416 protein-coding genes, 1 tRNA gene, 7 pseudogenes and 3 riboswitches (2 of these 427 running past the window's edge) are annotated in these 453,519 nt (G+C 68.9%); of the genes and pseudogenes, 203 read left to right on the plus strand and 221 right to left on the minus strand.

From position 1 onward, the window contains the following. The 3 genes in view from AC5Y4S_RS14135 to AC5Y4S_RS14145 are tightly spaced (at most 52 nt apart) and all read right to left on the minus strand, a layout consistent with a single transcriptional unit that may run on beyond the window. On the minus strand, window positions 1–461 hold the 5' portion of the coding sequence (locus AC5Y4S_RS14135) for a type III secretion system chaperone family protein (protein WP_066930865.1). 55 nt of this gene lie to the left of the window's left edge; the window shows 461 of its 516 coding nt (coding positions 1–461); it begins with the start codon at window positions 459–461; its stop codon lies off the left edge, out of view. Further along, window positions 458–1,789 (minus strand): D-inositol-3-phosphate glycosyltransferase, encoded by a 1,332-nt coding sequence (mshA, locus tag AC5Y4S_RS14140; RefSeq protein WP_500033376.1) that lies wholly within the window; start codon window positions 1,787–1,789, stop codon window positions 458–460. Before mshA ends, AC5Y4S_RS14135 begins: the two co-directional genes overlap by 4 nt. A gap of 52 nt (window positions 1,790–1,841) precedes the next feature. Further along, the gene (locus tag AC5Y4S_RS14145) at window positions 1,842–3,152 is read right to left on the minus strand and encodes an ROK family protein (protein ID WP_500033377.1); all 1,311 of its coding nucleotides are present in this window, start codon (window positions 3,150–3,152) and stop codon (window positions 1,842–1,844) included. A 172-nt stretch (window positions 3,153–3,324) separates the two neighbouring features. Between AC5Y4S_RS14145 and AC5Y4S_RS14150 the strand changes: the two genes are divergently transcribed. Further along, entirely contained in the window at window positions 3,325–4,074 is a 750-nt protein-coding gene (locus AC5Y4S_RS14150) for an SDR family oxidoreductase (RefSeq protein WP_500033378.1), read from the plus strand. On the opposite strand, the gene AC5Y4S_RS14155 is transcribed toward AC5Y4S_RS14150, so the two are convergent. Both AC5Y4S_RS14155 and AC5Y4S_RS14160 read right to left on the minus strand, forming a co-directional pair. After that, window positions 4,058–5,428: a L,D-transpeptidase gene (locus AC5Y4S_RS14155; protein ID WP_500033379.1), complete on the minus strand. Its 1,371-nt coding sequence runs from the start codon at window positions 5,426–5,428 to the stop codon at window positions 4,058–4,060. The genes AC5Y4S_RS14150 and AC5Y4S_RS14155 overlap by 17 nt on opposite strands. Window positions 5,429–5,468: 40 nt before the next feature. Beyond that, window positions 5,469–6,566 carry a UDP-N-acetylmuramate dehydrogenase gene (locus AC5Y4S_RS14160; RefSeq protein WP_500033380.1) on the minus strand — a complete coding sequence of 366 codons (1,098 nt, stop codon included), beginning with the start codon at window positions 6,564–6,566 and terminating at the stop codon, window positions 5,469–5,471. A 26-nt stretch (window positions 6,567–6,592) separates the two neighbouring features. Here AC5Y4S_RS14160 and AC5Y4S_RS14165 point away from each other — a divergent pair, with 26 nt between their 5' ends. The 3 genes from AC5Y4S_RS14165 (at window position 6,593) to AC5Y4S_RS14175 (ending at window position 9,075) form a co-directional block, all read left to right on the plus strand. Beyond that, a complete protein-coding gene (locus tag AC5Y4S_RS14165; protein WP_500033381.1) occupies window positions 6,593–7,117 on the plus strand; it encodes a DUF2505 domain-containing protein in 525 nt (174 codons plus the stop codon). Window positions 7,118–7,201: 84 nt separating this feature from the next. Then, complete coding sequence (locus AC5Y4S_RS14170) at window positions 7,202–8,038, plus strand: carbon-nitrogen hydrolase family protein (protein WP_500033382.1); 837 nt, start codon at window positions 7,202–7,204, stop codon at window positions 8,036–8,038. Continuing rightward, a complete protein-coding gene (locus tag AC5Y4S_RS14175; RefSeq protein WP_500033383.1) occupies window positions 8,035–9,075 on the plus strand; it encodes an LmeA family phospholipid-binding protein in 1,041 nt (346 codons plus the stop codon). Before AC5Y4S_RS14170 ends, AC5Y4S_RS14175 begins: the two co-directional genes overlap by 4 nt. On the opposite strand, the gene deoC is transcribed toward AC5Y4S_RS14175, so the two are convergent. From deoC to AC5Y4S_RS14205, 6 genes are all read right to left on the minus strand, one after another. Beyond that, complete coding sequence (gene deoC, locus AC5Y4S_RS14180) at window positions 9,072–9,761, minus strand: deoxyribose-phosphate aldolase (RefSeq protein WP_500033385.1); 690 nt, start codon at window positions 9,759–9,761, stop codon at window positions 9,072–9,074. The two genes, AC5Y4S_RS14175 and deoC, sit on opposite strands and share 4 nt — an antisense overlap. Beyond that, complete coding sequence (locus tag AC5Y4S_RS14185) at window positions 9,762–10,181, minus strand: DUF2599 domain-containing protein (RefSeq protein WP_500033386.1); 420 nt, start codon at window positions 10,179–10,181, stop codon at window positions 9,762–9,764. 4 nt (window positions 10,182–10,185) lie between these two features. Further along, window positions 10,186–10,449: a DUF2516 family protein gene (locus AC5Y4S_RS14190; protein WP_081665208.1), complete on the minus strand. Its 264-nt coding sequence runs from the start codon at window positions 10,447–10,449 to the stop codon at window positions 10,186–10,188. Between the two features lie 101 nt (window positions 10,450–10,550). Then, window positions 10,551–11,144, minus strand: a complete 594-nt coding sequence (hbhA, locus tag AC5Y4S_RS14195; protein ID WP_068112711.1) for a heparin-binding hemagglutinin HbhA — start codon at window positions 11,142–11,144, stop codon at window positions 10,551–10,553. A 146-nt stretch (window positions 11,145–11,290) separates the two neighbouring features. Then, window positions 11,291–11,710 carry a helix-turn-helix domain-containing protein gene (locus AC5Y4S_RS14200; RefSeq protein ID WP_068127036.1) on the minus strand — a complete coding sequence of 140 codons (420 nt, stop codon included), beginning with the start codon at window positions 11,708–11,710 and terminating at the stop codon, window positions 11,291–11,293. Between the two features lie 84 nt (window positions 11,711–11,794). Continuing rightward, the gene (locus tag AC5Y4S_RS14205) at window positions 11,795–13,138 is read right to left on the minus strand and encodes a DUF445 domain-containing protein (RefSeq protein ID WP_500033387.1); all 1,344 of its coding nucleotides are present in this window, start codon (window positions 13,136–13,138) and stop codon (window positions 11,795–11,797) included. Window positions 13,139–13,271: 133 nt separating this feature from the next. Between AC5Y4S_RS14205 and AC5Y4S_RS14210 the strand changes: the two genes are divergently transcribed. The 3 genes from AC5Y4S_RS14210 to pcaA all read left to right on the plus strand — a co-directional run bounded on the left by AC5Y4S_RS14210 (window position 13,272) and on the right by pcaA (window position 16,007). Then, entirely contained in the window at window positions 13,272–13,973 is a 702-nt protein-coding gene (locus tag AC5Y4S_RS14210; protein ID WP_067151728.1) for a TetR/AcrR family transcriptional regulator, read from the plus strand. A 12-nt stretch (window positions 13,974–13,985) separates the two neighbouring features. Continuing rightward, complete coding sequence (locus AC5Y4S_RS14215) at window positions 13,986–14,999, plus strand: prenyltransferase (RefSeq protein ID WP_068112701.1); 1,014 nt, start codon at window positions 13,986–13,988, stop codon at window positions 14,997–14,999. A gap of 144 nt (window positions 15,000–15,143) precedes the next feature. Beyond that, complete coding sequence (pcaA, locus tag AC5Y4S_RS14220) at window positions 15,144–16,007, plus strand: cyclopropane mycolic acid synthase PcaA (protein WP_500033388.1); 864 nt, start codon at window positions 15,144–15,146, stop codon at window positions 16,005–16,007. A gap of 24 nt (window positions 16,008–16,031) precedes the next feature. On the opposite strand, the gene AC5Y4S_RS14225 is transcribed toward pcaA, so the two are convergent. From AC5Y4S_RS14225 to AC5Y4S_RS14240, 4 genes are all read right to left on the minus strand, one after another. After that, window positions 16,032–16,892 (minus strand): cyclopropane mycolic acid synthase family methyltransferase, encoded by an 861-nt coding sequence (locus AC5Y4S_RS14225; RefSeq protein ID WP_500033389.1) that lies wholly within the window; start codon window positions 16,890–16,892, stop codon window positions 16,032–16,034. A gap of 83 nt (window positions 16,893–16,975) precedes the next feature. Continuing rightward, window positions 16,976–17,839, minus strand: coding sequence for a 3-hydroxybutyryl-CoA dehydrogenase (locus AC5Y4S_RS14230; protein ID WP_500033390.1), 864 nt, complete (start codon window positions 17,837–17,839; stop codon window positions 16,976–16,978). A gap of 155 nt (window positions 17,840–17,994) precedes the next feature. Continuing rightward, window positions 17,995–19,281, minus strand: a complete 1,287-nt coding sequence (gene aceA / locus AC5Y4S_RS14235) for an isocitrate lyase (RefSeq protein WP_500033391.1) — start codon at window positions 19,279–19,281, stop codon at window positions 17,995–17,997. 286 nt (window positions 19,282–19,567) lie between these two features. Continuing rightward, window positions 19,568–20,362, minus strand: a complete 795-nt coding sequence (locus tag AC5Y4S_RS14240; RefSeq protein ID WP_085187708.1) for an acyl-[acyl-carrier-protein] thioesterase — start codon at window positions 20,360–20,362, stop codon at window positions 19,568–19,570. 162 nt (window positions 20,363–20,524) lie between these two features. On the opposite strand from AC5Y4S_RS14240, the gene ramB reads away from it, so the two are divergent. Both ramB and AC5Y4S_RS14250 read left to right on the plus strand, forming a co-directional pair. Next, entirely contained in the window at window positions 20,525–21,949 is a 1,425-nt protein-coding gene (gene ramB / locus AC5Y4S_RS14245; protein ID WP_068128011.1) for an acetate metabolism transcriptional regulator RamB, read from the plus strand. After that, window positions 21,946–22,503 carry a carboxymuconolactone decarboxylase family protein gene (locus tag AC5Y4S_RS14250; protein WP_500033392.1) on the plus strand — a complete coding sequence of 186 codons (558 nt, stop codon included), beginning with the start codon at window positions 21,946–21,948 and terminating at the stop codon, window positions 22,501–22,503. Before ramB ends, AC5Y4S_RS14250 begins: the two co-directional genes overlap by 4 nt. Here AC5Y4S_RS14250 and AC5Y4S_RS14255 read toward each other — a convergent pair. From AC5Y4S_RS14255 to exaC, 6 genes are all read right to left on the minus strand, one after another. Continuing rightward, window positions 22,500–22,784 (minus strand): hypothetical protein, encoded by a 285-nt coding sequence (locus AC5Y4S_RS14255; RefSeq protein ID WP_500033393.1) that lies wholly within the window; start codon window positions 22,782–22,784, stop codon window positions 22,500–22,502. The two genes, AC5Y4S_RS14250 and AC5Y4S_RS14255, sit on opposite strands and share 4 nt — an antisense overlap. 7 nt (window positions 22,785–22,791) lie before the next feature. Continuing rightward, complete coding sequence (gene lpdA / locus AC5Y4S_RS14260; RefSeq protein ID WP_500033394.1) at window positions 22,792–24,189, minus strand: dihydrolipoyl dehydrogenase; 1,398 nt, start codon at window positions 24,187–24,189, stop codon at window positions 22,792–22,794. Between the two features lie 75 nt (window positions 24,190–24,264). Beyond that, entirely contained in the window at window positions 24,265–24,792 is a 528-nt protein-coding gene (locus AC5Y4S_RS14265; protein ID WP_500033395.1) for a hypothetical protein, read from the minus strand. Then, window positions 24,785–25,063 carry a putative holin gene (locus tag AC5Y4S_RS14270; protein WP_500033396.1) on the minus strand — a complete coding sequence of 93 codons (279 nt, stop codon included), beginning with the start codon at window positions 25,061–25,063 and terminating at the stop codon, window positions 24,785–24,787. The genes AC5Y4S_RS14265 and AC5Y4S_RS14270 overlap by 8 nt, the downstream gene beginning before the upstream one ends. 19 nt (window positions 25,064–25,082) lie before the next feature. Then, window positions 25,083–25,580 carry a DUF779 domain-containing protein gene (locus AC5Y4S_RS14275; protein WP_500033397.1) on the minus strand — a complete coding sequence of 166 codons (498 nt, stop codon included), beginning with the start codon at window positions 25,578–25,580 and terminating at the stop codon, window positions 25,083–25,085. After that, complete coding sequence (gene exaC / locus AC5Y4S_RS14280) at window positions 25,580–27,103, minus strand: acetaldehyde dehydrogenase ExaC (RefSeq protein WP_500033398.1); 1,524 nt, start codon at window positions 27,101–27,103, stop codon at window positions 25,580–25,582. Before exaC ends, AC5Y4S_RS14275 begins: the two co-directional genes overlap by 1 nt. Before the next feature lie 88 nt (window positions 27,104–27,191). Here exaC and AC5Y4S_RS14285 point away from each other — a divergent pair, with 88 nt between their 5' ends. The 3 genes from AC5Y4S_RS14285 to AC5Y4S_RS14295 are packed head-to-tail and all read left to right on the plus strand — an operon-like array spanning window position 27,192 to window position 30,369. Beyond that, complete coding sequence (locus tag AC5Y4S_RS14285) at window positions 27,192–28,034, plus strand: class I SAM-dependent methyltransferase (RefSeq protein WP_500033399.1); 843 nt, start codon at window positions 27,192–27,194, stop codon at window positions 28,032–28,034. Window positions 28,035–28,057: 23 nt separating this feature from the next. After that, complete coding sequence (locus tag AC5Y4S_RS14290; RefSeq protein ID WP_500033400.1) at window positions 28,058–30,082, plus strand: prolyl oligopeptidase family serine peptidase; 2,025 nt, start codon at window positions 28,058–28,060, stop codon at window positions 30,080–30,082. Between the two features lie 44 nt (window positions 30,083–30,126). Further along, window positions 30,127–30,369 carry a hypothetical protein gene (locus AC5Y4S_RS14295; protein ID WP_500033401.1) on the plus strand — a complete coding sequence of 81 codons (243 nt, stop codon included), beginning with the start codon at window positions 30,127–30,129 and terminating at the stop codon, window positions 30,367–30,369. A 57-nt stretch (window positions 30,370–30,426) separates the two neighbouring features. Here the strand turns inward: AC5Y4S_RS14295 and AC5Y4S_RS14300 are convergent, their stop codons facing one another. Further along, window positions 30,427–31,671 carry a hypothetical protein gene (locus AC5Y4S_RS14300; RefSeq protein WP_500033402.1) on the minus strand — a complete coding sequence of 415 codons (1,245 nt, stop codon included), beginning with the start codon at window positions 31,669–31,671 and terminating at the stop codon, window positions 30,427–30,429. A gap of 79 nt (window positions 31,672–31,750) precedes the next feature. On the opposite strand from AC5Y4S_RS14300, the gene AC5Y4S_RS14305 reads away from it, so the two are divergent. The 9 genes from AC5Y4S_RS14305 (at window position 31,751) to AC5Y4S_RS14345 (ending at window position 40,753) form a co-directional block, all read left to right on the plus strand. Beyond that, window positions 31,751–32,062, plus strand: a complete 312-nt coding sequence (locus AC5Y4S_RS14305) for a hypothetical protein (RefSeq protein WP_068103140.1) — start codon at window positions 31,751–31,753, stop codon at window positions 32,060–32,062. A gap of 8 nt (window positions 32,063–32,070) precedes the next feature. After that, window positions 32,071–32,979 (plus strand): crotonase/enoyl-CoA hydratase family protein, encoded by a 909-nt coding sequence (locus AC5Y4S_RS14310; protein ID WP_500033403.1) that lies wholly within the window; start codon window positions 32,071–32,073, stop codon window positions 32,977–32,979. A gap of 66 nt (window positions 32,980–33,045) precedes the next feature. After that, on the plus strand, window positions 33,046–33,504 hold the full coding sequence (locus AC5Y4S_RS14315) for a DUF5078 domain-containing protein (protein ID WP_068181455.1): 459 nt from the start codon (window positions 33,046–33,048) through the stop codon (window positions 33,502–33,504). Window positions 33,505–33,699: 195 nt separating this feature from the next. Then, complete coding sequence (locus AC5Y4S_RS14320; RefSeq protein ID WP_067151708.1) at window positions 33,700–34,029, plus strand: hypothetical protein; 330 nt, start codon at window positions 33,700–33,702, stop codon at window positions 34,027–34,029. A gap of 314 nt (window positions 34,030–34,343) precedes the next feature. Then, a complete protein-coding gene (locus AC5Y4S_RS14325; RefSeq protein WP_500033404.1) occupies window positions 34,344–34,766 on the plus strand; it encodes an MmpS family transport accessory protein in 423 nt (140 codons plus the stop codon). 59 nt (window positions 34,767–34,825) lie between these two features. Beyond that, entirely contained in the window at window positions 34,826–37,651 is a 2,826-nt protein-coding gene (locus AC5Y4S_RS14330; protein WP_500034010.1) for an MMPL/RND family transporter, read from the plus strand. Between the two features lie 31 nt (window positions 37,652–37,682). After that, window positions 37,683–39,365, plus strand: a complete 1,683-nt coding sequence (locus AC5Y4S_RS14335; RefSeq protein WP_500033405.1) for a cytochrome c biogenesis protein DipZ — start codon at window positions 37,683–37,685, stop codon at window positions 39,363–39,365. A gap of 144 nt (window positions 39,366–39,509) precedes the next feature. After that, window positions 39,510–40,055, plus strand: coding sequence for a sigma-70 family RNA polymerase sigma factor (locus tag AC5Y4S_RS14340; RefSeq protein WP_500033406.1), 546 nt, complete (start codon window positions 39,510–39,512; stop codon window positions 40,053–40,055). Then, the gene (locus AC5Y4S_RS14345; protein ID WP_500033407.1) at window positions 40,055–40,753 is read left to right on the plus strand and encodes an anti-sigma factor; all 699 of its coding nucleotides are present in this window, start codon (window positions 40,055–40,057) and stop codon (window positions 40,751–40,753) included. The genes AC5Y4S_RS14340 and AC5Y4S_RS14345 overlap by 1 nt, the downstream gene beginning before the upstream one ends. Here AC5Y4S_RS14345 and AC5Y4S_RS14350 read toward each other — a convergent pair. The 3 genes from AC5Y4S_RS14350 to AC5Y4S_RS14360 are packed head-to-tail and all read right to left on the minus strand — an operon-like array spanning window position 40,746 to window position 42,493. Beyond that, window positions 40,746–41,588 carry a hypothetical protein gene (locus AC5Y4S_RS14350; RefSeq protein ID WP_500033408.1) on the minus strand — a complete coding sequence of 281 codons (843 nt, stop codon included), beginning with the start codon at window positions 41,586–41,588 and terminating at the stop codon, window positions 40,746–40,748. The genes AC5Y4S_RS14345 and AC5Y4S_RS14350 overlap by 8 nt on opposite strands. Before the next feature lie 10 nt (window positions 41,589–41,598). After that, window positions 41,599–42,114, minus strand: coding sequence for a mycothiol transferase (locus AC5Y4S_RS14355; RefSeq protein WP_500033409.1), 516 nt, complete (start codon window positions 42,112–42,114; stop codon window positions 41,599–41,601). 10 nt (window positions 42,115–42,124) lie between these two features. Beyond that, window positions 42,125–42,493: a VOC family protein gene (locus tag AC5Y4S_RS14360; protein ID WP_500033410.1), complete on the minus strand. Its 369-nt coding sequence runs from the start codon at window positions 42,491–42,493 to the stop codon at window positions 42,125–42,127. Window positions 42,494–42,540: 47 nt separating this feature from the next. Here AC5Y4S_RS14360 and AC5Y4S_RS14365 point away from each other — a divergent pair, with 47 nt between their 5' ends. From AC5Y4S_RS14365 to AC5Y4S_RS14375, 3 genes are read left to right on the plus strand one after another with little or no spacing between them, the layout of a single operon-like run. After that, window positions 42,541–44,283 carry an N-acyl-D-amino-acid deacylase family protein gene (locus AC5Y4S_RS14365; protein WP_500033411.1) on the plus strand — a complete coding sequence of 581 codons (1,743 nt, stop codon included), beginning with the start codon at window positions 42,541–42,543 and terminating at the stop codon, window positions 44,281–44,283. A gap of 38 nt (window positions 44,284–44,321) precedes the next feature. Continuing rightward, a complete protein-coding gene (locus AC5Y4S_RS14370) occupies window positions 44,322–45,713 on the plus strand; it encodes a PPE family protein (protein WP_500033412.1) in 1,392 nt (463 codons plus the stop codon). 18 nt (window positions 45,714–45,731) lie between these two features. After that, complete coding sequence (locus AC5Y4S_RS14375; RefSeq protein ID WP_500033413.1) at window positions 45,732–46,130, plus strand: pyridoxamine 5'-phosphate oxidase family protein; 399 nt, start codon at window positions 45,732–45,734, stop codon at window positions 46,128–46,130. Window positions 46,131–46,308: 178 nt separating this feature from the next. On the opposite strand, the gene groL is transcribed toward AC5Y4S_RS14375, so the two are convergent. Together groL and AC5Y4S_RS14385 are read right to left on the minus strand one after the other, a co-directional pair. Further along, window positions 46,309–47,934: a chaperonin GroEL gene (gene groL, locus AC5Y4S_RS14380; RefSeq protein ID WP_068111372.1), complete on the minus strand. Its 1,626-nt coding sequence runs from the start codon at window positions 47,932–47,934 to the stop codon at window positions 46,309–46,311. A 165-nt stretch (window positions 47,935–48,099) separates the two neighbouring features. Further along, window positions 48,100–48,666 carry a TetR/AcrR family transcriptional regulator gene (locus AC5Y4S_RS14385; RefSeq protein WP_068111375.1) on the minus strand — a complete coding sequence of 189 codons (567 nt, stop codon included), beginning with the start codon at window positions 48,664–48,666 and terminating at the stop codon, window positions 48,100–48,102. Between the two features lie 102 nt (window positions 48,667–48,768). On the opposite strand from AC5Y4S_RS14385, the gene AC5Y4S_RS14390 reads away from it, so the two are divergent. Continuing rightward, complete coding sequence (locus AC5Y4S_RS14390) at window positions 48,769–49,695, plus strand: SDR family NAD(P)-dependent oxidoreductase (RefSeq protein WP_500033414.1); 927 nt, start codon at window positions 48,769–48,771, stop codon at window positions 49,693–49,695. Window positions 49,696–49,713: 18 nt separating this feature from the next. Here the strand turns inward: AC5Y4S_RS14390 and AC5Y4S_RS14395 are convergent, their stop codons facing one another. Then, window positions 49,714–50,415 (minus strand): M24 family metallopeptidase, encoded by a 702-nt coding sequence (locus AC5Y4S_RS14395; protein WP_500033415.1) that lies wholly within the window; start codon window positions 50,413–50,415, stop codon window positions 49,714–49,716. 31 nt (window positions 50,416–50,446) lie between these two features. Here AC5Y4S_RS14395 and AC5Y4S_RS14400 point away from each other — a divergent pair, with 31 nt between their 5' ends. Next, window positions 50,447–50,941, plus strand: a complete 495-nt coding sequence (locus AC5Y4S_RS14400) for a cupin domain-containing protein (RefSeq protein WP_500033416.1) — start codon at window positions 50,447–50,449, stop codon at window positions 50,939–50,941. Window positions 50,942–51,248: 307 nt separating this feature from the next. Here the strand turns inward: AC5Y4S_RS14400 and AC5Y4S_RS14405 are convergent, their stop codons facing one another. Then, the gene (locus AC5Y4S_RS14405) at window positions 51,249–52,691 is read right to left on the minus strand and encodes a flavin-containing monooxygenase (protein ID WP_500033417.1); all 1,443 of its coding nucleotides are present in this window, start codon (window positions 52,689–52,691) and stop codon (window positions 51,249–51,251) included. Then, complete coding sequence (locus tag AC5Y4S_RS14410; protein WP_500033418.1) at window positions 52,682–53,155, minus strand: VOC family protein; 474 nt, start codon at window positions 53,153–53,155, stop codon at window positions 52,682–52,684. Before AC5Y4S_RS14410 ends, AC5Y4S_RS14405 begins: the two co-directional genes overlap by 10 nt. A gap of 53 nt (window positions 53,156–53,208) precedes the next feature. Between AC5Y4S_RS14410 and moeA the strand changes: the two genes are divergently transcribed. Genes moeA through AC5Y4S_RS14430 form a run of 4 tightly spaced genes read left to right on the plus strand, consistent with a single transcriptional unit; the run spans window position 53,209 to window position 58,176 of the window. Then, window positions 53,209–54,414: a molybdopterin molybdotransferase MoeA gene (moeA, locus tag AC5Y4S_RS14415; RefSeq protein WP_500033419.1), complete on the plus strand. Its 1,206-nt coding sequence runs from the start codon at window positions 53,209–53,211 to the stop codon at window positions 54,412–54,414. Between the two features lie 17 nt (window positions 54,415–54,431). Further along, complete coding sequence (locus AC5Y4S_RS14420) at window positions 54,432–55,154, plus strand: phosphatidylserine decarboxylase (RefSeq protein WP_500033420.1); 723 nt, start codon at window positions 54,432–54,434, stop codon at window positions 55,152–55,154. After that, the gene (gene pssA / locus AC5Y4S_RS14425; RefSeq protein ID WP_500033421.1) at window positions 55,151–56,014 is read left to right on the plus strand and encodes a CDP-diacylglycerol--serine O-phosphatidyltransferase; all 864 of its coding nucleotides are present in this window, start codon (window positions 55,151–55,153) and stop codon (window positions 56,012–56,014) included. The genes AC5Y4S_RS14420 and pssA overlap by 4 nt, the downstream gene beginning before the upstream one ends. Then, a complete protein-coding gene (locus AC5Y4S_RS14430) occupies window positions 56,011–58,176 on the plus strand; it encodes an AAA family ATPase (RefSeq protein ID WP_500033422.1) in 2,166 nt (721 codons plus the stop codon). Before pssA ends, AC5Y4S_RS14430 begins: the two co-directional genes overlap by 4 nt. Here AC5Y4S_RS14430 and AC5Y4S_RS14435 read toward each other — a convergent pair. After that, on the minus strand, window positions 58,150–58,746 hold the full coding sequence (locus tag AC5Y4S_RS14435; RefSeq protein ID WP_500033423.1) for a TetR/AcrR family transcriptional regulator: 597 nt from the start codon (window positions 58,744–58,746) through the stop codon (window positions 58,150–58,152). The two genes, AC5Y4S_RS14430 and AC5Y4S_RS14435, sit on opposite strands and share 27 nt — an antisense overlap. Window positions 58,747–58,767: 21 nt before the next feature. Here AC5Y4S_RS14435 and AC5Y4S_RS14440 point away from each other — a divergent pair, with 21 nt between their 5' ends. From AC5Y4S_RS14440 to AC5Y4S_RS14465, 6 genes are all read left to right on the plus strand, one after another. Next, the gene (locus AC5Y4S_RS14440; RefSeq protein ID WP_500033424.1) at window positions 58,768–59,547 is read left to right on the plus strand and encodes a DUF2867 domain-containing protein; all 780 of its coding nucleotides are present in this window, start codon (window positions 58,768–58,770) and stop codon (window positions 59,545–59,547) included. Between the two features lie 94 nt (window positions 59,548–59,641). Beyond that, a complete protein-coding gene (locus AC5Y4S_RS14445; protein ID WP_500033425.1) occupies window positions 59,642–61,066 on the plus strand; it encodes an MFS transporter in 1,425 nt (474 codons plus the stop codon). A 55-nt stretch (window positions 61,067–61,121) separates the two neighbouring features. Then, window positions 61,122–62,558 carry a long-chain-fatty-acid--protein ligase gene (locus AC5Y4S_RS14450; protein ID WP_500033426.1) on the plus strand — a complete coding sequence of 479 codons (1,437 nt, stop codon included), beginning with the start codon at window positions 61,122–61,124 and terminating at the stop codon, window positions 62,556–62,558. Next, window positions 62,555–64,012 carry an acyl-CoA reductase gene (locus tag AC5Y4S_RS14455; RefSeq protein WP_500033427.1) on the plus strand — a complete coding sequence of 486 codons (1,458 nt, stop codon included), beginning with the start codon at window positions 62,555–62,557 and terminating at the stop codon, window positions 64,010–64,012. Before AC5Y4S_RS14450 ends, AC5Y4S_RS14455 begins: the two co-directional genes overlap by 4 nt. Continuing rightward, window positions 64,009–64,941, plus strand: a complete 933-nt coding sequence (locus AC5Y4S_RS14460; protein WP_500033428.1) for an SDR family NAD(P)-dependent oxidoreductase — start codon at window positions 64,009–64,011, stop codon at window positions 64,939–64,941. The genes AC5Y4S_RS14455 and AC5Y4S_RS14460 overlap by 4 nt, the downstream gene beginning before the upstream one ends. Continuing rightward, window positions 64,938–65,510: a TetR/AcrR family transcriptional regulator gene (locus tag AC5Y4S_RS14465; protein ID WP_500033429.1), complete on the plus strand. Its 573-nt coding sequence runs from the start codon at window positions 64,938–64,940 to the stop codon at window positions 65,508–65,510. The genes AC5Y4S_RS14460 and AC5Y4S_RS14465 overlap by 4 nt, the downstream gene beginning before the upstream one ends. A 5-nt stretch (window positions 65,511–65,515) precedes the next feature. Here the strand turns inward: AC5Y4S_RS14465 and AC5Y4S_RS14470 are convergent, their stop codons facing one another. From AC5Y4S_RS14470 to napA, 6 genes are read right to left on the minus strand one after another with little or no spacing between them, the layout of a single operon-like run. After that, the gene (locus AC5Y4S_RS14470) at window positions 65,516–66,334 is read right to left on the minus strand and encodes an enoyl-CoA hydratase/isomerase family protein (RefSeq protein ID WP_500033430.1); all 819 of its coding nucleotides are present in this window, start codon (window positions 66,332–66,334) and stop codon (window positions 65,516–65,518) included. An 11-nt stretch (window positions 66,335–66,345) separates the two neighbouring features. Further along, window positions 66,346–66,996: an LON peptidase substrate-binding domain-containing protein gene (locus tag AC5Y4S_RS14475; RefSeq protein WP_500033431.1), complete on the minus strand. Its 651-nt coding sequence runs from the start codon at window positions 66,994–66,996 to the stop codon at window positions 66,346–66,348. A 4-nt stretch (window positions 66,997–67,000) separates the two neighbouring features. After that, window positions 67,001–68,131 (minus strand): glutamate--cysteine ligase, encoded by a 1,131-nt coding sequence (locus AC5Y4S_RS14480; RefSeq protein ID WP_500033432.1) that lies wholly within the window; start codon window positions 68,129–68,131, stop codon window positions 67,001–67,003. After that, window positions 68,121–68,828: a superoxide dismutase[Cu-Zn] gene (sodC, locus tag AC5Y4S_RS14485; protein WP_500033433.1), complete on the minus strand. Its 708-nt coding sequence runs from the start codon at window positions 68,826–68,828 to the stop codon at window positions 68,121–68,123. The genes AC5Y4S_RS14480 and sodC overlap by 11 nt, the downstream gene beginning before the upstream one ends. 46 nt (window positions 68,829–68,874) lie before the next feature. Then, a complete protein-coding gene (locus AC5Y4S_RS14490; RefSeq protein ID WP_500033434.1) occupies window positions 68,875–69,348 on the minus strand; it encodes a LytR C-terminal domain-containing protein in 474 nt (157 codons plus the stop codon). A gap of 19 nt (window positions 69,349–69,367) precedes the next feature. Then, window positions 69,368–69,676, minus strand: a complete 309-nt coding sequence (gene napA / locus AC5Y4S_RS14495; protein WP_066931013.1) for a nucleoid-associated protein NapA — start codon at window positions 69,674–69,676, stop codon at window positions 69,368–69,370. Window positions 69,677–69,881: 205 nt separating this feature from the next. Between napA and AC5Y4S_RS14500 the strand changes: the two genes are divergently transcribed. The 5 genes and pseudogenes from AC5Y4S_RS14500 to AC5Y4S_RS14520 all read left to right on the plus strand — a co-directional run. Then, entirely contained in the window at window positions 69,882–70,475 is a 594-nt protein-coding gene (locus AC5Y4S_RS14500; protein WP_068181375.1) for a peptide deformylase, read from the plus strand. After that, a complete protein-coding gene (locus AC5Y4S_RS14505) occupies window positions 70,475–71,227 on the plus strand; it encodes a GNAT family N-acetyltransferase, cg3035/Rv0428c family (protein ID WP_500033435.1) in 753 nt (250 codons plus the stop codon). The genes AC5Y4S_RS14500 and AC5Y4S_RS14505 overlap by 1 nt, the downstream gene beginning before the upstream one ends. Window positions 71,228–71,244: 17 nt before the next feature. Next, window positions 71,245–72,051: an exodeoxyribonuclease III gene (locus AC5Y4S_RS14510; RefSeq protein ID WP_500034011.1), complete on the plus strand. Its 807-nt coding sequence runs from the start codon at window positions 71,245–71,247 to the stop codon at window positions 72,049–72,051. A gap of 176 nt (window positions 72,052–72,227) precedes the next feature. Beyond that, window positions 72,228–72,668 carry a hypothetical protein gene (locus AC5Y4S_RS14515; protein WP_500034012.1) on the plus strand — a complete coding sequence of 147 codons (441 nt, stop codon included), beginning with the start codon at window positions 72,228–72,230 and terminating at the stop codon, window positions 72,666–72,668. A 1,818-nt stretch (window positions 72,669–74,486) separates the two neighbouring features. Then, a pseudogene (locus tag AC5Y4S_RS14520) lies at window positions 74,487–76,859 on the plus strand (cation-translocating P-type ATPase); the annotation flags it as partial. On the opposite strand, the gene AC5Y4S_RS14525 reads toward AC5Y4S_RS14520, so the two are convergent. Continuing rightward, window positions 76,822–77,118, minus strand: a complete 297-nt coding sequence (locus AC5Y4S_RS14525) for an Rv1535 domain-containing protein (RefSeq protein WP_500034013.1) — start codon at window positions 77,116–77,118, stop codon at window positions 76,822–76,824. The pseudogene AC5Y4S_RS14520 and the gene AC5Y4S_RS14525 overlap by 38 nt on opposite strands. A gap of 63 nt (window positions 77,119–77,181) precedes the next feature. Between AC5Y4S_RS14525 and AC5Y4S_RS14530 the strand changes: the two genes are divergently transcribed. Next, window positions 77,182–77,457 carry a hypothetical protein gene (locus AC5Y4S_RS14530; RefSeq protein WP_500033436.1) on the plus strand — a complete coding sequence of 92 codons (276 nt, stop codon included), beginning with the start codon at window positions 77,182–77,184 and terminating at the stop codon, window positions 77,455–77,457. Here the strand turns inward: AC5Y4S_RS14530 and AC5Y4S_RS14535 are convergent. The 3 genes from AC5Y4S_RS14535 to AC5Y4S_RS14545 form a co-directional block, all read right to left on the minus strand. After that, window positions 77,454–81,245, minus strand: coding sequence for a SpoIIE family protein phosphatase (locus AC5Y4S_RS14535; RefSeq protein ID WP_500033437.1), 3,792 nt, complete (start codon window positions 81,243–81,245; stop codon window positions 77,454–77,456). The two genes, AC5Y4S_RS14530 and AC5Y4S_RS14535, sit on opposite strands and share 4 nt — an antisense overlap. Continuing rightward, window positions 81,242–81,604 carry an STAS domain-containing protein gene (locus AC5Y4S_RS14540; RefSeq protein WP_500034014.1) on the minus strand — a complete coding sequence of 121 codons (363 nt, stop codon included), beginning with the start codon at window positions 81,602–81,604 and terminating at the stop codon, window positions 81,242–81,244. Before AC5Y4S_RS14540 ends, AC5Y4S_RS14535 begins: the two co-directional genes overlap by 4 nt. Before the next feature lie 101 nt (window positions 81,605–81,705). Next, window positions 81,706–82,326: a PAS and ANTAR domain-containing protein gene (locus AC5Y4S_RS14545; RefSeq protein WP_500034015.1), complete on the minus strand. Its 621-nt coding sequence runs from the start codon at window positions 82,324–82,326 to the stop codon at window positions 81,706–81,708. Between the two features lie 128 nt (window positions 82,327–82,454). Further along, a riboswitch (TPP riboswitch) is annotated at window positions 82,455–82,565 on the plus strand. Here AC5Y4S_RS14545 and thiC point away from each other — a divergent pair. The 6 genes from thiC to AC5Y4S_RS14575 all read left to right on the plus strand — a co-directional run bounded on the left by thiC (window position 82,556) and on the right by AC5Y4S_RS14575 (window position 87,235). Then, on the plus strand, window positions 82,556–84,178 hold the full coding sequence (gene thiC / locus AC5Y4S_RS14550; protein ID WP_500033438.1) for a phosphomethylpyrimidine synthase ThiC: 1,623 nt from the start codon (window positions 82,556–82,558) through the stop codon (window positions 84,176–84,178). It overlaps the preceding riboswitch by 10 nt. Further along, window positions 84,175–85,002 carry a bifunctional hydroxymethylpyrimidine kinase/phosphomethylpyrimidine kinase gene (gene thiD / locus AC5Y4S_RS14555; RefSeq protein WP_500033439.1) on the plus strand — a complete coding sequence of 276 codons (828 nt, stop codon included), beginning with the start codon at window positions 84,175–84,177 and terminating at the stop codon, window positions 85,000–85,002. The genes thiC and thiD overlap by 4 nt, the downstream gene beginning before the upstream one ends. Continuing rightward, window positions 84,999–85,622 carry an alpha/beta hydrolase family protein gene (locus AC5Y4S_RS14560; protein WP_500033440.1) on the plus strand — a complete coding sequence of 208 codons (624 nt, stop codon included), beginning with the start codon at window positions 84,999–85,001 and terminating at the stop codon, window positions 85,620–85,622. Before thiD ends, AC5Y4S_RS14560 begins: the two co-directional genes overlap by 4 nt. 9 nt (window positions 85,623–85,631) lie before the next feature. Next, a complete protein-coding gene (locus AC5Y4S_RS14565; protein ID WP_067161796.1) occupies window positions 85,632–85,856 on the plus strand; it encodes a hypothetical protein in 225 nt (74 codons plus the stop codon). Window positions 85,857–85,911: 55 nt separating this feature from the next. After that, window positions 85,912–86,346 carry a MarR family transcriptional regulator gene (locus tag AC5Y4S_RS14570; RefSeq protein WP_500033441.1) on the plus strand — a complete coding sequence of 145 codons (435 nt, stop codon included), beginning with the start codon at window positions 85,912–85,914 and terminating at the stop codon, window positions 86,344–86,346. A 19-nt stretch (window positions 86,347–86,365) separates the two neighbouring features. Next, the gene (locus AC5Y4S_RS14575; RefSeq protein WP_500033442.1) at window positions 86,366–87,235 is read left to right on the plus strand and encodes an LLM class F420-dependent oxidoreductase; all 870 of its coding nucleotides are present in this window, start codon (window positions 86,366–86,368) and stop codon (window positions 87,233–87,235) included. Window positions 87,236–87,237: 2 nt separating this feature from the next. Here the strand turns inward: AC5Y4S_RS14575 and AC5Y4S_RS14580 are convergent, their stop codons facing one another. The 7 genes from AC5Y4S_RS14580 to AC5Y4S_RS14610 all read right to left on the minus strand — a co-directional run bounded on the left by AC5Y4S_RS14580 (window position 87,238) and on the right by AC5Y4S_RS14610 (window position 93,581). Further along, window positions 87,238–88,707, minus strand: coding sequence for a neutral zinc metallopeptidase (locus AC5Y4S_RS14580; protein WP_500033443.1), 1,470 nt, complete (start codon window positions 88,705–88,707; stop codon window positions 87,238–87,240). 126 nt (window positions 88,708–88,833) lie between these two features. Next, entirely contained in the window at window positions 88,834–88,983 is a 150-nt protein-coding gene (locus AC5Y4S_RS14585) for a hypothetical protein (protein WP_500033444.1), read from the minus strand. Window positions 88,984–89,170: 187 nt separating this feature from the next. Then, on the minus strand, window positions 89,171–89,683 hold the full coding sequence (locus AC5Y4S_RS14590) for a PE family protein (protein ID WP_500033445.1): 513 nt from the start codon (window positions 89,681–89,683) through the stop codon (window positions 89,171–89,173). Window positions 89,684–89,870: 187 nt separating this feature from the next. After that, the gene (locus AC5Y4S_RS14595) at window positions 89,871–91,343 is read right to left on the minus strand and encodes a M28 family peptidase (protein WP_500033446.1); all 1,473 of its coding nucleotides are present in this window, start codon (window positions 91,341–91,343) and stop codon (window positions 89,871–89,873) included. Further along, complete coding sequence (locus AC5Y4S_RS14600) at window positions 91,340–92,821, minus strand: M28 family metallopeptidase (RefSeq protein WP_500033447.1); 1,482 nt, start codon at window positions 92,819–92,821, stop codon at window positions 91,340–91,342. The genes AC5Y4S_RS14595 and AC5Y4S_RS14600 overlap by 4 nt, the downstream gene beginning before the upstream one ends. After that, a complete protein-coding gene (locus tag AC5Y4S_RS14605) occupies window positions 92,814–93,239 on the minus strand; it encodes a DUF2752 domain-containing protein (protein WP_500033448.1) in 426 nt (141 codons plus the stop codon). The genes AC5Y4S_RS14600 and AC5Y4S_RS14605 overlap by 8 nt, the downstream gene beginning before the upstream one ends. A 15-nt stretch (window positions 93,240–93,254) precedes the next feature. After that, complete coding sequence (locus AC5Y4S_RS14610; protein ID WP_500033449.1) at window positions 93,255–93,581, minus strand: CD225/dispanin family protein; 327 nt, start codon at window positions 93,579–93,581, stop codon at window positions 93,255–93,257. 347 nt (window positions 93,582–93,928) lie between these two features. On the opposite strand from AC5Y4S_RS14610, the gene AC5Y4S_RS14615 reads away from it, so the two are divergent. Both AC5Y4S_RS14615 and AC5Y4S_RS14620 read left to right on the plus strand, forming a co-directional pair. After that, the gene (locus AC5Y4S_RS14615) at window positions 93,929–94,456 is read left to right on the plus strand and encodes a serine/threonine protein kinase (protein WP_500033450.1); all 528 of its coding nucleotides are present in this window, start codon (window positions 93,929–93,931) and stop codon (window positions 94,454–94,456) included. A gap of 53 nt (window positions 94,457–94,509) precedes the next feature. Further along, window positions 94,510–95,034, plus strand: a complete 525-nt coding sequence (locus AC5Y4S_RS14620; protein WP_500033451.1) for a serine/threonine protein kinase — start codon at window positions 94,510–94,512, stop codon at window positions 95,032–95,034. 4 nt (window positions 95,035–95,038) lie between these two features. Here the strand turns inward: AC5Y4S_RS14620 and AC5Y4S_RS14625 are convergent, their stop codons facing one another. From AC5Y4S_RS14625 to thiO, 4 genes are all read right to left on the minus strand, one after another. Continuing rightward, window positions 95,039–95,806, minus strand: coding sequence for an SGNH/GDSL hydrolase family protein (locus tag AC5Y4S_RS14625; RefSeq protein ID WP_500033452.1), 768 nt, complete (start codon window positions 95,804–95,806; stop codon window positions 95,039–95,041). Then, window positions 95,803–96,507 carry a thiazole synthase gene (locus tag AC5Y4S_RS14630; RefSeq protein ID WP_068131476.1) on the minus strand — a complete coding sequence of 235 codons (705 nt, stop codon included), beginning with the start codon at window positions 96,505–96,507 and terminating at the stop codon, window positions 95,803–95,805. The genes AC5Y4S_RS14625 and AC5Y4S_RS14630 overlap by 4 nt, the downstream gene beginning before the upstream one ends. Before the next feature lie 58 nt (window positions 96,508–96,565). Further along, window positions 96,566–96,763 carry a sulfur carrier protein ThiS gene (gene thiS, locus AC5Y4S_RS14635; RefSeq protein WP_500033453.1) on the minus strand — a complete coding sequence of 66 codons (198 nt, stop codon included), beginning with the start codon at window positions 96,761–96,763 and terminating at the stop codon, window positions 96,566–96,568. Beyond that, the gene (gene thiO, locus AC5Y4S_RS14640) at window positions 96,760–97,767 is read right to left on the minus strand and encodes a glycine oxidase ThiO (protein WP_500033454.1); all 1,008 of its coding nucleotides are present in this window, start codon (window positions 97,765–97,767) and stop codon (window positions 96,760–96,762) included. The genes thiS and thiO overlap by 4 nt, the downstream gene beginning before the upstream one ends. Then, a riboswitch (TPP riboswitch) is annotated at window positions 97,758–97,868 on the minus strand. It overlaps the preceding gene by 10 nt. 28 nt (window positions 97,869–97,896) lie before the next feature. Here thiO and thiE point away from each other — a divergent pair. Then, window positions 97,897–98,565 carry a thiamine phosphate synthase gene (gene thiE / locus AC5Y4S_RS14645; RefSeq protein ID WP_500033455.1) on the plus strand — a complete coding sequence of 223 codons (669 nt, stop codon included), beginning with the start codon at window positions 97,897–97,899 and terminating at the stop codon, window positions 98,563–98,565. On the opposite strand, the gene AC5Y4S_RS14650 is transcribed toward thiE, so the two are convergent. Further along, window positions 98,537–99,169, minus strand: a complete 633-nt coding sequence (locus tag AC5Y4S_RS14650; protein WP_500033456.1) for an NUDIX hydrolase — start codon at window positions 99,167–99,169, stop codon at window positions 98,537–98,539. The genes thiE and AC5Y4S_RS14650 overlap by 29 nt on opposite strands. Window positions 99,170–99,292: 123 nt before the next feature. On the opposite strand from AC5Y4S_RS14650, the gene glnX reads away from it, so the two are divergent. Genes glnX through AC5Y4S_RS14665 form a run of 3 tightly spaced genes read left to right on the plus strand, consistent with a single transcriptional unit; the run spans window position 99,293 to window position 103,829 of the window. Beyond that, window positions 99,293–100,612, plus strand: a complete 1,320-nt coding sequence (gene glnX, locus AC5Y4S_RS14655; protein WP_068101351.1) for a protein kinase G-activating protein GlnX — start codon at window positions 99,293–99,295, stop codon at window positions 100,610–100,612. Next, a complete protein-coding gene (locus AC5Y4S_RS14660; protein ID WP_500033457.1) occupies window positions 100,609–101,571 on the plus strand; it encodes a glutamate ABC transporter substrate-binding protein in 963 nt (320 codons plus the stop codon). Before glnX ends, AC5Y4S_RS14660 begins: the two co-directional genes overlap by 4 nt. 11 nt (window positions 101,572–101,582) lie before the next feature. After that, window positions 101,583–103,829 (plus strand): serine/threonine-protein kinase PknG, encoded by a 2,247-nt coding sequence (locus AC5Y4S_RS14665; RefSeq protein ID WP_500034016.1) that lies wholly within the window; start codon window positions 101,583–101,585, stop codon window positions 103,827–103,829. A 227-nt stretch (window positions 103,830–104,056) separates the two neighbouring features. Here AC5Y4S_RS14665 and AC5Y4S_RS14670 read toward each other — a convergent pair whose 3' ends face one another. Further along, window positions 104,057–104,914, minus strand: a complete 858-nt coding sequence (locus tag AC5Y4S_RS14670) for a putative endonuclease domain-containing protein (RefSeq protein ID WP_500033458.1) — start codon at window positions 104,912–104,914, stop codon at window positions 104,057–104,059. A 155-nt stretch (window positions 104,915–105,069) separates the two neighbouring features. On the opposite strand from AC5Y4S_RS14670, the gene AC5Y4S_RS14675 reads away from it, so the two are divergent. Together AC5Y4S_RS14675 and AC5Y4S_RS14680 are read left to right on the plus strand one after the other, a co-directional pair. Then, a complete protein-coding gene (locus AC5Y4S_RS14675) occupies window positions 105,070–106,386 on the plus strand; it encodes a DUF1800 domain-containing protein (protein WP_500033459.1) in 1,317 nt (438 codons plus the stop codon). Between the two features lie 12 nt (window positions 106,387–106,398). Continuing rightward, window positions 106,399–107,583, plus strand: coding sequence for a DUF1501 domain-containing protein (locus AC5Y4S_RS14680; RefSeq protein ID WP_500033460.1), 1,185 nt, complete (start codon window positions 106,399–106,401; stop codon window positions 107,581–107,583). On the opposite strand, the gene AC5Y4S_RS14685 is transcribed toward AC5Y4S_RS14680, so the two are convergent. The 3 genes from AC5Y4S_RS14685 to fgd are packed head-to-tail and all read right to left on the minus strand — an operon-like array spanning window position 107,572 to window position 111,797. Next, window positions 107,572–108,729: an acetate kinase gene (locus AC5Y4S_RS14685; protein WP_500033461.1), complete on the minus strand. Its 1,158-nt coding sequence runs from the start codon at window positions 108,727–108,729 to the stop codon at window positions 107,572–107,574. The two genes, AC5Y4S_RS14680 and AC5Y4S_RS14685, sit on opposite strands and share 12 nt — an antisense overlap. Further along, complete coding sequence (pta, locus tag AC5Y4S_RS14690; RefSeq protein ID WP_500033462.1) at window positions 108,722–110,794, minus strand: phosphate acetyltransferase; 2,073 nt, start codon at window positions 110,792–110,794, stop codon at window positions 108,722–108,724. The genes AC5Y4S_RS14685 and pta overlap by 8 nt, the downstream gene beginning before the upstream one ends. Beyond that, window positions 110,787–111,797, minus strand: coding sequence for a glucose-6-phosphate dehydrogenase (coenzyme-F420) (gene fgd, locus AC5Y4S_RS14695; RefSeq protein ID WP_500033463.1), 1,011 nt, complete (start codon window positions 111,795–111,797; stop codon window positions 110,787–110,789). Before fgd ends, pta begins: the two co-directional genes overlap by 8 nt. A gap of 41 nt (window positions 111,798–111,838) precedes the next feature. Here fgd and AC5Y4S_RS14700 point away from each other — a divergent pair, with 41 nt between their 5' ends. After that, complete coding sequence (locus AC5Y4S_RS14700) at window positions 111,839–112,594, plus strand: MBL fold metallo-hydrolase (protein ID WP_500033464.1); 756 nt, start codon at window positions 111,839–111,841, stop codon at window positions 112,592–112,594. Between the two features lie 15 nt (window positions 112,595–112,609). Here AC5Y4S_RS14700 and AC5Y4S_RS14705 read toward each other — a convergent pair whose 3' ends face one another. Beyond that, a complete protein-coding gene (locus AC5Y4S_RS14705) occupies window positions 112,610–113,800 on the minus strand; it encodes an FAD-binding domain (RefSeq protein ID WP_500033465.1) in 1,191 nt (396 codons plus the stop codon). Window positions 113,801–113,890: 90 nt separating this feature from the next. Between AC5Y4S_RS14705 and AC5Y4S_RS14710 the strand changes: the two genes are divergently transcribed. Both AC5Y4S_RS14710 and AC5Y4S_RS14715 read left to right on the plus strand, forming a co-directional pair. Next, a complete protein-coding gene (locus tag AC5Y4S_RS14710; RefSeq protein ID WP_500033466.1) occupies window positions 113,891–114,379 on the plus strand; it encodes a SpoIIAA family protein in 489 nt (162 codons plus the stop codon). 29 nt (window positions 114,380–114,408) lie between these two features. Further along, complete coding sequence (locus tag AC5Y4S_RS14715; RefSeq protein ID WP_500033467.1) at window positions 114,409–114,834, plus strand: nuclear transport factor 2 family protein; 426 nt, start codon at window positions 114,409–114,411, stop codon at window positions 114,832–114,834. Window positions 114,835–114,838: 4 nt separating this feature from the next. On the opposite strand, the gene AC5Y4S_RS14720 is transcribed toward AC5Y4S_RS14715, so the two are convergent. The 7 genes from AC5Y4S_RS14720 to AC5Y4S_RS14750 form a co-directional block, all read right to left on the minus strand. After that, window positions 114,839–116,173, minus strand: coding sequence for an NtaA/DmoA family FMN-dependent monooxygenase (locus AC5Y4S_RS14720; protein ID WP_500033468.1), 1,335 nt, complete (start codon window positions 116,171–116,173; stop codon window positions 114,839–114,841). Beyond that, window positions 116,170–117,291, minus strand: a complete 1,122-nt coding sequence (locus AC5Y4S_RS14725; RefSeq protein ID WP_500033469.1) for an LLM class flavin-dependent oxidoreductase — start codon at window positions 117,289–117,291, stop codon at window positions 116,170–116,172. The genes AC5Y4S_RS14720 and AC5Y4S_RS14725 overlap by 4 nt, the downstream gene beginning before the upstream one ends. After that, complete coding sequence (locus tag AC5Y4S_RS14730) at window positions 117,288–118,385, minus strand: LLM class flavin-dependent oxidoreductase (protein WP_500033470.1); 1,098 nt, start codon at window positions 118,383–118,385, stop codon at window positions 117,288–117,290. The genes AC5Y4S_RS14725 and AC5Y4S_RS14730 overlap by 4 nt, the downstream gene beginning before the upstream one ends. Beyond that, window positions 118,382–118,873 carry a GNAT family N-acetyltransferase gene (locus AC5Y4S_RS14735; RefSeq protein WP_500033471.1) on the minus strand — a complete coding sequence of 164 codons (492 nt, stop codon included), beginning with the start codon at window positions 118,871–118,873 and terminating at the stop codon, window positions 118,382–118,384. Before AC5Y4S_RS14735 ends, AC5Y4S_RS14730 begins: the two co-directional genes overlap by 4 nt. Before the next feature lie 54 nt (window positions 118,874–118,927). Further along, window positions 118,928–119,518 (minus strand): fasciclin domain-containing protein, encoded by a 591-nt coding sequence (locus tag AC5Y4S_RS14740; RefSeq protein ID WP_500033472.1) that lies wholly within the window; start codon window positions 119,516–119,518, stop codon window positions 118,928–118,930. 111 nt (window positions 119,519–119,629) lie between these two features. Beyond that, the gene (locus AC5Y4S_RS14745; protein WP_500033473.1) at window positions 119,630–120,526 is read right to left on the minus strand and encodes an SAM-dependent methyltransferase; all 897 of its coding nucleotides are present in this window, start codon (window positions 120,524–120,526) and stop codon (window positions 119,630–119,632) included. Between the two features lie 7 nt (window positions 120,527–120,533). Continuing rightward, a complete protein-coding gene (locus tag AC5Y4S_RS14750; protein ID WP_500033474.1) occupies window positions 120,534–120,905 on the minus strand; it encodes a DUF3054 domain-containing protein in 372 nt (123 codons plus the stop codon). 33 nt (window positions 120,906–120,938) lie between these two features. On the opposite strand from AC5Y4S_RS14750, the gene AC5Y4S_RS14755 reads away from it, so the two are divergent. From AC5Y4S_RS14755 to AC5Y4S_RS14765, 3 genes are all read left to right on the plus strand, one after another. Then, on the plus strand, window positions 120,939–122,123 hold the full coding sequence (locus tag AC5Y4S_RS14755; RefSeq protein WP_500033475.1) for an acyl-CoA dehydrogenase: 1,185 nt from the start codon (window positions 120,939–120,941) through the stop codon (window positions 122,121–122,123). 13 nt (window positions 122,124–122,136) lie between these two features. Beyond that, window positions 122,137–122,751 carry a hypothetical protein gene (locus tag AC5Y4S_RS14760; protein ID WP_500033476.1) on the plus strand — a complete coding sequence of 205 codons (615 nt, stop codon included), beginning with the start codon at window positions 122,137–122,139 and terminating at the stop codon, window positions 122,749–122,751. Window positions 122,752–123,295: 544 nt separating this feature from the next. Further along, window positions 123,296–124,675 (plus strand): NAD(P)/FAD-dependent oxidoreductase, encoded by a 1,380-nt coding sequence (locus tag AC5Y4S_RS14765; protein WP_500033477.1) that lies wholly within the window; start codon window positions 123,296–123,298, stop codon window positions 124,673–124,675. On the opposite strand, the gene AC5Y4S_RS14770 is transcribed toward AC5Y4S_RS14765, so the two are convergent. Together AC5Y4S_RS14770 and AC5Y4S_RS14775 are read right to left on the minus strand one after the other, a co-directional pair. Further along, window positions 124,672–125,892 carry an O-succinylhomoserine sulfhydrylase gene (locus AC5Y4S_RS14770; RefSeq protein ID WP_500033478.1) on the minus strand — a complete coding sequence of 407 codons (1,221 nt, stop codon included), beginning with the start codon at window positions 125,890–125,892 and terminating at the stop codon, window positions 124,672–124,674. The two genes, AC5Y4S_RS14765 and AC5Y4S_RS14770, sit on opposite strands and share 4 nt — an antisense overlap. Further along, complete coding sequence (locus tag AC5Y4S_RS14775; RefSeq protein ID WP_067161680.1) at window positions 125,889–126,323, minus strand: rhodanese-like domain-containing protein; 435 nt, start codon at window positions 126,321–126,323, stop codon at window positions 125,889–125,891. Before AC5Y4S_RS14775 ends, AC5Y4S_RS14770 begins: the two co-directional genes overlap by 4 nt. 55 nt (window positions 126,324–126,378) lie before the next feature. After that, window positions 126,379–126,489, minus strand: a riboswitch (SAM riboswitch). Window positions 126,490–126,651: 162 nt separating this feature from the next. Between AC5Y4S_RS14775 and AC5Y4S_RS14780 the strand changes: the two genes are divergently transcribed. The 7 genes from AC5Y4S_RS14780 (at window position 126,652) to AC5Y4S_RS14810 (ending at window position 137,255) form a co-directional block, all read left to right on the plus strand. Then, entirely contained in the window at window positions 126,652–127,821 is a 1,170-nt protein-coding gene (locus tag AC5Y4S_RS14780) for a flavin-containing monooxygenase (protein ID WP_500033479.1), read from the plus strand. 26 nt (window positions 127,822–127,847) lie between these two features. Next, window positions 127,848–128,537, plus strand: a complete 690-nt coding sequence (locus AC5Y4S_RS14785) for a class I SAM-dependent methyltransferase (protein ID WP_500033480.1) — start codon at window positions 127,848–127,850, stop codon at window positions 128,535–128,537. A gap of 27 nt (window positions 128,538–128,564) precedes the next feature. Continuing rightward, window positions 128,565–129,191, plus strand: a complete 627-nt coding sequence (locus tag AC5Y4S_RS14790) for a helix-turn-helix domain-containing protein (RefSeq protein WP_500033481.1) — start codon at window positions 128,565–128,567, stop codon at window positions 129,189–129,191. A gap of 318 nt (window positions 129,192–129,509) precedes the next feature. Next, window positions 129,510–131,072, plus strand: coding sequence for a GMC family oxidoreductase (locus AC5Y4S_RS14795; RefSeq protein ID WP_500033482.1), 1,563 nt, complete (start codon window positions 129,510–129,512; stop codon window positions 131,070–131,072). A gap of 20 nt (window positions 131,073–131,092) precedes the next feature. After that, window positions 131,093–134,581, plus strand: coding sequence for a carboxylic acid reductase (car, locus tag AC5Y4S_RS14800; RefSeq protein WP_500033483.1), 3,489 nt, complete (start codon window positions 131,093–131,095; stop codon window positions 134,579–134,581). 210 nt (window positions 134,582–134,791) lie between these two features. Next, a complete protein-coding gene (locus tag AC5Y4S_RS14805) occupies window positions 134,792–135,460 on the plus strand; it encodes a helix-turn-helix domain-containing protein (protein WP_500033484.1) in 669 nt (222 codons plus the stop codon). Between the two features lie 448 nt (window positions 135,461–135,908). Then, on the plus strand, window positions 135,909–137,255 hold the full coding sequence (locus tag AC5Y4S_RS14810; RefSeq protein ID WP_500033485.1) for an FAD-binding oxidoreductase: 1,347 nt from the start codon (window positions 135,909–135,911) through the stop codon (window positions 137,253–137,255). Between the two features lie 2 nt (window positions 137,256–137,257). On the opposite strand, the gene AC5Y4S_RS14815 is transcribed toward AC5Y4S_RS14810, so the two are convergent. Continuing rightward, window positions 137,258–138,100, minus strand: a complete 843-nt coding sequence (locus AC5Y4S_RS14815) for a transporter substrate-binding domain-containing protein (protein WP_500033486.1) — start codon at window positions 138,098–138,100, stop codon at window positions 137,258–137,260. Window positions 138,101–138,334: 234 nt separating this feature from the next. On the opposite strand from AC5Y4S_RS14815, the gene AC5Y4S_RS14820 reads away from it, so the two are divergent. The 5 genes from AC5Y4S_RS14820 (at window position 138,335) to AC5Y4S_RS14840 (ending at window position 142,850) form a co-directional block, all read left to right on the plus strand. Beyond that, on the plus strand, window positions 138,335–139,285 hold the full coding sequence (locus tag AC5Y4S_RS14820; RefSeq protein ID WP_500033487.1) for a VOC family protein: 951 nt from the start codon (window positions 138,335–138,337) through the stop codon (window positions 139,283–139,285). Between the two features lie 24 nt (window positions 139,286–139,309). Next, the gene (locus AC5Y4S_RS14825; RefSeq protein WP_500034017.1) at window positions 139,310–140,545 is read left to right on the plus strand and encodes a cytochrome P450; all 1,236 of its coding nucleotides are present in this window, start codon (window positions 139,310–139,312) and stop codon (window positions 140,543–140,545) included. A 525-nt stretch (window positions 140,546–141,070) separates the two neighbouring features. Next, window positions 141,071–142,111, plus strand: coding sequence for a methyltransferase (locus AC5Y4S_RS14830; protein ID WP_500033488.1), 1,041 nt, complete (start codon window positions 141,071–141,073; stop codon window positions 142,109–142,111). After that, window positions 142,108–142,557 carry an alpha/beta fold hydrolase gene (locus AC5Y4S_RS14835; RefSeq protein WP_500033489.1) on the plus strand — a complete coding sequence of 150 codons (450 nt, stop codon included), beginning with the start codon at window positions 142,108–142,110 and terminating at the stop codon, window positions 142,555–142,557. The genes AC5Y4S_RS14830 and AC5Y4S_RS14835 overlap by 4 nt, the downstream gene beginning before the upstream one ends. Next, window positions 142,557–142,850 (plus strand): hypothetical protein, encoded by a 294-nt coding sequence (locus AC5Y4S_RS14840; protein ID WP_500033490.1) that lies wholly within the window; start codon window positions 142,557–142,559, stop codon window positions 142,848–142,850. Before AC5Y4S_RS14835 ends, AC5Y4S_RS14840 begins: the two co-directional genes overlap by 1 nt. On the opposite strand, the gene purT is transcribed toward AC5Y4S_RS14840, so the two are convergent. From purT to AC5Y4S_RS14855, 3 genes are read right to left on the minus strand one after another with little or no spacing between them, the layout of a single operon-like run. Then, window positions 142,839–144,071, minus strand: coding sequence for a formate-dependent phosphoribosylglycinamide formyltransferase (purT, locus tag AC5Y4S_RS14845; RefSeq protein WP_500033491.1), 1,233 nt, complete (start codon window positions 144,069–144,071; stop codon window positions 142,839–142,841). The two genes, AC5Y4S_RS14840 and purT, sit on opposite strands and share 12 nt — an antisense overlap. A 29-nt stretch (window positions 144,072–144,100) precedes the next feature. Continuing rightward, window positions 144,101–144,739, minus strand: a complete 639-nt coding sequence (locus AC5Y4S_RS14850; protein WP_500033492.1) for a PaaI family thioesterase — start codon at window positions 144,737–144,739, stop codon at window positions 144,101–144,103. Further along, window positions 144,736–146,034, minus strand: coding sequence for an adenylosuccinate synthase (locus AC5Y4S_RS14855; RefSeq protein WP_068184799.1), 1,299 nt, complete (start codon window positions 146,032–146,034; stop codon window positions 144,736–144,738). Before AC5Y4S_RS14855 ends, AC5Y4S_RS14850 begins: the two co-directional genes overlap by 4 nt. Window positions 146,035–146,135: 101 nt before the next feature. On the opposite strand from AC5Y4S_RS14855, the gene AC5Y4S_RS14860 reads away from it, so the two are divergent. The 4 genes from AC5Y4S_RS14860 to AC5Y4S_RS14875 all read left to right on the plus strand — a co-directional run bounded on the left by AC5Y4S_RS14860 (window position 146,136) and on the right by AC5Y4S_RS14875 (window position 148,925). After that, window positions 146,136–146,753: a peptidase M50 gene (locus tag AC5Y4S_RS14860; protein ID WP_500033493.1), complete on the plus strand. Its 618-nt coding sequence runs from the start codon at window positions 146,136–146,138 to the stop codon at window positions 146,751–146,753. 64 nt (window positions 146,754–146,817) lie between these two features. After that, a complete protein-coding gene (locus tag AC5Y4S_RS14865) occupies window positions 146,818–147,198 on the plus strand; it encodes a DoxX family protein (RefSeq protein ID WP_500033494.1) in 381 nt (126 codons plus the stop codon). Window positions 147,199–147,208: 10 nt separating this feature from the next. Further along, window positions 147,209–147,985 carry a site-2 protease family protein gene (locus AC5Y4S_RS14870; protein WP_500033495.1) on the plus strand — a complete coding sequence of 259 codons (777 nt, stop codon included), beginning with the start codon at window positions 147,209–147,211 and terminating at the stop codon, window positions 147,983–147,985. Between the two features lie 40 nt (window positions 147,986–148,025). Next, window positions 148,026–148,925 carry a cation diffusion facilitator family transporter gene (locus AC5Y4S_RS14875; protein ID WP_500033496.1) on the plus strand — a complete coding sequence of 300 codons (900 nt, stop codon included), beginning with the start codon at window positions 148,026–148,028 and terminating at the stop codon, window positions 148,923–148,925. 7 nt (window positions 148,926–148,932) lie between these two features. Here the strand turns inward: AC5Y4S_RS14875 and AC5Y4S_RS14880 are convergent, their stop codons facing one another. Beyond that, on the minus strand, window positions 148,933–149,346 hold the full coding sequence (locus AC5Y4S_RS14880; protein WP_500033497.1) for a DUF3151 domain-containing protein: 414 nt from the start codon (window positions 149,344–149,346) through the stop codon (window positions 148,933–148,935). 47 nt (window positions 149,347–149,393) lie between these two features. Between AC5Y4S_RS14880 and AC5Y4S_RS14885 the strand changes: the two genes are divergently transcribed. Further along, complete coding sequence (locus AC5Y4S_RS14885) at window positions 149,394–150,170, plus strand: Rv0361 family membrane protein (protein WP_500033498.1); 777 nt, start codon at window positions 149,394–149,396, stop codon at window positions 150,168–150,170. 73 nt (window positions 150,171–150,243) lie between these two features. On the opposite strand, the gene fbaA is transcribed toward AC5Y4S_RS14885, so the two are convergent. After that, entirely contained in the window at window positions 150,244–151,281 is a 1,038-nt protein-coding gene (fbaA, locus tag AC5Y4S_RS14890) for a class II fructose-bisphosphate aldolase (RefSeq protein WP_500033499.1), read from the minus strand. Between the two features lie 58 nt (window positions 151,282–151,339). On the opposite strand from fbaA, the gene AC5Y4S_RS14895 reads away from it, so the two are divergent. Beyond that, window positions 151,340–152,044: a DedA family protein gene (locus AC5Y4S_RS14895; RefSeq protein ID WP_500033500.1), complete on the plus strand. Its 705-nt coding sequence runs from the start codon at window positions 151,340–151,342 to the stop codon at window positions 152,042–152,044. Here AC5Y4S_RS14895 and AC5Y4S_RS14900 read toward each other — a convergent pair. Both AC5Y4S_RS14900 and AC5Y4S_RS14905 read right to left on the minus strand, forming a co-directional pair. Then, window positions 152,003–153,955 (minus strand): acetoacetate--CoA ligase, encoded by a 1,953-nt coding sequence (locus AC5Y4S_RS14900; RefSeq protein ID WP_500033501.1) that lies wholly within the window; start codon window positions 153,953–153,955, stop codon window positions 152,003–152,005. The two genes, AC5Y4S_RS14895 and AC5Y4S_RS14900, sit on opposite strands and share 42 nt — an antisense overlap. Next, entirely contained in the window at window positions 153,952–155,082 is a 1,131-nt protein-coding gene (locus AC5Y4S_RS14905) for a glycoside hydrolase family 76 protein (RefSeq protein WP_500033502.1), read from the minus strand. The genes AC5Y4S_RS14900 and AC5Y4S_RS14905 overlap by 4 nt, the downstream gene beginning before the upstream one ends. A gap of 46 nt (window positions 155,083–155,128) precedes the next feature. Between AC5Y4S_RS14905 and AC5Y4S_RS14910 the strand changes: the two genes are divergently transcribed. The 3 genes from AC5Y4S_RS14910 to AC5Y4S_RS14920 are packed head-to-tail and all read left to right on the plus strand — an operon-like array spanning window position 155,129 to window position 158,194. Continuing rightward, complete coding sequence (locus AC5Y4S_RS14910) at window positions 155,129–155,602, plus strand: (2Fe-2S)-binding protein (protein ID WP_500033503.1); 474 nt, start codon at window positions 155,129–155,131, stop codon at window positions 155,600–155,602. After that, window positions 155,595–157,712, plus strand: coding sequence for a xanthine dehydrogenase family protein molybdopterin-binding subunit (locus tag AC5Y4S_RS14915; protein WP_500033504.1), 2,118 nt, complete (start codon window positions 155,595–155,597; stop codon window positions 157,710–157,712). Before AC5Y4S_RS14910 ends, AC5Y4S_RS14915 begins: the two co-directional genes overlap by 8 nt. A gap of 29 nt (window positions 157,713–157,741) precedes the next feature. Continuing rightward, window positions 157,742–158,194, plus strand: a complete 453-nt coding sequence (locus AC5Y4S_RS14920; RefSeq protein ID WP_500033505.1) for a VOC family protein — start codon at window positions 157,742–157,744, stop codon at window positions 158,192–158,194. Window position 158,195: 1 nt separating this feature from the next. Here the strand turns inward: AC5Y4S_RS14920 and AC5Y4S_RS14925 are convergent, their stop codons facing one another. Genes AC5Y4S_RS14925 through AC5Y4S_RS14970 form a run of 10 tightly spaced genes read right to left on the minus strand, consistent with a single transcriptional unit; the run spans window position 158,196 to window position 169,107 of the window. Next, window positions 158,196–159,893 carry an MFS transporter gene (locus AC5Y4S_RS14925; protein ID WP_500033506.1) on the minus strand — a complete coding sequence of 566 codons (1,698 nt, stop codon included), beginning with the start codon at window positions 159,891–159,893 and terminating at the stop codon, window positions 158,196–158,198. Window positions 159,894–159,910: 17 nt separating this feature from the next. Beyond that, entirely contained in the window at window positions 159,911–161,128 is a 1,218-nt protein-coding gene (locus AC5Y4S_RS14930; protein ID WP_500033507.1) for a vWA domain-containing protein, read from the minus strand. Between the two features lie 6 nt (window positions 161,129–161,134). Then, entirely contained in the window at window positions 161,135–161,797 is a 663-nt protein-coding gene (locus AC5Y4S_RS14935) for an SRPBCC family protein (protein ID WP_500033508.1), read from the minus strand. Window positions 161,798–161,810: 13 nt separating this feature from the next. Beyond that, window positions 161,811–162,686 (minus strand): AAA family ATPase, encoded by an 876-nt coding sequence (locus tag AC5Y4S_RS14940; protein WP_500033509.1) that lies wholly within the window; start codon window positions 162,684–162,686, stop codon window positions 161,811–161,813. Beyond that, window positions 162,686–163,270 carry a nucleotidyltransferase family protein gene (locus AC5Y4S_RS14945; protein ID WP_500033510.1) on the minus strand — a complete coding sequence of 195 codons (585 nt, stop codon included), beginning with the start codon at window positions 163,268–163,270 and terminating at the stop codon, window positions 162,686–162,688. Before AC5Y4S_RS14945 ends, AC5Y4S_RS14940 begins: the two co-directional genes overlap by 1 nt. Next, on the minus strand, window positions 163,267–164,139 hold the full coding sequence (locus AC5Y4S_RS14950) for an XdhC family protein (RefSeq protein ID WP_500033511.1): 873 nt from the start codon (window positions 164,137–164,139) through the stop codon (window positions 163,267–163,269). The genes AC5Y4S_RS14945 and AC5Y4S_RS14950 overlap by 4 nt, the downstream gene beginning before the upstream one ends. 1 nt (window position 164,140) lies before the next feature. Continuing rightward, complete coding sequence (locus AC5Y4S_RS14955; protein WP_500033512.1) at window positions 164,141–166,549, minus strand: aerobic carbon-monoxide dehydrogenase large subunit; 2,409 nt, start codon at window positions 166,547–166,549, stop codon at window positions 164,141–164,143. Further along, on the minus strand, window positions 166,546–167,022 hold the full coding sequence (locus tag AC5Y4S_RS14960; protein WP_500033513.1) for a (2Fe-2S)-binding protein: 477 nt from the start codon (window positions 167,020–167,022) through the stop codon (window positions 166,546–166,548). Before AC5Y4S_RS14960 ends, AC5Y4S_RS14955 begins: the two co-directional genes overlap by 4 nt. Before the next feature lie 2 nt (window positions 167,023–167,024). Continuing rightward, a complete protein-coding gene (locus tag AC5Y4S_RS14965) occupies window positions 167,025–167,906 on the minus strand; it encodes an FAD binding domain-containing protein (RefSeq protein ID WP_068177263.1) in 882 nt (293 codons plus the stop codon). Between the two features lie 31 nt (window positions 167,907–167,937). Next, window positions 167,938–169,107, minus strand: coding sequence for an XdhC family protein (locus AC5Y4S_RS14970; protein WP_500033514.1), 1,170 nt, complete (start codon window positions 169,105–169,107; stop codon window positions 167,938–167,940). Window positions 169,108–169,129: 22 nt separating this feature from the next. On the opposite strand from AC5Y4S_RS14970, the gene AC5Y4S_RS14975 reads away from it, so the two are divergent. Then, complete coding sequence (locus AC5Y4S_RS14975) at window positions 169,130–170,095, plus strand: LysR family transcriptional regulator (RefSeq protein WP_500033515.1); 966 nt, start codon at window positions 169,130–169,132, stop codon at window positions 170,093–170,095. An 80-nt stretch (window positions 170,096–170,175) separates the two neighbouring features. Here the strand turns inward: AC5Y4S_RS14975 and AC5Y4S_RS14980 are convergent, their stop codons facing one another. The 6 genes from AC5Y4S_RS14980 to clpB all read right to left on the minus strand — a co-directional run bounded on the left by AC5Y4S_RS14980 (window position 170,176) and on the right by clpB (window position 176,883). Continuing rightward, entirely contained in the window at window positions 170,176–170,820 is a 645-nt protein-coding gene (locus AC5Y4S_RS14980) for a TrmH family RNA methyltransferase (protein WP_500033516.1), read from the minus strand. Continuing rightward, window positions 170,817–171,737, minus strand: a complete 921-nt coding sequence (locus AC5Y4S_RS14985; RefSeq protein WP_500033517.1) for a hypothetical protein — start codon at window positions 171,735–171,737, stop codon at window positions 170,817–170,819. Before AC5Y4S_RS14985 ends, AC5Y4S_RS14980 begins: the two co-directional genes overlap by 4 nt. A gap of 144 nt (window positions 171,738–171,881) precedes the next feature. Beyond that, complete coding sequence (gene pyrE / locus AC5Y4S_RS14990; RefSeq protein WP_068177268.1) at window positions 171,882–172,424, minus strand: orotate phosphoribosyltransferase; 543 nt, start codon at window positions 172,422–172,424, stop codon at window positions 171,882–171,884. Further along, entirely contained in the window at window positions 172,411–173,181 is a 771-nt protein-coding gene (locus AC5Y4S_RS14995; protein ID WP_068177270.1) for an SDR family NAD(P)-dependent oxidoreductase, read from the minus strand. The genes pyrE and AC5Y4S_RS14995 overlap by 14 nt, the downstream gene beginning before the upstream one ends. Window positions 173,182–173,215: 34 nt before the next feature. Then, window positions 173,216–174,064, minus strand: coding sequence for a trehalose monomycolate transport factor TtfA (gene ttfA, locus AC5Y4S_RS15000; protein WP_500033518.1), 849 nt, complete (start codon window positions 174,062–174,064; stop codon window positions 173,216–173,218). Window positions 174,065–174,336: 272 nt separating this feature from the next. Beyond that, the gene (clpB, locus tag AC5Y4S_RS15005) at window positions 174,337–176,883 is read right to left on the minus strand and encodes an ATP-dependent chaperone ClpB (RefSeq protein ID WP_068177275.1); all 2,547 of its coding nucleotides are present in this window, start codon (window positions 176,881–176,883) and stop codon (window positions 174,337–174,339) included. Between the two features lie 125 nt (window positions 176,884–177,008). On the opposite strand from clpB, the gene AC5Y4S_RS15010 reads away from it, so the two are divergent. Both AC5Y4S_RS15010 and AC5Y4S_RS15015 read left to right on the plus strand, forming a co-directional pair. Next, window positions 177,009–178,160, plus strand: a complete 1,152-nt coding sequence (locus AC5Y4S_RS15010) for an FAD-binding oxidoreductase (RefSeq protein ID WP_500033519.1) — start codon at window positions 177,009–177,011, stop codon at window positions 178,158–178,160. A 13-nt stretch (window positions 178,161–178,173) separates the two neighbouring features. Beyond that, entirely contained in the window at window positions 178,174–179,064 is an 891-nt protein-coding gene (locus AC5Y4S_RS15015; protein ID WP_500033520.1) for an aldose 1-epimerase, read from the plus strand. 4 nt (window positions 179,065–179,068) lie between these two features. On the opposite strand, the gene AC5Y4S_RS15020 is transcribed toward AC5Y4S_RS15015, so the two are convergent. The 6 genes from AC5Y4S_RS15020 to AC5Y4S_RS15045 all read right to left on the minus strand — a co-directional run bounded on the left by AC5Y4S_RS15020 (window position 179,069) and on the right by AC5Y4S_RS15045 (window position 185,053). Then, window positions 179,069–179,590, minus strand: a complete 522-nt coding sequence (locus tag AC5Y4S_RS15020) for a hypothetical protein (RefSeq protein ID WP_500034018.1) — start codon at window positions 179,588–179,590, stop codon at window positions 179,069–179,071. Between the two features lie 22 nt (window positions 179,591–179,612). After that, window positions 179,613–180,005, minus strand: coding sequence for a heat shock protein transcriptional repressor HspR (locus AC5Y4S_RS15025; protein WP_500033521.1), 393 nt, complete (start codon window positions 180,003–180,005; stop codon window positions 179,613–179,615). After that, entirely contained in the window at window positions 180,005–181,183 is a 1,179-nt protein-coding gene (dnaJ, locus tag AC5Y4S_RS15030; protein ID WP_500033522.1) for a molecular chaperone DnaJ, read from the minus strand. The genes AC5Y4S_RS15025 and dnaJ overlap by 1 nt, the downstream gene beginning before the upstream one ends. Before the next feature lie 54 nt (window positions 181,184–181,237). Beyond that, a complete protein-coding gene (grpE, locus tag AC5Y4S_RS15035; RefSeq protein WP_500033523.1) occupies window positions 181,238–181,876 on the minus strand; it encodes a nucleotide exchange factor GrpE in 639 nt (212 codons plus the stop codon). Next, window positions 181,873–183,741, minus strand: coding sequence for a molecular chaperone DnaK (dnaK, locus tag AC5Y4S_RS15040; RefSeq protein ID WP_500033524.1), 1,869 nt, complete (start codon window positions 183,739–183,741; stop codon window positions 181,873–181,875). The genes grpE and dnaK overlap by 4 nt, the downstream gene beginning before the upstream one ends. 397 nt (window positions 183,742–184,138) lie before the next feature. Beyond that, the gene (locus AC5Y4S_RS15045; protein ID WP_500033525.1) at window positions 184,139–185,053 is read right to left on the minus strand and encodes a LysR family transcriptional regulator; all 915 of its coding nucleotides are present in this window, start codon (window positions 185,051–185,053) and stop codon (window positions 184,139–184,141) included. 130 nt (window positions 185,054–185,183) lie between these two features. On the opposite strand from AC5Y4S_RS15045, the gene AC5Y4S_RS15050 reads away from it, so the two are divergent. The 3 genes from AC5Y4S_RS15050 (at window position 185,184) to AC5Y4S_RS15060 (ending at window position 189,156) form a co-directional block, all read left to right on the plus strand. Then, window positions 185,184–186,674, plus strand: a complete 1,491-nt coding sequence (locus AC5Y4S_RS15050) for an aldehyde dehydrogenase family protein (protein WP_500033526.1) — start codon at window positions 185,184–185,186, stop codon at window positions 186,672–186,674. Beyond that, window positions 186,674–187,624 (plus strand): amidohydrolase family protein, encoded by a 951-nt coding sequence (locus AC5Y4S_RS15055; protein ID WP_500033527.1) that lies wholly within the window; start codon window positions 186,674–186,676, stop codon window positions 187,622–187,624. Before AC5Y4S_RS15050 ends, AC5Y4S_RS15055 begins: the two co-directional genes overlap by 1 nt. Window positions 187,625–187,707: 83 nt before the next feature. Beyond that, entirely contained in the window at window positions 187,708–189,156 is a 1,449-nt protein-coding gene (locus tag AC5Y4S_RS15060) for an amino acid permease (RefSeq protein ID WP_500033528.1), read from the plus strand. On the opposite strand, the gene AC5Y4S_RS15065 is transcribed toward AC5Y4S_RS15060, so the two are convergent. Continuing rightward, window positions 189,135–189,695 (minus strand): nucleotidyltransferase family protein, encoded by a 561-nt coding sequence (locus AC5Y4S_RS15065; RefSeq protein ID WP_500033529.1) that lies wholly within the window; start codon window positions 189,693–189,695, stop codon window positions 189,135–189,137. The genes AC5Y4S_RS15060 and AC5Y4S_RS15065 overlap by 22 nt on opposite strands. A 52-nt stretch (window positions 189,696–189,747) precedes the next feature. On the opposite strand from AC5Y4S_RS15065, the gene AC5Y4S_RS15070 reads away from it, so the two are divergent. The 4 genes from AC5Y4S_RS15070 to AC5Y4S_RS15085 all read left to right on the plus strand — a co-directional run bounded on the left by AC5Y4S_RS15070 (window position 189,748) and on the right by AC5Y4S_RS15085 (window position 194,165). After that, window positions 189,748–192,084 carry a xanthine dehydrogenase family protein molybdopterin-binding subunit gene (locus AC5Y4S_RS15070; RefSeq protein WP_500033530.1) on the plus strand — a complete coding sequence of 779 codons (2,337 nt, stop codon included), beginning with the start codon at window positions 189,748–189,750 and terminating at the stop codon, window positions 192,082–192,084. Then, window positions 192,081–192,980, plus strand: coding sequence for an FAD binding domain-containing protein (locus tag AC5Y4S_RS15075; protein WP_500033531.1), 900 nt, complete (start codon window positions 192,081–192,083; stop codon window positions 192,978–192,980). The genes AC5Y4S_RS15070 and AC5Y4S_RS15075 overlap by 4 nt, the downstream gene beginning before the upstream one ends. Further along, window positions 192,973–193,458 (plus strand): (2Fe-2S)-binding protein, encoded by a 486-nt coding sequence (locus AC5Y4S_RS15080; RefSeq protein WP_500033532.1) that lies wholly within the window; start codon window positions 192,973–192,975, stop codon window positions 193,456–193,458. The genes AC5Y4S_RS15075 and AC5Y4S_RS15080 overlap by 8 nt, the downstream gene beginning before the upstream one ends. A 104-nt stretch (window positions 193,459–193,562) precedes the next feature. Beyond that, window positions 193,563–194,165, plus strand: a complete 603-nt coding sequence (locus tag AC5Y4S_RS15085) for a hypothetical protein (protein WP_500033533.1) — start codon at window positions 193,563–193,565, stop codon at window positions 194,163–194,165. Window positions 194,166–194,276: 111 nt separating this feature from the next. Here AC5Y4S_RS15085 and AC5Y4S_RS15090 read toward each other — a convergent pair whose 3' ends face one another. The 4 genes from AC5Y4S_RS15090 to AC5Y4S_RS15105 form a co-directional block, all read right to left on the minus strand. Next, the gene (locus AC5Y4S_RS15090; protein ID WP_500033534.1) at window positions 194,277–194,534 is read right to left on the minus strand and encodes a hypothetical protein; all 258 of its coding nucleotides are present in this window, start codon (window positions 194,532–194,534) and stop codon (window positions 194,277–194,279) included. A 106-nt stretch (window positions 194,535–194,640) separates the two neighbouring features. After that, complete coding sequence (locus AC5Y4S_RS15095; RefSeq protein WP_500033535.1) at window positions 194,641–197,814, minus strand: ATP-binding protein; 3,174 nt, start codon at window positions 197,812–197,814, stop codon at window positions 194,641–194,643. A gap of 235 nt (window positions 197,815–198,049) precedes the next feature. Further along, a complete protein-coding gene (locus tag AC5Y4S_RS15100) occupies window positions 198,050–198,964 on the minus strand; it encodes an alpha/beta fold hydrolase (RefSeq protein ID WP_500033536.1) in 915 nt (304 codons plus the stop codon). A gap of 146 nt (window positions 198,965–199,110) precedes the next feature. Next, a complete protein-coding gene (locus tag AC5Y4S_RS15105) occupies window positions 199,111–201,750 on the minus strand; it encodes an ATP-binding protein (protein ID WP_500034019.1) in 2,640 nt (879 codons plus the stop codon). Between the two features lie 428 nt (window positions 201,751–202,178). On the opposite strand from AC5Y4S_RS15105, the gene AC5Y4S_RS15110 reads away from it, so the two are divergent. Continuing rightward, window positions 202,179–202,676, plus strand: a complete 498-nt coding sequence (locus AC5Y4S_RS15110) for a hypothetical protein (protein ID WP_500033537.1) — start codon at window positions 202,179–202,181, stop codon at window positions 202,674–202,676. Between the two features lie 15 nt (window positions 202,677–202,691). Here the strand turns inward: AC5Y4S_RS15110 and AC5Y4S_RS15115 are convergent, their stop codons facing one another. After that, the gene (locus AC5Y4S_RS15115) at window positions 202,692–205,886 is read right to left on the minus strand and encodes an AAA family ATPase (RefSeq protein ID WP_500033538.1); all 3,195 of its coding nucleotides are present in this window, start codon (window positions 205,884–205,886) and stop codon (window positions 202,692–202,694) included. Between the two features lie 169 nt (window positions 205,887–206,055). Continuing rightward, a complete protein-coding gene (locus AC5Y4S_RS15120; protein WP_500033539.1) occupies window positions 206,056–207,306 on the minus strand; it encodes an HNH endonuclease signature motif containing protein in 1,251 nt (416 codons plus the stop codon). A gap of 248 nt (window positions 207,307–207,554) precedes the next feature. Between AC5Y4S_RS15120 and lipY the strand changes: the two genes are divergently transcribed. The 4 genes from lipY to AC5Y4S_RS15140 all read left to right on the plus strand — a co-directional run bounded on the left by lipY (window position 207,555) and on the right by AC5Y4S_RS15140 (window position 214,405). Further along, a complete protein-coding gene (lipY, locus tag AC5Y4S_RS15125) occupies window positions 207,555–209,126 on the plus strand; it encodes a triacylglycerol lipase LipY (protein ID WP_500034020.1) in 1,572 nt (523 codons plus the stop codon). Window positions 209,127–209,180: 54 nt separating this feature from the next. Then, on the plus strand, window positions 209,181–209,717 hold the full coding sequence (locus AC5Y4S_RS15130) for a hypothetical protein (protein ID WP_500033540.1): 537 nt from the start codon (window positions 209,181–209,183) through the stop codon (window positions 209,715–209,717). Window positions 209,718–209,727: 10 nt separating this feature from the next. Further along, the gene (locus tag AC5Y4S_RS15135; protein WP_500033541.1) at window positions 209,728–211,371 is read left to right on the plus strand and encodes an Hsp70 family protein; all 1,644 of its coding nucleotides are present in this window, start codon (window positions 209,728–209,730) and stop codon (window positions 211,369–211,371) included. 121 nt (window positions 211,372–211,492) lie between these two features. After that, the gene (locus AC5Y4S_RS15140; RefSeq protein WP_500033542.1) at window positions 211,493–214,405 is read left to right on the plus strand and encodes a heterodisulfide reductase-related iron-sulfur binding cluster; all 2,913 of its coding nucleotides are present in this window, start codon (window positions 211,493–211,495) and stop codon (window positions 214,403–214,405) included. Window positions 214,406–215,251: 846 nt separating this feature from the next. On the opposite strand, the gene AC5Y4S_RS15145 is transcribed toward AC5Y4S_RS15140, so the two are convergent. After that, window positions 215,252–216,466, minus strand: a complete 1,215-nt coding sequence (locus AC5Y4S_RS15145; protein WP_500033543.1) for a PPE family protein — start codon at window positions 216,464–216,466, stop codon at window positions 215,252–215,254. Between the two features lie 70 nt (window positions 216,467–216,536). Between AC5Y4S_RS15145 and AC5Y4S_RS15150 the strand changes: the two are divergent. Next, window positions 216,537–217,825: pseudogene (locus AC5Y4S_RS15150) on the plus strand (pyridoxal phosphate-dependent aminotransferase). A gap of 34 nt (window positions 217,826–217,859) precedes the next feature. Next, window positions 217,860–219,149, plus strand: a complete 1,290-nt coding sequence (locus tag AC5Y4S_RS15155) for a YibE/F family protein (RefSeq protein WP_500033544.1) — start codon at window positions 217,860–217,862, stop codon at window positions 219,147–219,149. Here the strand turns inward: AC5Y4S_RS15155 and rfbA are convergent. Genes rfbA through AC5Y4S_RS15170 form a run of 3 tightly spaced genes read right to left on the minus strand, consistent with a single transcriptional unit; the run spans window position 219,097 to window position 221,139 of the window. Next, window positions 219,097–219,966, minus strand: a complete 870-nt coding sequence (rfbA, locus tag AC5Y4S_RS15160) for a glucose-1-phosphate thymidylyltransferase RfbA (RefSeq protein ID WP_500033545.1) — start codon at window positions 219,964–219,966, stop codon at window positions 219,097–219,099. The genes AC5Y4S_RS15155 and rfbA overlap by 53 nt on opposite strands. 20 nt (window positions 219,967–219,986) lie before the next feature. Further along, entirely contained in the window at window positions 219,987–220,355 is a 369-nt protein-coding gene (locus AC5Y4S_RS15165) for a nuclear transport factor 2 family protein (protein ID WP_500033546.1), read from the minus strand. Window positions 220,356–220,383: 28 nt separating this feature from the next. Next, complete coding sequence (locus tag AC5Y4S_RS15170) at window positions 220,384–221,139, minus strand: maleylpyruvate isomerase family mycothiol-dependent enzyme (protein WP_500033547.1); 756 nt, start codon at window positions 221,137–221,139, stop codon at window positions 220,384–220,386. Between the two features lie 96 nt (window positions 221,140–221,235). On the opposite strand from AC5Y4S_RS15170, the gene AC5Y4S_RS15175 reads away from it, so the two are divergent. Further along, the gene (locus AC5Y4S_RS15175; protein ID WP_500033548.1) at window positions 221,236–222,831 is read left to right on the plus strand and encodes a PE family protein; all 1,596 of its coding nucleotides are present in this window, start codon (window positions 221,236–221,238) and stop codon (window positions 222,829–222,831) included. Window positions 222,832–222,838: 7 nt separating this feature from the next. Here the strand turns inward: AC5Y4S_RS15175 and AC5Y4S_RS15180 are convergent, their stop codons facing one another. The 7 genes from AC5Y4S_RS15180 to AC5Y4S_RS15210 form a co-directional block, all read right to left on the minus strand. After that, window positions 222,839–224,164 (minus strand): UDP-glucose dehydrogenase family protein, encoded by a 1,326-nt coding sequence (locus AC5Y4S_RS15180; protein WP_500033549.1) that lies wholly within the window; start codon window positions 224,162–224,164, stop codon window positions 222,839–222,841. 88 nt (window positions 224,165–224,252) lie between these two features. Beyond that, the gene (locus AC5Y4S_RS15185; protein WP_500033550.1) at window positions 224,253–225,755 is read right to left on the minus strand and encodes a DUF7159 family protein; all 1,503 of its coding nucleotides are present in this window, start codon (window positions 225,753–225,755) and stop codon (window positions 224,253–224,255) included. Window positions 225,756–225,899: 144 nt separating this feature from the next. Then, the gene (locus AC5Y4S_RS15190; RefSeq protein ID WP_500033551.1) at window positions 225,900–227,015 is read right to left on the minus strand and encodes a DUF7159 family protein; all 1,116 of its coding nucleotides are present in this window, start codon (window positions 227,013–227,015) and stop codon (window positions 225,900–225,902) included. Between the two features lie 102 nt (window positions 227,016–227,117). Continuing rightward, window positions 227,118–228,590 (minus strand): DUF7159 family protein, encoded by a 1,473-nt coding sequence (locus tag AC5Y4S_RS15195; RefSeq protein ID WP_500033553.1) that lies wholly within the window; start codon window positions 228,588–228,590, stop codon window positions 227,118–227,120. Window positions 228,591–228,858: 268 nt separating this feature from the next. Further along, complete coding sequence (locus tag AC5Y4S_RS15200) at window positions 228,859–230,802, minus strand: DUF7159 family protein (protein WP_500034021.1); 1,944 nt, start codon at window positions 230,800–230,802, stop codon at window positions 228,859–228,861. A 132-nt stretch (window positions 230,803–230,934) separates the two neighbouring features. Continuing rightward, window positions 230,935–231,507: a dCTP deaminase gene (gene dcd / locus AC5Y4S_RS15205; RefSeq protein ID WP_068188969.1), complete on the minus strand. Its 573-nt coding sequence runs from the start codon at window positions 231,505–231,507 to the stop codon at window positions 230,935–230,937. A gap of 41 nt (window positions 231,508–231,548) precedes the next feature. Continuing rightward, window positions 231,549–232,184, minus strand: coding sequence for a VldE C-terminal domain-containing protein (locus AC5Y4S_RS15210; RefSeq protein ID WP_500033554.1), 636 nt, complete (start codon window positions 232,182–232,184; stop codon window positions 231,549–231,551). Between the two features lie 298 nt (window positions 232,185–232,482). On the opposite strand from AC5Y4S_RS15210, the gene AC5Y4S_RS15215 reads away from it, so the two are divergent. Further along, window positions 232,483–232,788, plus strand: coding sequence for a DUF732 domain-containing protein (locus tag AC5Y4S_RS15215; RefSeq protein ID WP_500033555.1), 306 nt, complete (start codon window positions 232,483–232,485; stop codon window positions 232,786–232,788). A gap of 222 nt (window positions 232,789–233,010) precedes the next feature. After that, window positions 233,011–233,084 (plus strand) — tRNA-Gly (locus AC5Y4S_RS15220). 50 nt (window positions 233,085–233,134) lie between these two features. Here AC5Y4S_RS15220 and AC5Y4S_RS15225 read toward each other — a convergent pair. Further along, entirely contained in the window at window positions 233,135–234,187 is a 1,053-nt protein-coding gene (locus AC5Y4S_RS15225; RefSeq protein ID WP_500033556.1) for a tyrosine-type recombinase/integrase, read from the minus strand. A gap of 128 nt (window positions 234,188–234,315) precedes the next feature. Next, window positions 234,316–234,888, minus strand: a complete 573-nt coding sequence (locus AC5Y4S_RS15230) for a helix-turn-helix domain-containing protein (RefSeq protein ID WP_500033557.1) — start codon at window positions 234,886–234,888, stop codon at window positions 234,316–234,318. Between the two features lie 109 nt (window positions 234,889–234,997). Here AC5Y4S_RS15230 and AC5Y4S_RS15235 point away from each other — a divergent pair, with 109 nt between their 5' ends. The 13 genes from AC5Y4S_RS15235 (at window position 234,998) to AC5Y4S_RS15295 (ending at window position 244,442) form a co-directional block, all read left to right on the plus strand. Then, window positions 234,998–235,204, plus strand: coding sequence for a helix-turn-helix domain-containing protein (locus tag AC5Y4S_RS15235; RefSeq protein WP_500033558.1), 207 nt, complete (start codon window positions 234,998–235,000; stop codon window positions 235,202–235,204). Between the two features lie 38 nt (window positions 235,205–235,242). Next, window positions 235,243–235,950, plus strand: a complete 708-nt coding sequence (locus tag AC5Y4S_RS15240; RefSeq protein ID WP_500033559.1) for a hypothetical protein — start codon at window positions 235,243–235,245, stop codon at window positions 235,948–235,950. Window positions 235,951–236,192: 242 nt separating this feature from the next. Beyond that, the gene (locus AC5Y4S_RS15245; protein WP_500033560.1) at window positions 236,193–236,390 is read left to right on the plus strand and encodes a hypothetical protein; all 198 of its coding nucleotides are present in this window, start codon (window positions 236,193–236,195) and stop codon (window positions 236,388–236,390) included. Continuing rightward, the gene (locus AC5Y4S_RS15250; RefSeq protein WP_500033561.1) at window positions 236,387–236,653 is read left to right on the plus strand and encodes a hypothetical protein; all 267 of its coding nucleotides are present in this window, start codon (window positions 236,387–236,389) and stop codon (window positions 236,651–236,653) included. Before AC5Y4S_RS15245 ends, AC5Y4S_RS15250 begins: the two co-directional genes overlap by 4 nt. Next, window positions 236,653–237,039, plus strand: coding sequence for a helix-turn-helix domain-containing protein (locus AC5Y4S_RS15255; RefSeq protein ID WP_500033562.1), 387 nt, complete (start codon window positions 236,653–236,655; stop codon window positions 237,037–237,039). The genes AC5Y4S_RS15250 and AC5Y4S_RS15255 overlap by 1 nt, the downstream gene beginning before the upstream one ends. A gap of 29 nt (window positions 237,040–237,068) precedes the next feature. Further along, window positions 237,069–237,629 (plus strand): hypothetical protein, encoded by a 561-nt coding sequence (locus AC5Y4S_RS15260; RefSeq protein ID WP_500033563.1) that lies wholly within the window; start codon window positions 237,069–237,071, stop codon window positions 237,627–237,629. Window positions 237,630–237,631: 2 nt separating this feature from the next. Continuing rightward, complete coding sequence (locus AC5Y4S_RS15265) at window positions 237,632–238,015, plus strand: capsid cement protein (protein WP_500033564.1); 384 nt, start codon at window positions 237,632–237,634, stop codon at window positions 238,013–238,015. A 13-nt stretch (window positions 238,016–238,028) separates the two neighbouring features. Further along, the gene (locus tag AC5Y4S_RS15270) at window positions 238,029–238,901 is read left to right on the plus strand and encodes a major capsid protein (RefSeq protein ID WP_500033565.1); all 873 of its coding nucleotides are present in this window, start codon (window positions 238,029–238,031) and stop codon (window positions 238,899–238,901) included. Between the two features lie 12 nt (window positions 238,902–238,913). Next, window positions 238,914–239,384, plus strand: coding sequence for a hypothetical protein (locus AC5Y4S_RS15275; RefSeq protein ID WP_500033566.1), 471 nt, complete (start codon window positions 238,914–238,916; stop codon window positions 239,382–239,384). Window positions 239,385–239,783: 399 nt separating this feature from the next. Beyond that, a complete protein-coding gene (locus tag AC5Y4S_RS15280) occupies window positions 239,784–241,016 on the plus strand; it encodes a DNA sulfur modification protein DndB (protein ID WP_500033567.1) in 1,233 nt (410 codons plus the stop codon). 602 nt (window positions 241,017–241,618) lie between these two features. Then, window positions 241,619–242,671 carry a queuosine salvage family protein gene (locus tag AC5Y4S_RS15285; RefSeq protein ID WP_500033568.1) on the plus strand — a complete coding sequence of 351 codons (1,053 nt, stop codon included), beginning with the start codon at window positions 241,619–241,621 and terminating at the stop codon, window positions 242,669–242,671. An 11-nt stretch (window positions 242,672–242,682) separates the two neighbouring features. Then, window positions 242,683–243,615, plus strand: coding sequence for a hypothetical protein (locus AC5Y4S_RS15290; RefSeq protein WP_500033569.1), 933 nt, complete (start codon window positions 242,683–242,685; stop codon window positions 243,613–243,615). Window positions 243,616–243,746: 131 nt separating this feature from the next. Continuing rightward, complete coding sequence (locus tag AC5Y4S_RS15295) at window positions 243,747–244,442, plus strand: HNH endonuclease (protein WP_500033570.1); 696 nt, start codon at window positions 243,747–243,749, stop codon at window positions 244,440–244,442. A gap of 388 nt (window positions 244,443–244,830) precedes the next feature. Here AC5Y4S_RS15295 and AC5Y4S_RS15300 read toward each other — a convergent pair whose 3' ends face one another. Together AC5Y4S_RS15300 and AC5Y4S_RS15305 are read right to left on the minus strand one after the other, a co-directional pair. Then, window positions 244,831–245,583, minus strand: a complete 753-nt coding sequence (locus tag AC5Y4S_RS15300; protein WP_500033571.1) for a TetR/AcrR family transcriptional regulator — start codon at window positions 245,581–245,583, stop codon at window positions 244,831–244,833. Beyond that, a complete protein-coding gene (locus AC5Y4S_RS15305; protein ID WP_500033572.1) occupies window positions 245,580–246,491 on the minus strand; it encodes a fumarylacetoacetate hydrolase family protein in 912 nt (303 codons plus the stop codon). Before AC5Y4S_RS15305 ends, AC5Y4S_RS15300 begins: the two co-directional genes overlap by 4 nt. Window positions 246,492–246,588: 97 nt before the next feature. Between AC5Y4S_RS15305 and AC5Y4S_RS15310 the strand changes: the two genes are divergently transcribed. From AC5Y4S_RS15310 to AC5Y4S_RS15325, 4 genes are read left to right on the plus strand one after another with little or no spacing between them, the layout of a single operon-like run. Next, entirely contained in the window at window positions 246,589–247,338 is a 750-nt protein-coding gene (locus AC5Y4S_RS15310) for an MBL fold metallo-hydrolase (RefSeq protein ID WP_500033573.1), read from the plus strand. Between the two features lie 42 nt (window positions 247,339–247,380). Beyond that, window positions 247,381–248,739: an alpha/beta hydrolase family protein gene (locus tag AC5Y4S_RS15315; RefSeq protein WP_500033574.1), complete on the plus strand. Its 1,359-nt coding sequence runs from the start codon at window positions 247,381–247,383 to the stop codon at window positions 248,737–248,739. Between the two features lie 30 nt (window positions 248,740–248,769). Beyond that, on the plus strand, window positions 248,770–250,476 hold the full coding sequence (locus tag AC5Y4S_RS15320; RefSeq protein WP_500033575.1) for a CocE/NonD family hydrolase: 1,707 nt from the start codon (window positions 248,770–248,772) through the stop codon (window positions 250,474–250,476). A 28-nt stretch (window positions 250,477–250,504) separates the two neighbouring features. Then, window positions 250,505–250,909 carry a carboxymuconolactone decarboxylase family protein gene (locus AC5Y4S_RS15325; RefSeq protein ID WP_500033576.1) on the plus strand — a complete coding sequence of 135 codons (405 nt, stop codon included), beginning with the start codon at window positions 250,505–250,507 and terminating at the stop codon, window positions 250,907–250,909. Window positions 250,910–251,143: 234 nt separating this feature from the next. Here the strand turns inward: AC5Y4S_RS15325 and AC5Y4S_RS15330 are convergent. The 5 genes and pseudogenes from AC5Y4S_RS15330 to AC5Y4S_RS15350 form a co-directional block, all read right to left on the minus strand. Beyond that, a pseudogene (locus AC5Y4S_RS15330) lies at window positions 251,144–251,248 on the minus strand (pyridoxamine 5'-phosphate oxidase family protein); the annotation flags it as partial. 28 nt (window positions 251,249–251,276) lie between these two features. Continuing rightward, complete coding sequence (locus AC5Y4S_RS15335; protein ID WP_500033577.1) at window positions 251,277–251,648, minus strand: DoxX family protein; 372 nt, start codon at window positions 251,646–251,648, stop codon at window positions 251,277–251,279. Between the two features lie 28 nt (window positions 251,649–251,676). Further along, a complete protein-coding gene (locus AC5Y4S_RS15340; protein ID WP_500033578.1) occupies window positions 251,677–252,867 on the minus strand; it encodes a cytochrome P450 in 1,191 nt (396 codons plus the stop codon). A 144-nt stretch (window positions 252,868–253,011) separates the two neighbouring features. Continuing rightward, the gene (locus AC5Y4S_RS15345) at window positions 253,012–254,850 is read right to left on the minus strand and encodes an AMP-binding protein (protein ID WP_500034022.1); all 1,839 of its coding nucleotides are present in this window, start codon (window positions 254,848–254,850) and stop codon (window positions 253,012–253,014) included. Window positions 254,851–254,932: 82 nt separating this feature from the next. After that, window positions 254,933–256,729: an FAD-dependent monooxygenase gene (locus AC5Y4S_RS15350; protein WP_500033579.1), complete on the minus strand. Its 1,797-nt coding sequence runs from the start codon at window positions 256,727–256,729 to the stop codon at window positions 254,933–254,935. A gap of 78 nt (window positions 256,730–256,807) precedes the next feature. Between AC5Y4S_RS15350 and AC5Y4S_RS15355 the strand changes: the two genes are divergently transcribed. After that, window positions 256,808–257,410, plus strand: a complete 603-nt coding sequence (locus AC5Y4S_RS15355) for a TetR/AcrR family transcriptional regulator (RefSeq protein ID WP_500033580.1) — start codon at window positions 256,808–256,810, stop codon at window positions 257,408–257,410. A gap of 10 nt (window positions 257,411–257,420) precedes the next feature. On the opposite strand, the pseudogene AC5Y4S_RS15360 reads toward AC5Y4S_RS15355, so the two are convergent. Together AC5Y4S_RS15360 and mtnA are read right to left on the minus strand one after the other, a co-directional pair. After that, window positions 257,421–257,553: pseudogene (locus AC5Y4S_RS15360) on the minus strand (acyl-CoA dehydrogenase family protein); the annotation flags it as partial. Between the two features lie 427 nt (window positions 257,554–257,980). Beyond that, window positions 257,981–258,958 (minus strand): S-methyl-5-thioribose-1-phosphate isomerase, encoded by a 978-nt coding sequence (mtnA, locus tag AC5Y4S_RS15365; protein WP_500033581.1) that lies wholly within the window; start codon window positions 258,956–258,958, stop codon window positions 257,981–257,983. 157 nt (window positions 258,959–259,115) lie between these two features. Between mtnA and AC5Y4S_RS15370 the strand changes: the two genes are divergently transcribed. Next, complete coding sequence (locus AC5Y4S_RS15370; protein ID WP_500033582.1) at window positions 259,116–261,227, plus strand: DUF7159 family protein; 2,112 nt, start codon at window positions 259,116–259,118, stop codon at window positions 261,225–261,227. Window positions 261,228–261,232: 5 nt separating this feature from the next. Here AC5Y4S_RS15370 and AC5Y4S_RS15375 read toward each other — a convergent pair whose 3' ends face one another. After that, window positions 261,233–261,829: a cutinase family protein gene (locus AC5Y4S_RS15375; RefSeq protein ID WP_500033583.1), complete on the minus strand. Its 597-nt coding sequence runs from the start codon at window positions 261,827–261,829 to the stop codon at window positions 261,233–261,235. 40 nt (window positions 261,830–261,869) lie between these two features. Then, window positions 261,870–263,315 carry a PecA family PE domain-processing aspartic protease gene (locus tag AC5Y4S_RS15380; protein ID WP_500033584.1) on the minus strand — a complete coding sequence of 482 codons (1,446 nt, stop codon included), beginning with the start codon at window positions 263,313–263,315 and terminating at the stop codon, window positions 261,870–261,872. Window positions 263,316–263,455: 140 nt separating this feature from the next. On the opposite strand from AC5Y4S_RS15380, the gene AC5Y4S_RS15385 reads away from it, so the two are divergent. Together AC5Y4S_RS15385 and AC5Y4S_RS15390 are read left to right on the plus strand one after the other, a co-directional pair. Continuing rightward, window positions 263,456–264,439: an NAD(P)-binding domain-containing protein gene (locus tag AC5Y4S_RS15385; protein ID WP_500033585.1), complete on the plus strand. Its 984-nt coding sequence runs from the start codon at window positions 263,456–263,458 to the stop codon at window positions 264,437–264,439. A gap of 134 nt (window positions 264,440–264,573) precedes the next feature. Beyond that, window positions 264,574–265,077, plus strand: coding sequence for a PE family protein (locus AC5Y4S_RS15390; RefSeq protein ID WP_500033586.1), 504 nt, complete (start codon window positions 264,574–264,576; stop codon window positions 265,075–265,077). Window positions 265,078–265,089: 12 nt separating this feature from the next. On the opposite strand, the gene AC5Y4S_RS15395 is transcribed toward AC5Y4S_RS15390, so the two are convergent. The 3 genes from AC5Y4S_RS15395 to AC5Y4S_RS15405 form a co-directional block, all read right to left on the minus strand. Next, window positions 265,090–266,502, minus strand: a complete 1,413-nt coding sequence (locus tag AC5Y4S_RS15395; RefSeq protein WP_500033587.1) for a PE family protein — start codon at window positions 266,500–266,502, stop codon at window positions 265,090–265,092. A 177-nt stretch (window positions 266,503–266,679) separates the two neighbouring features. Next, the gene (locus AC5Y4S_RS15400) at window positions 266,680–267,462 is read right to left on the minus strand and encodes an SDR family oxidoreductase (RefSeq protein ID WP_500033588.1); all 783 of its coding nucleotides are present in this window, start codon (window positions 267,460–267,462) and stop codon (window positions 266,680–266,682) included. Between the two features lie 63 nt (window positions 267,463–267,525). After that, complete coding sequence (locus AC5Y4S_RS15405) at window positions 267,526–269,019, minus strand: bifunctional phosphatase PAP2/diacylglycerol kinase family protein (protein WP_500033589.1); 1,494 nt, start codon at window positions 269,017–269,019, stop codon at window positions 267,526–267,528. 24 nt (window positions 269,020–269,043) lie between these two features. Here AC5Y4S_RS15405 and AC5Y4S_RS15410 point away from each other — a divergent pair, with 24 nt between their 5' ends. Further along, window positions 269,044–269,784: a hypothetical protein gene (locus tag AC5Y4S_RS15410; protein WP_500033590.1), complete on the plus strand. Its 741-nt coding sequence runs from the start codon at window positions 269,044–269,046 to the stop codon at window positions 269,782–269,784. Here the strand turns inward: AC5Y4S_RS15410 and AC5Y4S_RS15415 are convergent. The 3 genes and pseudogenes from AC5Y4S_RS15415 to AC5Y4S_RS15425 form a co-directional block, all read right to left on the minus strand. Next, window positions 269,775–270,455, minus strand: a complete 681-nt coding sequence (locus AC5Y4S_RS15415; protein WP_500033591.1) for a GAP family protein — start codon at window positions 270,453–270,455, stop codon at window positions 269,775–269,777. The genes AC5Y4S_RS15410 and AC5Y4S_RS15415 overlap by 10 nt on opposite strands. A 26-nt stretch (window positions 270,456–270,481) precedes the next feature. Then, a pseudogene (locus tag AC5Y4S_RS15420) lies at window positions 270,482–271,160 on the minus strand (GAP family protein). An 11-nt stretch (window positions 271,161–271,171) separates the two neighbouring features. Continuing rightward, the gene (locus AC5Y4S_RS15425) at window positions 271,172–271,477 is read right to left on the minus strand and encodes a hypothetical protein (protein ID WP_068102732.1); all 306 of its coding nucleotides are present in this window, start codon (window positions 271,475–271,477) and stop codon (window positions 271,172–271,174) included. Between the two features lie 78 nt (window positions 271,478–271,555). Between AC5Y4S_RS15425 and AC5Y4S_RS15430 the strand changes: the two genes are divergently transcribed. Continuing rightward, a complete protein-coding gene (locus AC5Y4S_RS15430) occupies window positions 271,556–273,085 on the plus strand; it encodes a glycosyltransferase family 39 protein (protein ID WP_500033592.1) in 1,530 nt (509 codons plus the stop codon). Here AC5Y4S_RS15430 and AC5Y4S_RS15435 read toward each other — a convergent pair whose 3' ends face one another. Next, entirely contained in the window at window positions 273,086–273,919 is an 834-nt protein-coding gene (locus AC5Y4S_RS15435) for a glycoside hydrolase family 16 protein (protein ID WP_068188919.1), read from the minus strand. 157 nt (window positions 273,920–274,076) lie between these two features. Then, on the minus strand, window positions 274,077–274,481 hold the full coding sequence (locus AC5Y4S_RS15440) for a MarR family transcriptional regulator (protein ID WP_500034023.1): 405 nt from the start codon (window positions 274,479–274,481) through the stop codon (window positions 274,077–274,079). A 166-nt stretch (window positions 274,482–274,647) separates the two neighbouring features. On the opposite strand from AC5Y4S_RS15440, the gene AC5Y4S_RS15445 reads away from it, so the two are divergent. Then, window positions 274,648–275,277 (plus strand): hypothetical protein, encoded by a 630-nt coding sequence (locus tag AC5Y4S_RS15445; RefSeq protein WP_500033593.1) that lies wholly within the window; start codon window positions 274,648–274,650, stop codon window positions 275,275–275,277. Window positions 275,278–275,284: 7 nt separating this feature from the next. Here AC5Y4S_RS15445 and AC5Y4S_RS15450 read toward each other — a convergent pair whose 3' ends face one another. Beyond that, window positions 275,285–276,310, minus strand: a complete 1,026-nt coding sequence (locus AC5Y4S_RS15450) for an NADP-dependent oxidoreductase (RefSeq protein WP_500033594.1) — start codon at window positions 276,308–276,310, stop codon at window positions 275,285–275,287. A gap of 47 nt (window positions 276,311–276,357) precedes the next feature. Here AC5Y4S_RS15450 and AC5Y4S_RS15455 point away from each other — a divergent pair, with 47 nt between their 5' ends. Next, window positions 276,358–277,077: a DUF3060 domain-containing protein gene (locus tag AC5Y4S_RS15455; protein ID WP_500033595.1), complete on the plus strand. Its 720-nt coding sequence runs from the start codon at window positions 276,358–276,360 to the stop codon at window positions 277,075–277,077. Between the two features lie 13 nt (window positions 277,078–277,090). On the opposite strand, the gene AC5Y4S_RS15460 is transcribed toward AC5Y4S_RS15455, so the two are convergent. From AC5Y4S_RS15460 to AC5Y4S_RS15475, 4 genes are all read right to left on the minus strand, one after another. Beyond that, window positions 277,091–277,501, minus strand: coding sequence for an Rv0313 family protein (locus AC5Y4S_RS15460; protein ID WP_500033596.1), 411 nt, complete (start codon window positions 277,499–277,501; stop codon window positions 277,091–277,093). Window positions 277,502–277,571: 70 nt separating this feature from the next. Next, complete coding sequence (locus AC5Y4S_RS15465) at window positions 277,572–278,963, minus strand: DUF7159 family protein (protein ID WP_500033597.1); 1,392 nt, start codon at window positions 278,961–278,963, stop codon at window positions 277,572–277,574. A 162-nt stretch (window positions 278,964–279,125) separates the two neighbouring features. After that, the gene (locus AC5Y4S_RS15470) at window positions 279,126–281,021 is read right to left on the minus strand and encodes an Hsp70 family protein (protein WP_500033598.1); all 1,896 of its coding nucleotides are present in this window, start codon (window positions 281,019–281,021) and stop codon (window positions 279,126–279,128) included. A 155-nt stretch (window positions 281,022–281,176) separates the two neighbouring features. Then, window positions 281,177–282,403, minus strand: a complete 1,227-nt coding sequence (locus tag AC5Y4S_RS15475) for a hypothetical protein (RefSeq protein ID WP_500033599.1) — start codon at window positions 282,401–282,403, stop codon at window positions 281,177–281,179. Window positions 282,404–282,441: 38 nt separating this feature from the next. Between AC5Y4S_RS15475 and AC5Y4S_RS15480 the strand changes: the two genes are divergently transcribed. Next, complete coding sequence (locus tag AC5Y4S_RS15480; RefSeq protein WP_500033600.1) at window positions 282,442–283,047, plus strand: TetR/AcrR family transcriptional regulator; 606 nt, start codon at window positions 282,442–282,444, stop codon at window positions 283,045–283,047. Window positions 283,048–283,110: 63 nt separating this feature from the next. Continuing rightward, window positions 283,111–283,605: a nuclear transport factor 2 family protein gene (locus AC5Y4S_RS15485; protein ID WP_068187994.1), complete on the plus strand. Its 495-nt coding sequence runs from the start codon at window positions 283,111–283,113 to the stop codon at window positions 283,603–283,605. Here AC5Y4S_RS15485 and AC5Y4S_RS15490 read toward each other — a convergent pair. Beyond that, a complete protein-coding gene (locus AC5Y4S_RS15490) occupies window positions 283,595–284,248 on the minus strand; it encodes a L,D-transpeptidase family protein (RefSeq protein ID WP_500033601.1) in 654 nt (217 codons plus the stop codon). The two genes, AC5Y4S_RS15485 and AC5Y4S_RS15490, sit on opposite strands and share 11 nt — an antisense overlap. 71 nt (window positions 284,249–284,319) lie before the next feature. After that, a complete protein-coding gene (locus tag AC5Y4S_RS15495) occupies window positions 284,320–284,946 on the minus strand; it encodes a phosphatase PAP2 family protein (RefSeq protein ID WP_500033602.1) in 627 nt (208 codons plus the stop codon). 36 nt (window positions 284,947–284,982) lie between these two features. Between AC5Y4S_RS15495 and AC5Y4S_RS15500 the strand changes: the two genes are divergently transcribed. Beyond that, window positions 284,983–285,465, plus strand: coding sequence for a hypothetical protein (locus AC5Y4S_RS15500; protein WP_500033603.1), 483 nt, complete (start codon window positions 284,983–284,985; stop codon window positions 285,463–285,465). On the opposite strand, the gene AC5Y4S_RS15505 is transcribed toward AC5Y4S_RS15500, so the two are convergent. Then, on the minus strand, window positions 285,449–285,733 hold the full coding sequence (locus AC5Y4S_RS15505; RefSeq protein WP_500033604.1) for a hypothetical protein: 285 nt from the start codon (window positions 285,731–285,733) through the stop codon (window positions 285,449–285,451). The genes AC5Y4S_RS15500 and AC5Y4S_RS15505 overlap by 17 nt on opposite strands. Window positions 285,734–285,764: 31 nt before the next feature. On the opposite strand from AC5Y4S_RS15505, the gene bluB reads away from it, so the two are divergent. After that, the gene (gene bluB / locus AC5Y4S_RS15510; RefSeq protein ID WP_500033605.1) at window positions 285,765–286,430 is read left to right on the plus strand and encodes a 5,6-dimethylbenzimidazole synthase; all 666 of its coding nucleotides are present in this window, start codon (window positions 285,765–285,767) and stop codon (window positions 286,428–286,430) included. Between the two features lie 72 nt (window positions 286,431–286,502). Further along, window positions 286,503–287,867, plus strand: a complete 1,365-nt coding sequence (locus AC5Y4S_RS15515; RefSeq protein ID WP_500033606.1) for a sulfatase family protein — start codon at window positions 286,503–286,505, stop codon at window positions 287,865–287,867. Here AC5Y4S_RS15515 and AC5Y4S_RS15520 read toward each other — a convergent pair whose 3' ends face one another. Beyond that, window positions 287,868–288,647, minus strand: coding sequence for a trans-aconitate 2-methyltransferase (locus AC5Y4S_RS15520; protein ID WP_500033607.1), 780 nt, complete (start codon window positions 288,645–288,647; stop codon window positions 287,868–287,870). 102 nt (window positions 288,648–288,749) lie between these two features. Here AC5Y4S_RS15520 and AC5Y4S_RS15525 point away from each other — a divergent pair, with 102 nt between their 5' ends. Beyond that, window positions 288,750–289,943, plus strand: coding sequence for an alpha/beta hydrolase family protein (locus tag AC5Y4S_RS15525; protein ID WP_500033608.1), 1,194 nt, complete (start codon window positions 288,750–288,752; stop codon window positions 289,941–289,943). On the opposite strand, the gene eccE is transcribed toward AC5Y4S_RS15525, so the two are convergent. From eccE to AC5Y4S_RS15590, 13 genes and pseudogenes are all read right to left on the minus strand, one after another. Next, entirely contained in the window at window positions 289,933–290,925 is a 993-nt protein-coding gene (eccE, locus tag AC5Y4S_RS15530) for a type VII secretion protein EccE (protein ID WP_500033609.1), read from the minus strand. The two genes, AC5Y4S_RS15525 and eccE, sit on opposite strands and share 11 nt — an antisense overlap. Next, window positions 290,921–292,310 (minus strand): annotated as a pseudogene (mycP, locus tag AC5Y4S_RS15535) (type VII secretion-associated serine protease mycosin); the annotation flags it as partial. The pseudogene mycP and the gene eccE, both read right to left, overlap by 5 nt. Next, window positions 292,307–293,731, minus strand: coding sequence for a type VII secretion integral membrane protein EccD (gene eccD / locus AC5Y4S_RS15540; RefSeq protein WP_500033610.1), 1,425 nt, complete (start codon window positions 293,729–293,731; stop codon window positions 292,307–292,309). The gene eccD and the pseudogene mycP, both read right to left, overlap by 4 nt. 54 nt (window positions 293,732–293,785) lie before the next feature. Then, on the minus strand, window positions 293,786–294,667 hold the full coding sequence (locus AC5Y4S_RS15545) for an ESX secretion-associated protein EspG (RefSeq protein ID WP_500033611.1): 882 nt from the start codon (window positions 294,665–294,667) through the stop codon (window positions 293,786–293,788). Window positions 294,668–294,677: 10 nt separating this feature from the next. Next, window positions 294,678–294,968, minus strand: coding sequence for a WXG100 family type VII secretion target (locus tag AC5Y4S_RS15550; protein WP_067158326.1), 291 nt, complete (start codon window positions 294,966–294,968; stop codon window positions 294,678–294,680). A gap of 31 nt (window positions 294,969–294,999) precedes the next feature. Continuing rightward, window positions 295,000–295,293: a type VII secretion system protein EsxG gene (esxG, locus tag AC5Y4S_RS15555; protein ID WP_067158324.1), complete on the minus strand. Its 294-nt coding sequence runs from the start codon at window positions 295,291–295,293 to the stop codon at window positions 295,000–295,002. Window positions 295,294–295,344: 51 nt separating this feature from the next. Beyond that, window positions 295,345–296,856, minus strand: a complete 1,512-nt coding sequence (locus AC5Y4S_RS15560; RefSeq protein WP_500033612.1) for a PPE family protein — start codon at window positions 296,854–296,856, stop codon at window positions 295,345–295,347. A 3-nt stretch (window positions 296,857–296,859) separates the two neighbouring features. After that, window positions 296,860–297,168: a PE family protein gene (locus AC5Y4S_RS15565; protein WP_067158321.1), complete on the minus strand. Its 309-nt coding sequence runs from the start codon at window positions 297,166–297,168 to the stop codon at window positions 296,860–296,862. Window positions 297,169–297,170: 2 nt separating this feature from the next. Further along, entirely contained in the window at window positions 297,171–301,139 is a 3,969-nt protein-coding gene (eccCa, locus tag AC5Y4S_RS15570) for a type VII secretion protein EccCa (RefSeq protein WP_500033613.1), read from the minus strand. Then, window positions 301,136–302,719, minus strand: coding sequence for a type VII secretion protein EccB (eccB, locus tag AC5Y4S_RS15575; RefSeq protein WP_500033614.1), 1,584 nt, complete (start codon window positions 302,717–302,719; stop codon window positions 301,136–301,138). The genes eccCa and eccB overlap by 4 nt, the downstream gene beginning before the upstream one ends. Then, the gene (eccA, locus tag AC5Y4S_RS15580) at window positions 302,716–304,569 is read right to left on the minus strand and encodes a type VII secretion AAA-ATPase EccA (RefSeq protein WP_500033615.1); all 1,854 of its coding nucleotides are present in this window, start codon (window positions 304,567–304,569) and stop codon (window positions 302,716–302,718) included. Before eccA ends, eccB begins: the two co-directional genes overlap by 4 nt. A 170-nt stretch (window positions 304,570–304,739) precedes the next feature. Further along, window positions 304,740–306,251 (minus strand): PPE domain-containing protein, encoded by a 1,512-nt coding sequence (locus tag AC5Y4S_RS15585; RefSeq protein ID WP_500033616.1) that lies wholly within the window; start codon window positions 306,249–306,251, stop codon window positions 304,740–304,742. Window positions 306,252–306,358: 107 nt separating this feature from the next. Further along, on the minus strand, window positions 306,359–307,264 hold the full coding sequence (locus AC5Y4S_RS15590) for a class I SAM-dependent methyltransferase (RefSeq protein ID WP_500033617.1): 906 nt from the start codon (window positions 307,262–307,264) through the stop codon (window positions 306,359–306,361). A 253-nt stretch (window positions 307,265–307,517) separates the two neighbouring features. Here AC5Y4S_RS15590 and AC5Y4S_RS15595 point away from each other — a divergent pair, with 253 nt between their 5' ends. The 4 genes from AC5Y4S_RS15595 (at window position 307,518) to AC5Y4S_RS15610 (ending at window position 310,475) form a co-directional block, all read left to right on the plus strand. After that, window positions 307,518–308,312: a metal ABC transporter solute-binding protein, Zn/Mn family gene (locus AC5Y4S_RS15595; RefSeq protein WP_500034024.1), complete on the plus strand. Its 795-nt coding sequence runs from the start codon at window positions 307,518–307,520 to the stop codon at window positions 308,310–308,312. Then, a complete protein-coding gene (locus AC5Y4S_RS15600) occupies window positions 308,299–309,087 on the plus strand; it encodes a metal ABC transporter ATP-binding protein (RefSeq protein WP_500033618.1) in 789 nt (262 codons plus the stop codon). The genes AC5Y4S_RS15595 and AC5Y4S_RS15600 overlap by 14 nt, the downstream gene beginning before the upstream one ends. A 62-nt stretch (window positions 309,088–309,149) precedes the next feature. Next, entirely contained in the window at window positions 309,150–310,007 is an 858-nt protein-coding gene (locus AC5Y4S_RS15605; protein WP_500033619.1) for a metal ABC transporter permease, read from the plus strand. A 33-nt stretch (window positions 310,008–310,040) separates the two neighbouring features. Beyond that, window positions 310,041–310,475: a Fur family transcriptional regulator gene (locus AC5Y4S_RS15610; RefSeq protein ID WP_500033620.1), complete on the plus strand. Its 435-nt coding sequence runs from the start codon at window positions 310,041–310,043 to the stop codon at window positions 310,473–310,475. Here AC5Y4S_RS15610 and AC5Y4S_RS15615 read toward each other — a convergent pair. Together AC5Y4S_RS15615 and mrf are read right to left on the minus strand one after the other, a co-directional pair. After that, window positions 310,472–310,738 carry a type B 50S ribosomal protein L31 gene (locus AC5Y4S_RS15615; protein WP_500033621.1) on the minus strand — a complete coding sequence of 89 codons (267 nt, stop codon included), beginning with the start codon at window positions 310,736–310,738 and terminating at the stop codon, window positions 310,472–310,474. The two genes, AC5Y4S_RS15610 and AC5Y4S_RS15615, sit on opposite strands and share 4 nt — an antisense overlap. Next, window positions 310,738–311,928, minus strand: coding sequence for a ribosome hibernation factor-recruiting GTPase MRF (gene mrf, locus AC5Y4S_RS15620; RefSeq protein ID WP_500033622.1), 1,191 nt, complete (start codon window positions 311,926–311,928; stop codon window positions 310,738–310,740). The genes AC5Y4S_RS15615 and mrf overlap by 1 nt, the downstream gene beginning before the upstream one ends. Before the next feature lie 114 nt (window positions 311,929–312,042). On the opposite strand from mrf, the gene rpmB reads away from it, so the two are divergent. The 4 genes from rpmB (at window position 312,043) to AC5Y4S_RS15640 (ending at window position 313,092) form a co-directional block, all read left to right on the plus strand. Then, window positions 312,043–312,279, plus strand: a complete 237-nt coding sequence (gene rpmB, locus AC5Y4S_RS15625) for a 50S ribosomal protein L28 (protein ID WP_500033623.1) — start codon at window positions 312,043–312,045, stop codon at window positions 312,277–312,279. Then, window positions 312,279–312,443, plus strand: coding sequence for a 50S ribosomal protein L33 (rpmG, locus tag AC5Y4S_RS15630; protein ID WP_067012172.1), 165 nt, complete (start codon window positions 312,279–312,281; stop codon window positions 312,441–312,443). The genes rpmB and rpmG overlap by 1 nt, the downstream gene beginning before the upstream one ends. Before the next feature lie 2 nt (window positions 312,444–312,445). After that, a complete protein-coding gene (gene rpsR, locus AC5Y4S_RS15635) occupies window positions 312,446–312,706 on the plus strand; it encodes a 30S ribosomal protein S18 (protein ID WP_500033624.1) in 261 nt (86 codons plus the stop codon). 191 nt (window positions 312,707–312,897) lie between these two features. Next, a complete protein-coding gene (locus tag AC5Y4S_RS15640; protein WP_500033625.1) occupies window positions 312,898–313,092 on the plus strand; it encodes a hypothetical protein in 195 nt (64 codons plus the stop codon). Window positions 313,093–313,106: 14 nt separating this feature from the next. On the opposite strand, the gene AC5Y4S_RS15645 is transcribed toward AC5Y4S_RS15640, so the two are convergent. The 4 genes from AC5Y4S_RS15645 to AC5Y4S_RS15660 all read right to left on the minus strand — a co-directional run bounded on the left by AC5Y4S_RS15645 (window position 313,107) and on the right by AC5Y4S_RS15660 (window position 317,839). After that, window positions 313,107–313,850 (minus strand): TIGR03943 family putative permease subunit, encoded by a 744-nt coding sequence (locus AC5Y4S_RS15645; protein WP_500033626.1) that lies wholly within the window; start codon window positions 313,848–313,850, stop codon window positions 313,107–313,109. Then, window positions 313,850–314,800 carry a permease gene (locus tag AC5Y4S_RS15650; protein WP_500034025.1) on the minus strand — a complete coding sequence of 317 codons (951 nt, stop codon included), beginning with the start codon at window positions 314,798–314,800 and terminating at the stop codon, window positions 313,850–313,852. The genes AC5Y4S_RS15645 and AC5Y4S_RS15650 overlap by 1 nt, the downstream gene beginning before the upstream one ends. Before the next feature lie 298 nt (window positions 314,801–315,098). Then, window positions 315,099–316,859: a PPE family protein gene (locus AC5Y4S_RS15655; protein WP_500033627.1), complete on the minus strand. Its 1,761-nt coding sequence runs from the start codon at window positions 316,857–316,859 to the stop codon at window positions 315,099–315,101. Between the two features lie 83 nt (window positions 316,860–316,942). Beyond that, window positions 316,943–317,839 (minus strand): oxygenase MpaB family protein, encoded by an 897-nt coding sequence (locus AC5Y4S_RS15660; RefSeq protein WP_500033628.1) that lies wholly within the window; start codon window positions 317,837–317,839, stop codon window positions 316,943–316,945. An 82-nt stretch (window positions 317,840–317,921) separates the two neighbouring features. On the opposite strand from AC5Y4S_RS15660, the gene AC5Y4S_RS15665 reads away from it, so the two are divergent. Then, a complete protein-coding gene (locus AC5Y4S_RS15665; RefSeq protein ID WP_500033629.1) occupies window positions 317,922–318,617 on the plus strand; it encodes a TetR/AcrR family transcriptional regulator in 696 nt (231 codons plus the stop codon). On the opposite strand, the gene AC5Y4S_RS15670 is transcribed toward AC5Y4S_RS15665, so the two are convergent. After that, window positions 318,550–319,098 carry a hypothetical protein gene (locus tag AC5Y4S_RS15670; protein ID WP_500033630.1) on the minus strand — a complete coding sequence of 183 codons (549 nt, stop codon included), beginning with the start codon at window positions 319,096–319,098 and terminating at the stop codon, window positions 318,550–318,552. The two genes, AC5Y4S_RS15665 and AC5Y4S_RS15670, sit on opposite strands and share 68 nt — an antisense overlap. Window positions 319,099–319,135: 37 nt before the next feature. After that, complete coding sequence (locus AC5Y4S_RS15675; protein ID WP_500033631.1) at window positions 319,136–319,717, minus strand: VOC family protein; 582 nt, start codon at window positions 319,715–319,717, stop codon at window positions 319,136–319,138. Window positions 319,718–319,809: 92 nt separating this feature from the next. On the opposite strand from AC5Y4S_RS15675, the gene AC5Y4S_RS15680 reads away from it, so the two are divergent. Genes AC5Y4S_RS15680 through AC5Y4S_RS15695 form a run of 4 tightly spaced genes read left to right on the plus strand, consistent with a single transcriptional unit; the run spans window position 319,810 to window position 324,797 of the window. Beyond that, window positions 319,810–320,454: a TetR/AcrR family transcriptional regulator gene (locus AC5Y4S_RS15680; protein ID WP_500033632.1), complete on the plus strand. Its 645-nt coding sequence runs from the start codon at window positions 319,810–319,812 to the stop codon at window positions 320,452–320,454. 26 nt (window positions 320,455–320,480) lie between these two features. Beyond that, a complete protein-coding gene (locus AC5Y4S_RS15685) occupies window positions 320,481–321,584 on the plus strand; it encodes an alpha/beta hydrolase family protein (RefSeq protein WP_500034026.1) in 1,104 nt (367 codons plus the stop codon). After that, the gene (locus AC5Y4S_RS15690) at window positions 321,575–322,531 is read left to right on the plus strand and encodes a 2-hydroxyacid dehydrogenase (protein ID WP_500034027.1); all 957 of its coding nucleotides are present in this window, start codon (window positions 321,575–321,577) and stop codon (window positions 322,529–322,531) included. Before AC5Y4S_RS15685 ends, AC5Y4S_RS15690 begins: the two co-directional genes overlap by 10 nt. Before the next feature lie 55 nt (window positions 322,532–322,586). Next, window positions 322,587–324,797 (plus strand): acyl-CoA dehydrogenase family protein, encoded by a 2,211-nt coding sequence (locus AC5Y4S_RS15695; protein WP_500033633.1) that lies wholly within the window; start codon window positions 322,587–322,589, stop codon window positions 324,795–324,797. A gap of 71 nt (window positions 324,798–324,868) precedes the next feature. Here the strand turns inward: AC5Y4S_RS15695 and AC5Y4S_RS15700 are convergent, their stop codons facing one another. Beyond that, window positions 324,869–325,411 (minus strand): hypothetical protein, encoded by a 543-nt coding sequence (locus AC5Y4S_RS15700; RefSeq protein WP_500033634.1) that lies wholly within the window; start codon window positions 325,409–325,411, stop codon window positions 324,869–324,871. Between the two features lie 477 nt (window positions 325,412–325,888). Here AC5Y4S_RS15700 and AC5Y4S_RS15705 point away from each other — a divergent pair, with 477 nt between their 5' ends. Then, on the plus strand, window positions 325,889–326,224 hold the full coding sequence (locus tag AC5Y4S_RS15705; protein ID WP_500033635.1) for an ATPase: 336 nt from the start codon (window positions 325,889–325,891) through the stop codon (window positions 326,222–326,224). Here the strand turns inward: AC5Y4S_RS15705 and fadD2 are convergent, their stop codons facing one another. Then, on the minus strand, window positions 326,225–327,904 hold the full coding sequence (gene fadD2, locus AC5Y4S_RS15710; RefSeq protein WP_500033636.1) for a long-chain-fatty-acid--CoA ligase FadD2: 1,680 nt from the start codon (window positions 327,902–327,904) through the stop codon (window positions 326,225–326,227). It lies immediately after the preceding gene. A 59-nt stretch (window positions 327,905–327,963) separates the two neighbouring features. Between fadD2 and AC5Y4S_RS15715 the strand changes: the two genes are divergently transcribed. From AC5Y4S_RS15715 to AC5Y4S_RS15755, 9 genes are all read left to right on the plus strand, one after another. After that, window positions 327,964–329,214, plus strand: coding sequence for a DNA polymerase domain-containing protein (locus AC5Y4S_RS15715; RefSeq protein WP_500033637.1), 1,251 nt, complete (start codon window positions 327,964–327,966; stop codon window positions 329,212–329,214). A gap of 48 nt (window positions 329,215–329,262) precedes the next feature. After that, window positions 329,263–330,276 carry an ABC transporter substrate-binding protein gene (locus AC5Y4S_RS15720; protein ID WP_500033638.1) on the plus strand — a complete coding sequence of 338 codons (1,014 nt, stop codon included), beginning with the start codon at window positions 329,263–329,265 and terminating at the stop codon, window positions 330,274–330,276. A 101-nt stretch (window positions 330,277–330,377) separates the two neighbouring features. Then, window positions 330,378–331,052: a 5-oxoprolinase subunit B family protein gene (locus tag AC5Y4S_RS15725; RefSeq protein WP_500033639.1), complete on the plus strand. Its 675-nt coding sequence runs from the start codon at window positions 330,378–330,380 to the stop codon at window positions 331,050–331,052. Window positions 331,053–331,066: 14 nt separating this feature from the next. Then, window positions 331,067–331,951: a 5-oxoprolinase/urea amidolyase family protein gene (locus AC5Y4S_RS15730; RefSeq protein ID WP_500033640.1), complete on the plus strand. Its 885-nt coding sequence runs from the start codon at window positions 331,067–331,069 to the stop codon at window positions 331,949–331,951. A 34-nt stretch (window positions 331,952–331,985) separates the two neighbouring features. Then, window positions 331,986–332,531 (plus strand): GNAT family N-acetyltransferase, encoded by a 546-nt coding sequence (locus tag AC5Y4S_RS15735; RefSeq protein ID WP_500033641.1) that lies wholly within the window; start codon window positions 331,986–331,988, stop codon window positions 332,529–332,531. 321 nt (window positions 332,532–332,852) lie between these two features. After that, window positions 332,853–334,235: a nitrate/nitrite transporter gene (locus AC5Y4S_RS15740; RefSeq protein WP_500033642.1), complete on the plus strand. Its 1,383-nt coding sequence runs from the start codon at window positions 332,853–332,855 to the stop codon at window positions 334,233–334,235. Window positions 334,236–334,312: 77 nt separating this feature from the next. Then, window positions 334,313–335,464: a uroporphyrinogen-III synthase gene (locus AC5Y4S_RS15745; RefSeq protein WP_068180632.1), complete on the plus strand. Its 1,152-nt coding sequence runs from the start codon at window positions 334,313–334,315 to the stop codon at window positions 335,462–335,464. Then, entirely contained in the window at window positions 335,455–336,183 is a 729-nt protein-coding gene (locus tag AC5Y4S_RS15750; protein WP_500033643.1) for a sirohydrochlorin chelatase, read from the plus strand. The genes AC5Y4S_RS15745 and AC5Y4S_RS15750 overlap by 10 nt, the downstream gene beginning before the upstream one ends. A 77-nt stretch (window positions 336,184–336,260) precedes the next feature. Next, on the plus strand, window positions 336,261–336,710 hold the full coding sequence (locus AC5Y4S_RS15755; RefSeq protein ID WP_500033644.1) for a TetR/AcrR family transcriptional regulator: 450 nt from the start codon (window positions 336,261–336,263) through the stop codon (window positions 336,708–336,710). Here AC5Y4S_RS15755 and nirD read toward each other — a convergent pair. Then, a complete protein-coding gene (gene nirD, locus AC5Y4S_RS15760; protein ID WP_500033645.1) occupies window positions 336,707–337,072 on the minus strand; it encodes a nitrite reductase small subunit NirD in 366 nt (121 codons plus the stop codon). The genes AC5Y4S_RS15755 and nirD overlap by 4 nt on opposite strands. 13 nt (window positions 337,073–337,085) lie before the next feature. Next, on the minus strand, window positions 337,086–339,650 hold the full coding sequence (gene nirB / locus AC5Y4S_RS15765) for a nitrite reductase large subunit NirB (RefSeq protein ID WP_500033646.1): 2,565 nt from the start codon (window positions 339,648–339,650) through the stop codon (window positions 337,086–337,088). Between the two features lie 214 nt (window positions 339,651–339,864). Here nirB (AC5Y4S_RS15765) and AC5Y4S_RS15770 point away from each other — a divergent pair, with 214 nt between their 5' ends. The 5 genes from AC5Y4S_RS15770 to AC5Y4S_RS15790 all read left to right on the plus strand — a co-directional run bounded on the left by AC5Y4S_RS15770 (window position 339,865) and on the right by AC5Y4S_RS15790 (window position 344,442). Next, complete coding sequence (locus AC5Y4S_RS15770; protein ID WP_500033647.1) at window positions 339,865–340,314, plus strand: Hsp20/alpha crystallin family protein; 450 nt, start codon at window positions 339,865–339,867, stop codon at window positions 340,312–340,314. Window positions 340,315–340,521: 207 nt separating this feature from the next. Continuing rightward, on the plus strand, window positions 340,522–340,818 hold the full coding sequence (locus tag AC5Y4S_RS15775) for an Rv0250c family protein (RefSeq protein WP_068180657.1): 297 nt from the start codon (window positions 340,522–340,524) through the stop codon (window positions 340,816–340,818). Window positions 340,819–340,906: 88 nt separating this feature from the next. Beyond that, the gene (gene sdhC, locus AC5Y4S_RS15780; RefSeq protein WP_500033648.1) at window positions 340,907–341,734 is read left to right on the plus strand and encodes a succinate dehydrogenase subunit SdhC; all 828 of its coding nucleotides are present in this window, start codon (window positions 340,907–340,909) and stop codon (window positions 341,732–341,734) included. Window positions 341,735–341,776: 42 nt separating this feature from the next. After that, window positions 341,777–343,693 carry a fumarate reductase/succinate dehydrogenase flavoprotein subunit gene (locus AC5Y4S_RS15785; protein WP_500033649.1) on the plus strand — a complete coding sequence of 639 codons (1,917 nt, stop codon included), beginning with the start codon at window positions 341,777–341,779 and terminating at the stop codon, window positions 343,691–343,693. Then, the gene (locus AC5Y4S_RS15790) at window positions 343,693–344,442 is read left to right on the plus strand and encodes a succinate dehydrogenase/fumarate reductase iron-sulfur subunit (protein ID WP_068109427.1); all 750 of its coding nucleotides are present in this window, start codon (window positions 343,693–343,695) and stop codon (window positions 344,440–344,442) included. Before AC5Y4S_RS15785 ends, AC5Y4S_RS15790 begins: the two co-directional genes overlap by 1 nt. A gap of 68 nt (window positions 344,443–344,510) precedes the next feature. Here the strand turns inward: AC5Y4S_RS15790 and AC5Y4S_RS15795 are convergent, their stop codons facing one another. Beyond that, window positions 344,511–344,999, minus strand: coding sequence for a flavin reductase family protein (locus AC5Y4S_RS15795; protein WP_500034028.1), 489 nt, complete (start codon window positions 344,997–344,999; stop codon window positions 344,511–344,513). A 5-nt stretch (window positions 345,000–345,004) separates the two neighbouring features. Then, the gene (locus tag AC5Y4S_RS15800) at window positions 345,005–346,048 is read right to left on the minus strand and encodes an isopenicillin N synthase family dioxygenase (RefSeq protein WP_500033650.1); all 1,044 of its coding nucleotides are present in this window, start codon (window positions 346,046–346,048) and stop codon (window positions 345,005–345,007) included. 190 nt (window positions 346,049–346,238) lie between these two features. Here AC5Y4S_RS15800 and AC5Y4S_RS15805 point away from each other — a divergent pair, with 190 nt between their 5' ends. Then, entirely contained in the window at window positions 346,239–348,074 is a 1,836-nt protein-coding gene (locus AC5Y4S_RS15805; protein WP_068109420.1) for an acyl-CoA dehydrogenase, read from the plus strand. A gap of 300 nt (window positions 348,075–348,374) precedes the next feature. On the opposite strand, the gene AC5Y4S_RS15810 is transcribed toward AC5Y4S_RS15805, so the two are convergent. After that, on the minus strand, window positions 348,375–349,688 hold the full coding sequence (locus AC5Y4S_RS15810) for an acetyl-CoA C-acetyltransferase (RefSeq protein WP_500033651.1): 1,314 nt from the start codon (window positions 349,686–349,688) through the stop codon (window positions 348,375–348,377). A 152-nt stretch (window positions 349,689–349,840) separates the two neighbouring features. Between AC5Y4S_RS15810 and AC5Y4S_RS15815 the strand changes: the two genes are divergently transcribed. Next, on the plus strand, window positions 349,841–351,205 hold the full coding sequence (locus AC5Y4S_RS15815) for a 3-oxoacyl-ACP reductase (protein ID WP_500033652.1): 1,365 nt from the start codon (window positions 349,841–349,843) through the stop codon (window positions 351,203–351,205). Further along, window positions 351,205–352,050, plus strand: coding sequence for a MaoC/PaaZ C-terminal domain-containing protein (locus tag AC5Y4S_RS15820; protein WP_500034029.1), 846 nt, complete (start codon window positions 351,205–351,207; stop codon window positions 352,048–352,050). The genes AC5Y4S_RS15815 and AC5Y4S_RS15820 overlap by 1 nt, the downstream gene beginning before the upstream one ends. On the opposite strand, the gene AC5Y4S_RS15825 is transcribed toward AC5Y4S_RS15820, so the two are convergent. Genes AC5Y4S_RS15825 through AC5Y4S_RS15835 form a run of 3 tightly spaced genes read right to left on the minus strand, consistent with a single transcriptional unit; the run spans window position 352,047 to window position 355,138 of the window. Further along, window positions 352,047–353,291 (minus strand): chloride channel protein, encoded by a 1,245-nt coding sequence (locus AC5Y4S_RS15825; RefSeq protein WP_500033653.1) that lies wholly within the window; start codon window positions 353,289–353,291, stop codon window positions 352,047–352,049. The two genes, AC5Y4S_RS15820 and AC5Y4S_RS15825, sit on opposite strands and share 4 nt — an antisense overlap. 25 nt (window positions 353,292–353,316) lie before the next feature. Next, a complete protein-coding gene (locus AC5Y4S_RS15830; protein ID WP_068180594.1) occupies window positions 353,317–353,937 on the minus strand; it encodes a TetR/AcrR family transcriptional regulator in 621 nt (206 codons plus the stop codon). A 55-nt stretch (window positions 353,938–353,992) separates the two neighbouring features. Next, entirely contained in the window at window positions 353,993–355,138 is a 1,146-nt protein-coding gene (locus AC5Y4S_RS15835) for a glycoside hydrolase family 3 N-terminal domain-containing protein (protein ID WP_500033654.1), read from the minus strand. 99 nt (window positions 355,139–355,237) lie between these two features. Between AC5Y4S_RS15835 and AC5Y4S_RS15840 the strand changes: the two genes are divergently transcribed. The 4 genes from AC5Y4S_RS15840 (at window position 355,238) to AC5Y4S_RS15855 (ending at window position 361,434) form a co-directional block, all read left to right on the plus strand. After that, complete coding sequence (locus AC5Y4S_RS15840; RefSeq protein ID WP_500033655.1) at window positions 355,238–355,438, plus strand: DUF2613 family protein; 201 nt, start codon at window positions 355,238–355,240, stop codon at window positions 355,436–355,438. Window positions 355,439–355,511: 73 nt separating this feature from the next. Beyond that, entirely contained in the window at window positions 355,512–355,685 is a 174-nt protein-coding gene (locus AC5Y4S_RS15845; protein ID WP_065443914.1) for a DUF2613 domain-containing protein, read from the plus strand. A 52-nt stretch (window positions 355,686–355,737) separates the two neighbouring features. Next, window positions 355,738–359,928 carry an alpha-(1->3)-arabinofuranosyltransferase gene (locus tag AC5Y4S_RS15850; protein WP_500034030.1) on the plus strand — a complete coding sequence of 1,397 codons (4,191 nt, stop codon included), beginning with the start codon at window positions 355,738–355,740 and terminating at the stop codon, window positions 359,926–359,928. A 57-nt stretch (window positions 359,929–359,985) separates the two neighbouring features. Then, a complete protein-coding gene (locus tag AC5Y4S_RS15855; protein ID WP_500034031.1) occupies window positions 359,986–361,434 on the plus strand; it encodes a lipase maturation factor family protein in 1,449 nt (482 codons plus the stop codon). 7 nt (window positions 361,435–361,441) lie between these two features. On the opposite strand, the gene AC5Y4S_RS15860 is transcribed toward AC5Y4S_RS15855, so the two are convergent. Both AC5Y4S_RS15860 and AC5Y4S_RS15865 read right to left on the minus strand, forming a co-directional pair. Further along, window positions 361,442–363,337 carry a PE family protein gene (locus AC5Y4S_RS15860; RefSeq protein WP_500033656.1) on the minus strand — a complete coding sequence of 632 codons (1,896 nt, stop codon included), beginning with the start codon at window positions 363,335–363,337 and terminating at the stop codon, window positions 361,442–361,444. A 108-nt stretch (window positions 363,338–363,445) separates the two neighbouring features. Next, window positions 363,446–365,092 (minus strand): acetolactate synthase large subunit, encoded by a 1,647-nt coding sequence (locus tag AC5Y4S_RS15865; RefSeq protein ID WP_500033657.1) that lies wholly within the window; start codon window positions 365,090–365,092, stop codon window positions 363,446–363,448. 80 nt (window positions 365,093–365,172) lie between these two features. Here AC5Y4S_RS15865 and AC5Y4S_RS15870 point away from each other — a divergent pair, with 80 nt between their 5' ends. Next, window positions 365,173–366,591, plus strand: a complete 1,419-nt coding sequence (locus AC5Y4S_RS15870; protein ID WP_500033658.1) for an NADP-dependent succinic semialdehyde dehydrogenase — start codon at window positions 365,173–365,175, stop codon at window positions 366,589–366,591. 8 nt (window positions 366,592–366,599) lie between these two features. Here AC5Y4S_RS15870 and AC5Y4S_RS15875 read toward each other — a convergent pair whose 3' ends face one another. From AC5Y4S_RS15875 to AC5Y4S_RS15890, 4 genes are all read right to left on the minus strand, one after another. Further along, complete coding sequence (locus tag AC5Y4S_RS15875) at window positions 366,600–367,541, minus strand: R2-like ligand-binding oxidase (RefSeq protein ID WP_500033659.1); 942 nt, start codon at window positions 367,539–367,541, stop codon at window positions 366,600–366,602. Further along, on the minus strand, window positions 367,538–368,224 hold the full coding sequence (locus AC5Y4S_RS15880; RefSeq protein WP_500033660.1) for a TetR/AcrR family transcriptional regulator: 687 nt from the start codon (window positions 368,222–368,224) through the stop codon (window positions 367,538–367,540). Before AC5Y4S_RS15880 ends, AC5Y4S_RS15875 begins: the two co-directional genes overlap by 4 nt. Before the next feature lie 141 nt (window positions 368,225–368,365). After that, a complete protein-coding gene (locus AC5Y4S_RS15885) occupies window positions 368,366–370,075 on the minus strand; it encodes an acyl-CoA dehydrogenase family protein (protein ID WP_500033661.1) in 1,710 nt (569 codons plus the stop codon). Between the two features lie 69 nt (window positions 370,076–370,144). After that, on the minus strand, window positions 370,145–371,032 hold the full coding sequence (locus tag AC5Y4S_RS15890; protein WP_500033662.1) for a hypothetical protein: 888 nt from the start codon (window positions 371,030–371,032) through the stop codon (window positions 370,145–370,147). 174 nt (window positions 371,033–371,206) lie between these two features. Between AC5Y4S_RS15890 and AC5Y4S_RS15895 the strand changes: the two genes are divergently transcribed. From AC5Y4S_RS15895 to AC5Y4S_RS15930, 8 genes are all read left to right on the plus strand, one after another. Next, a complete protein-coding gene (locus tag AC5Y4S_RS15895; RefSeq protein WP_500033663.1) occupies window positions 371,207–372,466 on the plus strand; it encodes an aminotransferase class I/II-fold pyridoxal phosphate-dependent enzyme in 1,260 nt (419 codons plus the stop codon). Continuing rightward, window positions 372,463–373,368: an HpcH/HpaI aldolase/citrate lyase family protein gene (locus AC5Y4S_RS15900; protein WP_500033664.1), complete on the plus strand. Its 906-nt coding sequence runs from the start codon at window positions 372,463–372,465 to the stop codon at window positions 373,366–373,368. Before AC5Y4S_RS15895 ends, AC5Y4S_RS15900 begins: the two co-directional genes overlap by 4 nt. 15 nt (window positions 373,369–373,383) lie before the next feature. Next, on the plus strand, window positions 373,384–373,908 hold the full coding sequence (locus AC5Y4S_RS15905) for a MaoC/PaaZ C-terminal domain-containing protein (protein ID WP_085190719.1): 525 nt from the start codon (window positions 373,384–373,386) through the stop codon (window positions 373,906–373,908). A 16-nt stretch (window positions 373,909–373,924) separates the two neighbouring features. Then, window positions 373,925–375,175 carry an ATP-grasp domain-containing protein gene (locus tag AC5Y4S_RS15910; protein WP_500033665.1) on the plus strand — a complete coding sequence of 417 codons (1,251 nt, stop codon included), beginning with the start codon at window positions 373,925–373,927 and terminating at the stop codon, window positions 375,173–375,175. Between the two features lie 12 nt (window positions 375,176–375,187). Then, the gene (locus AC5Y4S_RS15915) at window positions 375,188–375,898 is read left to right on the plus strand and encodes a class I SAM-dependent methyltransferase (RefSeq protein WP_500033666.1); all 711 of its coding nucleotides are present in this window, start codon (window positions 375,188–375,190) and stop codon (window positions 375,896–375,898) included. A 61-nt stretch (window positions 375,899–375,959) separates the two neighbouring features. Further along, the gene (locus AC5Y4S_RS15920; protein ID WP_500033667.1) at window positions 375,960–376,940 is read left to right on the plus strand and encodes a phosphotriesterase family protein; all 981 of its coding nucleotides are present in this window, start codon (window positions 375,960–375,962) and stop codon (window positions 376,938–376,940) included. Beyond that, entirely contained in the window at window positions 376,937–378,409 is a 1,473-nt protein-coding gene (locus AC5Y4S_RS15925; protein WP_500033668.1) for an AMP-binding protein, read from the plus strand. The genes AC5Y4S_RS15920 and AC5Y4S_RS15925 overlap by 4 nt, the downstream gene beginning before the upstream one ends. Window positions 378,410–378,482: 73 nt before the next feature. Beyond that, window positions 378,483–378,956: a YbjN domain-containing protein gene (locus tag AC5Y4S_RS15930; RefSeq protein WP_500033669.1), complete on the plus strand. Its 474-nt coding sequence runs from the start codon at window positions 378,483–378,485 to the stop codon at window positions 378,954–378,956. A gap of 1 nt (window position 378,957) precedes the next feature. Here the strand turns inward: AC5Y4S_RS15930 and AC5Y4S_RS15935 are convergent. After that, window positions 378,958–380,164, minus strand: a pseudogene (locus AC5Y4S_RS15935) (acyltransferase family protein). Between the two features lie 109 nt (window positions 380,165–380,273). On the opposite strand from AC5Y4S_RS15935, the gene pgfA reads away from it, so the two are divergent. Next, on the plus strand, window positions 380,274–381,572 hold the full coding sequence (pgfA, locus tag AC5Y4S_RS15940) for a cell envelope lipid trafficking protein PgfA (protein WP_500033670.1): 1,299 nt from the start codon (window positions 380,274–380,276) through the stop codon (window positions 381,570–381,572). A gap of 9 nt (window positions 381,573–381,581) precedes the next feature. Next, the gene (locus AC5Y4S_RS15945) at window positions 381,582–383,267 is read left to right on the plus strand and encodes an MmpA family trehalose lipid delivery protein (protein ID WP_500033671.1); all 1,686 of its coding nucleotides are present in this window, start codon (window positions 381,582–381,584) and stop codon (window positions 383,265–383,267) included. Here the strand turns inward: AC5Y4S_RS15945 and AC5Y4S_RS15950 are convergent. Next, a complete protein-coding gene (locus AC5Y4S_RS15950) occupies window positions 383,251–384,405 on the minus strand; it encodes a glycosyltransferase family 4 protein (protein WP_500033672.1) in 1,155 nt (384 codons plus the stop codon). The two genes, AC5Y4S_RS15945 and AC5Y4S_RS15950, sit on opposite strands and share 17 nt — an antisense overlap. Before the next feature lie 526 nt (window positions 384,406–384,931). Here AC5Y4S_RS15950 and AC5Y4S_RS15955 point away from each other — a divergent pair. The 3 genes from AC5Y4S_RS15955 to AC5Y4S_RS15965 are packed head-to-tail and all read left to right on the plus strand — an operon-like array spanning window position 384,932 to window position 388,344. Next, window positions 384,932–386,038, plus strand: coding sequence for a hypothetical protein (locus tag AC5Y4S_RS15955; RefSeq protein ID WP_500033673.1), 1,107 nt, complete (start codon window positions 384,932–384,934; stop codon window positions 386,036–386,038). A gap of 24 nt (window positions 386,039–386,062) precedes the next feature. After that, window positions 386,063–386,830 (plus strand): class I SAM-dependent methyltransferase, encoded by a 768-nt coding sequence (locus AC5Y4S_RS15960; RefSeq protein ID WP_500033674.1) that lies wholly within the window; start codon window positions 386,063–386,065, stop codon window positions 386,828–386,830. Between the two features lie 44 nt (window positions 386,831–386,874). Further along, on the plus strand, window positions 386,875–388,344 hold the full coding sequence (locus AC5Y4S_RS15965) for an aldehyde dehydrogenase (protein ID WP_500033675.1): 1,470 nt from the start codon (window positions 386,875–386,877) through the stop codon (window positions 388,342–388,344). Between the two features lie 55 nt (window positions 388,345–388,399). Here AC5Y4S_RS15965 and AC5Y4S_RS15970 read toward each other — a convergent pair whose 3' ends face one another. Beyond that, complete coding sequence (locus AC5Y4S_RS15970) at window positions 388,400–389,194, minus strand: crotonase/enoyl-CoA hydratase family protein (protein WP_500033676.1); 795 nt, start codon at window positions 389,192–389,194, stop codon at window positions 388,400–388,402. 207 nt (window positions 389,195–389,401) lie between these two features. Between AC5Y4S_RS15970 and AC5Y4S_RS15975 the strand changes: the two genes are divergently transcribed. The 6 genes from AC5Y4S_RS15975 to AC5Y4S_RS16000 all read left to right on the plus strand — a co-directional run bounded on the left by AC5Y4S_RS15975 (window position 389,402) and on the right by AC5Y4S_RS16000 (window position 396,532). Beyond that, complete coding sequence (locus AC5Y4S_RS15975; protein WP_255342532.1) at window positions 389,402–389,533, plus strand: hypothetical protein; 132 nt, start codon at window positions 389,402–389,404, stop codon at window positions 389,531–389,533. An 89-nt stretch (window positions 389,534–389,622) separates the two neighbouring features. Beyond that, complete coding sequence (locus AC5Y4S_RS15980) at window positions 389,623–390,189, plus strand: TetR/AcrR family transcriptional regulator (RefSeq protein WP_500034032.1); 567 nt, start codon at window positions 389,623–389,625, stop codon at window positions 390,187–390,189. Between the two features lie 132 nt (window positions 390,190–390,321). Beyond that, the gene (locus AC5Y4S_RS15985) at window positions 390,322–391,770 is read left to right on the plus strand and encodes a PE family protein (RefSeq protein WP_500033677.1); all 1,449 of its coding nucleotides are present in this window, start codon (window positions 390,322–390,324) and stop codon (window positions 391,768–391,770) included. A gap of 90 nt (window positions 391,771–391,860) precedes the next feature. Beyond that, on the plus strand, window positions 391,861–393,291 hold the full coding sequence (locus AC5Y4S_RS15990; RefSeq protein ID WP_500033678.1) for a PE family protein: 1,431 nt from the start codon (window positions 391,861–391,863) through the stop codon (window positions 393,289–393,291). 212 nt (window positions 393,292–393,503) lie between these two features. Continuing rightward, window positions 393,504–394,907: a PE family protein gene (locus AC5Y4S_RS15995; protein WP_500033679.1), complete on the plus strand. Its 1,404-nt coding sequence runs from the start codon at window positions 393,504–393,506 to the stop codon at window positions 394,905–394,907. Window positions 394,908–395,089: 182 nt separating this feature from the next. After that, a complete protein-coding gene (locus AC5Y4S_RS16000; protein ID WP_500033680.1) occupies window positions 395,090–396,532 on the plus strand; it encodes a PE family protein in 1,443 nt (480 codons plus the stop codon). 17 nt (window positions 396,533–396,549) lie between these two features. On the opposite strand, the gene AC5Y4S_RS16005 is transcribed toward AC5Y4S_RS16000, so the two are convergent. From AC5Y4S_RS16005 to AC5Y4S_RS16015, 3 genes are all read right to left on the minus strand, one after another. Further along, window positions 396,550–396,846: a hypothetical protein gene (locus tag AC5Y4S_RS16005; RefSeq protein ID WP_068106239.1), complete on the minus strand. Its 297-nt coding sequence runs from the start codon at window positions 396,844–396,846 to the stop codon at window positions 396,550–396,552. Further along, window positions 396,843–398,342, minus strand: a complete 1,500-nt coding sequence (locus AC5Y4S_RS16010) for a class I adenylate-forming enzyme family protein (protein WP_500033681.1) — start codon at window positions 398,340–398,342, stop codon at window positions 396,843–396,845. Before AC5Y4S_RS16010 ends, AC5Y4S_RS16005 begins: the two co-directional genes overlap by 4 nt. A gap of 66 nt (window positions 398,343–398,408) precedes the next feature. Beyond that, the gene (locus AC5Y4S_RS16015; protein WP_500033682.1) at window positions 398,409–398,948 is read right to left on the minus strand and encodes a methyltransferase family protein; all 540 of its coding nucleotides are present in this window, start codon (window positions 398,946–398,948) and stop codon (window positions 398,409–398,411) included. A gap of 103 nt (window positions 398,949–399,051) precedes the next feature. Here AC5Y4S_RS16015 and AC5Y4S_RS16020 point away from each other — a divergent pair, with 103 nt between their 5' ends. Next, window positions 399,052–399,642, plus strand: a complete 591-nt coding sequence (locus tag AC5Y4S_RS16020) for a TetR/AcrR family transcriptional regulator (protein WP_500033683.1) — start codon at window positions 399,052–399,054, stop codon at window positions 399,640–399,642. Here the strand turns inward: AC5Y4S_RS16020 and AC5Y4S_RS16025 are convergent. The 10 genes from AC5Y4S_RS16025 to AC5Y4S_RS16070 all read right to left on the minus strand — a co-directional run bounded on the left by AC5Y4S_RS16025 (window position 399,639) and on the right by AC5Y4S_RS16070 (window position 411,333). Beyond that, a complete protein-coding gene (locus tag AC5Y4S_RS16025) occupies window positions 399,639–400,421 on the minus strand; it encodes a crotonase/enoyl-CoA hydratase family protein (RefSeq protein WP_500033684.1) in 783 nt (260 codons plus the stop codon). The two genes, AC5Y4S_RS16020 and AC5Y4S_RS16025, sit on opposite strands and share 4 nt — an antisense overlap. Before the next feature lie 109 nt (window positions 400,422–400,530). Further along, window positions 400,531–401,940 carry a WS/DGAT/MGAT family O-acyltransferase gene (locus AC5Y4S_RS16030; RefSeq protein WP_500033685.1) on the minus strand — a complete coding sequence of 470 codons (1,410 nt, stop codon included), beginning with the start codon at window positions 401,938–401,940 and terminating at the stop codon, window positions 400,531–400,533. A gap of 44 nt (window positions 401,941–401,984) precedes the next feature. Next, the gene (locus AC5Y4S_RS16035; RefSeq protein WP_500033686.1) at window positions 401,985–403,190 is read right to left on the minus strand and encodes an alpha/beta hydrolase fold domain-containing protein; all 1,206 of its coding nucleotides are present in this window, start codon (window positions 403,188–403,190) and stop codon (window positions 401,985–401,987) included. A gap of 109 nt (window positions 403,191–403,299) precedes the next feature. Then, window positions 403,300–403,797: a hypothetical protein gene (locus AC5Y4S_RS16040; RefSeq protein WP_500033687.1), complete on the minus strand. Its 498-nt coding sequence runs from the start codon at window positions 403,795–403,797 to the stop codon at window positions 403,300–403,302. Window position 403,798: 1 nt separating this feature from the next. Further along, window positions 403,799–405,088 (minus strand): molybdopterin-dependent oxidoreductase, encoded by a 1,290-nt coding sequence (locus tag AC5Y4S_RS16045; protein WP_500033688.1) that lies wholly within the window; start codon window positions 405,086–405,088, stop codon window positions 403,799–403,801. Then, entirely contained in the window at window positions 405,085–405,738 is a 654-nt protein-coding gene (locus tag AC5Y4S_RS16050) for a class I SAM-dependent methyltransferase (RefSeq protein WP_500033689.1), read from the minus strand. Before AC5Y4S_RS16050 ends, AC5Y4S_RS16045 begins: the two co-directional genes overlap by 4 nt. A gap of 236 nt (window positions 405,739–405,974) precedes the next feature. Then, entirely contained in the window at window positions 405,975–406,334 is a 360-nt protein-coding gene (locus tag AC5Y4S_RS16055) for a Rieske (2Fe-2S) protein (RefSeq protein ID WP_500033690.1), read from the minus strand. Then, complete coding sequence (gene nirB / locus AC5Y4S_RS16060; protein ID WP_500033691.1) at window positions 406,331–408,850, minus strand: nitrite reductase large subunit NirB; 2,520 nt, start codon at window positions 408,848–408,850, stop codon at window positions 406,331–406,333. Before nirB (AC5Y4S_RS16060) ends, AC5Y4S_RS16055 begins: the two co-directional genes overlap by 4 nt. A gap of 18 nt (window positions 408,851–408,868) precedes the next feature. Further along, on the minus strand, window positions 408,869–409,222 hold the full coding sequence (locus AC5Y4S_RS16065; RefSeq protein WP_067160846.1) for a molybdopterin oxidoreductase: 354 nt from the start codon (window positions 409,220–409,222) through the stop codon (window positions 408,869–408,871). Then, window positions 409,219–411,333, minus strand: coding sequence for a molybdopterin oxidoreductase family protein (locus tag AC5Y4S_RS16070; RefSeq protein WP_500033692.1), 2,115 nt, complete (start codon window positions 411,331–411,333; stop codon window positions 409,219–409,221). The genes AC5Y4S_RS16065 and AC5Y4S_RS16070 overlap by 4 nt, the downstream gene beginning before the upstream one ends. A 204-nt stretch (window positions 411,334–411,537) precedes the next feature. Between AC5Y4S_RS16070 and AC5Y4S_RS16075 the strand changes: the two genes are divergently transcribed. Beyond that, complete coding sequence (locus AC5Y4S_RS16075; RefSeq protein WP_500033693.1) at window positions 411,538–412,440, plus strand: alpha/beta hydrolase; 903 nt, start codon at window positions 411,538–411,540, stop codon at window positions 412,438–412,440. Between the two features lie 7 nt (window positions 412,441–412,447). On the opposite strand, the gene AC5Y4S_RS16080 is transcribed toward AC5Y4S_RS16075, so the two are convergent. From AC5Y4S_RS16080 to AC5Y4S_RS16100, 5 genes are all read right to left on the minus strand, one after another. After that, window positions 412,448–413,752, minus strand: a complete 1,305-nt coding sequence (locus AC5Y4S_RS16080; protein ID WP_500033694.1) for an amidohydrolase family protein — start codon at window positions 413,750–413,752, stop codon at window positions 412,448–412,450. Next, a complete protein-coding gene (locus AC5Y4S_RS16085) occupies window positions 413,746–414,939 on the minus strand; it encodes a CoA transferase (protein WP_500033695.1) in 1,194 nt (397 codons plus the stop codon). The genes AC5Y4S_RS16080 and AC5Y4S_RS16085 overlap by 7 nt, the downstream gene beginning before the upstream one ends. 12 nt (window positions 414,940–414,951) lie before the next feature. Next, window positions 414,952–416,325 (minus strand): phenylacetate--CoA ligase family protein, encoded by a 1,374-nt coding sequence (locus tag AC5Y4S_RS16090; protein WP_500033696.1) that lies wholly within the window; start codon window positions 416,323–416,325, stop codon window positions 414,952–414,954. Next, window positions 416,322–416,867, minus strand: a complete 546-nt coding sequence (locus AC5Y4S_RS16095; RefSeq protein WP_500033697.1) for a TetR/AcrR family transcriptional regulator — start codon at window positions 416,865–416,867, stop codon at window positions 416,322–416,324. The genes AC5Y4S_RS16090 and AC5Y4S_RS16095 overlap by 4 nt, the downstream gene beginning before the upstream one ends. 103 nt (window positions 416,868–416,970) lie before the next feature. Beyond that, on the minus strand, window positions 416,971–417,966 hold the full coding sequence (locus AC5Y4S_RS16100; protein WP_500033698.1) for a MaoC family dehydratase: 996 nt from the start codon (window positions 417,964–417,966) through the stop codon (window positions 416,971–416,973). A gap of 9 nt (window positions 417,967–417,975) precedes the next feature. Here AC5Y4S_RS16100 and AC5Y4S_RS16105 point away from each other — a divergent pair, with 9 nt between their 5' ends. Then, the gene (locus AC5Y4S_RS16105; RefSeq protein ID WP_500033699.1) at window positions 417,976–419,142 is read left to right on the plus strand and encodes an acyl-CoA dehydrogenase family protein; all 1,167 of its coding nucleotides are present in this window, start codon (window positions 417,976–417,978) and stop codon (window positions 419,140–419,142) included. Window positions 419,143–419,219: 77 nt separating this feature from the next. After that, window positions 419,220–419,636: a CD225/dispanin family protein gene (locus tag AC5Y4S_RS16110; RefSeq protein ID WP_067007872.1), complete on the plus strand. Its 417-nt coding sequence runs from the start codon at window positions 419,220–419,222 to the stop codon at window positions 419,634–419,636. A gap of 20 nt (window positions 419,637–419,656) precedes the next feature. On the opposite strand, the gene AC5Y4S_RS16115 is transcribed toward AC5Y4S_RS16110, so the two are convergent. The 4 genes from AC5Y4S_RS16115 to AC5Y4S_RS16130 are packed head-to-tail and all read right to left on the minus strand — an operon-like array spanning window position 419,657 to window position 423,905. Beyond that, window positions 419,657–420,619, minus strand: a complete 963-nt coding sequence (locus AC5Y4S_RS16115; protein ID WP_500033700.1) for an enoyl-CoA hydratase/isomerase family protein — start codon at window positions 420,617–420,619, stop codon at window positions 419,657–419,659. Beyond that, window positions 420,616–422,130, minus strand: coding sequence for a fatty-acid--CoA ligase FadD4 (fadD4, locus tag AC5Y4S_RS16120; RefSeq protein WP_500033701.1), 1,515 nt, complete (start codon window positions 422,128–422,130; stop codon window positions 420,616–420,618). The genes AC5Y4S_RS16115 and fadD4 overlap by 4 nt, the downstream gene beginning before the upstream one ends. Before the next feature lie 33 nt (window positions 422,131–422,163). Beyond that, window positions 422,164–423,195, minus strand: a complete 1,032-nt coding sequence (locus AC5Y4S_RS16125) for an S-adenosylmethionine:tRNA ribosyltransferase-isomerase (RefSeq protein ID WP_500033702.1) — start codon at window positions 423,193–423,195, stop codon at window positions 422,164–422,166. Beyond that, window positions 423,192–423,905: an SDR family NAD(P)-dependent oxidoreductase gene (locus tag AC5Y4S_RS16130; protein ID WP_500033703.1), complete on the minus strand. Its 714-nt coding sequence runs from the start codon at window positions 423,903–423,905 to the stop codon at window positions 423,192–423,194. The genes AC5Y4S_RS16125 and AC5Y4S_RS16130 overlap by 4 nt, the downstream gene beginning before the upstream one ends. A 61-nt stretch (window positions 423,906–423,966) precedes the next feature. On the opposite strand from AC5Y4S_RS16130, the gene soxR reads away from it, so the two are divergent. After that, window positions 423,967–424,434 carry a redox-sensitive transcriptional activator SoxR gene (soxR, locus tag AC5Y4S_RS16135; protein ID WP_500033704.1) on the plus strand — a complete coding sequence of 156 codons (468 nt, stop codon included), beginning with the start codon at window positions 423,967–423,969 and terminating at the stop codon, window positions 424,432–424,434. Between the two features lie 243 nt (window positions 424,435–424,677). On the opposite strand, the gene AC5Y4S_RS16140 is transcribed toward soxR, so the two are convergent. The 3 genes from AC5Y4S_RS16140 to AC5Y4S_RS16150 all read right to left on the minus strand — a co-directional run bounded on the left by AC5Y4S_RS16140 (window position 424,678) and on the right by AC5Y4S_RS16150 (window position 429,296). After that, a complete protein-coding gene (locus AC5Y4S_RS16140) occupies window positions 424,678–426,507 on the minus strand; it encodes a phosphoenolpyruvate carboxykinase (GTP) (RefSeq protein ID WP_500033705.1) in 1,830 nt (609 codons plus the stop codon). A 183-nt stretch (window positions 426,508–426,690) separates the two neighbouring features. Then, on the minus strand, window positions 426,691–428,214 hold the full coding sequence (locus AC5Y4S_RS16145; protein ID WP_500033706.1) for a hypothetical protein: 1,524 nt from the start codon (window positions 428,212–428,214) through the stop codon (window positions 426,691–426,693). Beyond that, window positions 428,211–429,296, minus strand: coding sequence for a hypothetical protein (locus tag AC5Y4S_RS16150; protein WP_500033707.1), 1,086 nt, complete (start codon window positions 429,294–429,296; stop codon window positions 428,211–428,213). The genes AC5Y4S_RS16145 and AC5Y4S_RS16150 overlap by 4 nt, the downstream gene beginning before the upstream one ends. A gap of 161 nt (window positions 429,297–429,457) precedes the next feature. Between AC5Y4S_RS16150 and trmB the strand changes: the two genes are divergently transcribed. Genes trmB through mmpL3 form a run of 3 tightly spaced genes read left to right on the plus strand, consistent with a single transcriptional unit; the run spans window position 429,458 to window position 433,867 of the window. Then, complete coding sequence (gene trmB / locus AC5Y4S_RS16155) at window positions 429,458–430,276, plus strand: tRNA (guanosine(46)-N7)-methyltransferase TrmB (RefSeq protein WP_500034033.1); 819 nt, start codon at window positions 429,458–429,460, stop codon at window positions 430,274–430,276. 17 nt (window positions 430,277–430,293) lie between these two features. Continuing rightward, window positions 430,294–431,004 carry an NYN domain-containing protein gene (locus AC5Y4S_RS16160; protein WP_500033708.1) on the plus strand — a complete coding sequence of 237 codons (711 nt, stop codon included), beginning with the start codon at window positions 430,294–430,296 and terminating at the stop codon, window positions 431,002–431,004. 49 nt (window positions 431,005–431,053) lie between these two features. Further along, window positions 431,054–433,867 carry a trehalose monomycolate exporter MmpL3 gene (gene mmpL3, locus AC5Y4S_RS16165; RefSeq protein ID WP_500033709.1) on the plus strand — a complete coding sequence of 938 codons (2,814 nt, stop codon included), beginning with the start codon at window positions 431,054–431,056 and terminating at the stop codon, window positions 433,865–433,867. A 7-nt stretch (window positions 433,868–433,874) separates the two neighbouring features. Here mmpL3 and AC5Y4S_RS16170 read toward each other — a convergent pair whose 3' ends face one another. After that, the gene (locus AC5Y4S_RS16170; protein WP_500033710.1) at window positions 433,875–435,032 is read right to left on the minus strand and encodes an AI-2E family transporter; all 1,158 of its coding nucleotides are present in this window, start codon (window positions 435,030–435,032) and stop codon (window positions 433,875–433,877) included. A gap of 148 nt (window positions 435,033–435,180) precedes the next feature. Between AC5Y4S_RS16170 and AC5Y4S_RS16175 the strand changes: the two genes are divergently transcribed. Further along, the gene (locus AC5Y4S_RS16175) at window positions 435,181–436,353 is read left to right on the plus strand and encodes a lysylphosphatidylglycerol synthase transmembrane domain-containing protein (RefSeq protein ID WP_500033711.1); all 1,173 of its coding nucleotides are present in this window, start codon (window positions 435,181–435,183) and stop codon (window positions 436,351–436,353) included. Window positions 436,354–436,460: 107 nt separating this feature from the next. Here the strand turns inward: AC5Y4S_RS16175 and AC5Y4S_RS16180 are convergent, their stop codons facing one another. Then, entirely contained in the window at window positions 436,461–436,982 is a 522-nt protein-coding gene (locus AC5Y4S_RS16180; protein ID WP_085191833.1) for a hemophore, read from the minus strand. Window positions 436,983–437,302: 320 nt separating this feature from the next. Between AC5Y4S_RS16180 and AC5Y4S_RS16185 the strand changes: the two genes are divergently transcribed. Both AC5Y4S_RS16185 and AC5Y4S_RS16190 read left to right on the plus strand, forming a co-directional pair. After that, on the plus strand, window positions 437,303–440,320 hold the full coding sequence (locus tag AC5Y4S_RS16185; RefSeq protein WP_500034034.1) for an MMPL family transporter: 3,018 nt from the start codon (window positions 437,303–437,305) through the stop codon (window positions 440,318–440,320). Further along, complete coding sequence (locus AC5Y4S_RS16190; RefSeq protein ID WP_500033712.1) at window positions 440,317–440,841, plus strand: XRE family transcriptional regulator; 525 nt, start codon at window positions 440,317–440,319, stop codon at window positions 440,839–440,841. The genes AC5Y4S_RS16185 and AC5Y4S_RS16190 overlap by 4 nt, the downstream gene beginning before the upstream one ends. A 4-nt stretch (window positions 440,842–440,845) precedes the next feature. Here the strand turns inward: AC5Y4S_RS16190 and AC5Y4S_RS16195 are convergent, their stop codons facing one another. Together AC5Y4S_RS16195 and AC5Y4S_RS16200 are read right to left on the minus strand one after the other, a co-directional pair. Next, entirely contained in the window at window positions 440,846–441,535 is a 690-nt protein-coding gene (locus AC5Y4S_RS16195; RefSeq protein ID WP_500033713.1) for a hypothetical protein, read from the minus strand. Continuing rightward, window positions 441,532–442,179, minus strand: a complete 648-nt coding sequence (locus AC5Y4S_RS16200; protein WP_500033714.1) for a hypothetical protein — start codon at window positions 442,177–442,179, stop codon at window positions 441,532–441,534. The genes AC5Y4S_RS16195 and AC5Y4S_RS16200 overlap by 4 nt, the downstream gene beginning before the upstream one ends. Window positions 442,180–442,221: 42 nt before the next feature. Between AC5Y4S_RS16200 and AC5Y4S_RS16205 the strand changes: the two genes are divergently transcribed. Continuing rightward, window positions 442,222–444,207 carry a M13 family metallopeptidase gene (locus AC5Y4S_RS16205; protein ID WP_500033715.1) on the plus strand — a complete coding sequence of 662 codons (1,986 nt, stop codon included), beginning with the start codon at window positions 442,222–442,224 and terminating at the stop codon, window positions 444,205–444,207. Window positions 444,208–444,255: 48 nt separating this feature from the next. Here the strand turns inward: AC5Y4S_RS16205 and AC5Y4S_RS16210 are convergent, their stop codons facing one another. From AC5Y4S_RS16210 to ricR, 5 genes are all read right to left on the minus strand, one after another. Continuing rightward, the gene (locus tag AC5Y4S_RS16210) at window positions 444,256–446,505 is read right to left on the minus strand and encodes a molybdopterin-dependent oxidoreductase (RefSeq protein WP_500033716.1); all 2,250 of its coding nucleotides are present in this window, start codon (window positions 446,503–446,505) and stop codon (window positions 444,256–444,258) included. Then, entirely contained in the window at window positions 446,502–447,089 is a 588-nt protein-coding gene (locus tag AC5Y4S_RS16215; RefSeq protein WP_500033717.1) for a TetR/AcrR family transcriptional regulator, read from the minus strand. Before AC5Y4S_RS16215 ends, AC5Y4S_RS16210 begins: the two co-directional genes overlap by 4 nt. A 102-nt stretch (window positions 447,090–447,191) precedes the next feature. After that, window positions 447,192–448,178, minus strand: a complete 987-nt coding sequence (locus AC5Y4S_RS16220; RefSeq protein ID WP_500033718.1) for a L,D-transpeptidase — start codon at window positions 448,176–448,178, stop codon at window positions 447,192–447,194. Between the two features lie 118 nt (window positions 448,179–448,296). Continuing rightward, on the minus strand, window positions 448,297–449,553 hold the full coding sequence (locus AC5Y4S_RS16225; protein WP_500033719.1) for an MFS transporter: 1,257 nt from the start codon (window positions 449,551–449,553) through the stop codon (window positions 448,297–448,299). A gap of 120 nt (window positions 449,554–449,673) precedes the next feature. Then, window positions 449,674–449,964: a copper-sensing transcriptional repressor RicR gene (gene ricR / locus AC5Y4S_RS16230; protein ID WP_067153559.1), complete on the minus strand. Its 291-nt coding sequence runs from the start codon at window positions 449,962–449,964 to the stop codon at window positions 449,674–449,676. Between the two features lie 75 nt (window positions 449,965–450,039). Here ricR and ilvD point away from each other — a divergent pair, with 75 nt between their 5' ends. Continuing rightward, the gene (gene ilvD, locus AC5Y4S_RS16235) at window positions 450,040–451,743 is read left to right on the plus strand and encodes a dihydroxy-acid dehydratase (RefSeq protein ID WP_500033720.1); all 1,704 of its coding nucleotides are present in this window, start codon (window positions 450,040–450,042) and stop codon (window positions 451,741–451,743) included. Window positions 451,744–451,769: 26 nt separating this feature from the next. Here ilvD and AC5Y4S_RS16240 read toward each other — a convergent pair whose 3' ends face one another. Further along, entirely contained in the window at window positions 451,770–452,210 is a 441-nt protein-coding gene (locus tag AC5Y4S_RS16240; RefSeq protein ID WP_500033721.1) for an SPW repeat protein, read from the minus strand. 131 nt (window positions 452,211–452,341) lie between these two features. On the opposite strand from AC5Y4S_RS16240, the gene AC5Y4S_RS16245 reads away from it, so the two are divergent. Continuing rightward, the gene (locus AC5Y4S_RS16245; RefSeq protein ID WP_500033722.1) at window positions 452,342–453,325 is read left to right on the plus strand and encodes an NAD(P)H-dependent flavin oxidoreductase; all 984 of its coding nucleotides are present in this window, start codon (window positions 452,342–452,344) and stop codon (window positions 453,323–453,325) included. A 4-nt stretch (window positions 453,326–453,329) separates the two neighbouring features. Here AC5Y4S_RS16245 and AC5Y4S_RS16250 read toward each other — a convergent pair whose 3' ends face one another. Further along, window positions 453,330–453,519: the end of an O-methyltransferase gene (locus tag AC5Y4S_RS16250; protein WP_500033723.1), read on the minus strand. Its footprint extends 470 nt past the window's final position; the window shows 190 of its 660 coding nt (coding positions 471–660); its start codon lies off the right edge, out of view; the stop codon is at window positions 453,330–453,332.

A 453,519-nucleotide genomic window follows, 5' to 3' on the forward strand; every position in this document is an offset into this window, starting at 1 on the left:
AGCGACTCCCCGCGCGACACCCGCCACTCCCACTCTTTCTGGATCGAAGAGCGAAAACCCAACTCCAGCAACGTGTTAAAGTCCGAGTCCACCGCCTCGAGCACTTGGCCGAGCACCCGGTCGATCTCGTCGGCGTCGACCGACGCCAGCGACATGCGGCCCACCAGGTAGATGTCGCCGACGTTGTCCAGCGTGTAGGCGACCCCGTACAGCCGGCGATTGCGCCTGAGCAGGAACCGGTACACGCCCTCGTGGTTCTCGTCGGGCTTGCGGCACACGAACGCCTCCACGCGCACCGAATGCTCGCCGACGCTCAGGATGGTGTTGGTCTTGAGCTTGCGTTCGCCCGGCAACTCCACCACCAGGCCCGGCAGGCCGCCGTGCGCGCCGGGGAATTCCGAGTAGGTCAGCCCGCTCGCCCGCAGCGTGTGCTCGATGACGGCCTGGACGGTCGTGTTCACGCGTCCACCCCGCGACGCGTCGTCCAGCGGCGGGGCTTGCGCATCGAGGCCCGGTCGCGAGACCGGCGCTGGCGCAAGGCGGTGAAGTCGCCGATCGCGCGCCGATAGCTGGCCAGCAGCGCGTCGGTGGTGTTGTCCCAGGAGAAGGTGGCCGCGTGCGCGGCGGCCGCGCGGCCCATCGCGTCGGCCTGCGGCGCGGGCAGGCGCAGCAGCCGATCCAGGGCGTCCGCCCAGTCGCCGACGTCGTGCCCGGCCACCAGCGCGCCGGAGATCCCGTCGCGCACCGCGACCGGAAGGCCGCCGACCGCGGCGGCCGCCACCGGGGTGCCGCACGCCTGCGCCTCGACGGCAACGAGCCCGAACGACTCCGAATAGCTAGGCACCGCAACAAGATTCGCGGCCTGGAACAAGGTCGCGAGGTCCGCGCGGGACTGCGGCGGCAGGAACGTGACCCGGTCGGTGATGCCGAGTTCGCCCGCCAGCCGAACCAGCCCGTCCGGCGAAGCCAGACCGCTGCCCGACGGTCCGCCGGCCACCACGATGCGCACCCCGGGCAATTTCGCGGCGGCGCGCAAGACGATGTCCGGCGCCTTCAGCGGCTGGATCCGGCCGACGAAGGCCACCACGTCCTCGTCGGGCGGGAGGCCGAGCGCGGCCCGCGCCGCGCGGCGATCACCCGGACGGAACACGTCCAAATCCACTCCGGGATGGACCACGTCGATGCGGGCCGGGTCGGCGCCATGAATCGAAATCAATTGCCGCGCTTCGTCTTCGGTGTTGACGATCAGCCGGTCCGCCTCGTCGACGACCTGCTGCTCCCCCACCGTGCGCAGCGGCGGCTCGGGCGCATCCCCGTCGGCCAGGGCCGCGTTCTTCACCGCGGCGAGCGTGTGCGCGGTGTGCACCAGCGGCACCGCCCAGCGGTCCCGGGCCAGCCAGCCGACCTGCCCGGACAGCCAGTAGTGGGAGTGCACGATGTCGTAGTGGCCCGGCTCGTGCGACGCCTCGGCGCGCAGCACCCCGGCCGCGAACGCGCACAGCTGGGTCGGCAGGTCGTACTTGTCCAGGCCCTCGAACGGCCCCGCCACGACGTTGCGGACCAGCACGCCGGGCGCCACGTGGGCCATCGGCGGATCGGCCGACGCGGTGGCCCGGGTGAAGATCTCGACCTCGATGCCGCGGCGGGCGAGGTGCAGCGCGGTTTGCAGCACGTAGACGTTCATGCCGCCGGCGTCGCCGGTCCCCGGCTGGGCCAGCGGTGAGGTGTGCACCGCCAACACTGCGACCCGGCGCGGGCCGTTCAGCCGGGGGACGTCGTCGTGCCGCACCCCTTCATCTTTACAGGACGGGCCGCTCCGCGGCCCAAGCGCGCCGTTCGCGCTAAGCGGACGTCTCGTCGGCGGCGACGTCCCGCAGCCGGGCGTCCAGCGCCCCGGCGCGGCGCATCGCGCCGAGCGGGTCGGCGTACAACCCGCCCAGCGACACCGTCCCGGCCCCGGCCTCCTGCACCCGGTTGCCGAACGCGGTGACGCGGATATCGCGCGGCGCCAGGACCGAGTTTGCGGCGAACGCGGCCTCCACCTGCTCCATCGCCTCGGGGTATTCGGTGAACGCCTGCCCACCGACCACCAGCTCGTCGGGGTTGAGCATGTCGCGCAGCAGGGCGACCGCCTCGCCGAGGACCCGGGCCCGCTCCGCCAGCAGCTCCCTGGCCTGCTGATTGCCGGCCCGAGCCACCCGCAGCAGGTCGGCCATCGCGGTCGCGGACCCGTTGATGCGGGTCGCCGGCGCGACGCCGGGAAGGATCTTGAGCCGGCGCGCGGCGGCCAGGACCGCTTCGTCGCTGACGGTGGACTCCAGCTGTCCGGCACCGCCAAGCAACTCGGAGTGGGCGGGCAGCGTGGCGATGGTGCCGGGGCCGCTGGTCGGGCAGTGCACCCGTCCGCCGATCACCAGCGCATAGCCGACGGTCTCGCGGGCGTAGACGTACAGGCTGGTCGGCGAGCTCGGCGCGAATCGCCGCAGGCCGAGCAGCAGCTCGGCGCCGGCCATGGCGTCGACGTGCGAGGCCACCGAGACGGGCAGTCCGAGCGCATCAGCCAGCACTGGGCCCACCGGCGCCTGCCGCCAGCCCAACCTCGGGTGGTCGACGTGTCCGGTGGCGCTGTCGACGGTGCCACCGATCGCCACGCCGACCCAGAGCGGGCGGCGCCGGTGCCAGCGCCTCAGGTACCGGCTGGCGCTCTCGGCCAGCGACGCCAGCGCGGGCCCGGCGGCGCTGAGCGGCGTCGGGGTCTCGACGGTGTCCAACGTGCGGCCGAACAGGTCGGTCGCCACGATGCTGGTGGTGCGCGCGCCGATGTGGATGCCGAGCGTCACGAACGGTTCGTGGTTCAGCTCCACCGGCACGCGTGGGCGCCCGATGGCCCCGGATACGGCCAGGTCGGCGCGCTCGCGCAGCAGCCCGGCGTCGAGCAGGGCGATCACCTGGCGGTTGACGGTGGCGATGCTCAGCGACGTGACGCCGGCGATGACGTCACGGCCGACCGGGCCACGCAACCGGACGGCCCGGAAGACCGAAGCCGCGGCCGAGTCGGAGATGTGCAGCGCCGGGGGCAGGATCTGGCGGTGCAACCGGAAGGGGGCCTTGCGGCTGGGGGAATGGGTGTGGGTGAGAGTCGTCGTGCGCACGAGATTCCTTTGTCCGAGTTCGAATGGCCGCTTCGGCCACGCCTGAAAGGTCAGGAGCGGCAAAGTGCGCGGCAACAACACGCACTCGCCGCGCAAAGACACGCGGCGGTGTTGTCGAACAGGGCGCTGAGGTGCACCCCGAGAATTTAGCACGTTTATTAGAGTTATTCCGATGAACGCAGTAGGGGGGCAACAGCGGGTCGCGGTGGTCACCGGCGCCAGCTCCGGGATCGGCGAGGCGACCGCCAAAGCCCTTGCGGCCCTTGGCTTTCACGTGGTCGCCGTGGCGCGCCGCGCGGATCGGATCCACGCGCTGGCCGACGAAATCGGCGGGACCGGCGTTGTGGCCGACGTCACAGACGATGCCGCGGTGCAGGCGCTGGCGGACCAGCTCGGACGCGTCGACGTGTTGGTCAACAACGCCGGTGGCGCTTGGGGACTCGAACCCGTCGCCGAGGCCGATCTGGAGCACTGGCGGTGGATGTGGGAGACCAATGTGATGGGCACGCTGCGCGTCACCCGCGCGCTGCTGCCCAAGCTGGTGGACTCCGGCGACGGCCTGATCGTCACCGTCACCTCGGTCGCGGCGCTGGAGACCTACGACGGCGGCGCCGGCTACACCGCGGCCAAACACGCCCAGGGCGCGCTGCACCGAACGCTGCGCGGTGAGCTACTCGGAAAACCGGTGCGGCTCACCGAGATTGCGCCGGGCGCGGTCGAAACCGAGTTCTCGCTCGTCCGTTTCGACGGCGACCAAGAACGCGCGGACGCGGTGTACGCCGGGCTGACGCCGTTGACGGCCGCCGACGTCGCCGAGGTGGTCGGGTTCGTCGCCTCGCGGCCGTCCCACGTCGACCTCGACCTGATCGTCATGAAGCCGCGCGACCAGGCCAGCGCGACGCGGTTTAACCGCCAGGGCTAGGCGAAGGCGTGGTGGTCGTCGGCGTAGAAGTGGGCGTGCCCGACAGCGTCGGGGCGTTCGACGGGGTGACCGGCGCGGTCACCGGGATCTGAGTGGCCGGCGGGTGCGCCGTCGGGGGCGGCAGCGCCGACATCGCCACCCAGGTGTCCCAGTCGACGGCCCAGTCCCAGATGTCGCCGTCGGAGTAGGACAGCTGGATCGAGCTGCCGGTCACCTCGACGGGGTCGCCGTAGATCGCGGTGCGGTAGTACTGCTCGGCGTCGGAGGTCGACAGGTTGATGCAGCCGTTGGTGACGTTGCTGTTGCCCTGCGCGCCCGCGCTCATGGGGTTTGCGTGGATGAACTCGCCGTTGTTGGAGATCCGCACCGCCCAGCGTTCGTGAGCGTTGGAGTAGCCCGCGGCCGGGTTGGACATGTAGAAGTCGGCGTACTTCTCGGTCACCACGTGGATGCCGTTGCGGGTGACGTTGCGCGCCTTGTCGGCCTCGCCGTAGCTGCAGGGGAAGTCCATGATGACGCCGGCGTCGGTGACGACCTGGATGCGGTGCGAGGAGACCTCGGCCTTGACGACCTGCTTGCGGCCGATCTGGAAGTGCAGCGAGATGTCGTCGGCGCCGAACGCGCCGTCACCGAACGGCCGCCCGTACAGCTTGGCGTCGACGTTGACCGTGGTGCCCGCCGGGTAGTACTCGCGCGGGCGCCAGTGCACACGCGCCCCCTGCGCCTCGTCGGGCAGCCACGCCCAGCTGCCCTCGACGGGGGGCGTGGTGGTGACGGTGAGTGCCTTCTCGACGGAGGCCTTGTCGCTGATCGGCGCGTCGAACTGGATGATGATCGGCGCGGCGACCCCGACGGTCTGACCGTCGGCCAACTGGAAGGCGCCGCCGATCTTCTTGCTCGGGCTCACGGTGGTGAACTTGCCGGTCACCGGGACCGCCTTGCCGTTGTGGCCGACGGCCGAACCGCTCCAGGTGTAGGTCGCGTCGTAGCCCAGCGGCTCGGTGGTCGTGTAGACGGTGCGGTCGGCGTTGAAGGATCCGGCGACCACCTTGCCCGACGAGTTCGTCAACGCCACCTTCTGGAACCAGCCGTCGCTGACCTGGACGCTGATCGGCGAGATCGGAACCACGTCGGAGGCGGCGTCCGCCGGCTGGAACTTCAGCTGGGGCGCCGGCGGCTCCTTCTTGGTCTCGGCTTGCTTGGCCGCGGTGCCCGCGCAGGCAGCCAACACGCTGGGGGCGAACACGCCGAGCCCCAGGGCCGCCAAGGCCAAGCGCCGGTTAACCGGCGGCGGGGTACTGGATGTGCTCACGACATCTAAAGATACCGGGAGAATAGACCCCAACGGCGCCACGACAATTCGGCGCCGACGCGCAATCACTGGGGATTTGCCGCTACAGCCTGCAGCCGAGCAGGACAGGCTCCGGTTCCAGTGTGATGCCAAACACAGCATGGACTCCGTCACGCACCGTGCGGGCCAGCGCGATGACGTCGTTTGCGGTGGCCCCGCCGCGGTTGGTCAGGGCAAGCGCGTGCTTGGTCGAAAGTCGGCAACGTGCCGCTTCATCGTGCGGATAGCCCTTGCCGAAGCCGGCACGCTCGACCAACCAGCCCGCCGCCAGCTTGACCCCGTCCGGCGCCGGGTAGTGCGGAACCGGCCCCTCGACGTCGCGGGCCAGCCGTTCGTAGGCCTCCGGAGCCACCACGGGGTTGGTGAAGAACGAACCCACGCTCCAGGTGTCGTGGTCGTTCGCGTCGAGCACCATGCCCTTGCGCGCCCGCAGCATCAGCACCGCCTCGCGCACGGCTTGCGGGTCGGCGCGCTCGCCGGCGGCGGCGTTCAACGCGGCCGTCAGCTCGCCGTAGCGCAGCGGCGCGCTGCGGCCCGACGGGTCCAGCACGAACTCCACTTCCATTACCGCCCAAGGGATTTCGCGCCCCGCATGGGACGCCTGCTTGAAGACGCTGGTGCGGTAGCCGAAGCCGAGCTCGTCGCCCGGCACCCAGCGCACCTCGCCGCTCTCGCGGTCCAGCACCCGCACCCGGGTGATGGTGTCGGACACCTCCGCCCCGTACGCTCCGACGTTCTGCACGGGCGTGGCGCCGGCCGACCCGGGGATGCCCGACAGGCACTCCAGCCCGCCCAGGCCGTGCTCGATGGACTCGACCACCACGTCGTCCCAGACCGCGCCCGCCTCGGCGCGGACCACGTTGCCGTCCACCGCGATGCCGTCGTTCGCCAGGCGCACCGCGGTCAGGTCGGTCAACGTGTCGGCAATCACCAGGTTGGACCCGCCAGCAAACACCAGCACCGGCGTCGCCCGGGCTTCCGAGTCAAGCTGACGCAGCACGGCGACCACCTGATCGGTGCTGGCGCAGGTGATCAGGCGTCGCGCGACCGGGCCGACCCGCAAGGTGGTGAACGGCGCCAGCGGCACCGCCTCATCGATACGCGCGCCGGCGAAGAGCGAACCGGCACCGCTCGAATTCATGGCCCGTAACGGTAGCCTGGCCAGCTATGCCGCATTCATTCGAGTTGTCGGCCGAGTACGAGGAGAGCGTCGAAGAGGTCCACCGCGCTTTCCAGGAGGAGGGGTACTGGCGGGCCAGGCTGGCCGACATCCCCGTCGACGAGGCGAGGCTGGAGTCGATGCGGGTCGGCGGCGAGTCCGGACAGGACGGCACCGTCGAGGTGGTCACGCTGCAGGTGGTGCGCAGCCACAACCTGCACGCCGTCGTCAAGCAGCTGCACCGGGGCGACATCTGCATCAGGCGCAAGGAAACCTGGGGTCCGCTCGTCGACGGCACCGCCACGGGCTCGATCGCGGTCACCATTCTGGACACCCCGGCGAACGTGTCCGGGACTGGGGAACTGGCGCCGATAGCCGGCACCGGGGGCGCCCGGCTCACCTCACGTATCACCGTCCAGGTGCGGATCCCGATCATCGGCGGCAAGGTGGAGCGGCTCATCGGCGCCCAGCTGGACGAGCTGGTGAGCCGCGAACAACGGCTGACCGCGGAGTGGATCGCCCAGAGCGCCTGAGGCGGGCCGCGCCTAAGCCGAATCGCCCGCTTCCTCCTCGCGCCGCACGCGGCGCGCATCGTCACCGGGCCTAAGCTGGCGCCCATGCGAATCGCGCTGGCGCAGATCCAAAGTGGCAGCGATCCGGCGGCGAACCTCGAGCTGGTCCGCGAGAACACCCGCCGGGCCGCCGACGCGGGCGCCACGCTGGTGGCCTTCCCGGAGGCGACCATGTGCCGGTTCGGCGTCCCGCTGGCTCCGATCGCCGAGCCCGTCGACGGGCCCTGGGCGAACGGGGTGCGCGCGATCGCGTCCGAGTCGGGGATCACGGTCATCGCGGGCATGTTCACCCCGTCCGGCGACGGCAGGGTGAAGAACACGCTGATCGTGGCCGGGCCGGGCACCCCCAACCGGCCCGACGCCCACTACGACAAGATCCACCTGTACGACGCGTTCGGCTTCACCGAGTCGCGCACCGTCGCACCGGGCCACGAACCGGTGGTGGTCGACGTCGACGACGTCCGGGTGGGATTGAGCGTTTGCTACGACATCCGCTTCCCGGCGCTCTACACCGAGCTGGCCCGCCGCGGCGCCCAGCTGATCGTCGCCTGCGCGTCGTGGGGCTCGGGCCCGGGCAAGCTCGAGCAGTGGACGCTGCTGGCCCGGGCCCGCGCGCTGGACTCGATGAGCTATGTGGCCGCGGTCGGTCAGGCCGATCCCGGCGCGGCCCTGACCGATTCCGGGTCGGGCGCGCCGCTGGGGGTGGGCGGCAGCCTCGTCGCCTCACCGCTGGGCGAGGTGGTCGCCTCGGCCGGCGACGGGCCGCAGCTCGTGGTCGCCGACATCGACGTCGACCGGGTCGCCGCGGCCCGGGACAGCATCGCGGTGCTGCGCAACCGCTCCGACTTTGCTCAGGTGGATAGGGCAGAATCGGTTGGGTGACGAACCCACAGGGCCCACCAGGACCACCGAACGAGGGCCCGTCGACATGGGCGCGGCCCGGCAACCAAGGCCCCTTCGGCCAGCCCCCGACTGAGCGTCCGACCGAACGCATCAGCACCGGCGGCCCAGCGCAACAGGCCCCGCCGCCGGCCGCTTCCGGTCAGCAGACCGAGCAGCTGAGCGTCCCGCATCAGAACCCGCCGCGGCCGCCCTACCCGCCGCCCCCAGCCCCGCCCGCGGGCCCGACGGAGAAGCTGGCCACCCCCGACGAAGAGCCGGCACCGGTGAAGAAGAAACGACGCTTCCTTCGCGACCCGCTGTCCATCGCCCTGATCCTCATCATCGTTTTCGCGCTCCTGATCGCCGCGCTGATCGGGGGCGAGCTGTACGTCCGCCACGAGGCGAACTCCAAGGTCGCCCAGGCCGTGGCGTGCGAGGTCAAGGACCAGGCCACTGCGTCCTTCGGCGTGACGCCGCTGATGCTGTGGCAACAGGCCACGAAGCACTACACCAACATCTCGGTGCAGACGGCCGGCAACAACATCCGCGATGCCAAGGGCATGAAGCTCAACCTCAACATCCGCGACGTGCGGCTCCAATCGACCGCCAACTCGAAAGGCACCATCGGCTCGCTGGACGCCACCATCACCTGGACCAGTGACGGGATCAAGCAGTCGGTGCAGAACGCGATCCCGGTCCTGGGTCCGTTCGTCACCAACAGCGTGACGACTCACCCGGCCGACGGCACCGTCGAGTTGAAGGGCATGTTGGACAACATCACCGCCAAGCCGGTGGTGTCCGGCACCGGGCTGCAGCTGCAGATCGTCAGCTTCAACGCGCTGGGCTTCACCATGCCGAAGGAATCGGTGCAGTCGACGCTGGACGACTTCACCGCCAACTTCACCAAGAACTACCCGCTGGGCATCCACGCCGACAGCGTGCAGGTCACCGATACCGGTGTGACAAGCCACTTTTCGACGCAGAACGCCACCATCCCGAACGACAACACCACCGACCCCTGCTTCGCCAACCTCTAAGAATCGCCACCGAGCCCGTCGAGCACCGCCCGGCTGCCCGACAGCCCGAGCCGGGTCGCGCCGGCATCCAGCATCGCTAGCGCGTCGGTGGCCGTGCGGATGCCGCCGCTGGCCTTGACGCCCAGCCGCCCCCCGACCGTCTCGGCCATCAGGGCGACGGCGTCCACCGACGCCCCGCCCGCCGGGTGAAAGCCGGTCGAGGTCTTGACGAAGTCGGCGCCGGCGTCCTCGGCGGCGCGGCACACGTCCGCCAGCGTGTCCCCGCCCGCCCGGGCCAGCAGCACCGCCGATTCCACGATGACCTTGAGCACGGCCCGGGGCACCGAGGCGCGCACCGCCTCGATGTCGCGTCGCACGGCGTCGATGTCGCCGGACAGCGCGGCGCCGACGTCGATGACCATGTCGATCTCGTTGGCGCCGGCCTGCACGGCCAGCGCGGCCTCGCGCGCCTTGACCTCCGGCACGTGCTTGCCCGACGGAAAGCCCGCCACCGCCGCCACCCGGACGCCGGAGCCGGCGGCATGCGACGCGGCCGGGACCATCGACGGCGAGACGCACACGGCGTAGACACCGAGGTCGGCCGCCTCGGCGACGAGCGCGGCCACGTCGGCGCGGGTGGCCTCGGGCTTGAGCAGGGTGTGGTCGATCAGGGCCGCCAGCTGGGCCCGCGTGGGTTGGCTCGCCAACTAGAACCCTTCTTCCGGACCGCCGGGGTTGCAGCCGGTGGCGAACATTTCGGCGTCATCGACCACCGGGCGCCAGGGCTCGAGGTTCCAGCTGGTCTTGCCCGGCTGCACGAACTCGGCGAGCTGCCAGTGGCAGACGAACTGCGCGCGCATGCCGGGGGTGTCGGCGTCCGGCGCCAGCGCGAGCACCTCGGCCCACGCCTCGTCGGCCTGTGACGCGGTGCCCGGCTGTCTGGCGGCCACCCGCCCGGAGGGTGTGGGAAAGACCCGCAGGCTGGGCAGGCCCTGCCAACGGGACCACTGGGTGTGGTCGACGAACGGCGGTGCGGGGGTGGCGTCGGCACGGGCGACGGGCGCCGGGGCCGGCGGGCCCAGCAGCGCGACCAACACCACCGCCGGCGCGGCCAGTAGGGCCTTCATCCGGCTAGCGCGACTTGCCCTGAATCTCAAGCAGTTTCGGCCGCACGTCGACCAGATACACCCCGGCGGCGCAGGCGGCGATCGCCATGCCCAGCACGCCGAACACGAAGCTCAGCACGGAGGAGAGCGCCACGGCCACGCCGAGGATCACCAACCACACCGGCTTGGTCAGCTTGTCTGCGGCGGTATAGGCGTCGGTTCGCTGCAGCGCTGCGTGCACAAACGCGTACACGGCCGTCAGCGCGACGGCGATCTGCAGGACGAACATGACGATGCTCACGGCGTGGGTCACGCATCAAGGGTATGCGGGCACCGTCCAAAACGTCGACTCCGAGTTGCCCGGGGACAACTCGGAGTCGCGCGTGGAGGTTACTTCTGGGTGACCTTCTTGGCCGACGCCTTCTTGGCCGGGGCCTTCTTGGCCGGAGCCTTCTTGGCGGGCGCCTTCTTGGCCGTGGCCTTCTTGGCCGACTCGGCCTTCTTGGGCAGGTCGATGCCGACCAGCTTGGCGGCGCGCTCGCCGACCGCGCGGGTCTGCGACGCGACGGTGCCGAGCGCCTCCTGGGTCAGCTCGACGGCCTGGTCGACGTAGCCCTCGGCACGCGCCGACGCGTCCTCGAAGGGCCGCTGGCTGCGCAGGCGCTCCAGGGCGGCCTCGCCGCGGTCGACCAGCTCGTTGTAGCGGCTGGTCGCGGCCTCCAGGTAACCCTCGGCGGCCTTGCGCAGCTCCTCGGAGGTGAAGCGCTCGCGCAGCTCGGTGAACTGCTCGGGCAGGTCCTCTTGCAGCTTGGACAGGCGAGCGCGGCGCTCCTCGACCCGGCTGCGGGTCTCGGTGCGGGTCTCTTCGGCCCGCTCGCGCAGGTTGGTGATCAGGTCATTGACGGTGGCGAGCGCCAGGTCGGCCGCGCCGAGCGCCGCCAGCAACGGAGCCCGCAAGTCGTCGACGTTCGGGTTTTCAGCCATGGTGTTTCCTTTCATAATTTGTTTCTTATCGGTGTTACTGCGACTTCGATGGGCCTGGCGTCAAACCCCTTCCCTTCGGGTAACCAAGCGCACTGGCATCTATGCGTCACCAACTCATTGGTGTCATCGGAGCGACTGCGAACGCGTCACTCGTCGCTGTCAGGTTCGCTCGGACTCTCCTCGAAATTGGATTCGTTCTGCTCGGCGAATGACGCGTAGATGTCGAGCAGGATCTGCTTCTGGCGCTCGGTGATCGCCGTGTCGGTGATGATGGCGTCGCGCACCTGGTTCTTGTCGCTGGGCTCGAGGATCCCGGCCCGCACATAGAGCACCTCGGCGGAGATCCGCAGCGCCTTCGCGATCTGGCTCAGGACGTCGGCCGACGGCTTGCGCAGTCCACGCTCCACCTGGCTCAGGTACGGGTTGCTGACGCCGGACCGCTCGGCGAGCTGTCGCACCGAGACCTGTGCGTTCTCACGCAGGTCGCGGATGAAGCTGCCGAGGTCGGAGGCCATATCGGAGGCGGCCGTCGAAACCTTGGCGGAGAGCTTCTCCTCCTGCGGCATCGAGTACTCCTCGGGTCGGGTGGCCTGGCTTACGGCCCCAGACTACGACCCAGTGCTTGCTTTTGCAAGCACTTGTTAGCACCCCTAGAAAAGCAGCTGGGCGACGGCGTAGATGATCAGCCCCGCCAGGGACCCGACGACCGTGCCGTTGATCCGGATGAATTGCAGGTCGCGACCCACGTGCAGCTCGATGCGCCGGCTGGCCTCCTCCGCGTCCCAGCGCTCGATCGTGTCGGTGATGATCGCGGTGATTTCCACCCCGTACTCGGAAACCAGGTGCTGGGCCGCCCGCACGATCCAGCTGTCGACCTTGTCGCGCAGGTCGGCATCGTCGCGCAGCGACTCCCCGATCCGGACCACGGTGTCGGCGATGCGGGTTCGCAACGCGCTGGACGGGTCATCGACGCCCTCGAGCACCAGCCGCTTCAGGGTCTTCCACGCCGTCGCGGCCGCGGTGGCGATCTCGTCGCGCGCCATCAGCTGCTCCTTGACCGCATCCGCGCGCGCGATGGTCTCCGGATCGTGCTGCAGGTCGTCGGCGAACTCGAACAGGAAACGCGTCGCCGAACGGCGCAACTCGTGGTCGGGGTTGCGGCGCACCTTGTCGGTGAAGTCCATCAACTCGCGGTGGATCCGGTCGCCGACGAGGTGGTCGATGAACCGGGGCGACCAGCTCGGCGAGTCACGCTCGACGACGCGCTGGATCACCTCCCCGGCGTTCAGCGACCACTGGAACGCCCGGTCGGCCAGCAGCTGGATCAGGGCCTCCTGGCGGTTCTCGGCCAGCAGGGTCGCCAGCACCCGGCCCACCGGCGGGCCCCACTGCGGTTCGGCGATGCGGCGCACGATCATCCGGTCGATCACCTGCTGCACGTCCTCGTCGCGCAACAGCTCCACCAGCACCCGCAGCACCGTCGCCGTCTCGCCGGCCACCCGCTCGGCGTGCGCGGCCTCCGACAGCCACTTACCGAGCCGGCTGGGCACCTGGGCGTCGCGCAACTTGGTCTCGACGACGGGTGGCGACAGGAAGTTCTCCCGCACGAAGGTCCCCAGGCCCTCGCCGAGCTGGTCCTTCTTGCGCTTGATGATCGCGGTGTGCGGAATCGGTATGCCCAGCGGGTGTTTGAATAGCGCGGTGACCGCGAACCAGTCGGCCAGCGCGCCCACCATCCCGGCCTCCGCGGCCGCACCGACGTAGCCCACCCAGGTTGCCGTGACGGCGTGGGCCTGCGCCCACCGGCAGGCCAAGAACAGGCCCGTGGCGCCGACCAGGAAGCTCAGCGCCACCAGCTTCATCCGGCGCAGCGCCACCCGCCGCTCGGCGTCGGCCTCCGGATCCGCCCCGGCGAACGATTCCGCCAGGGACGTCGGCCTCGCTGCGGGCGGGCCCGCTGCTCGGCCTCCAGGGGAGGCTCGGTGTGTCACCACACCATCATGTCTCGCCGCGGCCGGTTAGTGTTACCGCCCTGCTTGGACAGCCCCCGCTCGCGCGGCCCGTCCGCCAAAAGACCCCCGGCAAGCCGTAGTATCAGGGGCGTCTGATGAGTGAGAAGCGGCGGCAGTGGCAGAGCGGATCCGGGCTGTGACCGTAAAGACGGATGGTCGCAAGCGGCGCTGGCACCAACACAAGGTGGAGCGCCGCAATGAGCTGGTGGACGGCACGATCGTGGCGATCCGGCAGCGCGGCCGCTTCCTGAGCATGGACGAGATCGCGGCGGAGATCGGGGTCTCCAAGACCGTGCTGTACCGCTACTTCGTCGACAAGAACGACCTGACCACCGCGGTGCTGATGCGCTTCGCGCAGTCCACGCTGATTCCCAACATGGCGGGCGCGCTGACCTCCAACCTGGACGGCTTCGACCTGACCCGCGAGATCATCCGGGTGTATGTCGAGACGGTTGCCGACGAACCGGAGCCTTACCGGTTCGTGATGGCCAACAGCTCGCCGACCAAGAGCAAGGTGATCGCCGACTCCGAGCGAATCATCGCCCGCATGCTGGCAATGATGCTGCGCCGCCGCATGCAGGAGGCCGGGATGGACACCGGCGGCGTGGAGCCGTGGGCCTACATGATCGTCGGTGGCGTGCAGCTCGCGACCCACTCGTGGATTTCCGACCCGCGGATGACCGCCGACGAGCTGATCGACTACCTGACCATGCTGAGCTGGAGCGCGATCTGCGGCATCGTCGAGGCGGGCGGCTCGCTGGAGAAGTTCCGCGAGCAGCCGCACCCGTCGCCGATCGTGCCGCCGCGGGCGCCATGACATCGGGCCCCGATGGCTGACGTGAGCGCCGGCTCGCGCCTCCGGTCGTGGGCCTACGCGCTTCGCACCACCAACCCGCCCCCGGACGGGCCGGTCGACGCCGTCACGCGGTGGCTCGTGGTCACCCGGGCGGCGGTGCTGCCGATGACCCTGGTCTCCGGGCTGGTGGCGGCCCTGCTGGCGGTCGGCAAACCCGGGCTGGACTGGCGCTGGCTGGTCCTGGCGGTGCTGGGCATCACGCTTGCGCACACCGCCAACAACCTGATGAACGACCTCTACGACACCCAGGTCGGCACCGACAGCGCCACCTACCCGCGCGCCTTGTACGCCCCGCATCCGGTGCTGTCGGGGCTGATCAGCCGGCGCACGCTCGGGCTGGCGATCCTGGCGGTCAACGTCGCGGATCTGGCCATCCTGGTGACGCTGGCGTGGGCGCGGGGATGGCCGGTGGTGGCGTTCGCGCTCGGTGGGTTCGCGCTCAGCGTCGCCTACACGGCGCCACCGCTGCGGCTGAAGAAGCGCGGCCTCGGCGAGCCGGACGTCTTCGTGGTGTGGGGACCGCTGATGGTGTGCGGCACCTACTACTCCGCGGTCGGCGCGGTCGGGTGGGACGTCGTCGTCGCATCGCTGCCGTACGGCCTGCTGTGCACGACGGTGCTGATGGGCAAGCACATCGACAAGATCCCCTACGACGAGCCGCTTGGCATCCGGACCCTGCCCGTGCTGCTCGGCGAGGCGCGCGCCCGGGCCGTCACGCTGGGCATGATGGTCGGCTTCTACGCGCTGGTGGCCATCGCCGTCGCCGTGGGGGCGATGCCCTGGCCCGCACTGATCGTCGTGTTGGCGCTGCCGCGGCTGGCGAAGGTGTGGCCGTATTTCCGTCGGCCGAGGCCCGACGAACCGCCACCGAACTTCCCGGTGTGGCCGCTGTGGTACGCGGCGTTGGCCTGGGTGCACGTGCGCCAGGCGGGCGCGCTGCTGGTCCTGGGGCTCGCAATCGGCGCCGTGTTGCGCACGGCTGTGTGACGTACGTGTGACGCAAAGCCGACTTTGGAATGCGACTTGTGCAGCCTTAACGGCTAGCATGCAGGGGATGCATCGGGGGTGAACCGCGGCGCATGGTCGCCAGCCCGCCCGGAAACCCCGAGATACAGAAAGGCTCTACTACTCATGTCCGTGCAGCTCACGCCGCATTTCGGGAACGTGCAGGCGCACTACGATCTGTCCGACGACTTCTTCCGACTGTTCCTGGACCCGACCCAGACCTACAGCTGCGCCTACTTCGAGCGCGACGACATGACGCTCGAGGAGGCGCAGATCGCCAAGATCGACCTGTCGCTGGGCAAGCTCGGATTGCAGCCGGGCATGACGCTGCTCGACATCGGCTGCGGCTGGGGCGCCACGCTGCGGCGCGCCATCGAGAAGTACGACGTCAACGTCGTGGGCCTGACGCTGTCGGAGAACCAGGCCGAGCACGTCCAGCAGATGTTCGACGGGCTGAACACGAACCGCTCGGCGCAGGTACTGCTGGAGGGCTGGGAGAAGTTCGACGAGCCCGTCGACCGCATCGTCTCCATCGGCGCCTTCGAGCACTTCGGCCGCCAACGGTGGGGCCACTTCTTCAAGATGGCCTACCGGGTGCTGCCGGCCGACGGAGTCATGCTGCTGCACACCATCTCGCGTCCGACCTTCAAAGAGGCCAGGGCCCAGGGCACCCCGTTGACCCACGAGGTCGTTCACTTCACCCAGTTCATCCTGGCCGAGATCTTCCCCGGCGGATGGCTGCCGACGATCCCGTCGGTCGAAGAGCACGCCGGCGACGCCGGTTTCAACGTGACCCGAATCCAGTCACTTCAGCTGCACTACGCCAGGACGCTGGAAATATGGGCCGCCGCACTCGAGTCCAACAAGGACCAGGCCATCGCGATCCAGTCGGAGAAGGTCTACGACCGGTACATGAAGTACCTCACCGGCTGCGCCAAGTTGTTCCGCCAGGGCTACACGGACGTCAACCAGTTCACGTGTGAGAAGTGACCGGCGGCGCCGGCCCCCGAAACGTTACTTGGCCAGGGTGAACTGGCCGACGTTGCTGATGCCCTTGCGGAAGAAGTCCTCGCACCCCGTCAAATAGTGCATATAGCGCTCGTAGACTTCCTCGGACTGGATGGCTATCGCCTTTTCTTTGTTCGCCGCCAGGTTGGCCGCCCAGATATTCAGCGTCCGTTCATAATGCTCGCGCAGCAATTGCACTTTTTCGACACTGAATCCGGCAGCGTGCGCCAGCGGAAAAATATCTTCCTGCGCCGGCAACTGGCCGCCCGGGAAGATTTCGGTGTAGATAAATCGCGTGAACCGCACGTCGCTCATCGTCAAAGCGATGCCGCGCTCGTGCATCTGCTTCTGTGAATGCGCCAAAATTGTGTGCAGGAGCATCCTGCCGTCGTCGGGGAGGATGTCATGGGCGCGCTCGAAAAACGCGGGCCAACGCTCGGCCTTGAACGCTTCAAATGCTCCGACGCTGACGATCCGGTCGACCTTGTCGTCGAACTCTTCCCAGCCCTGCAACCGCACTTCGACGTTGCGCTCGGTCGGGATCCCCGCCAGCCTGGTTTTGCTGTATTCGAACTGGTTGCGGCTGAGGGTAATTCCGATCACGTTCACGTCGAACTTCTCGACCGCCCGTTGCAGCGCCCCGCCCCAACCGCAGCCGACATCGAGCAGCGTCATCCCGGGCTCGAGGTTCAGTTTTCCCAGCGCCAGGTCGAACTTCGCATTCTGCGCTTCCTCGAGGGTCATATCGTCTCGCTCGAAGTAAGCGCAGGTGTAGCCCATTGTCGGGTCTAGGAATAGGGCAAAAAACTCGTCCGATACATCATAGATAGATTGCGACTCTTCGTAATACGGCTCCAACGAAGTCATGGTTGCCCGATACACCTCTCGTTTGTTGACCGGGAGGATGATATCGGATGCGCAGATCGGTTGCTACAGGGACACCGGCCGCGTCAGTAAGTATAGAAACCCTGACCGGATTTTTTGCCCAGCCGACCCGCCTCGACCATGCGCAACAGCAGCGGCGGTGGACCGTATTGCGGTTCTTTGAATTCCTCGAACATTTTATCCGCGATGAGTTTGAGGGTGTCGAGGCCGACAAGGTCGGACAGCCGCAGCGGTCCCATCGGGTGCGACAACCCGGCGACGACGGCCTTGTCGACGTCCTCGACGCTGGCAAAGCCGGCCTCCACCATCCGGATCGCCGAGAGCAGGTAGGGCACCAGCAGCGCGTTGACCACGAAGCCGGACCGGTCCGAGCAGCGCACCACCTGCTTGCCCAGCACCGCGCCGGCGAACTGCTCGGTGCGCGCGGCGGCGGCTTCGTCGGTGACCAGCGTGCACACCAACTCGACCAACGGCAGCACCGGGACCGGGTTGAAGAAGTGCAGGCCCAGCACGCGCTGGGGATTCTTGGTGGCCGCCGCGACCTTCATGATCGGGATGCTGGAGGTGTTCGACGCCAGCACGGCGTCGGGATCGGTGACGACCCGGTCCAGTTCGGCGAACAGCTCGGCCTTGACGGCCTCGTCCTCGACGATGGCCTCGATCACCAACTGGCGGTCGGCCAGGTCCTTCAGGTCGGTGGTGAAGGTCAGCTTGCCGAGCGCGCTGTCCCGCTCCCGCTCGGTCACCTTGCCGGCGCTGACGCCCCGCTCCAGCGACTTGACGATGCGGTTGCGTCCCGCCGCGATCAGTGCCTCGGTCGGCTCGTACACCGTTACGTCGACTCCCGCGCGGACGGAGACCTCGGCGATGCCGGAGCCCATCTGCCCGGCACCGACAACCCCGACCCGCTGGATCTCTGCGTCACTCACTTGTCGTTCTCTCCAGTCGTGTTGTCGTGCACCGCAATAGGCCCCGCCCAGCTTGGCCGGGCGGGGCCTATGCTACTTCAGCCGCGAGTTGGCACTCGTCCTAGTGACTTACGCCTTCGGTTTCACTTCGTCTTCGCGGGCAAGCCCGCTCATCCTCAGTGAAACTGACCCTCTTCAGTGGAACCGGTCAACGCCGTGGTCGACGAGCTGGGGTCCACGGTGGTGGCGATCCGGTCGAAGTAACCGGCACCGACCTCGCGCTGGTGCTTGGTGGCGGTGTAGCCACGCTCCTCGGCGGCGAACTCGCGCTCCTGCAGCTCGACGTAGGCGCTCATCTGGTTGCGGGCGTAGCCGTAGGCCAGATCGAACATCGAGTAGTTCAGCGCGTGGAAGCCGGCCAGCGTGATGAACTGGAACTTGAATCCCATTGCGGCAAGCTCCTTTTGGAACTTCGCGATGGTGCCGTCATCCAGGTGCTTGCGCCAGTTGAACGACGGCGAGCAGTTGTACGCCAGCATCTGGTCCGGGTACTCGTCCTTGACCGCCTCGGAGAACTTCCGCGCGACCTCCAGGTCGGGGGTGCCGGTCTCCATCCAGATCAGGTCGGCGAACGGCGCGTAGGCCTTCGCCCGCGCGATGCAGGGCTCGATGCCGTTCTTGGTCCGGTAGAAGCCTTCCTTGGTGCGCTCGCCGGTGATGAACGGCTGGTCACGCTCGTCGACGTCGGACGTGATCAGCGTCGCCGCCTCGGCGTCGGTGCGGGCGATCACGACGGTCGGCACGCCGCACACGTCGGCGGCCAGCCGGGCCGAGGTCAGGGTGCGGATGTGCTGCTGGGTCGGGATCAGCACCTTGCCGCCGAGGTGGCCGCACTTCTTCTCCGAGGCCAGCTGGTCCTCCCAGTGCGAACCGGCGACGCCGGCGGCGATCAGGGCCTTCTGCAGCTCGTAGACGTTGAGCGCGCCGCCGAAGCCGGCCTCGCCGTCCGCGACGATCGGCGCCAGCCAGTTCTCCACCGACTTGTCGCCCTCGACCTTGGCGATCTGGTCGGCGCGCTGCAGCGCGTTGTTGATCCGGCGGACCACCTGGGGCACCGAGTTGGCCGGGTACAGGCTCTGGTCGGGGTAGGTGTGGCCGGACAGGTTGGCGTCACCGGCGACCTGCCACCCCGACAGGTAGATGGCCTTGAGGCCGGCGCGAACCTGCTGCACGGCCTGGTTGCCCGTCAGCGCGCCCAGCGCGTTGACCCACTCCAGGTCGTGCAGCTCTTCCCACAACACCTCCGCGCCACGGCGGGCCAGGGTGTGCTCCTCGACAACGGTGCCTTGCAGCGCGACGACGTCCTCGGCGGAGTAGGTGCGCGTGACACCCTTCCACCGCGGGTTGGTGTCCCAGTCGTGCTGGATCTGCTCGGCGCTCTTGGGCGTGCCAACGACAGACATTGGGCTTACTCCTTAAACGGTCTTCAATTGCTGAACTGACGCTGAACGGTCCACGCCACCCGCCTTGCGGCGGTAGCTAGGGCTCAACTTCACTGGCGTGCTAACTCGAAGATGGCACAGCTTGTTCCTGCAGGTCCACCCGTTTCATTTGCCAATTTCGGCAACACGAAGGCCCCATTTTGCAAACTTTGCGAAGATGAACGCAAACTTAACCGTTTCAGAAGCTACCGGTCAGTAACCGTATTTTCGCAGGTCAGGACGCAAATTGGGGGGACCGGCGGTACCGCTATAAAGCGAAGATCGCGGCGACGGCTTTTGTCTCGTCGCCGACCGCATATGTGAGCGTTGTAACAGCCCGGTCGGCCAGGTTCGGACCGAATTGATCGGTCGAACCGGCGGGGTGGACATGCGAGATGATCTCGAGTTTGTCGCCCAGCGCGACCGGTGCTTCGTGCTCGATCGTGGTGCGCAGCGGCCACCGCAGCAGCTCGGGATGCGAAGCCAGGTAATCCTCGATCACGCTCCAATACACCGAGTTGTTCATGTGGTCGAACAAATCGATGTCGGTCACCCGGACCGGGAACTCGTGGATCTCGGTCGCGTCGTCGCGGCTGCCCGGCTTGAGGTAGCCCTTCCACTTCAGGCGGGTCACCGAGGTGGTCTTGTGCAGGCCCGCCAGGAAGTCGTCGGCGATGCGCGACGGCATCTGCGTTTCCCGGTTGATATTGATCCAGAAGGCCTCGGACTCGATCAGGCCGCCCTTGCGACCGTCGATGCGGACCCGCATCTCGCACCACCGGTTCGAGGTGCCCGAACACCAGCGCCGGCACCGCAACATGTCCTGGAACTCGATCGGGCGGATCAGGTCGACCATGGTGCGCCGGACGATCCACAGGGGGTGGGTCTCCTCGAAACCCATCTCGCGCAGCTGGTCCTGGCCGATGTCCTGGATGTGCCGGGCGGCGGCGTCGAGCCGCAGCCGGCCGGTGCGGTCGATGTCGGCGACCCGGAGCGGCCACTCGCGACCAAATACATCCGGGTGCCCGTCCGGCACCGGCATCAGTGTCTTGTCCAGGCTCACGGCTGTGCTCCCCGTTCCCTCCGCATCGGTATCCCAGGTTAACCCCGGCCCGCGATGCGAATACTGCCAAAGCGCAACTTCAAAACACCAATCGCGACGCGAAAGCGACGCCGTGCCAACTCTGCTAACGGCACCTTCACACCGGCCGGTATTCTTCGTTAAATGGCAAAAACCTTCGTCGGCTCCCGCGTTCGGCAACTACGCAACGAACGCGGATTTTCCCAGGCCGCGCTGGCCCAGATGCTGGAGATCTCGCCGAGCTACCTCAACCAGATCGAGCACGACGTTCGCCCGCTGACCGTCGCGGTGCTGCTCCGCATCACCGAGGTGTTCGGGGTGGACGCGACCTTCTTCGCCTCCCAGGACGACACCCGGCTGGTCGCCGAGCTGCGCGAGGTCACCATGGACCGCGACCTGGACATCGACGTCGAGCCGACCGAGGTCGCCGAAATGGTCAACGCCCATCCGGTCCTGGCCCGCGCCGTGGTCAACCTGCACCGGCGCTACCGGATCACCACCGCGCAGCTGGCCGCCGCCACCGAGGAGCGCTATACCGACGGCAGCGGCACTGGGTCGATCACCATGCCCCACGAAGAGGTGCGCGATTACTTCTACCAACGCCAGAACTATCTGCACGAGCTGGACACCGCGGCCGAGGACCTCACCGTCACGATGCGGTTGCACCACGGCGACCTGGCCCGCGAGCTGACCCGCCGGCTCACCGAGGTGCACGGGGTGCACATCACCCGGCGCATCGACCTGGGCGACACCGTGCTGCACCGCTTCGACCCCGGCACCCGGACGCTGGAGATCAGCAACCACCTGTCCTCGGGTCAGCAGGTGTTCAAGTTGGCCGCCGAATTGGCCTACCTCGAGTTCGGCGACCTGATCGACAGCCTGGTGGCCGAGGGCAAGTTCACCAGCGAGGAGTCGCACACGCTGGCGCGGCTGGGGCTGGCCAACTACTTCGCGGCGGCCGCGGTGCTGCCCTACCGCCAATTCCACGACGTCGCCGAGAACTTCCGCTACGACGTCGAGCGGCTGTCGTCGTTCTACTCGGTGAGTTACGAGACCATCGCACACCGGCTTTCGACGCTGCAACGGCCGACGATGCGCGGGGTGCCGTTTTCGTTCGTCCGGGTGGATCGCGCCGGCAACATGTCAAAACGCCAGTCCGCCACGGGTTTTCACTTCTCGTCCAGCGGCGGGACCTGCCCGCTGTGGAACGTCTACGAGACGTTCGCCAACCCGGGCAAGATCCTGGTGCAGATCGCCCAGATGCCCGACGGCCGCAACTACATGTGGGTGGCCCGCACCGTGGAGCGCCGCGCCGCGCGGTATGGTCAGCCCGGTAAAACCTTCGCGATCGGGCTCGGCTGCGAGCTCCGGCACGCGCACCGGCTCGTCTACTCGGAAGGGCTCGACGTCTCGGGAGGACCTGGAACAGTGGCCACACCGATCGGCGCGGGCTGCCGCGTCTGCGAACGCGACAACTGCCCGCAGCGGGCGTTCCCGGCGCTTGGCCGCGCGCTGGACCTCGACGAGCACCGCAGCACCGTGTCCCCGTATCTGGTGAAGCAACCGTGACCGCGCAAGCCGGCCGGATCCCGTCGGGGCGCTTCCGCGAGCTGGGGCCGATCAACTGGGTAATGGCGAAGGCGGCCGCGCGCCGGATGGGGGTGCCGGAGATGCACCTGTTCACCACCCTGGGGCAGCGCCGGGCCTTGTTCTGGACCTGGTCGATGTACAGCGGACGGCTGCTGCGGGGCCGGCTGCCGGCGATCGACACCGAGTTGGTGATCCTGCGGGTCGCGCACGTGCGCGGTTGCGAATACGAGCTGCAGCACCACCGCGGGATGGCGCGCCATCAGGGCCTGGACGACGACCTGCAGGCCGCGATTTTCGCGTGGCCCGAGACGTTGGACCGGGTCGAGGCTCGCCTGACCGTGCGCCAGCAGGCGCTGCTGACGGCCACCGACGAGTTCGTCAAGGACCGCACGGTCAGCGACGCGACCTGGCGGGAGCTGGCCACTCACCTGGATCGGCGCCAGCTCATCGAATTCTGCTTGCTGGCAAGCCAATACGACGGCCTGGCCGCGACGATGTCGGCGCTGGCCATCCCGTTGGACAAGCCGCGCTAGAAGTAGACGTCGGCCAGCACGGCCAGCGTCAGCGCCAGGGGCGCGACGGGCAGGCCAAAGCCGAACCCCGCCCACGCGTACTTCCCGCGTCGGCGTTGCACCAAAGCCCACAGCACGGCGCATACCGCGAGCACCGCGGAGCCGAGCAACACCGTCGGGGCCCAATTACCCACCGCCGCGTTGTCGTCGGCGATCGAAAAGGCCACCAACCACAGGACGTAACCCGCGGCGACCCCGCCGATGGCGCCCACGGTCGTGGCGGTGGTGTCGCTGCCCGTCACGACGAGCTCAGAAGTTGATCATGTGGCCGGTCAAGCCGTGGAAGCATTCCTGCAGCGCCTCGGACATGGTCGGGTGGGTGTGCACGTTGCGGGCCAGCTCGGTGGCGGTCAGGTCCCACTTCTGGGCCAGCGTCAGCTCGGGCAGCAGCTCGGACACGTCGTGACCGATCAGGTGCCCGCCCAGCAGCTCGCCGTACTTGCTGTCGGCGACCAGCTTCACGAAGCCGCTGGGGTCGCCCACCCCGTGCGCCTTGGCGTTGGCGGTGAACGGGAACTTCGCCACTACGACGTCGTAGCCTTCGTCGCGGGCCTGCTGTTCGGTGAGCCCGAAGCTGGCGACGTTCGGCTGACAGAAGGTCGCGCGCGGCAGCATGCGGTAGTCGCCTAGGGCCAAAGTCTCGGCGCCGGCGATGGTTTCGGCCGCGACCACACCCATGGCCTCGGCGACGTGGGCCAGCATCAGCTTCCCCGTGACGTCGCCGATGGCGTAGATGTGCTCGACGTTGGTGCGCATGTAGTCGGTGATGCCGATCGCCTTGCGGTCGGTCAGCGCGACGCCGGCCGCCTCCAGGCCGTAGCCCTCGACGTTGGGCGCGAAACCGATGGCCTGCAACACCTTTTGGGCCTTGAGGTCCTCGGAGTTGCCGTCCTTGCTGACGCTGACGGTGACCACCGAACCGTCGTCGTTGATGGCCTCCACCTTGGTCCCGGTCAAGACCTTGACGCCCAGCTTCTTGAACTGCTTCTCGATCTCCTTGGACACCTCGGCGTCCTCGTTGGGCAGCGCGCGCGGCAGGAACTCGACGATGGTGACCTCGACGCCGTAGTTCTTCAGCACGTAGCCGAACTCCATGCCGATGGCCCCGGCCCCGGCGATGACGATCGACTCGGGCAGCTCCCGCGTCATGATCAGTTCCTCGTACGTGACCACGTTTTCCGACAGCGAGGTGCCGGGCACCAGCCGGGTACTGCTGCCGGTGGCGATGATGACGTTGTCGAACGTGACGGTCTCGGTCCCACCCTCGTTGAGGTCGACCGACAGCGTGTGCGGGTCGGTGAAGCGGCCGTACCCGTGGATCTCGGTGATCTTGTTCTTCTTCATCAAAAAGTGCACGCCGGCGACGCGGCCCTCGGCCACCTTGCGGCTGCGGTCGAAGGCGACGCCGTAGTCGAAGGTCGCGTCGCCGCTGATGCCGAAGGCCTGGGCCTCTTTGGTGAAGATGTGCGCCAGCTCGGCGTTGCGCAGCAACGCCTTGGACGGGATGCAGCCGACGTTGAGGCAGACACCGCCCCAGTACTTCGGCTCGACGATGGCGGTGTTGAAACCGAGCTGCGCGGCGCGAATGGCCGCGACATACCCGCCGGGACCGGCTCCGAGGACGACGACGTCATAGTGAGAAGTCACGAGCCCACATTAGTGGGCGGTGACTTCTCACTCGACAACGCCGTGAGAAGTCACGAGCCCCACCCTAATGGCCTACTACGGGATGACGCCGATCAGGCAGTGGCCCGTGTGGGCGCAGTAGTAGTAGCCGTACAGGGGCGCCGCGGCGGCGACGGATGCAAACGGCCCCGACATCACCGCGAGCGACAGCGCGGAGATCAACGCCCTGCCCTCAGCCATCGCCAGCAGCACGCCACCCACCGCGCACGCCACGACGTACACCAGGACCGTGAACACCGCGGGCGTCTTGTCGATCGAGTGATACCACCAGTAGAAGAGCCCGAGCCCGACCACGCCCGCCACGATCCACCCGCCGAGGAGGACCAGAACCAGGTGCCACCACCGCAGGTGCTGGTAGCGACCGGGCACGGCGACCGGTTGCACCGGCAGCCCGCCGGCTTCGGCCTCGCCCTCGTTGGTGGCGCCCTCGTCGGTGGCGCCCTCGTCGGTGGCGCGGCCCTTTTCCTCCGGGGCTGACTCGGCCGCCGGCTGCGGCCCGCTGTCGTCGTCGTCGGAAAAGTCCGGGACCCATGACTGGGTGCCCGTGTCCTCCTCGTCAGCCACCGCCGGCCACCCGCAGGGCGACGAGCACGCCGAACCAACCCGGCCCGAGCGACAGGATGAACGCGCCGAGCGCGGTGACCCAGCGGCGCCCGGAGAACAGGACCGTCAGCAACCCGAACACGGCGGGGACCCCGACCACCAGCGCGATGACGACGTCGGGCCGGATCCTCGCCTGCACCAGCACGGTGAGCGCGACCCCGGCCAAAAACCCGACGGCACAGCCGATCAGCATGGCGCCGGCCAGCTGCCAGGGACGCGGGAGCGGGATCACGCTGACGAGGGTAGCGCCGTCATCCGGCGCGGGGCGTCACCACCGGGCCGCGCGCCGACGGGCGTTCGCCACGCTCGTAGGCGGCGCCAGTGATGACGGATTCGGCCGCCAGCTCGGCCTGCTCCTCGTCGGAGAGGACGCGCCCGCGCGACAAGAACCGCACGCCCTCGGGCGCCTCGAGGCTGAACCCGCCGCCGCGTCCCGGAACGACGTCGATGACCAGTTGGGTGTGCTTCCAGGTTTGGTACTGCGGGCCCGAGATCCACACCGGCACTCCGTCGCCGACGTCGAGCACGCCAAGCAGCACGTCGCGGTCGCCGACCAGGAAATCCCCGCGCGGGTAGCACATCGGCGACGACCCATCGCAGCAGCCGCCGGACTGGTGGAACATCACCGGGCCATGCCGCTCCTGCAGCCTTGCCAGCAGGTCCGCGGCCGCGGCGGTGATCACGGCACCCACGGCATCATGGCGCCGCTTCTCCTCATCGCTGCGCTCTGCATCGTCGCCGGCGCGCATCAGAAGAATCCCTGCGCCTTCTCCGAGTACGACACCAGCATGTTCTTCGTCTGCTGGTAGTGGTCGAGCATCATCTTGTGGTTCTCCCGGCCGATGCCGGACTGCTTGTAGCCGCCGAACGCGGCGTGCGCCGGGTAGGCGTGGTAGCAGTTGACCCACACCCGGCCCGCCTGGATGTCGCGCCCGGCCCGGTAGGCGGTGTTGCCGTCGCGGCTCCACACGCCGGCGCCCAGGCCGTAGAGGGTGTCGTTGGCGATCGAGATCGCGTCGTCGTAGTCGGTGAACGACGTCACCGCCACCACCGGCCCGAAGATCTCCTCCTGGAAGATCCGCATCTTGTTGTCGCCGGCGAAGATCGTCGGCTGCATGTAGTAGCCGCCGGCCAGGTCGCCGCCCAGCTCGGCGCGCTCGCCGCCGCAAATGACCCGCGCGCCTTCGTTTTTGCCGATTTCGATGTAGGACAGGATCTTTTCCATCTGGTCGTTCGACGCCTGCGAACCCAACATTGTCTCGCTGTCCAGCGGGTCGCCCTGCCGGACCGCCTTGGTGCGGATCGCGGCGAGCTCGAGGAACTCGTCGTAGATGTCGGCCTGGATCAGGCTGCGCGACGGGCAGGTGCACACCTCGCCCTGGTTGAGGGCGAACATCGTGAAGCCCTCCAGCGCCTTGTCCTGGAAGTCGTCACCTTGGGCCATGACATCGTTGAAGAAGATGTTGGGGCTCTTGCCGCCGAGCTCCAGGGTGACCGGGATCAGGTTCTGGCTGGCGTACTGCATGATCAGCCGCCCGGTGGTGGTTTCGCCGGTGAACGCGACCTTGGCGATCCGGTTGCTCGACGCCAGCGGCTTGCCGGCCTCGGCGCCGAAGCCGTTGACCACGTTGAGCACCCCCGCCGGCAACAGGTCGCCGATCAGCGACATCAGGTAGAGCACCGAAACGGGTGTCTGCTCAGCGGGTTTGAGCACCACCGCGTTGCCGGCCGCCAGCGCCGGCGCCATCTTCCAGGCGGCCATCAGGATGGGGAAGTTCCACGGAATGATCTGTCCCACCACCCCGAGCGGCTCGTGGAAGTGGTAGGCCACGGTGTCGTCATCGATCTGCGACAGCGAACCCTCCTGCGCGCGCAGGGCCGCCGCGAAATACCGGAAATGGTCGGCCGCCAGCGGGATGTCGGCGGCCAGCGCCTCGCGGACCGGTTTGCCGTTGTCCCAGACTTCGGCCACCGCCAGCGCCGGGGTGTTCTCCTCGATGCGGTCGGCGATCTTGTTCAGGATCGCTGCCCGCTCGGCGGGCGCGGTCTTGCCCCACGCCGGGGCCGCGCCGTGCGCGGCGTCCAGCGCCTTGTCGATGTCGGCCTCGTCGGAGCGCGCGACCTCGCAGAAGGTCTGGCCGGTGACCGGCGACGGGTTTTCGAAATAGCGTCCGCCCGCGGGAGCCACCCACTGGCCCCCGATGAAGTTCTCGTACCGGGATTCGTACGACATCAACGCCCCGGCAGCGCCCGGACGTGCGAAAACAGTCATCGGTTCAGCTCCTTGTTCATTCGCGTGACAATGCTCACAGTACGCCGCGGCCACCCAGTAGAGTCGGGGTCGGACGTTGGGGGTTGGCATGTCCGAAATCAATTCGCCCGAGGCGGCCATGCGCCACTGGAGCGCGGTCGCACCGGCATGGGACAAGCATCGAGACCGCCTTTTCGCCGACGCGCGGCCGGTGTCGGAGTGGCTCGTCGAACAGGTCGATCCGCAGCCGGGACAGACGGTGTTGGAACTGACCGCCGGCCCCGGGGAAACCGGCTTCCTCGCCGCCACTCGGCTCGGTTCGACGGGGCGCCTCATCTCCAGTGATTTCGTGCCGGCGATGGTGTCGGCGGCTCGCCGCAGGGCCGACCAACTGGGCTTGGCCAACGTCGAGTGCCGCGTCATCGACGCGCAGCAGATCGACCTGCCCGACGACAGCGTCGACGGGGTGCTTTCGCGGTTCGGGCTGATGTTGATCCCCCAGCAGGAGCGGGCGGTCGCGGAGATCCGACGCGTGCTGCGGCAGGGCGGCCGCTGCGCCTACGCGACCTGGGGGCCGCCGGAGCGCAACCCGTGGATCTTCCAGGTCGTCGCGGCGCTGCTGCAGAACGGGGTCGCGCCGCCCGGGGACCCCTTTGCGCCCGGCGGCATCTTCTCGCTCTCCACGCGCGAGCAGAACCACAAGCTCGTGGGCGCGGCGGGCTTCCCGGACGTCGCGGTCGAAGAGCTCACCGGCGTCATGCGATTCGACAGCGTGGAGGACCACTGGACATACATCTCCGCCATCGCCGGGCCGCTGGCGGAACTGGTCGGCTCGATGGACCCCGGCCAACTACAGGCCGTCCGGGCGACACTCGTCCAGTCCCTGGCGCCCTACGAACACGACGGCTCACTGCAGCTGCCCTGGACCGCGGTCGTCACAAGGGCGTCGTAGGCGCCCGACGTCCGGCCGTCAGAATGGCGGTCATGACCGACGACCCCTACCTCTGGCTCGAGGACGTCACCGGCGAGGACGCGCTGGCCTGGGTGCGCGCGCGCAACGAGCCCACCCTGGCCGAGTTCTGCGACGAAGAGTTCGAGCGGATGCGCGCCGAGGCCCTCGAGGTGCTCGACACCGATGCCCGCATCCCGTACGTGGTCCGCCGCGGCGAATACCTCTACAACTTCTGGCGCGACGCCGCCAACCCGCGCGGGCTGTGGCGCCGCACCACGCTGGACAGCTACCGCACCACCGCCCCGGAGTGGGACGTGCTCATCGATGTCGACGAGTTGGGCCGCCTCGACGACACGAAGTGGGTGTGGGCGGGCGCCGGTGTCCTCGAACCCGACCACAGCCGGGCGCTGGTCGGCCTGTCCCGCGGCGGCTCGGACGCGTCGATCGTGCGCGAATTCGACATGCTCACACGCCAATTCGTCCCCGGCGGGTTCGAGCTTGCCGAGGCGAAGTCGCAGATCGCCTGGGCCGACCCGGACACGGTGCTGGTCGGCACCGACTTCAGCGCCGATTCGCTCACCGAGTCCGGCTACCCGCGCGTGATCAAGCGATGGCGGCGCGGCACCCCGCTGGAAGACGCGGAGACCGTCTTCGAGGGAGCCCGTTCCGACGTCCGGGTCTCCGCCTCGGTGGATCGGACCCCGGGCTTCGAGCGCACCTTCCTGGGGCGGGCGCTCGACTTCTGGAACGAAGAGGTCTACGAGCTGCGCGGCACGGAGTTGATCCGCATCGACGCGCCCACCGACGCGGGCCTGTCGATGCACCGCGAGTGGATCCTGATCGAGCTGCGCACCGACTGGTACCTCGGCGACGCCACATACGCCGCGGGTTCGCTATTGGCCGCCAACTATGACGAATTCCTCACGGGCACAGCGGAATTGCGCGTCGTGTTCGAGCCCGACGAGCACACCGCCCTGAACCACTACGCGTGGACGAAGGACCACCTGCTCATGGTCACGCTGGCCGACGTGGCCAGCCGGGTGGAGATCGTCACGCCGCCCTCGTCACGGGGCGAGTGGCGCCGCGAGCCGGTCGCGGGCATCCCGCCCGCGACCAATACCGTCGTCGTCGCCGCCGACGACAAGGGCGACGAGTTCTTCCTCGATTCCAGCGGTTTCGTCACGCCGTCGCGCCTGATGCGGGGTACCGCCGACTCGCCACTCGAGCCGATCAAATCCGCCCCGTCGTTCTTCGACGCCGAAAACCTCTCGGTGTCACAGCATTTCGTCGCGTCCAAGGACGGCACGTCGATCCCGTACTTCGTCGTACGGCGCGCCGGCTCAGACGGCCCCGGGCCCACGCTGCTGAGTGGATACGGCGGATTCGAAACCGCCAACACCCCTGCCTACAGCGGCGTGCTGGGCCGGCTGTGGCTGGCCCGCGGGGGCACCTACGCGTTGGCCAACATCCGCGGCGGCGGCGAGTACGGGCCTGGCTGGCACACCCAGGCGATGCGCGAGAACCGGCACAAGGTCGCCGAGGACTTCGCCGCGGTGGCAACCGATTTGGTGGACCGCGGCGTCACCACGGTCGGGCAGCTGGGTGCGCGGGGCGGCAGCAACGGCGGCCTGCTGATGGGCATCATGCTGACCCAGTACCCGGAGAAGTTCGGCGCGCTGGTGTGCGACGTGCCGCTGCTGGACATGAAGCGCTACCACCTGCTGTTGGCCGGGGCGTCGTGGATGGCCGAATACGGCGACCCGGACAATCCCGACGACTGGGACTTCATCTCCGAGTACTCCCCCTACCAGAACATTTCGGACACCCGCGACTACCCGCCGGTGCTGATGACCACGTCCACCCGCGACGACCGGGTGCATCCGGGCCACGCCCGCAAGATGACGGCCGCGCTCGAGGCCGCCGGCCACCAGGTCGCCTACTACGAGAACATCGAGGGCGGGCATGCCGGCGCGGCCGACAACGAGCAGGTCGCCTTCAAGTCCGCGCTCAGCTTCTCCTTTCTGTGGCGGATGCTGAGCAACGGTTAAGCTCGAAGGCGATCTAACTAATGTTGTCGAGGAAGGCGTGGATCATGGGAGCACTGAGGTTCATCGGCTTGGCGACAGTGACGGCGATCGCCCCGATCGCGATCGTCCTCGGAGCCGGCCCCGCGCACGCCGACACCGACCTCGGAAAGCCGTGCTCGCCGGTGGGAGCGAAGGTCTGGGGGGTTCCCGGCCCGATCTACTGCGAGCCACAGGCCGACGGGCAGGCGCACTGGGTGTCCATTCCGGTCGACGCCATGTGTGTGGCGTTCTGCGTCAATCACCCGTAAAGCCCTGATGGTGCCGACCCGCGGCGCCCGGCGCAGGCGCCGCGCTTGCGGTCGGCACTAGGCCTGATCCTCGCTCCGGTTGCGGCGCCCGATCAGCCACGCGACCCCGACCACGGCGATCGCGAGCCCGCCGTAGCGCAGCGCCGAAGGCCACCAGGGTTCGGAGTGCGGGGCGGGCTGCTTGAGGGCGGCCAGCGCCGCGAGATAGCTGCCGTTGTCGGTCGGCCCCGCGGCCGGTAGCGACTGGGTCCTGGTGACCCTGATCTGGGCGGGGTTGCTGGGATCGTTCACCTGACCCCAGGCCAGGGTGGAGTCGTCGAGCAGGAAGGTGTCCTGGCTGCCCGCGGGTTGTCCGGCGTCGTGCCCGAGGACCACGACCTGGCCGACTTCGACGGTCTGGTTGTCCGCGGCGATATCGGCGGCGACGTGTTCGTACACCTCCGGGGGCGCCGGTGGGTTGTAGTTCGGCGGCGGCGGGCCGCTCGAGTCCGGCGGCGGTATCCACGCCCCGCCGTAGAAGCTGCCCGCCACCACGTGGCTGTAACCGACCCCGGTGAACGGGAACACGCCGGCGGCGGCGGCGTCGAGCACGATGCGGCCCCCGGCCGGCACGAACGCCTCCCGATAGGCGCCGTCGTAAAAGTAGCGGAACGTCATCGCCTCGCCCAGCGGGTTGAACAGGACCGGGCGGTGGTTGTCGTCGTAGTCGACGTAGTCCCAGTGCCGGGGGCGCACCAGTTCCTGGTTGTCCGCCTTCACCACGTCGACGTTGCCGTTATGGGCGTCGACCACATTGCGCACCTGCTGATTGAAGTCGTACACCTGGCTCGGCGGCTCGAGTGGCCTGGCGGGGTTGATGCGCGTCGCGGGAGCGGCCTTGGCGTCCGCGACCTCGTTCGGCGGCACATCCAGTGCCTTCGGCGGTGCCACCACCGGAGCGCTTCCTCGCGTACTGGGCGGCAGTTTCGAGGTCTGCACCGGAATCGGGGTGGGGGACGTCGGGCTCGGCGGAACGGCGCGGGGCGGCTGCACCGGCGGCGCCGGCTCCAGCGGAACCGGCTCCGGCTCGGGCACCGGCACCCGGGTCGGGGGCGGCTGGGCGGTGCGGGGCGGCGCGGCGCTGTAGCAGACGTTCGCGGTGTGGTACATCTCCACGTAAGACAGGCAGTTCTGGCAGGACACCGGGTTCGACCCATCGCCGGCGCACGGCGCCGCCTGTGCCACACCGGTTGTGGCGGCCGGGACGCCGAGCGGGGCCAGCGCTATCACGGCCGCGGCCACCGCCGGGATAACCTTGCCCATTGCGCACTGCCCGATCAGCCTCGGCAGACCTTCCGATACCCCCACCTGGTGGACATGCTAGCGGCCATAGGATCGTCGCGTGGCAGCCACCGAACGCATCGAACTCACCCTGCTGGCTACCGGTTTGATCTTCGTCGTGGCCGGGGCGGCGCAAGCGCGCTACCGGTTCATCAAAGAACGCCGCCCGGGCCGGCGGTTCTACTGGGCCACCTCGATTATCGGGATCGTCTCGTTCGCGGCCGGGGTGGGCAAGCTCTGGCCCAACGCCGTCGTCGTGGCGGCCATCTTCTCCGCCGTCGTCGCCTTCTCGGCCTACCTGACGACGCCCTATCTGAAGATCGGCGGCCGCATCTACGCGTCGTCGCCGGAAAACCGGCAGCCCGACCCCTAAAGGAAGCCATGCCCGCCTTCGAGACCCTGCTGTACGCGACGGCCGGCCCGGTCGCCACCATCACGCTGAACCGCCCCGACCACCTCAACACCATCGTTCCGCCCATGCCCGACGAGATCGAGGCCGCCATCGGGCTGGCCGAGCGGGACCAGGGCGTCAAGGTCATCGTGTTGCGGGGCGCCGGCCGCGCGTTCTGCGCTGGCTACGACTTCGGCGGCGGCTTCCAGCGTTGGGAGGACGCCATGATGACCGACGGCAAGTGGGATCCCGGCAAGGACTTCGCGGTGATCACGGCCCGCGAGACCGGACCGCATCAGAAGTTCATGGCCATCTGGCGGGCAACCAAACCGGTGATCGCGCAGGTGCACGGCTGGTGCGTCGGCGGGGGCAGCGATTACGCGCTGTGCGCCGACCTCGTGATCGCCAGCGAGGACGCCGTGATCGGCACTCCGTACAGCCGGATGTGGGGCGCGTATCTGACCGGCATGTGGCTCTACCGGCTGAGCCTGGCCAAGGTCAAGTGGCACGCGCTGACCGGCCGGCCCTTGACGGGCGTTCAGGCCGCCGAGGTCGAGTTGATCAACGAGGCGGTGCCGTTCGAGCGGCTCGAGGCGCGCGTCGCCGAGATCGCCGCCGAGCTGGCGCGAATCCCGTTGTCGCAGTTGCGGGCGCAGAAGCTGGTCGTCAACCAGGCCTACGAGAACATGGGCCTGGCCTCCACCCAGATGCTGGGCGGCATCCTCGACGGCCTGATGCGCAACACCCCCGAAGCGCTCGACTTCATCGAGACGGCCCAGACCCAGGGCGTGCGCGCGGCGGTCGAGCGCCGCGACGGCCCGTTCGGCGATTACAGCCAGGCCCCGCCGGAGCTGCGGCCCGATCCCCGTCACGTCATCGTGCCTGATCGCGATGGATAGTGAGATCAACTACGAATTTGCAGCGGGCGCCCCATTGCGGCCGGAGAAAGTGCTACCGTAACGACTATGTCTCGGCTGAGTTCCGGCCTGCGCGCAGGCGTCGTTTTTGTTGCTTTCCTGGTAGCCATGAGCATCGCGGCTGCGACCTTCCCGAAGACGGCCGCGGCCGACTCCACGGAAGACTTCCCCGTCCCGCGCAGGCAGATCGAGACCACCTGCGACGCCGAGCAGTACCTGGCCGCCGTCCGGGACACCAGCCCGGTGTATTACCAGCGGTACATGATCGACTTCAACAACCACGCCAACCTTCAGCAGGCGACGATCGATAAGGCGCATTGGTTTTACTCGCTGTCGCCGGCGGACCGCAGGACTTATTCCGAAAACTTCTACAACGGCGATCCGCTGACCTTCGCCTGGGTCAATCACATGAAGATCTTCTTCAACAACAAGGGCGTCGTCGCCAAGGCCACCGACGTGTGCAACCAATACCCGCCCGGCGACATGTCGGTCTGGAACTGGTCGTAGATCCACTCTGGTCTTTATTCACGAGCCGGTTTAAGATCGGCGACTGTCGGGAATCGTTTATTTCCCCGCTTTAGGGGACAAATCAATAGTTCTTGACTGGCATTCCGTGCAATTGGGGATACCGGTCCGCTCGACCACCTTCTACAGGACTGACATGATGCTCATGCCGGGATGCCGCGGCCCCGTGGGGACGCGATGAGCGCGGTAGATCCCCAGTCGGACGCGTTGGCGACTCTCGACTGGCAGGACATCACGTGCCAATCCGAGGGCGGCTGCACCAACCGCGCGACGCACATCGTCTACCGCCACGCCGTCGACCAATGCAACCGGCCGAACCTCGACCCGTCCGGCAATGTCGTCGAGATCCTGTGCATCGGCTGCCTGCGCCGGCTCAAGACCCAGGTGTTGGCGCAGGTCGACCGGATCAACCGCTGCCCGGGCGGCTACTGCCTGACGTGCGGCGCGCCGGTGCACAAGCTGAGCGACGTCATGCGCAAGATGGTGCAGCTGCGCACCTACGCCTGAGCGCGAAATCGGCACCGTGCCAACGATTGTGACCGCGGCGGTGCCGGCCGGCTAGATCCTGTGCCAGGTCACAGCTCGCAGACGATTTCCGGTTACGCACGTGATATGCGTTACACTCCAGGGCGCGAGGGGAAGGAGTCAACGGTCCCAGGGCGGGCGACACACCTGGCCGTGATTTACTTAGGTAAGCCTTGGCTGTTTTCCTACCGGGATCGGCGGACGGGCGCAGCGCGGCGATCCGTAGTTGACCACGTTCGGCGGCGACGGACCGCACGCAGAACTACCGACCGCTGAAAGGGATTCCGATTTTAAAGGTGCTGTCCCGAACGTGGATTCCACTGATCATCCTGGCGGTCGTCATGGTCGGTGGCTTCATCGTGTATCGGGTCCACGGCTACTTCGGCTCGGAAAAACGCGAATCGTATGCCGACAGCAACCTGCAGAATCCCAAGCCGTTCAACCCGAAACGAATTGTCTACGAGGTCTTCGGGCCGCCCGGAACCGTCGCTGACATCAGCTATTTCGACGTGAACGCCGACCCGCAACGCATCGACGGTGCACCGTTGCCGTGGACGCTGCGCGTCACCACCGACAAGGCGGCCATGATGGGAAACCTCACGGCGCGGGGCGATAGCGACAGCATCGGCTGCCGCATCACGGTGGACGACGTGGTCAAGGCCGAGCGAATCTCCAACGGCGTCCACGCCTTCACCTTCTGCGTGGTGAAGTCCGCGTGAGGAGTCGATTCGCCGAATTCGCGCGCGACGCACACCCCGAGAGGCCGTTCATCGCGCGGATGATTCACACCCTCGCGGTCCCGATCATCCTGTTCTGGGTGGGCGTGGCCATCGTCCTCAGCCTGTTCGTCCCGTCGCTGGAAGTGGTCGGGCAGGAGCGGTCGGTGTCGTTGAGCCCAAAGGACGCACCGTCATTCGTGGCGATGAAGCAGATCGGCCATGCGTTCAACGAGGGCGAGACCGACAGCTCGGCGATGATCGTGCTGGAGGGCAACCAGCCCCTCGGCGACGACGCCCATCGGTACTACGACACCGTGATCCGCAAGCTGCGCGAGGACAAGGCGCACGTGCTGAGCATCCAGGACTTCTGGGGCGATCCGCTCACGGCGGCGGGCGCGCAGAGCAACGACGGCAAGGCCGTGACCGTGCAGGTCAACCTCGCCGGTAATCAGGGCGAGCCGTTGGCCAACGAATCCGTCGAGTCCGTCCGCAACATCGTGAACAGTGTGCCCGCGCCGCCCGGGGTCAAGGCGTACGTCACCGGGGTCTCGGCGATGGCCGCGGACCTGCACCACAGCGGCGACAAGTCCATGGTCAGGATCACGCTGACGACCGTCGCGGTGATCCTCATCGTGTTGCTGTTCGTCTACCGGTCGATCCTCACCGTGATCCTGTTGCTGATCACGGTGGGCTTCGAATTGACCGCCGCGCGCGGAGCCGTCGCCGTGATAGGGCACTTCGGGCTCATCGGGCTTTCCACCTTCGCGGTCAGCCTGCTCACCTCGCTGGCGATCGCGGCCGGGACGGACTACGGCATCTTCATCGTCGGCCGCTATCAGGAGGCCCGCCACGCCGGCGAAGACAAGGAATCGGCCTTCTACACCATGTACCGCGGGACGGCCCACGTCATCCTGGGCTCCGGCCTGACGATCGCCGGCGCGATGTTCTGCCTCAGCTTCGCGCGGATGCCGTACTTCCAGACCCTCGGTATTCCGTGCGCGGTGGGGATGCTGCTCGCGGTGCTGGTCGCGCTCACGCTGGGCCCCGCGATCCTCACCGTCGGCAGCCGGTTCGGCGTCTTCGACCCCAAGCGCAAGCTCGGGGTCCGCGGCTGGCGCCGGGTCGGCACCGCGGTGGTCCGCTGGCCGCTCCCGATCCTCGCCGTCACGTGTGCGGTCGCCCTGGTCGGCCTGCTGACGCTGCCCGGCTACCGGGCCAACTACAACGACCGCGAGTACCTGCCCAGCACCATCCCCGCCAACGCGGGGCTGACTGCGGCGGACCGCCACTTCTCCCAGGCGCGGATGAAGCCGGAGATCTTGATGATCCAGGCCAATCACGACATGCGTAACCCCACCGACTTCCTGGTCCTGGACAGGTTGGCAAAGGGCATCTTTCGGGTCCCGGGAATCTCCCGCGTCCAGGCGATCACCCGGCCGGACGGGACCACGATGGACCACACGTCGATCCCGTTCCAGATGAGCATGCAGAACGCCGCTCAGACACAGACCATGAAATACCAGCGCGATCAGATGGACAACATGGTCAAGCAGGCCGACGAGATGACCAAGACGATCGCCAACATGCAGCAGATGTACGCCTTGATGACGCAGCTCGTCGGCACCACCCACCGCATGGTCGGCGACACCGAACAGATGCAGCAGATCACCAACGAGCTCCGAGACCGCATCTCGGACTTCGACGACTTCTGGCGGCCGATCCGCAGCTACTTCTATTGGGAGAGGCACTGTTTCGACATTCCGATCTGCTGGTCGATTCGCTCGATATTCGACGCGCTGGACGGCCTGGACCAGATCGACGAGAAACTCAACACGTTGGTCGGTGACATCAAGGATCTGGATCGGCTGATGCCGCAGATGGTCGCCCAGTTCCCGCCGATGATCCAGACCATGGTGAACATGCGGACCATGATGCTGGACATGCACAGCACCATGTCCGGGATCTTCGACCAAATGAACGAGATGAGCGACAACGCGACGGCGATGGGCCACGCCTTCGACGCCTCCAAGAACGACGACTCGTTCTATCTGCCGCCGGAAGTGTTCAAGAACAAAGACTTTCAGCGCGCCATGAAGAACTTCCTGTCCCCCGACGGGCAAGCGGCACGCATGATCATCCTGCATCGCGGCGATCCCGCGTCGGCCGAGGGCATCGCCAGCATTGACAAGATCCGCACCGCGGCCGAGGAGTCGCTCAAGGGCACCCCGCTGGAGGACGCGAAGATCTACGTTGCCGGAACGGGGGCCGTCTTCAAGGACATCGCCGAGGGCGCCAAGTGGGACCTGGTGATCGCGGGAGTCTCCTCGCTGTGCCTGATTTTCATCATCATGTTGATCCTGACCCGCGCGCTGGTCGCCGCCGCGGTCATCGTTGGCACGGTGGCGGTTTCGCTGGGCGCTTCGTTTGGGCTGTCGGTGCTCGTCTGGCAGCACATCCTCGGCATCGATTTGCACTGGATGGTGCTGGCCATGTCGGTGATCGTCTTGTTGGCCGTGGGCTCCGACTACAACCTGTTGCTGGTCTCCCGGTTCAAGCAGGAAATTCATGCCGGCCTGAACACCGGCATCATCCGGTCGATGGGCGGCACCGGCAAGGTGGTGACCAACGCGGGCCTGGTGTTCGCATTCACGATGGCGTCCATGGTCGTCAGCGACGTGCGGATCGTCGGGCAGGTCGGCACCACCATCGGGCTGGGCCTGATGTTCGACACGCTGATCATCCGCGCGTTCATGACCCCGTCCATCGCCGCGCTGCTGGGCCGCTGGTTCTGGTGGCCGATGCGGGTGCGCTCGCGGCCCCTGCGGGTTCCGTCGCAGCCGGTGCAGCCCCATCCGCCGGACCGCTCCCTGGCCTACAGCGACTAATCCGTAACTGCCGCGGCTCCGAATAACAGCCATGCCCACAGTCGCGTTGATCGGATTCCTCGGCGGACTGATCACCGGCGTATCGCCGTGCATCCTGCCGGTGCTTCCGGTGGTGTTCTTCTCCGGGGCCGGCAGCTCGCGCGACGCCAGTCCGGCCGCCCGGCCGTACCTGGTGATCGCGGGGCTGGTCTGCAGCTTCAGCGCGGTCACCCTGGCCGGCTCGGCCCTGCTGTCGGCGCTGCACCTGCCGCAGGACGCGATCCGCTGGGCCGCGCTGGTGACGCTGACGCTCATCGGCCTGGGCTTGATCTTCCCGCCGCTGGCGCACCTGATCGAGCGTCCGTTCGCCCGCATCCCGCTGCCCCAGCTCGGCCCGAAGCGCCTGAGCGGCAACGGTTTCGGGCTGGGGCTGACGTTGGGCGCGCTGTATGTGCCGTGCGCGGGCCCGGTGCTGGCCGCGATCGTCGTCGCGGGCGGCACCGCCTCCATCGGCCCGCCGGTGCTGGTGTTGACGGCGGCGTTCGCGATCGGCACCGCGCTGCCGCTGCTGGTTTTCGCGCTGGCCGGGCAGCGCCTCGCCGAGCGTGTCTCCGCATTCCGCCGCCGGCAACACGTGATCCGGTTCGCCGGCGGAATCACGATGATCGTGCTGGCCGCGGCGCTGGTCTTCAACCTGCCCGCCACGCTGCAGCGCGCCGTCCCCGACTACACCACCGCGATGCAAAAAGGCATCGGGGCCAACCAGATTCGCCACCAGCTGGGCGGCGCGGTGTCGGGCCAACTCGCCGACTGCGTTGATGGTTCCAACCAACTGCAGCAGTGCGGCCCGGCCCCCGCCCTTACCGGGATCACCGGGTGGCTCAACACCCCGGGCGGCGCGCCGATCGACCTGGCCTCCCTGCGCGGCAAGGTGGTCCTGATCGACTTCTGGGCCTACTCCTGCATCAACTGCCAGCGCGCCATCCCGCACGCGGTGGGCTGGTACAACCGCTACCGCGACGACGGTTTGGTCGTCATCGGGGTGCACACCCCCGAGTACGCGTTCGAACGGGTTCCCGCCAACGTGGCCAGCGGCGCCGCCGCGTTGCACATCACCTATCCCGTTGCGCTGGACAACGACTACGCGACCTGGAACGGCTACCAGAACCTGTATTGGCCGGCCGAGTACCTCATCGACGCCAACGGCGCGATCCGCCACACCAAGTTCGGCGAGGGCGACTACGACACCACCGAAAAGCTGATCCGCGACTTGCTGGTCGCCGCCAAGCCGGACGTCAAGTTGCCCGCCGCGACGAACGCGGTGGACGATACCCCGCACGGCAGGCTCACGCCGGAGACCTATCTGGGCGCCGGCAAGGCCGTCAACTATGGCGGTGCCGGCGAATACAAGGCGGGCACCGCCACGTTCGCCTACCCGGCGGCCCTGCCCGACGACCGGTTCGCGCTGCGCGGGCGCTGGACACTGGACGATCAGGGCGCCACCGCGGCGGGCGATGACGCCGCAATCCGGCTGAACTACACCGGCAAAAGCGTCTACGTCGTCGTCGGCGGCACCGGCACGATCACGGTGACCAGGGGCGGCAAGACCACCGTTACAACGATCGGCGGGCCGCCCACCCTGCACCAGATCGCCTCCGACGACACCGCGCACCGCGACCAGCTCGACATGCAGGTCGGCAAAGGCCTGCAAGTGTTTTCGTTCACATTCGGTTGAGCCCGTCCATTCCGGCGGCGGCTCCGAATCACCGGTGTGGATCAGCCTGGTGCACGTGCTTCCGTAATACCGGGAACGGACGGCGTATTTCTTTCCCCGCCACCGGCATAGGCGCACCGATGACGGGCGCTAGGCTACCGATCGATGAGCAACGAGCTCGACACCTTGCTGCGCCAGGTCGCGCGCGGGGACAGCGCCGCCTTCGCCACGATCTACGACCTCACCAAGGCTCGGGTGTATGGACTGGTGACGCGGGTGGTGCGTGATCCCGGCTACAGCGAAGAAACCACCCAGGAGGTCTATCTCGAGGTGTGGCGCTCGGCGTCGCAGTACGACCCGGCCAAAGGTTCGGCCCTGGCGTGGCTGCTGACCATGGCGCACCGGCGGGCCGTGGACCGGGTGCGCGCCGAACAGGCCGGCAGCAGGCGCGAATCCCGCTACGGCGCGGCCAATGTCGAAAGCGCGGGTGATGTGGTAGCCGACTCGGCGATTTCCGGCGACGAGCGTCGCCGGGTGGCCCAATGCCTCGACGCGTTGAGCGACGCGCAGCGACAGTGCATCGAGCTGGCCTACTACCAGGGGCTGACGTACAGCGAGGTGTCGCAGCGGCTGGCCGCCAACTTGTCGACGATCAAATCGCGCATCCGCGACGCGCTGCGCAGCCTGCGTAACTGCCTGGACGTGCCATGATGACCGAACCGACCGAATTCGAACTGCTCGAGCTGGCCACGCCGTATGCCCTGCACGCGGTGTCGGACGCGGAGCGCGCCGAGATCGAGCGCCTGCGCGCCGCGGCGCCGTCGTCGGTGGCGGCGGCCTTCGATGACGAGGTCCGTGCCGTCCGCGAGACGATGGCGGTCGTGTCGGCGGCCACCGCGAGCGAACCGCCGGCGCAGCTGCGGGACGCCACGCTGTCGGCCGTAAAGCCGCACAATGTCCGCCAAATACCTTGGCGCAGAGCCGTATTGGCTTCCGCCGCGGCGGCGGTCGTGGTGGGCGCCGCGGCGTTCGGCGCCGGCGTGCTGATGCGACCCCCGGCGAAGCCCACGGTCGCCGAACAGATCATGTCAGCCCCGGACGTCCAAACGGTCTCGCGTCCCCTGGCCAACGGGACCGCGACGGTGATGTTCTCCCGTGACCGCAACGCGGCGCTGCTGGTGATGAACAACGTGCCGCCCCCGTCCCCCGGCACCGTCTATCAGATGTGGCTGATCGGGGCCAACGGCCCGACCTCGGCCGGCACGATGGACGCGGCCGCGGTGTCGCCGTCGACCAAAGACACGCTCACCAACATCGGCGCCTCCACCGAGCTCGCGTTCACCGTCGAGCCCGGCAAGGGATCGCCGCAGCCGACCACCCCGATCCTGGCCGAGCTGCCGCTCAGCTAGGGCTTTTCCTCAGCCCGCCCAAGACCGCCGCGAGCACCCCAGCGGCGACCAGCGCTACCCCGGCGACCAGGGTCAGGTCGAGCCAGCCGCGCAGGCCGGCCTCGGCATGGGCGACCATCACCTCGGCGATCTGGCGGACGTTACCGGTGGTGCGGTTGAGCGCGTCGTTGACGTAGCGGCCGCTGGCCTCGATGCCGGCCCAGCCCGCCCCTCCGACGAGCAGCGCCGAGACGCCCAGGCTGGTCAGCACCTTGCCGCGGCCGCGCGCGGCGGCCAGCGTCAGGAGCGCGCACAGACCGCTCAGGGCCGCCGCGCCGGCGCTGATCCAGGGCCCCCACCTGGCCAGTGTGCTCAGCTGCCCCGGCCGCACCGACGGCATCGACGCCGTGAGCGGCACCGTCAGGTTTGCCGGCACCGTCACGTGGTGCCGGGCCAGCACCTGCTGCATAGCGGCGTCGTTGAGCATCGGGGCCACGTCGACCGCCCATTCCGCGGACCCGTCGGCGGTGAACAGGTAGCGGTGTGCCGCCCGGTTGGCACGGGCGAACAGCGGCGGGAACCCCGGCCCGGCCGTGAAGGCGGCGGCGACGTCGTGCACCTCCGAGCCGTCCACCGGGTAACGCCCCCCACCGTGCGCCGCGATCAGCGCCATGGCCCGGGTGGTGAGCTCGGCCGCCATCGCCGACTGCAGCGCGGGATCGCCGGCGGCGCGCTGCGCCAGCGCGGCGTAGCCGTCCTCGCTGACGAGGTTGCGCTGCGCCCACGACGCCGGGATCGCTACGGCCAGGGCGAGCGTGGCGGCCAGCCACAGCAACACGGTCGCGGCGAATCGCACGCCCTAGAACCTACTGAATGCCCCGCACATAGGCGGCCTGCCCGAGGTGCTGGGCACAGTCGTCGATGATGCTCACCAGCCGGGCGCTGGCCGTCACCGGCGGGTCCCAGTTGGTGTCGACGACGCGGGACAGCTCGCCGGCGGTCACGCTGGCGATGTATTCGAGGGTCAGCTTGTGCACCGCGTGGTAGTAGCCGGCCAGCAGGTCCGCCGGCGCCTTGACCTTCGCCACCTCGTCGGGGCCGTGCCCGTAGCCGGTGTCGTTGCGCGGCAGGTCCAGCCCGAAGCGGTCCACCCAGCCGTCGCGGGTCCACACCTGCTCGACGCCGGCCACGTGGGCCAGCTGAATGTCCTGCACCCGCGCGCTGTGCCAGATCAGCCAGGCGATGCTGTTGGCGTTCGGCGTCGGGCGGTAGTCGGAGACCTCGTCGGTCAGCCCGTCGACGAGCTCGTCGACGTGCTCGATCAACCGGGTGAACGCGTCGCGTAGCAGTTCCTGTGTGGCGGCGTCACTTTCAGCTCCCATACGGCCGACACTACGCGCCGTGCCAGACCGCCTCGACGTTGTTGCCGTCGGGATCGCGCACGAAAGCGCCGAAATAGCCGGGGTGGTATTCGGGCCACAGCCGCGGCTCGTTCAACGACTCGGCGCCCCGTTCCACGGCCGCCCGGTGAAAGGCGCGCACCGCGTCCTCGTCGGCGGCCGCGAAGGCCAGGTGCACCTCCCGAGCCGGACCCATCCCCGCCCCGTCGGAGATCCAGAACGTGGGCTTGCCGTCGCGGCCGTACCCGATGGCCCGGCCGAAATCCAGTTGCCGCGAGAACCCGAGCACTCCCAGCACGTTGTCGTAAAAATCCTGCGATTTCGGATAATCGGCGCAATTGATTCCGACGTGATCGATCACGGAAGAGATCCTGGCACGACCCACCGGCGCGGTCGTAGATTATTTAGATGACCTACGACCTGATCATCCGCAACGGCAGCATCGTCGACGGGCTGGGCGGTGAGCCGTACGTCGGCGACGTGGCGGTGAAAGACGGCGTCATAGCGGCCGTCGGGTCCGTGAACGGGGATGGCGCCACGCGGGAGATCGACGCCACCGGCCTGCTGGTCACGCCCGGCTTCGTCGACCTGCACACCCACTACGACGGCCAGTCCATCTGGTCGGAGCGGCTGACGCCGTCGTCCGCGCACGGGGTGACCACGGTGGTGATGGGCAACTGCGGGGTCGGGTTCGCGCCGTGCCGCCGCGAGGACCACGACGTGCTCGTCGACGTGATGGCCGGGGTCGAGGACATTCCGGGCGTCGTCATGACCGACGGCCTGCCGTGGAACTGGGAGACCTTCCCCGAATACATGGACGCGCTGGACGCGGGCAAGCGCGACATCGACGTGGCCGCCTATCTGCCGCACTCGCCGCTGCGGGTGTACGTGATGGGCCAGCGCGGCGCCGACCGCGAGCCGGCCACCGCCGAAGACCTGGCCAAGATGCGGGCGCTGGCCAAAGAGGCGATCGAGGTCGGCGCGCTGGGCTTCGCGTCGTCGCGGCTGACGATCCACAAGACCGAAAGCGGTTCGCCCATACCGAGTTACGACGCCGCCCGCGAGGAGATCGAAGAGATCGCCCGGGGTGTGGTCGACGGCGGCGGGGGCCTGCTCCAGTTCGTGCCGGACATCCCGGCCGGCGGCTATCAGCCCGTCCTGCAGACGGTGTTCGACGTGGCCGAGGACGTGGGGCTGCCGGTCACGTTCACCCTGGTCGTCGCCAACGCGGGCGACCCGACGTGGCCGGACGCCATCACCATGATCGAGAAGGCCAACTCGAGAACGGTCGGGGACGAGCCGCAGGTCACCGCGCAGCTGCTGCCGCGCCCGATCGGGTTGATCATCGGGCTGCAACTGTCCGCCAACCCGTTCGTGCTCTACCCCAGCTACCGCGAGATCGCGCACCTGCCGCTGGCCGAGCGGGTCGCCGAGATGCGCAAGCCGGAAGTCCGCGCCCGCATCCTGGCCGACAAGCCCGGCGTCGGCCACCCCATCCTGTACGTGACCCAGATGTGGGACTGGATCTTCCCGCTGGGCGACAACCCCGACTACGAGCCCGACCCGTCGACCAGCGTCGGGGCCCGCGCGCGGGCCCGCGGGGTGGACCCGATGGAGGAGGCCTACGACCGGCTGCTCGACGACGACGGCCGCGCCATGCTGCTGGTCGCGACCAGCAACCTGCAGGGCAACTCGCTGGACACCGTCGGCGAGCTGCTGCACCGCGACGACGTCGTGCTCGGGCTCGGCGACGGCGGCGCGCACTACGGGATGATCTGCGACGCGAGCTACACGACGTACTTCCTGGCGCACTGGGCCCGCGATCGCAAGTCCGGGCGGTTCACGGTGCCGGAGGCCGTGCGCGAGCTGACCTCCGTGCCGGCCCGCGTCGCCGGGCTGGGCGACCGCGGGCGAATTGCCGTCGGCTACAAGGCCGATCTCAACGTCATCGATCACGCCGCCCTGCGGCTGCACAAACCGGTGATCCGGCACGACCTACCCGCCGGGGGCCGGAGACTGGACCAGACCGCTGAAGGATATGTGACAACGGTGGTTTCCGGTGAAATAATTGCCGAAAATGGCGTTCCGACCGCCGCGCGGCCAGGGAAGTTGGTCCGGGGCCGAAAGCCTATTCCGGTACCTGGTCGATAACGCCACGAAGGGCGGCCCTTCCCGGTTAAGTTGGGTTAGTGACAAGCCCGCATTTTGCGTGGTTGCCGCCAGAAATCAACTCGGCACTTATCTTCGCCGGTCCCGGGGCGGCGCCGCTGCTTGCTGCGGCCGCCGCATGGGATGGGTTGGCCGAGGATCTGGCGTCTTCGGCTTCGTCATTTTTCTCGGTGACAAACGATCTGGCCAACGGTTCGTGGCAGGGCGCGTCGGCGGCCGCGATGATGACGGTGGCGACGCAGTATGTGAGCTGGCTCAGCGCGGCGGCCGCGCAGGCCGAGGCGGCATCGAGCCAGGCCGCGGCCATTGCGGCCGCGTTCGAGACGGCAGTGGCGGCCACGGTGCAGCCCGCGGTGGTGGCGGCCAACCGCGCCCTGGTGCAGGCCTTGGCGGCCACGGACTGGTTCGGATTCAACATTCCGGCGATCATGGACACCGAGGCGGCCTACGAGGCGATGTGGGCAACCGACGTCGCCGCGATGTTCGGCTACCACGCCGACGCGTCCTCGGCCGTCGCGCAATTGGCGCCCTGGCAGCAGGTCCTGCAGAAGCTCGGTTTCAGCTTCGCCAACGGCCGAATGAGTTTCGGCCCCATAACGATGGGCAATTCGAACATCGGTTTCGGAAACAGCGGCAGCCTGAATGTCGGTTCCGGAAATTCGGGTAACAACAACTTCGGCTTGGGCAACCTCGGAAATAACAACTTCGGCTTCGGCAACAGCGGCACCAACGACTTCGGGATCGGGCTGACCGGGAGCAATCAGATCGGCTTCGGCGGCTTCAACTCGGGCAGCGGCAACATCGGGTTGTTCAACTCGGGCACCGGCAACATCGGCTTTTTCAACTCCGGCAGCGGCAACTTCGGCATCGGGAATTCGGGCGTCTCGAATACCGGCTTCCTGAATTCCGGGTCGGTCAATGCCGGCGTTTTGAACACCGGCACCGCCAACACCGGTTTCTTCCAGGAGAACGGGCTGGGCAGCGCGGAGGCGGTCAATTCCAGCCACTACATGACGGGCGGCGTCAGCGCGGCCAACCTCAGCTCGGGCCTGCTCAACTCGGTCAGCGCGTCGACCGGCAGCCTGGCCCCGGCCGCCGGATCGAGCCTGCTCAGCAACGCGAGCTTCGCGGCGCCGGCCGACGCCAGCGCCCTCGCCAGCGGCCTCGAAGCCGGCCATGCGAATTCCTCGGTCAGTGCGGCGGGTGGCCCCACCCCCACCCCGCCGGCCCTGCGGACCACGACGGGGGGGACCGCCCCGTCGGGCTTCTTCGCCGCCGGCAACGGCGACCCCGGTGTGCGGACCCTGACCGGCCGAGAGTCCAACATCCCCAGCTCCGGGTTCTTCAACAAGGGCGAGCGCGGCCCCGACGCCCCCGACCCCGGGACCAGGGAACCGCTCCTAACCGACTAGCGGCCTATTCTCGAAGCCATGCGCACGAAGAAAAAGGTCGACGTCAAGCGGCTGGCCGCAGCGCTCCCGGACTTCCCGTTCGCCTATCTGATCACCGTCGGCGAGGACTATCGCGTGCACACCGTGACGGTCGAGCCGCGGCTGCGTGACGGCGCGGTCCTCGACGTCGGGCTGATCGGCGGCCGCACGCGCACCAACCTGGCCCACCGCCGCGACGTCACCCTGCTCTGGCCCCCGCGCGAGCCCGGCGGCTACTCGCTGATCGTCGACGGCAGCGCCGAGGTGACCGAGTCGGACGACGAGACGGTCCGCCTGGGCGTCGTGCCGGAGCGCGCGCTGCTGCACCGCGAGGCCGACTCCCCCAGCGTCGCCAAAGGCTGCCTGCACGACTGCGTGGTGTTCTCGCTGCCGGCCTGATTCGTGCGCCGAGGCATCGAGTGTGAGCTCAGGGCGTTGCGGGTGAAACCACGGCGAAAAAATCGCCGGAATCCCGCCGTGGCTTCACACCGAAAGCCGTAGGTTCACACACACTCCCGGACACGAAAAAGCCCGGCCCACTCGGGTTTTCGAGGGACCGGGCTTTTTCGTTGACTTACTAGAAGTCCATGCCGCCCATGCCGCCGGTCGGGTCGCCCGCGGGAGCGGCCGCCTTCTCCGGCTTGTCGGCCACGACGGCCTCGGTCGTCAGGAACAGCCCCGCGATGGACGCCGCGTTCTGCAGCGCCGAACGGGTCACCTTCACCGGGTCGGCAACGCCGGCCTTGAGCAGGTCCTCGTACTCGCCGGTGGCGGCGTTCAAGCCGGTGCCGGCCTTCGAGTTGCGGACCTTCTCGGCGACAACGCCGGGCTCCAGCCCGGAGTTGAAGGCGATCTGCTTCAGCGGAGCCTCCAACGCCACCTTGACGATGTTGGCACCGGTCGCCTCGTCACCCTTGAGCTTGAGCTCGTCCAGGGCCGGTGCCGCCTGCAGCAGGGCCACGCCGCCACCGGCGACGATGCCCTCCTCGACGGCCGCCTTGGCGTTGCGGACCGCGTCCTCGATGCGGTGCTTGCGCTCCTTGAGCTCCACCTCGGTGGCGGCGCCGGCCTTGATCACCGCAACACCGCCGGCCAGCTTGGCCAGGCGCTCCTGCAGCTTCTCGCGGTCGTAGTCGGAGTCGCTGTTCTCGATCTCGGTGCGGATCTGGGCCACCCGGCCGGCGATGGCGTCCGGGTCACCGGCGCCCTCGACGATGGTGGTCTCGTCCTTGGTGATGACCACCTTGCGGGCCTTGCCCAGCAGCGAGATGTCGGCGGTCTCGAGGGACAGGCCGACCTCTTCGCTGATGACCTGACCACCGGTGAGGATGGCCATGTCCTGCAGCATCGCCTTGCGCCGGTCACCGAAGCCGGGCGCCTTGACGGCCACCGACTTGAAGGTGCCGCGGATCTTGTTGACGACCAGGGTGGACAGAGCCTCGCCCTCGACGTCCTCGGCGATGATCAGCAGCGGCTTACCGCCCTGGATGACCTTCTCCAGCAGCGGCAGCAGGTCCTTGACGGTCGACACCTTGGAGCTGACCAGCAGGATGTAGGGGTCCTCCAGGACCGCTTCCTGACGCTCGGCGTCGGTGACGAAGTAGCCCGAGATGTAGCCCTTGTCGAACCGCATGCCCTCGGTGAGCTCGAGCTGCAGGCCGAAGGTGTTGGACTCCTCGACGGTGATGACGCCCTCGTTGCCGACCTTGTCCATCGCCTCGGCGATCAGGTCGCCGATCGACTGGTCGCCCGCGGAGATGGCCGCGGTGGCCGCGATCTGCTCCTTGGTCTCGACGTCCTTGGCCGACTTCAGCAGGGTCTCGGTGATCTTCTCGACGGCCTTCTCGATGCCGCGTTTGAGGCCGAGCGGGTTGGCGCCCGCCGCGACGTTGCGCAGGCCCTCTTTCACCAGGGCCTGGGCCAGCACCGTGGCCGTCGTCGTGCCGTCACCGGCGACGTCGTCGGTCTTCTTGGCAACTTCCTTGACCAGCTCGGCGCCGATCTTCTCGTACGGGTCCTCCAGCTCGATCTCCTTGGCGATGGACACACCATCGTTGGTGATCGTGGGGGCACCCCACTTCTTCTCCAGGACGACGTTGCGGCCCTTGGGCCCCAACGTCACCTTTACCGCGTCGGCGAGGCTGTTCAGGCCTCGCTCGAGGCCGCGACGGGCCTCTTCGTCGTACGCAATTGTCTTGGCCATTGCGAAGTGATTCCTCCGGATAGGGGATGACACGTCCTGGCCGGGTGCAGTGCCCGCGACGGACGACCAAGCTGGTCTCACCGTCCCGACCTAGCACTCACCGGTGGCGAGTGCCAACGTCATTCTTAGCACTCGCCTATGCCGAGTGCAAGAACGGCCCCGGCGTTATCGCTGCGCGCGTAAACCGTCGACGACGACGTCGGTCACCCGCCCGGCCAGCGCCGAGTCGTACGCCTCCATCGCCTGGCAGCCGACCAGGATCGCCTTCAGATCCCGCATGTCGACGTCGCGCCGCGCGGTGCCCGCTTCCTGCGCGGCACGCAGCAGCTCGCCGAGCATGGCCTTGAACGCGTCCTCGGCCTCGGGGGCGGCGCAGGCGATGTCAATTCCGTAGCCGGCCAGCGCGTCCGCGAGGCCGCGGTCCGCCGCGCCCCACTGCAACACCATGGAGCGCAGGAAGGTGAAGAGCGCTTTCCCCGGCCCCTCGGACTCCAGCAGGGCGCGCCCGTCGTCGACGAGGCGCTGCATCCGGTTTTCGATCACGGCCAGAAACAGCGCCTCCTTGGTCGGGAAGTGCCGGTAGACCGTGCCGGCCCCGACCCCGGCGCGCCGGGCGATCTCGTCGATCGGCACCGACAGCCCCTCGGCCGCGAAGGTGTCGTAGGCGACCTCCAGCACGCGCGCCCGGTTACGCGCTGCGTCGGCGCGCAGCGGCCGGGTGGGTTGCGCCATAAGTTCACCTCAAGTCGGTTGACAAAGCGGGGCGCGCGTTCCGTATAGTGAAGAACAACCGGAGCGCTCGCCCCGTTTACCTTACTAGTTTAGGAGCTTTTCATGCCCCTTTCTGAGGCCAAGTGGACCGCCGCGGACATTCCCGACCAGACCGGCCGCGTCGCCGTCATCACGGGAGCGAACACCGGGCTGGGCTACGAGACCGCCCTGGCCCTCGCCGATCACGGCGCCCACGTGGTGCTGGCCGTGCGCAACCTCGACAAGGGCAAGGACGCCGCGGCCCGGATCACCGCGAAGAGCCCGCACGCCGACGTCGCGCTGCAAGAGCTCGACCTGACGTCCCTGGAATCGGTCCGCGCCGCGGCCGAGCAGCTGCGTTCCGCACACGACCGCATCGACCTGCTGATCAACAACGCCGGCGTCATGTACACGCCGAAGGAAACCACCCGGGACGGCTTCGAGATGCAGTTCGGCACCAACCACCTCGGCCACTTTGCGCTCACCGGCCTGTTGCTGGACCGGTTGCTGCCCGTCGCCGGCTCCCGGGTCGTGACCGTCAGCAGCATGGGCCATCGCATCCTCGCCGACATCCACTTCGACGACCTGCAGTGGGAGCGCCGGTACAACCGCGTGGCGGCGTACGGACAGGCCAAGCTGGCCAACCTGCTGTTCACCTACGAGTTGCAGCGCCGGCTCGCCCCGCATGGCACGACGATCGCCGCCGCCGCCCACCCCGGAGGGTCGAACACCGAGCTGGGCCGCTACACGCCCACGGCGTTCCGGCCGCTCGTCAACGTGTTCTTCAACGTGATTGCGCAGGACGCGGCCATGGGCGCGCTTCCGACGCTGCGCGCCGCTACCGACCCGGGCGTGCTCGGCGGCCAGTACTACGGGCCCGACGGCTTCGGCGAGACGCGCGGCTACCCGAAAATCGTTGGCTCCAGCGCGAAGTCGCACGACGTCGACCGACAGCGGCGGCTGTGGGCCGTCTCCGAGGAGCTCACCGGGGTGGTCTATCCGTTGGACTGACGGGCCGGCCCGGCCGGTTCAGGGCAGATCGAGCAGCTGCTCGTAGAAACCGCCGAAGCCGCGGGCCCGATCGACCAGATGGATTTCGAGGATCCAGTGGCAACGGCGACCGGTCGGGTCCGTGCGCCGCATCGGCTTGTCCGATCCGGGCTTGATATACCACTCGACCCCGTCGCCGGCGATCTTCTTGTGCGGGAACTCCCCCAGCAGATGGCCCGCGATGTGGCTGCCCCACTCGAAGCCCTCCGCGTGGGCCGCCCCGACGACGTAGTCGAACAACTGGGCACCGGTGACGTCCGGGTGGTCGTCGAAATAGCGACGCCCGGCGTCCCACACCCGGGGCAGCGCATCGCGGACCGCGACCTTGTGCGGATCGTCGCCCAACACGAACGTGCGCCCGAAGTCGGCCTCCCACTCCTCGAAGATCGGTCCCAGATCGAGGAAGACGATGTCGTCCTCGGCGATCACGCGGTCCGGCGGGTGCGCCTTGAAGGGCTGCAACGTGTTCGCGCCGGCCCGCACGATCCGGCGATGCCAGTGCCGGGTCACGCCGAGCATGTCCTCGGCGAGGCGGGCGATGTCGTCGGACAACTCCTGTTCGCCGACGCCGGGGCGGATCATCGTGCGGCGTTCGATCTCGTCGAACAGTTGCGATGCCTTCGTCTGGGCGTCGAGAAGCCGTTCCACGCGCCGTTGTTCGTCGTCGGTCCGCCCCTCCACACCGGCGATGCTAACTGGCAAGCTGGAAAACGTGTCCCTCGTCGTGCCCCCGTATCCGCCGCCGCGCTACACCAAGGACGAACCGGAGATCAGTGCCTGGCTCAGGCGAGCCGACTCGCCGCCGGACTACGAGACCTTCGGGACCAAGTACCACTACCTGGCCAATCAGCAGGCCACCGACGGCGACTACGGGCTGTACCGGGTCGACATCGCGCCGGCCGGCGGTGGGCCCCCGGCGCACTATCACCGCGCCATGTCAGAGGCGTTCTTCGTCCTGTCCGGGACGATGAAGCTCTTCGACGGCAACGAGTGGGTCGACGGCCACCAGGGCGACTTCCTCTACGTCCCGCCCGGCGGCGTCCACGGTTTCCGCAACGAGGCGGACGCGCCGGCCTCGGTCCTGATGTTGTTCGCGCCCGGCGCGCCGCGCGAGGCCTACTTCGAGGGCTTCGCGGCGCTGGCCGACATGACCGACGACGAACGCCGGGAGTGGTTCATCCGCCACGACAACTACTGGGTGCATTAGCCGGGTTAATGGTGGGCGAACATTCGGTGCCGGGCCGCGATGGGGGCCCCGGCTGCGACGTAGGGTTTGGCCGTGCAGGCTAAGAAGCCGCAGTCGAAGCGGGAAGCGGCGTGGGCGCGGGCCAAGATCGAGATGGCGCGCAGCGCCCCGATCAGGGCCGCGGAGCGGGTCAAGCGGCTAAGGCAGGGCAGCCGGCCGGCATCGCCGGCGCCAAGCGCCTTGCGGCAGGCCGGAATTGGAGCCCCGGCCCGGCACCGGGGTGAGCGCGGGGTGCGCAGGGTGCACCGCCATCGGGACGCGCCGGCCGCTAGCAGGCGAATCGGTAATCGCCGTCGACCAGCTCGCGGGTCCGCTCGAAGAACGTCCGCCCGCTGTAGGGCAACTGGGTGACGACCTTGCCGCTGGGGTGCCGGAAGTAGTTCGTGCAGGCGAGCCAGACCTTGCCGACCATGGCGGCCTGGATCTCGTCGTTGTAGCGCCGCTGCGCCGCGGGCGTGACCTCGATCGTGCGCGCGCCGCGATCACCCATGACATCGAGGATGTGGCGGACGAACGTCGTCTGCGCCTCGTGGATGTACAGGATCGAGTTGACGCCGTTGGTATTCGGGCCGTACAGCGTGAAGAAGTTCGGATACCCGGCGATCAGCGTGCCGAGGTAGGCCTCCGCGCCCCCGCTCCACTCGTCGCGCAGGTGGCGGCCGCCGGACCCGTATACGTCGATGCTCGCCAGGTAGTCGGCGGCCTTGAACCCGGTGCCATAGATGACCGTGTCGACACGGTGCTCGGCGCCGTCGACGGTGCGCACCCCGCGCTCGGTCAGCTCGGCGATCGCGGTCGTCTCCAGGCTCACGTTGGGCAGGGCGAACGTCGGGTACCAATCGCGCGACATCAGCGGCCGCTTGCAGCCGACGGGGTAGTCGGGCGTCAGCTTCGCCCGCAGCTCGGGGTCGGCGACCTTGCGCATCAGATAGCTGCGGGCCAGCTCGGTCGCCTCGCGCGTCTGCGCCGCGTCGACGCCGAAGTCGGATGACTCGTAGGCGTCGAAGGCCTCGTCGCGCAGCTTGAGCGCAGTCTCGGGGTGGCGCTCGAACTCCGCGTGCTGCTCGGCGGTGAACGGGAAGTCGAACCGCGGCGCGATCCAGATCGGTGTCCGCTGAAACACGGTGAGGTGCGCGGTGTCTCGCGCGATCGCGGGCACGTACTGGATGGCGCTGGCGCCCGTTCCGATGGACGCGACCCGCTCCCCGGCCGTCGGCTTGCTGTGATCCCAACGCGCCGAATGGAATTGACGCCCGCGGAAGCGTCGCGCGCCGGGGATGTCGGGGATGTTGGGCACGTCGAGCATCCCGACGGCGCTGACCACGACGTCGAAGTGGTGTTGGGCGCCGTCCCCGGTGCCGAGCGTCCAGCGCCGCTCCCGGTCGGACCAGCGCACCGTGGTGATCTCGGTGTGCGGGCGCAAATGCGGGGCCAGCCCGTGGTCGGCGGCGACCTTCTCCAGGTAGGCCAGGATCTCGGGCTGGTTGGCGTAGGTCTTGCTCCACCGCGGGTTGGGCGCGAACGAATACGAATACAGGTGCGAGGGCACGTCGCAGGCCGCGCCCGGAAAAGTGTTGTGCCGCCAGGTCCCGCCGAACCCGTCGGCGCGGTCGAAGATGGTGAAGTCATAGCCGCCGTCGGCCAGCTGGATGCCCATCGCGATGCCGCCGGCACCCGCGCCGATGATCCCGACGCGCGGCTTCAGCCCCATTGCGCGAAGTACGGTCGTTCGGGCCGGCTCTTTTCCACCAGGATGAACACCACGCCCCAGGGGTCGACGAACCAGGTGGTGCGCACCCGGGCGACGTCGGCGATCCCGCTGACCAGGAAGCGCACCCCCTTGCGCTCCAGCTCGGCGCGGGTGGCGTCGAGGTCCTCGCAGATCAGCCCCACGTGCGAGAGCCCGTGATCGGTCAGGGCCCGTTCGGCGTCCGCACCGTCGACGTTGAGGTATTCGATGACCTCGAGCACCCGGTCGCCGCCGTCGGGAAAGCCGACGATGGCCGCCTTCATGCTCGGGTCACCGACCAGCTCGCCCATGTCCTCGCGAATGGCGTTACCACTCATGACGTACGGCGGCGAGAGCACACGCAGGCCCAATACGTCTCGGTAGAAGGCCACTGCGGCCTCGCAGTCGGGCACGCACACCCCGGTGTGGGCCAACCCGGTAATCACGTTCTCAACCTTACGTCCGCGAGCCGCTTTTTTGCGCCTTGGATAATGGCCGGGTGCGGTCTGTCGAGGAACATCAGCGAGTCGTAGCGGAGATGATCCGCGCCCGCCCGGCGGCCGCGGTCGCGCTGGCCGAGGCCCAGGGGCTGGTGCTGGCCGACGACGTGGTCGCGTCGCTGGCGCTGCCGGTCTTCGACAACTCCGCGATGGACGGATACGCGGTGCGCGCCGAGGACGTCGCGGGCGCCACGCCCGAGCAGCCGGTTGTGTTGGAAGTCGCCGAGGACATTCCGGCCGGGCGCATCGACGAGCTGACGCTGCAACCGAAGACCGCGCACCGCATCATGACGGGCGCGCCGGTGCCGGCCGGGGCGACGGCCGTGGTGCCGGTCGAGGACACCGACGGCGGCGTGCAGGCGGTGGCGATCCGGGCGCCGCGCCCGGAGGGCGCGCACATCCGGCGGGCCGGCGAGGACGTCGCGCCCGGCACCACCGTGCTGCGCAAGGGCCAGGTGGTCACGCCGGCGATGCTCGGGCTGGCGTCGGCGCTGGGCATGGCGGAGCTGAAAGTGGTTCCGCGCCAACGGGTTCTGGTGATGTCGACCGGGTCGGAGCTGGTGGCGCCCGGCGCACCGCTGCGGCCGGGGCAGATCTACGAGTCCAACTCGATCATGCTGGCCGGGGCGGTGCGCGAGGCCGGGGCCGAGGTGATCGCCGTCGCGACCGCCGAAGACGATGTCGCACAATTCAGTTCGATCCTCGACCGCTACGCGGGCGACTGCGACCTGATCATCACCAGCGGCGGCGTCAGCGCCGGCGCCTACGAGGTGGTCAAGGACGCGTTCGGGCGGGACGGTGATCAGGGGGTGGAGTTCGTCAAGGTGGCGATGCAGCCGGGCATGCCGCAGGGCATCGGGCGGGTGGCCGGCACGACGATCGTCACGCTGCCGGGCAACCCGGTCAGCGCGCTGGTGTCCTTCGAGGTGTTCATCCGCCCCGCGCTGCGCCGGGCGATGGGCCTGCCCGACCCCGAGCGGCCGCACCGGCCCGCGGTCCTCGCCGAATCGCTGACCTCGCCGCGCGGCAAACGTCAGTTCCGGCGGGCGATCCTCGACCCCGAAGCGGGGACCGTCACCAGCTACGGGCCGCCGGCCTCTCACCATTTGCGGTGGCTGGCGTCGGCGAACGGGCTACTGGACATCCCGGAGGACGTCGTCGAGGTGTCCGAGGGGACCGAGCTGGCGGTCTGGGACCTGACGTAGTCCGTAAGATGGCCGCCGTGGCAAGACGCCCCCAAACCGTCGGCCCGACCGCCGAGGACCCGGCCTTCAGCCCCCAGCACGCCTTCGAGTTGGTGCGTTCCGCCATTCCGCCGGTGCACCCGGCCGGGCGGCCGTTCATCGCCGCCGGCCTGGGCGTGGCGCTGGTCGGGCGCAACCACCGCTGGCTGCGCCGGGCGGGCCTGCTGGCCGCCGGCGCCTGCGCCGGATTCTTCCGCCACCCGCCACGGGTGCCGCCCTCGCGGCCCGGCGCCGTCGTCGCCCCCGCCGACGGCGAGGTCTGCGTGATCGACGCAGCGGCCCCGCCCGCCGAGCTAGGCATGGGCCAGGCGCCGCTGCCGCGGGTCAGCATCTTCCTGTCGCTGCTGGACGCCCACGTGCAGCGGGCCCCGGTGAGCGGCGAGGTGATCGACGTGCAGCACCGGCCGGGCCGCTTCGGGTCGGCCGACCTGCCCGCGGCGAGCACCGAGAACGAGCGCACCAGCCTGCGCATCCGCACCGACACCGGCGCCGACGTGGTGGCCGTGCAGGTCGCGGGGCTGCTGGCGCGCCGCATCGTCTGCGAGGCCCGCGCCGGGGACAAGCTGTCGATCGGCGACACCTACGGCCTGATCCGATTCGGCTCCCGGCTGGACACCTACCTCCCGCCCGGGACGGAGCCGCTGGTGAAGGTGGGCCAGCGGGCGGTGGCCGGCGAGACCGTCCTGGCCGAACTGCGATGACGGACAAGCGCCGGGACAGGCGAACCGCGAGCCTGCAACTGTTGCCCAGCGCGATGACCGTGCTGTCCATCTGCGCGGGCATGACGTCGATCAAGTTCGCCCTCGACGGCAAGCCGATTCCCGCGATGGCGCTGATCGCCGCGGCGGCGATCCTGGACGCGCTGGACGGACGGGTCGCCCGCATCCTGGGCGCCCAGTCGCGGCTCGGCGCCGAGATCGACTCCCTGGCCGACGCGGTGAACTTCGGGGTGACACCCGCCCTGGTGGTCTATGTGATGCTGCTGTCGAAGTGGCCGGTCGGCTGGGCGGTGGTGCTGCTGTACGCGGTGTGCGTCGTGCTACGCCTGGCCCGGTACAACGCGCAGCAGGACGACGACACCCAGCACGCCTACCAGCATGAATTCTTCGTCGGGATGCCCGCCCCCGCGGGAGCGGTCTCCATGATCGGCACGATCGCCCTCAAGTTGCAGTTCGGCGAGGGCTGGTGGACGTCGGTGTGGTTCCTCGCGATTTGGATCACCGGGACGTCGATGCTGATGGTTAGCGCGATCCCGATGAAGAAGCTGCACACCGTGGCGATTCCGCCGAACTGGGCGGTTCCCCTGCTGGCGGTGCTGGCGGCCGTCGCGGCGGCCGCTGTGCTGCAGCCCTACATCCTGATCTGGGTGATCATCATCGCCTACCTGTGCCACGTGCCGTTCGCGGTGCGCACCAAGAGCTGGCTGGCCAAACACCCCGAGGTGTGGGACGACAAGCCCAAGGAACGCCGCGCGGTGCGGCGCGCCGACCGCCGGGCGCAGCCGAGCCGCCGGTCGATGACGCGGCTGGGGCTGCGGAAGCCGGGCGGGCGCCTGCGATGATCCCGGCCTCCGGCAGTCAGCTCACGCTCACCGCCAGGCTGAACACCTCCGCCGTCGACTCCCGCCGCGGCGTCGTCCGCATCCACCCCAATGCCGTTGCCGCCCTTGGCATTCGGGAGTGGGACGCGGTGTCGCTGACCGGATCACGGACGACGGCGGCGGTCGTCGGGCTGGCCGGCCCGGACACCCCGGTCGGCATCGTGCTGCTCGACGACGTGACGCTGTCCAACGCCGGGCTGCGCGAGGGCACCGCGGTGATCGTCAGCGCGGTCACCGTCTACGGTGCGCGGTCGGTGACGCTGTCCGGCTCGTCGATGGCCACCACCTCGATCACGCCGGTCACGCTGCGACAGGCGTTGCTGGGCAAGGTGATGACCGTCGGCGACGCCGTGTCGCTGCTGCCGCGCGACCTGGGTCCCGGGACGTCGACGTCGGCCGCCACCCGGGCGCTGGCCTCGGCCGTCGGGATCAGCTGGACCTCGGAGCTGTTGACCGTCACCGAGGTCGACCCGGAGGGGCCGGTCAGCGTGCAGCCGAACTCGTTGGTCAGCTGGGGAACCGGGGTCCCGGCCGTCTGGGGTCCGCACGAGCAGCTTCCCACCGGCACCCCGGACATCCTCGTCGAGGAGCTCAAGGGCTCGCAGCCGCAGGCCGCCAAACTCGCCGAGTGGCTCAAGCTCTCGCTCGACGAGCCGCACCTGCTCAAGAGTTTGGGTGCGGGCACCAACCTCGGTGTGCTGGTGTCGGGCCCGGCCGGCGTGGGCAAGGTGACGCTGGTGCGGGCGGTGTGCGACGGCCGCCGGCTGGTCGAGCTCGACGGCCCGGAGGTGGGCGCGCTGGCCGCCGACGACCGGCTGAAAACCGTTGCCGCGGCGGTGAAGAATGTTCGCGACGGCGGCGGCGTGCTGCTGATCGCCGACGTCGACGCGCTGCTGCCGGCCACCGCCGAGCCGGTGGCCGCCCTCATCCTCGGCGAGCTGCGCGCCGCCGTCGCCACCGGGGGCGTCGCGCTGATCGCCACCTCCGCCCACCCGGACCAGCTCGACGCCCGGCTGCGCGCCCCCGACCTGTGCGACCGGGAGCTGGGCCTGCCGCTGCCCGACGCCGCCACCCGCAAGGCGCTGCTGGAGGCGCTGCTCAAACCGGTGCCCACCGGCGATCTCGATCTCGACGAGATCGCCGGGCGGACACCGGGTTTCGTCGTCGCCGACCTCGCCGCCCTGGTGCGTGAGGCCGCGCTGCGGGCGGCGTCGCGGGCCAGCGCCGACGGGCAACCGCCCAAGCTGAATCAGGACGACCTCGTCGGCGCGCTGACCGTCATCCGGCCGCTGTCCCGCTCGGCCACCGAGGAATTGACCGTCGGTAACGTCACGCTCGACGACGTCGGCGACATGGCCGAGGCCCGCCAAGCCCTGACCGAGGCGGTGTTGTGGCCGCTGCAGCATCCCGACACCTTCGCCCGGCTGGGCGTCGATCCTCCGCGCGGCGTGCTGCTGTACGGCCCGCCCGGCTGCGGCAAGACGTTCATCGTCCGCGCCCTGGCCAGCACGGGACAGCTGTCCGTGCACGCGGTCAAGGGCTCCGAGCTGATGGACAAGTGGGTGGGTAGCTCGGAAAAGGCGGTGCGGGAACTGTTTCGGAGGGCACGCGATTCGGCGCCGTCACTGGTGTTCCTCGACGAGGTGGACGCGCTGGCGCCGCGGCGCGGGCAGAGCTTCGACTCCGGCGTCACCGACCGGGTGGTGGCCGCGCTGCTGACCGAGCTCGACGGCATCGACCCGCTGCGCGACGTCGTCGTGCTGGGCGCCACCAACCGGCCCGACCTGATAGATCCTGCGCTACTGCGCCCGGGCCGGCTGGAGCGGCTGGTGTTCGTCGAACCGCCCGATGCCGCCGCCCGCGGCGAAATCCTGCGCACCGCAGGCAAATCCATCCCGCTGAGCGACGACGTCGACCTCGACGCGGTGGCCGCCTCGCTCGACGGCTACAGCGCCGCCGACTGCGTCGCGCTGCTGCGGGAGGCCGCGCTGACCGCCATGCGACGCTCCCTGGACGCGTCCGACGTGACGGCCGCCGACCTCGATGCCGCGCGCAAGACCGTCCGCCCGTCGCTGGACCCCGCGCAGGTGGAGTCCCTACGCGCGTTCGGCAAAACGCTCTAACACCGCGCGGGCCGACGCCGCGACGTCGGCCTCCAGCCAGGGCGGCATCGGCTCGTCGTGCGCGTGGCGGCGGACGACGGCATACGGCAGGTCGGCCACCGCGCGCGCGACGGCGTCGACCGATCGCCGGTCGCGTCTTCCGTACAGTTGCTTCGCCAGGGCCGAAAGCCGTTCGGTCAGGGGCGCATTCATCGCGGAGAGCGTCTCCCGGAACGCCGCGTCGGGCTCGTCGTCGAGCAGGTCGGTGGGCCGGATCGTCAACAACAGCCGGGCGTCCTCGGGGAGCTCGCGGGCGAAGCCGACGGCGGCCACGGCGATCGCCACCGCCGTGTCGATGGGCGTGTCGCCCTCGGCGGCCAGCGCCCGCGCCTGGAAACGTTCGAGCGCCCGCAGCCACGCCGCCGTCAGGATGCCGTCGCGGTTGCCGAACCGGTGATACAGCGTGCCGGCGGGCGCGCCGCTCGCCTCGGAGATCGCCGCGACGCTCGCCGCCCGCGGTCCGCCGTCAAGCACCAGCGCGCGGGCTGCGTCGAGGATCACATCGGTTTCGTGCTTCCGCGGAGGCGCCATGATCTAGTACATTCCTTCTATATGGAACGATTACCCTATATCGATGAGCATGCCATAACCGTGCCCGCGAATCGCGACGACACGTGGTCGGCGCTGCTGCGGGTGATATGCCGCGACCCGCTCGACCCGTCGACCGTGCCGACGGGCTTCGTTTTGGACGAGGCGCGGCGCCCGGAGCTGTTCGCGCTCAAGGGCCGCCACCCGTTCGCGATCTACCGGTGGGTCTTCGAGTTGGACGACGTGGCGCCCGGCACCCGGGTGCGCTCCGCCACCTGGGCGGCCTTTCCCGGCATCCACGGCAAGGCCTATCGCGCGCTCGTCATCGGAACCGGCGCACACCGAATCGTGGTGCGCAGGGTGCTGAAACGCATTGCGGCGGCGGCGCTCGGCGGGAGCGAGGCCGACTATGCCGACGTCTTCGAAGCCCCTATCCCGCAGGGCGATTCACGCACCGCCGAACAGGCGCTCCGTGACGCGGTGGGGCGCAGGCCGGGAGCGGGCGGGAACCTCGTGCTGTGGATCCACCGCCACGTGCTGAGGCTTCGCCTGGGCCCGTACTCCTCGCCGGATCACATCATTGGCTGGCCGATCACGCGTTCGGATCGCGAGGAGATCGTGCTGACGTCGGGCGGGCCGCTCATCCGCGGCCGGTTGACGCTGCGACGCCGGGATGGCCGGGTGATGCTCATCACCCGCGTGCATTACAACCGCCTCGCGGCCCGAGCGGTGTGGGCCGCGGTCGGCCCGCTGCATCGGGCCGTGGCGCCGGGGCTCGTGAAACGCGTTGCGGCGCACGCCTGAACCGTTTGGCCCGTTCGTTCGTCCGACTTGGTGTAACCCGGACGCCTACAAACAGGCATCCGACAACCTCACCGAGAAGAGCAGGACCGGTTTCGTGAAGTTCCCTGATGTCGCCCCGACGACGCGGGTCATGACGGTGGCGATCATGGTCTCGGCGGTCGTGTTCCTCGACGGCACCGTCGTGAACCTGGCCCTGCCGGCCATGGGGCGCGACGTCGGCGGGGGCATGTGCACCCAACAGTGGGTGGTGGACGGCTACCTGCTGGCCGTGGCGGCCGTGGTCCTGCCCGGCGGTGCCGTCTCCGACCTGTTCGGGCGGATACGGGTGATGCGCTTCGCGCTCGCGGCCTTCGGGATCGGCTCGGTGATGGCGGCGACCGCGGGCACCCCGTCGATGCTGATCGCCGGGCGCCTCGTCCAGGGACTGGGCGGCGCGTTTCTGGTGCCCGGCTCGCTGGCCCTGATCAACTCGACGTTCGAGCCGGCCGACCGGCCCGCCGCGATCGGATCGTGGACGGCCTGGACCGGAACCGCCTTCGCGGTGGGGCCGCTGCTCGGCGGGCTGGCCGTGGACTTTCTGGGCTGGCGCTGGATCTACGTCTTGTCGGCGGTCCCCGTGGCCGTCGGCTTTGCGTTGACGTACTGGCTGCGCGGGATTCCCGGCCCGTCCGGATGCGCGCGCCTCGATATCGTCGGCGCCGCGCTGTCGGCGGTGGGGCTGGCCGCCACCGTGTACGCGCTGATCGAACAGGGCCGGCGGGGCTGGGGCGACGCCCGGGTCAGCGCGGCGTTGGCGGTGGGCATCGCCGCACTGCTGGCGTTCGTGGCGTGGCAGCGCCGCGCGCCCCACCCGATGGTGCCGCTGAGCCTGTTCGCCGCCCGCAACTTCGCCGGGGCCAACCTGGTCACCGCTTTCGTCTACGGCGGCATCACGATGGGTTCGTTGGCGATCGCGCTGTACCTGCAGGAGGTCGCGGGCTATTCGGCCACCGCCTCGGGCCTGATCACGCTGCCCAGCCCGATCATGTCGCTGCTGTTTGCCCGCGGCGTGGGCGGCATGGCCGCCTGGATCGGACCGCGCATCTTCCTGATGGCGGGTCCCGCGCTGGCCGGGCTCGGGCTGCTGCTCATTCGCCCCACCTCGCACGGATTGCACGCCCTTACCGACGTGTTGCCGGGGCGGATCGTGCTGGCCGTCGGCATGGTCCTTGCCGTCACCCCGCTGACCGTGGTCAATTTGTCCGCCGTCAAGTCCGCGCACAGCGGAATCGCCGCCGCGATTCAGAACGCGACGGGGCGTACCTCCGCGCTGATCGCGGTGGCCTGCGTGGGAGTGATCACGGCCAACAGGCTCACCGACGCCAGCTTCGCCCGGCTCATGGTCGTCAGCGCGGGGCTGTTCTTCGTCGGCGCCGCCGTCGGCGGCCTCGCCATCCGGAACGGGCACGCAGCGGCCGAGTCCGCCGCCGAGCCGCGGGGCGCCGCCCCCGCCGGCCAGCCGCAGCTGGCATCGAGTTAATTTGCAGTAATCTGCAATCTTGCTTATAACTGCATCAGCGCGTTAACGTGATCGGGTGACAGCCACCGGAACCACCGCCCAGGCGGTCGACCAATTCATGAACGACCCGATCGGGTTCTTCGGCCAGTCCTACACCCGAATGCACAGCATTGGGCGCCCCGAGCTTGAAGAGCTGCAACGCCAGGCGATGGGGGTCCGCTTCCGGGAGCACTACGACTCCATCGAGATGGTGCGCAAACTGGCCGACCGACTCGGCATCACGGCGCTAAATGAATTCAATGATGTTGTGCCGCTGTTCTTTTCGCATACGGTCTTCAAGTCCTACCCGGCCGCGCTGATCGACAAGAAGCGGTTCGACCTGATGACCAAGTGGCTGGACAAGCTGACCAGCTACGACCTGTCTGGCGTGGACACCGCGGGCTGCACCGGCATCGACGACTGGATCGACCGACTCGACGTGCAGACCCCGCTGGAGGTCATCACCTCCAGCGGCACCACCGGCACCATCTCGATCCTGCCCAAGGACAAGCGCGGCGCCCGGGAGGGCATGGCGCTGTGGAAGATCTGCCTGTTCCAAACCTTCGGCCGAGAACCCACCGAAACAGAACTGAACCCGGTGGTGGACGTGGTGTGGCCTAACTTCGCCAACGGCAAGCTCGGTCATCTGCGCATCGCCAACATGATCAAGCGCGGCTTCACCGGCGGCGACGAAAGCAGATTCCACGCCCTGTATCCCTTCGCGGTGGACACCGACCTGATGTTCCTCGCGTCCAAGATGCGGGCGGCCGCGTCCCGCGGCGAGCTCGACCGGCTCGAGATCGACCCCGCACTTGCCGCCCGCAAGGACGAGTTCATCGCCATGCAGGCGCGCCAGGCGCAGGACATGGAGGCGTTCTTCGCCCGCATCACCGAACAGCTGCACGGCAAGCGGGTGTTCATGACCAGTACCTTCCACGTGATGTACGACATCGCCAGGGCCGGTCTGGAGCGTGGGGTACGCGATGTTTTCGCGCCCGACTCGGCGATTCTCACGGGCGGGGGCATGAAAGGCGTTGCGCTGCCTGACGATTTCATGGAAGTCATCAAGGACTTCCTCGGGGTCGACCGGATCCAGATGGGTTACGGCTTCTCCGAGTCGAGCACGTTTCACTGGGGTTGCCGCGAGGGCCGCTACCACGTCGCACCCTGGGTCGTCCCGTTCGTCCTCGATCCAGACACCAGCGAACCGCTCCCCCGCACCGGGGTGCAGACCGGCCGCGCGGCCGTTTACGACCTCCTGCTGCGCGCGCACTGGGGCGGCGTCATCTCCGGCGACGAGGTGACGATCGACTGGGACCTGCGGTGCCCCTGCGGGCAGGCCAGCCTCGCGTTCGAGAAGGACATCATGCGTTACAGCGAGAAGAATGAGATCGAAGACGACCGGATCACCTGCGCCGCAACACAAGAGGTGCACGACGAGGCGGTGAACTTCATGAAGGGCGTGGACCTGTGATCGCCTACACCGTCCCGCTGTTCTTGCGCGGACGGGTCATCACCGACGACCTCGTCGGGTTCGACACCCGCCGCGGTGCCGCGCAGTTTCAGGCACCGGACATGCGCAAGTACGTCGAGCAGCTCCCGCTCAGCAGCCCCGCGGAAATGACCGACCTCTACGGGGTCGGCTTTGACGAGATCCTCGACGTGCTCCAGGCGCTGGGCGACGCCCTTGACTTCGAGTCCAATGCCCACCTGCAGGAGGCGTACGAAGCGTCGCTGGTGGCCAACGTGTTGCCGGCCGACATGCTGCAGAACAGCTATCGCGTTCTGCGGCCACTCTTTTCCCGCGATAACGTCACCGAAATCGCCGACAGCCAGGTCGGGCTGGACTACCTCAACGGATGGGTCCCGCACAAACTCCGCGATGGCCGCGAACTGCGCGTGCGGGCCTTCGGTTCCCGCGTTCTGCACATCCCGGCGGGCAACGGCGGGCTGGTCTCGGCCGTGACGATCCTGCGTTCGGTGATCACCCGGTCCGACGTGATCGTCAAGGCGCCGTCCAACGATCCGCTGACCGCGATCGCGATCGCGCGCACCCTGGCCGACGTCGCGCCGAATCACCCGATCACCCGGCACCTGGCGGTGGGGTATTGGAAGGGCGGCGACGTGGCCGTCGAAGAGGCGCTCTACCAACCGCATCACATCGAAAAGATCGTGGCGTGGGGAGGGTTGGCGTCGGTCAAGCACGTAACCCGTTACATTCAGCCCGGTTTGGAGCTCATCGCTCTCGACCCGAAGCGCAGCGCCACCATCATCGGACGCGAGGCGTTCGCCGACGAACACACCATGCGCGAGGTGGCCCGCCGCGCCGCGACAGACATCGGCGTCGCCAACCAGGAAGGCTGCGCCAACGCCCGGGTCATCTACGTGCTCAGCGGGACGGATGCCGAGGGGCTGGCCAACGCCAACCGGTTCGGCGAATTGGTCTACCGGGAGCTGGTGGCGTTGCCCGCGGTTGTCAGCACCCCGCCGCGGTATCCGAGCCGCGAGCTGCTGGATCACTTGGAGTCCTCGCGCATGGCCGACGATTTCTACCGCGTCATCGGCGGCGAGCGGCGCGAGGGCGCCATCGTCGTCTCGCAGTTCGATCAGCCCGTGGACTACTCGCCGATGCTGTCCGGACGGGTGGCTAACATCGTCCCGGTGGACAACATCGACCAGGTCACGGCGGCGGTGAACTCCTATACGCAGACGATCGGCATTTACCCGGAGTCCCTCAAGCGTCGGCTGCGAAACACGTTGCCGCTGTTCGGCGCCCAGCGGCTGACCAGCCTGGGCTACGCCTGCAGCGTTGCGGTCGCCGCGCCGCAGGACGCCCTCGAGCCGATCCGGCGAATGTGCAAATGGATCGTCGACGAGGAATGCGACCCGGACGTGGTCATTCCGCTGTGGCGGTTGGCGCCCGCATGACGGAACGCCCGACGGCCCTGCAGGTCGTCGACGGAATCGACCTGTCGGGCAAGACGTGCGTCGTCACCGGCGCGTCCTCGGGGTTGGGCCGCGAGTCGGCGCGCGCGCTGGCCGCCGCCGGCGCGCACGTCGTCCTGGCCGCCCGCAACCGCGATGCCTTGGCGCAGACTTCCCAGTGGATAGCGGACCAGGTGCCCGACGCCCGGACCCCGGCGGTGGAGCTCGACCTCACGTCGCTGGCCAGTGTCCGCGCGGCGGCGAGCGCCATCCGCGATATCGCGCCGGCCATAGACGTCTTGATGAACAACGCCGGGGTCATGTTCACGCCGTTCGGCCGCACGCGCGACGGATTCGAAACGCAGATCGGCACAAACCATTTCGGGCATTTCGAACTCACCCGGCTGCTGGTGCCGCAACTGGCCGCCGCAGAGGGCGCGCGAATCGTCATCCTGTCCTCCGGCGGCCACGTCATGGGCGACGTCGACTTCGACGACCCCAACTGGGAGAGCAGGCAGTACGACAAGTTCGTCGCCTACGGCGCGTCGAAGACGGCGAACATTCTTCATGCGATCGAAGCGGACCGGCGGCTGCGGGGCTCGGGCGTCCGCACCTACGCCGTCCACCCCGGCACCGTGGCCACCTCCCTGGCGCGGTACATGTCCCGCGCAGACTTCTCCGAGTTGCGAACGATGGTCGCCGCGCGCGCCGCCGCCCGCGGCGAACCGAGCGACGGCTCGCTTCAGCTCGCCACGCCCGAACAGGGCGCGGCCACCCAGGTGTGGGCCGCGGTCAGCCCGGACCTGGCGGACAAGGGGGCGCTGTACCTGGAAGACTGCGGGGTCAGCGACGCGGTCGCGCCCCACGCGCGCGACGAACAGCGGGCGGCGGACTGGTGGATCCTCTCCGAGAAGTTGTGTGACAGAACGTGAACAGACACCAGCGGCGAAAGCTCGAGGTGCGGGACAAAATCCTCTCGGCCGCCTTCGAGCTGTTCCTGCGGAAGGGCGTTGCGGCCACGACCATCGAGGAAATCTGCGAGAGCGCCGACGTCGCCAATCGAACGTTCTTCAACCACTTCGCGACCCGTCAGGACATGGTCCGGGCGCTGGCGGAGCGGCGGCTGCTCAACCTGCACGACGTTGTGTTCGACCGCGGCGATCAACCCATCCCGGCGCGCCTGGCCGGCGTGTTCGACGACATCGCCACCACGCTGGTCGGATCGGGCGACACCTACCGCGAGCTGATCGGGGAGATGATGGCGACCAGCGGCTACGGCATCCAGCGTGGTTTCAACCTGCACGACACCTTCGTCGAGCTGATCAAGGAGGGCGTCGCGCGCGGGGAGGTCAATCCGCGACACGACGCAGAAACGTTGGCCGACATACTCGTTGGCGCGCTGTGCGGGGGCATCCTCAACTGGACGGTTGACCGGACTTATTCGTTGGAGACCAACCTACACAACCTCGGTGTCGCGCTGGCCGAATTGCTGAGCGTCTGACGCGCTCACGGCTCCGGCAGCGACGCCCAGTCGGCCGACAGCCGCGAGCTGAACCGCGGCGGCCGCCGATCCAGGAACGCGGTGACCCCCTCGCGGGCGTCGGCGGTGCCCATCACGCGGTGGTGCAGCTGGGTTTCCAGCGACGCAACCTGCCGCGGGCTGTAGTTGTGGATGGCGCTGTCCCACAGCAGCCGCTTGCACAACGCCGCGGACATCGGCGCCACGTGGGCCGCGATGTCGCGGGCCATCTCCACCGCGGACTCGAGCACCCGCTCCGACGGCAGCGCCCGGTTCGCGACGCCCAGCGTCACCGCCTCGGCGCCCGTGAAGGTGCGCCCGGTGAGCAGCACCTCGGCGGCCACCCCCAGGGTGGCCAGATGCGCCAGCGTCCAGTGCGACATGCAGTCGGGTATCACGCCCCGGCGCACCTGCACCACACCGTATTTGGCGTCCTCGGCAACCACGCGGATGTCGGCCTGCAGCGCGATCGTCAGGCCGATCCCGATCGCGTGACCGTTGAGCGCGGCGATCACCGGCTTGCGCAACTCGAACGCGGCCGGGTCGATCGGCGACGCCGAGAACGCGTCGCGGTCCGACGGGGCGTCGAACGGCGAGATGTTGCCCGAGAAATCCGCACCAACGCAAAACGCCCTGCCCGCACCGGTCACCACGATGGCGCGGACGTCGTCATCGGCGTCGCAGTCGCGGTAGGCCCGGCTCAGCAGCGCGCCCATCTCGGCGGTGTAGGCGTTGAGATGTTCGGGGCGGTTCAGCGTCAGCACCGCCACGCCCTGGTCGATGTCGATCGTCATGTCGGCGCTCATCGCCTTGCCCCCTACTCGGACAGCTGGAACTCCACCATGTCGGCAAGCGCGTCCACGGCCTCGCTGAGCGCGGTGAAGCGATCGGCGGCCGACGGCGCCGACAGCACGGCATAGCGGTCGGCGGCGCCGACCGGGATGCGAGATGCCAACGCGAACAGGCGTTGTCCGGCGTCGGCGACGTCGCCCTCCCGGTAGCCCAGCAGCACCTCACGGCCCGGCAGCCGGGCGTCGCGGGCCTCCGCGATCCGTTCGAACAGGGCGATCACCCGATCCTCGAGCTCGCGCAGCTGTGCGCCGGACACCGGGTCGCCCGGTTCGTCGGGCCAGCGCGTCACGGTCGCGCGCGGATATGGGTCGTCGGGCAGCCACTGGCGCACCCGGATCCGCTCACCGGTCCGGCAGCGCAGCGCGTAGCGGCCGGCGCCGAGGTCGGCGTGTTCGTCGATGCGCGACAGGACCCCGACGTCACAGCGCGCGTCGCCGCCGCCCACCTCGCGGCCCTGCGCGATCAGCACGACGCCGAACGGCTCGTCGTCGGCGAGGCAGTGCCGCACCAACGCGCCGTAACGGGGTTCGAAGATGCGCAACGGCAACTCCTGGTCGGGCAGCATCGCCGACTCCAGCGGAAACATCGCCAGCTCAAGGGTTTCGGGATCCGCCATGATGTCAAATGTCCAGCTCGGCCACCAGCGCGTCGACGACCGCGCGCAGGTCGCCGTCGTGCTCCTCGGCCACCCGCCGCTGCCGCTGGTATGACGCCCCGCCTTGGCAAATGTCGGAGACCGCGGCCAGCTCGTCGGCGCAATGCAGCGACTTCGCAATCGGTTCCAGCCGGGTCAGCACGTCGTCGAGGTCCTCGGTGACCAGCCGCTCGTTGCTCTCGGCGTCCAGGATGATCACCGCGTCCAGGCCGTATCGCGCCGCGCGCCACTTGTTCTCCTGGACGTGCCACGGCGGCATGATCGGCAACGAGTCGCCGGCGTCCAGCCGGCGGTCCAGGTCCACCACCAGGCAGTGCGTCAACGCGACGAGCGCAGCGAGCTCACGCAGGTTGGGCACGCCGTCGCACACCCGCACCTCGAGCGTGCCCAGGTGCGGCGAAGGCCTGATGTCCCAACGAATTTCGTCCATGTGGTCGATGATGCCGGTCTTCTTCTGGTCATAGACGAAGCCTTCGAACTCGGCCCAGGTCTGAAAGTGGAACGGCAAACCGGCCGTCGGCAGCTGCTGGAACATCATCGCGCGATTGCTCGCGTACCCGGTGTCCTCCCCGGCCCACCACGGCGACGACGCCGACAGCGCCAGCAGGTGCGGGTAGTAGTTGAGCAGCGACGTCATGATCGGCATCACCTTGTTGGCCGACGAGATCCCCACGTGCACATGCACTCCCCAGATCAGCATCTGCCGACCCCACCACTGGGTGCGCTTGATCAGCTCGGCGTAGCGCGGCGCGTCGGTGAGCTTCTGCGCGGACCACTTGGCGAACGGGTGGGTGCCCGCGCAGAACAGCTCCATGCCGCGGTCGCGGACGATCTTGCGGGCCGGGCCCAAGGTGTCGCGCAGGTCCTGCATCGCCTCGGCGGCACATTCACAGATGCCGCTGACCACCTCGACGGTGTTGCGCAGCAATTCCTTGTGCACGCGCGGGTTTTGGCCGATCTCGGCGATCACGGCCGGGGCTTCGTTGCTCAGGTCACGGGTCTGCGCGTCGATGAGCGCGAACTCCCATTCCACGCCGATGGTCGGCCGCGGTGAGCGGGCGAAATCGATGTGGGCGCGGGACCTGCTAGCCGGCACCGATGACACCGCACGCCACCCGCTTGCCGGCGTCACCGGTCGTCATCGTCATCTGGTCGGGGCCCGGCGTTCCGTTGGTCTGGTTGTAGCGATCGGGTGGGATGTTGGCGAAATTGTCGGCGCCGGCGTGGATGACGATCGCGGTCTTCTCGCCGGTCAGCAGGTCCTCCATGGCGAAGGCGTCGGTGGTCGTCACCAACATCCCGACCCCGTCCTTGCGGACCTGCAGCGAGGTCAGGTCGCCGCTCTCCGGTGACCCGGAATGCCCGGGCGCCTGGAAATGCCCGCCGGCGGACAAGAAGTCGCCGGGCGCACCGCCGGTCGGGGCCGTCGAATTGGCCTCGCACTTGCCGACCTTGTGGATGTGTACGCCGTGGAACCCCGGCGCCAGGTGGCCGGCACCGCTCGTCGCGATCGTGATGGTGGCGTAGCCGTTGCTGAAATCAAACTTCGCGGTCGCCACCTCGACCCCGTCGGGTCCCTTCAGCCGGGTGGTGATGCTGCGCCCCGCGGGCTGCTGTTGCTGATCGCCCTCGGCGCCCGCGCTGGCCGTCGGCGCGCTCGACCCGGTCCACACCGCCGGCGTGGTGCCGGGGACCGACGAGGCGTGCTGGGGCGATGCGCACGCGCCCACAAAGGCGACGCAACCCACCGCGAATAGGGCGGGTATGGCGGCGGCGTTGCGGTGCTTAGGCATAGCGAGAGCCTATCCCGAGCACCCCCGAATTTCCGAGCAGCGACCCTCAGCCCGTCACCAGGACGATGACGCCGGGCGGCTGGTCCTTCAGCGCCGGAATCCGCGGCTGGACGGGCGCTCCCAGCTTCTGGCCCACCGCGTCCGCGGTGGCGTGCTCGCCCTCGGCATCGGTGTAGTACACCGTCGTCACCGTGACGTCGGGGATCGTCAGGTTTCCGACGTCGGTCACCTTGAACCCGGCGGACGTGAGCTGATCCTTGGTCTTTGCGGCGACACCCTCTTTGGACGAGATGTTGTAGACGTGCACCTCGGCCTGGTTCGCGGGGGCGCTGCTGGTGGCGGCCGACGAGGTGGTGGTGCTGGTGACGCTGGATGCCGCCGAGGCCGACTCGTCATCGGACTTCCCGGAGGAACTGAGCGCCTGCCACCCGAGCAGCAAAAAGATGACGCCCAGGAACAACAGCACCATCACCATGGCCCGAAGGGGAAGGCCCGTGGAGTCGGGCACGCGCTCTTTCATCGTGCCCCACTGTAGCGAGTTAGGTCACCTCGAAGCCGAGGCGGCGCGCGGCCCGCGCCTTCTGCCGGCTCGCGCGCAGCCGCCGCAGGCGCTTCACCAGCATCGGGTCGGCGGCGAGCGCCTCGGGCCGATCGACCAGCGCGTTGAGCACCTGGTAGTAACGCGTCGCCGACATCGAGAACAGCTCCTTGATGGCGTCCTCTTTCACCCCGGCGTACTTCCACCACTGGCGCTCGAACGCCAGGATGTCGTGCTCGCGACGGGTGAGGCCATCGGCGATTTCAGCGTCGTCCCCCGATCGATTTGCCCGCGCCATGGCGCTGTCCATATCCGCTTCCCCTGGACCCTTCCGGCGATTCTCAACGTGCTCGAATGACTTGACTTACGTAGGCGTTTCAAGGGCATGTTTCGCGCGAATATTGAACCACGCCGCGAACCCTCAAGCCGTAATCCAGACCCGCGAGTCGGCCGATTCGCTGTGATTGCCCGGCTCCACTCAACGCCGCAGTGGCCCTTGAATAAGCTGACCGATCATGGCAGTCGTACCCATACGCATCGTCGGAGACCCGGTCCTGCACGCCCCGACGACGCCGGTGGCCGTCGCCGCCGACGGTTCGCTGCCGCCCGAGCTGCCCGAGCTGATCGCCACGATGTACGACACCATGGACGCCGCGCACGGCGTCGGGCTCGCCGCCAACCAGATCGGATACGGTCTGCGGCTCTTCGTCTACGACTGCTCCGAGGACCGCGGGCTGACCGACCGCCGGCGCGGCGTCGTCATCAACCCGGTCCTGGAGACCTCCGAGATTCCCGAGACCATGCCCGACCCGGGCGACGACGACGAGGGCTGCCTGTCGGTTCCGGGCGAATCGTTCCCCACCGGCCGGGCGAAGTGGGCGCGGGTGACCGGGCTCGACGCCGACGGCAGCCCGATCGCCATCGAGGGCACCGGCCTGTTCGCGCGCATGCTGCAGCACGAAACCGGGCACCTGGACGGCTTCCTGTACCTGGATCGCCTCATCGGCCGGCACGCGCGTGCCGCGAAACGCGCCGTGAAGTCACACGGTTGGGGCGTCCCGGGACTGTCGTGGCTGCCGGGCGAGGGGCCGGACCCGTTCGGTCACTGATGGTCTCGTGGCCGGACCTGGGTACGCGGGTGACGGTTCGCTACCGGCTCCCCGCCGGGTCCGTTCCGCCGCTGACCGACGCGGTCGGACACCTGCTGGCGGTCGATCCGCTGGTGCGGGTGCGGACGAAAACGGGCGCGGTGGTGCAGTTCGCGCCCGCCGACGTCGTCGCACTCCGGGCGCTCACCGACGCGCCGGTGCGCACCTCCGACATCCGGGCGGTCGAGCACGTCGCCGCCGCGGCCTGGCCCGGCGCCGAACAGGCTTGGGTCGACGGCTGGCTGCTGCGCGCCGGTTCCGGCGCCTTCGCGGATTCGGCTGTACCACTTGATATCTCGGCTCAAATGACCGCCGTCCCGGCGATCGTCGACTGGTATCGACGACGCGGCCTGACACCGCGGCTGGCCCTCCCCGACCGCTTGCTCCCGATCCCGCCCGGCGTACCGAGCGAACGCACCGAACAGATCCTGGTGCGCGACCTCTCGGGCGTCACGCCGGGACAACGGCGCGACGGGGGCTGGCGCGCGGCGGTGACCGAAGCGCCCGACGGCGCCCGCTGGCTTTGCCTGGCGGCCGACGGCCCGGCGCCTCCCGGGTGCGAGACGCTGTTGGCCTGGGGCGCCGGCCAAGGGGCGACCCGCGGTTACTTGCAAGTCGGCGACGACGGCGCCGACAACCTCGCCCTGGCCGCGGCACTCGGCTTCCGGCTGCACCACCGCCGCCGCTACATCCGGGCGATCGATACCGTCTAGCCATGCCCGACGGCGCGATTCGCTTGGCCACCTGGAACGTGAATTCGATTCGCACGCGCCTCGACCGCGTCCTCGACTGGCTGACCCGCGCCGACGTCGACGTGCTCGCCATGCAGGAGACCAAGTGCGCCGACGGCCAGTTCCCCACCCTGCCGTTCTTCGAACTCGGCTACGAGGTCGCGCACGTCGGCTTCAACCAGTGGAACGGCGTGGCCATCGCGTCGCGCGTCGGCCTCGACGACGTCGCGATCGGCTTCGAGGGCCAGCCCACCTGGACGTCCAAGCCGGAGGTTGCCGCCACGGCGGAGGCCCGCGCGCTGGGCGCCACCTGCGCCGGGGTGCGGGTGTGGAGCCTGTACGTGCCCAACGGCCGCGCCGTCGGCGACCCGCACTACACCTACAAGTTGAATTGGCTTGCCGCGCTGCGGGATACGGCGGCGGGTTGGCTGCGCGACGATCCCGCGGCGCCAATCGCGCTGGTCGGCGACTGGAACATCGCCCCGACGGACGACGACGTGTGGAGCACCGAATACTACGCCGGCGCCACACACGTCTCCGAGCCCGAGCGCCGCGCGTTCGACGCCATCGTCGCCACCCAATTCACCGATGTGGTAAGGCCTTTCACCCCCGGGCCCGGCGTCTACACCTACTGGGACTACACCCAGCTGCGGTTCCCGAAAAACCGGGGCATGCGCATCGATTTCATCCTCGCGTCACCGGCGTTGGCCGGCCGTGTCACCGGCGCCCAGATCGCCCGCGACGAGCGGAAGGGCAAGGCCCCGAGCGATCACGCGCCGGTGCTGGTCGATGTGAGCCAGCTTTAAGCTCCATGTGAGCCCGGTTTAAGAAGTTGCTCGTTGTACGCGCGTTTGTAACGTGGCAGGCTTTCGCCTTATAGATGCAGAGAACTATTTCGTTGTTGCTGTTAACCTCGCGTTCAACGGGTATACGGGTTGCCACGCGGTTCCCAGTGAGAGCGATGAGCTACCAGGGAGTGATCATGGGTGTCGTCGGCGGGGCAGTACGCAACGTAGGCAAGACGGTGGGACGCGCCGCGGACGCGACCACGGCGGCGGCGGGAGCCGTGGGCGGGGCCGCCGTCAACGGAGTCGTTGGCGGTGTCACGGGAGCCGCCGAAGGCATCAAGCGCGGGCTCAACAGCGGCAGTCACTCGACGCCCGCGGCCGCGCTGGCGCTCGGCGCGATCGGCGTCGCCGGCTTGGTCGAGTGGCCGGTGCTGCTGGCCGTCGGGGGCGGAGCGCTCCTGTTGCACAGGCTGAATCGCAAGCCCCAGAACGGCGCCGCCCCGAAGGCGAACCTCAAGCCGGTGCCCTCCGAGCCGTCGAAGAAGGCGGCGCCGCAGAAGGCCGCCAGCAAGCCGGCGGCCAAGAAGGCGGCCGGGCGCCGCGCCGGTGCCGCCGAACTGCGCAGCACCAACTAGGAATCGGCCGGGGAGCCCTTGAGCATTGTCACGTCGCTACCACGATCGACGCCGCTGCGGGCTCTCACCGGACTGGCACAAGAGGCCCTTCACATCGCGGCGATTCCGCTGCGCGAAGGGGCCAGGGCGCTCACCGGCGACCTCCCCGCCGAAACGCTGAGCCGGCGCTGTTGGCACGGCCAGCAGCGCGCCTGGATCGAGGTGCGGGGCCTCGAAGACGCGAATGACGGCGGATTGGGCCGGGCGGTGCTCGACGGCCTGGGCAACCACCCCGGCGTCACCTCGGCCAGCCTGAACCATCCCCTGTCGCGCGTCGTCGTCACCCTCGGCGATCCGAGCATTTCGCTGCGTGACCTGTGCCGCGTAGTCGATGACGCCGAAAGACGTTGCCGCTCAACCAAAACGGCTCCCGCGACGGCATTGCCGGGCGACGGCGTGGTGGCGGCGACCCGGGCCGTGACCGTGGCCGCCAACGCGGCCGGGCTGGGCATCGCGCTGGCCGGGCGCGCGCTGCACTGGCCGCGACTGCCGATCGGGATCCAGGCGCCCGTCGTGGCTATCGACTACCAGCCCTGGCTGCGACGCCTGCTCGAGGACCGCATCGGCGGGCCCGCGACCGACACCGTGCTGACCCTGGCCATGACCGCCGCCGAAACCGTCACGCTCGCGCCGGCGTCGCTGTCGGTGGGCCTGCTGATGCAGTCGCTGAAGGCCGCCGAATGCCGCGCCGAGGCCCGCGCCTGGCGACGGCACGAACACGAGCTGGCCCGCCACGCCGACCAGCCGCCCAGCGACGCGCCGTCGCCGAGGCCGCCGCGGGCCCGGGTCGTGGAACGTAGCGCCGGGCGGTTCGCGCTGATCCAGGCGCTCGGCGCGGGCCTGGTCGGCGCCGCCACCCGCAACCCGAACATGGCCGCCACCGCGGTGCTGGTGACCGCCCCCAAGGCCAGCCGGACCACGCCGGAGGCGTTCGCCGCCGCCCTGGGACGCGGGTTGGCCGACCGGCACGCCGTCCTGTCGCTGCGGCCCGACGCGCTGCGCCGCCTGGACCGCGTCGACGCGATCGTCATCGACCCACGGGTGCTGTGCACCACCGGCATGCGGGTGGCGCGCATCCGCGGCGCCGACGAGCGTGAGCTGTCCGCCGCGTGGAACCGCGCCCAGCTGGTGCTGCAGAACAACGGCCAACGGCCGGGCTGGCACCGGGTGCCCGGGATGTCCGCCAGCGAGCCGCACGCCGCGGTCGAGGCGCTGTTCCGCCCCTCCCACGACCCGCTGGCGTCGGCCGTGGTCGCCGAGGCGCACCGCACGGGAGCGGAGCTGGTGTCGGTCGACGTCGATTCCCTGGGCGAGCTGCGGCCCGCGTTCGACGAGATCACCCCGCTCGCCAACGGCTCGATGGACGACGCGCTCGCGCGAGCCGTCGCGGACCTGCAACGACAGGGCCGAACCGTCGCCGTGCTGTCATCGTCTGGCGCACAAGCGCTTTCGTCGGCCGACGTGGCGCTGGGCGTGCTGCCGCAGCCCGGCGCCGGCCCGCCGCCCTGGTGCGCGGACCTGCTGCTGCCCGACCTCGCGGCCGCATGGCGGGTGCTGCACGCGCTTCCCGCGGCCAAGGCCGCCACCCAGCGCGGGGTCGGGATATCGGCCGGCGCGACGGCCATGGGATCGCTGCTGATGATCCCGGACGTGCGCGGCCTGGGCCCCGGACCGGTGACCACCGGCGCCGCGGCGGGCGCGCTGTCCGGCTACCTGCTGGCCCGCGGGATCATGACGGCGGACGCGCCGCGGCCGGCGGCCGTTCACGAATGGCACGCGATGTCCGTCGAGCAGGTGCGCAAGGCCCTGCCGCCGCCCGAGCCGGACGCGCAGGCCGAGCCGGAGGGGCGGGTCGAAGCGCCCCCGAACGCCGTGTGGCAACTCCTCAAGGCCGTGCGTGCCGAGCTGACCGACCCGCTGACCCCGGTGCTGGCGCTCGGGTCGGCGGCAAGCGCGGTGCTCGGTTCCCCCGTCGATGCCGTCCTGGTGTTCTCGGTCTTGACCGGCAACTCGATCCTGGCGGCCAGCCAGCGGCTGCGCGCCGAGAACCGCCTCGATCGCCTGCTGGCACAGCAGATCCCGCCGGCCCGCAGGGTCGACACCGGTCCGGACGGCGAGCGCAGCTACACCGACGTCATCGCGGCGCAGCTGCGGCCCGGCGACGTCATCGAGATCCGGACCCACGAGGTGGTGCCCGCCGACGCGCGGATCCTCGAGGAGGTCGACGTCGAGGTCGACGAGTCGACGCTGACCGGCGAGTCGCTGTCGGTGGAGAAGCAGGTCGACGCCACGCCGGGCGCCGACCTCGCCGAGCGCCGCTGCATGCTGTACGCCGGGACCACCGTCGTGGCGGGCACCGCGGTCGCCGTGGTGACCGCGGTCGGCGCCGACACCCAGGAACGCCGCGCCGCAGAGCTCGTCTCCGGCGACACCGCGTCCGACATCGGCCTGCAGCACCAGCTCAGCCAGCTGACCAACCGGGCCTTCCCCGTCAGCGTCACCGGTGGCGCGCTGGTCGGCGGGCTGGGGATGTTGCGCGGAACGGGCCTGCGCCAGGCGGTGGCCAGCGGCATCGCCATCGCCGTCGCCGCGGTCCCCGAAGGGATGCCCCTGGTGGCGACGCTGGCGCAGTCGGCGTCCGCGCGACGGCTGACCAAGTTCGGCGCGCTGGTCCGCGTTCCGCGCTCCGTGGAGGCGCTCGGCCGCATCGACGTGGTCTGCTTCGACAAGACGGGCACGCTGAGCGAGAACCGCCTGCGGGTGGCGGAGGTCCGTCCGGCGCCGGGGCACTCGGCCGAGGAGGTGCTGCGCCACGCGGCGCACGCCGCCCCCGCCGCCAACGGCAGCCCCCAGGCGCACGCCACCGACGCCGCCATCGTCGAGGCGGCGCAGCGTTCGCTCGACGGCTCGGCGCCGACCGGGGAAGCGGACGCGCACCTGCCCTTCCGCTCCGGGCGGTCGTTCTCCGCCTCGGTCACCGGCACGGAGCTGACCGTCAAGGGCGCGCCCGAAGTGGTGCTGGCCGCCTGCGAGAACACCGGCCCGAAGATCCAGAAAGCGGTCGGCGAACTGGCCGCCGGCGGCCTGCGGGTGATCGCGGTGGCGCAGCGCCGGCTGACGGCGCAACAGGCCGAGACGATCCGGGACGACCCGGACGACATCGCGGACTTCTGCCGCGACGGCCTGACCCTGACCGGGTTCCTCGGCCTGTCCGACACGCCGCGCCCCGAGGCGGTCGACCTGCTGGCGAACCTGCGCCAGCGGGGCGTGGGCATCAAGCTGATCACCGGCGACCACCCCATCACCGCGCTGGCCATCGCCCGGGAGCTGGGCCTATCGGTCACCGACGAGCAGGTGATCAGCGGTTCGGAGTGGGACGCGTTGTCGCGCAAGGACCAAGAGCGCGTCGTGACCGAGCGGGTGATCTTCGCGCGGATGACGCCGGAGAACAAGGTGCAGGTGGTCCAGACGCTGGAGGGCGCCGGGGTGCTGTGCGCGATGGTCGGCGACGGGTCCAACGACGCCGCCGCCATCCGGGCCGCCACCGTCGGCATCGGCGTGGTCGCGGGCGGCAGCGACCCGGCCCACATGGCGGCCGACGTGGTGCTGGTGGACGCCCGCATCGAGGCGCTGGTGCAGGCCATCGAGGAGGGGCGCCAGCTGTGGCAGCGGGTGCAGGCGGCGGTGTCGGTGCTGCTCGGCGGCAACGCCGGCGAGGTGCTGTTCGCCGTCATCGGCAGCGCGATCACCGGCACGTCGCCGCTGAACACCCGGCAGCTGCTGCTGGTGAACATGATGACCGACGCGCTGCCGGCCGCCGCCCTGGCGGTCAGCGAGCCCAGCACCCCGATGGACCCGGGCATTCGGGGCCCCGACCAGCCCGCGCTGTGGCGCGCGGTGGCCATCCGCGGCGTCACCACGGCCGCCGCGACGACGGTGGCGTGGGCGATGGCGAGCGCCACGGGACGCCCGCAGCGGGCCTCCACCGTGGCGCTGGTGGCGCTGGTGGGCGCCGAGCTGGGCCAGACGCTGCTGGACTCTCACGCCCCGCTGGTGGTGCTCACGGCGGTGGGTTCGCTCGGCGCGATGGGGACGCTGATCAGCATCCCGGTGGTCAGCCAGTTGCTCGGCTGCACACCGCTTGGTCCGGTCGGCTGGGGACAAGCTCTGGGCGCCGCCGCCGGGGCGACCGTCGCGATAGCGGTTCTGAACCGGTTTTCGGACGGTTGGGGCAGCCCGCACACGCTGCCACCAGGACCTGACGCGACGACTGGTGCGCCGTCCGATCGGAATGGCGAATCTCGACCAACCCGGCCCGCCAAAGCAGCGCATAGAGTTGCACCAGAGGCACCTTCAGCACCAAAGCGATCGACGAAACCAGCGGATCGGACACGGAGTCGGTCGTCGACATAAGTCCGACGGTGGTCGGAGTACTCGGCGGGGCGGCAAACCCTTCGTTACCGAAAGGCGAATCATGGCCGAAAAGAAATCGCGCAAGGGGACCTCGCAGAGCGAAGCCGTGCAGAAGATCCGCGAGGCCGAAACGTTCGTGGTGAACGTGCCGGTGGTGGGTCAGGTGGAGATCCCGCGGCCCGAGCAGCTGGCCTACTACGGCGGCCTCGCGGCCCTGGCGGCGTTCGAACTCATCGACTGGCCCGTCGCCCTGGTCATCGCCGCCGGCCACGTGCTCGCGAGCAACCACCACAACCGGCTCCTCGAGGAGCTCGGCGAGGCGATGGAAGAGGTCTAGCCGCTCACCGCGTTATCGAACTCCAGCGTGACCCGGGTGCCGCCCGGGGTGCGCACGGTGGCGACGCGGTCGGCCAGCCCACCGATCAGGGTGAGCCCGCGCCCGCGCCGGCGGCTGCGCAGGCTGGCGGACGAATCGCCAGCCCAGCTCCCGGTGTCGCTGACGGTGACCGCGACGGTCTCCCCGTGCAGGAAGGCCTCGACGGAGACGGTCCGGCGCCGCTCGCAGCGGCTGCCGTGTTCGATGGCGTTGGTCACCGCCTCGCCCGTCGCCAGCAGGATGTCCTCCTCGCGGTGCGGCGCCGCCGCGATGCTGTCCAGCCAGCCCCGCAGCTGGCGGCGGGCGACGGGGATCTGCGCCGGCACCGCCGGCAGCACGGTGGCGAAGCTGCGCGCGGCCGCGTGGCTCGGGCGCAGGGCGAGCACCACGACGTCGTCGCGGTAGCCCCCCGGCGGGGTCATGCACGCCAGCAGCTCGGCACACACCGATTCGACCGGCAAGCCGGCGCAATCCGCGGCCGCGGCCTTCAGGCGGGCGAACCCCTGGTCGAGCGTCTCCCCGGCCCGCTCGATCAGTCCGTCGGTATAGAGCAGGAGCAGGCTTCCCGGTGCCAGCTCGGCCGTCGCGGTGACGTTGTCCGGGCCTTCATCCGGGCCGCTCTCCCGGACCGCCACCGGGGGCCGCCTACCAGACTCGAGGTAGACCGGATCACCGTCGGCGGGAATGACCAGTGGGTAGGGATGCCCGGCGCAGCTGTAGCTGACCGTGGCGCCGCCGGAGTGCGTGGCCCCGATGTCGATGAGGGCATAAGCCACCGTCGCGCAGCGGGCGCCCATGACGCTGGCGGCGTACCGGTCCAACGCGCCCAGCACCGCGGCCGGCTCGGCCGCGCTGAGTGCCGAGGCGGCCACCGCGGCGCGCAGCCTGCTCATCACGATCGCGGCGGCCAGGCCGTGCCCGACGACGTCGCCGACCGAAATGCCGATCTGGCCGGCGCGCCCCAGCGGGGTGACCGAGTACCAGTCGCCGCCGACGCGCATCGCCTCCCCGGCGGGCTGGTACACGGCCGCCACGACGGCCGCGGTCGAGCCGCGATCCAAGTCGAGCAGGTGCTCCTGGAAGTCGACGGCGATCCGGTGCTCGCGCGCCATGACGCGCACCCGGTCCACCGCCGACTGAGTGAGGGCCGCCATCCGGCGGAACCTGTCGAGTTCGGCGGCGCCGAACCGGCGCGGCGTGGGCCACAGCAGCGCCAGCACGCCGACGACGCGACCACCGTTGTCCCGCAACGGATGAGCGACACAGGCGCGTACGCTCGCCGCGGTGTCGCGCACCGCGTGCTCGTAGCGCGGGGGCAGGTCGAAGGTGTCGCCGACGACCATCGGCTCGCCGCTGTTCACGACGTCGACCCCGACCAGCGGGGCGTCGAGCGCGGCGACGTGGTAGCGGTCGCGCACCTCCGCGGGCACGTCGCCGGCGTACTCGAACCGGAGGTGGCGCTCGCCGTCGAACAACCCCATCGTCACGGCGGCGGCATCCCCCGGGCCCGAGCAGGTGTCGATCAGCGCGCGCAGTATTCCGGCCACCGAGCCGGTGGCCTGCAGGGCGGAATCGAGCTGCACCAGGTCGAGCTGCGCCTCGCGGAGCTGGCGGTCGCGCTCGCGGCCGACCGCGGACAACCGGGACGCCACCCGGTCGACCAGCTCCTGCGACCGGAAGGGTTTCGGCAGGTAGTCGTCGGCCCCGCCGGCGAAGCCCTCGTCGACGGCCTCGGCGCCGGCCCGCGCCGACAGCATCAGCACCGGCGTCGCAGCCAGCGCAGGGTCCGCGCGAATCGCCGCGACCAGGTCGAAGCCGCTGAGGCCCGGCATCATGACGTCGGTCACGATCGCGTCCGGGCGCAGCTCCCTCGTCGCGGCCAGTGCCGACTCCCCGTCGGCCACCAAAACCGTTTGCCAATGGGGCGATAGCACGCGCTCCAGGTGGGCTCGCATGTCGGCGTTGTCGTCGGCCACCAACACCAATTGGCGCGGCCGGTCCTGGGCGGCGGCGGCCGGATCCGCGACGGCCGTCAGCCACTGCTGCGCCTCGGCCACGTACGGGTTGCTCACGTCCGGCGTGCCCGCGGGGATCTGCTCGACCGGTGCGTCGGCGACCGACCGCGGCAGCCGGATGGTGACCGTTGTTCCGCGATCCGGTTCGCTCTCGATCTCCACCGTGCCGCGTTGCAGCTCGACGAGCCCGCGCACCAGCGACAGCCCGATGCCGGCGCCCTCCACGCTGCGGCCGCGGGTGTTGTCGGCCCGGTAGAAGCGTTCGAACAGGCGGTCCAAATCCTCGGGGCGGATGCCAACCCCGGTGTCCCGCAATGTGATTCGGCAATCCGTCGACTCGGCCCGCACCTCGACCGTGATCGAGCCGCGCAGCGTGTACTTGACGGCGTTGGAGAGCAGGTTGAGCACGATGGTTTCCCACATGCCCGGGTCGACGTCGACGAGCACCGGGCCGCAGTCCAACACGAGCTCCAGGCCCGCGCGCTGGCACAGCTCGGTGAACGACGACGCGATGTGCTCGGTGAGCGCGCCGACGTCGGTGCAGACCAGGTTCGCGTTCGCCCGGCCCGCCTCGATGCGGGAGAAATCGAGCAATGAGTCCACCAGGCGCTGCAGGCGCCGCGCGTTGCGTTCCGCGGTGGTCAGGCGATCCGCCAGCACGCTTTCGGGCGGCGCCTCGGACAGCGCGTCCTGGAGCGGTCCGAGCAAAAGGGTTAGCGGCGTGCGGAATTCGTGGCTGACGTTGGTCAGAAACGCCGTCTTGGCGCGGTCCAGCTCGGCGAGCGCGTCGGCCCGCAGCCGCTGCTGTTCGTAGGACGCTATCCGCGCGAACGTCGACGACAGCTGGTCGGCCAGCAGCTGACAGAAGCCGCGGTACTGGTCGTCGAGCGGGCAGCGCGGGTTGACACCGACGACCAGCGCCCCGGCGGCGGAGCCCTCGCCCAGCGGCAACACCAGCGCCCGCTGCGGACAGTCCGCACCGAGGATCTCCTCGAGCCCCGACAGCGCCGCGCCGACGTCATCGGTGAACGTCCGAAGCGATCGCGGCAGGACCGGCAGCACCGACGCCGTCGCGCCGCGCAGCACGACGTCGCGGTCGGCGTCGGCGCCGTAGACGGCGATGAACGGCAGGTCCGCGGGCTGGGCCGCACACACCGTGACGGCCGCGCCGACGGCGTCATCGATGCTCTGCGTTCCGATGACGGCGGCGGCCAGGTCGTTGAGCAGGCGCAGGCGCCGCTCCCCCATTACCCGCTGGGTCGTTTCGTTCACCGCGCAGAAAATCCCGGAGACGTCGCCGCGGTCGCCGATCAGCGGGCCGTAGGTGAACGTGAAAAAACGATCCTGCGGCCGGCCCTCCACCACCATCGTCAAGAGCAGGTCGTCGGACCAGGTGGCCTCGCCCGTCGCGATGACACTCGCCAGCATGGGTGAGATCGATTCCCAGATGTCCCACCACACTTCCCGGCCGGGCCGGCCGAGCGCGGACGGGTGCTTGTCGGCCAGCGCCGATATGTAGGCGTCGTTGTAGACCAGGAACAACTCCTGCGCCCCCAGCCACAGCACGATCGGGAATCGCGACGTCAGCGCCGTCACCGCCGCCGCGCGGAACTCGGCCGGCCACCGCTGCGGCGGCCCCAAAGGGTGCGCTTCCCAGTCGAACTCGGCGAACCGGCGGCCCATCTCGCCGCCCAGGGCGACCGCGGCCGCGAGGTCGGCCGGCAGCGGGTTCATTGCCGGCGGTCGCGTTGCAGGGCGTCGGAAAGCGTCGGGTACACCTCGAGGATGCGATCGAGCTCGGTCACCTGGATCGGTCGAAGAACCTGGTCGTTGTCCGCGACCAGCCGCACCGACGTGCCGGTTTCCTTGCCACCCTCGTGGCAGTCGAGAACCGCGTTCAAGGCCGCGCTGCCGAAGAAGGTCACCGGTTGCAGGTCGACGATCACCAACCGGGCCGGGTGCTTCGCGGCCACCTGCAACGCGGCGACCAGGTGGGGCGTGAGCTGGTCGACGGTGCTGGAATCGACATCGCCTTTGACCCGAACGAGTACAGCGTCCTCCCGGGCCTCGTGGTCAACCGCCAACAATTCCATGCCTTTCACCGCCTCGAACACGCCGAATCCCTTCCCTGGGCGTCACTGCGGCGCCCCGAACATGCAGCATGCCCAGGAAAGAATGTTTCGAAGCCTAGCGATTATCCGGACGGCTCCGCGGGAATGCGTTCGTGCACCGTCAGCAGCAAATGGTCGAACTGACTTTGGGCTGCGATGGTCGGGGCCGGCAGCGTCACGACCTCGGCGAGCAATTGCTTCGCCAGGGAGCGCAGCTTCACATTCGTCTCCTGCGAGCGCCACTGCAGCACGCGGAAGGCCTGCTCGGCGCTGACCCGGTAGACATACATCAGCACGCCTTTGGCCTGCTCGATGGCCGCGCGATTCTCGAACAGGTCCGGCAGCGCCTCGTCGAGCACTTCCTGCCGCGCCTCGTCGAAGGTGTTGGCAAGGTCGATGTAATACCCGGCCGTGCCCACCACCGCGCCGGAGTCGTCCAGCATGCGGTCGGCCACCACGATCGCGTCGTGCACATTGCCCGCGGTGTCGAGGAACCGGTGGCGGCTCGAAAACGACTCCTCGGACTGCAGCGCGTAGTCGAGCAGGTCCTGGACGTGAGCACGGTCATCGGGATGCTTGTGCGACAGCAGCAGTTTGGTCGTCGGCTCCACTTCCCCGGGTTCGTACCCGTGCATCCTGGCCACCTCGTCGGACCATTCCCAGCGCTGGCCGACGAACCAGAAGCGGAAGGCCCCGACGTTCAGGTACCTGCTCGCGGCCGCGGCCGCTCCGACCGGCTGCGTCGAGCTCTCGGCGGGTTGCACGTTTGCATCCTCCCACCCGGTGGGTACTCGCGGCTACCGCATAGGGGGTAACGTCGCGGGCGGACCCATCCACAACACGCGGGAGCGCACGCCGAGTGCGCTGAGAGGACGGCTCGGGGCCGTCGACCGTACGAACCTGACCGGGTAATGCCGGCGTAGGGAGCACAGAATGACCGTGACTATCGAACCGTCCGTCACCACCGGACCCATCGCGGGCAGCAGCAAGGCCTATCGCGAGCTGGAGGGGGTGCCCGGCGCGCGCGTGCCTTTCCGGCGGGTCAACCTCTCCACCGGAGACCACTTCGACCTCTACGACACCTCCGGGCCCTACACCGACCCGGACGCGGTGATCGATCTGACGACCGGGCTGCCGGCGCGGCCCGGCGTGGTCCGCGACCGCGGCACCCAGCTGCAGCGAGCCCGGGCCGGTGAGATCACGGCCGAGATGGCGTTCATCGCCGCCCGCGAGGGCATGCCCGCCGAACTGGTGCGCGACGAGGTCGCCCGCGGCCGCGCGGTGATCCCGGCCAACCACAACCACCCCGAGAGCGAGCCGATGATCATCGGCAAGGCGTTCGCGGTCAAGGTCAATGCCAACATCGGCAATTCGGCGGTGACGTCGTCGATCGCCGAAGAGGTCGACAAGATGGTGTGGGCCACCCGCTGGGGTGCCGACACCATCATGGACCTGTCCACGGGCAAGAACATTCACGAGACCCGCGAGTGGATCCTGCGCAATTCGCCGGTGCCGGTGGGCACCGTGCCGATCTATCAGGCGCTGGAGAAGGTCAACGGCGATCCGACCCGATTGACTTGGGAGATCTACCGCGACACCGTGATCGAGCAGTGCGAGCAGGGCGTGGACTACATGACCGTGCACGCCGGCGTGTTGCTGCGGTACGTGCCGCTGACCGCCAAGCGGGTCACCGGGATCGTGTCTCGCGGCGGGTCGATCATGGCGGCCTGGTGCCTGGCCCACCACCAGGAGTCGTTCCTGTACACGAACTTTGCCGAATTGTGTGAGATCTTCGCGCGCTACGACGTCACCTTCTCCCTCGGCGACGGGTTGCGGCCGGGTTCGATCGCCGACGCCAACGACGCCGCCCAGTTCGCCGAGCTGCGCACCCTGGGCGAGCTGACCAAGATCGCGAAAGCCCATGGCGCACAGGTGATGATCGAAGGCCCCGGGCACATCCCGATGCACAAGATCGTAGAGAACGTGCGGCTGGAAGAGGAGCTGTGCGAGGAGGCCCCGTTCTACACGCTGGGGCCCCTGGCGACCGACATCGCGCCAGCCTACGATCACATCACGTCGGCGATCGGCGCGGCGATCATCGCCCAGGCCGGCACCGCGATGCTGTGCTACGTGACGCCCAAGGAGCACCTGGGGCTGCCGGACCGCAAGGATGTCAAGGACGGCGTGATCGCCTACAAGATCGCCGCCCACTCCGCCGACCTGGCCAAGGGGCACCCGCGCGCGCAGGAGCGCGACGACGAGCTGTCCAAGGCGCGCTTCGAGTTCCGCTGGCACGACCAGTTCGCGCTGTCGCTGGATCCCGACACCGCGCGGGAATACCACGACGAGACCCTGCCCGCGGAACCCGCCAAGACCGCGCACTTCTGCTCGATGTGCGGGCCGAAGTTCTGCTCGATGCGCATCACGCAGGACGTCCGGGACTACGCCGCCGCGCACGGCCTCGACAGCGAGGAGGCGATCGAGGCCGCGATGGCCGAGAAGTCGCAGGAGTTCGCCGAGCACGGCAATCGGGTGTATCTGCCGATCACGCAGTGAATTTCCTGCCGTTAGCCGCGCCCGGCGCCACGCCGTTGCGCGTGCTGACCATCGCCGGCTCGGACTCGGGGGGCGGCGCGGGCATCCAGGCCGACATGCGCACCATGGCGCTGTTGGGCGTGCACGCCTGCGTGGCGGTCACCGCGGTCACCGTGCAGAACACGTTGGGAGTCAAGAGCTTTCACGAGGTGCCCGGCGACGTCGTCGCCGATCAGATCGAGGCCGTGGTCACCGACATCGGCATCCAGGCTGCCAAGACCGGGATGCTGGCGTCCTCGGCCATCATCGCCGCCGTGGCCGCCACCTGGCGGCGGCTGGGGCTGACGGTGCCACTCGTCGTCGACCCGGTGTGCGCGTCCATGCACGGCGACGCGCTGCTGGCGGCGTCGGCCCTGGATTCACTGCGCGGCCAGCTGTTTCCGCTTGCCACGCTGGTGACGCCGAACCTGGACGAAGTGCGGCTGCTGGTGGACGTCGACGTCGTGGATGCGGGGTCGCAGCGGGAGGCGGCCAAGGCGCTGCACGCGCTGGGCCCGCGCTGGGTGCTGGTCAAGGGCGGCCACCTGCGCTCCTCGGACCGCAGCTGCGACTTGCTCTATGACGGCGCCGAGTTCCACGAGTTCGACTCGCAGCGGCTGCCCACCGGCAACGACCACGGCGGCGGTGACACGCTGGCGACCGCGGTCGCGTGCGCGCTGACGCACGGCTTCACCGTGCCCGACGCGGTCGGGTTCGGAAAGCGCTGGGTCACCGAATCCCTGCGCGCCGCCTACCCGTTGGGCGCCGGCCACGGACCCGTCTCGCCCCTGTTCAGGTTGTCGTGAACCTAGACCCGATTGCCGGCGTCGCACACGAACCCGACGGAGCACCGGCCGGTGTCGTGGTGTTGACCCACGGCGCCGGCGGCGACCGGGAATCGCGTCTGCTGCAACAGGTTTGCAACGAGTGGGCCCGGCGCGGCTGGCTCGCGGTGCGCTACAACCTGCCCTATCGCCGGCGCCGGCCCAAGGGGCCGCCGTCCGGTTCCGCGGCCGGCGACCGCGAAGGGATCGTCGAGGCGATCACGTTGTGCCGCAGCCTTTCCGGCGGCCCGCTGATCGCCGGCGGTCACTCCTACGGCGGGCGGCAGACGTCCATGGTCGTGGCGTCCGGCGACGTCGCGGTGGACGTGCTGACGCTGTTCTCGTATCCGGTCCACCCCCCGGGCAAGCCGGAGCGTCCCCGCACCGAGCACCTTCCCGACATCCGGGTGCCCACCGTGTTCACCCACGGGACGTCCGATCCCTTCGGCACGCCCGACGAACTGCGCGCCGCCGCCGCGCTGATCGCCGCGCCGACCGAGGTCGTCGAGATCACCGGCGCGCGCCACGACCTGCGCTCCAAGACCCTCGACGTGCCCGCGCTCGGGATCGAGGCCGCGCTGCGGCTGGTTCGATTACCATAATCCCCAACAATGTTGGAAAAACTTCGCCGAGTGCTCGAATACCGGCTGAGCATCGCCCAGCTGATGGCCATCGCGCTCATCCTCGGCACCCCCTACCTGCTGGTGGGAACCATCTGGTCGACGACCCACACCGAGCATCTGCATCAGATGCACGGCGTCGACCTGGCGGTGTCGTTCCTGGGGTCGATCGTGTCGTGGCCGGTCCTGCTCTTCGCCAACGTCTGCATGACGTGATCACTTTAGTCAGTTAAGACTGGACAGTTTTGACTGACTAATTTAGGGTGGAGTGATGGACGGCATCGGTGACTCGGCCGTGGCGGCCGCCCGCGATCTGCGGGTGCTGTTCAGCCGGCTGCGGCGCCGGCTGCGGAGTCTGCGGGTCGACGAGGACCTCACGCCGTCCCAGACCGCGGTCCTCACCCGGCTCTGGAAAGAGGGCGCGTCGTCGGCCAGCGCGCTGGCCGGCGCCGAAGGGGTGAGACCGCAGTCGATGGCCACGATCGTGGCCGCGCTCGAGCAACGGGGGCTCATCGAACGCACGCCCGACCCCGAAGACGGCCGCCGCCAGGTGATTTCATTGACCATAGCGGGCCGGCGGCGCGCCGAGAGCGACCGTCGGGTGCGGGAGGAGTGGCTGGCGCGCGCCATCCAGGAGCGGTATTCGGAACGGGAACGCCGGGTCATCCTCGATGCGCTGGCGTTGCTCGAGCGTCTGACCGAGTAACGAAAAGGGGATATTTGCGATGGAATTGGGGATTCACTTCATCGACTTTCTGCCGGGAGATCCGGCGAAGCTGGGCCCGACGCTGGCCGACGCCGCCAATGCCGCCGAGCAGGGCGGCGCCACGCTGTTCACCCTGGCCGACCATTTCTTTCAGATGGAAACCGTTGGGCGAGCTGAGGATCCGTTCCTCGAGGGCTACACGTCGCTGGGGTTCCTGGCCGGGCGGACCACGACCATCGACCTGGCCCTGCTGGTGACCGGGGTGACCTATCGCTACCCGGGCGTGCTGGCCAAGACGGTGGCGACACTGGATGTGCTGTCGCAGGGCCGGTCGATGCTGGGCCTGGGCGCGGCATGGTACGACCGCGAACACATCGCCCTCGGCGTCCCGTATCCGCCGCTGAGCACGCGGTTCGAGATGCTGGAAGAGACTTTGCAGATCTGCCTGCAAATGTGGAGCGACAACGACGGCCCGTACGACGGCACCCACTACCAGCTGGCCGAGACAATCTGTGTGCCGCAACCGATTCGGCGGCCCCCGATCCTGATCGGCGGCGACGGTGAGAAGAAGACGCTGCGGCTGGTGGCGCAATACGCCGACGTCTGGAACAGCACGACGAGCGACGTCGACGCACTCAAGCACAAGGTTGACGTGCTGAACCGCCACTGCGACGCGGCGGGCAGGGATCCGGGCGAGATCCGCAAGACAGTCGGATTTTTCGATGACCCCTTCGCGGACACCGACGCGTACCTGAAGACGGTCGAGCGGTACGCCGAGCTCGGCTTCGAAATGATCAACACGGGCCCCGTGCCCGGCAACCCCGACCCGGTCGGGTTCATCCGCCGGCTCGGCGACGAGGTGGTGCCCAGGATCGCCGAAATCGCCTGAGGCTAGCCGGGATAGCGCGAGTAGCAGGCGTCCATGTTGCCGGCCACGCCGCCACGGAAGGCCGCGATCCGGGTGAACCCGGCCGGCACGCTGGTGCCGTCGGCGTCGCTGGCCACCAGGTGGTTGATCAGCAGGCCTGAGACGGCTTCGTCGAGATCGCCCGCCGTCAGCACGAGTTGCTTCTGGGACGGCAGCTCGATCGGTTCGGCCATCTTGCGATGCACGACACCGGTCAGGCAGGCAGTGCGCAACGCGGTCCAGGGGCTCTGCATCGCCAGGCCGCGTTCGTGCTGCACCGCCAGGGCGTACCTGGACATCACCATCGACAGCGCGGTGTCGTCGCCCTGCGGCAGCGTGCGCTCGCTCTCGGCGGCCACCTTGCCGGCCTTCGCCAGCCCGGGCAGGTCGACGACGATGGTGTTGGTGGCCGGGCAGTAAGACGCGGGCGGGCTGGGCTTCGCGTCGGGGCAGTCGGCCGGCTTGTAGGACAGGGTCGGTGGAGTCTTGGGGGAGAAGATCTTCCCCATGAGTTCCATCAACGTCGACAACGTGTCTTCGTTGATCGGGACCTCACCGGTCTCGGGATCCCCGCTGGAGTCGGTCCGAAGAGCGGTCGGCAGGTCGCCGCGGCGCTGGGCGATTTCCTGCTTGTTGATCGCCGCGCACGCCGAGGCGCCGTTGATGAAGCCCATCTGGAAGGCGCTGATCCGGTCCAGCGCCGACCCGTGTTCGTCGTCGTTGGTGGTGTCGGCGTCCAGGACCGGATCGCGGGTGGTGATGATTCCGGCCAGCACGTGGTCCAGCCCGTCGGCGGTGCTCAGCGTGAAGCGCGGCGACTTGCCGTCGGCCACCCAGTACATGTAGACGCCGGCGAAGCAATCGGCCTGCTGTTCGCGGACGATGGTCGGGTCCGTTCGGGTCACCAATTTCGCCATCTGCTGTAATGCGTGCCCGAATTCGTGCGCCAGCACACCGTTCACGGACATGTCACCGAAATAGCGTTGCGCGACGGCCATGAACACCCCGCGGTCCCAGGCGATGAGGTTGCAGCGGGACGTGAAAAAGGCATTGACGAGCTTATAGGTTTCGCTATGGCAAACGATCGGGCTGTTCGGATTGTCGGAGTCGTAGGACACCATCTTGGCGACCGGGATGAAAGTCCCTTTCAGCGATTCGCTGTATACCGACTTCCAGTAGTCCTCGATGTCGTTGATGGACAGCAGGGACAGCTTGTCGATCGGCCCGTTGTCGGTGTTGATCACCGTGCCGGTGGGGTCCGGTGCGTTCGCGCGGATCCCGCTGGGACCGCTGGTCGCGGGCAGGCCGCCCACCCGGAAGGGGTCGTTGAGCATGGACAGCGCCCGCCCGTCGACCATCGTGGTGCAGCCCGCCACCACGAGCACGAGGGCTGCGCAGGCGATTGCCGCCTCCAGACGTCGTCTCCGCCCGCGCACATTCATGACAAACCTCATCCCGACCGGGCTGCAAGGCAGCATCAAAGGGATCTCATTCTAGATGCCCTGGCTAACTCTGACAGCCCAAATTTCTTCGGGCCGGGCGGTATTCACCGGGTAAATTGCCGGTGCCCCGACGATCCCTTAAAAGGGCGGCGGTTCGTCGTCGTCATTGGGCAGGGCGGGTCCGGTGTAGCTCCAGGTTTCGGCGCCGCGGGCGGCGCGATTCTGTCGGCGTTCGGCGGCCACGTAGTGGGCCCGGTTTTGGGCGCGGGTCGCGGCGCGCAACGGCATCTTGGCGGTGCGCTCGCCGCGGCGCTCGGCGGATGCGCCCGGGTGGGTATCGCCGTTGATACCCGAAGTCTGTTATGCCGAGATGGCGGGCGATGCGGCAAGTATTAGCCGTGCGAAGTGTCGGCCTATTTCCTGGGCCGTCATTCGGCTCTCATTTGCCCTGCGCGGGCTTTTGAATGCTGGCCGGTCACAGCCCAAACGCCTGCAGGAACTGCAGCGGATGCATCAGGATGGCCGGCCCGCTCGTCGCCAGGATGCCGACCATGATGAGGAGCAGGAAGGCGGACACGATAGCGCCGACGAGGATCCCGAGGATGAGAAGCTCTGGCAACGATACGAGGTCGTGTAACGCCCCCGTTTGCAGCGAGTTCTGAATCCAGGGCGGCAGCAGCGAAAACAGCAACAACAGTCCCTTGGCGCTGTTGGCCTCGGTATAAGTTAAGGCGGCCAAGCCGCTGTTGAGTGTCTGCACAAACTGGTCGTTGAAGGCCGCCGCCTCACCGGCCAGCGCCTGATAGTTCGCAGCGTGCTGGGAGAACAGGTGCGCGATACCTGTCGACACCTCATCGGCGGCGGCGGGTATCACCGCGACGGTTGGAGCCGCCGCCACCATCTGGGCCGCGTTGACGTTCAAGCCGATGGCTGCCAAGTCCCCTGCCGCCGCCGTCATCATCTCTGGGTTCGCAATCACATAGGACATCTCGCCACCTCCCTGGCCGCCCACCCAGGATGCGCTCGTTTTCGGGGATTGGTATGAGTAGGGGACTACGTGCTTTCGGCAACTGGCGGACAGGCCGAGTACTTAACTTCGTATCGCCGGACTAAGGCCCGCTCAGTTGCCCGGTACCGTCGGTGACCTGGGGCACCCCGGCCAGATGGTCGTACAGCTACGGCACCCGGGTGCGATGCCGCTTGTCGTGCGGCGGGACGCCGTTGACGCCGCCGATCGACTCCGCGTAGGTGCCCACCGCGAACGCCGCGCCAGAACCCATGACCGCCAACGCGTCTCGGTTGACGGTGTCGACGGTGTCGCGCGGGCTCTGGAAGTTGGGGTCGAACGGGACGCCCGCCTGACCGCCCCACAGTCGAGCCTGCACCGTGGTCTTGAGCTGCGAAGCACCGGCGGTCAGACCCCCGACCGGCACGCCCGCGACCATGAACGGGTGGTAGTCGGCCATGGTGGCCAACGGCATGTCGGCGGGCCGCTTGCCGGCCAGGTTCAGGTATCCGCCGAGGGTGCGCTCGATGCCCGCCGAACCCTCGGGCACGTCGCCGAATGCGATTCCCGGCGTGGGCGGACCGGACTGGTCACCGTCGTCGGTGAAGAAGCCGGCGTTCCGCGAACCGAGCATGGTGAAGTCGAGGTACATCGCGATGTCGTTGAGCTGATCGCGGTCCATGCCGAAGACGTAATCCATCACGCCGTTGATGCCGTCCTCGTCGGCGCCCCAGAACGCGAACCGCACCGCGTTGTTCACCGCCGCCAGCGGTCCCAGCTGCAGCGCCGTTTCCAGCACCGCCGCCACGCCGGTGCCGTCGTCGTTGATGCCCGGACCGTCGCGCGGACTGTCCAGATGCGCGCCGACCACAATCGCCTCGTGCGGGGAGCCGGTTTCGGTCTGCGCCAACACGTTTCGTGACGAGATCGTGTGGTTCTCGGCGTCCAGCACCAGACGCACCGGCGCGGTGTCGTGCGCGAGCGCCGCGGCGCCGTTGGCGCCGACGACGGCGACCGGCACGGTCAGCTGCTTGAAATAGCCGGGGCCGAACAGCGTTGGCGGGGCGCCCTGCCCGTTGGGTGCGCTGAGCACGATCAGCCCCGCGGCACCCCGGGCCACGGCGCTGTTCTGCTTGTCGACGACCGAGCAGCCCGTGTCGTCGACGACAGCGATCGCGCCGGCGGGCAGGGCGGCCGGGTAATCGCCGGCGGTGCAGCCCGACGGCCGCGCGGGGTGGACGGCCGGTCCGGTCAGGCCGCCGGGCGGCGTTCGAACCAGCATCGACGCCTGGTCGACCTGATACGTGCGGCCGGCCACCGTCAGCGCGGGTTTACCGGGCGAGACGTTGTAGAGCCGGTCGAACTGCGGGGTCGAGACCTTAAAGCCCCTGTCGCGCAACGCCTTCGCCACGTAGTCGACGCTGGCGTCGTAGCCGGGCGTGCCGTCGGCGCGGCTGCCGCGGTTGGCGTTGGCGATGCCCTGTAGCGCGCGCAGGTGTGCGACCATCCGGTCGGCGGTCACCTTCGCCGCCAGTCCCCGGGCCAGATCCGGCGCCGTCGACGACGGGGGCGCCGGCCGCGGTGACGAGCACCCCGCCACCAACCCGATCAGCGCCAGCGCCGCGGCCAGCCGGCGGATCATGGCTTGTTGAGCACGTGCCGCGTGCGATCGGCCAACACGGGCACGCCATTTCGGCCGCCGAGGTCCTGCGCGTAGAGGGCCACCGCGTAGGCCACGCCGCCGCCATTGATGCCCAGTGAGGTGCGGTCGATGTGGTCGAGCGTGTCGGTCTTCTGGTGATAGTTGGGATCGAAGGGCGCGTCGGCGGTGCCGCCCCAGAGCTTGGCCTGATCGGCGGACATCTTGGTCTCGGCGCCCGAGAACAGGCCACCCGCCGGGATGCCGGCCAGCGTGAATCCGTCGTAGTCCGAACGCCCGTCGAACGAGGTGTCCTGCGCGGTCTTGCCCGCCGACTTCAGATAGGCGACCAGGGTGCGCTCGATGCCGGCCGAGCCTTCCGGCACCACCGGCTGGCCACGGGTGTCCGCGGGCAGCGATTGGTCCCCGTCATAGGTGAAGTAGCCGGGGTTGGGCGATGCGAGCATGTCGAAGTTCAGGTACAGCGCAATGTCTTTGAGCGCGTCGATGTTCAGCGACTCGACATAGTTACGCGAGCCGATCAGCCCGAGCTCCTCCGCGCCCCAGAAGCCGAACCGCACCGCGTTGTGCACCGGCGGCGAATTCCCCAGCTGCACCGCGGTTTCCAGGACGGCGGCCACGCCGGACCCGTTGTCGTTGATGCCCGGTCCCTCGGGGACGCTGTCCAGGTGGGCGCCCGCCATCACCACGTCGGTAGTCGACCCGGTCTTGGTCTGCGCGATGACGTTGCGGGCCTTGAAGGTTTGGACGCTGGCGTTGAGCTTGATCGTGGTCGGTCCCGGCTGCCCGCGTAGTTGCAGCCCGGTGGACTTGGTGACGCTCACCACCGGGATCTTCACGTCGGTGTCGGGCCCGAGGGTGCCGCCCATCTGCTGCTCGTCGACGTTGTCGGCGATGATCATCGCCACGGCGCCGCGCTGCACCGCCGCGTCCTCCTTCTGGGCGAACGGGCAAGTGCCGCGGTCCACCAGGACCACCGCGCCCTGCGCGTGAAGACCGTCGAAGTCGGCGGGCTTGCAGCCCGGGCTGATCGCCGGGGGCACCGCCACCAGCGGCCCGCTCACCCCGTCGGGCGGGGTGCCGAGACTGAAGTCCAGCGGGCGCGCCTCCACGGCCATCCCGCCTACCGTTACCGTCGGCTTGTCGCCGTGAAAAACCCGGGCCGAGAATTCGGGGGTCTGGACGTCAAAGCCGCTGTTGCGCAACGTGTTCACCACGTAGTCGACGCTGGCTTCGTAGCCGGGGGTGCCCACCGCGCGGGTGCCGTTGTTGGCGTTGGCGATGTCCTGGAGTTTCGACAGGTGCGCCATCATGGCGTCGGTCGTGACCTTGTCGTGCACCGAGGTCGCGAACGCGGCGGCGTCACCGGTGGCCGGCTGCGAGTTCTTGCGGCCATGCGAGCAGCCGGCCAGAAACGCGGCCAGGGCGACCACGGCGAGCAGGGCCCTCAGGCTAGACATACAGCGAGGTGAATGGTGCAAATGGCAGATTGCGCACCACGAACCAGGCCGCCACCAGGACCAGCGTCACCGCGGCGGCCCAGCGCTGGTGCTGCCAGCCCCGGACCGGCCGGCCCGTCACCCGGCCGTAGGTCCACGCCCCGTACGCCCACACCAGCAACGCCAGCGCCACCAGGCCCAGCGCGTTGAACCTGGCGGCCGCCAAAACGTTGCCGTGCATCAGCGAATACAACATCCGGGCGCTGCCACACCCCGGGCAGTCGATGCCCAACAGGGCCTTGGTGGGGCAGACCGGCAGGGGCCCACCCGGGGTCGTCGGATCACCCACCCAGGTGGCGGCGCAGACCAGGGTGGTGGACGCCGCCACCAGGAGCGGCGCGCCCAGACCGAGGCGCGCCGACCCGAGGCGGGTCACCATGATCGCGCCTCCGGCTTAGAACATCGCGGATAGCATCGCCATGCTGGAATTCTGGGCAGCCAAGCCACCGACCACCGCCAAGATCACGTAGATGACCGATACGACAACGCCAAGGATAATCGACCACATACCCCATTTCTTGGCGCTGTCGGCGGACGCCTGCGCCTCGGCATATTGGCCCTGGGCCCACAACCCGTTGACCTGACTGGATTTGACGACCGCCACGATGCCGAAGGGAAGGCAGAACAGGAGCCCGATAATGGCCAGCACTAAATGGTTACCTGGCGCTGGCCCGGCAGGTTGCTGTGGCGGGTATCCGGGCGGAGGGGGCGGCTGTGTCATGGATTCTCCAGTCGAGGCGAGTTAGCTGGCGTCGAGCGGTGCTTACCATACCGGAGCGGGCCCGCGAGGGCACTATCTCGGCGAAATTCGCCGTTTCCGCCGGCCGCGCGACCGTTCCGCCGCCGGCGCTTGCGTTGCCGCGCGCCCTGGGCACGAGCCGCGGACTGGCGCGAAAGTCCCTGACCGTCAACCACTTTGCCTACCGGATGGCTTCGGCCGCCGGTGGCAACAATGATGCCCAGACAGATAATTTCCAGCGGAATGTGTTGCATGGACAGGACATAGCCCTACGATCCCTTTAGCGGATGCACTATTTCCGGTGAGCGACGCACTGTTAGGAGCCGATGATGCCTCAACTCAGCAAGGCGCTGCGCGCCGCGGCGGCCACCGTGGCCGCGGGCAGTTGCGCGTTCGCCGGTGCCGCCACGGCGGCCGCGGACCCCACCAATACCGGTAGCTCGGCGGACATCAACACGCTAGCCGCCAATCTGTCGAAAGGCTACGGGCTCAACAACTGCACGGCCGGAAACCTCGACGCCGGTGAACTCGCCGTGCTCACCTGCGGGCAGAGCCCCGACCCGAGCGGCCCGATTCAGGCCAGGTACATCCTGTTCAACAACGCCGACAATCTGACCGGTTCGTTCAAGACCAGCATCAAGGACGACGTGCTAACCGCGTGCGGGGACGCCGGCCAGTCGCCCACCACCTGGCACCAGGGCAGCAACAACGCCAACTCCGGATCGGTGGCGTGCGGGACATACCAGAACGCCGCGGAGATCATCTGGACCACGGACGCCAAGAACATCTTGAGCCTTATCCGTGGGTCGAATAACGACGTCCCCGCGCTCTACCAGTGGTGGCGTGCGAACGGCTGAGGCCCGAAAGACGCTCGGTTGCTTGGTTTTCCAACACAACAAAGGAGTTCAGAATGTCCCCTCTCACCAAGGCGTTGCGGGCGGCGTCGGCCGCGGCGCTCATGGGCGCTTCGGTCATCGTCGGCACCGCCGCGGCGACCGCGGATCCCGGCACGGGTAGCTCGGCGGACATCAACACGCTGGCCGCCAATCTGTCGAAGGGCTACGGCCTCAACACTTGCCAGCCGGCCCCGCTGTCGGGCCCGATCCTGGCCGAGCTCGACTGCGGGCAGAGCCCCGACCCCAACGGCCCGGCCGCCGGCGTCTACCAGCTCTACAGCAACGGCAGCGACCTGGCCGCCGCGTTCACCGGCGGCATCAACGGCGTATCGCTGAGCCCGTGCGGGGACAACGGCCAGTCACCGGGCACCTGGCACACGGGCAGCACCGGCGCGACGGCGGGCCAGGTGGCGTGCGGGACCTATAAGAACGCCGCGGTCATCACCTGGACCACCGACGCCAAGAACGTGTTGAGCCACATCCGCTCGTCCAACACCGACGTGAACGCGCTCTACCAGTGGTGGCGCACCAACGGCTGAGCTTCTACAGTTGCGCGGCAAGTAAATCCGCGACCGCGCGCATCCCGGCGTCATTGGGGTGCAGCGGGGCGGGCCGCCCGGGCAGGGACATGCCGTAGCGCGCCGGGGTGGTCGTCCACGGCTCGGCCGACCAGGCGTGGTGATCCCGGCTGGCCGCAGCGGCGCCGACGATCTCACACCCGGTCGCCGCGGCAGCGTCGGCGGTGCGGCGTTCGAGGGTCGCGGCCACGTGCCGCCCGAGGTCGGCGTCCGCCTGCCGCAGCGGCGGGGCCGGAGCGTCGGCGGGCGGCAGGATGGTCAGGTAGTCGACGAAGACGATCCGGGCCTTCGGGGAGCGCTGCCGCACCGCCGCCCCGACCGCGCACAACGAATCGAACACGTCGGCCAGCGCCCGATCGCGCGTGTCACGTTCTAGCAGTTCGGATATGAGCCCGCCCAGCAGCGGCAGGCGCCGCGCGGCGGGCGGCAGCGACGCGGCCATCAACAGCGGAACGTAGCCGACGTCGTTGCCGCCGATGGTCACGGTGACCACGGCCTCCGAGCCGTCCAGCGCGGTGATCTGCGGCGGCCAGCCGCGCTGGTGATCGGCGAGCACATGGGCGGTGGTTGCGCCGGAGAAGGTGACGTCGACCAGCTTGAGGCTCAGCCGTTCGGCGACCAGGTGCGGGTAGTTGCGGGCGGATCGGCCCGACCAGAGCGGGGCGCCCTCGGCGCGGGGCCGGATGCCGGGGCCGGCGGCCATCGAACTACCCAGCGCGACATAACGTTTCATAGTTCGGGGGACGACGCCTGCGCCCAGAACCGTTTGGGGATCCGCCCGGCGCGCCGCGCCAGGTATCCGGCGGTGACGGCCGCGGCCATGGCGGCCGCCATCGCGGGCGGGTCCGCGGCGCGGGTCACCGCGGTCGCCAACAGCACGGCGTCGCAACCCAATTCCATTGCCAGCGCGGCGTCGCTCGCGGTGCCGATGCCGGCGTCGAGCACCACCGGGACGCCGGCCCGCGCGACGATCATCTCGATGTTGTGCGGGTTCGTGATGCCAAGGCCGGTGCCGATGGGGGCGCCGAGCGGCATCACCGCCGCGCAGCCGGCGTCTTCGAGCCGGCGGGCGAGCGCCGGGTCATCGTTGGTGTACGGCAGCACGACGAACCCGTCGTCCACCAATTGCTCTGCCGCGCGGACCAATTCGACGGCGTCCGGCAGCAGCGTGCGTTCGTCGGCGATCACCTCGAGCTTGACCCAGTTGGTGTCCAGCGCCTCGCGGGCCAGCTGCGCGGTGAGCACCGCCTCGGCCGCGCCGCGGCAGCCCGCCGTGTTCGGCAGCGGCGTGATGCCCAGCCGGTTGAGCAGGTCCAGCAGCCCGGTCCCGCCCTCGGCGTCGACGCGGCGGATCGCCACGGTGGTCAGCTCGGTGCCCGACGCGATCAGCGCCTCTTCGAGCACCGCCAGGTTCGTCGCTCCCCCGGTGCCCATGATGAGCCGCGAGGCGAAGCTGCGATCCGCGATCGTCAGTTTGGTTTCCGTGTCGGCTCTAGCCACCTTGCACCGCCGTCACCACCTCGAGTCGGGCACCATCGAAAAGCCTTGCCGTCCAGTCGGATCGCGGGAGCACGGCGTCGTCGATCGCCACCGCGATGCCGCGGCCGGGGAACCCCAGCGACTCCAGCAGCGCGGCGACGGTGGTCTGCTCGTCGACCTCGACCGTTTTCTCGTTGACCGTGACGATCATGACCGCGCCCCGACCGGGACCAGCTCGGCGACAACCTGTTGGGCGGTCCACGGCGCCAGCAGGAACCCGGACCGGCCGTGGCCCGCCGCGACCAGGGTTCGCTCGTCCACGCGCTGCACGAGGGGCAGGTTATCGGGTGTCATCGGGCGCAGCCCGGCCGCGCACTCGGCCAGCTCGTACTCGCCGAGCGCCGGCAGCACCGCGCACGCGTCGTCGAGCAGGTCCCGCACCCCCGACACCACCGGGGCCGTATCGCGGCCGTGCTCGTATTGGGTGGCGCCGACGACCACCCCGTCCCCGCGCGGCACCAGGTACACCTGCCGCCCGTGCACGCGGGCGCGAATGACCCGCTGCAGCAACGGCATACAGCCCTTGCGCCAGCGCAAGCGCAGCACCTCGCCCTTCACCGGCCGCACCGGCAGCCCCGGCCACAGCGCGGGCGCGTCGATGCCGTTGGCGATCACCACCGCGTCCGCGTCGACCCGCTTGAGGTCGCTCACCGGACCGGCCCACCGCACCCCGAGGCTCTCGCAGTCCCGGCCCAGCGCGTCGAGCACGGCGCGGTTGTCCACCGCCAGCTCGGTGGGCGCGCGGAAGCCGTGCCGGATGCCTTGCGCCAGCAGCGGTTCCACGTCGCGGGCGGCCGGCTCCCACACCACCGGATGGCCCTGCTCGGACAACCAGTCGGCGACGGTGCGCAGGTCGGCGACGTCGGCGCGGTCGACGGCCACCACCAGCGACTCGCGGGCGGTGATCACCCCCGGCGGCCAGCCGTCGGTGAAGCCGCCCTCGCGCCACAGCCGCAGCGACTCCAGGCCCAGCCGCAGCAACCGCTCTTCGCCGGGCCAACCCTCGCTGTGCGGGGCGAGCATCCCGCCCGCCACCCACGACGCACCCGGTTCGCCGGTGTGGTGCACGACGACCGACCATCCGGCCCGCGCGGCGCGGCGCGCCACCGACAGCCCGATGACACCGCCGCCGATGACGGCCAGTGAGTCTTGCATCCTTTGCTCCCTTCGCCGGCATGACCCGGATCAGGTGTGACGGTAAGGGCGTGCGCGCCCACTCTCAGTCCCCGGTCGCTGGGACTCCCGTGCTCTTCGGGTTCCACGCTAGCGCGCTAGCGTCTCGGTGTGCACCAACCGTCCACCCGCCTCGCGGCGGCCAGGCTGTATCTGTGTACCGACGCGCGCCGCGAGCGCGGCGACCTGGCCGAGTTCGTCGACGCCGCGCTGGCCGGCGGGGTCGACATCGTCCAGCTGCGCGACAAGGGGTCGGCGGGTGAGCAGCGGTTCGGTCCGCTCGAGGCCCGCGCCGAGCTGGCCGCCCTCGAGGTCCTCGCCGACGCGGCCCGCCGGCAAGGCGCCCTGTTCGCGGTCAACGACCGAGCCGACATCGCCCGCGCGGCCGGCGCCGACGTGCTGCACCTGGGCCAGGGGGACCTGCCGCCGGCCGTGGCCCGCGACATCGTCGGGCCGGAGGTGCTGATCGGCCTGTCCAGCCACGACACTTGCCAGATGACCGCCGCCGCCGGCGAGGCCGACTACTTCTGCGTCGGGCCCTGCTGGCCCACCCCGACCAAGCCCGGCCGCGCGGCGCCGGGGCTGGGCCTGGTGCGTGAGGCCGCCCAGCTCGGCGGGGACAAGCCGTGGTTCGCGATCGGCGGCATCGACGGCCGGCGGCTGCCCGAGGTGCTCGACGCCGGCGCCCGCCGGATCGTGGTGGTGCGGGCGATCACCGCGGCCGAGGACCCGCGGGCCGCGGCCGAAGCGCTCAGGTCTGCGCTTGCAGCAGCGAGCTGATCAGGCGACTCAGCTGCGACGGCTCCTCGTCGGCGTCACCCGGCATGCACCACACGAAGACCCCGGCCTCGACCTCGAGTGTGCGCGGCAGGTGATGGCGCCGTTCGTCGCCGTGGTCCAGCGGCAACAGCGCCGGCGAAGTGCGCAGCCGCTGCCAGCTGGCCGCGAAGCCGGGATGCAGCGGCAAGTCGGCCACCTCGCTCTCGGCGACCCAGCGCATCTCGGCGCTTTCCCGGTTGGGGACCGTGTCGAGCAACTCGGCCGCGTCGGCGACGACGGTGGTATAGGTCCAGCTGGTGCCACCGAGCCCGGTCACCTCGGCGGTGACGACCGCGGCGCGCACGGCGAGCCGCTCGGCCCGCAGGCCGGCCTCCTCGTGCGCCTCGCGGACGGCGGTTTGCTCCGGCGTCTCGTGGCTGTCCCGCGCGCCGCCCGGCAGGCCCCACGTCCCGCCCTGGTGACTCCACACCGCCCGATGCTGCAGCAGGACCGCGGGCGTGCCGTCGGGGCGCGGCGCGCGCAACAGCAACCCGGCCGCGCCGTAGCGGCCCCAGTAGTGGGCGCCGCTGTCGGATACCACCCATCCGTCGCCGTCGCCCTGCACGAGATCAGGATATGCAGGCGACCCCGCCGGTCAATTGACTCGCCTCCCCCCATCCGCACGAACATTCTCTTAGAATTCGCTTATCCAGGTTCGTGGGCCGAAAGTTATGAGGGCTGAGTAGACGTGACGGTTGAGCTGGCGCACCCGTCGACCGAACCGAAGGGGTCGCGGTCGCCGGCCGAACCGGCACACCCGCGCTGGTGGTTCATCTCCACGACGCCGGGCCGCATCCTGACCATCGGGATCGTGCTGGCGGCCCTCGGCGTCTCCAGCGCGTTCGCCACGTCGACGACCATCAACCACCGGCAGCAGGTGCTGTCCACGGTGCTCAACCACACCGAGCCGCTGTCGTTCGCCGCCGGGCGGCTCTACACCACGCTGTCGGTGGCCGACGCCGCGGCGGCCACCGCGTTCATCGCGCAGGCCGAGCCACGGCCGGTTCGGCAGCGCTACGAGCAGGCCATCACCGACGCCGCGGTAGCCGTGACGAGGGCGTCGAGCGGGCTGACCGACGAGCCCCTGGTGCAGTTACTGGGCCGGCTCAACGCCGAGTTGGCCGTCTACACCGGGCTGATCGAGATCGCGCGGACCAACAACCGGGAAGGCAATCCCGTCGGGTCGTCGTACCTGTCGGAGGCCTCCGGGCTGATGCAGTCGCAGATCCTGCCCGACGCGGCGCAGCTGTACCAGGCGACCTCCGATCGGGTGGACAGCGAAACCACCGCGTCCACTCACTTCCCCGCCCCGGTGATCCTGGTCGTCGCCAGCACGGTGGTCTTCGGCGCGTTCTCGCATCGCTGGCTGGCCCGCCGCACCCGGCGCCGAATCAACCCGGGGCTGGTCGTCGGCGCTCTCGGTATTCTCGTCATGGTGGTATGGGTCGGAACCGCGCTGACCATTTCGACGACCGCGAGTCGCAGCGCCAAGGACACCGCCGCGGAGTCGCTGCGGACCGTCACCAACGTCGCTATCACCGCCCAGCAGGCGCGGGCCGACGAGACGCTCTCGCTGATCCGCCGCGGTGACGAGGAGATGCGCAAGCAGTCGTTCTACCAGCGCATCGACTCCATGCACTCCCAGCTCGACCAGTACATGTCGCGCAGCGACGCCGTCGACAAGCCGGACCTGCAGGGGGCGGATCAGCTCCTGCTGCGCTGGCGGCAGGCCAACGACCGGATCAACTCCTACATCTCGGTGGGCAATTACCGCGCCGCCACCCAGGTCGCGCTCGGCAGCGGCGAGGACGACTCCACCCCGGCGTTCGACAAGCTCGAGGACGAGCTCGGCAAGGCCATGGACCAGAGCCGCACCCACCTGCGCAACGACGTGCTCAGCGCGCGCAGCGGGTTGTCCGGCGCCCAGGTCGGCGGCGTCGTGCTGTCCCTCGGCGCGGCCATCGCCGTCGCGCTCGGCCTGTGGCCGCGGCTCAGGGAGTACCGGTGATCAGGCGCTGCCTGGGGGCGCTCGCGGCGGTCGGCCTACTCGCGGGCTGCGGCCACACCGAGACGCTGACCGTGGCCACCGTGCCGACGCTGCCGCCGCCCACGCCGGTCGGCATGCAGCAGTTGCCCCCGGAGCCGCCGCTGCCGCCGGACGACCCGAGCCAGGGCTGCGACCTGACCGCGAGCCTGCGCCCCTTCCCCAACAAGGCCGAGGCCGACGCCGCCGTCGCCGACATCCGAGCCCGCGGCCGGCTGATCGTCGGGCTCGACATCGGCAGCAACCTGTTCAGCTTCCGCGACCCGATCACCGGCGAGATCACCGGCTTCGACGTCGACATCGCCGGCGAGATCGCACGCGACATCTTCGGCGCCCCCTCGCACGTCGAGTACCGCATCCTGTCGTCGGAAGAGCGGGTCACCGCGCTGCAGCGCAACGAGGTCGACGTCGTCGTCAAGACCATGACCATCACCTGTGAGCGGCGCAAGCTGGTGAACTTCTCGACCGTCTACCTCGACGCCAACCAGCGCATCCTGGCCCCGCGCGACTCGCCGATCGCCAGGGCGGCCGACCTGTCCGGCAAGCGGGTCTGCGTGGCCCGGGGCACCACCTCGCTGCACCGGATACAGCAGATCGACCCGGCGCCGGTCATCGTGTCGGTGGTGAACTGGGCCGACTGCCTGGTGGCCATGCAGCAGCGCGAGATCGACGCCGTCAGCACCGACGACTCGATCCTGGCCGGGCTGGTGGAGGAGGACCCGTACCTGCACATCGTCGGGCCGAATATGGCGACCCAGCCGTACGGCATCGGCGTCAACCTGAACAATCCCGGGCTGGTCCGGTTCGTCAACGGCACGCTGGAGCGCATCCGTCGCGACGGGACGTGGAACACGTTGTACCGCAAGTGGTTGACGGTTCTGGGACCGGCGCCCGCCCCGCCCACGCCGAGGTACGTGGACTGATGGGCGAGCCGATGGATTCCGAGGACGTCGGCACCCAGGCGCCCGACGTGCAGACCGGTGCGGCGGCGGAGTCGCGGCCGCAGGCCACCCAGGCCTTGTTCCGCCCCGACTTCGACGACGATGACGACGACGACTTCCTCATCCCGGGCATAGACATCGAGGCGCCGGAGCGGATGACGGTGGCCACCCGGGTGCTGCCGCCCACCCGGCAGCTGGGCGGTGGGCTGGTCGAGATCCCGCGCGTGCGCGACATCGATCCGCTCGAGGCGCTGATGACGAACCCGGTGGTGCCGGAGTCCAAGCGCTTCTGCTGGAACTGCGGAAAGCCGGTCGGCCGGTCGGGCTCCGAGGGCAAGGGCGCGTCGGAGGGCTGGTGCCCCGCCTGTGGGAGCCCGTATTCGTTTCTGCCACAACTGAATCCGGGCGACATCGTCGCGGGCCAATACGAGGTGAAGGGCTGCATCGCGCACGGCGGGCTGGGCTGGGTCTACCTGGCGGTCGACCACAACGTCAACGACCGGCCGGTGGTGCTCAAGGGCCTGGTGCATTCCGGTGACGCCGAGGCGCAGGCGATCGCGATGGCCGAGCGCCAGTTCCTGGCCGAGGTGGTGCACCCGCAGATCGTGCAGATCTTCAACTTCGTCGAGCACACCGACCGGCACGGGGAGCCGGTCGGCTACATCGTCATGGAGTACATCGGCGGGCAGTCGCTGCGGCGCAACCTCAAGGACGGCAAGTCCGAGAAGCTGCCCGTTTCCGAGGCCATCGCCTACCTGCTCGAGATCATGCCCGCGCTGAGCTACCTGCATTCCATCGGCCTGGTCTACAACGACCTGAAGCCGGAGAACATCATGCTCACCGAGGAGCAGCTCAAGCTGATCGACCTGGGCGCGGTGTCGCGGATCAATTCGTTCGGATATCTTTACGGCACACCAGGTTTCCAGGCGCCGGAGATCGTGCGCACCGGCCCGACGGTGGCCACCGACATCTACACGGTGGGACGCACGCTGGCGGCGCTGACGCTGAACCTGCGCACCCGCAACGGCCGCTACGTCGACGGGCTGCCGGACGACGATCCCGTGCTGAAGACCTACGACTCGTACGGCCGGCTGCTGCGCCGCGCCACCGACCCCGACCCGAGGCGCCGGTTTTCCACCGCCGAGGAGATGTCGGCGCAGTTGATGGGCGTGCTGCGGGAGGTGGTCGCCCAAGACACCCGGATCCCGCGGCCCGGCCTGTCGACGATCTTTTCCCCCAGCCGGTCGACGTTCGGGGTCGACCTGCTGGTCGCGCACACCGACGTGTATTTGGACGGCCAGGTGCATTCCGAGAAGCTCACGGCCCGGGAAATCGTGACCGCGCTGCCGGTGCCGCTGGTCGATCCGACCGACGTCGCCGCCCCGGTGCTGCAGGCGACGGTGCTCTCCCAGCCGGTCCAGACGCTGGACTCGTTGCGCGCCGCGCGGCACGGTTCGCTGGACGCCGACGGCATCGAGGTGGCCGAGTCGATCGAGCTGCCGCTGATGGAGGTCCGCGCGCTACTCGATCTCGGCGACGTGGCCAAGGCCACCCGCAAGCTCGACGACCTGGCCGAGCGCGTCGGCTGGCGGTGGCGGCTGGTGTGGTATCGGGCCGTCTCCGAACTGCTGACCGGCGACTACGAGTCGGCCACAAAGCATTTCACCGAGGTGCTGGACACCTTCCCGGGCGAGCTGGCGCCCAAGCTGGCGCTGGCCGCCACCGCCGAGCTGGCCGGTAATCCCGACGAGCACAAGTTCTACGAGACGGTGTGGAAGACCAACGACGGCGTGATCTCCGCCGCCTTCGGTCTGGCCAGAGCCCTTTCGGCCGAGGGCAATCGCGAGGAGGCGGTCAACACGCTGGACGAGGTCCCGCCCACCTCAAGGCATTTCACGACCGCGCGGCTGACCAGCGCGGTGACGCTGATGTCGGGCCGCTCCACCAGCGAGATCACCGAGGCGCAGATCCGCGACGCGGCCCGCCGCGTGGAGGCGCTGCCGCCCACCGAGCCGCGGGTGCTGCAGATCCGCGCCCTGGTGCTGGGCGGCGCGATGGACTGGCTGCAGGACAACGAGGCGAGCACCAATCACATCCTCGGCTTCCCGTTCACCGAACACGGCCTGCGACTGGGCGTCGAGGCGTCGCTGCGCAGCCTGGCCCGCGTCGCGCCCACGCAGCGACACCGGTACACGCTGGTGGACATGGCGAACAAGGTGCGTCCGACGAGCACGTTCTAGTTTGGGTTTGGGTTGGGTTTGGGCCCCGGACCGCGAGTGTGAATCGTGGGCGGCGACACGCCGACGAACTTCGCCATGGGCTCACACCGAAAAGCCTTGCGTTCACACTCGATTCGCCGATGAGTTCGAGTGTGAATCGTGGGCTTTCGGTGTGAATCCTGGGCGGCAGAATCGCCCGAATCCCGCCACCGGCTCACACTCAAAACCAAGAGCTCACACTCAACGAGTCAGCATGCAGCCCAACCTCGTTCGATCATCGCCGTGCGGACTCGGCGCACAATATTTGCGCGGTGATCCTCAGCGACGACCCGGACGATGATCCAGCCCATTCGCTCGAGCGTCTCCAAGCGCTGAATGTCGTAGACGTACCGGCGACGATCGGTCTGGTGTTGATCACCGTCATGTTCAACGCCGACCATGTACTCGTCCCAACCCACATCGATGTGGGCGACTGGCAGGCCGTCCACGCCGAGCACCGGTATCTGGGTCTGCGGCCGTGGCAATCCGGCATCGATGAGCAGCAGCCGCAGGTAGCTTTCGCGCGGCGACTGCGACCCGGGGTCGACCAGCTCCAGCGCGGCCTCTAGCCGCCGCAACCCGGGCGTGTGGGGATGGCACTTCGCGATGCGCAGCACGTCCTCGGTCTTGAAACCCGTTGCGCGCGCGAGCGCGTCGAGCCGGACGACCGCCGAGCGGATGGCGCCGCGGCGACCGATGTCGAAGGCGGTGCGCTCGGGTGTGGTGACGACGCGCCCGTCCATCACCTGCGTCTCGCCGTCTGCCAACGCGTCGCGCCGGGTCAGCACGCCGAGGGGCGGACGGGTGTTGGCGTGATTGAGCTCGATCGGAACATTGTCGGGAATCCACTTGGATCCGTGCAGCGCCGCGGCGGCCGCGCCCACGATGGTCGCCGACCTCTTCGACCACAGCCACGCCGCGGCGATCCGCTGTTCGAGGGACGGCTCGGTGCCGTTCGGTAGGTAGACGTTCGGAAAGACCGCGCTATAACGCGTGCGCAGATGATGCCGGTTCAACGCCCCGGAAGCCCATGCCTCGCTGCCGATGAACGGTTTTCCCAATTCCATGTCGGAACGGTCGCACGCCGACGGCTGACGGCGTTTACAGCTATCCACAGGGCGGCTGAGTGTGAACTGGTGGCTTTTCGTGTGCGTACAGGGCGGGAAAAAGCCACAGGCACACACACAGCGCAGACATAGGTTCGTATCGCACAGTTATGGACATGCCGGGGCAGTCCACGCGGTGGATCGCGACGGCCCGCGCGCTGCGTCGGGCCGGGTTCGGGGTGACCGGGCCCGAGGTCGACGCGGTCGCCGGCCGGGACTGGCCGGACTACGTCGACGCCATCCTGGCCACCAACCCCGACACGGATCCGGGCGCCGTCGCCACCCCGATGCCCACCATGGAGGCGCCCCGCGCGCCCGGCAAGGGCGCGCCGCAGGCGGCTCGCAAGCAGTACAACGCCGCGTTGTCCGAGCAGCAGCGGGCGCTCTCGGAGTGGTGGCTGAGCCGCATGGTCGGCGTCGGGCAGCCGATCCACGAGAAGCTAACCCTGTTGTGGCACAACCACTTCGCCACGTCCGCGCAGAAGGTCCGGGTGGCCGCATACATGGCCGCGCAAAACCAGAAGCTGCGCACCGGGGCGCTGGGCGATTTCCGCAAAATGGCCTACGCGATGCTGACCGACGCCGCGATGCTGCGCTGGCTCGACGGGCAGACCAACACGGCCAAGGCCCCCAACGAGAACCTGGCCCGCGAATTCATGGAGCTGTTCGCGCTCGGCCACGGCAACGGCTACACCGAGGACGACGTGCGGGCCGGCGCGCGGGCGCTGACGGGATGGGTGATCGGCGCCGACGGCCAAACCGCGGTGCTCCCCAAACGCCACGACCCGACGGCCAAGACGCTGTTCGGGTCCACCCGCGACTTCGACGCCGCGGCGTTCTGCGACGCCGTGCTGGCCCAGCCCAAATCGGCCGAATACGTCGCGGGGCGCCTGTGGCAGCAACTGGCCTCCGACGACCCGCCGTCACCGCAGGCGCTCGACCGCCTCGTCGCCGCCTACGGCCCTGGACGCGACCTGCGGGCACTGACCCGGGCGATCCTGACCGACGGCGAGTTCACCGGCGGGCGAGCGACGCGAGTCAACACCCCGGTCGAATGGCTCATCGGCGTGATGCGGGCGCTGCGCGTGCCCGTCGACAACCCCGCGCAGCGCAAGCTCGCCGACGCCACCCTGCGGGCGCTGGGGCAGCGCCCGTTCTACCCGCCGAGCGTCGGCGGCTGGCCCCGCGGGCGGGTATGGCTGTCCACCGCCAGCGCCGGGGCACGCCTGCGCGCCGCGACGCAGTTGGCGCAGGCGGGCGACCTCTCGAGCGTCGAAGACGCCGCCCCGCGCGACCGCATCGACGCGGTCGGCTACCTGATCGGCGTCGGCGATTGGTCGGACCGGACCGCCGACGCGCTAGCGCCGCTGGTGCGCACGCCGCCCCAGTTGGTCGCCGCCGCGGTCAACACGCCCGAATACCTGACGTCCTGAGTGAGACCGCGCATGCCCGAGATCAATCGCCGCAAATTCCTGATCGCCAGCGCGGGCGTCGGCGCGGCCGGCCTGCTCTCGACGGCGGTGGCCGTCGAATGGCCCGACCTGACGCGCGCAGCCCGGGACCGGCCGCTGCCCGAGGGGGCCGGCGTGCTGGTGCTCGTCACCCTGTACGGGGGCAACGACGGCATCAACACCCTGATCCCGTACCGCGACAACGCGTATCACGACGCGCGCCCGGAGCTCGCCTACGCCCCGGGTGACGTGATCCACCTCGACGAGCGGCTCGGGCTCAACCCGGCGATGAAGGGGCTGGCCCAACTGTGGGGCCAACGCCGGCTCGCCATCGTGCGCGGCGTCGGCTACCCCAAGCCCGACCACAGCCACTTCCGGTCCATGGACATCTGGCAGACGGCGTCGCCGGCCGAGCCCGTGTCGACCGGCTGGATCGGCCGCTGGCTCGACGCCACCGGCGACGACCCGCTGCGCGCGGTCAACGTGGGGCCCGTCCTGCCGCCGCTGGCGGTCGGCGAAAAGTGCACGGCGGCAGCGCTTTCCCCGGGTGGGGCGGCCGGAAAGGCCCAGCAATTCGACGGCATCATGGCCGCGCTCGGCGCCGACGACCCCGACGATACGCCGGCAATGGCCGCCGTGCGCAAGGCGTACCGCGCCGCGCGGACCGCCAACGGTGCGTTCGAATCGGTCAAACCCGCTGCCAAGGGCCGCAATTCGCTAGCAACGCAGCTGGGCGTGGTCGCCGGCGCGGTGAAGGCCCGCGTCCCGACGCGGGTCTACACGGTGCAACTGGGCGGCTTCGACACCCACGCCGACGAACGCGAAACCCAGCAGCGCCTCTTGCAGACCTTCGACGAGGCGGTCGCGCCCTTCCTACAGCAGGTGGGCGATCCGAACGTGGTCGTGATGGCGTACTCCGAGTTCGGCCGCCGCGTCCACGCCAACGCCTCGCAGGGCACCGATCACGGCACCGCCGGTCCAGTCTTCGTCGCGGGGGCGCGCGTTAAGGGCGGGTTCTACGGTGAAGAGCCCAGCCTCACCGACCTCGACAACGGGGACCTGAAGTACACCACGGACTTTCGCGACGTCTACCACGAACTGCTGGACCGAACCGTCGGGACCGATCCCACACCCTCGGTCGGTCCCGGACGAAAAAGCCTGGGGTTCCTAACCGCTTAGCGCGCGCACGCAGTCGCGGGCGATAGCCAGTTCTTCGTTGGTCGGTATCATCAGCACGGCGATCGGCGACGATTCCGCGGAGATCTGACGGGCGCCCCGGCCCCCGCTGAGGTTGCGGCGCTCGTCCAGCACGACGCCCAGCTCCTCCAGGCCCGCCACGGCATCGCGACGCACCGCCGGGTCGTTCTCGCCGATGCCGGCGGTGAAGCTGATGACATCGGTGTGCCCCAGCACCGCCAGGTACGCGCCGATGTACTTGCGCAACCGGTGAATGAACACGCTGTAGGCCAATTGCGCTGCGCCGTCGCCGGATTCGATCATGGATCGCAGCCGCCGGAAGTCCCGCTCGCCGGCCAACCCGAGAACCCCGGACCGCTCGTTGAGCATGGCCTCGACGTCGTCGACGCCCATCTGGGCCCGGTGCCACAGGTAGCTGACGATGCTGGGGTCGATGTCGCCGCTGCGGGTGCCCATCACGAGGCCCTCCAGTGGGGTCAGGCCCATCGAGGTGTCGATCGGCCGGGTGCCGGCGATGGCCGACGCCGAGGAACCGTTACCCAGGTGCAGCACAATCTGTTTCAGGCCACCGAGCGGCCGGTCCAGGAAGGCCGCGGCCTGTTCGCTGACGTAGCGGTGCGACGTGCCGTGAAACCCGTAGCGGCGGATCTGCCACCGCTCGGCCACGTCGCGGTCGATGGCGTAGGTCGCCGCGGCCGGAGGCATGTCGTGGAAGAACGCCGTGTCGAACACCGCCACGTGGGGAAAGTCGGGCAGCAGCTTGCGCGCCACTTCTATTCCTTTGAGCGCGGGCGGATTGTGCAGCGGGGCCAGTTCGGACAGCTTGCCCAGCGCGGCGATCCGCGCGTCGTCCATCAGCGTCGGCCGGTAGAACTCGTTGCCACCATGCACCACCCGGTGCCCGACCGCCAGCAGCCCGCAGGTTCGCAGGTCGATGCCGTCCCCGGCCAGGGTGTCGAAGGCGCGCTGCAGCGCGGCCTCGTGGTCGGGAACCCCGGAGCGGTCCTCGCCGATCCGCTCGATGTGGCCCGACGCCCGCGCCGTGCCCGAATCCGGGTCCACCAGTTGGTATTTCAGGGACGACGAGCCGGAGTTGATCACCAGCACGAGGCGGCCGGTGTCAGCCATGGACGGCCTGCGCCTGGATCGCGGTGATCGCCACGGTGTTCACGATGTCTTCGACCAGCGCACCGCGGGACAGGTCGTTGACGGGCTTGCGCAGCCCCTGCAGCACCGGGCCGATCGCGATGGCCCCGGCGCTGCGCTGCACCGCCTTGTAGGTGTTGTTGCCGGTGTTGAGGTCCGGAAAGATCAGCACCGTGGCGCGCCCCGCCACCGGCGAATCCCGCAGCTTGGTGGCCGCGACCGACGGCTCGATCGCGGCGTCGTACTGGATGGGCCCCTCGACCAGCAGCTTCGGATCACGCTGGCGCACCAAATCCGTTGCAGCCCTGACCTTGTCGACATCCGCGCCGGCGCCGGAGTCGCCGGTCGAGTAGGACAGCATGGCCACCCTCGGCTCGATGCCGAACTGCGCGGCGGTGCGGGCGGAGCTGATCGCGATGTCGGCGAGCTGCTCGGAGGTCGGGTTCGGGATGATCGCGCAGTCGCCGTACACCAGGACACGGTCGGGCAGGCACATGAAGAAGACGCTGGAGACGGTGGATACATCGGGAACCGTCTTGATGATCTCGAATGCCGGCCGGACGGTGTGCGCGGTGGTGTGGGCGGCGCCCGACACCATGCCGTCGACGGCGCCGTTATGTACCAGCATGGTGCCGAAATACGTGGCGTCGCGCATGATCTCGCGGGCGTGCTCGGCGGTGATACCCTTCGCCTTGCGCAGCTCCGCATACTGGTCCGCGAACTGACCAAGCAGCTCGCTCGCCAGCGGGTCGATCACCTGCGCGCCGTCGAGGTTCACCCCGAGTTCGGCCGAGCGCAGCCGGATTTGGGCCTCGTCGCCCAGGATGGTCAGGTCGGCGACGCCGCGCTGCAGCAGGCGGCCGGCGGAGCGGAGGATGCGGTCGTCGTCGCCCTCGGGCAGCACGATGTGCCTGCGGTCGGCCCGGGCCCGCAGCCGCAATTGGTAGGTGAACATCTGCGGGGTGATCACGGTCGGCACCGAAATCGTCAGCTGCGTAAGCAGATCCGCGATGTCGACGTGGCGGTCCATCAGCTCGAGCGCGGTGTCGATCTTGCGTTGCGACATCGCGGTGACCCGGCCGCGGGCCGACGCGGCCGCGCTGGCCGTGTCGTAGGTGCCCAGCCCGGTCGCGATGATCGGCAGCCGCAGCCGCAGGCCGGAGACCAGCGCCGCGATGGACGGGTGCAGCTCGAACCCGCCGTTGAGCACCAGGCACGACAGCGACGGAAACCCTTCCGCCGCATGGGCACTGGCCACGGCGAGCACCACGTCGGAGCGGTCGCCCGGGGTGATCACCGCCATGCCGTCGCGCAGCCGTTCCAGCACGTGATCGGCGGTCATCCCGGCGACCAGCACGTCGGTGACCTCGCGCTCGCGCAGCGACGCCTCGCCGCTGACCGGCGTCCCACCGACCGCCCGCTCCAGCTCGGCCACCGTCGGCGCGCACAGCAGCGGCGCCTCGGGCAGCACGTAGCTGCGCTGGCTGAAGGCGCGCAGTGCTTCCCTGACCTCCTCCAGCCGCGCCGGGTCGCACCGGTTGGCCACCACCGCCGCGGTGTGGGCGTGCTGGGCCATCAGCTCGGCCAGGCACACCTCGACGACGCCGGCGACCTCGGCCGGGTTGCGGCCCTTGCCGCTGACCGTCAGCAGCACCGGCGCGCCGAGGTTGGCCGCGATGCGCGCGTTGACCGAGAGCTCGGCGGGCCGGGTCACGTCGGTGTAGTCGCTGCCGACGATCACCACCACATCGCAGGACTGGGCCATCGCGTGATAGGAGTCGACGATGCCGGCGATCGCGGCGTCGCTGTCGGCGTGCAGCTGCTGGTAGGTCACGCCGACGCACTGCTCGTAGGACAGGCCGGCGGTGGTGTGCTCGAGCAGCAGCTCGAGGATGTAGTCGCGGTCCTCGCCGAGGCGGGTGATGGGGCGGAACACGCCGACCCTGGCGACGGTCGCGGTCAGCCGGTGCAGCAGCCCCAGCGCGATCGTCGACTTGCCGGTCTCCGGCTCGGGCGCGGCGATGTAAATCGCCGAGCTTTTAGCCAAGTCGGCGCAGCCTGGGGGCCAGGTCCTTTTCGAAGAGGTCCAGGAACCGGCGTTGGTCGTGGCCCGGTGCGTGGAATACCAGGTGGTTGAGGCCCCACGTCACGTATTGCCCGACCTTTTCGACCGCCTCGTCGGGGTCCGACGCCACGATCCAGCGCTTGGCAACCTGCTCGATCGGTAGCGCGTCGGCGGCCTTCTCCATCTCGATCGGGTCGTCGATGCTGTGCTTCTGCTCGGCCGTCAGCGACAGCGGCGCCCAAAACCGGGTGTTCTCCAGCGCCAGGTCGGGGTCCGGGTCGTAGGAAATCTTGATCTCGATCATCTTGTCGATGTCGTCGACGTTGCGGTCGGCGGCCGCGGCACCCTCCTGCACGGCCGGGATCAGCTTGTCCTTGTAGAGCTCCTCGCCCTTGCCAGAGGTGCAGATGAACCCGTCGCCGGCCCGTCCCGCGTACTTGGCCACCGCCGGGCCGCCGGCGGCGACGTAGATGGGGACGCCGCCCTCGGGCACGTCGTAGATCGAGGCGCCCTTGAGCCGGTAGTAGTCGCCGTCGAAGTCGACGCGGTCGCCGCGCCACAGCTCCCGCATCAACCGCACCGACTCGCGCAGCCGGGCGAAGCGCTCCTTGAACTCCGGCCAGTCGCCCTCGTATCCGGTGGCGATCTCGTTCAGCGCCTCGCCGGTGCCGACCCCGAGGAAGACGCGGTTGGGGTACAGGCAGGCCATGGTGGCGAAGGCCTGAGCGATGACGGCGGGGTTGTAGCGGAAGGTCGGGGTGAGCACCGAGGTGCCCAGGACGATCCGCTTGGTGCGTTCGCCGACGGCGGTCATCCAGGCCAGCGAGAACGGGGCGTGCCCGCCCTCGTGCCGCCACGGCTGGAAGTGGTCACTGACGGTTGCGCTGTCCATGCCGTGACCTTCGGCGGCGACAGCGAGTTCGACGAGCTCACGGGGTGCGAATTGTTCGGCGGACGCCTTGTATCCAAGTTTGAGTTCAGCCACGGGTTATTTCTACTCCTCCCGGGACTCCTAGACTCGCCTGCATGGCCGACCAGTCCAAGGCGCCGACCCTCGTCCAAGTCACCGACACCGTGTACCTCGCCCAGGGCCCGGCGGTTAACTGGACGCTGGTGGTCGACGGGACGGGCGTGATGTTGATCGACGCCGGTTACCCCGGGGACCGCGAGGACGTGCTGGCGTCGCTGCGCCAGCTGGGCTACGGCCCGGAAGACGTGCGCGCAATCCTGCTGACGCACGCGCACATCGACCACCTGGGCTCGGCGATCCGGTTCGCCGCCGAGCACGGCACCCCGGTGTACTGCCACGCCGACGAGGTCGGTCACGCCAAGCGGGAGTACTTGGAACAGGTCTCGGTTTTCGATGTGGCGCTGCGCATTTGGCGGCCCCGCTGGGCGGTGTGGGGTCTACACGTGGTGCGCAGCGGCGGTCTGATCCGCGACGGCATCCCCTCGACGCAGCCGCTGACCGCGGAGGTGGCCGCCACACTGCCGGGCCACCCGACGGCCGTGGCCACGCCGGGGCACACCAGCGGGCATTGCTCGTACGTCGTCGACGGCGTGCTGGCCAGCGGTGACGCGCTGATCACCGGCCACCCGCTGCTGCGGCACCGCGGCCCGCAGCTGCTGCCGGCCGTGTTCAGCCACAGCCAGGCGAACTGCCTGCGCAGCCTGAATGCGCTGGCCCTGTTGAACACCGAGGCGCTGCTGCCCGGTCACGGCGACGTGTGGCGCGGCCCCATCCGCGAGGCGACGGAAGCTGCGCTCAAGCGGGCGCAATGACGCGGAACCCACTGGCTAGCGCGCGGCGACGTACTCGGGCAAGGCGATATCGTCGCGGAATTCGCGGCCGATGAGCCGCTCGGCCACCCACGGGACGTCCAGCAATTTGGTTGCCTGATTTCGAGTCCACAACCCAACCGACGTCTTCGGCGCGAACATCGAGGCGAACGCGCGCGCCGACCGCTGCCTGGCCTCGACGATCGGACGCAGGCGGCGTTCATAGCGGAGAAACGCCGCGCGGTGACCGCCACCGTCGCGGCCGAGTTCGCCGGCCAGCACGTAGGCCTGCACCATGGCCAGACCGGTCCCCTCGCCCGCCAACAGCGACACGGCGGCCGCGGCGTCGCCGATCAGCCCCACCCGCCCCCGCGACCAGTGGTCCATGACGATCTGGCTCACGCGGTCGAAGTACACCTCGTCGGCACCGTCGAGTTCGCCGAGGATCCGAGGGCATTCCCACCCGGCGTCGCCGAAGACTTGACGCAGGGTGTTCTTGACGTCCGACGAGTTCTGTGGCTCGGGACCGCGCATCTGGTCGGCGGTGAAAACAAAAAGGAACTGCGTCTTGTCGCCGCGCAACGCGAATCGCGCAACCATCCGTCCGGGTGTGGTGTAGGCGAGGTAGACGAGTTCGTCACGCGGCTGGTAGCCATCGACTTCGAAGGCGGCCACCCGGTAGCCGAGGTCGGCCTCGAATTCAGAGGCGGGCCCGAACACCAAGCCGCGCACGGGCGAATGGATGCCGCCGGCGCCGACGACCAAGTCGAACAAGCGTGATTGGCCGCTCTCGAACGTGACCCGGGCCCCGGCGTCGTACTGCGTGATGGCGGAAACGCTTTCACCGAACAGGGTTTCGACGTGCTCACCGGCCGAGCGGTAGATCATGGCGGCCAGGTCACCGCGCGGTACGGTGACGAAGCGGCCATTGAGATTCCGCCGGAAGGACTCCGCCGAAAAGCCCCCGACCTTCCGCGAATTGCGGTCCACCAGTCGCAACTCTTCGACGTCGTATCCGGCGGCGTGCAATTGGGGGGCCAACCCCATACGCTCGGCGACGGCATACCCGCCACCCCAGAAATCCACCACGTAGCCGCCCGTGCGCAGCCGCGGCGCCTTTTCAATCAGGGTCGGCTCGTGGCCATGGCGCCAGACCCAGTACGCGAGCGTCGGGCCGGCGATGCCGGCACCGACGATGGCGACCTTCATGCGCACACCCCTCTCCTGCGCATCGCGACTACTATAGCATAGTGCAACAGTTGCACTCGGCAAGTACGCGATCGCGGAGCAAGGGGCGTTGTGCTGAAAGAACTCACGGGCATGCCTGCCGGGATTCAGGCCCTGGAAGCGGTCGGCATCGTGACGGCTGTGGATTACGACCGGGTCTTCGCGCCGATGGTGGATCGGGCGCGGAGAACGGGTGGTCGCCTGCGGCTGCTGTACCAGTTCGGCCCTGCCTTCCAACGCATCACACCGGGTGCGCTGTGGGCCGACGCACGACTTGGGGTGAGCTACACGCGGCTGCTCGATGGCTGCGCGGTCGTGAGCGACCTTGGCTGGGTTCGGGCGCCGGCCAGCAGCATCGGCGCGTGGATGCCCTGCCCGCTGCGGGTGTACGCGGACAACGAACGCGATGACGCGGTCGCGTGGCTGACCTCGCTGCAGGCCGGCGCCGGCGCGTCCACGCAAGACATGGCCAAGGCATACATCGGTGGCGTGGGCGCCACGATCGGGAGCCTCGTCAAACTTGCCGCAGCCAAGCTGGCCGCCCAGGTCGAGTCGCAATGAGTTGCGGGCCGATCGGGTACCCGAGGGACATGGCAGACAACGAGAGTTTCCAGAATGCGGCCGAACGCATTTACCACGATTGGGACAAGGCGCTCAGTGAGGACGACGTCGACGCGCTGCTGGCGCTCTATGCCCCCGACGCCGTGCTGGAGAGCCCGGCGGTGCCGCTGACCTTGGGCACCGAGACCGGAATAGTCCGCGGGCACAGCGAGTTACGGCCCCTGCTCGAGCGCGTGGCCGCGCGCAAGCCGCCGCTGCGGACCTACTACCGCAGCGGCTATCTCACCGACGGCGCGCGAACGATGATCTTCGAATACCCGCGCGAAACGCCCGACGGGGAGCAAATGGATTTCGTCGAGGTCATGGAGATCGCCGACGGGCTGATCCAGCGCCATTGCGTCTATTGGGGCTGGCGCGGCGTGAAGGTCATCCAGGACGACGCGTACCACAAGTAGCGCGCTACAGCCCCAGATGCTCGCGCAGCGTCTCGCCGGAGTACTCGGTGCGGAACGCGCCGCGCTCCTGCAGCACCGGCACCACCCGGTCGACGAACTCGTCCAGGCCGTGCGGCGTCAGGTGCGGCACCAGGATGAAGCCGTCGCACGCGTCGGCCTGGATGTAGGTGTCGATCTCGTCGGCGATCCGCGTTGGCGTGCCGACGAACTGCTGGCGGCTGGTGACCGCGATGACCAGCTCGCGGATCGAGAGGTTCTCGGCTAAAGCGCGTTCGCGCCAACCGCGGGCGACGGCGATGGGGTCACCGTGCCGCACCCGGCCCTGCGTGATGGCGCTGTCGACGACCGGGTCGAAATCGGGCACCGGGCCGTCCGGGTCGTGGTCGGATAACTCGCGGCCCCACACCTGCTCGAGCATCGCGATCGCCGTCGCGCCGCTGACCTGTTGGTAGCGGATGTGCCGCGCCCGGTCCCGCGCCTCGGCATCGGTGTCGCCGAGGACGAACGTCGCGGCGGGAAAGACCTTGAGCCGGTCAGGATCCCGGCCGTAGGACGCGGCGCGACCCTTGACGTCGGCGTAGTAGCGCTGCCCGTCCTGCAGCGACGAGTGCAGCGTGAACAGGGCGTCGGCGTTGCGGGCGCCGAACGCTCGGCCATCGGCGGAGTCGCCGGCCTGCAGCAATATCGGATGCCCCTGCGGCCCCGCCGGCAGCGTGGCGAACCCGCGCACGTCGAAGTGGGGGCCGCGGTGTTCGACGCTTCGGATCCGGTCAGGATCGGCATACGCCCCCGCCCCGACGTCGGCCAGCACCGCGTCGGTTTGCCAGCTGTCCCAGAACTGGCGGGCCACGGCGAGGAACTCCTCGGCCCGCGAGTACCGATCGGCGTGGTCCAGGAAACCGCCGCGGCGGAAGTTGGCGCCGGTGAAGGCGTCTGACGAGGTCACCATGTTCCAGCCGGCGCGGCCGCCGGAGAGGTGGTCGAGCGACGCGAATTGCCTTGCCACCTCGAAGGGTTCGTTGAAGGTGGTGTTGATGGTTCCGGTCAGCCCGATCCGGTCGGTGACGCCCGCGAGCGCGGCCAGCACGGTGAAGGTGTCCGGGCGCCCCACCACGTCCAGGTCGTAGATGCGGCCGCGGTGCTCCCGCAGCCGCAGCCCCTCGGCGAGGAAGAAGAAGTCGAACAACCCGCGTTCGGCGGTGCGGGCCAGGTGCACGAACGACTCGAACTCGATCTGGCTGCCCGAACTCGGGTCCGTCCACACCGTGGTGTTGTTGACGCCAGGGAAGTGGGCGGCCAGGTGAATCGGCTTGCGCTGCTTGCCCTCCCGCACGCTCATCCGCTGATCCCCCACCGTTTGGCGATCAGTTCGTGCGAGCGCAGCCGGTCGGAGTGCCGGTGGGTGACGGAGGTGACGACGAGTTCGTCCGCGCCGGTGACGCGTTGCAGCGCGGACAGCCGCTCGGCGACCTCGTCCGGATTGCCGACGAACTGCGTTTCCAGCCGGTCTTTCACCACCGGCAGCTGCTCCTCGGTGATCGGGGGACAGTCGTCGGGATCGGGGTAGGGCACCGCGCCGACCCCCGTCCGGATGGAATAGACCCAATGCCCGTAGCTGGACGCCAGATGCCTTGCGGTGGCGGTGTCGTCGGCCACCACGATGTCGGCGGACACCACGACGTAGGGCCGCTCGAAGGCGGCCGACGGGACGAAGGCGGCCCGGTAGGCCTCGATCGCCTCTAGCGCCGTCGCCGGGGTGATGTGGTAGCTGGCGACGAACGGCAAACCCCGCGCACCGGCAAGCTTGGCGCTTTCACCCCGGGTGCTGCCAAAGACCCACGGGGTCAACCCGGATCGCTCACCCGGCACCGCGTGCACGTCGAAACCCTCGACCTCGTAGGTGCCGTCGAGCATCGCGATGATGTCGGCGAGTTGCTCGGCAAAGCCGGGCGCCACCGCCCCGGGCTGTTGCAGGATGCCCATGGTCGCCTGCACCCGTTCCTTGTCGAGGAGCCCGCGGAGGTCGAACGGCAGCGGGACCACCACGCCGTCGACCTCGTGCCACTGCCGCGGCGGGCGGGACTTGGCCGACGGCGACTTCGGCTTGTACCCGGTGTCGCGTCGTTGTCCCCTTCCGACGCCCAGGTCGATGCGGCCCGGATAGAAGGCCTCGAGCATCCCGAAGCTCTCGACCACCGCGACCGGAGTGGTGTACCCGAGCTGAATGGCGGCCGATCCGACCCGAATGCTGTTGGTGGCGGCCGCGATCTGGCCGATCAGCACGGCCGTCGCCGAGCTGGCCACGCCGACGAAGTGGTGTTCGGCGAGCCAGTACCGGCGGTAGCCCCACCGCTCGGCGCGCTGGGCCAGGTCGATGGTGTTGCGCAGGGCGGTCGCGGCGTCGTTGCCCGCGCTGATCGGGGCGAGGTCCAGGATCGACAGCGGCACCGGCGTCATCGGTGCACCGCCGCATAGCGATTGGGCGCCACGGGCAGGCCGAGGCGCGCGCGCAGGGTTTCACCCTCGCGATAGCCGGTGCGGAAGAGCCCGGCCCGCTGCAGCAGCGGCACCACCTCGTCGACGATGACCGGTAGGTCGGTCGCGTTGACCGCCGGCCGCAGGCGTGCGCCGTCGACGCCCAGCCGCCGCCAATCCTGCAGCAGCTCCACCAATTCCACTGCGCCCCCGGTGAACGCGAGCGCGTCGGAGCGGAAGTCGGCCGCGCGGTTGAACGAAACCACCACGTCGGCAAGGACTTTCAGGTGGGTGCCGCCCGCCGTGCGCACCTCCGCGATGATGCGTTGCACCGACGCGCCGTCGGTGGGGGTGACGAAGACGACGTCGGCGCCGGAGGCGGCGAACTCGTAGGCGGGGCCGACATGCGCCAGCGCGGCCACCACGGGCTGGCCCTGGGGTGAGCGCGGCGTGATCGAGGGCCCCTTGACCGAGAAGTACTTTCCGGTGAAGTCGATGTAGTGCAGCTTATCCACGTCGACGTAGCGCCCGGTGCGCACGTCGCGGATGATGGCGTCGTCCTCCCAGCTGTCCCATAGCCGGCGGACTACGTCGACGTACTCGACTGCCTCCTCGAAGAGGGGGACCTCGGACACGTCACGGCGGCCGAACAGCGCCGCCTCGTGCGCGGTGGCGCTCACCCGCGGCTGCCAGCCGGCCCGCCCGTGCGACACAAAGTCAAGCGTGGCAATGGATTTGGAGACGTGAAAAGGCTCGGTATGGGTGACCGTGGCCACCGGGATCAGCCCGATGTGCCGCGTGGCGGGGGCGATGCGGGCAGCGACCAGGACGGCGTCGGCGCGGCCGGTCAGCCGGTCCGGGTGAATCCGGGAGCTTCGCCCGATCTGCGGCATCAAACTGTCGTCGATGGTGAGGAAGTCCAGCAGCCCGCGCTCCGCCGTGGCCGCCAAGCCGGCCCAGTAAGGACCGCCGAGCACCGACGGCGTCTCCGGGTCGGCGGCGAGGGTGACCCGCCACGCGTGCGGGTCCCAGCCGTATCCGTCGAGCGCGACGCCCAGGTGAAATTGACCCGTCATGGCAGCCACTTCTCGAAGGCGATCGGCCGGAACGGTCCCCAGTCGGGCAGCGGCTCGGCGGGGGCGATGCGGGTGTACCCCGTCGCGTCGTACAGCGCCTCGGCCTCGGGCTGGCGGTTGCCGGTGATCAGATACAGCCGCCGGTAACCCCGCGCGGCGGTCTCCGCCTCCAGCGCCGCCAGCAGCGCCCGCGCATACCCGCGGCGCCGATGGGCGCTGTCGGTCCAGATCCGCTTGAGCTCGGCGGTGTCGGCGTCGAAGCGCCGGAACGCTCCGCCGGTGACCGCCACGCCACCCACCACACCGATGAGCAAGCCGCCGTCGGGCGGCGCCAGCTCACCCGCCGGCACCGGAAGCCAGGCCAGGTGCCTGTCCGGCGTACCTCCGTAGCGCTCCGCGTACTCGACGGCCAGCTCGGCCAGCAGCGGCCGCGCCAAGGGATCGTCGTGGGTGGCCGCGACGAACTCGAGCCGGGTGGTGGGCGTCACGTATCCATCTAACGTTTCCGACGCGCGCCCATTCCACCCGGCGGCGGGTCCGCTCTATTGGCCGGGGGGCATCAGCACCGTGTCGATCATGTAGACCGTCGCGTTCGACGTGTGCACCCCACCGCAGACCAGGCCCGCGTTGTTGACCCTCAGGTCGTTGCCTTGACCGGCCACGGTAAGGGGCGCGCCCTGCACCGTCGGGTGGACGCCGCCGATCACCGCCGGGCTGAGCTGCCCCGGGACGACGTGATACGTCAAGATGCTGGTCAGCAGCTGCGAGTCCGTCTTCAGCCTGTCGACGGTCCCCGCCGGCAGCTTGTCGAACGCGGCGTTGGTGGGCGCGAACACCGTGTACTGGCCGTTGTTAAGGGTCGAGACCAGGTTCACATTCGGATTCAGCTTCCCGGACAGCGCCGCGGCCAGGGTCGTCAACATCGGGTTGTTCGACGCTGCCGTCGCCACCGGGTCGCGCGACATTCCCATCACGGACCCCGGACCGCTCGGATTCTGCTTGGCATAGTCCGCGCAACCGGTCCCGATCAGGTCACTCGGGTTGTCAGCGGTGGCCGTAACCGTCGGCCCCGCAGCGACGGCAATGGCCGCAAGACCCGCCGCGGCAAGCGTTTTCGCACGAGTGCTCATCATTGCGTTTCGACTCCTTTGTCGTCGGACGCCCATGGGCGCCGTCTTCGGCTTGAACACAAGTCATTCGGAGCGACGGCCGTTACGGATGGAATTTCAATGGCGCGGCACGCGCTAGACGCGCGATGCCGTGACGTACCCGGGGAGCAGTTCCACGTGCTCCGGGCGGCCGCGCCACAATTCGGCCAACCCCAGGCCGGCGAACAACTCGACGACGTTCCGTTTGACCGTCTTCCAGCCTTGCGCCGCAAGATATTCGGGCACAAAGCGGTATTCGCCCGGGTAGGTCAGGCTGGCCAGGTCGACGTCCAGGCCGCGCCGTCGCCAGCCGTCCACGAAGGCCTGCCGCGCTGCCTGCCGTTCCGGTGTCCAGCTCGCCATGTGATCGGCGGAGAAGCGGCTGCCGGGCGCGCTCGCCTCGGTGACGCCCTGCAGCAACCGGTGCTGCGCGTCCGGCGGCAGGTAGCCGACGAGCAGCTGCTCGGCGATCCAGACCGTGGGCGTCGCGGCGTCGAAACCGGCCCGGCGCAGCGCCGCCAGCCAATCCTGGCGAAGGTCGACGCCGATCTCGCGGCGGTGCGCGCCCGGCCGCGCGTCCAGCCCCCGCAGCACCCCGGCCTTGAAATCGAGGACGTCCGGGCGATCGATCTCGTACACCGTCGTGCCCGGCGGCCACCACAGTCGGTACGGCCGGGTGTCCAGCCCCGATCCCACGATCACCACCTGGCGAATGCCGGAGCGGCCGGCGTCGGCGAGAAACTCGTCGAGGAACCGTCCGTACGCGGCCTGGACGTGGATGAGCCCCGTCGTGATGGGGTGACCGCCGTCGTCGGCGGCGTATCGCTCGTCGTCAATGACCTGGGTGAAGTACGGCACGCCGGTGGCGCGCACCAGCGGCTCGGCGAACGGGTCCGCCAGGAGGCCCTTGTTCGTGGCCACGGCCCGGACGACGGCGTCGAACGTGGTGGTCAGGCCGTCGCCGGAGGCCGGGTTCCAGCTGGCGGGTGCCATGATCCGCTCAGGCGTTGGAGCGGCGGCGCAGGGCCAGGCTCACGGCGGCCCGCCAGCCGAGCAACAGGACCGCGGTGACCGACGCGGCGACCACCACGAAGCTCGTCGCCACGCCCGCCGAGCTGGCCTTGCGCAGCAGCATGCCGATCGCGACGGTGGACAGCCAGACGATCACGCCGGTGGGGGCCACGGCGGTCGGTCGCCGCCAACCGCGGGAGAGCAGCCACCCGACGACGGTTCCGGCCAGAAACGGCCAGGCCGTGGTCGCGAGGCCGCCCAGGGTGAGCCCTTCGGCGTGGCTGCGGCGTCCGGCGGCGCAGAACACGAGCACGGCGACGACATCGACGAGCAGGTAGGCCATCCACCGGAGCCTCCGCATGCCGCGAGACTACCGGGTGGCAGGCTGGGTCCTATGAGCACTGACGCACCTCCGGCGTTCGACCGGGACGACCCGCTGGGCCTGGACGCCTCCCTGTCCGAGGACGAGCTCGCCGTGCGCGACACGGTGCGCAAGTTCTGCGCCGAGCACGTCCTCCCCTATGTCGCCGAGTGGTTCGAGATCGGCGACCTTCCGGTCCGCCAGCTGGCCAAGCAATTCGGCCAGCTCGGGCTGCTCGGCATGCATCTGCACGGCTACGGCTGCGGCGGCGCTTCGGCCGTGCACTACGGCCTGGCCTGCACCGAGCTGGAAGCCGCCGACTCGGGTATCCGGTCGATGGTCTCCGTGCAGGGATCGCTGGCGATGTTCGCGATCTGGAAGTTCGGGTCGGAGGAGCAGAAGCAGCAGTGGCTGCCCGGCATGGCCACCGGCGAACTGCTCGGCTGCTTCGGGCTGACCGAACCCGACGTCGGAAGCGATCCGGCCGCGATGAAAACCCGTGCGCGCCAAGATGGTTCGGACTGGGTTCTGAACGGGCGAAAGTTGTGGATCACCAACGGCTCGGTCGCCGACGTGGCGATTGTGTGGGCAGGCACCGACGAGGGGATCCGCGGCTTTGTGGTGCCGACCAAGACGCCGGGCTTCGCCGCCAACACCATCCACCACAAGCTGTCGCTGCGCGCGTCGATCACCAGCGAGCTGGTGCTCGACGACGTGCGGCTGCCCGCCGACGCGATGCTGCCCGCGGCGACGGGGTTGCGCGGGCCGCTGTCGTGCCTGTCGGAGGCGCGCTACGGGATCATCTGGGGATCGATGGGCGCGGCGCGGTCGGCCTGGCAGGCCGCGCTCGACTACGCCACGCAGCGCACCCAGTTCGGGCGCCCGATCGCCGGATTCCAGCTGACGCAGGCCAAACTCGTCGACATGGCGGTCGAACTGCACAAGGGGCAGCTGCTGTCGCTGCACCTCGGCCGCCTCAAGGACGGCGCCGGGCTGCGCCAGGAGCAGGTCAGCTTCGGCAAGCTCAACAACACCCGCGAGGCGATCAAGATCTGCCGCACCGCCCGAACCATATTGGGCGGCAACGGGATATCGCTGGAGTACCCCGTCATCCGGCACATGGTCAACCTGGAATCGGTGCTGACCTACGAGGGCACACCCGAGATGCACCAGCTCGTCCTCGGGCAGGCGTTCACCGGCAGCGACGCGTTCCGCTGAGAGGAGTCCCGCTATGACATCTGTCCTGTACCGGTTCGGCGTTGTGTTCGCCGCGTGCGGGGTGGCCCTGTCCGCTCCCGTCGCAACCGCCGATCCCGTCACGCTGCCCGCGCTGACGTCCGGCGGCGGCGGACCGATCATCGGCGGGGGCAACAACTCCGGGATCGCGCAGCAGCTGACCGGCCTCGGCAACCCGAATGTCCAGGAGGTCGACGGCTCGGACGCGGCCCAATTCATCACGGCTTCGGCCGCGGTCAGCAATCCGCAGCTTGCCGCCCCCTTCGGGCTGCTCAAGCGGGCGCTGGCCTGCCAGACCAACAACGCGGGATTCGGGGCGCGCGCCTACCGGCGCAACGACGGGCTGTGGGGCGGCGCGATGCTCGTCGCCGCGAAGAGCGCCACCCCCAACGTCGACGCCCTGAACGCCTGCGCCAAGACCAATTGGCGCAAGCCCACCACGGGTTCGGACACCGCGGCGTGCAACAGCGGCTGGACGACGCCCAATTCCTTCGACAGCCGCCGCAGCAACGCGGAGGCCTATTACATCTTCCTGGCCGGCACCAACGACGACTTCTGCAACCAACTCAACGGCAAGTACAAGACCAACGCCGCGGCGTGGCCGTTCTAGGTGGGAGCATTTCCTGATGGACGCGGTCCGGGGACGTTCTGGTAGGCCAGCGCGCATCGGGGCGTGGGTCACCGTGGTGCTTGGCGGTATTTGTGTGTTCGCGGGGCTGGCCTTCGGTATCGAATTGGGTGCAATGCACGCCGTTGCCTACCGGCTCGGCACACCTACGACGGTGACGATCGATCATTGTGAGGCGCACACCTCGCTGCACGGGGACCACGAAAGGTGCTACGGCAGGTGGGGCGCCGGCCGAAAGTCACACACGGGCCCGATCGTCGGAGACTACGACCGACGTAATGGAGTCGGATCGCAGGTGGATGTTCATCTTTTTCACAGTCGCGGGGGCACCGACGTGGCCTATACGGCGAGCGAGGCGAGGCCGAACTATCTGTGGATGTCCGGTGGCGTCCTCGCGATCGGTACGGGCTCGGTTCTCATGTGGTCTGCTCGGCGCAAGATCAAGACTGGTAGCTGGCCGTGGTCCGGCCCCCCGACCACATAGGCTGGTGACGGGCCGCGGGGACCACGACACGAAGGGGTAGGCATGTCGCGCCATCACGTCGTCATCATCGGGAGCGGATTCGGGGGGCTGAACGCGGCGCGGTCGCTCAAGCGGGCCGATGTGGACGTCACCCTGATCTCGATGACCACCACTCACCTTTTCCAGCCGCTGCTCTACCAGGTGGCCACCGGGATCCTGTCCGAGGGCGACATCGCCCCCACCACCAGGCTGATCCTGCGCAAGCAGAAGAACATCCGGGTGTTGTGGGGTGAGGTCGAGGCGATCGACCTGAAGGCGCAGACGGTCACGTCGCACCTGATGGGGATGCAGACCGTCACGCACTACGACAGCCTCATCGTGGCCGCGGGCGCGCAGCAGTCCTATTTCGGCAACGACGACTACGCCGCGTTCGCGCCCGGCATGAAATCCATCGACGACGCTCTGGAGCTACGCGCCCGCATCCTCGGCGCCTTCGAGGCCGCCGAGGTCGCCACCGATCCGGCCGAGCGGCAGCGGCGCCTGACGTTCGTGGTGGTCGGCGCCGGGCCGACGGGCGTCGAGGTGGCCGGGCAGATCGTGGAACTCGCCGAGCGCACGCTGGCGGGGGCGTTTCGGACCATCACGCCCAGCGACTGCCGGGTCATCCTGCTCGACGCGGCGCCCGCGGTGTTGCCGCCGATGGGCAAAAAGCTGGGTCTCGTGGCCCAGCGGCGACTGGAGAAAATGGGCGTCGAGGTCCAGCTCAACGCGATGGTGACCGCCGTCGATTACATGGGCATCACGATCAAGGAGAAGGACGGCGGCGAGCGGCGGATCGAATGTGCGTGCAAGGTCTGGGCGGCCGGCGTGCAGGCCAGCCCGCTGGGCAAGATGATCGCCGAGCAGTCCGACGGCACCGAAACCGACCGTGCCGGACGCGTGATCGTCGAACCCGACCTCTCGGTCAAGGGTCACCCGTACGTCTTCGTCGTCGGCGACCTGATGTCGGTGCCCGGCGTGCCCGGGATGGCGCAGGGCGCGATCCAGGGGGCGCACTACGCCACCGCGCTCATCAAGCAGTCCCTCAAGGGGCACGACGACCCGGCCACCCGCAAGCCGTTCAAGTACTTCGACAAGGGCAGCATGGCGACCATCTCCCGGTACAGCGCCGTGGCTCAGGTCGGCAAGCTGGAGTTCGGGGGCTTCATCGCCTGGTTGGCGTGGCTGCTGCTGCACCTGTATTACCTGATCGGGTTCCGCAACCGCATTGCCGCCATGTTTTCCTGGGGCATCTCGTTCCTGGGCCGCACCCGCGGCCAGATGGCGATCACCAGCCAGATGATGTATGCGCGGCCGGTGGTGGACTGGGTGGAGCGGCAGGCGCAAGAGGGGACGCTGGCGGCGGCCGAACGCATCGAGGCCGCCGAGAAGCAAGCCGGCTAGCCCAGGGCCTGATCGATATCGGCGATCAGGTCGTCGGTGCCCTCCAGCCCGACGGAGATGCGAACCACGTTGTCGCCCAGCCCGATCGCGGCACGACCCTCCGGGCCCATGGCGCGGTGCGTGGTGGTCGCCGGATGCGTGATGAGGGATTTCGCGTCGCCCAGGTTGTTGGAGATGTCGATCAGCCGCAGCTTGTCCAGCACCTCGAAAGCCCGCTGCTTGGCGGCACTTTCGGCGCAGTCGAGCGCGAAGGTGATCACCGTCCCGCCGCCGGTCATCTGGCGCTTGGCCAGGTCGTATTGCGGGTGCGACGTCAGGTAGGGGTAGCGCACCCAGCTCACCGCGGGATGGGTCTCGAGGAACTCCGCGATGCGGTGCGCGGACGCGTTACTGTGCTCGACCCGAACCGCCAGCGTCTCAAGGCCTTTCAGCAACACCCAGGCGTTGAACGCGCTCATCGCCGGGCCGGTGTGCCGCATGAGCTTCTGCACCGGGCCGTCGATGTACTCCTTGTCGCCCAGGATGGCGCCGCCCAGCACCCGGCCCTGTCCGTCGATGTGCTTGGTACCGGAGTACACCACCACGTCCACCCCGAGCGGGAAACCCTGCTGCAGCAGCGGTGTGGCAAAGACGTTGTCCAGCACCACTTTCGCGCCCGCGGCGTGAGCCATCTCGGTCACCGCGGCGATGTCGACCAGTGACTGCATGGGGTTGGACGGGGTCTCGAAGAACACCGCCTGCGTGGGAACCGACAGCGCCCGCTCCCACTGCGCGAGGTCGTCGCCGTCGACGAAAACGGTCTCGACCCCCCACCGCGGCAGGATCTCGTTGCACACCACGAAGCACGAGCCGAACAGGCTGCGCGCCGCGACCAGCCGGTCACCGGCCGCCAGCAGCGCGCCCAGTGAGGTGAACACCGCGGCCATGCCGCTCGCGGTGGCGAACGCGGCGGGCGCCCCCTCGATCAGGCGCAACCGCTCCTCGAACATCGTCACGGTCGGGTTGCCGTAGCGCGAGTAGACGAAATGGTCCAGCTCGCCGGTGAACGACCGCTCGGCCACGGCCGCCGACTCGTAGACGTAGCCGGAGGTCAGGAACATCGCCTCGGCGGTCTCTTCGAAACCGGATCGCAGCAGGCCGCCGCGCACGCCGATGGTGCCCTGGCTGACGCCGTCGGGCAGCGCCTTGGGCGTGCGGACCGACTGGTCGTCGGTCATCCTTGCCTCCAGGGCAATCCGAGCGCGCGCCAGCCGTTTCCACCGCGATGCCCGCTGGCGTCGAGCTGGCCCTCGAAGCCGTCCAGCACGTTGTAGGCCGGGGTGAGGCCCACCTGCGTCGCCACCTCGGCCGCGCCGATGGAACGGTTACCCGAGCGGCACAGGAAGATCACGGGCCGCTCGTCGTCCGCGGGTGGGACGTGACTTTTCAGCTCGTCGGCGAAGTTCGCGTTGGGGACGCCGTTGGCGGTGACCCACTCGATGTACACCACGTCGCGGCCCAGGCTCGACAGGTCGGGCACGCCGACGAACCGCCATTCGGCGTCGGTGCGGACGTCGACCAGCACCGCGTGGGGATTGTCGCTGAGCAGCTTCCATGCCTCGAGCGGGGTGATGTCTCCTGCGTATGCGCGTGCTTGCCCGGTGCTCATGGGTGTTTACCTCGTCCTTCGCCAACTTTGTGAGCCACAATATCCGCGCCCAGGGGAGGCGCTCTTGTCGTCACCGGTGGTGCCGGCCGCTTCGTCATCCGAGCCACCCACGAGCGTGGGGTTGGCGTGCCATCCAGTCGGAGCTTGGCGACGGCATCTCATGAAGCAAGTTCAATCTACAACGGCCGAGCTGCCGAGGTATCGCGCAGCAGAGTCCTTGCAGGTGAAAGCCGCTTTTCTGGGAATCCGGGCTCCCCGACATCCATCCAAAGCCCACTCAGTGGGCGTGGGGTTCGCCGCCTATGGCGTGGCTTTTACGGTCGTAGGCGTGAGTCCACCCCCGCATTTCGCGCAGGTTGTGATTATCGGTGCCGGGCCGGCCGGGATTGCTGCCGCCCTGTGCCTGAAGGACAAGGGAATTCGGTCATTGCTCGTCGATCGAGCCGACGCGGTGGGGGCATCCTGGCGTAGTCGGTATGACCGGCTCAGACTCAACACAGGTCGACAATTTTCCCACCTGCCCGGGCGGCGCTACCCGCAAGGCACTCCCCTCTATCCGACCCGCGACCAAGTCGTCGCGCACCTGGACCGGCATGCGCGCGAGGACGGCATCGATCTCCTCCTCGAAACCACGGTTGAACGCATCGACCGACGTTTCCCGGGATGGCGGTTGACGACGTCGAACGGGGACATCGAAGCCCGATACGTCGTGGTCGCAACGGGTTACGAGCACACGCCCTTCATCCCGGACTGGCCGGGCATCTTCGCCGGTGAGCTACTGCACTCAAATCGTTACAGAGACCCGGCGCCGTACGCCCACAAGCGCGTGCTGGTTGTCGGTTCCGGATCGTCGGGCATGGAAATCGCCCACGACCTGAGCACAGGCGCAACGAGCAAGGTGTGGCTCTCAGTGCGAACTCCACCAAACATCCTGCCGCGCAAGGGGCCTGGGGGACTGCCCAACGACGTGGTATCCATTCCACTGTTCCACCTACCCCCACGGATTGCCGACCGGATCGCCGCCACCGCGCGCCGCCGCGCGTTCGGTGATCTCGGAGCAATCGGCCTGCCCGTTCCCGATGAGGGGCCCTTCTCGAAAGCGCATCGGCTGCACGCCGCGCCAACGGTCGTCGACCCCGAGGTTGTCGGCGCCGTGCGCGACGGGTCCGTCGAGGTGGTTGGGGCGGTCACCGCGCTGGAGGGCGCCAAGGTGGCGCTGGCCGACGGCGCACGGATCCAGCCCGACGTGATGATCGGCGCGACTGGGTATCGGCCGGGGCTGCAGCCATTGGTCGGACACTTGGGGGTGCTGACACCCGATGGCTTACCGGTTAGGTTGTCGCCGTTACCTGCCGCCGACGGCCTGTACTTCCATGGTCTGCTGAGCCGGCCCGCGCTGATTGGCTACCTCGCCAAACAATCACGAAAGCTGGCCAAGCGCGTCTCGCAAGACTGCCAACCGCTGTACCGCATCCCATTGGCGCGAGGCGTCGCCTGAGATGTCGCGACACACATAGGAGAAATATGTCATCCCAAATCACGGACTGGGACAGTGCTTACCGCGAGCAGGGGGAATTCGAGGGGCCGCCGCCGTGGAACATCGGCGAGCCGCAGCCGGAGTTGGCGGCGCTGATCGCGGACGGAAAGTTTCGCAGCGACGTGCTGGACGCAGGATGCGGGTTCGCCGAACTGTCGCTGGCACTGGCCGCGCGGGGCCACACCGTTGTCGGCATCGACCTCGCGCCAACCGCCATTGCGGCGGCTACCAAGGCGGCCGCCGAACGCGGCCTGACCACCGCCACTTTCGTGCAGGCCGACATCACGTCCTTCACCGGCTACCCACCCGATTCGGGAGAGCGCTTCTCGACGATCGCGGACTCGACGTTGTTCCACTCGCTACCGGTGGAGGAGCGCGACGGTTACCTCAGCGCGATCCACCGCGCGGCGGCGCCCGGCGCTGGCTATTTCGTGCTGGTGTTCGCCAAGGGCGCCCTGCCCGCGGACTTCGAGCCCAAGCCGAACGAGGTCGACGAGGACGAACTGCGCGCCGCGGTTAGCAAGTACTGGGAAATCGACGAAATCCGGCCCGCCCACATCCACGCGAACATTCCCCCGGCCGCGGACGGGCCGCCCGAATTTCTCCAGCGCGACCGCGACGAGAAGGGCCGGATAAAGCTGCCGGCCTACCTGCTGACGGCGCACAAGGCCGGCTGACACTGCAGGTCGTCGCGCCTGGGGCCGATGGTGGACCAATCTCGCGGGGTCATCGAGAGCGCATTTGAGTTGCTGGATCACCTGGCTGCGTTGGAACCGGTGCGGCTGCTGGACTTGGCTAACGCAAGCGGGATCCCCCGGGAAACGGTCCGCCGACTGCTGCAGCAATTGATCGCCGTTGGGGCGGTCAGTCGCGACGGCCCCCACTATCGGCTCGGTGCGAGCCTGCTGGGGCTGGGCGCGCAGGTGAGCTCGGAGCGTCGGTTACGGGTGGCCGCCCGGCGGCCGATCGCCGAACTGGCGTCCGCCACCGGGGCTGCCGTGCACTTGTCCGCGATGATCGGCGGCGAGGCGGTATACCTCGACGAAATCAGCGCTCGGATTCCGGTGGAATTCACAGCCGAACCCGGAGCCCGGGTGCCGCCCGGCACGGCGACCGCGCGGGCCTATGCCGAATTAGGCCGAGCCGCACCCATAGTGGACGCCGCCGAGGTGCGGCCGGATCTCAGCTGTGTTGCCATCGCAATTCCTCTCGGCGACAACACCGCGGCCGTCGTGTCGACGGTCGTCGCCGGACGACGCCCACCGCTCGGACTGCTGGCGGCGACGAAAGCCACGGGTCTGCGCATCGCCAGCCTTCTTCATACACCGTGAATCGGTGATCAACCCATTCAGCGGGCATCGATTGGCCTCTTGTCGCGTCGATTCTTAACGTCAAGTCCGTGACAGACACGACCCCGGCGAAAGATGGCTCAGCAGAAGATCCTCCGGGAGCAGTCGGAATCTCAAGGCGACAAAGCCTTCTGGCTAAGAAGAGGCCGCTGACCCCGCTGGAGTGCGAAATCAACATAGGTTCAAAGCAATTCGTGGTGAGCGCACGCACAATCAGGGCGATCCGGCCGGCGCGTCGGCTGCGCCTCGCCAAGTTCGTGGGAAACACCCGCCGGGATAACGCTACGGGAGGAAGCTCCAATGGTTTTCGCGCGTGAGGTGGCGGACTATGTCGTGGTAGGTGCGGGATCGGCCGGCAGCGTCGTGGTGCGAAGGTTGCTCGAGGCTGGCCGCAGCGTGCACGTCATCGAGGCCGGCCCGGCCGATACCGACCCCGCGATTCACTCATTGCAGGGCTGGCCGACGCTACTGGGCGGCCAACAGGACTGGGGAGTGTTCACCACGCCACAGCGGCATGCCAACAATCGCAGGCTGTTTTGGCCTCGGGGCAAAGTCCTGGGCGGAAGCAGCTCGTTGAACGGAATGATCTACATACGGGGGCATGCCAGCGACTACGAGCATTGGGCGCAGGTGACCGGCGACCCCAGTTGGGGCTGGGATCAGGTGTTGCCGTTGTTCAAACGCTCTGAGGCACATGAACTGGGCGGCGACGAGTACCACGGCGCCGGCGGACCGTTACCGGTGACCACGATCTCCGATCCGCACCCACTGTCCGAAGCATTCATCGAGGCGGCATTGGACCTCGGACACAAATGGATCGACGATTTCAACGCCGAAGAGATGGTCGGCGTCGGATACAACCACATCACCGCGTTCCGCGGCCAACGGATGAGTGCATGGAAGAGCTTTGTCGCGCCGATGCAAGCTCATCCCCGGTTGACGGTGACCACCGACGCCCTCGTCCACCGGGTGCTCCTGGAGAAGGGCAGAGCCGTGGGGGTCACGTATTCACAAGGAGCCCAACCGCTTCGGCGCGCGTACGCCCTCGCGGAGGTCGTCCTCAGCGCAGGCGTCCTGGGCTCACCAAAACTATTGCTGCTCAGCGGGATCGGACCGAGTGCACACCTGCAATCCGTCGGTCTTCCCACCATGGTGGACCTGCCCGCAGTCGGAGAGAACCTGCACGATCATCTGTTGGTCAGCAATATCTATGAGGCCAAGGAGCCTTTGACGGTCGGGACCAACAATCTGCTCGAGGCGCAGCTCTATGCGCGCAGCGCCGGGTGGCAAGGATCAGCACCGAATTTGCAGCCGCTGTTCATCCACATTCCCTACGCCGCGGGCGGCGGCCCGGCGCCCGAGCACGGGTATACGATCGCCGCGGGACTGGTGGCACCGAAAGCACGCGGCACCCTGCGGCTGGCCTCCGCCGACCCGAGCGAGCCGCCGCTGGCTGATCCCAACGTTTTCGCCGACCCCGGCGATCTCGAAGCGATGGTTGATGCGGTCGAAATCTGCCGCGACATCGGAGCCTCAGCCGCATTCACGCCGTGGCGCAAGGCCGAAGTCGCTCCGGGACCCGCAGCCACAACCCGAAACGCCTTGCGCGCCTTCGTCCGGCAGGCGGTGGGCACATACCACCATCAGGTCGGCACCTGCAAGATGGGGGCCGCAGATGACCCGGATGCCGTTGTCCGGCCCGATCTTCGAGTGCGCGGCGTCGACCGGCTGCGCGTCGCAGATGCCTCGATCATGCCCACCATCACCACCGGCAACACCAACGCGCCCTCCATCATGATCGGCGAGCACGCAGCTGATCTGCTGCTGGGCGGCGACAGCTTTGCTCGGCGCGTCGAGCGATGACCATCGACCCAGGGAGTTCCATGCCAACCGATACCAGTGGCGAGCGGCCGCGACGTCGCATCGCCAAATTGTCTGCGACCGACCCGCAGTTCGCTGCCGCCATTCCGAGCGAGACGGTCGCCGCGGCGCTCGGGCAGCCCGGTCTCCGACTTGCGCAGATCGTTCGCACGGCCTTGGAGGGTTACGCGGATCGACCGGCAACGGGTCAGCGGGCGTTCGAGTTTGTCAGCGACCCCGCAACCAGACGCACATCGGTACGGCTGCTGGAGCGCTTCGACACGATCACCTACCGGCAGCTGGGCGAGCGCATCGACGCGCTCGCCCGCGCGTGGGCCGACGATGGGATGTCTGCAGGCGATCGCGTCTGCATTCTCGGTTTCACCAGCGTCGACTACCTCACTGTCGACGTGGCGGTGGGCCAGGTCGGTGCCGTGTCGGTCCCGCTGCAGACCAGCGCGACGATCAACCAACTGCTGCCGATCGTGACCGAGACCGAACCCTCCGCTATCGCGGCCGGCATCGATTACCTTCCCAACGCCGTCGAGTTGATCCTCACGGGTCCCGCGCCCGCGCACCTGATCGTCTTCGACTACCACCCTGAGGTCGACGACGAGCGCGAGGCCGTCGACGCCGCCCGCGCACGGCTGGCAGGGACCCCCATCACCGTCCGGACGCTGGCCGACGTTCTCGAGCGCGGCAAATCGCTGCCCGACGCGCCACTGCCGGCGCCGTCCGACGAGGACCCGCTGGCGTTGTTGCTCTACACCTCCGGCAGCACCGGCGCGCCCAAGGGCGCGATATACCGGGAAAGCGCCGTTGCCACGATGTGGCAATGGTCGACCCGCAATTTGGTTGGGGCGAGTGCCGCGTCGATCACGCTGAACTTCATGCCGATGAGCCACGGGATGGCTCGCTTCGTGGTGTACGAGACGCTCGGTAACGGCGGCACAGCGTATTTCGCCGCCAAGAGCGACCTCTCGACGCTGCTGGAGGATCTCGAGCTGGTCCGGCCCACCGAGCTGAACTTCGTGCCGCGGATCTGGGAGACCATCTACGCGGAGTACCAGCGCCGGGTCGACCGCGGGGCCGACGAGGCCGAGGTGCTAGACGAACTGCGCAACCACCTGCTGGGCGGGCGGTTCATCTTCGCGATAACGGGCTCGGCGCCCATCTCCCCGGAGCTGCGCCAGTGGGTCGAGTCCCTGCTGCAGATCCACCTGCTGGACGGCTACGGCGCCACCGAGGCCGGGATGGTCCTGTTCGACGGCGAGGTACAGCGCCCGCCGATCATCGACTACAAGCTGGTCGACGTGCCGGAGCTGGGCTACTTCTCCACCGATCGGCCCTACCCGCGTGGTGAGCTGCTGCTCAAGACCAACAACATGTTTCCCGGCTACTACAAGCGGCCCGAGACCACCGCGGGTGTGTTCGACGAGGACGGCTATTACCGGACCGGCGACGTGTTCGCCGAGGTCGCCCCCGACCGGTTGGCGTATGTCGATCGCCGCAACAACGTGCTCAAGCTCGCGCAGGGCGAGTTCGTCACCCTGGCCAAGCTGGAGGCGGTGTTCGGCAACAGCGCGCTGGTGCGCCAGATCTACGTCTACGGCAACAGCGCACAGGCCTACCTGCTGGCGGTGGTGGTGCCCACCGGGGACGCCCTTGAGCGCTACCCGCTCGACGAGCTCAAGCCGCTGATCGCCGGCTCGCTGCAGTACGTCGCCAGGGAGGCCGGGCTGCAGTCTTATGAGGTGCCGCGCGACTTCCTCATCGAGACAACGCCTTTCAGCCTGGAGAACGGTCTGCTCACCGATGCCGGCAAGCTGGCGTGGCCCAAGCTGAAGGCGCACTACGGCGAGCGCCTCGAGCAGCTCTACGCCGAGCTGGCCGAGGGCCAGGCCAACGAGCTGGCCGAGCTGCGCCGCAGCGGCGCCGACGCGCCGGTGCTGCAGACGCTCAGCCGCGCCGCGGCCGCCCTGCTGGGCACCGCCACCAGCGAGGTGTCCCCCGACGCGCACTTCGCCGACCTGGGCGGAGACTCGTTGTCGGCGTTGACCTTCGGCAACCTGCTGCACGAGATCTTCGACGTCGACGTGCCGGTCGGGGTGATCGTCAGCCCGGCCAACGACCTGGCCGCGATCGCCACCTACATCGAAGCCCAGCGCACCGGTAGCACCCGGCCCAGCTTCGCCACGGTGCACGGGCGCGACGCCACCGAGGTGCACGCCGCCGAGCTGACCCTGGACAAGTTCCTCGAGCCCGCCACCCTGGCCGGCGCGCCGAACCTGCCGGGGCCGGCTCCCGAGGTGCGCACCGTCCTGCTCACCGGCGCAACCGGATTCCTGGGTCGCTACCTGGCCCTGGAATGGCTCGAGCGGATGGACCTGGTCGACGGCACCGTGATCGCGCTGGTGCGCGCCCGCTCCGACGAAGAGGCCCGCGCCCGGCTGGACAAGACCTTCGACAGCGGCGACCCCCAGCTGCTGGCCCACTACCAGGCGCTGGCCGCCGACCACCTGCAGGTGCTGGCCGGTGACAAGGGCGAAGCCGACCTCGGCCTGGACGCCCAGACCTGGCAGCGGCTGGCCGACACCGTCGACCTGATCGTCGACCCCGCCGCCCTGGTCAACCACGTGCTGCCCTACAGCGAACTGTTCGGCCCCAACGCCCTGGGCACCGCCGAACTGATCCGCCTCGCGCTGACCACCAAGATCAAGCCCTACACCTACGTCTCCACCATCGGGGTGGGCGACCAGATCGCGCCCGGCACGTTCACCGAGGACGCCGACATCCGCGCGATCAGCGCGACGCGGGCGATCAACGACAGCTACGCCAACGGCTACGGCAACAGCAAGTGGGCCGGCGAGGTGCTGCTGCGCGACGCCCACGACCTGTGCGGGCTGCCGGTCGCGGTGTTCCGCTGCGACATGATCCTGGCCGACACCACCTACGCCGGCCAACTCAACGTCCCGGACATGTTCACCCGGATGATGCTCAGCCTGGCCGCCACCGGGATCGCGCCCGCCTCGTTCTACGAGCGCGACGCCGACGGCCACCGCCAGCGCGCCCACTACGACGGGCTGCCCGTGGAGTTCATCGCCGAGGCGATCTCCACCCTCGGTGCCCAAAGCGACCAGGCTTCTGAGGGCTTCCGCACCTTCCACGTGATGAACCCCTACCACGACGGCATCGGAATGGACCAATTCGTCGACTGGCTGATCGACGCCGGCTGCGCCATCCGGCGCGTCGACGACTACGGCGACTGGCTGCAACGCTTCGAAACCAGCCTGCGCGGGCTGCCCGAAAAGCAGCGCAACGCTTCGCTGCTGCCGCTGCTGCACAACTACCAAAAACCCCAGCAGCCGATCAACGGCTCAATGGCACCCACCGACCGATTCCGTGCGGCGGTTCAGGACGCGAAAATCGGCCCGGACAAAAACATCCCACACGTCACCCCGCAGATCATCGCCAAATACATCAGCGACCTGCAACTACTCGGACTGCTCTGACAAAATCAGGGCCGACGCCTGTCGATCGTCGCGCCGGCGTCAAGCAGCCGGTCGGGCGGTGCTGACGCCTTTCAGACGGGCAAAAGTTATTATTCTCAGACCTTCGGCATAGTTTGCTGTGTTCGCGCGTTGAACCCTGCGATGACGTGACGGTGGTACGCGCATCAGAGCATAAAGGGGTCGACGGTGGACCAATGTGAGTTGGATCGATTGACCGGTGGTGTAGCCAGCGGTAATTGTGCGGGCCGGGCGTTTCACAACGACGGTCGGGCGGTCATCGAGAGCGCATTTGAACTGTTGGACCATGTGGGTGCGTTGGAGCCGGTGCGGTTGATCGATTTGGTGAATGCGAGCGGGATACCTCGGGAGACGGTCCGTCGGCTGCTGAAGCAGTTGATCGCCGTCGGGGCGGTCAGTCGCGAAGGCCCCCGCTATCGGCTCGGTGCAAGCCTGCTGGGGCTGGGTGCGCGAGTGAGCTCGGAGCGGCGACTGCGGGCGGCCGCCCGGCGGCCGATCGCCGAGCTCGCAACCGCGACCGGTGCCGCCGTGCAGTTGTCCGCGGTGATCGGCGGTGAGCCGGTGTACCTGGAATCGGTGGACGCTCGGATTCCGTTGGGAGTGACCGCCCAGCCCGGGACCCCGGTACCACCCAGATGCGCGGCTGCGCGGGCCTACACCGAGTTGGGCTATACCGCACCGATAGTGGACGCAGGCGAGGTGAGGGCGGATATGAGCTGTGTCGCGGTGGCGATTCCGCTGGGCAACGGCGCTGTGGCAGCCCTGTCGACGATCATCGCGGCACCGCGACCGCCGCTCGGACTGCTCGCCGCCACCAGAGCCACCGGCGCGCGTATCACCGGGCTCCTTCGTACACCGTGAGTTGATAAACCCACTCAGTGGGCATCGATTGGCCCGTTGTCGCGGGCTTCGGCTGCGCCTCGCCAAGTTCACCAGTTACGGAACAAAGCCGCAATGGTTTTCGCACACCGGCAGCTGCGACTCGTAACGCCTTGCGCGCTTTCGTCCGGCAGACCGACGCACCCACCTTCGCTTCGGTGAGCAAAAGCTGATCTGCCGTTGGACGGTAACACCTTTCAAGACTGACATGCGTGGCGGGCGAGAAACACCCAATCAGTGGGCGCCGACTCGCCGTTGGCCGCGTCGCTCCTTAGCGTCACAAGTGTGACGGAAGCAATGCAGCCGTGAATGGCGCTGGCGCCGCTGGAATCTCAAGGTCTACGGCGGCACAAGTGAACGCGCGCGGAAGGAGCCGTCACCTCGGCGCGGACATTCTTGCTCGACGTGGTCGTCAACTGATGGGAGACAAATGAGTACAACCGACGTGATAACCGCTGCAGCCAACGACCTGGCCAGCCGCATCAACGCGACCCAGGTGCGTATGCCCGACGGTGCGCCGTTGATCTGGAATGCGGCGGTGCAACATCGTCCGGCATTGGTCATGCGGGCCGAGACACCGCGCGACGTGCAGGAAGCGATCGGTGTGGCGCGTGACCGCGGGCTGCGGCTCTCGGTGCTCGGTGGCGGCCACGACTGGGCGGGTCGCGCTGTGTGCGACGGCGGTCTGGTGATCGACATGTCCGGGATGCGAAGTGTCACAGTCGATACCGGGGCGCGGGTCGCAACGGTGGGTGCGGGCGTCACAGCGGCTGAGTTGATCGAGGCGGTCGCGCCCTACGGGTTGGTTGCCGCCACCGGCAACTGCGGTGCGGTTGGCATGACCGGTCTGACACTCGGCGGGGGCTACGGACCGCTCAACGGGCGGTTCGGCCTTGCCTTGGACAACCTGGTCGGCGCCGAGGTCGTCCTGGCGGACGGCCGAATGGTCACAGCCGATGCGTCTCACGAGCCAGACCTGTTCTGGGCACTGCGCGGTGGCGGCGGCAACTTCGGCGTGGTCACGTCGATGCGCGTGCGGTTGCATCCGCTAAAGCGCGTGATCGGCGGGATGATCATGTTTCCTTTGTCGCAGGCCGCGACGGTGTGGCGTGGGCTGGAGGAGCTGTTGTCGACGGCGCCTGACGCGCTGACCGTCCAGAGCGGAGTGCTGCCCGGCCCCGACGGCGACCCGGTGGTTTACCTTCAGCCGACCTGGAGCGGCGAGATCCTTTGCGGCCTGGCGGCCGTCGATCTGCTCGCAACGCTGGGAACGCCGCTTACCACAAAAGTGGCGTCCGTGGCCTACGGTGAAATACTGCGCCTGTTCGACGTGGGGTGTGTCCGCGGATTGTGCTGGGCGGTTCGCACCCGCACGGTTGCGGGCTACACGCCCGGAGTCATCGATGCGCTGGTGGAGGCCGCGCGGACGCTGACCTCGCCACGCAGCCTCATCTCCATCCACCACTGTCACGGCGCATCGACTCGCGTCGCCCCGGACCAGACCGCATTCGCGAACCGCCGCCCGCATTTCGTCGTCGAGATCGTCGCCTGCTGGGAGGCAGGGGACGGCGCCGCCCACCGCGCCTGGGCAGAGGCGTTGTCGGACGCGCTTGCGCCGCATGCGTTTCCCGGCGGATACGCCAATCTACTCGGGCCCGACGACCACGAGCAGATCGCAAACGCGTACGGCGACAACGCCACACGACTCATCGCCGCCAAAAATCACTACGACCCCGATACGGTGTTCACCGCCATCCCACTTCCCAGCGGCACCTAAAGTCACGGTCCGATTACCGCACCGAAGTACCTCTGGCTGAGCGCTGCATAGGTTCCGTCGTTCTGTGACATGTTGAGCCACAGATTCATCCACTGCTGCACGTCCGTCGCGGTTCCACTGATGAGATAGGCCTTTTGCTCGAATGTGAACGGATGGTCCAGACTCTCACCGCAGAGCTGCGGATTCTGAGTTGCTTGCCAACGGATCTCACTGATGTCGGTGATCATGACGTCGGCGGCATTGTTGGCGATCTGCCCGAAGATCGTGTTGTTGTCTGGATAGTTCACTATGCGCGCGTTGTGGAGATGGCCTTTGTCGAATTCAGCATTGGTACCACCTGGGTTGACGACCACACGGACGTCCGGACGGTCGATGTCGCTAAGCGTCTGGAACTTCGATCTGTCGGCGCAACGGACGATGGCGGCTTTCCCGTCACGTAGGTAGGGAGCGCTGTAGATGGCGCGCTCGGCACGGTTGAGCGTGATGGTGATTCCCCCCATCGCCACATCACATTTGTTGCCCAGATCATCGACAACACCTGCCCACGTGGTCGGCACGATGTCCAATCGGACTCCCAGCCGAGTGGCCATGTCGATGGCCATGTCGATGTCGAGCCCACTCCAGGTGCCCTGTGGGTCGCGATAGGTGAATGGGCGGTAGTCGCCGGTACTGCACACACGGACCATGCGGCGCCGCAGAATTTGTGGCAATCCGGCGGGCGCCGGCGTGGTCGTCGATGAGGTCGTCGCCGTCGAGTCACACCCCGTGGTTAACGCCAGCACGGCGACCAATACCGGAATCGTTGCCAACCAGATGGCGATTCGCCTACCAGAGTCACCCATCATGAACGCTCCTCGAGCCCGCTTGCCGTCGAATATCCGCTATCACCAGACTATTTCGCGCCATGTAATAAGTGGCTGCCCGGTAAAGCCCAGTCAGTGGGCGCAGGTTCGCTACCGGGTCTGTTGTTTCTTAACGTCGAACCTTGTGACGGGACGCAGATCTCGCCGCCAATGGGCCAGCCTCGCTCGAGAGAGCGGGATAGCGATCACCGTCGCGAACACACAGGAGAGAGCGAAATGTCGTACGTCATCGATAGTCACCACATCACCATGTCGGTAAACGGCGCCCAAGAGGATGTCGTTTTCCACGTCAAGGTGCTCGGGCTGCGGCTGATCAAACGGACGGTGCTGTTTGACGGGTCGATCCCGATTTACCACCTGTATTACAGCAACGCCGACGGCGACCCGAGCGCGGTGCTCACCACCTTCCCTTTTGGCCAGGCCGGGATCCACGGCCGGCGTGGCACCAACCAGGCACGGGAGGTATTGCTCGCCGCTCCTGCGGGTTCGCTGAACTACTGGTCCTCCCGGTTGCGCGCGCGTGCCGCGGACGTCCGGGACGCGACTGTGTTCGATCGACGTCGCGTGCTGTTCCGGCATCCGTGCGGCATCGAGTACCAACTGGTCGAGGTCGACAACGACCCTCGTCGTGGTTACAGCGGCAGCGGGGTGCCCGAGGAGTATGCCATCCACGGCATTTACGGCGTCGGTGTACACGTGACGGGGCCGGACACCGCCGTCGAGTTCGCCGCCAATCACCTGGGTGCGCGCGAGGGCTTGACCGAAGGCGACCGATTTGCGTTGGCGGCCGGCAAGTTTGGCCTCGGCGGGGCGGTCGAGCTCGTTGTCAATCGCGCAGATGCGCCGGGAACGTGGACCTACTGCGCCGGAACCATCCACCACTTCGCCTGGAACGCAGACACTCTTGAGAATCAGAATGACCTGAAACTCGAGATCGAGGGCGCGGGCTACACAGATATGTCCGAAATCCGAGACCGCAAGTACTTCAAGTCTGTCTACGTTCGGTCGCCCGGCGGAGCACTCTTCGAACTGGCCGTCACACACAACGAGGGCGGCTGGGACTGCGACGAGTCGCCGCGGGAGCTGGGCAAGCGATTCCAGCTGCCGGAGCAGTTCGAGGTACGGCGCGAGGAGATCCTCGGCCGCCTAGAGCCGATCAAGCTCTGAGGAATTGACGTGAACACACCAGCGATGGTTGCTACCGCCAAAGTCCTGGCCGACCCGACGGCGTACGCGGACGACGAGCGGCTGCATACGGCGCTGCGACAGCTGCGGGCGACCAATCCGGTTGCGTGGGTGGACCATCCGCCGTATCGGCCGTTCTGGGCGATCACCAAGCACGCGGACATCATGGCGATCGAACGAGACAACGAGCTGTTCATCAGCGCGCCCCGCCCGTTGCTTTCGCCCGCCGATACCGACGATCTGCGCATGGCGCAGGAAGACGCCGGGACCGGCCTGCGCACCCTGGTCGAGATGGATGATCCATACCACCGCAAGGTGCGCGCGATCGGCGCGAACTGGTTCCGCCCGGCGGCGATGCGCGACCTGAAGGCGCAGGTGGACCAGCTGGCCAAGCGCTATGTCGACAAGATGCGCGAGATCGGACCCGAGTGCGACTTCGTCACCGACATCGCGGTCGACTTTCCGCTCTACGTCATTCTGTCGTTGCTGGGTCTTCCCGAATCGGACTTTCCTCGGATGCGCATGCTGACACAGGAGATGTTCGGCCGCGATGACGCCGAATACCAGCGGGGTCAAGAACCCGAGACCGTGCTCGCGGTGATGCAGGAGTTCCTCAACTACTTCGCCACGCTGACCGCGTCGCGCCGCCGAAAACCCACCGGCGACCTCGCCTCGGCCATCGCGAACGGGCGCATCGACGGCGAACCGCTCTCCGACGTGGACACCGCGTCCTACTACGTGATCATCGCCGCCGCCGGCCATGACACCACCAAGGATGCCATCTCCGGTGGGCTGCGCGCGCTCATCGAAAACCCCAGTGAATTATGGCGATTGAAGCAGGATCTCACGCTGATGCCGACGGCGATCGAGGAGATGATCCGGTGGGCCACGCCGGTCAAGGAATTCATGCGCACCGCAGCCGCCGACACCACGGTTCGTGGGGTGGACATCGCTGAAGGAGAGTCGGTGTATCTGGCGTATGTGTCCGGAAACCGCGATGAGGAGGTCTTCGACGATCCGTTCCGCTTCGACATCGGCCGCGATCCCAACAAGCATCTGGCCTTCGGCTATGGCGTGCACTTCTGCCTCGGCGCCGCGCTGGCGCGGATGGAGATCGGCAGTCTCTACCGCGAACTGCTCCCCAGGCTGGGATCGATCGAGCTAGCGGGCAAGCCCGAACTTTCCGCGACGACGTTCGTCGGTGGGCTCAAACACCTGCCGATCCGCTACTCGCTGAAGTGATTTACACCCTTCCGATCCTTGACACCGAAAGGCATCCCGTGACGCATTTTCCGGAGCATTACCGACTGACGCCGTCCCTGGCGAGCACCGTGCGCCAAGTGTGTGTTCATAGCTTGATCACGGTGCTGCTGGTCTTTGTGGTCACCATGGCGTGGGCAGCTACCTTCGGCGAACCTCCGATGTCTGTCAAGCCTCCCCAACGCTGCGTGCAATTCGACTTCGGGCCAGCGGGTTCGGCCGACCGGCTCGATAGGTGAACAAAGCGTGACCGCACAGCGAAGTGCGCGACTGCGATTCGCCTCGAAGCGCAATCAATATGTGCTCCCGGATTATTCGCAGTCGACCGAATTGGACATGTTTGCCCACGCCACCGTCCTGCGACAGCTTGTTCTCCACGGCCTCGTCACGGTCTTGTTGGTGGCGGCCGCTGTCGCGATGAGCTGGTAGGCCACACTGCCGCCCGAATTCGACCAAACGGCATGACGGCGGCGCGACCACTTTTTGTCAACAGCATGAGGAGGTTAGGTGAACAACTCGGAGACAACGCAATTGGACCGACAGGTGTCTTCCCCGGCGAAAGAGATGCAGGGATTAATACTGGGCGGGTGGGTAGCCCAGACGATCACCGCGGTCGCCGACTTGGGAGTGGCCGATGCGCTCGCCGACCGGCCGCTGCACCTTGATGAACTCGCCGACAAGGTCGGAGCTGATCCCGATGCGCTGCGCAGGGCTTTGCGTGCGCTGATCTGTAAGGGCATATTCGCTCAAGGCGACGATGGCCGCTATGAGCTGACGCCGCGCGCAGACCTGCTGCGCTCGGACGCCCCGGTATCCATGGCGGCGCTGGCGCGGCTGGTGGGCGCACCGCGGGAGCGCGAACATTGGAGCCTGCTCACCGAGGCCATCAGGACTGGGACTTCGCCGGTCCGGGCGTTGCGGGGTAAGCCCTTCTTCGACTATCTGCGCGACGAACCCGAATACAGCGCGATTTTCAATGACGCGATGACGGGCTTGTCGGCGTACGTGGATGGGCCGCTCGTAACGGCGTACGACTTCACGCCATACCGAACCGTCGTCGACGTAGCGGGCGGTCACGGCCGCTTGCTCGCCGCCATCCTTGCCTCGGCCCCGAAGACGCAGGGTGTGCTGTTCGACCTTCCCGATGTGGTGGCCGAAGCAACGCCGCTACTACAGAAGTTGGATGTAGCACAACGGGTTCGGCTGGTCGAAGGCTCCTTCTTCAGCGGTGTACCGGCGGGGGGTGACGCCTATGTGCTCAAGCACATTTTGCACGACTGGTCCGATGCCGCCGCGCTGGAAATCCTGCGGAATGTGAAATGGGCTGCGCCAACGGGAGCGGCCTTGCTGCTCGTCGAGACGGTAATCCCCGAAGACAGCAGCGAATTCACCGGCAAGTTGGCCGACATCGAAATGTTGTTGTTCAACGATGGGCGTGAACGCACCGCGAAGGAGTATCGGCGACTCCTCGACGAGGCCGGCTTCGAGATGACCCAAATCGTCGGCACCGAAACGGAATTCAGCCTGATCGAGGCATTTGCCAGATGACTCTCGACGCGCAAGGGTCGACATATGTGCTGATCCCAGGCGCCTGGCATGGGGCCTGGTCCTGGCAACCGGTTGCCAAGCGCCTTCGCGCCGCGAGTCGTCGGGCGATCACCCTGACGCTGCCCGGCCTGGGCGACGGCGATGATCCGTCGGGCTACCAGCTCGGGGACGCGGTCGATTACATCGTCGACGAGGTGTGCCGGCTCGAGCTCGACGACGTGATACTCGCCGCGCACAGCTGGGGCGGCTACCCCGCCACCGGCGCCGCTGACCTTCTCGGCGACCGGGTGACCGAGATCGTCTACTACAACGCGTTCGTGCCGGTTCGCGGAAGGGCCCTCGTCGACGAGACCCCGCCAGACAGCCGCGAGGTGATACTGCGGTTGATCGACGAATCGCCTTTCGACGCCATTCCATCGAGCCTGGAACCGTCGAGCAGCTGCTGATGCAAGGCGTTGCCCCGGAGTTGCAGCGGTTGGTGGCCGATCTGGTGACCCCGCAGCCCGGCGGTTACTTCCTTGACGCTCTCGACGTCGATGCGGCGAGTCTCGGTATTCCCGCCGCCTACGTCACCGGCGACAGCGATCAAGCGATGCCGCAACCGGGGCCCGAATTCGCGGCCCGGCTCGGAGTAAAACCCATCGTCGTTCCGGGAACGCACAACGGAATGCTGACTCACCCGGACGAGGTGGCCCACGCGATCCTCAGCTTGACTGGTCCGCGTAACTCATCCGCGTGAATCCCGCGTATTCAGGGCGTTCGCGGCCTGCCGGGCACGGTCGCGCGCAGCCGCCACGTCGGGTGCCGTGGCCAGCGCCACGCCCCGTCCGGCGGGCCCGGCGCCCCGCGCGAAGATGCGCAGATCGCTTTCCGGCACCCGCAGCGCGCGGGTCAGCGCGTCGGTGGCCGACGGCCCGCCGTCGGGGCCGGGATTGATCGCGTGGGCGGCGGCCGGCGACATCATCATGGTGTCCACCGGCAGGCCCAGAATCGTCCGGGCCTGCAGTTCGAACGCGGAAAGCCGCTGGCTGCGCAGGGTCACCCAGACGCTGGGGTGCGGGCGCGCGCTGACGTCGGAGAAGTACACCTCGTCGCCCTTGATCATCAACTCGACGCCGAAGACGCCGCGCCCGCCGAGTGCCTTGACGATTCGCGCGGCGATCGACTTGGCCGCGTCCACTGCGGCCTCGTTCATCTGCTGGGGCTGCCAGGATTCCTGTACGGCGCCGTCGACGTCGCGGTGGCCGATGGGTGAGCAGAACTCGATCAGCGGACCGTTCGGGCCCTCGCTGCGCACGACGAGCAGGGTGACGTCGAAGTCGACCTCGACCACCGTCTCGGCCAGCACCCGCCCGGTCGGACTCCCCTGCGCGCGCTGCCAGGCCGGTTCGATGTCGTCGGGCCCGGAGACCACCGAGTGTCCCCGCCCCGACACGGGCTTCACCAGCAGCGGGTAGCCGGCGTGGGCGGCCACCGCCTGCAGTTCGCCGACCGAGCCGGCGAACCAGAACGGCGCGGTGGGCAGCCCCAGCTCGTCGGCGGCCATCCGGCGCAGGGCCTCGCGGTCGGAGGTGAGCCGCACGGTGCGGGCGTTGGGGACCAGCTGGGTGCGGTCCGCAGGCAGCGCCTCGAGAGCTTGGGCGGCGACCGCCTCCGTCGCGGTCACCACGAAGTCCGGGTGGAGCTGTCGGATCGCCCTGGCGAGCTCGCCGCCGTCGGTGAGCGGGAGCGTCAGCGACTGGTCGGCCACGCCGTGTGCGGGCGCGTTTGGCTGCCCGTCCGCCGCGACCACCCGCGCGCCCAGGTGGCGCAGCGCGACCGCCAGCTCCCGGCTCAGCTCGCCGGAGCCGAGCAGCAGGACCGTCGGCCTGCGGTCTTCGGGCGGTTGGGGGGCAGCGTGGGGCGACACGGCCAGCGCGGTCGTCTTGTCGTCCTGTCCTTGGGTCAAGCCGTCAGTCACCGCTCAAGGATAGGTCGGTTCTCAGAGCCCTAGGGCTGGCCGGGAAGCAGCCGCACCATCAGGCCGTTGGCCTCGGCCAGCACGGCGTCGTCACCGTCGACCAGCTCCGCGGCGACGAACGCCTTGCGGCCCTCGGTGCTGGTGACGCGCCCGCGCACCAGCAACGGCGTGTCGATCGGCGTGACCTTGCGGTAGTCGACGTGCAGGAAGGCGGTGCGGCTGATCGGGCGCCCGGCGGCGTGCGAGATCATCCCGAACATGTGGTCGAACAGCAGCGGCAGCACGCCGCCGTGGACGGCGTGGTTGCCGCCGACGTGAAATCGGCTGAAGTACCCGGTCATTTCGACGCCGTCGGGCGCGTACCGGGTCAACGTCCAGGGCGGCAGCAGCAGGCTGCCCATGCCGGGCAGGTCTGGCGTCCGCCCGGCCGGCGCCTTGCCCTCCTCGGCCTGGAAGGTGCCCAGCACCTCGACCAGCGCGGCGGCGCGGTCGGCGGCGTCGTCCCAGACGTCGTCACCGGGGTCGGCGGACACCGCGAGGTCCTGGAGTTGGCGCATGGCCGCGACGAACCGACCGAATCCGGGGCCGGGGCTGGCCGGGCCGTATTCGGGGAAACCGCCGTGGTGTTCGTATTCCGGGTCGAGTTCTTTGGGGTCGGGCTCCGTCACGGGCGGGCCGCCAGGACGTCGCGACGCACGATGGTCTGCTCGCGCCCGGGACCGACGCCGATGCACGAAACATGTGCTCCTGCAAGCTCTTCCAGCCGCAACACGTAGTCGCGCGCCTTGGCCGGCAGGTCGTCGAACTCCCGCGCGTCCGAGATGTCCTCCCACCAGCCGGGCAACTCCTCGTAGATCGGTTCGGCGCGGGCAAGGTCGCTCTGGGTCATCGGCATGTCGTTGATGCTCGCCCCGTCGATCCGGTAGCCGACGCACACCGGCACCGTCTCCAGGCTGGACAGCACGTCGAGCTTGGTCAGGAAGAAGTCGGTGATGCCGTTGACGCGGGTGGCGTAGCGGGCGATCACGGCGTCGAACCAGCCGCAGCGCCGGCGCCGCCCCGTGGTGACACCGAATTCCCCGCCGGTCTTGGACAGGTATTCGCCCTTCTCGTCGAACAGCTCGGTGGGGAACGGGCCGGAGCCGACGCGGGTGGTGTAGGCCTTGAGGATCCCCAGCACGGCGGTGATCCGGGTCGGCCCGATCCCGGAGCCGACGGCCGCGCCGCCCGCGGTCGGATTCGACGACGTGACGTAGGGGTAGGTGCCGTGGTCGACGTCGAGCAGGGTGCCCTGGGAGCCCTCCAGCAGGACCGTTTCGCCCTCCTCCAGCGCGGTGTTGAGCAGCCGCCGGGTATCGGCGATGCGGTGCCGGAAACCCTCGGCCTGCGCCAGCAGGGCGTCCACCACCTGGTGCGGGTCGAGCGCCTTGCGGTTGTAGATCTTGACCAGGATCTGGTTCTTGAGCTCGAGGGCGGCCTCGACCTTGTGGGTCAGCTGATCGGGGTCGAGTACGTCGGCGACCCGGATGCCCTGCCGGGCGATCTTGTCCTGGTAGCACGGGCCGATGCCGCGGCCAGTGGTGCCGATCTTCTTGTTGCCCATGTAGCGCTCGGTGACCTTGTCGATGGCGACGTGGTAGGGCAGCAGCAGGTGGGCGTCGGCCGAGATCAGCAGCCTGGAGGTGTCGACGCCGCGGTCCTCGAGGCCTTTCAGCTCGTCGAGCAGCACACCGGGGTCGACCACCACGCCGTTGCCGATGACGTTGGTGACCCCGGGCGTGAGCACCCCGGACGGGATCAGGTGCAGGGCGAAGTGTTCGCCGGTGGGCAGGACGACGGTGTGCCCGGCATTGTTGCCACCCTGATAGCGCACCACCCACTGCACGCGCCCGCCGAGCAGGTCAGTGGCCTTACCTTTGCCCTCGTCGCCCCATTGGGCGCCGATGAGGACGATTGCCGGCATGACTTGCTCCCGCCTAATCCCACGTGTTCAAACCCTGCTTATTGTGGTCCAGCCGGTGACACACCCTATCCCAGCCCTGTCCCAGGAGGTTGCGACCGAGCATGGAAACCGCGGGGGTGTTGGCCTTCGGCGAGCGGCGGGTGCCGCGTGCGCTGACCGGCCTGCCGGTCCACATGGGCGATGTCGACGCCGCGATCGGGCTATACCGGCGGCTGGTGGTCGTCGGCGCCGACTCCGACCTGGCCGCGGTGCTGACCCGGTTGCTGCGCGCCGAGCGGCTCGACGTCGAGCTGGCCTACGTGCCGGCCCGGCGCACGCCCGCCACCCGGGCGTACCGGCTCCCGGCCGGGCGGCGTGCGGCGCGGCGCGCCCGGCGCGGCTCCGCCCGGCGGGTGACCCTGATCCGCGACGAGACCGGCTCGGTGATCGTCGGCCGCGGGCGCTGGCTGCCGCCCGACGGCGAGCCGGTGCTGCACGGCGAGGCCGTCGTCGACGACACCAGGCTGTTCGACGGCGAGGTCGCCGCCGTGCGGATCGAGCCGACGCTGGCCATGCCGGGCCTGCGCGCGTCGGCACGCAGGGGCCGCTGGGTGTCCGGCCGCGCCGCCCAGCTGGGCAGCACCGGCGTCACCGTCGTGCGCGACGGGGTCGCCGCTCCGCGGGCGGCGCGCCGGTCGACGTTCTACCGCCACGTCGAAGGCTGGCTCCTGGTCCGGTAGCACCGGCTCCCACCGGTCACACTTTTGGCCCGCGGGGTGTCGACGTGGTGAGGAGGCCTTGCCGATGACACCTTCCGCCCGTCTTAACTGGGTCTACTGGACGACGACCGCCCTGCTAGCCGCCGAGTGTTTTGTGGGCGGGGTGATGGGCGCGCTGCGCCTGCAACCGTTCGCGGGCGTGGTGACGCACCTGGGGTATCCGCTGTACTTCATGACCATCCTTGGCGTCTGCTACGTATCGGCCGGGGTGGTGCTTCTGGCACCGCGTCTGGCGCTGGTCAAGGAGTGGGCATACGCGGGCCTGATGTTTATCTACGCCGGGGCGACGGCGTCGCATCTCTGGGTCGGCGATGCCGGCACGACGCTGGTCGGTCCGCTGATCCTCGTGGGCCTGACCGTCGCCTCCTGGGCGCTGCGGCCGCAACGACGGCGAATACCAAGGTAATTTCGAGCGGGTGAGCTTTCCCGCCCGGCAACACGAATCGGTGCGGCCCAGCCCGCTCTTCCTTGCCCTGGTCGCGTTGACGGCGGCGGGCGGCGCGCTGGCGTGGCTGGCCGGGTCCAGCGTGCGGCCGCTGTCCTACGCCGGGGTGTTCGTCTTCGTCATCGCCGGCTGGCTGGTGTCGCTGTGCCTGCACGAATTCGGGCACGCGGTGACGGCCTGGCGATTCGGCGACCACGACGTCGCGGTGCGCGGCTATCTGACCCTGGACCCGCGGCGCTACAGCCACCCCGCGCTCTCGCTGCTGCTGCCGATCGTGGTCGTCGCACTGGGCGGGATCGGCCTGCCCGGCGCGGCGGTGTACGTGCGGACGTGGTTCATGACGCCGGCCCGCCGGACCATGGTCAGCCTGGCGGGGCCGGCGGCCAACCTCGTGCTGGCGGTGCTGCTGCTGGTGGCGACGCGATTTCTCTACGACCCGAGCCACGCGGTGCTGTGGGCGGGCGTGGCCTTCCTGGGCTTCCTCCAGCTCACCGCGGTGTTGCTGAACCTGCTGCCGGTCCCGGGCCTGGACGGGTACGACGCCCTCGAGCCGCACCTGAGCCCCGAGACGCAGCGCGCGCTGGCCCCGGCCAAGCAGTGGGGCTTTTTCATCCTGCTGTTCCTGCTGTTGGCGGCCAGCCAGTGGTTCTTCGGAGTGGTGCTCTGGCTGTTCGATTTCTCCGGCATCCCGCACTGGCTGGTCGCCGCGGGCAACTCGCTGACCCGGTTCTGGAGCGCCTGGCTTTAACCCTTGCAATATATGCGTAATTACGCATATATTTCGGGCTATGGGCGCCGGCCACAACCACACCCCCGCCGAGGGCGACTCGTCGCGGATGATCCCCCGCATGATCGCCGCGGCGGCGATCCTCGCGGTGTTCTTCGTCGTGGAGCTGACCACCTCGCTGCTGATCAACTCGATCGCGCTGCTGGCCGACGCCGGACACATGCTCACCGACGTCGTCGCGGTGTTCATGGGCCTGGCCGCCGTCATGCTGGCCAAGCGCGGCAGCTCGTCGCCCGCGCGCACCTACGGCTGGCATCGCGCCGAGGTGTTCACCGCCGTCGCCAACGCCGGGCTGCTGATCGGGGTGGCCCTGTTCATCCTGTGGGAGGCGATCCAGCGACTCAAGGAAACCCCGTCGGTCCCGGGCGTGCCGATGATCGTCGTCGCCCTGCTCGGCCTGCTGGCCAACCTGGTCGTCGCGCTGCTGCTGCGGTCGCACTCGGAGAGCAGCCTGGCCGTTAAGGGCGCCTACATGGAGGTGGTCGCCGACAGCGTCGGCAGCCTGGGCGTGCTGATCGCCGGCATCGTCACCGTGACGACACGCTGGCCCTTCGCCGACGTCGTCGTCGCGGTGCTGGTCGCGCTGTGGGTGGCGCCCCGGGCCGTCTCGCTGGCCCGCGACGCGCTGCGGATCCTGTCCGAGGCCTCGCCGGCCCACATCGACGTCGAGGAGCTGCGCGGCGCGCTCGGTGCCGTCGACGGCGTAACCGAGGTGCACGACCTACACGTGTGGACGCTGTCGCCCGGCAAGGACATGTGCACCGCGCACCTCACCAGCGACGGCGACTCCGCGCGGGTGCTGCAGGACGCGCGCGCGGTGCTGTCCGCGCGCGGGCTGGACCACGCCACCGTGCAGATCGAGCCGCCGGACCGGCACGGCGAGTGCGAGGAAGGCTTTTAGAGGCCCGCTAAAGACCCAAAGCCTGGCGCGCCGCGGGGTCGCAATCGTCGAGCAGATCCAGGCAGCGCAGGTTCTCGTCGGTCTCGCCGATGGCGTCCGCAGCTTTGGCCAGCGCCGCCACGCAACGCAGGAAGCCGCGGTTGGGCTCGTGCGCGTACGGCACCGGGCCGAAGCCCTTCCAGCCGTTTCGCCGCAGCTGGTCGAGGCCGCGGTGGTAGCCGGTGCGCGCGTAGGCGTAGGCGGTGACGGCCTTGTCCTCCGCGAGGGCCTCCTCCGCGAGCGCAGCCCAGGCCACCGACGCCGACGGGTGCGCGGCGGCGACGGCGGTCGGGTTCTCGTTGGCCAGCAGCTCCGCCTCGGCGTCGCTATCGCCGGGCAGCAGAACCGGATCGGGTCCGAGGAGATCTCCCATCGATGTCATGGCGTCTATTTTGCCGTTCCCCCGCGGCGGGTCGCTAAGCTCCCTCTATGCCCAATCCACCCGAACCCGAAGGGGCAGCCGAGGACCAGCCGCTGGTCCCCGTCGACCCCGAGACCGAGACCGTGGTGATCAACAAGGGCGATCAGGACAGCGATGCCGAGGCCGCCGAAGGCCAGCAGCGCGAGCGTCGTTTCACGGCCCCCGGCTTCGACGCGAAGGAGACCCAGGTCATCGCGACGTCGTCCGCGGAGCCCGCCACCGAGGTCATCGCGTCGCCGCCGCCCGGCGAGGCCGCGACGACACAGCTGGGTGTTCCCCCGAAAGCCGCTGTGCCGCAAGCGATTCCGCCACGACTGGGGGCGAAGCTGCGCACCACTCGGCAGTTCAACTGGGGCTGGGTGCTGGCGCTGGTGGTGGTCGTGCTGGCGCTGGCGGCGATCGCGATCCTGGGCACCGTGCTGTTGACCCGGGGCAAGCACTCGAAAGTGTCTGAGGAAGACCAGGTTCGGCACACCATCCAGCAGTACGACGTCGCGGTGCAGCGGGGCGACCTGACCGCGTTGCGCACCGTCACGTGCGGGACCGTCCGCGACGGATACGTGGATTACGACGAACACGCGTGGCAGGAGACCTATCAGCGGGTCTCGGCGGCCAAGCAGTACCCGGTGATCGCCAGCATCGACCAGGTCGTCGTCAACGGCCAGCACGCCGAGGCGAACATCACCACGTTCATGGCATACGACCCGTCGTTGCGTTCGACGCGCAGCCTCGACCTGCAGTACCGCGACGATCAGTGGAAGATCTGCCAGTCACCGAGCGGCTAACGGGTGCCGAGCGTGCGGGCAGCCGCACGTTGGGCATCGAGTGTGCGGCCAGCCGCACGCTCGAGCGGGACGGCTAGCTTGAGCTCAGCGACTTCCCCGCGCAGTGCAGGTCGTTGCAGGCCTCCACGACGCGCTCGCTCATGCCGGCCTCGGCCTTCTTGAGGTAGCTGCGCGGGTCGTAGGCCTTCTTGACGCCCACCTCGCCGTCGACCTTGAGCACGCCGTCGTAGTTGGCGAACATGTGGCCGGCGATCGGGCGGGTGAACGCGTACTGGGTGTCGGTGTCGACGTTCATCTTCACCACGCCGTAGCGCAGCGCCTCCTCGATCTCCGACTTCAGCGAACCCGAACCGCCGTGGAACACGAAGTCGAACGGCTTGGCGTCGGCGGCCAGGCCCAATTTCGCCGCCGCGACCTGCTGGCCCAGCGCCAGCACGTCGGGGCGCAGCTTGACGTTGCCGGGCTTGTAGACGCCGTGCACGTTGCCGAACGTCGCGGCCAGCAGGTACTTGCCGTGCTCGCCGTGGCCCAGCGCATCGACGGTGCGCTCGAAATCCTCCGGAGTGGAGTAGAGCTTGTCGTTGATCTCGTGGGCGACGCCGTCCTCCTCGCCGCCCACCACGCCGATCTCCACCTCGAGGATGATCTTGGCGGCCGCGGCCTCCTTGAGCAGTTCCTGCGCGATGGCGAGGTTTTCCTCGACCGGCACCGCCGAACCGTCCCACATGTGCGACTGGAACAGCGGGTCCTGGCCGGCGGCCACCCGCTCGGCCGAGATCGCCAGCAGCGGCCGCACGTAGCTGTCCAGCTTGTCCTTGGGGCAGTGATCGGTGTGCAGCGCGACGTTGATCGGGTATCTGGCCGCGATGCTGCGGGTGAATTCGGCCAGCGCGACGGCGCCGGCCACCATGTCCTTGACCCCCAGGCCGGACGCGAACTCCGCACCGCCCGTTGAGAACTGGATGATGCCGTCACTGCCGGCGTCCGCGAAGCCCTTGAGCGCGGCGTTGACGGTCTCCGACGAGGTGCAGTTGATGGCCGGGAAGGCGTAGGAGTTCTCCTTGGCGCGTCCGAGCATCTCGGCATACACCTCGGGCGTGGCGATGGGCATGGGCTCCTCCTGGCGGCTGGGTCCGTCCAGTATCGCAAGACCGGTATGTTGAAGCATCGTGAGCACCGTGGTGACGGCCCTGCCGAACATCCTCGACCCGATGTACTGGCTGGGCGCCAACGGCGTCTTCGGGAAAGCGGTGCTGCCCGGGATCCTGGTCATCGTCTTCATCGAGACCGGGCTGCTGTTTCCGCTGCTGCCGGGCGAATCGCTGTTGTTCACCGGCGGGCTGCTGACCGCGCACCCGAACCCACCGACGAGCATCTGGGTGCTGGCGCCGTCCGTCGCGCTGGTCGCGATCCTGGGCGACCAATGCGGATACTTCATCGGGCGCCGGATCGGGCCGGCGCTGTTCAAGAAGGAAGATTCCCGGTTCTTCAAGAAGCACTACGTCACGGAGTCGCACGCGTTCTTCGAGAAGTACGGGCCGTGGGCGGTCATCCTCGCCCGCTTCGCGCCATTCGTGCGCACGTTCGTCCCGGTGATCGCCGGCGTGTCCTACATGCGCTACCCGGTGTACCTCGGATTCGACATCGTGGGCGGCATCGCGTGGGGCGGCGGCGTGACCCTGGCGGGCTACTTCCTGGGCACCGTGCCGTTCGTGCACCAGAACCTGGAAAAGATCATCCTGGGCATCCTGTTCGTGTCGCTGATCCCCGCGTTCATCGCCGCCTGGCGCGGCTACCGGGGCCGGCGGCGCGGGACGGCCGCGACGGACGACTCAGGACACCCGACTTCTGCGGTACGCAACGAAAGCCTCTAGCAGTTCGGGCCTGTCGATCGAGCTCTGCTGCACGGCCTGGTCCGGCGCGGTCCCGAGCAGGATCCGCTTGATCGGGATCTCCAGCCGCTTGCCGGTCAGCGTCCGCGGAATGCCCGGCACGTCCAGGATGTCGTCGGGCACGTGGCGCGGCGAGGCATGCTGACGGATCTCCGCCACGATCCGCGAGCGCAGCCCCTCGTCGAGCTCGACCCCGTCGGCCAGGGCAACGAACAACGGCATCCAGTAGCCGCCGTCGTCCTGCTCGACGCCGACCACCAGGCAGTCCTGCACCTCGGGCATGCGCTCGACCGCCGTGTAGATCTCGGCGCTGCCCATCCGCACGCCCATCCGGTTCAGGGTGGCGTCCGAACGGCCGTGCACCACAACGGATCCCCGTTCGCTGATGGTGATCCAGTCGCCGTGGCACCACACGCCCGGATACTTGTCGAAGTAGGCGGCGCGGTACCGACTGCCGTCCTCGTCGTTCCAGAAGGACACTGGCATCGAGGGCATCGGCTTGGTCACCACCAGCTCGCCCTCTTCCCCGATGACGGGGTTTCCCTGGCCATTCCACGCTTCGATGGCCGCGCCCAGGCACAGCGACGACAGCTCGCCCGCCTTGACCGGCACGATCGGGCAGCCGCCGATGAAGGCGGTGCAGACGTCGGTGCCGCCGCTCATCGAGACCACCGGGACGGGCCGGCCGAGCCCCTCCTGCACCCAACGGAATCCGGACGCGGGCAACGGGGAGCCGGTGGATCCCACCGCGCGCACGGCGTCCAGCGGATGCGCCTCGCCCGGTCGCAATTCCTGCTTGGCGCAAGCCAATAGGTAGCCCGCGCCCGCGCCGAGGAACGTGACGCCGGCGTCGGCGGCGACCTTCCAGAGCCCGTCGGTGCCGGGATGCGTCGGGCTGCCGTCGTAGAGCACGATCGTCGTGTCGACCAGCAGCCCGGACACCAGCAAGTTCCACATCATCCAGCTGGTCGACGAGTACCACAGGAAGCGGTCGTCCGGGTGCAGATCCAGTTGCAGGGTCAGGTATTTCAGGTGTTCGAGGACCACGCCGCCGTGGCCGTGCACGATGCCCTTCGGCTTGCCCGTCGTCCCCGACGAGAACATCACCCACAGCGGGTGGGCGAACGGGACCGGCGTAATGTCCAGGGGCGCATCCGCTTCGACCGCCGCGGCCCACGGCACGGCGTCGTCGTCGATCGGCAGCCCGAGGCGCGGCACCACCACGGTGGCCCGCAGCGTCGGCATCGCGACGCGGATCGTGGCCAGCTCGGCGCGCCGGTCGATGCGCTTGCCGCCGTACGCCGACCCATCGGTGGCCACCAGCACGGCGGGCTCGACCTGGCCCAGCCGGGCGATCACGCCGTCGACGGCCACGTCCTGGTTGCACACCGCCCAGATCGCGCCGACGCTGGCGGCGGCCAGGGCGGCGACGACGGCCTCGGCGACGTTGGGCAGGTAGCCGACGACGGCGTCGCCGGGCTGGACACCGAGGTTGCGCAGGTATGCGGCGAACGCCGCCGTCTCCCGCTGCAGCCGCGCCCACGACCACTCGGTCGAGCGGTCCTCGCCGACGACGATCATGGCCGGACGCGCGTCGGTGGCGTGCCGGAACACCTCGGTGGCGTAGTTGATCGTGGCGCCGGGAAACCACTCGGCGCCCGGCATCGACCGGTTGCCCAGCACGGCGCTCGGGGGGCTGTCCGCCTGGATATCGAAGAAATGCCAGACGGCGTCCCAGAACCAGTCGATGTCGTCGACCGACTTGCGCAGGAGCTCGGGGTAGTCGTCGTACTCGCCGCGCCCGGTCTCGGCGAGCCAGGCCATGAAGCGCGTCAGGTTGGCCTCGGCAAGCGTTGCCTCGTCCGGGATCCAGTCGCCATCGAGGTTGCTCATGTCGTGCTCACGGCGGTGACGTTACCTGCGGCCTCCATCAGCATCCAGCCCGATAGCTGAACCGACAGATCCCGCTCGGCGACCTCCGAGGAGTTGACCGCGCCCGCGACGAACTCCGCGCCCTGGCCGGCCTCGGACCGTTCGGGCGGCAGCTCGGCGTCGCGGTCCCAGAACGGGCCGAACAGCGGCAGCCCGTCCACGGTTTGCCGGTAGTCCCAGGCCGATTTCGCCGACGACAGCACGATGGTGCGCGCGGCGTCGCGGGCCATCGCGTCGTCGGCCGAGTCGCCGGGCAGCGTGGTGGCGACCAGCGCGAGGTAGCGGGCGGTGATGCCGGCGAACAGGCCGCCGTCGCCGCCGCCGGCGCCCCGCAGCACGCCGGACGGCGCCATGTGCTCGCCGACCGCCGCGACCAGCCGATGCACCCGCGCCTGGTGCCGCGCGCGGGCCTCCGCGCCGGTGCGCGCGGCGAGCTCCGTCTCCAGCCCCAGCACCACGCCCTGGCAGTACGTGTACTGGGCGCGGACCAGCGAACCGTCCTTGATGCCGTCGAACACCAGGTGCGTGTCGGGGTCGATCAGCGTGCGGTCGATCCAGTCGCTCATCTGGTCGGCCCGCTGCAGGTGGTCGCCATAGCGGGCGAGGAAGATGCCGGCCGGGCCGTTGGCCGGGCCGTTGAAGAACTTGTCCTGCTTGCGCCACGGGATGCCGCCGCCGTCTTGGGGCGCCCAGGCCCCAACGAACTGGTCGGCCAGCTTCGGCAGGGCACGGCGGCGCGTGACGCCGGCGATCCGGGCGGCGCGTTCTAGCGCCAGCGCCAGCCAGGCCATGTCGTCGTAGTAGCTGTTGGTCCAGCGGAGGTTGTTGCGCAACCGGTGCGAGCGGACCTGCCGCTCGATCATGGTGCGCCGGTGCGGTTGCGGGTCGCGCGACTGCGCGTCGACCAGGCAGTCCAGCAGGTGCGCCTGCCACCAGTAGTGCCAGGTGCCGAACAGCCGGTCTTTGCGGGCCGCCGGCCACGCCACCACCCCCAGCTGCGTCGCCGGCAGCGCCCACAACCGCTTCAGGTGGCGTTGCGCGACAGCCGCTTCGGAGCTGGCCGCCCGGTTGGCCCAGAGCTGATCCATACCTGTCGATCCTGCCCTAGCGTCTCGGCGGAGGATGCTGGAGTCCATGCGAAGACTGACGGTTAATGGGCGGCGCCACGAGGTCGACGCCGACGACGACACACCGCTGCTGTACGTGTTGCGCAACCACCTGGGTTTGAAGGGGACGCGGTTCGGGTGCGGGGTGGGCTTGTGCGGCGCTTGCTTTGTCCTGGCCGACGGCCGCCCGATCTACTCGTGCGACACCCCGCTGTGGTCGGTGGGCGACAAGTCGATCCGCACCGTGGAGGGGCTCGGCGACGACGGCGGGCCGCACCCGGTTTCGCGCGCCTTGATCGCGCGGCAGGCGGCGCAGTGCGGGTATTGCATGTCGGGCATCGTGGTGGCGGCCGCGGCGCTGCTGGCCGACAACCCCGACCCGACGGAGGCCGAGGTGCGCGCGGCGCTGGACCCCAACCTGTGTCGCTGCGGCTCGCACAACCGGGTGGTGGCGGCGGTGCTGAGCGCCGCGGCCGAGATGCGGGGGTCGGTGGATGCCTGACCTGCCGGAGTCGCTGGCGGCCAATCCCGTTCTGGGCGAGTGGGTTCGGATCGGACCGGACGGCGTCGTCGAGGTGCGCTCCGGCAAGGTCGAGCTGGGTCAGGGCGTGTTGACCGCGCTGGCGCAGATCGCCGCCGAGGAGCTCGACGTCGACATCGCCCGCGTGCGGATGACCGCCGCGGCGACCGATCGCAGCCCCGACGAGGGCTTCACCGCCGGCAGCCGCTCGATCCAGCAGTCGGGCGCGGCGCTGCGCCAGGCGTGCGCCGAGGCGCGGACGATTTACCTCGACGTCGCGGCGGCCAAGCTCGCCGTGGCGCCCGACGAGCTGGACGTCGACGACGGCGAGATCACCGGCCCCGAAGGGGTATTCACCAGCTACTGGGAGCTCGCCGACGATTCGCTCCTGGATCGCGCGGCCACTGGCGCGGCGACGCCCAAGCCGGAGTCGGCGTACGCCGTCGTCGGCACCGACGTCGCGCGGCTCGACCTGCCCGACAAGCTGACCGGGCGCCCGCGCTACCTGCACGACCTCGTTTTGGACGCTCAGCTGTACGGCCGCGTCGTTCGCCCGCCGTCACGCGGAGCGCGGTTGCGTGATCTCGACACCGGGCCCACCCTGGCGCTGCCGGGCGTGATCACCGTCGTGCGGGACGGCGAGTTCCTCGGCGTGGTGGCCGAACTCGAGGAGGTCGCGGTGCGCGCCGCCGAGCGGCTGCGCGGCGATGCGGAGTGGGACGAGCGCCCGACGCTGCCCGACGAGGACGACCTGCCGTCGTTCCTGGTGTCGGCGGCGGCCGAGACGTCGGTGATTGCATCCAAAGAGACTCCGCCGCAGGTGAATTCAACGCGGTCGCATTCGGCGCGCTATCACCGGCCGTACCTGGCGCACGGGTCGATCGGCCCGTCGGCCGCGGCGGCGCTCGCGCACCCGGACGGCCGCCTGGAGGTCTGGTCGCACAGCCAGGGCGTGCACGTGCTGCGGCGGGAATTGGGAGCCGCGCTCGGCCTCTCGGTCGATCGGGTGGTGGTGCGCCACGTCGAGGGGGCTGGGTGCTACGGGCACAACGGCGCCGACGACGCCGCGATGGACGCCGCGCTGCTGGCCCGGGCCGTCCCCGGGCGCCCGGTGCACCTGGTGTGGTCGCGCGCCGACGAATTGGCCTGGGCGCCTTTCGGTCCCGCGGCCGTCGTGGAGATCGCCGCCGAGTGCGGCGACGACGGCGGGGTGGTCGACTGGCGCCACGAGATTTGGAGCGGCAGCTACATGGGCCGCCCGGGCACGACGCCGACGTCGGCGCTACTGGCGGCCAGCGAACGCGCCGGCGGCGAGCCGATCCAGGCCGGCGGGGAGCCGCCGGTCGCGTGGGGCGGCGGAACCGGGCGCAATTCGGTTCCGGGGTATGACTTTCCGTCCTACCGGGTGATCAACCACCTAGTGACCGAGATGCCGCTGCGCACATCGGCGCTGCGTTCGCTGGGGGCCTTCGTCAATGTCTTTGCCGCGGAGTCGTTCATGGACGAACTGGCCGCGGCCGCGGGCCGCGATCCCGTCGAGTTCCGGTTGGCGCACCTGTCGGACCCGCGTGGGCGGGCGGTGCTGCGGGCGGCGGCGGCGCGGGCCGGGTGGGACGAGTGGACGCCGCGGGAGGCCCTCGGCCGCGGCATCGGCTACGCGCGGTACAAGAACGCCGCCGCGTACTGCGCGGTGGTGGCCGAGGTCGAGGCGGTGGAGGAGGTCCGGGTGCGCCGGCTGGTCATCGCGGTGGACGCAGGCCTGGTCATCAATCCCGACGGCGCGGCCAATCAGATCGAGGGCGGCGCGATCCAGGCCGCCAGCTGGACGCTGAAGGAGCGGGTGCGCTTCGACGAGTTCAACGTCACCAGCGACACCTGGGAGACCTACCCCATTCTGCGGTTCTCCGAGGTGCCCCCGGTCGACGTGGAATTGCTTGCCGGACAGGGGAACCCACCGTTGGGGATCGGCGAGTGCGCCCAGGGCCCAACGGCTGCGGCGATCGCCAACGCGGTGTACGACGCGCTCGGCGTTCGGGTGCGCTCGCTGCCGCTGACCGCCGAACAGCTCATCGCCGCGATCGACGGGCGTTAGACGGGGCCCCGGCGGGGTAGCCAACGGGAATGCCCGTTTTGAACCATCACATCGTGGCCACCCGCGACAAAGAAGCGACGGTCCGCTATTTCACCGAAATCCTCGGACTCGGCCCGGCGGTGCGACTGGGCGAGTTCGCGGTGTTGCAGGTCAGCCCGGATACGACCCTGGACTTCGTCGACAGCGAAGGGGATTTCGACCGGCTGCACTACGCGTTTCTGGTCACGGAAGCCGAATTCGACGAGATCTTTTCACGCATCAAGGAGCGCCGGATTCCCTACTGGTCCGACCCCATGCACGACGATCCCGGCGCCATAAACACCTGGGACGACGGGCGCGGGGTGTACTTCGATGACCCCGACGGACACCGCCTGGAAATCCTCACCCGGCCATACGGGAGCGGCGGGACCGAGGCCAAGCGTCCGCATCCGCTCGTGGCTCCGGTCATCGACGGAACCGATGTCCCGCGAAACACCCATTAAGCTAACGCGCGTTGACGGATTCGCAGTCGCGCATGTTGGCCAGTTCGCTGAGGGCGCCGGGTCGGTAATGCTCGACCTGCGGCTTGGTGGTGGCCACGCAGCCGCGGACGACCTCGCCCCGCGATTCCGATCGATGCAATGCCGTCGCCGTCAAGACGACAGCAATCAGCGCGATGGCAACCGACGCCCCTAACAGCGCGGCATCGTACGTTCCAGGCGCCGGCCGGCGCAGATTCAATTGCGCTGTGCGATACCGCTTTTCGGTATCGTCGGCGGGCGCGCCACGCAACAGCAGCGCGGTAACCACCGCGCCCGTCAGGAACAGCGCGCAGCTGACGCCGAACGCGACGTCATAGCCATGGATCGCGGCGGCGGGCCGCAGGGCCGGGCTCGGCGGCCGGTGGCCGGTCATGTAGCGGGTCAGGGTCGACGCGAAAATCGTTGACAGCGCGGCGGTTCCGATGGCGCCGCCGATCTGCTGGGTGGTGTTCACCATCGCGGAGGCGACGCCGGCGTCCCTGCCGGTGATGCCGGCGGTGGCGGTCGCGATCGCCGGCGCGAACGTCAGGCCCGTGCCGACACCCAAAAGGAAAAGGGGTCCCAGCACACCGCCCGCATAGGTGGAATGAATATCCAGCTGCGCCAGCCAAAACATGCCGCCGGCGGCGATCAGCATGCCGGGCGGGATCACCCGGCGGGGGCCCACCCGCGGAATCAAGCGAGCGTTGGCCACACCGGCCGCGATCGCGATGCCGACGGTCAGCGGCAAGAACGCGACGCCCGTCTTGAGGGGGCTGTAGTGCAGGTTTTGTTGGGCGTAGTAGGTGAGAAACAGAAAGGCGCTGAACATGCTGCAAAAGGCCACCATGATGGCCAGGTAGGCGCCAACGCGGTTGCGGTCCATGACAATCCACGGCGGCAGCAGCGGGGCGGCGGCCCGCGCCTCGATGACCGCGAACGCGACGAGCAGCAGGCCGCTGGCGACGAACATCCATACGGTCAGCGGCGCGCCCCAGCGGTCGGTTTCGGCGTTGGACAGGCCATAAACCAGGCAGAACAGCCCGCCCGAGGCGGCGATGATGCCGGGCCAGTCGAGCCGGGCTACGCTGCCGCGCTCGTCTCGGGACGGGACGAGCGCCAGCACCCCCGCGGCGGCGACGACCGCGAAGGCCAAGTTCACGTACAGACACCATCGCCACGACAGCCATTCCGTGAGCGCGCCGCCGAGCAGCAGCCCTACTACCGCGCCCCCGCCGGCGATCGCGCCGTACACGCCGAACGCCCTGCCGCGCTGTTTGGCGTCGGTGAACGTGACGTTGAGGGTCGACAGCGCCGCCGGGGCGAGCACCGCGGCGAAGAGACCCTGGGCCGCCCGGGCGGCGACCAGCATGGCGAAGCCCGTCGCCGCACCACCGATCGCCGACGAGGCGGCGAATCCCGCCAAGCCGATCAGCAAAGTGCGCCGGCGCCCGACGAGGTCGGACAGTCGCCCGCCCAGCAACAGCAGGCTGCCGAAGGCCAGCGAGTAGGCGGTGATGATCCATTGCCGGCTCTCGGTGCCGAAGTGCAGGGCCGCCTGCGCGGACGGCAACGCAATGTTGACGATCGTGGTGTCGAGCACCACCATCAGCTGCGCAATCCCGATGACCCCGAGTATCAGCCATTGGCGCTGTGCACGAGGTTCTGTGCTGGCTCCCATGAACTCTCTGGTACCCGTTACGGCGCGATTGATAGCCGCGGGCTCGCCAGCGCCGAGAGCAACTCGCGCAGACCGGTCAGCGAGTGCGCCGGCAGGAACAGGTCGCAGTAGGGCAGGGCCGCGGCCATCGAACCGGCCAGCGGCTGGAAATCACCTTGTGCCGCACGGGGATTGAGCCACACCAGCACCGCGGCGCGGCGGCGCAACCGGGCCATCGCGTGGGCGAGCACGTCGGGCGGGTCGGCGTCCCAGCCGTCGGAGGCGATGATCACCACCGCGCCGCGCAGCGCGTTTCCGTGCGGCGGGGAGAGCAGGGCGCCGAGGCTGCGACCGATGAACGTGCCGCCGTAGCGGTCGGTGACCTTCGCGTTGGCCTTCTGCAGCGCCACCTCGGCCGAGCGGTGCGACAGCACCGGCGTGAGCCGGGTCAGCGTCGTGGAGAACGCGAACACCTCGGGGCGGGCGCGGGCCTGGCGCAGCGCGGCGGCGCGCATCAGGTGCAGATAGACCGCGGCGTACGGCTGCATCGAGCGGCTCACGTCGCAGGCCAGGACCACCCGACGGGGCCTCCGGCGGGGCCGCGTTCGCGCCAGGATCACGGACTCCCAGCCGGTGGCGCGCGACGCGTTCATGGTGGCCCGCAGGTCGATCCGCTTGCCGTCCGCGCTGGGCTCGAAGCGCATGCTGCGGCGCCGCGGCCAGCGCGCGACCGTCGCCTCCAGCCAGGAGCCGAGCAGGCGAAGGTCTTGCGCGTCGAAGCGATCGAACGGTTCGTCGGCGCGCGCGGCGATGCGGCTGGGCAGCGGATCCGGAAGCACGACGCTCGTCGGGGTCGCGTCCCGATCGGCGGTGGCGCGGGTGGCCCAGGGCAGCTGGTGCGCGCCGGCCTGCGACGGACCGCCGGCGGGTCGCACCGTGCCGGCCGCGGGTGTCTTGGGGCCGGGCAGGGGCAGGACGGGCTCGGTTGCGCCCTCGGGGCGCGCCGCCCCGACCGCCCCGAACACCGTCGCGAACACGCCGTCGAAGGCCACCAGGTCTTCCATCCGGTTCACCAGCGTCAGCCTGGCCCCCCAATAGAGCGCCGACGTGGTGTCCGGCACCAACCGCCGAAGCGCCTGCACGAAATCGGCCTGGCCGTTGGCCGACACCAGCACCCCCGCGCCGCGCAGGCGCGCCACCAGGGCCGCCGCGAACGCCGCCAGGTCGACGCCGCGCAACAGCAACGGGGTGCTCACGAACCCCTACTGCCTCCGGCCGAGCAGCCACCCGAGCACCAGCGCGGCGAGCACCGCCAGCGCCAGGGGCGCGTATTTCTTCAGCTGGTCGCCGCCGGCGAGCTCGAGCAGGTCGATGGGCTCGGGCTCGGGTGCCGGGGGCTGGCGTGTTCCCGGGACGGGGTTCGCCGGCCAGGCCGGAATCGGCTCCTCCTGCGCCGAGTCGGGCGCCGGGGCGCCGGTGTTCTTGGCGGCCAGTTCGGCCTCCAGCGACTCCACGAACTGGCCCAGCAGCTTCTCCGAAACCTGCTGCAGCATGCCGCTGCCGAACTGGGCCAGCTTGCCGACGATCTTCAGATCGGTGTCGACGGTGACGCTGGTGCGGTCCCCGTCCTCGTGCAACTGGGCGGTGACCGTGGCGGCGGCGTTGCCGGTGCCCCGCGCCTCCTTGCCCTTGCCGTCGATGACCGCGCGGTGCTGTTCGCGGTCCAGCTCGACGAAGCGCACCTTGCCGCTGAACTCGCTGGTGACCGGGCCGACCTTGACCTTGACCTTGCCCAGGTAGTCGTCGCCCTCGTGGCCGGTCAGCTGCGCGCCGGGCATCAGCGGGATCACCTGTTCCAGGTCGCACAGCACGTCCCAGGCCTGCTCGATGGGGGCGCTGACGGTGAACTGGTTGGCGATCTTCATGCTGTTGGTCCTCTCAGGTGCGGCTGTGCTCGGCGAAGGTGTGGTACTCGTCGCGAATCAGAGTACGGTCGTCCGGCGTCTTGGCCAGCGCCCCCAGGGTGGTCACGGTTACCTCGTCAACCAGGTCGGCGACACCGAGCGTCACCAAGGCGGAGACCCAGTCGATGGTCTCGGCCACCCCGGGCGGCTTGTCCAGGTCGAGATCGCGCGTGCGGCCAACGAATTGGGTGGCGTGTTCGATCAACGGCGCCGTCGCCCCCGGTACCGTCCGCCGGACGATGGCGGCGGCGCGGGCCGGCTCCGGGTAGTCGATCCAGTGGTACAGGCAGCGGCGGCGCAGCGCGTCGTGCAGGTCGCGGCTGCGGTTGGAGGTCAGCACCGCGATCGGCGGGCGCTCGGCGATGAAGGTGCCCAGCTCGGGCACGGTGACCGCGGATTCGCCGAGGAACTCCAGCAGCAGCGCCTCGAATTCGTCGTCGGCGCGGTCGATTTCGTCGATCAGCAGCACCGGGGGCTCAGGGCCGCGGTGCCGCACGCATCGCAGGATGGGCCGGTCGACGAGGTAGTTCTCGGTGTATAGGTCGGCCTCGTCGATATGGGCGCCGCGCGCCTCCGCCAGCCGGATGGATAGCAGCTGGCGCTGGTAGTTCCAGTCGTAGAGCGCTTCGCTGGCGGTGAGTCCCTCGTAGCACTGCAGCCGCACCAGCGGGGTATCCAGCACGGCCGCAAGGGTTTTCGCGGCCGTGGTCTTGCCGACGCCCGGTTCGCCTTCCAGCAGCAGCGGGCGGCCGAGCGTGACCGCCAGGTAGATCGCCGACGCCGTTCCCGTGTCGAGCAGGTAGTCGTGCGCATCGAATCGGGCGATCACGTCCTGCACGCCGTCAAACATCAGGGCGTCACCAGCCGGAGGTAGTCGGCCCAGGTGTCGACGTCGAGCGGAATGGGACCGTCGACCGCGAGTTCGCGCACCTGGTACCGGCCCGACTCGATGAGCTTCCACACCCCCTTGTCGCCGTGCAGTTCGCGGAGTTCGCCGAATAGCGCACGGCCGAGCCAGAACGGATGCCCGATCCCGTCGTCGTAGCGGCACACGGCGATGTCGGCGGTCGCGCCTTCCGCGGCGACGCGCCGCGGTGTCAGCGGATCCATCCCGGGCTGATCGCCGAGCATCAGCACGATGCCGGCGGCGCGGGGGTCCACCCGCTCGAGCGCGGCGCGCAGCGACGCCGCACACCCGGTCCCGAAGTCGTCGACCTGCACCACGTCGACCCCGTCCATCGGCACCGCATCGCGCACCGCCGCCGCGGCGCCGCCGAGGGTGACGATCAGCTGGTCGAACCCGGCGCCACGGGCCGCCTCCAGAGTGACCCCGAGCAGGGTCGTATTCCGGTACGGCAGAAGCTGTTTGGGCGTGCCAAGCCTGCGCGAACCGCCGGCCGCCAGCACGACGCCGGTGACGGGCGGCCCGGTCATGCGCCGGCTGGCCGGTTGGCGAACGCGGCGCGGCATCCCGGGCCGCAGAACCACTGGTCGGCGCCGCCCACCCGCAGGTGTTCGGTGGCGGGCCCGATCGTCACCGCCATGCCGCACACCGGATCGACCGCCTCGCGCGCGACGGCCTCCGGCGGGACGGCGCGGCGCAGGCCGGCGCGGATGCCGGCGATCAGTTCGGCCGCGATCGAGACCGCGATCTCGGCGGGGGTCTTGGCGCCGATGGCCAGGCCGACCGGGGTGTGCACCCGCGCCCGCTCCTCCGGCGAGAGGTCGAGCGAGTCCAGGATCGCGGCGCCGCGCACCTTGCTGGCGACCAGGCCGATGTATCCGACGCCGTGATCCAGTGCCGCGCGGATGGTTTCGGCTTCCGGCCCGCCGTGGCTGGCGATGACGACGGCGGTCGCGTCGGAGAGGTCGCCGTCGCTGCGGGCGTCGTAGCCGAGCACGCCGCACACCCGGGTCAGCGCCTCGGCGATCGGCGTGGCCCCGTAGACCCGGATCAGCGGGGCCGGCAGCTGCGGCGTCAGGAAGATCTCCAGCGACCCGCCGGACAGGCACGGGTTGACGACGACGCAGGCGCCGGGGGCCTCGGGGAAGTGCACGTCGCCGTCGGGAAGCACGCGCAGCAGCACGCTTTCGCCGGCCTGCAGCGCGCCCATCGCCGCCTTGCGGACCGAGTTCTGGGCGCATTGGCCGCCGACAAAGCCCTCGATTGTGCCGTCCGCCAACAGGATTGCCTCGTCACCCGGGTAGGAGGAGGTGGGCGGCTGGGCGCGCACGACGGTCGCGTGCACGAACGGTGTCCGTGCCGCCAACAGCTCCTGAACGCGCTCACTGATCATCGTCATGCTAGATCGGCGGCCTCGCTCTGCCCTGCATGGCCTCCCACACCCGCGACGGCGTCAGCGGCATGTCGGCGTGCCGAACCCCGTACGGCGCCAACGCATCCACCACGGCGTTGACCACCGCCGGCGGCGATCCGACGGTGGCCGATTCGCCGATGCCCTTCGCGCCGATCGGGTGGTGCGGCGACGGCGTCACCGTGAAACCGGTCTCCAGGTGCGGCACCTCGGCCGCGGTCGGGATCAGGTAGTCCATCAGCGATCCGCCGAGGCAGTTGCCCTCCTCGTCGAACGCGATCATCTCCATCAACGCCATGCCGATGCCGTCCACGATGCCGCCGTGCACCTGCCCCTCGATGATCATCGGATTGATGCGGGTGCCGCAGTCGTCCACGGCGAGGAAGCGGCGCACCTTGACCACCGCGGTGCCCGGATCGACGTCCACCACACAGAAATACGCGCCGTAGGGGTACGTCAGGTTCTCCGGGTTGTAGCAGACCTCGGCGTCCAGGCCCCCCTCGATGCCGTCGGGCAGGTCGCCCGCGCCGTGCGCGCGCATCGCGATGTCCTGGATGGTCACCGACGCCGACGGGTCGCCCTTGACGCGGAAAGAGCCCTTCTCCCACTCCAAGTCGGCGACCGAGACCTCGAGCATGCCCGAGGCGATGATCTTCGCCTTGTCACGCACCTTGCGCGCGACCAGCGCCGCGGCCCCACCGGAAACCGGCGTCGAGCGGCTGCCGTAGGTGCCGAGCCCGAACGGCGTCTGGTCGGTGTCGCCGTGCACCACCTCGATGTCGTCGGGCGGGATGCCGAGTTCCTCGGCGACGATCTGCGCGAACGTCGTCTCGTGTCCCTGGCCCTGGCTCTGAACCGAGAGCCGCACAACGGCTTTGCCGGTCGGGTGCACGCGCAGCTCGCACCCGTCGGCCATGCCGAGGCCGAGGATGTCCATGTCCTTGCGCGGGCCGGCGCCGACGGCCTCGGTGAAGAACGACATCCCGATGCCCATCAGCTCGCCGCGCGCCCGCCGCTCCTGCTGTTCGGCGCGCAGCGCGTCGTAGCCGATCATGTCCATGGCCTTGCGCATGGTGGCCTCGTAGTCGCCCGAGTCGTACGTCCAGCCGGTCTTGCTCTGGTACGGAAACTGGTCCGGCCGCAGCAGGTTTCGCAGCCGCAGCTCGGCCGGGTCCATCTTCAGCTCGAACGCCAGGCAGTCCACCAGCCGTTCGACGAAGTACACGGCCTCGGTGATGCGGAACGAGCACGCGTAGGCGACCCCGCCGGGCGCCTTGTTGGTGTAGACGGCGGTCATGTGGCAGTAGGCCGCCTCGAGGTCGTAGCTGCCGGTGAACACCCCGAAGAAGCCGGCCGGGTATTTCGTCGGCGCGGCCTGGCCGTTGAACGCCCCGTGATCGGCCAGCACGTTGGACCGGATCGCGAGGATCTTGCCGTCGTTGGTGGCGGCGATCTCGCCGACCATGATGTAGTCGCGGGCGAAGCTGGTGGACGTCAGGTTCTCGCTGCGGTCCTCCATCCACTTCACTGGCTTGCCCAGCAGCAGCGAGCCGACGATCGCGCACACGTAGCCGGGGTAGATCGGCACCTTGTTGCCGAAGCCGCCGCCGATGTCGGGCGAGATCACCCGGATCTTGTGCTCGGGCAGGCCGGCGACCAACGCGTACAGCGTGCGGTGGGCGTGCGGGGCCTGCGAGGTGGTCCACAGCGTCAGCTTGCCGGTCACCGGGTCCAAATCGGCCACTGCGCCGCAGGTTTCCATCGGCGCGGGGTGCACCCGCGGGTACACGATCTCCTGCTTGACGACGACGTCGGCCTTGGCGAACGCCGCGTCCGTGGCGGCGGCGTCGCCGGTCTCCCAGTCGAAGATGTGGTTGTCGTTCTTGCCGTCGAGATCGGTACGGATCACCGGGGCGGACGAGTCGAGCGCCGTGCGCACGTCGACGACGGGATCCAGCGGGTCGTAGTCGACGTCGATCAGCTCCAGCGCGTCGCGGGCCGAGTAGCGGTCCTCGGCGACGACGAACGCGACCTCCTGGCCCTGGAAGCGCACCTTGTCGGTGGCCAGGACGGCCTGGGTGTCGTTGGACAGCGTCGGCATCCACGCCAGGCCCTTCTCGGCCAGGTCGGCGCCCGTCACCACCGCCTTGACCTTCGGATGTGCTTGCGCCGCGGTGGTGTCGATGCCGACGATGCGGGCGTGCGCGTACGGCGAGCGCAGGATCGCCAGGTGCAGCATGCCCGGCAGCGCGACGTCGTCGACGTAGGTGCCGCGCCCGCGGATGAAGCGCGGATCCTCCTTGCGCAGCATCCGGCCGTGGCCGCACGGCTTTTGGTCGTTGTCGGCCAAGTCTTCTGGGCCTTCGGGGACTGGCGGGCGGGATTCGATGGTCGTCATGACTGAGCCTCCGCCGCAGCATTGTTCGCGGCCCACTGGATGGAGCGCACGATCGTCGTGTATCCGGTGCAACGGCAGATCTGCCCAGAGATGGCCTCCCGGATGGTGTCCTCGTCGGGGTTGGGATCGCGGTCGAGCAGGGCGCGGGCGGTGATCATCATTCCCGGTGTGCAGAAGCCGCATTGCAGCCCGTGGCAGCGCATGAACCCTTCCTGGACCGGGTCGAGCCGGCCGTCCACGGCCAGCCCCTCGACGGTCCGCACGCTGTGGCCGGACGCCATCACGGCCAGCATGGTGCAGGACTTCACCGGCACGCCGTCGACGTCGACGACGCACGTTCCGCAGTTGCTGGTGTCGCATCCCCAGTGGGTTCCGGTGAGCCGCAACTCATCCCGCAGGAAGTGCACCAGCAGCATCCGCGGCTCGACGTCGGCGGTGACCTGCTCGCCGTTGACGGTCATGTTGACTTGCATTGCTATTGGCTCCTTTGTTCGCCAACCCGCCGCGCCGCGGTGCGCAACGTGCGGATAGTGAGTTCCGAGGCGAGGTGGCGCTTGTAGTCGGCGGTGCCGCGGACGTCGGTCACCGGCTCGCAGGCGGCGGCGGCCAGGCGACCCGCCTCGGCGAAGGTCTCGTCGGTGGCCGGCCGGCCGACCAGCGCCGCCGAGATCTCGGCCAGCGCGCCCGGGTCGGGGTTGACGGCGGTCAGGCCTACGCGGGCGGCGGCGATCGAGCCGTCGTCGAGGGTGACGGCCGCGCCCGCCGCGGTGACGGCCCAGTCACCCACGCGCCGTTCCACTTTCGCGTATGCACTGGACGTGTTGAGCCGCACGGGGATTCGCACCTCGATCAGGATCTCGTTCGGGGCGACCGCCGTCTCGTACGGGCCGACGATGAAGTCGTCCATCGCGATCTCGCGTTCCCCCGACGGTCCACGCACCAGGCACACCGCGCCCAGCACTGTGCACACCGTGGAGAGATCCTCGGCCGGATCCGCCTGGCACAGCGAGCCGCCCAGGGTGCCGCGGTTGCGGACCACCGGGTCGGCGATCACCCGTTCGGCGTCACGGAAGATCGGGCACACGGCGGCCAGGGTGTCGGACTCCAGGATCTCGCGGTGCCGGGTCATGGCGCCCACGCGCACCAGGGTGGGATCGGTGATCACGTACCCGAGCTCGGGCGCCAGGTCGTTGATGTCGACGAGGTATTCGGGGTTGGCGATGCGCAGCTTCATCATCGGCAGCAGGCTGTGCCCGCCGGCGATTACGCGCGCCCCCTCCCCCAGCCGGTCCAGCAGGCCGACGGCGTGGTCGACGCTGGTCGCACGTTCGTATTCGAAGGGCCCAGGTACTTGCATGGGAGCAGTGTGGGCCGCGTCACACTGGGCGTCAATGGCGAGTTAAGTGATCGCTGAACTCGCCCGCTACCTGCGGCTCCGGCGCGTCGTGGTGGATGCGTCCGACGGTTTCGCTCAGCGGGCGGCCGCCCCCGCCCCAGCGCTTGGCGATGATGTCGGCGGCGATCGACACCGCCGTCTCCTCCGGCGTGCGCGCGCCGAGGTCGAGGCCGATCGGGCTGGACAGCCGGCCCAGCTCGGCGTCGGTCAGCCCCGCGGCCCGCAGCCGGTTCATCCGGTCGTCGTGGGTGCGCCGCGACCCCATCGCCCCCACGTAGCCCACTTGGGGCAGCCGCAGCGCCACCTCGAGCACCGGGACGTCGAACTTCGGGTCGTGGGTGAGCACGCAGACCACCGTGCTCGCGTCGATGCCTCCCGCCTCCGCCTGGGCGGCGAGGTAGCGGTGGGGCCAATCGACGACGACATGGTCGGCGGTGGGGAAGCGCACCGGCGTGGCGAACAGCTCGCGGGCGTCGCAGACGGTGACCCGGTAGCCGAGGAACGATCCCTGCTGCGCCAGGGCCGCGGCGAAGTCGATGGCCCCGAACACCAGCATCCGGGGACGCGGCGCGAAGCAGGAGACGAACACCTCCATACCCTCGCCGAGGCGTTGCCCGTCGGGCCCGTACTTCAGGACGTCGCTGCGGCCCACCGCCAGCAGGCCGCGGGCGTCGTCGGCCACCGCGGCGTCGGCGCGCGCCGAACCCAGCGATCCGGCCAGCGCGTCCGGCCGGACGACGACGCGGCGCCCGACCCAGCGCGCGTCGGGGTGCGCAATGACGGTCGCGACCGCCACCGGGCGGTGTTCGCCGATGTCGTCGGCCACCGCGCCAAGGTCGGGGAACGTCGAGCGCGACATCGACTCGACGAAGACGTCGATGATGCCGCCGCACGTCAGCCCGACCGCGAACGCGTCGTCGTCGCTGACCCCGTAGCGCTCCAGCCGCGGCGTCCCGGTCTTGGCGACCTCGCTGGCGAGTTCGTAGACCGCGCCCTCCACGCAGCCGCCGGACACCGACCCCGTCACCGAACCGTCCGGCGCCACCATCATCGAGGCCCCCGGCGGGCGCGGCGCGGACCGGAAGGTGCGCACCACCGTGCCCAATCCCGCGGTTTCGCCGGCGCGCCAGATCGCCATCAGCTCGGCAAGGACGTCACGCACGCTTTAAACGTAAGCTCATGGCGTGACTCCGGCTCAACTTCGGGCCTATTCGGCGGTGGTGCGGTTGGGTTCGGTGCGCGCCGCCGCGGCCGAGTTGGGCGTCTCCGACGCCGGGGTGTCGATGCTGGTGGCGGCGCTGCGCAAGGAGCTCGACGACCCGTTGTTCACCCGGACTGGCGCGGGCCTGGCGTTCACGCCGGGTGGGCTGCGGCTGGCCAGCCGCGCGGTCGAAATCCTGGGGCTGCAGCAACAAACCGCGATCGAGGTGACCGAGGCCGCCCACGGGCGCCGGCTGCTGCGGATCGCCGCTTCGACCGCGTTCGCCGAGCACGCGGCCCCCGGGCTGATCGAGCTGTTCTCGTCGCGGGCCGACGACCTGTCGGTGGAGCTGAGCGTGCACCCGACGAGCCGGTTCCGCGACTTGATCTGCTCGCGCGCCGTCGACATCGCGATCGGTCCCTCCGGCGAGGGTTCGCTTGGTCCGGACGACGGGATCTTCGTGCGACCGTTCCTGAAATACCAGATCATCACCGTCGTGCCGCCGAACAGCCCACTGGCGGCGGGCATTCCGACGCCGGCGCTGCTACGCCAACAGCATTGGATGCTCGGCCCGGCCGCGGGAGGCGTGGACGGCGAGATCGCAAAGATTCTGCGGGACTTGGCGATTCCGGAGTCGAACCAGCGGATTTTTCAGAGCGACGCCGCCGCGCTGGAGGAGGTGCAGCGGGTCGGCGGTGTGTCGCTGACGATCGGTTTCGCCGTCGCCAAGGACCTCGCGGCCGGGCGGTTGACCCGCCTGAGCGGCCCCGGCCTGGAAAGGTCGGGCGAGTGGTGCGCGGCCACGCTGGGGCCGTCGGTGCGGCAACCGGCCGTGTCCGAGCTCGTCCGCTTCATCACCACCCCGCGGTGCACCCAGGCGATGATCCGCGGCAGCGGCGTCGGCGTGACGCGATTCCGCCCGAAAGTGCATGTGACGCTGTGGAGTTGAGTGCGCGCCCACGGCGATGACACGCCGACGAACTTCGCCGCTGGTTCACACTCAAAGTCAGGGATTCACACTGAAGGCGGCTACCAGGCGCGCGACAGGTCGGCGTGCTGCCGAACCCACGCGTGCATCGCGATCCCGGCGGCGACGCCGGCGTTGATGCTGCGCGTCGAGCCGAACTGGGCGATCGACACGGTGAGCGACGCGCCGCCCCGGATGTCGTCGGTGATGCCGGGACCTTCCTCGCCGAACACCATCAGGCACGCCCGGGGCAGCGCCGTCTCCTCCAAGCGTGCCGCGCCCGGCACGTTGTCGACGGCCACCACCGTAAGACCCGCGCGCGCCGCGAACTCGAGCAGCGCGGCGGTGCTGTCGTGATGGCACAGCCGCTGATAGCGGTCGGTCACCATGGCGCCGCGGCGATTCCAGCGCCGCCGCCCGACGATGTGCACGGTGTCGACCGCGAAGGCATTGGCGGTGCGCACCACCGAGCCGATGTTGGCGTCGTAGCCGAAGTTCTCGATCGCCACGTGCAGCGGGTGACGGCGCAGGTCGATGTCGGCGATGATCGCTTCGCGGGTCCAGTACCGGTAGGCGTCGACGACGTTGCGAGTATCGCCGTCGCGCAACAGGTTTGGGTCGTATCGCGGGTCGTCGGGCGGCTCGCCCGGCCACGGCCCGACGCCGCCGCCCGTCGTTCCCCATTCGGTGGGCCCCGGATCGCTCATCGCTGCGTCCACACCCCGGCGTGGGTGCCGTCGACCGCCACCGTCGCGTACAGCAGCGCCTCGTTGATCTCGCCCTGGGTGCACAGCGACGCGTTGACGCGCACCGAGTCCAGCGACGCGTCGGGCAGGATCAGCACCGACGACCCGTACGTCGCGCACGCCGGGTTCAGGCCCCGGCCGGGCAGGGTGGGCGACGCCAGCAGCATCAGCGGCCCGCCGCGCTTGGCGGAGTCGTCGCGGTACCGGTCCGCGAGGGCGGTGGCCTCCAGACCCAGCAGCATGTAGCCGTTGCCGACGAACGCGGCGGGGTCGCCGAGCTGGGCCTTGGTCACCGGGGCGCCGTCGGCGCGCCAGGCCGACAGGCTCACGGTCTTGACGGTCAGGCCGGTGTCGTTGGCGTTGGTCGGCGGCAGCCCCACCGGAAACGCCGCCGGGTAGGCCGCCGAGGTGTTGGGGATCCGGTCGCGCGGCGAGTAGGCGTACACCCCGCGCACCTGGCTCCGATCCTTAAGCGGCCCAAGGCAAATGCTGCCGGTGAGCCGGCCGGGGGGCGCCGACAGCGGGTGTTGGATGTCGTGCACGGTGGTCGCCGCATCATCGCAGCTGCCCAGCGCGGCCGACTCCATCGGGTGGGCCAGGGCGCCGTACAGCCCGAAGCGAAGCTCCTCGGGTTTGGCGTGCGGGGCCTTCGGGTCGGCGGGCGACGCGTCGAGGTCGACCAGCACGTAGTCGCCGTCCCAACGCAGGTTGGACACCGACATGTTCCAGCCCAGCAGCGCAAGCGATTCGCCGAGCCGGGCGCCCTGCGCGCCGAACGGCCGCACGGGGCCGTTGGAGCCCGAACAGCCCAGGGCACACGCCGCTGTGGCGACGACGACGCATGCGAGGCGGGCCAGGCGCTCGAATTTAGTTGACATCATTCACAGTCGGCGGCGGCTGGGCAACCCGTGCATTGTCGTCCCCCGCAAGCGGGAGGTGCCCCCAGCAAGGCGGGCACAACGAGAGTCGCCCGGACGAGAGGCTGCTGTGGCCAGCGTGACAGCGCATACATGAAACGCGGCCTAGCCCAGCCCCAGATCGGCCAGGCCCAGCACGCTGCGGTAGGGAATTCCTTCTGCTTCGATGGCCTCGGCGGCGCCGGTGGCGCGGTCCACCACGGTGGCCACCCCGATCACCTGGCCGCCCGCGTCCTGCACGGCATGCACCGCCGTGAGCGCCGAGTTGCCGGTGGTGCTGGTGTCCTCGACCACCAGAACCCGCCGGCCAGAGACCTCGGATCCCTCGATAAGGCGTTGCAGCCCATGGGTTTTCGCCGACTTGCGCACGACGAACGCGTCGATGGGCCGCCCGGGCGCGTGCATGATGGCGGTCGCGACGGGGTCGGCGCCCAGCGTCAGCCCACCGACGACCGCGTAGTCCCAGTCGGCGGTGAGCTCGCGCATCAGCGTTCCGATCAGCGCGGAGGCGCGATGGTGCAGGGTGGCCCGGCGCAGGTCGACGTAGTAGTCGGCCTCCTTGCCCGACGACAGCGTCACCCGCCCGTGCACCACCGACAGCCGGCGAACCAAATCGGAAAGCTCCTCGCGGGCGTCAGCTGCGGTCACGACCGCCCACTCGTTTCGCGGCGCTGCGCACCAGGCCGCGGGGCAGCAGCCGCCCGGCGGTGACGATCGCCTTGTACTGCAGGCCCGGCACGCTGACCACCTTGCCGGCGGCGACGTCGGCCAGGCTTGCGGCGACCACGTCGTCGACCTCGAGCCACAGGAACGGCGGCAGCTTGGCCATGTCCATCCCGGCCCGGGCGTGAAATTCGGTGTGTACGAAGCCCGGGCACACGGCGTGCACGCCGACTCCCGTTCCGTCCAGTGCGCCGGCCAGGCCCTCGCTGAACGAGATCACCCAGGCCTTGGACGCCGAATAGGTCGACGACCGGCCGTTCACCATTCCGGCGACGCTGGCGACGTTGATGACGGTCCCGGCACCCGCGGCGACCATGGCGGGCACCGCGGCGCGGGTGAGCTGCAGCACGGCGGTCACGTTGACGTCGAGCTGCGCCTGCAGCAGCGCGGGATCCGTCGTCCAGAATTCGCCGGACGTGCCGAATCCGGCGTTGTTGACCAGGACCCGCACCCCCGCGGCAAGCCGCTCGGCCACCTTGTCGCGGCCGGCCGCATCGGCCAAATCCGCGGGCAGGATCTCGATGTTGCCGCCCTGGCCCTCGAGCTCGGCCGCCAGTTTGGTCAGCCGGTCGACGTCGCGGGCGACCAGGACCAGGTCGTAGCCGTCGCGCGCGTAGCGCCGTGCGTAGCCCCCGCCGATACCGGACGTCGGCCCGGTGATCAGGGCTACGGGGCGAGGCATGAGCGACAGTGTAATGACGCGGGCCCGGCCGGCCTCAGCGCTGGTAGTTACTGGCCCCGTGGCCGTTGCGCCCGGTCGGCGGCTGGCGGCCCTGGTCCCGGCGCAGTGGCTCGGTGGCGCGTCGGCCCGCCTGAACGTCCGAGCCCAGCAACCCGGACACGTCCTGCTGCGGCCGCCTGGACGGCAACTCCAGGCGACCGGCGGGCGCCAGGGGACGGCTCGGTGCGGCGTTGCGCGGCAACGCGGGCGCCCCGGCCTCCTGCGGAGTCTCCTGCGGCACCGGCGGCAACACGCGCAGCAGGTCGTTGAACTGGCGCACGGTGCGCAGCCCCTCGTCCCATTGCGCGCGCGTGCTGGAGATCGGCATGGCGACCAACGTCCAGTTCTGCTCGTTCCACATGATCTCGGCGGAGTCGGGGGCGGTGTGCGCGAAGGTGACCATGCGCCGGTCGCAGGCCCGGCGGGCCGCGTCCAGATTCGTCGAGTACACCATCCGCGGCCCGATCGCGCCCAGCAGCCAAATGTCGCTCTCCCGAGGCTCTTTCAGGCCCTTGAGGCGCAGGTCGACGACGACGTTGGTGCCGACCTTGCGGTGCAGCGCGATCACCGTGGCGACTTCCTCGACGTCGAAGATGTAGACGGCCTCACCGCGGATCTGGCCGAGCACGACGTTGTGGGCGGGGACGTCGCCCACCGTGGAGATCACCCCGCGCTTCCAGCGCTTGAGGATGTCGGTCGATTCGCGCTCGTAGTCGAAGCCGTGCGACCGCGCCCACGATTTGCGGCGCCTGCTACGTCCCCGTTGCCGATCGATGTCGACGTACACCAGCACGCCCGCGCCGACAAAGCACAGCGCGGACAGCGTGAACCAAAGGGGGACCATCCCACACAGGGTATCTGCTGTTGGCCAGGAGTACAGAATTCGGCCAGGTCACAACCCAGTCACTTATTGTGCGCCCCGCGAGCGATGCGAAGCCGCGCCAAGCGGGTCGGCGTTGAGTGTGAGCTGACGGCTTTGGGTGTGCGCTGGCGGCGGGATTCGGGCGATTCCTCCGCCCTACACCAACACTCAAAGCCCAGGATTCACACTCAACGCCGGGCCGAGCGCGCGAAGGGCCGGGCGGGCGAAACGCCCGGCCCGGCCCAGCCCGAAGCTCAGCCCAGGACCAGCGAGTCGCCGTCCGGGCTGACGTTGACGGGCACCACGTCGCCGTCGTGCACATCGCCCGCCAGCAGCATCTTGGCCAGCTGGTCGCCGATCGCCTGCTGGACGAGCCGGCGCAACGGCCGGGCCCCGTAGACCGGGTCGAACCCGCGCTGCGCCAGCCAGCGCTTGGCCGGTAGCGACACCTCCAACTGCAGCCGCCGTTGCGCCAACCGCTTGCCCAGCTGCTGGAGCTGGATGTCGACGATCTGCACCAGCTCTTCGGGGTTGAGCCCGTCGAAGATCAGCACGTCGTCGAGGCGGTTGATGAACTCCGGCTTGAACGCCGAGCGCACCGCGGCCATCACCTGCTCCTCGCTGCCGCCCGACCCGAGGTTGGACGTCAGGATGAGGATGGTGTTGCGGAAGTCGACCGTGCGGCCCTGCCCGTCGGTGAGCCGGCCCTCGTCGAGGACCTGCAGCAGCACGTCGAACACATCCGGGTGCGCCTTTTCGATCTCGTCGAACAGCACCACGGTGTAGGGGCGCCGCCGCACCGCCTCGGTCAGCTGACCGCCCTGGTCGTAACCGATGTAGCCGGGCGGCGCGCCGACCAGCCGCGCGACGGAATGCTTCTCGCCATACTCGCTCATGTCGATGCGGACCATGGCCCGGTCGTCGTCGAACAGGAAGTCGGCCAGCGCCTTGGCCAGCTCGGTCTTGCCGACGCCGGTGGGGCCCAGGAACATGAACGAACCGGTGGGCCGGTTGGGGTCGGCGACCCCGGCGCGGCTGCGCCGCACCGCGTCGGACACGGCCTGCACGGCCTTGCGCTGCCCGACGACCCGCTTGCCCAGCTCGTCTTCCATCCGCAGCAGCTTGGCGGTCTCGCCCTCGAGCATCCGCCCGGCGGGAATGCCGGTCCACGCCGACACCACGTCGGCGATGTCGTCGGGGCCGACCTCCTCCTTGAGCATCACGTTCTCGCGAGCCTCGGCCTGCGGCAGCGCGGCGTCGAGCTTCTTCTCCACCTCGGGGATGCGCCCGTAGCGCAGCTCGGCGGCCTTGGCCAGGTCGCCGTCGCGCTCGGCGCGCTCGGACTCCCCGCGCAACGCCTCCAGCTGTTCTTTCAGCTCGCGGACGGCGTCGATCGCGTTCTTCTCGTTCTGCCACCGGGTGGTCAGCTCGGCCAGCTTCTCCTTCTGGTCGGCCAGCTCGGCGCGCAGCTTCTCCAGCCGCTCCTTGGACGCCTCGTCTTCCTCTTTCTCCAGCGCCATCTCCTCGATCTCGAGGCGGCGCACCAGGCGCTCGACCTCGTCGATCTCGACGGGCCGCGAGTCGATCTCCATCTTCAGCCGGCTGGCGGCCTCGTCGACGAGGTCGATGGCCTTGTCCGGCAGGAACCGCGCGGTGATGTAGCGGTCGCTCAACGTGGCCGCGGCCACCAGCGCGGAGTCGGTGATGCGCACCCCGTGGTGCACCTCGTAGCGGTCCTTCAGGCCGCGCAGGATGCCGACGGTGTCCTCCACCGACGGCTCGCCGACGAACACCTGCTGGAAGCGGCGCTCCAGCGCGGCGTCCTTCTCGATGTACTTGCGGTACTCGTCGAGCGTGGTGGCGCCGACCAGGCGCAGCTCGCCACGGGCCAGCATCGGCTTGATCATGTTGCCGGCGTCCATCGCGCCCTCGCCGGTCGCGCCGGCGCCCACGATGGTGTGCAGCTCGTCGATGAACGTGATGATCTGCCCGGCGGAGTTCTTGATGTCGTCGAGCACGGCCTTCAGCCGCTCCTCGAACTCGCCGCGGTACTTGGCGCCGGCCACCATCGACCCGAGGTCCAGGGCGATGACGGTCTTGTCGCGCAGGCTCTCCGGCACGTCGCCGGCGACGATGCGCTGGGCCAGGCCCTCGACGATCGCGGTCTTGCCGACGCCGGGCTCGCCGATGAGCACCGGGTTGTTCTTGGTGCGACGGCTCAAAACCTGCACGACGCGGCGAATCTCGTTGTCGCGCCCGATGACCGGGTCGAGCTTGCCCTCGCGGGCCCGCGCGGTCAGGTCGGTCGAGTACTTCTCCAGCGCCTGGTAGGTGGCCTCGGGGTCGGCGCTGGTGACCCGCGCGCTGCCGCGGACCTTGACGAACGCCTCCCGCAACGCCTGCGGGGACGCGCCGTGGCCGGTCAGCAGCTTGGCGACGTCGGAGTCGCCGGTGGCCAGCCCCACCATCAGGTGCTCGGTCGAGACGAACTCGTCGTCCATCTCGGTGGCGAGGTGCTGGGCGGTGGTGATGGCGGCCAGCGATTCGCGCGACAGCTGCGGCTGCGAGCTGGCGCCGCTGGCCTGGGGCAGCTGGTCCAGGATCCGCTGCGCCTCGGCGCGGATGGTGGCCGGCTCGACGCCGACGGCCTCCAGCAGGGGCGCGGCGATGCCGTCGTTCTGGGTCAGCAGCGCCAACAGCAGGTGGGCGGGCCGGATCTCCGGGTTGCCGGCGGCCGAGGCCGCTTGCAGGGCCGAGGTCAGGGCCGCCTGCGTCTTGGTGGTCGGGTTAAAAGAGTCCACGACTATCTCCGTTTGAGGTCAGAAAGGGCTGCATGAAAATGCTTGTCGTGATGTTCAACGCCGTCAAGGTTGAGTGTGTTCCGCTCAAGTCTACAAAATTTCCTTGACGCCTAGAATCGGGGCCCGTGAGCCTGGAGGACCGCGACGCGTTGCGGGTGCTGCGCGACGCCTTCGAGGATGAGCTCGTCCGCAGGTTCTATACCCACTGGTTCGCCCTCGACGTCTCGGTGCGCGACCTTTTCCCGCCCGAGATGGACGTCCAGCGGGCCGCGTTCGCCCACGCCATGCACTGGGTGTACGGGGAGCTGGTGGAGCAGCGCGCGACCGAGCCGGTGGCCTTCCTCGCCCAGCTCGGCCGGGATCACCGCAAATTCGGCGTGCTGCCGGCGCATTACGGCACGCTGCGTCGCGCGCTGCACGCGACGCTTCGCGACCACCTCGGCGACGCGTGGACCGACTCCGTCGCGGCGACCGCCGATCAGTCGCTCAACCTGATCACCGGGGTGATGAGCGGTGCCGCCGACGCCGACGACGCACCCGCCTGGATGGACGGCACGGTCATCGAGCACATTCGGGTCTCGCGCGACCTGGCCGTCGTGCGGCTGCAACTCGACCGCCCGTTGGACTACTACCCCGGCCAGTACGTCGACGTCCACGTCCCCCAATGCCCGCGCCGGTGGCGCTACCTGAGTCCCGCGATCCCGGCCGACCCCGGTGGCGGCATCGAGTTCCACGTCCGACAGGTCCCCGGCGGCCTGGTCAGCACCGCGGTGGTCAACGAAACGCGGCCCGGCGACCGGTGGCGGCTGTCCAGTCCGCACGGCGGCCTGCGGGTCGACCGGGACGGCGAAGACGTGCTGATGGTGGCCGGCAGCACCGGGCTGGCGCCGCTGCGCGCGCTGATCATGGACCTGTCCCGCTACGCGGTGAACCCGCGGGTGCACCTCTTCTTCGGCGCCCGCTACCGCTGCGAGCTCTACGACCTGCCCACGCTGTGGCAGGTGGCCCAGCACAATCCGTGGCTGTCCGTCTCGCCGGTCTCGGAGTACAGCCGCGACCCGTCGTGGGCGGCCGACTATCCCGACGTCACGCCGCCGCGCGGGCTGCACGTGCACCAGACCGGCCGCCTGCCCGACGTGGTGACCAAATACGGCGGCTGGGGCGACCGGCAGATCCTGATCTGCGGCGGACCGGATATGGTTCGTGCGACCAAGGCCGCCCTGATCGCCAAAGGCGCGCCGCCCGAACGCATTCAGCACGACCCACTGTCCAGGTGAACCGAGGTAAGCCATGCGCATCGTCACCCTGACCGACCCGTCATCGCCGGTGGCGGCGCAGTTCGTGCCGGAGGCGGGCATGATCGGCACGTCGCTGACCGACGCGGGCACCGAACTGCTCGGCCAACGGCGCGGCCTGCAGGCCTACGTCGAGGCGGGTAAGACGATGGGCATCCCGATCCTGTATCCGTGGGCAAATCGCTTGGGTGCCAACACCTACACGGCCGAGGACGTGACGGTGGCGCTGACGCCCGGGGAAAACGGGGTGCGCGCCGATCCCAACGGGTTGCCCATCCACGGCACGCTGGCGGCCTACCCGGGCTGGCGGGTGACGGCGGAGTCGGACACCGAGCTGGCCGCCGAGGTCGATTTCGGCGCCGACCCGCGGTTGCTGGCCAGCTTCCCGTACCCGCACGTGCTCTCGGTGGCGGTGCGGCTGGCCGACCGGGCGCTCACGGTACGCACCACCGTCACCGCGAGCGGCGACACGGCGGTTCCGCTGTGCTTCGGCTTCCATCCCTACCTGCGCCTGCCGGACGTTGCGCGCCGCGAGTGGGTCATCGAGACGCCGCCGCTGCGGCACTTGGGGCTCGACGAGCGGGGGCTGCCCACCGGCGAGTCCGAACCCGAGCCGGCCCGCGAAGAACCCCTGGGCGACAAGGCTTTTGACGACGCCTACGACCAGGTCGGCGAAGGCGCGGTGTTCGCGGTGTCCGGTGGCGGCCGCCGGCTGGAGGTGCACTTCGAACGGGGATATCCGGCGGCGCAGATCTTCGCTCCGCTCGCCGAAGAGGTGGTGTGCTTCGAGCCGATGACCGCGCCGACGGACGCGCTGCGCCGTGGCGGTTACTCGCGCGCGCGCCCGGGCGCCCCGGCCGTTACGCAGTTCTCGATTCGGCTGTGAGCTTTCACCACCGCATCATGGGGAAGGGCCGACGCGGGTGCCCGGCGGCGTAGCGGCTCAAACCCTTCGCGAGGAACGCGTGGAATCCGCAATACGGCAGCTCGGCGACGACGGATCGAATCTCGGAGCGCCCGAGCCCGTTACGTAGCAGACCGCGGCTCACGTCGATACGGTCGGCTATCCGAAACGCCTCGGCCATGCGATCGTGCGACGGCCGCAGCCGGTGGTGTTCGACGATCAGCGTGCGCACCTCGTCGACGTTGTCGATGCCGAATTCTTCGGCGTGCGCGGCGGCCAGCTCGGCCGAGGGCCCGAGGTAGTCGAACGTGCCCGCGGTCCAGATGCCGAGATCGTGTGCGGCCCAGGCCAGAACGGCGAAGTCGGGGACCGGGCCGCCGAGCAGCTGTTGGTAATAGTTCATTCCGCGGTAGACGTGATTGCGGTAGGTGCGCAGCTGCGCACCGAGCTCGCGTTGGTATCGATGCAGCAGGGTCTCGACGATCGGGTGAACGGTGATCACTTCCATGCCGCGACCAGCCATGTGAACGCTAGCGCGGCTTTCGCGGCTGCCACACCACCAGCGCGGTGCTCTTCGGCACCACCGCGATGTCGCGGCGCTGGCCGGCGCGCACCTGCGCCAGCTCCTCGGTCAGCTCCTTCACGCGTGACTGCAGCGCCTCCACCTGGTTGGTCAGCTCGATGATGCGCTTGATGCCGGCCAGGTTGACGCCCTCGTCCTGCGACAGCCGCTGCACCTCGCGCAGCAGGTCCACGTCGTGCTCCGAATAACGGCGTCCCCCACCGGAAGTGCGCCTCGGGCTGACCAGCCCGAGGCGGTCATAGGTGCGCAGGGTCTGGGCATGCATGCCGGCCAGTTCGGCGGCCACCGAGATCAGGAAGGTCCGGGCCTCCTCCTTGGAATTGCGCGAGCCCCTGGCCATCAGCGGTTACCTGCCCATCCCGCGCGCGGGTTGAACCCGCTGGATCGCTCGGCGGCCGCGTAGGCCTCCAGCGCCTCCTCGGCTGCGCCCTCCAAGTTCGGCGGCACGGACACCTTCACGGTGACCAGCAGGTCGCCGTTGCCGCCGCCGCGCTTGGGCACACCGCGCCCGCGCACCCGCAGGATCCGGCCGTCGGCGGTGCCCTTGGGCACCCGCACGCCGACCTTGCCGTCCAGCGTGGGCACCGAAAGCGTTGAGCCCAAAGCCAACTCGCTGAAGCTGACCGGCACGGTCACGGTGAGGTCATCACCGTCACGGCCGAACACCTTGTCCGGCCGCACATGCACGGTCACGTACAGGTCGCCCGACGGCGCGCCGCGCAGCCCGGCCTCGCCCTGCCCGGGCAGCCGGATCCGTTGTCCGTCCTCGACACCGGGCGGGATCCGCACGTTGATGGTGCGCGTGCGGGTCGTCACGCCGGTGCCTTTGCACTCGTCGCACGGGTGCTCGATGATCGAGCCGCTGCCCCGGCAATCGGTGCAGGGCTCGGAGAAGCCGAACGCGCCCTGGTTGCGGTTGATCACGCCCGAGCCGTTGCAGCTGGGGCACACCTTCGGGCTGGTGCCCGGGCGCGCGCCGCTGCCATGGCAATTGGTGCACGGCGCCGGGCTGGTCAGCCGCAGCGGCATCGCGACGCCCTTGGCGGCCTCGACGAAATCGAGCTCGGTCTCGGTCTCCAGGTCGTTGCCGCGCCGCGGCCTGCTGGGCCGGGGACTGGCGCCGCGTCCGAACAGGCCGCCGAACAGGTCGCCGATGTTGGCGCCGCCGCTTCGGCCGGCGGCGTCGAACAGGTCGCTGAGGTTGAACTCCGCGCCGTCGCCGCCGACGTTGAAGCTGAAGCCGCTGCCACCGTCGAACCTGCGGCCGCCGAAACCGCCGCCCGCGAACAGGCGGCGGGTCTCGTCGTACTCCTTGCGCTTGGCCGGATCCGACAACACGTTGTGCGCCTCCGACACCGCCTTGAATCGTTCGCCGGCGGCCGGGTTGTCGGGGTTCGCATCCGGGTGCAGGTCGCGCGCCAGCTTGCGGTAGGCGCGCTTGATCTCTTCCGGGCTGGCGTCAGAGGAGACGCCCAGCTCCTTGTAGAAGTCCTTTTCGACCCATTCACGCTGGGCCATGCCGCGTCACCCCCTCACCTTTCTCTATCTATTTGTCCTATGTGATTGTCGTGCTTAGTCACCGGAGCCGTCGGCGTTATCGGCCGTGTCGGACGGTTGCGTTTCGGCCGGGACCGTTTCTTCGCTCACGACGGTGTCGACCACGCCGACGAGGGCGTGGCGGAGCACCTGGTCGCCCAGCTTGTAGCCCTGGCGCATGACCGTGCCGATCACCGGCTTGGAGCCGTCGGCGCCGTCGCCCTCGTGCTGCACGGCCTCGTGCAGCACCGGGTCGAAGTCCTCGCCCTCCTCGCCGAACGCGGTGAGGCCGAGGCCGGTCAGCGCGCTGTCCAGCTTGTCGGCGACCGACTTCAGCGGGCCGGTTTCCAGGTCGCCGTGCTTGCGGGCCCGGTCGAGATCGTCCAGCACGGGCAGCAATTGGCTGACGACGGCGGCTTTGGCCCGGTCCGCGGCGGCCTGCTGATCGCGCAGCGCCCGCTTGCGGTAGTTGGCGAAGTCGGCCTGTACCCGTTGCAGATCGCCGAGCAGTTCGGCCGCCTTGCCGGCCTCCTCCGGGCTTTCGCCGGCGAACGCCCCCGGCGCCGACCCGCTGGGGGCCGGGCCGGAAGCGCCGTGCCGTACTTGGCCGGTCTCGGGATCGATCCGCCGCTTGTCGGTGACCGTCACCTGTTCCTGGGGGTTAGCGTCGGTCACTTGGCCTCCCGGTCGTCGTCGACCACCTCCGCGTCCACGACGTCATCGGCCGAGCCGGACGCACCGCCGGGCTCGCCGCCGGGCGCGCCGGCCTGGCCGGCCTCCGCCTGGGTGGCCTCGTAGATGGCCTGGCCGAGCGCCTGGGACTCCTGGCCCAGCTTCTCCATCGCCGACTTGATCGCGGAGATGTCGGTGCCGCCCAGCGCCGACTTGGCCTCGGCCACCGCGGCATCCACCTTGTTCAGCGTGTCCTCGGGGACCTTGGAACCACCCTCGGCTTCACGCTGTTCTTTGACGAACTTCTCCGTCTGGTAGACCAGCGTCTCGGCCTGGTTGCGGATGTCGGCCTCCTCGCGGCGCTGACGGTCCTCCTCGGCGTGCGCCTCGGCGTCCTTGATCATCCGGTCGATCTCCTCCTTGGACAGGCCGGAGCCCTCCTGGATCTTGATCGTGTTCTCCTTGCCGGTGCCCTTGTCCTTGGCCGTGACGTGCACGATGCCATTGGCGTCGATGTCGAAGGTGACCTCGATCTGCGGGACGCCGCGCGGGGCCGGCGGGATGCCGGTCAGCTCGAAGGAGCCGAGCAGCTTGTTGTGCGAGGCGATTTCGCGCTCACCCTGATAGACCTGGATCTGCACGGACGGCTGGTTGTCGTCGGCCGTGGTGAAGGTCTCCGAGCGCTTCGTCGGGATCGTGGTGTTGCGCTCGATGAGCTTGGTCATCACGCCACCCTTGGTCTCGATACCGAGGCTCAGCGGCGTAACGTCAAGCAGCAGAACGTCTTTCACCTCACCCTTGAGCACACCGGCCTGCAGCGCGGCGCCCACGGCAACCACCTCGTCGGGGTTGACGCCCTTGTTGGGCTCCTTGCCACCGGTGAGCTCCTTGACCAGCTCGGTCACCGCAGGCATGCGGGTGGAACCGCCAACCAGCACGACGTGGTCGATGTCGGACACCGAGATGCCGGCGTCGGAGATCACCGACTTGAACGGCTGACGGGTGCGGTCCAGCAGATCCTGGGTGATGCGCTGGAACTCGGCGCGAGTCAGCTGCTCGTCGAGGAACAGCGGGTTCTTGTCCGCGTCGACGGTGATGTAGGGCAGGTTGATCGAGGTGCTCTGCGAGCTCGAGAGCTCGATCTTGGCCTTCTCGGCCGCCTCACGCAGCCGCTGCATCGCCATCTTGTCCTTGGTCAGGTCGATGCCGCTGGTGCCCTTGAACTTGTCGACGAGCCATTCGACGACGCGGTCGTCCCAGTCGTCGCCACCGAGGTGGTTGTCACCGCTGGTGGCGCGAACCTCGACCACGCCCTCACCAATCTCGAGCAGCGAGACGTCGAAGGTGCCGCCACCGAGGTCGAAGACCAGGATGGTCTGCTCCTTCTCGCCCTTGTCCAGCCCGTAGGCCAGCGCCGCGGCGGTCGGCTCGTTGACGATGCGCAGCACGTTCAGGCCGGCGATCTGGCCGGCCTCCTTGGTCGCCTGACGCTGGGCGTCGTTGAAGTAGGCGGGCACGGTGATGACCGCGTCGGTGATGTCCTCACCGAGGTAGGCCTCCGCGTCGCGCTTCAGCTTCATCAGCACGCGGGCGCTGATCTCCTGCGCCGTGTACTTCTTGCCGTCGATCTCGACGGACCAGTCGGTGCCCATGTGCCGCTTGACCGACCTGATGGTGCGGTCGACGTTGGTCACCGCCTGGTTCTTGGCGGGCTGGCCGACCAGCACTTCGCCGTTGCGGGCGAACGCGACGATCGACGGTGTGGTCCGGGAACCCTCGGAGTTCGCGACGACGACGGGGTCGCCGCCCTCGAGGACCGCGACGACTGAGTTGGTGGTCCCGAGGTCGATACCGACCGCACGAGCCATAGTGATTCCTCCTGATTACGTAGAGCTTTTCTGGTGCCACTATGCTGAGTGAACCCCGCTCAAGCCTGCCCTCGCGGGCGTCGTGGTGTCAACCCAGCCTTGAGTCTGCTTCGCTCAACTTGTTGACCATGCTAACGGCGGGCGCGCGCGTCTTGTTCCCGGGGTGCCCATTGCGTGTGAATTGGGGGCTTTGCGTGGTGCGCCAGGGTGGAAAATCGCCCGGATTCCCGCCGTCACGACACACTGAAAGCCGTCAGCTCACACTCAATGCCGCCGCCGCTCATTCGACAGGTCGCTCGTTCCCGGGGCGCCCATTGAGTGTGTATTGAGGGCTTTGCGTGGTGCGCCAGGGCTACGACAGCCGCGGAATCCCGCCCTCAGCTCACACTGAAAGCCGTCAGCTCACACTCGACGCGCCGGGCTCCGGGATCATCTCCTCGATCAGCGAGAACACCGCGCGGGTGGCGGCGCTGGGTGGGCGCAGCGCCGATATTGCGACGTACAGGCGCCAGCACAGGTCGTAGTCGGAGATCCGCAGCGTCGCCAGGCCGTCGTCGCCGATCTCGTCGAGGATGAACCGGCTCAAGAACCCGATGCCCAAGCCGTTTCGGACGTGGGTCGCGGTGGTGGCGATGTCGGCGACCTCGAGGGCGATCGTGCGCTGCACCCCGGCCGTCGCGAAGGCCCGGTCGGCCACCGCCCGGTTGCCGTAGCCCGGCGGGCCGTCGATGAACGACATCCCGGCCAGCTCGGCCAGCGACACCGACTCGCGGCCGGCGAGTGGGTGATCCGCCGGAACGACCAGTAAGAGCGGATAGGCCGCGACCAGCCGGGTGTGCAGGTCGGTGGGTGGCCCGTCGGGGAAAACAAGCAGGGCGACGTCGAGGCTGTCGTCGCGCAGCTGCTGCGCCAGGCCCGCCGAACCGGCCCGGGCGAAGCGAATCTGGACCAGCACGCCGGGATGCCGGGCACGCAGCTCGGCCAGCAGCCTCGGCATGTCGATGTTGTTGATCGACATCAGCGTTCCCAGCCTGACGGTCCCCCCCACGGAGCCGCCGGCGGCGGCGACGGCATCCTTGGCCGCGCGGGCCGCGTCGATGGTGGCGCGGGCGTGCGGCGCCAGCTCGCGTCCCGCCGGCGTGAGCGTCACGCCCGCCGGCCCCCGGACGAACAGCTCCGCGCCGAGTTCACGCTCGAGGGCCTTGATGGTGGCGGACACCCCGGATTGGACGACGTGCAATCTCTTGGCGGCCCGGGTGAAGCTGAGGTTGTCCGCGACAGCGAGGAAATACTCCAACTGGCGAAGCTCCACGGAGCCCATTATCACCGTCGGTGATGGCTCCCATCAGGAATTTTCGTTGGCGTCTGACGGTACGGCCGATTTACGGTTCGCAATTGGGTCGCGTCGATCCCAACCCCCCTCAATTTGGACGGTGCGCGTTATGAGTTTGCAGGGCCCCACCCTGACCAGAACCCGGACCCGGTGGTCCTCGGCGTCCACCGACGACCAGTTCGTCGTGCAGAACCCGGCGACGGGCCAGACGGTCACGGTCGTCCAGGGCGCCGGGCCGGACGAGGTGGACCAGGCCGTCCGCCGGGCGCACGCCGCGCACCTGCGCTGGAAGCAACGCCCCGCGCGCGAGCGCGGCCGATACCTGCGCCAGGTCGCCGAGGTGATCCGCGCCCACGCCGACGAGATCGCCGCGCTCGAGACGCTGGAGATGGGCAAGCCGATCATGCAGGCGCGCAACTTCGACGTGGAAGCCGCGATCGCCATCTTCGAGTACTTCGGCGCCATGGTGGAGGCGCTGCCGAGCCAGGCCCGCGATTACGGCCCCGTCATGGACGTCACCACGCTGGAGCCCTACGGCGTGATCGCGTGCATCGTCCCGTTCAACTGGCCGCCGATCCACACCGCGGGGAAGGTCGCGCCGGCGCTGGCGGTCGGCAACGCCGTGGTGCTCAAACCGCCGGAGCAGACGCCCTCGGTGGTGTTGCGGATGGTCGAGCTGATCCAGTCCGTGCTGCCGGACGGTGTGGTGCAGGCCGTGCCCGGCAGGGGCGAGGTGGGCGCCGCGCTGGCCGGGCATCGGCTGGTCGGCAAGGTGTCCTTCACCGGATCGCCGCGGACGGGCGCGGCGGTGCTGCGCACCGCGGCCGGCAATCTCACCCCGACGCTGATGGAGCTCGGCGGAAAGAACCCACTGGTCGTGTTCGACGACGCCAACCTGCACGACGCGCTGCTGGCCGCGGTCGACGGCGGCTTCTTCAACCAGGGCGAGGCCTGCACCGCGGCGTCGCGAATCCTGGTGCAGGACAACGTCTATGCGGAGTTCGAGGCGAAGTTGTGCGCCGCGGTGGGCCGGCTGCGGGTGGGCGACGGCGCCGACCCGGCGACCGACGTCGGGCCGTTGGTCACCCGCAAGCAACAGAATCAGGTCCTCGATTACCTGCGGATCGGCGTGGCCGAAGGCGCCCACATCGCCGCCCAGGCACCGCTGCCCGACGATCCCCGCTTGGCCGACGGCTTCTACGTCGCGCCGACGGTCCTGACCGGCGTGACCCCCGCCATGCGGGTGGCTCGCGACGAGATCTTCGGCCCCGTCGTCACCCTCATGCCGTTCACCGACGAGGACGAGGCGGTGCGCATCGCCAACGCCACGCCGTTCGGACTGGTCGCGGCGGTGTTCACCCAGGACAGCGATCGGGCGCTGCGGGTGAGCCGGCGGATCCGGGCCGGGGCCGTCTTCGTCAACAACTATCAGCGGATTTCCATCGGCACCGGATTCGGCGGCGTCGGCCACAGCGGGTTCGGCCGCGAACACGCCCAGGAGACGCTGGCGGAGTACGGCTACACCAAGACGATCCGGCTGGCCTCCGATCGCGACGAGCTGACGTACTGGAGCGCCGCCGCCCGGGTGCTGGCCGGCTGATGAGAACGATTGCACTCGAAGAGCATTACGCCACAACGGAATTCCTGAACGGCCCGGGCCGCTGGCTGGCGTCGCGCACCGGCATCGTCGAACCGATCAGCGATCTGGGTGACGGCCGGATCGCGGCGATGGACGACGCCGGCGTCGACGTGGCGGTGCTGTCGCTGGCCGCGCCGGGCGTCGAACAGTTGGACGGGCCGGAAGCCGTTCGGTTGGCCCGCGAATGCAACGACGAGCTCGCGAAGGCGGTCGCGCGATACCCGGGGCGGCTGGCAGGCTTCGCCGCCCTGCCGATCAGCGCGCCCGCGGAGGCCGCCGGCGAACTCGAACGCGCGGTGTGCGACCACCGCTTCGTCGGCGCGGTGATCAACGGGCACAGCCAGGGTCGCTACCTCGACGATCCGTTCTTCGACCCCGTTCTGTCGCGGGCGGCCGCGCTGCGGGTGCCGATCTACCTGCACCCGACCATCCCGCCGGCCGGCGTCATCAAGTCCAGCTACGCGGGATTCTCCGACCAGGTCACGTTCACCCTGGCCACCGTCGGATGGGGCTGGCACATCAACACGGGCACCCACGTGCTGCGCCTGATCCTCGGCGGCGTGTTCGACCGGTACCCCGAGCTGCAGGTCATCATCGGGCACATGGGCGAGGCGATCCCGTTCATGCTGCCGCGGTTCGACGCGACGCTGAAGCCCGACCTCACCGGCCTGCAGCATCCCGTCAGCACCTACCTGAGGCGAAACCTGAATTACACCTTCGCCAACTTCAATGACGAGGCCACCTACGCCAACCTGGTCGCGCAGGTCGGCATCGGGCGGGTGTGCTTTTCGGCCGACTACCCGTTCGGCTCGATGCGCGCAGCCCGGAACTTTTTTGACGGCCTGCCGCTGAGTGACGACGACCGGGCGCTGATCAGCCACCGCAACGCCGAGCGTTTGCTGGGACTGTAAAAACTTCGCCGATTGTTGGTGGGCACGCGGCGCGCTCATGGGTTAGCCTGAGCGTTCCCCGGAGCCACCACGGCAGGAGCTCGATGCCACCAGACAGTGCCGCCGAGCGGCTCGCCCGCGAGGACGAGGGCTATCACAAGAGCCTCAAAAACCGCCAGATTCAGATGATCGCCCTCGGTGGCGCCATCGGCACCGGGCTTTTCCTCGGCGCCGGCGGACGGCTGGCCTCGGCGGGGCCCGGGCTCTTCCTGGTCTACGGGGTCTGCGGCATCTTCGTCTTCCTGATCCTGCGCGCGCTCGGCGAGCTGGTGCTGCACCGCCCGTCGTCGGGATCGTTCGTGTCGTACTCCCGCGAATTCTTCGGGGAAAAGCTGGCTTACGTCGCCGGCTGGATGTACGTCCTCAACTGGTCGATGACGGGCATCGTGGACACCACCGCGATCGCGCACTACTGCCACTACTGGGGGATTTTCCACGCCATCCCGCAGTGGGCGATCGCGCTGTTCGCGCTGCTGGTGGTGCTCTCGATGAACCTGATCTCGGTCAAGGCCTTCGGCGAGCTGGAGTTCTGGGCGTCGTTGATCAAGGTGCTGGCGCTGGTCACGTTCCTCGTCGTCGGCACCATCTTCCTGGTGGGGCGCTTCAAGATCGACGGCCACGACACCGGCACCGGCCTGTGGGACACCCATGGCGGGCTGGTGCCCACCGGTCTGCTGCCCCTGGTGCTCGTCACCTCGGGCGTGGTGTTCGCCTACGCCGCAATCGAACTCGTCGGCATCGCGGCCGGGGAAACGGCCAACCCGGAGAAGGTCATGCCGCGCGCGATCAACTCGGTGGTGTTCCGCATCGCGGTCTTCTACATCGGCTCGACCGTGCTGCTGGGCCTGCTGCTGCCCTACACCGCCTACAAGGCCAACGTCAGCCCGTTCGTGACGTTCTTCTCCAAGGCCGGGGTCCACGGCGCCGGCAGCGTGATGAACGTGGTGGTGTTGACCGCCGCGCTGTCGAGTTTGAACGCGGGACTGTATTCCACCGGCCGCATCCTGCGGTCGATGGCGATCAACGGCAGCGGCCCCAAGTTCACCGCGCCGATGTCGAAGCGGGGCGTGCCGTACCGCGGCATCCTGCTCACCAGCGCCGTGGGTCTGTTGGGCATCGTGCTCAACGCCGTCAAACCCAGCCAGGCGTTCGAGATCGTGCTGCACATCGCGGCCATCGGCATCGTGTTCGCCTGGGGGACGATCGTGGCGAGCCAGCTGCAGTTCTACCGGCTGGCAAAGGCAGGGAGGGTGGAACGCCCGAAGTTCCGGATGCCGCTGTCGCCGTACAGCGGCTACCTCACGCTCGCGTTCCTGCTCGGCGTGGTGGTCCTGATGTTCTTCGACAAGGTGCAGGGCCCTTACCTGATCGGCGCGACCGTCGTCGGCGTCCCCGCACTCATCGGCGGTTGGTTCCTGGTCCGCCATCGGGTGACCGCCGCGCAGGACACCGTCACCCCGGCCACCCCCGCTCAGGGTTCGTCGATGTCCTGACCGCCGGCGAGGTCGCCGCAGTCGACGGCCTCGACGTCGGACCGGTCGCGCAGGTACTCCCCCGCGCCCCGATCCCCCTTTAGCCGCTTGAGTACGTCGGGCCAGTGCCGGCGCGCGATGACCACCGGATGGCCCGGCCGCTCGCCGAAGTACGCACGGGCCAGGCCACTGTCCGACGCCCATGCCCGGTCGAGGACCCGCGCCACCACGGCGGGACCGACGTCGGGAGTGTCGATGACGTGCAGCACCGCGTACTCCGCGCCCATGCGGCCGGCCTCGGCCAGGCCGACGCGCACCGAGGCGCTCAGCCCGTCGCGCCAGTCCGGCGCCAAGACGGGGGTAACGCCCGGCGGGGCCGCGGCACCCCACGTCGGCAACGCGGCGCCCAGGACCAGCACGACGTCGTCGCAGCCACCATCGCGCAGCGCCCCGACCGCGGCGTCCAGCCAGCCCTCCACCAGCACCTTCGGCCGCCCGTAGCGGCGTCCCTCGCCCGCGGCGAGCAGGACACCGACGGGCCTCGACTGTGATAACGCCACTCTCCTATGATGGCATCGAGGTTCTCGTAAGGCGACAACCGGATGGAGCGCAATGACTCAAGACGCGCACGGGGGCACGGCCACGACCCCGCGATACGCGGGCACCCGCGTGCAGCGGGTGGAGGATCTTCGGCTGCTGACCGGCCGTGGCGGGTTCGTCGACGACATCTCGCGGCCCGGCATGCTGCACGCCTGCTTCGTGCGCAGCCCGTTCGCCCGCGCCAGGATCAACGGCATCGACGCGTCGGCGGCGCTGGCACTGCCCGGCGTGCGCGCGGTCTTCACTGCCGCCGACCTCAACCCCGACGTCAAGGAGGCCTGGCACGCCGTGGCCGGCAAGGACGTGCCGGACACGCCCCGCCCGCCGCTGGCCGAGGGTGAGGCGAAGTTCGTGGGCGACCCCGTCGCGCTGATCGTCGCCGAGAGCCGCTACATCGCCGAGGACGCGCTGGAGCTGGTCGACGTCGACTACGAGCCGCTGCCCGCGATCACCGACCTCACCCTCGCGCAGTCCTCGGACGTGCTGGTGCACGACGCCTACGCGAACAACGTCGCGGGCGGGATGGGCGGCGCGCCGCCGGACGAAGAGGTGTTCGCCTCCGCGGCATGCGTGGTGAAAGAGCACATCTACCAACAGATTTACGCGCCCGTGCCGATCGAGACCCGCGGGCTGGTGGTCGAGTGGGAGGCCGCGTCGGAGGAGCTCACCCTGTGGGCATCCACGCAGACCCCGCACGAGCTGCGCGCGTTCTGCGCGCGCCTGTTAGGGATTGCGGCGCAACGGGTTCGGGTCATCATGCGCGACACCGGCGGCGGTTTCGGCCAGAAGGTGGTCCCGATGCGCGAGGACATGTGCGTCATGCTGGCCGCCCGCAAGGTGCCGGCGGCGCTGAAGTGGATCGAGGACCGTCGCGAAAACCTGATGTCGGCGGGCCAGGCCCGGCACGTCGACGGCACGGGCCGGATGGCGTTCGACGAAGACGGCAACATCCAGGCCGCCGACATCGACTTCGTCCAGGACGTCGGCGCCTACCCGACGCCCTACCCGGTGCTGACCACGGCCGCCATCGGCATGTTCTTCCCCGGGCCCTACCGCGTGCCCAAGGCCAGCTTCAACTACAAGACGGTGTTCACGAACACCAGCGGGCTGGCCGCCTACCGCGGCCCGTGGCAGTACGAGACGCTGGCGCGCGAAATCCTGCTGGACATCGCCGCCCGCAAGATGGGCATGGACCCGGTCGAGCTGCGCCGGCGCAACCTGCTGCGCCGCGACGAGATGCCCTACTTCAACCCCAACGGCATGCCGTACGACCACGTGGCCCCCAGCGAGACGTTCGAGCAGGCCGTGAAACTCCTTGACCACGAAGGGTTTCGCAAGGAACAGCGCGAGGCGCTGGCCCAGGGCCGCTACCTGGGGCTGGGGTTCTCGGCCTACATCGAGCCGACCGGGGCGGCGACGGGCCACCTGGCCACCGAGGGTTGCACCATCCGGATGGAGCCGACGGGCAAAATCAACGTCTACGTGAACGGCGGCTCCAGCGGAAACAGCTTGGAGACCACTGTCATTCAGCTGACCGCCGACGCGCTGGGCGCCGACATCGACGACGTCGCCACCATCCAGGGCGACACCGCGGTCACGCCGTATGGGGCCGGGACGCAGGGCAGCCGCAGCGGGCCGATGACCGCCGGGGCCGTCGAGGAGGCGGGCGCCATCCTGCGCGAGAAGATCGTGGCGCTCGCGGCGCACCAGTTGAAGGTGCCCGAATCCGAAGTGGAGCTGGCGAATTCGACCGCAGTGGTGCGCGGCGACCCGTCGAGGCAGGTGACGTTCGGCGAGCTTGCCTACCTGTCGTACTACTCGCCGCAGGCGCTGCCGCCGGGCATGTCGCCCGAGCTGGAGGCCACCGCCCGCTACGTCGCGAAGGCCCCCATCCTGTGGTCGAACGCGACGCACGCCTGCACCTGCGAGGTGGACGTGGCCACGGGCAAGGTCACGCTGCTGCGCTACATCGTCAGCGAGGACGTCGGGCCGATGATCAACCCGAACATCGTGGAGGGCCAGATCGCCGGCGGGACGGTGCAGGGCATCGGCGGCGCGCTGATGGAGGACCTCGCCTACGACGACGACGGCAACCCGCTGGCGACCACGTTCGTCGACTACCTGCTGCCCACGGCCACCGAGGTCCCGCCCATCGAGTTCGGCCACGTGGAGATCCCCGGCCCGGGGCCCGGCGGTTACAAGGGCGCCGGCGAGGGCGGGGCGATCGGCTCGGTGCCCGCGGTGATCAACGCAATCAACGACGCGCTCGCACCCCTGGGCGTCGCGGTCACCCGGCTGCCCGCCAGCCCCGCGTCGATCGCGTCGCTGCTGAGCGAGGCGAACCGGTGAAGCCCGCCTCGTTCGACTACCACCGCCCCGACACCGTCGAGGACGCCGTCGCGCTGCTCGCCGAACTCGGCGACGACGCCAAGATCATCGCCGGCGGCCAGAGCCTGGTCCCGATGCTGGCGATGCGGCTGGCCTACTTCGACCACCTCATCGACATTTCCCGGCTGGCCGAGCTGCGGGACATCGAGCGCCGGGGCTCGGAACTGTGGATCGGGGCCGGAACCACCGAGTCCACCGTCGGCGCGGATACCCAAGTGCGCCAAGCGGTTCCGCTGCTAACGCGGGCGACCCCGTTCGTCGGGCACTTCCAGATCCGCAACCGCGGCACCCTCGGCGGGTCGATCGCGCACGCCGACGCCGCGGGCGAATACCCGGCGGCCGCGCTGGCGCTGGACGCGGTGATGGAGGTCCTCTCCCCGCGCGGGCGGCGCGAGATCGCCGCCGCGGACTTCTTCGCCGGCCTGTGGGAGACCACCATGGAGCCCGACGAGGTGCTGACCGGGGTCCGGTTCCCGGTGTGGGACGGCAGGTCCGGGTTCTCCGTGCAGGAATTCGCCCGCCGCCATGGCGATTTCGCGATCGCCGGCGCGCTGGTCGCCGTCCAGCTCGACGACGGCGACCGGGTGTCCCGCTGCGGGATCGGGCTGCTGGGCCTGGGCCCCACGGTCGGGCGCGCCACGGCGGCCGAGGCCGCGGTGATCGGCAAGCCGGTCGGCGAGCTGGTCCCCGAGGAGATCGGCCGGGCCGCGATGACCGGCCTCGACGATGTTCCGACCGACCTGCAGGGGTCGGCGGCCTACCGCACCCAGGTGGGGGCCACCATGGTCGCGCGCGCCTGGACGCAGGCCTTGAATGAGGCCACAGCGGAAGCACTCGGGGAGACAAGCCATGCATGAACAGCCGGTTCAGTTGTCGGTCAACGAGACTCCGATCGCGGCCAGCGTCGAACCGCGCATGACGCTGGCCGACTTCCTGCGGGAGCGGTGCGGGCTGACCGGAACCCATCTCGGCTGCGAACACGGCGCGTGCGGCGCCTGCACGGTGCTGGTGGACGGCGACGCCGTGCGGTCCTGCTTGATGTTCGCGATCCAGGCGGACGGCACTGAGGTGACGACGGTCGAGGGCATCGCGTCGCCCGACGGCACCCTGTCGCCGGTGCAGGCCGCGCTGCGCGAGTGCCACGGGCTGCAATGTGGCTTCTGCACGCCGGGTTTCGTCACCACGCTGACCGCGTTGCTGCGCGACAACCCCAACCCCACCGACGAGGAGATACGCGAGGGACTGTCGGGGAACTTCTGCCGCTGCACGGGTTACCAGGGCATCGTCGCCGCGGCCCATCGGGCGGCCGAGCTGGGGTCGGTCACGCAGCGGTAAACCTGCGCCATCGGCTCTGCATCGATAACGGCGTAGTTACAGTGCATTTCGCCGCTCCTTGCGTACTCTAAGCGCTGAAATCGAAGACTTTCGGGGAGCGGCGCGTGCAGTTATCGCAAAAGGCGCGGCGAAGGCTGGCCGGCGGCTCGCTGCTGCTCTCGGCTGTCCTCGCCGGTCCCGCACTGGTTTCGGGCTGCAGCTCGCTCATCGACGGCAAGCCGGTCGCCACCCCCGGGACCGGGCCGACCGAGCCCACCTTCCCCACGCCGCGGCCGACCACGACGACGCCGGCACCGACCAGCACCAGCCCGGCACCGTCGACGAGCCCGACCGGGCCGGCCAGCCCGACCACACCGCCGGCCGGCGTGATCCCGCTGCCGCCGGACCACAACGGCTATGTCTTCATCGAGACCAAGTCCGGCGTGACACGCTGCCAGATCAACAAGGAGACCGTCGGCTGCGAGGCGCCGTTCACCAATTCCCCACTGCAGGACGGTGAGCACGCCAACGGCGTCAGCATCAGTTCCGCCGGCAACGTGCAGTGGGTGCTGGGCAACCTGGGCGCCATCCCGACGGTCACCATCGACTACAAGACCTATGCGGCGCAGGGCTGGACGATCGTCGCCACCGAACAGGGCACCCGCTTCACCAACGACCACACTCACCACGGCATGTTCGTCAGCGTCGAGAAGGTCACGACTTTCTGAGCTGCCGAGAAGCGCACGTCGGCCCGTAATCGAGACTGGGCGTTCTAAGACCTACATTTGAGACGACCTGGGCTGGGATCTTGGACGGACAGCGCCACCTTGGGCGATGTCTCATATGCCGTCTATTCCGAGACCGTTCAGTTCTGTTCGCGCTTGGTCGATTTGGTCGTACGCGTAGGTCACCATTGTCGTGGTATTGCCCGAATTGTGGTAGTTGCCGGTCGCCAGAGCGAGGTGATCGAACGCGGACACGATGACGCCGTGTTCGGCCTCAAGTACGGCCAGAGCGTTCGCCAGGGGAAACGCCCTGCTGCGGTCGCCGCCGTCTTGCGCGATCACCAGACCCCGGCCGAAGGCGTCACGGGGCACGACGGGATCCGCGTCACGGTAAGCCAAACCGTAGGCGCCGAGCGCCCACGCAAGCAACAACGGGTTGCCTATTGCCTCCGCAGCCTCGATGAGGCCATCCGCGCGGTCATGGCATCGCCTCGGCCCACTTCATATGGCCTTCGAAGCCAAGGGTTTTCGCCATATCGCGGTAGCGGTCCCGCAGGTGGTTGTACACCTCGGCATTGTCCTGAGCCCGCGCCAGGAGTGCCTGCAAACGCAACAGCCAGATGTCGCGCATCACCAGACCCGCTTCGGCTGGCGCTGACGTTAAACGCTCGATTGCGGCTTCGGCTTCGACTAGATCACCCTCAGCGTCGCGCTCAATTAGTGTCTCCACCAGTACACCTGTCGCGGGAATGCCCCATTCCAGCAGCTGTCCCTCGCAGAACAGCTGGTCGACGGCGACACGCATGAGCGATATGGCCTCATCGCGATCTCCACGCCGAGACCGCTCATGCGCCAAGTAGACATTCACCAGCGGTAACTCGCCCAGGGCATACCCCTGGCGCAGGAACACCTCGCTGACCTCGGCTAGCAGTTTCTGTCCGTGCTCACGCTCCGCATCCGTGGGGACGTGCACCAGCGCAAGGCCCAGCGTCATCTGTGCGATGGCCACCGCGAAGTCATCACTAGATCGGTCGGCAATCCGCAGAGCATCCCGGCTCTCGCCCACCGCCCGATCATCAGCAGCCAGCACACCAAGCGGTATGCCCGAGAAGTAGACGAAGGTGACAACCATCGCATAGGACGTGGCGTCGGCGCTGCGGGCCATGGTCAGGGCGCGGTGCAAGTCGTCGCGCCATCCCGGATCACCCAACCAGTAACGGGAAATACCCCGCTGCGCAAAGGCGAGCGCTAACGGAGACCCGAAAATAAAGTTGCCCATTGAGGGGTCACCGTCTGCCAAGTCAATGACCCTCTGTGACCACCGCAGCGCGTTGCAAAACTCACCACTTTCGCCTTTGGCGTAGATGGCTGGAAAGGACAGCCCCACCGTCAGGGTCGGATCGCTGATCGACTCGAAGAGGGCCACGGCCTCGGATGCCAGCTGCGACGCCTCACGCATCCGGGCCTGGAAAGCGCGATCCATCACCAGGCCCGCCATGCCAATAGCCAATGACGCCTTGTCGCCGACAGCGGCGCACAACTGCCGCAGTTCCTCAAAGCGGTCCCCAGCAACCTGTGCATGGACGCGCCAAGCGATTCCGCACAACATTGTGCGCGGAGCAATCCGCATAGCTGCGCGGTCGGGGTCGTCGGCAGGTATTGCGTCGGAGATCCTCTGAGCGTGTTCCCAGCTCAGTCGCGCCGCGTTGATGTCGCGGTTGGTCGCCCAGGTGGCCGCGCGCATGTGCCAGCCGTAGGCGGCGTGCAGATCACAGGCGGCCTCCAGATGTTGAGCGATCAGCGCCGCATTCTCCTCCGCCGCTGCCGGGTCACGGGACTCGATTGCCGCAGCGACACGCCGGTGCAATTCGGTGCGATCCGATCTGAGCTGTGATTCGTAGGCCACCGTGCGGATCAGGGGGTGGTGGAATACATACTCGGGGTGTCCGGTGAACCTGATCTGGTCGATCAGCTCGCCGCGCAGGAGGTCCTCCATGGTGGGCTCAATGCCCAGCGCTTCCAGCAGCACCCTACTGAACCGCGCGCCAATCACCGCCGCCGCGCTCAGCGTGCGCTTGGCTTTCGGGTCCAGCCGGTCGATGCGAGCGGCGATGGTTGCCTGCACCGTTGCGGGCACGCTGACTTCGGTAGCGTCCACCGTACCGACGTAGTCGCTGCGGGTGCCGGACAGCACGCCCCGCTCGGCCAGGTCTCGAACGATCTCCTCGGCGAAAAACGGGTTTCCGGCAGCCCGCTCAGCGACCTTCGGTCTCAGTCCCTCAACAGAGCGGTCCGGCCCGAGTATCTCGGTGACCAACGCCGTGGTTTCTGAATCACTAAGCGGCGCAAGAGCGATGGTCGGAGCACCCTGCACCCGCGCCAACGCGCCCTCGTACTCCGGTCGGTAGCTGACGAGCACCAGTGATGGCGTCTGGGGGATCACCCTGACGAACTCGGCCAGCATGGACTCGCTGACCTCGTCGATCCAGTGGGCGTCCTCGACGACGTAGACCCTCGGGGTTTCGCGCGCCAGCGAGGCGGCGTTGACGAGCGCGGTCAATCGCCGTCGCCGCGCATCCGGGTCGATCTTGGGCAGCTGCACTTCGGCATCGGCGACGCCAAGCAGGTCGTCAAAGAGCACCAAGTCCTCCGGCTCCGCCCCAGAAAACCGAGCCCGTATCCGCGCTCGTGCAGCCAGCGGGTTTAGGCCCGTGATGCCGGTGATCGCCCGCAGCAGCCGTGCCACGGCATGGAAGGGGACCTGGCTAGTGTGCGATTCACAAAAGGCAGTGAATACCTCTACACGGCGGGTGGCTGCCATGGCCGTCACCTCGCGCACCAGACGGCTCTTGCCGATGCCAGGCGGCCCCACGACACCGACCACCGCACCATGGCCATCAATCGCACGCTCTAACAAGCCCTCGACGGCGGACATCTCCCAACGCCGACCGACCAGACTCGTCTCAGCACGTCGGGCACTCTGATGCCGTTCCTCCATAGCCAGCAGCCGACGAGCGGGAACTGGCTCACCGGCACCCTTGATCTGAACGGGCTCCAACTCGCCCAGACTCGCCGCGCCCTCAACCAGTCGCGCCGTGGACGCGCTGAGCATCACCCCGCCCGGCGGTGCCACCGACTCCATCCGTTGCGCCATACCGACGTGTTCGCCGATGGCGGTGTAACCCATTGCAGCCGTGCCGATCGCTCCGGCGATCACCTGCCCGGAGTTCAATCCGATCCGTAACTGAAGGTCGATGCCATCGCGGCGGGAAACCTCCTCAGCCAGATCGTTGATGCCGCTATGGATCTCCAATGCGGCCCGACACGCGCGCAGCGCGTGGTCCTCCAACGCCACCGGCGCACCGAACACCGCCATAATCCCGTCGCCAGTGAACTTGTCCAGCGTGCCGCCGTAGCGTTTCACCACCAGGGCTGCACGATCCACTAACCCGACCATGATCTCGCGCAGCCGCTCCGCACCTACCGCCACCGCGATGTCCATGGAATGCACCACATCGGCGAACAGCACGGTCACCTGCTTGTACTCCGGACGGGTGTCCTGTTCGGTGACCGGCGCACCGCAGCAGTCACAGAATCGCGCACCCTCACGCGGCTCGGTGCCACACGCGCGGCACGCGGTCGCTGCGGTCACCCGACCCTCCGCTGCTTCCGGCCCCCGGTTTTCACAGAATAGGCGATCTGACACTTCACACGGCGCTGTTGGCCTCACAGCAGGTGATGTTGAGACGAAGTTATGAGACTCTCACATATCGTCTATTCCGAGACAAGGGCGTCACCAATTCGGTGCGTATCGCGCTGACCTATCCGTTGTGTACCTGTCCCCGTCAGTGTCGGCTCACGCTCTGCAGATCGAGCGCGGTCGGTTGCTAGGTCCTGGTCTTGTGGGCGCCTGAATTCAGCCCAAGCACATCGCGTACCGTCTCGATGACCACGTCGGGCCGGTCGATCGGAAAATAGTAACCGGCCTGGTCGACGGTGATGAGTTCTCCTTGTGGAAACCGTTGAGCCAGTTCGCGATGCGCGGCATCAAGACGCTCAACCCAGGCCCGCGATCTGCTGCCGCGATTCTGCGGCACCAGCACCCGCACAGGAACATTCGGCAATGACGCTGCCGCACGCAACGCCGTGGCCGTCTCACGTGCATAGCCGCCGAAAAGCTGCGGCAGCACCGGCACATACGACCACCGCGCCCGCGGCGGATGCAACAAGAAGTGCTCGACATAATCGAGCGCATCCGTACTAGTACCCGCTGACACGGCCCTGCGCTGAAGAAATTCTCGGCCGGTGCGAGTTCGAAACACCCCAAGCCTTAAAACAACGTTCGACACCAGAACATATACGAACCCATAGGCCAGCAAGCGATACCGGCTAAGCCGCGACTCGAAGGGCACTTCCGTGGGATCGAGCAACACCAAACCCGCAACCATCTCAGGGTGTCGCACCGCGAACATCTCTGCGACCAAACCCCCAAGCGTCCAACCGACAACGACCACCGGTGTGACACACCCCGCGGCTTGGATCAGCGCGGCCAGATCATCCGCCATTCCGGCAACGTCACGATGTGCGGGACCATCAGAACACCCACTGCCGGCCCGGTCATACGTCAGCACCGTCGCAAACGAAGCCAGGCGTTCTTCTAAGTCGCCGTAGGCACCCGTGGTGCCTTCACCGGCAATACCCGCACCTCCGGCCTCAAGCACGACCGTTGGGCCACTGCCCCGCACGCGGACACACACCACTCGGTCACCGATATCAAACAACTGCCGATACGGCCCGTCCACGCCAAGATTTTAGCCAGGACCGATGCACGGCGGGAAGTATCGCTTTAGACAAACGAGACTGATCGGTTTGGCTGATGCCCCGCAGGTGATCGCCGTCGGTATCCGCGAACACCCCTACTCCGACTTTTGAGACGGTCATATGTCGTCTATTCAGAGACTGCGTTCAGTTCTGCGCTCGCCTGGTCGATTTGGTCGTAGGCGTAGGTCGCCATTGCGGAGGCGGTCATCGTTTCGCCTTTGTGGGCGAGCGACTTGTAGATCGCTTCGCCGAGCACTTCGCGCAGGTGGGTGATCGCGGTGGTGATTTCGGGGACTATCGCCGCGGCAATGCGGGCGAAGCCGGCGATGGTAGCCGCCGGTTCGTAGCGGCCGAGCCGGTCGAAAAGAACTGCGAGGATGGCCAGCGAGGCCCGGATGTTGGTGGTATTGCCCGAATCGTGGTAGTTGCGGATTGCCAGAGTGAGGTGATCGAAAGCGGACACGGTGTCGCCCTGTTCGGCTTCGAGTAGAGCCAGACTGTTCGCCAGCATTGACGCGCGCGAGCGGTTGCCGCTGTCGTGGGCGGTCACCAGACCCCGGCCGAGGGCGTTAAGCGCCCCGACGGGATCCGCGTCACGGAAAGCCATACCGTAGGCATCGAGCGCCAACGCGAGCAAGTACGGGTTGCGTGTTGCCTCGGCAGCCCCGATGAGGCCATCCGCGCAATCCATCGCCTCGTCACCGGAACCGGCCACTGAAAGGGCGGCAATCAGCCATGCCCGGACGTACACCGGGGTGTCGCGGCGGCGCGCGAGTTGGGCGCGGCACAACTCGGCCAACCGCTCGGGCTGTCGGAGGGCTAGGTATACAAGTCCAATCGCGGCTTCGATGCCGTGGGGCAGCGCCTCGCGGCTCCTGCCGAGAACGATCTGGCCGGCGTCGCTGTAGCCGACAGCCGCCTCGAACCGTCCCGCGAACCAGCACTGCGACGCGATCACGTACAGGAACGCCAGCCGGGGATGGTCGACCGCGCGGGCGGGCTCTATCAGCTCTTCAGCCCAGGCGATCGGCTCATTGGTTTGGACCATAAAGCCGAGGAACCCCGCGTAGGTGGCGAGGGTGGCGGCGGCATCCAGATCGCCGTGGTCGGCGGCCCACCGAAACGCGGTGCGCAGATTGGCCAGCTCGAGAACGAACCAGTCGTAGGCGTCACGCTGGCGAGGGCTGTTCCACCAGGCCATGATGTCGGCTTCGCGTCCGGCGAAGTACCGTGAGTGTGCGGCCCGAATCTCCGACGCTTCGCCGCGGGCGACGAGTTGTTCCTCGGCGAACTGGCGGATCGTTTCCAACATCGAATACCGGGTGCGGCCCGCTGTGCGGGTGGCGACGAGCAGCGACTTGCGCACCAGCGCGTCGAGCAGATCCAGGGTGGCGAAATCATCTGAGGTGTCTGGGAATCCAGCTACGGCGCAGGCGCTCTGCAGATCGAAGCCCCCGGCGAACACCGAACACCGATCCAGCAGCGCCTTTTCCGGCTCGTCGAGCAGCTGGTAGGACCACGCCACGGCGTGGCGCAGGGTGTGGTGACGTTCCAGAGTCAGCCGCGAGCCCACCAGCAGCCGCAACCGTTGATCGAGCCGATCGCGCACCTCGCCCGCGGTCATAGCCGCCATCCGCGAGGCGGCCAGCTCGATGGCCAACGGGATCCCGTCGAGGCGGCGGCAGATCTCCACCACCGCGCTCGCCTCGTCAGGCTCGGTGAGCGAGAAGCGCGGGGCGACGCTTCGTGCGCGTTCGACGAACAGCGACACTGCGGCAGAATCGATGCCCGCGCCCACGTCCAGCGAGGGCACCGGCCACAGCTGTTCGTCGGCGATGCCGAGGCCCTCGCGGCTGGTGGCCACGATCTTGGTCGTTGCCGAGACCGCGAGGATGGCCTCGATCAGATCGGCGGCGGCGTCCAGCACGTGTTCGCAGTTGTCCAACACCAGCAGCCGCACTCTGCCCTCCAGGGCTGCGGCGACGCTCGCGGCCACGGTCTTGCCGGGTTGTTGGGTGATGCCCAGCACCGACGCGACCGCGTCGGGCACCGCAGCCGGATCAGTGACCTCAGCCAGTTCGAAAAACCACGCCCCGTCTGGGAATTCGTCGACCAGCCGCCCTGCCACTTCCAGCGCTAGCCGGGTCTTGCCGACCCCGCCCACCCCGGTCAAAGTCACTAACCGATGCGCCTTCACCGCGGCTTGCACCTCGAGAGCGTCGGACTCGCGCCCGATCAAGCTCGTGGGCGCAGGGCGCAGGTTCCCCGGACTCACATCCAGCGCCCGCAACGGCGAAAAGTCCGTCTGCAGGCCCGCCGCTCGTACCTGATACACGCCGACCGGATTGGGCAGATCCCGCAACCGCCGCGGCCCCAGATCCAGCAGATCCACTCCGCTGAGCAGACCCGCCGTCGACTCGGCCAGCAGGATCTGACCACCATGCCCGGCTGCCATCACGCGTGCCGCACGGTTCAGCACCGCACCGAAGTAGTCACCATCGCGGAGTTCTGCTTCGCCGGTTGCAATTCCCATCCGCACCGGCAACTCCAGCGCACGCTGCGCCGCCACAGCGGCATCGACCGCCAACTTGGGTGAGGCGAACGCAGCGCACACGCCGTCCCCGGTGTGTTTGAACAACCAGCCCCCGTGCGACTCGATCGCCTTACACAACACTTCGTCATGGGCGGCTAAAGCGATCCGCATCGCGTCCGCGTCGGACTCCCACCGACGGGTCGACCCCTCAATATCGGTGAACAGAAACGTCACTACGCCCAAAGGCGGGTCCCGTCGGGACACCTGCACAGAATGTCATATAAGCCACGTCAACGCCGCCAGCCGAAACGAATTTTCAAGCCCGAGTAAATCGTCCATTTTGAGCTATCAGCCGGACCATAGTTTTGCGGGCCGAGGAACCGACCCCGCGATGAGGCGCATGGAACCCCTGCACGATCGTGAGCCAGCTTTCACGAGATCAATGCCCGGTCATGAGGATCCGTCGAATCGACGACGTAAGCATCGTCTTGTCAAACTGTTTTCAGACACCAAGTCCATGGACGCACCGATGACGAAGAAGGTCGAACATGGGAGGATGCCGGATACCCGCGGCCGTACAGCAGGCTCGATCGATGTTGGGGACCACATGCACAGAGCCCAAAAGTGCTCAGCGGTTGATGGCTCATGAGTAGCGAAACACAATGACCGTCCAGCGGCTCGATATCCCGGCAAGTCAGTGGCGCCATGCGGACATCACTGCGGTACGGAATGTCCTGACCAATGTCGGCGCTGATCCGGCGCGGGTCCTGGCGTGGCGCGGATCAGTCGTCCTGAGCTTCGCCGACGTACCGGAGGGTTACCCCTACCTGAATCCGGCGATCGCTGCCTTCCTGCAGAAGTTGTATTCAGAGGTCCCACACGTCTTGTACTTCCTGAATCCAGATCGGACGAGCGGTGCGCTTGACAGCTTCTACGCGTCAATCGGCGCCCTGTCTGAAACCGAACACGGAGTATGGGTCATGTGGTCGGACGACGTCGCGGCGGCGTTCTACCAAGCGCTGGCCGCGGCTGCAGAGTTCGCGATCCATCGAGGAGATGACTGGGTCGCGGTTGTCGAGGGCTACGAGTACGACGAAATCCAAACGAGGAATTCGGAAATACGCGCGATTCTCGCCGCTCGCGGAGTTATACCAGCGTAAAGGCGGGAGCCGCGGTCACGGCATCGCCTCGGCCCAGCCGATATGGCCCTGGAAGCCAAGCGTTTTCGCCATGACGCGGTAGCCGTCCCGGCGGTCGCGATAGGCGGCCTCGTAACCGCGAGTTCGCGCCGACAGGGCTCGCAGACGCAGCAGCCAGATGTCGCGCATCACCAGGCCTTCATCGGCGGACGCGGCCGCCAACCGGTCGATCGCGGCCTCGGCTTCTGCCACGTCACCGTCGGCCCCGCGGTCAAGAAGCGTTTCCACCAGAACACCGGTCACGGGAATGCCCCACAGCAGCAGTCGTCCGTCGCGGAACACATGGTCGCCCGTGGCGCGCAGGAGCGGGATGGCCGCATCGCGGTCTGCACGCGTCGCCTGTTCACGCGCCAAGTAGGCCTCGATGACCGGCAAGTCGCAGACGTTGTGGCCCTGGCTGAGGAACACCTCGCGGACCCCGACGGCGAGCTGCCGCCCGCGGTCACGCTCGGCAGCCTCTTGGCGGTGCATCAGCGCAAGACTCAACGCCGCCCGGATGAAACCCACCACGACGTCGTCGCTGGAGCGCTCGGCAATCCGTAGGGCACCCTCGATCTCGTCCAGCGCACGATCATCCGGCCTCAGGACGCCGAACGGGATCCCGAGCAAGTAGGCATAGCCGACGACGCCCGCGTAGGAAGCCGGGTCAATCCCTCGGGCCATCGGCATGCCGCGCCGCAGGTCGTCGGGCCATCCGGGAAGGCCCAGGAAATACCGGGCCATGCCCCGCGATGCGAACGCGAGCGCCAGCGGAGACCCGACCAGAAAGTTGCCTTTCGTCGGATCGCCGTCGGCCAGGTCGATCACGGTCTGCGAGCATCGCAGCACGTCACACCACCGGCCGCATTCGATCTGACCGTAAATCACCGGGAACGAAAGCCCCACCGTCAGGTTCGCGTCTTCGAGCGCCTCGGCGAGGGCCCAGGCTTCCGACGCCAGCTGCGACGCCTCGCGCAGCCGGTCCTGATGGGCATGGCCGACCACCGAACCCGCCGTCGCGATGCCCAATGACGCCTTGTCCCCCGCGGCGTTGCACAAGTCCCGCAATTCATCGAAGCGGTCACCGGCGATGTCGGCGTGGACGCGCCAGCCCGTCCCGCACAGCATGGTGCGCGGGGCGATGCGCATGGCCGCCCGGTGCGGGGGGTCGGCTTGTAGCGCATCGGCGATATCTGCCGCCCGCTGCCAGCTCAGTCGCGCCGCCTTGATGTCCCGGTTGGTCGCCCAGGTCGCGGCGCGCATGTGCCAGCCGTACGCGGCTTGCAAATCACCGGCGGCCTCAAGGTGTTCGGCGATCAGTGCGGCGCTTTCGTCCGAGTTTTGGTCGCCGGCCTCGATCGCGGCGGCCAGCCGGCGGTGCAGATCCGAGCGATCCGATTTGAGCTGTGCTTCGTAGGCCACCGCACGAATGAGCGGATGGTGAAAGACGAATTCCGGTTCAGGACTGACCCGGACCTGATCGATGAGCTCTGCTGCCACCAATGCGGGAAGCACCGGCTCGACACCTAGCACCGTGAGCAGGTCCACGCCGAATCGCGAGCCGATGACGGCCGCGGCACTCAGCGTGCGCTTTGCTTTCCGATCGAGCCGGTCGATGCGCGCGGCAATCGTCGCCTGCAACGTGGCGGGCACCGTCACCTCGCTAACCTCCGCCGCCGTGATGTAGGCACCGGGCTCCCCGTCCAGCACGCCGCGCTCGGCCAGCTCGCGGACCAATTCCTCGGCGAAAAACGGATTACCGGCGGCCCTCTCGGCGACTCGTTGGCTCAGTGCACCCACCGAGGCGTGTGGGCCGAGGAGCTGTGCGACGAGGGTCGCGGTTTCTGAATCACTCAGTGGCGCAAGGGCTACTGTGTGCGCGTTGGCCACTCCAGTCAACCCGCCGCGATACTCGGGTCGGTACGTGATCAGCACCAGTGAAGCCGTGTGCGGGATCACCGTCAGGAAATTGGTCAGCATCGACTCGCTGGCCTCATCGATCCAGTGGGCGTCCTCGATGACGTAGACCGCAGGGCGCGAGCGGGACAACCTGGCGGCGGTCACCAGCGCGGCCAACCGCCGCCGGCGCGCGTCGGGATCGATCGCCGGAACGGCTGTGGCGGGGTCGGCGATGCCGAGCAGGTCGTCGAGCAGCAGCGCGTCCTCGCGATCTGCGTCCGGCATCTGCTCTCGCACTCGGGCGCGGGCAGCCTGGGCGTCAAGGCCTTCGACCCCGGTGGCCGCCCGCAACAGACGCGCCACGGCATGAAATGGGACCTGGCTCGTGTGCGACTCGCAGAAAGTGCTGAACACCTCCACATCCCGGGCCGACGCCATTGCCGCGATCTCGCGCACCAACCGGCTCTTGCCGATACCGGGTTCACCCACCACCTGGACAACGGCGCCGTGTCCACCGAGCGCGCGGTCCAACAAGCCCTCGACGGTGGAGACTTCCCACCGGCGACCGACCAGGTTCGACTCAGTGCGCTCGGTGGCGCGACGCCGGTCTCGCGTGTCCAGCAGGCGGTACGCGGTGACGGGTTCGGTGACGCCCTTGATCCGGACCAGCTCCGGTTGACCGAGCGCCGCCGCGCCGTCCACCAATCGCGCGGTGGAGACGCTGAGCATCACCCCACCCGGCGGGGCGACCGATTCCATTCGTTGGGCCAGCCCGACCTGTTTACCCATCGCGGTGTAACCGAAAGAGCCCGAACCGATTTCACCGGCGATCACCTGACCGGAATTCAGCCCCACCCGCAGGAGCAGTTCCGTGCCGTCGCGCCGCTGGACCTCGGCTGCCAGCGCCCTCGCTTCGGCCTGAATGCTCAACGCCGAAAGGCACGCACGAAAGGCGTGGTCCTCCATTGCCACCGGCGCACCGAAGACCGCCATGATCCCGTCGCCGGTGAACTTGTCCACCGTGCCGCCGTACCGCTGGACGACGGCCGCGCAGCGGTTGGCCAGGTCGATCATGATCTCGCGCAGCCGCTCCGTCCCGAGAGTCGCCGCGATGCCCATCGAGTCGACCACGTCGGCGAAGAGCACCGTGACCTGTTTGTACTCGGCCGATCGGCTGATCTCGGTAACCCGTGCGCCGCAGTGATAACAGAACTTGGACGTCGGCGGAAGCTGTGTGCCGCACGAAGCACACGACAGTCCCGTTGCGCTCGGCGCACCACGCGCGTCGTCCACGCCAATATGGTGTCACTGCGGGTCAACGATGTCGTCCTCTCGGGGCACGTGCCAGCGCGGTGGTCTCGGCGCAGTCCCGGTTGCGGCCCGGGCTGGCCGCTGTCAAGATCCGAGGCGAAACCCCGACGCCTCAGCCTGTTTCAGGGTCGATGCGTTGCCGGCGAGCGGCTCAATTGTTAGTCGGTGGGGGTTGGGGTTCGAAGGGGGTGTACCACCACCAGTCGGCGCGTTCGCCAAGGGGTCCGCGGCAGGGTGGGACGTCAGGCGGGGGGCGCTTCGGTGGACGCGCGAGTGATCCCGCGGACAGTGGTCGGCCGTCGTCGTCGGTGACGACGAGGTGGTCGGCGGGTCCGGTGATGGTGATCAGGCCGCGGTGGTGTGCCCGGTGGTGATAGGGGCAGAGCAGCACCAGGTTGGTCAACTCGGTGGGGCCGCCGTTTTCCCAGTGCACGATGTGGTGGGCGTGCAGGCCGCGGGTGGCCCCGCAGCCGGGTACCGCGCAGGTGGGGTGGCGGTGTTCGAGGGCGCGGCGTAGCCGGCGGTTGACCGTGCGAGTTGTGCGCCCGGCACCCAGGGGCCGCCCGTCGCGTTCGAACCACACCTCGCAGGTGGCATCACAGGTCAGGTATTGGCGCTCGGCGTCGGAGAGCAGTGGGCCCAGGTGCAGCGCGGCGGCGCGCCGCTCGACGTCGAGGTGCACGACCACCGTGGTGTGTTGGGCGTGCGGGCGGCGCGCCGCTTCGGCGTCCCAGCCGGCCTCCACCAGCCGCAGGAAAGCGTCGGCGGTGTCCGGGAACGGCGGTGCCGCATCGGAGGCGGCCTCGCTATCGTCGCGGTCGCGCTTCCACTGGGCGATCAGCGCCTCGCGGTGCGAGGCCAACGCGGCGTCGAACGTCGCCGCCTCGGGATGCGGAAGCTTGATCCGCCAACAGCTGCCGTCCTCGCTCGAGGTTTTGGTGATCGAGGGTTGCCGCTCCGGGCGGGCCTCGGGGGCGGGGCGCGGTTCGAGTTTGATCGCGGTGCGCAGCTGGGTGACCGTGGCCACCTTCGCCAGCTGGAGGTAATGCTTATCCGAGCCCGCGCCCGCGCGGGTGGCGATCACCCCGACCTGATCCAGTGACAACCGGCCCTGGCGCAGCGCCCGGGTGCACCGCGGAAACTCCTGCGCCCGGCCGGCCACCGTGGCGATGGTGTGGGCGTTGGCCGGCGAGCAGCCGGTCTTCCAGGCCACCAACGCCGGGATCGACCGCGCCCCGGTGTTACCCCACAATCCGTCGCGATCGATCTCGGCGACGATCTGCACAATGCGCCCATCAATCGCATTGCGTTGACCGCACAACTCGGCCAGCTCCTCGAACAGCACGTCAAGACGCGTGGGCTCATTCACCACCCAAGCGCCAACAGGTGCGGTTGAAGACATGACCCCATGATCGCAGCGGGGTACGACAAGTTTTCGGCCAAGAAATCCGTGACGAGGCCACGACCGTCGTCATTGGCCAAGCGGCACAGTCTGAATGGCCACCGCACGTCCCCCAAGGCAGCCACCTGCGTCCGGGGTCACCGAGGATAAAGCTCCGCAATCCAGGATTCCGGCCTAACTCGATGCGGTACGTTCCTGAAAGGGAATGCGATCAGCGCTGATCGAGGGGAGCAGTGGTGAGCTTTTCGGTGTGGCCGCCTGAGGTCAATTCGGTATTGCTGCTTGATGGACCGGGTCCGGGGCCGATGTTGGAGGCGGCGGCTGCCTGGGAGGGCGTCGGCTCCGAATTGAGTTCGGCGGCCACCGCGTTCAACTCGTTGACCTCGGACCTGGCCGGCCAGGCCTGGCAAGGCCCCGCATCGGCATCGATGACGGACGCGGCCGCTCGCTACGTGAGGTGGCTCGGCGGGGCGGCAGCCCAAGCCGAACAATCGGCGGCCCAGGCTCGCGCGGCGGCCACCGCCTACGAGTCCGCGCTGGCGACGATCGTGGATCCGGCAGTGATCAACGCCAACCGCGGCCAGCTGGTGTCGCTGGTGATCTCGAACCTGTTCGGTCAGAACGCCCCCGCGATCGCGGCCGCCGAGGCCGATTACGAGCGGATGTGGGCTCAGGACGTCGCCGCGATGGGCGGGTACCACGCCAGCGCGTCGGCAACGGTCGCGCAGTTGGGCTCGTGGGAGCAAGCGCTGCAAAGCCTGCCCGGTGAATTCGTCCAAGCTGTCGAAAGCGAATTCCACCACGTGGCCAACACGGTCGTCGGCACCATCTTCGGGGCGCCGGCCGCTCCGCCCTTCTCGGCGACGCAGGCGGGGACCTACACCGGCGGACCGTCGCTGGCCACCCGGTTCGAAGAAGCCGCGCTGTACCCGGTGAAGCCCCTCCTGGGTTTCTTCCCGGGACTCGAGGCTCAGCTTTCGTCGCCCAGTTCCCCGTTCTTGCAGCTGTTTACCGGCGACAACCCGCTGCTCGGGATAGGCCTGTCCAACAGGCCGCCGGCGTTGCTGCCGTTGCTGCTCGGAGAAACGGTGCAGCAGACCACGTACAACGGGATGCCCGTAGTGCAGATCACGCCGGCTCATCCGACCGGCAACTATGTGGTGGCCATTCACGGTGGCGCGTTCATTTTCGCGCCGTCGATCTTCCATTGGCTCGATTACACGGTCATGGCGTATCAGACCGGCGCGACCATCGAGGTGCCGATCTACCCGCTGCTGCAGCAGGGCGGCACGGCCGGCACGGTGGTGCCCAACATGGCCGGCTTCATCTCCTCGCAGATCGCCGCGCATGGGGCCTCGCACGTCAGCGTGACCGGCGACTCCGCCGGTGGCAACCTCGCCCTGGCGGCCGCCGAATACTTAGCGCTCCACGGTCAGACCGAGCCGTCGTCCATGGTCCTGCTGTCTCCGTGGCTGGATGTCACGTTCAGCAACCCGAACATCGCGTTCGTCCAGGATCCGCTGCTGCCCGTTGCGCCCGGAATACAGATCGGCAAGGAATGGGCGGGCGGCCTTCCCACCAACAACTACCAGGTGAGTCCGCTGAACGGCAACCTCGCCGGACTCCCGCCGACGTATGTCTACTCGGGCAACCTGGATTCGCTGTCCCCAGACGTGCTGGTGCTGCAGCACAACGCCGCACTGGCGTCGGCCCCGTTCAACTTCGTGCTGGGGAACGGCGAAATCCACGACTGGATCATCCTGACTCCGGACGGTCCCCAGTACTGGGCGCAGATCGATCACGAACTCGGAATCGCCTAACCGCGGCTCGACGTCCTGAGCTGGCCCGAAGGGGGTGCCAGTACCATCGGCTCCGTGGCATCCAACGGCCCACCGGACGACTTCCACAATCAGCGGACGCAGTATGCGAACTACGGCGCGCTGGGCGGGCCCCCGCCGTCGGGCGAACCTCCTGCCGAACACGACCAGTTGGAGCAACCCGAGGTGCTCGATCCCTTCGACCGGGAACCCGAGCCCACCCCCTGGTACCGGAAACCCGCCGGGATCATCGCCTGGATCGTCGCCGTCCTGATCCTGCTGGCGCTGATCGTCTACGGGCTGATGGAGCTGATTCAGGGCGGCCGCGGGACCAGCCCCAGCCCGAGCACCACGAGCAGCACCACCCCGACGACGACCACCACGACGACGACGACGCCCACGACGACCGAATCCTCCGCGCCGCCGCCCACCAGCAGCGCCGTCGAGCCGCCGGCACAGCAGCCGACCCAGCAGCCCACGCGCCAGCCGACCCAGCAGCAGCCGACGCATCGGCACCACATGCCCCAGTTGCCGTCGGTGATCACCATTCCCGACGGGCCCGTAGTCACGCTGCCGCCAGGCCTTACGCAGTGAAGTCCGCGCTATGAGCGAGGCGCTCGGGCTGTCGATCGGGGCGGCCAACCTGGTGGCGGTCCGTTCGGGCAGTAGTCCCGTGGTCCGCAGCTCGGTGTTGACGCTGTTCGAGCACCGGCCCACCGAAATCGGCTTGCCGGAGGAAAACCCGAACCTGTCCGAACCGGGTCTGGTGCTGCGCGGGTTCGTCGAGCGGGTCGGGGACCGCGCCCCGCTGGTGGCGGCCGACGGGACGAAGTACCTCGGCGAGGTGCTGACGGTCGAGGCGATCGAGGCCATGGCGCGCACGGTGGGCTACGGCACGCCCGTCACCGTCGCGGTTCCCGCCTACTGGTCGGAGGCGCAAACCACCGCGCTGCGCGACGAATTTTTCGCCCAGCCGGACCTGACCCGCGGCGGTGTGGCGCCGGCCCTGATCTCCGACGCCACCGCCGCGCTCGCGACGCTGCGCGCCCACTCGGGGTTACCGGCCGGCGTCGTCGCGGTGTGCGATTTCGGCGCCAGCGGCACCAGCGTCACCTTGATCAATGCCGGGCCGACCCTCGCCCAGATCGGTTCTTCGGTGCGCTACACCGACTTCTCCGGCGACGGGATCGACCAGCTCATCCTTGATTACGTGCGGGCGGGCGGCTCCGACGCCACCAGCACCGACCTGGCCAGCACCGCCCGAATCGGCGCGCAGGCCCGCCAACTCGCCCAATGCCGCCGCGTCAAGGAGCAGCTGTCCAGCACCGCCACTGCCGGTGACGAGGTCCGGCTTACCCGCGCCGAACTCGAACAGCTCATCTCGCAGCCGCTGGACGGATTTATAGGCACCGTCGAAGACACGTTGCAGCGCAACGGGATTGAGCGATCCAACCTGGCGGCGGTGGCGGCCGTCGGCGGGGGCGCCAGCATCCCGTTGGTCGCCGCGCGTTTGTCGGAGCGCCTGCGGGTGCCGATCCACACCGCGCCGCAGCCCGCGCTCGCCGCCGCCGTCGGCGCCGCGGTGCTGGGCCAGCAGCAGGCCGCGGCGGGCGTAGCGACCGCCGCCAGCCCCGTCGTCGAGAACCCGACCGAATTGGTCGAGACCGCCAAGGTCGTCGACGGCGGCCCCGCCCTGGCGTGGTCGGCCGACGCCGACGACGCCGCCGAGCCGGTGCCCTACGTCGGCCCCGACATGACCGGCGAATACGGCCGGGAGCCAACGAGATTGGGTGACACCGACAGCGGCCGCCTCGCCGCCGCGAGCGCGACGCTGCCGTGGTACAAGCGCACCGCGCTGGTGTTGAGCGTCGTCGGCGCGGCCGCGGCCGTGCTGCTCGCGGTGGCGTTGGCGCTGACCCTGGGCCACCCGAAAACCACCCCGACCAACAACACCCCGCCGACCGAACAAGCGCCGCCGCAAACATCGCAGACGGAAACGATCACACAGCCGAACGGCAGCACCACCGTGACGGTGCTTCCGCCCCCGCCGCCACCGCCGTCGTCGTCGACCGAGCCTCCGTCGACGAGCACGACCAGCAGTCCGCCGCCCACGACCACAACGGCGGCGCCGACCACCACGAGTGCCCAGCCGACCACGACGTCGCAGGCGACCACCACCGCGGCGCCGACGACCACGCGGCAAAGGCCGCTGCCGCTGCCCCTGCCGCAACCGCCGTTCGGGCGTTAGCCGCAGGCCACGGGCGCCGCCGGGCGGCGACTTAGGGCAGCCTATCTCGCACCGAAACCTACCCAGATGTCACTATGAGCAAGCCTCGGTAGGCAAAAACTAGGAATTGGGGAGACCTTCTGTGACCACGCAAACGCTCATCAGACTGATACTCGGACTGGGCATGACCGTGGTGGTGGGCGCTTTCGCTGCGCGCCGCGTCCTGTGGCTGAACAAGCTGGTCATGTCGGGCCAGCCGGCCAGCGGGCGCGCCGACCACGTCGGCAACCGCATCTGGACGGAACTCACCGAGGTTTTCGGGCAGCGCAAGCTGCTGAAGTGGTCGCTGCCCGGTCTGGCGCACTTCTTCACCATGTGGGGATTCTTCATCCTGCTGACGGTCTACATCGAGGCCTACGGCGTGCTGTTCCAGCCCAACTTCCACCTCCCGATCATCGGCCGCTGGGACGCGCTGGGCGCCCTGCAGGACTTCTTCGCGCTGGCCGTGCTGACCGGCATCGTGACCTTCGCGATCATCCGGCTGCGCACCGAGCCGAAAGAGTACGGCCGCCAGTCCCGCTTCTACGGCTCACACACCGGTGGCGCCTGGCTGATCCTGTTCATGATCTTCAACGTCATCTGGACGTACGCCATCTTCCGCGGGGCCTCGGTGAATTCGCTCGGCGACGAATTCCCCTACGGCCGCGGCGCTTTCTTCAGCCACTTCATGGGCTCGCTGCTGCGGCCGTTGGGGCACAACACCAATGAGATCGTCGAGACCGTCGCCCTGATGCTGCACATCGGCGTCATGCTGGCGTTCCTGCTGATCGTGTTGCACTCCAAGCACTTACATATCTTCCTGGCGCCCATCAACGTCATCTTCAAGCGCCTGCCCGACGGGCTCGGCCCGCTGCTGCCGATCGAGTCCGAAGGCAAGCCGATCGACTTCGAAAACCCGCCGGACGACGCGCAATTCGGCCGCGGCAAAATCGAGGACTTCACCTGGAAGGGCATGCTCGACTTCGCCACCTGCACCGAGTGTGGGCGCTGTCAGTCGCAGTGTCCGGCCTGGAACACCGGAAAGCCGCTGTCGCCCAAGCTCGTCATCATGGACCTGCGCGACCACTGGATGGCCAAGGCGCCATACATCCTGGGGGACAAGGAGACTCCGCTCGAGAACACCCCGGAGGGCGGGGTCGCCGAGAACCTGAGCGGCGAGAAGCACGCCGAGCAGCATCACGTCCCCGAGTCGGGCTTCGGCCGCGTGATGGGCTCGGGTCCGGAGCAGGCGACCCGCCCACTTGTCGGCACCGCCGAGCAGGGCGGCGTCATCGACCCCGACGTGCTGTGGTCCTGCGTGACGTGCGGCGCGTGCGTCGAGCAGTGCCCGGTGGACATCGAGCACGTGGACCACATCGTCGACATGCGCCGCTACCAGGTGATGATGGAGTCGGAGTTCCCATCCGAGCTGTCGGTGCTGTTCAAAAACCTTGAGACCAAAGCGAATCCGTGGGGCCAGAACGCCTCGGACCGGACCAACTGGATCGACGAGGTCGACTTCGACGTCCCGGTGTACGGCGAGGACGTCGACAGCTTCGACGGCTACGAGTACCTGTTCTGGGTGGGCTGCGCCGGCGCGTACGACGACAAGGCGAAGAAGACCACCAAGGCCGTCGCCGAGCTGCTGGCCGTCGCCGGCGTGAAGTACCTGGTGCTGGGCACGGGCGAAACGTGCAACGGCGACTCCGCGCGCCGGTCGGGCAATGAGTTCCTCTTCCAGCAGCTGGCCGCCCAGGCCGTCGAGACCCTGGACGGGCTGTTCGAGGGCGTGGAGACCGTCGACCGCAAGATCGTCGTCACCTGCCCGCACTGCTTCAACACCCTGGGCAAGGAGTACCGGCAGCTGGGCTCCAACTACACCGTGCTGCACCACACGCAGCTGCTCAACAGGCTGGTGCGGGACAAGAAGCTGGTGCCGGTTACGTCCGTCTCCCAGGAGATCACGTACCACGACCCGTGTTATTTGGGCCGGCACAACAAGGTGTACGAGGCGCCGCGCGAGCTGATCGGCGCGGCGGGCGCCACCCTCACCGAGATGCCGCGGCACGCCGAGCGCAGCTTCTGCTGCGGCGCGGGTGGTGCGCGCATGTGGATGGAAGAGCACATCGGCAAGCGGATCAACCACGAACGCGTCGACGAGGCGCTGGGGACCGGCGCGGCCACCATCGCGACCGGCTGCCCGTTCTGCCGGGTGATGGTCACCGACGGCGTCAACGACCGGCAGGAGGAGGCCGGCCGCAGCGGCGTCGAGGTGCTCGACGTCGCGCAGGTGCTGCTCGGGTCGATCGAGTACGACAAGGCGACGCTGCCCGAGAAGGGCACGGCCGCGAAGGAGGCCGAGAAGCGGGCGGCCGCCGCACCCAAGGCCGCGGCGCCGGCCGCGCCCGCCGAGGCGCCGGCCAAGGCAGAGGAAGCCGCGCCGGACAAGGCCGCCGAGCCGGAGCCGGCCAAGGCCGCGGCGCCGGCGCCGGCCAAGGGCCTGGGCATCGCCGGCGGCGCCAAGCGCCCCGGCGCAAAGAAGGCGGCACCCGCCGCGAAGGCCCCTTCCGCGGCCGAGGCCCCGGCCGCTCAGCCCGCCGCACCGGCCGAAGAGGCCAAGGCTCCCGCGGCACCCGCCGCGCCGGCGAAGGGCCTCGGCCTGGCGGCCGGGGCGAAACGACCCGGCGCCAAGAAGTCGGCGGCTCCGGCGGCAAAGGCAACCGAGGCACCTGCCGAGCCAGCCACACCGGCCGCACCGGCCGAAGAGGCGAAGGCTCCCGCGGCGCCCGCCGCACCGGTGAAGGGGCTCGGCATCGCGGCCGGCGCCAAGCGGCCCGGCGCCAAGAAGGCCGCTGCCCCAGCCAAGCCCGCCGAGGCCCCGGCCGAGCAACCCGAGGCCGAGCCCGAGCACAAGCCGGAGCCGTCGGCGCAGCCCGACGGCGACGCGGCGAAGCCCGAAACCCCGGTGAAGGGCCTGGGCATCGCGCGTGGCGCTCGCCCGCCGGGCAAGCGTTGATCGCGGATACCGCCACCGCTCGGGTCTGCTGACCTTTCCGTCACCTCATCTCGACGTGGTCGGCCACCACGACCGCGTCGCCCGTGTCGCGCTGCGAGCGGCGTCCCAACGTGCGAGACTGCGTCCACGCCGACAACGACGCGGTCAATCGGGGGTTACGAGAGGACGAACTGATGAAGCGGGCGTTAATCGGCGTTTCGGCGGCAGCAGCGATGACACTGGCACCCCTCTTCGTTCCACCAGCACCAGCGCACGCCGACGATCCATGCGTCAGCGTCACCGATCCCGGTGCCCACCAGGCTTGCATCAACGGATTCATGCCCCATGACCCCAAGCGCCGACACCTTCTGGGTGACTGCGAGGGGGCCAGCCCTCTAGACGGACAGGTGGGCCAAGTTTGCGGCTAGCCTCTAGCGCCGAAACCTTTCGCCCGTCTTAGCGGAATGCGCCTCAGAAAGAGGCGTGCCACGGCAGGGATTTTGCGCGATTCTGGAGTGGCGACAATAGGGGCCATTTCGCGGGCGCGAAGGGACGAAGTGGTGAAGAGGGCAATAGTGGGCGCGACAGCAGCCATTGCACTGGCATCCCTGTGCATTCCACCACCACAAGCACGCGCCGACGATCCCTGTGCCGGCATCAACGATCCCGCTGCCCACCAGGCTTGCGTCGACACACCCCCGCCCGAGGAACCGCTGCAGAGATACCAAAACGATTGCCAGGCCAGCCCCTTGTACGGACAGTTGGGGCAAGTTTGTCGGGACCTCTGGGTCCCCAAATCTGCGCCCCCAGATCGAGGGCGGGCCGGCGACTCGGTAACCCTGTAGTGGGGCCGGCTGGGCGTTCGTCTCATCCGCCTGCTGGAGGTCGCCGCATGATCGTGCCGAAGATCGGCGGTCCGTAGCCTTTCTCTGCCGGCTTGTCCTGCTGGGCCTTACGCGCCCCCGGTGGCATCGGCGGGACGAACATCGGGACCAGTGGAGCGCCGTCGGCTGTTGTTGCCATCAGCGGCGCCTCCGAGGCCGACAGCTGGATCGGGGAGGTGACGGCCGAAGGCGGGACCACCAGGTTGCTGACGTACATCCCCGTGCCCATCGAAGCGGTGGCCGAAGTCTCGGCGGCGGGCGCATAGGCGGCGGCAGCGTAGATGTTGGGGGACCCTCCCACGGCCTCGGGACCGGTGAGGTTGTAGGCAATGGCCAGGTTGCGGGGGGTCGCGGCCAGGACGTCTGGGTACTGACCGGGGAAGAAATCGTGGCCGCTCATGATCAAGCCCAGCTCGGCCTGCGGGTTAAAGACGCCGCTGCTGACCAGGCTTTCCAGGTAGGCGTTGACGGTCTGAACGAACGGATTGTCGAGGATGCCCTGGGCGGGTGCCGCCGCCGCGGTCACGGCGGCCGTTTGAGCCGCGGCGGCCGTCGGAGTGGTCATCGGGGATGGGGCACTGAACATCGGCATCGCCATGGTCTGCAGGCTGGTGGCTTGATAGCCCAGCATCGCGGTCGTGTTATCCGCCCACATCTGCAGGTACTGGATTTCGGTGGCGGCGATGGCCGGGAAGTTGATGCCGAAGAAGTTCGTCGCGATCAGATCGGCGAGCAGCGTGCGGTTCGCGGCGACCACGCTGGGATGCACGACAGCGGCCTTGGTGGCGACGAACGAACTGGCCATGGTGGTGGCCGCCATCGACATCTGAGCGGCCTGGGCTGCGGTGGTTTGTAGCCAGGCGATGTACGGAAGGCTCGACAAAGTCATCGCCGTCGCCGATGGTCCTTGCCAGGGAATGCTCGCCACGGTGGAGGCGTAGTCGGCGGCGGTCTGTCCCAGCTCGGTCACCAGCTGGCGCCAGGCGTCGGCAGCGGTGAGCCACGATCCGGGCCCCGGCCCTGAATGAATCAGTGCTGATGTGATCTCGGGGGGAGCCCAGAAGTCCACGCCTACCCTGCCAAAGCTCCGAGCCGACTCTCGATGCCCCGCATGCGGGCCTTCCTTTCGGTCACGTTCTCGTGCTCGGCGACGTGGCCCGATTCGTCGAAAACAAGCGTAACGCGTGTTTACTCGCATCGGGAATAGCGAAGATTCCGCCCCACCGGGCAGGCGTTGATCACAGATTGAGGTCCGTCAGCAAATTTCATTGGACAACGATGGCACCATAGGGACGTGAGTACTCACCAGCTGCCCGCGCATATCACCGGCCATCATCGGCAGCGGTCCTTCGCGCAGTCGTCCAAACTGCAGGACGTCCTGTACGAGATCCGCGGCCCGGTGCACCAGCACGCCGCGCGGCTGGAGGCCGAGGGACACCGCATCCTCAAGCTCAACATCGGCAACCCGGCGCCGTTCGGCTTCGAGGCGCCCGACGTGATCATGCGCGACATGATCCAGGCCCTGCCGTACGCCCAGGGCTACTCCGACTCGCAGGGCATTCTGCCGGCCCGGCGCGCGGTGGTCACCCGCTACGAGCTGGTCGAAGGCTTTCCGCGGTTCGACGTCGACGACGTCTACCTGGGCAACGGGGTATCCGAGCTGATCACGATGACGCTGCAGGCCCTGCTCGACAACGGCGATCAGGTCCTGATCCCGGCGCCGGACTACCCGCTGTGGACGGCGTCGACCTCGCTGGCCGGCGGCACGCCCGTGCACTACCTGTGCGACGAGACCCAGAACTGGCAGCCCGACATCGCCGACCTGGAATCCAAGATCACCGAGCGCACCAAGGCGCTGGTCGTGATCAACCCGAACAACCCCACCGGCGCCGTCTACAGCCGCGAGATCCTCACCCAGATGGTCGACCTGGCGCGCAAGCACCAGCTGCTGCTGCTGGCCGACGAGATATACGACAAGATCCTCTACGACGACGCCAAGCACATCAGCCTCGCCACGCTGGCGCCCGACATGCTGTGCCTGACCTTCAACGGCCTGTCGAAGGCCTACCGGGTCGCCGGCTACCGGGCCGGCTGGCTGGCTATCACCGGGCCCAAGGAGCACGCCAGCAGCTTCATCGAGGGGATCAGCCTGCTGGCCAACATGCGGCTGTGCCCCAACGTCCCGGCGCAGCACGCGATCCAGGTGGCCCTCGGCGGCCACCAGAGCATCGAGGACCTGGTGCTTCCCGGCGGCCGGCTGCTCGAACAGCGCGACGTCGCCTGGACCAAGCTCAACGAGATCCCCGGGGTGTCCTGCGTCAAACCGGAGGGCGCCTTGTACGCGTTTCCCCGGCTGGATCCCGAGGTCTACGACATCGAGGACGACGAGCAGCTCGTCCTTGAGCTGCTGCTGTCCGAGAAGATCCTCGTCACCCAGGGCACCGGTTTCAACTGGCCGGCGCCGGATCACCTGCGCATCGTGACCCTGCCGTGGTCCCGCGATCTCGCCGCCGCGATCGAGCGGCTGGGCAACTTCCTGGCCAGCTACCGGCAGTAACGGGGTTTCGGCGCCGCCCTCTACCCTCGACCGGGTGGCGCACTCACATTCGCACAGCCTTCGCAGCTCGCCCGGGGCCCCATCCGGGCTGGATCCGCTGCCCGCCAGGATCGTCGTCGGGCTGCTGATCGCCATCGGCGTCGCCGTGCTGGCCGGTGCGGCGTTGCTCTGGCCGAGCCGCCAGCACGTCGACATCCCGATGCCGTTCCAGAACGCGGCGGGCGGCGCCGTGAGCACCCAAAAGGGACACGTGCTGTCCAGCGCGCTGGGCGACTGCGGCAGCCCGTCGGCGGGTCAGGTGCTCACCACCGCGCCGCAACAGGCGGCCCCCGGCGCCGGGCGATGCATCCTCACGCTGATCGCCATCGACTCCGGCCCGAACGCGGGCGCCAAGACACTGCTGGAGTCCTCCCCCGGCCCCGGCCAGGCCCACTTCGGGGCCGGCGATCGCGTCCGGCTCGTCCGGCAGGTCGACGAGCAGGGCACCACCAGCTACGCCTTCTACGACTTCGAACGCGGCTGGCCGCTGGTCGCGCTCGCCGTCGCGTTCGCGGTGGTGATCGTCGCGGTGGCCCGCTGGCGCGGGCTGCTCGCGCTGGTCGGCATCGTCGTCGCGTTCCTGGTGCTGGTGGTGTTCCTGCTGCCGGCGCTGCGCGACGGCGCCCCCGCCGTCCCCGTCGCGTTGGTGGCCTCCGCGGTCATCCTGTACGCGGTGATCTACCTTGCCCACGGGGTGAGCCTGCGGACCAGCGCCGCCCTGCTGGGCACCCTGTCGGCGCTGCTGCTGGCCGCCGGATTATCTTGGGCCGCAGTCGATCTGGCCCATCTCACCGGCCTGTCGGATGACCAGAACGGCCAGGTCTCGGCATATCTGGGCAACGTGTCGATCAGCGGGCTGCTGCTCGCCGGGTTCATCATCGGCTCGCTCGGTGTGCTCAACGACGTGACCGTGACCCAGGCGTCGACGGTGTTCGAGCTCGCCCACCTCGGCGGCTCCCGGCGGGCCATCTTCGTCGGCGCCATCCGGGTAGGCCGCGATCACATCGCCAGCACGGTCTACACGCTGGTGCTGGCCTACGCCGGCACGTCGCTCCCGTTGCTGCTGCTGTTCAGCGTCTCGAATCGCTCGCTGGGTGACGTGCTGATCAGCGAGAGCGTGGCCATCGAACTCGCCCGCTCGGCGGTCGGCGGCATCGCGTTGGCGCTGTCGGTGCCGTTGACGACGGCGATCGCGGCGGTGCTGGCGAAACCGGGCCCAGAGCCGGCCCCGGTCAGCGCCGCTGTTCCAGCAGCCCCAGCAGGTAGTCGCCATAACCGGACTTGACCAGGGTGTGCGCCCGCTTGGCCAGCTGCTCGTCGCTGATCCAGCCCTGCAGCCAGGCGATTTCCTCGGGCACGCTGACCTTCAGCCCCTGCCGCCGTTCCAGCGTGCGGACGTAGTCGCTGGCGTCCAGCAGCGAGTCGAAGGTGCCCGTGTCCAGCCACGCCGTCCCGCGCGCCATCACCTCGACCGACAGCCGGCCACGGTTGAGGTAGATCTGGTTGACCTCGGTGATCTCGTACTCGCCGCGCGCCGATTTCTTCAGGTTCTTGGCGATCTCGATCACGTCGTTGTCGTAGAAGTACAGGCCCGGCACCGCATATTGGGACTTCGGGGTGGCCGGCTTCTCCTCCAGCGACAGCGCCATGCCGTCGTCGCTGAACTCGACGACACCGTAGGCGGACGGGTTGGCCACCCAGTACGCGAAAATCGCTCCGCCGCTGATGTTTTGGAAGCGGCTCAGGCTGGTGCCCAGGCCGGGGCCGTAGAAGATGTTGTCGCCCAACACCAACGCGGCCGAGTCGTTGCCGAGGTGGTCGGCGCCGAGCACGAAAGCCTGTGCCAGGCCTTCGGGTTCGTGCTGCTGGACGTAGCTGAGGCTGATGCCGAATTGCGAGCCGTCGCCGAGGAGCCGCTCGAAGCCGGCCGCGTCGTGCGGGGTGGTGATCACCAGGATGTCGCGAATGCCCGCCATCATCAGCGTGGACAGTGGGTAGTACACCATCGGCTTGTCGTAGACGGGCAACAACTGCTTGCTGATGCCGATCGTGATCGGGTGCAGACGGGTGCCCGATCCGCCGGCCAGGATGATCCCACGCATAGGTGCCTCTCTGTTCGGGCCTAATTTACGAGGTCGGACTCGGTGAGTTCCGTGGCGGCCAAAGCCGCTGCCAGATCCTCGTGCCGGAACACCGACGTGACGTGATCGCGGACCACCCGGAATGCCGACGCGGCGTTCGTGACCTCCCCGTCCGGGGTGCTGACCTTCTCTTCGACGACGACGACGCCGTCGTGCACATACATGCGTCCGGGTTCGGCCGTGCCTTCGCGAGAACCGGCCCACCTGCGCAGCGCCTCATGACCCTGCGCGGCCCCGTGAGCGTCGCCAATTTCGATGTCCTCGCTGGACAAGGCCTCCAGGGTTTCCAGGTCCGAGGCGTTGAGGGCGTCGTGCCACGCCAGAACGGTGGCGATCTCCGATGTGGTCATGGTCAGCAAGCTACCGTGTCCGCCCGAGTTACAAAGGCGTACGGTCCAGCCAGTTCTGCCACACGGCGTCGTCCCCGAACAGCTCGATGCCGGTGTCGGCCAGCGAGACCCGGCGAACCAGCGCCAGCAAAAGTTCGGTGGCGCCGCCGCGCAGCGCCGCGCTGCCCTTGCCGTGCTCGTGCGACCAGGTGATCGCGCCGCAGTCGACACCGATCGTCCATTCACCGGCGTCGCCCAGTCCAGGGTCGGTGGCGTGCAGGTGCAGGGTGCTGCCGGCCTCCAGCGGCAGGGGCGACCCGTCGCTTCCGGCCTGAATGGCCACGCGCTCAAGCCATTCCGTTATCCCGTCGGCCGCGATCTCGGCGCCCAGGGTGAATTCGCTGCCGGTCGCGAGGGCGGCGTCGGCGCGGTGCACCGCCGTCTCGTGCAGCCGGCGCCGGACCCACCAGTTCGCCGGGCGCGTGCCGAGGAAGGTCCACACCGGTGTTTCCACGCCCGACAACTCGACGGCGTCCACCAGCCGCTGCGCGCCGCCGTGCAGCCAGGAGATCGCGTCGGCCGGATCCGGTGGCGGCTTGCCGCCCTCGACGGTGCGGGGATCGAGGTATTCCTGGAGCCGGTCACGCACGATCTGCGCCGCCCACCGGTCGCCGCGCCCGACATGGCGCAACAGCTGGCTGACGCTCCAGCCGGGGCACGTGGGCACGGGCGTGGATTCGTCGACACCGCGGAAAAGTTCGGCGAAGGCCCGGTTTTCGGTGAGGAACTCGGCGGCATAGTCCACGGGGTCAGGCTACTCGGCGGCCCCGACCGGCTTGATCCAATGCGGCAGGCCGACGATAGCGATAACGTCCGTCCTGTCTGACGAAAGGGCGGGGGCATGTCGTTTGTGATCGCGGTACCGGAGGCGCTGGGGGCGGCGGCTTCGGACTTGGCTGGCATCGGTGCAACGCTCAGCGCGGCCAACGCGGCCGCGGCGGCCTCGACGACGCGGGTGGCGGCCGCGGGCGCCGACGAGGTGTCGGCTGCCATCGCGTCGCTGTTTTCCGGCCAGGCGTTGGACTTTCATGCGCTGACCGCTCGGGCGGCGGCCGTTCACGACCAGTTCGTCCAGGCCTTGACCGGGGGCGCGGCGTCGTACGCCGGCGCCGAGGCCGCCAACGTCCAGCAGACGCTGCTGGACGCCATCAACGCGCCCACGGAGGCGCTCTTCGGGCGGCCGCTGGTCGGCAACGGCGCCAACGGAGCCCCGGGAACCGGGCAGAACGGCGGCGACGCCGGAATCCTGATCGGCAACGGCGGGGCGGGTGGCTCGGGTGGGGCCAGCCACCCCAACGGCGGCAACGGCGGGGCCGCCGGGCTGCTCGGCGCGGCCGGCGCGGGCGGCGCGGGCTGGTCGGGTGCGGTCGGCGGCAACGGCGGCAACGGCGGGGCCGGCGCGCTGTTCGGCGCCGGCGGCGCCGGCGGTGCCGGCGGGTTCTCGACGGGTCTCGGTGTCCCCGGCGGGAATGGCGGCAACGGCGGGATGGGCGGGATCTTCGGCGCCGGCGGCGCCGGCGGCGCGGGCGGGCTCTCGGCCAGCGGCGTCGGCGGAAACGGCGGCGCCGGCGGGAATGGCGGGGTGTTCAGCCTGGCCAGCAACGGCGGGATCGGCGGGCCCACCCAGCCCACCGGCGGTGCCGGCGGGGCCGGCGGCACCGGCGTAACCGGCGGCGGAAACGGCGGGGCCGGCGGCAACGGTGGCCTGCTCGGCGCCGGCGGGGTCGGCGGGGCCGGCGGGACCGGCCTCCACGGAAACGGTGGTAACGGCGGCGACGGCGGGGCCGGGGTGGTGTGGGGGAACGGCGGCGCCGGGGGTGCCGGCGGCACGGGCAGCACCGGCGATGGCGGTTCCGGGGGCGCCGGCGGCGCCGGCGGCATGTTCGAGGGCTCGGCCGGGGCCGGCGGCGCCGGCGGAACCGGGCAGACCAATGGCGGCGCCGGCGGCCATGGCGGCAACACCAGGGGCATCTCAGGCAACGGCGGTGACGGCGGCGCCGGCGGTACCGGCATCACGGGCCACGGGGGCGCCGGGGGCAACGGCGGCAACTCCGGCCCCGTGCAGGGCACCGCCGGGCGCGGCGGGAACGGCGGCGTCGGGGGCGGCGGCGCCGGAGGCGCCGGCGGGAGCGGCGGCAGCGCCGCGGGGATCTCGGGCAGCGGCGGCGCGGGCGGGGCCGGCGGGGTCGGCGAGACCACCGGCGGGAACGGCGGCACCGGCGGCAACGCGGCACTGGTCGGTTACGGCGGTGACGGCGGCCCCGGCGGCCAGGGCGTCACGGGCCGCGGCGGTGACGGCGGTAGCGGCGGCGCCGCCGTGCTGGTCGGCAATGGCGGCACCGGTGGGAACGCCGGGATCGGCACGCCGGAGGGCAACGTCGGCACCGGTGGCACCGGCGGGCTGTTCGGCTCGGCCGGGAACAACGGCCTGGCCTAGCTGAGAGCTAGGGCCGCCGCGCCCCTAGCCGGAACACCCGCCACCCTGCCTGCTCCCAGCGGGCGGCGTCCAGGCAGTTGCGGCCGTCGACGACGACGCGGGCCCGCACCCGGTCGGCAAGGTCGCGCGGGTCGAGGTCGACGAACTGCCGCCACTCGGTGAGCACCAGCACCGCGTCCGCCCGCTCGCAGGCCTCTTCGACCGACACCGCGTAGTTCAGCGTCGGGAAGAGCCGCTGCGCATTGTCCAACGCCTTGGGGTCGTACACGTTGACCGCGGCGCCGTTGAGCTGAAGCTGCCCGGCGACGTTGAGCGCGGGCGAGTCGCGGACGTCGTCGGATTCGGGTTTGAACGCCGCACCCAGCACGGCGATGTTGGCGCCCAGCAGCGAGCCGCCACAGGCGGTGGTGGCGAGCTCGACCATCCGGGTGCGCCGGCGCATGTTGATGCCGTCCACCTCGCGCAGGAACGTCAGCGCCTGGTCGGCTCCCAGCTCACCGGCGCGAGCCATGAACGCGCGGATGTCCTTGGGCAGGCAGCCGCCGCCGAAACCCAAACCGGCATTGAGGAATTGGCGCCCGATCCGCGGGTCGTAGCCCAGCGCGTCGGCCAGCAGGCTGACGTCGGCGCCCGCCGCCTCGCACACCTCGGAGATGGCGTTGATGAACGAAATCTTCGTCGCCAGAAAGGCATTCGCGGAGACCTTGACCAGCTCGGCGGTCTGCAGATCGGTCACCAGGAAGGGCACCCCGGCGTCCAGCAGCGGGCCGTACATCTCGCGGGCCGCCGCCTCGGCGCGCGTGGAACCCTCTTGGATGCCGAGCACGATGCGATCCGGGTGCAGGGTGTCGTGCACCGCGTAGCCCTCGCGCAAAAACTCGGGGTTCCAGGCGATTTCGACGTCGACCCCGCCGCGCGCCAGCGTGGCCGCCCGCTCGTTGAGGTCGGCCGCCGTCCCCACCGGCACCGTCGACTTGCCGATGAGCACCGACGGCCTGGTGAGCCGGGGCACCAGCGCGTCGATGACCGCATGGACGTGGCAGAGGTCGGCGCCGTATTCGCCCTTCTTCTGCGGCGTACCCACGCCGAGGAAATGCACGTCGGCGAAATCGGCCGCCATCTCGTAGTCGGTGGTGAACTGCAGTCGTCCGGCAGCGAGGTTGTCGGTCAACAGCTTTCGCAGGCCGGGTTCGTAGAACGGGATGTCACCGCCCGCCAGCTTGGCCACCTTGCCGGCGTCGATGTCCACGCCGACGACCTCGTGCCCCAGTTCGGCCATCCCCGCTGCGTGCGTGGCGCCCAGGTAACCGGTGCCAAATACGGTGCATCGCATACCACCGTGTGTAGGTGGCCGCGATGAGCTAACTGCATCTGGCCGCTAATCGAGAGGCAAACGGGAGATGACAGGTGGCCCGAAAGGCCTAGTGGCGGCCCCCGCCGTGACCGCCGCCGAAGCCGCCGCCACCGCCGAAGCCGCCGTGGCCTCCGCCACCGCCGGGGAACCCGGGGAACCCACCGCCGCCATGCGGACCCTCGCCGCCGCCGTGCGGGCCGTATCCACCGCCGGGCGGGCCGAACACACCTCCCGGCGGGCCGCCGATGCCCGGTATGGGCAACGGGATCGGCACCGGAATGGGCGCGACGGCCGGCGGCGGCGCGGGAGCGGGCACCGGGGCCTCCGGCACAGGGACCGGCGCCGGCGCGGGAGCCTCAGGAATCGGGGCGGGCGCCGGAGCGACCGGAACCGGCGCGGGGGCCGGTGCCGGTGCCTCGGGTGCCGGCGCGGGCGCCGGAGCCGGAGCCGCCTCGGGTGCCGGCGCCGGGGCGGGAGCCGCGGGGGCCGGGGCCGGTTCTGCGGGCGCCGGAGCGGGGGCCGCCGGCGCCGGGGCCGCCTGGGTGGGGGCGACGACGTTGTGGCCGGGGGCTGGCTGCACGCCCGCGGTCGGGCGGATGGCCACGGCCAGCGACACCACCAGCGCCGTCACGCCGACGACGAAGAGCGCCGCCAGCGCGCTGCCCAGCAGGCGGAACGACCCGCGCTCGCGTCCGCCCGCGCCGACCAGTTGCGTCGCGTGCTCGCCGGTGTAGGTCTCGTCGAAGTCGTCCGCGACGGCGCTGTAGGCCAGCGCGTTTGCGTCGGCGGTGGCGGGTGTGTCGAAGTAGCCGGGGGCGACCGCGAACGGATTTATGGCGCCGGTGCCCGGGTCCTGCGCGTAGGCCAGCGCCGCGGTGGACGACGCGAACAGCGGCGCGTTGGCCGACGCCAGCGCCGCCCCCCGGGCCAGCGCGGTGTCGGGCTCCTCGGGCGCCGTCAGCGGCAGCGTCGTCGCCGCCTCCAGCGCCGGCTTGATCATCGGGATGTCGATGCCGGAACCCATGACGAACACGGCGTCGGGCCGCGCCTCCAGCGCCTCGGCACCGGCGACCATCGAGGCCAGCTGAGTCACCGCCGCCTCGTCGTCGCTGGGCAGGGCCTGGCGGTAAACGTCGGTGACCGAGCCGTCCGCACTGTCGACGACCGCCAGGGTCGCGGTTTCGGGCTCGATGTACAGCAGCGCCGTGCGCGCGTAGTTCGTCTGGTTGCCGACCGTCTGGGCCAGCGCGGCCGCGGCCAGAAACGCCGAGACCAACATCACGTTCTCGACCTTGTGGGCGGCCAGCGCATCACGCAGCGCGGCGGCCTCGATCGGGTCGGTGAACGTGACACCCGTCGACGCCAGTTGATAGCCGCCCTCGGCCGCGCCCTCCCGGGTGCCCAGGATCGCCGAGACTACCTGGTCGGCCGCGGTGATGGTTGCCGCATCGTCGTCGGCGGCAACATCGAAGTTGTCCTCATCGACGGTGGCACCGTCGCCATTCTCGCCTTCGACCAGCACCATACGGACGGCCGTCGGCGCCATTGACACGCCAAGTACGGTGTCCAAAGCTCCTCCATCGTCGTTTGCTAGCCATCGGGGGCCAGGGACCTGGCCGTCGCACGCGTTAACAACTGCTGAACGCCTTGAGTCCCCACCCTGTATTCCCCTGGCCCCCCGATTTTACGCGGTTTCGCCCAGTCGGCGACCGGGCTAAGGACCCAGGACTCCGTGCCCCAAGTGGCGCCGCAGCCACCCCCAATGATCGTCGTGATCATCGTCCCTGGGCAGCGGCGGTAGCCACTGCGGAAGGGGGTTGGAGCTTGGGCCCGGATTCGGGGCGGCCGGCGCGGGGGCCGGCGGCGGGGCTGGCGCCGCCGGCGGGGCTTTCGGGGGCGGCGCCGCCTGGGTCGCCGGAGCGACGACGTTCCTGCCGACGTCGGGTCGATCGTCCACGTGCGGGCGAATGCCGACGGCGAGCGCCACCGTCAGGGCCACGGCGCCGACGACGAGTATCGCGGCCGCACCGAGGATTGCCAGCATCTTTCGGCTGTCGCGCTCTCCGTGCTCCGGCTGGTCGGCGGGCATGGGGTCCGCCTCGGCGCTGTATGCCAGCTCTCGCACCTGCTCCTGCACGTATGGCATCTCGACCGTGCTCGGCGCTCCCAATTGCTCGTTCGCCGATGCCAGTGCGGCGCCCCGCGCCAAGGCCATCTCGGGTTCCTCGGGCGCCGTCACCGACAGCGACGTCGCCGCTTCCAGCGCGGGCTTGATGTGCGGGATGTCGACGCCGGAGCCGACGACGAATACGCCGTCGGGGCGGGCGCGCATCGATTCGGCACCCGCGACCATTGCGGCCAGCTCCGCCAGCGCCGCGCGGTCGCCGTGGGGCAGGGGCTTGCGCTGCACGTCGGCGATGGACCCGTCCGACGTGTCGACGACGGCAAGCGTCGCCGTGGCCTGCTCGACGAACAGCAGCGCCGTGCGCGCGCAGTTGGTCGCGCTGCCGACCGCCTGGGCGAGCGCCGCCGCGGCCACGAACGCCGAGACCAGCATGACGTTCTCGACCTTGCGCGCCGCCAACGCATTTCGCAGCGCGGCGGCGGCAGACTGATCGGTCCACGTCACCCCGCTCGACCTCAGCCGATAGCCGCTCTGGGCCGCGCTTTCCCGAGTGCCCTGGATGGCCTCGATCACCTGATCGACCGCGGCGGTACCCGGCGTCGGAAAGTCGGCCTGATCGACGGTGACGCCGCCGGCGCCTTCGCCCTCGACGAGCACCATGCGGACCGTCTCGGGTGCCAAAGACACCCCAAGGACGACGTCCACGCTCCCCCATTCTCCAAACTTATTCGCTGGCAATCTGATTGACCCGCCCCTAGTTCGCCACCCTAGCTCGCGCAGCCGGACAGGCGTGGCGGCGGCGAACCGTTACCTGTGCCCGAAGCCACCAAACCCGTGGCCACCCCCGAACCCGTGCCCACCGCCGAAACCACCGAAGGGGCCATGCCCACCGCCGAAACCACCGAAGGGGCCATGCCCGCCGAACGGACCATGCCCGCCGAACGGACCGCGGCCGCCGCCGAAGGGACCGCGCGGCGCCGGCCCCCCACCGAAGGGGCCGCGACCACCCTCCAGCCGGGGCACGGGAGGCGCGAGCACCGGAACGCGAGGCACGGGAACGAACACAGGCGGGGGCAGCGCGGGAACCGGGACCGGCGGCGCCGCGGGCGCCGGAACGGCGGCGGGCGGGGCGACGGGATGCGGCACGGCCACCGGCGCGGGCTCCGGAATCTTCGGCTGGGCCTGGGGTACCGGCGCGGGCGCGGGTGGCTGCGTCGGGGCGACGATGTTTTCGTTCGGGCTGGGTCGCAGCGCGACCGTCGGACGGATGCTGATCGCGAGCGCAATCTCAAGAACCACAACGGCGCTGATGAAGACCACCGCCAGCATGCTGCCGACCAGCGCAATGGATTTGCGCCGCTGCGTGCCGTCGTCCAGGCCGATGACGGTGCCCGCCTCGACGTCGTCGTCCGGCACCGCGCTGTAGGCGACGTTGGGCTTGCCTTTGGCGTCGGAGGGCTCGGGAACGGGACGGTATTCGGGCTGGTACGCCGGCAACAATCCGAGAAACTGGCCGGCCAGGGCCAACGGGTCGACCTCGCCGGTGCCGGGGTCCAGCGCGTAGGCCAAGGCGGCGGTCGACGACGCGAACAACGGCGCGTTCGCCGACGCCAGCGCGGCACCGCGTGCCAGGGCCATCTCCGGTTCGTCGGGGACCGACACCTGAAGGGATGTCGCGGCCTCCAGCGCGGGCATGATCAGCGGGATGTCGACGCCGGAGCCGACGACGACGACGCCATCCGGGCGCGTTTCCAGCGCCTCGGCATCGGAAACCAGCTCGACGAGCTCGGCAACGGCCCGGTCCTCGTCCTCGGCGAGAACCCGCCGATGCACGTCGCTGATCGATCCGTCCGCGCTATCGACCACCGCCAGCGTCGCGGTATACGGCTCGACGAAGAGCAGCGCGGTGCGCGCGTAGTTGGTGGCGTCGCCCACAGCCTGGGTGAGCGCGGCCGCGGCCATGAATGCCGAGACCAGCATGACGTTCTCGACCTTGTGGGCGGCCAGCGCATCGCGCAGCATGGCGGCCTCGACGTGATCGGTCCACGTCACTCCCGTCGAGAGCAGCTGGTAGCCGCCCTCGGCCGCGCCCTCACGGGTCCCGAGGATGGCGGACACCACTTGGGTGGGCGCCGTGGACGGCCCCGCGGAGCCGAACGCATCCAGGCCGACGTCGAACTTCTCCTCGTCGACGGTGGCCCCGTCGGCGCCTTCACCTTCCACCAGCACCATGCGGACGTTCGTCGGCGCCATCGAGACGCCAAGCACGATGCCCACCAACGCTAGATATCTCCTCGACTAGTTTGCTGTGCCACCGCGACAATGCGTCGATGACACGATTACCTGCATAGTCACCACGGACTTACGGCCACAGCAGCGCGCGGGGCTCGAGAATCCGGGATTAGCTGGGCGCTATAAAATTCTGGTTCGTGGGCAGCGCGGTTTTTCGACTTGCCCGATGTTTCGACGGTACCCGCACCAGCGCGGGGTGTTAAGCGCAAGTCGGTATGCGTTAACCCTTTTGCAACCGCGCGTAACGTCCGACCGGCTAGTGGTGCCCGCCGCCGCTGTGCCCGCCACCGCCACCGCCGCTGTGGCCGCCGCCAAAGCCGCCGCCGCCACCACCGAAGCCGCCGCCACCGTGGCCGCCACCCCCAAAGCCGCCGCCACCGCCGAACGGACCTCCACCGCCGCCGCCGAACGGCCCGCCGCCGATCGGACCGCCGCCCCCGATCGGACCGCCACCGCCGTGACCTCCGCCCCCGAAGGGCCCACCGCCACCGAACGGTCCACCGCCGCCGCCGAACGGGCCGCCGCCGATCGGACCGCCGCCTCCGATCGGGCCGCCGCCGCTGTGACCGCCACCGCCGAACGGCCCGCCGCCACCGAACGGTCCACCGCCGCCGCCGAACGGCCCGGGCCCGGCGGGCTCACCGCCGCCGGGGCCCCCGCCGGGGATGTGGATCGGGCCGCCGCCACCACCAAAGGGACCACCGCCGCCGGGACCATTGCCCGGTATCGGCAAGTGCCCGCCGCCGGGACCGGTGCCCGGCTCCGGAAGGTGCCCGCCGCCCGGGATGGGGAGCGGGTTTTCCCCGGGCGCCTGGTGCGGCGGCGAATGGGGGACCGCGCCGCTGCCGGGCACCGGCCATTGCGGCTGCGGCACGTGCACGGGAGATTGGGGCACGACGGGCTGGGGTAGCGGCAGGCGCGGCGCCTGGATAACCGGCGGGCTGATCACAGGGTTGGGAATCGGCACGTGGACCGGTGGCACCGGAATCGGCGCCACGGGCGGCGGGACCACGACCGGCACCGGTATCACCGGGTCGATCGGCGGAGCCGCGGGAAGCGGCGGAGCAACCGGAGCCGCGGGCAGCGGTGCGGGCGCGGGTGGGTTCAACGGCATAGGCGCCGCCATCGGCTGCGGCAGGTTGATCTTCGGCATCGCGGGGGCCGCCTGGACCGGCGCGGGCGCCTGTTGCGTTGGGACGATGAGGTTTTGGGCCGGGGTGGGCCGCAACGCCACGGTCCCCGTGGTGCGGATGCCGATAGCCAGCGCGATCTCCAGCGCCAGCACCGCGCTGATGCCGACCACCGCCAAACCGCTGCCGACCAGCAGGACGGGCCTGCGGCGCGGCTGCTCCTGTTCTTGGACGAACAGCTTCTCGATGAGCACGGTCGGGGCATCGGCATCGTCGTCGTGCACCGCGCTGTACGCCAGCTCGTCGCCGAGTTCGGTTCCGACGCTGAGGTATTCAGGAAACGCGTACTGGTCGACGGCGCCGGTGCCGGGGTCTTGGGCGTAGGCCAGCGCCGCGGTCGACGACGCGAACAACGGCGCGTTCGCCGAGGCCAGGGCGGCGCCGCGGGCCAGCGCGGTCTCGGGCTCCTCCGGAGCGCTCACGTCAAGCGACGTCACCGACTCCAGCGCCGGCTTGATCGGCGCGATGTCGACTCCCGAGCCGACCAGGAATAGCCCGTCGGGCGCCAGCTCCGTCTTTTCCAGCCCGGCGACCATCCCGCTGAGTTGCGTGATCGCGTCGCCGTAGGACTCGGCATAGATCGGTTGCTTGTAGACGTCGGCGATGGAACCGTCGGAGGTCTCCACGACGGCCAGGGTCGCGGTGTCGGGCTCCACGTACAGCACCGCGGTGCGCTCGTAACCGACTGCGCCGCCGACACTTTGGGCCAGCGCCGCCGCCGCCAGAAACGCCGACACCAGCATGACGTTCTCGATCTTGTGGGCGGCCAGCGCATCGCGCAAAGCGGCCGCCTCGAACTGATCGGTCCACGTCACACCGATCGCCGACAGCTCCAGCCCGGCATCGGCCGCGCCTTCGCGGGTGCCGAGAATGGCGGCGACTACCTGGTCGGGTGCGCTCGCGGTGGCCGGGTCTTCGGCAGCCGTGACGTCGAACTCGTCCTCTTCTACCGTTGCGCCGTCGGCGTTTTCGCCTTCCAGGACCACCATCTGGATCGATGCCGGTGCCATTGACACGCCGAGCACGATGTCCAATACAACCCCCTCCAAAAGGTATCGCTGGCGAAGCCATGGCCGAGCGGGGCGGTAACCACGGACCACTACATCTTCGCGTAAATACGCTGTGGCGGGACGCTGTCTAAGCTATGTAGACCTTATGAAGTTCTGGTACGAGCGCGACGGCGTCGGTCCCCGCTGACCCTGATACTTCGACCCTACGCGGGAGCTGCCGTACGGGTGTTCCGCCGGACTCGTCAGCCGCAGGATGCACAGCTGACCGATCTTCATGCCCGGCCACAGGGTGATCGGAAGGTTCGCGACGTTGGACAGCTCGAGGGTGATGTGCCCGCTGAAGCCGGGGTCGATGAAGCCGGCGGTCGAATGGGTCAGCAGACCCAGCCGGCCCAGCGACGACTTGCCCTCCAGGCGACCGGCGAGGTCGTCGGGCAGGGTGAACAGCTCCAGCGTCGAGCCGAGCACGAACTCCCCGGGATGCAGCACGAACGGCTCCCCGTCGACCGGCTCCACCAGGCTGGTCAGCTCGTCCTGCTGCTTTGCCGGGTCGATGTGGGTGTAGCGGGTGTTGTTGAACACCCGGAACATGCAGTCGAGGCGCACGTCGATGCTCGACGGCTGCACCAAGGTTTCGTCGTACGGGTCGATGCCCAAGCGGCCGGACGTGATTTCGGCCCGGAGATCGCGATCGGAGAGCAGCACCCGCTGAGCCTATCCGCTGCTACCGGCCCGTCGTCCGAGCTTCAGTCGGCGAGGTACTCTTCGCCACCCTTGGGGTAACCGCCGCCGGTGGTCGTGACGTGGACGTGGTCATAGTGACCGAGCCTGCTGGCTTGCGCTCCGCCGGGCGTGTAGTAGACGCCACGCCAGATCGCGTCCTGGATGCCGAAGCGCGACGCGTTCTTCATCACGTACGCGACGATCGCGTTCCCCAGCGCGATGCCCTCGGAGCTGCCGGGGTCGGGAATCATCACGTCGATGGCCAGACCCATGGGGTGCCAGGGCAGCGGGTCGGGTCGCACGCCGCCGATCTGGTGGATCTGGGGGAACGCCACGCTGATGGCGCGCTCGACCAAGATCGTCCGGACCTGCAGGCCCTGTTCCGGTGCGATCCCGACGGGCAGGAAGCGGGACCGGGTGTGGTACCTCGACGCCGAGACCAGGCGGGTGTCGGGCGCTTTAGCGGACGTATTCGCTGCCGCAGTGACGATTTGTAGGCAGCACGGCTCAATGTCGCCGATAACGGGTTTGGCCTCTTGGCGGGCGGCTAATGGGCGGACATCGCCGGCGGCGGCGAAGAAGACGGCGGCCGGGGCGAGTAGCGCAGCCAGCATCACGTGTGACTTGCGTCGCTTCTTGGCTAACCGATGCCGACCCACGCCGAGCACATTACGGGTAGATCACGAAATAATAAACATCGAATGGCTATAGAGCAGGTCAGCGCCATTAGCACCATTCGCCCGATGCTTTGTGTGGCCGACCGGCGCCCACGGCCGGCGGCTCGGGTGCGGCCGACTTGTTGCTGCTTGACTGTCCGACCTCGGACAAACTCGGCCGAAACGAAAGATGAACGCTCGGTTGAACTTTGGAATTAGCGGCCCGGGAACCCCCGGCAACGGGAACTACACGACCTAGGGAAGCTCGAAGCATCATGTGGAGCCTTGGAGGTGGTGGGAAATGACCAAGAAGATGTGCGGATGCGTGCTCGGCGCCGCGATGGCCCTGATGCTGACGCCCGCAGGCGCCGCCAGCGCCGACAACAAGGACGCAGAATTTACCAACTACCTGGCGTCGAACGGCATTCACCTTGGTGACGCGTCGCAGACCGGGAATATGGGGCGCACGATGTGCCAGGATCTGTCGGCCGGCTACACCCAGAACGACGAGGTCGACCAGCTGAAACTACGGATGGACCAGAATCAAGCCAGACTGTTCGTCCTCGCTGCCACCGCGGAGTACTGCCCTGAAAAGCACAAGTCGTAACTCAGCGTCCGCGCCGGTTAGCTGAGCAAAGCGCATCAGCCAACGTCTTGCGTTTGGCCACTGCCAAAGCAGTACGTCGTGCGCGATGAATCCGGCGAGCCGTGCCCTTCGCAGGTGCGGCAGACGCGCTCAGACGGCTTTCGAGCCGGGTTCTGCCGCGGTCTGTCACCGAGCCGCTAGACTGTCACCGCTGTAAAGGTCTGCGCAGCTCACAGCGACCGCGCCGATGTAGTTCAATGGCAGAACATCAGCTTCCCAAGCTGAATACGCGGGTTCGATTCCCGTCATCGGCTCCACTTTGAAGTGCAGCAACGCCGTTCGAAATGTTCGAATGCCAGCCTCGGTGTCACGACGTTGTCACAACACGGTCAAAAGTGTCACCCGCCGCCTTCAAAGCGTCGTCCTGAGAGTGGGCATAGAGGCGCATGGTCAGCGATGCATCCTTGTGCCCGATCCACGCCGCGATCACCGCAACGGGGACGCCGGCGAGGTGCATCGCAGTCGCCGCCGTATGGCGGGCCGCGTGCAACTTTATCGGCCGCAACCCGGCTGACTCCACCGCATTGCGCCAATACCGCGAGAGCACTTGCGGGTGATACGGCTCGCCCGCCTCGTTGCTCACCACGTAGTCCCAAGAGCCGCCGTCGGCGCCGAGGGCCAGTCGCTCGGCAGCCTGGTGAGCCTTCGCGGCCCGCAGCACCGACACCAGCCGATCCGGCAGCGGAAGCGTCCGACGCGACATAGCTGACTTTGGATCGTTCTCGACGGCCTTACCGCCGGCATCCACTCGGTTGTTCGTCACCGACAGCGTCTTGCCGTCGAGGTCGACGTCGGTCCACCGCAGACCGGCAACCTCGCCGCGCCGCAGACCGCACAACGCGAGCTCCCACGCGTGCCCGAGCCGATCGTTCGATATTGAAGCGAGCAGCGTGCCGACCTCGGCCTCGGTGTATGTGTCGACGCTGCGATGCCCGACGGACACCGGGTCAACAAGTTCGGCGACGTTCCGCGGGACGAGGCCTTGCAGCCGCGCGTCGCCCAGCACCATCGCCACCGTCTGCGTGAACTTGTTCACCGCGACAGCGCCCCACGGCCGACGAAGCCGACCCTTACCCGTGTTGGTGCCGCCGGCCAACAGATCGGCGACCAACGCGTCGAGATGAGCCTTGGTCAACCGCTGCACGGGCTCGTCGCCGTGCCGTTCGATCAACGGTTGCAGGTCGTAGACCAACTTCGCCTTTGACGTCGCTCGCAGTTTGTGCCGGCCCGCGACGTAGTTCTCGCACACCTCGCGGACGGTGATGGCACGACGCGCCACGAATGTCCCGCGCACCGCGGCCTCGGTGACCTCAGCGAGCGCAGCACGAGCCTCGCGTTCGGTCCCATAGCGCCGGCGCACCTGCTGACGTTTGCCCGTCTCGGCATTGATCCCAACATCAGCCGTAAGCTGGTATCGCACAACGCCTTTGCCTGTCTTGCGGTCGGTTACTTCAATCTTCTTTATCTGCGGGGGAAGCTGCCGCCTACTCATCGGAGGTCCTCACCTGCGTGCTCGCGACGCACGCCCCATAGCTCATCTCTCTTGCGCCCGACGAGGTCGCGCAGACCCGCCAACTGGGCCTCGGTGTGCGCGATATCGCTTCTCAGCACGTTGCGGTGTTCGGGTGTGGCGTCTGGCGCGGCCAGCGTCTCCCGCATGTTGGACAACCGCCGCTCGCCCTCCTCGACGAGGCCGTCGGCCTTGACCAATTCTGCGTTCAGACCCGACAGCAACTTGACGGCCTCGCGGCTTTCGACGCGATGACCGGGCCGCGTTTCCACGTGCCCCTCTGGGAACTCGGACGCCAGTAGCAACGCGGGCGGAATATCGAGTGCGGCGGCAAGGACGAGTAGCTCAGCGACGTCGAGCTTTCCGGCCCGGCTGTTGCCCTCAATCTTTGAAATCGCCACTCTGGTAATGGGATAACCGAGCTCGGCGGTCCGCTCTGCGAGCTGCACACCTGTCCATCCGAGCGCCTTGCGCCGTTTGGCAACCGCATCGCCCACCTGCTGCGCAAGTGTTAATTCCCATGCCTTCGCGGACTCATTAATTTTCGGCATTGCGACATTCTGAACTTAGTTCACGTGCGTTTGTGAACATCCGCGTAGTAGGGTTCATACCAGCACGATAGACCGTCTTCGTGTCGCATTCCAGAAATTCGGAGGAAAAATGGCGGACACCGCCGAACGTACAGTGAGGCTCCACCCCGTCGAGGCAGTCATGGAGCGGCTCGGAGTAGGCCGATCCACCGTGTTCGCGCTGATGGCGAGCGGAGAGCTACGGAGTTGCAAAGTCGGCCGCAGGCGGCTCGTACCCGAGTCAGCGATCGTCGAGTTCATCGAGAGCCTCGAACAGGTCACCCGCCACGGCGCATGAGTTATGCAAATCGGCCCCCCAACAGAGGGGCCGCGGAAGTGTCGACTCGAACAGCGATCGCACGGCCATTGACACCGGAACAGCGTCGTGCTTGGCGCAGACGGGTCTTCGGATTCACCAAGGCCGATCTGAGGCCGGCGCAGAAGGTCGTCCTACTGGCGCTTGAGACGTTCGCCGACTACCCCGCCGGCACCAACGCACGGCCGGGCATCAACAACCTGGCGGTGATGTGCGCCCTCGACGAGCGCACTGTGCGATTTGCGCTCAAGGCCGGCGAGCGGTTGGAGCTCATCGAGCAGACTGCGCGAGCAAACCCCAAACGACGGATCGCGGCGGTCTATCGCTTACTCCCGCAGCCCGTTTCAACCGGACCTCTCGATCCGGTTGACGAGGTTTCAACCGGATCGGCCGATCCACTAGAACCGACCTTCAACCGGATCGGATCGGATTTTCTAGCGGATCAAACCGACGTTTCCACCGGATCCCTCGATCCGCCCACCAATCCATACCAAATCAACAATCACCAAGAGAGCGCGCTAAGTAAGTCGGGTACGTCACTAGCGCCCAACCGATCCGTCGACCACACGACCGAACCGGCGACACATCGGCAACCACAACCAGTGAACCGCAAACCCCCGGCGTTTGTGCGCGGACCATACGGGCTGCGCTGCCGACGCCACGCCCACCTACAGCATCCGCCGTCCGACTGCACCCGCTGCCAAGAGCTATCCGAAGAGGTGGCGTGATGGGGCGGCCTGTGGCCGACGCATACCGGGAAGCGATCGACCGTCCTTGTCCGACATGCCGCGCCGCAGTCGGCGCGTATTGCACACGAACGGACGACGCTGGTGTGCGCGGCGTTCGGCGTATCCCTTGCGTCCGGCGGTATCCACCCGGCCTGCCCGCAGCCGACAAGACCGCCACGCCGACGCGGTCATTCAGCGAGCCGCTACACCCACCCGACGACCACCCAGGATGAGGAGACATGATGAGGCTCAACGGCATTGGCAACATGGACTTCGCAGTCAAGGCGCGCGACCATGCAGGCGCCTCGCTGCTGCAATTGAGTCTCGGCCCTTTGCAGTTCACCCTTACAGAAAGCGAAGGACTGCGATTGTGTAACCGCATCGAAGATGCCATCGAGAAGCATCGCACGACCCGCGACGCAAAGAAGGCCGGGCGATGACCGACGACCCACGCCGGCATATCCGCGTGCGCCTCGTCGCTGCGCAGATCGTTGTGAACACCATCCTGCCTGAACCGAACGAGCCGCCCACTGTGGTCGACGCCGCGACCGCGCTCGGCCGCGCCATCGACGTCACAGACCGCGAATTGCTGACCGAAGTCGTGTACCTAGTGGCCAAGCACGCCGACACCCGCGAAGTCATGGCCCGTACGCTTCAAGACGAGATAGCCAAGCTCACGCTGTATTTGGAGAACGTTCAATGATGCGCGGCGGTGTGGTGCTCGAGCCGTCGGACGCCGAGGTCCTCGTCGCCGCGATTGAGGATTTGTGTCGCCGTACCGGCCGCCAACCATCGGGCCGGCTCGGTCCGATTGTGACGAAACTGCGCAAAGTTGTTGCAAACACTGACGGTTTGACCCGCAAAACCGTCAGATTTGTTGGTATTGAGGGAAATCCAGCGCAACACTGCCCGTATGACCTGGTCACGTCCGGTGAGGCGGCGCGAATCTTGGGCATCAGCGCCCACGGTGTGCGCGACCTTCGCCGGCGCGGCGTCCTCGCGGCGCACCACACCGGCACCCGCTGGCTCTACCCGCTTCGCATCGTCGAGGCCCGCGCCCAGCGCAAGGCCGCCCGCCGCACCGGCTGACGGAGTGCGCCGTGGCTGACGTGCGGACGGTGCGCGATGTCGAGATTCTCAAGGTCGGCACGTGGGACGGGTCGAGCGGTACGTTCACCATCACCCGCGAGGACCTCGAGTCGGCGGTCGAGTTCGCGCGCGCCGGTGTCCTGCGCCCGGCGCCGTTGAAGATCGGCCACGACGATCCGCGGTTCGACGGAGGGCCCGCGCTCGGGCATCTCGACAATCTCCGCGCCGTCGGCGACACGCTGCTTGCCGATTTCGTAAGTGTTCCTGCGGGTCTGGCGAAGCTGCTTTTGCATGCCTACCGCGACCGCTCGATCGAGGGTGTTTTCGATTACCGCGACGGCACCGGGCGCAACTGGCGGTTCATCGTCACGGCCTGCGCCTTACTCGGGGAGCGGGCGCCGGCTGTTCACACGCTCAAGCAACTAGGCGAGCTCTACGGCGTCGACGTCGCCGCGGCCGGCGCCCTGGGTCGGCGTGTGATTGTGGCGGCCGCCGCGTTCCATCCCGAGGACCTCGACGCGCGCCGTGGGCGCGCTGTCCAAGTTGCCGCCGCTCGTCGGCGGCGAACCAACCGAACGATTGGAGTCTGATCGTGTCGACAAACATCGCCAACCCGTCGGTGTATGACCCCGGCGCCGATATCACCGCCGAGGCCACGGCCGCGGTGACCTCACGACGCCTGGTGAAAATTGCGGGCAACCGCACCGCCGGCGGCAATATCGCCGTGAGTACCGCCAGCGCCGGCGAACGCCCGTGCGGAGTCGCCGGCAACGACGCCGCCGCGGGCGAACTCGTACGCGTGGTGCGTGGCAACTCCCGCGTCGTGAAGGTGACCGCTGCCGGCCCGATCGCCGCCGGCGCCGAGGTGCAGGTCGGCGCCAACGGCACCGCCGCGACCCTCGCCGCCGGTGTCGCGGTCGGCTACGCAGTGACCGGCGCCGCCGACGGCACCGACGCCGAAATCAGCTTGTACTGAGAGGACTCGACTAATGCCTAACCCACTAATCCCCGAACTACAGGGGCGTCGGCTCACGGCAGACGCCGCGCTCAAGCAGCCGACGATCATCCGCGATCGCATCGCCAAGTTAGCCGACGACCAGCTTCTCTTGCCGCGATTCTTCCGACCGCTCGGCGCCAAGATTGAAGGCGGCGGCCTCCTTTACTCAGTCGTCAAGGCATCGGATTTCTACACGTCTGACGTCGAGAAGCGGGCCCCCGGCACTGAATACAAGGCGGTCGAGGGTGTCGATCCCGACCAGCGATTAGCCATCGTCGAGGACCACGGCGGTTTCTTTGAAATCACCGATGAACAGATCATCCGCAATGACGTCAACTACCTCGATCAGCAGACCACCCAACTCGCCAACACCCTCGCAAAACGCCTCGACTCGCTCGCGATGGCGGCCGTCGAGGCCAGCGAGGTCGAAAGCATCACCATCCTCGGCGACTGGTCCAACCTCATATTCGACGGCCCGCTCGACGCCATTACTCCAAGTGCAGATCGGCCGCTGGCCCATCTGAGCTCGGCTCAACTTGAGGCTGACCTCGACGAGCTCGGTGTACGACTCAATTTGGTTATGTGTCATCCACAAAACGCGCACGAGCTGCGGGTGGCGTACGGACCCGAAGCCGACGCCGCGCTCAAGTCAGCTGGGCTCGAGCTCTACGCGCACCCGCGCGTGCCGCTCAACAACGTCTACGTAGTCGAAAAGGCGAACGTCGGCCTGGTGGGCTTTGAAGTGGCGCTGACCACCGAGGTGATCGCCATTCGGGAGCGCCGCTGTAAGCGTGTGCAAAGCTACGTGGTTGCGAGCTTCGGAGTCGACCGTCCCTACGCCGCAAAGAAACTCGTTCTCTCCTAAGGAGATAGACCGATGGCACTCACATTCGACGACGCCCAGGCCGCCGCGCACCTCGAGGCGCTCGGCCTGCCGCCGGAAACCGCTGACCCTGACCTCGTGGTCGCGACCGTCAAGGACCTCGCTGCCCAGGTGGTCGGCATGACGCCCGAGCAGCCTTCGAGCGTCGCCGCCGCGGCCAAACGACACGGCATGGAGGTCGTCGACTCGCACAGCCTCGCCGCGTTGCGCCGGGACGCTCAAGAGGCCCGCACACTCAAAGCCGCCGCCCGGCAGCAGAAGATCAAGGCCGCCGTCGACGACGCCGTCTCCAACGGGAAGATCACCGTGGCGCGTAAAGAGCACTGGGTCGCGTTGGCTACGCACGACGAGAAGATGCTTGAGGTCCTCGCCTCGGTGCCCAACGAGACCGCCGTGCCGATGACCGAAGTTGGCCACGCGCTCGAACCCGCTGATGCCGAGGCCAGCAACACCTGGTTCTACTGACCATCGATGCAACCTGCCCCGGGGGCGCGGTCGTAACCCCAGGCGTGGAAGCACCCGCCTATCACCGGCCCAAGCCGGCCCAGATGGTGCAATCGGCGCCCACGCGGGAGACACCGACGCCCCAGCAGGCTTCTAGGCCCGGGTATGAGCCATCGTTCACCTGCGGGTATCCTGTCGGCAGCGATGTTCTTCATCGAATCAGCGATGTTTTTTGAAAAAATCTCCGCTCAGCCCTTGCGCCGGCGCGGGTGCGGTGTTTATTGTGGGAAACATCGCCAAGGCGGTCAGGAACATCTCGGACATGGTCCGAAATACTTCTCCTCTTGACGGTACACTGCACATTGAATCTTGAATAGAGCACCTACGCGGTGGCATTGCTGGCCAGATAGGAGGCCAGCGATGACCATCATCGCCGCCAAGGGCACCCAAGGTGCCCACAGCTACTTCACCGCAACCATGCGGTGGGGTGACCTCGACAAGCAACTGGTCTTCCCCGAGGACCTCGTTGACTTGGACGAGGATCAGCAGATGCAGCGGGCGTACGCCAAGAAGCGGATCGGTGACCTCGTCGAGTACCTCGGCGAACCCGACCACTTCTTTTCTGCGCCCGCCTTGGTGATCCTGCCGCGGGACATGAGCCATCCCGCGGAGGAAGGGGACGTTCGGGAAGACGGGGACTATCAGTTCATTCCGTTTGATCCCGAACGCGTGCCAGTCGCCTCACAGCGACTGGGCGAACTCCACCTTTCTGGGCAGGTTCAGCTTTTCCCCGCAGATGGTCAGCACCGTTGTCGTGCTGCCAAGCAGAAGATAAAAGCTGATCCGAGCTTCGCGAAGGAAGAGATCCCCGTAGTTTTGATCCCGTTTCACGACTACGACCAAGTGCGTCAACTGTTCGCGGACTTGAACCTCAACGCCAAGCCGGTGTCCAAGGCGACCGGATTGGACTTTGAGTCCCGCGATCCCGAAGTGCAGGTGGTCAAAGCAGCAGCGGACATGGTGCCGCTGTTCAAAAAGACCGAAAAGCGCAATCCGATCAACCGCCGCTCCAACAGCTTGCCTAAGAGCAGCGACGCGGTGATCACGTTGAGCACGCTCGTGGAGGGTTCAGGCGAAATCCTGACCGCTCTGAGCAAGGAGGCGTACCTGCAGAACAGTGGTTCCTCCAAGTGGGACAAGGAAGCCAAGGCCGCTGCCGTCAAGCAGTTCATCGCGAACCGCGACGAAGCAGCCGAGGCCCTCGCCGACGTCTGGAAGACCATTACTGATCTCTTCCCCACCCAGCGGGACGAGATCCTCGAGAAGAAGCGAACACCAGGGGAAATCCGCGAGGACTACCTGTTCGCATTCGGACTCGGACAGCGCGGGCTCGCCCGCGCAGCGGCCGCCCTCATCGAACAGAAGCCCGACGAATGGGACGAACTGCTCGAGAACGCCGTGTCCAAGTTCAACTGGAAGCGGGAGGCTGAGGAATGGAAAGGCAACGCCGTCATCCACGGCAGCACCAAGGACAAGGACGGGAACCGAGTTCCCACCTACCGGGTCAACAACACCGGCCCGGCCATCCAGAACCTGGCAGACCGCATCATCCAGAAGGCCCTCGAAGCCGAAGAGGCCGAAGAGGCCGTGTAACCCAACAATCCGATCGCGAGTCGATCGGCCCAACCGGCCAGCAATGTCACCACGTGGGCGCTCTATTCAGGGATCACTACAACCGTTAAGGAAGGAGAAACTGCGTGGCGCACAGTACCAGGAGGGGCTGACCCCAAGATGACTCAAGACAGCGCACATCTTGGGGACCAGCGCACCACAACACACCAAGAGTAGCCCCGGCCCACCACCGGGGCTACTCGCCTTTGCGATCGGAGCAGCAAGGGCTCCCAAATATTCGGGCCCCCTGTACTGACTGCCGTAGCGGTAGTCAGAAATTTTTTTGAGGACCTCAATTTTCCGGAGCGCCAATGCACCTATAGGTGCGTAGTCCGGTGTCACTATCCGACGCAGCCGGAGTGGCGACGACGTCGACGCACCTGCATCCTTCTCGCCGTAGCCTCGTGGTTAGGTTGCCCGCCTCTGCCTTGGGGTGACCCGACACTCGTCAAAGAATCGATGCACGCTGACTAACGCACTGGCCAAGAGGCTGATCGGCGACGGATCGCCGTAGATCTCTTGGATGCGACATGCCCGATCGTCAAGCCGGGAACTCGTCGGACCCGCCCAGTAAAGTCCGCTGTGTGTATGGAACCTTTGATGGCAAGGTTGGTGGTTCGAGTCTGGCCGCCGCCCCCAAGCGTCCAGACGACGCGCTGCTCGATCTTGTTCAGCATTGTGGCGTCCGACTCATCGACCACCCTCGGGTTGAGATCGATTCAAAGAAGCTGACCAGCCTTGTCTACGAGTTTGCGAAGCGAACAACGAGCAAGAAGGCCGCATATGGCTGGGACGACCCAAAGTTCTGGCCCACTGAGGCCGATGCGCCAACCCGATCCCAGCTAATTTCTGTGGGTAACTGCATTAACTTCCGCTTCTGGCGGCTGTCAGAATCGGAAGAAATTACCCCGCTCGGCGGATACTTAAAGGGCGAATACCTGACGGGCTCGATGTATATGTGGCGTTGCATTCGACTCGCTTACGATTCAGGTATTCCGATCGACGAGGCAAAGTATTTGTCGGCCATTGATACGGCTGCCTTTCATCAGGTGTTTCAAGATGACAGCGGTGTGAATCCACTCGAAGAAGCAATCACCGAGCGGTTACAGAATCTTAGGAATCTCGGGCAGGTCTTACTTCACAGTTGGGGCGGCCAATTCTATAACGTCGTTGCTAAAGCTGATGGATCACTACCCTCATTTATGCATTTGAGCCGCAATTTCCGTGCGTTCGACGATCCCATCGCTAAGCTAACTTTGGTTAACGCACTGATGCACCGTGGAAGCGCGCTAGCCGCTTTTCAAGAGCCGTTGTTGCCCGCGATCGACTATCAGATACTCAAGCAGCTATTGCGCCAGCATGTGCTGTCTGCCGATTCGGCGCTCGATGCCAAACTTCGCGCGGGTTGCTACCTGGACAGCACCGAGGCGTATGAACTGCGATCCGCGGCTCTCGAAGCCCTTCTTGCGGTGCAATCCAACACTGGCCTTCCGGGTGACGTAATTGACAATCAGTTATGGATGAACCGCAATATCTGCAAGGACCGACAACCGAGTTGCGATTTGTGTCCGTTCACTTCCGTTTGCGAGAGAGACGTCGGCGTACAGAGACCGCTTGAATTGACAAGACACTACTGAGAGAGGCGATAATGAGCGAACAAACGCCAACGTATGACCAGGGTTCGTTGCCAGATTGGCTGCTTGACGCGCCACTTTTTGTCGACGATGACTTGATTCGATCGCTGTATTACGCGGTGGCACTGCCTGAATATGAGGAAGAGTCCGTAACCATTGCGACAGAGAAGGTCAAAACGAAGACCTGGTCGGTCGGCGGTAAGGCTCAAGCTGAAGCCTCTTTTGGTGGGATTGCTTCATTCCTTGCGTCATTGAAAGGGACGGTCGGTTTAGAGGCCAAGCGCGATAGCACAAAGACAGAAAAAAACTCAGATACCATCAAGTTGGTCCCCGTCGACTCTCCCGAGCGGCGACTACTAAACCTAGCCCTCCACTACGCCGCAAACCTTAACGAGCGGACTTGGAACATATTCGGGTTAAAGGACTTTAGTTGGATCACTGGGGCAATGGCGAGCAGTCACGGCAAGCCGCTGATCTTTCTCGATGTCCCCCCAGACGTTCCCATTGTTCCGATGGCAGCAGAATTGCCTAATGGGAACGTCGTCCTCTTCTTCAATCGTATTGCTGCTGCGGTCAAAGTGCCGAATGAAATACTTCCGCCAGACTACCCACGACAGCCAGATCCAATTGAAATGAACCTTTACTGGGACTGGTTCCAAAACAAAAAGCTCGGGAAAGACGCCGACACATCTTATATATTAATGCACGTGGTCGAAGAGACAATTGGAACGGGCGGTCGTCCACGCTGGTTCGATTGTCGGGTACCTCTAGGAGAGATTGGAATGCAGAACGATAGCCTCCATCTCCACATTAAGACCCGAGAGAAGTACGACACGGGCGATTTTGCCTATCACTTTGTGCACCGAGGCAGAAAGCACGGCTTCCGTCTCATCGGGAGCCTGAAGGAAGGGCCCGCCTTAAATGTACTCGCCATCTACGAAAGGTAGCCCGCACTAGTCGGTCGGCCGCACAAGCCGGGGCGGTGACCGCGGCGACCAGTTCTGTCGACTAACTCCCCGAAACGCCGGGTTGCCTTGAGATCGAACTTGATCGCCAACAGGCGACCTATCATCGGGCTGTGTTCTCTCCAGGTGAGGTCATCTCTTACTTGGAGATGTGTCGTGAAGAGAATGCGAGCCTTCAGCGGGGCATGAACTACGGCGTCGGCGGCCGTCCCAGCGTGATTCTGATGAGCCGCCGGCCCGGTGCTCCCTACGAAGACCGCATCCAAGATGATGGTCATGTCTTGATTTACGAGGGTCACGATAGGCCCAGAGTTCGCGGTGGCCCCGATCCGAAGACACTCGATCAGCTTGAGCACACACCGAATGGCAAATTGACCCAGAACGGATTGTTTCTGGCAGCTGCTTCCGAGCATCGAGAACAGGGGACGCCAGCGGAGCATGTACGTGTGTACGAGAAACTGCGCGACGGCATATGGACCTTCAACGGCGTATTCCGACTCGTCGACGCCTGGCAGGAACAGGCGAAAGGCCGGCGGGTGTACAAGTTTCGCCTCGAGGTGGCTCCAGACGTGACGCCGATCGTCGATACGCGAGAGCCAACCCTCGAGCAGCACCGACTCATCCCATCCAATGTGAAGTTGGCGGTTTGGAAACGTGATCAAGGCAAGTGCGTGAAGTGCGGTTCCGCGGACAACCTGCACTTTGACCACATCATCCCCTACTCGCGCGGCGGCTCGTCGCTCGTCGCGGAGAACATCCAACTGATGTGCGCACGTCATAACCTAGCCAAGCGCGACAAGATCCAGTGATCTGACCGCGGAGACCCTAACCGCTGGGCACTCAACCGTGGTGCCGGCGTCGTCAAGCCCGGAGCAACTTGCCCCGCTCGGGCCTTCGGGTGCCGCCAGTAGGGATCGGTCCACAACCGGGCAGCAGTCGCTGTCACGACAGTGTCACAACTCGCGGCCAACCCTGGGCAATCCGAGCGAGTCCACTACCATCCACCGCGATCTGATTCCGCAGGTCACCGACGCACGGGCGTCGCGGCTGGACCCGCTGAGACTCACTCGGACGCTGCGAATCGACTTCCCAAGCTGAATACGCGGGTTCGATTCCCGTCATCGGCTCCACTGTTACCTCGGGTTTTACCCCGATCGCGCAAGCCCTCGTGTCGCGGATCTGGGGAATCTGGACGGCTCAGATCTTGCTTCGCGTGATGGCGGGTGGCTGGGCCATAGATTCTTCTGTTCCGTGTCCGACGGGATCCCCGTCAATACGGCGTGCCGCCAGGGCGGTGATCCCGCCTTCGGCAAATCGCCGAAGTGCGTGGTGACGTTCGTCGAGATCGCCGGTGCGCATCCGACCGTCGGTGAGACTATCTAACCGCAGGTTGTTGGAGTAGGTGTGCAGAGTCGCCGCGACCAGGTGCAGGTAGGCGTCGTGGATGGCCGCCTCGTCCGCAGTCGGGAACAGCGCCCGCAGCGCGACGATGAAGTCGGCGGCGATGGCGTTGAAGTCCTCGACGATGAAGCGTCCGATGGGGTGTGCGGAATTGGCGAGTTGGGCGATGAAGCGAAAGTAGTTGTCCCACCCTGGATCACCGGCTCGCCGGCGCATGGGTTCGGTGAACGCGTCGATGAGGGCGCCCAGGCGCTCTGCTAGGGTGCCGCGGGCGGGCAGTGCCGCCAGCCGGGCCCGGCGGTCGTCGTTGAGGGGTTGGATACGGCGCAGCAGAACCGCACGAAAGAGGCCCTCCTTGCCGCCGAACTGGTCGCTGACCGAGGCGAGGCGGGTGCCGGCGTGGTCGGTGATGTCGCGGACGCTGACGCCGAAGTAGCCGCGGTCGGCGAAGAGTTCTTCGGCGCTGTTGAGCAGCCGATCGCGTAGCTTCTCGCGGTTGGCTTCACGGGAGGCGCGTGGGGGTGGGTCGGCTGCTGCGGGGCTGGTCATGACTCGATGATGGTGTGTTCGATGCCGCCGATGCCGTCGATGGTCAGCTCTAGGGTGTCTCCGGGGCGCAGCCAGTGCCCGGTTTCCATGCCACTGCCGCCGGGAAGTGTCCCGGTGCCGAAGAGCTCACCGGGATAGAGGTGTTCACTGCGGGAGGCGTGGGCCAGAACCTCACCCAGACCGTGCTGCATGCCGGCGCTCGACACCGTCGACACGGCAGAGCCGTTGATTGACACCGTCCCGCGCAGCGCATCGATACGAGGAAGGATTTCGTCGGCGGTGACGGCGACCTCCGACAGCGAGCTGGCGAAGTGCTTGGCCTTCTGCGGGCCGAACCCGCTGTCCATTTCGGCCCGCTGCACGTCGCGGGCGCTCCAGTCATTGAGCACCACGAACGCGCCGATCGCGTCGAGCGCCTCGGTGGGGGTGGCGTTGAACAGACCTTGCGCCAGAACGAAACCGATCTCCAGTTCGTAATCGAGCGCCCGGCTGTAGGAGGGTGCTGCGATGGGTGTGCCCGAGGGGATGAATGTCATCGCGTTCGACATGTAGTAGATCGGCTGGGCGTAGAACAGCGGCTTGGGCTTCAACAGCGGGAACGGGCGCCGAGTGAGCGCTTCCACGACCTCGACGAGTCGATACTGGCCCGGATGGAGGCGCCGCAGCAGGCCTCGGCTGGCGTTCAGGACGTGCTGTTCGTAGAGCATGAAGTCGCGAAACGATGCCGGCTGGAAAGGCAACAACATTGAGCTGTGCTGCAGGTGGTCATCGACGCGGGCAAGTTCCCAGTCACGGTCGAAGACCCGCCCGCCCAGCGGGGTGTCGTCGTCAGCCGGCTGCCAGGAACCACCGTCGTCCTGAGTCTGCACCTGTACACCCTCGGCGGTGCGCACACGTTTCAGCTTCACCGGCTATCAATCCTCACTCCGCGGAACGTTTGTTCCACTGTATCGCAGAACGGTGCTATTGTCGGAACAATTGTTCCGCATTGGTTGGGGGTTGCGCATGCAGGAAGTCGCTGAGGACGTGTTCTGCGTGGCGGGCACCGCGGTCAACTGGGTGCTACTGCGTGACGGCGCCGAACTCACGCTGATCGATGCGGGTTGGTCGGGAGACACCAAGCGGGTGGAGGACTCGATCCGGGCGCTGGGCCGGCACCCAATGGACGTTCAGGCGATCTTGCTGACCCACGCCCACTTGGACCACATGGGTGCCATCAACCACTTCCATCAGCGTTACGACACACCGGTGTTCATGAGCAGCACCGAAGTGACCCATGCCCGCGACGGGCACCTCGAACAAGCGCAGCCCGCCGACATCATCAAACGCTGTTATCGGCCGTCGGCGTTGCGCTGGACCGCGCGGATCATCGCTGCCGGGGCGCTGAAACCCGTGAAGCTGCCACATGCCCAGCCTTACCCCGGCATGGGGGCACTCGACCTACCCGGGGCACCCGTGCCGGTCGCCTGCGCGGGACATACCTCCGGGCACAGTGCCTTCCACTTGCCCGATAAGGGTGTTCTGGTTACTGGCGACGCGTTAGTCACCGGTCACCCGCTGTCCCCACTCGGCGGCCCGCAGCTGTTGCCGCCGTTCTTCGCCCATGCTCCCGCCGATGCCGAAGCCGCCCTGACAATCCTGGCCGGGATTCACGCCGAGATCCTCGTTCCCGGCCACGGGGATCCGTGGCGCGGATCCCCTGCCGCCGCCGCCGAACAAGCACGGCGCAACGCGCGCACGACCAACCAACTCTGAGGCGACCGCCCGCCCCAGCACCGCACTCTGAAAGGACGCCCAATGACCGAGGCCAGTCTGCCCCAGAAGCTCTTCGTCACCGCGTGCGCGGTCACCCGCAGCACCGATTTGGCGGCCCGCTGGACCGGCGCCGCACCGTTTCTGCCCGCGCTGTTCGTGCTGCGCTACGCCAACATGGGTGGGCTCGACCACACCTTGTTCGCCGCGCAGATCCGCGGCGCTCGGTCCTTCCGCGACGACCGCTGGTGCAGCTACTGGAACCGCATCGCCGAGGCCCACGCCCGGCGAGCCACCGACGTGCTGCGCAGCCTGGCGGGCACGGACTCCGCCGACGTGCCCAACCTCACCGACCCGAGCGCCGCGACCGCCACCGAGCACCGTGACAGGCTGGCTGCGTGGATTGCCCCAGCCGCGGTGCTATTCGCCGACCACGGACCGCAACCGGATACGCGTGCGCTCGCCGCCTTCGTCGAAGAACACGCAACGACCGAGGACTGTCAACGAATCACCAAGGCGTACACAGCGATTGACGCGTGGGTGAAGGCGATCACCTACTACCAGGTCAGCGCCTTTCCCGGACACGACCCGCACCGGATGCAGGCGTACTGGCGCTCACGGCACCTCTTCGACGCTCTGATCGGTGCCGTGGTGCCCACGCTGGGCCTCACCGTCGACCACGTCGACATCCCGCTCGCCGACGGTGACACCGTCGGCGGGTACCTCATCGTGCCACCCGGATCGGGGCCCTACCCGGTGGTGTTGACGACCAACGGTCTGGAGGGCACCGTCCAGGAGCTGGCGATCCCCCAACTGCGCTACCGCGACTCGGGCATGGCGATGTTCCTGATGGAGATGCCCGGCAGCTACGCCTACACCCATCCCATGCAGCCCGAGTCGGAGGCGGTCTACCACCGGGTCATCGAGCACCTCGCCGCCGATCAACGGCTCGATGCCGACCGCATCGCCATGGTGGGGGTCAGCTTCGGCGGGTACTGGACCGCGCGCCTGGCCGCCACCAACGACCGGCTGGCGTGTGCGATCGCCTGCGGGGCCCCCACACACCGGTCCTTCCACGGTGGCGCGCTGGGCACCCCGCAGATCATCCTGCACGCCCTGGCCAAGACCGTCGGCGCAGCCCACCCGATCGACCTGATGAGCAAGCTCAAGGCGTTGTCCATCCGGGATCTCTACCCCGACATCACCATTCCGCTGCTGGTCATCAACGGCGACCACGACACCTTGATGAGCACCCAGGACAGCAGCGACCTCGCCCGCGCCGCCGCCAACGCCACCTTGCTGCTTTATCCCGACGACGATCACTGCGCGATGGGCCACTACCGCCAGTGGCTGGACTACTCACAGCACTGGCTGTTGGAACACCTCACGGTCACCGCGAACTAACCGCCGCGTCACCGAGGAAAGGGCTCGCTCGTGTTCCCGCTCAGAGACGGCATGCGCATCGGCTTCGACGTCGAAGTCCCCACCACCGACGGCACAATCCTGCGCGCCGACGTCTTCCTGCCCAACACCGAGCAACCCGCCCCGGTGATCATGACGATGGGCCCCTACGGCAAAGGTCGCCGCTTCCAGGACGAGCCCTACACCAGCCGCTGGCAGCGCCTCACCGCCGACCACCCCGAGATCCTCATCAACTCCCCGTGCACCTATCTGACCTACGAGACCGTCGACCCCCAACTGTGGACCGCCGCGGGCTACGCCGTCGTGCGGGTCGATTCCCGCGGCACCGGCACCTCGCCGGGACACCTCGAAATCTTCTCCCCTCAAGAAACACGCGACTACTACGACGCCGTGGAATGGGCCGGAGCCCAACCCTGGTCCACCGGCACAGTCGGGCTGTGCGGCATCTCCTACTACGCCATCAACCAATGGCGCGTCGCCGCACTGCAACCACCCCACTTAGCGGCGATCTGCCCCTGGGAAGGGGCGCTGGACAACTACCGCGACATGACACGGCACGGCGGCATCCTCAGCAACGTGTTCTACGAGCTGTGGTATCCCACGCAGGTGCTGTCCAACCAGCACGGCCTCGGTGACAACGGGCCCCGCAATCCATGGACCGGACAACTCGCCACCGGCACCAACACTCTCACCGCCGACGAGTTGGCCGCCGGCCGCACCGACCCGCTGCCCGAGTTACGCGAACACGTCCTCGACGACAGCTGGCACCGGGCCCGCACCCCCGACCTCACCAAGATCACCGTGCCGATCCTGTCCGCGGCCAACTGGTTCGGCCAAGGCCTGCACGGACGCGGCAACGTCGAAGGGTTCCTGCACGCCGCCTCCCCCCAGCGGTGGCTGCACGTACATCCCGGCCGCCACGAAGAATGGTTCTACCTCCCCGAAAGTGTTGCCCTGCAACAGAAATTCTTCGACCACTACCTCAAGGGTCACGACAACGGCTGGCTCGACACCCCACGCGTAGTTATGCACGTCCCCGACCCCCACGGCGGGCACCGCTTGCGCACCTCGGATCGGTGGCCACCACACGACACCACCTGGAACGAACTACACCTGCACCCCGCCAAAGGCACCCTCACCCAGAACCCACCCGGCACCGACGCGACGGCCAGCTTCACCGCCGACGGCGACGGACTGACCTTCACAACCGCACCGATGACCCACGACACCGACATCGTCGGCCCGATGGCCGCCCGGCTGCACGTCTCCACCACCGGTCACGACGCCGACCTGTTCCTGACGGTGCGAGTCCTCGATCCCGACGGTGTCGAGGTCACCTTCATCGGCGCGATCGCCTCCGAACAAGTCCTCACGAACGGGTGGCTGCGCCTCTCGCACCGTAAGACCGACCCAGCCCGCAGCCTACGGTGGCAACCCTGGCACAGCCACGACGAAATCCTGCCCGTCGAACCCGGTCGCGTTTATCCCGTCGACGTCGAGATCTGGCCCACCGGTATCCACCTACCCACCGGATACTCCCTCGCACTTACCATCAGCGGCCACGACTACACCCGCCCCGACCAGCACCCCGCCGCCGCAACGCTGTTCCTGCACACCGACCCCCACGACCTGCCCACCGCCCTGCGCGCCGCGACCACTACCCTGCACGTCGGCCCCACCCACGACAACACCCTGCTCATCCCCACCAGCATGTCCTGACTCGCTTACCCAGATACCGAGGCCCCAGGTGACTTCAGACCGTTACGAAAAAGGGCTGGCAAAGCTCGCCGAGTTCACCAGTCCACACGCCAGTGCCACCCATGCAAAGATCAGCGAAGACCTCGCCGCCATCGCGCCAGACCTGGGGCGCTACATCACCGAATTCGCCTACGGCGACATCTACACTCGCGTTGGACTGACCAACCAGCAACGCGCGATCATCACACTGTCATCACTGGTCACCCAGGGGACAGACCCCCAAGTCGAACTTCACCTCAACACCGCGCTCTCAGCAGGACTCACCCCCACCGAGATCGTCGAGACAGTCATGCACCTCATCCCCTACACCGGATTTCCCCGCGTCATCAACGCACTCACCATCGTCCAATACGTATTTGAGCAACGCGGCATCGTCGAGCGGACAGAACACTAGGGCGCACAACCGGTGGAGGTGCCGTGGCGTTTGCGCCGGCGCCGCTGCAGTACCCGCTGTCCCTCCTCGCGCCAAAGACGTTGAAATCGCTTATGATTGACGATCCTCGACGGCCCGGTTGGTTGTGTGTGGGTGGTGGCGGGGAGTGTGTGGTGTGGTCACGACACGTCGTGGGTGGCGGAGTTGGAGGCGTTCCACGCGATGGACGATGATCCCCAGTGTGTGAGTTCGCAATACACAGGTCCGGTGTGAGCGGACGAATTGGCGGCGCTCCAAGGGAAGCATGTCGCGATCGGAAGGCGCGGTAAACGGCTGCGGGTTAAGCGGCAATAGGTTCATGGGATTCCTCGCAATGGTGGTGAAACGCTTACAGGTTCGGTAAGGACGCTGCCGGGGCGGCGGCGAGCACGGCAACGGCGATGGCGAGCGCGGCGGTGAGTACCGCCGGCGCCATGGCTGAGACCTTGTCGCCAGCCTTGACGTGATAGCCGATCGCACCGCACATCATGAGAACCACCGCGGCGGCAGTCACCACCGAGAGAGCGGGATAGGCGATGCCCACCAAAAGGCCGATCGTGGCGGCCAGCTGGGCCGCCCCGATCATCCGGTCTAATGTGACACTCACGCCGAGGTGTTCGGCGCTGGCACGAACAGCACTGAGCTGCAGCACCTTTGGCATTCCGGTTGCGGCCATCTCCAGCGCGAGCAGTACGGAGACAATGATGGACGCGATGTGCATGACACTCCAGTCGTCAGTGGGGAGGTGACTAGGCGGGAATCAGCTTGAGTGGCAGATGCTCGTGGCGGTGGATGATGTTATTGATCGCCCACGTCGGTGAACCGGTGACTTCGATGCGGTCCACCCGTTCGATGAGTACGCGCAGCATTGCCGTCGTCTCCAAACGCGCCAAAGCCTGACCGGCGCAGGCATGAGCACCGTAGCCGAAGCCGATTTGCCGTCCGGCGTCGCGGCGAATGTCGAAGACCTCAGCTTGGTCCCATTCACGTTCATCGCGGTTGGCTGAGGCGTACATCACCAGAACCCGGTCACCGGGCGACATGGTGATTCCAGCGATGTCGGTGTGCTGGCCCACGCAGCGCCCGAATGCCCGCAAAGGCGGCTCGAACCGCAACACTTCGTTGATGGCGTTCGGTATCAGCTCAGGCTCGTCCTTGAGCAGCCGCCACTGCTCGGGGTGGCTGGCGAACAGGAACAGCGCATTGCTGATGGCGCTCATGGTGGTATCGATCGATGGGGCGAGGTAATCGACCATCAGCGGGGGGCATTCGTCGTGGCGCAGCTTGCCCTCATCGGCGGCGATCAGCAACTCATGGGCCATGCTGCCCTCGAGAACGGTGCGATCGCGTACCACGCCGCGGGCAAAGCGCAGCATCGCCATCACGCCCAGCATCGCTTTGATAGCCCGCCGATTGAGTGGACCGAGGATGTCGAAGGCGGCCCCGCCCCATTCAATGAGATGATCGCGTTGGTCACGGGGCCAGCCAATGAGGTCGGGCACCACCGCCAGCGGCAGTGCGGCGGCCAAATCGTTCACACCGTCGATCTCGCCCCGGGTGAGCGCCCCATCGACAACCGCGGCTGCCGTCGCATCAACACTGTCACTAATCGCGTGGAGCGCACGGGGCAGCATCCGGTGCGCGACCCGCTTGCGTCGCTGATCATGCTCGGCCCCATCGCTATTGAGCGTCGTGCCGCGGCCCAACCGGTTGGTAATAGGATTGAGCGACACCCCTGGCCCCGACAAGAAGGCCTTGTCATCGCGCAGCACCGCCTTACACTCCACGTACCGCGGTAGCGCGTACACTTTCTGTTTCGGCAACCACACCACGGCACCCAAATCGCGGAGCCGTTGGTAGTGCGGATATGGGTCGACGATGGCCTCGACGGAGTAGATGTCAGGCTTGTAGACCGGGACACGGGCGGTATTACGACGCATAACAGGTCCTTTCAATGTCGCTCGAATCGATCGACTCGCCCACCAGCAAAAACTCCGACACCACCACAGCTCGAAGACATCGCCGCGCGGCGGCGAAGGAGCCAGTGGCCAACGTGGTGCCCGGTTCGGCGGCCGGGATTGCGGTCATGACGCCAACTCCAGTCGTGCAGTCATCGAGTAGCGGCCGAGGACCTCTTCGACGGCCATGCGGTCAGCAGATGATTTGAGCGTGACGGTGACGACCGGCGAGCCGTCTTCGACAACTGCCGTGACCGATTCGATTCCGGAGTGACCGGACAACGCCTCGATCGCAGCGCTGTATGCTGCCTCGGCGCGCAGTGCCGGTTTGTACGGTTTGCCGACGGCGGTGACCGGCAGCGTGTCGATGATGGTGACGACTTTCGGCGCGGCTGCTTTGTCGGCGACATGCTCGCTCGCCCATGTGCGTAGTTCGTCGCCCGCCACAGTGCTGTTCGGCGCGACAGTGACATATGCGACGGGAACCTCGCCAGCATGAGTGTCGGGTCTGCCCACCGCGGCGGCACCGGTGACATCGGGATGCTGTAGGAGCACGTCCTCAATGGTGGCCGGGTCGATGTTGTGGCCACCTCGGATGATCAGGTCCTTTGCCCGGCCGGTCAGATGGATGAAGCCGTCCGAGTCGACGAACGCGAGATCGCCGGTATCCAGCCAGCCGTCGACGAGCTTGCCCTGCCCGTCGAGGGCGAAACCGCTTGTGCCACAGGCGGACACGTAACCGGGAAAGACCGTCGGGCCGCTGATTGCCAAGTGGCCCACTTCGCCCGCAGGGAGGTCGTGCCACGACCCGTCGGCGTCGACGCGTACGGCCTTGACCTTCTGGTAGGGCAGGCGCTGACCCACCGATCCCGGGCGACGGTGATCGGGAAGGCTGCGTGCGCTGGCGCACGTCGCTTCGGTCAGGCCGTAACCCTCCAGTAGTCGAATGCCGGTGTGCGCTTCGAAACTGCGTCGCACCGAGACGGGCAGCGCTGAGGCGCCGACCAGAGCAAAGCGCAGGCTGGAGATGTCAGCGTCGACTGCGCACTGCGCTAGGACGGAGTAGACCGTCGGCACGGCACTCATGGAGGTGATGGCGTAGTGCTGCACGATCTTCCAGAAGTTGGCGTATATGGCCGGGTCCCGGTATCCGAGGGGGCCTGCCCAGATCACGTGCTGTCCGCGCAGCATCGGTGCAAGCAGCGTGACGACGAGCGCGTTGACATGAAACAACGGCAATGCCGCGAAAATTGTCTCGTGGTCGCCAAGGGCGGAGTTGGCCGCGATCATCCACGCGTCGGCAACCTCGTTGGCGTGGGTGTGTGCGGCCAACTTCGGTGCGCCGGTCGTGCCGCCGGTGTGGAAGAGTGCGGCCAGGTCACTAGCTTCGGGTGGCTCTCCTTGGAAAGCCGACGCGTCATACGTTGGCGCCCCAGCTATTCCGCCGATTGGAGGCAGAGCCAGCAGTGTGTCGACGGCGCCGGCGTCGGCGAGTTGAAGGGCGGTGTCCCAACTGGCGGTATCCAGCTCCGGTGCCGCCGCGATCAGCACTCGCGCTCCGGATCGGGTCAGAAGCTCTGCGATGTGGTCAGCAGACTGGCCGCCGTTGATCGGCGCGGCGATGCCCGCGAGCTGAGCGGCCAAGGTGGCGGTGATGAGCCCGTCACAGTTCGGGGAGAGCAGCGCGACCGCATCAGAGCGGCCGACACCGATGTCCCGTAATAGGTTGGCGGTTCTGTGCACGTCGGCTAGTAGTTCGCCGAAAGTGCGATGCGTCGGCTGCTCCCAACGGGTTGCGTCGGGAAGGACCGTCACTGCAGTGCGGGTTGGCCACTGTGTCGCCGCCCGTACCAACAGCTCGTACGTTGAGGACGGTAACCCCCTGTCCGCCAACGGGATCAGTTCGATTTCCTCGAGGTCGGCCAGGGTGGAGTAAGGCGGCCACAACAGATCGGTCACGCGTATCTCACTTCGGTGCACTGGTCATTCTTGGTTTGCTGCTTGAAGAATGCCTTCCACTTCACCGCAGGCGGCAACAGCGAGGAGATCATCGGCTGGTGGAGTCAACAAGTTGCGGCCGCGGCCGTGTCGCCCTCGCGCCGCGGATGCGCTCGAGGATGTCGCCGGGTCGGTCCGGGACGGCGTCGCCGCGCCAGGCGACGTGGTGGTCGGGGCGGATCAATACCAGGTCACGCTCGTACAGCACCCGAGCGTGACTGTCACGAATATCGACTGTCGCCAACGGGATTCCGCGCTCAGCGGCGGCATCGGTGAACGACCCGACGTCGATGTCGGCAAACCGCAGCAAGGTGAATCCCAATCCGAACAGGTCGAAGATTGCTCGGCCATCCTCGAGGAACACACTGGGCGGGCGTGACCCGGGTTGAGTCCCCGGTGTGTACGCGTGCAGGTGATCGACCGCGGCCGTGGCTGGTTCGCTGCAGACGATGGGTGAGGTGTCGTAGCGGTATCCGAATTCGATTCCGTCCGCCTCATTTTCCAGGTTGCCGAGGTCGAGGATCTCCCTGCCGAGCTGCGCGCGGGCGCGCTCACCGCTCCAACCCTCGGAGTGAATTGCCGTGCGGTCGAGGGTTTTGACCGCCAAGCGCACCAGCGTGTGGCGCGCCGATGCGTTGCGATTGCGTACCGCGACGGGCCGCCGCTCGGCTTCATAGGCATCGAGAAGACGACGGTCTGCCCAGCCCTGCACGTTGGCAGCGACCATCCAGCCTAACCCGACCGCGTCGCCGACACCGGTGTTCATGCCGTACCCACCGGCTGGAACGACCTGATGTGCGGCGTCGCCGGCCAGCCATACCCGGCCGCGCCCGTAGCGGGCGGCAAGGGACAGGCGCGGGCGCCACGCGTTGGCACAGAGGATCTCGCAGGCGAACTCGACGCCGAGCGTCGTGAACAGAAATTGTTTGGGATCGATCGCGTCGGCATCGATACCCGCTCCGAGAAGCGCATGCAGGGTCCAGGTATCGCGGTCGTTCTGCGAAATCAGCGTCCATCCCTGGGGTGACTGGGTGTGCCAGGCTGTGCCGAATCGCTCGAAAAGGTGTCGGTCGGGCGAGGTGAAGTGGATGAGGTAAACCCGGCCGTCCATTGGCCTTTCCCGCTTCGTGAGATAGGCCCGGATCGCCGCCGGCAGGAGACGCCCGATGCCGATTTCACGTGCGGCAAGACGCCGCAGGTCGATGTCGTCGAGGCCGATGCCCAGTCCGGTGCGCACGACGCTTCCTGCGCCGTCGCAGCCGGCCAGGAATTGGGCCCGGATCCGGCGGGTTCCTCCGGTCTCCGTGCAACGGATCACCGCATCGACCCCGTCGCTGTCTTGGCTGAAAGTCTCTAGGGCCCAGCCGAATCGGAGGTCGATCTGCGAACTTTGGGATTCCAGAAGATTTTTCAGCGCCGGCTCCAGAACGGCCTGTGAGACCCGCATGGCCGGCTCGAGTGCGGTCGTGCCGTCGTTGCGCTCGCGGATGATCGCGCGCCGTTGAGCAGGGGTGGGATACCGAAAGCGCGCCAACTCCCACCCGCTGAGGTTCGTCACCCACGAGACGTCGAACGGATGGTCCTCGGGGACAGCGACTTTGCGAAGCTCATCGGCCACCCCGAGATGACGGAACAGCTCCATGCTGCGGCCGTTGGTGATGTCCATCTTCGGATGCGTGGTCGTCGACGGGTTGCGCTCCACCAGGATCGCGGCGACGCCGTACCGCGCCAGCGTCAGCGCAAGCGTGAGTCCAACCGGTCCGCCGCCTGCAATCAGCACCGGAACGCGCTCGGGGTCCCCTTGCGCGCGGTCGTGGCTAACGTTGCTCACATTGGCATTGAACACTATTGTTCAATATAGATCAAGAGCGTCTTTCAATTGCCAGTCACTTGGCGGATAGAACATCGGTGTACTATCTAGCGCATGACGACGCCCACGGATCAGCGGATCAGCGAGGCCGCGGTCCGACTGTTCGTCGAAAAGGGAACGACCCAGCTAACCGTCAGCGAATTGGCCCAAGCGGCGAACGTGGCGCGCGGCACGCTTTATCGCAATATCGGTCCAATGACCGGCCTCTTCGACCGCGTCGTCGCCGAGTTCAGCGCAGACCTGCATCGGCGAGTTTCTGACAGCTTCACCGGCATCGACGACCCCGCGGCACGACTGGCCACCGGTCTGCGGTTGTGGGTCCGGTATGCCTACGAGAACCCTACTCTCGGACGCTTCACTGTCAGATTCGGGCTGTCGGAGGAGTCGCTGCGCGCCGTGATGACCGGACCACCCATGCGTGACATCAGCGCCGGTGTTGCCGCCGGCCGCTATGACCTCGGCCCGGTCAGCGTCGACAGCATCGCCTCGTTCGCCCTCGGCGCGACCGTGAGCGCGATGTGGATGGTGCTCGAGGGACATCAGACCTGGCGTGAAGCTGGCTCGTCGACCGCGGAACTTGTATTGCGCGCCATGGGAGTAGAGGCCGCCGAGGCGCGGGAGATATCGACGACCGAGCTACCGCGCCTCGCTACTTGAGTTCGGACGATCACAGGCCCAACAGCCGCCGGGCGACCACCAATTGCTGGATCTGCTGGGTGCCTTCGAAGATGTCCATGATCTTTCTAGTCGCGCGCCCACTTCTCCAACAGTGTCTCCTCGGAATAGCCGATGGTGCCGGCCGAACAGATGTAGGGATCACCCCCATCGGGATCCATCCGCAGGTTCAGCAGGCGACCAGCAGACATTGGCGGCACCGTGGGGCTCGCCTCCGCCGCGCGGCACTGCCCGCTCCGGCGTCGATCGGCTACCACGGACACCTTGCGCCCGTCGGTCGGCTCCCAGCGGAAATGACCCCCCAACGACCCCCAAGGCGGACGACCACGCCAAAGGGTCGTCGGGCCCGGCCTTGTCCCAGCTTCGCTGTCACGGCGCTGTCACAACTGTGCCGAATCAAGCGGTACGCCAGCAGACGCTCGCGGATGCTTTGCGCAAGTCAGCGACGTCTACGGACCTGTGCAGAACCGCCTGGATCAGACCTAATCGACTTCCCAAGCTGAATACGCGGGTTCGATTCCCGTTATCGGCTCCAACTCATGACGGGTCTCTTCAGCGTTCGTCCGCAGGCCGGTACCTGCCGTGCTCCGTGACGACCGCGGTGACCAGTTCGGCCGGCGTCACGTCGAAGGCCGGGTTGAAGACGCCCGCGTCCGGCGGCGCGATGGCGGTGCCGGCGAACGTCCGGAGTTCCTCGGGCGCGCGTTCCTCGATCGCGATCTCCGCGCCGGTGGCCAGCGACGCGTCGATCGTCGACGACGGCGCGACCACGACGAGCGGCAAGCCGTGATGGCGCGCCGCGATGGCCAGGCCGTAGGTGCCGATCTTGTTGGCGACGTCGCCGTTGGCCGCGATCCGATCGGCACCGACGAGCACGCAGTCGACGAGGCCGCGCGCCATCGCCGCCGCTGCCGCGCCGTCCGGCTGCACCCGGTAGGGCACGCCCGCCTGCGCCAGCTCCCATGCCGTGAGACGGGCGCCCTGCAGCAGCGGACGGGTCTCGTCGACCAGCACTGAATCGACGAGCCCGCGCTCGTGCAGGTGCCAGACGACCCCGAGCGCGCTGCCCCAGGCCACGGTGGCGAGGTGACCGGCGTCGCAGTGGCTGAGCAGCCGCAGCGGGCGGCGACCGCATAGCCCGAGGACTATCTCGGCGGCGTGCGCGGATGCGGCGCGGTTGAGGCGCTCGTCCTCGTCGAGGATTTCCAGCGCTTCGGCAAGCACGGCTTCGGCGCCCTCGTCGAGCCTTTCGAGCGCGCGCGCAACGCCCCAGCTGAGGTTGACGGCGGTCGGCCGCGCCTTCGCCACTCGTTCGGCAGCCGCCCGAACGTCACCTCCCTCTTGTACGGCGAGCACAACGCCAAGCGCGCCCGCCGCACCCAGCGCCGGGGCGCCGCGCACGGCCAGGCGGCGAATCGCGTCGATCAGCTCGTCGACGGTGCGCAGGGTGAGCTCGCGATAATCGGCGGGCAACGCGGTCTGGTCGATGATCGTGACCGCGTCGCCGTCCCAGTCGATGGTCCTGCGCACCAGCCGACCCTAGCCCGCCCGGCTTGAGCTTCTTAGGGCCTACACAGCTTCGCCAAGATTCGGATACAGCTTTCCGGGCGACGATCGGTTAGCGGTCCGTGTGGCCTCTCCTCCGCCCACCGGTGACCGACCGCCAAGACGCTGGGAGGCGTGGGTCGTGGATATCGTGCTCGGAGTCTCGCTGGCGCCAGACTCGGTCCAGATGGTGCTGCTGCAAGGCGAAAACGCCGATGGCGCAACGGTAGACGAGAAGGAGTTCGCCGTCACCGCGGCGGACGATTCGCCCACCGTCAGCGCGTCCGATCGAGCGATCGCCGCCATCCTGGGCACGCGCGAGGACGCCGTCGGTGCCGGCATCGAACTGACCGCCGTCGGGGTGGCCTGCACCGACCAGCTCGAAGCGAGGGCGGTGCGCGATGCGTTGGCCGCCCACAAGCTCGAGAACGTCATGCTGGTGTCGACGTTTCTGGCCGCGACATCGTTGACCCAATCCGTCGGTGGCGCAATGGGTTACGAGCGGACTGCGGTGCTTTTCGTCGAGCCCGACACCGCGACTCTGGCGGTCGTCGAGACCTCCGACGGGTCTGTCGCCGATGTCCGGACAGAATCCTTGGATGACGGGTCCGGGGAGTGCGCCACCGCGAAGCTGATGGAGATGGTCGCCGGGCTCGTCGAGTCGCCAGACGGCCCAGACGGCCTATTCGTGGTTGGCTCAGGCGTCGATGTCGCCCCGATCAAGCCGTGGCTGGAAGAGGCGACGCCGCTGAGCGTGAGCACCCCGGAAGAGCCGGAGACGGCGCTGGCCCGTGGGGCGGCCCTGGCGTCCGCGAATGCGCCGTTGTTTGCGTCATCGACCGCCGCGCTGGCCTATGCACAAGACCCCGGTACCGGTGCGCTCGGCGCGAGTACCCTGCCCGAATATCTCCGCATCGCCGATGCCGAGACAGGCGATGACGAATTCGCTTATAGCGCAGTGGAAGACGACGAGGCAAGCGCACCGACCGTCGTCATGGACGCCGCCAATCAGGATGCAAGCGAGCCCCGTTCCAGGCCGGGCCTGCTGGTCGGCAGCGCGGTGGCGGTCGCCGCCATCAGCGCGGCGATGGCGTTGGAGATCGCCCTGTCGGTCGGCGTCCACACGACCGTCGGAATGCTGCCCGCGCCCCTGCAAAATCTCCTCGCCCCGGCAGAGCACGTATTCGCGCCTGCGCCTTGGCAAGTGGCGGCCACCAAGGCGGCGCCACCCAAGCCGTTGACTCTAACCGCGGGTTCGCCGCCGGCAGTGCCGGCCCCGGCCGCCGCGGCTCCTCCGCCCGCGGCCCCGGTTCCGCCGGCTCCGGTCCCCGCGGCTCCCCTTCCGGAGGCGCCGGTTCCGGTCGCGCCGGCCGTGCCGTTTCCTGTCGTCGTGGTCCCGCCGATAGCGCCGCGCCCCCTTCCGCAGCTTTGGTTCCCTGACCCGCCAGCGAGTCCACCCGTGATCCAGGCGCCGCCGCATCCGTCGCCGCCGGCCGAGCCACCGCCGGTCCACGTCCCGCCGCCGCACTCGCCGCCACCCCACCAAACTCCCCCGGGCCACGGGCCGGGCACCAATCCCGGTGGCACGGAAGGGATGCACCCTGGCAATGGGGGCGGAGGCCCTGCCAACGGCCCGGGCTCCGGCCACGGGACACCCGGCGATACGCCTCCCGAAAGCGGCGAACCGGGTACCGGTCCCGGCCCGAGCCACGGCACCCCCGGCGACACACCGCCCGAAAGCGGCGGGCCCGTTGGTGGTCCTGGCCCCAGCAACGGCGACCCCGGCGGCGCGCCGCCCGAGAGCGGCGGACCCGGCACCGGTCCCGGCCCCAGTCACGGCAACCCCGGCAGCACGCCGCCCGAGAGCGGCGGACCGGTCGGTGGTGGCTCGCCTCCTGTCGGGGGCGGGCCCGTGGGCGGAGGCGGGATCCCCGGCGGTAGTGGACCGATCGGCGCAGGCGGCAGTCCAGGAAGCAGTGGGCCCGTCGGCGGTGGCGGCGGCCCAGTTGGTGGGGGCAGCTCCCTCGGCGGAGGCGGCTCCCTCGGCGGCGGCAGCTCCCTCGGCGGAGGCGGCTCCCTCGGCGGAGGCGGCTCCCTTGGCGGCGGCGGCTCCCTCGGCGGCGGTAGCTCCCTCGGCGGAGGAAGCTCCCTCGGTGGCGGCAGCTCCATCGGCGGCGGCAGCTCAGGCGGTGGCGGCAGCTCGATCGGCGGCGGCAGCTCAGGCGGCGGCAGCTCCGGCGGCGGCCACCACTAGCCGTCCTAGAGCCTGCCGGCGGCGAAGCTGGCGGCCTGATCCACCAATCCCGAGTCGATGTACGAAGGCTGCAGGTGCGACGGCCAGTTCAGCCCTCTCCCACAGATGGGGTCGCCCGGCGCGCATTGATCGATCGTCTTACCGGCGAAGGCCGGCGCGACTCCGTGGCTTCCATTACCAAACAGCGCGACCGCTGCGATGTGCTGATCGACACCCGGCGGCAGCGGGTTGGTGAATCCGAATCCTGAACGGCCACCGGTGACAAGGTCGGCCACCTCGGCACCCAGTGAATAGCCGCCGAGCACCATGCGGGTGTTCGGGCAATTCTTGGCCATGAATTGGACGTGGGCGCTCATGTCGTTGGCGCCGCTGCCGGTGCTGATGTTGGCGGGGTAGTTGACCCCGTACACGCCGACCGACATACGGGTCTTGCCGCGCAGCGAATTGACCAGTGCGTCGCCGACTGCGCCGACGCCGGGCGGTTCTTCTCGGCCGCGCGCGAAAACCACTTCGGCATCGGGGCATGCGGCCGATGCCGCCGGAATCCACGCCAGCGGAATTGGCGCGATCATCATTGCCGCGGCGAACGCGACAAGCCTCATGACGCGATTTTACGGAAATACTGACATTCGGTCAGCCCGTTCAGAAGTCGAACGTCATCGTCCCGACACCGCCGGGGCTGTAGCTGATGTACACCGGCCCCTGCGCGAAGGGCATGAACCCGGTATTCATTTGGCCCGACATGACCTGCGGGCTGTTGGTCTCGGTCGTCGTGTACGAGTACAGCGGCGTCAGGGCGTCCTCGGTGTAGACCGAGATGGTCGTGCCCGCCGGCAACGGTCCGGATGTCTGCCCGGTGTCCAGGATGGACGACGGGATGGACCCGTGATTGCCGCCGGAATCGACCAGCGCCAGAACCTGTTGCAAAGGCCCGCCGTTGATTTGGACGTCGAAGGCGGTGACCGGTGCCCCGGTGACCGTGATTCCGGGTAGCGGATTGGGGCCGAACTGCAGGTAGCGTTGGGGTTCGTTGATCAGCACACCCTGATGGAGCGGGCCCGGCAACGCCGTGACCACCGAGCTGGCCGGGCCCACCGCGTTCGACCCGATGCCCAAGATGCCATCTCCCCCGGCGAAAGCATTGCCGGTGAGCATGAGCCCGAGGCCATTGAGAGATAGTGGCAATTCGAGTATTTCGACGCTGACCGGGGTGGGCGCGGTGAGGAGCCCGTTCCCGAAATTCACCGGAGCGTTGAAGTTGAGGTAGATGAAGGCGACCCCTTCGCCGTAGCTGACGAATCCGAGTTGGGTGGGCAGGCCGAGTTGCCGAAGTCCGATGTCCCAGAACGGGATCAGCAGGCCGTTGGATCCGGTGTCGACGGTCAGGGGCACGCTCGGCCCGCCGTTGACCGAGACGCCGACCGTCGCGAAGACGCCGTTCATCTGCAGCGGCACGGTCCCGCTCGCCAATGAGCTGAGGCCGGCGGGCCCGTTGGTGCCCCACAGCCATCCACCGCGACCGCCGGCCCCGCCGGCCGCGTTGGCGCCGCCGGCCCCACCGGCGCCCCCGCTGCCGACCAACCCCGCCGCGCCGCCCGTCCCGCCGGCCGCCCCCGGGGCCGTCGCGGAATAGCCGGTGCCACCGTTGCCGAACAACAGCCCACCGGGACGGCCGTTAGGGCTCGCGGCCGTCCCGTCCGCCCCGTTGCCGATCAGCGGTCGCCCCAGCAGCAGTTCGGTGGGGGCGTTGATCGCGGCCCGCACGTCCTGCTCGGCGTCCTGCTGAGCGGCCGCCAATCCCGAGGCGGCAGCGGCCTCGGCGGCCGCATACGCGCCGCCGGCACTACCGAGCGCCCGCACAAACTGGGCATGAAACACCGCCGCCTGCGCGCTCAGTGCCTGATATGCCGCGCCGTGCTGGGAAAGAATTGCGGCAACGGCCGCCGACATCTGGTCCGCGGCGGGCGCCAGCACGGCCGTCGTCGACGCCGCCGCCGCCGCGTTGGCGGCACTGATCGTGGAGCCGACGCTCGCCAGATTTTGTGCCGCGTCGGTGAGCACGTCCGGCGCCGCGAACAGAAACGACATCGATGGCCTCCCACCGGTATTCGTCTAGCCCCCGGTGAGAAACAGGGACGACTGTACCGCAATCTCAGAGTTTTGAAAAGCAAAGTTTTCAAGCCCAATGGTTTGGGCGCATCATCAGGGGTGGCCAGGAAGGATTTCCGATGACGACGATCTACTACGAAGCCGACGGCGACCTCGCGGTGCTAGACGGGCAGCGCATTGCCGTCGTCGGGTACGGCAACCAGGGCCGCTCCTGGGCGCTCAACCTGCGCGACTCGGGCCTCGCGGTGGACGTCTTCGCCCGCGCCGACGCCTCCCGCGAGCAAGCCGAGGCCGACGGCTTTCAACCCGGCGAGATCGAGGCGGCGAACGCATGCGACGTGATCTGCACCCTCATCCCCGACGACGTCATCCCCGAGCTGCCCATCACCCCCAAACCGGGCGCCCTCTGGGTGCTGGCGTCGGGATACGTGGCGGCCTTCGACCGGATCGACCCCGATTGCGACCTCGGCATGGTCGCCCCCCGGATGCTGGGTCCCGAGGTGCGCGAGTGCTACCTGAAGGGCATCGGGTTCATCACCGCGCTCGGCGTGCAGAAGGACAACTCCGGGACCGCGCTGGCCCGCACGCTGGCCATCGCACGCGCGATCGGCGGCCTGCGCCAGGGCGCCATCGAAATGACGCCGCGCCAGGAGGCCGTGCTGGATCTCGCGGTGGAACAGGTGCTCGCCCCCGCCCTGGGCCGGGTCTCGAAGAGCTTCGTCGAGCTGATGTCCCGGGCCGGCATCCCGCTGGAGGCGATCATCACCGAGCTCGTGCTGTCCGGCGAGGTCGAACGCAGCTACCGGTTGCTGCGGCTCGAGGGCTACGCCGGCCAGATGCGCTACCACTCGCCGACCAGTCAGTACGGCCAGATGTCGCGGGCGGATCGCTTCGACGGCCTCGACGTCCCGGGAGTGATGCGCGAGGTGCTCGGTGACATCGAGTCGGGCAGGTTCGCCGACGAGTGGGACGCCGAGCGCGCCGCCGGTTACCCGAACCTGGAGCGGCTGCGGGCCGAGCGGCTCAACCCCGCGGTCGTCTCCTTCGAGGAAGATCTGCGCGCCCGCTTGGGAGAGCGGAACCACCATTTCGGAACCGGCTAGCAGGCAAGGGTGAATTCGGCACCGGCGATTTCTTGCCGCCGGGGTAAATGCGGGAGGCCACTTGTGAAAATCACCGGTTTCGGGCGATACTTTTGCAATCTCGAATGGCTCGATGAGGCGCTAGGAGGACGGTAGTGTCGGGCTTGATCGCGGCGCCTGAGCTAATTAGCACGGCCGCAACGGATTTGGCGAATATCGGCTCGACGCTGAGCGCCGCGAACTCCGCCGCCGCCACCACGACCGCCACGGTGCCGGCCGCGGCCGCCGACCAGGTATCGGCTGCGGTGGCGCAGTTACTCTCCGCGCACGGCCAGGAATATCAGGCGCTCGCCGGGCAGGTGGAGGCGTTTCATCAGCAGTTCACGCAGAACTTGCAGGCCGGCGCGGGGGCCTACACCGCCGCGGAGGCGGTCAACGCCGCGGTGATGCAGCCGCTGGGCTCGGTAGCGGGCGCGGTCGCCGGCGCTGCCGTCGCCGCTGCCAACCCCGTGGTCCAGTGGTTCAATCAGCTGTTGGTCGACCTGCAGAACTTAATAGGCCGTTTCTTGTTCTTTTTGTTTGCACCAATTCTCGACCCGATTATCAACTCATTAGCCAACGCCATTGCCACGGCAATTGTGCAAGGCCTCTTCAAGTAGATCGACCCCGAATCACCCGGGTAACCCGTTCGCCCCGTTCGGGCCGAACAGGTAATACCCACCGAAGCCGCCTTGTCCGCCGACGCCGGGGACGGCCCCCAAGCCGCCGTTGCCCCCGGCGCCGCCGATGCCGAAGAGCAGGCCACCATAGCCGCCCTGGCTGCCGTTACCGCCGAACGCCAGGCCGGCGGCGCCATAGCCGTTGCCGCCGTGACCGCCGAGGCCGAACAGCAGACCACCGAGCCCGCCGAGCCCGCCGGTGCCGCCGTGGCCGCCGGCCTGGGCGACGCCGCCGTCGCCGCCGGCCCCGCCGATGCCGAAGAAGGAACCCCCGGCGTAGACGCTGCCGGCACCGTCGCTGAACACGTAACCGTTGTCGCCGCCGTTTCCGCCGGGGCCGCCGGTGCCGCCGGGCGTCAGGGCGGTGCCGCCGGCGCCGCCGTGACCACCAAGGCCGAAGACCAGGCCGCTGCCGCTGCCGCCCTGGCCACCCTGGCCGCCGATGTTTCCGGCGCCGACGGCCGCCCCGCCGGCGCCGCCGTCGGCCCCGGTGCCGATGAGGTTGAAGAGGGCGCCGCCGCTGCCGCCGTCGCCGCCGACGCCCGCGAGCCCGTTGCTGAAGTTGAGGCTGGACCCGCCGGCTCCGCCGGCGCCGCCCAAGCCGTAGATCAAGCTGCTGCCGTTGCCGCCCGCGGCGCCCCAGCCGGCGACGAAGCCGTTGCCACCGGTCCCGCCGACGCCGCCGTTGCCGATCAGGAAGCCGCCGTTCCCACCGAAGCCGCCGTCGCCGCCGACGCCGTTGATGCTGACACCGCCGGTCCCGCCGCCGCCGCCGTTGCCGAAAAGTCCGACGGCGCTGCCGCCGTTGCCGCCGAAGCCGGCCACGCCGGCGCCGATCGCGTTTCCACCGTTGCCGCCACGGCCGCCGTTGCCGAACAAGAACCCGCCGCTGCCGCCGCTGCCGCCGTTCTGGCCGGGCCCGCCGGATCCGCCGGCCCCGCCGTTGCCCCACAACAGGCCGCCGTTCTGACCGTTGGCACCGGTTCCGGGCGTGCCGTCGGCGCCGTCGCCGATCAGCGGCCGGCCCAGCAGGGCCTCGAAGGGCGCGTTGATGTCGTTGAGCAGCCCCTGCAGGGGGTTGGCGTTGGCGGCCTCGGCGCCGGCGTAGGAAGCCGCGCCCGCGTTCAGCAGCTCGACGAACCGCTGGTGAAATGCCGCCGCCTCGGCGCTGATCGCCTGGTAGGCCTGCGCGTGCGCGCCGAACAGCGTCGCGACCGCCGCCGACACCTCGTCGGCGCCCGCGGCCGCCACCGCCGAGGTCGGGGCCGCCGCCGCGGCGTTGGCCGCACTGATCGTCGAACCGACATTCGCCAGATCCGAGGCCGCCGCCGTCACATATTCCGGAACCGCGATTACAAAGGACATCCGACCTCCGACCGACGCGGCGACCGCCCATAGTCGCCGAATGCCAAAATCGTGTATCGCTTGCCCGGCCTACCGATCCCAAGTTTCAGCGGTCATCGCGGCGACGCTTAGTAGCCCACACCCGATCGCTGAGGCGGAGCTAAGCAGGCACTGTGTTGGCGCTGTTAATCCGCGGCCTCACAGCGTGGGGATCATGCCCCCGTCGATCGCCACGCCGGCCCCCATCATGTTGGCGAAGCGATCGCTGGCCAGCATCAGCACCAGGTCGGCGACCTCCTCGGGCCTGGTGAACCGCCCCGATACCGTGCTGCCCGACGCGAACTCTTCGGTGACCTGCTCGGCCGACTTCCCGTCGGTGGCGCCCAACACAGAGGCCAACCCGTCGCGACCGAGCCAGAAGTCGGTGACGACGGGGCCGGGCTCCACCGTGTTGACCCGAATGTTCTTGGGCCCGAACTCTTTCGACAGTGACTTGGCCAGATTGCTGAACGCGGCTTTGGCCGCGCTGTAGTCGGTGACCATCGGAAGCGGCAGCCGCGCGTTGACCGATCCGACGTTGACGATCGCCCCGCCACCGCTGGCGAGCATGGGCGGGAGGGCGGCCCGGATCGCACGCACGCTGGCCATGAAATCGAGGTTGAGGGTCTGCTGCCACATGTCGTCGGTGATCGCGAGGAAGCCGTCGAGCCGCGGAGCGCCGAAGCCCACGTTGTTGACCAAGATGTCGAGCCGATCGCCGGCGGCGGCCACCAGGCGGGCGGGACCGTCGGGCTCGGCCAGGTCGACGGTGACCGACTCGACCGAGCCCGCGTCGGCCAGCTCGGCCAACTCGGCGCTGGTCGTCCGCGACCCGGCGACCACCCGGGCGCCCTCCTCGACGAAACGACGGGTGATCGCCAGGCCGATGCCCTTGCTGGCGCCGGTCACCACCGCGACTTTGCCGCCCAGTCCCAGTTCCATCCCCGCTCCCCTCGCCGGCCGCACTTGTAACCAAACATACTGCAGCCGAGCCCTTTCGGGACCTCAGGAATCCGGCTGCGGCCGGAACACCGACAGGACCCGGTATTTCGCGCTGAAACTCGCGTGGTCGTATCGCTCGCCGACCTCGCCGTCGTGGGCGATGACCGTCGGGCCGTCGAGGGCCGAGAAGCTGAACTCCGGCACCTGCAGCTCGTGGTAGAGCGGGCTTCGGGGCAGCCGTCCGAGTGCCAGCGCGGTCAGGACCCTGGTCCGCGCCCAGGGGCGGCCGGTCTCCAGGATGCGCACGTCGATCAGGCCGTCGTCCATCCGGGTGCGACGGGACGGCGCGAATCCGCTCGGCAGATACACCGAGTTGCCGAGAAACAACAGCGACGTCTGCAGGGTCTTGTTGTCGTAGCGGATGGTGACGGGCCGATCGGTGCGCAGCGTGCGCAGCAGCGCGTAGAAGCTGGCCACCGGCTTGCCCACGCGCTTCTCCAGCTTTTCGCGCCGCCGCACGAACTTCGGGTAGGCGCCGATGCTCGCGGTGTTGAGCACAATCCGAGATTCGTTGAGGCACACCAGGTCTACGCGGAACACGCTGCCGCGCCGGATCGCGTCCACCGTCTTGGCCACCGTGTCGCAGCCGATGTCCTTCGCGAAATGGTTGAACGTGCCGCCGGGGAAGACCGCCAGGGGGAGTCCCACGTCGATTGCGACCGACGCCGCGGCCGCCACGGTGCCGTCGCCGCCGCCGACCGCCAACACCTCGGCGCGCTCGGCCGCGCTCCGCAACGCAACCTCGGGATCCTCGTCGGGTCCCAATTCGACGATCTCGGCCTTGGGTAGTTCGGCGCGGACCTCGTCGACGATGCGGGCGCCGGTGCCGCTCCCCGACGACGGGTTGATGACGAGGACGACGCCGGACCCGTCGGGGCGTTGCGGGGTGTCGACGAGCAGCGGTTCGGTCCGGGGCAGCGTGGTTTCGGCGATCGGCGGGACGAGCCGGCCGCCCAGCACCGCGAGGCCGGCGCCGATGCCGAACCCCGCGAGGACGTCGCCCGGGTAGTGCGCGCCCGTGGCCACCCGCGACAGCCCGACCATGCCGGCCAGCAGCGCCAGGACAAAGCCCAGCGGCGGGTTCTCCAGGCCCACCCCGACGGCAAACGCCGCGGCGCTGGCCGAGTGTCCCGACGGCAGCGAGTTGGATACCGGACGGCGGCGCACCCGCCTGACCAGGGGCACCGACTCGTAGACGGGCCGCGGGCGGCGTCGGATTCGCTTGGCGACCTGGTTGGTGATCAGGCTGGTGACGCCGAGGGTGACGACGCCGCGGGTCGCGCCGCGCTGCGCGGACGGTTTGCCCGACGACAGCATTGCCGCGGCGATGGCCAACCACAGCTTGGAGTGGTCGGCCGCCCGGGTCAGCGGTGGCATGAGCGTGTCCAGCAGCGGGGTGGGCGTCTCGGCGATCGTCTCGAACAGCTCCCGATCGAGGGTGCCCAGTCCGCGGGTGATCTGTGTGACGCCGCGCGGGCGTTGCCAGGGCCTGTTCATCGACTCCACCCTAAATTGGCAAGCGTGCGCGCAAACGGCTACTGGCAGGCGTGGCGGGAAAACGCCCGGCGCCGCGGCGTGCCCGGGGACGCCGTCGCCGAGATCGCCCGTCGGCACGCCATCACGCCGGAGAGCTTTGCGATCCTCGCGCAGGCCGAGGAGATTAAGGACCCGCACGGCAAGTCCTTCTTCCTGTTGCCGCCGGGAATCAGCGGCGACGACGCCCGCGCGGCGACGCTGCTGACCTACGTCCTGAATGCGGGGACCGACTACGGCAAGGCGGGCCGGCGCCCCGCGGATTTTCCCGAGACGCCGTACTGCGCCGCGGAGGTGGCACGGATCATCAAGCGGCAGCATGCAAATCGCTGGAGCTACTCGCGCGATGTCCGGTTCGTCCACCGCAACGGCGGGCGCCTGGTGACGACCCCGAACGGCATCCTGATGGGGGTGGGCGGCAATTGGCTGCAGCGGCAGTTCAGCCGGCGGGGCGGCACCACCTGGGGCGACATCTTCATGGTCAACGGCGGCCCGCTCAGCGATCCGGCGGAGCGGCTGCGCCGCATCGTCCGGTTTGGATTGGCCTGGGAAGGCCCCGATCTGGACCGGGTGCTGCACCACGAGGAGCGACACTGCCGGCAGTGGGCGGCGAAGGGCTACCTGGGCATGCTCGGCGGCTACGGCTGGGAACTGTTGCGCGAGTTGGCGTTCGGCAAGACGAACAGGCTCGAGGAGGACGCCGGCCTGTCCGACGGCGGCTACAGGTGATACAGCGCGCGAATCCCGTGGGAGAGCACCATCGCACCGATCACGACCAACAGCGCCGCCAGGAGGGCGGCGTTGTTCTTGTCCATCCATTCCTTGACCCGCGCCAGCGTCGGGTCGAGGCGCTGCCCGGCCGCCGCGTACGCGAGGATCGGGATCGCGACGCTCGACGCCGCGACGGCGACGAAGAACCCGGCGGCCAACCAGTCACCGGCAACGCCGAGCCCGCTGGTTCCGATGCCCAAACCGGCCGGCACGCAGATCAGCGAAACGTCCGGCCGCACCACCGCCAGCGCCGCCCCCGTCAGCCCCGCGCGGGCCGGCGTGATCGTGTCGAACGTGCGCATCCAGGCCGGCGAGTCGCTGTGGCCCTGCCGGGTGAACCATTTGAAGATGCCGTAGACGATCAGCGCCGACCCGAGGACCACCCGCAGCCAGGACGACCACCTCGGTGGCGACTTGTCCAGCCCACCGAGCAGGCCGGACGCGGCGACCGACAGCGCCGTCAGCGCGGCGATGCCCAGCACCCAGCCGGCGAGGAACGCGAGGCTGCTCGGGCGGGCCCGCGGCGCCTGCAGGACCAGCACCGCGGGGATGACCGTGAGCGGCGAGAGCGAGATGACCAGCCCGAGCGGAATCAGCCCGGTCGCGACGGTAACCCAGCTTCCTGCCATGGGCAGCAATCTAGCGTGCCCGGCTCCTACAGCGCGTGAATTCCGTTGTAAACCACCAACAAACCGATGAGAACGAGGATCACCGCGAGCATGGCGGCGTGGTTCTGCTCCATCCACTCCTTGAGCCGTTCCAGCGCGTCGTCGAGGCGGCCGCCGGAGCCGACGTAGGCGAGTATCGGTGCGGCGACCGTCGAGGAGGACGCGGCGACGAACACGGCCCCGGCCGTCCAGCCGGCGGCTATCCCCAGCCCGCCGGTGCCGATCGCCAGGCCGGCGACCGCGCACAGGATCAGCACCTCGAGGCGCACCACCGTGAGCACCACCCCGGTCACGCCGGCGCGCAGCGGGGTCATCTTGGAAAACGAACGCATCCAGGCCGGGCTCTTGCCCTGGCGGTGCCGGGTCAGCCAGCGGACGATGCCGAACACGATGAGCGCCGCCCCCAGCACCACGCGCAGCCACGAGGCCCACTTCGGCGGTGTCTGGTGCAGATCGCCCAGCAGATCGGAGGCCCCGACGAACGCCGCGGTGAGGGCGCCCATGCCCACCAGCCAGCCGCCGAGGAAGGCGAGGCTGGCCGGCCGCGGCCGCGGCGCGTGCAAGACCAGCACCGCCGGGATGACCGTGATCGGTGAGAGCGATGACCAGACCGAGCGGAATGAGCTTGGTCAGTGCCGAAGCCAAATTGCCTGTCACGGGCAGCAATCATCGCACTGCTAGCCTTTCCGGCGCAGCGTCCAGGCGGGTATCCAGTGCGTCACGGTCTTCCGCTTGGAGCCGTAGGCGATCGGATAGGTCACCAACCCCCACCAGTCGCCCTGTTCGCAGATGCCCCAGCAGCTCAGCCGCCCCTCGACGACCTTGTGCAACTGCAGGCCGTTGGGTTGATAGCGACCCGAGCGATGCGGCTCGCGCGGGAAGAGCACGGTCAGGTCGATCAGCACCGCGATCGGCGGGCGCACCACGCGAAACGGGTCGCGGACCGGCTGCCCGTTGTATCCGATCGACGCGAGGTCGCCCATTTATCGATCATACGTTCGAACGACGATGGATGGGCAACGGCCGAGGACGCGATACCGCGTCTGGCAACATAGCGGACGGTGAGCGCCTCCGATACCCGCGAGTCAGGACAGCGCCGTGGCGCGTTCGACCCGTTGGTCGTCGGACTCCTCGCGGCCGCAATAAGTTTGGCCGGCGCGGCCCGCCCGTCTTTCTGGTACGACGAGGCCGCGACCATTTCGGCCTCCTACAGCCGATCCCTGGGCCAGCTGTGGCAGATGCTGGGCAACGTCGACGCGGTGCACGGCCTGTACTACCTGTTCATGCACGGCTGGTTTCAGGTCTTTCCGCACACCGAGTTCTGGTCGCGCGCGCCGAGCGGCCTGGCGGTGGGCGGCGCCGCGGCCGGGGTGGTGGTCCTGGGCGGCCAGTTCTCGTCGCGCACCGTGGCGGTGGCATCCGGGGTCCTCTGCGGGGTCCTGCCACGGACGACGTGGGCGGGCGTCGAGGCGCGGCCCTACGCCCTTTCCATGATGGCCGCCGTGTGGATAACCGTGCTGCTGGTTGTCGCGGCGCGCCGCAACGGCGCCTGGTCGTGGCTGTCGTATGGAGTCGCCCTGGCGATGTCGATCCTGCTCGACGCGTACCTGGTGCTGCTGGTGTTGGCGCACCTGGTCTACATCGCCGCCTTCGAGCGGGCGCGAAAAGTCTTGCCGCGCTTCGCGATTACGTCGGTCCTGGCGGTGGGCGCCCTGGCGCCGTTTTTGGCGGCGGTCGCCCGGCAATCGCCCCAGATCAAGTGGGTGCCGACGATCGGACACCGGACGATCGAGGACGTGGTGATCCAGCAGTACTTCGAGCGGAGCCCGCCGTTCGCGGTTCTCTCGGCGCTGGTGGCCGCCGCAGCTATTGTGTTGTGGCTCAGCCGATCCGTGCGGTTGGCGCGCGGAGACCGGCAGCTGCTGACCATCGCGGTGGCGTGGCTGGCGATACCGACCGCCCTGATCGTGCTCTTCTCGGTGCTGGCCCACCCGATCTACACGCCACGGTATCTGGCCTTCACCGCGCCGGCGATGGCGCTGATCCTGGGCGTCTGCACCGCTGCCGTGACCGCCAGGCCGTGGGCGGCAGCGGCGCTGGTCACCCTGTTCGCCGTCGCCGCCGTGCCGAATTACGTTCGGGCGCAACACAACCCGTATGCCAAGTACGGGATGGACTACAGCCAGGTGGCCGACCTGATCACCGCGAAGGCGGCGCCGGGCGATTGCCTGCTGGTGAACGACACGGTGACGTTCATGCCCGCCCCGATGCGCCCGCTGATGGCGGCGCGCCCGGATGCCTACCGGAAACTCGTCGACCTCACGTTGTGGCAACGGGCGACGGACCGCCGGGACGTGTTCGACACCAACCTCATCCCGGAGGTCGTCGCCAGGCCGTTAAGCCAGTGCGGCGTCGTGTGGATCATCACCCAGGCCGACCCCGCGGTTCCCGCCCACGAGCAGGGCCCGGCGATTCCCCCGGGCCCGGTCTACGGGCCCACCCCCGCCTTCGCGGTCCCACATGACCTGGGCTTCCGGCTGGTCGAGCGCTGGCAGTTCAACCTGGTTCAGGTGCTCAAAGCGGAAAAATAGTCACCAGATGCGGATGTAGTCGACCAGCATGTCCGCCGGGTACGTCGCCGCGGCAGGATCGCCCGCGCCCACGCCGCCGACCGCCAGCGTGAACATCGGGGTCATCCAGTAGCCGGGGTTGTTGAACGGCCACCGGAAGTCGTCAGGGGCGCCGCCATGCACATGGATGGGTTTGTTCGGAACGGTGAAGTACTGCGACCCGTCGCGCGAGAACTGGAATCCGTTTTCACCCCAATGCATTTGCCACGTATGCCAGCCGCCGTCCACCAGCCCGGGAATCGACTTCCCTTCCCAGGTTTTCCCGTTGGACGCGGCGTGGACGGTGGTTCCCGGGGGCCAGGAGCCGTTGCCGTACCACTCGAAAAGGTCGACCTCGCCGTCGGGCAGCGGATCCTCGTTGACACCCCAGAACGCCGACCACAGGCCGGGTTCCAGACAGTTCAGCTTGATCTTCGCTTCCCAAGTTTGGTTGATCATGCTGCGGAAGTTCCCCCGCAGTTTGGCGCCGTAGTAGGTGTCGCCTTCCTGGGTGGCACGCAGGACGAGGTTGGAGTTGCCGTCCTGGAACACGTTGCGGCGGTCGTCGCGGTAGATCCCCGCGACCGGCGGGAACACGTCGTCCTGCCAGGTCTGCACCGTCCACTTGGCCGGATCCGGAGCCGAGCCCGCCGGGCCGTCGAAATCGTCGGCGAAGATGTAGCCGCCGCTACCCGCCGACGGCGCCTTCGGCGGTGCCGGCAGCGACGGATTGGCCAGTGCCTTTGGAAGGGGGGACGCGGCCACGGCCGCCAGCATGCTCAGCCCCGTGGTCAACAACATGCTGCGACGATCCATCTGCTTACCACCCAATCGCTAAAAAGCCGGCACCTGCGGCCCGGCGTGATCTTCCCCGAGGCAACTTTCGCAAACGGTGTTATAAAACCACGCACCGGGGGCGGTATGCATCTCGCGCGGCGGTGCGTCGCCCTGCGTTTTCGCGGATTAACCGCTGCTAGCGGGCCAAATCCGTTTCGTAGCCCTCCGCCGTGCGGGTTCCCGCCGCGTAAAGCAGTTGCTTGAGCTGGCGCTGCTCGTCGGCGGTGAGCCCGCCCAGGACGCGCTGATCGGCCGTGCGGACCGCGGCGTCGGCCCGTTTGAGCAGGGCCTTGCCGCGGCGGGTGAGCTGGGCGGGCATCGCCCGGCCCGACGGTGTGGACGCCGGGCGGGTCAGGGCGCCGCGTTCCTCGAGGGCGTGCAGCACCTGGTTGGCCGCCTGCGCCGAGACGTTGGTGCCGCGAGCCAGCTCGGCGCTGCTGAGCCCGGGGTGATGGGCCAGGATCCGCATGCACACGAACTCGGGCGGGGTGAGGCCCAGCGGCTTGAGCTCCGCGGCCACCTGGGGCCGCAGCGCCGCCATAAGGCGGTACAGCAAAAACCCCAGCGGCGCCTCGTGGAATTGACTCACAGCCTCATGCTCGCATGTCGCCGGCGGTCCGGAGAAAGCAACCATCAATTTCCTTGACATCCCCGTCGACGATGGTATCAAGGAGCTTGATAGTCCAATGTGGAAAGGAACGACAGCGATGTCTGGTGGATTTTTCGGTGGTTTCGGTGGTTTCGGCGGACCCGGCTTCGGCGGACCCGGGTTCGGTGGCCCGGGCTTTGGCGGTCCCGGTTTCGGCGGTTGGGGCGAAAAGGGCTGGGGCCAGGGCGGCTTCGGGTTCAAGGGTGGATTCGGCCACGGCGGGCCCGGCCATCGGCCCTTCCTGAAGCGTGCGGCGTTCGTCACCGCGGCGCTGCTGCTCGACGGGCCGGCCGACGCCGCGCAGATCGTGCAGCGGGTGAGCGACGCGACCGAGGGCGCGTTCACGCCGCCGCAGGACGTGGCGGAGCTCGCCATCGGCCTGCTGGCCGGCCGGGGTGTGGTCACGGTCGACAACGGCGTCGCGACGCTGACCGAGCTGGGCCGCAACCTGCTGGCCTGGCGGGGCGTCAGCAGCGAGACCGCGCACGCCTTCCTCGGGCGGGCGGCCAAGTTCGGCGACGTGTTCAAGATCCGCAGAACACTCTTCGAGCTCGCCGGGCTGGCCCGCACCATCGCCTGGACGGGCACCGACGAGCAGAAGGAGCAGCTCGCCGAGACCCGGACCAAGGTGCTGGAGGCGCTCACCGACGCCAAGAAGACGCTGCACCGCGTCTTGGGCGAAGGTTAGGGGAAGGTTAGCCCGAAGCCGGTTCGCTCAGCTTGACCAGCATCTTGCCGATGTTGGCACCGGTGAATAGGCCGTTGAGGGCGTCGACGCACGACTCGACGCCCTCAAAAACGGTCTCGCGGTGCTTGATTCGGCCCTCACTCTCCCACTGGCGAAGCGCCGCATAGGCTTCCTCGAAGCGGCCCCAGTCATCGAGCGCGTTGAACCCCTGCATCAGCGCGGTCTTGGACAACAGGTTCACGTAGTTGGCCGGCCCCGGGTGCTGCCCGCTGAGGTAGCTGGAGATGACGCCGCAGAGCACCACCCGCGCCTTGGTGGCCAGCCGGCCCAGCACCGCGTCCAGGATCGGACCGCCCACGTTGTCGAAGTAGACGTTGACCCGGCGGGGGCAATGCTGTTTGAGCGCCGCGGCGACGTCCTCGTTCTTGTAGTCGATGCACGCGTCAAACCCGAAGTCCTCCACCACCGCCCGGCATTTCTCGGGCCCCCCGGCAATGCCCACCACGCGGGCGCCGGCGATCTTGGCGATCTGCCCGGCCACCGACCCGGTGGCGCCCGCGGCCGCCGACACCACCACCATCTCCCCGGGCTGTGGCCGGCCGATGTCCATCATCCCCATGTAGGCGGTCGCCCCGGTCGGGCCGTACACCGACATCACCGCCAGCTGGTCGACCGAGGCCTTGCCTGGCACGGGCGTGCTGAACACGTCGTCGCGGACGATCGCGTACTCCTGGAAGCCCGTCAGCGTGGTGACGACGTCGCCGACCTCGAAGGCGTCGCAGCGCGTCGCCACCACCTCGCCGATGCCGGCTGCCCGGATGACCTCGCCCAGCTGCACCGGCGGCAGGTAACCGGGTTGGTCGTTCAGCCAGGTGCGGGCGGCGGCGTCGAGGCCGACGTAGGTGGTGCGCAGCAGCGCCTCGCCGTCGGCGGGTTCGGGCGCGGGCGTGGTGACCAGCTCGGTGTCGTCGGGCTGGACCAGCCCGGTGGGGCGGCGACGCAACAGGATCTGACGGTTCGGCAAGTCGGGCACGGTGCTGAAACTACCCATAGTGGCCGCTGCGATGGGAGCATCTGTCCATGAACTCGCAGGACGACCCGGAGCAGCGCATCCGGGAACTCGAGCAGCCCCTGGCCGACACGGCACGCGCGTCCGAATCCGGACAGGCGCCGCCGCCCGGCGGCTACCCGTATTCGCCCGGTGCGTATTCACCTCCGACGTATCCACCGCCACCGCCGCGGCAAAGCCCGTGGACCTACGGCGGGCCGCTCTCCGGGCCCCCGCCGAAGTCACCGTCGGGCAACCGCACGTGGTGGATCCTGGGCACGGTGATCGTGGTCGGGTTCCTGGCGCTGGCCGGGGGCATCGCGGCCTTTGCCGCACACCAGCTTTCGGGCGTCCGATCGATCATCAACTCGACTCCCACCTTCCCCACCGTCACCGGGACCTTCGGTCCACCCTCGAGCACCTCGAAGAGCCCCGGCCCGTCGAAGACCCGAACCACGACGCCGTCGACGTCACCCACCCCGTCGCCCGGGGGCAGGCTCAACATCTCGGGCATCAACGAGAACCGCACCGTCGCGTGCAACGACAACCTCGTCAACGTGAGCGGGGTTTCCAACACGGTCGTGATCACCGGCCACTGCAGGAGCCTCACCGTGTCCGGCGTCCAGAACGCCATCACCGTCGACGCCGTCGACAGCATCGACGCCTCCGGCTTCGACAACAAGATCACCTATCACTCCGGCAACCCGAAGATCAGCAACGCCGGCGGTTCCAACGTGGTGCAGCAGGGCTGAACGCGCCGCCGGGCTAGGTGGACTCCTCCGAATCCGAATCCGAATCCGAATCCGAATCGTCGTCGAGGACGCTGACCGCGATGCCGTAGGGCAGGAAGCGCACCTTGCGCTTGGGGTCGACGTTGTTCTTGTTCGCGCGCAGCGCGTCGAGTTCGGTCGCGTAGACCTGCTCGACGTGCGCGCCGCCGTCGGCGTCCACGGTGTAGATCGCCCACACCCCGTCGCCGGCCTCGCCGGCGGTCTCCGGCCCGCGGCGGGGCCGCCTGGACAGGTCCTCGAAGAACGCGGACCAACTCGTCCCCGGCACCGGCGCGGTGACAAATCTGCCGAGTTTCTCGAACACGTCCCGCAGCCCCTCGCTGCCCTCCCTGATCACGCGGTCGAAATCCTCGGGATCGAATCCGAACGCACCGTACTCGCCCACGCAGGCCTCCTTGCATTTACAGCGTTACTGCTCAGTGTGCGCTCAACCGTCGCCTTGTGCCACGGGCGCCCTACGGCGCCGGCGGCGGCGGGGCCGGTGGCGGTGGCGGGTTGATCGGAATCGGCACCGTGACGAACGGCAGGTGCAGGTACATCGTCAGCGGCGGGCGCTGGTACTGCGGCGGCGGCGCGGGCACCGCGACCGGCTCGGGTGGCGGCGGGGCGGCCGGCGGCGGCGCCGGTGCCTGCTGCTCCGGGGGAGGCGCCACCTCCGGCGCGCGCCGCACGGGTGCGCGACGGGGCGGCGGCGCGGGCGCCTGCTGCACGACCGGCGCCTGCTGCGCCGCCGGTGCTGGCGCAGGCGCGGGTGGCGCCGGTGGGACGGCGACCTCGGGTGCCGGCGCGGGCGCGGCGGCCACCGCGGGCGTCTGAGGGCTAGGAGGGCTGGGTGTGCTGGAAGGGCTGGGCGGGGGCACCTGCGCCTGCGGCGGCGGCACCCGGTTCGCCGGAGCCACGGCGTGCGGCGTGGGCTGGGTCGGATGGGCGTCCGACGTCAGCGAAACCACCACGAGGCCCGCCGCGACCGCGGCAGCGCCGGCCATTGCCGCGCTGACCAGCAGGGAGGGCGGGCGCCGCCGGGCCTGCAGCGCGTCGGCGCTCGCGTCGTCGTCGAGGGCGCTGTAGGCGAGCGCACCGAGCTCCGCGTTGCCGGAGACGTCCAGATAGCTGGGGATGACCGCGCCGGGATTCACCTCACCGGTGCCCGGATCCAGGGAGTACGCCAGGGCGGCCGTCGACGCCGCGAACAGCGGGGCGTTCGCCGACGCCAGCGCCGCGCCCCGGGCGAGCGCCAGCTCCGGCTCCTCGGACACGGTCACCTGCAGCCCGGTCGCCCCTTCCAGGCCGGACTTGATCGCGGCCACCTCGGCGCCGATGCCCACGCCGCTGCCGACGACGAACACCCCGCCGGCCCGCGAGTCGAGCCCGGCGACCATCGCGGCCAGTTCGGGCTCGACGGCGCCCGAAAGCCGGCGGCGGTGCAGGTCGACGACGGAACCGTCGGCGACGTCGACGACGGCCAGCGTCGCGCTGTCGGCCTCGACGAACAGCATCGCGATGTGTTCATAGCCGATGGACTGCCCGACCGTCTGCGCCAACGCGGCCGCGGCGAGCAGCGGGGAGACCAACATGACGCCGCCGACGTCGCGGGAGGCGATCGCCTCCCGCAGCGCGCCGACGCCGGCGGGGTCGGTCCAGGTCACCCCCGTCGAAACCAGCTGGCAGCCGCCCTCCGCCGCGCCTTCCCCGGTGCCGACGATCGCGGCGACCACCTGGTCGGGTCCGCCCGAAGCGGTGACCTCGAATTCGTCTTCTTCGACTGTGACACCGTCGGCATCCTGGCCCTCGATGAGCACCAGGCGGACGGTGTCCGGAGCCATCGAGACTCCGAGCACGATGTCCACTGTGCGCCTCCACGGTCCTGATCAACGCCCTCTACCAGAGCACCATGAAACCGACCCCGCCCGAATGGGTGATTCCACGCTACTCCCGCGCGGTCGGGCGCGCTCGTCCCGCTGACCTGTGATTGAGCTACGTCACACGGGCGGTTTTGAAGGCCCTGGGGCTCAGTACCCCGGACTCAAAAAGGGGTTCTGCGAGTTCCCCGGATACTGCGGGGCCGCGGGCGGCTGGGGCGCCTGGCTTGCGGGTACGGGAACCGGGATCGGCACCGGCAGCAGCGGCACGTGTATCCACTGCGTCGTCATCGGCACCGTCGTGGTGGGCGTCGTCGTCTGGGCCGCCGGGGGCGTCGTCGTGGTGGTAGGCGGCGGAGGCGGCGTCGTCATGGCCGTCGTGACTGGCGGCTGGGTCGTGACCGGCGGCTGGGTCGTGACCGGCGGCGCGGGATGCCTCGTGGTGACGACCGGCGGCGCGGTCGTGACGATCACCGGCGCCGGCGGTGGGGGCGGCGGCGACGGCGGGGGCGGCGGTGGCGGCGCCGGGCTGGGCACCGGTGCGGCGCTGGGCGGTGGCGGCACGGGCGTCGGGGGCGGGGGCACGGGCCTGGCCGGCAGGGAGCTGACGGGCGGCGCGGGCAGGGGCGCGACGGTGGGGGCCGGGGGCACCTGGTGGTTCTCGATGCCCGACAACGTGTAGGCCACGCCCCCGATCGACGTCATGGCCACCACGGCGCACATCCCGATGACCAACTGGGACAGCCGCAGCCGCCGCCACGAGCTCTCTTTCGGCGGCTCGATCACGTTGAGGCGCATCGACCAGCCGGACCCGCCGTCTTCGTCGAAGGCCGTGGGGCTGTACGGCACCCGGATGTCCGGCCCGTATTCGGTTTGCGACCAAGCCAATTCGCGGTCGGTGAGCGCCTCGTCGTCGATCACCAGCACGTCGCCCGCGGGCAATTCGACGATTTCGCCGGCGGCCGCCGTGAGTAGGCCGATGGACGTGCGCGCCTGCAAATCGAGCTGCTCCCCCCGGGAAGCGATCTGCAACGCGCCGAGGGCGGCGGCGTGCGCAGGCTCCAGCGGGCTCACGACGGGCCGGCGGCCGTGCACCGAAAGGCGTTCCTTGACAAGGGGAATGCTGGCGCCGCCGCCGACCATGACGACCGCCGACAGGTCGGACCAGCTTCTCCTGTGCCGGACTAGCATCTCGTCGAACGCGTAGATGAAGCCGGACAGCCGGTCCTGGATCAGGTCGCCCAGCTCGTCGCGCGTCAGCTTCATGGTGCACCGGCGACCACCGAGCTCGGCCGAGAATTCGGCCACCGTTTGGGTGGACAGCTGCTCCTTCGCCGCGCGGCACTGTTCCCGGAGCAGGCCGAGCTGACCGACCGCGGCCGTGCTGGCCGGGTCGAGGCCGCTGCCGTGCCCGAGTTCCTCGAAGACCTTGAGCAACAACGCCTGGTCGATTTCTTCGCCGGAGAAGGCGGTGTAACGCATTGTCGGTGTGAGGAGTTCGAAGTCGCCGGCGAGGCTGATCAAGGTGGCCGAGGTGCCGCCGCCACCGAAATCGAGCAGGCCGACCACGCCCGTCGCCGCGAGGCACAGCTCCGCGTTCGCCGCCGTCAGCGCCGCGATCGCATCGGAGACCAGGCGGGGCGCCATGCCGCTTCGGACGAAGCCCAAATGCGTTCGTAGACCGTTGCGCAGCGCCTGCACCGTGCCGGGTTTCCAATACGCCGGGACGGCGATGGAGATCTCGGACGCGCCGGAGTCCGCGCCGGCGGCGGCCACCATGGCGTCCAGCGCCTCCACCATGAGCAGGTCCGGGTCGTGAGCGGACCCGTCGGGCGACACCAGCGCAACCGAGTCGCCGACGCGCTCCACGAAGCCCCGCATGAGCACCCCGGGCTCGGACAGAGCCGGGTTCTCGTTGGGCAGGCCGATTTTCGGCGCGCAGTGCGGATAAAGCGTCAGCACCGCACGGCGTGCAACCGGCGAACTTCCGTTTCGCGCAGCGACCAGGTTCGCGGTCCCGATCGACAACCCCACTGGGTCGTACATAGAGCGAGAACTTTCGTCTATAGAGGTCGGTGGCCAGCGTTAACCATAGCCGCGCACGCACTGTATTCCGCCCGGCCACAACCTCATTGGTATCCGGTCGATGCCGTGTCGTCACCGAAACGGTATCGACGACTCCCTTGACAGCGGGCGGGTGCTCAGATCACAGTGAGCGGCAGCGAACGCCTCGGCTCGAACTGGAATGTCGATCCGTGACTGACCTTGGCCACCTGCACCTCGGGCAGTTCCTTTGCCGCGGTGTCGGTTTCGACCAGCTCGGCGGTCCAGTCGGTCGTGGTGCCGCTGACCCGTACCTCGAGGTGGGGGTCGACCGCGGTGGCGATCGCCTGCAGCGGCTGCACCGATTCCGGTGAGCACAGCGAAATCCAGGCGCCGTCGTCGTGCGCCGGAGACCGGTGCACGAGCAGCCGGTTCTGCGCCGTTTCCGCGACGACGTAGCCCGCGGGGTTGAGCAGCGGGTGCAGCTCGAGCACCCGTCGTGTTCCCTCGATCCCTCCGGGCAATCGCAGCGCGCGGTGGATGCGCTCGGATGCCAGCCCGGCCAGGCCGGTCAGGCCGCGGGTGCACACGTCGACGGCCTGGGCGTCGCTGGCGGCGCGCGACCGCACCGCGAGGGCGAACGACAGGTACAGCAGGTGCATCTGCAGGCACACCTCGTCGGCCATGCGCACCAGCGCCGAGCGCGAGAACGCGGCGAAGTCAAAATCGGACAGCAACGGCCCGGAGTAATCCGCCTGGCCCTCGTCGGACCTGTCGATCGGGTCCAATTCCCAAGCGGCGGCGCGCGTTTGGCGGATCACCTCGAGCGCCGGAATGCTCTGCGCCTCGGGGTGGGACGCGTCGATGATGACGGTCCACGCGCAGTGCGGGTGCCGGTCCGCCGGCACCCGTGGCGGCCGGTGGATGGGTCGCATCTGCGCACGCGCGTTGGTCGCCACGGCGGTGGCGTCGAACGTCGGATCCTCGATGGTGTGGCACATCCCGAAGACGTATTCGTCGCCCATCGGCTCCACGTCCAGCAGCGCGCCGCAGTGGTCGAGCTGGAACTCCCCGTGCCAACGGTCGTGAATCGTGTAGCGGAAGTCCATGAATTGCGGCGGCGCGCCGATGTCGAGCTGCAGGCCCTTGAAGATGGTGGGCACGTCGTCGCCCTCGTAGTTCAGCGCGCGCTGCATGCGCTTGGTGTAGATCGGGCTGGCGCCGGCCCACTCCTCGATGGCGATCTGCACCATTTCCTCGCGACCGAACTCCGTGATGCACCACGCCATGCCGGAGCGGTCGATCATGTGACCGATCAAGAGCAGTTCGGGAACCAGGACCGACAGCTCCTGGCGGGACAACCGCGCGTATCGGGATCCGGTCACCGCCCAAAAATAGACGGCTTTATGTTATAAAGTCAACAATGCCGTCTTCCAGGCCCTCGTCCAGGTCCATTGCGCCCACCCGCCGCACCAGCGCGCCCCGCAAGCGCGGCGACGACACGCACACCAAGATCATCGACGAGACGGTGCGCTGCATCATGGAGGAAGGGTTCGCCGCCGCGACCGCCAAGCACGTGGCCGAGCGCGCCGGCGTGACGTGGGGGGTCATCCAGTACCACTTCGGGGACCGCAACGGCCTGCTGATGGCCGTCGTGGACGACGGCGTGGCCAGGCTGGTCGACAGCCTGTCCGCCGCCGAGGTCAGCGAGCTTCCGTTGCGCGAGCGCATCGAGGTCGTCATCGACACCGCGTGGAGCTGTTACAGCAGCCCGACGTCGATGGCCGCCTTCGAAATCCTGCGCGCCACCCGGGGCGGGTCCTCGCGGCGCCACCTGATGGAGATGAACGCCGCTATCGGCCAACTCGGCCGGCTGATCACCGACGACCCGGCCAATGCCGGTGTGGCCGAGGTCATTTGGGCCACCCTGCGCGGTGTGGTGCTGGCGCAGATGATCACCGGGACCGCCATCGACTGGAGCCTGGAACGACGCGCGCTGATCGAGATGGCCACCCGCGCGCTGCAATGACGGTCCCGGCTCGCAGACGATTAAGTCTCGACCGAGCCGTCCGACGGCGGCCGGCCCATCACCGTGTGCTGCAATGTCGGGATGACCCCTCAAGAGTTCGCCGACATCGAAGCCATCAAGCAGGTGAAATACCGCTACCTGCGTGCGCTGGACACCAAGCATTGGGACGACTTCGCCGAGACGCTGGCCGAGGACATCACGGCCGACTACGGCCCCTCGATCGGCAACGAGCTGCACTTCACCAACCGCGCGGATTTGGTGGAGTACATGCGCACCTCGCTCCCCCTCAACGTCATCACCGAGCACCGGGTGACCCACCCCGACATCACCGTGGACGGCGACACCGCAACGGGCAGCTGGTATCTGCAGGACCGGGTCATCGTCGCCGACCTCAACTTCATGCTGATCGGCGCGGCCTTCTACCGCGACACCTACCGGCGCACCGACGCCGGCTGGAAGATCAGCGGAACCGGTTACGACAGGACCTACGACGCCACAATGTCGTTGGCGGGCTTGGACTTCAAGATCAAGCCCGGCCGCGCGCTGGCTACTTCGTAATCGCGATCACCGCGCCGGGCTTCAGCCAGCGGATGATCTGCACCAGCGTGGCGTCGTCGATCGCCACGCACCCCTCGGTGGGCCCGCCGTCAGTGGTGTGAAAGAAGAACGCGGCACCGCCGCCGGGGGTTTTGTTCTTGTTGACGCCCATCACGACCGCGTGCTTGTACTGGGGGATCTGCAGGTTCTCGCTGTCGGCCGTGTTGAACGGGCACTGCGCCTTCTGGCAGACCTGCATGCTGTTGAAGGTGGGGCTGTGATCGTCGCCGCTCCACCAATGGTTCGGCCCGACTTGCGTATAGGGAAGTCCCCCACCGGGATTGGGCGCCGTGCCGAAGGCGGAGTCGAGGGTGTACACGCCCATCGGGGTGGCCGGCACCCCGCTGCGGGCCTGCGGCGCCATGCCCGCGGAGCCGACGTGGGTGGGTATACCGGTCACCAGCGCCTGCCAGCCGCCGGTGGTGCGTTGGTAGATATCCATTTTCGCGTTTGACCCGCCGGTGCTGACGACCGAAACCACCTGCGTGGCATTGCCGACGGAGTTCGCGAACCAGGGAGTGGCCGCACCGCTCACCGGCGCCAGCACCAGCGCCGCGACCATCAGGCACACCGCAGCGCACAGCGAAGCGAGCAGTCGGCGCATGGATTCAATGGTCCGGCGACGCGAACCCCGGGGTCAAGTAAAGCTTTAGACCCGGTTGTGTCACCACGGTGTTACCAACCGGGCCGAAACACCCACAGGCACAAGAGGAAATAAAGGTATCCGAGCGACCACCCGGCCAGCACGTCGGACGGGTAATGCACGTTCAGCGCGACGCGGGCAATCCCGACCAACAGCAGGCTCAGCGCCGTCAGCGCGATCGCAGCACGCCCCGCCGCGCGGCCCATCATCGGCAGCACCAACGCCAGCAGGGCGAGCAACGCCGACGTCGCCTCGAGCGCGTGCCCCGAGGGGAACGACGACGACGGGGCCGCCACCAGCATGGTCGACGGGCGCGGGCGGTTCACCAAAGCCTTGGCCGCCGTCGTGACCAGACCGCTCAGCGGCGCGCAGGCCAGCAGCACGAGGGCCGCCCGCACCTCGCGCCGCGCCAGCGCGACGACGGCGACCACTGCTCCCAGCACCCGCAACGGCACCGGACCCAGCGTGAACGACACGACGTCCCAAAAGCCCACCCACGCCGGGTGCTTGACCGCGACGTCGCGCGCGGCGTCGAGCATCGACCAATCGGCACGAAGCAACCAACCCCAGTGCCGGCAGTAGCCGACCCACATCAGCGCGTAGACCGCGACTGCCGCCACCGCGACCCACGCGGCGGGCGCGGTCCGGGGGCGGGTCATCACTTAACCGATACCAGGGTGGTCATACTGGCATTCATGGCGGTCTTCGTCCGCAAGTTGTTCGGCATCGGCAAGTTACCCGCCGATCTGCACGCCCAGGTCGAGGCGGAGGGCCTGATCTACCTCGCCGATTACGTCGCGGTGACCCGGCGGTTCAGCGGCATCATCCCCGGCGTGCGGCTGCCGCACAGCGTCGCCAGTTACGTCGGCTCGCTGGCGTTCACCTCGGAGCGGGTGTTGGCGACGCTGTCCATGCTGCCGAAGCTGGCCGGGCCGACGGTCGACGCGCGCTGGGACGCGCCGCAGACCGGCGCGGCCAAGGTCGAGATCTCGTCAACCGGGGTGCAGGTCGACGTCGACGTCAGCGAGGTCGACCAGAACTTCAGCGGCCACCTGTCGCTGCACTACAAGGTGGCCCTGGCGGACGACGTGCTGGCCGGCCTGCCGCGGCGGTCGCTGGCCTTCGACATGCCGCCCGAGTACGTCTTCCGGGCGGTCGGCGTCACCTATAGTCCGTGAACGTCATCTTCGGCCAGGGTGGCTGGCGCAGCACCGCCAGGCTGCCGATCACCGCCGCCAACAGGCCGGTGAGCACGCCGATCAGCGCGATCCGGTTCTTGTCGACGGCGGGCACCCACGACGCCTCGCCCCCGTGCACGACGAACACGCCGAGCGGCTTGGCAACGGGGATCACCGTGGTCCCATCGGCGGTCTCGTAGGGCTCGCCATAGACGCGCCCGTCGGCGCCGTCGGCGGGCAACTGGTCCAGCACGTCGGAAAACTTCATGGACCACTACGCTAACCCCGTTTTCCCTACGATGGCTGGCGTGACCGATCAGGCGTTCAGCCCCGAGGAGCGGCGCGCCGTGTACCGGGTGATCGCCGAGCGGCGCGACATGCGCCGGTTCTCACCGGGCGCCGTGGTGGGCGAGGACGTGCTGGGCCGGTTGCTGCAGGCCGCGCACGCCGCGCCCAGCGTCGGGCTGATGCAGCCGTGGCGGTTCATCCGCATCACCGACGACGCGCTGCGGCGACGCATTCACGCCCTCGTCGACGAGGAACGCCCGCTCACCGCCGCGGCCCTGGGGGAGCGGTCCGAGGAGTTCCTGGCGCTGAAGGTCGAGGGCATCCTCGAGTGCGCCGAGCTGTTCGTGGTGGCGCTGGGCGACGACCGCGACAGGCACGTGTTCGGTCGCCGGACGCTGCCGCAGATGGATCTCGCGTCGGTGTCCTGCGCGATCCAGAACCTGTGGCTGGCCGCGCGCGCCGAAGGCCTTGGCGTGGGTTGGGTTTCCCTGTTCGACCCGCGACGGCTCGGGGAGCTGTTGGCGATGCCCGACGACGCCGAGCCGGTGGCCATCCTGTGCGTGGGACCGGTGCCCGAGTTCCCGGACCGGCCGGCGCTGGAGCTCGACGGGTGGGCCTACGGGCGGCCGTTGCCGGAGTTCGTCTCCGAGAACCGCTGGGAATCGCGCCGATCGTAACGCCCGGCGACACGCTGGTGGCTGCGGTATCGTCGCCGGTCGAGGTGAGGCAATGACGGGCAAAGTCGCCACATGACAGCTAAAGAGAACGTGCTGATCGTGCACTGGCACGACCTGGGGCGATATCTCGGCGCCTACGGTCACCCGGACGTGTCCAGCCCGCGGCTGGACCGGCTTGCCGCCGAGGGCATCCTGTTCACCCGGGCCCACGCCACGGCACCGCTGTGCTCGCCGTCGCGCGGGTCGCTGTTCACCGGCCGCTACCCGCAAAGCAACGGCCTGGTCGGCCTGGCCCACCACGGCTGGGAATACCGCAGCGGCGTGCGTACCCTGCCACAGATATTGGCCGAGTCCGGTTGGTACTCGGCACTTTTCGGCATGCAGCACGAGACGTCCTATCCGAAACGCCTCGGCTTCGACGAGTTCGACGTGTCCAACTCCTATTGCGACTACGTGGTGGACCGCGCCCAGGAGTGGCTGGCGGACAGCGCCGAAAACCTCGCGGGCCAACCGTTCCTGTTGACCGCCGGGTTCTTCGAAACCCACCGGCCCTACCCGCGGGACCGCTACGAGCCGGCCGACACCGCGGACGTCGATCCCCCGGACTTCCTCCCGGACACCCCCGAGGTCCGCGGCGACGTCGCCGACTTCTACGGCGCGATCGCCGCCGCCGACGCCGCCGTCGGCCGGTTGCTGGACACGCTGTCCCAGACGGGGCTGGACGCCAACACCTGGGTGGTGTTCTTCACCGATCACGGCCCGGCCTTCCCGCGCGCGAAATCCACGCTGTACGACGCCGGAACCGGCATCGGCATGATCGTCCGTCCCCCGACGGGCCGCGCCGCGGCGCCGCGCGTGTACGACGAACTGTTCAGCGGCGTCGACTTCGTGCCGACGCTGCTGGAGCTGCTGGGGCTGCGCGTGCCGGCCGACGTCGAGGGGGTGTCGCACGCCGGTGCGCTGCTCGCGCCGGAGCCGCAGGCCGAACCGGTCCGCGAGCAGGTGTATTCGATGAAGACCTATCACGACTCGTTCGACCCCATTCGCGCCATCCGCACCAAGGAATACAGCTACATCGAGAACTACGCGGCCCGCCCGCTGCTCGACCTGCCGCTGGACATCCAGGACAGCCCTTCGGGACACGCGGTCGAGCCGTTGATCACCGGCCCGCGTGCGGAGCGCGAACTCTACGACCTGCGAACCGATCCCACGGAGACCCACAACCTGCTTGCGACCGAAGACCCCGACGTCGACGCCGTCGCCGCGGATCTGGCTGTGCGCCTGCATGATTGGCGCCAGCGCACCGGCGACGTCATACCGTCGGAGTTCGCCGGCATGCGGATCGCGGTGCGCTACACCGAAACCTACCTGCGGATCCACCACATGAAGCCCAGCAGCCGGTCGGCGATCGCCGTCGACCGCGGCATCGAGGAATAGTTACGCGCGCTGCCCGCCGCCGACCTCGGCGACGATGAACACCCGGCGGAACGGGAAGATCGTCGTGCCGTCGGCCCGGGGCGGGTACGCGTCGTCCAGCAGCGGGATGAGCTCCCGGCGGAACTGTTCCCAGCCCTCGTCGTCGAGCCGCTCGCGCACCGGGACCAGCGCCGTTCCGGTGATCCATTCCAGCACCGGGTGCTCACCCGTCAACTGGTGCAGGTAGGTGCTTTCCCAGACGTCGACCTTGCATCCGGCGTCCAGCAGCAGATTGGTGTAGGTCATCGGCGGCTGAACCACCGCTCCGACGCGAAATGGTATGTCGCGCATTAGTTTTGCGTATGGCTCGCGACGGGCCAGCGCCCGCACCGTGGCATGGGAAGGGGTTTCGAAGTTGCCCGGGATCTGGACGCCGATCCACGAGCCGGGCGCCAACTCGCCGGCCCAGCGCACCAGTAGATCGGCGTGCTCGGGCACCCAGTGCAAGGCCGCGTTGCACACCACCACGTCGGTGTCGGGCTTGGGCTTCCAGTCCCGCAGGTCGCCGACGACGGCGTCGATCCCACGTTCCTTGGCCGCGGCGACCATCTCCGGCGAGCTGTCCACCGCCTCGATCGCCGCCTCGGGCCAGCGCCGCACCAGGTACTTCGTCAGGTGACCCGGGCCGCAGCCCAGGTCGACCACCCGGCGCGCCTGCTTGGCGCCCACGCGCGACAGCAGGTCGTAGAACGGGCGGCTGCGATGGTCAGCAAAGGCCAGGTAGACGTCGGGATCCCACATGTCGGTCCTCCTGATCAACACCATCACGGCTCGAGCTGATAGGTAAACCGTATTACCGCATGCCGCCGCGGCAGCCACCGAGTGGGCGATAGCATCGCGTCTGTGACACCGACCGACCCGGATCCGGTCACTCCCCCGGTTCCGGTACCGGATGTTCCCGGCGCCGATCTGCCCGCCGGCGCCGCGGGATTGCCGCCGCGCTCCGCGTTGTCGCCGCGTCAGCGAATGGTCGTCGAGGCGGCCGCCGTCTCCGATCTCGCGCTGCGCACCGCGGTCGCGTCGGTGCTGACGACGACCGTCACGCCAGCGGTACTCGCCAGCGCGGCGCGCTCCGGCAGCGAACGCGACGGCCTGCGCTTCTACGCCGAGCTCGGCGCCGAGCATGATCCGGCGAAGTCGTTTCCGATGCCAACCGAGCTGCCCCGGGTGTCGTCGCGGCCGGCGAATCGGCTCGCGGAGTGGATCGCGCACGGGACCGTCGAGAACATCTCGTTCCCGAGCAGCTTCCGGGCGATCAACCCGGAAATGCGCACCCGCTGGAGCGCGTTGGGATCCAACAACGTCGTGCACGCGCAGCACTGGCGCCATGCCGACGGGCCGCATCCGACGCTGTGCGTCATACACGGCTTCATGGGGTCGTCATACCTGGCCAACGGGCGGTTCTTCACGCTGCCATGGTATTACCGCTCGGGCTACGACGTCCTGATGTACACCCTGCCGTTCCACGGCCCGCGCGCCGAAAGGTGTTCGCCGTTCAGCGGTTTCGGCTATTTCGCGGGCGGGCTCTGCGGTTTCGCCGAGGCGATGGCCCAGGCCGTGCACGACTTTCGGTCCATCATCGACTACCTGCGGCACACCGGGGTCGAGCGCATCGCGCTGACCGGCATATCGCTCGGCGGCTACACCGCCGCGTTGGTGGCTTCGGTGGACGACCGGCTGGAGGCGGTGATCCCAAACTGCCCCGTGGTGACGCCGGCGACGATGTTCGACGAATGGTTTCCCGCCAACAAGCTCATGGGTCTGGGGCTGCGGATGTCGAAGATCAGCCGTGACGAGCTGATCGCCGGGCTGTCCTACCACTCACCGCTGAATTACCGGCCGCTGATGCCCAAGGAGCGCCGGATGATCATCACGGGCCTGGGCGACCGGATGGCCCCGCCGGATCAGGCCGTTGCGCTGTGGGAACACTGGAATCGCTGTGCGCTGCACTGGTTTCCCGGCAGCCACGTCCTGCACGTGAGCCAGCTGGACTACCTGCGCCGGATGACTCAATTCCTGCGCGGCGTCATGTTCTGACGGTCTCCGCCAGCGGCGCCCGGTGCGCGCCGGCCTCCGGGGTGGGGCAGACCAGTTCGGCCAGCAGGCCCGCCGGTTCCTCGGTGTGCCCGTCAAGCCGTCGCGTCGACAGCAGCTCCAGCGCCGCCAGCGCCGGGAGATGATCCCCGCGTTGCGGGATCAGCCCAGCCGGCAGGGCCGCGGCAGCCGGGGGCGCGTCGGTCACAAACGCGCACGCGGCCGCGACGGTGGGACGGCTTGCATCACCGGCGATCTCCAGCGCCGTCCAGGTCTCGCGCGCCGGGTGCGTACGGATCGCCTCGAGCGTTTCGGGCAATCCGTCGTCGACACAGACCCGATATGCCGCAACGTAATCCGAGGCGCCACGCTGGACTCCCCGCCAGGTCTCGCGCGCATTCGACGCCAGCAGCCGCGGGGCGTCCTCGGGCGCAACGATGCCGGCTTCCCAGCCGATCTCGCGGAGATGGTCGGCCAGCCGCCGGGCGGCCACCTGGGCCGTCTCGTGCAGCGGGATCCGCGACGACCGCGCCTGCAGCGCCGCCAGGTTGTCGGCCGCCGAGATCGTGATCGCGATCCAGGTCTCGAGCGTCGACGCATCGGATGCGTTGCCGCGATTGGTGATCCGGATCTTGTCGGCCCGGATGCCGTAGCGGTCCAGGTACCGGGCGAGCAGCGGCAGCGGCAATACATCGGAGTCGCCGACGGGCGGCCCGAGCCGCAGCAGCGCGGTCGCCGTCGTGGCAGAACCGGTTTCGGGCGCGGTCCCGCCGTTGCGGCGGATGATCGCGATCCGCCGGCGCAGGATCGTGGTGAAGTGCAACCCGCGCCACCAGCCGAACAGCAGGATCACCACAGCCGCGGCGATGCCGAGGACCCAGTAGTCGCGCGCCGATCGCCACGGGTACGCCAGCACCGCGGGCACCACGGCCAGCAACGCCAGCGTGATCCGGCCGGCGCCGGGGGTCGGTATCGAACGGCTCACGGGGTGCTCTCCTTCTTACGGACGATCGCGGTGATCGCGGCGACGGCCGCGACCACCAAAGCCAGCACGGCGCTTCCGACGAACGACACGGTCCGCGGGGTGGTGTTCTCCGGCGCCGGTGCCGGCGGGGCGGCGACCGGTTTCGCCCCCGCCACACCGGGTTGGTTGCCGGCGGGCAGGTCCCACGTCAGCGCGGCCACCGGGTCCACGCTGCCGGCGCCGACGACGTTGGAGGGCGCCCGGGCACCGTTGTGCGCGGTCGCGGTGATGCGCCGCACCACCTGTGTCGCGTTGAGTTGGGGATACTTGCTGCGCACCAGCGCCGCGACGCCCGACACGTAGCCCGCCGCGTAGCTGGTGCCGCTCAGCGCCACCAGCTGCTGGTGGTCGTCGGGCAGGCCATTAGCCAGGCCCCCGCCGTCGCGGTTGCTCACCGACACGATGTTTTCGCCGGGCGCCGCGATGCCGACCCACGGGCCGGCCATGGTGAATTTCGACGGCTGTGCGTCCGGGTTCAGCGACGCCGCGGAGAGCACGTAGGGCTGCCACCACGACGGCACCGAGACCGACTTGACGCCGGCCCAGTTGCGGGGGTCGTCCGGGCGGCCGAGGTCGGTGAGCGGGTTGGAGTCACAAGACATCCCGCCGCCGACCGATCCGGTCGCCCCGGTGTTGCCCGCGGCGGCCACGATCACCGCGTCCTTGTCCACCGCCGCGTACCGGATCGCCGCGCCCAGCGCGGCCTGGTCGACGGGACGGTCGGCGGGAAGGCAGGTGATCGCGGAGATGTTGATCACCCGGGCGCCGAGGTCGGCCGCGTGCACGATGGCCCGCGCCAGGGTCGCGATGTCGAGCGACGCCCGCGCCAGCATCGGATCGCCGCCCGGTGTGCGCGGCGAAAACTTGGCCGACGTCATCCTGATCGAGAGCACCCGCGCCGCGGGCGCCACACCGGAGAACCCGTCGTCACCGGGTTGACCGGCGATGATTCCGGCGACCAGCGTGCCATGCCCGTCGCAGTCGGTCAGGCCGTCGGTCGTCTCGACGTAGTCGCCGCCGGGATCGACGTTGGGCAGGCGCGGGCCCGGCCGCACCCCGGTGTCGATGACCGCCACCAATTGGCCGTCGCCGCGGGAAAACCGCCATGCTGCAGGAAGGTTCAGCATCGCCTGGCTGGGCGTCGTCACCACCGGATCGCTGCCGGGAATGACACCGGAGACCCCGCACGGGCCGCGCTGCTCCATCGGCTGCCCGGGACCCGGGCTCCCGTTGGGCGGTGCCACGCCCGGGTCGACCGTCGGCTGATCGATCGCCAACGCCGGCGGGCAGGCCCACATCACGGCCGCCAAAGCGGCTGTGACGCAAGCGAGTCCGGAACGGATCATCGATTGAGGACCCACGCGAACAGGCCGACCAGGTAAGCGAGGACCGGAATCAGCGACGCGTCGAGCCCGGCCGCGAGGAAACCGAGCAGCCGGCGCAGCGGCAGCGAGTAGCTCTCCGGCGAGGCGATGCGCGGGTTCAAGGCCACCACCACCCACGCCGTCGCCAACGCGATCAGCACCAGCGACGCAACCAGCGCGGCGGCGTAACGCCCGGTCGCGGTGTAGAGCATCAACAGCACGCCGGCCGCGAGGTAAGGCTGGGCTAGCAGCCAGGCCTTGCAGGCGGCCGAATCCCAGACCCGGGCGCGCAGCACGGACGTGGCGGCGGTCGCTCCGACCGCGTACCAGCCCAAGCCACCCAACGACTCTGGGCGCAGCGCGATGGCCACCGAACCCAGGACACTGAGCAACACCGCGGCGGCGATAAATCCGTTCTGGTGCGCGTCACCGATTCGCACCCGCCGCGGCAGGTCCTCCAGCACGCGCAACGACGGCGCCGACGGAGTGGGGTCGCCGGGCGCCGGAATGACCGGCAGCGGGAAGCGTGCCCACAGGGCGGACAGCTGAGCGGCCTCGATGGTGACCAGCAGGGCCGCCACGATCAGCCCACAGCCGATGGTCAATATCGGGAAATGCCAGAGTGATTCGGCGCCGGCAGCCAGCACCACGGCGGCCCCCACCACCGCGGTCGCGGTGAAGAAACCGACGATCCGCTCGCGCTCCGGGCCCGGGACCAACAGGGCGATCAGCGACCACGCGGTGACGCCGGCCGCGGCCAGCATCAGTTGCGACGGCCCGAACTTGCCGGGAACCGCCAACGCCAGGGCGGCGGCGATGGGCACCAGGGCGGCGACCGACAGCGCCATTCCGGCGCGCGCGGAACGCACCGTGATCAGCAGGCTCGCCACCGCGGTGAGGGCGGCGATCACGCTGACCGCGACCAGTCCGGACAGCGCGCCGGTGGCCACCCGGTAGGTGACACCCAGGCCGGTGGCCAGGAAGGCCACGGCGATCGCGGCGGCCAGCGCGCCCCGCTGGATATGCGTTGTCCCCCAGGGCCTCAGACGCGAGGTCGAGAAGATCATTGCGGCGTCGGCGATGTCCTCGACGATGCCCGGCGCCGCCGGGCCCGCGGGCACCGGCTGCAGCGCGAGCAGGTCACCGTCCACCACCCCGACCGTGTCCAGGCTGGCGTCGAGGCTGAACGGCGCGCCGCCGATCGGTGCCAGGCTCAGGTGGACCGCCGCGAGGGTGCCCAGGCCGTCGTCCGCGTCGCCGTTCGACGCGGCCGGAGCCGCCAAACGCTTGACCGCGGGCAGGATTTCGCGCAGCGGCAGCTCGGTAGGCAGGGCCATCTCCGTCAGCCGGCTCTCCGCCAGGATGGCGACGCGGACGATCGGCATCACGGTGCCGGACGTCATTTGGCGGCCCTCAAAAGACGCTGCGGCCGTTCCTGCGACATGGTTCTCTCTTCTCTATCTCGTTGCTGGTTGGTGTTCGGCGGAAAAATCTCGGGACAGCCGCCGGCCGGGGAACCACTGGCCCTCCGGCAGCAGGGCGGTCAGGTGTTCGATCGCGACGGCGATCGCGAACGGGTTGCCGGGGGCGAACGTCGAGACCCATTCGCCGTCGAACGCTCGGGAGGGGCTGACCAGCACGCGACCGGCGGCGGTGTCGACGATGCTCATGCCGACCTCGGTGGTGGCGTGTTGCCCGTCGCGGCGGCAGCCCGCGACGACCTCGATGTAGCTGCGCGGCCCGGAGAAGACCGCCTCCACCACCGGCCGTGCCGACGCCGGGATTCCCAGGTATTCAACGACTTCCGACAGCGGGGCGCCCGACCTCAGCCGCTCGTCGGCCCGGGCGCCGACGCGCATCGGCATGCTGAACTCGTCGAATCGCGCCGGCGGCCGCTGGGCGAGGCCGACGCCGAGCACCGGGACCAGCCCTCGCGCGTCGTCGATGTCCATCGCGGTGAACGTGACCAGTTGCGCGCTGCGCAACGCGACCACCGTTTTAGCCGTTGTACCGCTGCGCTGCGCGACCACGCCGCGCAGCAGCTCGCTCGAGCCGGAGGCGTTGGCGGGTCCCACGTAGCGCAGGTCGAGCCACCGGTCCGGGAAGCAGACGGCCTTGATCCAGCCCGCGACGGCCGGATTGACGACTCCGTCTTGCGTCAACAGACCCATACCGGTCAGCTCGGCACGCTGCTGTTCGAAAAACTCGGCGCGTTCCGCGGTGTCGCGGTAGGGCGTGGTGATCGCCAGTACCCACGGGAAGGTGCCCGCTCCAATGGTTTCCGCGATGAACCACGCGTGGTCGACCGTCAGCTCGACGGCATTCGGCGCTGCGCTCATTTGGCCTGGGTTAACCGCCCCACTTGGCGGCCTCGGCCGTGTCGCGGGCGTACATGGCCAAGGTGTTGGCCTCGTGGGTGCTGGCCATCGCCTGGTAGGCGCGCACCAACGACTCCATGGCCTGGTTCCACTGGGCCTGCCACACCTGGTAGGTCATGCCGGTGTCGCCCTGCCAGGCGTTGGACAGCGCGGCCTGCTCGCTGGCGATGTCGGCGCCCAGGCCTTGCAGGGTGCCGGCGTAGCCCGCCATGTCCCCGGCGTGGCTCAGCATCGCCGGGTAGTTGTACATGATCTGTGACATCACAAGTCCTTTCGCGGTCTTAGATCTCGGATTAGATCGACGTGTAGCCGGAAGCGGCGGCGGCGTCGGCGGCCACATAGGTGCCCGCGGCGTCGCCGAGGTTGGCCTGGGCGATGTCCAGCAGGGTGTTGACCCGCGCCGCGGCCTCCACGAAACGGGCGTGCGCGGCCTGGAACGCCGCCGAGGACTCGCCCTGGTGGAACGCCTGCGCCGACACCGCCTCCTGCTCGGCCTGGCTGATGGTGCTGCGCATCAGCGCCGCCTTGGCGGAAAACGCCGACTGCGAGGCCACCAACTGCGGAATGTGAGCGTCCAACATGCTCATGGTGATTGGTTTCCTTTCACTCTCTTCGGATTTCGGTTGCTCACTGTCTCGTTACGAACCGTCGTCTCCCCCTCTCCCCGATTCGCCCGGGCCCTGCTGGTCCCAGGTGCCGGGCACCATCGGCACCCGCGGCCCGCCGCCGAACTCGTCGTTGGCCAGCTTGGTCAACCCGGCCGCCCCCACGGCCTGGTCTTTGTGCGCGGTGCCCGCGAATCCCAGCCTCCCGGCGCCGCTCCCGGACGCCACCGCCGACACCAGCTCTTCCGCCGCGTACTCGGGCGGAATGCCGATGTCGGAATCCATGTCCAGGAACTCGTCGCCGTATTCGCGCATCGCCGCCCGCCGGCGCCGCCGTGCCCGCGCCTCGGCCCGGATGGGGGCCGCCGCACCCGCCGCCGGGATGGTGGCCGCGGGCGCCTTGACCCGTCCGTGCGGACCGACGGTCGGCCCGGCCTCGCTGCCCGGGCCGCCACCGAAACCCACCATGTAGGCGAAGGTTCCGGTGGTCGCCGCCGGGGCGGGCGCGGCGGGCGCCCCGGATGCGGCGGGCGCGGACGCGGGGGCGCCGGCGGGGGTCGCGACCGTTGTCGGGGCCACGCCGGCGACCGGCCACACCGCGGAAGCGGGTGCGGCGGTCGCAGCGACGCCTCCCGCCACGGGCGCCGCCAACGCGGGAGCCGCCGCGGCCGCCAGCGCCAGCGCCGGTTGCAGGGCAACCGGGAGGACGAGGCCGAGGAAGGGACTGAGCAGCAGCGACGGGTAAGTGATCCCCGCACCCACCCAGGAGAAAGTTTGGTAGGCGATCGCGAAGAGCAGCGGACCGTAAAGCACCAGCGCCTCAGACGGATTCGTCATGAACGCCTGGATGATCTTCACCGAGTTTCCGACGGGGTCCTGGAAGAACGTGGCGAGCTCTTGGAACATGTTCCCGTAGAAATTTGTGTACTGCGACAGCAGCTGAGACAACAGGTCGGACGGGTTGAGCGACGCGCCCGACTGGGCGGCCGGGGAGGCCGCCCCGTTCTGATTCACGATATTGGGAGCCGGCGCGGTGCGCGGGGCCGAGGCCAACGCGCCGCCCGAGACAGCCTGATAGGCGCCCATCGTGGTGGCGGCCTGCACCCACATCCGGAGGTAGTCGGCCTCGTTGAGCGCGATCGGGATCGTATTGATCCCAAAGAAATTGGTCGCCAGCAAGACCCCATGAATGACGTGGTTGGCGGCCAGCTCCACCAGAGTCGGCATCGCCGCCAGCGCGCTGGTGTAGGCCGCCGCGGCGACCTCGTGCTGGGCCGCCACGCCCGCGCTGTCGGCGCTGGCCTGCTGCAGCCACGCCAGGTACGGAGCGTGCGCCGCCACGTACTGCTCGGCGCTCGGCCCCTGCCACGCGCCCGCCTGTACCGCGCCCAAAAGCCCGCTGAGTTCGCCCGCCGCCGAGGCGTATTCGGCGCTGAGCGCCGACCAGGCCCCGGCGGCCGCAAGCAGCGACCCCGGTCCCGGACCGGTGCTCAGCAACGCCGAATGCACTTCCGGCGGCGAAGCCATCCAAACGGGCGCGGTCATTCTCTAGCCGCCCGCTACCCCGTAGGTCGCGGCCGCCGCGGCGTCACCGGCGAGATAGCTTGCGCCCGATTCACCCACGCCCACGCCGGCGCGGCCCAACTCCTCGACACCTTGGGCGGCGATGGCGGCGTGCTCCTGCCCCTGGGCGCTGAATCCCGCGGCCGTCTGCAGCGACACCGGGTCCGCCGCCGGCGGCACCACGGCGGTAATCGCCGGGGCCGCCGCCGCGTGGGCGGCCGCCAGCCGCGCCGTCAGCGCCTCCACGGCCGCGCTGGTCGCGGCCAGCCCCTCGGGAACCACTCGCAACGTCATGACTAACTCCCCTTCTGTTGCGTATCACCAAACATGGCGGCCTCACCGACTAGCGGGTTGACCAACTGCACATACGTCGGAATGTCGCTGTCGCCCAACAGAACCGCGCGGCCGGCCGGCATCCGGCCAAACCGCTGGCCCCGGATCTTGCCGCTGTCTTGCTGGTTGCCGGACAGCATCAGCGTGGTCGCCTGCAGGTCGTTGAAGCGGCGCAGCAGCGGGTTGGTCATCAGGCCGTGGGCCGAACCGGTGGCGCGGGCCGTGACGATCACCCGCAACCCCAGATCGCCAGCCTGCGAAAGCTGGGCGATCAGCGGGGTCCACGGCCGCTGCCCGATGTATGGACCGCTCATCGCCGGTGTGTCCGGTATCTGGTCGACGTCGTCGATGATCAGGTAATGGGTGTGGCCGCGGTAGGTCCAGCGGGACAGCTCCGTGGATGAGAGACCGGCCGGGGGCCGCCGTGACTCGATGATGTTGGCCAGACCCAGCATCGCGGGGGCGACCCGGTCGATGTTGGCCGTGTATTCGTTATCCGGGAACAACGGCTCGTCGACCAGGTGCAGCCGCCGATCCAGCACCGTGAAGGCCACCTGGTCGGCGGTGGAGTGCTCGCGGATGGTGCGGATGACGTGGCGCAGCAGCGTGGTCTTTCCGGACCTGCTGTCGCCGAACACCATCAGCAGTGGATTCTCGGCGAAGTCGAGGACGACGGGAGCGAGATCCTCTTCGCGCTGACCGATGACCACCTTCTCGGCGCCGCGGTACAGCGGTCCCAGCGCGTCGGGCGCGAGGTTGGTGGGCAGCAGCCGGACCGGCGGCGCCGAGACCCCGGGGTAGCGGGCGTTGATTGCGCCGATCTGGTCCAGCTGGGGAGCCGCGAACAGGAAATGCTCCGCGGCCATGGTCAATCCGCGGCCCGGCTGGTCGTGCGGGACGGCGTCGGCCGGGCGGCGCAGCGCGCCGACCACCCGCACGTTGCTGTCCCGCGCGTCGTGCAGCTTCAGCTCGAGCCGCAGCCCGAGACCGTCGCGCATCGCCAGCGGCACCTCCAGCCAGCTCGGCGTGGTGATCACCACGTGGATGCCGTAGGCGAGGCCGACGTTCACCAGTTCGGTCACCTTGGCCAGCAAGGGATTACGCGTGTTGAACTGATCGGTGTTGTCCCGGCCGAAGGCATAGAGGTTGTCGATGACCAAGAACACCTCGCCGTAACCGTCGTCGGGCGCGGAGCCGTCCTTCTCCCGGAACGCCTCGCGCTGCTGGCGGGACAGCAGCAGCTGCTCCAGCTCGCCGAAGGTGCGGCGGATGCGTTCGGGTTCCAGCGCCGACGCGACGCTGCCGACGTGCGCCAGTCCGTCCAGCGCCCGCAGCTGTCCGCCGCCGTAGTCCAGGCAGTAGAAGGTGACCTCGCGGGGCGAGTGCAGGTTGGCCGCCGACAGGATGAACGTCTGCAGCGCGGTTGTTTTACCGGACTTCGGGCCGCCGTGGATCACCATGTTCCCGGCCGAGGAGGCGGCGTCGAACACCAGCGGGTCACGGCGCATCTCGAACGGCTTGTCGATCTCGCCGAGCGGCCACCGCCATTGCCCGTGCGGCACGCCGGCGCGGGCCAGCACCTCGGTCAGCGGGATCGGTTCGTCCAGCGGCGGCAGCCACAGCTGCGGCGCGCGCGGGCCGTAGCCTGCCAGTTGTTCGCCGATGGTCGCGATCAGCTTGCGCGGCGGGCCGGCGTATTCCTCGTCCTCGCCGGTGGATATCACGGTGCCGTGATCGGGCTCCACCATTCCGGCCGGGAACAGCTTCGGCTCGGGATTCGACTGCACCACAAGGGCCTTGGTCTTCTGCGGCGGCTCGTAGATACCGTCGACGTAGGTGCTGCGGAATTTGATCGGGGCGGCGCCGGGGGCAGGGACCAGGAAGCCCTCGCCCTTGTGCTCCTTGCCTGACTCGATGTGATAGGCGTCCTCGACGCCGATGATCTGCCGGGACACGCTGGGGCTGGCCACCTTCAACCCGATGCGGTAGGAGGTGTTCTTGTCGATGTCCTTGATCTTGCCCACGTCCAGGGTCTGGGACGCGAACAGGATGTGGATGCGGAACGAGCGGCCCTTGCGGGCCACGTAGTCGAACAGCTCCGCGTACTCCGGATGGTCGGCCAGCATCAGGGTGAACTCGTCGGCGACCACGAACAGCGTTGGCAGCGGTGGCAAGTCGTGACCCGCCGCGATGGCGTTCTCGTACTCGGTCACCGAATTAAACGCGCTGCCCTGAACCCGCCGCCCGGCCTCGCGTAGCAGCGTCTCGCGGCGCGCCACCTCGCCGCGCAGCGTGTCGGCGAACCGGTCGGCGAGCGATTTCTTCTCGGCCATGTTCGAGATCACCGCCACGACCTGCGGGAAGTTCCGGAAGCTGTCGGCTCCCGCCTCGCCCTTGAAGTCGGCGTAGATGACGATCAGCCGGTCGGCCGAGTGGGTTGTCAACAGCGACAACAGGATCGACATCAGGGTCTGCGACTTCCCGGAGCCGGTCATACCGATCATCAGGCCATGCGGGCCCATGCCGCCCTCGGCCTCGTCCTTGAGGTCGAACATCAGCGGCTCGCCGGTCGCGGTGACGCCGATCGGCACGCGCAACTCGTCGTCGCGGCGGCGCGGCGCCCACAGCGTCGGCACGTCCAGCTGCGACGCGTCCGGGATGCCCAGCAGCGTGGTGAAGGTCGCGCCGCGGGTGGCGGCGGAGCGCAATCCGGCGTGCGTCGGGTTGGAGTCCCACCGCGACAGCTGACGGGCAAGGTGCGCGGCCTCGGCGGCGCCGAGTCGATCGGCGTTGTCGATGTACGGTTGCCAGCCGCCGGTCTGCCAGCGCTCGATAGCACCGCGTGTGACCCGCAGGATCGGCTTTTCGGGATCCGAATACTGCTCGCGGTGCGGTTGCGTGGCCGAATAGTGCACGACGGTGACGCCCGCCCGGCCCAGCGCCAGCGCCGAGGCGTTCAGGTCGTAGTCGGGGTCGTCGACGACGATCAGCAAGTGCCGCAGCGCATCCGCGGGCTGACCCGTGAACGCGGGCCGGTCGGCGAGCGCGGGCCCCAACGTCGCGACGAGCTCGTCGGCGTCCGTTGACAGGAAGCGGGCCGGGCCGACGCCGTCGAGCTCGCCGGGAATGTCGACGTGCGGCAACCACTTCAGCCAGGACCAGTCCGGGCCCTCCAGGTCGCGGGCGGCCAGCGCGACGCCGAGCACGGTCGGGTCGTGCCACGTCACTGCCTGAGCGATCCAGGCGCGCAACGCCGCCCGCGCTTCGTCCACCTCACCGAGGACGGTGATCCGCGAGACCTTCGTCAAGTCGATGCCAGTCGGCACGTCGCGCACGGTGCGCTGGGTGTCCAGCAGGCTGCGTAATGCGCTGTGCGACACCGGTTCCAGGTCGATCTCGTCGGCGGTGTCGTTGACGCGCAGCGCGGTGTCCAGCGGCACCTGGTGACGCCCGGCCCGCAGGACCAGAAAGTCGGGATCGTGCGGGTCGCGCTCCCACTGGCGGCGCGACCCGGGCACCGCGCCGAGGCCGGCCGGGTCCGGGTGGGACCACTCGGCGGCCGCCCGCTGCTGGGCGGCCTGCGTCCGGATGTTGTCTCGGACCACCGACAGGTAGCGCAGGTAATCGGCCCGTTCGGCGTCGACCTCCTCGGTGCGCGTCTTGTTGTCGTTGCCGCGATAGAGCGCGGTCGCCGCGAGCAGCAGCACGAACGGGAAGAACAGCGTCTGCGGGGAGATCACCCGCATCCCGGTGGCAACGAGCGCCACCACCATGCCCACGATCAGGAGCACCAGCACATAGGGCATCGCGCGACGCAGGAACGACGGCGGGATCACCCGGGGCAGCTCCGGGGGCGCCTCGATGGTGATGGTGCCCTTGCGGGTGGCGGGCGGCGCCAGCCGCCGGCGCGCCTCGAAGATCAGTCGGCTCATCGGCCCTCCCCCTCCGCCGAAACCGGGCGCCCGGGCTTGGCGTCGGGCGCCAGGCCGTCGTGCGCCAGCAGCGCGTCGGCGCGCGACAGCGTCGGACCCGGCGCGAACAGTGACAGGACCGACCACGGCACGGGGACCGCGGGCGGGTTCAGGCCCAGGGCCTCAACGGTTTTGCTGCGGACGGCACCGTCACCGGTTTCCGTGTCGATGCCGTAGCGCACGCCGGTGTCGGAGACCCAGAACAACGACCCGGCGGCCGGGGCGGCCGGCCCGCCGCCCACGGTCTGCGTGAAATAGCCGGTGCCCGGCGCCAGGGCGACGCGGGCCGCGACGCCCGGGGCGCCACCACCGACCAGGTCGACGGTGCGTATCCCCTCGGACACCGGCAGCACCGAGCCCGAGAGCAGGCTCAGCGAGCTGGTTGCCGCCCCGGCCGGCTTGCTCCAGTGGGCACACGTGACGGGATCCTTGGCCGCGTCGATGAGGGCGACCTGCTGATCGGGGTAGCGGGTCGTGTCGAGCATCCGCGACACCGGCAGCTTGGACACCTGGTCGGCACCGAGCCGCGGCGGTTGGTCCAGGCCATAGGAATTGGAATTGCGCAGGATCGCGGCCAGCACGGGCGAAACCTGCTGCAGGCCGTCGGGCAACACCGCGTAGTAGCGCTGGTTCTGCTCCAGCCCGTAGGAGACGATCACGCCACCGATCGGCGCCGGCACCGAAAAGCCGGCGGGTCCACCGGCATTCGGGATCGACGGCGGCGTGAGCGCGGGCGATTCGGGGATCGCGTTGAACAACCCCTGTGCGATCGGCCGCGCCGCGGGCACCTCGACACCGAGGCCCAGCGCGTTGGTCACCGCGTGGTTGGCCAGGTCGATCTGGCTGCGCTTGCCGTCCCACAGCAGCCAGGTGCCGGTGCCGTTATCGACCAGGATGCCTTGATTGGCGTGGATCGCGTCGGCCCGCGCGCCGTCGCCGTCGGGGCGACCGGCGACCACCGTGACACCCGTGCTGTGGGCGCCGTGCGACGTTCCGCTCACCGCGTCGCACACCGTCCAGTCGGCGTCGCGCGAGGCGTTCTGCACCATTCGCTCCGGCGCGCCCGGAATGCCGATCAGGTTGCCGCGCGGAAACCGGTCCAGCTCAGAGCTTTTCACGGTGGTCGGGTTGACCGGCTTGCCGACGATCAGCCGGGCCGAGGTCAGGTTGAGCACCGGGTGCAGATCCTCGCCCACCCGCACGTACAACGCGGCGGTCGACCGGTCGGCAAGCACCGCGTTGTTGCCCGCCGAGCCGCTCGGCCGGATCAGCGAGAACACGAAGCAGCCTGCCAGCCCGGTGATGAGGATGAGCGCGCCCATCAGCACCGCGCGCGACTGGGTGCGCAGCGGGTCGACGAGCATCCTGGTGTCGTGCAGGGCGATGCCGGAGGCGATCCGGCGCATCACGAAACGCCAGCCGGTCACCTGGTGGCGCGTGACGAAGCCGCGGCGGTATTCGACCCTGTCGGGATTCTCGTTGACCGGGGTCCGTGAGGCAAACGAACGCCGATCCCCCTCCGGCACACTGTTATTCGTCATGCCGGCACCGACAGCCCCAGGCCGCGCAGCAGCGGCTCCACCGACTTCTCGACGTCCTGGTCGGTGATCGTCATCAGCTCCTCGTCACTGAATTCCCCGGTTCCGGCGTGTTCGGAGTGGTCGAGCCGGAATTCTCGTTCCTCCTCGGAGCGTTCGACGATGTTGCGGACGAACCGGCCGTTGCCCGCGATGTCGAGGTTGCGCCGCGAGATTCCGTTGGCGTCGGGCGTCGACTCGTTGGCCAGCTTCGAGAACAGCGCCTCCATGTGCTCGAGCGCGGCGGGCTCGAAGACGCTGTCGCGTTGCTCGGCCATCTTGTGCGCGATCTCCACCAGCTCGCCCGGCGTGTAGGAGGGGAAGTCGATGTTGCGGGTGAACCGGGACCGCAGGCCCTCGTTGGTGTCCAGGAACTTGTCCAGATCGGCCCGGTAGCCGGCGATGATGACCACCAGCCGGTCGCGGTCGTTTTCCATGCGCGCCAACAGGGTGTCGATGGCCACCAGCCCGAAGTCGTTCTTGGCGCCAGTGGCCACCAGGGCGTAGGCCTCATCGAGGAACAGCACCCCGTCCAGCGCGCTGTCGATGATCGCGTTCGTCTTGGCCTCGGTCTCGCCGATGTGCTGACCGATGAGGTCGGCGCGATGCACCTCCCTGATGTTCTCTCGCTTCAAAAGGCCCAGGCCGCAATAGATCTTGGCGACGACGCGGGCGATGGTGGTCTTACCGGTCCCGGGCGGCCCGGCGAAGACCAGGTGGTGGGTGCGCTGCGCCACGGCGAGCCCGCGCTGCTTGCGCACCAGCTCCATGGCCACCGAGCTCTTCAGCCGGGACACCTGGTTTTTGACCTCGTCGAGCCCGATGAACTCGGCGAGCTGGCGTTCGGCCTCGTGCAGCAGCGCGGCCTTGCGCTCGTGGGCGGCCGGGTCGACGAAGTCGTCGGCGCTGGGCTCGGTGGCGGGATCCCAGGGATCGGTGCGGGCCTCGATGCGGGCCGCCGTGGTGGTCACGATCCCAAAGCTGGTGTCGGACAGGGCCTGTTCGATCTGCTCGTTGGCGGGGTGGGCCGCATACAGGTCGTGCAGCACGTCGCTCGCCGACTCCTCGTCGACGTGCGCCCGCAGCACCAGCGCCTTGGCCAGCGCGCCGTCCACGGCCGCGACGGCGACGGGCCCGTCGGGTTCCTCGAGGTAGGACAGCGCGGGCGCGAACATGCCCAGGCGGGCCAGCGAGGTACCCAGCGTGATTTTCGCCGCGTGCGAGAAGGTCTCGTCGAGGTCGGCGTCGTTGACGATCGGGGTGAGCAGCTTGACGACGTCCGACCAGCGCTCGGCGCGGTAGTTGATGACGACGGCCACCCAGCGGGCCTCGCGCCAGCTCGGACGGCGTTCGATGAGGCCGGCGACGATCCGGTCCGCGTCGGCAAACCGTCCGTCGGTTGCCAGCGCCGCCGCGTAGGCGAGGTGGAAATCGTCGGGCGTGGCGGCGCGGAACTGGAGGTACAGCCCGGTCTCGTAGCGGAAGCCCAGCGCGCCGGACGCTAGTTCCACGTGGCGCTGCAACGCGCCGGCCGTGGCCGCGGTGCGTGAGACGGCCTCCAGGACGCGCAAGGAGACGTCGCCGGCGGCGGCCAGCCCGGTCCAGGCGTCGCATTGGTCGTGGGCGATGCGCGTCAGCGCGGTGAAGCCGGAGCGGGCCGCGGCCAGGTCAGCCGGGCGCTGGCGCTCATACACCGAGATTCCCAGGGCGCGACAACATGTCGCGAACCGGCTGACGATATCGGCGTCGACCCTGCCGTCTGGACGAGCATGCGTAGGCCGGGCTGCGAGCACGCCGGCGTCACCGCGTTCCACAGCTGTTACTTCCCATCTACGTAGCTTCCCCTAACCTAACCTGCCTGAAGTTAGCATTGCCTAAGCTCGTTGTCGAGGCGCCCCCGGCTCACCCGAGTTGTGCCACCGGCTCCCCCTTCGCGGCCGCTGACCAGGGCATTTCGCAGCGGGACCATCTCGACCAGCTGAGCTTACTGAAAATCGTTTTCATTATCAAAAGCATGCGGGGGCCAAGTTTGCGGCGTCATCGGCACCGACGGCCCGCCGCCGAACTGGTCGCCCGCCAGGGTGGCCAGGCCCGCCGCCTCGGCCGCCGCCGTGCGCGCCGTTCCGGCGAAGCCCAACGGCCCCGCGCCGACGTCGGACGCGGCGGTCGAGGCCGCGTCGAAACCCGGTTCGTCGTCCGCCTCCCACTCCGGATCCACGTACTCGTACCGGTAGCCGCGGTGATGGTCGTGCATCGCCGCCCGCCGCCGGCGGCGCGCGCGCTCCTCTTGTCGCGCCGCCCCGGCGGCAGCCGCGGCCGCGGCGCTATCGGGTTCCGGCGCCTTGCGCTGAGCGCCGGTGCCCATCCCGGTGCTGGCCCCGATGGTCGGCCCGCCCACCAGGTAGGGGAAGGCGCCGCCGCCAGCGCCCGCGGGGGGCGGCGGCGGGACCCCGGCCGCCACCGACGCCGGTGCCGGCGCGGGTGCCGCGGCCGGAGCCGGAGCCGGACCGGGAGCGGGTGCGGACGCGACGCTGACGAGAGGCGAGCCGGCGACGGCGGGTACGGCGGGCGCCTCGGGCAACGGCGCGACCGCCGCCGGGGCCACGGCCGGCTGAATCCCGGCCAGCCCACTCAGCCCCGCGAAACCGGCCCCAAATCCGGGGGTGACGAGCGTCGACGCGAGCGCGAGCGGCAGGATCGTCTGCAATTCGGGGAACGTGTCGAAGACCTCGCCCACGTGAGTGGCCTCGTCGGCGACGAGCGCCGGAATGTCGGACTCGATCTGCGATATCGACTGCGCGGGGTTCTCGGGGAATTCTTCGATGTCCCGGCCCAGGGTTTGGAAGATCTCGAGAAACCGGTTTTCCCACCAACTCAGCTGCGTCGGGTCGCCGGAGTCGTCGTCGACGATGTCGCCGCTGTCACCGGTGTCGCTGCCGTCGCTGTTGTCGTCGGCCGCGTGCAGGATCTGCGGCGCCGGGTCGGTCTGCGGCGCCGACGCCACGGCCGTCCCGGCCACGGTTTGATAGGTGGCCATGGTGGTGGCCGCCTGGATCCACATCCGGACATAGTCGGCCTCGTTGAGCGCGATGGGAATCGTGTTGATGCCGAAGAAGTTCGTCGCCAACAGCACCGCGTGGATCGCGTGATTGGCGGCCAGCTCCAGCAGGGTGGGCATCGCGGCCAGCGCCGCGGTGTAGGCGGCGGCCGCGGTCTCGTGCCGGGCGGCTGCCGACGCGCTGTTGGCGCTGGCCCGCATCAGCCAGGCCAGGTAGGGCGCGTGCGCGGCCACGTACTGCGTGGCGGTGGGTCCCTCCCACGCCCCGGCCTGAACGGCGGCCAGGATCGAGGTGAGTTCGTCGGCGATCGACGCGTACGTCGCGCTCAGCGAGCTCCATCCCGCGGCGGCGCCCAGCAGGCCGCCGGGTCCGGGACCGCTGCTCAGCTGCGCCGAATGGACCTCCGGGGGTGACGCCATCCACACGGGCGCGGTCATAGCGGCGACTCCTTAACGATCCGGGCTGGACTTGACGGCCGCGTCGACTGTTGGGCGGCGTCACGAGCCCGTGGGAGTAGTCGCTAGTTGGAGCGGGAAAGTTCCCGTCAGTCCTTGACGGCGCTCACCAGGGTGTTGCGGGCGATCATCGGCCCGGCTTCGGTGCCTGGGCCGGGCACCGGGCGCCCGACCTGTCGCAGGTAATCGGCGAGCGGGGTGCCGACGGCCGTCCACCCGCGCCCGCCGAACCACTCGGCGGCCGGCGCGTGCTGCTCGTTGTAGACCAACTGGAAGAACAGGCGCTGGTCGCCCTCGGCGGCGGCGGCACGCTCCTCCTCGACCGCGGCCTCGAACTCGTCGGGCGCGAGCGGCGCGCCGTCTTCGATCGCGACGTGGCTGCCGTGGCCGGCCAGGCCGTCGATGCCGGTGAACAGCTGCTCCTGCGCGCTGGCCGGCAGATAGATCAGCAGGCCTTCGGCGATCCAGGCGGACGGCTTGGCGGCGTCAAAACCGCTGTCCCGCAAGGCCTGCGGCCAGTCGTCCCGGAGGTCGACGGCGACCTCGCGACGGTCGGCGCGCGGTTGGGCGCGGTGCTCGGTGAGCACCTCGCGCTTGAAGTCCAGGACCTGCGGGCGGTCCAACTCGAAGATCGTCGTGGCGCCCGGCCAGTCCAGCCGGTAGGCGCGGGAGTCGAGCCCGGCAGCCAGGATGACGACCTGCCGCACGCCCGCCTCGGCGGCCCGGCGGAAGTACTCGTCGAAGTACCGGGTTCGCGCGCCCTGGAAGTTGACGAAATGCACGCCGAAGTCGTCGGACTTCAGCGGATGGTCGGGATCCTTGCCGTCCAGGACGTCGGCCGCGGAACCGCCGACGGCACGGCAGAACACCTCCGCGTACGGGTCGACGGCCAGTGGGTCGGGCTTCTGCGCCTCCAGCGCGCGGGCGGTCGCTACGAACAGCGCCGTCGAACCGACACTCGTTGTGATGTCCCAGGTATCACCTTCGCTACGCACTCAACCGACATTACGCGGAGTCGTCGCGTTGCTTAGAGCCCCTCGCGCGAGGGTAATGAAAACGGTTATCGTTATCCACGTGGTTGTCCTGCCCTCGCGTCTGCCCTGCGCAACAGCGGCCACTGCCTTCGCGTTGCTGCTCGGGGTCGCAGGCTGTTCGGCGAGCCAGACCAACAGCGGCGCGCCGTCGCGTCCCGCTGCGACAGCGACCGGCGACACCGCGGCAGCGACCTGCCCGACCGCCCCGGTTCCCGTGGTCGTCAGCGTCGATCAGTGGGGCGACATCGTGTCTGAGCTGGGCGGCGCGTGCGCGTCTGTGAAAACGGTGCTGGCCAGCTCCTCGGTGGATCCGCACGACTACGAGCCGTCACCGGCCGACGCGGCGTCCTTCACGGGCGCCAAGCTTGTCGTGGTCAACGGCGCGGGCTACGACGTCTGGGCGTCCAAGCTGGCCACCAGCTCGGCCGCCGGCGCCAGGGTAGTGAGCGCCGCCGCGGTGACCAAGACGGCGGATGGCGCCAACCCGCACTTGTGGTACCTGCCGTCGGCGGTCACCGCGGTTGCTGATGCCGTGGTTGGCGAACTCGGCGAGCTCGACCCACAGGCCGGTGACTACTTCAGCCGGCGCCGAGCAGAGTTCACCGCCGCGATGGCGCCCTGCACCGCGCTGATGGGCAAGATCAAGGCCACAGCGGCCGGCAAGTCATACGGGGCCACCGAGACGGTCTTCGACTACCAGGCTCAGGCGCTGGACCTGGTGAACAAGACCCCGGAGGGCTATCGGCGGGCCTCGGCCAACGAATCAGATCCGTCTCCGGGAGACATCGACGCGTTCCGCGGCCTGCTGGCCGGCCGGCATGTCGACATCTTGATCTACAACACCCAAACCCAGGGTTCGATCCCCGAGCAGATCCGTGCGGCGGCCGAAGAGGCCAGGGTGCCCGTCGTCGACGTGACCGAGACAGTGCCGCCCGGGCAGACCTCGTTTGAAGGCTGGCAATACGCCCAGCTCGTCGAATTGGCCAAGGCGCTCGGTGTCGGTGTCTGATCTCGCTTCCTCGACCGCGGCGCTGGCGTTCACCGACGCCAGCGCGGTGCGCGGCGGGCGGCTCATCTGGTCGGAGGGCACCTTCGACGTGCCGGCCGGCGGCGTCGTCGCGATCATCGGACCCAATGGGTCGGGCAAGACGACCCTGTTGCACATGGTCCTTGGTCTGGTCCCGGCTGCCAGCGGCCACGTCGAGGTGTTCGGCCGCCGCCCCGGCCAGGCCAACGACAAGATCGGCTATGTGCCGCAACACTATGCCGAGGGCTCGGGCGAGGCCATCCGCGCGGCTGATGTCGTGTTGCTCGGACTCACCGGCTCCCGGTGGGCGTTCGGGCGCAGCACCGCGGCACAACGCAGGCGCGTCGACTGGGCATTGGCCGCCGTCGAGGCCACCGATGTCGCCGGCCGACGGCTCTCGACGCTGTCCGGCGGGCAGCAGCAACGCATCGCGGTGGCCGCGGCTTTGGTGTCGCAACCGCGGTTGCTCATCCTCGACGAACCGCTGGCGTCGCTGGATCTGCAGAGCCAGCGCGACATCGTCGCACTGCTGGCCCGACTGCACGCCGAGCTGGCCGTGACCATCCTGGTCGTCGCCCACGACCTCAACCCGCTGCTGCCCATCCTCGACAGCGCGATCTACCTACTCGATGGGCACCCGCACTACGCAGCCATCAACGATGTCGTCGACGATGCGTTGCTGACGCACCTGTACGGCATTCCGATCCAGGTCGCGCAGACCCCGCAGGGACAGCTGTACATGCGGAGCACGCTGTGACCGCCCATCTCGTCGCCCTGGGCTATCAACCCAATTGGTGGCCGATTATGACATCGGGCTTTATGAGTAACGCCCTGATCGGCGGCACCATCGTCGCGCTGGCCGCGGGGCTGATCGGCTACTTCGTCGTGGTCCGACAGACCGCCTTCGCCGCTCATGCCTTGGCGCACATCGGCTTTCCCGGCGCGACCGGCGCCGTCCTGCTGGGCATGCCGGTAGCCGCCGGGCTGGGCGTGTTCTGTGTCGGCGGGGCCCTGGTGATCGGCCTGTTGGGCAAGCGCGCCGCCGAGCGTGAAGTGGTCACCGGCACGGTCCTGGCCATGGCGACCGGCCTTGGCCTGTTCTTCAACTCGCTCGCCACCAAGAGCTCCAGCACGATAACCAACGTGTTGTTCGGCAACCTGTTGGCGATCTCCCACGATCAACTGGTCGGCTTCGCGATCCTGCTCGTCGTGCTCGGGCTCAGCGTCGGGGCCATCTACCGGCCCCTGTTGTTCACCTCGGTCAACGCGTTGGTCGCCGAGGCCAAAGGCGTGCCCGTGCGTGCGCTTTCCATGATGTTCATGGCGCTGCTCGGACTCACCGTAACCATGGCCGTACAAGCCGTCGGCACACTGCTGTTGTTCGCCTTGGTCGTCACCCCGGCCGCAACCGCGATCATGCTGACCCCCCGCCCGGCCCTGGCCATGATCACATCGACGGCGATCAGCCTCGGCGCGGTGTGGCTCGGGCTGGCCGCGTCGGCCATGTTCAACCTGCCGCCGAGTTTCCCCATCGTCACCATTGCCTGCGCCATCTGGGCAACCGTCTGGATCAGCGACCGCTGCCGGGTTGCCGTCCAAAGCTCGAAGCAGCCGGGCAATGCCCCACCCACCGTGACCGCGTCAACGAGCGCGACGTCGGTTATGTCGGAGAGCTGACTCTTACCCCGTCCGCCGAAAGGAGTGTCGCTGGTGTCTTCGCCTCTTGAACCCCGGCGACGACGTTCCACGGCCAAGCAACGGACCGTCTTGGAGGTCCTGCGGGAGCACGAGAACTTCCGCAGCGCCCAACAGCTTTATCTCGACATCCGCCGCCGGCAACAGCTGCAGATCGGTTTCACCAGCGTCTACCGCATCCTGCGCGCGCTGGCGGCCGACCGGATCGCCGAGACCCAGCGCGCCGAGGACGGCGAGATCCTCTACCGGCTGCGAACGGTGGCGGATCACCGTCACTACCTGGTCTGCCGACAGTGTGGCAGAGCGGTCGGATTCACCCCCGTCGAAATCGAAGAACACACCCGCCGCTTGAGCCGGCAACACCATTACACCGACGTCACGCACTACGTCGATGTCTACGGCACCTGCCCGCGCTGCAGGACCACCCCGTCGGGCTCGCAGCGCTGCTAAACCACGTTCGCTCGGCCGCCGTAGCGGCGGTGGAATTTCTCCACTTGCCCGGCGGTGTCGACGATGCGGCGCCCGCCGGTCCAGAACGGGTGCGAATCGGAGGTGACTTCGACGACGACGAGTGGATAGGTACGCACCCCTTGCGGCGTCTGCCACTCGATGGTGCGCGAGCTGGTGAGGGTCGATCGGGTCAAAAACATGGCACCGGTGGTCGCGTCTTGGAAGACGACCGGATGGTAGTCGGGGTGGATGCCGGGCTTCATCAGCGGTCTCCGTTCTGGGTGTGCCGGGCCGGCGTGTCCTCAACGGGCTGGTCGGCACAGGGATCTTCGTGCCAGTGGCCGAACGGGTCGTCGTAATGGATCCAGTCCTGCGGGGAGCGGTACTCCCGGTCGGTGAGCAGCGCGCCGTGCAGGCCGTCGAGAATGTCGGGAAGCGGTGCGCCACATACCAGTACCGTCATCGCGGTGTGTCGATCACCGTACTGGTCGTGCCACCCCAGCGCGGCGAAGGCGCGTCGCTCGGCGTCGATACCGGCCAGCTCGTCGGTCGTTAGGGCCGCGAGCCATTTGCCGGCCGAGCTCACCCGCAATCCGCCGCCGGCGGATTCCAACCACATCGCGTGTTCGGGCTGGCTGGCCAGCCAGAGCCGTCCCCGGGCTCGGATCACCCCATCCAGCAGCAGGTCCACACAGGTGTGCAGACGCTGGGGGTGAAACGGGCGTCGGGAATTGAACTCCACCAACGTGATCGGGCCGCGGGAATCCAAGGGTGGCTCTCCGGCCAGCAGCGGACCGTGCGGGTCATCGCTTCGGCCTCGCCGCGCGTCGCGCGGCAGATTGTTCAAAGCGTGCTCGATGTCGTCCGGGCCCACCCGGATGCGCGCGCGGGGTGAAAGACGGCGCAGCACGCCGGCCACGTGCGGGTCGGGCCGGTCGAGCACGACCACGTCGGCGAATTCGGCCTGACCCACGACCACCTGCGCCACAGTGCGGCCGTCGTCGAGTTCGGCGTCACCGAGCGCCTGGCTCAGCCACACCGCTGAATCGACACAGCTCACGACGGCGGCGACCGACACGTCCAGCGCCGCCGGCCCGTCGACGTACCCCGGTGCCGCACGGATCCGAACATGGTTGATGGCGAAGCAGATTGGTTCGGGCTCCAGCCACGGCGCCAGGTGCACGACGACGCGGTCGACGTCGTCGCGGCGGTGCAGCTGACGCAACAGCACCAGCAGGTCGTTGCGGATGGTGCACGACATGCACCCGTGCGCGAGCTCGATCCCGGCCTCCGCCGTCGTCAACACCCGATGCTGCAACATCGCCGTTGTGCGGCGCACCACGTGACCGTCGAAACGATGCTCTACGACCAGCGTTCCCGGAGCACGCAGCAGCGCTCCCACGACCGGGTCGGTGCCGGCCTGGCCTGCGACCAGTATGACGGGCGTTCGCATCGGTCCCCTTCATGACAATGATTTTCATTAAGTGCTATCCGTACGGTACCGTGTTCGGTGGGGCTTGTCGAAAATGATTTTCAATAACGGCGCCGGGGTCCGGGAAAGGGAAAAGTGTCTGCTCATTGCCAAGTGACCGGTCGCGCACCGGGTTTCGGTAACGCGGTGTCGCATTCGCATCGCCGCACCCACCGGCGCTGGTCGCCCAACATACAGCTCAAGACCTACTACCTCCCGTCGGAGGACCGCCGGATCCGGTTGCGGGTCAGCGCCAAAGGCATCAAGGTCATCGACCGCGACGGCATCGAGGCCGTCGTGGCAAGGCTGCGCCGGCAGGGACAACGAATCTGATGGCGCGCAACGAGATTCGGCCGATTGTCAAGCTTCGCTCCACGGCGGGTACCGGCTACACCTACATGACCCGCAAGAACCGACGCAACGACCCGGACCGGCTGGTGCTGCGCAAATACGACCCGGTGATCCGCCGCCACGTCGACTTTCGCGAGGAGCGCTGAGCATGGCCAAGAAACCTCGGCGCGGTCGTCGGGCCGCGGAACTCCGAGTCAAGGCCAAGAAGAACCTTCTCGCCAGCCTCGGGCTGCACGCGGTCGACTACAAGGACACCGCCGCGTTGCGCCTGTTCATCTCCGAGCGCGGCAAAATCCGCTCCCGGCAGGTCACCGGTCTGACCGTCCAGCAACAACGGCAGGTCGCCACGGCGATCAAGAACGCGCGCGAAATGGCGCTCCTGCCCTATCCAGGGCCGGCGGCGCGTTGACGTCGGGGCGCCGCGGGACCGACCGCCCGTTCACCGTCGTCGTCTGTACGGCGTGTGCCGCCAACGACGTCCTCTCGGTCATCGACGAACTTCGTCCCACCATCCGCCGCTGTCCGCGCGCCATGCTGGTCTCCGCCACGTGCATGCTCGGACCACTCACCTGTGCGTCTCGCCCAACCGGATGCGGGGTCATGGCCCTGGTGCAACCCTGCACCGACGACCGGGAAGCCTGCGGACCGGCCCACTGGATCGGCCCCATCACCGACAGCGCCGAGGCGGCGGCCCTGCGCGATTGGCTCGAGCTCGGCCAGTGGGAAAACACCCCTGTCCCAGGAGATCTCGGCCGACATCAGTTTTGGGCCCGCAGCGCCAGTCGGAACAATTGACGTCGATCAGCCGGTCAACGGGGATAGTCGTAGGGGTTTGCCGGCGCATCGATGCGAGTGACCGCGGTGGCCTGCATGGTCGGGATCGGCGCCGCTGAACTCGATTGTCTGGGTGGGACTTCGCCCTCGACCCGAAGCCAGGTGTTGTCGGGCAACCCGGCGGCCTGGGCGGCGGCCGGGCCGCGCAGGTGGATGCGCGCCAGTTGGGCGTCGGCCGCGCAACAGATGATGACGACGCGGCCAAGGTCGACGCCCTGCGCCTCGTTCAACACAAAGCCGGTCACGGTGACAGTCCGGCCCTTCAGCGACCCGGTGGTGTCCTGGGCCTCGCGCATCAGGAGCTCCGGCAGCGAAAGCTCGGGAGCCCTACCGGGCGGCAGCGGCGGAAATGCCCGATTCAGAACATCATTGGACACCGATGTCACCGACGGCGCGGCCGCCGACGGCCTCAGCGCCGGCGGCGTCACGAAACACAGCGCCACGATGGGAACGACGAGCAGCCACACAATTCCGCGCCGATGGGAGTGCGCGTGGCCGTGATCGTCGGCCCGATCACCGAGCTCACTGGTCCGTGGACCGCCGCGGCGGATGTCGCCGATCATCGCCCATAGGGCTAAGCCGATGAGCAGCACCGCCGAGGCGACCAGCCACGGCAGCAGTCCCGGCTTCACGTAGCGGGTGAACTCACCCGTGACCGTGATCATGACGATGCTGATGCCCACCACGAGCAGGACGGTGTTCTCGGTTTCGCGGGTCATTACCTGCCCCCCAGAACGAACAGTCCGACACCACAGGCGCATGCGATCGCGACGAGGAACGTGCAGGGGGCGAAGCGGGCCGCGAAAGCCCGGCCGAACATGCCCGCCTGCATCGCGAACAGCTTGACGTCGACCGCCGGGCCCACAACCAGAAACACGAGCCGGGGCAGCAGCGGCACCATGGTCATGCTCGCGGCCACGAACGCGTCGGCCTCCGAACACAACGCCAGCACCACCGCCAGCGCGGCCATCACCGCAACACCCAGGACTAGGTTCGCCGCCAGATGCGCCAGCATCCAACGCGGCACCACGACATGCAGTGCCGCCGCGGCGGCGGCACCCACCACCAAATACGACGCGGCCTGAAGGAAGTCGTGTCTCGCCGCCTCGGTGAATACCGTCCACCGCGACTCGGTCCGGTCCCCCGGGGCGGGCAACCGGCGGGTGATCCACTCCGCGCGGCCCCAGCGCGACCACGCCCAGCCCATGATCACCGCGGTCAGCAGCGACGCCCCCATGCGTGCGAGGACCATCTTGGGCGCGCCGGGAAACGCGACAGCGGTGGCCACGAGCACCACCGGGTTGATCGCCGGCGCGGCGAGCATGAACGTCAAAGCCGCTGCGCCCGTGGCCCCTCCGTCGCCGAACAATCGGCGTGCCACCGGAACCGAACCGCATTCACAACCCGGCAACGCGGCCCCGCCGACGCCGGCGGCCAACACCGCCACGGCGGAACGGCGCGGCAGCCAGCGCGCCAATCGTTCCGGCGACACGAACACCGCGATCAACCCGCTGACCACGACGCCGAGCGCCAGGAAAGGAACCGCCTGCACGAACACCCCACAGAACACGGTGCCCGCCGTCGACAGCGCGGGACTGAGGGCGACCGCATTCCGCAGCCTCGTCGCCGCGAAGGCGCCGACGAGCAGAATGCCCACCAGCACTTCCATCGACCCGACGCGCAGCCTGGGCTTAGTCCTCAGGGTGGCCACGTTCACAGTATGTCAGCGGGACGCCGGCCGATCGGGACTCTGCGAGGGAACTCACTCAGGGTGTCTTCACGCGCACGAAACTCACTTGTTCGGGTCCTCGCCCAGGCGGGGGGTTCATCAGGTGTGGCGGCTGCGCCCATGCGGCAATTGGTCCCACCGGATAGGTTGTCGCACAACTTCTTTCGGCCTACCGGCGTGGCTTGCGAACGCCGAGATCGCTTTTCGGTTTGCGGTGCAAGAAGGCCTGGGTCGGTATCTACGCATCGTCGTTGTTTTCGTCCCCGCCATTGCGTTCCCAGGTGGCGGGCATCATCGGCACCTTCGGGCCGCCGCCAAATTCATCGCCGGCCAGCGTGGTTAATCCCGCCGCCTCGGCGACCGCTTCCTTGCGCGCGGTACCGGCGAACCCGAGCGTCCCGGCACCCCGGTCCGAGGCCACCGACTGATCTTCCGGCGGGGTGCCCCAGTCCGGGTCGACGTCGACATCCATGTCCATGAACTCGTCACCGTAGCCGCGCTGCTTGGCACGCTGGCGGCGGCGTGCGCGCGCCGCCTCCCGGGCCGCCGCCGCTGCCGCCACTGCCGCGGCATCGGGTTCCGGCGCCTTCCGTTTTGCACTCGAGCTTGCGGGGGCGCCCATCCCCGAGCCGGACCCGATGCCGGGGGGCCCGACCACGTAGGGAGGGAAGAAACCCGGCGAACCCGCGGCCGCCGGCGGCGGCGCCGGGGCGGGACCCGCGGGGGCGGGCGGCCCGGAAGGCGTGGGCGCGGGGGCCGGCGCCGAGGCGGGGGCCGCGGCCGGCGCGGCGAACGTCGGCCCCGTGGCGACCGGCAGCAACGGCGGCGCGGCGGGCACGGGTGCCGGCGCGGGTGTGACGGCCGGTGGGGGCACGGCGGCGAGGCCGGCCAGTCCCCCCAAGCCCCCGAGCGCGCCCAACGGGGCCAGGGCCGGGGCGGCAAGGGCTACCGCCGCCGGTTGCGAGAGCGCGTAGGCGGCGACTTCTTCGATGTGCAGCGGCCAGTCGAACAGCTCGAGGCTGACCAGGTATTGGAAAGCCTGCACCGGATTCTGCGTCAAATACACGCCGAACTGCTCAAGGTCCTCGAGGACTTCCAGGGATCGGACGACGTAAAAGATCGATTGGCCCGGGTTCGTAAACGCGTCGTACTCGAGCCCGTTGACGGTGCCCTCGGCGGGATCCCAGGTCACCCCGAAGTTCTGCAGGATCTGCGCAATGAGTTGGTTCAGCGGGTTGTCCACGAGCGGGTCATGGGCGAGTTGGATATTTCCGATACCCAAGTTGTTTTGCAGGAAATCCACGAGCCCCTGCGGCAGACTGAGCGGATTGTCGCCCTGGGAGAGGTCTCCCAGGGCCTGGGAGATCTGCTGCTGCAGGCCCAGCGGGTTCTGCAAGAACTGCTCGATCTGCTGCGCGACCCCCTGTACCAGGTTGTTGGCCGCCGGGGTTTGCGCGTCGGATTTGAGGATTTGCGGCGCGGGGGTGGTCTGCGGCGTGGACGCCACCGCCGCGGTGGACACGGCTTGATAGACGCCCATGGTGGTGGCCGCCTGGACCCACATCCGCACATAGTCGGCCTCGTTGAGCGCGATCGGAATGGTATTGATTCCAAACAAATTGGTCGCCACCAATGCCCCGTGGATGACGTGGTTGGCGGCCAGTTCGGGCAGCGTCGGCATGGCGGTTAGTGCGGCGGCGTAGGCGGTGGCCGCGGTCTCGTGCTGGGCGGCCGTCGCCGCACTGTTCGCGCTGGCCTGCATAAGCCACGCCAGATACGGCGCATTCGCGGCGACGTACGACTCGGCGCTGGACCCCTCCCAGGCGCCGGCCTGCACCGACGCCAACAATCCGGCGAGTTCGTCGGCTACCGAGGCATATTCGGCACTCAACGCGTTCCACGCGGCCGCGGCGGCCAGCAATGACTCCGGCCCCGGGCCGCTGCTCAGCAGCGCCGAGTGCACCTCCGGCGGGGAGGCCATCCAAATCGGCGCGGTCATAGCGGCATTCCTCGGGCTGGAAGGGTAACCAAACCGAAGCCTAATGAAAATGATTGTCGTTATCAACCCGGCGGGGCCGAGGCCTAGACCAGCGGGCGGCCCGTCCTGATCCGTCGGTCGACATCCCAAAGCAGGACGTTGAACGGGAACTGCCGGGCGAAGCGCGGCAGCGCGCGGTTTACCGCACGCAATACCGCCATCAGCCGGTCGAAGCGCCGCTGTTTCGCGGCGTCCCACGGCAGCCGCATCTCCTCGCGGAAGCGCTGAGGCAGAAAGCCGGTGGTGATCAGCAGGGAGAAGTCGTCGGACAGGCGCTGCAGCGGGCCCGGCAGCGTCACCCCGCGAATGCGGCCGGCGGCAATGGGATACAGGTAGCCCCGGACGGTGTCGTCGATGTGCACCTTGGCCAGCGACTCCTGCCAGTACCGGTCGAAGGCCGCCCGGTCCGCCGGCCACATCTCCGGCGGCACCTGCAGCGTGGTGGCCAGAGCCATGCCCTCGTGGTAGTGCCGGTCGGCGTCCTCACCGTCCAGTTCGCCGACGAAGGTCCGGTAGATGTCGACCCCGCCCTTGTACAGGCACGCCCCCACCCACAGCTGCAGGTCGACGTCGAAGGCGTTGTAGGCGACGGGGCTGTCGGGAGTGGAGTACACCTGCGCGTGGGCCCGGTTCACCGCCCGGCGAAAGGCCTCCTTCTGGGCGTCGCTGCCGGCGGACGCCACCGCCAGGTACGTGAAGGTGGTGCGCGCCCGTTTGATCGGGTGCAGGTCCACCCGGCCGCTTTCGACGCGGCTTTCCAATACGCCGTAACCGACGCCCGGACGCGCCAGCTGCATGATCACGTTTGCCGGCCCGGCCAGCAACGCCACGCCCATCAGCCCCTCGTCGATGTCCAACCGGCGCCGGCGACGAGAACGGCCGGGGCGGGGCGGGTCGGCGATGGCCCGCTCGACATGGCCGATCGAGTCAGGCATCGCCATGGGCAAATCCCCCTGCGCAAAATGTGCGAACGTCTGTTTCCTGATGTTGTCGCCTATCGGGGTCGGTGTCAAGATGGTGGCTATGGCGGAGGCCTCCAAAGCGCGGCCCTACCGCGGCGTCGACGCCGCCGAGCGGGTGGCCGTCCGCCGCCGCCAATTCTTGACCGCCGGCCTGGACCTGCTGGGGGCCGAACAACAGGACGTCTCGGCACTGACCGTCCGCGGCATCTGCGACCGGGCGGGCCTGGCCGCCCGATACTTCTATGAGAGCTTCAGCGACAAGGACCAGTTCGTCAGCCGAGTGTTCGATTGGGTGGTGGCCGAGCTGGCCGCCACCACCCAGGCCGCGGTGGCGGCGGTGCCGGCGCACGAGCAGACCCGCGCCGGGATCGCAAACATCGTCCGGACCATCGCCGGCGACGCCCGCATCGGGCGCCTGCTTTTCAACACGCAGTTGGGCGACCCGGTGATCGTGCGCAAGCGCGCCGAATCCAGCGCGCTTTTCGCCATACTGTCCGGCCAGCATGCCGTCGACACGTTGCGGGCGCCAGCAAACGACCGCGTCAAGGCCGCGGCGCACTTCGTCGTCGGCGGCGTCGGACAAACCATCAGCGCCTGGCTGGCCGGCGACGTCCGCCTGGAGCCCGACCAGCTCGTCGATCACCTGGCGTCGCTGCTCGACGAACTCACCAACCCGGACCTGTACCACGTCACGGAAACAGGGGCAGGTGCCACAGCCGCATCCGGGGATCCAGGAGCCACAAGCGCATCATCGTGAGCCGCATGATGCGTATTGCGCCGCGGATCAGCAAGAACGCCAACGGCACCTCGATGCCCAGCGCCGTCGCCACCGATACCCGCACGTCCGCGGGTCCGGCGGTCATCAGGTCGAACCACGCGTCGCAGATCAGCAGCACGCCGGCGGTGAAGGCGGCGAGCACCACCAGCTGGCGCCGCAGGTAACCGAGGACGGCCGTCGCCACCATGAACACGACCAGAAGGATGTCGAAACCTACCCACGTGGCGGTCCAGTTGTGGGCGACGTAGTTGTCCGGCAGCGTGGTGGACAGGTATCCCAGCCACGGAACCATCGCGATCGAGCCGCCGACCATCAGGCTCATGCGGGTGCGCCGTATCCGGCTCATGAGCACCGGGTCGATCACGTCGCTCAGCGGCCGCTCCAGCCGATTGATCAGATCACGCCGCTGCTCGGGAGTCAGCGCGGCGATCTGATCGTCGGACAATATGCCGTTCGTCATCATGGCCATCCCCCGGCTCGCGCGCGGTCTTGCCCTTTTAGCGTACGGCGTCCACCGGGGGCCGTCGGTCGGCCGCGGTCTTGGGGATGGCTTTGTTGTCGCTGCTCGTGAATTCCTTTACCCAGCAAGCGAATTCCAGCGTGATGCCGTCGGGATCCTGAAAGTAGAACGAGCGCACGTAGACCCCGGGATGCACGGTCGCCGAGACCTGGCGCTCGCTTTCGTCGTGGTTCAGCACCGGCCCGACCCGCACGCCCTTGTCCTTGAGCCGCTGCCGGTAGGCGTCGAATTTCTCGGCCGGCACGTGGAATGCCAGGTGGTTCATGGTGCTTACGGCGCTGGTGATGTCGCCGATGCCCGGGATGGCGCCCGGCGACGAGATGCCCGGCACCCGGTCGGCGGCGTCGGCGAACCAGAAGAACGCGACGCAATCGCCATTGCCCGCGTCGAAGAAGAAGTGCTGGCCCGCACCATCGGGCAGATCAAGCGATTTGATCAGTGGCATGCCGAGGACGTTGGAGTAGAAATCCACGGTCCGCGCCATGTCCGAACACACCAGCGCGACGTGGTTAATCCCGCCCAGCTCGAATTCCGTGTTGGCGTTGTGCGGCTTGATCATCCTGCGGCTCCTATCGATCCGCGAAAGCCCTGGCGAAGACCCAAATCTGAATCTAACATCAGGTTCAGTTCTGCTCCAGGAGGTTCGCACGATTGTCCACCGCGGCCGAACCTGCTGAGCGACCCGACCCCCCACCGGCGTTTCCGACGCACCGCGGCAGGCGAACTCAGGCCGCGATCGACATGGCCGCCCGAACGGTTATCGCGCGCAAAGGCATTCTGGCGACGACCATCGCCGACATCGCCGCCGAGGCGGGCCGCTCGTCCGCGTCGTTCTACAACTACTACGACTCCAAAGAGGCGATGGTCCGCCAATGGGCCCTGCGGTTCCGCGACGAGATCACCGAGCGCGCGCGTTCGGTCACCGAACGCGGCCTGTCCGACCGCGAGCGCGCGTACGAGGCCGCCGCCGCGCAGTGGTGGACCTACCGCAACCGGCTCGCCGAGGTCATCAGCATTTACCAGCTGGCGATGATCAACGACGACTTCGCGCGGTATTGGGCCGACATCTGTTCCACACCAATTACTTTCATCAGCGAGTCGGTTCGCCGCGCCCAGGCCGAAGGCCATTGCCCCGATGACGATCCGCGCCTGATCGCCGAGGCCATTTTGGCCATGTTCTACCAGTTTTGTTACACGCAACTCGCCGGGCCCGGTGAACCCGACGACGCGGCCTGCATCCGAACACTGGCCAACATCTACTACCGAGCCATCTACGGCGAAGGGGAATCAAATTGACCCGTCAAAACGGCGCCGCTGGCGTGATGCAGGAATTCGTCGGGTTGCCCTCGCCCACCGCGGGCCGGGCCGGGGCCGGCGGGCATCCCTGCCAGGGGCTCTACCATCGCGCGGTCGGGCGCAAGCCGAAGGTGGCGATGATCGCCACGCACTACCAGATCGACTTCGCCGAGCACTATCTCGCCGACTACATCGCCACCCGTGGCATCGGCTTCCTCGGCTGGAACACCCGGTTCCGCGGATTCGAGAGCAGCTTCCTGCTGGACCACGCGCTGGTCGACATCGGCGTCGGGGTGCGTTGGCTGCGCGAGGTACAGGGCGTGGACTACGTTGTCCTGCTGGGTAATTCGGGCGGTGGTTCGCTGATGGCCGCCTATCAGTCACAGGCGCTCGAACCGAACGTGACTCCCCTGGAGGGCATGCGCCCGGCGGCCGGGCTCACCGAGCTGATCCCCGCCGACGGCTACGTCGCCACGGCCGCCCACCCCGGACGCCCCGACGTCCTGACGGCATGGATGGACGCCGCCGTCGTCGACGAGAACGACCCGGTCGCCACCGATGCCGACCTCGACCTGTTCGAAGAGCGCAACGGGCCGCCGTACTCGCCCGAGTTCCTCGCCCGCTACCGCGAGGCCCAGATCGCGCGCAACCACGCCATCACCGACTGGGCCGAGCGGGAGCTTAAACGGGTTCGCGCCGTGGGCTTTTCGGACCGGCCGTTCACCGTGATGCGCACCTGGGCCGATCCCCGCATGGTCGATCCGAGCATCGAGCCGACCAAGCGCCAGCCGAACCTGTGTTACGCCGGCGTCCCCGCCAGGGCGAACCGGTCCGCGCACGGCATCGCCGCCGCCTGCACCCTGCGCAACTGGCTGGGCATGTGGAGCCTGCGGGTGGCGCAAACCCGCGCCGAGCCGCATCTGGCCCGCATCACCTCCCCGGCCCTGGTGATCAACGCCGACGCGGACACCGGCGTCTTCCCATCGGACGCCCAGCGCATCTACGACGCGCTCGCCAGCACCGACAAGACGCAGGCCTCGATCAACAGCGACCACTACTTCACCACCCCGGGCGCGCGCAGCGAGCAGGCCGATACCATCGCCAGGTGGATCACCAAGAGGTGGCGTTAAGGGTCCTCGCCCATTTCGTTCCCGGCGACAAGGTACTCGACTTCGTTGCGCCAGAATCGGATTGGCTTGACATCCGGTGGTGCGCCGAGGACGACGATGCGGGCTTTTACCAGGAGCTGCCGCACGCGGACGTGATCTGGCACGTGCTGCGGCCCCTGTCAGGCGACGATCTGCGGCGCGCGACCAGGTTGCGGCTGGTGCACAAGCTGGGCGCCGGGGTGAACACGATCGACGTACAGACGGCGACGGAACGCGGCATCGTGGTCGCCAACATGCCGGGTGCCAACGCGCCGTCGGTGGCCGAGGGCGCGGTGCTGCTGATGCTGGCCGCCTTGCGCCGGCTGCCGGAGCTCGACCGTGCGGTCCGCGAGGGCCGGGGCTGGCCGGCGGATCCGGCGCTGGGCGAGACGGTGCGCGACATCGGCGGCTGCACCGTCGGGCTGGTCGGGTACGGCAACATCGCCAAACGGGTGGCCGAAATCGTCGCGGCGATGGGGGCGGGCGTGCTGCACACCAGCACCCGCGACGACGGCCGGGCCGGCTGGCGGCCGCTGCCCGACCTCCTGGCCGCCAGCGACATCGTCTCGCTGCACCTGCCCCTGACGGCGCAGACACATCACCTGCTGGACCGCGAGGCGCTGGCCCGGATGAAGCCGAATGCGGTGCTGGTCAACACGTCCCGGGGCGCGGTGGTCGACGAGGGCGCCCTGGCCGACGCCCTGCGGGACGGGCGGCTGGCCGCGGCGGGGCTCGACGTTTTCGAGGCGGAGCCGGTGGCGCCCGGCAACCCGCTACTGGGCTTGGGCAACGTGGTGCTGACGCCGCACGTCACCTGGTACACCGCAGACACCATGCGGCGGTACCTGATCGAGGCCGTCGGGAACTGCCGCCGGCTGCGCGACGGACAACCGCTGGCCCATGTAGTCAACCAACCGACCGGTTGTTAGCTTGGAAGGCGCTGGCACGAAACGTGAGGCAGCAAAGGGACGAGGAAGGCGACCAATGCCGATCGCAATCACTCCTGAGCATCAAGACCTGGCCGACTCGGTGCGATCCCTGGTGGCGCGGGTCGCGCCGTCCGAGGTGCTGCACAAGGCGATGGAAACACCCCTGGAAGATCTGGTGAATCCCCCGCCATACTGGCGGGCCGCGGCCGAGCAGGGACTGCAGGGCGTACATCTGGCGGAATCGGTCGGGGGGCAGGGCTTCGGCATCCTCGAATTGGCCATCGTGCTGGCCGAGTTCGGCTATGGCGCGGTGCCCGGGCCGTTTGTGCCGTCGGCGATCGCGAGCGCGCTGATCTCCGCGCACGACCCCGAGGCCAAGGTGCTGGCCGAGCTGGCGTCCGGCGCGGCCATCGCGGCCTACGCGATGGAGTGTTGCGCGCTGACCGCCACCCGCCAGGGGGACTCGCTGGTGATCCGCGGCGAGGTCCGCGCCGTCCCCGCCGCCGCGCAGGCCTCGTTGCTGGTGCTCCCCGTCGCGATCGACAGCGGCGAGGAATGGGTGGTGCTGCGCGCCGAGCAGCTCGAGATCGAGCCCGTGAAAAGCCTTGACCCGCTGCGCCCGATCGCGCACGTGCGGGCGAACGCCGTCGAGGTCGGCGACGACGTCGTGCTGAGCAATCTGACCATGGCCACCGCGCACGCACTGATGGTCGCGCTGCTGTCGGCCGAGGCCATCGGCGTGGCGCGCTGGGCAACCGACACCGCGTCGCAGTATGCCAAGATCCGCGAGCAGTTCGGCCGGCCGATCGGCCAGTTCCAGGCCATCAAACACAAGTGCGCCGAAATGGTCGCCGACACCGAGCGGGCCACCGCGGCGGTGTGGGATGCCGCTCGCGCGCTGGACGAGGCCCGCGAGAACGGTTGGGACATAGCGGCTTCCAAGGTCGACTTCGCCGCAGCCGTGGCGGCGACGCTGGCGCCGGCCGCCGCCCAACGCTGCGCGCAGGATTGCATCCAGGTGCACGGCGGCATCGGGTTCACCTGGGAACACGACGCAGGCGTGTACTACCGCCGGGCGCTGATGCTGGCCGCATCCTTCGGCCGCAGCTCGGACTACCCGCAGCGAGTCGTGGACACCGCGACCACGACGGGAATGCGCGCGGTTGACATCGACCTGGATCCCGACACCGAAAAGCTGCGGGCCGACATTCGCGCGGAGGTCACCGCGCTGAAGGAGATGGACCGCGAGCCGCGCAGGGTGGCGATTGCGGAGGGCGGCTGGGTGCTGCCCTACCTGCCCAAGCCGTGGGGCCGGGCGTCCAGCCCGGTGGAGCAGATCATCATCGCCCAGGAGTTCGCCGCCGGGCGGGTCAAACGGCCGCAGGTCGGCATCGCGGCATGGATCATCCCGTCGATCGTCGCGTTCGGCACCGAGGAGCAGAAGCAACGGTTCCTGCCGCCGACCATGCGCGGCGAAATGATTTGGTGCCAGCTGTTTTCCGAGCCGGGCGCCGGATCGGACCTCGCCGGGCTGACCACCAAGGCGACCCGGGCCGAGGGCGGCTGGCGCATCACCGGCCAGAAGATCTGGACCACCGCCGCCCAGTACTCGCAGTGGGGCGCCCTGCTGGCGCGGACCGACCCGAGCGCGCCGAAGCACAACGGCATCACCTACTTCCTGCTGGACATGAGGAGCGAGGGCGTCACTGTCAAGCCGTTGCGCGAGCTGACCGGCCAGGAGTTCTTCAACACCGTCTACATCGACGACGTGTTCGTGCCGGACGAATGCGTGCTGGGCGACGTCAACCGGGGGTGGGAGGTCAGCCGCAACACCCTGACCGCGGAGCGGGTGTCGATCGGCGGCAGCGACGCGAATTTCCTTGCGACGCTGCCCGAATTCGTCGACTTCGTGCGCGACGGGCAGTTTGACCAAGTGGGCCAGCACCGGGCCGGGCAGCTGATCGCCGAGGGCCATGCCGCCAAGGTGCTGAACCTGCGTTCGACCTTGCTGACGCTGGCCGGCGGGGACGCCATGCCGTCCGCCGCGATCTCCAAGCTGTTGTCGATGCGCACCGGCCAGGGGTACGCCGAGTTCGCGGTGTCGTCGTTCGGCACCGACGCCGCGATCGGCGACACCAGCCAGCTACCGGGCAAGTGGGGTGAGTATCTGCTGGCCAGCCGGGCCACCACCATCTACGGCGGCACCTCGGAGATCCAGCTCAACATCATCGCCGAACGGCTGCTGGGCCTGCCCCGCGACCCGTAAAGAGACGGGCCATGCCGACCTGACGCACGTCTGCCAGGTCGGCATGGCCCGGGTTCTTGGGGGTTGCTGGATCACCACCACCAGTTCCACAACGGCCACCACGGCCGGTAGCCCTGTCCGGGCGGGCCCCATCCGCCGTTGCCCCAGCCGGGGTGGCCCCAGACGCCGCGGCCCCAGTCGCCGCGGTGATCCCACCTGCCGCCGCGGTCCCAGTCACCTCGCGGACCCCACCAGCCGCCGCGACCCCAGTTGCCGCCGCGGTCCCAGTTGCCGCCGTGTCCATTCCAGCCGCCGGGTCCGCCCCAGCCGCCGTGGCCAGCCCAGCCACCGTGACCGCCGCCGCCGGGGCCGTTCCAGCCGCCATGGCCGCCACCGCCCCAGCCGCCGCCGCCGTGGCCGCCACCACCGCCGCCGTGGCCGCCGCCACCCCCGCCGGGCTTCAGCGGGAGGTCCGGACCGCCATGTGGCCCGACCGTGTCGAAGCTGATGCCAGGGCCGGGCTGCGGGGCGGCCTGCGCGATCGGCGCGCCGCCGAAGAGCAGCGCCCCGGCCACCGCGCCGGAGCCCACCGCGGCGAGCGCGGCCTTGCGGATCGAAACCAGTGAATTCAACATCGATGAGCTCCTTCCACGTTGTTGAACAAGAAGCTTGAAACTTTGGCGACGCCTAATGCGTCAAATGACGAATATCCATATTTTGCGGCTTTTACACACGAAAAACCACCCAATGTGACCTTTATCTAGCCCAACCGATTGGAACGCGATAATGGCGCTCGTACAAAATTCGATTTCCGCATTTACTGGATCAGTATTTGCTGATCACCGATTCGGGCTGGTCAGACCGGTTCTACTGAAATCAGTACCTAAGTGAATGCGAAATTAATCAGTTAATGACTTCGTAGTTTGATGAATTTGGTTGCATTTTGAGCAGTATCGCTATTCCGATCGCCCAGAGCGCTAACCCACCGCGACCCGCCAACTGCGGTCCAGCGCGCCTGGCGCGCCCGGCGGTGATATCAATTGGAGGGTGCCCGACGACGCGCATACTGAGAAGCGGACCTACTGATTTGCACCCCAGAGAGGGTCGCCGCGATGACGATCAACCCCAACCGCAACGAGGCCAGCCCGAACCGGTTCGCCCGTTACACCGCCAAGCCGCCGCGGCCGGACGAGACGGCCCCGACCCAGCGCCTCAACATGCTCGGGGGCGCCCCCGCCCAGCCGGCGGGCGGCCGGCGAACCCGACGGACCGTCGATCTGCCGCTGACCACGCACCGCGCGCTCGACGTCTGGCAGCGCGAGGCCGCGGACCGCATCGGGGTCGCCCGGGTGACCGGGCAGGAGGTCCTCACGGCGCTCATCGATCAGCTGCTGATCGATCCCAAGCTCTCCGCCCAGATCACCCGCGCCATCCAAGCCCGCAGATAGTCAGTCGATCTCCATCTCACGCAACTCGCGCTTGAGGACCTTGCCCGTCGGGTTGCGCGGCAGCTCGTCGAGGAAGACGACTTCCCGGGGCACCTTGTAGCGGGCCAGGTGGTCGCGGACGTAGTGCTTGACGGCGTCCTCGTCGAGGTCGGCGTCCTCCTTCTTGACCACGAACGCGCGCAGCCGGTGGCCCCACTCCTTGTCCTCGACCCCGATGGCGGTGGCCTCCACGACGTCCGGATGCCCGGTGATGAGGTCCTCGACTTCGGCCGGGAAGACGTTCTCGCCGCCGGAGACGATCATCTCGTCGTCGCGCCCGCTGATGTAGAGCAGGTCGTTCTCGTCGAAGTAGCCGACGTCGCCCGACGACAACAGCCCGTCGATGATCTGCTTCTTGCCTCCGCCGGTGTATCCCTCGAACGGGAAGGCGTTGCCGACGAAGATCCGCCCGACCTCACCCTTCGGCAACTCCTTGCCGTTGTCGTCGAAGATCTTGACCTTGACGCCCTTGACGACCGGCCCCACCGTCGACGAATTGAATTCCAGGTGCTTGGGCTCGGCGATGGTGGCGAAGGCGATCTCCGTCGAGCCGTACATGTTGTAGATCACCGGGCCTAGGTCCTTGAGCGCCCGTTCCGCCAGTTCCGACCCGAGCGCCGAGCCGGACACGAACACGATCTTCAGGCTGGACAGGTCGGGCTTGGAGTCCATCTTCTCGAAAGCGTCGAGGATGCGGGACAGCATCACCGGGACCACGACCATGGCCGTCACCTTGTGCTTCTCGATGTCCTCCAACACCAGTGGCGGCTTGAATTTGCGCCGCAGCACCAGGGTCGAGCCGAGGAACATCGCGAGGGTGCCGTGCAGAAAACCCAGCGCATGGAACATCGGCGCCGGCAGCGACGTCACCTCGCCGGCCTTGAACGGCACGTGCGACAGGATCCCCCCGATGGGCGCCAGCGTCGGCGGGGTGCTGCGGTTCGCGCCCTTGGGGGTGCCGGTGGTGCCGCTGGTCAGGATGATGATCGACGAGTGCTTGCTCGCCTTCGGGGCGGGCTCGGAGCTGCTGCGCTCGATCAGGTCGGCCAGCGTCTCGTCGTCGCTGCCCGACGGCTCGTCCGCGTCGGGATTGGATCCCAGCGCCCGTAGCTTGCCCAGCTCCGGCTCGGCCTTGCTGACGGCCTTGGTGTACTCGTCGTCGTAGATGATCAGCTTGGCGCCCTCGCGCTCCGACACCTCACAGATCTGAGGGCCGGAGAATTCGCTGTTGAGCAGGATGATGCGGGCGCCGACCCGCGCGGCACCGAAGTAGGCGATCAGAAACCAGCGGGTGTTACGCGCCAGGAGGGCAACCCCGTCGCCGCCCTTGACACCCTTGTCGATCAGCCCGTTGGCCACCGCGTGCGCGGCCTCGTCGAGCTCGCGATAGGTGAATTCGCCCTCCTCGTCGATGCAGGCCGCCTTGTCGGGATGGCGTCTCGCGTTGAGCGAGGGCAGCATGCCGAACTCGCCCCACTTGTAGATTTCCGCGGCCATCGCGGCGACGTTCTGCGGCGGCTCGATGCGGAATGCGCCCGATTCGAAGATCTTGCGCACGTAGTGCAGTTCGGCCGCGCCCCGCTCGAGGTACTGCTGAACTTTGGAGACCGCCTGGCCGGGTAGGCCGATGAGGTTTGGCATGAATTCCACCCTATGTGACGTAGGTCGCAGTGCCACTAGTTAATACCCCCCGACCTACCATGATGAACATGACCGGCCCGGCGTCCGTGGAGGTGGCCGGGCGCGAGGTCACCATCACCCACCCGGACAAGGTGGTCTTCGAACGCCACGGCGGCTCGGGGCCGCACACCAAGCTCGACCTGGTCCGCTATTACCTGTCCGTCGCCGACGGGGCGCTGCGCGGCGTGGCCGGGCGCCCGATGATCCTCAAGCGCTTCGTGAAGGGCATCTCGCAAGAGGCCGTGTTCCAGAAGCGGGCGCCCGCCAACCGACCGGACTACGTCGACGTCGCCGAATTGCACTACGCGCGGGGCACTTCCGCCGCGGAGGCCGTCGTGCGCGACGCCGCCGGGCTGGCGTGGGTGATCAACCTGGGCTGCGTGGACCTCAATCCGCACCCGGTGCTCGCCGGCGACCTCGATCATCCCGACGAACTGCGCGTCGACCTCGACCCGATGCCGGGCGTCGCGTGGCGACGCATCGTCGACGTCGCGTCGGTGGCCCGCGAGGTGCTGGAGGACTACGGCCTGACCGCGTGGCCGAAGACGTCGGGATCCAGGGGCTTCCACATCTATGCCCGGATCGCCCCGCGCTGGGAGTTCCGCCAGGTGCGGCTGGCCGCCCAGACCGTCGCGCGCGAGGTCGAGCGGCGCATCCCCGAGGCGGCGACCAGCCGCTGGTGGAAGGAGGAGCGCGAGGGCGTCTTCGTCGACTTCAACCAGAACGCCAAGGACCGCACCGTCGCGTCGGCGTATTCCGTGCGGGCCACCCCGGATGCCCGGGTGTCGACGCCGCTGCACTGGGACGAGGTCGCCGGCTGCGATCCGGCCGCCTTCACCATCGACACAGTGCCCGTCCGGTTCGCCGAGCTGGGCGACCCGTGGGAGGGCATGGACGACGCGGTCGGCGAGCTGGATCGGCTGCTGATGCTCGCCGAGGAGTTGGGGCCGCCGGAGCGCGCGCCCAAGGGATCGGGCAGCCGCACCGAGAGCGGGCGCGTCTCGTCGAAGCCACTCATCGAAATCGCCCGCACCAAAACCAAAGACGAGGCGATGGCCGCCCTGGACACTTGGCGCGACCGCCATCCAGAAGCGGCGGCGCTGCTGCAGCCGGCCGACGTCCTGGTCGACGGCATGCGCGGGCCGAGTTCGATCTGGTACCGGATCCGGATCAACCTCCAACACGTGCCGGCCGAGCGGCGCCCACCCCAGGAAGAGCTGATCGCCGACTACAGCCCATGGGTCGGGTACGAAGGACCGCGAAGGGGATGAGCCGCGCGGCGCAGCGGGTCCGAGCGAAGAAAGCGATAATCTCACGCGATGCGACACGGATGGAATCGGCGGGGATTCCTGCAGCTCACGGGGGCTGCGGGGATGGCCGCGGTCGCCGGATCGGCCGGGTTCGCCGGAGTGTTAGCGGCCTGTTCGCCACGCAAATCGTCGTCCGCCGCCCCTGGCGGCTCGGTGACCGTCACCCACCTGTTCGGTCAGACCGTCATCAAGGAGCCGCCCAAGCGCGTGGTCAGCGCCGGCTACACCGAGCAGGACGACCTGCTGGCCCTGGGTGTGGTGCCCATCGCGGTGACCAACTGGTTCGGTGATCAGCCGTTCGGCGTGTGGCCCTGGGCCCAGCCCAAGCTCGGCGGCGCTCAGCCCGTGGTGTTGAACCTGGACAACGGCATTCAGGTCGACCAGATCGCGGGCCTGAAACCGGACCTGATCGTGGCCATCAACGCCGGCCTGGACGCCGACACCTACCAGAAGCTGTCGGCGATCGCGCCCACCCTCGCGCAGTCGGACGGCGACGCGTTCTTCGAGCCGTGGAAGGAGCAGGCCACCGCCGTCGGCCAGGCGGTGTTCCAGGCCGACCAGATGAAGTCCCTGATTGACGGCGTCGACAAGCAATTCGCCGCCGTCGCCCAAAAGAACCAGCAGTGGACGGGCAAGAAGGCGTTGCTCATGCAGGGCACTTTCTGGCAGGGCACGGTGGTGGCGACTCTGGCGGGCTGGCGGACCGACTTCCTGAACCAGATGGGCCTCGTCATCGCCGACAGCATCAAGCCCTTCGGCAGCGATCACCGCGCCGTCATCCCGCGCGATCAGATCAAGGCGGTGCTCGATTCCGCCGACGTGGTGATCTGGACAACCGAGAGCCCGGACGACCAGAAGGCCCTGCTGGCCGACCCCGAGGTGGCGGCCTCGCTGGCGACCGCCCAGAACCGCCACGTCTTCACCACCAAGGATCAGGCCGGCGCGATCGCCTTCGCGTCGCCATTGAGCTACCCGCTGCTGGCCGAGCAACTTCCGCCACTGATCGCCAAGATCCTGGGCTGAATCCCGGCTGTTTGAGCGTTCGTTAAGGCACCTCTGGCAGTGCTCGAAAATCCGTCCGCATTCCCTCCCGCCTGCACGGATGCCGGGGTTACCGTTCAGTAATGAGCGTGACGGATATTGGCAGCGGCCTCTCCCAGGAGCTGTCGACCGACCTGGTTGGCAACACCGTGTTCGACTACGGCGACCATGCGCTGATGCTTCAATGCGGCAGCACCGCCGAGGTGTTGGCGTGGGTGGACGCGTTGGCCGCGGCGGCCCTGCCCGGCGTCGTCGACGTCGTCCCCGCCGCCCGCACGGTGCTGGTCAAGCTGGACAGCCCCCGCCTGCAGGGAGTCACCCGGCAGCGCCTGCGCAGGATGCGAGTGGCCGCCGACGCGGGGCCCCCGGCGGACCGCACCGCCGACGTGGTGATCGACGTGGTGTACGACGGCCCGGACCTCGCCGAGGTCGCCAGCCATACCGGGCTGTCCACGGCGCAGGTGATCGAGGCCCACACCGCCACCCCGTGGCGGGTCGGATTCAGCGGCTTCGCACCGGGTTTCGCTTACCTGGTCGACGGCGACGCTCGCCTGCGGGTGCCGCGCCGCTCGGAGCCGCGGACGTCGGTGCCGGCCGGCTCCGTCGCCCTGGCGGGAGAGTTCAGCGCGGTGTATCCGCGGCAGTCGCCCGGGGGCTGGCAGCTCATCGGCCACAGCAACGCCGTCCTGTGGGATCTCGACCGGCCCAACCCGGCGCTGCTGACCCGAGGCATGTGGGTTCAGTTCCGCGCCGTCTGAGCAAGGAGATTGCCGTGCCAACCCTGGAAATCCTGCGCACCGGGCCGTTCGCCGTCGTCCAGGACCTCGGCCGCCCAGGTCTGGCCCACCTCGGCGTCAGCCGGTCCGGGGCCGCCGACCGCCGCGCGCACACGCTCGCCAACCGGCTGGTCGCCAACCCCGACGACCGCGCCACCGTCGAGGTGACCTTCGGCGGCTTTTCCGCCCGCGTCCGCGGCGGCGACGTCGACATCGCGGTGACGGGCGCCGACACCGACCCCACCGTGAACGGAATCAAGTTCGGCACCAACAGCATTCACCACGTCCGCGACGGGCAGGTGATCTCGTTGGGCGCCCCGCGGGCCGGGCTGCGAACGTACCTGGCGGTGCGCGGCGGGATCTGCGTGCAGCCCGTGCTGGGCTCGCGCAGCTACGACGTGATGTCGGCGATCGGCCCGGCGCCGTTGCACAGCGGCGACCGGCTGCCGGTCGGCGAGCACACCGACGACTACCCCGAACTCGACCAGGCGCCGGTGGCGGCGATCAGCGAGCACCTGGTCGAGGTGCAGGTGGTGCCGGGCCCGCGCGACGACTGGTTCACCGATCCCGACGCCCTGGTGCACACGATTTGGATGGCCTCCAACCGCAGCGACCGGGTCGGAATGCGGCTGGAGGGCCGCCCGCTGCAACACCGCTGGCCGGACCGGCAGCTGCCCAGCGAGGGCGCCACCCGCGGCGCAATCCAGGTGCCGCCCAACGGATTACCGGTGATCCTCGGACCCGATCACCCGGTCACCGGCGGGTACCCGGTGATCGGCGTGGTCACCGACGAGGACGCCGACAAGATCGCCCAGGTGCGACCGGGCCAGTACGTGCGCCTGCACTGGGCGCGGCCCCGGGGCGGGCGGTCCTACTCGTAGCGCCCGCCGCTGGAAAGGCTGGTAGACAAAGAGGGTGCAAACCCAGGTCCACACCGCCCGCCTGGTCCACACCGCCGATCTTGACGGCGAGGCACGGCAGCGCGTCCGCCAGATGGTCACCGCCGCCTTCGCGGGCAACTTCACCGACGACGACTGGGAGCACACGCTCGGCGGCATGCACGCGCTGATCTGGCAGCACGGGGCGATCATCGCGCACGCCGCCGTCGTCCAGCGCCGACTGCTCTACCGCGGCAGCGCACTGCGCTGCGGTTACGTCGAAGGGTTCGCGGTGCGGGAGGACTTTCGCGGCCGCGGCCTGGCGCACGCCCTGATGGACGCCGCGGAGCAGGTGATCCGGGGCGCCTACCAGGTGGGTGCCGTCAGTTCGTCTGCCGACGCCCGCGGGGTGTACACCCGGCGAGGGTGGCTGCCCTGGCGCGGACCGACGTCGGTGCTGGCCCCCGCCGGCCCGACGCGCACGCCCGAGGACGACGACGCCGTGTTCGTCCTGCCGGTCGGGGTCAGCCTGGACCCCGCCGCCGAGTTGATGTGCGACTGGCGGGCGGGCGACGTCTGGTAGTCAGCGCGTTTGCGGGCGCGGAATGTATTGCAGCTCACAATAAATCCCGCGGCCGCACGAAATCACTGGCCCCCCGAATTACCCCTCAGCTATTTACCAGATAACTGGGATTCAACTTACAGGCGATATCGGTCGAATAGAGTTGACGGGCTCACGCACTAAATGTGAGCATCGAAATACACGGCGGGCCAAGCCTGTCCTTTCCTCACCCCAACGCGTCCAGGCGATTTCGCCCGTGTGAGCGTTCGCGATATTCCGGCGACACAGGCGTCGCCACACTGACAAACCCGTTGGAAGAGTTGGACGAAAGGTGCAGACCGCATGGGCCGCAACCACCGCATCACGGACTGGAATCCGGAGGACGCGGCGGCCTGGGAGGCCGGCAACAAGAACGTCGCGCGTCGCAACTTGCTTTGCACCGTTGCGGGTGACCACGTCGCCTTTTCGATCTGGACGCTTTGGCCGGTGATGACACTGTTCATGCCCGCATCCGTCTACGGCCTCTCGGCCGGCGACAAGCTGCTGCTCGGCGCGGTCGCCACGCTGGTCGGCGGCTGCGCACGCATCCCCTACACGTTGGGCATCGCCACCTTCGGTGGGCGCAACTGGACGGCCTTCTCGGCGTTCGTCTTGTTGATCCCGACCGTCGGCACCATCGTGCTGATGGCGCATCCCGGGCTGCCGCTGTGGCCCTATGTGGTGTGCGCGGCGCTGACCGGCCTGGGCGGCGGCAACTACGCGGCATCGCTGGCCAACGTGAATGCTTTTTACCCGCAGCGCCTCAAGGGCGCGGCGCTGGCGATCAACGCCGGCGTCGGCAACCTCGGCGTCGCCGTCATCCAGCTGATCGGCCTGCTGGTGCTGGCCACCGCGGGCCACGAAGCGCCGTATTGGGTCTGCGCCGTGTACCTCCTTTTGCTGGCGATCGTCGGCGTCGCCGCGGCTTTGTTCATGGACAACCTCGACCACGGCATCGAGGTCAACACCATGCGCTCGGTCCTCTTCGAGCGCGACACCTATGTGATCTCGCTGCTCTACATCTGCACCTTCGGCTCCTGGATTGGATTCGCGTTTGCGTTCGGCCAGGTGCTGCAGATCAACTTCCAGGAGGCTGGCGAGACCGCCAGGCACGCGTCGCTGCACGCCGCGCAGATCGCCTTCGTGGGGCCGCTATTCGGCTCGCTGGCGCGCATCTACGGCGGCCGGCTGGCCGACCGGCTGGGCGGCAGCCGCGTCACCCTGGGCGTCCTGGGCGGCATGATCGTCGGTGCCGGGCTGCTGGTCGCCATCAGCACCGTCGACGGCCGCGACGGCGGCGGCTCGACAACGATGATCGGCTACGTGATCGGCTTCATCGCGCTGTTCGTGTTGTCGGGGATGGGCAACGGGTCGGTGTTCAAGATGATCCCGTCCGTCTTCGAGGCGCGCAGCCGCGGCCTGGATCTTCCCGATGCCGAGCGGCGGCACTGGTCGAAGGCGATGTCGGGATCGCTGATCGGCTTTTGCTCGGCCGTCGGCGCGCTGGGCGGCGTGGGGATCAACCTGGCGCTGCGCGAGTCCTACCTCAACAGCGGCACCGAAACGTCGGCCTACTGGACGTTTTTGGCGTCCTATGTGCTCGCCGCGATCCTCACCTGGACGCTGTACGTGCGCCGCCCCAGCGTGCCGGAAACCGTCCCCGTAGCAGATCACGCGCGGGTGTGATGGCTGTCGCAACAAGGGCAATGCTGCAGCAATTACGCGGTAACGCAGCGGAAACGTCGCAGGCATACACAGGTCTTATGGCTCAGCCGAGGTCCACGCCGCTGGCCGGCTACCGGGTCGCGGTTACATCATCCCGGCGCGCGGAGGAACTCTGCGCACTGCTGAGCAGGCAGGGCGCGGAGGTCTGCAGCGCGCCCGCGATCAACATGATCGCGCTCCCCGAAGACGACGAATTACAAAGCCACACTGAGGCTTTGATCGCGCAGCCGCCCGACATCCTGGTCGTGCACACCGGCATCGGCTTCCGCGGCTGGCTGGCCGCCGCCGAGGGATGGGGGCTGGCCAACCAGCTGATCGCGTCGTTGTCGAAGACCCGGATCGTTTCGCGGGGGCCCAAGGGCACGGGCGCGGTGCGCGCCGCCGGGCTGCACGAGGAGTGGTCTCCTGAGTCCGAATCCTCACAAGAGGTGCTCGAGTATCTGCTCGAGTCGGGCGTGTCCGGGCTGCGCATCGCCATCCAGCTGCACGGCGCCGCCGACGCCTGGGACCCGTTCCCCGAGTTCATCGGCGGCCTGCGTTTCGCGGGCGCGGAGGTGATCCCCATCCGGGTGTACAGGTGGAAGTCGACACCGTTGGGCGGCGACTTCGATTTGCTGGTGACCGGGATCGCGCGACGGCAATTCGACGCGGTCACCTTCACGTCGGCGCCCGCGGCGGCGGCGGTGCTGGAACGCAGTCGCGACCTGGCCGTCGAGGACCAGGTGCTCGACGCGCTGCGCACCGACGTGCACGCGATGTGCGTCGGCCCGGTGACGTCCAAACCGCTGATCCGCAAAGGCGTCCCCACCTCGTCGCCCGCGCGAATGCGGTTGGGCGCCTTGGCCCGCCACATCGCCGAGGAGCTGCCGCTGCTGGGATCCTCCACGGTGCAGGTGGCCGGCCACACGATCGACATCCGCGGAACGTGCGTGCTGGTGGACGGTGACATCAAGTTGCTGTCGCCGTCGGGGATGTCGGTGCTGCGCGCGCTGGCGCAACGGCCCGGCGATGTCGTCGCGCGCTCCGAGCTGTTGCGGGTGCTGCCCGGCAGCAGCAACGATCCGCACGCCGTCGACACGGCCGTGCTCCGGCTGCGAACGGCCTTGGGCGACAAGAACATCATTGCAACGGTGGTCAAGCGGGGTTACCGGCTCGCCATCGACCCTCCGGGCGGCGCCGAATGGAGCTGATCCTGGCCGCGCACGGCACCCGCAGGCCGGGCGGCGTCGCGATGATCGGAGACCTCGCAGCGCAGGTGAGCGCGCTGCTGGACCGCCGGGTGCAGGTCGCGTTCGTCGACGTGTTGGGCCCGACGCCCGGCGAGGTGCTGTCGCGGGCGGCGGCCACCGGCCGCCCAGCCGTCGTGGTCCCGGCCTTCTTGTCGCGCGGATATCACGTGCGCACCGACGTGCCCGCCCACGTGGCGGCCAGCCGGCACCCGAACGTGACCGTCGCGCCCGCGCTCGGCCCGAGTGGGGATATCGCGCGGATAGTCGCCGACCAGCTGGCGGAATCGGGTTGGCGCCTGGGTGATTCGGTGATCCTTGCGGCGGCCGGCACCACCGACGAAAGGGCGCGAGCCGACCTGCACGTGACCGCGACCACGTTGTCCGCGCTGGTGGGATCGCGGGTGCGGCTCGGATTCGCGGCCACCGGCGATCCGTCCGTGGCCGACGCCGTCGCCGCCGCCCGCCGCGACGGTGCGACTCGCGTCGTCGTCGCCTCCTACCTATTGGCCGACGGCCTGTTCCAACAGCGCCTGCGGGCCAGCGGCGCCGACGTGGTCACCCAACCGCTGGGCACCCATCCCGGCCTGGCGCGCCTGATCGCGAACCGCTTCCGCCGCGCGGCGCCCGGACTTCCGAGGCGGCGAACCCAAGCGCCGCACGCAATTTCGAATCACGCTTGAGCACAGCGGTCGGCTGGCCAGGCACGCCGACGCGCGCGACGCTTGATCTTTGCTCGCATACCGACGATCCTGGCACCATGCCGCGTCGCGAAGAGCCATCGCGTGGGCTGCTCGACCCGGTGGCAAAAATGCTGCGGTTGCCCTTCGGCACACCGGAGTTCATCGATCGGATCGTCACCGGCGGTGTCAACCAGGTGGGCCGCCGGACGTTGTACATGCTGATCACCACCTGGGACGCGGCCGGCGGCGGCCCCTTCGCGGCCAGCGCGATCGCGTCCACCGGACTGGCCAAGACCGCCGAAATCGTGCAGGGCATGTTCATCGGTCCGGTCTTCGGCCCGCTGCTGAAAATGCTGGGGGCCGACAAGGTCGCGGTGCGGGCGTCGCTGTGCGCCTCTCAGTTGGTGGGTCTCGGCATCATGCGCTACGGGGTGCGCTCCGAACCGCTGCACTCGATGTCGGTGGAGGCGCTCGTCGACGCGATCGGCCCGACGATGCAGCGCTACCTGGTGGGCGATATCGGCTAAGCCGCGATCCGGCCGATCTGGATGTGCCCCTCGGGGGTGACGCGCGCCGGGTAAACCGGCACCGACACCCGCGGATCGTCCAGGCAGGAGCCGTCCTCGAGCGCGAAAGCCTGCTTGAGGATGGGTGATTGGACGGTGGCACGGCCGCCGCGGTCGCCGACGATGCCGCGCGAAAGCACGGCGGCGCCGGAGAACGGGTCGACGTTTCCGACCGCGTGCACCGAGCCGTCGTCCAGCCGGAACAACGCCGCCTGCGAACCGTCGTCGAGGAGTACCCCGACGCCACGACCGGGAATCAGGCTGTCGTAGGGGCAGGCGGTGGTCCACACCTGAATGTCCTGAGCGTCGTTGAGAAGTGTCATCGTGTCTCCTTGATTACGACCGAACCCGCGGCATGCCAATGGGCACAGGCACTTTGCGCCCTGCGCGCTCGGTGAACGTCACCGTCGAGTCGACGGCGTCGGGGGCGTTGACGAAGGAAACGAACCGCGACAGCTTGTCCGGGTCCTCCAGCACGCCCTTCCATTCGCACTTGTAGTTCTGCACATGCCGCTCCATTGCGGCCTCGAATTCCTTGGCCAGGCCCAGGGAGTCGTCGCACACGACGTCGCGCACGTGATCCAGGCCGCCGTCCAGCGATTCGACCCACGGCGCGGTGCGCTGCAGCCGATCGGCCGTCCGGATGTAGTACATGAGGAACCGGTCGATATAGCGGACCAGCGTCTCGGTGTCCAAATCGCTGGCCAGCAGCTGAGCGTGCTTGGGCGTCATGCCGCCGTTGCCGCCGACGTAGAGGTTCCACCCCTTCTCGGTGGCGATGACGCCCACGTCCTTGCTGCGCGCCTCGGCGCACTCGCGGGCGCATCCGGAGACGCCGAGCTTGATCTTGTGCGGCGCGCGCAGCCCGCGGTAGCGCAGCTCCAGGTCGATGGCCAGCTGCACCGAATCCTGCTGGCCGTAGCGGCACCAGTCGCTGCCCACGCAGCTCTTCACGGTGCGCAAGGCCTTGCCGTAGGCGTGCCCGGACTCCATGCCGCCGTCGACCAGCCGCTTCCAGATCTGCGGCAGCTGGTCCACGCGGGCACCGAACAGGTCGATCCGCTGCCCGCCGGTGATCTTGGTGTAAAGCCCGAAGTCCTGCGCGATTTGGCCGATTAGGATCAGGTGCTCCGGCTTGATGTCACCGCCGGGGACCCGCGGGACAACCGAGTAGCTGCCGTTCTTTTGGATGTTGGCCAGGAAGTGGTCGTTGGAATCCTGCAGCGAGGCCTGCTCGCCCTCGAGGATGTGCTCCGAGCCGGTGGACGCCAGGATCGAGGCGACCACCGGTTTGCAAATGTCGCAACCCTTTCCGCGGCCGAAGCGCTCCAGCAGGCCCGAGAACGTCCGGATTTCGGTGGCGGTGATGATCTCGAAAAGCTCCGCCCGCGACTGGCTGAAGTGCTCACACAGCGCCTTGGACTGTTCCACGCCCTCGGCTTCCAGCAGCTGCTTCAGCAGCGGCACGCACGACCCGCACGAGGTGCCCGCCGCCGTGCACGACTTGAGCGCGGGCACGTCGGCGCAACCGCCGGCGATGGCTCCCTTCAGGTCGCCCTTGGTGACGTTGTTGCACGAGCAGATCTGCGCCGAATCCGGCAGCGCCCCAACGCCCAGGCCCGGCGCGCCGTCGGCGGATGCCGGCGCGATCAGCGCCAGCGGATCGCCCGGCAACTCGCTGTCGACCATCGGCCGCAGCACCCCGTACGTCGAGGCATCGCCGACCAGGACCCCGCCGAGCAGGGTCTTGGCGTCGTCGGAGAGCACCAGCTTGGCGTAGGTCCGGTTGACCGCGTCGTTGATGGCGACCTCGAGGCAGTTCTCGGTCGCCCCCATCGCGTCGCCGAAGCTGGCGACGTCGACGCCGAGCAGCTTGAGCTTGGTCGACATGTCCGCTTCGCCGAACTCCGCGGCGCCGCCCAGCAGCCGATCCGCCACCACTTCGGCGGAGGTGTAGCCGGGCCCGACCAGGCCGTAGCACCGGCCCCCGATCGCCGCGACCTCGCCGATGGCGTAGATGTCGGGATCGCTTGTCCGGCACGACAAATCGGTGAGCACGCCGCCCCGCTCGGCACGCTCCAGCCCGGCGGCCGCCGCCAGCTCGTCGCGCGGCCGGATGCCGGCCGCGAAGATCACCACGCCGGCATCGATCAGCTCGCCATCGGCCAGGCACACCCGTGCCGACGTCGAGCCGTCCGGATGCGCGACGGCCTCGATCGACTCGGTGCCCGTCCCCACGTGCACGGCGATGCCGAGTTCGGTGACCATGCGGGCCAGCAGCGCGCCGCCGGCCTCGTCGATCTGCTGGGCCATCAACCGCGGCATCATCTCGACGACGTGCGTCTGCAACCCGAACTGGCGCAGCGCATTAGCGGCCTCCAGCCCCAACAGTCCGCCGCCGATGACGACCCCTGCGGTCGCGTGGCCGGCCTGCAGCGTCCGCTGGGCATCGGCGCGGATGGCGTCGAGGTCGTCGAGCGTTCGGTAGACGTGGCACTGCGGCAGGTCGTGACCGGGCACCGGCGGGACAAAGGCATAGGACCCGGTGGCAAGCACCAGGGCGTCGTAGCCATGCCGGTGGCCGTCGGCGGTCACCACGGTCTTTGTGTCGCGGTCGATTTCGGTGACGCGGGCGTTCAGCAGCAGCCGGACCCGGTCGTCGCCGGCGTAGTCGTTGCCCGGCAGCGCCAGTAGTTGACGGTCCCAGCTCTCGGTGTAGGAGGTCAAGCCGACACGGTCGTAGGCCGCGTCGGCCTCCTCCGCCAAAACCGTGATGCGCCAACGCCCTTCGGTGTCGCGGGCTCGGAGCGCCTCGACCAGCCGATGGCCGACCATGCCGTGCCCGACCACAATGACGTGACGCGCAGCACTGTCCGCGCACCAGTTTTCGGATTGGGCCATGCCATGAGGGTAGGGGCGGGAAATTAACTTGGAATCGCCCAATGTGACACCCGCATGACGGCGTGCTCACACCTCACAACGACGGCTGTGAAGCTGTTCGCTGGCGGCGAACGCCCGAGTGGAACTTTAGCGTGGTCGACTCATGTTTGTAGAAATAGCCGGCCGGCAAGGCGCCGGTCACAGCAAACTCACAATGAAGCATAAGGAGATCCCCATGAGCAACCTCGCATTGTGGTCGCGACCGGCCTGGGACACCGACCGCTGGTTGCGCGACTTCTTCGGCCCCGCCGCGGCGACGGACTGGTTCAAGCCGGTGAGCAGCGGTTTCACCCCGGCCGCCGAGATCGTCAAGGATGGCGACGACGCGGTAGTCCGCCTGGAACTGCCGGGTGTTGACGTCGAGAAGGATGTCAACGTAGAGGTCGAGAACGGCCGACTGGTCGTCCACGGCGAACACCGTGACGAGCACGCGGAGGAGCAGAACGGCCGCACCCTGCGCGAGATCCGTTACGGGTCCTTCCGCCGGTCGTTCCAGCTGCCCGCGCACGTCACCGGCGAGGCCGTCACCGCCTCGTACGACGCCGGCGTGCTGACCGTGCGGGTCGCCGGTGCTTATAAGGACCCAGCGGGAACCCAGCCGCAGCGCATCGCGATCACGAAGTAGGTCCGCGACCAGACGCAAAAGCCCACGCACGCAAGGCGTGTCGGGGGCTTTTGCGTCTTCTCGCCGTCCAGCCAGCAGCACGTCGACCGCTCGGCGCTCGGCCGGCCCGTGATGGTGTCCGGCATGAGGCCGAGACGATCGCTACTATCGAGGGCGTACTGTGATCCGCAACACCGTCTGTCCCCCGGAAAGTACGTAGGAGATCCGTTGAGCACCACGACCGAACTCGCCGAACTGCACGACCTCATCGGTGGCCTGCGTCGGTGCGTGAGCTCGTTGCGGGCCCGGTACGGCGACAGCCCGGCGATGCGCCGCATCGTCCTGGACGCCGATCGAATCCTGTCCGACGTCGAACTGCTCGACACGGACGTCTCCGAGTTGGACCTGGACCGCGCCACCGTGCAGCAGTCCGGCGAGAAGATCGTCATTCCCGACACTCAATACGACACCGATTTCTGGCGCGATGTCGACGACGAGGGTGTCGGGGGTCACAACAGGTCCTGACAACCTCGGACAACCGAAGCCCCCCGCGAAGCAGGGGGTTTGCTCTGTGTACCCTTCGACAGACAGCCCGTTCGAAGAGGAACACTAGATGAGCGCACCCACGGCGAACCGTCCTGCGTCCGGTGTCTTTTCACCCACACGCGCCCGCATCCCGCAGCGGACCCTACGCACCGACCGGTGGTGGATGTCGCCGTTGCGGATCGACCTGGGCTTCGCGGCTTTCGTCATCTACGCGACAGCCCGCGCGTTCCAGCAGAATTACTTCTTCGTCCCCAAGTATCACTACCTGACGCCGTTCTACTCGCCGTGCCTCAGCAAGGCCTGCGGTGAGGCCGGCGACATCTGGCCGCAGTTCCTGCCGGACGTGTGGTGGCTGCCCTACGCGGCGCTGTCGCTGCCGTTCCTGCTGCTGTTCCGGCTGACCTGTTACTACTACCGGGGCGCCTACTACCGCACGGTGTGGCAGTCGCCCAGCGCCTGCGCGGTGGCCGAGCCCCGCGTGCACTACACCGGCGAGACCAAGTTCCCGCTGATCGTCCAGAACACCCACCGGTACTTCTTCTATATCGCCGTCATCATCTCGGTCATCAACAGCTACGACGCGATCGTCGCGTTTCATTCCGACAGCGGTCCCGGGGGATTCGGCTTCGGTCTGGGCAACCTGATCCTGCTGGGCAACGTCATCATGCTGTGGATCTATACGCTGTCGTGCCATTCGTGCCGGCACGTGACCGGCGGGCGGCTCAAGCACTTCTCCAAGAACCCTGTGCGGTACTGGATCTGGACGCAGGTCAGCGCCATCAATACCCGGCACAAGCTGTTCGCGTGGATCACGCTGGGCACCCTGATGCTCACCGACTTCTACATCGCGCTGGTGGCCAGCGGCACCATCCCCGATCTGAGATTTGTTGGCTGACAAGCCATTTGACGATTACAGAGAAGAACTGAGCGAGGTTTCATGGTTGAGGTCGAGCGGCACGCCTACGACGTAGTCGTCATCGGCGCCGGCGGCGCGGGATTGCGTGCGGTCATCGAGGCGCGCGAGCGGGGCCTCAAGGTCGCGGTGGTGTGCAAGTCCCTGTTCGGCAAGGCCCACACGGTGATGGCCGAGGGCGGGTGCGCGGCATCGATGGGCAACACCAACCCCAAAGACAACTGGAAGACCCACTTCGGCGACACGATGCGCGGTGGAAAGTTCCTCAACAACTGGCGGATGGCCGAACTGCACGCCAAGGAGGCCCCGGACCGCGTCTGGGAGCTGGAAACCTACGGCGCGTTGTTCGACCGCCTCAAGGACGGCAAGATCAGCCAGCGCAACTTCGGCGGGCACACCTACCCGCGGCTGGCGCACGTCGGCGACCGCACCGGCCTGGAGCTGATCCGCACCATGCAGCAGAAGATCGTTTCGCTGCAGCAGGAGGACTTTGCCGAACTCGGTGACTACGAGGCGCGCATCAGGGTCTTTGCCGAGTGCACCATCACCGAACTGATCAAGGACGGCGACGCCATCGCCGGGGCGTTCGGCTACTGGCGCGAGAGCGGCAACTTCGTGCTGTTCGAGGCGCCGGCGGTGGTGCTGGCCACCGGCGGGATCGGCAAGTCGTTCAAGGTCACCTCCAACTCCTGGGAGTACACCGGTGACGGGCACGCGCTGGCGCTGCGGGCGGGCGCGTCGCTGATCAACATGGAGTTCGTTCAGTTCCACCCGACCGGCATGGTGTGGCCGCCGAGCGTGAAGGGGATCCTGGTCACCGAGGGTGTGCGCGGTGACGGCGGGGTGCTGAAGAACTCCGATGACAAGCGCTTCATGTTCGATTACATCCCGCCGGTGTTCAAGGGCCAGTACGCCGAAACCGCGGACGAGGCCGACCAGTGGCTCAAGGACAACGACTCGGCCCGTCGCACCCCGGACCTGCTGCCGCGCGACGAGGTCGCGCGCGCGATCAACTCCGAGGTCAAGGCCGGCCGGGGCACCCCGCACGGCGGGGTGTACCTCGACATCGCGTCCCGGCTGACGCCCGACGAGATCAAGCGACGGCTGCCGTCGATGTACCACCAGTTCAAGGAGCTGGCCGGGGTCGACATCACCAGGGAGCCAATGGAAGTCGGGCCGACCTGCCACTACGTGATGGGCGGTGTGGAGGTCGACGCCGACACCGGCGCGGCCACCGTCCCCGGACTGTTCGCGGCCGGCGAGTGCTCCGGCGGCATGCACGGCTCCAACCGGCTGGGCGGCAACTCGCTGTCGGACCTGCTGGTGTTCGGCCGGCGCGCCGGGCTGGGCGCCGCCGATTACGTGCGCGCGCTGAGCAGCCGCCCGACGGTCGCCGAGGATGCCGTCGAGACGGCGGCCAAGCGGGCGCTGGCCCCCTTCGAGGGACCGAAGAACGGCGCCGCGGCCGAGAACCCGTACACCCTGCAGCTGGAACTGCAGCAGTCGATGAACGATCTGGTGGGCATCATCCGCAAGTCGGAGGAGATCTCCGAGGCCCTCGGCCGGCTCGAGACACTGCGCGAGCGGTTCAAGAACATCCACGTCGAGGGGCAGCGGCGGTACAACCCCGGCTGGAACCTGGCCATCGACCTGCGCAACATGCTGCTGGTCAGCGAATGCGTGGCCAAGGCCGCGCTGGAGCGCACCGAGAGCCGCGGCGGGCACACCCGCGACGACCACCCGTCGATGGACTCGTCTTGGCGCAAGGTGTTGCTGGTCTGCCGTGCGGCAGGCGGCGACGAGGTAATCCCCGACATCAGCATCACGCGCGAGGATCAGGTGCCGATGCGGCCCGATCTGCTGGAGCTCTTCGAGATCTCCGAGCTGGAGAAGTACTACACCGACGGGGAACTGGCCGACCACCCAGGACGGAGAGGTTAATGACCTACAACGCGACCATGCGGGTGTGGCGCGGCGACGAGGCCGGCGGCGCGCTAGAGGATTTCACGGTTGAGGTCAACGAGGGCGAGGTGGTGCTCGACATCATCCACCGCCTGCAGCAGACGCAGACGCCAGACCTCGCGGTGCGGTGGAACTGCAAGGCCGGCAAGTGCGGGTCCTGCTCGGCGGAGATCAACGGCTACCCGCGCTTGATGTGTATGACCCGGATGTCCACGTTCGCCGAGGACGAGGTGGTGACGGTCACGCCGCTGCGCACGTTCCCGGTGATCCGCGACCTGGTCACCGACGTCTCGTTCAACTACGAAAAGGCCCGCGAGATACCGTCTTTCGCGCCGCCCAAGGACCTGCAGCCCGGCGAGTACCGGATGGCGCAGGTCGACGTGCAGCGCTCGCAGGAGTTCCGCAAGTGCATCGAGTGCTTCCTGTGCCAGACCGTGTGCCACGTGGTCCGCGACCACGAGGAGAACAAGAAGGCGTTCGCCGGCCCGCGCTACCTGATGCGCATCGCCGAGCTGGAGATGCACCCCCTGGACACGCTGGACCGGCGCAACCAGGCGCAGGAAGAGCACGGCCTGGGCTACTGCAACATCACCAAGTGCTGCACCGAGGTGTGCCCGGAGAACATCAAGATCACCGACAACGCGCTGATCCCGATGAAGGAGCGCGTCGCGGACCGCAAGTACGACCCCGTGGTCTGGCTGGGTAACAAGCTGTTCCGCCGCGGCTAGGTTCGCCGAGTCTGCGCTCAGAGCGCGGAATTCGCTGCATCACCCGCGCTGGGCGCAGTCTCGGTGGCCTAGGCGCCGAGGCGGCGGAACGTGCTGCGGTGAAACACGATGGGCGCCACCTCGGCGTCGACCGTCACCTCGTTGACCCGCAGCACGACGATGGTGTGGTCCCCCGCCGGGATCAGCTGCTCGATCGCGCTCTCCAGCCACAGGCCGGTGCCCTTGATGAAGACCGCGCCGCTGTCGTAGGACACCGTTTCCAGACCGGCGAACCGGTCGCCGGTCTTGGCCGCCAGGGCGCGGGCGGCCTCGTCGTGGACCTCGCCGAGCACGCTGATGCCCAGCATCGGAACGCCCTTGAGCTTGGGCCATGTCGTCGAGGTGTTCTGCACACAGAACGACACCAGCGGCGGCTCGAGCGAGACGGGGACGAAGGTGCTGGCGGCCAAGCCTTCTCGGATCCCCTCGACCTCGGCGGCGATGGCCACCACGCCGGACGGAAAGTGGCCGAAGGCCTCACGAAGTGTGGACGGTGTCAGGTTCTTGTTCGAGTTCACCGTGGTCATTCGCCCCTTGCGCCGAGAACGGAATTCTCGCCCCCGACCCTACCTGCCGAATATCCATGGGCTGAAGCCACATCCGGATGCGCCCGCAGTCTGCTCTTCCACGCGTTGCGGCCGTAGACCGAGAAGATCGGGTCCGACGGATCGTCCCTTTTGCCGGCGCGGGCGGCGAGTGCGCTCAATTCCTCGGGCAGCGCCAGCACCGGGATCTGCGCGTCGAGTCGCGGGTTGAAGAAGTACGGCACCGAAATGCGCTCTTCGGCAGGACCGCCCAGGTGCACCCGGTGCTCGGTGGCCCGCAGGTAACCGCCCGTCGCCACCTCGAGCAGCTCGCCGATGTTGACGATGAACGCGCCCTCCACCGGCGGGACGTCGACCCAGTCGCCGCCCCGGGCGGGGCGTACCTGCAGGCCGCGGCTGCCCGGCTCCGCCAGTAGCAGCGTGAGCACCCCGGCGTCGCGGTGCGCGCCCACGCCTTGGGGGCTGGCCGCCCGGGCGGGGTAGCGGATGATCTTGATCAGCGTGGCCGGCGCGTCGGCGAACGCGGCGTCGAACGCGTTCGGAGCGCTGCCCAGCGACGCCGCCCAGTGCCGTAGCAAGGTGCGGGCCACCGCGGAAAGCGCGGCGTCCCACTCGCCGACGATGCCGGGCAACTCGGGCACGGCCTCGGGCCACTGATTCGGGCCCTGCAGCCACAGGTAGTCCGGCTTGCCGGGGCCGCCGATCGGCGGGCGTTCCGGGCCGAGGTCGATCTGCTCGCGCCAGTCCACCCGGCCTCGGGTGAGCTCGCCGCCCAGCCGGGTGTAGCCGCGGAAATGCGGGCTGCGCACCATCGCGATCGCGTCCTTGTCGGCTTGCGGCAGCGCAAACAACCGGCGCGCCGCGTCGAGCAGCCGGGCGGTGAGTTCGCCGGGCACGTCGTGGCCGATCAGGTAGAAGAATCCGACCTCGTGGGCGGCCGCGCGCAGGCGCTCCCGCAGCGCTTCGGGGGCGGCCCCAAGGTCCACCACGGGCAGCGTTGTGACGCGCCTCACGTCCGTCATGGCCACATCATCTCCGCAGGTCGGGCGCGTAAAGGGGGACTTCCCAACCGGTTGGTTAGTTAGACGGTGGAATTTAGCTCACACTCGCTTGCTTCGGCGACAATAACGGTTATATTTTAGGGCAGTTACTGGTGGGTAACTTAGACCTAGTACCCAACCACAAGTGGCATTCTCAACGAGGAGGAACGTAGTGAGCCACTACAAGAGCAACGTCCGTGACCAGGTGTTCAACCTGTTCGAAGTCTTCGGCGTTGACAAGGCATTAGGCCAAGGCGAGTACAGCGACCTCGACGTCGACACCGCCCAGGAAATGCTGTCCGAGATCAGCCGCCTGGCCGAGGGACCGGTCGCGGAGTCGTTCGTCGAGGGCGACCGCAACCCGCCGGTCTTCGACCCCGAGACCCATTCGGTGACGCTGCCGGAATCCTTCAAGGAGTCCGTCCGCGCCGTCACCGAGGCCGGCTGGGACAAGGCCGGCATCGACGAGGCGCTCGGCGGCATGCCGATGCCCAAGGCGCTGCTGTGGGCGCTGCACGAGCACATCCTGGGCGCCAACCCCGCCGTGTGGATGTACGGCGGCGGCGCCGGGTTCGCCAACATCCTCTACCACCTCGGCACCGAGGAGCAGAAGAAGTGGGCCGTGACGGCCGCCGAGCGCGGCTGGGGTTCGACCATGGTGCTGACCGAGCCGGACGCCGGTTCGGACGTGGGCGCCGGGCGCACCAAGGCGGTCCAGCAGGAGGACGGGTCCTGGCACATCGACGGTGTGAAGCGCTTCATCACCTCGGGTGACTCCGGCGACCTGTTCGAGAACATCTTCCACCTGGTGCTGGCCCGCCCCGAGGGTGCGGGCCCGGGCACCAAGGGGCTGTCGCTGTTCTTCGTGCCCAAGTTCCTGTTCGACTTCGAGACCGGCGAGCTGGGCGAGCGCAACGGCGTGTTCGTCACCAACGTCGAGCACAAGATGGGCCTCAAGGTCTCCGCGACCTGCGAGCTCTCGCTCGGCCAGCACGGCGTGCCCGCCAAGGGCTGGCTGGTCGGCGAGGTGCACAACGGCATCGCGCAGATGTTCGAGGTCATCGAGCAGGCCCGCATGATGGTCGGCACCAAGGCGATCGCCACCCTGTCGACCGGCTACCTGAACGCGCTGGAGTACGCCAAGTCCCGCGTGCAGGGCGCCGACATGACCCAGATGACCGACAAGACCGCGCCGCGCGTGACCATCACGCACCACCCGGACGTGCGCCGCTCGCTGATGACCCAGAAGGCCTACGCCGAGGGTCTGCGCGCGCTGTACCTGTTCACCGCGACCTACCAGGACGCGGCGGTCGCCGAGGCGCTGCACGGTGTGGACGCCGAGCTGGCGGTGAAGGTCAACGACCTGATGCTGCCGGTGGTCAAGGGTGTGGGCTCCGAGCAGGCGTACGCCAAGCTCACCGAGAGCCTGCAGACCTTCGGTGGGTCCGGCTTCCTGCAGGACTACCCGATCGAGCAGTACATCCGTGACGCCAAGATCGACTCGCTCTACGAGGGCACCACGGCCATCCAGGCGCAGGACTTCTTCTTCCGCAAGATCGTCCGCGACAAGGGTGTGGCCCTGGCCCACGTGTCCGGGGAGATCCAGAAGTTCGTCGACAGCGAGTCCGGCAACGGCCGGCTCAAGACCGAGCGCGAGCTGCTCGGCAAGGCGCTGACCGACGTGCAGGCCATGGCGGCCACCCTGACCGGCTACCTGATGGCCGCGCAGGAGGACGTCACCAGCCTCTACAAGGTGGGCCTGGGCTCGGTGCGCTTCCTGATGAGCGTCGGCGACCTGGTCATCGGCTGGTTGCTGCAGCGTCAGGCCGCGGTCGCGGTGGCGGCGCTGGACGCCGGCGCCAGCGGCGCCGAGCGGTCCTTCTACGAGGGCAAGATCGCGGTGGCATCGTTCTTCGCGAAGAACTTCCTGCCCCTGCTGGCCAGCACCCGCGAGGTCATCGAGACGCTGGACAACGACATCATGGAGCTCGACGAGGCGGCGTTCTAGGCCGCCTGGGCCCGCCCAGCTGAATTACCAAGGTCCCCCGCTTCCACGTTGAAGCGGGGGACCTTGTGTCTGTGGCCCGGGCGAGCAAAAAAGACCGCCGCTGGATCCCCTCACTCCAGCGGCGGCCCTTTTCGCCCCCCCGTCGCTGACCGGCGGTCGATTAGGGGACGCCCCGTATTGCCGTCGGGGTCGGGGGGTCAGACCACAACACGGGGCTATCCGGTCGGTCGGATACCCGCGTCCCCGGGTTCGTAACCGAGTGTGACCGAATTCATTCGCCCCGATGGTTGGGGCGGCCGATCAGGCCTCCAGGATCGCCGCGACGCCCTGGCCGCCGGCCGCGCAGATGGAGATCAGCGCCCGAAGGGTGCCGCCGCCCTTCTGCTCGGCTTTCTTCTCGGCCAGCTGCTTGGCGGCCTGCGCCAGGATCCGACCGCCGGTGGCCGCGAAGGGATGGCCGGCGGCCAACGACGACCCGTTGACGTTGAGCTTGGACCTGTCGATCGACCCGAGCGCGGCGTCGAGCCCCAGCCGCTCCTTGCAGTACTCCTCGGATTCCCACGCCTGCAGGTGCGCGAGCACCACTGACGCGAACGCCTCGTGGATCTCGTAGAAGTCGAAGTCCTGCAGGCTGAGTCCGTTTCTGGCCAGCAAGCGGGGCACCGCGTACGTCGGCGCCATCAGCAGCCCGTCGCGCCCGTTGACGTAGTCCACGGCGGCGGTCTCGGCGTCCACCAGGTACGCCAGCGGCGTCAACGAGTGGGCGGCTGCCCACTCGTCGCTGGCCAGCAGCGCGACCGACGCACCGTCCGTCAGGGGGGTGGAGTTGCCGGCCGTCATCGTCGCGTCGCCGTTCTTCACCCCGAAGACGGGACGCAGCGTCGCGAGCTTTTCGGTGCTGGCGTTGGCCCGCAGATTGTCGTCGCGGTAGAGCCCGAGGAACGGGGTGACGAGGTCGTCGAAGAAGCCCCGGTCGTAGGCGGCGGCCATGTTGCGGTGGCTGGCCACGGCCAGCGCGTCCTGGTCGACGCGCTTGATGCCCATCTGCTTGGCGGTGATGGCGGCGTGCTCGCCCATCGACAACCCGGTGCGCGGCTCGCTGTTGGCCGGGATCTCGATCCCCAGGGTGGCGGGCAGTGTGCCCACCAGCTTGAGCCGTTGCAGGTTCGACTTGGACCTGCGCAGCTTGAGCAGCTGGCGGCGCAGGTTGTCGCCCAGGCCGATCGGCGGGTCGGAGGTGGTGTCCACCCCACCGGCCGCGACCACCTCGTAGCGACCGGAGGCGACGCCGTCGGCCGCGGCGATCGCGGCCTGCAGCCCCGTCCCGCACGCCTGCTGGACGTCGAACGCGGGCGTGTACGACGACAGCTCGGAACCCAGCACGCATTCGCGGGTCAGGTTGAAGTCGCGGCTGTGCTTGAGCACGGCGCCGCCGACGACGACGCCCAGCCGCTCGCCGGCCAGCCCGAACCGGTCCACCAGCCCGTCCAGGGCCGCAGTGAACATGTCCTGGTTGGACGCCTCCGCGTACGCGCCGTCCGATCGCGCGAACGGGATGCGATTGCCGCCCAGTACCGCGACTGGTCGCCTGGTCTTAGAACTCGCTGGGGCCACTTTTCTCTCCGTGCATCTCCGGGTACATCACTTTTTGAACCGGCCGTTGTTCGCCATAGTACCCACTGTTCTTACTCTGAAGTAAGTTCGTCCCGATACCGTTGGTGGATAACGGGCACGACAGCGCCCGAACACACATGGAAGGCAGCTCAGTGGCTCCAAAAAGCTCGTCCGATCTCTTCTCGCAGGTGGTCAACTCCGGCCCCGGATCGTTTCTGGCAAAGCAACTCGGCATTCCGCAGCCCGAGACGCTGCGCCGGTACCGGCCCGGCGAACCGCCGCTGGCGGGGTCGCTGCTGATCGGCGGTGAGGGCCGGGTGGTCGAGCCGCTGCGCGCCGCCCTGGATTCCGACTACGACGTGGTGGGCGCCAACCTGGGCGGCCGCTGGGCCGACAAGTTCGGCGGGCTGGTCTTCGACGCCACCGGCATCACGACGCCTGCCGGGCTCAAGGGCCTCTACGAGTTCTTCACCCCGGTGCTGCGCAACCTGGGCCACAACGCGCGCGTCGTGGTCGTCGGCACCACGCCCGACGCCGCCGCCGGCACCGACGAGCGCATCGCGCAGCGCGCGTTGGAGGGCTTCACCCGCTCGCTCGGCAAGGAGCTGCGCAACGGGTCGACCGCACAGCTGGTGTACCTGTCGCCGCACGCGAAACCCGCCGCGACCGGGCTGGAATCCACGATGCGCTTCCTCCTGTCCGGCAAGTCCGCCTACGTCGACGGCCAGGTCTTCTACGTCGGCGAGGCCGACTCCACCCCGCCCGCCGACTGGGAACGGCCGCTGGACGGCAAGGTGGCGATCGTGACCGGCGCCGCCCGCGGCATCGGCGCCTGCATCGCCGAGGTGTTCGCCCGCGACGGCGCCCGCGTCGTCGCGATCGACGTGGAGTCTGCCGCCGAGGCTTTGGCCGAGACCGCCAGCCGGGTCGGGGGCACGCCGTTGTGGCTGGACGTCACCGCCGACGACGCCGCCGCCTTGATCACCGAACACCTGAACGACCACTACGCCGGGCACGCCGACGTCCTGGTCAACAACGCCGGCATCACCCGCGACAAGCTGCTCGTCAACATGGACGAGGCGCGCTGGGACGCCGTGCTCGCGGTGAATCTGCTTGCCCCGCAACGGCTCACCGAGGGCCTGGTCGGCAACGGCAGCCTCGGCGAGGGGGGCCGGGTGATCGGCCTGTCGTCGATGGCCGGCATCGCGGGCAACCGCGGGCAGACCAACTACGCCACCACCAAGGCCGGCATGATCGGCCTGACCCAGGCGCTGGCGCCGGGACTCTACGAGAAGGGCATCACAATCAACGCGGTCGCGCCGGGGTTCATCGAAACCCAGATGACGGCGGCCATCCCGCTGGCCACCCGCGAGGTCGGCCGCCGGATGAACTCGCTGCTGCAAGGTGGGCAGCCCGTCGACGTCGCCGAGACGATCGCCTACTTCGCCAGCCCGGCGTCAAACGCGGTGACGGGCAACGTCATCCGCGTCTGCGGCCAGGCGATGTTGGGGGCATGATGAACCAGCCCAGCGGTTTGCGAAACATGCTGCGCGCGGCGGCCGGGGCGCTGCCCCTGCTGCCCCGCTCCGACCAGCTGCCCAGCCGCACGGTGACCGTCGAGGAACTGCCCATCGACCAGACGAACGTGGCCGAGTACGCGGGCGTCACCGGCCTGCGCTATGGCAACCACGTGCCGCTGACCTACCCGTTCGCGTTGACCTTTCCCACCATGATGTCTCTGGTGACCGGCTTCGACTTTCCTTTTGCCGCAATGGGATCGGTGCACACCGAGAACCACATTAAGCAGTACCGCCCGATCGCGGTGACCGACACCGTCGGTGTGCGCGTGCACGCCGAGAACCTGCGCGAACACCGCAAGGGCCTGCTGGTGGACCTGGTGACCGACGTGAGCGTCGGTAACGACGTCGCGTGGCACCAGGTGACCACCTTCCTGCACCAGCAGCGCACCAGCCTGTCCGACGAGCCCAAGCCGCCGCCGCAGAAGCAGCCGAAGCTGCCCCCGCCGAGCACCGTGTTGCGGATCAGCCCCGGCCAGATCCGTCGCTACGCGGCCGTCGGCGGTGACCACAACCCGATCCACACCAACCCGATCGCCGCCAAGCTGTTCGGGTTCCCGACCGTCATCGCGCACGGGATGTTCAGCGCCGCAGCGGTTCTGGCCAACATCGAGGCCCGGATTCCCGACGAGGCGCAGTACTCGGTGCGGTTCGGCAAGCCGCTGGTGCTGCCCGGCACCGCGGGGCTGTACGTCGATCAGGGCGACGACGGCGGCTGGGACCTTTCGCTGCGCAACATCGCGAAGGGGTATCCCTATCTGACCGGCAGCGTCCGCGCCCTCTAGCCCGTCCGCGCCGGCCTGCGGCCGACCGCGAGCACCTTCAATCCGTATGCGCCGCAGGCGGTCAGCAGGAACACTCCGAACAGCCACAGCGGGGGGTGGGCGAGCTCCCAGACGAAGATCGCCGCCCAGATCGGCGAGCCCTGGGTCACCGCGAGCACGCCGGCGGCCCCCGCCAGCGAGACGGCCGGGGTGTGCATATGGGTCCCGGCTGCCCAATTGACCGCGAGCACCAGGGCCGATCCCGCGGCCGCGCCGGTGGCCAGCGACGGGGTGAGCATTCCGCCGGCGCCGCCGGCGCGCAGGAACAGCGCCGTCAGCAGCGGTTTCAACACCAGGATGACCAGGGCGGCCGACAGGGTCATGCGGCTGGCCAGGCTGACGGTCAGGATGCTGCGGCCGTTGCCGGGCAACTCCGGCCACCAGTGCGAGCAGATGCCCATCACCAGGCCGGCGCCCGCCAGCGCCGGAACCAGGACCCACGACCGCATCACCCGGGCCGGCCGCGCGGCCGCCATCAGCCACTTGAACGCCAATCCCACCGCGAGGGCGACCGGCGCCAGGATCAGCCCATGCGCGGTCAGCAGATACGACGATTCGGCGCTGGGCCAGGCCAGGCTCGGCTGATCGTGGGTTTCGGCCGAGCAGATCGCGACGGCCAGGCTGGACGTGAGGCACGCGGCGCCCACCGCCCGCGGGTGCCAGGTGTTGAGCATAATCCGCACCGCGAACAGCGCGCCGGCCAGCGGCACGGCGTAGACGGCGCCCAGGCCCGCGCCGGCCGCGCAGGCCAGCAAGACCTCGCGGTCGTGGCTGGACAGCCGCTTCAGCCACGCGGTGGCGAAATCGCCCAGGGCAGCGGCAAATTGGCGCGGGGCGCCTTCGCGGCCCAGGGAGGCGCCGGAGCCGACCAGCAGCACCTGCAACACGGCGTCGACGCTCCATGCCAGCCGCGGGATCGGCTCGCGGCGGGCGATGGTCTGGGCCAGCGGCGGCACCGGGGTGCGGCGCCGCAGGATCCACCAACCCAGGCCCGCCAGCGCCCCGCCGACCATCGGCCCCAGCGCGCGCCGGACCGGGCTGCTGCCGGTGATCCCGTTGAGTAGTGTGCCGAAACTGTAGTGGTAGGTGACGTGCTCGACGAACCGCAGCACCTCCGTCGTCGCCAGCCCGGCGACCCCGGCCAGCAACCCGACGATGACTACCGCGCAAAAGAAGTCGAGGTTGCGAGCCGACGAGTGCACCCCACGAATGTAGGGGCTAGCCGGCTTATCCGGCTTGTGAGGCGGCTTCCCGATCCTCCGGCGTGCCGCGCAGACCGTGCCAGAACAGGTCGAACATCAGCTCGGCCGCCTCGTCGACGCCGATGTCGCCGGTGGACAGCCGGTTGGCCATCGCCTCGCCGCCGCCGACCAGCGCCACCGCCATCATCTGATACTCGGCGTCCGAGCGTGGGGTGCGGCTGCCCGCCCGCATCAGCTCCGCTACCAATTCGATGATCTGCTCACGTCCCTCGCGCACCGTGTGCGCGAACGCCTGCGAGCTGATGGCCTGGGTGTACATCACGATCCAGGACGCGCGGTTGGCGTCGATGTAACGCATGAACGACCCGATAGCGTTGCGCAGCAAGTCCTTTGGGCTCTGGGCGAAGTTGATGTCGGCGCGCACCGCGTCGACGAACCGCCCCAGCTCGCGGTCCAGGCAGGCGCCGAACAGGTCCTCCTTGGAGCCGTAATACAGGTACAGCATCGGCTTGGAGATCTGCGCCTCGGCGGCGATCGCGTCCATCGACGTCTCGTGATAACCGTTGACGGAGAACATTTGCACGGCGGCGTCGAGCATCTGCTGTTCGCGGACAGCACGCGGTAACCGCTTGGTACCACCCGCCATCGTTGTTGCCTCTCTAGCCGCCAATCTGACTACAGGGTAACGAGGATGCGGCACATTAGCGGCCACATGTTCGATTGGCGCCCTTCATCGTCGCCACCCGCACCACCGACGCGTCGACCGCCGGCATCGGCAGTTCGCCGGCGGCCACGGCCTTTTCCAGCCGGTCCAGGACCGCGGGCACCTCCTCGATGCTGACCCACAGCGCCACGTCGGTACCCGCCTGCAGCGTGCGCAGCACCGCCTCGGACACGCCGTATCGATCGGAGATCGCGGCCATGCTGGACAGGTCGTCGCTGAACACCGGCCCGTTGAAGGGCGGGGCGCCGTAGCCGGTGCCATCGCGCAGCAACTGCACCGCGGCCCGGCTCAGGCTGGCGGGGTCGTCGCCGGTCAGCCCGGGGACCTGCAGGTGACCGATCATGACTGCGACCGGGAGCTGGGCCACCAGCGTCCGATATGGCACGAGGTCGTTGGCCTGTAGGTCGCTCAGCGGCGGCGTGACGACGCCGCCCTTGTGTGAATCGCCCGAGCCGTGACCATGGCCGGGGAAGTGCTTGAGCACCGGCAGCAGCCCGGCGTCGCGCAGGCCCTGCGCGTAGGCCCTGGCGTAGGCGGTCACGGTGTTCGGGTCCGCGCTGAATGAGCGGTCGCCGATGACGCCGTCCGGCGCATCGGTGACGTCGACCACAGGGGCGAAGTCGATGGTGATACCCAGGTCGCGCATCTTCTTGCCGCGCTCCACTTCGAGGTCGTGTACTTGCTGGACCGTCTGGGTCTGCGCCAGCTGCCGGGCCGACGGGGCCACCCCGATCAGCGACTTCAACCGCGATACCCGGCCACCTTCCTCGTCGACGCCGACCGCCAGCGGCAGGGGCCCCGCGCTGTGGGCGACCTCGGCCAGCCCGCCCTTGAAAATCGAGAGGTCCGTCCAGCCACCGATGATGATCCCGCCGACGTGGGACTCATTGACGACGGTTCGGGCTTCGTCGGCGTTCCGCACGCCCACCATCAGCAGTTGTGCCAGCTTGTCACGGGTCGACAGCGCGGCCGGGACGGCCGGCGGATCGGCACATACCGGCGGCGCGGGGGCGGCGGCCGGCTTGCTCGACGAGGCCGCCGGTGGGCGGGCGGCGTGGTGGCCACAGCCGGCCAGCAGGGCGGTCGCGGCGACGAGCACGGCCAGGATGCGGGGGAAGGGCATCGGGCCATGTTGTCACGGCGGGCGTTTCGTCCCGTGCTCCAGGGGGCATCGCCGGTAGGTTGGCAATCAGCCCATTTGCCTGGCAGGGAGGAGCCGGCGATGGCCGGGTTTTCGTTGGTCGCCGCGGCCAGCATCGCGGTGGGGTTGTCGCTCGGCGCCGCCGCGACCGTCGGCGTGACGCTGGCGATGGACGACCACAAGACGGCGCCGGTGCAGACCACACCGCGCAGCCCCGCCGGGCCGTATCTGGTGAATTACGGCTCTCGCTGCTGGCATGGTCATTGCGTGCCGTGGCCGTGACTCGCCGGCCCGGCCGGCGAGCGCCGTTCTGCTAGGTTGGCGCTAGTCCCCGAGAAATTCCAGGAGCCGTTTCATGAACCGGATCATCGCGCCCGCCGCCGCGAGCGTCGTGGTTGGTCTGTTGCTGGGCGCGGCCGCGATCTTCGGGATCACCTTGATGGTGCAGCAGGACACGAAGCCGCCACTCCCCGGGGGCGATCCGCAGTCGTCAGTGCTCAACCGGGTCGAGTACGGCAACCGTAGCTAGCCCGAGTAGGACCCGGGCCGGCTCACCGGCCCCCTGCTCGTCGGCTGCGCCGCTGTCCCGCCGGTGGTTGCTGTTGGTCGGCGCCGTCGCGCTGGCGCTGACGTTCGCGCAGTCGCCCGGGCAGGTCTCGCCCGACACCAAGCTCGACCTGACCGCCAACCCGCTGCGCTTCCTGGCCCGCGCGACCAACCTGTGGAACAGCGAACTGCCATTCGGCCAGGCGCAGAACCAGGCCTACGGCTACCTGTTTCCGCACGGCACCTTCTTTCTGGTCGGCCACGCGCTCGGGGTGCCGGGCTGGATCACCCAGCGGCTGTGGTGGGCGCTGCTGCTCACGGTCGGGTTCTGGGGGCTGCTGCGGGTGGCCGAGGCGCTGGGCATCGGCAGCCCGTCGTCACGGGTGATCGGCGCGGTGGCGTTCGCGCTGTCGCCGCGGGTGCTGACCACGCTCGGTTCGATCTCGTCGGAGACGTTGCCGATGATGCTGGCGCCGTGGGTGCTGTTGCCGACGATCCTCGCGCTGAGGGCCGCCCGCGACAGGTCGGTGCGGGTGCTGGCCGCGCAGGCCGGGCTGGCGGTCGCGCTGATGGGCGCGGTCAACGCCATCGCGACGTTGGCCGCTTGCCTGCCCGCGGTGATCTGGTGGGCGTGCCACCGCCCGAACCGGTTGTGGTGGCGCTACACCGCGTGGTGGGCGCTGGCGCTGGGCCTGGCCACGCTCTGGTGGGTGGTGGCGCTGGTCTGCCTGCGCCACGTCAGCCCGCCGTTCCTGGACTTCATCGAATCCTCCGGCGTGACCACGCAGTGGTCGTCGCTGACCGAGATTCTGCGCGGCACCGACAGCTGGACCCCGTTCGTGGCGCCGACCGCCACCGCCGGCGCGCCCCTGGTGACCGGCTCGGCGGCCGTCCTCGCTACCTGCCTGGTCGCGGCGGCCGGGCTGGCCGGGCTGGCCAGCGCGGGAATGCCGGCGCGGGGCCGGCTGGTGACCATGCTGCTGATCGGCGTGGTCTTGATGGCCGTCGGTTACAGCGGCGGGCTGGGGTCGCCCTTCGCCCACGAGGTGCAGGCCTTCATGGACGCCGCCGGCGCGCCGCTGCGCAACGTGCACAAGCTGGGACCGGTGATCCGCATCCCGGTGGCGCTGGGCGTCGCCCAGCTGCTCGGCCGGGTCGCGCTGCCCGGCAGCGCGCCGCGCTCGGCGTGGCTGCGCGCGTTCGCCCACCCCGAGCGCGACAAGCGGGCCGCGGTGGCGGTCGTCGTCCTGACGGCGCTGATGGTCAGCACCTCGCTGGCGTGGACCGGCCGGCTCGCCCCGCCGGGCACGTTCGGCGCCATTCCGGCGTACTGGCACCAGGCCGCCGACTGGCTCGACGAACACAACACTGGGATACCGGTTTCCGGGCGCGTGCTGGTGGTTCCCGGGGCGCCCTTCGCCACCCAGTCGTGGGGCACCACCCACGACGAGCCGCTGCAGGTGCTCGGCCACAGCCCGTGGGGAGTGCGCGACTCCATCCCCTTGACCCCGCCGCAGACCATCCGGGCGCTGGATTCGGTGCAACGCCTGTTCGCCGCCGGGCAGCCCTCGGTCGGCCTTGCCGATACCCTTGCCCGCCAAGGGATTTCGTACGTCGTGCTGCGCAACGACCTGGACCCGGAGACGTCGCGCTCGGCGCGCCCCATCCTGGTGCACCGCGCCCTCGAGGGCTCGCCGGGGCTGCAGAAGGTGGCGCAGTTCGGCGCTCCCGTCGGGCCCGGCACGCTGGCGGGCTTCGTCGCCGACGGCGGCCTGCGACCGCGGTTCCCGGCGGTCGAGATCTACCGCGTCGCGGTTGCCGGTGATCCCGGCGCGCCCTATTTCGTCGACGCCGACCGGCTGCCCCGGGTCGCCGGCGGCCCCGAGGTGCTGCTGCGCCTGGACGAGCGGCGACGGCTGCTGGGCCAGCCGCCGCTGGGCCCGGTGCTGATGGGCGCCGACGCCCGCGCCGCCGGCCTGCCCGCTGGGGCTGGGGTGACGGTCACCGACACCCCGGTGGCCCGCGAAACCGACTACGGCCGCGTCGACCAGCATTCGTCGGCCGTCCGGGCGGCCGGCGACGCGAGGCACACCTTCAACCGCGTCCCCGACTATCCGGTCCCGGGCGCCGACATGGTGTTCGGGGCCTGGAACGGCGGCCGCATCACCGTGTCGAGCTCGTCGTCGGACTCCACCGCCATGCCCGACGTCGCGCCGGCGACCTCCCCCGCCGCGGCCGTCGACGGCGACTCGGCGACGGCGTGGGTGTCCAACGCGCTGCAGGCCGCGGTCGGGCAGTGGCTGCGGGTGGACTTCGACCACCCGGTGACCAACGGCTCCCTCACCATCACGCCGAGCGCCACCGCCGTCGGCGCCCAGGTCCGCCGCATCCTGGTCGAGACGGCCAACGGCAGCACCACGCTGCGGTTCGACGAGCCCGGCAAGCCGCTCGCGGTGGCGCTGCCGTACGGCGAAACGCCGTGGGTGCGGATCACCGCCGCCGGCACCGACGACGGCTCCCCCGGCGTGCAGTTCGGCATCACCGACCTGTCGATCACCCAGTACGACGCGTCCGGCTTCGCCCACCCGGTCAGCCTGCGGCACACCGTGCGGGTGCCCGGGCCGCCGCCGGGCGCGACGGTCGCCGCGTGGGACCTGGGATCTGAGCTGCTCGGCAGGCCGGGTTGCGCGGCGGCGGACGGCGGTGTGCGCTGCGCGGCATCGATGGCGCTGGCTCCGGAAGAGCCGGTGAACTTCAGCCGCACCCTGACCGTCACGGACCCGGTGTCGGTGACGCCGACGGTGTGGGTGCGGCCACGGCAGGGGCCCAAGCTTGCCGACCTGGTCGCCGAGCCGAATACCACTCGGGCCCAAGGCGATTCGGACGTGGTGGACATCTTGGGGTCCGCGTTCGCGGCGACGGACGGCGACCCGGCCACCGCGTGGACCGCCCCGCAGCGGGTGGTGCAGCATAAGTCCCCGCCGACGCTGACCCTCACCCTGCCGCGGGCCACCAAGGTCACCGGGCTGCGCGTGGCGCCCAGCGGGTCGACGCTGCCGGCGCACCCGACGGTGCTGGCGGTCGACCTGGGCGACGGCCCCCAGGTTTGGGACCTGAAACCGGGTGAGCCCCAAACGCTTTCGCTCAAACCGCGGGTGACCGACACCGTCAGCATCAGCCTGCTCGACTGGGAAGACGTGATCGACCGCAACGCCCTGGGCTTCGATCAGCTCAAGCCGCCGGGCCTGGCCGAGGTCGCGGTGCTGGGCGCCGACGGCAACCCGATCGCGCCCGCCGACGCCGCCCGCAACCGGTCGCGGGAGATCACCGTCGGCTGCGACCGCGGGCCAGTCGTCGCCGTAGCGGGCCGGTTCGTGCACACCTCGATCCGCACCACCGCCGGCGCGCTGCTGGACGGCACCCCGGTCGCGGCGCAGCCCTGCGAAACCGAGCCGATCGCGCTGCCGGCCGGCCAGCAGGAGCTGTTGATCAGCCCCGGCGCCCAGTTCGTCGTGGACGGGGCCCGGCTGTCGACCCCGGCCGCCGCCAAGATACCCAGTGCCACTCCGATTCCCGCCCACACCGGGGCGTGGGGCCCGAGCCGCCGCGAAGTGCGGGCGCCCGCGTCGCCCACCGCGCGGCTGCTGGTCATCCCCGAGAGCATCAACCCCGGCTGGGTGGCGCGCACCGCCGCCGGGGCCCGGCTGACCCCGGTCGCGGTCAACGGGTGGCAGCAGGGCTGGGTGGTGCCGGCGGGGGACCCGGGCACCATCACGCTGAGCTTCGCCTCCAATTCGCTGTACCGGACGGGCCTGGCGGTGGGGCTGGCGTTGCTGCCGCTGCTGGCCGCGCTCGCCTTGTGGCGCACCCGGCGCGGGCGCAGCGACGCCCCGCCCGCCCGGCCGTGGGCCCCGGGGCCCTGGGCGGCGGTCGGCGTCCTGGCGGCCGGGACGGCCATCGCGGGAGCGGCGGGGTTGGTGGTGGCCGGCGCCGCCGTGGGGCTGCGGTACGCCGTGCGGCGCCGGCGCGACGACTTGACCGTGGTGCTGAGCGCCGGCGGGCTGATCCTGGCCGGGGCGGCGCTGTCGCGGCATCCATGGCGCTCGGTCGACGGTTACGCCGGGCATGCGGCGAATGTGCAACTGCTGGCGCTGATTTCGCTTGCGGTGTTAGGCGCCTCGGTCGTGGCGGTTCCACGACGGGGGCCGGCGCCGCGCGAGGAATGACAATTGGGGCGTTGGCTAGCGGTTCCCGTGCTGCTTGACTGGTAATACGTGACGACCATGGGTTGGTTCTCGGCACCCGAATACTGGCTGGGCCGGATGGTCCTGCAGCGGGGCGTCGCGGCCATCTACCTGATCGCCTTCGTCGCGGCCGCGCTGCAATTCCGGGCGCTCATCGGCGAGCACGGCATGCTGCCCGTGCCGCGGTTCTTGGCCCGCCAGACGTTTTGGCGGGCGCCGAGCCTTTTTCAGCTGCGCTATTCCGACCGGCTGTTCGCGGGGGTGGCGTGGCTGGGTGCGGCGGTGGCGGCGGCGATCGTCGCCGGCGCAGCCGACCTGGCGCCGGTGTGGGCCGCGATGCTGGCGTGGCTGGCGCTGTGGGCGCTCTACCTTTCGATCGTCAACGTCGGCCAGACCTGGTACGGGTTCGGCTGGGAGTCCTTGCTGCTGGAGGCGGGCTTCCTGATGATCTTCCTCGGCAACGACCGGGTGGCGCCGCCGGTGCTGACGCTGTGGATGGCGCGGCTGCTGCTGTTCCGGGTCGAGTTCGGCGCCGGGCTGATCAAGATGCGCGGTGACCCGTGCTGGCGCGACCTGACGTGCCTGTACTACCACCACGAGACGCAGCCGATGCCGGGGCCGTTGAGCTGGTTCTTCCATCACCTGCCCAGGCCGCTGCACCGCGTCGAGGTGGCCGGCAACCATTTCGCCCAGCTGATCGTGCCGTTCGGGTTGTTCGCGCCGCAGCCGGTGGCCAGCGTGGCCGGCGCGGTCGTCGTCGTCACCCAGCTGTGGCTGGTGGCGTCGGGCAACTTCGCCTGGCTCAACTGGGTGACGATCATGCTGGCGTTCAGCGCCATCGACGACTCGTCGCTGGCGATGCTCTTTCCGGTGCCCGCGCATCCGGCCTGGCCGGCGCCGCCGCTGTGGTTCGCCGCCGTGGTGATGGCGTTCAGCGCCGCCGTGCTGTTCCTGAGCTACTGGCCGCTGCGCAACATGCTCTCGCAGCGTCAGCGAATGAACATGTCCTTCAACCCATTTCACCTAGTAAACACGTACGGAGCGTTCGGCAGCATCGGGCGGGTCCGCCGCGAAGTGGTGATCGAGGGCACCGACGAGTCGCGGCTCACCGACGAAACGGTGTGGAAGGAATACGAATTCAAGGGCAAACCCGGCGGTGTGCGTCGGCTGCCGCGGCAGTGGGCCCCCTACCATCTGCGGCTGGACTGGCTGATGTGGTTCGCCGCGATCTCGCCCGGCTACGCCCAGCCGTGGCTGAGGCCGTTCATGCAGCGGCTGCTGCGCAACGACCGGCCGACGCTGCGCCTGTTGCGGCGCAATCCCTTTCCCGATTCGCCGCCGCGGTACGTGCGCGCGCAGCTGTATGAATACCGGTTTACGACGGTCGCGGAGTTGCGGCGCGACCACGCCTGGTGGCATCGCACGCTGATTGGCTGGTACGTCCTGCCCATGACGCTGCAGGAGGCGACGTCGCCGCACAACGGTTGAAACAGCGCTAGGGGCCGCCGTCGCCGCCGGTGCCGCCGTGTGGGCCGGCGCCGGCGCCGCTGCCAAAGGCGGCGCCGCCCCCGCCTCCACCGCCGATGTTGGCGTTCCCGCCGGCGCCGCCCGTGGCGGTGGCGCCGCCGGTGGCGAAGAGGTTGCCAGCGGCGCCGTTCGTGCCGGCGCCGCCGAGGGGCTGGCCGGTGCCGCCGACCCCGCCGGCGCCGGGGGCCACGCCGTTGGCACTGCCCCCTTGGCCGCCGTCGCCACCGGTGCCGCCGGTGATCGCGCCGCCCCCGCCGCCACCACCACCGGCGGCGACTTCAGTCCCGATGGCGGCCGAGGGTGTGCCGCCGCCTCCGCCGGCCCCGCCGCCGGAGCCTTGGCCAATGCCGCCGCTAAAGCCACCGCCGGCGGTACTTGTGGTGGTGGTGACATCGGCGCCGGCACCACCGCCGCCCCCACCACCGGGGCCGCCCGCGGCGCCGGCGGGCCCACCGCCACCACCGCCGTCGCCGCCGGCGGCGGCGACGGAGCTGAGGCCGATCGTTGCGGCGGCGCCGCCACCGGTGCCGCCTTGGCCGCCGTGGCCGCCGGCGCCGCCGCCCGTGCTGTTGCCGCCCGCGCCACCGCCACCCCCGCCTCCGGCGATGGCGATGGCGTCGCTGGTGCCGGTGGCGGTGGCGCTGCCGCCGCCACCCCCGTTGCCGCCGTTGCCACCGGTGACGCCGCTGCCGCCGTTGCCGCCGTTACCGCCGCGGATGGTTTCCGCGGTCACCACGCCCGAGCTGTTCGCGGTGGCGTTGCCGCTGTTGCCGCCGTCACCGCCGTCGCCGCCAGTACCGCCAGCGCTGCCGCCGCCGTTGCCGCCGTTGCCGCCGATGCCGGCCGTGCTGGCACTGTTACCGCCGTCGCCGCCGTGGCCGCCAGTACCGCCGGCGCCCACGAGGCCCGCACTGGCGCCGGAGCCGCCACCCAGGCCGGCGGTCCCACCGTTGCCGCCCTTGCCCCCGTTGCCCCCGGTGCCGGCTCCGAGGCCATCGCCACCCTGGCCACCGTGGCCACCCTGTCCGCCCACGCCGCCGTCACCTGCGTGGCCGCCGAACAATCCCGACACCCCCTCGGCGTTGCCGCCGATCCCGCCCGTCCCGCCGTTCCCGCCCTGGCCGCCTCCGGTCGCGTTGACAAAGCCGGTGATGCCGGACCCGCCGCTTCCGCCGGTCCCGCCGGTCCCGCCGACGCCGCCCGTACCGCCGTTGCCGAAAATCAGCCCGCCGTTGCCGCCCACCCCGCCGGACCCACCGTTGCCGGCGAGGCCACCGTTGGCGGGGACGGGTCCCGCGACGCCCGCGGTGCCGGCGGTGCCCATGCCGCCGGCCCCGCCCCTGCCGCCGTTGCCGAAGAAGAAAGCGTTACCGCCGTTGCCGCCGGGCTGGCCAGGCAGCCCGGACCCGCCGTCGCCGCCGTTGCCGAACAAGATCCCGCCGGGCCCGCCCGGCTGTCCAGTCCCCGGCGCCCCATTGGCGCCCTTGCCGATCAACGGGATCCCGAACAACGCATTGGTGGGCGCATTGACTACGGCCCGCACGTCTTGCCACAGGGGCGTGAGGGTCTGCAATGGCGAGGAGTTTGCCGCCTCGGCGGTAGCATAGGCGCCCCCGGCGGCGTTCAACGTCGAGACGAACAGGGCATGAAACTCCGCCGCCTCGGCGCTGAGCGCCTGAAACACCTGCCCGTGACTGGAGAGCACTGACGCTATCGCCGCCGACACCTCATCCGCACCGGCCGCCAGCAATGCGGTCGTCGGGCCCGCCGCCGCGGCATTGGCGGCGGTCACCGCCGCGCCGATCTTGGACACATCCGATGCCGCCGAGGCCACGAATTCCGGGACCGCCACCACATACGACATTGCTCCCCCTCCCCACAGGTCGGGTGTACAGATGAAGAGCACTGGAAAGCGTACGCCGACTCCGAGCCGATGTTTCAGACTTGAGCAAACGGGAGCTTAGAAGCCCGCTTAGAGCGTCTCGTCCAGCTCGCCGAGCCGGTCGGTCAGGCGCAGGTTCTCGGCGTAGTCGACCGGGCAGCCGATCAGCGACACACCGTCGTCGGCCAACGCGGCCTTCAGCGTCGGCAACAGTTCCGCGGCGCTGGTGATCCGATATCCCTTGGCGCCGAAGCTTTCCGCGTATTTCACGATGTCGGGGTTGCCGAATTTCACGTAATAGTGGTCGCCGAGTTCGAGGTCCATCTTCCACTCGATGAGGCCGTACCCGCCGTCCTCCCAGATCAGCACGACGAGCGGTATCCGCTCGCGAACCGCGGTCTCGATCTCCTGGGAGTTCATCAGGAAGGCGCCGTCACCGACGACGGCCAGCACCTTGGAGTCGGGGCGCGCCAGCTTGACGCCCAGGGCGCCGGGCAGCGCAAAGCTCATAGTGGACAGGCCGTTCGAGATTAGGCAGGTGTTCCGCTCATAGGTCGGATAGAGCCGGGCCATCCACATCTTGGTGGCCCCGGTGTCGACCAGGACCACGTCGCTGCGGCCCAGCGCCTCGCGAGTGTCGGCGACCACCCGCGCCGGCGCCAGCGGATAGCGCGAATCCTGTTGTCCGCGAGCGAATTCCTCGGCCAGCAGCCCCGACCCGGGCACGTCGGCGGCGTGGGTGAAGCGGTGACCGGCCAGCGCGTCGGTGAGCGCGTTCAGCGAATCGCTGATGTCGCCGATGATCCCGACGTCGACCGAGTAGTGCGCGTCGACCTCGGCCGGGAAGCGGTGGACGTGGATGATCTTCTTGTCGGCCTGCGGGTTGATCCGCACGGGATCGAACTCCTGCAGCTCGTAGCCGACGGCGATGACGGCGTCGGCGTTGTCGAACCCGAAGTTGACGTAGTCGTGCCGCATGAACCCCAGGGTCCCGATGCTGTTCGGGTGGTCATCGGGCATCACGCCCTTGCCGTGGAAGGTGTTGGCCACCTGGATGCCGAACTCCTCGGAGAACCGGACCAGGGCCTTGGTCGCGTCGGCGCGTGCGGCGCCGTGCCCGGCCAGCACCACCGGCCGCTTCGCCCGGCGCAGGATCTCCACGGCTCGTTCGACCTGACGGGGTGCGGGGGCGTCGGGGCGAACGACGTTGCGGGGCAACGGCTTCAGGTCGTAGTCGGTTTCATCCGCATCTATGTGCTCCGGCACCGCCAGGTAGACGGCGGCCGGGCGTTCGGTCTCGGCGACCTTGAACGCCTTGCGGACCATCTCGGGGATGGCGCGCGGGGTCGGGATGCCCGCGGCCCACCGCGTGATCGGGGCAAACATCGACACCAGGTCGACGTACTGGTGCGATTCCTTGTACTCGCGGTCCTGGCCCACCTGGGCGGAGATCGCCACCATCGGGGTGCTGTTGGTGGTGGCGTCCGCGACGCCGAGTTGCATGTTGATGGCGCCCGGGCCCAGGGTCGCCGACACCACCGCCGCGCGCCCGGTGACGCGCCCGTACATCTCCGCCATGAACGACGCCGCCTGCTCGTGCCGGGTGAGCACGTACCGGATGCTCGACGATGCCAGCGCCTGCACGAAGCGGATGTTCTCCTCGCCGGGCACCCCGAACACGACGGAAACGCCCTCGTTCTCCAGGCACTTCACGATCAGCTGTGCGGCTTTACTCATCCCGGCACCTCCCTGAGGGGAACGATAGTGGCAGGCTGGTTGTTGGACCTCTTACCAACCCCGAAGCGAAGGATCTCAGCGTGCCCATCGCCACGATCAACCCGGCTACCGGCGAGACAGTAAAAACCTTCACCCCCGCGACCGATGAGGAAGTCGACGCCGCCATCGCGCGCGCTTATGCCCGGTTCCAGGACTACCGCCATAACACCACCTTTGCCCAGCGCGCGGAGTGGGCAAACGCCACCGCCGACCTCTTGGAGAAGGAGGCGGACGAGACCGCGGCCATGATGACCCTGGAGATGGGCAAGACGCTCGCCTCGGCCAAGGCCGAAGCGCTCAAATGCGCCAAGGGTTTTCGCTACTACGCCGAGAACGCCGAGCAGCTGCTGGCCGACGAGCCGGCCGACGCGGCGAAGGTCGGCGCCAAGCGGGCCTACACCCGCTACCAGCCGCTGGGCGTGGTGCTGGCCGTGATGCCGTGGAACTTCCCGCTGTGGCAGGCGGTGCGCTTCGCCGCGCCGGCGCTGATGGCCGGCAACGTCGGCATCCTCAAGCACGCCTCCAACGTGCCGCAGACCGCGCTGTACCTCGCCGACGTCATCGCCCGCGGTGGGTTCCCGGACGGCTGCTTCCAGACCCTGCTGGTCCCGTCCAGCGCCGTCGAGACCATCCTGCGCGACCCCCGCGTCGCCGCCGCCACCCTGACCGGCAGCGAGCCCGCCGGCCAGTCGGTGGGCGCCATCGCCGGCGACGAGATCAAGCCCACGGTGCTCGAACTCGGCGGCAGCGACCCGTTCATCGTGATGCCCTCGGCCGACCTGGACGAGGCGGTCAAGACCGCGGTCACCGCCCGGGTGCAGAACAACGGCCAATCCTGCATCGCCGCAAAGCGTTTCATCGCCCACGCCGACGTCTACGACGCGTTCGTCGACAAGTTCGTCGAACGGGTCAAGGCGCTGCGGGTGGGCGACCCGACCGACCCCGACACCAACGTCGGCCCGCTGGCGACCGAATCGGGCCGCGACGAGGTTGCCAAGCAGGTCGAGGACGCGGCCGCGGCCGGCGCGGTGATCCGCTGCGGCGGCGAGCGCCTCGACCGGCCGGGCTGGTTCTACCCGCCCACGGTGGTCACCGACATCACCAAGGACATGGCGCTCTACACCGAGGAGGTGTTCGGCCCGGTCGCCTCGATCTACCGCGCCGAAAACATCGACGAGGCCATCGAGATCGCCAACGCCACCACCTTCGGGCTGGGATCCAACGCCTGGACCAACGACGAAGCCGAGCAGCAACGCTTCATCGACGACATCGAGGCCGGGCAGGTCTTCATCAACGGGATGACGGTGTCCTACCCCGAGCTGCCGTTCGGCGGCGTCAAGCGGTCGGGTTACGGGCGCGAGCTCGCGGGCCTCGGGATCCGCGAGTTCTGCAACGCCAAGACCGTCTGGGTCGGGTCGGCCGGCGAAGGCAAGGCGGCCGGCGCCAGCAAGGTCGAGTAGCTCCCGCGTCAGGCCGAAGCGCCCGCCAGCGCCCTCTCGTCCTCGTCGGCGAAGGTGTCCTCCAACTGCACCGGCGAGTAGTCGAGGTCGATCTCTTCGACCGGTCGACCGCGGGCGCTGGCGATGGTGCCGAACCGGCGCATCCCCTTGTCCGAGGCGTAGGCCATGGACTCGTCCGTCGACAGGTCGAACGGCATCGGGTCGTAGAGCGCGAAGCCCTCTTCGATGAGGCGTAGCCCGAGCGGCATCAGCTCGTTCATCCGCGTCTCGAAGACGCCCCAGTTCGCGTCGTCGGCGGCGACGTGCCGGCGGCAGGTGAAGGTGCCCCAGGCCATGTGGCGCCGCTCGTCGTCGCCGATGCGGCGCACCAGCTGCTGCATGCCGGGCAGGATGGCGCGTTCCACGCAGATCTTGTGCCAAATGTAGTAGCCCGTCAGCGCCAGCATGCCCTCGACCATATGGTTGTAGGTGACCGACGCCCGGATCTGTGCGGCCGGTGACGGATCAACCCTCAGCGCGTCGAGGCAGTCCGGCAGTTCCTCGTAGAAAATTGTGCGGTAGGTGGGCACGTCATTGATGTACTCGTGCAGGTCGTCGGTGACGCCGACAGCGTCGAGCCACATCCGGAACACTTGGACGTGCTTGGCTTCCTCGAACGCGAACTGCGTCAGGTACATCTCGTCGCCCAGCCGGCCTTCGGCCCGCATCGCGTACATAAACGGCTGAATGTCCTCGGTCACCGCTTCTTCACCGGCGATGAACTCGGCGCACAGCCGGGTGGCGTAATGGCGTTCGTCATCGGTGAGCCGCTCCCAGTCCGCGCGGTCGCGGGAGAAGTCGATGTCGGCCGGGTTCCAGAACTTCGCGTTGCCGCCCGCAAAGAGCTTGAGCGGCAAGCTGTCCCAGTTGAGCCCCCCTTTGACCATCGAGCCCGAATGCGTGCGTGTCATGTGACCTCCTCGGATCGTTTCGGTTCGGGGGTGACGGCGGCATTCGCCGAGAACGCCGCCTCCAGGACCGCGACCAGTCGGCGCACGGCCAGCGCGGGCTGCTCCGGCGTGGGCTCGTCGAGCCCCAGGACCGGGTCCAGGCCGCGCATGTATGGGGCCAGCGCCAGGTGCGGAAAGATCAAGAGCAGCAACGACAACAGCGCGTCGGTGTCCGAATCGGCGCGCAGGTCGCCGCGCAGCTGCGCGTCGTGGACCAGTGGCCGCATCACTTGCAGGTAGTGACGGTGGATGACGTTCTGCACGCTGACGCGCGCCTCGGTGTCGACTTCGAGCGTGGCGGCGGCGTGCAGCGCGCGCTCATGCGGGTGGTCGGCGAAGTAGGCGACCCACGCGTCGAGCCAGTCGGTCAAAAACTCGAAGAACGGCCGGCTGGGGTTCAGCTCGCGGATGCGGTCCTCCATGTAGGCGCGCACCCGTTGGCTGGCGACGTCGGCGACGTACGCGTAGAGGTCGCGCTTGTCCGCGAAGTACTGGAACAGGCTGCCCTTGGCGACGCCGGCCCGGCGGGCGATGACGTTCAGGCTGCCACGGGAGAAGCCGTGTGCGCCGAACTCGGACTCCGCGGCTTCGATCACCGCCGCGCGGCGAGCGGGGTCCACGCGCGCCCATGTCACCGTCGGCATTGGGCCTCCTCGCGTTGATGACCACTGGTCATTCTACGGTGAGCTACGTCACAGTCAAGGCTCGCCTCGTCCAGTGTGCGCCCAGCCGCACGCTGGGGCCCGAATGTGCGGCCAGCCGCACGATCGGCGGAGCCGGAGGACTCAGGGGCGCATCTGGTAGGCGCCGCTGAGCGGCAGGACGTGTTCCTTCCAGATCTGGTCGTAGCGCGCCGGGTCGTGCGCCGGACGGCGGATCATCCGCATCGCGAACCGGGCCTGCGCGTCCGTGGTTGCCGGCTTGTCGCCGAGTTCGACGGCGTAGCCGTTGAAGTCGCGCACCAGCACGGCGAAGATCTCGTCGACCAGGGCCTCGTCGACCCCGGACAGTGGGGCCTCCTCGAGGATGAGCTGCGCGTAGGGCACCGTGGCGAACAGTTGACCCACCCCGAAGGCGAAGTCAATGTCCTTCTGCTGCACGGCATCCGGTGTGGCGCTGGCCAGCATCTCGGCCAGCACGTCGACCTGCTCGCGCAGCAGCGCGACGTTGGGCAGGTGCCGGAACGCGTCGAACGGCGTGCGCCAGTCATGGAACCGCACCTTGCCCAGGCCCCCCGTCGGCCCCTGGGCGAACAGGAACGTGTCATCGGCGGCGTCGTCGCGGCGGGAGATCACAGGCAACTCGGCGCTCGGGGCGAACAGGAAGTTGGGCATGAACTTCGCGAGCAGCCCGATGTTGATGTGGACCGTGCCCTCCAAGCGTGGCAGCAGGCCGATCTCGCGGGTGACGGCCTCGAAAAAGGTGTCCTTCTCAACGCCTTTGGCGGCGATGACGTCCCACATGGCGGTGATGACCCGCTCGCCCTCGCTGGTGATCTTCGCCTTGGTGAGCGGGCTGTACAGCAGGTAGCGGCGGTCGGCCGCCGACGCGCTGCGCATGTAGTCGCAGGCGCGGGTGGCGACCAGTTTCATCGCGATGAGCCGCAAGTAGGCGTCGGTGAGCAGCCGCCGCACGTGGGAAAAGTCGGTGACGACGGTGCCGTACAGGACGCGGTTGGACGCGTGGGTGACCGCCTCGTACATGGCATGGGTGCACATGCCGATCGCGCCCCAGCCCAGGTTGTACTTGCAGACGTTGACGGTGTTGAGCGCGGCGTGGAAGGCGTCGGGGCCGCGGTGCAGCAGGTCGGCCTCGGTGACGGGGTAGTCGCGCAGCGCGTAGTTGGCGACGAAGTTCTGCGAGTTCACCACGTTCTTGATGAGCTCGTACCGGTCGTGCTGCGAGTCGGCGGCGAAGAACACGTACTCGTCTTCCCCGCCTGAAGAGCCAGTGATCTTGCCGAACGTGGAGACCATGCGCGCCGCGTTGGCGTTGCCGATGTAGTACTTCTCGCCGTTGGCGATCCAGCCATGCTCGGATGGTGTCAGAATCATGTCGGTCTGGTAGACGTCGGCGCCGTGGGTCTGCTCGGACAACCCGAACGCGAAGACCTCGCCGGCCTCCAACTGGGCGGCGGCCTTGCGCTTGGCGTCCTCGTTGTCGCTCATCCAGATCGGGCCCAGGCCGAGCGCGGTGACCTGGAAGGGGTACCAGTAGCTCAGCCCGTAAAAGCCCACGATCTCGGCGAACTCGCTGATCCGGTAGGTGTCCCACCGGCAATCGTCCGCGCCGTACTCCGACGGCGTCAGCAGCGAGGCGAAGATGCGCTCCCGTCCGATATGGTCCAGAAAGTCGGAGTACCAGACGCGGTTGTGGTCGTCGGACTTCAGCCGCGCCTTGCCGCGGGACTCGAAGAAGTCCACCGTCGCGGCCATGATCTCGCCCGAGCGGCGGTCTGGGTAGCGGCGTTGCAGGTGGTTGGGATTGAGCAACATGGCACTACTCCCGGGGGTTGCGATCAAGACGAGGGTGACGGTACGCCATGGCCACCGAATCGAGGAAGCTCATGCCGGTTGGTGCCGGGTGGTGAATATCGCCGGGCTGGCCGGCACGATGAGCAACCCGAGCAGCACCGCGGGCCAGCTCACCGCTCGGCCGGCCGCCATCTCGACGAACAGCGCAATGGCTGGGATCAACGCCAGCGCCCCGGTGACCAAGACCGGCGCCAACTGCTGAATTGCGTACTGGATCAAAAAGAATGGCACCACCAGGGACGCGAAGGCGGCCGCTATCGAGACGCCCCACGGCAGCGACGGCGCCGCGAGCAACCCGCCCGGGACCAGGATGAGCAGCGCCGCCGCGGCCACCACCAGCGTCGCGTAATAGCGGTGGGCCATCACCTGCCAGACACCGACCCCGGCGGCGCCCAGACCGCGGGACACGATGGCCACCCCGCCGGCGGCGGCGCCGTCGACGACGCCCAGTGCGGCCGCAACCAGCAACGCCACCATGCCGCGGGAATCCGACCCCGCCAGCGCGACCACCAGCGCGGCGCCCAGCGCGGCCAATAGGCAGACCGCCAGCCATTGGACGCGGCCGGGGCGCGTGGGGGCGTGGCCGCGCCGGGCTTCGCGGGCCGACCAGGCCGTGACCACAAGGGGAGCGAACGAGGCGCCCAGGGTGAAGACCACCACCGCGCTGTAGACCGCCAGCCCCAGGAAGAAGGAGACGAACGTTACCGCGGTCCACAGGTTCAGCCAGGCGAAACTCCGGGTGGCGGGGACCCGCGCCGCCGGGTTCCGGCGGGCCGCAAGGGCTCCGAGCACGGCCGACCCGGCCGCCGCGATCGCCAGGATCAGCAGGCTGTCCGCCACGTTGATCATGGACAACCCCAACAGGGCGGTGATGACCGCGTGCAGGCCGTTGCCGGCGATCAGGGCGAGCCAGGGCATCAGCGCGTCCCGCCGGTCATCAAGAGCATGGAACAACAGTGCCGACGGGACGCGGGAATGTCTGTCGGCCCTCCGGCCAATCCCGTGTCCCCCGATCGGGGGAACGAGCATTCATCACGTCGCCGATCCGATCGGTGGAGGGCCGGGCGCGCGGATCTTTCTACCGTGCAACGCATGAACAAGCTGGACGAGCAATCCCCGATCCACCGATTCCGCAACAACGCCAAGGCCGTCGAGGTCGGCAACCCGGCGTGGCAGGCGGCGGCCGACAACGGGCTGCTGGACAACAGCGTCCGCTACGTCGGCGGCGACCTGCTGGAGCGCCAAAGCGACGGTCACCGCTTCATCAACATGATCTCCTGCTCCTACCTCGGATTGCATTCCCACCCATGGGTTTTGGAAGGCGCCCGCGCGGCGATCGACTCGGAGCAGACGTTCGCGCTGTCCGCCTCGCGGCTGCGCATCCGGTTCTCCATCATCGACGAGCTCGAGGCCGGGCTCTCGCAGTTGTGGCGCGCCCGCTGCGTTTCGGCCATCTCCACGGCGGTGGCCAGCTCCGCCGTGCTGCCGCTGATCTCCTCGGGACACCTGACCGACGACGGGGAACCGCGCGTCATGGTGTTCGACAAGTTCAGCCACTTCTCGCTCAACTACATCAAGCCCATCTGCGCCGACGAAGCGCCCGTCTACACCAGCCCGCACAACGACCTCAACTACCTCGAGGACATGTGCAAGAGGCACAAGCGGGTCGCCTACGTCGCCGACGGCGCCTACTCGCTGGGCGGTGTTGCGCCGGTCAAGGAGCTGCTCGAGTTGCAGGACCGCTACGGCCTCTTTTTGTTCTTCGACGAGGCCCACTCGCTGTCGATGTACGGCGAACGCGGCGAAGGGATCGTGCGGTCCCTGATGCCCGACGAGCTCAACCCGCTGACCATCATCGTCGCCTCGCTGGGCAAGGCCTACGGCGCCAGCGGCGGGGTCATCATGCTGGGCCCCGAGAAACACCACGACATCCTGATGCGATTCGGCGGCCCGCTGGCCTGGTCCAAGCCGGCGAACGCGCCGACGATCGGTGCCTGCCTGGGTTCGCTGCGGGTGCACAACTCGCCCGAGCTGGCCCGGCGCCAACGACAATTGCGCGCCAACGCCGCACTTTTCGACAGCCTCATCGACACCCCGCAGGCCGGCCTGGACACCCCGATCCGGCTCATCCGGACGGGCGAGGACGACAAGGCGATCGGCCTGTCCCGGCAACTCCTCGATCGCGGTTTCTACGCCTCGGCGGTGTTCTTCCCGGTCACCCCGCGGGGCGAGGCGGGACTGCGAATCATGCTGCGTGCCGACAACGAGGCCGACGACATCCGCCGTCTGTGCGCGACGGTCGGCGAGCTGGTGGCGTCGGAAGCGCCGGACCTGGTCGGTGTTCCGGCATGAGCGAGCGAAAGACGGTCCAGCCCTGGGTGTTTCGCACCATGCTGATGACGAGCGCGATCAATCCACGCCAGTACCCTACGGCGCTGCGCTCGGGCGCCGACGTGTGCACGCTGGATCTCGAAGACGCGGTGCCGCCCGCGCGGCGCGAACTCGCCCGCGGCCTGGCCGCTCGATTGCTCAAGGGGCCGTCGACCGGATGCGTCCGCGCGCTGCGGATCAACAGCCTGCGCACCGCCGACGGCCTGCGCGACGTTCTCGCGCTCGCGTACGGCGCCCTGGCGCCCGACGCGCTGCTGGTTCCGAAGGTCAACTGCGCGCACGATCTGCTGATCCTCGAGGACATGTTGGGTGATGCGGGCGCGGACATCGATTTCCTGGTGACCATCGAAACGGCGGCCGGCCTGGCCGCCGTCGAAGAGATCGCCACCGCGAGCCCGCGGGTGCGGGCGCTGGTCTTCGGCGCCGCGGACTTCGCGGCCGACCTCGGCATCTCGATGGACTGGGAGCCGTTGGCCTACGCGCGTTCTCGCATCGTGGCCGGTGCCGCCGTGGCCGGCATTCCGGCGATCGACGCGCCGACCTTCGACCTCGGCAACGAGCTCGCGCTCAAGGTCGACATGAACCGATCGCGCGAGCTCGGCTTCGGCGGCAAGGCCGCGGTCCACCCCCGGCAGGTGGCGGTGATCAACGACGGGTTCACGCCACTGCCCACCGAGGTGGAGCGGGCCCGACGCGTCATCGACAGGGCGGACAAACAGTGCGGGCAGATCGGGATCCTCGACGGGCAGATGGTCGGCCCGCCGATGGTGGCCGCGGCACACCGCCTGCTGCGGCGAGCGGAGGCGCTCGACGCACGGAACACTACGCGGGTCGCCGTGGCGGCCCGCCGGGTCCGCTACTAGCGGATGGGGTTGGCAATGGACGAGATTCGTACCTACAAGAGGATCGGCGATCGGCGCTGGCGCGAGTCACCGGGCCTGCTGTTCGAGGATATCGAGGTCGGCGCGACCGTCGAGCATCGCCCGGGCCGCACGCTCACCGAGGCCGACAACGTGTGGATGTCGTTGCTGTCGCACAACTTACACCCGCTGCACATCGACAACGCGTACTGCGAAAACACCGAGTGGAAAAGGCCTTTGGTGTCCAGCCTGGTCACGTTGTCGATCGTCTCGGGCATGAGCGTGCCCAGCACCAGCGCCAAGGGCCTCGCCAACCTGGGGTGGGACAACATCCGCCTCGTCGCCCCGGTCTTCGTCGGCGACACCATCTACGCCGAGACCGAGTATCTGGACAAGCGCCCCTCGGAATCGCGCCCCCACCAAGGCGTCGTCAGGTGCGCCACCCGCGGGGTCAAGTCCGACGGCACGGTGTTTCTGACCTGCGAGCGGGCGTTTTTGCTGCCGACCCGCGGGCACGATCTCGAAGATAGCGCCGCGTATTAAATGAGGAGGCACCGACATGCACGTCGTTCTGGTCGATAGCTATGCCAGCATGGGAACCGAACTGGCGCAAGGCTTCCGAAGCCTGGGGTTCACCCCGCTGCGTGTGCAAAGCACCCCCGAGGTGCCGGTCGCGCTGCGCGGTCAACCGGATCGGTACCCCTACGACGTCGACATCGTGCACCGCGGCGACCTGTCCGAGACGCTGGCCAGGCTGTCGCCCTACCATCCCGTCGCGGTCGCCGCCGGCACCGAACCCGGGGTCGAGCTGGCCGACGCGCTGAGCGAGGCGCTGCACCCGATCACGGGCGTACCCACCAACGGAACCGCCCTGAGCGCCGCCCGCCGCGACAAGTATCTGATGATCGAGCGGATCAAGGAGCAAGGCTTGCGGGGCGCGCGCCAAATCCTGGTGGCGGACGAAGACCAGCTCCGCAACTGGCACAACGGCATTGGCGGCACGGTCGTCGTCAAGCCACTGCGCAGCGCCGGCAACGACGGCGTCGCCTGGTGCCGCACCCCGGAGGACTCCGTGCGGGCGTTCCGGCGCCTCGACGGCCGCGACAACCTGCTGGCGCATCCGAATGACGGTGTGGTGGCCCAAGAGTGCCTGGTGGGCGCGGAGTACATCGTCAACACCGTCAGCCGCGATGGCGCACACCACGTGTGCGACATCTGGGAGACGTACCGCATCGAGGCCAACGGCGTTCCCGACCTGCTGATGGGCTGGCGGCTGCTGCCGGCGATCGGCGATCTGCAGGACGAGCTGGTCGCCTACGCCTTCGAGGTGCTCGACGCCCTCGGCATTCGGCACGGCCCGGCCCACCCCGAGATCAAGATGACGGCCGAGGGGCCGTGCCTGGTGGAGGTGGGCGCGCGGATTGCGGGCGGCGGCCTGGCCGAGGCCGCACGCCTGGCCACCGGGCGATCACAGGTCGACTGGACGGTGGACGCCTACGCGCGACCCGATCGCTTTGCCCGCAACTGTGGGGGGCCGTACCGCTTGGGCCAGCACGTCGCGCGGACCACGATGGTCGCCCCGCGCAGCGGCAGGCTGGTCTCCTATCGGGGGCTGGAGGCCATCAAGGGGCTGGACAGCTTTTACGACATGCGGGTGCTGGTGAATCCCGGCGAGCAGCTGCCGCTCACCACCAACGACCTGACCTATCCGATCTGGATCACGCTGCTGCACGAGGTTGGCGAAGTGGTGACCCGCGACCTCTGGACGGTGCGCTACCTCGATGGCGCGCATTTCTACGAGCTGGCCTAGAAGGGACCGACGATGTCGTTTTGTCATTCTCTGTCGTTTTGTCATTGCCACGCCGACACCGACTCGGAACGGACGGGTGACGGCAGCCTGATCGAGCTCTACCGCCGGATGCCCCCGACGGGCGAGCCCGAGCAGATCGACGCCGTCCTCGCGCCGCGCAGCTCGGTGCTGGAACTCGGCGCGGGCACCGGGCGGATCGCCGACCCGCTGGCCAGGCTCGGCCACCGGGTCACCGCCGTCGACGACTCCGAACGGATGCTCGCCGAAGTCCGGCACGCGCGGACGATCCGCGCCCGAATCGAGGAGCTGCGCCTGACGGAGAGGTTCGACGCGGTCCTGTTGCCCACCAACCTGATTCACTATCGGGGCGCCGATCTTCGACGGGCGGTGCTTGCGACCGTCGCACACCATCTCAAACCAACGGGCCGGGCGATCATTCAGTGGAAACCGCCGGCCTTTTGGGCCGCCCGGCCCGCGGGCTTCACGGAAAGCAAGAAGATCGGCAAGGCGACGGCACGCGTGACGATCCACCGCGATCTCGACCGGCTGGTCGAGGGCGAATACGCGTTGATGATCGACGGATCGGTCATGCGGCAGTGCTTTCATTTGGAGGTGCTGACGGTCGGGGACATCCGGCGCGAATTCGGCAACGCCGGCTTGCGGTTGCTCGACAGGGCGCCCGAGTCGACGGAATGGCTCCAGGCGGTGCGCTCGCGGGCTTGAGACAACCTGGGCCGAAAACGCCCCTGTTGGTTTACGGCCGAATCGACCTAGAGTCAGACGCGTGCCAGAACTCAATACCGCTCGCGGCGCCATCGATACCGCCGACCTCGGCGTGACGCTCATGCACGAGCACGTGTTCATCATGACCACGGAGATCGCCCTGAACTACCCCGAAGCGTGGGGCGACGAGGACCAGCGGGTGGCCGATGCGGTCAACCGGCTCAACGAGCTGAAGTCGCGCGGGGTGGACACCATCGTCGACCTCACGGTGATCGGGTTGGGCCGCTACATCCCGCGCATCGCGCGCGTCGCGGCGGCCACCGAGCTGAATATCGTTGTGGCGACCGGCCTGTACACCTACAACGACGTGCCGTTCCGGTTCCACTACCTGGGGCCGGGCACGCAACTGGACGGCCCGGAGATCATGACCGACATGTTCGTCCGCGACATCGAGGAGGGCATCGCCGACACCGGCATCAAGGCCGGCATCCTCAAATGCGCCACCGACGAGCCCGGCGTGACCCCCGGCGTCGACCGGGTGCTGCGCGCGGTCGCCCAGGCGCACAAGCGCACCGGCGTGCCGATCTCCACCCACACGCACGCGGGGACGCGGCGCGGGCTGGAGCAGCAGCGCATCTTCGCCGAGGAGGGCGTCGACCTGAGCCGGGTGGTGATCGGCCATTCCGGCGACAGCACCGACCTCGACTACCTCGAGGAACTGATCGGCAACGGCTCCTACATCGGGATGGACCGGTTCGGCATCGACGTCTACCTGCCGTTCGAGGACCGGGTGAACACGGTGGCGCGGATGTGCGAGCGCGGCCACGCCGACAAGATGGTGCTGTCGCACGACGCCAACTGCTACTTCGACGCGCTGCCCGAGGAGTTACTGCCGGTGGCCGCGCCCAATTGGCATTACCTGCACATCCACAACGACGTGATACCCGCCCTCAAGGAGCGCGGCGTCACCGACGAGCAGCTGCACACCATGCTGGTGGACAACCCGCGCCGCATCTTCGAGCGGCAGGGCGCCTACTCGTGACCGACCCGGTCCCGCCGATCGGCACGCAGATTTCGCAGGCCGCCCGGCTGGCTCCCGACGAGCCCGCGGTCACCTGCGACGGGCGGACCATCTCCCGCGGCGAACTCGACGCCTCGACGAACCGGTTGGCCCGCGCGTACGCCGAGCGCGGCGTCGGCGTCGGCGACTACGTGACCATGGTGCTACCCAACTCGATCGAGTGGATCCAGGCCGCGGTGGCCTGCTGGAAGCTGGGCGCGGTGCCGCAACCGCTCTCGGCGCGGCTGCCGGACGCCGAGCTGCAGGGCCTGCTCGAGTTGCGGCCGCCCGCGCTGCTGGTGGGCCGCGATGGCACCGAAATACCCAGCGTGCCAGCCGGTTTCGTCCCCGACCCGGCGCTGTCCGACGCCGACCTGCCGGAGGCCGTCTCGCCGGTGTGGAAGGCGATGGGCTCGGGCGGCAGCACCGGGCGCCCCAAGCTCATCGAGTCCGGCGGGGACAGCCGGATACCGGCCGCGGTCGGCTACCCGCTCGGCGCGCAGGAGGGCGACACCACCCTGGTGCCGATCCCGTTGTCCCACAACACCGGGTTCACGACCGCGACGATCGCCTTGCTGATGCGCCATCACCTGGTGCTGATGAGCCGATTCGACCCGCAGGGATTCCTGCGGCTGATCACCGACCATCGGGTCACGTTCCTGACCACGGTGCCGACGATCATGCAGCGGGCGCTGCCGGTCTACCACGCCGACCCGGGCGCCTATGACCTGTCGTCGCTGCGGCGGTTCTGGCACATGGGGGCGCCGTGCCCGCCGGCCGTCAAGCAGGCCTGGATCGACCTGCTGGGCCCGGAAGTCGTCTGGGAACTCTACGGCGGCACCGAATTACAGGCGCTCACCTTCATCAGCGGCGAGCAGTGGCTGACACATCGCGGCTCGGTCGGCGTCGTGGTCGCCGGGGAGATGAAGGTGCTCGACGACGACGGCAACCCGTGCCCGCCCGGCGTCGTCGGCGAGATCTACATGCGCCCCGCCCCGGGCAGCGCGCCGACCTACCGCTACGTCGGCGTCACGCCGAAGTCCCGGGACGGCTGGGATTCGCTGGGCGATCTCGGCTACTTCGACGACGACGGGTTCCTGTACCTGTCGGACCGCCGGGTCGACATGTTCACCGTCGGGGGCCGCAACGTCTACCCCGCCGAGATCGAGAACGCGCTGTCGGCCCACCCGGAGGTGCTGTCCTGCCTCGTCGTCGGCGTGCCGCACGACGATTTGGGCCAGGTGCCGTACGCCCTGGTGCACGCGGCCGACGGGTCCGCGCTGGACGCCGACGGCGTGAAAGACTTTCTGCGCGAACTGATCTCGTCGTACAAGGTGCCCCACACCGTCGAGTTCGTCGGCGCTCCGCTGCGCGACGATGCCGGCAAGGCGCGCCGGTCGGCGGTGCGCGCCGAGATCATCGCGCGCCTGCAAGCCGTCGAGCCGGCCTGACGGCTCCAAGAATCTTCCAAGCGCTGCGCCCCACCATGGGTCCGTCGATGACCGTTGTCCGGGAGAGGGGCTAATGCAGATCGAGCCGTTGAGCACGGAGCTGATCGACCGTTATCTGCGATCGCGTCAGCTGCGGTTTTTCCGCAGCAGTGACGGCGAAGAATTCATGCTGCTGCTGTCTAGCCACGAGCGCGGCAAGCTGCACGTGAACCTGCGGATCAACGGTCTGCGGCGCGACGTTTTGGAGATCTCGATCAGCCCAGCCGTGTATTACCTGGCCGCCGAACGCCCGCGCCTGATGGAAGTGGTGAACGACTGGAATCGCGACACCCACTGGCCCAAGGCGTTTGTGCGCGAGACCGCGCAGCCGACCCGGCTGGCCATTGTCGCCGAGAACGCCTACCTGCTGACCGACGGCATCCACCTCGAGGCGCTGGGCAACTTCGTCCGATCCACCGTCGAGTACGGGACCGACCTGTTCGAGAAGATCGAGCGGGCCATCTGTCTGCCGTCCGCCGACGCGCTGGAACAGTGGATGGATCGCTGAGTCACGGCGCGATCGCGTCGGCCTCGGCGTCGGTGACCTGGGGCGTCGGCTCGTGGCGTTTTTCCCAGCGGCGCAGCGCTTCCCGGCACGGGGATTCGACCAGCCCGTAGCTGACGGCGGCGATCGCCCAACCGAAGATCAGCGTCAACGCCAGCACCGAGGGCATCCGGCCGGTGAACGGGAACGTCCCGAGCACCGGGAAAACCATCGCCAGCGCGGCCAGGTGCCAGATGAACAGGCCGTAGGACCAGCGGCCCAACGTCACCATGGCGGTGCTGCCCAGCACCCGGTGCGGCGTGTCGAGCCGGTCCAGCACCAACGGCGCCACCAACGCGAACGCCACCATGGAGCCGGCCGCCGTCTTCACCGCGAACTGCGCCGCGGTGCCGGGCACCAGGCCCTCGGGTCCGGCCAGCGGCGAGGCCGCCAGCAGGTAGGCCAGCAGCGCGACGACGGCCATCACGATCCGGTGCCGCGACAACCGGTGCGGCACACCGATTCCGCTGTGCACCCATTCCGCCAGCAGCATGCCCGCGGCGAACCAGGAGAAGAAGGCCGGCGGCCAGTTCAGCGGATTGGTGCCAGGATCGGAGTGGCCAAAAAATACCGGCACCCAGCCCCACGCCCAGCTCAGGGCCGCCAGCGCGGCGATCGCCGGCACCCGCGCGCCGACCGGGAGGCGGCGGGCCAGCAGCGCCAGGACGGGCAGCGCCAGGTAGAAGCTGACCTCGACGGAAAGGCTCCACATCTGCGTCAGGCCACCGGTCAGCGTGAGCGGCACATAGATCTGGGTGAGCGTCAGGTTGGCCAGCCACACCGTCGGGCTGGCGTGATCCGCGTCGGGCAGCAGGGTCAGTATCACCACGACCGCCACCAGATAGGCCGGCATGATGCGGACCGCCCGCGAACGCAAGTAGTGGCCGGTGCGTGGCCGCGGCCCCAAACCGCGCGCCGCCGCCGCGTGCCCGCGCCACAACAGGAATCCGGACAACGCGAAGAACACCGCCACGGCGAGGTCGAAGCGGCCGAACAGCCGGCCGGCGGCGCCGCTGGAGTGCCCGGTCTGGAAGGCGACGTGCGTGACGACGACGCCCATGGCCGCGCACGCGCGCATCCCCTCCACGGCGGGAAGGAAGCTGCGGACTCCGCCCACCTGTTGGTCGTCCGTCACGCACACAAGTGTGCCCGTCGGTTGTCGCCCGACGAATCGGGTACGTAAGCCGGGGCCTTAAATTCTGCTGTTAGGGTCGAACGGGTTTGCCACGCTGACCGGGGGCCGGCTCGGACCACGATGATCCACTAGGAGGAGCAGCGCGCATGAACCGCGCAGTCATGTTGCGTTACGCCGCATGCGCGATCATCGGACTCGGGGCTGCCCTGCTGATCGCCGCGCTGCTGCTGTCGACATACACCAGCAGCAGGATCGCCAAGATCCCGCTGAACATCGACGCCACGTTGATCAGCGACGGCAACGGAACCGCGCTCGACTCCGCGTCGCTGTCCACGGACCACCTCGTCGTCAACCAGAACGTGCCGCTGGTCTCCCAACAGCAGGTCAGCGTCGAATCCCCCGCCAACGCCGACGTCGTCACCCTGCAGGTCGGCACCTCGGTCCGGCGCACCGACAAGCAAAAGGACAGCGGCCTGTTGCTGGCCATCATCGACACGGTCACCCTCAACCGCAAGACCGCGCTGGCCGTCTCCGACGACACCCACCCCGGCGGCTCCGTGCAGAAGCCGCGCACCGTCAACGACGAGAGCCCGCCCACCGCGATGCCACTCCGCCACGAGGGGTTGTCCTACCGGTTCCCGTTCCACACCGAGAAGAAGACGTATCCCTATTTCGATCCGGTCGCGCAGAAGCCGTTCGACGTCAACTACGACAGCCAGGAAGACGTCAACGGGCTGACCACCTACAAGTTCACCCAGAACGTCGGCTACAACGCCGAGGGCAAACTGGTGGCTCCGGTGGCCTACCCGACGCTGTACGCCGACCAGACGACGGACTCCAAGTTCACCGCCCCGGCGTCGATGTGGGGCGTCCAGGGCGGCGATCCCAACGAGCAGATCACCATGACCCGTTTCTACGCGGTGCAGCGGACCTTCTGGGTGGACCCGGTGTCCGGCACCATCGTCAAGCAGACCGAGCACGCCAACCACTACTTCGCCCGTGACCCGCTCAAGCCGGAGCTGACGCTGGCCGATTACAAGGTCACCTCGAACGAGGACACCATCGAAGGACAGGTCAACGCGGCCCGCGACGAGCGGGACCGGCTGGCGCTGTGGTCGCGGGTGCTGCCCATCACGTTCACCGCGGTCGGCCTGATCGCGCTGATCGGGGGCGGAGTGCTCGCCTCCTTCAGCCTGCGGACCGAGAGCGCGCTGACCGACCCCGGCCTGGACCGATCCGACGAGGAAGTGTTCGGCCGCGGCGGTCCGGAAGAGCCCGTGCCCGGCGCCGAAGCCGAGACCGAGAAGCTGCCCACCCAGCGCCCCGCCGAGAATCCGGGCCCGCCCGCCGCGGACGCACCGAATCCGGGCTCGGACGAGCCGCCCGAGCCGGGGCCGCCGGACGCGGGACCGCCGGAGTCACCGGGTCCCCCCGAACGGGCCTAGTTCCCCGACGTGCGCTGGACCCGGCCGGGGTATGCGCTGTTGCTGGCGCTCCTGGTGGCCGCGCCGCTCCTGGCGCCGGGGTACCTGCTGTTGCGCGACGCGGTGTCGACGCCCCGGTCATATGTGTCCGACACCGCCCTGGGGTTGACGGCGGCGCCGCGGGCGACGCCACAGGATTTCGCCGTGGCGCTGGCCTCGCATCTGGTCGACGGCGGCGTCGTAGTCAAGGCGCTGCTGGTGGCGGGCCTGTGGCTCGCGGGGTGGGGCGCGGCGCGGCTGGTCGCGACCGCGCTGCCCGAGGCTGGGGCGCCGGGCGAGTTCGTCGCGAGCACGTTGGCGATTTGGAATCCCTATGTCGCCGAACGCCTTCTGCAGGGCCACTGGAGCCTGCTGGTCGCGTACGGCTGCCTGCCGTGGGTGGCGGCGGCGATGCTGCGGCTGCGGGCGGCTGGCGGCTGGTCTGCCTGGTTCGGCCTGGTTTTCTGGGTGGCGCTGGCCGGGCTGACGCCGACGGGCCTGTTGCTGGCCGCGGCGGTGGCGCTGGTCTGCGTCGCATGCCCCGGTGCGGGGCACCCGCGCTGGCTGTGCGCTGCCGGGACCTCCGGCGCCGCGCTGGTGGCGGCGGCGCCGTGGCTGACGGCGGCCGCGGTGGGCTCGTCGTTGAGGGCGCACACCGCGGCGAACGCGCTCGGGGTGAACGCGTTCGCGCCTCGGGCCGAACCTGGCCTGGGCACGCTGGCCAGCCTGGCCAGCCTCGGCGGCATCTGGAACGGCGAGGCCGTACCGGCTTCGCGGACAACGCTTTTCGCGTTGTCGTCCGCCGTGGTGCTGCTGGCGGTGGTGGCGGCCGGGTTGCCGGTGGTGGCGCGTCGGCGCCTGGTGGCGCCGTTGCTGGCGCTGGCGGCGGTGGCCGTCGTGGTGCCGGCCGTGTTGGCGACGGGCCCGGGTCTGCACGCCTTGCGGGCGCTGGTCGACGCCGCGCCCGCGTTCGGGGTGCTGCGCGACGGGCAGAAGTGGGTGGCGCTGGCGCTGCCGTGTTATGCGCTGGCGAGTGCGGGCGCCGTGGTGACGCTGCGCAGGTGGTTGCGGCCGTCGGTGGCGGCGCTGGTCTGCTGCCTGGCGCTGATCCTCTCGCTGCCGGACCTGGCGTGGGGGGCGTGGGGCCGCGTCGCGCCGGTGCGCTACCCGCCGGGGTGGGCCGCGGTGGCGGCGGCGATCAACCGCGATCCCGCGACGGTGGCGGTGCTCCCCGCGGGCACCATGCGGCTCTTCTCGTGGTCCGGGCCGGCGCCGGTGCTCGATCCGCTGCCCCGCTGGCTGCGCGCCGACGTGCTGAGCACCGGCGACCTGGCCATCTCGGGGGTCGTCATTCACGGGGAGGGTGATCGCGCCCGGGCCGTGCAGGATCTGCTGCTTTCCGGGCCCGACCCGGGCGCGTTGGCGCCGGCGGGCATTGGGTGGCTGGTCGTCGAATCGGACAGCGCCGGTGACATGGGCGCCGCGTCGCGCACGCTGGACGCGCTCACGCCGGTCTACCGCGACAAAGAGCTCGCCCTGTACCGGATCGGCGGCCACACCGCCGGGGTGCCTGCCGGGCGGCGGACCGCGACGCTGGTCGCACACCTGGCGTGGCTGGCGATGCTTTCCGTCGGGGCGGTGGGCGCGGCGCTCTGCTGGTTCAGACGACGCCGCTGACGTACTCGCCGGCCTGGACGGCTTGCAGCACGCCGGCGATCGCGTCGGCACTTTGCGTCCAGGAGAACTCGCCGCTGCGCGCCTGCGCCTTGGCGCCGAGCTGGTCGCGCAGCACGGGGTCGCAGAGCAGCCGTTCCAGGCGGTCCACCAGCTCGTCGTGGCCGTCGACCAGGAGCCCGGTCACCCCGTCGACGATCGAGTCGGACAGCCCGCCCGAGGAGCGGTAGCCGACGGTGGGCACCGCGTGCTGCGCCGCCTCGACGACCGCCAGGCCCCACCCCTCCTTGCGCGAGGGCAGCACGTGCACCCAGGAGCTTTGCAGGACATGGTGTTTAGTGACGTCGTCGACGTGGCCGTGGAACGTCACCGCGTCGGACATGCCGAGGCGCCGGACGTGGTCGACGAGCCGCCGCCGCCACCAGCCGTCGCCGACGATGTCGAGGTGCAGGCCCGGTATGCGGGGCCGCAGCGCCGCGACCGCTTCGAGCGCGTCTTCGATCCGCTTGTGCGGCACCAGCCGCGACAGCACGACCACCCTCGGTGCGGCCGAGCGCGGCCCGGACAGCGTTTGCGCCGGGGCCTCGTCGAGGCCGTTGCGCACCACGGCGATCTGCTCGTTGTTCACGCCGAGCGCGACGAGGTCACGGGCCGACGGCAGCGACACCGTCACGTACTGGTTGCGCCGGTTCAGCCGCGGCGACAGCGTCGACTCGACGAACCAGCCGATCCGGCCGAGCACCGGACCGGCCACCGGCCACTGCTCGCGGTGGCAGTGGTGCACCAGCACCACCACCCGACGGCCGTACACCAGCCGGGCCAGGAAGGGCAGGCCGTTCTGCGTGTCGACGACCGCGTCGGGCCGCACGCGCCGCAGCGGGCCGAGACCGATGCGCGCCGCGGCCATCGCCAGCAGCGCCCACACGTACACCGAGTAGCGGCCGCCGGCCCGGTCGATCCGCACCCCGTCGACCACTTCGCGGCGCGGCGCTCCGGGATAGCGGGCGGTGCGCAGCGTGACGGCGATCCCGGACGCGGCCAGCTGCGCGCCGATGCGCTGCAAATAAGCTTCGCTGCCGCCGCCCTGCGGGTGCCCGGTGTCGCGCCAGCACAGCAACAGGACGGAACGAAGAGCAGACATTAACGGCCAGCCTAGCCCGGTGACGATGCGCGCCGCCGACAGCGGCGCGAGGAGGAGGCGGGCAATCGGACCTAGCCCGGTGACGATGCGCGCCGCCGACAGCGGCGCGAGGAGGAGGCGGGCGATCGGACCTAGCCCGGTGACGATGCGCGCCGCCGACAGCGGCGCGAGGAGGAGGCGGGCAATCGAACCTAGCGGGCGGCTTGCGGGAGCCGGCGGTTGCGCCGATTCCGGTCACATCCGCCCCACTGGCCTCTGCCGGCGGGGGCACCCGTTGTGCCCGCCTCTCAGCGACAACGGGGAGGAGGCCCAGCGGTCGCACAGTCGCTATGAGGCGGGCACGTTGGATGCCGCCCAGCGCGGCGACGGGTGTGACGCCAGTGGTCGGAAGCCGCCCCACCAGACCCCAGCAAAATTCCCGCTTTCCAGTCGGCTCCACCGGTGGGATCGTTTCCACATGAGCATCAGCAATGAGTCGGCTGCGACACGCAGGTTTGTTGCGAATCCCCCATTTTGGGGCTCGAAGATGGCCTCCGTCACGACGCCCGCGTGGCAAAGCAATCCGGTCCGGTCCTACCTGATCATGGTGGTCGGGATCATCGCCTTCTGCGCCGTCCTCGGCGGCCTGTACATGGGCGCGCAGGCGTGGGCCATGCAGGGGCCGGGTGGGTCCCGAGATCTCGCGCGGTTGATGGACATGGTCGTCCGTTACGGCTTTGTGGCCCTGCTCATCGGCGGCGTCGGCGGCTGGTACTGGTGGTCGCAGCGGTCGGGCCACGGAAAGATCTTCATCGACGTCACGCGCGATGCCCTGACGGTCAGCAAGCGGCCGGGCGACGTGTATCCGTTCGCCGGCGCGCAACTGGGCGTGTGGGGGATATCGGGCGGCATGACGATGGGCACGACGCTGCATCTGCACTGTGGGGGACGGCGTTTCATCCTCGGCGGGCGGGATTATCGCGTTGCTGCCGGAACGCGGCTCGAGGCGCCCGACGCCGGCTACGGCCTGCCGCTGGACGTCGACGCCTGGGTGTCGGCCGCGGACTTCGGTGAGATCCTCGCCATGTCCGGGCACCAGGCTGCTCAGGCGGGTGCGAGCTCAGCGGCGGGACCGGTTCGTTGCCTGCTCTTCCCCAGCCCCTTGGCGATCCAGCAGATGGGGGCGTTCGCGGTCCGGCGAAAACAACAACTCCTGAACTCGGCCAACCGACCTCGCCTGGCCATCGACGTGGACGCCGACGCGATCCGGGTGGTCGACCCGAACAGCAATACGGTGTTCGCCTCGGCGCAGGTGGCGCAGCTGACCGCGACGCCGGAAACCTACCAATTCCGATACGGCGGTCTCGGGTTCGGATCGCCCGACCAAATCGTGGGCCGCATGTTCGAGCGGGGCATGGCCTCGTCACTGTCCACGACGCCCGTCCTCGTGATCGGCATCCCCGGTGGACCGCCGCTGACCATCGGATGTCGCGACACCATCGGGGGCCTGGACATGCGGTTTTCGTGGCCGCGCGACGTGCGGCAGCGCGTGAACGAGCCCCCAGAGTTTTCGGTCTCGGGCGGAGACTTCCTCCTGCTGGTCGAGAAACTCGGCTTGGCCCCGTATCTGCAACGGCACGACCAACAGGTCTAGCCGACCCGGCCGTAGGGTTGGCCGGTGGCCGTCACCGACCTCTTGGCGCGGCGGGCAACCCTGTCCCGCTCGCTGCGCCTGCTGTCGGAGTTCCACCACGAGCGGTCCGACCCGGCCCGGTTCTATCGTGCCCTGGCCGCCGATACCGCGGCGATGATCACCGACCTCTGGACCGCCGCCCATGGCGAGCCCCCGGTCGGCCGCACGCTGCTCGACGTCGGCGGCGGCCCGGGATATTTCGCGGCGGCGTTCGCCGACGCCGGCGTCCGCTACATCGGCGTGGAACCCGACCCGCGCGAGATGCACGCGGCCGGGCCGGCTTTGACCCGCGGGCCGGGCGACTTCGTCCGCGCCTCGGGCATGGCGCTGCCCTTCGCCGACGCCTCGGTCGACATCTGCCTGTCCTCCAACGTCGCCGAACACGTGCCGCAGCCGTGGCAACTGGGTGCCGAGATGCTGCGGGTGACCAAGCCGGGCGGGCTGGCGGTGCTGTCGTACACGGTGTGGCTGGGCCCGTTCGGCGGCCACGAGACGGGCCTGTGGCACTACCTCGGCGGCGCACGGGCCGCCGCGCGCTACGCCCGCAAACACGGCCATCCGGCCAAAAACAACTACGGGTCGTCGTTGTTCGCGGTGTCGGCCGCCGACGGCCTGAGCTGGGCCGCCAGCACCGGCGCTGCGGTGGCCGCATTTCCGCGCTACCACCCGCGATGGGCCTGGCGGCTGACGTCGGCGCCGGTGCTGCGCGAGTTCCTGGTCAGCAATCTCGTGTTGGTGCTCCAACCCCAGTAATGAAACATGTTCTCGTTTTGCGTCGGCTTGGGTAGGGTGGCGCCATGACCGACGTGAAGACCGAATACGACAAACTTTTCATCGGCGGCAAGTGGACGGAGCCGTCGACCTCAGAAGTCATCGAGGTGCATTGTCCGGCCACCGGTGAGTACGTCGGGAAGGTGCCGCTCGCGGCGGCGGCCGACGTCGACGCGGCGGTCGCCGCGGCGCGCGCCGCCTTTGACAACGGCCCGTGGCCGACGACGCCCCCGAAGGAGCGCGCGGCCGTCATCGCCAAGGCGAACCAGCTGCTCGAAGAGCGCAAGGACCAGTTCGCCAAGCTGCTCGCCGACGAGACGGGCCAGCCGCCGATGACCATCGAGACGATGCACTGGATGGGGTCGATGGGGGCGATGCAATTCTTCGCCGGTCCCGCCGTCGACCAGGTCAAGTGGCGCGAGATCCGCAACGGCTCCTACGGGCAGACGATCGTGCACCGCGAGCCGATCGGCGTGGTGGGCGCGATCGTGGCGTGGAACGTGCCGCTGTTCCTGGCGGTCAACAAGCTGGGCCCGGCGCTACTGGCCGGCTGCACGGTGGTGCTCAAGCCCGCCGCTGAAACACCTTTGACGGCAAACGCTTTGGCGGAGGTCTTCGCCGACGCGGGCCTGCCCGAGGGCGTGCTGTCGGTGGTGCCCGGCGGCATCGAGACCGGGCAGGCGCTGACCTCCAACCGCGACGTCGACCTGTTCACCTTCACCGGCAGCTCGGGCGTCGGCAAGGAGATCGGCCGGCGCGCCGCGGAGATGCTCAAGCCGTGCACGCTGGAACTCGGCGGGAAGTCGGCGGCCATCGTCCTCGAGGACGTCGACCTGGCCGCCGCGGTCCCGATGATGGTGTTCTCCGGGATCATGAACACCGGGCAGGCCTGCGTCGGTCAGACCCGCATCCTGGCGCCGCGCTCGCGTTACGACGAAATCGTCGATGCGGTAAGCACTTTCGTGCAGTCGCTCCCGGTGGGGCCGCCGTCGGACCCGGGCGCCCAGATCGGGTCGCTGATCTCGGAGAAGCAGCGCGCCCGGGTCGAGGGCTACATCGCCAAGGGCATCGAGGAGGGCGCCCGGCTGGTGTGCGGCGGCGGCCGCCCCGAGGGCCTGGACAACGGATTCTTTGTGCAGCCAACGGTTTTCGCGGATGTCGACAACAAGATGACGATCGCCCAGGAGGAGATCTTCGGGCCGGTGCTGAGCATCATCCCCTACGACACCGAAGAGGACGCGATCAAGATCGCCAACGACTCGGAGTACGGGCTGGCCGGCAGCGTGTGGACCACCAACGTGCCGCGGGGCATCGAGATCTCCGAGAAGATCCGCACCGGCACCTACGCGATCAACTGGTATGCCTTCGACCCGTGCTGCCCGTTCGGCGGCTACAAGAACTCCGGCATCGGCCGCGAGAACGGGCCGGAGGGCGTCGAGCACTTCACCCAGCAGAAGAGCGTGCTGATGCCGATGGGCTACACCGTCGACAGCTAGAGCCCTTGCGCCGAAGCGTCCACCTGACAGAGCGTGACGCGCTGGCAGCCCGCGGCTAGCGGCCCTGGAATTGGGCCCGCCGTCGCTCGATGAACGACTGCACACCCTCGGCGGCGTCCGCGCTGGCGAACAGCTCGGCCACGGCGGGCCGCAGCCGCTCGACGGCGGCCGCCTCACCTTCGGCGCGCGCCAGGTGCGCCGACGCCAGTGTGGCGCGCACCCCCAGCGGCGCGGCGCGCTCGGCGATGGTGCGCGCGATCTCGCGTCCGCGGTCCAATGCCGCGGCCGCGTCGTCGGCCACCTCCTGGACCAGCCCGATGCGGTGCGCCTCGGCGGCGTCGAACTCGTCGCCGGTCAGCAGCCAGCGCATGGCGTTGCCCCAACCAGCGTCGCGGGGCAGCCGGATCGTCGCGCCGCCGAACGGGTAGATGCCTCGTTGCACCTCGAGCTGGGTGAAGCGGGTCCCGTCCGCCGCGATCCGGATGTCGGCGGCCAGCAGCAACTCGATGCCCAACGTCATGCACCAGCCGTGTGCAACCGCGATCACCGGCGTGGTCCATACGCCGTCGAGCCGCCACGGGTCGCGGCCGTCGTCGGGGAACGCCAAGTCTCCCGCCGCGATGCCGGGGCCGACGTCGACCAGGTCCAGACCCGCGGTGAAGTGGTCGCCGTGCGCGAACAGCACACCGGCGCGCAGCGAGTCATCGGATTCCAACAGCCCGTACGCGCGGGACAGGTCGGCGAGCATCGCCCGATCGAACGCGTTGCGCTTCTCGGGCCGGTTCAGGCCGATCAGCAGGACGTGTCCGTCGCGCTCGAGGGACACGGTGTCGAGGTTCGGAAGGCCCATCGGCACAGTCAAGCGCAGTCCTAGGGATTATGCAATAGGGCATAATAGCTCACCGGTCACGCTGCCCTTCGACGGAAGGCTCGCCAGGCTCCAGATCGCATTCGTCGAGATGTTCTAGTTACTTAGGGAATAAAAATTGCTTACTCGACCGATGTCTTATATGCTTCTAAGCATAATCAAGGGCCGCACACAGGCCGGGAGAAAATAATGTGGATCATCGAAGTCAACGTCGCCGGCTACCAGTTCACGCGCGAGATGCCCGACTTCAAGCGCCGGACGTTCCGGTTCAGCCCGCGTAACATGCACTGGCCGGTACCGCGGCACTCGCACGCTGCATGACGCTCGCCACGGGAGGTACGACAGTGCCGACTACCACCGACGCCAAGGCGGACTCCACGCCGACCAAACGCTGCGACACCCGCAAGAAGATGCTGCTCAGCGCCGCCCAGGTGATGCGCGAACGCGGCGCCGCGGGGGTGACCATCGATGAGGTGCTGGCCCGCAGCGGCGCACCGCGTGGCTCGGTGTATTACCACTTTCCCGAGGGGCGCAATCAGATCCTGACCGAGGCGTTGCAGTACTCCGGCGACTCCATCACCGCGATGATCGACGACGCCGCCGGCTGGGGCGCCAAGGCCCTGCTGCGCGAGTTCGTCGAGTTCTGGGAGCGGCTCCTGTCCGAGGGCGACTTCAGCGCCGGCTGCCCCGTCGTCGCCGCCGCGATCGGCTCGGACGACGCCGAACCCAAGCTGTCCGCCGAGGCCGGCGCCATCCTGGGCCGCTGGTGCACGGCGTTGACCCGGGCGTTCGCCAACGACGGCTTCGACGACGCCGACGCGTCGTCGCTGGCCGTGATGTCGATCGCCGCCCTGGAGGGGGCCGTCGTGCTGTCCCGCTCCACTCGCAGCACCGACCCCCTGCACCAGGTGGGCGAGCAGCTCGAATTCCTCATCAAGGCAAGGGAATTCGTCATCCGCAACAACATCGCGGAGTAGGGCGCCGGCTTCGCCGGCCATAACGCATCATTTGCTGTCCGCACCAAGTACCATCTGTTTGCCAGCTACACGGCTCCACCAATACCTGCGCCGGACGGCGCCCTGTCAGAGCGCTCGTCGGGAGGTATTTCCATGTCGTTCATGTTCGCCACGCCGGACTTGCTGTCATCCGCCGCAACGGATTTGGCGAGCATCGGCTCGACGCTCGCCCAGGCCAACTCGGCCGCGGCCGCCCAGACCACCCAGGTCCTCGCGGCGGGCGCCGACGAGGTGTCGGCCGCGGTCGCGGAATTCTTTGCTGCTCACGCGCAGGGCTATCAGGCCCTCGGCGCCCAGGTGGCGGCCTTTCACGACCAATTCGTCCAGGCCCTGAACGCTAGCGCCGGCGCCTATGCCAGCGCGGAGGCGGCCAACGCCGCCGCGGCGGCGAATCCCTGGCAGGTTCTGCAGCAGGACCTGCTCAACGCGATCAACACGCCCACCGAGCTGCTGATGGGGCGCCCGCTGATCGGCAACGGCACCAACGGCGCACCGGGGACCGGACAGAACGGTGGGGCCGGCGGGCTGCTGTGGGGCAACGGCGGCAACGGCGGTTCCGGCACCCCCGCGACCGGGGGCAGTTTTGGAGGGCCAGGCGGCAATGGCGGCCCCGCGGGGCTGTTCGGCAACGGTGGGGCTGGCGGAGCCGGCGGGCCCGCGGTCTTCCCCGAGTCGGCCGGCCCCGGTGGCGCCGGCGGCACCGGGGGTTTGCTGTTCGGCAACGGCGGACCCGGCGGCGTCGGCGGGTTTGCGGTGGCCTCCACCACGGGAGGCGCCGGAGGCCACGGTGGCGACGCCATCGGATTGTTCGGCAGCGGCGGGGCCGGTGGCGACGGCGGTTCCGGTCGGGTCAACGACGCGGCGAACAGCATTGCCGGTGCCGGCGGGCAGGGCGGCCACGGCGGCCTGCTGCATGGCGACGGCGGCCACGGCGGCAACGCCGGAGTCGCCACCCGCGGTAACAGTGGAGGCAATGGCGGGGCGGGCGGGATGTTCAGTGGCAACGGGGGCGCCGGCGGCAACGGCACGGAAGGCAACCCCACGTTGGGCGGAGGCTCCTACGCCGGCGGCAACGGCGGCTCGGCCGGCCTCATCGGCAATGGCGGTGCCGGTGGGACCGGCGGTTCGGCCACACTTACGACCGCGTTTGCGGATGGCGGCATCGGCGGCGACGGCGGCAACGGCGGCAGCCTGTTCGGTCAGGGCGGTCACGGCGGCGCGGGCGGGCAATCCGCCTACGGCAACGGCGGCGTCGGGGGTGCGGGCGGGAACGCGGTCGGGCTGTACGGCAATGGCGGGGACGGCGGAGAAGGCGGCCAAGGCCTCGGCAATGGCGGTAACGGCGGCCGCGGCGGCAACGGCGGCCTCACCGGTAACGGCGGCAGGGGCGGCGACGCCGGCTTCGGTTACACCTTCACCGCAGCGGTGGGCGGCAACGGCGGAAACGCCCAGTTGGTCGGAAACGGCGGCGACGGTGGCACTGTCGGCGGGATCGGAGGCGGCGGTGGCCTCCTGCTGGGCGTGCCCGGCGCCGACGGGTGACAGGCGCCGTAGCCCAACGAAATCACGCGTCTACGCCCGCCGACCGCGCTACGATTTGCCCTTGGCGGGGGCGTTGCCGGAGGTGCGGAAATGTCTTTCCTGTTCACGGTGCCCGACGTCGTTTCAACGGCCGCCACGGATTTGGCGGGTATCGGATCCACGCTCCACCAGGCCAACTCGGCCGCGGCAGCCCAAACCACCCAGATGCTGGCGGCGGGCGAGGACGAGGTCTCGGCGGCCGTGGCCGCATTCTTCGGTGCGCACGCCCAGGAATACCTGGCCGTCAGCGCCCAGGCGGCGACCTATCACCAGCAATTCGTCCAGGCCCTGAACGCCGGCGCGAGCGCGTACGCGAGCGCCGAGGCGGCCAATGCCGCGGCCACGGCCAACCCGTGGCAGGTCGTGCAGCAAGACATCCTGAACGCGATCAACACACCGACCGAACTCCTGCTCCAGCGACCGCTGATCGGCAACGGGACCAACGGCGCGGATGGCACCGGCCAGAACGGCGGGGCCGGCGGCATCCTGTGGGGCAACGGCGGCAATGGCGGATCCGGCGCAGCCGGCAAGAACGGCGGCGCCGGCGGTGCTGCAGGGCTGTTCGGCAGCGGCGGCGCCGGCGGGGCGGGCGGCCTGAGCACCACCGCCGGCACCCACGCCGGTAACGGCGGCGCCGGCGGCGCCGGCGGGCTGCTGTGGGGCAACGGCGGGCCGGGCGGCACGGGTGGCGCCTACAACGCCGCCAACCTATTCAACGGGGCGGGCAGCGGCGGCGCGGGCGGCGACGCGATCGGGTTGTTCGGTCACGGCGGCGCGGGCGGCACGGGCGGCGCGGCGTCTGCAGTCAACCAGACGTCCGGGAACGGCGGCCACGGCGGCCACGGCGGCGTGGTGCACGGCAACGGCGGGGCCGGCGGAAACGCCGGCAGCGGCGCCGGCGCGTTTGGCTCCCTCATCGGCGCCGGGGGCGACGGCGGCAACGGGGGTTTCCTTAGCGGCGACGGCGGGGCTGGCGGCGCTGGCCAGGGCCTGCCCGCCGGCAACGGCGGTAACGCCGGCCTGATCGGCAACGGCGGGGCCGGCGGCGTCGGCGCATTCACCGGCGATGGCGGCAACGGCGGAAACGGCGGCGCCCTATTGGGCAACGGCGGCGACGGCGGCGACGGGGGGCAGGCCACCGCCGCGGGCTTCGGCGGCAAGGGCGGCGCCGGTGGCAACGCGATCGGGCTGTTCGGGAGCGGCGGGGACGGCGGCAACGGCGGCCAGGCCACCAATGCCGCATTCAACGGCGGCCAGGGTGGCCGCGGCGGCAACAGCGCCGTGTTCGGCAACGGCGGCGACGGCGGCAACGGAGGGGCCAGCCCCAACAAGGCTTACGGTGGCGACGGCGGAAACGCCCAGCTCGTCGGCAACGGCGGCGCGGGCGGCAACAGCGCCGGCGCCGGCGGGATTCCCGGGGCGGGCGGTACAGGCGGGCTGCTGCTCGGCGTTCCCGGGCCCGACGGGATAGCTGGGCCGTAAACGGTCAGTCGCTGGCGGCAACGGCTTGGGCTCCTGACCTGAAGGCCGGTCCGCGAGGCCCGTGTATCTATCGAGCAATGTGCGGGAGTTTGCTCCGACTCCACCACGCGCGCTGGATGACGGCGTTACGATTCGATCGTTACCGCACAGCTCGACGATCCTCGGGCAGCCGGCTGACGTCGACGAGCTGACGCAGCGGTGGGAGGCGCGGAATGTCTTACGTGTTGGCAGTACCGGACGAATTATCAGCCGCCGCAAGAAGTTTGGCGAATATCGGCGCGGCGGTCAGCGAGGCCAACACGGCCGCGGCGGCCCAAACGACGGACCTGCTGGCGGCGGGCGCCGACGAGGTGTCGGCGGCGGTGGCGGCGGTGTTCGGGTCGAACGCCTTGAACTATCAGGCCCTCAGCGCCCGAGCATCCGCATTTCACCAGCAATTCGTGCAGGCCGTGAAGGCGGCCGTCGACGCGTATGCCGGCGCGGAAGCGGCCAACGCCGCCGCCACGGCCAACCCGTGGCAGGTTCTGCAGCAGGACCTGCTCAACGCGATCAACACGCCCACCGAACTGCTGCTGCAGCGCCCGCTGATCGGCAACGGCGCCGATGGTGCGCCCAACACCGGCCAAAACGGCCAAGCGGGCGGCCTGCTGTGGGGCAATGGCGGCAACGGCGGGACCGGAGCGCCAAATCAAGCCGGCGGCAACGGCGGGGCCGCCGGGCTGATCGGCAACGGAGGAAACGGCGGCGCGGCCGGCACTGGAAACGCCGCCGGCGGCGCCGGCGGCACCGGAGGATTCCTGTTCGGCAACGGCGGCGCCGGCGGCCAAGGCGGACTGTGGCGAACCGCGGCACCTGCCATCGCCGGCACCGGCGGCGCCGGTGGCGACGCGATCGGACTGTTCGGCCACGGCGGCGCCGGCGGTGCCGGCGGCTCGACAGCTGTTGCCACGGCTACCGGGGGTGCGGGCGGAAACGGCGGCCACGGCGGCCTCTTGCACGGCGCCGGCGGTGCGGGTGGCGCCGCCGGATTAGGCCCCACAGGCAATGTCGGGGGCAGCGGCGGGGCCGGTGGCCTGCTCAGCGGCAGTGGCGGCGCCGGCGGCGCCGGCAGCGGCGCCCAGCCCGGCGGCAACGGCGGGAATGCCGGGCTGATCGGCAACGGCGGCGCCGGTGGGACAGGAGGCTCGACCGGCGGCGGAACCGGTGGCGGCGGCGGACTCGGTGGGGCACTGTTCGGCGACGGCGGCCGTGGCGGGGACGGCGGACAATCCACCAACGGCAACGGCGGCACCGGCGGCGCCGGCGGCAACGCCATCGGGTTGGTGGGCAATGGCGGCGACGCCGGCGTCGGCGGCGCCGGCGCGCAGTCCGGCGCCGGCGGCCGCGGCGGCAATGCTGCTGCGCTGATCGGCAACGGCGGCAACGGCGGGAGCGCCGGGGGCGCTGACTTCGATGTCGCGGGGGACCGATCCATAGGTGGAGACGGCGGCAATGCCGGGCTGATCGGCAACGGCGGCCGAGGCGGCAATGCCTACTTCGCCGACGGCATTGTCGGGCAAGGCGGCGCCGGCGGATTGCTGCTCGGGGTGCCCGGACCGAACGGGCAGCTTCCCTAGCCGAAGATCGGTCGCTGGTTGGCAGCGGCTTCTCAGCCTGCCGGCGGCGGGTTCAGAACTCGCGCCAATACTGGCGCTTGAGTATGGTTTTGCCGTAGTTTCGGTACTAGTTGGTTGCTAACGGGCGCAGCAGCAACGTTTCCGGTTTGAACGTACGCGGGACCGATATAAGAGGTTCGGATATGTCTTTCCTCATCGCACAACCCGACCTGATGGCGGCGGCCGCAACGGATTTGGCGGGCATTGGTTCGACGATCAGTGAGGCGAATGCGGCTGCGTCCGGGCCCACCACGCAGATACTCGCCGCCGGGGCCGACGAGGTGTCAGCGGCGCTGGCAGCCGTCTTCGGTGCCCACGCCCAAGGGTTTCAGGCCCTCAGCGCCCAGGCGGCGGCGTTTCATCAGCAGTTCGTGCAGGCCCTGAACACCGGTGCGGCGGCCTATGCCAGCACCGAGATCGCCAATGCCGCGGCCACCGCGAATCCGTGGCAGGTGTTGCAGCAAGACGTACTCAACGCGATCAACACCCCCACCGAACTTCTCCTGCAGCGCCCGCTGATCGGCGACGGAACCAACGGCTTGCCGGGCACCGGCCAACCCGGCGGGGCCGGCGGCATCCTGTGGGGCAACGGTGGCAACGGCGGATCCGGCGCGGCTAACCAAGCCGGCGGCAACGGCGGTCCCGCCGGACTGTTCGGCAACGGTGGCATGGGCGGAGCTGGGGGCTCGAGTACCACCGCTGGCGTGAATGGAGGCGCCGGGGGCGCAGGCGGCACCGGCGGCCTGTTGATCGGCAGCGGCGGCGCGGGCGGCGTCGGGGGGGCCTACCTGGTCAGCGCCGTAGATGGTCTCGGCGGCACTGGGGGCGCCGGGGGCGACGCGATCGGATTGATCGGCAACGGCGGCGCCGGCGGTACCGGAGGATTAGGTTTGCTGCCCTTGGGCGCCACGTCACAAGCCAGCGGAGGTGCGGGCGGTAGCGGTGGCCACGGGGGCATCCTCCACGGAGACGGTGGAACGGGCGGCAGTGCCGGAGACGGCTCCGCCGGCAATGTCGGCGGCAACGGAGGATCGGGCGGACTGCTGACGGGAAATGGCGGTGCGGGCGGCGCGGGCACGGGTTCGTTTGCCGGCGGCAACGGGGGCAATGCGGGGCTGATCGGCAATGGCGGCCATGGGGGGAACGGCACAGGTCAGGCCATCGCAGCCATTGGCAAAGCGGGCGCCGGCGGGGCCGGTGGCAACGGCGGAATCCTCATCGGCAACGGCGGGCACGGGGGCCAGGGCGCTGCGAATGTGCTGGGATCCGGTGGTGCCGGAGGCGCGGGCGGCAACGCGATAGGGCTGGTCGGCAGCGGCGGGGACGGCGGTCAAGCAGGCTTTGGGGTGATAGGTAACGGTACCGGCGGTCACGGAGGCAACGGCGCGGTGCTGGTTGGCGCCGGCGGGAACGGCGGGAGTGCCGGGAACGGCACCGCTAACGGTAACGGCGGTGATGGCGGCAACGCCGCCATTCTCATCGGCAACGGAGGTACCGGCGGCAACAAGACCGGTCCGATCGGCACCGTGGGCAAGGGCGGCAGCGGGGGAATCTTGCTCGGTGTGCCTGGGGCCGACGGGCTTTAGACGCTCGGCGGGCTTCTCTAGTCGCTGGCCGGCAGCGGCTTGACCTCCTTGAGCTGCAGGGCGGTCGCACCGATGCTCAGGCTGCCGGCGCCGGGCTTGGTCACCAGCACTTCGGCGCCGGTCTCGTCGACGTAGCGCTTGCCCATCACGGTGCCGTCGGAGAACGCGGGGTCGAGCTCGCCGGAGCGCTCGCCGCCGATCGGCACCATCGGCGCGCCACCGCAGCGCAGGTCGTCGAGGCTATCGGCGCTGCGGACGACGATGACCTGGGTGTCGCACACCTGGCTGGCGAGGCGGGTTCCGTTTTTGATCATTTCGGCGTTCCTAATGTTCGGAGATTTTCGACGATTTCGCGGCGCAGGACTTTGCCGGTGGGTGTGGTCGGCAGCTCGTCGCGAAACACTACCCGGTCGGGCGTTCGCGACCCCCGCAAACTCTTGCGGACATGCTCGCGCAGCTCCTCGGGGTCGGGATCGATGCCGGCGACCGGCACCACGACGGCCACGATCGCCTGGCCCCACTGCGGGTCCTCGACACCGACCACGGCGACGTCGCGGACGTGGGCGTGCTCGATGAGCACCTCCTCCAGCTCGGCGGGTGCGATGTTCTCACCGCCGCGGATGATGGTGTCGTCGCTGCGCCCGCTGATGAAGAGGTAGCCGTCCTCGTCGAGCAGGGCGACGTCGCGGGTCGGGAACCAGCCGTCCTCGTCGAGCACCGAACCGATCCCGGTGTAGCGCCCTGACACCTGCTCGCCGCGCACGAACAGCTCGCCGCTTTCGCCGGGCGGCAGCACCGAGCCGTCCTCGCCGCGGATCTGCAGCTCGATGCCGGGCACCGGCCGGCCGACCGACCCCAGCCGCTTGGCGACGTGGTCGGCCGACGCGGCGTGCGCCTCGCGGTGGTCGTCGGGACCCAGCACCGCGATCGTCGAGCTCGTCTCGGTCAGCCCGTAGGCATTCACAAAGCCCACGTGTGGCAACAGCTCCAGCGCCCGGCGCACCAGCGGCAGGCCCACCTTGGATCCGCCGTAGGCCAAGCTGCGCAGCGACGGCAGCTCGTGCCCGCCGCCCTCGAGAACGGTGACGATGCGGTCCAACATGGTGGGCACCACGGTCGCGGTGGTCACCTTCTCGGCGTCGATCAGCCGCACCCATTCGTCGGCGTCGAAGTTGGGTAGGTAGACCATCTTTCGGCCGGCATACAGGTTCGACAGCGCGGCGCTGACCCCGGCGATGTGATAGGGCGGCACGCAGATCAGCGCGGCGTCGGCGGGTTCGGCGGACTCGAACTCGACCGTCCCGGTGACGTAACTGGTCAGGTTGTTGTGCGAGAGCTCGACGGCCTTGGGCGCCGACGTGGTGCCCGACGTGAACAGCACGATCGCCACCGACTCCGGGTCGGCGAACTCCGCCGCCGGCTCGGCCTCCCGTGCGGCCGCCAGGAAATCGTCGGACGACATCACCCGCCCCGACGAGTCCCCGATCATGTCGCGGTAGCGGTCGTCGACGATCACCAGCGGGTCGGGTAGCCGCTCAATGAGCGCCCGGATGCCCTCGGCGGAGAGCCGGTAATTGAGCGGCGTGAAGGCCAACCCGGCACGAGCGGCCGCAAAGATCAGCACCGGCAGCATCGCGCCGCCGACGCCCACGTAGGCCACGTGCTTGGCGCCCGACGCCGCGACGACGCCGGCACCGCCGTCGGCGAGATCGCTGAGCTGCTGCGTCGTCAGCCGCAGATCACCGGAGACGACGGCCGTGCGTTCCGGGTTGCTCGACGCAGCCATCTCCAGCAGCAACGAAATGCTCATCCTCGATCCTTCGTGGATCCCCGCCCTTTACAAATCTAGCGCACAGTGTAAGCCATCTAACTATTGCTACCGGTTCGGGTCCCAGGCGGAGATCCGGGGGATCCAGCGCGGAACGTGGCGTCGGTAGGTGACATACTCGTCGCCGTAGCGCCCGACGAGGTGGGGCTCCTCCCAGAACCGAATGGCCGTCGCCTGGAACGCGAAGAAGATGGCGAACCAAGCCAGCAACGCACCGGAACCGGTAATGGCCGCCTCCCCCAGCAGGATGCAGAGCACGCCGGTGATCATCGGGTTGCGCACATGACGGTAGGGCCCGCGCACCACCAAATGGACCGGCTCCCCCATCACCGGCCCGAGCCCCAGGGTCCCCTCGCCGACCCGGTCGAACAGCACGTTGGTCCAGACCATCAGGGCAAGGCCGGCGGCGATCAGCAAGCAGCCGACCGCGACCAGCGCCGCCGTCGGCACGGCACCGGAGTGCCCCGCCCGCAGGCCGGCCGGAAACACGATCAACGCCGGGACGACGATCGTCACCGTCACCGGAAAAAGCAGGACCGACATCAGGTGTCGCCACCAGAGCCGTCGTTCGCGCGTGTTCGTCGCCATCGCCTTCTCCTCTCCCGATGCTTACTTCAACCATCGTTGAACAAACTCAGGCTACGCGCGCGGTCGCCCATAGGTCAACACCTGTTGAAGTATGCTGTCGCGCATGGCGGAAGCGCGGCGCGCGGGCCGGTGGCGGACCGGTCAACAGAGCAGGCAGCGCATCGTCGACGCGGCGCGCGAACGTTTCATGCGCGACGGGTACGACAAGGCCACGGTCCGCGCGATCGCCGCCGACGCCGGCGTGGATGTCGCGATGGTCTACTACTTCTTCGACAGCAAGGAGGGGCTGTTCACCGCGTCGGCGCTGACCGGGCCCGAGCACCCGCTGCACCAGCTGGCCACGCTGCTCGACGAAGGCACCGAGCAGATCGGCCCGCGGCTGGTGCGCCGCTTTTTCGAGCACTGGGAGGAAGGCGCGGTCTTCGAGCCCTTCATGACGCTGTGGCGTTCGGCGGCCATCCACCCGCAGGCGCGAAAGGTGTTGCACGACAGCCTCGCCGGGCCGATCGCCAAGCGGGTCGCGACCGAATTCGGGGTTGCCGACGCCGAGCTACGCGTCGAGCTGGTGGCCAGCCACCTGGCCGGGCTGGCGTTCGCGCGCTACCAGCTCAAGATCGAGCCGCTTGCCTCGACCAGCGTCGACGACCTGGTCAGCTGGCTGGGGCCGACGGTGCAGCGGTACCTGACCGATTAGGTGCCGGTCCAGCGCGCCGGGCGCTTTTCCGCGAACGCGATCGCGCCCTCCTTGGCGTCGTTGGACACGAACACCGGGCCCAGGATCTTGTTCTGTTCCTCCCAGCGGGACTCCGGGGTCCAGCCGCGGGACTCGACGATGATGCGCTTGGTGGCGGCCACCGCGAGCGGGCCGTTGGCGGCGATCTTCTCGGCCAGCTCGATGGCGGCGTCCAGCGCCTTGCCCGGTTCGGCCAGCACGTTGACCATCCCCAGCTCGTGGGCGCGCTCGGCGGAAAGGTTGTCACCGGTCAGCGCCAGCTCCATCGCGATGGCCGACGGGATGCGCTCGGGCAGCCGCAGGAGCCCGCCCCCGCCGGCGACCAGCCCCCGCTTGACCTCGGGGATGCCGAACGCCGAGTCCCGCGAGGCCACGATCAGGTCGGTGGCCAGCGCCAGCTCGGTGCCGCCGGCCAGCGCGTAGCCTTCCACCGCGGCGATGAGCGGCTTGACAGGCGGGCGCTCGGTGAAGCCCATGCCGCGACCCTCGACGATGGGCACCTCGCCCCGCGCGAAGGCCTTGAGGTCCATTCCCGCGCAGAACGAGCCGCCCGCGCCGGTCACGATTCCCACCGACAGGCCGGTGTCGCCGTCGAGCCGATCCACGGCGCCGGCCAGGCCCCGGGCGACCGCGGCGTTGACCGCGTTCTTGGCCTTCGGCCGGTTGATGGTGATGATCAGGATCCGATCCCGCTGTTCGACGAGGACTTCGGGTTCTTCAGTGCTGGCCTCTTCGCTCACGTTGCCGCACAGCTCCTTCGGGTCGGGGTGGCTGCTTATCCGAGAAGATCGTAGCGGTCGGCGGAAATGGCATTGGCACCAGTCGAGAGTCTCGTTACCGGGGCGGTCCTCAGGCCGGAGCCATGGCCGCCTCGACGACCGTCAGCTCCTCGGAAAGGCCTGCGGCCCTTCGTATTTCGATGAAATCGGCGACCATGGCCTCGGTCACCTCGTGCGGGTCTTTGAGGGTGGCCCCGTCGGAGAGCACCGAGATGTTGAGCTGGTCGACGTAGCTCCACACGGTGATGTTGAGGCCGCTGCCGGCGGTCAGCGGCCCCACCGAATAGATCTCGGTGACCAGCGCGCCGCCCACCCGGCCGCGCTCCCGCGGGCCGGGCACGTTGGAGATGTTGAGGTTGAGGATCTTGTTGTGCCCGTCGCGGCCGGAGGCCCACCGGAAGAAGGCCTGGGTGGGCGCGGGCGGCATGTAGGCCGCCCACCGGCTGACCAGCTCGGGCCCCATCAGCTGGTTGCTCTCCTTGGCGGCGATGGCGTTCTCGTGGGTGCACTGAACCCGCTCCAGCGGGTCGTCGGAGTCGGTCGGCAGGCCGACCAGCACGCCGGTGAACCGATTGCCGGAGATGCGGTCGGGCGAGAAGTCGAAGCTCATCGGCACCGATGCGAGCAGGGGCATGGCCTGGCCGTCATAGCGCAGTTGCAGGGTGCGCAGCGCGCCGGTCGCCATGGCGAGCACCATGTCGTTGATAGTCGCGCCGAGCCGCTTGCCGGTCTCCTTCACGTCGGCCAGCGCCAGCGTGGCGGTGGCGAACCTGCGCTCCGCGGTGATCTTGTGGTTGATGAAGGTCGGCGGTGGCTCGAACGGCCGGGTCAGCTCCGGGGACAGCTTGCGTGAGCTGCGGCGGACCCGGCCCAGCCCCTCGGCGGTGTAGCGGATGGTCGCGGGGATTCGCCCGAGGTGGCGCAGGTGGTCCGCGAACGCCGAACTCATCAACTGCCGCGGGGTGGGGGCCGGGTCGGACTTGTACGGACGACCCTCGGGCGCCGGCTGGATGTCCATGCCGCGGGCCAGCAGGTTCGCCGAGGCGACGCCGTCGGCGAGCGCGTGGTGGATCTTGCCGACCACCGCGATCCGGTTGTTGGCCAGGCCCTCGATGAAGTACATCTCCCACAGCGGGCGGCTGCGGTCGAGCGGCGTGCTGGCGATCCGCCCGATCGCCTCGTCCAATTCGCGACGGCCGCCCGGGGCGGGCAGCCGCCACGGCCGGACGTGGTAGTCGAGGTCCACCTCGCAGTTCTCCCGCCACATCGGGTGGTGGAACTTGAACGGGATCTCGACGAGCTGATAACAGAACGGCTCGAGCTTGTTCAGCCGGCCGGCGAGCACCTGGCGAAAGGCCTCGATGTCGAAGTCGCGCCGGTCCGGAGCCAGCTCGATCACCGCGGCTTTGATGGTGTGCATGTGCACGTTCGGCGTCTCGCTGTAGAGCAATACCGCGTCCCAGCCGCTGAGCCTTTTCACCGCTGCCCCTTACCCATAGGGGGACATTACCCAGCGGCGGGAGCTTAGATAACCTCTTTGGCGCCGATCTTGATTTTGGTGCGGTAGACCTGGTTGAGGAACAGCGAAGCGGCGTGGGCCGCGGCGCCGGCCCGCTCCCCGTCGATGAGGTCGTACCCGTGGCCCGCGCCGGGCAGTTCCAGGTAGCCGACCATCGAATGCGACACGGCGCGCAGCCGCTCGACGAAGCTGCGCGCCTGCTCGACCGGGATGACGCTGTCCTTGCTGCCGTGAATCACGAGGAATGGCGGCGCATTTCGATGCACCCGCGCGATCGGCGACGCGTCCCGGAACACCTCGGGGTAACGGGCGATCGACTTCTTGACGACCACCCGCTCGAGGAAGTCGACGAACCGCACCCGCTCGGGGGTGGAACGGTCCTCCCAGTCATAGCGGCCGTAGATGCCGACGACGGCGTCCACCGAACTGTCGGCGCCCTCGGGCAGCGCCGCCTGATGCGCCGGGTCGTCGGGGGTCAGTCCCGCCAGCGCGGACAGGTGGCCGCCGGCCGAACAGCCCGCCACCGCAACGAAATTGCGATCGCCGCCGAACTTGTCGACATTGGCGCGCGCCCACGCGATGGCGGTCTTGACGTCGGTGATGTGGCGTGGCCACCGGTGGTGCGGCGCGACGCGGTAGTCGATCGCCAGGCACACCCAGCCCTGCTCGGCGAGCCGGGACATCAGCGCCGAGCCCTGGCCCATGGCCTTGCCGTGCACCCAGGCGCCGCCGGGCACGAAGATCAGCACCGGCGCGGGTTGCGCGGGTAGGTCCTTGCGCCGCCAGACCTCGAGCACCTGCGCCGGATGGTCGCCGTAGTGGACGCCGCGGCGGTAGAGGTAGCGGCGCCGGCGCATCGCGTCCCAGATCGGTGGGGTCCGCTCGGCGACGGGCCAGGCCAGGTCGAGGTCCGCGGCGGATACGACGCCCCGGAGGGCGGCGACGGAGACCTCACGGATGCTCTGCGGGTCGGCGGGCCGCGCGTCTTTGGCGTGGGGCGCCAGCCAATCCTTGGTCATCGCGGACAGGGCTTGCGGCGCGTGGCGCGCGCCCCAGACGCTCATCGCGGTCAGTGCGCCCAGCGGCTCCAGCCGCTTTCCGACGACCGGCAGCGACGCGCTGGCCACGCTCAGGGCCAGCATGTAGTCGGCGGGGCCGGCCCGCAGCAACCACTTCACACAAGGTGTCATGCGGGGTGCCCTCGCAGTCATGTAACGGACTGTACCCCCGGGCGGACGGCTGAAACTGACGTTTCCGTTAGACGGCGCGGCCCGGGCGGCGCACAGTTTGCTGCCGACACAGTTTGCCCTTTAATAACAGCTATTTAACTTTGCCAGTGACGCGCCGACGTGCCACCGCGAGTCGCGTTGCATACCAAATCGCGCTCACCGCGAACATCGCGGCCGTGAGCAGCAGCCACCTGCCCAAAAACGGCTGCTGGGTCTGCCCGGTGGCAGCCCGGTAGGTCGGGGCGCCCTGCTCGATGATGCCCGGCAGGAAGATCAGCAGCGTCAGCCCGGCCCCCAGAGCGGGGATCCGAATGTGGTTGCGGGCGCTGACGTTTGGCTGCCGCGGCGCTCGCGCGAACAGCGCCCGGTCGGCGAGCGCATAGAGCGGGAACAGCAACAGGTCGTGGGCGATCACGGCGGCCGCCAACCAGACGGCGATCGACTGCCACCACTTCCCGGAATTCCACAGCGTCGCCGGGTTGAAGGTGGCGAGGACGTAGCCGAGCAGCGCGAAACCCGAAAGCATCGTCAGCAGGTGCAGGGGGCCGGATCCGTAGGTCGCCCCGAAACGTCGCGAGAATCCGGACATCTCAGCTCGGCTCGAACTCGATGGAGGCCACCCATTTGGTGTTGTGCACTCCCGGCAGCGCCGGCACGATGATCCGCGCCGGGTAGCCGTGATCCAGTGACAGGTCGGCGCCGTTGACCCGCAGCGCCAGCAGGGCGTCGGGGTCGCGAACCTGGTTGGGCTGCAACGTCGCCGCGCCGAATGCGCCGCCCCGTTGCAGCGACGTCACCCGCGCCGAGCGCGCGACGGGCACCCCGACGATTCGGGCCAGCTCGGCCAGCCGGACCCCGCTCCACGTTTGCACCGTCGACCAGCCCTCGACGCATGCGATCGGCAGCCGCGCGGTGTGTTGCGCCATCCTGGCCAGCGCGTCCCGGTCCAGCACCACCACCGAGGCCCCGCTGCGCAGGACCAATCGCCAACTCGCGCCGACGCTTTCGGGCGAGATGCCGGCGGCGACGGCGGTCTTGTTGATCGGGAAGTCGTTGCCCCGACCGCGCGGCACCAGTAGGGCGGCGCCGCGGGAGGCCCCGCCGAGGGTCTGACCGGCCGTCAGCACGCCGACGAGCGCCACCCCGGAGCCGACCAGCGCCAGCGCGCCGCGACGGCTCATCGTCGGTTCGGCCGGGTCGGCCGCCACCAGGCCGTCGGGATCGAGCGCTTCGGGGCGGGTGTCGCTTCGGTTGGTGCGCAACACTTCTCGCAGCGACAGCGACCGCAACCCGGTGATCAAGCGCGGGATCTTGAGCGTGATGTGCATCAGGAACCCGGCGATGAAGACCCACGCCCCGAAGTAGTGGGCGTCGTAGAAGCTGAACCCGAAGAGGTAGTCGTACTGGATGTTCAGCACGCCGGTGCCGATCTCGAACAACACCCCGCCGACCAGCATCAGCAACGACAACCGTTCCAGCACTTGGGCTATCGAGCGGGCCGGCGGCCAGACGAACAGCCGCGGGATCACCGACCACAGCTTGGCCAGCACCACCGGGATGATCAGCAGCCCCAGCCCCACGTGCAGGCCCTGGGTTAGCCGGTACAACCACGACGGCCGCGTGGGCCAGTCGAATAATGGCAGGCGCAGCCAGCCGACGTCGGCGGGGATCGCCTGACCAAGCCGCGGCCCGTAGGCGATGTAGGACAGCAGCCCGGTGAGGATGACGATTGGCAGGGCGATCAGCAGCACCAGCCCGAACACCGACGTCAGCCACGGGCCGCGCAGCGGGCTCCGGAAGCGTCCGATCTGCCGCACCCCTGGCGGCGGATGCCGGTCGAGCGCGCGCCACAGCCCGGCGGGAAAGCCGTAGTCGCTCATAGGGCGGCCAGGTTCGCGATGACCCGGCCGCTGATCAGCCGGACGCCGGTCAGCGTCAGGCCGACCTGCGCGGCCAGCGTGGCGGCGCTGTCGACACCGACCGTCGCCCACCGGAACCAGGGGCCCACGTCACTATCGGTCTCCAGGCGAACCCAGCGTGGGCGGACCCCGACGGCGCCGGGCTCGAACTCGGCCACGCAGCGCCCGCCGCGGCCGAGCAACTCGGCGGCACGCGCCAGGATCCGTCGCGGGTCGCCGCCCAGGCCGACGTTGCCGTCGACGAGCAAAACCGTCTGCCAGCAACCCGTTCCGGGCAGCGGCGCGAACACGTCGCCCAGCAACGCGGGCGCACCGCCGCGTCCCGCCAGACGGATCGCCGTCGCGGACCGATCGATGCCGAGCGCGGGTATCCCCCGCCGGATGAGTTTGGCCACCAACCGCCCCGGCCCGCATCCCAGCTCGATCGTTGGTCCGGTGCACATCTGCGTCACCGCCTCGTCGAAGACGTCGTCGAAGGCGTCGCGCGGCGCGGCGCCGGGACATCGCTCACCCAGCCATCGGTGCGCCGGCAGCAGGCGAACCTCGCCGTCCTCGTGCCGGACCCAACACCTCTCGCCACCGAGCGCCCGATCGTAAAGATGCCCCAGCATGTCACGCCTCTCGCATCGTCGCGACCGGGCGGCCCGGACGCGCCTCGGCCCCGGCGGGGAATGTTTCTTCGGATACGCCAGCGTTTCGATCAACCGGATCGATACCCCGATCCGCACCCGGCTAACCGCGCGCGCACGGGGCCGCGCCATCGACCGGGCCCAATGGTTCACGCGGGTTATTCGGCGCCGAGGACCCGTCGGATGGGTGCCGAATCTAGAGTCGTGCACCCGGCGCGCTACGAGCGGGCGAGCGAGCCGTTGCACTCCGGTCGCTGGGCGGGGACGCCGTCCATGCGCAGGTGGATGGTTCCGGCGTCGTCGGCGCGCACGGGATACGCCGTGACCCCCGCGCCGCCGTTGCCGACCTCCTCCCCCGTGGCGAGGTCGTAGGTGAAGCCGTGCAAGGGGCAGATGACGACCCGGGCGTCGCTGAGCCCGTCGGCCAGCGGACCGCCGCGGTGCGGGCACACGGCGTCGATCGCCCGCAGCGAGCCGTCGCGCAGGCGAAAGACGGCGATCTGGCGGCCCTCCACTGCGTAGGCGCGGCCCCCGCCCACCGGGATGTCGTCCACGTCGCCCAAGCTCACCTCGGTCATCGCACCGGCACCTGCGGCAGCGGGATCAGCGGGAGGGACGACCGGAACTGGTTGGGCGCGGGAGAGTTTCGGCTCTCGTCCCATGGGTCACGGTAGGAATCGACCGATTTCTGCATGCGTGCGTCGAGGCCGGCGCCGATCCCGTCGCTGTCCTCGACCACCACCTGCCGGATCCGTTCGATGCCCACCCGCGGCACGAACGTGTACGTGCGCTCGAGCCAGCCCGCGTTCTCCCGGTAGTACTGCAGGAACCGGCCGGTGAGCGCGATGACCTCTTCCGGGGTGTCCACGGTCGCCAGCAGGTCGCCCTTGCGGACGTGCGCGCCGGCGGCCCCGCCGACGTAGATCTGCCATTGGCCGCCGTCGATGGCGACGACGCCCAGGTCCTTGCACAGCGCCTCGGCGCAGTTGCGCGGGCACCCGGTCACCGCCAACTTCATCTTCGCCGGACTGGGGATGCCCTGGAACCGCTCCTCGATCGCGATCCCCAATGCCGTCGAGTCACCCAGGCCATAGCGGCAGAAGTCGCTTCCCACACAGGTTTTCACGGTCCGGAAGCTCTTGCCGTACGCGTACCCCGACGGCATCCCGAGGTCGGCCCACACCGACGGCAGGTCCTCCTTGCGCACCCCGAGCAGATCGATGCGTTGGCCGCCGGTGAGCTTGATCATCGGGATCCGATACTTGTCTGCCACGTCGGCGATCTTGCGCAACTGCTCGGAGCTCGTCACGCCGCCCTTGAGCTGCGGCACCACCGAAAAGGTGCCATCGCGTTGGATGTTGGCGTGCACGCGGTCGTTGATGAACCGGCCGTCGTGTTCGTCGACGAACTCGTCGCCCCACATCATGTGCAGCAGCGACGCCAGCGCCATCTTGGAGCCGGCGTCCTCACGACCCTCCGGCGCCAGCGCGGCGAACACCGAGGCCACCGAGTGCAGCTCGAGTTCGCGGATCTTGTTCATCAGCTCCGGCTTTTCATAGGGGATGCCCGGCACGTACCAATTGGCCTCCGCGCCTTGGGAAACCGTGACCCCGGTTTCCGAGGCCGCCCACTCGACGACCTGGGCGACCAGGCCCTTGCACGACCCGCAGCCCTTGCCCGCGCGGGTCGCCGACATGACGCCTTCGACCGAGGCCTGGCCGTCCTTGACGCAGCGTACGATCGCGGCCTTGCTCACCCCATTGCAGTTGCACACCTGGGCATCGTCCGCCAATTCCGCGGCGCCCGTGGCCGCGTCCGGTGTGCCGAGGTCGAACATCAGCGAGACCCGCTCGGGCGGCAGCGGAAGCCGGCGGTCGAAGGCCTGCATCAGGAACGCCACCTTGCTGACGTCGCCGACCAGCGTGGCGCCGATCAGCTTGTCGTCGCGCACCACCACGGTCTTGTACACCCCGCGCCTGGGTTCGGAGTACTGGACGAATTCGTCGTCGTCGCGTTCGGGCGTCTTCACCCCCATCGCCGCCACGTCGACGCCGGCGACCTTCAGCTTGGTGGCGGTGCGTGAACCGTGGTATGCCGCATTGGGATTGGTGCCGGTCAGGTGGTCGGCCAGCACGCCGGCCTGTTCCCACAGCGGCGCGACGAGGCCGTAGACCTGCCCGCGGTGCTGCGCGCACTCGCCCACGACGTAGATGTCGTCGTCGTCGATCGAGCGCATGTGGTCGTCGACGACGATGGCGCGTTCGACGGTCAGGCCGGCCCGCATGGCCAGCCCGACGTTGGGCCGGATGCCGGCGGCCATCACCAGCATGTCGCACGGCAGCGTGCTGCCGTCGTCGAATTCGATGGCCGACGGCAGGCCGCCCTCGGTCAGCATCCTTAACGTCCGCTTGCCGGTGTGCACCTCGATGCCCAGCGCCTCCACCAGGCGCCGCAGGATGGCGCTGCCCTGATCGTCGAGCTGGGCGTTCATCAACGCGGGCCCGCCCTGCACGACGCCGACCCGCAGCCCCCGGTTCTGCAGGCCCCGCGCGGCCTCCAGGCCGAGCAGCCCACCGCCGATAACCGCTGCCCTGCTTCGCCCTTCGGCGAACCGGATCATCGCGCGGCAATCGTCGATCGTCCGGAACCCGAACACGCCCGGCGCCAGCGTCTTGTTGTCTTGCCAGATGCCTTCGACCGGCGGAAAGAACGCCCGGCTGCCGGTGGCCAGGAGCAGCTTGTCGTAGCGCACCGTCGTGCCGTCGTCGGCGTGCACCAGGTGCGCGAACGGATCGATGCGCACCACCCGCACCCCGGCTCGCAGGTCGATGTTGTTCTCGGCGTACCAGTCCAGCGGGTTGAGGTAGATCTCCCCGGCGTCATCGGAACCGGCTAACACGTTGGACAACAGGATCCGGTTGTAGTTGCCGTAGGGCTCGTCCCCGAACACGGTGATGGCGAAGCGCTCTGCGCCGCCGCGCGCGAGGATCTCCTCCAGCGCACGCGCGCCGGCCATGCCATTGCCGACCACCACCAGGCTGGCCAGGGCGGCCGGGCGGTGGCCGTTGGTTTCGGGCTGGGCCAGTGTCGTCATGACTCCCCCTGTCGCGCTCTAGATTTCGACGAGGCCGATGTCGACGAAGACGGTGCCGCTCAGCCCGTCGGGCGCCGCGACGAACACCTCGACGACGGTATCGACGATCAGGTCTTCGACGACCCGAAGCGGCACGTGCACGGCGTCCTTGGCGCCGATGGGGAAGTACCGCATCGGCGCGCCGTCGCGCATCAGCACGATGGTCACCAGCTCGTCGGTGCTGTTGCCGCCGCGGAAGTAGACCGGCTGGGTGATCGCCCCGGCCGGCACGACGTAGCGCAGCGACGCGTCCAGCAGGGACGGCGACTCATACCCCTTGCCGTCGAAGGTGAACGCTCCCTGCAGGAATCGAGGGGTGCTGCCATCACTCATGTCTCATCTCCTTCCGGTGTATCGGATACTTCGGCGTTGGACACCGAGACCGCGCAGACTTTGAACGAGGGCATCCGCGAATGCGGGTCGAGCGCCGGGTTGGTCAGCCGGTTGATGCCCGCCGCGCCGCCCCAGTGGAAGGGCGCGAACACGGTGTCCGGGCGAATGCCGTCGTTTAGCCGCGCCGTCATCACGACCTCGCCCCGGCGCGTCGTCAGCCGCACCTTGCCGCCGGTGGCGATGCCGACCCGGCTGCCCAATGTCGGGTGTATTTCGACCACCGGCTCGGGCTCGGCCTCGGCAAGCTGTGCGACCCTGCGGGTTTGGGTCCCAGATTGGTACTGACTCAGTACGCGGCCGGTGGTGAGGTAGTACGGGAATTCGGCGTCCGGGAGTTCGGCGGCGCCGCGTTGCTCGACGGGATGGAAGCGGGCCCGGCGATCGGGCGTCGGGAAGTCCTCGACGAACAGCCGCGGGGTGTCGGGGTACAGCGGCGACGGGCAGGGCCAGAACACGCCGTTGTCGGAGGCGATCCGTTCGTAGCTGATCCCCCGGTAGTCGGCCTTTCCGCCCTGGCTCGCGCGAGTCAGCTCTTCGAAGACCTCCCGGGGCTCGGCCGAGAACCCGTGTACCCCTAAGCGCTTCGCCAGATCGGCCATCACGTCGAGGTCGCTGCGCGCCTCGTCGGGCGGCGTCAGAGCCGCGCGACGCAGGATCACCCGGCCCTCCAGGTTGGTCATGGTCCCCGACTCTTCGGCCCACTGCGTCGTGGGTAACACCACGTCGGCCAGCGCCGCGGTCTCGGACAGGAAGATGTCGGACACCACCAGGAAGTCGAGCTTCCTCAGTCTCTCGGCAACATGCAGCGAGTTCGGCGCCGAGACAACGATGTTGGAGGCCATCACCCACATCGCGCGCACCCCGGCCGGAGCGCCGATACCGCTGAGCATCTCGTAGGCCGACTGCCCGGACGACGGCAGGTCGGCCGGGTTGACGCCCCACACCCGCGCGACGTGGGCGCGCGCGACGGCGTCGTCGAGCCGGCGGTAGCCGGGCAACTGGTCACATTTTTGCCCGTGTTCCCGGCCGCCTTGGCCATTGCCCTGGCCCGTGATCGTCGCGAATCCGCTGTACGGGCGGCCCGGCAATCCCAGCGCCAGGGCGAGGTTGATGAAAGCCTGCACCGTGTCGGTGCCCGAGCTGTGTTGCTCGGCCCCACGCGCGGTCAGGATCATCGCCCGATCGGCCCCGGCCAGCATCCGCGCCGCTGCCACGATGTCGTTTTCGGGCACGCCGGTGATCCGTTCCGCCCGATCGGGCCAGTACAGTCGCACCGCGCGGCGCACCGCCTCGAATCCGGTTGTCCGCTCGGCGACATATTCGTGGTCGATAAGCCCTTCGCGGGCAATGACATTGAGTATGCCGTTGGCCAGGGCCAGGTCGGTTCCGGGGACGGGCTGCAGGTGAAGATCGGCGCGAGCGGCGGTGGCGGTGCGGCGCGGGTCGACGACGATGTGCTTGGCGCCGCGGGCGCGGCCCGCATCGAAATATTGCATCGCCGGGGGCATCGTTTCGGCGGGGTTACCGCCGACGAGGAGGATGACATCGGCACCGGCGATATCGGCGAGCGGGAAGGGTAACCCACGGTCGATGCCGAACGACCGGTTCGACGCCGCCGCCGCCGAGGACATGCAGAACCGACCGTTGTAGTCGATCGCCGAGGTGCGCAGCGCGACCCGCGCGAACTTGCCGAGCTGGTAGGCCTTTTCGTTTGTCAGGCCACCGCCGCCGAAACATCCGACCGCGTCGGGGCCGTAATCCCGTTGCGTCTTCTGGAAGGCCGCGACGATCCGTTCCAGTGCCTCGTTCCAGGTCGCCTCGCGCAGTGGGGCACCCCGCTCGTCGCGAACCAGCGGTCGCCTCAGCCGTTCCGGGTGACCGAGCAGCTCGGCCGCGGTCCAGCCTTTCGCGCACAATCCGCCGCGATTGGTCGGGAAGTCGCCTTGTGGCGCGAGCACGGGCGGCTTAGCGGGTCCCCCGGACGCGTCGAGCGTGATCCCGCACTGCAACGAACAGTACGGGCAATGAGTTTTCGTCGGCGCCGGCGCCATCGGCGATCACCGCTTAGCTGGTGAGCCGGCATGGATTCGGCCGGCTCGGCTGGATGTACCTCCCATGTCGCCTCCCGATCGGCCCCTACAGTCCCGAAATTACGTCGCGTGTGTTTCGGAGGTATTTCCCTGGATTGTCCGGACGACTACCGCGCCCTCACGGCCCCGGTGCGCCGCTCCGGTCGCTTCGGTGATACTGGGCCGGTGCGGAACGACGACGTTCACCCCGACCTGCGCCGCATCGCGCGCCTCGCCCCGCGGCATCTGATCGGTCCCCGCAGCCTGCCGATCATGCGGGCCCTCGGCAGGCTGAGTGAGCGCCGGCGCAAACCCGGCCCGTCCGACGTCGAGGTGATCAACCTGGGCTCCGGCGCCGGCATCCGGCTCTTCCGGGTTGGCGGCCTGACCGAGCCGGGGCCGGCGCTGCTATGGATCCACGGGGGAGGCTACGTGATCGGCACCGCCCAACAGGACGACGCGCAGTGCCGCCGGTTCAGTTCGCGCCTGGGCATAACCGTCGCGTCGGCGGACTATCGCCTGGCGCCCGAGCACCCATATCCCGCGCCGCTCGAGGACTGCTATGCCGCGCTGGCCTGGCTGGCCAACCTGCCGGCGGTGGATCCCAACCGGGTGGCGATCGCCGGTGTCAGCGCCGGCGGCGGCCTGGCGGCGGCGCTTGCGCTGCTGGCCCGGGACCGCGGCGAGGTGCGCCCCGTCTTCCAGCTGCTGGTGTACCCGATGCTGGACGATCGGAGTTCGGCGACTGCCGCCAGCCCGAACCACCGGCTGTGGAGCACCCGCAGCAACCGCTTCGGCTGGACGGCGTACCTCGGCGACGCCGACCCACGCGTCGCGGTGCCGGGGCGCCGCGACGACCTGGCCGGGTTGCCCCCGGCGTGGATCGGGGTGGGGACGCACGACCTGTTCCACGACGAGGATTTGGCCTACGCCCGACGCCTGGCCGACGCGGGGGTGCCCTGCCACGTCGAGGTGGTTCCGGGCGCCTTCCACGGCTTCGACGCGGTGGCCTGGAAAGCCCCGGTGTCGCAGCGGTTCTTCGAGAGCCAGTGCGAAAGCTTGCGCGCCGCGCTGGTCCCGGCGGCCTGAGCGCCGGTCACATGGCGAAGTAGACCAGCTCGCCGCCGATGACGGTGGCCGCGACCATGCCGGCGTCCAGCTCGGCCAGCGCCGTCGCGGGCGGCTCGGTCAGCACGCAAAGATCGCCCGGCTGACCGGCTTCGATCGACCGCGGCCGGCCCGGGCGATCGGGTCGCCCCAGAAACATCGTCAAAGCGGTTAGCGCCGATACACATTCGTTCCCGTTGAGGACGGCGCCGCTGGGTGTGGTGCGGTACACCGCGGCCCGCATCGCCGTCCAGGGGTCCCCGTGGCCGAAGGGCATGTCGGTGGACAGCGCCACCGGCACTGCCGCGTCGAGCAGGGACGCCACCCGCCACAACTGGGGATGCTCGGCGGCGGGGACGTCAGCGAGGTACTGATCGCCGCGCTCGGCGACGAAGTTGGGCTGGGTGACGACGGTTACGCCGAGGTCGGCCAGGTCGGCCAGGCTGTCGTCCGGCACCACCGCGGCATGCTCGATGCGATCCTGCGAATGGCTACCGGCCGCGCGCAGGGCCGCGATCGTGACCACCAGTTGGGCCGCCGTGACGCAATGGACGGCGACCGGATGGCCCTCGCCGTGCCGGTCGGCGATCCAGGCCGTCAGGGCGTCCAGGTCCAGGCGGTCGTCGTGCAGGATCTTCTTGCCCGGCGCCAAAAAGCTGGGCCGTGGCCGGAACTCGCCGCGGCGGTGCGCCACCAACAGCGCGACCATGTCGTCTGCGCCCAGGTCGGGGGTGGCGTCGGTGACCCCGGTGACACCGGTCGCGGTGATCCGGCGGCTGAGTTCGGCCAGGTCGGTTTCGCGCTGCTGCAGAGCGTCCGACCAGCCGCGGTCCGCGCTGCGCAGGCGGCCGTCGGGGTGGTCGGGCAGGCCGACCCGGCCCAGCGCCTCGGAGTTCAGGATCCACAGCGCCCCGCTACGGTGCTGGATGCGCACCGGAACGTTGCGCACGACGGCGTCGAGGGCCGTGCGGTCCAGCTCGCCGGCGACGGACTCGTGATAGCCCACGGCGCGAATCCACCCGTCCGGACCCGGTGTCGCGTTCGAAAGCAGTTGGGTCAGCTGGGCTTTGGTGCTGACCCCGGGCGGCCCGACGAAGAACGAATCCAGCGCCGACGCAGCCGAGCGCAGGTGCACATGGTGATCGTGCAGCCCGGGCAGGATGGTCCCGCCGCCGGCATACAGCACGCCCTCCCCCTGGCCGGCGACGAGGCCGTCCCCCACCTCCTGGATCTGCGCGCCGACGCGGATGTCGACCGTTCTGCCGTCCAGCAGCGTGGCACGGTGAATCAGCATGACGGGCAACGCCTTTCGGCGACCATCCGACGGACGGCGACGTTGTCGGCGCCCAGCTCGGCGGCCGCGCCGCGCACCGCCGGCGCCCGCGGTGGCGGCGCCAGGTACGGTGCGGCCGACTCCTCGGTCGGTAACGCCGCATGGGTGGCGGCGACCGCGGCCATCGACACGTGGATCAACTCCCCGCCGCCCCGGCCCAGCGATTCGAGCACCGCGAGGGCCGCCTCCAGCCCGGTCAGCGGGTCGGCGATGGCGTCGCCGCAGAACACCGGCCCATGGGAACCCGGGCCGGCGCTACCCACCAGGCCGCCGGCCACCGCGGCGTCGTCGCCGAACGCCGGCCGGGTGTCGTCATATCCACTGATGCTCAACCAGATTCGGCCCGTTCGCGGGGCGACGTCGTGCGGCCCGAGCCCCCGCCGCGCCAGCGCCGGGGGCCGCGAACCCTCGATCACGATGTCGGCGACGGCGAGCAATTCGCGCAGCTCGTCTGCCTGCTCGTCGAAATCGACACAGTAGGAAAGCTTTTCACCGTTCATCCAGTCGTAGAAGGCGCGGTCACCGCCGCGGGTGCCGTCCGGGCGGCGCGGGCTTTCGACCTTGACGACGGTGGCGCCGCCGCGCGCCAGCAGCTGCCCGCACAGCGGTCCCGCCCACATCGAGGACAGATCGACCACCAGTAGGCCCGCCAACTCACGCGGATGCGACCGGAAGCCCAGGTGCAGCACCCGCGGCGACGCGGCGGCGGCCTCACCCAGCGCGGCCGCGGGAATGTCGAGCAGCCCCGCCCGTGCGACGACCGCGGACGCCGGACGCGTTGCGGCCCAGCGCTGCAGCGCCGGCCACGGATCGGCCGCCTGGGTCTCCAGTAGCGCGGGGACGGCGGCGACGTCGTCGGGACGCGACAGCGTGATCGCGCACCACCCGTCGGCCGTCGGCAGCAACCGGGTGGCGCCGCCCGCCGACACCCGGCCGCGGCGGGTCAACCCGAGCAGGGCGGCCCGCCCGGCCAGCAGCGCGGCCGGGTCGATGGGGACGCCCGTTCGGCGACGGATGGCCGTGGCCACCTCCTCGGCGCGGGCCAGCACGTTCGCGCGGGAGAAGTCGGGCGGCCCGTCGGGCAGACCGGTCAGGCTGGCCAGCCCGCTGCTGCCCCAGCTGGCCGATAGTGAACTCACGCACCCCATTGTGCGCGTGGGTCACAGGGGAACAAACCTCCGAAATTTACCGCTGGTGGCGTTTCGGTCGAGTTGGTCGACGGCCCGCGCCGTGACATGCGGTTCGCTGAGGCCAGCATCGGTCAGCGCGCACGTCAGCCGCGACGCGAAAGCGTCGACGGCAAAATCGCTTGTCGCAACCGCGGATACGTCGATTCCGTGGGGCGTTTGGGCGACCTGGTAGTCGATGATCTGAGGGGTTGCGACCACCACCGACCGAATCACGATCGGGTGGACGGCAGTCCCATTCGGGTAATGAAAGATTTCGTCGTTGCGGCCCTGCACGCGGGCGCGCAGATGGCCGTGGCCCGGCGCATCGGCCACGCGAACGAACGTGTCGTTGAGCTCGTAGCGGACCAACGGTTGAGTCAGGTTGAACAGGTTTGTGACCAGTACCTTAGCCGCGGGGATGCCAGTCGGGACGGGCCGGTTCTCGGCGTCGACGAGTTCGACGATGCACATGTCGCTGTTGAATGCGAAGGTGTCGTCGTCTGGGCCCGTCTTCCCGAACAGACCCTCGGTGGACCCGAAGCCGTCGAAGACGGGGGCGTCGAAGGCCGATCTGATAGCGGACCGCATCTCCGGAAGCAGCGTCTCGCTGGTCGAGGAGACCTGGCTGGGGCGAATTTTCAAGCGGCCGACGCGAGCTTCCACGGCCAGCCGCGCGAGCATGGAGGCGTAACCGGCCAGAATCGTAGGCCGAATCCCATTGAGTTCCTCCACGATTGCGGGCAGCGGGCGGGTCGCGGGGACGAGGTAGAAGCGACCGAACAAACTTTCGCCGGCCGACAACGCCGTCGCCAATCCTGTGGCGTGAATCGCCGATGGCGCCGCCACCATCGCCCCGATGTCATCGCGCTGCGGTGGGCGCGACACCGATCCGGGGGCTGGCGGCCGCAGCACCGCAAAGGCGAACGAGGTGAGGGCCTCGCGGTCGAGCACGAAAAGGCCTCGCGCGCCCGAGCAACCGCCGGAGGCCAGCGCAACGTATCCGTCCCGCAGCGGGACCGGCTCAGCGCGGGTGCGGCTCAACGCGGATTCCACGTCTGCGCGGCGCAGCCGGCGGTCGGTGAAGACGTCGTCGAGGTCGGCCATCATGTCGGCCTTGGTCATCGTCGGTAGCGCCGACATATCACGGGGATCGACCGAGTCGAGGTTGAGGCCGCGTAGCCGACGAGCGTGGAAACCGGAGTGTTCGACAGCATGGGCCAGCAGCCTGGTCAAGCCGCGGCGTTGCTCGGACAGGATCTGGTCCTCGTTCCACGTTAGGCGCTCGAAATGCGCTGCGGCACCGCCTAATATGCTCTCCTGTACACTACAGCGCAGCTCATCCCACGTGGACACGGTGGTCGTCATCGCGTGAATCCCAAAGCGGGCAGCAGTAACTCGGTGATTTGATGTTCTGGAATTGCGGACGGATTCGCGCTGCGCTCCAGCGCGAGTCCCGTCGCAGTCGCGAAGATCAATTCGGCCAACGACCGGGTGGGAATGGTCGGGCGCAGGTCGGCGGCCCCATACACCTGCGCCAGCACGGCCGCGAGGTTATCGACCGCGCGGGCATGCACCTCCGAGTAGCGATGGTTGAGGTCTGGGTTGCGGGCGGCATGCGCCCGGAACTCCGTCAACACGAACTGCCACCCCGGCTCGGATTCGTCGTCGACGTTGCCCGCGCGTAGCAACGCCCGGAATGCCTCGAGGCCGCCGAGGCCCGCCACCGCGCGCCGATTATTCGCCGCACGTTGCTCGACCCGTTGCTCGAGTAGAGCGAAGAACAGGTCGGGCTTGCTTCCGAATTGGGAGTAGACGACGCCCTTAGAGAAGCCGGCTTCGTCCGCGATGGCTTCCAGACTGGCACCTGCATAGCCACGCTCGATGAAGACCCGCTGCGCCGCCGCCAAGACGCGTCCTCGATTCTGTTCGACCTGCTCTACGCGGCGAAGGCGGGTGGCCATGAGTGCGATTAAATACCGTTGGTATTCAGATGTCAACGGTATTTGGAACTCAGAAATGCAGCGCGTCGAACCGCCAGTCCAGCACTGGCCGGTCGGGCTCGCCCACCGCGTAGACCACCGATCGCAGCCCCAAGACCCCGCCACGCTCGGTTGGACGGGCGGTCTCGACGTGCAGTTCGCTGTACAGAGTGTCGCCCTCGTGCACCGGACCGGTGTGATCGCAGGACTGCCAGCCCAGGACCGTCGCCAAATTGGGCAGCAGCCTGCTGGCCTGCGCGAGGGCCAGCCCGATGGTGTGGCCGCCGTACACCAGCCGCTGCCCGCCGACCCGCGAATCGTGGTGTGTGGCAGCGATGTTCAGGGTGAGCCGGGCGAGCTCGGGCGCGCCGCTGACCACGTCGCCGGTGCTGCGCAGCACCGTGCCCGCCAGGCCGGGGTCGAAATGCGGGCCCGGCACCTTGTTTCGGAAGACGTCGGCATCCCAGTGCGCGGTCGGGTCGTGGGCCGGGCCGGGCACGTCGGCGCCGACGGCCGACAGATCGTCGGCGGGCGCGTTCTCGGGATTCCAGCCCGGGCTGGCCGGGAGCATGCCGCACCGGTAGAAGTCGAGGACCAGCCGGTCGGCCTGGTCGATCGTGATCATCCGCAGCGCCGCCATCCCGGTCGGCGCCCGGCCAGGCTTTGGTGAATTGGCGCGCAGCCCAACCACTTCGGTGCGGGTGTAGATGGTGTCGCCGACGACGGGGAACCGGTGAAACACCAGCCCGCGATAGAACAGGTTGGCCTTGACCCGCTGGGTGGCCAGCGTCGACTGGCCGATCGCGACGTCGCAGACCAGCGCCGGGTGCGCCAGCGGTCCCGGCACGCCGGTCACTGCGGTGCTCAGCACCGCATCGCAGGCCAGGCGCAACCGGTCCCCCACGATCGCCTGATGCGCGGCGGCCATCCCCGCCGAGAGCGTCATCGCCGGCGCCCAGTCGAAGACCTGGCCGACCGAGAGATCGTCGAAGTAGGGGCCGCCCTCCCGCACCTGCGCATAAGTCACGGGGCCAATATGGCACAGGTGAGCAGTGAGCTGAACGAAGAAGAAGAGATGCTGGTCGCCACCGTGCGGGCGTTCATCGACCGGGAGGTCAAACCCGCCGTCCGCGAGGTCGAGCACGCCAACACCTATCCCGAGGCGTGGATCGACCAGATGAAACGGATCGGGATCTACGGGCTGGCCGTCCCCGAGGAATACGGCGGCTCACCGGTGTCGACGCCCTGCTATGTGCGCATCACCGAGGAGCTGGCCCGCGGCTGGATGAGCCTGGCCGGCGCGATGGGCGGGCACACCGTGGTGGCCAAGCTGCTGACGCTGTTCGGCACCGAGGAGCAGAAACGCGCCTACCTGCCGCCGATGGCCACCGGCGAGCTGCGCGCCACCATGGCGCTGACCGAGCCGGGCGGCGGCTCGGACCTGCAGAACATGACGACGACCGCTGTCCAGGACGGCACCGGCACCCTGGTCATCAACGGTTCCAAGACGTGGATTTCGAACGCGCGCCGGTCCGGGCTGATCGCGCTGCTGTGCAAGACCGACCCGAACGCCACGCCGCGCCACAAGGGCATCTCGATCGTGCTCGTCGAGCACGGACCGGGCATGACGGTCTCGCGGGACCTGCCCAAGCTGGGCTACAAGGGCGTCGAGTCGTGTGAATTGTCGTTCGCCGACTTCCGCGCACCGGCGTCGGCGGTGCTGGGCGGCCGGGTCGGCGAGGGCTTCGCGCAAATGATGAAGGGCCTCGAGACGGGCCGCATCCAGGTCGCCGCCCGCGCCCTGGGCGTGGCGACGGCGGCGCTCGAGGATGCGCTGGCCTACGCGCAGCAGCGGGAAAGTTTCGGGCGCCCGATCTGGAAGCATCAGTCGATCGGTAACTACCTGGCCGACATGGCGACCAAGCTCACCGCCGCGCGCCAGCTCACCCGCTACGCCGCCGAACGCTACGACAGCGGCGAACGCGCCGACATGGAGGCGGGGATGGCCAAGCTGTTCGCTTCCGAGACGGCGATGGAGATCGCGCTGAACGCCGTGCGCATCCACGGCGGCTACGGCTACTCCACCGAGTACGACGTCGAACGCTACTTCCGCGACGCGCCGCTGATGATCGTCGGCGAGGGCACCAACGAGATTCAGCGCAACGTGATCGCGGCGCAGCTCGTTGCCCGGGGCGGTATCTGACGCGAACCTCCCTGATTGACGCCCGGGTTTGCTGTATATTTGCCTGACTTCGGCGCCAGCAAAGAGAGGCAGCTGCCATGAGTTATCCCCCAGGGCCTTACGAAGGTTCCCCAGAGTGGCAGGGCCAGCAGCCGCCGGCTTGGCAGGGCCAGCCACCGCCGCCGCCACCGGGATACCCGGCCCCGCAACCGGGTTGGCCGGCCCAGCGCGAGCCGGACAACTACCTCGTCTGGGCCATCCTGGTCACGGTGCTGTGCTGCCTGCCGTTCGGGATCGTCTCGATCGTGTACTCCACCAAGGTCTCCGGGCTGTGGACCCAGGGCCGCTACGCCGAGGCGCAATCCGCCGCCGACAGCGCGAAGAAGTGGGCCATCATCGGCGCGATCGCGGGCGTGGCCGCCTACGTCATCGTCGGCATCCTGTACGCCTTCGTCTTCGCGGTCGCCGTCTCGAACCTCCCATCCACGACCACCACCACGTATTCGGGCTTCTGAGCCCCGCTTTTTAAGACTGGCTACGTGAGGCCTTGGGCCTCAACGTAAGTCGCGTCCACCAGCCCCCACTCCAGTGCGGTGTCGGCGCCGATCGTCCGACCGGACAGCACCAGGTACGCGGTGCGCCAGCGCCCGATCCGCCGGGGGATGCTGACGGTTCCGCCGGCACCCGGGATCAGCCCGAGGCTCAGTTCGGGTAGCCCGAACACCGAATCGTCGCGCGCCTCAACCCATCCGCAGAACGCCGCCATCTCCAGCCCGCTGCCCATCACCCGACCGTGCACCCGGGCGCGGCACGCCCGGCCCAGCCGCGCGGTCAGCGCATCGAGCGCCAGCGCGGGGCTGTGCCGGGTGCGGGCCAGGTGCGCGCTCGCCGGGTCGGCGAAGGTGCCGAATTCCGCGAGGTCCCCGCCGCTGCCGAACGATGGACCGTTGCCGCTCAACACGATCCCGGTCACCGAGGTGTCCAGCAGCGCGACGGCCAGCGCCTCGAGCAGTGCGGCGCGCGCATCGGTGGAAAATGCGTTGTGGCGTTGCGGCCGGTTGAACGTGATCCGCACGGTGTCGCCGTCGCGTTGGGACAGCACCGGTTCGGCGATGTCGGGCATGCTTGCCGGGCCGCGTTCGGCCAGCCATCGCGCGAACTCCGGGCCGGCCTGCAGCGTGGAGTAGGCCAGCGATTCGGTCACCACCCCGGCCAGCGTGGGGCCCGCGGGGTCGACCGCGCGCAGCACGTCGTCGCACACCGCGCTGGCGTGCGGCCACCGTTCACAGCGCTCGGTCAGCTCGGCCAGGGCGTCGGGCACCGAGTCGACGACGACGACCCTGCGATCGTCACACGCTTCTTCGGACAGCGTGAAAGTGGCGCTATCGAGCCATGATTCGGCGGCGTCCGCGATCGGCCCCACGGCGACCCGCACACCGGGCAGCACATCGTCATCGGGCTGCGGCGGCCCGCTCAGATCGACGACGCGCAGGGTCACACCGAGTACTTCTCGATCAGCCCGTTCTTGTAGAGCTTTCCGGTGTCGGTGCGCGGCAGCTGCGCCTCGAACGCGATCGAGCGCGGACATTTGTAGTGCGCCAGGCGGTCCCGCAGCCAGGCGGACAGCTCGTCGGCGAAGTGATCGGTGGCGTCGGCCGGGTCGACGGTCTGCACCGCCGCCATGACGCGCTGGCCCATCTCGTCATCGGGAACGCCAAACACAGCGGCGTCCAACACCTTCGGATGGGTCACCAGAAGATTTTCCGTCTCCTGCGGGTAGATGTTGACCCCGCCGGAGATGATCATGTGGTGGCGCCGGTCCGTGAGGTAGAGGTAGCCCTCCTCGTCGACGTACCCGATGTCGCCGACTGTTGCCCAGCCGTGCGCGTCGCGTGAGGCGGCGGTTTTCGTCGGGTCGTTGAGGTACTCGAACGAAAACCCGCCCTCGAAGTAGATCTCGCCCGGTTGGCCCGGCGGCAGCTCGGTGCCGTCCTCGCCGAGGATGTGGATCTGGCACGCCATGGGCCTGCCCACCGAACCCGGGTGCGCCAACCATTCCTCGGCGCTGATCAGCGTCGACCCGATCGCCTCGGAGGACGCGTAATACTCGTCGATGATGGGCCCCCACCAGTCGATCATCTGCTTTTTGATCTCGACCGGGCACGGGGCCGCGGCGTGCATCACCCGCTGCAGGCTGGACAGGTCGTACGAATCACGAACGGCTGCAGGAAGTTTCAGCATCCGGGTGAACATGGCCGGCACGAATTGGCCGTGGGTGACCCGGTGACGCTGGATGGCGTCCAGCGTGCCCTCGGCGTCGAACTTCTCCAGCACGACCGTGGTGATGCCGCCGGCCTGCGCGCTCATCGACCACACCGACGGCGCGGTGTGGTACAGCGGGGCCGGGCTCAGATAGATCGAGTCGGGGGTCATCCAGAACTCGACCAGCGCCGACATCATGCCGGGCGCCTCGGCGGGCGGCACGTGCGGCAGTTCGCGTTTGATCCCCTTGGGCCGCCCGGTCGTGCCCGACGAGTACTGCAACAGGTCGCCCTCGATCTCGTCGTCGATGGGGGTGTCCGGTTGGTTCGCAACGCATTCGGGGTAGCGCTCCCAGCCCGGCAGGTCTCCGTCGGCGATCATCAGCAGCTCGGGCAGCGCCGGCAGATGGTCGCCCAACTGCACGAGCGTGTCGCGCAGCGCCGCCGAACCGATGATCGCCTTGGCGTTGCTGTTGTCGACGATGTAGGCGGCCTCGGCCGCGGTCAGGTGGGTGTTGATCGGCACGTAATACAAACCGCTGCGGCGCGCCGCCCACATCACCGCGTGGATGTGCTGGTTGTTCTCCATCAGGATCGCGACGGTGTCCCCCTCGCGCAGGCCGGCCTGGCGGAACCGATGCGCCAGCCGGTTCGCGCGGGCTTCCAGTTCATCGAAGGTGACGACCGTCCCGGACGAGTAGAGGATCACGGCGGGCTTGTCGGCGCCGACATGCTGGCGAATCTGCATGCGCCGACTGTACGACGCCCGGTTTGACACGTGTCATGCGGGCAGCAGCAGGGCGCTGTCCCCGAATTCGTGCCACAGATAGCCGCGCGCGACTGCCTCCCGGTAGGCCGCCGCCACCAGGTCCGGGCCCGCGACGGCCTCGAGCAGCAGCAGGTGCGAGGCGCCGGCGTCATGCCACCCGGTGATCAGGCCGTCGACCACCCGGCACGGGCGCTGCGGGCCGAGCACCAGGTCGGTCCAGCCGACGGCCGGGCGAACCACGCCGGCCGGGTCCGCGGCCGACTCCAGCGCGCGGGTCACCGTGGTGCCGACGGCGATCACCCGGTTGCCGGCCGCGCGCGCCGAGTTCACCAGCCGCGCGGTGGGCGCCGGCACCTCGAACAGCTCGGGGGTCGGTGGCTCGCCCGCTTCGGCCGACGACACCCCGGCGTGCAGGGTGATCGGTGCGACCCCGATCCCGGCGGAGACCAGGTCGGTCACCAGTTCGGCGCTGAACGGCCTCGCAGCGCTCGGCATTTCGGCGCTGCCGGCGGACCGCGCGAACACGGTCTGGTAATAACGCAGCGGCCAGTCCCGCGGCACGTACGCATACCGGATCGGCCGTCCGTGCCGCGCGAGGTAGGCCCCCAGGTCGCCCTCGAGGATCACCCGCGCGGTCCACAGCCGGGCGCCCTCGACGCCGGGTTCGGGATACGACGAGCCGATGACAAGCGCCGCCCCGCCGGGCATGTCGACACGTTCGCCGGGCCGAACATCGGTGAGGTGCCCGGCGGCGTCGGTCGCGGGCCGCAGTTCCACCACCCACTCCTTCTCGGCGCGCGCCGTCGAGAAGTGCACGGCGATGTCCCGCCCGCCGCGGCGGCCGTCGACCGCGGCGGGCATCGTGGCGGAGTTGTTCACCACCAGGAGGTCGCCGGGTCGCAGGTGGTCGCCGAGGTCGGCGAAGCGTCCGTGGCTGATCCGCCCCGGGCGGGCGACCAGCAGCCTTACCGCGTCGCGGGCCAGGCCGCGGGCTTCGGGCGGCTCGCTGGCGTCGGAGCCCGGGGGGCGCTGGAAGTGGATCATGACAGCGCACCGGCCAACAGCTCCGCGGCCCGGTAACGGCCCCCCGGCGGCCGGGTCTCCAAGAGGTGCAGCAACGCGGGAACGACGGCCTCCGGTTCGGCGCGATCGGAGATGTCCTCACCGGGAAAGGCGGCCTGGTGCATCTCGGTCCGCATGTCGCCCGGGTCGAAGGCGTACACGCGAACCGCCGCCACCTCGGCCGCCAGGACGGCCGACAGCTGATCCAGCGCGGCCTTCGACGACCCGTATCCGCCCCAGCCGGCATACGGCTCGACGGCAGCGTCGGACGACAGGTTGACGATCACCCCCGCATTGGCGGCAAGCGCCGGCAGCGCCGCCCGGGCGAGCGCCAGCGGGGCGAACACGTTGGTCTCGTACACGTCCCGCAAGTCGCTCTCCGGGTAGTCGGCGAGCGCCGGCTGCGGGCTGGGTCCCAGTCGGCTGGCGTTGTTCACCAGCAGGCCAACGGGACCGGCGTCCAGCGCGGCGGCGATCAGGGCGTCACGGTGCGACGCGTCGGTCACGTCGCCGGGCACTCCGACGAATCGCTCGGAATTCAGTTCTGCTGCAGCGGCTTTGAGTTCGTGGGTGCGGCGGGCATCGGCGACGACGGTCCACCCCCGGCCGAGCAGGGCGGCGGTCAACGCCCTGCCGAAGCCGCGGGAGGCGCCGGTGACGATGGCGACCGGACTGGGTTGCGGTTGAGTCATACCGCCCATACTGATAGTTGAAGTAAACTTTAAGTCAAGTACCCAATCCGAGAAGGCCGCCATGGACAAGCGTGATCTGTTCACCGTCAGCGAGATCGCCCGTCGCAGCGGATTTGCCGCCTCGGCGATCCGCTTCTACGAAAGCCAGGGCCTCATCACGGCGACCCGCACGTCGGGCAATCAGCGCCGCTTCGAACGGCAGATGCTGCGCCGCCTGGCCTTCATCAAGGCCGCGCGCAACGTCGGGCTGAGCCTGGACGAGGTCGCCGACGCGCTGGCCACCCTCCCGGACGGCCGCACCCCCACCCGCGCCGACTGGGCCCGGCTGTCCAAGACCTGGCGCGCCCGCCTCGTCGACCAGATCGCCGGGCTGATCGCGCTGCGCGACAACCTCGACTCCTGCATCGGCTGCGGCTGCCTGTCACTCAAGCGCTGCGCCATCTCCAACCCGGGCGACCTGGCGGCCGGCGCCGGAGCGGGCGCGGTCTACCTGCCGAAGTCGCTGCGCCGGCAGGCGATCAGCAGCTGAGGGGTGAAGTGCACTCAGGCTTTCGGTGTGAACTGATGGCTTTCGGTGTGACTGTAGGGCGGGAATCGACGCGGAGTTCCGCCCAGGATTCACGCCCAAAGCCAAGGATTCACACCCAAAGCCAAGGGACTACCAGTTCAGGCTGCGAGCACCTTGACATGAGTCTTTCGTCCGGCTTACAGCGGCAAACCGCTTGGCGCGCCCGGGCGGCCATACGGTGACAGCCGATTAACGCCCCAGGGACTAGCCGGACTCGGCGAGCCGCTGCTTGAGCGCCTCGAACTCGTCCTTGACGCCGGTCGGCAGCTTGTCGCCGACGAACTCGAACCACTCCTCGATCAGCGGCAGCTCCTGGCGCCACTCGTCGGCCTTGACCGCCAGCGCCTGGGCGACCTCGTCGCTGTCGGCGTCGAGGCCGTCCAGGTCCAGGTCCGCCGCGGTCGGCACGACACCGATCGGGGTGTCCTGGCCGCCGGCCCGGTGCTCGATGCGGTCGACGATCCACTTCAGCACGCGGCTGTTCTCGCCGAAGCCCGGCCACAGGAACTGGCCCTCGTCACCCCGGCGGAACCAGTTGACGAAGAACACCTTCGGCAGCTTGGACTCGTCGGAGTTCTTGCCCAGGTCCAGCCAGTGCTGGAAGTAGTCGCCGACGTGGTAGCCCAGGAACGGCAGCATGGCCATCGGGTCGCGGCGCACGGTGCCGACCTTGCCCTCGGCGGCCGCGGTCTGCTCGCTGCCCATGGTCGCGCCCATGAACACGCCGTGCTGCCAGTCGCGGGCCTCCGTCACCAGCGGCACCGTGGTCTTGCGGCGGGCGCCGAACAGGATGCCCGAGATCGGCACGCCCTGCGGGTCGTCCCACTCGGGCGCCAGGATCGGGCACTGCGACATCGGCGTGCAGTACCGCGAATTCGGGTGCGCGGCTTTGGTTTCCGTGTCGCGGATGTACCAGTCGTTGCCCTTCCAGTCGATCAGGTGGTCCGGCTCGCCCTCCAGGCCTTCCCACCAGACCTCGTCGTCGTCGGTCAGCGCGACGTTGGTGAACACGGTGTTGCCCGCGGCGATGGTGCGCATCGCGTTGGGGTTGGACTTCCAGTTGGTGCCCGGCGCGACGCCGAAGAAGCCGAACTCGGGGTTGACGGCGTACAGCCGGCCGTCCTTGCCGAACCGCATCCAGGCGATGTCGTCGCCGAGCGTCTCGGCGCGCCAGCCCGGGATGGTCGGCTGCAGCATGGCCAGGTTGGTCTTGCCGCACGCCGACGGGAACGCCGCGGCGAAGTAGTAGGCCTTGTTCTCCGGGGAGATCAGCTTGAGGATCAGCATGTGCTCGGCGAGCCAGCCCTCGTCGTGCGCCATCGCCGACGCGATGCGCAGCGAGTAGCACTTCTTGCCCAGCAGGGCGTTGCCGCCGTAGCCGGAGCCGTAGCTCATGATCTCGCGGGTCTCGGGGAAGTGGGTGATGTACTTGGTCTCGTTGCACGGCCACGGCACGTCCTTTTGGCCGGGCTCGAGCGGAGCCCCGACCGAGTGCAGCGCCTTGACGAAGAAGCCGTCGTCGCCCATCTTCTCCAGGGCCGCCTTGCCCATCCGGGTCATCACCTTCATCGAGACGACGACGTATTCGGAGTCGGTGATCTCCACGCCGAGCTTGGGGTCGTCGGCGCCGAGCGGGCCCATGCAGAACGGCACCACATACATGGTGCGGCCGCGCATGCAGCCGCGGTACAGGTCCTTGAGGGTGGACCGCATCTCGGCGGGGTCCATCCAGTTGTTGGTCGGGCCGGCGTCGATCTCCCGCTCGGAGCAGATGAAGGTCCGGGACTCGACGCGCGCGACGTCGGACGGGTCGGACAGCGCCAGGAAGGAGTTGGGGTACGACTTGGGGTTCAGCCGCTTGAAGGTGCCGGCCGCGACGAGCTGGTCGGTGAGCCGCTGCCACTCCTCGTCGGAACCGTCAGCGAAGACCACCCGGTCGGGCTGGGTGAGCTCGGCGACCTCCTCCACCCAGGACAGCAGCCCCTGGTGCTTGGTGGGCGCGGTGTCCAAACCGGGAATGGTCGCTGAAGTCATCGAAGTCTCCTGGATTCTTCTGCCTGCTTACTCGGCTCGTGTTTGAGTTGCCTTGCTATGCCCTCGCCCACACAACTGTTTACATGGTGGCGTTAGCTACAGGTTATCGTGAGCCACTTGTCGGAGAGGTCTCGGGCGGGTATAAGCCTTCTCACAACAACGATTCAGAAACAGGGCCAAACGTCATCCGTCGTCGCCATCGTCGCTCCTTGAAGCCGTTTCATCTGTGTCGCTCTCGGGTTGGGGTATACCCGGTTGTCCGAGTTCTGCACGCACGGCGTCCAGCGCGGCCTGGATGGTGGGCATCTCCCGGTCGCGCACCGCGGCCGCCCGCGCCGCCGCGATGGCGTGCTCGCGCAGTTCGCTGTCGATGGCGCTGACCTGGTCGGCCACCTGCGCGTTCTCCGCCTCGTCGCGGGACACCAGCGCGGTGCTCAGCAGCGACTCGGCGACCAGTACCCGGGTCGCCACCAGCTCCTCCACCGTCGACTGCAGCGACGACGTGACATCGCCCGCCCAGCGGTCCAGCAGCGCCCGGTCGCGCAGCAGGCCGCGGATGTGGATGACCACGAAGGTGACCGCCACCCCGATGGCAACGCATGCCACCGCGCCCACGGCGGCCAGCGCGGGGCTGAGCCGGGAGGCCAGCCCGCCGACCAGCCGGCTGAGCGTCAGCGCCACCCCCAGCCCGAAGCCGGCGCCCAGCAGCATCATCAGCCAGGTTTCGTGCCGCCGGGATTTCAGGGGCGCGGGCGGGACCTCGACCGTCGGCAGCGTCTCCTCTCCTTTTTGAAAGCCGGGCAGCGCCTCCGGCACCCCCAACACCCGCGCGACCTCGGCGAGGTGGGTGCTGATTCCCTCGCTCACCTCGGCCACCACCTCGTCGACGCGGCCGCGCGCGTACTCAGCGAAGCCGGCCATCTTCCGCCTCGACAGACCGGCGGCGTCCTCTTGCAGCTCCGTGCGCACCGACGAACAGCGGTTGCGCGCGAAGTAGGACAACTGGACGCGAGCCTGCTGAATCTGGCCGCGCAGCGTGATGGTGCGCTCGGTTTTCGCCTGGCGGCGCTGCCGCAGGGCCCCGCTGCGCTCCTCGCGCAACGCGTCGACCCGCGCCCGCCGCCCGGCGCCCTCGGCGTCGCGGTCGATGCGCTCGGCGACCGCCTGCAGCCGGGATTCCCAGGCCCGCAACCTGTTTCGCCGGGGAATGTCGGAATCGGCGAGTTGCTCGTCGACGGTCCGCACCAGGTCGTCGACGCTCGGGTCGCCCAGGTCGGGCAGGGCGGCCGCGCCGATCCAGGGCACCCGGGCGTACCGCGGCGCGTGCGCGACCAGGGTGTCGCGGTTGGCGGCGAGGACGTCGCGCCAGTTGCGGTGCACGTCGGTCTTGGACACCACGCCGACGACCACGTCGGTGTGCTCGGCGGCGGCATCCAGCAGCGCGCAGTCGGATCCGGTCAACTGCGCCGCCGCGGAGACGACGAACACCAGGGCGATCGGCGCATCGCCGGGCCCCAGGTCCGCCGACTCGACGAACTTGTGCTGCGGCAGCCGTTCGCGCAGCGCCGAAACCACGGCGGTGACTCCGGCCAGCCACGGCCCGGTCACCAACACCACGTCGCGGCGGTTGATCCCGGGCGAATCCAGCCGGGGCCCGATCGCCGCCACCAGCGCGTCCACCTCGGCGGCCTGGTCGTCGCCGCTCACCGTGGCTCCCCGGGCAGCGGCCCGCAGGCCTGCGACCACAGCCGCAGCGATCCGCGGGCGATGTCCGCGCCGCAGGCGCGCTGCAGATCACTCACCGGTCCCAGCCTGCCAAGGCTGTAGCGCTGCCAGCGCACCGCCCGGGGCAGTGGGGCCGCGGACGCGTCAAAACCATCGGAGCCGGGGTCGAGCCCGGCGGCCTCGGCAAGGTCAACCGCGGCCGCCATCCGGGCGACCACCGTGTCGTCGTGCGCCAAAAAGTTGCTGATCGCCTCGGCGTCGCGACCGGCGGTGACGGCCAGGGCCTCCAATTCCGCGACGGCCCGCAGCACCCGCTGGTAGCGCACCTGCGCGCCGATCACCGCGACCTTGTCCAGGACGGCGTCGACGCCGCTCAGCCGGCGCAGCAGGGCCCGAGCCTGTCCCGGCGTCCTGCCCCGGCGGGCCGCGGCGATGCCCAGGGCCGTGCCGAACAGGTCCAGGGCGTCGAGCAGCCGCAACCGGACGGCGGTCGGCACCGGATTTTCCGCCGCCAGGAACCCGGCGAACGAGCCGTCGAGGCAGCCCGCGCCGGCGGGATCGGCGGCGAGGACCCGCAACGCCGCCCACAACTCGTCGTCCAGGCCGTCGAGCGCGGCGACGGCGAACAGCCCGATCATCGGTTCGATCGGGTGCCCGAGCAGGGCGGCGAGGCGGGCGCAGCGTTGGCGCGCGGCCGCGATCGGCCCGTCGCCGCCCCGCCCGGAAAGCGAGCCGGCGAGGTCGGCCTTGTTCAGTACGGCCAGCACGGGGCGCCCGGCGGCGGCGACGGCCTCGGCGTCCTCGGGCTTGATCACCTCGGCCGTGACGTAGACCACCACGTCGGCCCCGGCCGACGTCCCCGCCGTCGCGGCGATCCCGGCTTCGGCTCCGGCGAGGTCCAGGGCGCGCGCCACGGTGCGGCAACCCACGCCGCGTCGACCGCGCACGGCCACGCGCAGCGGCGCGCCGGCCCGTTCGGTGATCGCGGTCACGCGCGGGTCGGCGCGGCCGGCGGCAAAGCGCGCCAGCTCGTCGACGAAAAGTCTGTGCCCGTGTCCCGTCATGTGTCCTAGCCGTTCGATCCCGAAGGGCGTCCGTTTGCCGAACGGCCAGCCGGGTCTCACCGAATGGTGGCATCTGCGTCAGCGAGATGCGAGCCACCGCTAGCAGCAGAAGGCAACTGTTGGGTATCAATCTGGACCACGGGCGGCTACATCGGGGGTTCATGGGCCACCATGGACAAATGCATGCGCAACCCGGGGTCGGGACGTGTCCCGACGCGCCGGCGGCAGTGGAGGCTGGCCCGGAAACTAATGATGTGACTGGAGAACCGCCTGTTCCCGAGCATCGCCGCCTCCCCGCCACGAGTTTCCGGTCGCGCCGTTCCGCGCTTTCGGACGCCCAGCGCCACACCTGGGAGCGGCTGTGGCCGAAACTGGGCATCTCGGTCGGGTCCGCTCCCGCTGGGGTTCCCCAGCCGCCCGAGCCGCTGGACATCCGCGCCTGGTTCGGCCGCGAAGCGCCGGTGGTGCTCGAAATCGGCTGCGGCAGCGGCATATCCACGCTCGCGATGGCCCAGGATGAGCCCGGCGTCGACGTGATCGCGGTGGAGATCTACCGCCGGGGCCTGGCGCAGCTGCTGTCCGCGATCGACCGCGAGCAGGTCGGCAACATCCGGTTGATCCGCGGGAACGCGATCGACGTGCTGGACCGCCTGATCGCCCCGGGTTCGCTGACCGGCGTCCGCGTCTTCTTTCCCGATCCCTGGCCCAAGGCCCGGCACCACAAACGCCGGTTCCTGCAACCGAGCACGATTGGCCTGATCGCCGACCGGTTACTCCCTGGTGGTGTTCTGCACGCCGCGACGGACCACCCCGGCTACGCCGAGCAGATCGCCGAGGCCGGCGATGGCGAACCCCGGCTTCGTCGCGCCGACCCGGGGAGCCGGCTGCCGATCTCGGTCGTGCGCCCCACCACCAAGTACGAGTCCAAGGCCCAAGAAGCGGGCAGCGCGGTGAACGAATTCATCTGGTTTAGGCGATGAGTAGGCAGGCGATGGAAATGAGCCTGACAGAAGAGGCGACGGCATCGGAAGCGCTGGAAGCACCGGCGGTTCTGTCGGCCGAGGGCCTGAACAGCTTCCAACCGCCGGCCGGGCGGGTGCTGCTGGTCTGGGACGCTCCCAACCTTGACATGGGCCTGGGCTCGATATTGGGGCGGCGCCCGACGGCGCTGGAGCGCCCCCGATTCGACGCCCTGGGTCGCTGGCTGTTGGCGCGCACCGCGGAGGTCAGCGCGGGCCGCCCCGGCGTCGTCATCGAACCCGAGGCCACGGTGTTCACCAACATCGCGCCCGGCAGCGCCGACGTCGTCCGCCCCTGGGTCGATGCGTTGCGTAACGTGGGGTTCGCGGTGTTCGCCAAGCCGAAAATCGACGAGGACAGCGACGTCGACCACGACATGCTGGCGCACATCGCGCGGCGGCAATCCGAGGGGCTTGCGGCGCTGGTGGTGGCCTCCGCCGACGGCCAGGCCTTCCGCCAACCGCTGGAAGAAGTCGCGCGCACCGGGGTCCCCGTCCAAGTGATCGGATTTCGCGAACACGCGAGTTGGGCGCTAGCGTCGGATACCTTGGACTTCGTCGACCTGGAAGACATCGCCGGTGTGTTCCGGGAGCCGTTGCCGCGGATCGGTCTGGATTCGCTGCCTGACCATGGAGCATGGCTGCAGCCGTTCCGGCCGCTGTCCGCCCTTTTGACCACGCGTGTGTGAGACTGGGAACTCAATCCGCGGGTCGCTACTGATCCAGTAAGGAGCTTACGTGTTCGCCTGGTGGGGACGAACTGTGTACCGCTATCGGTACATCGTCATCGGGGTCATGGTGGCTCTTTGCCTCGGCGGCGGCATTTTTGGGATGAGCCTGGGCAAACACGTTACGCAGAGCGGCTTTTACGACGACGGCAGCCAATCCGTCAAGGCCTCCGTCCTGGGTGACCAGACCTACGGCCGCGACCGCACCAGCCACATCGTCGCCACCTTCACCGCCCCCGACGGCAAGACCGTCGAGGACCCGGCGTGGCACCAGAAGATCGTCGACGAGCTGAACAAGTTCAAGAACGACCACCCCAACCAGGTCGTCGGCTGGGCGGGCTGGCTGGCGGTGGCCAATCCCGCCGACGCGCCGCCGCTGATCAAGGGGATGGCGACCGAGGACAAGAAGCACACCTTCGTGTCCATCCCGCTCAAGGGCGACGACGACGACTCGATTCTCAACAACTACAAGGCCATCGCGCCCGACCTGCAGAAGCTCGACGGCGGCACCGTCCAGCTCGCGGGCCTGGAGCCGATAGCCAACGCCCTGACCGGCACCATCGCCACCGACCAGCGGCGGATGGAGGTCCTCGCACTGCCGCTGGTGACGGTGGTGCTGTTCCTGGTGTTCGGCGGCGCGATCGCCGCCGGCTTGCCCGTCATCGTGGGCGGGCTGAGCATCGCGGGCGCAACGGGCATCCTGCGGTTCGTCGCCATGTTCGGGCCGGTGCACTATTTCGCCCAGCCGGTGGTCTCGCTGATTGGCCTCGGTATCGCCATTGACTACGGGCTTTTCGTGGTGAGCCGATTCCGGGAGGAGATCGCCGAGGGCTACGACACCGAGGCCGCCGTGCGACGCACGGTGATGACGGCCGGCCGCACCGTCACCTTCTCGGCGGTGCTCATCATCGCCTCGAGCGCCAGCCTGCTCGTGTTGCCGCAGGGCTTCGTGCATTCGCTGGTCTACGCCATCTTCGCCGCGGTCGGGCTGGCGGCGCTGCTGTCGATCACGTTGTTGCCGGCCTGCCTGGGCATCCTCGGCCGCCACGTCGACGCGCTGGGCGTGCGGACCGCGTTCCGGGTTCCCTTCCTGCGGAACTGGAAGGTGTCGCGCGCCTACCTCAACTGGCTCGCAGACCGGCTGCAGAAGACCAAGACCCGCGAAGAGGTCGAGGCCGGCTTCTGGGGCAAGCTGGTCAACTTCGTGATGAAGCGGCCGCTGGCGTTCGCCGTTCCCATCGCCGTCGGCATGATCCTGCTCGTCATCCCGCTCGGCAACCTGTCGTTCGGCGGCATGAGCGAGAAGTACCTGCCGCCCAACAACTCGGTGCGGCAGGCGCAGGAGCACTTCGACAAGCTGTTCCCCGGTTACCGCACCGAACAACTGACCGTGGTGATCAAGAGCAACAACGGCAGCAAGGTCACCGACCAGCAGGTGGCCGACATCCGCAACAGGATCGCGCCGATCACCGGCTTCACCGACAAATCGTGGGAGGAGCGGCCGTGCCCGGCCATCGCGGGCAACCCCTGCGTCAACGGCCCGAACGGCACGACACAGCCCAAAAACGACTCGGTACGCGTCATTCAGAATGGGTTGTCCAACCGCAATGACGCCGCCAAGAAGATCGACGAACTGCGGTCCATTAACCCGCCGAAGGGCCTGACCCTCCTGGTTGGCGGCACGCCTGCGCTCGAGCAGGACAGCATCCACAGCCTGTTCGACAAGGCCCCGCTGATGCTGGTGCTGTTGCTGAGCGCCACCACCTTGCTGATGTTCCTCGCGTTCGGATCGGTGGTGTTGCCGATCAAGGCGGTGGTGATGAGCGCGCTGACGCTCGGCTCCACGCTGGGCATCCTGACCTGGATCTTCGTCGACGGGCACTTCTCGACGTGGCTGAACTTCACTCCGACGCCGCTGATGGTGGTGCTGATCGCGCTGGTCGTCGCGGTCGGCTTCGGTCTGGCCACCGACTACGAGGTGTTCCTGGTGTCCCGAATGGTCGAGGCCCGCGAACGCGGCATGTCCACCGCCGAGGCGATCCGGATCGGCACCGCGACCACGGGACGCCTGATCACGGCCGCCGCGCTGGTCCTCGCCGTGGTCGCCGCGTCGTTCGTCTTCTCCGATCTGGTGCTGATGAAGTACCTGGCGTTCGGGCTGATGGCGGCGCTGTTGCTGGACGCCACCGTGGTCCGCATGTTCCTGGTGCCGTCGGTGATGAAGCTGCTCGGCGACGACTGCTGGTGGGCCCCGCGCTGGGCCCGGCGCCTGCAGAACAAGATGGGGCTGGGCGAGATCGACCTGCCCGACGAGCGCAAGCGCCCCACCCTCAACGGCCGGCCCACCCGGCCCCCGGTCGCGGCTGCCGCCCTCGCCGCGGGAGCGCCCCGCGCGCCGCACGACCCCACCCACCCCGGCTCGCTGGAGCCGTCGCGGGCGGCGCACCCGGACCAGCTGGAGCCCAGGCCCGCCCGCGAAGTGGCGCCGAGCACGCCGTCCGCCGCGAGCACCACCCGCCTTCAGGCCCAGCCATCAGAGCCCAAGACCGCGCGCCTGTCCGCGCCCGCCAACGCGACCCCCTGGCCGTCGGCGTCACCGCGGCCACCCGCGCCGCCGACGCCTTCCAGCGGTCAGACGCGGGCCATTCCGGTCCCCAGCAATCATGCTGGCGACGCGCCGAACCCCGGTCACATGCCGGACGCCGAGCCCACCACCGAGAAGCTCGACGCCCGCGGGCAGGGCGACAACGGCGACCGGCGTCGCAGGGGCACCGGCGGGGGCGTCAGCGCCCAGGATCTGCTACGTCGCGAGGGACGGCTCTAAAGGCTGCTCAGTCGGGCTGGTCCGGTTCCGCCTGGACGACGGCCCCGACCTCGTCGGCCTCCTCGGTCTGCTTTTCGGACTCGGCGGAGGGATCCCGGGCCAGCAGCACCTGAATCGCGTTGTTGAGGAACGCGACCGTCGGAACGGCGAGCAGCGCCCCGACGATCCCGGCGAGCACGCCGCCGGTGGAGATCGCCAGCACCACAGCGAGCGGATGGATCGACACCGCGCGGCCCATCACCAGCGGCTGCAGCAAATGCGCCTCGAGCTGGTTCACCGCGATGAGCAAACCCAGCGTGATCAGCGCGTAGACGAGGCCCTTGGCCAGCAGCGCGACCACCACCGCCAGCAGCCCGGAGACCAGGGCACCGATCAGCGGGATGAAGGCGCCGAGAAACACGACCGAGGCCAGCGGCAGCGCCAGCGGGATGCCCATGATCGCCAACCCGGTGCCGACGCCCGCGGCGTCGGTCAGGGCGACCAGGAAGGTGGCCCGCACGTAGCCGATCAGCGACCCGTATCCGGCGTTGCCCGCCTCGCGCACCCGGTCCCGGGCGTTCGCCGGGAAGATCTTGGTGACGTACTGCCAGATGTTGCGCCCGCCATACAGGAAGAAGATCAGCGTGAACAGGGCCAACACCGCGGCCGTCACCAGCTCGGTGATCGTCGCCGCGGTGGACAGCGCGCCGCTGGTCAGCTTGGACTGATTGTTGTGCAGCGCCTGAATGGCGGCGTTGCCCGCGTTGGAGATCTGTTCGCCGCGCAGATGCAACGGGCCCTCCATCAGCCACCGGCGGGAGGAGTCGATGCTGCGGCTGATCTGCTCGGTCAGGTCGGGCAGACCGTAGACGAATTGGATGATGACGAACGTCAGGATGCCGCCGAAAATCGCGAACCCGCCCAGCATGACCAGCGCCACCGCCGCCCCGCGCGGCAGGCCCCGCTTGTCGATCCAGTCGACGGCCGGAACCAGCAAAGCGCTGACCATCAGCGCCAGCAACACCGGAACCACGATGACTTCAAGCTTCTGTACCACCCAGAGCAGTGCAAGCACCGCGGCCAGGATGGCCAGCAAACGCCACGCCCACGCGGCGGCCTTTCGGACAAGGGGTTCGACCGACGCGGCCTCGAAGGCCTCCGCGGCTCGTTCGGGGTTTGCCGGCATCAGCCCAGCCTATCTGGCGGCGGCGCGCGCCGACCGGCCGTGACGGCGTCCCCGGCGCCGCCGGACCCGGCACGATCCGGTTACGACCGCGACACAGTCGGAGCTTCGCCTCGCTGGCCGCGCCACCTGCGCGGTTACCCTAAAGCACGTGCCGCACGACGCACCCGTCCGCAAGCTGGACCTGACGCGCGAAGAGACCCCGCGCGGCAGGTACTGGTGGGTGCGCTGGGTGATCCTGGGCATCGTCGCGATCGTGCTTGCTGTGGAGATCGCACTGGGGTGGCACCAGTTGGCGAAAGCCTGGATGAGCCTGTACGAGGCCAACTGGTGGTGGCTGATCGCGTCGGTGGTGGCGGCGGCCGCGTCCATGCACAGCTTCGCCCAGATCCAGCGCACCCTGCTGAAGTCGGCCGGCGTCCACGTCAAGCAGCTGCGATCGGAGGCCGCGTTCTACGCCGCCAACTCGTTGAGCACGACGCTGCCCGGCGGGCCGGTGCTGTCGGCGACGTTTCTGTTCCGGCAGCAGCGGCTCTGGGGCGCCTCGACGGTAGTGGCCTCGTGGCAGCTGGTGATGTCGGGCGTGCTGCAGGCGGTGGGGCTGGCATTGCTCGGCCTCGGCGGCGCCTTCTTCCTGGGGGCCAAGAACAACCCGTTCTCGCTGCTGTTCACGCTCGGCGGGTTCGTCGCGTTGCTGCTGTTGGCCCAGGCGGTCGCGTCGCGCCCGGACCTCATCGAGGGCATCGGCAGCCGGGTGCTGTCATGGGTCAATTCGCTTCGCGGCAGGCCGGCCGACGCCGGCCTGGACAAGTGGCGCGAGACCCTCATGCAGCTCGAGTCGGTGAGCCTGGGCCGTCGGGACCTGGGCGTGGCGTTCAGCTGGTCGATGTTCAACTGGATCGCCGACGTCGCCTGCCTCGGGTTCGCGGCGTACGCCGCCGGGGACCACGCGTCGGTCGCCGGGCTGACGGTCGCGTATGCCGCCGCACGCGCGGTCGGCACGATCCCGCTGATGCCGGGCGGCCTGCTGGTGGTCGAGGCGGTGCTGGTGCCCGGGCTGGTCTCCAGCGGGATGTCGTTGCCGAGCGCGATCTCGGCCATGCTGCTGTACCGGCTGATCAGCTGGCTGCTCATCGCCGCCATCGGCTGGGTGGTGTTCTTCTTCATGTTCCGCACCGAGAACGTCGGCGACTCCGACGACGACGATCCCATCACCGGCCCGCTGGCCGTCGTGCGCGACCCCGCCGCGTCCACCGATCCGACCGAAACCGCCCTGCAGGGTCCGCTGCCGCCGCCGGAGCCCAGCCACGAAATCGGCCGCTAGGCAACGCCTTTCGGCCGTTCGGCCGGCCGAGCGTGAATCCTACGACGCAACACGCCCAGAACGCGTCGTGTAGTTCACACTCGGCGCACGGCTTGGGCCACTTCCGGTTAGTGCGCCCCGCCGATCGTCACGCCGGGCAGCAGCGGGGCCGGGGCGCTACCGACCGGGGAGGCGCCCGGGGCGCCGCCGCCGGGCAGCGCGGGCACCCCGCCCGGCAGGCCGCCGGCCGCGCCCTGCGCCTGCTGCAGCATGCCCATCGCCTGCGGGATGCTGATCGGCAACTTGCACTGCGTCGACAGGCTGGTCAGCGGCGACGCGATCGACGTCATGTCGCCGGCCACCTTCGGGTTGGCCTCGAAGTAGGACTTGAGCCCGGTCAGCGACTGCGGGCCGGCCTGCTGCTGCAGCATCGAGGTCATCGTCTGATTGGTCTCGGGATGCGAGTCCAGGTAGTCACCCATCGACTTGGAGACCGAGCCGATCGTGCGGGCGATCTCGCTGGCGGCGCACGGGTCGTTGGCGCCCGTCGCCGGTGGCCCGGCAAGGACGGCGACGGCCGCGGCGGGCACCGTGGTGGCCAGCAGCCCGGCGAAGATTCTGCGGCGCCTGGTCGCGGTGCCTGTCGTCATGGTCACTCCTAAGAGTTTGCGAATGCGCGCGGCGTCCGGGGGCACATCGCAAAACGGTTGGCGTGAACGGCTCTTCGTGACGGGGTTCCCCGCTCCCCCGCGCGGCCACCCGACATCCTGCCATCCGCGCACCGCCGCTGCTACTTCGTGTGACCCACACCGCTGGGTCACTGGTTCACCACAACTGGGCAGCGTCTTGGCAACATCCGTGTCGTTGCAGCTCAGGATGCTGATAACCCGACATAATCCACAGGCTGCTGCGGTATTCTCGCCTGCACGCATTGCGTGAGAACCCGGGGAGTGAAGAAATCCAGCAGTTCATGATGCGCCTCAGCCGCAGCCTGCGTAAGTACCGCTGGTTGGTCTTCACAGGCTGGTTGCTGGCATTGGTGCCGGCGGTCTATTTGGCGTTGACGCAGTCGGGAAACCTGACCGGTGGCGGTTTCGAGGTGGCCGGCTCCCAGTCGCTGGCGGTCCACGATCAGCTCGAGGACCTCTACCACGACCAGGGGGCGTCGTCGCTGGCGCTGGTGGCGGCCCCCCGCCCCGACGCCAGCTACGCCGACATCAACGACGCGGTCGCGCAGCTGCGGCAGATCGCCGGCGAGTTTCCCGGTGTCACCGAGGTTCCCAACCCCACCCAGCGGCCCCCGCAGCCCGACCGGCCGTACGTGATCTCGCTGCGGATGGACGCCCGCAACGCCGGCACCAGCGACCTCGCCAAGCAGCTGCGCCAAAAGGTCGGCATCAAGGGTGACCAGTCCGGCCAGACGGCGAACGGCCGGGTGCGGCTCTACGTGATCGGGCAGGGTGCCCTGTCGACCGCCGCTGCGGCGAACACCAAGCACGACATCGCGGCCGCCGAAAAGTGGAACCTGCCGATCATTCTGGTCGTGTTGCTGGCGGTGTTCGGTTCCCTGGCCGCCGCGACGATCCCGCTCGCCCTCGGCATCTGCACGGTCGTCGTCACGATGGGCCTGGTCTATTTCCTGTCGGCCTACACCACCATGTCGGTATTCGTGACGTCGACGGTGTCGATGTTCGGGATCGCGCTGGCGGTGGATTATTCGCTGTTCATCCTGATGCGTTTCCGCGAGGAACTGCGCTCCGGGCGCCAGCAGAACGAAGCCGTGGACGCCGCGATGGCCACCTCGGGGCTGGCGGTGGTGTTGTCCGGCATGACCGTGATCGCCTCGCTGACCGGCATCTACATCATCAACACCCCGGCGCTGAAGTCGATGGCCACGGGCGCGATCCTGGCCGTGGCGGTGGCGATGCTGACGTCGGCCACCTTGACGCCGGCGGCGCTGGCGACGTTCGGCCGGGCGGCCGCCAAGAGGTCGCGCCTGCTGCACTGGTCGCGCCAGCCGGAGGGCGGGCAGTCCCGGTTCTGGAACCGGTGGATTTCAGGGGTGATGCGGCGGCCGTGGGCGGCGGCGGTGGCGGCCTCGGTGGTGCTCCTGGTCATGGCGGTGCCCACCGCGTCGATGGTGCTGGGCAACAGCCTGCTGCGCCAGTTCGACTCGTCCCACGAGATCCGCGCCGGTGTCGGCGCGGCCGCGCAGGCGCTCGGGCCCGGCGCCCTCGGGCCGATCCGGGTGCTGGTCACGTTTCCCGACGGCGGCGCGGCGTCGCCGGAGCACAGCTCGACGGTCAGCGCGATCCGACAGCGAATGACTCAGGCGCCCAACATCGTTTCCGTGTCGCCCCCGCAGTTCGCCGAGGACAACGGCAGCGCCCTCCTGTCGGCGGTGTTGTCGGTCGACCCCGAGGACATGAAGGCTCGCGAGACCGTCGGCTGGATGCGCACGCAACTGTCCAAGATTCCCGACGCCGGAACGGCGCGCGTGGACGTGGGCGGCCCGACCGCGCTGATCAAGGACTTCGATGACCGGGTGTCGCAGACCGAGCCGCTGGTGCTGCTCTTCGTCGCGCTGATCGCGTTCGTGATGCTGTTGATCTCGATTCACTCGATCTTCCTGGCGCTCAAGGGCGTGCTGATGACGTTGCTGTCGGTCGCCGCCGCCTACGGCAGCCTCGTCGTGGTCTTCCAGTGGGGCTGGTTGAGCGAACTCGGTTTCACCCAGATCAGCTCGATCGACAGCACGGTGCCCCCGCTGGTGCTGGCGATGACGTTCGGGCTGTCGATGGACTACGAAATCTTCCTGCTCACCCGGATCCGGGAACGCTTCCTGCACTCCGGCAACACCCGCGACGCCGTCGCCTACGGCGTGAGCACCAGCGCGCGCACGATCACCAGCGCCGCCCTGATCATGATCGCGGTGTTCATCGGGTTCGCGTTCGCCGGCATGCCGCTGGTCGCCGAGATCGGTGTCGCATGCGCCGTCGCGATCGCGGTCGACGCCACGGTGGTGCGGCTGGTCCTGGTGCCGGCGCTGATGGCGATGTTCGCCCAGTGGAACTGGTGGATGCCCCGGTGGCTGCGCCGCGTGCTGCCGTCGGTCGACTTCGACCGGCCGCTGCCGCAGGTCGACCTCGGTGACGTGGTCGTCATCCCCGACGACATCTCGGCGCTGGCCGCGCCCAGCGCCGACCTGCGAATGGTGCTCAAGTCGGCCGCCAAGCTCAAGCACCTGGCGCCCGACGCCATCTGCGTGGCCGACCCGCTCGCCTTCACCGGATGCGGGCGCAATGGCAAGGCCACGACCTCGGTCCCGGCCGACACCCGGGGCCTCGGCCCCGGCCAGATCCCCCACCAGGTCGACATCGACGACGGCGGCCCGGAGGTCGGGGCGAGCCCCGCCAAGAACGGCAGCAACGGCCACCCGCCCGCCAAGAAGCGGGTCGGCGGCCTGCCGTCGCGCAACGGGATCGCCCGCGCGATCGCCGGGGACCGGCCGGTTCATCCGGTCACCCTGTGGCGGGGCCGGCTGTCCGTCGCCATCGAGGCGCTGGAGACCGACGCCTCCGCGGTCGATTGTCCCCAGTACGAGCGGCGCAGCCCGGTGGAGACCACCAACGTGCAACTGCCCACGGGCGATCGGCTGCTCGTGCCGACCGGCGCCGAGGCGCTGCGCCTCAAGGGCTACTTGATCATGTGCCGTAACAGCAGCCGCGATTACGCCGAATTTGCAGACATGGTTGACAACGTGGAACCGGAGACCGCCGCGGTGGTGCTGGCCGGCATGGACAGGTATTACTGTTGTCAAACACCCAGGCGGGAATGGATGGCCACCCAGTTGGTCCGCCGGCTCGCGGACCCCCATCCCTCCGATTTCAGCGACGAATGGTCGGATTCCGACGCGAAAGCGGACTGGGACGATGTCAGGCAGCGCTGCCTCTCGGTGGCCGTGGCGATGCTGGAGGAGGCGAGGTGACGTTGGCATCCGAACGGCGCCCGGCACCGCCGCCCGAGCGGCCCGCCGGCGAGCAACGCATGGACGGTGGCCCCCTTGCCGACACCGACCAACCCGTCGAGTTCTGGCCGACGTCCGCGATCCGTTCGGCGTTGCAGGGCGGCGACATCGACACGTGGAAGCGCATCGCCGCGGCGCTCAAGCGCGACCCGTACGGCCGCACGGCCCGCCAGGTCGAAGAGGTGCTCGAGGGGACGAGGCCCTACGGCATCGCCAAAGCGCTGTGGGAGGTGCTGGAGCGCGCCCGCACCCACCTGGAGGCCAACGAGCGGGCGGAGGTGGCCCGGCACATCCGGTTGCTGATCGACCGCTCGGGCCTGGGCGAACACGAATTCGCGTCGCGCATCGGGGTGTCGTCCGAGGACCTGGGCGCCTACCTCGACGGCAGCACCAGCCCCACGTCCGCGCTGATGATCCGGATGCGCCGGCTGTCGGACCGATTCGTCAAGGTGAAGTCCGCGCGGTCCGCCGACGCCAACTGACCCGTCAGCGGGCGTTCATCGGCGTCACGTTGGACACCAGCCAGGCGTCGCCGCGCTTGGCCAGCGCCACCCGCAGCGCGGGCGCGGCCTGACTGGGCGGCTGCCCCGGGGTGTTCTGGGTAACTCGCAGGATCACCGCGACGCTGGCCGCCGTCGGGCCCAGCGCCTCGACCCCGGCCGCCAGCGTCGAGGCCTGCGCCGTCACGTTGTGCTGGGCCAGGTCCGCGCTGGACTTTCGGTACTGCTCCCGGAACGCGCCCGCCTGGTCGGGCACCATCATCGCCGCGGCCCGGTCGATGGAGCTGGTCGGGGCGCTCGGGGTGAACGACGCCATCGCCTCGGCCATGCCCGAGGCGACCTGGACCACCTCGCGGGTGTCGTTCTTGAAGTCGCGGTCCGTGCGCGTCCAGTGCGTGTACCCGGTCGCCACCGCCGCGCACAGGGCGGCCGCACACAGGAACACGACGGCCAGCCGCAGCCCCGGGGCGTCGTCGTCGGTGCCGACGCTGACCGAGTCGCGGCGCAGCAGCCAGAAGTTGACCGCGACTCCCTCGACGATCAGCAGCACCAGGACCGAGCACGCCGACACCCACCACAGCGGCCAGCCGAGGACGACCCCGATCATCCACAGCGCGGCGATCGCGGCCAGCGGGGCCGCGATGTCGAAGGCCAGCAGCCGCCAGATGTTCCTCATCGGATGGAACCCAGCCCGGAGATCATCAGCTTGCCGTCGACGTTGGAAACCTCGAGCCGCAGGTTCCAATGCACCACCTGCGGTTTGGCGCCGACGTTCTCGCTCACCGACGTCGCGACCAGCATCACCGAGTCCGCCCGGCTGGCGAACGGCGGCAGCTTCGTCGTCACTACCGGCCGAGAGCTGCCCGGCTGGGTGTCCAGGTCGCGCCGCATCGTCTCGATGGCCACCGACTCGATGCGGCCGGCGCTCTGCGACTGCAGCTTCTGCACCACCTGCCGGTAGGGGTCCACGGCCGCGTCGAAGTCGGTGTTGAGTTCCCCGACCGTGCCGTCGTGCAGCTTCTGCAGGCTGGCGTCGATGTTGCCGCTGTTCATGTTGATCAGCACGCCCGTCCACTCGGCGGCGGTCGCCATGACGCGGCTCAGGTAGACGCGTTCGGCGATCTCGTCGCGGTGCGCGGACCAGATGACGTAGCCGAGCACGACGGCGGCGACCGCCAGCACGCCGAGAACGGTCGACGCGATGCCGTAGCTGGAGAAGATTCGCCCGCCCGCGGGCTCGGATTCGTCTTCGGATTCGACGTCGTCTTCGGTTTCGACATCCTCTGATTCCACGTCGGCTCCGGATTCCAGGTCTGACATGGGCCGATCGTCGCATCCAAAAGAAGATGGAAGGATGGCGGGGTGACAGTAGAGGCCATCCGATCGGGCGTCGACCTGAGCTTTGTCGACGCGAACGCACGCCCCCAAGACGACCTTTTCGGCCACGTCAACGGCCGCTGGCTGGCGGACTACGACATTCCCCCGGACCGGGCTACCGACGGCGCCTTCCGCGCGCTGTACGACCGGGCCGAAGAGCAGGTGCGTGACCTGATCGTGGAGGCCAGCGAGCAGGGCGCCGCCGAGGGAACGGATCAGCAACGCATCGGTGACCTCTACGCCAGCTTCCTCGACGAGGACACCGTCGAGCGCCGGGGCGTCCAGCCGTTGCTCGACGAGCTGGCCGTCATCGACGACTGCGCCGACACCGCGGCCCTGGCCGCCGCCGTCGGCGCCCTGCAGCGCACCGGCGTCGGCGGGGGTGTGGCGATGTACGTGGACACCGACGCCAAGAACTCGGCCCGCTACCTGGCGCACTTCGCACAGTCCGGCATCGGCCTGCCCGACGAGTCCTATTTCCGCGAGGAGCGGCACGCCGAGGTGCTGGCCGCCTACCCGGGACACATCGCGCGGATGTTCGGCCTCGTCTACGGTGGCGACCCCGCGACTCACGCGGACACCGCGGCCCGCATCGTGGCGCTGGAGGCCAAGCTCGCCGCCGCCCACTGGGACGTCGTCAAGCGCCGCGACGCCGACCTCACCTACAACCTGCGCACGTTCGCCGAGCTGCGGACCGACGCTTCCGGCTTCGACTGGGACGGCTGGGCGACCGCGCTGGGCGGCAGCCCCGACTCGCTCGCGGAAGTGGTTGTGCGCCAGCCGGATTACCTGGCCGCGTTCGCCGCGCTGTGGGACAGCGAGGACCTCGAGGACTGGAAGCGCTGGGCGCGTTGGCGGTTGATCCGCGCCCGCGCCGCCTGGCTCACCGACGACGTCGTCGCCGCGGACTTCGACTTCTACGGTCGCCTGCTGACCGGCACCGAGCAGATCCGGGAACGCTGGAAGCGGGCGGTGGCGCTGGTGGAAAGCCTGATGGGCGACGCCGTCGGAAAGCTTTACGTGCAGCGGCATTTCCCGCCGGGCGCCAAGGCCCGCATCGACGAGCTGGTGGACAACCTGAAGGCGGCGTACCGCCAGTCCATCAGCGAGCTGGACTGGATGACACCGCAGACCCGCGAGCGCGCGCTAGTCAAGCTGGAGAAGTTCACCGCCAAGGTGGGCTACCCGGAGAAGTGGCGCGACTACTCGAAGCTGGTCATCGACCGCAACGACCTGTACGGCAACTACCGGCGCGGGTATGCGGTCAACCACGACCGCGAGCTGGCCAAGCTCGGGGGCCCGGTGGACCGCGACGAGTGGTTCATGACGCCGCAGACCGTCAACGCCTATTACAACCCGGGAATGAACGAAATCGTCTTCCCCGCAGCCATTTTGCAGCCGCCGTTCTTCGACGCCGACGCCGACGACGCCGCCAACTACGGCGGGATCGGCGCGGTGATCGGCCACGAGATCGGGCACGGCTTCGACGACCAGGGCGCCAAGTACGACGGCGACGGCAACCTGGTCGACTGGTGGACCGACGACGACCGCACCGAGTTCGGCGCCCGCACCAAGGCGCTCATCGAGCAGTACGACGCGTACGCCCCGCGCGGCCTCGGCGACGGCCACCATGTGAACGGCGCTTTCACGGTGGGGGAGAACATCGGCGACCTGGGCGGGTTGTCCATCGCGCTGCTGGCCTACCAGCTGTCGCTGAACGGCCGGCCCGCACCCCTCATCGAGGGCCTGACCGGCGTGCAGCGCGTGTTCTACGGCTGGGCGCAGGTGTGGCGCACCAAATCGCGTGAGGCGGAGGCGATTCGGCGACTTGCGGTGGACCCGCACTCCCCGCCGGAGTTCCGCTGCAACGGCGTGGTCCGCAACATGGACGCGTTTTATGAGGCCTTCGGCGTGGCCGAGGGCGACGGGCTGTACCTGGCGCCGGCGAACCGGGTCAGGATCTGGAACTAAGGCCCGGCTTCGATCCGCGAGCAGACGCAGAATCGCACAACCTGGCCGCTAAACGTGCAATTCTGCGTCTGCTCGGCATGCTTCGATGCGCGCCGGCACGTGCTTGTGCCACGGCGTGCCCGCGTAGGGGTCGCGCCATTCCGTGGAGGTGAGCGAGTTAGGCGCGACCCCGGGGACGACGGTGCGCCCGTCCTCGCCGACGTAGTCCAGCCCGAAACCGTTGGGCAGCGCGGCGTGTCCGGCCAGCATGGTCTCGGTGACCTCGACGGTCGCCTCGGCGCTGCCGGCCGCGGTGCTGACGCGCGCCCGTCCCCCGTCGACGAGACCCAGCACCTGGGCGTCCTCGACGCTGACACGCAGCGCCCCGTCGGCGTCGCGTTTGCGCCAGGATGGGTCGCGGAAGATGTCGTTGGCGGTGTAGGCGCGCCGCTCGCCGACCGACAGTACGATCGGGAAATCCGGCGTGGTCAGCTGGGGCGGTGTCGCCGCCAAAGCCCTTAGGTCGTCCAGCATTTCGGGGATCTCCAGCGCGATCTTGTGGTCGCCGTGGCTGATCAGCGCGAAGTCGTCCTCGTAGGTGTGCAGGGTGAACGTGACCCCGGACGGGTTGTCGAGGATCGCGTCGAACAGCGCGTTGCCGTCGGCGTGGCCGGCCCGCCGCACCGCCTCGGGGTAGGCCATGGCGGTCTTCTGGGCCAAGCCCCACGCGGCGGCCGCGCCGGCCAATCCGTCGGGCAGTGTCGGCCCCAGGGTCTCGTAGAGCACATACGGAACCAGCTTCGCCACAGTGGGATTGGTCGCCACCGCACCGAGGAAGGCCTCGGCATACTCCTGGCGGCCCCGGCGCGCGGCCTCGCGCAGCGGGCGCAGGTCGGCCTCGTCGAGCACGCCCAACGCGCGCACCAGGCGGGCCCAGATCTCCGGCTCGGGCAGCGTCCCGGGCAGCGGCTCGAGCAGCGGCCGTCGCAATTGGAAAGCGTTGCCGGGGAATTCGAAGTTGAAGAAGGTCGCCTCGGGCTTCTCGAACTGGGACGCCGCGGGCAGCACGTAGTGGGCGAGCCGGGCGGTCTCGGTCATGGCGACGTCCACGACGACCATCAGCTCCAGCGCCTGGAAGGCCTCGCGGCAGGCCGCCGAATTGGCCAGCGAGTGCGCGGGATTGGCGCTTTCGACGATCATGGCGCGGAAGCGGTCCGGGTGATCGGTCAGGATCTCCTCGGGCACCACGTTGCTCGGAATCAGCCCGGAGATGATGGGCGCACCGGTGACGGGCGTGCGCCCGGAGACCTGGCTGAACAACGGCGCGAACGACGAATGCAGATGCTGCCCACCCTTTTTCGCGAAGTTGCCGGTGAGGATCCACAGCAGCTTGTTCAGGTAGGAGCACAGTGTGCTGTTGGGCGCCTGCTGGATCCCGAGGTCCTCGAACACCGCCACGCTCTCGGCGGCGCCGATGCGCCGCGCCGCCGCGCGCAACAGCTCCTCGTCGACCCCGCACCGCTGGGCGTAGTCACCGACCGGGACCTCGCGCAGCGCGGCCCGGACGACATCGGCGCCGCGCACGTGCTCGGCGAGAAACGCTTCGTTGCAAAGGTTTTCCTGAACGAGGACGGCGGCGAGCGCGGCCAGGCACCAGGCGTCGGTCCCGGGCCGCACCCGCAGGTGGAAGTCGGCCATCTTGGCCGTGTCGGTGACGACGGGGTCGATCACGATCATCGACCGGGCCGGGTCCTTAGCGATCTCGTTGAGCACCACCCGGGCGCGGGGAAAGCTCTGCGACATCCACGGGTTCTTGCCGACGAACACCGAGACCTCGGCGTGCTCGAACTCGCCCCGGGTGTGACCGCCATAGAGCTGCCCGTCGACCCAGGCCTCGCCGGTCTTCTCCTGCGCCAACGCATTTGACCGGTAGCGGGCCCCGAGCGCCTTCAGGAACGCGCCGCTGTAGGCGCCGCCCAGGTGGTTGCCCTGCCCGCCGCCGCCGTAGTAGAAGATCTTGTCGCCGCCGTAGGCGTCGCGGATGTGCTTGAAGCCCTCGGCGATCTCGACGATGGCGGTGTCCCAGTCGATCTCCTCGAAGCTGCCGTCGGCGCGGCGCCGCATCGGCGAGGTCAGGCGGGCGCGGTTGTTCTGGTAGTGGTCCAGCCGCAGCGCCTTGTTGCAGGTGTATCCCTGCGAGGCGGGGTTCGCCTTGTCGCCGCGAATGCGGGCCAGGCGGCGATCTTCGACCTGGACGACGATGCCGCAGTTGCATTCGCAGAGGATGCACGCGGTGGGCTGCCAGTCGGTGGTGGTCATTGCGAATTCCTCTCGGAGAGCTCGGCCGCGAGCAGTCGGTGTAGCTGACGGTGCACGACATCAAGGGGCGTCAGGTCACGCCGCACCCGGGCCAGCACGATCGCGCCCTCGAGCGCGCTGGTCGCCAGCACGGCCAGTTCGCCCGCGCGGTCCGCGGGAATCCCGTCGGCGACGAAGCGCGCGGCGATCAGGCCGGACCAGCGGTCGAACACCGCGGCCGCCCGCTCGACGACCGGCGTCATCCGCTCGCGGTCGGATTCGTCGCCAGCCTCGACGGACACCGCGACGACGGGGCAGCCCGCGCGGAAGTCGCTGTCGAGCAGCTGGCGGCGGTACTTGTCGATCAGCGTGTCCAGCAGCTCGGCGCTGCCGGTCGCCTCGGCGATGAAGGCGGCCACGTGCTCGCCGGCGTAGTCGACGGCCTCGCAGAGCAGCTGGGTGCGCCCGCCCGGGAAGTAGTGATAGGCCGACCCGCGCGGGGCGCCGCTGTGCTCGAGGACGTCGGAGATGGCCGTCGCGTGCGCACCGCGCTCCCTGATCAGCAGCGCGGCCGAAACCACCATCCGCTCGCGAGGGCTACGCATATGTATGATGCTATACATAATTCGGCGGCGCGCAAAAGATGCCGAGAAGACACAAAATCGCCCTATTCCGAGCCGGACTGGGCGATTTTGCGTCTGGTGGGGTTAATTGATCCAGTCGCTGGAGCCGTCGTGCTTCTGGTAGTCGCCGCCGGTGGAGTTCTTCACGATGATCGGATCGCCCGGCCCGAAGTTGTCGAAGAACCACCGGGCGTTGCTCGGGCTGATGTTGATGCAGCCGTGGCTGACGTCGCGCTTGCCCTGGTCGTCCACCGACCACGGCGCGCTGTGCACGAAGTCGCCGACGTTGTCGAAGCGCACGGCCAGCTCGACGGTCACCTTGTAGCCGTAGGTCGAGTTGACCGGGACCCCGTAGGTGGAGGAGTCCATCACCACCGAGGGCATCTTCTCTTGCACGTAGTAGGTGCCGTTGGGGGTCTGGTGGTTGCCGGAGGTCATGCCCATCGACATCGGGATGGTCTTCTCCACGGTGCCGTTGCGGGTGACCGTCAGCTGGTGCGTGGAGTCGTCCGCCGTGGCGACCAGCGTGTCACCGGTTTGGAAGCTGGACACGGTGCCCCCCGCGTCGACGGTCACCGCGGTGTGCGCAGGCCAGAAGCTCAGCGGGCGCCAGCGCAGCTGCGTCGGGGTCATCCAGTAGAACTTGCCCGGCACCGGCGGGGTCGACATCACGTGCACGGCGTCGATGGCCGCGCCCGCGTCGTCGACCCGCGCGGGGAAGTTGATGATGATCGGCTGGGCCACGCCCACCGTCGAGCCGTTCTTCGGGACGATCGCGGGCGGCCCGAACGGCGCGGTGCCGGTGAACGGCGTCGGGTTCTGCCCGGCGGCCGGGCCGGAGGCTGCCGGCTGGGCGCCGGGGAAGGTGAACGGCGGCGGCGCGAGCGGCTCGGCGGGCGGCGGCGCCGCGACGGGCGGGGGCGCGGGGGCGCCGGGTGGGTCCGCGGGCGCCGCGACGGTCCCCGGGTCACCCGGAGCCTGATCAGGGTCCGCCAGCGCGGGAACCGCGCCCAGCACCAGTGCCCCGCTCAAGATGGAGGCCAATCCGGCTGCCTTCAGAGCCGCGAACATATGCATCCCTTCGGTCGCTTACTCGGAAATAGTGTGGCATAGCGCGCACCCCAGCTACCTACTTCGCTGCGGGCGGCGCACCCACGTGCGGCCCCATTCGCGCAGCTGACCTGGGCAGCTATGAATTGCGTGAGCTTGCCGGGGCAACGTCTTGTGCGGGGTCCAGCATCTGCCGATTGGCCGCCATGCCGGCCAGCGCGGCGCCCATCAGGCCCGCGGAGGCGGTCAGCATCAGCGCGACGCTGCGCTCGTACAGCAGTCCGCCGGCCAGCGAGCCAGCCATGATGCCCACCTGGAACGCCGTCACGTACAGGCCCGAGGCCCCGTCGGGGTCGTCGGCGCCGTTGCGCATCGCGGCGGACTGCAGCATCGGCGAGACGGCGGTGGCCATCGCCCCCCACAACACGATGGCCGCGATCCCGATCAGCGCGACTGAATAGGGGGCTACGCCGCGTCCGCCGCCGAACGCGAGCGCGGTCAGCACCACGAACGCGGCGGTCAACCCCGCCATGCAGAACAACACGGCGCCCCTGGGCCGGCGGTCCAGGGGCCGCGCCACCATGCCCACGGCGACTACCCCGGCGGCGCCGTAGGCGGCCAGCACCCAGGCGAGGTTCGGTCCGCGCACGCCGACGACCTCGCGGATGATCACGACGATGTAGGTGTACGACACGAAATGGCCGGTGACGCCGACCATGGTGATGAGGCTGACAACGATCAATGCGCGGTTGCGGTGGTGCCGCGCCCGCGGGCCGACGCACTTGAGCTGGTCGGCGGACAGCACCAGCTCGGGCAGCAACAGCCAGGCCGCCACGGTCACGACGGCCGCGGCGACGGTGACGCAGACCGCGGCCAGCCGCCAGCCCCACATCAGGCTCAGGGCGGCGGTGAGCGGGCTGCCGATCACCAGGGCCAGGCTGGTACCGATGTAGATGGACATGGTGGCGCGTCCCGCGTGGCTCGGCGGCACCAGCCGAGTGGCGATCGGGGCGATGATCGACCACAGCAGCCCGTGGGTGAGCGCGCACAGCACCCGCCCCACGGCCAGCACGGCGAAGTTCGGCGCCAGCGCCGAGATGAGTTGCGAGACGGTCAGGCAGACCAGGCTGACCACCAACGCCCGCCGGCGCGGCCAGTGCGCCGTCCAGCGCACCAGCGGAAACGTCGACAGCGCCGCCACCAGCGCGTACCAGGTCAGCAGGGTTCCGACCAACACGACGCTGACCTGCAGGTTGCGCGCGATCGCCGAGAGCGCGCCCACCGGCAGGATTTCCGCCGTGACATACGTGAAGGCCGCGGCCGCCAGCACCGCCAGCTGCGCCGCGACCCGTGGCGTCCACGTTCGCGCGGCAGTGGTGGCGGCTTCGACAGTCATAGGATCGGGTACGCAATCGGCCGGGCAAGGCTGGTTGGCGAAATCACGCTGCACCTACCGTACGCACCGCAACAATAGGTTCCCCGCAGTTAGCGGTTCAACACGCCTACCGAGAAGTGATCAGGAACGGACCAGGCGCGCGATGGCGGCCGAGGCCTCGGCCAGCTTGTCGTCCGCCTCGTCCCCGCCGTCGGCCACGGCGCGGGTCACGCAGTGGTTCAGGTGCTCGTCGAGCAGGTTCAGCGCCACCGAGCGCAGGGCGCTGTTGACCGCGCTGATCTGGGTGAGCACGTCGATGCAGTACTTGTCTTCCTCGATCATCCGCGCGATGCCGCGCACCTGGCCCTCGATGCGCCGCAGCCGCTTGGCGTAGTTGTCCTTCTGCTGCGTGTATCCGTGCTCGGTCGTCATATTCCCATGGTACTTGGTACCCCGACGGGGTATGCCCGCAAATATTGGCTTGGCCGCGCCGCGCATACTTGCACGATGTCCGTTAACAAGGCCCCTGACATCAAGCCCCGTAGTCGTGACGTCACCGACGGCCTGGAGAAGGCCGCCGCCCGCGGCATGCTCCGCGCCGTAGGCATGGGGGACGAGGACTTCGCCAAGCCGCAGATCGGGGTCGCGTCGTCGTGGAACGAGATCACGCCGTGCAACCTGTCGCTGGACCGGCTCGCCAAGGCGGTCAAGGAGGGGGTGTTCTCGGCCGGCGGCTACCCGCTCGAGTTCGGCACCATCTCGGTTTCCGACGGCATCTCGATGGGGCACGAGGGGATGCATTTCTCGCTGGTGTCCCGCGAGGTGATCGCCGACAGCGTCGAGACCGTGATGCAGGCCGAGCGCCTTGACGGCTCGGTGCTGCTGGCGGGGTGCGACAAGTCGCTGCCCGGGATGCTGATGGCCGCGGCGCGGCTGGACCTGGCGGCGGTGTTCCTCTACGCCGGCTCGATCCTGCCCGGCGTGGCCAAGCTGTCCGACGGCAGCGAGCGCGAGGTCACGATCATCGACGCGTTCGAGGCGGTGGGCGCCTGCGCACGCGGCCTGATGCCCCGCGAGGACGTCGACGCCATCGAGCGCGCCATCTGCCCGGGCGAGGGCGCGTGCGGCGGCATGTACACCGCAAACACCATGGCCAGCGCCGCGGAGGCGCTCGGCATGTCGCTGCCCGGCAGCGCGGCCCCGCCGGCGACCGACCGCCGCCGCGACGGGTTCGCGCGGCGCAGCGGCCAGGCCGTCGTCGAGCTGCTGCGGCGCGGCATCACCGCCCGCGACATCCTCACCAAGGAGGCCTTCGACAACGCGATCGCCGTGGTGATGGCGTTCGGCGGGTCGACCAACGCGGTGTTGCACCTGCTGGCCATCGCGCGCGAGGCCGACGTCGAGCTGTCCCTCGACGACTTCAGCCGGATCGGTTCGAAGGTGCCGCACCTGGCCGACGTCAAGCCGTTCGGCCGCCACGTCATGTCCGACGTCGACCACATCGGCGGCGTCCCGGTGGTGATGAAGGCCCTGCTCGACGCGGGCCTGCTGCGCGGCGACTGCCTGACGGTGACCGGCAAGACGGTGGCCGAGAACCTGGCCGCGATCTCCCCGCCCGACCCGGACGGCAAGGTGCTGCGCGCGCTCGCCGACCCGATCCACCCGACCGGGGGGATCACGATCCTGCGCGGATCGCTGGCGCCCGAGGGCGCGGTGGTCAAGACGGCCGGCTTCGACTCCGATGTGTTCGAAGGCACCGCAAGGGTTTTCGACGGCGAACGGGCCGCGCTGGACGCCCTGGAGGACGGGACCATCACCGGCGGCGACGCCGTCGTGATCCGCTACGAGGGCCCCAAGGGCGGGCCCGGGATGCGCGAGATGCTCGCCATCACCGGCGCCATCAAGGGCGCCGGGCTCGGCAAGGAGGTGCTGCTGCTGACCGACGGGCGGTTCTCCGGCGGCACCACCGGTCTGTGCGTCGGCCACATCGCCCCGGAGGCGGTCGACGGCGGGCCGATCGCCCTGCTGCGCGACGGCGACCGGATCCGGCTGGACGTGGCCAATCGCACCCTCGACGTGTTGACCGATCCGGCCGAATTCGAAGCGCGGCGAAGGGATTTCACGCCACCGGAGCCGCGCTACAAGACCGGCGTGCTGGCCAAGTACGTCAAGTTGGTGAGCTCGGCGGCGATCGGCGCGGTCTGCGGCTAGCCGCCGATTCTGTTGCGCCCCAACGGCTACGCGTGGGTGGCCGCCTCGCGCGTGCGCACGCCGAAGTAGGTGGCATTCAGGCCCAGGACCGTCAGCAACCCGCCCGCGACGACGTTCGACCAGATCATGCCGGCGGTTGCGGTGAACCCGGACAGCACCCACGGCGCGACGACGAGCCACGCGCCGAGCACCGGCAGCGTCCACGTCATGCCGTGCGCGCGATCCAGCGCGGTTGCGAAACCGTACGCCAAGAACGCCACCGCGATGCCGACGATCAGGTCGGACGTGGCAAGCGATCCCGTCGCGCTGAATCCCACCATCCACGGTGACGCCGTCACGTAAAGGCCCGTCAGCAGGGCCAGGCCGAAGGTGACGTGCGCGCTCATCGACTCGGCGACGCGCTCGTAATTCGCGCGCAGAGCCAACAAATCGGGGTGGTGATCTATTGATGAATGGACCGTACTCATTTTGTGACCTTTCTGTTATGCAGCAAGCTCGTTGTGGGACAAGCACTGTGGGCTTGGCTGCACCCATCCATCCGCTGTCAAGATTACGCTCGGACGTCGCCCAATTCGAGAGACCGCGTAGCGTCGTGGGTATGGACATCGCCGACCGGCTGCGGCTCGACGTGCCGGTGGGGCAGGCCGGAATGGGCGGCGGCATTGCGCAGGCGCCGCTGGCCGCCGCGGTCGCCGACGCCGGCGGCCTCGGCACCCTCGGCATCGCCACCGCCCGCCAGCTGCGCGCGTCGATCGATCAGGTGCGCGAGCGGGCGCCCGGGCGCGCGGTCGCGGTAAACCTGTTGATGCCCTTCGTCCATCGCCACCACGTCACGGTCTGCGTCGACTCCCACGTGGACGCCGTCGTGCTGGCGTTCGGCGAAAAGCGCGGGCTCGTCGAGCACCTACGCGAGGCGGGAATCTTCGTGTTCGTGATGGTCGGCACCGAGGAGCGGGCGCGTGCCGCGATCGCCTGGGGCGCCGACGGTTTGATCGCCCAGGGACGCGAGGCCGGCGGCCACCTCGTCGGCACCATGCCCGCGCTGGACTTCCTGCCCCGGGCCCTGAGGGCGGCCGGGAAGCGACCGGTGTTCCTGGCCGGCGGCATCGCCACCGCGGCCGACACGCGCGCCGCGTTGGACGCCGGGGCCAGCGGGGTCATCGCCGGCACGCGGTTCCTGTTGACGCACGAGGCCAATGCGAGTCGCGAGTACCAGCGGCGAGTCATCAACGCGGACAGGACCATTGAGACGGACCTGTTCGGCCTGAGCTGGCCGCTGCGCCACCGTGTCGTGCCCAACGCGGCGACCCGCCGCTGGTGCGGCGACGACGGGAAGGCCAAGGCCCTCCCCGCCGCCCTCAACGCGGCGAGCCGCCCGCTGGCGGTGCTGGGCTATTTCGACGCGGGCGCGCTGACGCGGCTGCAGTCGCCGGGCCGCCCGTTCTTCACCCCACTGGCACCGGTGGCCGGGGTGCCCGACTCCTGGCTGGACGGCGCCGCCCTGTATGCCGGCGAAACCGCCTTGCGCATCGGCGAACTCACGTCCGCCGCACAGGCGGTCGCCGACCTCGCCCCGCGCTGAGGCACTACCGCACCAACGCGAAGGCGAAACCGTCCCAATGCTTGGCGCCGACCGTCTGGATCACCGCGGTATCCAGCTGCGGGTGCTCGCCCATCAGCTGCAGCGTCCGCCGCGTCGCCCGCACCCGCTCGTCATCGCAGTCGGGATCGAGGATCTGGCCCTCGCGAACGACGTTGTCCAGCACGAGGACTGAG

This window comes from Mycobacterium sp. NGS64 (assembly GCF_059812245.1).

Excerpts from the sequence above, each read along its gene's own strand:
- AC5Y4S_RS14200 (WP_068127036.1), bottom strand. The coding sequence starts at position 11,710 with ATGCCGCAGGAGGAGAAGCTCTCCGCCAAGGTTTCGACGGCCGCCTCC.
- AC5Y4S_RS16055 (WP_500033690.1), bottom strand. The coding sequence starts at position 406,334 with ATGACCGAGGTGAGCTTGGGCGACGTGGACGACATCCCGGTGGGCGGG.
- AC5Y4S_RS15520 (WP_500033607.1), bottom strand. The coding sequence starts at position 288,647 with ATGTGGGATCCCGACGTCTACCTGGCCTTTGCTGACCATCGCAGCCGC.
- AC5Y4S_RS15855 (WP_500034031.1), top strand. The coding sequence starts at position 359,986 with ATGGGTTGGTTCTCGGCACCCGAATACTGGCTGGGCCGGATGGTCCTG.
- AC5Y4S_RS16015 (WP_500033682.1), bottom strand. The coding sequence starts at position 398,948 with ATGGCGACGAACACGCGCGAACGACGGCTCTGGTGGCGACACCTGATG.
- AC5Y4S_RS15145 (WP_500033543.1), bottom strand. The coding sequence starts at position 216,466 with ATGCGAGTAAACACGCGTTACGCTTGTTTTCGACGAATCGGGCCACGT.
- AC5Y4S_RS14950 (WP_500033511.1), bottom strand. The coding sequence starts at position 164,139 with ATGACGATGATCAGTGAGCGCGTTCAGGAGCTGTTGGCGGCACGGACA.
- AC5Y4S_RS16130 (WP_500033703.1), bottom strand. The coding sequence starts at position 423,905 with ATGACTCAACCGCAACCCAGTCCGGTCGCCATCGTCACCGGCGCCTCC.
- AC5Y4S_RS15725 (WP_500033639.1), top strand. The coding sequence starts at position 330,378 with ATGAGCGTGACGGATATTGGCAGCGGCCTCTCCCAGGAGCTGTCGACC.
- AC5Y4S_RS15915 (WP_500033666.1), top strand. The coding sequence starts at position 375,188 with ATGTCGTTTTGTCATTCTCTGTCGTTTTGTCATTGCCACGCCGACACC.
- AC5Y4S_RS16005 (WP_068106239.1), bottom strand. The coding sequence starts at position 396,846 with ATGATCAAAAACGGAACCCGCCTCGCCAGCCAGGTGTGCGACACCCAG.
- AC5Y4S_RS14390 (WP_500033414.1), top strand. The coding sequence starts at position 48,769 with ATGCCCCTTTCTGAGGCCAAGTGGACCGCCGCGGACATTCCCGACCAG.
- AC5Y4S_RS15880 (WP_500033660.1), bottom strand. The coding sequence starts at position 368,224 with ATGCCGACGGTGACATGGGCGCGCGTGGACCCCGCTCGCCGCGCGGCG.
- AC5Y4S_RS14770 (WP_500033478.1), bottom strand. The coding sequence starts at position 125,892 with ATGACCGACGACCAGTCGGTCCGCACGCCCAAGGCGCTGCCCGACGGC.
- AC5Y4S_RS15980 (WP_500034032.1), top strand. The coding sequence starts at position 389,623 with ATGCTGCTCAGCGCCGCCCAGGTGATGCGCGAACGCGGCGCCGCGGGG.
- AC5Y4S_RS15070 (WP_500033530.1), top strand. The coding sequence starts at position 189,748 with ATGACTCAAGACGCGCACGGGGGCACGGCCACGACCCCGCGATACGCG.
- AC5Y4S_RS15435 (WP_068188919.1), bottom strand. The coding sequence starts at position 273,919 with ATGGATCGTCGCAGCATGTTGTTGACCACGGGGCTGAGCATGCTGGCG.
- AC5Y4S_RS14535 (WP_500033437.1), bottom strand. The coding sequence starts at position 81,245 with ATGAACCCGCTGCCGGCCGACCTCGCGGCCGCGGTCGCCCTGGGCGGC.
- AC5Y4S_RS16170 (WP_500033710.1), bottom strand. The coding sequence starts at position 435,032 with ATGCCGGCAAACCCCGAACGAGCCGCGGAGGCCTTCGAGGCCGCGTCG.
- AC5Y4S_RS14815 (WP_500033486.1), bottom strand. The coding sequence starts at position 138,100 with ATGATGGGTGACTCTGGTAGGCGAATCGCCATCTGGTTGGCAACGATT.
- AC5Y4S_RS14530 (WP_500033436.1), top strand. The coding sequence starts at position 77,182 with ATGGCCGAAAAGAAATCGCGCAAGGGGACCTCGCAGAGCGAAGCCGTG.
- AC5Y4S_RS15715 (WP_500033637.1), top strand. The coding sequence starts at position 327,964 with ATGATGAACATGACCGGCCCGGCGTCCGTGGAGGTGGCCGGGCGCGAG.
- AC5Y4S_RS14290 (WP_500033400.1), top strand. The coding sequence starts at position 28,058 with ATGGCGGTCATGACCGACGACCCCTACCTCTGGCTCGAGGACGTCACC.
- mrf (WP_500033622.1), bottom strand. The coding sequence starts at position 311,928 with ATGCGAACGCCCGTCATACTGGTCGCAGGCCAGGCCGGCACCGACCCG.
- AC5Y4S_RS14570 (WP_500033441.1), top strand. The coding sequence starts at position 85,912 with ATGGACGGCATCGGTGACTCGGCCGTGGCGGCCGCCCGCGATCTGCGG.
- AC5Y4S_RS15120 (WP_500033539.1), bottom strand. The coding sequence starts at position 207,306 with ATGTCTTCAACCGCACCTGTTGGCGCTTGGGTGGTGAATGAGCCCACG.
- AC5Y4S_RS14630 (WP_068131476.1), bottom strand. The coding sequence starts at position 96,507 with ATGGGCACCGGGGGAGCGACGAACCTGGCGGTGCTCGAAGAGGCGCTG.
- AC5Y4S_RS15790 (WP_068109427.1), top strand. The coding sequence starts at position 343,693 with ATGACCTACAACGCGACCATGCGGGTGTGGCGCGGCGACGAGGCCGGC.
- AC5Y4S_RS14170 (WP_500033382.1), top strand. The coding sequence starts at position 7,202 with ATGCGAATCGCGCTGGCGCAGATCCAAAGTGGCAGCGATCCGGCGGCG.
- napA (WP_066931013.1), bottom strand. The coding sequence starts at position 69,676 with ATGGACAGCGCCATGGCGCGGGCAAATCGATCGGGGGACGACGCTGAA.
- AC5Y4S_RS14625 (WP_500033452.1), bottom strand. The coding sequence starts at position 95,806 with ATGAAACGTTATGTCGCGCTGGGTAGTTCGATGGCCGCCGGCCCCGGC.
- AC5Y4S_RS16180 (WP_085191833.1), bottom strand. The coding sequence starts at position 436,982 with ATGACGACAGGCACCGCGACCAGGCGCCGCAGAATCTTCGCCGGGCTG.
- AC5Y4S_RS16090 (WP_500033696.1), bottom strand. The coding sequence starts at position 416,325 with ATGACGACCACCGTGTCCACGTGGGATGAGCTGCGCTGTAGTGTACAG.
- AC5Y4S_RS15785 (WP_500033649.1), top strand. The coding sequence starts at position 341,777 with ATGGTTGAGGTCGAGCGGCACGCCTACGACGTAGTCGTCATCGGCGCC.
- AC5Y4S_RS15545 (WP_500033611.1), bottom strand. The coding sequence starts at position 294,667 with ATGAGCGCAGCGCCGAATGCCGTCGAGCTGACGGTCGACCACGCGTGG.
- AC5Y4S_RS16040 (WP_500033687.1), bottom strand. The coding sequence starts at position 403,797 with ATGTCCGGATTCTCGCGACGTTTCGGGGCGACCTACGGATCCGGCCCC.
- AC5Y4S_RS15650 (WP_500034025.1), bottom strand. The coding sequence starts at position 314,800 with ATGGAAGTGCTGGTGGGCATTCTGCTCGTCGGCGCCTTCGCGGCGACG.
- pssA (WP_500033421.1), top strand. The coding sequence starts at position 55,151 with ATGACGGACAAGCGCCGGGACAGGCGAACCGCGAGCCTGCAACTGTTG.
- AC5Y4S_RS14700 (WP_500033464.1), top strand. The coding sequence starts at position 111,839 with ATGGCCGACCAGTCCAAGGCGCCGACCCTCGTCCAAGTCACCGACACC.
- AC5Y4S_RS15770 (WP_500033647.1), top strand. The coding sequence starts at position 339,865 with ATGAGCAACCTCGCATTGTGGTCGCGACCGGCCTGGGACACCGACCGC.
- AC5Y4S_RS15505 (WP_500033604.1), bottom strand. The coding sequence starts at position 285,733 with ATGAAGTTTTCCGACGTGCTGGACCAGTTGCCCGCCGACGGCGCCGAC.
- AC5Y4S_RS14725 (WP_500033469.1), bottom strand. The coding sequence starts at position 117,291 with ATGACGCCGGTGCCGCTGTCGATCCTGGACCTCGCCCCGATCAGCGCG.
- AC5Y4S_RS15860 (WP_500033656.1), bottom strand. The coding sequence starts at position 363,337 with ATGTCGTATGTGGTGGCGGTCCCGGAATTCGTGGCCTCGGCGGCATCG.
- AC5Y4S_RS15200 (WP_500034021.1), bottom strand. The coding sequence starts at position 230,802 with ATGGCACCGGCATCGATCCAGATGGTGGTCCTGGAAGGCGAAAACGCC.
- AC5Y4S_RS14940 (WP_500033509.1), bottom strand. The coding sequence starts at position 162,686 with ATGTTTGACGGCGTGCAGGACGTGATCGCCCGATTCGATGCGCACGAC.
- AC5Y4S_RS15080 (WP_500033532.1), top strand. The coding sequence starts at position 192,973 with ATGCATGAACAGCCGGTTCAGTTGTCGGTCAACGAGACTCCGATCGCG.
- AC5Y4S_RS14150 (WP_500033378.1), top strand. The coding sequence starts at position 3,325 with ATGAACGCAGTAGGGGGGCAACAGCGGGTCGCGGTGGTCACCGGCGCC.
- fadD4 (WP_500033701.1), bottom strand. The coding sequence starts at position 422,130 with ATGCAGATTCGCCAGCATGTCGGCGCCGACAAGCCCGCCGTGATCCTC.
- AC5Y4S_RS15405 (WP_500033589.1), bottom strand. The coding sequence starts at position 269,019 with ATGAACAGGCCCTGGCAACGCCCGCGCGGCGTCACACAGATCACCCGC.
- AC5Y4S_RS16110 (WP_067007872.1), top strand. The coding sequence starts at position 419,220 with ATGAGTTATCCCCCAGGGCCTTACGAAGGTTCCCCAGAGTGGCAGGGC.
- AC5Y4S_RS14575 (WP_500033442.1), top strand. The coding sequence starts at position 86,366 with ATGGAATTGGGGATTCACTTCATCGACTTTCTGCCGGGAGATCCGGCG.
- AC5Y4S_RS14945 (WP_500033510.1), bottom strand. The coding sequence starts at position 163,270 with ATGACCGGGCCGCCCGTCACCGGCGTCGTGCTGGCGGCCGGCGGTTCG.
- AC5Y4S_RS15340 (WP_500033578.1), bottom strand. The coding sequence starts at position 252,867 with ATGCGTCGTAATACCGCCCGTGTCCCGGTCTACAAGCCTGACATCTAC.
- fbaA (WP_500033499.1), bottom strand. The coding sequence starts at position 151,281 with ATGCCCATCGCCACGCCCGAGGTGTATGCCGAGATGCTCGGACGCGCC.
- AC5Y4S_RS15700 (WP_500033634.1), bottom strand. The coding sequence starts at position 325,411 with ATGTTGAATTCACTGGTTTCGATCCGCAAGGCCGCGCTCGCCGCGGTG.
- AC5Y4S_RS14760 (WP_500033476.1), top strand. The coding sequence starts at position 122,137 with ATGACATCTGTCCTGTACCGGTTCGGCGTTGTGTTCGCCGCGTGCGGG.
- nirB (WP_500033646.1), bottom strand. The coding sequence starts at position 339,650 with ATGGCCCAATCCGAAAACTGGTGCGCGGACAGTGCTGCGCGTCACGTC.
- AC5Y4S_RS15975 (WP_255342532.1), top strand. The coding sequence starts at position 389,402 with ATGTGGATCATCGAAGTCAACGTCGCCGGCTACCAGTTCACGCGCGAG.
- AC5Y4S_RS15840 (WP_500033655.1), top strand. The coding sequence starts at position 355,238 with ATGGCCGGGTTTTCGTTGGTCGCCGCGGCCAGCATCGCGGTGGGGTTG.
- AC5Y4S_RS14215 (WP_068112701.1), top strand. The coding sequence starts at position 13,986 with ATGGCTGACGTGAGCGCCGGCTCGCGCCTCCGGTCGTGGGCCTACGCG.
- AC5Y4S_RS14715 (WP_500033467.1), top strand. The coding sequence starts at position 114,409 with ATGGCAGACAACGAGAGTTTCCAGAATGCGGCCGAACGCATTTACCAC.
- AC5Y4S_RS16150 (WP_500033707.1), bottom strand. The coding sequence starts at position 429,296 with ATGACGGGACACGGGCACAGACTTTTCGTCGACGAGCTGGCGCGCTTT.
- AC5Y4S_RS15245 (WP_500033560.1), top strand. The coding sequence starts at position 236,193 with ATGAGGCTCAACGGCATTGGCAACATGGACTTCGCAGTCAAGGCGCGC.
- AC5Y4S_RS15255 (WP_500033562.1), top strand. The coding sequence starts at position 236,653 with ATGCGCGGCGGTGTGGTGCTCGAGCCGTCGGACGCCGAGGTCCTCGTC.
- AC5Y4S_RS16080 (WP_500033694.1), bottom strand. The coding sequence starts at position 413,752 with ATGCTGATTCACCGTGCCACGCTGCTGGACGGCAGAACGGTCGACATC.
- fadD2 (WP_500033636.1), bottom strand. The coding sequence starts at position 327,904 with ATGCCAAACCTCATCGGCCTACCCGGCCAGGCGGTCTCCAAAGTTCAG.
- AC5Y4S_RS14795 (WP_500033482.1), top strand. The coding sequence starts at position 129,510 with ATGGTTTTCGCGCGTGAGGTGGCGGACTATGTCGTGGTAGGTGCGGGA.
- AC5Y4S_RS16010 (WP_500033681.1), bottom strand. The coding sequence starts at position 398,342 with ATGAGCATTTCGTTGCTGCTGGAGATGGCTGCGTCGAGCAACCCGGAA.
- AC5Y4S_RS15830 (WP_068180594.1), bottom strand. The coding sequence starts at position 353,937 with ATGGCGGGTGGTACCAAGCGGTTACCGCGTGCTGTCCGCGAACAGCAG.
- AC5Y4S_RS15560 (WP_500033612.1), bottom strand. The coding sequence starts at position 296,856 with ATGACCGCGCCCGTTTGGATGGCTTCGCCGCCGGAAGTGCATTCGGCG.
- AC5Y4S_RS15415 (WP_500033591.1), bottom strand. The coding sequence starts at position 270,455 with ATGGCAGGAAGCTGGGTTACCGTCGCGACCGGGCTGATTCCGCTCGGG.
- AC5Y4S_RS15310 (WP_500033573.1), top strand. The coding sequence starts at position 246,589 with ATGCAGGAAGTCGCTGAGGACGTGTTCTGCGTGGCGGGCACCGCGGTC.
- car (WP_500033483.1), top strand. The coding sequence starts at position 131,093 with ATGCCAACCGATACCAGTGGCGAGCGGCCGCGACGTCGCATCGCCAAA.
- AC5Y4S_RS15050 (WP_500033526.1), top strand. The coding sequence starts at position 185,184 with ATGAGTTTGCAGGGCCCCACCCTGACCAGAACCCGGACCCGGTGGTCC.
- AC5Y4S_RS15705 (WP_500033635.1), top strand. The coding sequence starts at position 325,889 with ATGACGATCAACCCCAACCGCAACGAGGCCAGCCCGAACCGGTTCGCC.
- AC5Y4S_RS14765 (WP_500033477.1), top strand. The coding sequence starts at position 123,296 with ATGTCGCGCCATCACGTCGTCATCATCGGGAGCGGATTCGGGGGGCTG.
- AC5Y4S_RS15615 (WP_500033621.1), bottom strand. The coding sequence starts at position 310,738 with ATGAAGCCCGGCATCCACCCCGACTACCATCCGGTCGTCTTCCAAGAC.
- AC5Y4S_RS14980 (WP_500033516.1), bottom strand. The coding sequence starts at position 170,820 with ATGAGCGATCCGGGGCCCACCGAATGGGGAACGACGGGCGGCGGCGTC.
- AC5Y4S_RS15020 (WP_500034018.1), bottom strand. The coding sequence starts at position 179,590 with ATGGAAGTGATCACCGTTCACCCGATCGTCGAGACCCTGCTGCATCGA.
- AC5Y4S_RS15135 (WP_500033541.1), top strand. The coding sequence starts at position 209,728 with ATGAGCGAGGCGCTCGGGCTGTCGATCGGGGCGGCCAACCTGGTGGCG.
- dnaJ (WP_500033522.1), bottom strand. The coding sequence starts at position 181,183 with ATGGCCCAGCGTGAATGGGTCGAAAAGGACTTCTACAAGGAGCTGGGC.
- AC5Y4S_RS16220 (WP_500033718.1), bottom strand. The coding sequence starts at position 448,178 with ATGTTCGCGGCTCTGAAGGCAGCCGGATTGGCCTCCATCTTGAGCGGG.
- AC5Y4S_RS14430 (WP_500033422.1), top strand. The coding sequence starts at position 56,011 with ATGATCCCGGCCTCCGGCAGTCAGCTCACGCTCACCGCCAGGCTGAAC.
- AC5Y4S_RS15445 (WP_500033593.1), top strand. The coding sequence starts at position 274,648 with ATGTCTGGTGGATTTTTCGGTGGTTTCGGTGGTTTCGGCGGACCCGGC.
- AC5Y4S_RS15890 (WP_500033662.1), bottom strand. The coding sequence starts at position 371,032 with ATGCCCTGGCTCGCCCTGATCGCCGGCAACGGCCTGCACGCGGTCATC.
- esxG (WP_067158324.1), bottom strand. The coding sequence starts at position 295,293 with ATGAGCATGTTGGACGCTCACATTCCGCAGTTGGTGGCCTCGCAGTCG.
- AC5Y4S_RS14475 (WP_500033431.1), bottom strand. The coding sequence starts at position 66,996 with ATGGCGGATCCCGAAACCCTTGAGCTGGCGATGTTTCCGCTGGAGTCG.
- AC5Y4S_RS14590 (WP_500033445.1), bottom strand. The coding sequence starts at position 89,683 with ATGTCCTATGTGATTGCGAACCCAGAGATGATGACGGCGGCGGCAGGG.
- AC5Y4S_RS16225 (WP_500033719.1), bottom strand. The coding sequence starts at position 449,553 with ATGACTGTCGAAGCCGCCACCACTGCCGCGCGAACGTGGACGCCACGG.
- AC5Y4S_RS16020 (WP_500033683.1), top strand. The coding sequence starts at position 399,052 with ATGGCGGAAGCGCGGCGCGCGGGCCGGTGGCGGACCGGTCAACAGAGC.
- AC5Y4S_RS16050 (WP_500033689.1), bottom strand. The coding sequence starts at position 405,738 with ATGCTGGGGCATCTTTACGATCGGGCGCTCGGTGGCGAGAGGTGTTGG.
- AC5Y4S_RS14185 (WP_500033386.1), bottom strand. The coding sequence starts at position 10,181 with ATGAAGGCCCTACTGGCCGCGCCGGCGGTGGTGTTGGTCGCGCTGCTG.
- AC5Y4S_RS14755 (WP_500033475.1), top strand. The coding sequence starts at position 120,939 with ATGAGCACTGACGCACCTCCGGCGTTCGACCGGGACGACCCGCTGGGC.
- AC5Y4S_RS15640 (WP_500033625.1), top strand. The coding sequence starts at position 312,898 with ATGGCCCTGGTGCAACCCTGCACCGACGACCGGGAAGCCTGCGGACCG.
- AC5Y4S_RS14965 (WP_068177263.1), bottom strand. The coding sequence starts at position 167,906 with ATGCAAGTACCTGGGCCCTTCGAATACGAACGTGCGACCAGCGTCGAC.
- AC5Y4S_RS16245 (WP_500033722.1), top strand. The coding sequence starts at position 452,342 with ATGGACATCGCCGACCGGCTGCGGCTCGACGTGCCGGTGGGGCAGGCC.
- AC5Y4S_RS14905 (WP_500033502.1), bottom strand. The coding sequence starts at position 155,082 with ATGGATCAGCTCTGGGCCAACCGGGCGGCCAGCTCCGAAGCGGCTGTC.
- AC5Y4S_RS14435 (WP_500033423.1), bottom strand. The coding sequence starts at position 58,746 with ATGGCGCCTCCGCGGAAGCACGAAACCGATGTGATCCTCGACGCAGCC.
- AC5Y4S_RS14820 (WP_500033487.1), top strand. The coding sequence starts at position 138,335 with ATGTCGTACGTCATCGATAGTCACCACATCACCATGTCGGTAAACGGC.
- AC5Y4S_RS15740 (WP_500033642.1), top strand. The coding sequence starts at position 332,853 with ATGGGCCGCAACCACCGCATCACGGACTGGAATCCGGAGGACGCGGCG.
- AC5Y4S_RS15480 (WP_500033600.1), top strand. The coding sequence starts at position 282,442 with ATGCCGTCTTCCAGGCCCTCGTCCAGGTCCATTGCGCCCACCCGCCGC.
- AC5Y4S_RS15720 (WP_500033638.1), top strand. The coding sequence starts at position 329,263 with ATGCGACACGGATGGAATCGGCGGGGATTCCTGCAGCTCACGGGGGCT.
- ilvD (WP_500033720.1), top strand. The coding sequence starts at position 450,040 with ATGTCCGTTAACAAGGCCCCTGACATCAAGCCCCGTAGTCGTGACGTC.
- AC5Y4S_RS14885 (WP_500033498.1), top strand. The coding sequence starts at position 149,394 with ATGCCCAATCCACCCGAACCCGAAGGGGCAGCCGAGGACCAGCCGCTG.
- AC5Y4S_RS14620 (WP_500033451.1), top strand. The coding sequence starts at position 94,510 with ATGTCCCCTCTCACCAAGGCGTTGCGGGCGGCGTCGGCCGCGGCGCTC.
- AC5Y4S_RS15655 (WP_500033627.1), bottom strand. The coding sequence starts at position 316,859 with ATGACCGCGCCGATTTGGATGGCCTCCCCGCCGGAGGTGCACTCGGCG.
- AC5Y4S_RS14540 (WP_500034014.1), bottom strand. The coding sequence starts at position 81,604 with ATGGAATTGTTGGCGGTTGACCACGAGGCCCGGGAGGACGCTGTACTC.
- AC5Y4S_RS14330 (WP_500034010.1), top strand. The coding sequence starts at position 34,826 with ATGATTCACACCCTCGCGGTCCCGATCATCCTGTTCTGGGTGGGCGTG.
- AC5Y4S_RS15665 (WP_500033629.1), top strand. The coding sequence starts at position 317,922 with ATGGCGGAGGCCTCCAAAGCGCGGCCCTACCGCGGCGTCGACGCCGCC.
- AC5Y4S_RS14580 (WP_500033443.1), bottom strand. The coding sequence starts at position 88,707 with ATGAGGTTTGTCATGAATGTGCGCGGGCGGAGACGACGTCTGGAGGCG.
- AC5Y4S_RS15250 (WP_500033561.1), top strand. The coding sequence starts at position 236,387 with ATGACCGACGACCCACGCCGGCATATCCGCGTGCGCCTCGTCGCTGCG.
- AC5Y4S_RS16105 (WP_500033699.1), top strand. The coding sequence starts at position 417,976 with ATGGCACAGGTGAGCAGTGAGCTGAACGAAGAAGAAGAGATGCTGGTC.
- AC5Y4S_RS15995 (WP_500033679.1), top strand. The coding sequence starts at position 393,504 with ATGTCTTACGTGTTGGCAGTACCGGACGAATTATCAGCCGCCGCAAGA.
- AC5Y4S_RS15800 (WP_500033650.1), bottom strand. The coding sequence starts at position 346,048 with ATGACGGACGTGAGGCGCGTCACAACGCTGCCCGTGGTGGACCTTGGG.
- AC5Y4S_RS14920 (WP_500033505.1), top strand. The coding sequence starts at position 157,742 with ATGCCCGTTTTGAACCATCACATCGTGGCCACCCGCGACAAAGAAGCG.
- AC5Y4S_RS15025 (WP_500033521.1), bottom strand. The coding sequence starts at position 180,005 with ATGGCCAGGGGCTCGCGCAATTCCAAGGAGGAGGCCCGGACCTTCCTG.
- AC5Y4S_RS15180 (WP_500033549.1), bottom strand. The coding sequence starts at position 224,164 with ATGCGATGCACCGTATTTGGCACCGGTTACCTGGGCGCCACGCACGCA.
- ramB (WP_068128011.1), top strand. The coding sequence starts at position 20,525 with ATGGCAAAAACCTTCGTCGGCTCCCGCGTTCGGCAACTACGCAACGAA.
- AC5Y4S_RS14855 (WP_068184799.1), bottom strand. The coding sequence starts at position 146,034 with ATGCCGGCAATCGTCCTCATCGGCGCCCAATGGGGCGACGAGGGCAAA.
- AC5Y4S_RS14295 (WP_500033401.1), top strand. The coding sequence starts at position 30,127 with ATGGGAGCACTGAGGTTCATCGGCTTGGCGACAGTGACGGCGATCGCC.
- AC5Y4S_RS15745 (WP_068180632.1), top strand. The coding sequence starts at position 334,313 with ATGGCTCAGCCGAGGTCCACGCCGCTGGCCGGCTACCGGGTCGCGGTT.
- AC5Y4S_RS14490 (WP_500033434.1), bottom strand. The coding sequence starts at position 69,348 with ATGAAAGAGCGCGTGCCCGACTCCACGGGCCTTCCCCTTCGGGCCATG.
- AC5Y4S_RS15490 (WP_500033601.1), bottom strand. The coding sequence starts at position 284,248 with ATGCGCCGACTGCTCGCTTCGCTGTGCGCTGCGGTGTGCCTGATGGTC.
- AC5Y4S_RS15235 (WP_500033558.1), top strand. The coding sequence starts at position 234,998 with ATGGCGGACACCGCCGAACGTACAGTGAGGCTCCACCCCGTCGAGGCA.
- AC5Y4S_RS15470 (WP_500033598.1), bottom strand. The coding sequence starts at position 281,021 with ATGTACGACCCAGTGGGGTTGTCGATCGGGACCGCGAACCTGGTCGCT.
- rfbA (WP_500033545.1), bottom strand. The coding sequence starts at position 219,966 with ATGCGTGGGATCATCCTGGCCGGCGGATCGGGCACCCGTCTGCACCCG.
- eccB (WP_500033614.1), bottom strand. The coding sequence starts at position 302,719 with ATGACGAATAACAGTGTGCCGGAGGGGGATCGGCGTTCGTTTGCCTCA.
- AC5Y4S_RS14875 (WP_500033496.1), top strand. The coding sequence starts at position 148,026 with ATGGGCGCCGGCCACAACCACACCCCCGCCGAGGGCGACTCGTCGCGG.
- AC5Y4S_RS15440 (WP_500034023.1), bottom strand. The coding sequence starts at position 274,481 with ATGGCGGCGCTGCGGCCCCAGGTGGCCGCGGAGCTCAAGCCGCTGGGC.
- AC5Y4S_RS16240 (WP_500033721.1), bottom strand. The coding sequence starts at position 452,210 with ATGAGTACGGTCCATTCATCAATAGATCACCACCCCGATTTGTTGGCT.
- AC5Y4S_RS15905 (WP_085190719.1), top strand. The coding sequence starts at position 373,384 with ATGGACGAGATTCGTACCTACAAGAGGATCGGCGATCGGCGCTGGCGC.
- AC5Y4S_RS14315 (WP_068181455.1), top strand. The coding sequence starts at position 33,046 with ATGTCTCGGCTGAGTTCCGGCCTGCGCGCAGGCGTCGTTTTTGTTGCT.
- AC5Y4S_RS16140 (WP_500033705.1), bottom strand. The coding sequence starts at position 426,507 with ATGACTTCAGCGACCATTCCCGGTTTGGACACCGCGCCCACCAAGCAC.
- AC5Y4S_RS14365 (WP_500033411.1), top strand. The coding sequence starts at position 42,541 with ATGACCTACGACCTGATCATCCGCAACGGCAGCATCGTCGACGGGCTG.
- AC5Y4S_RS16045 (WP_500033688.1), bottom strand. The coding sequence starts at position 405,088 with ATGAGCGACTACGGCTTTCCCGCCGGGCTGTGGCGCGCGCTCGACCGG.
- AC5Y4S_RS14585 (WP_500033444.1), bottom strand. The coding sequence starts at position 88,983 with ATGCCGTTGCGCGCCGCGACCCGCGCCCAAAACCGGGCCCACTACGTG.
- AC5Y4S_RS14910 (WP_500033503.1), top strand. The coding sequence starts at position 155,129 with ATGCGAAGACTGACGGTTAATGGGCGGCGCCACGAGGTCGACGCCGAC.
- AC5Y4S_RS15275 (WP_500033566.1), top strand. The coding sequence starts at position 238,914 with ATGGCACTCACATTCGACGACGCCCAGGCCGCCGCGCACCTCGAGGCG.
- AC5Y4S_RS15950 (WP_500033672.1), bottom strand. The coding sequence starts at position 384,405 with ATGTCTGCTCTTCGTTCCGTCCTGTTGCTGTGCTGGCGCGACACCGGG.
- trmB (WP_500034033.1), top strand. The coding sequence starts at position 429,458 with ATGGGCCACCATGGACAAATGCATGCGCAACCCGGGGTCGGGACGTGT.
- AC5Y4S_RS15685 (WP_500034026.1), top strand. The coding sequence starts at position 320,481 with ATGCAGGAATTCGTCGGGTTGCCCTCGCCCACCGCGGGCCGGGCCGGG.
- exaC (WP_500033398.1), bottom strand. The coding sequence starts at position 27,103 with ATGACTGTTTTCGCACGTCCGGGCGCTGCCGGGGCGTTGATGTCGTAC.
- AC5Y4S_RS15315 (WP_500033574.1), top strand. The coding sequence starts at position 247,381 with ATGACCGAGGCCAGTCTGCCCCAGAAGCTCTTCGTCACCGCGTGCGCG.
- AC5Y4S_RS15645 (WP_500033626.1), bottom strand. The coding sequence starts at position 313,850 with ATGACCCGCGAAACCGAGAACACCGTCCTGCTCGTGGTGGGCATCAGC.
- AC5Y4S_RS16035 (WP_500033686.1), bottom strand. The coding sequence starts at position 403,190 with ATGACTGCGAGGGCACCCCGCATGACACCTTGTGTGAAGTGGTTGCTG.
- AC5Y4S_RS14600 (WP_500033447.1), bottom strand. The coding sequence starts at position 92,821 with ATGTCTAGCCTGAGGGCCCTGCTCGCCGTGGTCGCCCTGGCCGCGTTT.
- AC5Y4S_RS14670 (WP_500033458.1), bottom strand. The coding sequence starts at position 104,914 with ATGGAATTGGGAAAACCGTTCATCGGCAGCGAGGCATGGGCTTCCGGG.
- AC5Y4S_RS15270 (WP_500033565.1), top strand. The coding sequence starts at position 238,029 with ATGCCTAACCCACTAATCCCCGAACTACAGGGGCGTCGGCTCACGGCA.
- AC5Y4S_RS15395 (WP_500033587.1), bottom strand. The coding sequence starts at position 266,502 with ATGTCCTTTGTAATCGCGGTTCCGGAATATGTGACGGCGGCGGCCTCG.
- AC5Y4S_RS16085 (WP_500033695.1), bottom strand. The coding sequence starts at position 414,939 with ATGGGGTGCGTGAGTTCACTATCGGCCAGCTGGGGCAGCAGCGGGCTG.
- AC5Y4S_RS14165 (WP_500033381.1), top strand. The coding sequence starts at position 6,593 with ATGCCGCATTCATTCGAGTTGTCGGCCGAGTACGAGGAGAGCGTCGAA.
- AC5Y4S_RS14610 (WP_500033449.1), bottom strand. The coding sequence starts at position 93,581 with ATGACACAGCCGCCCCCTCCGCCCGGATACCCGCCACAGCAACCTGCC.
- AC5Y4S_RS14440 (WP_500033424.1), top strand. The coding sequence starts at position 58,768 with ATGGAACGATTACCCTATATCGATGAGCATGCCATAACCGTGCCCGCG.
- AC5Y4S_RS15380 (WP_500033584.1), bottom strand. The coding sequence starts at position 263,315 with ATGTCGTTTCTGTTCGCGGCGCCGGACGTGCTCACCGACGCGGCACAA.
- AC5Y4S_RS14835 (WP_500033489.1), top strand. The coding sequence starts at position 142,108 with ATGACTCTCGACGCGCAAGGGTCGACATATGTGCTGATCCCAGGCGCC.
- AC5Y4S_RS15605 (WP_500033619.1), top strand. The coding sequence starts at position 309,150 with ATGAGTAACGCCCTGATCGGCGGCACCATCGTCGCGCTGGCCGCGGGG.
- AC5Y4S_RS14740 (WP_500033472.1), bottom strand. The coding sequence starts at position 119,518 with ATGATGAGCACTCGTGCGAAAACGCTTGCCGCGGCGGGTCTTGCGGCC.
- hbhA (WP_068112711.1), bottom strand. The coding sequence starts at position 11,144 with ATGGCTGAAAACCCGAACGTCGACGACTTGCGGGCTCCGTTGCTGGCG.
- AC5Y4S_RS14720 (WP_500033468.1), bottom strand. The coding sequence starts at position 116,173 with ATGAGCGTGCGGGAGGGCAAGCAGCGCAAGCCGATTCACCTGGCCGCC.
- AC5Y4S_RS14615 (WP_500033450.1), top strand. The coding sequence starts at position 93,929 with ATGCCTCAACTCAGCAAGGCGCTGCGCGCCGCGGCGGCCACCGTGGCC.
- AC5Y4S_RS14565 (WP_067161796.1), top strand. The coding sequence starts at position 85,632 with ATGTTGGAAAAACTTCGCCGAGTGCTCGAATACCGGCTGAGCATCGCC.
- AC5Y4S_RS15175 (WP_500033548.1), top strand. The coding sequence starts at position 221,236 with ATGTCGTTTGTGATCGCGGTACCGGAGGCGCTGGGGGCGGCGGCTTCG.
- AC5Y4S_RS14595 (WP_500033446.1), bottom strand. The coding sequence starts at position 91,343 with ATGATCCGCCGGCTGGCCGCGGCGCTGGCGCTGATCGGGTTGGTGGCG.
- AC5Y4S_RS15215 (WP_500033555.1), top strand. The coding sequence starts at position 232,483 with ATGACCAAGAAGATGTGCGGATGCGTGCTCGGCGCCGCGATGGCCCTG.
- AC5Y4S_RS15955 (WP_500033673.1), top strand. The coding sequence starts at position 384,932 with ATGGCCTCCGTCACGACGCCCGCGTGGCAAAGCAATCCGGTCCGGTCC.
- AC5Y4S_RS15865 (WP_500033657.1), bottom strand. The coding sequence starts at position 365,092 with ATGAGTAAAGCCGCACAGCTGATCGTGAAGTGCCTGGAGAACGAGGGC.
- AC5Y4S_RS15670 (WP_500033630.1), bottom strand. The coding sequence starts at position 319,098 with ATGACGAACGGCATATTGTCCGACGATCAGATCGCCGCGCTGACTCCC.
- ttfA (WP_500033518.1), bottom strand. The coding sequence starts at position 174,064 with ATGGTCCCCCTTTGGTTCACGCTGTCCGCGCTGTGCTTTGTCGGCGCG.
- AC5Y4S_RS16160 (WP_500033708.1), top strand. The coding sequence starts at position 430,294 with ATGAGCCTGACAGAAGAGGCGACGGCATCGGAAGCGCTGGAAGCACCG.
- thiO (WP_500033454.1), bottom strand. The coding sequence starts at position 97,767 with ATGCAAGACTCACTGGCCGTCATCGGCGGCGGTGTCATCGGGCTGTCG.
- AC5Y4S_RS14285 (WP_500033399.1), top strand. The coding sequence starts at position 27,192 with ATGTCCGAAATCAATTCGCCCGAGGCGGCCATGCGCCACTGGAGCGCG.
- AC5Y4S_RS15550 (WP_067158326.1), bottom strand. The coding sequence starts at position 294,968 with ATGTCACAGATCATGTACAACTACCCGGCGATGCTGAGCCACGCCGGG.
- AC5Y4S_RS14925 (WP_500033506.1), bottom strand. The coding sequence starts at position 159,893 with ATGGGAGCCAGCACAGAACCTCGTGCACAGCGCCAATGGCTGATACTC.
- AC5Y4S_RS14985 (WP_500033517.1), bottom strand. The coding sequence starts at position 171,737 with ATGTCAACTAAATTCGAGCGCCTGGCCCGCCTCGCATGCGTCGTCGTC.
- AC5Y4S_RS14810 (WP_500033485.1), top strand. The coding sequence starts at position 135,909 with ATGAGTACAACCGACGTGATAACCGCTGCAGCCAACGACCTGGCCAGC.
- AC5Y4S_RS14840 (WP_500033490.1), top strand. The coding sequence starts at position 142,557 with ATGCAAGGCGTTGCCCCGGAGTTGCAGCGGTTGGTGGCCGATCTGGTG.
- AC5Y4S_RS15495 (WP_500033602.1), bottom strand. The coding sequence starts at position 284,946 with ATGACCCGCCCCCGGACCGCGCCCGCCGCGTGGGTCGCGGTGGCGGCA.
- nirB (WP_500033691.1), bottom strand. The coding sequence starts at position 408,850 with ATGACGACACTGGCCCAGCCCGAAACCAACGGCCACCGCCCGGCCGCC.
- AC5Y4S_RS16185 (WP_500034034.1), top strand. The coding sequence starts at position 437,303 with ATGATGCGCCTCAGCCGCAGCCTGCGTAAGTACCGCTGGTTGGTCTTC.
- dnaK (WP_500033524.1), bottom strand. The coding sequence starts at position 183,741 with ATGGCTCGTGCGGTCGGTATCGACCTCGGGACCACCAACTCAGTCGTC.
- AC5Y4S_RS14320 (WP_067151708.1), top strand. The coding sequence starts at position 33,700 with ATGAGCGCGGTAGATCCCCAGTCGGACGCGTTGGCGACTCTCGACTGG.
- AC5Y4S_RS15820 (WP_500034029.1), top strand. The coding sequence starts at position 351,205 with ATGAACCAGCCCAGCGGTTTGCGAAACATGCTGCGCGCGGCGGCCGGG.
- sdhC (WP_500033648.1), top strand. The coding sequence starts at position 340,907 with ATGAGCGCACCCACGGCGAACCGTCCTGCGTCCGGTGTCTTTTCACCC.
- AC5Y4S_RS14225 (WP_500033389.1), bottom strand. The coding sequence starts at position 16,892 with ATGACTTCGTTGGAGCCGTATTACGAAGAGTCGCAATCTATCTATGAT.
- AC5Y4S_RS15695 (WP_500033633.1), top strand. The coding sequence starts at position 322,587 with ATGCCGATCGCAATCACTCCTGAGCATCAAGACCTGGCCGACTCGGTG.
- AC5Y4S_RS14405 (WP_500033417.1), bottom strand. The coding sequence starts at position 52,691 with ATGGGGCTGAAGCCGCGCGTCGGGATCATCGGCGCGGGTGCCGGCGGC.
- AC5Y4S_RS15355 (WP_500033580.1), top strand. The coding sequence starts at position 256,808 with ATGACGACGCCCACGGATCAGCGGATCAGCGAGGCCGCGGTCCGACTG.
- AC5Y4S_RS15875 (WP_500033659.1), bottom strand. The coding sequence starts at position 367,541 with ATGACACGCACGCATTCGGGCTCGATGGTCAAAGGGGGGCTCAACTGG.
- AC5Y4S_RS14515 (WP_500034012.1), top strand. The coding sequence starts at position 72,228 with ATGGGTGTCGTCGGCGGGGCAGTACGCAACGTAGGCAAGACGGTGGGA.
- AC5Y4S_RS15900 (WP_500033664.1), top strand. The coding sequence starts at position 372,463 with ATGAGCGAGCGAAAGACGGTCCAGCCCTGGGTGTTTCGCACCATGCTG.
- AC5Y4S_RS14505 (WP_500033435.1), top strand. The coding sequence starts at position 70,475 with ATGGTCTCGTGGCCGGACCTGGGTACGCGGGTGACGGTTCGCTACCGG.
- AC5Y4S_RS14880 (WP_500033497.1), bottom strand. The coding sequence starts at position 149,346 with ATGACATCGATGGGAGATCTCCTCGGACCCGATCCGGTTCTGCTGCCC.
- AC5Y4S_RS15910 (WP_500033665.1), top strand. The coding sequence starts at position 373,925 with ATGCACGTCGTTCTGGTCGATAGCTATGCCAGCATGGGAACCGAACTG.
- AC5Y4S_RS14750 (WP_500033474.1), bottom strand. The coding sequence starts at position 120,905 with ATGCGGAGGCTCCGGTGGATGGCCTACCTGCTCGTCGATGTCGTCGCC.
- AC5Y4S_RS14935 (WP_500033508.1), bottom strand. The coding sequence starts at position 161,797 with ATGAAGATCGCCAACCAGTTCACCGTCAGCGCCCCCATCGAGCAGGCC.
- AC5Y4S_RS15425 (WP_068102732.1), bottom strand. The coding sequence starts at position 271,477 with ATGGGCGACCTCGCGTCGATCGGATACAACGGGCAGCCGGTCCGCGAC.
- AC5Y4S_RS15930 (WP_500033669.1), top strand. The coding sequence starts at position 378,483 with ATGCAGATCGAGCCGTTGAGCACGGAGCTGATCGACCGTTATCTGCGA.
- AC5Y4S_RS16125 (WP_500033702.1), bottom strand. The coding sequence starts at position 423,195 with ATGATCCACTTCCAGCGCCCCCCGGGCTCCGACGCCAGCGAGCCGCCC.
- AC5Y4S_RS15335 (WP_500033577.1), bottom strand. The coding sequence starts at position 251,648 with ATGCACATCGCGTCCATCATTGTCTCCGTACTGCTCGCGCTGGAGATG.
- nirD (WP_500033645.1), bottom strand. The coding sequence starts at position 337,072 with ATGACACTTCTCAACGACGCTCAGGACATTCAGGTGTGGACCACCGCC.
- AC5Y4S_RS14160 (WP_500033380.1), bottom strand. The coding sequence starts at position 6,566 with ATGAATTCGAGCGGTGCCGGTTCGCTCTTCGCCGGCGCGCGTATCGAT.
- AC5Y4S_RS15055 (WP_500033527.1), top strand. The coding sequence starts at position 186,674 with ATGAGAACGATTGCACTCGAAGAGCATTACGCCACAACGGAATTCCTG.
- AC5Y4S_RS16215 (WP_500033717.1), bottom strand. The coding sequence starts at position 447,089 with ATGCGTAGCCCTCGCGAGCGGATGGTGGTTTCGGCCGCGCTGCTGATC.
- eccD (WP_500033610.1), bottom strand. The coding sequence starts at position 293,731 with ATGACGTCCGGCACCGTGATGCCGATCGTCCGCGTCGCCATCCTGGCG.
- AC5Y4S_RS14900 (WP_500033501.1), bottom strand. The coding sequence starts at position 153,955 with ATGAGCAACCTCGATGGCGACTGGATCCCGGACGAGGCAACGCTTGCC.
- AC5Y4S_RS14335 (WP_500033405.1), top strand. The coding sequence starts at position 37,683 with ATGCCCACAGTCGCGTTGATCGGATTCCTCGGCGGACTGATCACCGGC.
- AC5Y4S_RS15400 (WP_500033588.1), bottom strand. The coding sequence starts at position 267,462 with ATGGAACTGGGACTGGGCGGCAAAGTCGCGGTGGTGACCGGCGCCAGC.
- AC5Y4S_RS14345 (WP_500033407.1), top strand. The coding sequence starts at position 40,055 with ATGACCGAACCGACCGAATTCGAACTGCTCGAGCTGGCCACGCCGTAT.
- AC5Y4S_RS15660 (WP_500033628.1), bottom strand. The coding sequence starts at position 317,839 with ATGGCGATGCCTGACTCGATCGGCCATGTCGAGCGGGCCATCGCCGAC.
- AC5Y4S_RS15750 (WP_500033643.1), top strand. The coding sequence starts at position 335,455 with ATGGAGCTGATCCTGGCCGCGCACGGCACCCGCAGGCCGGGCGGCGTC.
- AC5Y4S_RS15845 (WP_065443914.1), top strand. The coding sequence starts at position 355,512 with ATGAACCGGATCATCGCGCCCGCCGCCGCGAGCGTCGTGGTTGGTCTG.
- AC5Y4S_RS14385 (WP_068111375.1), bottom strand. The coding sequence starts at position 48,666 with ATGGCGCAACCCACCCGGCCGCTGCGCGCCGACGCAGCGCGTAACCGG.
- AC5Y4S_RS14605 (WP_500033448.1), bottom strand. The coding sequence starts at position 93,239 with ATGGTGACCCGCCTCGGGTCGGCGCGCCTCGGTCTGGGCGCGCCGCTC.
- AC5Y4S_RS15290 (WP_500033569.1), top strand. The coding sequence starts at position 242,683 with ATGAGCGAACAAACGCCAACGTATGACCAGGGTTCGTTGCCAGATTGG.
- AC5Y4S_RS15895 (WP_500033663.1), top strand. The coding sequence starts at position 371,207 with ATGAACAAGCTGGACGAGCAATCCCCGATCCACCGATTCCGCAACAAC.
- AC5Y4S_RS14275 (WP_500033397.1), bottom strand. The coding sequence starts at position 25,580 with ATGCGCGCCGGCGACGATGCAGAGCGCAGCGATGAGGAGAAGCGGCGC.
- AC5Y4S_RS16070 (WP_500033692.1), bottom strand. The coding sequence starts at position 411,333 with ATGGCGCCGGCGCCGACGAAAACTCATTGCCCGTACTGTTCGTTGCAG.
- soxR (WP_500033704.1), top strand. The coding sequence starts at position 423,967 with ATGGACAAGCGTGATCTGTTCACCGTCAGCGAGATCGCCCGTCGCAGC.
- ricR (WP_067153559.1), bottom strand. The coding sequence starts at position 449,964 with ATGACGACCGAGCACGGATACACGCAGCAGAAGGACAACTACGCCAAG.
- AC5Y4S_RS15585 (WP_500033616.1), bottom strand. The coding sequence starts at position 306,251 with ATGACCGCGCCCGTGTGGATGGCGTCACCCCCGGAGGTCCATTCGGCG.
- pcaA (WP_500033388.1), top strand. The coding sequence starts at position 15,144 with ATGTCCGTGCAGCTCACGCCGCATTTCGGGAACGTGCAGGCGCACTAC.
- AC5Y4S_RS16065 (WP_067160846.1), bottom strand. The coding sequence starts at position 409,222 with ATGAGTGATGGCAGCACCCCTCGATTCCTGCAGGGAGCGTTCACCTTC.
- AC5Y4S_RS15985 (WP_500033677.1), top strand. The coding sequence starts at position 390,322 with ATGTCGTTCATGTTCGCCACGCCGGACTTGCTGTCATCCGCCGCAACG.
- AC5Y4S_RS14960 (WP_500033513.1), bottom strand. The coding sequence starts at position 167,022 with ATGCAAGTCAACATGACCGTCAACGGCGAGCAGGTCACCGCCGACGTC.
- AC5Y4S_RS16000 (WP_500033680.1), top strand. The coding sequence starts at position 395,090 with ATGTCTTTCCTCATCGCACAACCCGACCTGATGGCGGCGGCCGCAACG.
- sodC (WP_500033433.1), bottom strand. The coding sequence starts at position 68,828 with ATGCCTAAGCACCGCAACGCCGCCGCCATACCCGCCCTATTCGCGGTG.
- AC5Y4S_RS15060 (WP_500033528.1), top strand. The coding sequence starts at position 187,708 with ATGCCACCAGACAGTGCCGCCGAGCGGCTCGCCCGCGAGGACGAGGGC.
- AC5Y4S_RS15755 (WP_500033644.1), top strand. The coding sequence starts at position 336,261 with ATGCCGCGTCGCGAAGAGCCATCGCGTGGGCTGCTCGACCCGGTGGCA.
- AC5Y4S_RS14680 (WP_500033460.1), top strand. The coding sequence starts at position 106,399 with ATGCCCGAGATCAATCGCCGCAAATTCCTGATCGCCAGCGCGGGCGTC.
- AC5Y4S_RS14785 (WP_500033480.1), top strand. The coding sequence starts at position 127,848 with ATGTCATCCCAAATCACGGACTGGGACAGTGCTTACCGCGAGCAGGGG.
- groL (WP_068111372.1), bottom strand. The coding sequence starts at position 47,934 with ATGGCCAAGACAATTGCGTACGACGAAGAGGCCCGTCGCGGCCTCGAG.
- AC5Y4S_RS14665 (WP_500034016.1), top strand. The coding sequence starts at position 101,583 with ATGGATTCCGAGGACGTCGGCACCCAGGCGCCCGACGTGCAGACCGGT.
- AC5Y4S_RS14705 (WP_500033465.1), bottom strand. The coding sequence starts at position 113,800 with ATGAAGGTCGCCATCGTCGGTGCCGGCATCGCCGGCCCGACGCTCGCG.
- AC5Y4S_RS15885 (WP_500033661.1), bottom strand. The coding sequence starts at position 370,075 with ATGTTGCTCAATCCCAACCACCTGCAACGCCGCTACCCAGACCGCCGC.
- AC5Y4S_RS14340 (WP_500033406.1), top strand. The coding sequence starts at position 39,510 with ATGAGCAACGAGCTCGACACCTTGCTGCGCCAGGTCGCGCGCGGGGAC.
- AC5Y4S_RS14300 (WP_500033402.1), bottom strand. The coding sequence starts at position 31,671 with ATGGGCAAGGTTATCCCGGCGGTGGCCGCGGCCGTGATAGCGCTGGCC.
- AC5Y4S_RS15990 (WP_500033678.1), top strand. The coding sequence starts at position 391,861 with ATGTCTTTCCTGTTCACGGTGCCCGACGTCGTTTCAACGGCCGCCACG.
- AC5Y4S_RS15165 (WP_500033546.1), bottom strand. The coding sequence starts at position 220,355 with ATGACCACATCGGAGATCGCCACCGTTCTGGCGTGGCACGACGCCCTC.
- AC5Y4S_RS14745 (WP_500033473.1), bottom strand. The coding sequence starts at position 120,526 with ATGGCACCCGCCAGCTGGAACCCGGCCTCCGGCGACGGCCTGACCACC.
- AC5Y4S_RS14955 (WP_500033512.1), bottom strand. The coding sequence starts at position 166,549 with ATGACGACCATCGAATCCCGCCCGCCAGTCCCCGAAGGCCCAGAAGAC.
- AC5Y4S_RS15965 (WP_500033675.1), top strand. The coding sequence starts at position 386,875 with ATGACCGACGTGAAGACCGAATACGACAAACTTTTCATCGGCGGCAAG.
- AC5Y4S_RS14825 (WP_500034017.1), top strand. The coding sequence starts at position 139,310 with ATGGTTGCTACCGCCAAAGTCCTGGCCGACCCGACGGCGTACGCGGAC.
- AC5Y4S_RS14525 (WP_500034013.1), bottom strand. The coding sequence starts at position 77,118 with ATGTCGACGACCGACTCCGTGTCCGATCCGCTGGTTTCGTCGATCGCT.
- AC5Y4S_RS14865 (WP_500033494.1), top strand. The coding sequence starts at position 146,818 with ATGACACCTTCCGCCCGTCTTAACTGGGTCTACTGGACGACGACCGCC.
- AC5Y4S_RS14730 (WP_500033470.1), bottom strand. The coding sequence starts at position 118,385 with ATGACGGGTCAATTTCACCTGGGCGTCGCGCTCGACGGATACGGCTGG.
- AC5Y4S_RS15515 (WP_500033606.1), top strand. The coding sequence starts at position 286,503 with ATGACAGCTAAAGAGAACGTGCTGATCGTGCACTGGCACGACCTGGGG.
- AC5Y4S_RS14470 (WP_500033430.1), bottom strand. The coding sequence starts at position 66,334 with ATGAGCGCCGACATGACGATCGACATCGACCAGGGCGTGGCGGTGCTG.
- AC5Y4S_RS16200 (WP_500033714.1), bottom strand. The coding sequence starts at position 442,179 with ATGTCAGACCTGGAATCCGGAGCCGACGTGGAATCAGAGGATGTCGAA.
- bluB (WP_500033605.1), top strand. The coding sequence starts at position 285,765 with ATGGCTGGCGTGACCGATCAGGCGTTCAGCCCCGAGGAGCGGCGCGCC.
- AC5Y4S_RS14460 (WP_500033428.1), top strand. The coding sequence starts at position 64,009 with ATGACGGAACGCCCGACGGCCCTGCAGGTCGTCGACGGAATCGACCTG.
- AC5Y4S_RS14355 (WP_500033409.1), bottom strand. The coding sequence starts at position 42,114 with ATGGGAGCTGAAAGTGACGCCGCCACACAGGAACTGCTACGCGACGCG.
- AC5Y4S_RS15375 (WP_500033583.1), bottom strand. The coding sequence starts at position 261,829 with ATGAGGCTTGTCGCGTTCGCCGCGGCAATGATGATCGCGCCAATTCCG.
- AC5Y4S_RS14375 (WP_500033413.1), top strand. The coding sequence starts at position 45,732 with ATGCGCACGAAGAAAAAGGTCGACGTCAAGCGGCTGGCCGCAGCGCTC.
- AC5Y4S_RS15835 (WP_500033654.1), bottom strand. The coding sequence starts at position 355,138 with ATGCCCTTCCCCCGCATCCTGGCCGTGCTCGTCGCCGCGACCGCCCTG.
- AC5Y4S_RS16210 (WP_500033716.1), bottom strand. The coding sequence starts at position 446,505 with ATGACCACCACCGACTGGCAGCCCACCGCGTGCATCCTCTGCGAATGC.
- AC5Y4S_RS15385 (WP_500033585.1), top strand. The coding sequence starts at position 263,456 with ATGACGACGATCTACTACGAAGCCGACGGCGACCTCGCGGTGCTAGAC.
- AC5Y4S_RS15300 (WP_500033571.1), bottom strand. The coding sequence starts at position 245,583 with ATGACCAGCCCCGCAGCAGCCGACCCACCCCCACGCGCCTCCCGTGAA.
- AC5Y4S_RS14995 (WP_068177270.1), bottom strand. The coding sequence starts at position 173,181 with ATGCCTCGCCCCGTAGCCCTGATCACCGGGCCGACGTCCGGTATCGGC.
- rpmG (WP_067012172.1), top strand. The coding sequence starts at position 312,279 with ATGGCGCGCAACGAGATTCGGCCGATTGTCAAGCTTCGCTCCACGGCG.
- AC5Y4S_RS14775 (WP_067161680.1), bottom strand. The coding sequence starts at position 126,323 with ATGAGCACCGGGCAAGCACGCGCATACGCAGGAGACATCACCCCGCTC.
- AC5Y4S_RS15565 (WP_067158321.1), bottom strand. The coding sequence starts at position 297,168 with ATGACGTTGCGAGTGGTTCCCGAGGGGCTGGCCGCGACCAGCGCGGCC.
- AC5Y4S_RS15675 (WP_500033631.1), bottom strand. The coding sequence starts at position 319,717 with ATGATCAAGCCGCACAACGCCAACACGGAATTCGAGCTGGGCGGGATT.
- AC5Y4S_RS14500 (WP_068181375.1), top strand. The coding sequence starts at position 69,882 with ATGGCAGTCGTACCCATACGCATCGTCGGAGACCCGGTCCTGCACGCC.
- AC5Y4S_RS14915 (WP_500033504.1), top strand. The coding sequence starts at position 155,595 with ATGCCTGACCTGCCGGAGTCGCTGGCGGCCAATCCCGTTCTGGGCGAG.
- AC5Y4S_RS14860 (WP_500033493.1), top strand. The coding sequence starts at position 146,136 with ATGGAAACCGCGGGGGTGTTGGCCTTCGGCGAGCGGCGGGTGCCGCGT.
- AC5Y4S_RS14685 (WP_500033461.1), bottom strand. The coding sequence starts at position 108,729 with ATGGCTGACACCGGCCGCCTCGTGCTGGTGATCAACTCCGGCTCGTCG.
- AC5Y4S_RS15455 (WP_500033595.1), top strand. The coding sequence starts at position 276,358 with ATGAACTCGCAGGACGACCCGGAGCAGCGCATCCGGGAACTCGAGCAG.
- AC5Y4S_RS15970 (WP_500033676.1), bottom strand. The coding sequence starts at position 389,194 with ATGGGCCTTCCGAACCTCGACACCGTGTCCCTCGAGCGCGACGGACAC.
- AC5Y4S_RS14190 (WP_081665208.1), bottom strand. The coding sequence starts at position 10,449 with ATGTTCGTCCTGCAGATCGCCGTCGCGCTGACGGCCGTGTACGCGTTT.
- aceA (WP_500033391.1), bottom strand. The coding sequence starts at position 19,281 with ATGTCTGTCGTTGGCACGCCCAAGAGCGCCGAGCAGATCCAGCACGAC.
- thiC (WP_500033438.1), top strand. The coding sequence starts at position 82,556 with ATGACCGTGACTATCGAACCGTCCGTCACCACCGGACCCATCGCGGGC.
- AC5Y4S_RS15015 (WP_500033520.1), top strand. The coding sequence starts at position 178,174 with ATGCGCATCGTCACCCTGACCGACCCGTCATCGCCGGTGGCGGCGCAG.
- eccCa (WP_500033613.1), bottom strand. The coding sequence starts at position 301,139 with ATGAGCCGACTGATCTTCGAGGCGCGCCGGCGGCTGGCGCCGCCCGCC.
- thiS (WP_500033453.1), bottom strand. The coding sequence starts at position 96,763 with ATGATCGTCACGGTCAACGAGAAAACGGTCGAGGTCGACGAGCAGACC.
- AC5Y4S_RS15280 (WP_500033567.1), top strand. The coding sequence starts at position 239,784 with ATGACCATCATCGCCGCCAAGGGCACCCAAGGTGCCCACAGCTACTTC.
- rpsR (WP_500033624.1), top strand. The coding sequence starts at position 312,446 with ATGGCCAAGAAACCTCGGCGCGGTCGTCGGGCCGCGGAACTCCGAGTC.
- AC5Y4S_RS14675 (WP_500033459.1), top strand. The coding sequence starts at position 105,070 with ATGCCGGGGCAGTCCACGCGGTGGATCGCGACGGCCCGCGCGCTGCGT.
- AC5Y4S_RS14310 (WP_500033403.1), top strand. The coding sequence starts at position 32,071 with ATGCCCGCCTTCGAGACCCTGCTGTACGCGACGGCCGGCCCGGTCGCC.
- pgfA (WP_500033670.1), top strand. The coding sequence starts at position 380,274 with ATGAACCGCGCAGTCATGTTGCGTTACGCCGCATGCGCGATCATCGGA.
- AC5Y4S_RS15110 (WP_500033537.1), top strand. The coding sequence starts at position 202,179 with ATGACCGTCCAGCGGCTCGATATCCCGGCAAGTCAGTGGCGCCATGCG.
- AC5Y4S_RS14790 (WP_500033481.1), top strand. The coding sequence starts at position 128,565 with ATGGTGGACCAATCTCGCGGGGTCATCGAGAGCGCATTTGAGTTGCTG.
- AC5Y4S_RS15230 (WP_500033557.1), bottom strand. The coding sequence starts at position 234,888 with ATGCCGAAAATTAATGAGTCCGCGAAGGCATGGGAATTAACACTTGCG.
- AC5Y4S_RS16195 (WP_500033713.1), bottom strand. The coding sequence starts at position 441,535 with ATGAGGAACATCTGGCGGCTGCTGGCCTTCGACATCGCGGCCCCGCTG.
- AC5Y4S_RS15500 (WP_500033603.1), top strand. The coding sequence starts at position 284,983 with ATGGCGGTCTTCGTCCGCAAGTTGTTCGGCATCGGCAAGTTACCCGCC.